Below are 461373 nucleotides of genomic sequence, written 5' to 3' on the forward strand. Positions count from 1 at the left end.
GAGCGCCGAGCGCAGGTCGGCGCTTGAGATCGTCTCCTCCGCGGTGAAGTAAGCGTTCAGCTGCTTGTAGCCGCCGTCGCTGTCGACCGCGAGGACGACCGCTTCCTTGATCGCGGACACCTTCGCGAGCTGCGCCTCGACCTCGCCAAGCTCGACGCGGTAGCCGCGAATTTTGACCTGATGGTCGACGCGACCAATGTACTCGATCTCGCCGTTCGGGAGCCAGCGGGCGAGGTCGCCGGTGGCGTACATTTTGGACCCGGCCACGAATGGATTCGCCACGAATCGGCTCGCTGTCAGCTCCGGACGGTTCAGGTAGCCTCGCGCCAGCCCCTCGCCGGCAATGTACAGCTCGCCTGGTATGCCTACAGGCTGCAGCTTATGGCTCGCGCTCAATATATACGCCTGTGTGTTGCGAATCGGCTTACCGAGTGTAACCTTCGTATTCGCCTCGCACGGACCTGTAATGACATCGATCGTCGTCTCTGTCGGCCCGTAATGGTTGAACAGCTTGTAGCCCTTGCCAACCAGCTTATCCTTCAGCGTATCCTCAAGTCGCTCGCCGCCGCAGATCAGAATGTCCAGCGAATCGACCTTCGCTTCGTCTGCGACCAGCTCCTGCATCAGCGCTGGGGAAGAGTCGAGCACGCGAATGCCTTGCGCCTCGACGTACGCGAGCAGCTTCTTGCGGTTCAGCAGCGTATCCTTACGCACGACATGCAGCGTTGCGCCATGCAATAGTGCGCCGAATATTTGCTCCACACTCGGATCGAACGTATATTCGGCGGTTAACACGATGCTGTTACGGCTTCCGCTGAAATATTGACTGTAATACCACGTCACCGTGTTGACCACGCTGTGGTGCTCGATCATGACGCCGCGAGGACGGCCTGTCGTACCCGACGTATACAGCACGTAAGCGAGCTGCTCCGCCGATTCGGTCCCATCGAGCTTGGAGCCATCCTTCGCATAGGACGCCTCGTCGTCAAGCGCTAACACCGTACCACTGAAGGCAACCGTATCCGCAAGGTGCTTCTGCGTCAGCAGCAGCTTCGATTTGGAATCGGCGAGCATGAACTGCGTACGCTCCTCTGGATATTCCGGATCGATCGGCATGTATGCTCCGCCAGCCTTCAGAATACCGAGCAGGCCAACGATCATCTCCATCGACCGCTCCGTCATAATGCCTACGATCGTATCCGCCTGCACGCCTTCTGCACGCAGTCTGCGGGCGAGACGGTTCGCACGCTCGTTCAGCTCACCGTACGTCAGCGTCGCGCCCTCAAAGACGACGGCTGCCAGCTCTGGTGTGCGAGCCGCCTGCTCCTCGAACAGCCGCTGCAGCGTCACGCCGCGCTGGAACTCGGACGCCGTATCGTTGAACGGACCAAGAATCTGCGCTTGCTCCTCAGCTGTCGTCAGCTCGATCTGATCGACGGCCACGTTCGGATTCGCGACCACCTGCTCCAGCACATGCACATAATGGCGCTGCATGCGTTGAATGTCCGCCTCGCTGTAGGCGTACGTGTTGTAGCCGAAGCTGATCCGAATTTCGTCGCCCGGCATGACGACGAGGTTGAAGTCGTAGTTCGTCTGCTCCTTCATGTCGACATTGTGAATCTCGAATGGCGGCTGCGGCATACCTTCTCCCTCAACACCCGCTCCACCTGCGCCAAGCTGCTCCACCTGCTGCTCGACCGGGTAATTCTCGAACACCATAATGTGCCCGATCAGCTCCTGCTTCTGGTCGGAGAGCGCCTGAATCTCGAACAGCGGGTACGTATCGTATGAGGTCGAGGCGAGCGATTGCTCCTGCGTCCTCCGCATGACATCCGCGAACGTAGCCTCCGCCTCGCTCTGAATACGTACCGGAATCGTATTGATGAACAGTCCGATCATGCTCTCAATGCCTGCGACCTCTGCAGGACGACCGGACACGACGCTGCCGAAGACGACGTCGCGTGTATTGTTGTAGCGCTGCAGCACTAGTCCCCATGCGCATTGCATCAGCGTGTTGATCGTCACCTGATGCTCCTTCGCAATACGGTTCATGCGCTCGGTCAGCTCTGAGCTCAGATCGACGTACGTTTCTTCAGGCTCATAGCCCCGTGTCTTCGACGTGATCGAATCGGCCAGCGTGGAAGGCACCATCGTCTGCTGCTCATACCCGGCGAGGTATTGACGCCAGTAGCTGGTCGCCTCCTCCGCATCTTGATCCTCCAGCCACTCGATGTACCGGCTGTATGGCGCGACAGGCTCCAGCATCGGCTCCCGTCCTTCCACTGCAGCGAGGTACGTCTCGAATACTTCCTTGTTAACAAGAGAAATACACCAGCCGTCCATCACGATATGATGGAAGCTCCAGACGAACCGGTACGTCTTCTCACCCGTGCGCAGCACCGCTACTCGCATGAGGCGGTCCCGACTCAGATCGAAGCCACGCGCCTTATCCCGTGCAACATATGTCAAGTAGTACGTCTCACGCTCGATCAGCTCCATTCCCGTTAAGTCCTCGTAATGGAACTCGCAGCCCCGATTACGGTAGACGAGCTGCAGCGGCTTGTCCCCAATCGTGTAATCGAAGTTCGAGCGAAGCGCCGCATGGCGTTCGACGAGTGCATGCAGACTGTTCTCGAAGGCCGCGACGTCGAGCTTGCCGACAAGCTCGTATTTCGCCTGCTCGAAGTATGCGCCTGAGCCTGGCTCGAGGCGGCTGTGGAACAGCATCCCCTTCTGCATCGGCGACAGCGTGTACACGTTCTCGAGCTCTCCAATCGTCTCCGCCTGAGCGGTCACGACCGCGAGCTGCTCGACAGTCAATCCGCGCAGCGACACATCACTAGGCGTCAGCTCTGGGCGCTCCTTCGCCACGCAATGCGCGATGATGCGCTGCATGCTCGTCTTGAGCAGTGCGCCGAGTCGCTCGACCGTCTCCTTGCGGTATTGGCGCGTGCTGAAGCTGATCGACAGCCCAAGCTCGCCGCCGGAGATCATGCCATTAATGTCCAACGTATATTTACGCAGCATGAGCGCACTGAGCGGCATTCCGTATGAATATTGGGAAGTCTGAATGGAACTGTTTTCCATATCCTGATCGAACTGACCCAAGTAGTTGAAGCTCACCTGCGGCTCTACTGCGTACAGACTGCGCTCCTCCACCGGAGACAGATGCTTCAATATCCCGTAGCCGATCCCCTTGTTCGGAATGCGACGCAGCGACTCCTTCACCGACTTGATGCGATGCGAAACGTCGCGGCCCGACTCTAGCTCCAGCAGCACCGGATATTGACTTGTGAACCAGCCGACCGTCCGCGTAATGTCGAGATCCGGATGAATCGGCTCGCGACCATGTCCTTCGAGGTTCAGCACGAGATGCTCTAGACCGCTCCAGTCGTGCACCGCCATGCCGACCGCTGCAAGCAGCAGGTCGTTGACCTCGGTGTTGTAGGCACGGCCCGCCGACTTCAGCAGTAGCTCCGTCTCCTCTGCCGACCAGCTGACCGTTACGGAATCGCTGTCCGCCAGCATCGCGAACGGCTGATCATAATCGATCGGCAGCGGCTGGTAGGCCGTATTCGCGACTTGCTGCCAGTACGATTTCTCCCGCTCGATCGCAGGTCCCGTCGCGTAATTCTCCAGCTCTTCCGCCCACAGCTGGAACGAATCCGTCTTGCGCGGAAGCTGCAGCTTCTCGCCCTTGAGCGCCTGCTCGTAGGCTGCTGCAATATCCTCGAACAGAATGCGCCACGATACGCCGTCGACCGCGAGGTGATGAATGACGATGAGCAGATGGTCGCCGTCCGGGCAGCGGAACAAGCCGAGCTTCATGAGCGGCCCATCCTCGAGGTTGATGCTGCTCTGCACCTCATTCGCCGCCGCCTCAACCGTATCCGCCAGCAGCTCCTCCGTTACGCCAGTGAAGTCGAACGTCTCCAGCGTGAACAGCTCGCCCTCGTGAATCGCACGATTGTACGCCTCGTAGCCCTCTCCATGCGCCCCCTTGCGGAAAATGAGCCTCAGCGCGTCATGATGCTCCGCCAGCTTACGCATAGCGGCAAGCAGAGCTTGCTCGTCGAACGAATCCGGTCGGTACAGCATAACCGACTGGTTGAAGTAATGCGGCTCGACCATCCCTTGCTCGAAGAACCAGTGTATAATCGGCGTCAGCCCGACCGATCCGGTAATTTCGCCCTGCTCGGCAATGCGTCCGACCTTCTGCACATGCTTGCTCAGCTGGCGAATCGTCGGATATTGGAACAGCTGCTTCATATCGAGCTTATAGCCAGCCTGGAACAGTCTCGACGACACCTGAATGGACTTGATGGAATCGCCTCCCAGCTCGAAAAAGCTGTCCAGCACGCTCACTCGCTTCACACCGAGTACGGACTGCCATACGGCTACGAGCGCTTCCTCCTCCGGCGAGGCAGGAGCCGCATATTCCGCACCTGTCTCGACCTCGCCCTCCGGCTCAGGAAGCGCACGGCGGTCGACCTTGCCGTTCGGCGTGAGCGGAATGCTCGGAACGGCGACGAAATACGACGGCACCATATAAGCCGGCAGCTTGCTGGAGAGCGCACTGCGCAGCTCGCGTACATTCAAGGAGTCGTCGCTTGCATAGTAGGCAACAAGCACCTTCTGCCCATTCGCATCCTCGCGCACGAGGACGACTGCTTCGCGCAGTGGAGCCGCCTGCAGCAGCGCTGTTTCGACCTCTCCGAGCTCAATGCGGTAGCCGCGGATCTTCACCTGGGCGTCCATGCGGCCCTTGTACTCGATCGTGCCGTCCGCCCGCCAGCGGGTCAAGTCGCCGCTGCGGTAGACGCGCTCACCGGATCGGAACGGGCTGTCGATGAACTTCTCGGCCGTCAAGTCCGGCCGGTTCAAGTAGCCGCGCGCGACGCCATCGCCTCCGACGAGCAGCTCGCCCCAGGCGCCGACCGGCAGTAGATTCAGCGCAGCGTCGACGATATAGGCCGTCGAATTGTGAATCGGCCTCCCGATCGGCACCGCATCCGTCTGCGCTTCGCGGATCGGATGCGTCGTGGAGAACGTCGTATTCTCCGTAGGGCCGTAGCCGTTGACGATGGTCAGCTCCGGATGCTCCTGTAGCGCGCGGTTAATGTGCGGCACCGATAAGGCGTCACCGCCGACGAGGAGCGTCTTCAGTCCGTCGAACAGACCGCGCTCCTGAACGAGCAGCTGATTGAACAGCGGAGCCGTCAGCCACATCGTCGTGATCGAATATTCACGGATTGCTTGCTTCAGCTTGACCGCATCAAGAATCGTCTCGTTCGGCACGAGGTACAGCTGACCGCCATTCAATAACGCTCCCCAGATCTCGAACGTCGAAGCGTCGAACACGACGGCGCCTGTCTGCAGAATGCGTGTATGCTCGTTCAGCTCGGCGTAATCCGTATTCATGACGAGCCGTACGACGTTGCGGTGCTCGACCATAACGCCCTTCGGCTTGCCTGTGGAGCCCGACGTATAGATGATATAGGCGAGCTGTTCCGGTGTGGCAGCCGAGGTCAGGTTCGACTCGTCTGCACTGTAGCTCGACGCATCGCCGAGAAGCAGCAGCTTGCGGCTCGTGTCGGTGGCTCCCATCGCCTGCTCAAGCGCAGGCACTAGCTTCTGTGCCAGCACAAGTCTCGCACCGCTGTCCTCCAGCATGTACGCGATGCGCTCCTCCGGATAGTCCGCATCGATCGGCACATACGCGCCGCCCGCCTTCAGAATCGCAAGTACGCCGACGACCATATCAATCGAACGCTCGGCGAGAATCGCAATCGGCTCGTCCTGCTGCACACCTTCAGCACGTAACGTATGCGCCAGGCGGTTCGCCCGAGCATTCAGCTCGCTGTAGGTCAGCTGCTCGCCTTCGTAGACGACCGCCGTATGGCTCGGCGTACGGGACACCTGCTGCTCGAACAGCTCGCTGATTGTCTGCTCGCTCGGGTAGTCGACCGTCGTCGCGTTGAACTGCTCCACGATCTGACGCTGCTCCGCCTCGGAGACGATGCGGATCGAGTCCAGCTTGACCGCAGGCTCGCTGACGATCATCTCCAGCAGCAGCTGCAAGTGCTCGCCTAGCCGCTCGACCGTCTCCTTCTTGAACAGCGCGGTCGCATACTCGAAGCTGCACGCTAGCGATTCGCCCTGCTCGTCCTGCTGCTCGGTGACGAACAGCGTCAGGTCGAACTTCGCGACGTTATGCTCCGCTGCATAGGTGCTGACGCGCAGCGAATCGATAGCAACGTTCGTCTGCGGCTGGTCCGCGTTCTGCACGACGAGCATCGTATCGAACAACGGATTACGGCTCATATCACGGCTCAGCTGCAGACGGTCGACGAGCTCATCGAACGGATAATCCTGATGCTCGAACGCAAGGAGCGACTGCTCTTTGACCTCAAGCAAGTAATCGCGGAACGACTTCGGACCCGTCGGGTACGTGCGAATGGCCAGCGTATTGACGAACATCCCGATAAGACGGGACAGGTCCGCATGCGGTCTGCCCGCGATCGGCGAGCCGACGATGACATCATCTTGTCCGCTGTACTTGTACAAGAGCGACGTGTAGGCGGCTAGCATGACCATGTAGAGCGTCGCACCCGTCTCGGAGGCGAGGCGCTTCAGCTGTGCGGTCAGCTCCGGACTGAGCACGAACTCGGTCACGCTGCCCTCGAAGCTACGCGTCGTCGGACGCGCATAGTCGGTCGGCAGCTCCAGCACCGGCAGCTCCCCTGCGAATGTCTCAAGCCAGTAGCGCTCATGCTCCGCATAGCTGTCGCTGAGCACGTCACCGCGTTGCCATACAGCGTAATCCTTGTATTGAATGCGAAGCTGCGGTAGGTCTGCAGCGTCGTCTGCATACAGACGGATGAATTCATCAACGAGCACGCTCATCGAGGCACCGTCTGAAATAATGTGGTGCATGTCCAGCAGCAGCAGATGACGGTTAGCGCCAAGCTCCACGAGGCCGACGCGCATCAGCGGCGCGGTCTGCAGGTCGAACGTGCGCGTGAAGCGGCGAACGACTTCTTCGACGGAATCAGCTGCTGCCGCACTCTTGGAGCCTGTCGTCGACTCTTGAGCCCCTTCGCTTCCGACTTCAACCGCCTTCAGCCGCTCCATGCGGAACTCAACCTGATCATGCACGATCTGCACGGGCTCGCCGTTCACGACCTCGAAGCTCGTACGCAGCGTCTCATGACGCTCAATCAACGTGCGGAACGCTTGCTCCAGACCGTCACTGTCGATCGGACCTTCCATACGGAGCGCGTTCGGCATGTTGTAGCTAAGACTCGCACCGGACAGCTGATTCAGAATGAACATCCGCTTCTGCGCGGACGACACCGGATAATGAGCTTGCGCTGCTGCAACTGGAATCTCCGCATACTTGTTCGGCTCCATCGACTCGATGGCGAGCGCCATGCTCTCTACCGTCGGGTTGCGGAACACGTCACGCAGCTGAATGCTCTTGTTCAATTCTTTATGAATGTGGGCGACAAGCGCTGTTGCACGCAGCGAATGGCCCCCGATTTCGAAGAAATGATCCGTCACCCCGACCCGCTCCAGCCCGAGCACCTGCTGCCATATGCGTGCAAGATCCTCCTCCATACGGGTGCGAGGGGCAACATACGTGTCGCCTGCTTGCGCAGCAGCATCTGGAGCTGGCAATGCACGGCGGTCGACCTTGCCGTTCGGTGTGAGCGGCATCACCTCCAGCTGGACGAAGAACGAAGGCACCATGTAGCCCGGCAGCTCGCTCGCAAGGCGCGACTTCAGCTCGCTTGGGCTCAATGCTTCGCCGCTCTTGGTCACATAGTATGCACACAGCAGCTTCTGCCCGGTCTCATCGGCTATCGCTATGACAACCGCCTCGCGCACCTCAGCCGACTTCAGCAGCTGTGACTCGATCTCGCCGAGCTCGATCCGGTAGCCGCGAATTTTCACCTGCTCGTCGATACGGCCCTTGTACTCGATAACGCCATCAGGACGCCAGCGCGCAAGGTCGCCAGAGCGATACAGACGCTCGCCTGCGCGGAACGGGCTGTCGATGAACTTCTCCGCCGTCAGCTCCTCGCGGTTGCGGTAGCCTCTTGCAACGCCATCGCCGCCGACGACGAGCTCACCCCATGCACCGATCGGCATCAGCTTCATCGAGCGGTCGACGATGTACGCGGTCGAGTTGGCGATTGGGCGTCCAATCGGCACCGCCTCGGTTTGCGGCGAATCGACGAGATGGGTGGTGGAGAACGTCGTATTTTCCGTAGGGCCGTAGCCGTTCACGATAACTAGCCCCGGGTGATGCTCAAGCGCCGTATTAATGTGCGGCACCGACAGCACATCTCCGCCGACGAGGAGCGTCTTCACGCCAGTGAACATCGAGTTGTCCTGCATGAGCAGCTGATTGAACAGCGGCGCGGTCAGCCACATCGTGTTGATCGCGTAGCGCTGGATCGCTTGCTTCAGACGGTTCGCGTCGAGAATGACGTCGCTCGGCACGAGATACAGCTTGCCGCCATTCAAGAGCGAGCCCCACAGCTCGAACGTCGTCGCGTCGAAGACGACAGCTCCAGTCTGCAGAATGCGCGTCGTGTTATCCAGCTTCACGTAATTCGTATTCATGACAAGACGTGTCACGTTGCGATGTTCGACCATAACGCCCTTCGGCTTGCCCGTTGTACCCGACGTGTAGATCAGGTACGCGAGCTGGTCAGGCTGCACAGGCAGGTCGAGGTTCGTACTATCCGCTCTAGTAGACGAAGCGGAGTCCGCTAGTGAGCTCGCTGTCAGCTCTAGATTCGCGCTCTTCACACCAGCAGACGTGGCAGAAGCCGATACTGAGGAGTCCGCATTGTCAACCGCACCCTCACGCAAGCTCATGCATACGCCCTGGAAGTCGCTCAGCTTGCTCTCACCAGTACCGAGTTGCTCCAGCAGCTGCTCCTGCACGAGAAGAACCCGCGCACCCGAGTCGTCGAGCAAATATTCAATTCGGTCCTGCGGATATTCCGGATCAATCGGCACATACGCGCCGCCTGCCTTCAGAATCGCAATCGTGCCGACGACCATCTCAACCGAGCGCTCCGCCATAATCGCGACTGGCTCCTCGGACTGTACGCCTTGGGCGATCAGCCTGCGTGCCAATCGGTTCGCACGCTCGTTCAGCCCGCGGTACGTCAGCGACTCGCCCTCACTCTGCACCGCCAGCTCGTCAGGCGTACGGGTCGCCTGCTCCTCGAACAGCTGATGAATCGCGCGATGCTTCGGATACTCGACCTCCGTTGCATTGAACGACTCGATGATTTGCTTGCGTTCCGCTTCAGACAGCAGCTCCGCCTCGGCGAACGGCACGTCCGGCTGGAACAGGACGACCGCCATGAACTGCTGCAGATGCGCCATCAGCCGCTCGATCGATTCCGCCGTATAGCGACACTCGTCGTACGTCGCATCGAGATGCACCAGCCCGCCAGCCTGCACCGAAGCATGCAACCACAGCTCGAACGCCGCCTGCTCCTTGAAGTGATCCGTGTGCAGCGCCTCCAACGAGACGACCGTCGGAATAACCGGACGACCTTCCTCTGGAGCTTCGATGTTCAGCAGGTGCATATATTGGTGAAAAGGAAGTGACTGATGCTGCACCGCCTCTGTCAAATCCGCCTTCATCGCCGGGAGCATCGTCTTCAGCGTCGTCGCCTGTTCGACCTTACTGCGAATAAGCAGCAGTTGGTTCAGCATGGCACCGGCCTCGGTCTTCGACGCCGCTAACGTCGGCGTGCCGATTGTAACCGAACCTTCGTTCGTGTATTTGTACAGCAGTCCTGTAATGGCGGACATGAGCACCATATACACGGCCATGGGAGCCCCGCCCGATATTTGCGCAATGCGTGCCGACAGCTCCGGGGATAGCTCGGTATGAACCGACTTCAGCGTCCCTGGTGCAAGCGTGCTTGCCGTAAGCGGCTGCTGTGTATACGGGATGCCTGCGATACGCTCGTCATTTCCGCCCCCCAGCTTCTCATTCCAATAAGCTTTCTCTTTATCCCAAATGGCTCTCATCCCTACACTCCCGTTCTATTCTTATTCATGAGGTTGCTGCTTCGTCTATACAAGAGGAGGTGTGCCGCGACGAACCGCCGACGACACACCGTTGAACCTATTACGCAGCTATTGCATTCATATTATTAGAACGAAAAGTCTACCGAGCCGATCAACAGCTCGCTCGAACCTGTCAAGCTGCTCGCCACCTCGATGTCGGCGATCCGTTGCTCCGGTCGCTCGCCCATCGCTTGCAGCACCTTGTACAGATCGTCACGAAGCCGCTCGATCGTCTGCTTGCTGTACAGCTTCGTACTATATTCGAAGGAGCCGCGCAGCTCGCCGTTATGCTCGCTTAACGCGAGCGTCATGTCGAACTTAGCTACCTTGTGCTCCTGCTCGTACGGTGCGAAGGTTAAGGCTTCGACGGTCGATTCATGACTTTCCGTGTTTTGCATCACAAACAGTACATCGAACAGCGGATTGCGTCTGGCATCTCGCTGCACCTGCAGCTGCTCGATCAGCTCCTCCAGCGGATAATCCTGATTCTCGAAGGCGTTCAGCGTCCGGTCCTTCACGTCGCGAACGTACCGCTCGACCGTCAGCTCGTTCTTCGGCTCGTTGCGGATCGCCAGCGTATTGACGAACATACCGATCATCGGCTCCAGCTCCGCATGCTGCCTGCCGGCAACAGGCGTGCCGACGATCAGGTCGTCTTGACCGCTATACTTCGCAAGCAGAATCGTATAGGCAGCCAGACCGAGCATGAACATCGTGCTGCCTGTCGCCGCTGCAAGCTGCTTCAGCTTCTCAGTAACGTCGCTCTCGACTGTGAATTCGAGCAGGGCGCCCTCGAAGCTGCGCACAGCAGGTCGCGGCAATGCAATCGGCAGCTCCAGCACCGGAAGCTCGCCTGCGAGCTGCTCGAGCCAGTAGTCACGCTGACGGCTATAGACGCCTGCCTCCGCTTGCTCTTGCTGCCATACCGCGAAGTCCTTGTAGTGGACGTCGAGCTGAGGCAGCTCCTCGCCCGCGTACAGCGCTCCAAGCTCGCTCATAATGACTGCGGCTGATGCGCCGTCCGACACGATATGATGCATATCGTAGATGAGCAGGTGGCTGTCCTCAGCCAGCCTCACGACGCCTGCTCGCAGGAGCGGTGCCGCGCTGAGCTCGAATGGACGAACGAGCGTATGCAGCAACCGGTCCGCTTCCTCAACGGTACCAGCAGCATGCCGCTCCAGCATGAATTCAACCTCATCCTGCACACGCTGCACCACTTCACCGTTCACCATCTCGAAGCTCGTGCGCAGCGATTCGTGTCTGTCGATCAGCTGACGGAATGCTTCTTCCAGCTTATCCACATCGAGCATTCCGTTCACTCTGACGATGGTCGGCATGTTGTAGCTCAGCTCTCCACCCTCGAGATGACTCAAGATGTACATCCGCTTCTGCGTCGAGGTGACCGGATAGAAGTCGCGCTTCTCAACCGCTGTGATCGCCTTCCGTGAGACCGCATCAGCTGCATCAAGAATACGCGCTAGCTCCTCCACAGTCGGATGCTGGAACACGTCTCTCAGCGCAATCGTCTTGCTCAGCTGCTGGTGTACCTTCGCGACAACCGTCGTCGCACGCAGCGAGTGACCGCCGATGTCGAAGAAGTTGTCCTTCACGCCGACCTGCGGCAGCTTCAGCACCTCTTGCCAGATCGCCGCAAGCTGCTTCTCCGTCTCTGTGCGTGGCGCGACATAGTCTGCCTCCGAGCGTACCGTCTCCTCCGGCGCTGGCAGCGCCTTGCGATCGATCTTACCGTTCGGGCTGAGCGGCATCCGCTCCAGCTGGACGAAGTACGTCGGTACCATGTAGCTTGGCAGCTCCGCCGACAACGCCTCACGTAGCTCGGCTGCAGTCATCTCCTGCTCAGCGACGAAGTACGCCGCCAGCAGCTTCTGCCCTGACCCGTCCTCGCGAGCCATGACAACCGTCTCAAGCACACCTTCGACGTTCAGGATGTTCGTCTCGATCTCGCCTAGCTCGATCCGATAGCCGCGAATCTTGACCTGATGGTCAATCCGTCCGAGATACTCGATGTTGCCATCCGGCATCCAGCGTACAAGGTCGCCTGTACGGTACATGCGCTCGCCAGCGACGAACGGACTGTCGATGAACTTCTCCGCGTTCAGCTCAGGTCGGTTCAAGTAGCCGCGTGCGACGCCGACACCCGCGATGACCAGCTCACCCGCAACGCCGATCGGCTGCAGCTGCAGCGTGCCTTCCTTCACAACATACAGATGGATGTTCTCAATCGGCTTCCCGATTGGAATGACCGGATAATGTCCGTCTGGCTCGCAGTCGAAGTACGATACGTCGACGGTCGCCTCGGTCGGGCCGTACAGATTGATCAGACGCGAGCGATTCGCTGCAGCGACTGTACGCTGGTAGCGTGCGACGTGCTGTGGAGGCAGCGCCTCACCGCTCGTGAACACTTGGCGCAGCGAGCGCAGCTGATCGGTAAGCTCGCGGCTTGGCTGCTGCTCCGCGTACTCGAGGAACGCCCCGAGCATCGCAGGCACGAAGTGCATCGTCGTAATCGCGTAGCGGTCAATCGTCTCGATGATCGTCTGCGGACTCTTCTCCCCGCCCACTGGCAGCAAGCATACTTTCGAGCCGACGAACGCCCACCAGAACAGCTCCCACACCGATACGTCGAACGTAATCGCAGTCTTCTGCATGATCGTGTCTGTCGCATCAATCGGATACTGCTTGTGCATCCACAGGATGCGGTTCAGCACCGAATGATGCTCAACCATAACGCCCTTCGGCTTGCCAGTGGAGCCCGATGTGTAGATCATGTACGCCACATCCGTAGGTCCAGCTTGTCCGACCGTCAAGTTCGAAGCGTCTGCCGCATAGATGCCAGCTTCGTTCAGATCGAGCACCTTGCCTGCGAACACTTGCTCGGACTCAAGTCCGGCTAACCGTTCGCGCAGATGCGATTGCGTCAGCAGCAACGGTGCGGACGAATCCTCGAGGATGTACGCGATCCGCTCTTGAGGCAGCGATGGGTCGATTGGCACGTACGCGCCGCCCGCCTTCAGAATGGCGTAGATCGCGATCATCATTTCGAACGAGCGCTCGGCCATGAGCACGACCTTCGTCTCCGGCTTCACGCCTTCGGCCTGCAGCGTCCGCGCCAGCTGGTTTGCCCGTTCGTTCAGCTCGCGGTACGTCAGCTGCTGTCCCTCGAACAGAACCGCTGGCAGCTCTGGCGTCTTCGCCGCTTGCTGCTCGAACAGGCCGTGAATCGTCTCATGCGCCGGGTATGGAGCAGCGGTATCGTTGAACCGCACCGTAACTTGCTCCAGCTCTTCTTCGTCGATCAGGTTCAGCTCGCCCAGCTTCGACGCTGGATTCGCAGCGACCGAGCCAATCAGCTGCTGCAGGTGGCTCGCCAGGCGCTCCATCGACTCCCGCTTGAACAGCGACGTCACATACTGGAAGCTGCCGTAGATGAGGCCGTCCTCCTCGACGATCTCGAGTGTCAAATCAACCTGAGCCGCTGCGTGTGGCTTCGGATACGGCTGAAGCTGCAGGTCGCCAAGGACGAGCTCCTGCTGCTCCGTATTTTGCATAATGAACATCGTATCGAACAGCGGGTTGCGGCTCATGTCGCGCTTCACGCCAACCTTCTCCACGAGCTCCTCGAACGGATACGTCTGGTGCTCGTAGGCCGCGAGTGCGCGTTCCTTCACTTCCAGCAAGTAGCTGCTGAAAGGTATCTCTGCCGCTGGATATTGACGCAGCGCCAGCGTGTTGACGAACACGCCGATGATCGGCTCCAGCTCCGCGTGCGGTCGACCTGCGATCGGCGTGCCGACGACGATGTCCTCTTGCCCCGTATAGCGGTGGAGCAATGAGGTGTACGCGGCCAGCAGCACCATGAACAGCGTAGAGCCCGTCTCGGCTGCAAGCTTGCGCAGCGCGTCGCTCTCGGCCTGACTGAGCGAGAAGGCGACCGTATCTGCCTCATACGTGCGAACCGCTGGTCTTGCGAAGTCCGTTGTCAGCGACAGAATCGGAATTTCACCGCTGAACGTCTCGTGCCAGAACGCTTCCTGCTTCGCCGTCTGCTCGCTCTGGAGCTCACTCTGCTGCCATACAGCATAATCCTTATATTGAATGGACATCGGCGATAATGAGTCGCCGCGGTAGAGCGCTGCGAACTCGTCAATGAGAATCGCCATCGATACGCCGTCCGAGATAATGTGATGCATGTCAAAGAGCATGATGTGACGCTCAGGCTCAAGCTCCACGAGTCCGACGCGCAGCAGAGGCGCATGGGACAGGTCGAACGGACGGATGAAGCTCCGCACAAGACTGCTAGCCAGCGCTTCATCGCCGCCAGTATGATGTAGCTCGATGGTGAAGTCGATGTCGCTGTCCGCATGCACACGCTGCACTGGCTCGCCATTCACCAGCTCGAACGACGTGCGAAGTGTCTCGTGCCGCTCGACAAGTGTACGGAACGCACGCTCCAGCTGCTCGCGGTCAAGCTTGCCACTGACGAGCATAGCTCCCGGCATGTTGTAGCTCAGCTCACCGCCCTCCAGCTGATTCAGAATGTACATCCGCTTCTGCTGGGAGGAGACGGGATACGTCTCGCTCGGCTCTGCTGCAGGGATCGACGCATAGCCGTATTCGTCGTTGCTCTCGATAATCGCAGCCAGCTGCTCGATGGTCGGCGAGCGGAACACATCCTGGAGCGACACCGTCTTGTTCAGCTCGCGATGCAGCTGAGTCACCAGGGCGGTTGCACGCAGCGAGTGACCGCCGATCTCGAAGAAATTGTCCTTCACACCGATGGTTGTCGTACCGAGAATCGATTCCCAGATTACGACCAGCTTCTCCTCGATTGCGGTGCGCGGAGCGACATACGCTGTTCCGCGTCCTTGTGTGCCATCTGGAGCCGGGAGTGCCTTGCGGTCGATCTTGTCGTTCGGCGTCAGCGGCATCCGCTCCAGCTGCATGAAGAATGCTGGAATCATATGATTCGGCAGCTCCTCCGCCAAGCTGCTGCGCAGCTCGCTGATCGGAATCTCACGCTGGGCGACGAAGTAAGCGCACAGCTGGTTCTGACCGGTCTCGTCCTCGCGAGCGAGCACGATGACCTCTTGTACATCGTCCAGCTTCAGAATCTGCGCCTCGATCTCACCAAGCTCGATGCGGTAGCCGCGAATCTTCACCTGATGGTCGATACGTCCGAGATATTCCAGCTTGCCATCTGGCATCCAGCGGGCAAGGTCGCCTGTCCGATACATCCGCTCGCCAGGGGCGAAGCGGCTCATGACGAACTTCTCGTCCGTCAGCTCCTGACGGTTCAAGTAGCCGCGCGCCACACCCGCACCGGATACACACAGCTCGCCCGGTACGCCGACCGGCAGCAGCTGTCCATGCGGATCGACGATGTAGACGCGATGGTTCGGCATCGGACGGCCAATCGAGATGATGCGGTCCGCCTCTGGGTCGGTCGACACAGGCCAGATCGTCGTGGCGATTGAATTTTCCGTAGGGCCGTAGCCGTTGTAATATTGCACATGCTGCTTCCACTTCTGAACGAGCTCATGCGACGAGGCTGAGCCTGCTGTGAACAGAATGCGCAGCGAAGGCATCGTGGCCGGGTCCAGATATACCGCATACGTCGGTGGCAGCGCCGCGATCGTAATGCCGTGCTCGGACATGTACGTCTCGAACAGGCTGTAGTTCAAGATCGTCGTCTGCGTCGGAATATATAGCGTCGCTCCGCAGAACAGCGCCTTGAATATTTCCCAGCACGCCGCGTCGAACGACAAGCTTGCGAACTGCAGCACCTTGTCCTGCTCGGTGATACGCAGCGTCTTGTCGTAGTACACTCTCAGGTTCGTTAAGCCGTGATGCTCGACCATAACGCCCTTCGGCTTGCCGGTCGTACCCGACGTATAGATGACATAAGCCAGATCGTTCGCCGTATTGACCGAGCCGAGGTTCGAGCCATCAGCAGCGTAGCTGGAAGACTCATCCAGCGCCAAAATCGTACCCTCGAACGAGGTGCGCTCACTTAGCTTCGCCTGAGTCAGCAGCAGTCTTGCTCCAGAATCCTCCAGCATATAGGCGATGCGATCCTCCGGATACTCCGGATCGATTGGCACATACGCGCCGCCAGCCTTCATAATGCCGAACATGCCGACGATCATCTCAGCCGACTTCTCAACCATGAGTCCGACCAGCTGGCCGTTCTCCACACCTGCTGCCCGCAGCGTGCGCGCGAGGCCGTTCGCCTGCTCGTTCAGCTCGCGATACGTCAGCGTCGTACCCTCGAAGTAGACCGCTGGCTGCTCTGGCGTACGCTCGGCCTGCTCCTCCAGCAGCTGGTAGATCGTCTTGTCCATCGGAGATACCGCTGCCGTCTCGTTGAAGGCGACGAAGATTTGCGCTTTCTCGCCAGGCGTCACGATCTCGAGGTCGCGTACTGGCATATTCGGCGTGCTCACTAGCTGCTCCATCGCATGGATCAGATGACCGTGAATGCGCTCGACCGCATCGCTTGCGAATACCTCTGCATTGTACTCCAGACGAATGCGCATCGACGCGCCCGGAGTCACGATCAGGTTGAAGTCGTAGTTCGTCTGCTCGACCATCTCGACGCTGCCTACTTGGAATGGCGCTTCCTCGCCGCCAAGCTGCTCCATCTGCTCATCGACCGGGAAATTCTCGAATACGAGAATGTGCTGAATGAGCTCCTGCTTCTGATCGGTCAGCGCCTGAATCTCGAACAGCGGATACGTGTCATAACGGTTCGAGGCGAGCGCCTGCTCCTGATTCCAGCGCATGACGTCCACGAAGCTTGCATGCGCGTCGCAGCGGATGCGAACCGGAATCGTGTTGATGAATAGACCGATCATGCCCTCAATGCCCGGAATTTCTGCCGGACGACCCGAGACGACGCTGCCGAATACGACATCCTCACTGCCGTTGTATTTCTGAAGCAGCAATCCCCATACGGTCTGCAGTAAGGTGTTGACCGTGACATTCGATTGCTTCGCCAAGCGATCCATGCGGCTCGTCAGCTCTGGACCGAAGTCGACGTACAGCGTTTCGTAGCACTCGCCCTTCTTCTCGCCCTGCTCGTCGGCTTCGCCGTTCGATTGCACCTTGCCGAGCGCCTTGCTCTGCGGCTTGCCTGTCGGCAGCAGCGTCTGCGTCTCATAATCGGACAAGTATTGCTTCCAGTAATTCGCCGCCTCCTGCTGATCCTGCTCATCCAGCCACTCGATATAACGGCTGTAGGACGCGACGTCCGCCAGCATCGGCTCACGGCCTTCACTGAGCGCGAAGTACAGCTCGAACACTTCCTCCGTCACGAGTGACAAGCACCAGCCGTCCATGAGAATATGGTGCGAGCTCCACACGAACTGGAACGTCTCGTCATCGACTCGGATAATGGCTACACGCATCAGCGCATCCCGTGTCAGGTCGAAGCCTCGGAGCTGGTCCGCATGCTTGTACTGAGCGACAAACGCTTGACGCTCCTCCACGCTCAACCCGCTCACGTCCTCGTAGCGGAACTCCGCCTTCCGGTCGCGGTAGACGATCTGAAGCGGCGAACGGCTCCAGCCGAGGTAGACGTTCGATCTGAATATTTCTTGACGGGCGAACAGCGCATCCAGCGCTTGTCCGAACACGAGCGGCTCGAACCGTCCCTTCAGCTCGAAATTCGTCTGCTCGAAGTATGCACCTGAGCTTGCATCCATCAGACTGTGGAACAGCATGCCCTGCTGCATCGGCGTCAGACGGTATACGTTCTCCAGCTCGCCCACTTGACGTGTATCCTGCTCAAGCTGTGCCAGCTCCTCAATCGTCATTCCCTTAATCGACAGGTCGCTCGGCGTCAGCTCGGTGCCGGGCTTCGAGACGCAGTGCTCGATAATATCAAGCAGACTGCGGCGCAGCAGCTCCGCGAACCGATCCATCGTTTCCTTACGATATTGCTTCGAGCTATAGCTGATCGTCAGCGACAAGGTGCCCTCTGCAACTAGACCGTTAATATCGAGCGCATGCGTTCTAGCCGTCCGGCTGCTGATCTCATGACCGCTGGAGTAGCTTGAACCCACAATGGCCGACTGCTCCAGCTCCTGATCGAACTGTCCCAAGTAGTTGAAGCTGATCTCTGGCTCTTGTACGAAGCTCGGCTTGCCCGCGTCATTCGACAAGTATCTCCAGATGCCGTAGCCGATCCCTTTGCGCGGAATGCTGCGCAGCGATTCCTTCACCGACTTGATGCGCAGCGACGTATCCGCGTTCTTCTTCATCGGCAGCACGACCGGATATTGGCTCGTGAACCAGCCGACTGTACGTGTAATGTCCAGCTCTGGCAAAATCGCTTCGCGACCGTGCCCTTCCAGGCTGACGTGTACGTTCTCCGACCCCGTCCATGCATGCACGGCCGAACCAAGCGCAGCGAGCAGTATATCGTTCATCTCTGTGCCGTAGGCGCGATGCGCCTGCTTCAGAAGGCGCTCGGTGTCGGCTGCCGACCACTCCACCGTTACCTTCTCGCTATCGCCGACGACCGTGTTCTCCACGTCGATATCCTTCGGCAGCGGCTGACGCGGTACGCTCTCGATCTGCTGCCAATACGCGAACTCGCGCTGCATCGCATTGCTGTTCGCATAGGCCGCCTGCTGCTCCGCCCACAGCTGGAACGAATCCGTCTTCAGCGGCAGCTTGATCGGCTCGGCCTTGCTCGCCTGCTCGTAGGCTGTGGCAATATCCTCGAACAAGATGCGCCAGGATACGCCGTCTACGACCAAGTGATGGATCGCGATCATCAGATGGTCGCCATCGTCGCAGCGGAACAGTCCAAGCTTCACGAGCGGTCCTTCACCCAGCTGAATCGATGCCTGCAGCATCGTCGCTTTCGAGTTAATCCGCTCAGCTACATTCGACTCGCCTCTCAGCTCGACGAGCTCAAGGCTGAACAGCTCGCCTTCCGTGGCACTGCGGCTCCAAGCCTCATAGCCGCCTTGCTCGGCCTCGCGGAATACGATGCGCAGCGCATCGTGATGCTCGACAATCGCCGTCATCGCTGTCCGAAGGGCCGATTCCTCGAAACGCTCTGCACGGTACAGCATGACCGCCTGGTTATGGTGGTGCATGTCGGTGAAGCGTTGCTCGAAGAACCAGTGCTGCACCGGTGTCAGCACAACCTCACCTGTGATGCTGCCTTGCTCGGCCATTCGTGTGCTCGAACGAATATGCGGACTGAGCTCCGCTATCGTTGGATATTGGAATAAGTCCTTCATCTCCAGCTTGTAGCCGGCCTGGTACAGTCTGGACGACACTTGAAGCGACTTGATCGAGTCGCCGCCAAGCTCGAAGAAGCTGTCATGAATGCCGACCTGCTTCACCCCGAGCAAGCTTTGCCAGATTGCAGCGAGCGTCTCCTCGACCGGATTGCGCGGTGCCGCGTATACGGTGCCGCTATGGACGGCTCCTTCCGGCTCCGGCAGCGCCTTGCGGTCGATTTTGCCATTCGGCGTTAACGGAAGACGCTCTAAGCGCATCATGCGCGAAGGCACCATATGCGACGGCAGGGACGCACGAAGCTCGGCCTGCAGCTGCTCCATGTCGAGCGAGCTGTCGCCAGCCGCATAGCCGCACAGGTACTTCTGACCGCGCTCGTCAGTACGGTCGATAACGATCGCCTGACGCACACCGTCGTGACGCAGCATCGCCGTCTCGATCTCGCCGAGCTCGATGCGGTAGCCGCGAATTTTCACCTGATGGTCGATACGGCCGATGAAGTCTACGTTGCCGTCAGTCATCCAGCGCGCCAGGTCGCCTGTCCGGTACAGACGCTCGCCTGCGACGAACGGGTTCGGCACGAACTTCTCTGCGCTCAGGTCCGGACGATTCAAGTAGCCGCGAGCGACGCCAGGACCGCCAATGCACAGCTCTCCTGCTACGCCAACCGGGACTGGATTCATATAGCGGTCTACAATATAGAAGCGGGCGTTCAGCCACGCCTTACCGATGGGCACGTTGCCCGAATGCGGCAGCTTCGCAAGCGGCTCGTCATAGAAGCTGGAGTCAATCGCCGCCTCGGTGACACCGTAGCTGTTGATCAAGCGAAGCTGTGAGCCGAAGCGCTCCTGCATCAGCTTGTAGTCGGTAACGCCACAGCTGTCCGAGCTCGTAATCAAGAGCTGCATGGTGGAAATGTCCAGCTTCTGGACGTAGATGTGCTCCATGATCGGAATAATGAGCGCAGGCGTCGATTCGAATAGCGTAATGTCGCAGCTGCGAATCCAGCCGACCAGCTTCTCCGGATCGATGCGATCCTCCTTCGGACAGATGACCATCGTACCGCCGTTAACGAGCGTCCGCGCGATGTCACCCGTGAACACGTCGAACGAGAAGCTCGCCAGCTGCAGCAGGCGGACCGGGAACTCCGTCAGGCGGTACTCTCTACGGTAAGCGAGCGCTGTGTTCACGAGACTATGATGCTCGATCATGACGCCCTTCGGCTTGCCGGTCGTACCTGACGTATAAATGACATACGCCAGATGCTGCGGCTCACAGCGGTCCTCCAGATTCGATACATCACCTGTAAATAAAGTTGCATCGTCCAGACATAGGACGGCGCGCGCTGTCTGCTCCACGGAATCATCCGCGTCTACTTCAACCTCTGCCGTAATCAATCCCTGCAGATGCGTCTGCGTCAGCAGCACCGCCGCCTCGCTGTCCTCCAGCATGAAGCGGAGACGGTCAGCCGGATAATCCGGGTCGAGCGGCACATACGCACCGCCAGCCTTCCATACCGCCATCACGCCGACGATCAGGTCGACCGAGCGATCGGCCATAATGCCGACGAGCTTCTCAGGACCGACGCCGAGCGCCACGAGCTGACGCGCCAGCTGATTCGACTTCGCATTCAGCTCGGCATACGTTAACGCCGTATCCTTGAAGCGAACGGCGATATGGGCAGGTGTCTTCTCAGCCTGCTGCTCGAACAGACGGTGGAACGTATGATCGATCGGCTCCGGCGACAGCATGCCGTTGAAGGCTTCCAGCAGCTGCACCTGCTCCTGCTCCGAGGTCATGCTGAGCTCGCCCAGCTTCCGCTGCGGCGCTAGACCGATTGCAGTAGCCAATTCCGAGAAATGCTGCCCGAACCGCTCCATCGTCTCCGGCTTGAACAGCGCGGTAGCGTACTCCAAGCTGAACAAGAGCTCGTCCTGCTCCTCGTACACCTCAATGGATAGGTCAACCTTCGCGCTAGCATGCGGATTCGGGTACGAGCTGATGCGCAGTCCGTCCATGCGCGGCTCGGTGGTGTCGATATTTTTCAACTCGAACATCGTGTCGAACAGCGGGTTACGGCTCATATCCTTCTTCAGCTTGAGCTGCTCGACCAGGTCCTCGAACGGGTATTCCGGATGGCTGAATGCCTGCAGCGAGCCTTCCTTCACTTCAAGGAGGTAGTCACTGAACGACTTCTCACCAGCTGGATATTGACGCAGCGCAAGCGTATTGACGAACATGCCGATGATCGGCTCGAGATCCGCGTTGGAGCGTCCTGCTACCGGCACGCCGACGACGATGTCCTCTTGTCCTGTGTACTTGTGCAGCAGTGTCGTGTAGACTGCGAGCAGCACCATGTACAGCGTGGAGCCTGTCTGCTTCGCCAGCTGACGCAGTGAGTTGGCAGCCTCACGGTCCAGCGTGAATTCGTATCTAGCGCCATCGAAGCTCTGCACCGCAGGTCTTGGATAATCGGCTGGCAGGTCGAGCACCGGCACCTCCTGACGGAACGTATCGAGCCAGTACGCCTCCTGCTGCTTCAGCTTGTCCGCGCCTTCGCCCGCTTGCTGCCATACGGCGTAGTCCTTGTACTGCAGGTGCATCGGAGCAAGCTCCTCGCCCGCATACAGACGAGCTAGCTCGTCAATGAATACGCTCAGTGAGACGCCGTCCGATATAATGTGATGCATATCGACGAGCAGCAGATGACGCTCCGCCGCAAGCTCGATGAGGCCAGAGCGCACAAGCGGTGCCTTCGCCAAGTCGAACGGCCGCACGAATGCTTGTATCGCCGCAGCGATCGCTTCAGCCTCAGAAGCTTCTGCCACACCTGCTTCGTTCTGTAGATCGATACGCTCCAGCGCAAAATGCACCGCGTCGTGTACCTGCTGCTTCGGCTCTCCCTCCACCAGCTCGAAGCTCGTTCGCAGCGTATCATGACGGGCAATCAGCTGACGGAACGCCGCCTCCAGCCCAGCGATGTCGAGCGCTCCATCGAGTTGGAGCACGCCCGGCATGTTGTAGCCCGTCTCGCCGCCCGGCAGGAGGCTTAAGATGAACAGACGCTTCTGTGCCGACGACACCGGATAATACTGTTGCTTGTCGGCAACCGGAATGTGAACGTAAGACTCACTCGCCAGTCCGTCCAGTCGCTCGGCCAGCTTCTCCAGCGTGAGCGCGTCGAACACGTCCTTGATCTGCAGCTGCTTGCCGAACGCCTTATGGACTCTTGCGACGAGAGTCGTTGCCCGAAGCGAATGTCCGCCGATGTCAAAAAAGTTATCCAGCGCGCCCACGCGCTCGATGCCAAGCACGTCCTGCCACAGCTCTGCAAGGCGCTGCTCCGTCTCCGTGCGCGGTGCCACGTACTCCGCTCCGCTGCGAACGCTCGCTTCTGGCGCAGGCAGACGCTTACGGTCAATCTTGCCATTGGCGCTGAGTGGCATACGCTCCAGCTGGACGAAATACGTCGGCACCATGTAGCTTGGCAGCTCTGCCGACAGCTGCTCGCGCAGCTCGCCTGGCGTGATATCACGCTCAGCGACGAAGTAAGCGGCCAGCAGCTTCTGACCCGTCTCGTCTTCGCGGGCGGTTACGACCGCCTCCAGCACCGTCTCAATGTTAAGCAGGTGCGATTCGACCTCGCCTAGCTCGATGCGGTAGCCGCGAATTTTCACTTGATGGTCTATACGTCCGAGATATTCGATGTTGCCGTCCGGCATCCAGCGCACGAGGTCGCCTGTACGATACATGCGCTCGCCTGCGACGAACGGACTGTCGATGAATTTCTCTGCGTTCAGCTCCGGACGGTTCAAGTAGCCGCGTGCTACACCGACACCTGCGATGACAAGCTCGCCAGCAACGCCAATCGGCTGTAGCTGCAGCGTGCCTTCCCGAACGACATACAGATGAATGTTATCAATGGGTTTACCAATCGGAACCATCGGGTATTGACCGTCCGGCTCGCAATCGAAGTACGAGACGTCGACGGTGGCCTCTGTTGGACCGTATACGTTGATAAGCAGCGCCTTGTTCTCAGCGGCTACCGTATGCTGGAATCGCGCCACGTGCTGCGGCGGCAGCGCCTCGCCGCTGGCGAATACTTGACGCAGCGGGCGGAGCATGCGAATAAGCCGCTCGCGGCTTTGCTGCTCGACATATTCAAGGAATGCGCCCAGCATCGCCGGGACGAAGTGCATCGTCGTAATTTCATAACGTTCGATCGTCTCGAGAATGCGCTCCGGGCTTTTTTCGCCGCCAGGCTGCAATAAGCATACCTTTGAGCCGACGAATGACCACCAGAACAGCTCCCACACCGATACGTCGAACGTAATGGTCGTCTTCTGCATAATCGTATCGCTCGCGCCAATCGGATATTTCTTATGCATCCACAGGATGCGGTTCAGCACCGAGTGGTGCTCGACCATGACGCCCTTCGGCTTACCTGTCGATCCCGACGTATAGATCATGTACGCCACATCGGTCGGTCCCGCAGCAGGCTCTAGGTTGGAGCCTTCTACTGCATAATTGGCCTCATCGTTCAGGTCGATCACTTTACCCGTGAAGGAAGCACCTTCCAGTCCGGCAACACGCTCACGAAGGTGACTCTGAGTCAGCAGCAGTCCTGCTGCGGAGTCTTCCAACATATAAGCGATGCGATCCTCCGGATATTCCGGGTCTACCGGCACGTAGGCACCGCCTGCCTTCAAGATGGCGAAGATCGCCACCATCATCTCCATCGAACGCTCAGCCACCAGAACGACCTTCTGATCCGGCTTCACGCCTTCCGCACGAAGCGTGCGAGCGAGGCGATTCGCCCGTTCGTTCAGCTCCCGATACGTCAGCTGCTCATCCTCGAACAGCACGGCCACCTGATCCGGTGTGCGCTCCGCTTGCTGCTCGAACATCCCGTGAATCGTCTGATCGCTTGGGTAGGCAGCCTCTGTATCGTTGAATTCGACCAGCAGCTGGCGCTTCTCCGCGTCGGTCATCATCTCGATGCCGCCGAGCGCCGCCTCCGGCTGGAACAGCTGAATGGCCAGCAGGTTGTTCAGATGGCTGATGATACGTTCAATCGCCGCCACATCGTACCGGCTTTCGTTATACACCACCTCTGCTAGAATGGATTGATCTTGTCTTATGAATCGATAATGAATGTCGCTGCGAATGTCATCGGCATGGCTGTTCGAAGCTGAGCCGTCCGTGTGCAGCGAGACAACTGTATGTATGATCGGTGTGCCGTCTGGATCCGCTTGAAGGCTGAGATCGCCAATCATGCGCTGGAACGGTACGTCTTGACTTGCAATCGCATCACGCACCGTGGCACTCATTTCGGTGAGCATCGATTTGAACGAGCTGCTGTCGGCTACTTCGTTTTTCAATAGAACGATATCGTTAATGCGTGGCGCTCCCGGCTCAGGGATCGTCGGCAGACCGATGATGATCGTGCTTGCGTTTGTATATTTATATAGAAGCGATTGGACAGCGGTCAGCAAAATGGTAAGTATGCCACGCTCTGCGCCCTTCACAATCGAGATGATGCGCTCGGACTGCTCGGCAGGCAGAACGATCGAGTACACGGCTCTGCTTGCAGCTTCCATCGTTTTACCAGCGATTGTTGCTGGCTTGCTGTATGGAAAACAAGAGATCGTATCTCCCGAATGAAACCGCTCGTTCCAATATGTCATGTTTTTCTTCATGTTTTATCACACCCTCGGTTTATTCGAATGCATGTCTCTCAGCTTGCTGTGGAACGAAAGCTCGAATCGATTGTCCTAACACTGACGTGCGCGCCGCATATGTGCGTGTGCGGCGCGCGACATCAGTTCAGGTCTTAGATAATCATCTGGATCGCAACCTTGAATCTAGAACAAGAACTCTACCGTTTCTTCGTCAGACGATTGCTTGAACACTAGCTCACCCAGCTTGCTCTCTGGCTGCTCCGCCATGAAGACGAGCACCTTGCGGAAATCTTCAACGAGCTTCTCCATCGTCGCGGACTTGAACAGCTTAGTCGAATACTCGAGGTTGAACTCCAGCGTATCGTCCTGCTCGGCCACATACAGCGACAAGTCGAACTTCGCTGCATTGTAGTCGGTCACGACACGGCTGAAGGTGAGCGATTCGACGCGCAGCTCCTCCTGCTCGTTGTTCTGCATAACGAGCATCGTATCGAACAGCGGATTACGGCTCGGATCTCTCGGGATGCTAAGCTTCTCCACCAGATCCTCGAACGGATACTCCTGATGCTCGAAGGCGCTGAGTGCATGCTCCTTCAGCTCTTGCACGAAGCCAGCTACCGTCTTCTCTTCCTTAGGCTGAGCCCGAAGCGCGAGCGTGTTGACGAATACGCCGATGATCGGCTCGACATCCGCCGTCTGTCTGCCTGCGATCGGTGTACCGATCACCAGATCATCTTGACCCGTGTAGCTAGTAAGCAGCATGGAATATGCAGCCATCATCACCATGAACATCGTGCTGCCGTTCTCTTCAGCCAGCTGTCTCAGCTTCGTCGTCAGCTCAGGCTCCACTGTGAACTCCAGCTGCGAGCCCTCGAGGCTGCGGACAGCCGGACGAGGGTAGTCTGTTGGCAGGTCGAGCACTGGAACCTCACCGGCGAATACGTCCAGCCAGTAGCGCTCCTGCTCGGCATAGCTGCCGCTTGCCGCACGCTGCTGTTGCCATACGGCGAAGTCCTTATAGTGAATGCGCAGCGGCTCGAGCTCAATGCCCTCATACAGCTGCATGAATTCCTGGATCAAGATACCGAGCGATGCACCGTCCGAAATAATGTGATGCATATCGAACTGCATCAGGTGACGGTCAGGTGCCAGCTCGACGAGACCGACACGCATAAGCGGTGGTGTGCTCAGGTCGAACGGACGGACGAACTGCTCAGCGAGCTGTTCGATCTGACTCTCGTCAGCCTTCGCATATTCGAGATTGAACGACACCTGGTCGTACACCTTCTGTACCGGCTCGCCTCCCGCCATCTCGAAGCCCGTCCGCAGCGTCTCATGACGCTCGATCAGCTTGCGGAACGCTTGCTCCAGTCGATCACGGTCAAGCGGACCGTCGACGGTCAAGGCGCTCGGCATGTTGTAGCTGATTCCTGTACCTTCCAGCTGGCTCACGATATACAATCGCTTCTGCGAGGACGATACCGGATAGTACGCTCTGCGCGGAGCGAACGGGATCGATGTGGCCGCAACCTGCTCCATCCCTTCGACGATGACAGCCATCTGCTCAATCGTCGAGTATTGGAACACCTCGCGCAGTGGTATCGCAACGTTCATTTCCTTCTGAATTCGAGCAGTCAGCGTCGTCGCACGCAGCGAGTGTCCGCCGATGTCGAAGAAATTATCCTTCACCCCGACACGTTCCAGTCCGAGCACGGACTGCCAGATCGTCGCGAGCTTCGCTTCCACTTCATTGCGAGGCGCCACATAGCTCGCTTCGCTGCTGACGCTTCCTTCAGGCGCTGGTAGCGCCTTGCGGTCGATCTTGCCGTTCGGGCTGAGCGGCATCCGCTCCAGCTGGACGAAGTACGTCGGCACCATATAGCTTGGCAGCTCCGCGGACAACGCCTCACGCAGCTCTGCAGCGGTCAGCTCCTGCTCCGCGACGTAGTACGCCGCCAGCAGCTTCTGCCCTGACCCGTCCTCGCGAGCCATGACGACCGTCTCGAGCACACCTTCGACGTTCAGGATGTTCGTCTCGATCTCACCTAGCTCGATCCGATAGCCGCGAATCTTGACCTGATGGTCAATCCGTCCGAGATACTCGATGTTGCCATCCGGCATCCAGCGTACAAGGTCGCCTGTGCGGTACATGCGCTCGTCAGCGACGAACGGACTGTCGATGAACTTCTCCGCGTTCAGCTCCGGTCGGTTCAAGTAGCCGCGTGCGACGCCGACACCTGCGATGACCAGCTCACCCGCTACGCCGATCGGCTGCAGCTGCAATGTACCTTCCTTGACGACGTAGAGATGAATATTCTCAATCGGCTTCCCGATTGGAATGACCGGATAATGGCCATCTGGCTCGCAATCGAAGTACGATACGTCGACGGTCGCCTCGGTCGGGCCGTACAGGTTGATCAGACGCGAGCGATTCGCTGCAGCGACTGTGCGCTGGTAGCGTGCGACGTGCTGCGGAGGCAGCGCCTCACCGCTCGTGAACACTTGACGCAGCGAACGCAGCTGCTCGGTCAGCTCAAGGCTTGGCTGCTGCTCCGCGTACTCGAGGAACGCCCCGAGCATTGCAGGCACGAAGTGCATCGTCGTAATCGCGTAGCGGTCTATCGTCTCGATGATCGTCTGCGGGCTCTTCTCCCCGCCCACTGGCAGCAAGCATACCTTCGAGCCGACGAACGCCCACCAGAACAGCTCCCACACCGATACGTCGAACGTAATCGCCGTCTTCTGCATAATCGTATCTGTCGCATCAATCGGATACTGCTTATGCATCCACAGGATACGGTTCAGCACCGAATGATGCTCGACCATAACGCCCTTCGGCTTGCCCGTCGAACCAGATGTGTAGATCATGTACGCCACATTCGTAGGTCCCGCTTGTCCGACCGTCAAGTTCGACGCATCCGCCTCATACACAGACGAATCGTTCAGATCAAGCACCTTGCCTCCGAACACTTGCTCGGACTCAAGTCCGGCTAAACGCTCGCGCAGATGCGATTGCGTCAGCAGCAGCGGTGCGGACGAATCCTCGAGGATGTACGCGATCCGCTCTTGAGGCAGCGATGGGTCGATTGGCACGTACGCGCCGCCCGCCTTCAGAATGGCGTAGATCGCGATCATCATTTCGAACGAGCGCTCGGCCATGAGCACGACCTTCGTCTCCCGCTTCACACCTTCCGCTTGCAGCGTCCGCGCCAGCTGATTCGCCCGCTCGTTCAGCTCACGGTACGTCAGCTGCTGTCCTTCGAACAGAACCGCTGGCAGCTCTGGCGTCTTCGCCGCTTGCTGCTCGAACAGGCCGTGAATCGTCTCATGCGCCGGGTATGGAGCAGCGGTATCGTTGAACCGCACCATAATTTGCGTCTTCTCAGACTCGGTCAGCAGCTCCAGCTCCGTCACCGGAATGCTTGGATTCGCGACAATTTGCTCAAGCACATGAATCAGATGCTGCTGCATCCGCTCGATGTCAGACGGTGCATAGACGTTCGCATTGTAGCTGAGATCGACCAGAATCTCGTCGCCCGGCATAATCGTCAACGTGAAGTCGTAGTTCGTCTGCTCGAACATTTCCGTATTTTTGATTTCAAAGGACTGCTCGCCCATGCTCTCCATCTGACGATCCAGCGGATAGTTCTCGAAGATCATAAGATGGCTGATCAAATCTTGCTTCTGCGCTGTATTCGACTGAATCTCGAACAGCGGATACGTGTCGTACGACTGGGAGGCGATCGCCTGCTCCTGCGTGCGCTTCATGACGTCGGTGAATCGTTCGTTAGCTTCCGCCTGCACTCTGACCGGAACCGTATTGATGAACAGACCGATCATCGTCTCGATGCCTGCAATCTCCGCTGGACGACCGGACACGACGCTGCCGAATACCGCATCCTGACTGTTGTTGTAATTGTGCAGCATGACGCCCCATGCTGATTGCATCAGCGAGTTGAACGTGACCTGATGCTGCTTCGCCACCTGATGAAGCTGTGCGGATAGCTCAGCGCTCAGCACCGCCGATGCTTTCTGACCGTTGTAGCCTTCTGTCACCGCTTCTAAGTGCGTCTGCTTCGGCAGCACTGTCTGCTGATCGTAGCCAGCCAGGTACTGACTCCAGTACGAGGCAGCCGCTGCTTGATCCTGCGACTCCAGCCAGTCGATATAGCGGCTGTACGGCGTGACAGGCAAGTAGACGGGCTCTTTGCCTTGCACGAGATCGAAGTAAGCTCCGAATACCTCTCCGCTTACAAGCGACAAGCACCATCCATCCATCACGATATGGTGGAAGCTCCAGACGAAGCTGCAAACCTGATCCGATGTGCGGATTATCGATACGCGAAGCAACGAATCGTGCAACAGATCGAAGCCGCGTGCCTTATCCTGCTCCGCATAACGATCGACGTAAGGTCTGCGGGCCTCCTCATGCATGCCGCGAATATCCTGATAACGGAACTCGCAAGCCTTATCCTTGAACACGATCTGAACGGCCTCGTCTTGCCAGCCGTTGTAGATGCTGCTGCGCAACACAGCGTGGCGCTCGACAAGCTTATCGAGACATTGCTTGAACAGCTCGACGTCCACATGTCCTTCGACATCGAACGTAGCCTGCTCGAAGTAGGCGCTCGACGAAGGCTCCATTAAGCTGTGGAACATCATACCCTTCTGCATCGGCGTCAGCGAGTACACATCCTCCAGCTCGCCAATGTGGGCAGTCGTCTGCACGAGCTCCTCGAGCTTCTCTACAGACAGTCCACGCATTGTCACGTCGCTTGGCGTCAGCTCCGGTCGCTCAACGGCTACACAATGGGCGATGACCTGCTGCAAGCTCTTCTGTAGAAGCTGTGCGAGTCGTTCCATCGTTTCCTTGCGGAACGCTTGACCGTTATACAGGATTGACATCGACAGCTTGCCGCCTTCAACGATGCCGTTCATGCTGATCGAATGCTTCATCGAAGTGGTGTTGCTGACCGACAGACCACTCGACAGCGGCGAGACGTTCAGTGCGCTACTCTCCAGATCCTGATCGAACTGACCCAGATAGTTAAAGCTGATCTCTGGCTCGGCCGACAGCTGCGAGGCACCCTCACCATCTGTCAAGTAACGAAGCATGCCGTAGCCGATCCCCTTGTTCGGGATGGAGCGCAGCTCCTCCTTCACCGTCTTGATCCGCTGAGCGAGCGGCTTACCTGCTCCTGTCTTCAGCACGATCGGGTATTGACTTGTGAACCAGCCGACGGTACGAGAAATGTCTACATCAGGCACGATCGACTCGCGGCCGTGACCCTCTAGGCTGACAAGCAGTTGCTCGAGTCCTGTCCATTCCTCGATCGCCATACCGAGCGATGTGAGAAGCAGATCGTTCACATCGGTGTTGTACGCGCGACCTGCTTGCTTCAGCAGCTGCTCGGTCTCAAGAGTGGTCCACTCGATGTTCAGTGTCTCGCTCTCTCCAACGATCAGACCGCTGAACGACTCGTCATCCTTCGGCAGCTTGCCAGCCGAGCTCGCCAGCTCCACTTGCTTCCAATACGCCAGCTCCTGCTCCATCGATCCGTCGTTCGCATGCTGGGCAAGCGTGTCAGCCCACGTACGGAATGAGTCGGTCTTGCTCGGCAGCTGGATCGATTGTCCCTTCGCAGCCTGCTCATAGACCGTCACGAGGTCCTCCAGCACGATACGCCACGAGATACCATCGATGACCATATGATGAATCGCAATCAACAGATGATCGCCGTCCGCACACTGGAACAATCCAAGCTTCACAAGTGGACCTTCCGTCAAGCTCATGCTGGACTGAATGTCGTTCGACTTCGCTTCAACTGCCGCGGCGACCTCTGACTCGCTCGTCAGCTCGCGCAGATCAACCGTCTCTAGGCTGAACAGCTCGCCTTCACGAATCGCACGGTTCCATGCCGTTGGCTTCGCTTCAGCATGCCCTTCCGCACCTGCTTCGTAGCGGACGACGATCCGCAGCGCATCATGATGCGTTGTGAGCTCGGTGAATGCTTGACGCAGCGACTGTTCATCGAAGCGATCCGCACGGTACAGCATGACCGCCTGGTTAAAGTGATGCGATTCGAGCCATTGCTGCTCAAAGAACCAGTGCTGGATCGGTGTCATGCCGAGTGCGCCTATTACCTCCGACTGATCCGCCTTGTTGCCTGCTTGCTGCAGATGCGGGCACAGCTGCGCAATCGTCGGATATTGGAACAGGTCCTTCATCTCCAGCTTGTAGCCGAGCTGATGCAATCTAGACGATACTTGGATCGACTTGATCGAATCGCCACCTAGCTCGAAATAGTTATCATGGATGCCAACCGACTTCGCTCCAAGCACCGACTGCCATACACCAGCGACGAGCTGCTCAAGCTCCGAGCGCGGCGCAGCATACGTACTCTCGCGCTGGGTAGCGCCATCAGGAGCCGGCAGCGCCTTCCGATCGATCTTGTCGTTCGGCGTAAGCGGCATACGCTCGAGCTGCATGATGTAGGTCGGAATCATGTAGCTTGGCAGCTCTGCGGCAAGTGCTGCGCGCAGCTCGCTGATCGACAGCTCCTGCTCTGCGACGAAGTACGCGCACAGCTGATTTTGACCCGTTTCGTCCTCGCGAGCGAGCACGATGACTTCTTGCACGAAGTCTACCTTCAAGATTTGCGCCTCGATCTCACCAAGCTCGATCCGGTATCCGCGGATTTTCACCTGATGGTCGATACGTCCGAGATACTCGATCTTACCGTCAGGCATCCAGCGTGCGAGGTCACCTGTTCGGTACATCCGCTCGCCTCGTGCAAATCGACTCATCACGAACTTCTCGTCCGTCAGTTCTGGGCGATCCAGATAACCGCGGGCGACACCCGCTCCAGCTACGCACAGCTCGCCCGGTACGCCGACCGGAAGCAGATGGCCGTGCGGATCGACGATATAGACGCGGTGATTCGGCATCGGACGACCGATGGAGACGATTGTTCCAGCTGATGGGTCCTGCGATACAGGCCAGATCGTCGTCGCAATCGAGTTCTCCGTCGGACCGTAGCCGTTATAGTAATCCACCTTATCCTTCCACTTGTTGACGAGCTCGTTCGACGAAGCCGAACCAGCCGTGAACAGAATGCGCAGCGATGGCATCTGGCTCGGGTCAAGATACGTTGCATACGTCGGCGGCAAGGCAGCCATCGTAATGCGATGCTCAGTCATATAAGCTTCGAACAGGCTGTAGTTCATAATCGTAGCCGTCGTCGGGATATACAGCGTCGCGCCGCAGAACAGCGCTTCGAAGATTTCCCAACATGCAGCGTCGAACGACAAGCTTGCGAACTGCAGCACCTTATCCTGCTCGATGATGCGCAGCGTCTCGTCGTAATACACCTTCAGGTTCGTCAAGCCGTGATGCTCGACCATAACGCCCTTCGGCTTGCCGGTCGTACCCGACGTGTAGATGACATAGGCCAGATCGTTCGCACTGCTGATCCGCTCCAGATTTGAGCCGTCGGCGTCGTACACGCTCATGTCGTCCAGAAGCACCTTGCGGCCTTCGAAGGTGACACGCTCCTCGAGATGCGACTGCGTCAGCAGCAGCTTCGCGCCGGAGTCGTCGAGCATGTAGCGGATGCGGTCCTCCGGATATTCAGGATCGATCGGCACATAGGCACCGCCCGCCTTCATAATTCCGAAGAGTCCGACGAACATGTCGAGCGAGCGCTCCATCATCAGACCGATGAGCTGATCCTTCTCAACACCATAGCTGCGAAGCGTCCGCGCAAGCTTGTTCGCCTTCTCATTCAGCTCGCGGTACGTGAGCTGCTCACCCTCAAAGTACAGCGCTGGCTGGTCTGGTGTACGGCTAGCCTGCTCCTCGAGCAGCTGATGAATCGTCTTATGCTGCGGCGATTCAACGGCTGTGTCGTTGAATTGCTCGAAGATTTGCGATTTCTCCTCGTCGGTGACCAGCTCCAGATCGCTTACGCGCACTTCTGGATTCGCCACGACCTGCTCCAGCACGCGAGTGAGATGACCTTGGATACGCTCCATGCTCGCTTGATCGAAGCGAAGCGCATTGTAGCCGAAGACGAGCTTCATCGACTCGCCAGGCAGCACGACGAAGTTGAAATCGTAGTTCGTCTGCTCGACCATCGTCACACCGCTCATCGTGAAGCTGCTGCTCTCCTCACTGCCGAGCTGCTCCATTTGCTCATCGAGCGGATAGTTTTCAAAGATCATAATGTGGTTCACAAGATCCTGCTTCTGCTCAGTAAGCGACTGAATCTCGTACAGCGGGAACGTATCGAACGCATGAGAGGCGATCGCCTGCTCCTGGTTTCTCGTCATGACGTCGATGAAGCGCTCGTCCGCCTCGCTGCGAATGCGAACCGGAATCGTATTGATGAACAAGCCCACGATAGACTCAACACCCGGAATTTCCGCCGGTCTACCGGACACGACGCTTCCGAATACGACATCGCTAGAGCCGTTGTACTTCTGCAGCATCATTCCCCATACCGTCTGGATGAGTGTATTCACCGTAACCTGATGCTGCTTCGCCGTGCGGTTGATCAGCTCGGTCAGCTCTGCCCCAAGCTCGAATTCGAGTCTTGCGGACATGTAGCCTTCCGTCTTCGCCAGCGGCTTGCCGCTCGGTACGATCGTCTGCTCCTCGTAGTCACCGAGATAGCCGCTCCAGTAACGGATCGCTTCATCCCGATCTTGGCGCTCCAGCCATTCGAGGTACTGACTATATGGCGATACCTCCGGCAGCTCCGGCTGCTTACCTGCTGCGAGGGCGAAGTAGCTGCTGAACACCTCGCTCGCGACTAGCGACATGCACCAGCCGTCCATCACGATATGATGGAACGTCCAGATGTGACGATAGCTGCTGTCACCTGTCTGTAGAATCGAGATGCGGAGCAAGCTGTCCTTCGTCAGATCGAAGCCCCGCTTCTTATCACGCGCCGTGAACTCCGCCACATACTCCGCGCACTCGTCCTCGGACAGATGACGAATATCTTCATAAACGAACTCGCTGCGCTTGTTGCGGTACACCACCTGCAGCGCCTGCTCGCTTAAGCCCGTATAGAAATTCGTACGTAACGCCTCGTGACGCTGGATCAGCAGGTCGAAGCCTTGCTTGAATGCCTCGAGATTAAAGCTTCCGTTCAGATCGAACGAAGACTGCTCCAGGTAAGCGCCGGATTCCTTATCCATCAAGCTATGGAAAAGCATACCGTTCTGCATCGGCGTCAGTCCGTACACGTTCTCGAGCTCGCCGAGCGACTCGGTCATAGCGACCAGTCGGTCAAGCTCGTTCACAGTCAGACCCTTGAGCGATACGTCGCTCGGCGTCAGCTCCGAGCGCTCCTTGCTCGCGCAATGCGTCACAAGCTTCTGCAGACTCGACTTCAGCTGCTCGCCAAGCTGCTCAATCGTAGCTTGACGGTACTGCTTACTGCTGTAGCGAATTGTCATCTCCAGCTTGCCGCCAGTAATCATGCCGTTCACATCGAGCGTGTAGCGCAGCGTAGCCTTCGGACTTGTCGATGCTCCGCCTGTATAGCGGGACAGTGCAATCTCTTGTCCCTGCAGGTCTTGGTCGAGCTGGCCGAGATAGTTGAAGCTGATCTCAGGCTCGAGCTTCAGCGTTGCGTCTTCGCCTGCCTCCGACAAGTACCGCACGATGCCGTAGCCAATACCCTTGTTCGGAATTTGTCTCAGCTGCTCCTTCGTACGCTTGATGCGCTGCGACAGCTCCTCATGGCTGTTAGCCTCGAGCGCAACAGGGTACAAGCTAGTGAACCAGCCAATCGTCCGTGTAATGTCAAGCTCAGGCAGGATCGCTTCACGACCATGTCCTTCGAGGTTGACCAGCACACGAGACTGCCCGCTCCAGCTCGTCATCGCCTCAGCGAGCGCTGTAAGTAGCAGGTCGTTCATCTCTGTGCCGTAGGCGCGATGTGCCTTCTTGAGCAGCAGCTCCGTCTCGGCCTCCGTCCATTCCACTGTGACGAGGGCACTATCCGACATCGTAGACGGCTCTACCTCGGCAAAATCCTTCGGAAGCGGCGCTCCAGCTTCTGCCTGCGCCAGCTCCTTCCAGTACGAAGCTTCACGCTCTACGCTCGCACTCGCCGCATAGCGCCCCAGACCTTCCGCCCATGTCAGGAATGAATCGGTCTTATATGGAAGCTTCACCGGCTGACCGCTCAGCGCCAGCTCGTAGCCTGCTGCGAAGTCCTCGAACACAATACGCCACGATACACCGTCGATCACCAAGTGGTGAACCGCGATCAACAGATGGTCGCCGTCGTCCATTCGGAACAGTCCAAGCTTCACGAGCGGCCCTTCTGTCAGCGAGATCGAGCCTTGGATCGCATCGGACAACTGCTCGACGCGCTCTGCGGCGTTCGGCTCCCTACGCAGCTCGATAACCTGAAGCTCGAACAGGTCGCCTTCCTTCACGCTGCGATAGTACGCTTCAACTGCGCCGCCTTCCGCTTCGCGGAATACGGCACGCAAGGCGTCATGGTGCGTAACGATCGCCGTCATCGTTTTGCGAAGCGCGGACTCATCGAATCTTGCACTGCGGTACAGCATGACCGCCTGGTTGAAGTGATGCGGCTCCACCTGACTACCTTCGAAGAACCAGTGTTGAATCGGCGTTAGCGTCGCAGTGCCTGTCACCTCGCCCTGATCAGCAAGACGAGTTACCGTCTGCACATGCGGGCTCAGCGCTTGAATCGTCGGATATTTGAACAGGTGCTTCATCTCCAGCTTATAGCCGGCCTGCAGCAATCGGGACGATACTTGAATCGACTTGATCGAGTCGCCGCCGAAGTCGAAGAAGTTGTCCATAATACCGATGGTCTTCACACCGAGCACAGACTGCCAGATCGAGACCAGCGTCCGCTCCACTGCGGTACGCGGTGCGACGTATTCAGTGCCCGAGCGTACGCTGCCTTGCGGCGCAGGAAGCTGCTTGCGGTCAATCTTCCCATTCGGGCTAAGCGGCATGCGCTCCAGCTGGACGAAGAACGACGGCACCATGTAGCTCGGTAGCTCAGCTGCTAATGCCTCGCGCAGCTCGCTTGCCGTCAGCTCTCGCTCGGCAACGTAGTAAGCGCACAGCACCTTCTGACCTGATTCGTCCTCACGTGCCATCACAACAGCCTCGAGCACGGCTTCGACGTTCAAGATTTGCGTCTCGACTTCGCCAAGCTCGATACGGTAGCCGCGGATCTTCACCTGATGGTCAATCCGTCCGAGATATTCGATGTTGCCGTCCGGCATCCAGCGCGCCAGGTCACCTGTACGGTACATGCGCTCGCCTGGGACGAATGGACAAGCAACGAACTTCTCAGCATTCAGCTCCGGACGGTTCAGGTAGCCTCTCGCTACACCAACTCCGCCGATGCACAGCTCGCCAGCGACGCCCATAGGCTGCAGCTGAAGCGTGCCTTCCATCAGAATGTACAGATGAATATTGTCAATCGGCTTACCGATTGGAATGATCGGGTACGACTCGTCCGGCTCGCAGTCGAAGTACGACACGTCGACGGTCGCCTCCGTTGGACCGTACAGGTTCAACAGACGCGCACGATTGTCGACCGCAATCGCCTTCTGGAAGCGTGCCACATGCTGAGGCGGCAACGCCTCGCCGCTCGTGAACACCTGACGCAGCGTACGCAGCTGCTGGGCAAGCTGCACGCGAGGCTGCTGCTCCGCATGCTCTAAGAATGCGCCGAGCATCGCTGGAACGAAGTGCATCGTCGTAATGGCGTAGCGGTCGATTGTGCTCACGATCGTCTCCGGATTTTTCTCCCCGCCAACGGACAGGAGACATACCTTCGAGCCGACGAACGCCCACCAGAACAGCTCCCACACCGATACGTCGAACGTAATCGCCGTCTTCTGCATAATCGTGTCGCTAGCATCGATCGGATATTTCTTGTGCATCCACATAATCCGGTTCATGACCGAATGATGCTCGACCATGACGCCCTTCGGCTTGCCAGTCGAACCTGACGTATAGATCATGTACGCGACGTCAGTAGGCCCTGCAACCGATTCGAGGTTCGAAGCATCCTCGGCATAGTTGCTATCATCGTTCAGATCCAGCACCTTGCCGTGGAAGGACGATGTGGAAGTCGCTTCCAGACCAGCCAAGCGATCACGAAGATGGCTTTGCGTGAGCAGCAGTGGTGCAGCGGAATCCTCGAGAATATAAGCGATACGCTCCTCTGGATAAGCCGGATCGATAGGCACATACGCGCCGCCCGCCTTCAGAATCGCGTAGATCGCGACCATCATTTCGAGAGAACGCTCGGCCATCAGGACGACCTTCTGGTCAGCCTTGACGCCTTCAGCCTGAAGCGTTCGAGCAAGCTGGTTCGCACGCTCGTTCAGCTCACGGTACGTTAGCTGCTGATCCTCGAACAATACAGCTGGCAGCTCCGGTGTACGTGCGGCTTGCTCCTCGAACATGCCGTGAATCGTCTTGTCGTGCGGATAATCCGCACGCGTATCGTTCAGGCCGTGAACGAGATGTGCTTTTTCCTCCGATGTGACGAGCTCGATCTCATCGATGACAAGCTGTGGATTCGCAGTGACCTGCTCCAGCAGCTGTGTGAGATGCTTCTCCATACGTTCCATCTCATCCGCGTCGAACGCTGATGCGTTGTATTCGAAGTGAAGCAGTGTCTCCTCGCCTGGCATGACGATCAGGTTGAAGTCGAAGTTCGTCTGCTCGGCCATCCGTACATTATGAATCGTGAACGGCTGCGCCGGACCTTCTCCCTGTTGTTCAACTGCCTGCTCGACCGGGAAGTTCTCGAACACGACGATATGATTAATTAGGTCCTGCTTCTGCTCGGTCATTGCCTGAATTTCAAAGAGCGGGAACGTCTCATACGGCTGAGAAGCTATCGCTTGCTCCTGTACCTTGTGCATAAGCGATGCGAACGTATCGCGGCCTTGACATTCCATCCGAACCGGAATCGTATTGATGAACAGACCGATCATCGATTCGACGCCTGGAATATCTGACGGTCTGCCGGACACTACGCTTCCGAATACGACGTCGCGGCTGTTGTTATAGCGCTGCAGCATGACGCCCCAAGCGGCTTGCATCAGCGTATTGACCGTAACCTGATGCTGCTTGGCAACCCGGTTCATCCGTTCGGTCAGCGACTTGTCGAGCAGCGCGGCACGCTTCATCGGTACGTACGCTTCAGACTTCGGCTCTGCATGACGCTTCGGCAGCGTCGTATGTGACTCATAGCCGCTCAGATAGCTGTTCCAGTAGGCCGCGACCTCCTCGCGGTCCTGCTTCTCTAGCCATTCGATGTACTGGCTGTACGGCGATACCGGTGCAAGCTTCGGCTCGCGCTGCTCCAGCATGGCGAAGTATGCCTCGAACACCTCGCTTGTCAGCAGCGACAAGCACCAGCCATCCATGATGATGTGGTGGAAGCTCCACACCAGTGTGAAGGACGAATCGCCCTTCTGTACAACCGTTACCCGCATAAGCGGATCGTAACTAAGATTGAAGCCGCGTTCCTTATCCGCCTTCATGAAGCTCTCCAGCCAGCTTGCCTGCTCTGCTTCATTCATTCCGCGAATGTCTTCATAGGCGAAGCCAGCCGGCTTGTTGCGGAACACCACCTGCAGCGGCTGCTCCGTCAAGCCTGTGAAGAAGCTGGTGCGGAAGATCAGATGACGGTTGACGAGCTGGTTCAAGCTATTCTCGAACAGCTGCTTATCGAATGAACCATTCAAGTCCAGCGCCGCTTGGACGAAGTACGCGCCAGCCTGCGCATCCATCAAGCTGTGGAACAGCATGCCGGTCTGCATCGGCGTCAAGCCGTATACATTCTCCATTTCACCGATCTCAGCTGTAAGCTCGGTCAGTCGATCAAGCTCCTCCATCGTTAGACCCTTCAGCAGCACGTCGCTCGGCGTCAGCTCCGGACGCTCCTTCGCTGCACAATGGGCAATGACGTCCACCAACTGAGACTGCAGGTGTGCGAGTAGCTGCTCGATTGTTTCCTTGCGGTACTGCTTCTTGCTATAACGAATCGACAGCTCGAGCGTACCGCCTACGATGATGCCGCTGACGTCAAGCGGATACTTGACTGTCGTCTTCGGACTTACGACATCGCCGATGGAGTATGGGGAGAACTGCAGCTCGCTGCGCTTCAGATCCTCGTCGAACTGACCGAGATAGTTGAAGCTGAGCTCAGGCTCCGCCATGCTGTGCAAGCTTGCGACCTGGTCCGTATGCGCGGACATATATTTCAGCACACCGTAGCCGATACCCTTGCTCGGAATGCGGCGCAGCGTCTCCTTCACCGTCTTCAGACGCTGACCGATCGACACGCCAGCTGGAATGTCAAGCGCAACCGGGTATTGAGTCGTGAACCAGCCAACCGTACGAGTAATATCGACATCGTCGATAATATCCTCACGACCGTGACCTTCCAGGTTGACACGCACTCGCTCACTGCCAGACCATTGCTGAACCGCCATGCCGAGCGCCGTCAAGAGCAGATCGTTCACCTCGGTGTTGTAGGCGCGGTTCGCAGTCTTGAGAAGCTGCTCCGTCTGCTGCTCGTTCAAGTTAAAGAGCACTGTATCGGTATCTGTCAAACGCGTCGGCTCGCTGTTATCGTAGTCCTTCGGCATCGGAGCTGCCTCAGCGGTAGCCATCTGCTGCCAATATGGAAGCTCCTGCTCAAGCTCCACACTGTTCGCATAGGCGGCAAGCTGCTCCGCCCACAATCGGAACGAGTCGGTCTTCTGCGGGAGACGAATCGTCTCCCCCTTCGCTGCCTGCTCATAGCCTGCTGCCAGATCCTCCATCACGATACGCCACGATACGCCATCCACCGCCAAGTGATGAATAACGAGCAACAGATGGTCTCCATCCTCACAGCGGAACAGACCGCACTTGAACAACGGACCCGCATCCAGCGCGAGACTGCTCTGAATCTCGCTCGACTTCGCTTCGATCGCAGCAGCCGGATTGGAAACTCCCGTCATATCGATGACCTCGAGCGTGTACAGTGCGCTGTCACTCACCGCTTGATTCGATGCCATCCATTTGCCTTGCTCATTGACAACGAAGACGAGTCGGAGCGCATCGTGATGCTCAGCAAGCTTAGCGAGCGTCTTCCTGAGCGCAGCTTCCTCGAAGCGCTTCTGGCGGTACACCATCACCGCCTGATTGAAGTGTTGAGGCACGTCCTGCTGCTGCTCGAAGAACCAATGCATGATCGGTGTAATCTGTACCTCACCGACTGCCTCTCCCTGATCGGCCATCCGCCCAGCGACCTGCAGTCGTGTGCTTAGCTCCTCTACGGTCGGATACTGGAACAGATCCTTCACATTCAGCTTATAGCCCGCTTGCAGCAATCTCGACGATACCTGGATCGACTTGATCGAGTCGCCGCCAAGGTCGAAGAAGTTGTCTCGGATGCCCACTCGCTCCGCACCGAGAACCGATTGCCATACCGACGCCAGCGTCTTCTCAGCCTCTGTGCGCGGTGCCGCATAGTCCGTACCTGTTGCAAGACCCGCCTGCGGCTCAGGAAGCGCGCGCTTGTCCACCTTACCGTTCGGAGTCAACGGAATGACTGGCAGCTGCATGAAGTACGAAGGAATCATGTAGCTTGGCAGCTCCTGCGACAGCTTGCTTCGCAGCTCGCTGACTGTAATCGCGCCCTCGCTTACGAAATATGCGCACAAATATTTCGCGCCGTTGTCGTCCGTCCGAGCGATGACGACCGCCTCGCGCACCGCTTCGGTGCGCAGCAGCTCGGTCTCGATCTCGGCCAGCTCGATCCGGTAGCCGCGGATCTTCACCTGCTCATCGATCCGTCCCTTATACTCAATCGTGCCGTCCGCTCTCCAGCGTGCCAGGTCGCCCGTACGGTAGCAGCGCTCGCCAGGCTGGAACGGATGCTCGATGAATTTCTCATCCGTCATGTCCGGCTTGTTCAAGTAGCCGCGTGCGACACCGTCGCCGCCTACGATGAGCTCGCCCCACACGCCGACTGGCAGCAGGTTCATCGAATCGTCTACGACATATGCAGTCGAGTTCGCGATCGGTCTGCCGATTGGCACCGCATCCTGCTGAATGCCCTCAATCGCATGCGTCGTGGAGAACGTCGTATTCTCTGTCGGACCGTAGCCGTTAATGATGCTCAGCGTCGGGTGCTCCTCCAGCACACGATTAATATGTGGCACGGACAGGACATCGCCGCCCACGAGTAGCTCCTGTACGCCCGGGAACAGCTTGCGCTCCTGCTGCGACAGCTGGTTGAACAATGGAGCGGTCAGCCACATCGTCGTTATGTGATGCTGCTCGATCGCCTGCTTCAGCTTCGCGCCGTCCAGAATGACGTCGTTCGGCACGAGCACTAGCTGACCGCCGTTCAGCAGCGCACCCCAGATCTCGAACGTGGACGCATCGAACACCAGTGCGCCTGTTTGCAGGATACGTGTATGCTCGTTCAGCGTCGCATAGTTCGTATTCATGACCAGACGTACGACGTTGCGGTGTTCAACCATAACGCCCTTCGGCTTACCTGTCGAACCGGACGTATAGATGATATAGGCCATGTGATTCGGACCTACAGCCGTAATCGGATTGCGCGGATGCGCTTCTGCTGATTGAAGCTCAGTAAGCACAAGCTTCTGTCCTTCGAATGGTACCCGTTCCAGCAGATGACGCTGACCGATCATGACCTTCGCACCGGAGTCCTCCAGCATATAACGAATCCGATCCTCTGGATATTCGGAGTCAATCGGTACATACGCGCCGCCAGCCTTCAATATTCCGATCGTGCCGACGATCATATCGATCGAACGCTCCGCCATAATCGCTACCGTGTCGTCCGCCATGACGCCAGCCCACAGCAGTGCATTCGCGATGCGGTTCGCACGCTCGTTCAGCTCGCTGTACGTCAGCTGCTCATCGCCGAACACGAGCGCCGTGCGATCTGGAGTAAGCTCCGCCTGCTGCTCGAACAGCTGATGAATCGTCATGCTGTGCGGATACTGCACATTCGTAGCGTTGAACGCTGTCAGTACGAGCGCCTTCTCTTCCTCGGATACCCAATTCAGCTCATCAATGACAGTGCTTGGCTGAGAAGCGAGCAGCTCCAGGATACGAATCAGATCATCCTTCATCCGTTCCATGCCTGCTGGCTCAAGCGCGTTCGCGTTGTAGCTCATGCGCACGAGGATCGTCTCGCCTGGCATCAGAATCAGGTTGAGATCGTAGTTCGTCTGCTCGGTCGTCTGCACGTTAGAGATCGCGAAGCTCTCGCCGGACTCGCTGCCCAGCTCCTCAACCTGCTGCTCCACCGGATAGTTCTCGAAGACAACGATGTGCTGGATGAGCTCCTGCTTCTGCTCGGTCAGCGACTGAATCTCGAACAGCGGGAACGTCTCGAACGATTGCGCTGCAAGCGCCTGCTCCTGCACCTTCGCCATCAGTGCGGCGAACGTCATGCCTGCCTCGCTCTGAATACGTACTGGCACCGTGTTGATGAACAAACCGACCATGTTTTCCACACCGTGAATGTCAGCCGGACGACCCGACACGACACTGCCGAATACAACATCGCGTTGATTGTTGTACTTCTGCAGCAGCACGCCCCATACCGCCTGCAGTAGCGTATTCAACGTAACCTTATGCTCTCTGGCTGTACGCTCGGCAAGCGCGGTCAGCTCGCGGTTCATTTCGAAATCAAGACGCATCGCTGCATAGCCGTCCTTCTTGCTCGGCAGCTGTGCACGAGTCAGTTCGGTCTGCTGTTCATAGCCAGACAAGTATCCGCCCCAGAACGAAACAGCCGCCTCGCGGTCTTGACGCTCCAGCCATTCAATATATTGACCATACGAAGCTACAGCGCCGAGCTGGAGAGGCTTGCCCGCACAGATTGCAAAGTAATGGTCGAACACTTCCTTCGTAATGAGCGACATGCACCAGCCATCCATCAGAATGTGATGGAAGCTCCAGATGAGGCGGAACGCATCATCCTTCAGCTGCATAATCGTCACGCGCAGCAGATTGCCTTCGGCGAGGTTGAACCCTTCCGCTTTATCCTGCTCAACGAGCCGCTGCATCGCCGCCTCTTGCTCAGACTCCGCTACCGAGCGCAGATCGAACATGCGCATGTCCGCCTTGCGGCTGCGGAATACGATCTGGATCAGACGGTCGTTCCAACCGCTGTAGAAGTTCGTACGCAACACCTCATGACGCTCCACAAGCACATTTAAGCTTTGTCCGAACGCATCCGGGCTGAAGCTGCCGTTCAGATCGAACGTGGCCTGCTCGAAATATGCGCCCGACTGCGGATCGAGCATGCTGTGGAAGAGCATCCCCTTCTGCATCGGCGTCAAGTCATATACGTTCTCCAGCTCGCCGACAGAAGCCGTCTGCTTCACGAGCTGTTCCAGCTCGTCGAGGCTGATTCCCTTCAGCAGCACGTCGCTCGGCGTCAGCTCACGCTGCTCCTTCTCCGAGCAATGGGCTATAATCGCTTGCAGACTCGACTTGAACAGATCGGCGAACCGCTCCATCGTCGAACGATCATACATCTCCACACTGTAGCGAACGAGCAGCTCCAGCGAGCCGCTTGTAATGATCGCGTTCAGGTCAAGCGCGTGCTCAAGACCCGAATTCGGGCTCACATGATGACCGCAGGAATAACGCGACTCCGACATGCCGCTGCGCTCGAAGTCTTGATCGAAGCGTCCCATATAGTTGAAGCTGATTTCCGGCTTGATCTTATACGTCTCGCCTTCCGCATGCTCGGCTAGATAACGTACAATGCCGTACCCGATACCTTTACGAGGAATGCGTCGTACATCTTCCTTAATCTGCTTGATTTGTCTCGACAAATCACCCGCTGCGCTCATCTCAAGGAGCACTGGATACAAGCTGGTGAACCAGCCAACCGTGCGCGTAATGTCCACATCGCTCATGAGTTGCTCGCGGCCGTGACCTTCGAGATTCACCAGCACGCGATCGGTTCCCGACCATTGCTGAACGGCCATGCCAAGCGCTGTAAGCAGCAGGTCATTGACCTCCGTATTGTAAGCGCGGCTCGCTTGCTTCAGCAGAAGGTCTGTCTCCTCATCGGACAACGCGACGGTCAGCAGCTCCGTATTCTTCAGCTGCGATGCCATAGCCGGGCGGTCCTTCGGAAGCGGCTGCACGGCTGCTTGCTCCAGCTGCTGCCAGTACGCACGCTCGCCAGACAGCTCTGCACTTACCGCATACGACTTCAAGCGCTTCGCCCACGTCTGGAACGAATCCGACTTGTGTGGAAGCTCGATCGCTTGTCCTTGCATCGCCTGGTCGTACCCGGCTGCAAGATCCTCGAGCAGAATACGCCACGATACGCCGTCTACAACTGCATGGTGAATCGTGATGTACAGATGGTCGCCATCATCGCAGCGGAATAGGCCAAGCTGCAGCATCGGACCTTGCAGCCAGTCGATGCTGGACTGCAGCTCATTCGCCTTCGCTTCGATCGCGGCCGCGACGTCGTTCACGCCCTTCAGCTCAACGACCTCCATACGGAACAGCTCGCCTTCGGCAATTCCACGATTCCACAGCGTGTAATGACCGTTCTCCATGCGAACGACCGTTCGAAGCATGTCATGATGCTCCGCAAGCTTCTGTACCGCCTTACGCAGTGCAGTTTCGTCGAAGCCATGAGGGCGATGGAACATCAGCGCCTGATTATAGTGATGCGGATCGGCATGATTTTGCTCAAAGAACCATTGCAGGATCGGCGTCAGCTCCACCTCGCCCTGTACCTCACCTTGCTCGGCCGAACGAGTCGATGCTTGTAGACGTCCAGCGAGCTCCTCGATCGTTGGATATTGGAACAGATCCTTCATCTCAAGCTTGTAGCCAGCCTGAAGGAGACGCGACGATACTTGCAGCGACTTGATCGAGTCACCACCCAGCTCGAAGAAATTGTCACGTATGCCGACCTGCTTCTCACCAAGCACCGCCTGCCATACAGCAGCGAGCGTCTCCTCTATCGGAGTGCGCGGCGCCGCGTAATCGGCGCTTGCCAGCACACTTTCCGTCGGAACCGGCAGCGCCTTGCGGTCGATCTTGCCATTCGGCGTCAACGGCAGACGATCCAGACGCATCAGGCGCGACGGCACCATATGCGACGGCAGCGATTGACGTAACTCCGCCACGAGTGCTTCCAGCTCAAGAGTCTCATCTGCCGCGGCATAGCCGCATAAATATTTTTGACCGCGCTCATCGGTACGATCAATGACGACTGCCTGACGAACACCCGCGAAGCGCAGGATGGCCGTCTCGATCTCGCCGAGCTCGATGCGGTAGCCGCGAATTTTCACCTGATGGTCCATACGTCCGATGAAGTCAACGTTGCCGTCCTCCATCCAGCGCGCCAAGTCGCCGGAACGGTACAACCGCTCTCCTTCTACGTACGGGTTCGGTACGAACTTCTCTTCGTTCAGCTCAGGACGGTTCAAGTATCCGCGGGCTACACCCGGACCTCCGATACACAGCTCACCTGCAACGCCGACTGGCACTGGCTTCAGCTGCTTGTCCACAATATAGAAGCGAGCGTTCAGCAACGCTTTACCAATCGGCACGTTACCTGTTGCTGGAAGAATACTCAGCGGCTCGTCGTAGTAGCTCGAGTCAATCGCCGCTTCCGTCACGCCGTAGGCGTTGATGATGCGTAAGCTAGCACCGAAGCGCTCCTGCATCAATTTGTAATCGGTCACACCGCAGCTATCCGAGCTCGTAATTAACAGGCGCAGCGAGCTGATGTCCAGGTTATGGTTGTGAATATGATCCATAAATGGAATGATCAGCGCTGGTGTCGATTCGAACAACGTAATCTGGCAATCGTGAATCCACCCGTATAGCTTCATTGGATCGATCCGATCGTCCTTCGGCACGATGACCATCGTTCCGCCGTTGATCATCGTACGCGCGATGTCGCCGGTGAACACGTCGAAGGAGAAGCTTGCCAGCTGTAGCAGTCGAACCGGGAACTCCGTCAGTCGGTAGTCACGACGGTAAGCAAGCGCCGTATTGACCAAGCTGCGGTGCTCGATCATGACCCCTTTTGGCTTGCCGGTCGTACCAGACGTGTAGATGACATAAGCAAGGTCCGTAGGTTGAACATCCTCACGCTTGACATTCGCTGCAGAGCCCTCGAACAAATCTGCATCGTCCAGATGGAATACGGTCTCCACACCCATTCCCTCTTGCTTCAGCTCTTCGATTCGGCTAGACAGACGAGTCTGCGACAGCAGCACCTTCGCGTCACTGTCCTCCAGCATGAAGCGAATACGGTCGGACGGGTAGTCCGGGTCAAGCGGCACGTATGCGCCCCCCGCCTTCCATACCGCCATGACGCCAACGAGCAGGTCGACCGAGCGCTCGGCCAAGATACCGACCAGCTTCTCTGGTCCGATGCCGCATGTGATCAGCTTATTAGCCAGCTGATTCGCCTTCGTGTTGAGCTGTGCATACGTCAGCTCATCGTTCATATATTTCACAGCTACATGATCTGGTGTTCGCTCCACCTGCGCCTCGAACAGATGCTGGAACATCGACTCGATCGACTCGTCCGACAGACGGCCGTTGAACGTCTCGAGTAGCAATACCTGCTCATTCGTTGTCGCGAGCTCCAAGCTCTGGACAGAGGCGAATGGATTAGCGGTCACTTGCTCCAGCATGCCGATCAGGTGTCCCTGCATCCGGTCGATGCTGCTTGCGTCGAACACATTCGCGTTATACTCGAACTCAATTAACAGCTCAGTCGCCGGAATGACGCACAGGTTGAAATCATAGTTCGTCTGCTCGTTCATCCGAACGTTCGAGATGACGAAGCTTTCCGTACCGTCGCTGCTCTTCTGCTCCATGCTCAGCTCGACCGGATAGTTCTCGAACACCATAATATGCTGAATCAGATCTTGTTTCTGATCCGTCAAGGCCTGAATATCATACAGTGGCGTCGTGTCGTACGATTGTGAAGCTACGGCCTGGTGCTGCGTCTGCTTAAGCAATTGGACGAAGCTTGCCGATTCGTCGTTGCGCACACGCACCGGAACGGTGTTGATGCACAGACCAATCATCGTCTGTACGCCCGGAATGTCTGCAGGACGACCGGACACGACTGCCCCGAACACCACATCGTTACTATTATTATATTTGTGTAAAATAACGCCCCACACCGACTGCAGCAAGTTATTCAGCGTCACATGCTGCTGCTGTGCAACGGAGTTCATCCGATCCGTCAGCTCGCGGCTCAGGCGGAACGAGCGCTTCTTAAGCGCGTACTCTGTCGGCTTGCCACTATGGGACAACGCCGTCTTCGGCAGTGCTGTATCCTGCTCATAGCCTGACAAATATTCGCCCCAGTATTGAAGCGCCTGCTCTTGATCTTGACGTTCCAGCCATTCGATGTATGCGCGGTACGGCAGCACCTCGTGCCATCTCGGCTCACGCTGCTCTACGATCGCAAAGTACGTCTCGAACAGCTCCTGCATGAGCAAGGACAAGCACCAGCCATCCATCAGAATATGATGGAAGCTCCATACAATGCGATAGGACGTCTCATCCAGCTGCAGAACCGCCATCCGAAGCAATGGATCCGTAGTGAGATCGAAGCCTTGCTGCTTATCGCCATCGCAGAATGCATGAATGTAGGCCTCTTGCTCATCCGGCTCCATCCGACTCAAATTCTCATAATGGAACGCCGCCTTCTTCTCGCGCATGACGACTTGCACCGGTTGCTCCAGCACACCATTGAAGAAGTTCGTGCGAAGAATCGAATGACGGTTCATGAGTGACTGCAGCCCTTGCTCCAGCACCTCTGGGCGGAACGTACCGTTCAAGTCGAACGTAGCTTGCTCGAAGTAAGCCCCCGATTTGGAGTTCATCAAGCTATAGAACAGCATTCCCTTCTGCATCGGGGAAAGCGTATAGACGTCCTCCAGCTCACCGACAGGACGGACCGATTCAACGAGTCGCTCCAGCTCATCCAGCGACAGCCCCTTCAGCGTCACGTCGCTTGGTGTCAGCTCCGTATTCTCCTGCGATGTGCAGTAGGCAATCAGATCGCTGAGCGATTGCTGTAGCAGACCGGCAAGGCGCTCCACGGTCTCACGGCGGAACTGCTTCTTGCTGTAGCTGATCGTCATCGACAGCGAGCCGTTCGCAATCATTCCGTTCAAGTCGAGTGCGAAGGCGCGACCGGCACGACTGCTAATCGAAGCTCCTGTTGAATACGGAGAGAACGACATCGCACTGTTTTTCAAATCCTGGTCGAATTGTCCCAAGTAGTTGAAGCAAATGTCAGGCGCGAGCGTATAAGCTTCGCCTTCCTCCAGCTCGCTCAAGTACTTAAGAATGCCATAGCCGATTCCCTTCTTCGGCATGCGGCGCAAATCTTCCTTAACGGTCTTGATGTGTCGACCCATCGAGTCTGCGCCCGACAGATCGAGTACAACCGGATATTGACTCGTGAACCAGCCGATCGTCCGGCTCATATCGATATCAGAAATAATGTCCTCGCGGCCGTGACCTTCGAGACATACGAGAATACGCTCCTGTCCGGACCACGCCTGCATAGACATACCGAATGCAGTAAGCAGCAGGTCGTTCATCTCCGTATTGTAGGCACGATGCGCCTGCTTCAGCAGCAGCTCAGTTTCTTGCTCGCTCCAAGCGACGGTGATGACCTCGCTATCCTCGATCAGCGTCTCCCTAACCTCATCATCCTTAGGGAGTGGCTGAAGATCACGCTGCTCAAGAGCTCTCCAATACGAGCGGTCCTCTTCCAACGCATCGCTGTCGGCGTATTCTGCCAATCGCTCTGCCCACAGCCGGAACGAATCGGTCTTGAGCGGCAAGCTAAGCACTTCTCCCTTAACCGCTTGCTCATATCCAGTCGCTAAGTCCTCCAGAAGAATACGCCACGATACGCCATCTACCGCCAGATGGTGAATGGCAATGAGCAGGTGGTCGCCGTCTGCGCAGCGGAACAAGCCCAGCTTCACGAGCGGACCTTCGGTTAAGCTGATGCTGCCTTGAATTTCTGTCGCCTTCGCTTCGATCTCGGATTCACTGACAGATGCCGCCGTATAGTCCATGACCTCCAGCGAGAACAGCTCACCTTCGTCAGCCTTCCGATTCCATGCCTGATAGCCCCTACCATCCTCAGACACTGAATATACGAGACGCAGAGCATCATGATGAACCACAATCTGATGCATCGCCTTGCGTAGCGCCGTCTCCTCGAAGCCATCCTGTCTGTACAGCATAAGCGCCTGGTTAAAATGATGCGGATCCGCCCACTGCTGCTCGAAGAACCACTTGTGGATCGGAGTCAGCCCCACCGAACCGCTAACCTCGCCTTGATCGGCCATACGGCTTACCGCTTGAACATGCGGGCTCAGCTCGGCAATGGTCGGATATTGGAAGAAATGCTTCGTCTCCACCTTGAAGCCTTCTTGGAACATACGGGACGATACTTGAATCGACTTGATCGAATCGCCGCCGAGCTCGAAGAAATGGTCGTAGATGCCGACCGTTGCTACGCCAAGCACCTTTTCCCATACACTGGCAAGCAGCTCTTCCATCTCATTGCGTGGAGCGGCATGCGCCGAGACAGCTTGAACCGCTCCTTCCGGAGCAGGTAACGCCTTGCGGTCAATTTTTCCGTTAGGCGTAAGCGGCATTTGCTCCAGTTGTACGAAGAACGACGGAATCATGTATGCTGGCAGCTCTTGTCCGAGGAAGGAACGAAGCTGTGCAGCCGATACTTGCGCCTCAGCAACATAGTAGGCGACGAGCTGCTTCTGACCGCCCTCATCCTCACGTGCGACAACGATCGTCTCAACGATATCCGATTGCTTGAGCAGCTGCGCTTCGATCTCGCCGAGCTCAATACGATACCCGCGAATTTTGACCTGATGGTCAATTCGTCCTAAATATTCGATATTGCCATCAGCCGTCCACCGAGCCAAGTCACCTGTCTTGTACATGCGCTCACCCGGAACGAACGGATTATCGATGAACTTGTCTGCTGTCAGCTCCGGCTTGTGTAAATACCCTCGCGCTAAGCCGACGCCGCCCAAGCAGAGCTCACCGGCAACTCCGATTGGCAGCATCCGATGTTCAGCATCTACGATATAAACATGATGGTTGTGGATAGGACCGCCGATTGTGATTGGCTTCGAACGATCCCAGTCAGTTGGACAAGTCCAGGCCGTCGAACAGATCGAATCCTCCGTTGGACCATATGCATTAATGTAAGTAACGTGTCCCTTCCACTTCTCGATAAGCTCAGCTGAAGAAGCCGAGCCTGCTGTAACGAGCCTCTGAAGCGAAGGAAGGCGCATCGGATCTAGGTACAACGCATAGTTAGGCGGCAACGTTGCGACCGTAATCGCATGCTCCGACATGTAGCTCTCGAATTGGTGGTAATCCAGTATGACGGACGATTCCGGAACATACAAGGCAGCACCGAAGAATAACGCCATGTACGTCTCCCACGCAGAAGCGTCGAAGGAGAAGCTGGCGAACTGCAACACTTTATCGTCGGGTGTGATACCGAGCGTGCTCGCGAAGTACGTCTTCAGACTTACGAGACCACGATGCTCAACCATAACCCCCTTCGGGTTACCTGTCGTACCGGATGTATAGATCACATAAGCAAGATCGTTGGACCCGGACACCGCTTCGAGCGGCGAGCTGTCTTGATTATATGCATTCGCATCGTCCAAGTTGATGACTTGGCCATCATAAGCAACACGATCCAGCAAGCGCTCCTGAGTGAGCAGCAGCTTCGCGCCGGAATCCTCGAGCATGTATTTAATACGCTCTAGCGGGTATTCAGGGTCAATTGGCACATAAGCGCCACCTGATTTGAGCACAGCTAATAAGCCGACGACCATCTCTAGTGATCGTTCGACCATCAGACCAACGAGCTGATCACGTCCTGCACCCTTCGTGCGCAATGTGCGTGCCAGCTGATTCGCCTTTTCATTCAACTCACGGTAAGTAAGCTGTTGGTCACCGAACACAAGTGCGATATGCTCCGGTGTGCGATCCGCCTGCTCCTCGAACAGCTGATGAATGGTCTTGCCCACTTCATATTCGACGGCTGTATCGTTCAGCACATTCATGATATACAGCTGCTCTTCCTTGCTTAGTAGGGAAAGCTCTTTAATCGTGACGCTCGGGCTTTCTACAATTTGACTGACTACATTCAGATACTGCTCGATCATACGAGAAATTTCAGTCTCGCTGAACAGATGAATTCTGTAATCTACAAGGACCTCCAACTCTTGTTCATCTAACATCTCCACCACGTGAACGTCGAAGTCGCTGCCTGTTGCTCCGTTGAATGGAGCGTCAACCTCGTAGCTAATCTCATCCAACTGCGTGAATCCAAGTGTTCGATACTGCAACGTAATCCCGAACAAGCGCTGTACATCACTATAAGCATAAATCTCGCGTAAATCTTGAATCATCTTGTTATACGGATAACGTTGATGACGAAGAATGGTAGATTGTTCCTTAGTCACGACTTGAAGGAAGCTTAGTAGCTTAGCATTCGGGTCAACTTGCGTTCGCACCGGTACTGTACTTACGTACATCCCGATCGTTTCTTTCTCCTTCTTCGACGTCCGGTTCGCATAAGCAGTTCCGATCGAAATATCCTGTTGATTCGTTGCCTTGTGCATGTACACATAGAAGGCCCCAAGGAAGAAGGTGAACAAGCTCGTTTTATGTTCATCGCAGAAGCTTCTTACACGCTGGAACAACGAGTTTTCCAATCTGATCTTATATCGCTTGGACTCTGTGCTAAGTGTAAGAGGATTGTACGCCTTTAGTCCCGTCACTTCAGGTAAAACACTGAACTTTTCGAACCAGAAGCTCTTGTCCTTCTGATAACGATCAGATTCCTCATAATCCTTCTCAACCTTGACAAGCTCGAGATATTCAGGTCGAGAAACTTCTTCATAAGTCCCTTTAACCATAGCTGCATAGGTATGCGCGATTTGGTTAATCGCCATAACCATCGATACACCGTCAGATATAATATGGTGCATCTTGAAGTTGTACCAGATTTCATTTTCGCTTATTTTTAGCAACACGAAGAAAGACAAATCCGAATCCAGTATTGGGATAGGCTTCGGGATATGGGCGTCGAGCCAAGCGTAAGCTGCTTCTCTCGGATGAGGATGATCACTAAAATCATATATGTCCAGCGGCTTCTCTTGGAACGCCTCTACATATTGCTTCGGTGCATCGTTTTCAACCGTTATTTTGATGCGGAATGCTTCATTCTCGCGAATAGCTGCATAAATCGCTTGCTTAAGCAGCTCGAGATCAATTTTTTCCTGAATCCTGACTGTAGCTGTTAGCACGGATAGGCTTGTGTTCGGGTACAGCAGCTCCGTATACCAGATCCGCTGCTGAGGCTGAGTCAATAAGGCTGACTGCATCGATTTCCTCGTGCTCCTTTTTGTTCCCTGCACCATTATGTACACTCCTATCTATTGTGTATATCTATACGGCTGCAGACTCCTCCATTGGGGAAGCCCGGAATTGTAGCTGATACAGCTCTGCATATAAGCCGCCTTGCGCAAGCAGCTGCTCGTGAGTGCCTTGCTCCTGAAGCTGACCGTCTGCGATGACGCAGATCGAGTGAGCCTGTTCAATGGTCGACAGGCGATGGGCGATGACAAGCGTCGTACGTCCAACCATCAGCTTGTCTAGCGCCTGCTTGACCGCATACTCCGCTTCTGCATCCAGTGCAGAGGTCGCTTCATCCAGCAGTAATATCGGCGCGTTCTTCAGCAATGCTCGTGCAATCGCGATTCGCTGCCTCTGACCGCCAGATAAGTTCGCTCCGCTCTCTCCGACGAGGGTATTGTAGCCGTCAGGCAGCTCCTGAATGAATGCATGCGCGAACGCCGCTTCCGCCGCCGCCTGCACTTCCTCATCGGTAGCGTTCTGCAACCCGAATCGGATATTATCCGCGATCGTACCGTGAAACAAAGTCGCTTCCTGAGGCACATAGGCGATCAAATCGCGAACTTCCTTCAATGTATACTGTGAAGCCGGCCGCCCATAGAAGGACAGAAGACCTTGCTCCACAGGATAAAATCCAAGCAGCAGCTTGAGCAGCGTGCTCTTGCCTCCTCCGCTCGGTCCGACGATCGCCGTCACTTCACCCTCTCGTGCTACTAACGACAGCTCTTTTAACACCAGTCGTTCCGGTGTATAGCCGAACGTCACACGGTTCAGCTCAATGGCTGCTTCTACATGCAAGGAAGATTTAAGAGCTACTCCGCCCTGCTCCTTACTTGGCTCAGAATGCGCTGGCTCGAGCATTCGCTCAGTTTCTACAGGTTCCCTCAGCACCTCTTGTACGCGAGCCACACCGGCGAACGACTGCTGCATCAGCGTGACCGCAGCTCCAAGCTGTAAAAACATAAAGGAGATGCCGCTTTGCAGCTGCACCATCTGTCCAAGTATCCCGAGCTCCATCTGGTTACGGGAGACGAAGATCAAGCCGATCAGCAGCACCCCGCCTAAGCTTAAGAACTGAATAATAAAGTTGCCTGACTCCAATAATCCGGATTGATGTCCTTGCTTAACCCCGGACTCACTAACCTCATCGCTTGCCTTCGTACATAGCTTCGTAACAATAGATTTCAATCCGAACATCTTAATAACCGTAAGTCCAGCAATCAGATCGCCTAGACGCTCAGTCAGCTCACCTAGCTGAAGCTGAAGCTTGTCGCTAATGCGCCGCATCGGGGCAGCGAACCGGGTATTCAGCAGCACGGACAGCACGCCTAGCACAATGAGCACGATGGCAAAGCGCCAGTCCAGAATGAACAGCACCACAATCGAGCCTGCGAACGCGAGTACTTGCGAAATGATCGATTTCATATGCTCGCCGTACGTTTGTTCGATCGTCTGGACGTCGTTCGTCAGCCTGGACAGCAGGTCACCGGAATGTCTCGATTCGACAGCTCTGGAGTTCAGCTTCACGATATGGGAATACAACGCCTTGCGAATATCTCCCATCGTGATCTTAATGCTACGCAAGTACATATATGTGCATAATGGAGATGTTAAGCTAAGCAACAGTACAGTGCCGATTACGAGATAGACAGCCTTCTGCAGCTCGGCCGGGTCTTGATGAACGGCGAAGTTCAGCAGAAATTGAATGACGAAAGAAAACATGATCGTCAGGCTTGCATTCACCGCACTGTCGCCGAACAGACCAATATAGTACGATTTACGACGTGATTTCATAAAAGACATAAGCTGACGGTAATCGTCAAACGCTTGCTTTAAGGGCATTGTCCTCACTCCTCTCATCTAGGCGTGACACACTGCCGGTCTCGTCATCCAATGAAAGCTGGTATAAGTATAGCCGCTTATATACGCCGTTCAGCTGCAGTAACTCCTCGTGTGTGCCACTCTCCACGATTCGACCATGGTCCAGCACGATAATTCGATCTGCGGACAGAACGGTCGACAGCCGGTGTGCGATGACGAGCACTGAGCTATTCGCCATCAGCTGATCCAGCGCCTGCTGCACGAGCGCCTCCGACTGCGTATCGAGCGCAGAGGTTGGCTCGTCCATCAGCAAGATCGGAGCACTCTTCAGGAAAGCTCTGGCGATCGCGATCCGTTGCTTCTGACCACCGGAAAGCCCGCCCCCTCTCTCCTGCAGGACGGTCTCATAGCCTTCTGGCAGCTTCATGATGAAGTCATGCGCATGAGCCGCCTTCGCCGCCTTCATAACATCTTCACGAGTTGCATCGGGATGTCCGTACGCGATATTCTCCGCAACTGTGGTCGGGAACAAGAATGACTCTTGTGAGACCATAGAGAGCAGAGCGCGCAGCGATGTCAAGTCCCACTCGTGCAGCGATCGGCCGAACACTCGGATTTCACCTTGTCCCTCCTGATGCTCATAGAACCCGCACAGCAGCTTGAAGATCGTCGACTTCCCTCCACCGCTCGGACCGACGATGGCGACCTTCTCACCCGTTCTTAGCTCCAGGCTAACTTGATCCAGCACCGGTGCATCTTCGTTATAACTGAACGTGACATTCGTAAATTGAACAGGAATTTCCTTCGAGCTCACAGGCTCACTATTCCCAGATTGACGCTCGCTCGGCCAATCCAGTGCCTCGAACAGACGCCGGGCCGCACCCGACGCCTCCTCAATCTGGGCGAACATCGCTGGCACCAACGCAATCGGCTGCATGATGAAGGTGAGCAGGTAGAGGAACAGGACGATTCCGCCCGCATTCAGTTCCCCTATACTAATGAGATGTCCACCGTAAATAATTACGAATACGATAGGCGCTGATAACGACAGAATACCGACCGGTCCTAGCGCCGCATATCGTCTTTCGAGCTTCAAGCTCTGATTGACGGCTTCCTGGATGAGCAAGCTGTACTTCTGAATAAATACAGCCTGCATATTGAATGCCTTCATAATCGGCAAGCCCTTGATGCTGTCCTGTGCCAGAGCGTTCAGCCCGCCTACCTTCTTCTGCAGCTCCTCTGAGAATGAGCGCATCGAATTGCTAAGCAAGGCGGCGATCGCCATACCGACCGGCAAGAGCACGATGCTGGACAGCACCAGCTTCCAGCTGGTCATGAGAAGGAAGACGAGGGCACCGACGAATACGACGGGCAAATAGAACAAATTTGCAAACTGCTGAATGAAAAAGTTTTGCAAAATAGCCGTATCGTTCGTCAGTCGAGAAACAAGATCTCCACTCAGCTTGCTTTCCACACTTGACACCGGCATGTCGCCAATTCTTCGTACAAGCTGGTTGCGCAGATCACGCAGCGCCTTGACGCTAAACCGGGCAGACGCATATTTGATGATATATCTGCAAGGAATGCCGACCACCAGCAGTACCGCGATAATCTTAATAATTTCGGACGCGGACTGAATTTGGCCGTCTACTAATCTTTTAATATATTCAGCAAGAATAATATCAATGGCAGCTATGACGAGAGATGCGATAACCGTCAGCGCAACCCAGAACGTGTAAGGCTTCGTGTAGCGGATGAGTCTGCGAAATACGGGCTTGCGCTTGGAGCCTGACACCGTGTACGACCTCCCTCCGTTCGGATATTCGGTTTAATGAGCTACGAGCTCATGCTGAGCGATTACTGCTTGCATACTAGAGCGAATAATGTCGCAGCCGTCCTTCAGATGCTTCATACTGATGGTCAGTGGCGGCATAATCTTCAGCACGGTATCGTTACGACCTGCACGCTCGATAATAAGTCCGTTCTCGAAGCACAGCTTCGTCATCCGGCCAGCCTTCTCCTCATCTGCGAATGCAGATACGTCTATGCCCCAGATGAGGCCGAGTCCACGAATCGTAATGTCAGGATGCAGAGGCTTAATCTCCGTCTCGAGATAATGTTGAACGAACGCTTCCTTCTCCTTCACCTGCTCCTCCAGCTCGGACAGCTGACGGAACTCAATCGCCGCCTTCGCCGCAACGAACGCCAGCTGGTTGCCGCGGAACGTTCCATTATGCTCGCCCGGTCCCCAAATATCGAGCTCAGGCTTCAGCAAGAGCAGCGACATCGGTAGACCGTAGCCTCCGATCGACTTGGACAGCGTCACAAGATCAGGCTGAATGCCTGCGCGCTCGAAGGAGAAGAACGGACCTGTGCGGCCACAGCCGACTTGAATATCATCTGCGATGAATAGAATGTCGTGCTCGGTGCACAGCTTCCGCAGACGAATGAGCCATTCTACATCCACCGCATAAATACCGCCCTCTGCTTGCACAGTCTCAAGAATAATAGCAGCCGGCTTCTCAATACCGGAATGGGAATCAAGCAGAATGTTCTCCATGTATGTCAAACAATCCATATCAGCGAACTTGCCGCTCGGATGCGGCATGAAGGTGACACCGTCCAGAGGAATGGCCGCGCCCGCCCGCATCGACTTGCTGCTAGTCGCAGACAAGCTACCGAGTGACATGCCGTGGAAGCCGCCCATGAAGGCGAAGATGCCTGTCCGCTTCTTCACTTTCCGTGCCAGCTTGAACGCCGCTTCAACAGCGTTCGTACCTGTCGGTCCGCAGAATTGAAGCTTGTACTCCATTCCCTTCGGCTTCAAGATTAGACGCGTGAAGGTGTCGATGAAATCTCTTTTGGCGGCGGTATGCATGTCCAATCCATGCATAATCCGATCGGAATTCAAGTAACCCACAATCTTCTCTTTGATATAATCGTTATTGTGACCGTAATTGAGCGCGCCTGCACCGGCAAAAAAGTCAATATACGGCTGACCAGTCTCAGAATATAACAAATCCCCCTTCGCATGATCGAATATAACCGGGAAGCTTCTGCAGTAAGATCTCACGTTGGATTCAAATTGTTCAAATACGTTCATTTCTTTATCCTCCAGTCGGATCGGGTTTAATCGCCAAGCACCCCATTAAATGGAATCTCATCCTAGGACATTATAGCAAATAATGCCGATTAATTAAGTAAAATTTGTATTAATGTCGTTCTAAACTAAACAATATGACAATAATAGTTAAAATATTTCGGGAGTCGACGGCTGCATAAAAAATGCACGATCTTCCAATCCTAACGATCAAAGAAGGAAGGAAGTGGCTTTCACAATGGATACGGTAATGCTGGCCCGATCGTTGTTTGGGTCGTCGATGGCGTTTCACATCATCTTTGCTACACTAGGGGTCGGCATTCCACTCATGATTGTTGTGGCCGAAATTTTGTTCCATGTGAAGAAGGACCCCGACTACTCAACAATGGCTAAGCGCTGGACTCGAGGCTTTGCGATCATACTTGGCGTCGCCATCCCCTCGGGGACGATCGTAGGCGTCATGCTAGGGCTGTTGTGGCCCGGCTTCATGGAATATGTCGGTCAAGTTATAGCACTCCCATTTCAGGTGGAGATATGGGCGTTCTTCCTTGAAGCGCTGTTCATGTCGATCTATGTCTATGCGGCAGACCGCCTCCCCCCTACGATGCGAATTGTCAGCGTCATATTCGTCGCCATCGGAGCGAGCGCCTCGGCCGTTCTTATTACAGACGCTCACGCATGGATGAATACACCGAGAGGCTTCAATGTGATCAATGGTCAAATAACGGATGTCGATCCTTGGGCAGCCGTCTTCAATCCAAGTGTATGGACGACTTCTGTACATGTGCTGAGCTCCGCCTACATGACGGGCGCATTCGCCATCGCCTCCGTTGCTGCCTACAAGCTTCTGCGTAAGGGAAAGTCCGAGAGGGAATACGCCTATCATCGAAAAAGCATGTTCATCGCCCTTCTCATCGGCGGTATTATGTCGGTCGGCACAGCAGTCAACGGCCACTCTACAGCTCAAATGCTGCATCATTACCAGCCCGAGAAGCTGGCCGGCGCAGAAGGACTGTTCGAGACACAGGCTTATGCTCCGCTTGCGATATTCGGAAGAGTCGATCCGGTTACACAAGAGATCCATGGTGGAATTGAAATTCCGTGGGCACTCAGCTTTCTGGCAACGAACCGTTTCGACGGCGTCGTGAAGGGCTTGAACGAGTTTCCACGCGATGAATGGCCGCCACTCTATATCCATACCCTGTTCAACATCATGGTCGGAATCGGCACGCTGCTCATTCTGATGGCATTCGCCCCACTCGCCTACCGGCTTCTGTTGAAGCGACCGTACCCTCGCTGGACGCTGCTCGCGCTCATCGCGACCGGACCGCTATCGATGATTGGCATCGAGACAGGCTGGATATTCAGTTGTACAGGACGTCAGCCGTGGACGATCTATCACGTGCAGCGAACGACAGAAGCAGCGACGAAGTCAGAGAACCTTGGGATGCTGTTCGTGCTCTTTCTTTCGGTGTACGTATTTTTACTCGTCGTCACCATAGCCGTCATGCGCTACTATTTCAAGCGCCATCCGGTCGCACCGGAGCTGGCATCGACGGGAGGACACTAGCATGAACGATGTGACGATCGCGATTGCCATCCTGTGGGTATTCATTTTCATCTATTCGATTCTCGGATCGATTGATTTTGGGACAGGCTTTTGGGCGATGCTTTTTGATCGGAAAAATTCAGACACCAACGCTGCGATCATCGCGAACCGTTTTTTGTCGCCGACCTGGAAGGTTACGAACGTTTTTCTGGTGCTTCTGGTCGTTGCCTTAGTCGGATTTTTCCCGAAGGCGATGTATTTGGTCGGTACGATTCTCGTATTGCCGGTCTGTCTCGCCCTGATCCTGCTTACGATCCGTAGCACATTCATGGTATACGCCTATGCGGTCAAAAAATATAGCCGCACGCTCAACATCATCTCCGGCATTACAGGGCTGTTGATCCCCGCGCTGCTCGTCAGTGTACTGCCCGTAACGCTTGGCGGCTTCGTTACCATCGTAGACGGAGTACCGCATCTGGAGCTTGCCAAGCTGTTCAGCTCACCGACCGAATACGCCCATCTTGGGTTCGGGTTGACATCCGAGCTATTCCTGTCCGCTCTCTTCCTCGCCGACTATTCACGAGAAGCGGAGGATGAGGCGACGTATCGCATATATCGTCAGCTGGCGATCATTACGGGTCCTGCTACGCTAGGGATGGCAGTACTTACGACTGTAACGATGGCACCCGAGGCGGCATGGATCGTGTCTCGGTTCGAGGAGCATACATTCTGGTTCGCACTATCAGCTGCAGCGTTCACGCTCGGCTACAGCTCCTTGTGGTGGCGTAAGGCGGATGGTCGCATCGGCTTCCCGCGCTTCGCCGTCGTGGCGGTCGTCATCCAGTATGCACTGGCTAGCTTTGCCTATGGCGCTTCACATATGCCATATATGATCTACCCCGAGCTGACCATTGACGAGGGCTTCACGAACGCTGTCATGTTCCGCTCACTGCTAATCGGCTACGCCCTAAGCACTGCGGTGCTCGCTCCTGTATTCTACTGGTTCTGGAAGCTGTTCCTGAAGGATAAGCGCTACCTACGACCAGAGTAGACGTTACTTAAAGCAAGCATATAAGTGTATTACCAGCGTATCATCAACATGTGTGCATAATAAAACCGGTGTCTGTCTGGACAGACACCGGTAATCGGCCAGCTTCAATCGTTAAGGCGTATACGTATTGCCTTGCTCATCTACGTATACGGATTTAACCAATGTACGCTTGTACTTGAAGCCTTCCGTAGTCTCGCCTTCGATCTCAGCTGTTACGCTGTAGACGCCGCTGCCTTCAGTCGTAGGAATGTTCAGCTCTTGAATGTCAGCATTCTCCTGCTTCTTCAGCTGCTTCTTCGACTGCTTACCTTCCTTCTTGCCTTCTTGCTCGCTTACATAATCAACACGATACGACACCTTCGTCTTCTCGGACTTCAGACCTTCACCTTGAAGCTTCAGCTTCTTGCCGCCTTGCTCCTCAGCAGCCTTGATACCCGACTTGCCCTTCGTTTCGAAGCCAACTGTGAACAAGTATGCGCCAGCTTGTCCACTGTTAGCCGATACTTTCCACTCACCAGCCTTTGGTTTCGCGATTGTAGCTGTATGGTGCCATGCGCCCTTAAGCATTTGATCATCCTGAGCAGTCGTGACTTGTGCCTTCTCCACTTTACCGTTCGGTCCTGTGAATGTTAGGGAATCCATCGGATGACTGCTGATCCAGTCCAGCTTGATAGCATCGACGTCATTCTCGACGTAAAACACTTCCTCAGCTTGACCGTTGATCTGTCCGCCCTTCATATACGATTGGCTTGCTACCGGTTCAGCCGCGTGATGAGCTTGCTTATCCTTCGAGGCTGCGATCTCAACCAGCTTACTGTCTTCTTTCGCAGCTGTAGCCATTACCAGATAAGGCTTGAACGTGCTGAACGTTGCCGAAGTCTTAACCTGGGAATGCGTCCAATTGCCGACCTTCAGCATCGTACCGTTAGGCAAATATGCATTGTTCACCGTAACAACACCATCATTCGAGCCGTAGCTCGACAAGTACAACCCGCCGAAGAACTCGGACAAGCTGCCAGACGTGTAGTTGTTGCCGGCAATCGTGTAGAACTTGTTCTTATTCACATTGGCATGATTGTTCGTGACCGAACGGAAATACGACATGTACGACGTTTGCATCGCATACACTCCCGGACTCAAGGAGCCGAGCAGGTCCGCCAGCCAGCTTGCTTCACTGCTGTAGGCAAGATCCGCCAGCTGGGAGCCGTGATGCGGGCTGCCGAGTGTGATGACGTTCGATACATACGGATACGCATTGTAGTGCACAAGTGCCGTCTGGGAGTCAACACCGCCTTTACTATGAGCGACGATGACCAGCTTCTTACCACCGAAGCTTGTGCTGATTTCCTGGATCTTGTCAGCAAGCAGCTTGCCGTTAGTCCACATGCTCTGGCTTGTGCCTGTCACGTCATGCAGATTGATGAACGCAGTCTGGTAGCCGTTGTTCAACGCCGTCTGGTACATATCGCTTGTGTCATACCAGGACCCTGCACTGCCATTCAGACCGTGCACAAATAGGACTACAGGCTTCTTCGGATCGATCGTGGAAGGATTTGCTCCCTTCGTCCAAGATCCCGGTGTGCCGCCCGTGGTCGGATTAAGCACACCCGCCTGAGCCGGTACAGCTAGGATGAGAAGAGCGACGAGAACGAACAGGAATAGCGACGACAATTTCTTCAACTTTATTCTCCTCCTTACAAATTAGAATCCACTCTATTATAAAGCAAGGAACATATGGGTATAATTAACTTTGAATTAAGTAAATGTTAATATAATTTCAACTAATGAACCAAATTCACGAAAAATTTATTTAAAATCTTTGAAAATCTATTGTCAAATCCGGAAATAGGCGCATATATATATGATGGTTGATGATTTGATAAAGGAGCTGACTTCCCTTGACCGAAACAAAGGAGCTATGCACGACAGGGCAAAAGGATTACGCCATTCAAGTACTCGATACAATGGGCTTGAATCAGATCGCAAACTGGCTGCGAATCTTGCCGGAGGACCGATGGCAGGAGCTGTTCGTCATCTACTGGCCAACGCTTGCTAAGAAGTGCGGCATCTCGGAATAATACCTCTACATACACTCTATATGCACCATTCGGCTATCTTCAACGAGATCCGCCCGCAAACATGAACGTCTTGATGGAGTCGCCTTATGACAGAGGATAAAAAAATACCGCAGATGTCCTCCTCGGGACGTCTGCGGTTTATTTTTTTACGATTGCTCCATACATCTAACAATGTCGGCCAAAAAAGCGCAAGAAGTGAATCTACTCCAAACGACTTGTTTTGCAACAATAGGACAAGCGCACCCAGCAGCACGAGAACGATACCCGTAATCCATCTTCCTTGCACCTTGATTTCCCCCTCATTGATTAGACAACCATATTCTTCCATTAATGCAACATAACACAGCGCATACGTCACCCTTCTAAGGACAAGAGGGATACTGGACCTTGGTCCAGTCTGTAGCAAGCTACAGCTGCGGATCATAGAACTGCTTTAGCACTACATAGATACATAGCACATTAAGCACAAATAGAAGCGGAATACCGATGATGAAAGAATCGTGCTTCGTTTTGTGACGCCATATTTGCATTCCTAGCCATACACCAGCCGCACCTAATGCGAGGGCAATGACAAATAATCTTTTCTCAGAGATACGGCGATTTTTCCTACGTGCCTTCTGCTTATCTACACCCATCATGATGAAGCCCAGTACATTCATAATGAGTACATAACTTGCCAATGCGAGCATTCAATATCCCCCTTGCTTCTGCTACGCTTCTTCCAGTTGCTTCCACTCAGAAGCATAGACTGCCGACCTTAGATACATGATTCGATATAGCTGCTACTAATCCCTTCTTACTGTAGCCTTCAATAAGAAGAGCCCATGCCTGCATACCGCAAGCAATGGGCTCTTCTCGACTTATCATGTTGTATCCTATCTTACACCATTCCAACCGGACGCGTCCGGAACGTTGTAATATGTCCTGCAATACAATCGATCATGGACTCGTATTCCTCGTGGATAAAGAAGTGGTCACCATCATACATATGCAGCTCGAACGCTTCGGTCGTGCGATCCTTCCAGCTATCGAGGCGCGTATGATTCACACCTGTATCCTTCGCCCCGCCGAATACGGTAATCGGACAAGCGAGAGGAGGTCTCTCTTCATATTGATACGTCTCGCAGATGGAGAAATCGGCACGTATGCGCGGAAGCAAGATTTGCATCAGCTCATCGTTCTGAAGCAGCACCTCCGGCGTACCGTTCAACGCACGCAGCTCCGCCTTGAACTGATCGTCAGGCAGCTTGTGCATCAGCTTGCCAGGTGTCCGCTTATGTGGTGCGGTACTACCTGATACGAATAGATGCATCGGTCTCACACCGTATTGTCTATCGAGCTCCTGAGCCAGCTCATAGCTGAGCAATGCGCCCATACTATGTCCGAACAAGATGAACGGACGATCGAGAAGCGGCTTCATGGCCTTCGCCATCACTTGAACAACCTGTTTGAGATCGCTTAGCGGTTGCTCCGCGCCCCTGTTTTCCCGACCGGGTAATTGAATCGGACACACGTCCACATATTTCGGAAACATGCGCTGCCAATCGCGATAGAGAGACGCCCCTCCGCCTGCATAAGGCAAGCAGAAGAGACGCAGCTCCGCCCGTGAATTCACGATAGAGTTGAACACCCAGGCGTTCATCAGCTTCAAGTCAGACACTCTCGAATTCCCTCCTTTTATTCGTAACGCAACGCTTCGATCGGCTGCATGTTCGCCGCCTTCTTGGCTGGATACCATCCGAAGAACAGACCGACTGCAGCGGAGAAGCCGAACGCTAGCACAACCGTCCCACCGGACAGCACAAATTCCCACTGCGTAATAGCAGCGAATAAGAATGAGCCGAGCGCTCCGAAGCCGATGCCAAGCATACCGCCGATAAAGCAGAGAATAATAGCTTCCATCATGAACTGCTGCAGAATCAAGCTCGGCGTCGCACCGATCGCCTTACGCGTACCGATCTCCTTCGTCCGCTCCGTGACCGAGACGAGCATAATGTTCATGACGCCTACGCCGCCAACGAGAAGCGAGATGCCCGCGATCGAGCCGATTAATATTTGCATGACGTTGAAGATCATATCCAAGCTTTTTTGGAAATCCTCGACCTTCTGAATCTGGAAGTCTTCAACCTCTGCCTTATGCTTCTGTGCCGCATATTTAAGAATGGAACGCTCGACCTTGTCACGCTCCTCCGTACTAGTAGCATCAGATATGATCATGAGATCGGACAGCTTATAATTGGTGCCTTCCTTAAGCAGAGGCATCGAATCATAAGGCATATAGGCATTGTAGGAATTACCTGTTAAGCCGGCCAACAGCGACTTATCCGACTTGAATACTCCCACAATCTCGTATCGGTTACCATTCTTGAAGCTCACCTTGCGATTAATAGCAAGCTCAGATGAACCGAATGCTTTCACTGCGTAATCGGATTCGACGATAATGACCTTCTGTCTCGTCTTCTGCTCGTTGATATTAAACATCCGACCCGCTTCCATCTTGAAGTTGTAAAAGCGAGCGAAATCGGTAAACGTACCAGTGACGTTAAACATCAGCTTCTCATCCGACGTCTGCAGCTGCTGAGCCTCGAGCGTCATATACAGCGAGCCCGTTGCATCGCGAACACCTTCCAGCCTGCTAATTTCTCGAATGTCATTCGTTGTCAGCTCAATACTGTCTCCCTTAGCCGTACCCGGCTTCGGACTGACGAAGAACACTCCCGACGAATATTTAGCAAGCTCGGAGACGACCGAGCCCCGGCCGATTTGCCCGATCGACACGACGAGAACAACAGACGCGACGCCGACAATAATGCCAACCATCGTAAGCAGAGAGCGCATCTTGTTGACACGAAGACTGTCTAGTGAAATCATTAAGTTTTGCCATACGTTCAAGCACTTTCACTCTCCTTACGACGGTCCTCGACAATCTCACCGTCCCCGAATCGAAGAATACGCTTCGCATGCTCAGCGATGTCCATCTCGTGCGTGATGACGATCACAGTGGAGCCTTCATTATTGAGCTGGGTGAATAAATTCATGATTTCATGCGATGATTTATGATCCAGGTTACCGGTCGGCTCGTCAGCGAGCAATATCGATGGATTCATCGTAAGCGCACGGGCAATGGCAACCCGCTGCTTCTGTCCGCCCGACAGCTCATTGGGCTTATGATTCAGTCGGCTGCCAAGACCAACCTTCTCGAGCAAGCTCTTCGCAATCTCCGTTCTGCGGCTCGGCGCAACGCCGCCGTACACCATTGGGAGCTCGACGTTCCGAATAACCGACTGGCGCGCAAGCAGATTGAAGTTCTGGAAGACGAATCCAATTTTCTGATTGCGCACACGAGCAAGCTCCTTCTCGCTCAACGACTGTACCTCCTGGTCATCGAGCTTATAGGTGCCTCCTGATGGTATGTCGAGGCATCCGAGAATATTCATTAAGGTTGATTTACCTGAACCGGACGGTCCGATAATCGCCACATAATCGCCCTTCTCCACAGTCAGGTAAGTAGGCTTAAGCGCCTGTACCTCCAGCGGTCCGTTGCGGTACGTTTTGAAGATGCCTTCTAACGTAATCATTGTACGACCACCTGCGCTCCATCCTGCAGCGAGGATGCTGGTGCGTCGATGAGCTGGTCGCCTGCCTGCACACCTTCCAGCAGCTCTACCTTCTCATCATCCTCCTCACCAAGCCTTACATTCGTCTTAACCGCCTTGCCGTCCACAAGCTTGAACACGTACGACTGCTGTCCGTCGCGCTTGATCGCACTCAGAGGTCCGAGCACATGCTTGCCGTTATCGACTGTAATTTGCACCGTTGCCTTCAGTCCCGGACGCAGCACCTCGGCAGTTTGAGCAAGATCGACGATCATCTCGACGACGGTTTCCCGGGAATCAACCTCAGATACTTTGGCAACCGGTGAAATATAAGTGATTGTTCCCTTATACTCGTCAGGGAAGGCATCTCCGCTTACCTTGACCTCCATGCCCGTCTTCGCAATGGCTGCATCCATCTCCACGACGTTCGCCTTAACCTGGAGTGCACTCACATTGGTAACGACGAACGCTTGAGTCCCTTGCACTACTTCCTGGCCTTCCTTCACGAGAACATCGGTAATGACACCATCAATCGAGGCAAACACCTTATTGTTCGACAGCTTTGCCTCCAGAAGTGCGATGTTCTCCTTCGCATGCTGAATCTTGAGCGCGTACAGCTTCAGGTCTGCTGTGCTCCGCTCCGGTACGGTTGAAGTCTGCGGCGCCCCCGACTCGCTAACCTCGGTCTTCATCGTCTCGAACGCCGCCTTGCGCGTGCGCTCCTCGTCCTTGATGAATTTCTCCTGCTCGGCTGTATACAGGGCAACCTGTCTTTGCTCCTGCTTCAGCTTCTCCTCAAGGTCCGTCGTACTCAGTCTGAGCAGCTCTTGGCCTTTCTTCACGGTGTCGCCTTTTTTGACCAAGATCTGACTGACATGTCCAGGAGCTGACAAGTAATGCTCCTTAATTTCCTTCGACTCCATCTTTCCGCTGGCAAACACCTCTCTGGTGATCGTGCCCTCCTCGGCAGCGACAGCCTTCACCTGTGCACCGCCTGTATTGATATCTCCTTTAATTACCCCAGACAGCATAAGTATGATCACGATGAGTACAACAGCAAGCAAGCCCCAAAGCACTTTTTTCAGCACAAGGTTTCTCTCCCTATCTGTTAATAGCCCGGCATCATCATCAGAAAGCGAGCATCACGCACATGCCTTAGCTTTCATCAAGCGTGCAGGCGCATTAGTCGGTTGTCGTGAACCACGAAACATCTTGCTCAGCCAGCAGCTTCCGGCCGCCTTGGAACTCTTCGTACAAGCTCAGCTTGAATTTATTCAGGTACGACGATTTGTAGATCAGATCTGGGTCCGTCACTTGAATCTTGAAATGGCTGTGCTTGCCCAGCTTCAGCTTCGACAAAGGTGCATCCGCTGTATCGCCTGCAGCCGGGTCGATATCCTTCATATCGAACGACTTCTCGAACGATTGCTCGCCAGAGGAATCCTTGAAGACGAGAACAAGCTTATGACCATCCATATTCGTCGTGACGAACGGTGTACGGGTAATATCATAATCGAACTTCAAGGTCAACGTGCTGTTCTCGACCGTTGTCGAGATGCGGCTGAACGACACCGTGTATGGATACGCCTGCACATTCTTCAGACCGCTCTTCACGTCTTGCTTCTCGGCTGGCAGACTGAATGCCACGGGGTTCACATACGAATCCGGTATCGCTGTCCCTTCGCTGAGCTGTCCCGATGATACAGCTTCACCTACAATAAGCTGCAAATTATCGGTAGATATCCCTTGCGGGACGTGCGCCCATACGTGGAGCAGCGCCGTGTTGCTTGGGCTGATCTTATTGGCTACTTCCATGACGGAGGCCGGCAATACGGTACCATCAGGCGTACGGTAATGAGCAACCAGCTTCGACACTGGGGCTATGCGCTTCTCCAGATTCGCAACCTCCACCTCCGCGTTGAATACGGAGCCGGTGTTACCGTTATACTGATTAGCTGCGCGAATCTTGTAGCTGGCACGGCGTCCGATGTCTTGAACCTCATGAGCTTCGAACGCAGGTAGCGTTGGAATCGGCTGAACGTCAGCCAGCGTCGTGAATTCGAGCACATCCGTCACAGCTGTGTCGCTCTCCTGTTCCTGCAGCACGAGCTTGATGCTCTTGAACTGGCTCGTATACGGTACCTTGCCGGCAAGCTGCAGCTTCGTCTCTTCTCCGGCTGCAAGCCCGACTACGGCAGACGGCTTCACAAGAGTAGCTTCAATCTTGACAGCGTCATCCAGCATGAAGTAACCCTTCAGCTTCGGAATCGGCAACGACTTATTCCCAGTATTGCGCAGCGTCAGGTCTGCTGCCAGCACATCGTGATTATCCCAAGGAAGACGCTGAACCGATTGGAGGGCAGCGGTATATACGCCATCCTTCGCCTTGAACGTGTAAGGCTTGCCTAGGCTTCCTTCGGTACCCTGGAACTCGGCAGGCAACGCGAAGGCCGCCAGCTCGACATTGCGCTTCAGGTCCGGTACGCTCTCTGTGATGAGGAGCTCCCAGCCGCCTGGCGCCACTTCAACCGGTATCGTTCCGGACAGCGTCAGCTCCTTCGTCTCCTTCGGCTTAATCTCCAGCTCCTTCAGACCTTTCACCTCGAGCGGATACAAGAGGTCATCTTGGGTACGGATGTAAAAGATGTACGCTGGCACCTTCACCGCATGCTGGCCATTGTTCTCAAGCTTGACATATAAGCTCGGTACATGATACTTCTCATTCTTATTGCTGACGTACCGACTAATGGAAGCGTGGAGCTCGTTGCCCCCCGCAGCGACAGGTGCTGCCGCGTCCGACGCATACACACCGTTATAATGAGCAGGCACGGCGACCTCGCCCAGCTTGCGCTCAAAATTCGGCTGCGTGAAATCCCACTGTATGAATTGAACCAACAGATCGTGCAGCTTGGTCGTCTCGTTCACATTGGCATAATAAGTGAGCTCGGTACGGGAGCCTGGGGCAATCCGCATCTTGTCCTTATCTGCAGGCAATAGCTTCGTGGTGAAGCGTTGACCCGACTTGCTCTGCAGACGAATCCAGTAATCGACCAGCTTCAGATCCGTTGTGCCCGCATTGTGCACCGTAATCGTGAATGTTGCAAACTTGCCGTTGTCTGACGCGATAACACGTACGTCATTCAGTTCGAAGTAGCTTGTCCCGGCCAGCTTGACCGTGCCGAGTACATTCGGAGCCGGAGCAGCGCCAGCCGCCCACGCTTGTGTGACCGTGCCCAGCGAGAGCGTAACGGATAAGGCAAGCGCCGTTAATCTCCGATGCTTCAGCTTGGATTTCGATTTCATCAATGGATCCCTCTTCCCTCTCTGTAATCATCACGCTTTGGGTCAGGCATATTTTACCATACCATTCTACATAAGAGTACATTTTTTCACCATCTTCACCATATCTTTAAACTCGGTTGACACGAATAAGCAGGAAGCGCTTTCTCGATTCCCCGAGATTACACATCCTGCTTATTCTGACCTATGATAAATTACTTCAGCTGCCCATCATGCTCCAGCCGCTCGATCCGCTCACAAATTTCATGCTGCCATTCAACATCACGTGTCGCATAAGCAGCCCAAGACAAGTTGTATAGCGCTGACAGCTTCCTTGCATATACCGCATTATAATGTAGGCAGGCGGACCATTCCGCCTTCTCCTGCTCGGTTAATTCTCTGCCTTGCTGCGTCGTCCACAGCTCTGCTAATCTCCAGTGTACCGTCAACATGTGTCCCAGCCTCCTGCTCGTTATCCACTATCCAGTATAGTCAAGATCTACTGGATCTACACAAGCAGGAAGAGGGCTGGGCTCATTGGGGCTTACCAGTACCGTTATTAGTAGTGTGGCTTTGGACTCGAGAACTGCTCACGCTGCTGGAGGTAACGATGGAAGGCTGTCGCTGCTTGAGCTCTTGTCACCTTATCAGCAGGGACGAACGCACCATCCGAAGTTGACATAATGCCTAGTCCGACGACTATAGCAATCGAGCCGCGCTCCTTGAGCTTATCTATATCTGTGAATTGTGAATTGAATATGGCATCGTGCTTCGACAGTTCCTTCAGCCCGAGTGCTCGCACAATCAGCTCCGCAAGCTGCTCTCGGGTAATCGATGCGTCCGGATTGAATGTATCTCCACGATCAAGGAAGCCGCGGTCGATCGCATTCTCGACATATTTGAAATATACGGACTCCTTCGTCACATCCGAGAATGTGCCTGCACGGTCTGAACGAAACGGTTCAATCGGCCTACCCGCATTGGCCGCAACGACCAGCATCTTAATGATCTCCCCGCGCTTGATCAGCTGATCGGGTTGAACAAGACCTTCCTTCACGTCAAGCGCGCCGTAATCGAGCATCAGCTGCAGCTCCGCCTGCGCCCAGTGACCTTCGATATCTTGAGACTTCACCGGCTCAAAATATACATCCTCACCCGTCTTTACGCTCACCCATTGCCCACTTTGAGCGTCCAAATAATAAGGCTCACCCGTCTTCTCACGTGCTGGAGCATACAGAAGCTTCGTCTTCAGCTCAGCGCTAGGCTCCATCGCATCGGTTGATCTATGTTCGATGACATGCATGAGCTCAATCGGCTGACGGGACAGTAGCAGCTCCCGTGCCTGAGCTTCAGATATAATCTCAGGCTTCTTCGCCGGGAAGGCGGCGCTGCTGAAGGACACGCCGAAATTCGTCACCTCGCCGGTCTGACGGTCAATGTTCACTTGCACCCGGTCGTAGGAAGCGCGCACACCGTCTATCATTCTAACGAATACGACAGGCCAGTATGACATTCTCTGCTCCTTATAAGCAGGAATCTCTTGGCGAAGCTGATTATCCAGCACGAGCTGATCGGTGTAGGCGGGCGCGAGCTTCTTCACCAGCTCGATTGCCTTCGCCTCTGCCTCCGCCAAGGTCACCTTCTCCGTCATAGAGTCAACGTCACGCGTAGCGGAATCTTGATTGAAGCTCAGCAGCTCCCCTGTCTTACCATTCACACTTGCCCAGATGAATGAATCACTATCACCGCCTACAGCCTCGGGCCTTGGCTGCTTCCATCGAAGCTGCCAGCTCGTCTCGCTCTTACCAGTCACTGGATCGGTATACTCTTGGTAGCTCGCATCCTCGAGCTCGACATTCTTCACCACGGAGAAGACGCTTGTGACGATATCGATGGCCTGCTGCTTGGTCAGCGGTTCACCCTCCTTAGGCAGCGCTGCAAGCGGCTTATCGGTTAACGGACGGCGCATATTCAATTGCTCTGCGCCCCCAGAGCCTTGGTTCCATACATGGCCTGTCGCCGCATCAAGCGCCGTATTCTTCAATGAATAACCGATCCTCGGCGTACGCTCTGCCCGGCTCCCCCCATACGGCAAATAGTACGTAAGCTCCAGCTCTGCCGTCTCCCTCAGCCTACGATTAGCCTCCTCAAGACCGATCGGTGTAGACAGCTTCTCGAATTCAATATCTGAGGTCCACTGATTCGTGTACGATATCATCTCACCGTTGCCGTTCACACCAATCGATATCCCGTCTTGTGGAAAAGGAATACCGTCTATGAGCCGATCATATCGAAGCTGATACACGTAATTACCATTCAGCGGCGTCCGAAACGTTGCCTCTTGCCTCTTATCGAAGCGCAGCTCCTGTACGTTAACAGCACCATGCTGCTCCATCCAAGCGTCGGCGACTTCCTTCGCCTGACCGTAGCTGATCTTGAGCGGGAAGCCCGGCTGACGTTCGGGATCGTTCGAGCTCTTATAGAAGCTGGTTAATCGTCCGTTCATACCATCAATCGTAACGTTGATCGTGCTGAAGTAGTTTTCTTTAACCTGCTGATGAAAGTATAAGTGCCACTGCGGAACGGTCTCTCCATCCAGCTTCCGATTGCTGTATAATGTGACCGACTGTAGCGAATAGCTCTCCGGTACAGATAAGTAAGCCTTCGCCTTGGCAATTGCCTGCTCCCTGCTTATGCTCGGCTCAGCGGCTAACGCCTGACTGTCCTTCTCATTCACAGCAGGATATGGGTAGTCTGGCATCGGCAGCATTTTCATCGGCTCGCTGGCCCATGAAGTCTGTGACATGGTGAGCAGCAGCGCACCTGCCAGAACGGCGGTGCTCGCTTTGCGGAATGTGGTCAACGTTCATCTCTCCTTCAGGGTTCATACTGACTTTCGCTACTTCTACAGACGCAGCAGCTGGCCGTAAGGTTGCCGTATTTTTCCTGAGGATGACAAAAAGACATTCAAGCTCAAATCCCTCAGCCTGAATGTCTATAGTCGGCATATTCTACTCTTCGTCGAGCGGATTACGGTGGGGCAGCTCGAACTCCGGCGGTCGCGCGTGCTCCTCACGGCTCGGGAACTCGATCGATACCGGCTGACCGAGCTCGGCGCTCAATGTCGATTGAAGCTCGGCAAGACGCTGCTGAAGCTCCGGCGGCAGCGAATGCACGTTCATAGGCTCGCTCATTCCGTTCAGCGCCTACTGCTGCAGCATCGTGCTGCCGCCTGCTGCGAACGAATCTTGCAGCTGCACCGGCTGGTAGCTGTGCAGGAACGTTTTGGCCGTATGATCGTTCATCGTCGGCACTTGATACATCCCTTGGCGATTCATGAACAGGAACACCTCATACGCCTGCTCCGCGCACCGCACCGCACCTTGGATCAGCATCTGGCGCACGTTCGGGTCTGCGCACTCGAGCGAAGCCTGCATGTGCAGCTTGGCGCTATTTTTGTGGCAGGACAACATCGCACTGACGATCTGGCTGTCGGTTAAGCCGCTGCCTGTCGGCACGCCCATCTGCATCGGGTTGCTCAGACCGTATTGAATCTGCTGCGGGCTTACGCTCGATACAGCGCTCGGATACGACGGCAGCTGGCGGTTCGCCGCTGCATAGTCGTGTGTGTACGCGACCAGCTGGTTGTACGCTGGAATAATTGCCGCCAGCTGACGCTGCAGCATCGCTCGAATCTCGGCCTGCTGAGTCATCTGCGCATACAGCTGAAAGTGCTGAATCATATTCAGCTTTTCGTTTAGAATCTCATGAACCTCCATCGTCTCGTGGGCACCGAATGGCATTCGTTTCATCTCCCTATAGTCTCATTTATGTTCGACTAGGTTATCATTACCATCCCGTGTAATTTTTATTAAAAAAACAAAAAACAGCCCGCGACTGGGGCTGCCTGTTCAATATTTCGACTTCCCCCAGTCCGGGCTGCTGTTGTTCAGCAAATATTCGAAGTCGTTCTCAAGTCGCTTCTTCTCCGCCTTGCGTGCGTCCTCCTCGGCCTTGCGCTTCGCTTCGCGCTCCTTCTGCTCCTGTGCCTTCATCGCATCGGCCTGTGCCGTCAGCTGCTTCACGAGCTCCGGCTGGAGCAAGTCCTTCAATGTAGCCGGCTTATCCGAGACAGACTGCGAAGCGGCCTGTGGACGTGATCTCTTCTTCACCATCGTGTTCACCTCTCGATCTCCTCCCATTATACTACCATTCCACGGAAGGTTCCATTCGAGCAGCGAATCACGCCAGCTCTGCCATCGGCGCAAGCGACAGCTCCGATTCCTTCGGGATCGGCCGGGATACGAGAGAGACGAACCGCTTCTCCTCGAACAAGCATTCGTGCTCGTAGCATTGCTCGTCCTCAAGCAGCAGCGGCAAGAACGATGGAATGTTCGAAGCGACACCTTCATTGTCCGGATGAACGATCCAGTCGAGCCGCTTCCAATCGAGCAAGCCTTCGTCTGCCCGGACCGGCGTCGGGTATGGATAATCGTCGTCGAGCGTAGCCGTGTAGAGGTACATGCCGCCCTTACGTCCATTGCCCTCGCTCCAAGTGACCATTCCCTTGTAGCTGGCGTCCGTCAGTCGTATCCCCGTCTCCTCCAACACCTCGCGCAGTACAGACGCCCGCGGCGACTCACCTGGCAGCAGCTTGCCGCCGATACCGTTCCATCGCCCCATCCAGGCCGCCTTGTTACGATTCATCAGCAGCACATGGTCTCCACGCCGAATGAAGCATATATTGTACACCAGCATTCCCATTCCATGCCTCCTCTCCTCATATAGCCTAACAGCTACCGAGCTTCTCTTCTTTCATTATACAAAAAAAGCCGTACCCGCAATACGACGGATTCGACTTCACGATATAAATGAATTGTAAACGCTATTGCAGCTTGTCCGGAATGACATAGCTGTGACCATGATCTGAGACCTCCTTGAAGAGGTCGCTCTGCTTCGCGCTCGGCTGCTGCGGCGGGGCCATGCCCATGAGCCGCTTGAATTCACCTACGGTCAGCGGCTTCGCATCATCAACCAGCTCCACGTTTCATCCTCCATCGCGCAACCTCTCCCCTGGATACATAAGTTCACCAATACTGTACCCTTGGAGAGCCGTTCATATGCGGTCGAGCCGAGCGAACGTGATGTAATCGACAGGAACAGGCTCTTGTCCGCTCTGACGCAGAGCCATGTTCAGCTGCCCGCGATGATAGCAGCCGTGCATGGTCACATGGGTCAATATGTCGAGGACCGCTGTGTGGAACACCGCCCCTTTCGAGTTGGTATATGTTACAAGCTGTGTAAGATCCTCGTCGGTCATGCGAGTTATATGTTCTACGAACCGAACCCAGTTCTGCTCCGACAGCTCGCGGCACTGGCTGACCGACAGCTCCGGCCATATCGCAAGCTCGCCAGCAGGCTCTCCGTTCAGTCGGCAGAGCCATATGCGCTCGGCCTGCAGCACGTGCGCCAGCAGCTTGAGCGGCTGTTCGATGTCGCCCTGTGCCGCCTGCAGCGCCTCCAGGCACTGGTCATTCGCCCATCGCAGATGCTCGAGCATCCGTGTCAACGCAGCCTTCATGCGATCATCCTCCATATCGGAATGGTACGGCACATGGGTCCCCAGTAACTCCGTGCCGTTCTACGCTCATTAAGTTATATTGGAAGCATGATCCACACGATCCACAACACGAGCAAGTGAAGCGGATAGAAGCTTCGCCACAGCCACACCGGCGCACTGCGGTGCTGCGGCAAGTACGCCGAATACAGCAGCAGCGTCGCGATCAAGCTGAACCATTGCACCGGGTACGCCGTGAAGAGCAGCAGTGTGGCGAAGCCATGCGCGGCTACCGCCCAATAGGTTGGGATATACCGGAAGATGAGGACGAGTGTAAGCCCATATAGCCCGTAATCGAATTCTACCGCATACAGCAGTCCGACGCATACCGCGATCCATACATAGCGCACCATACTTGTCCTCGGCTTGTCCAGCGCCCACAGCACGAGCAGGCTCAGCAGCAGCGTCCCGACGACATTCAGCTCCAGCGTCTGGAACAGCGCCATATACGGAAGCTGAGCGACCGCGAAGATGAAGAGCAGCCTGCGCATGTAGCGCGGCACATCGCTCGTTCGTTGGTAGCCTTGCACGAGCAAGTACGCGTAGATCGGGAACGCCAATCGTCCGATCATACGCCACCACAGCTGATCTGGATAGAAGACGTGACCGATATGATCCAACGTCATCGTGATCATTGCGATCCACTGCCACATGATCACACCGCTCCTTTCTCATCCAACCTGCAAGCTTGTCAGCAACAGAGCTGCAAGGCCGTCATTCGCCCTAAGCTTGTGACGAACGATTATGTCGCGTCTTCCTCCGCAGCTGCCTCGTCTGTAGCGTCGTAATGGCATTGGAACCGCTCGTAGCCGGGCACCGTCTCCCCAATACTTACAACCGTGAAGCCGATGCTTCGAAAAAAATCAACCGCGTCCTCATCCACTTCCACTTCAAGACACCGAGGCGTATGCAAGGCGATCAGTTCGAGCAAAATGCCGCGCCCGTAGCCGTTCCCCCGCTCCTCGGGGTGCACGACCAAGTGCTTAATCGTAATCGTTCGGGAGCTGTCCATCGTAAAGCCGACGAGACCGATCAGCTTCCCTTCCTCCTCATAGCTAAGAAGCTGCAGCTCAGTAGAGCCCTTATATTGCTGGACAGCAGCCTCTAGCAGCTCTTCGTCAGGGAGCAACGAATATTCGAGCAGCTCTCGAATGTCATCGTCTTCCACTCTAGTTCTTATATCAGTTAACATATGCGCTCCTCCTACTTCATCCACCCGCCGATTGTCAACCGTGCGAATAGACTCGACCAGCTTGTTCTATTATACGAGTCCGAGTCATGCCACTGCAATCATATGGCCTATGCCTACTCGACGCGACGCTGCAAGCTATGGATGCCTGCCAGCAGCGTGTGAATGAGCAGCTCCTCCGTTGCGCCGAGCTCCAGCGGCATACCGAACCCGCCATTGCGCTCAAGCGAGGCGAAGCCGTGCAGCGCGCTTCGAATGCAGCGCACCGTATGCAGAGCATCGCTCTCACCGAGCGAATAGGACTGGAGGACACGAAGGATCGTATCGAGTAGAGCGGATGAAGCATCGCCCAGCTCGACGTTATCCGGCTCCGGTGCGCGGAGCGTCGACTCGTACAAGCCCGGCTGCGTCCGGGCGAAGTGCAGATACGCGCGGCAGATCGCCCGCACCGCCTCGTCGCCCGATACACCGGTCGCCGCCTGGAGCAGCGCTTCGTGCAGCTTCGCGACGCCGTATGCAGCGAGCTTGCTGCGAAGACCCTGTAATCCGCTCACATGGTTATATAGAGATGGCGACTTAATGTCAAGCTTGTGCGCCAGCATCGCAAGCGTCACCGCCTCCAATCCGTGCTCATCGGCAAGCTGGGCCGCTGCACGCAGCACCGCCTGTATTTCCAAACCGCTTCTCGGTGACATCCACCATCATCTCCTGTTCGTGCGAAGCCGCTTACGGCTCATGCTGCTCTGTGCGAACTGTATCGCTTCTTGTATAGCGGCAGACGGCTCCTCCAGCATACGCCCATGTCCGACCGCAAGGAGCGCAGGCTTCAGCTCCTCCAGCCTCCGAGCGCTGTCGAGCGCTGCTGAGGCGTCCCAAGTCGCCAAGGCCGGGAACGGAAACCAAGGCACCAGTATTCCCGCGACCGCCACCTTGCCTCGCGTCTGCAGCGCATCACCTGCAACAAGCAGACCGTGACGCGTGTCGAGGAATGACATCGAGCCGGGTGTATGGCCGGGAGTGGATACAGCGATCAGCGAGCCGACCCGATCACCGTCCTGCAGCAGCACATCCGGCTTCGTTCGTATTCCGCGCGGCACACTCCCTCGGATGGGTTGTTCCGGCTCTCCCACCTCCATACTGGTATCACCCCCGAGAAGCTTCGCGTCTCTCGCTGAGATGTGCACGACAGCATTCGGGAACGCCTGCTTCACAGCGTCGAGCGCTCCGACATGATCGAAGTGAGCGTGAGTCAGCACGATCCGCGTAATCGGCCGTCCAAGACTTGCAGCGGTATGGATAATCCCCTTCGTGCTGTTCGGCAAGGCGGCATCGATCAACGTTAAGCCATCCTCCTCCTCCAGCAAATAGCAATTGACAGGGAACAAGAGCGGATAGAAGGCAATCTGGGTTAACGAATGAACCTTTCGTGTTCGATACATAACGAATCACCCCAATTAACTAATCGTATTAGTTTAATAATAACTAATATCATTAGTTATTGCAATGAGGTTTTGTGAAGTTATATCAAAAGACCGCTTCACCTGTACAATTACTCATCTACAGGTGAAGCGGTCTTTTCTATTACACCCTACATCTACCTAAATACGGTTACACCTGCTGCTCCGCTTGAGCCTCGGACTGCTGGGTAGCCTGTGCTTGCTGTAACACCTCGTAGAAGTCCGGCGAGCCACTCAGCAGCCAGTTGCGGTGAAGCACCGCCTGCTCATGCTGCTCCGGCTCTCCGAGAGGCCAGCCAAGACCTACGCCTACCGCGTAGTCCTTCATCAGCAGCAGGAACGCAGCTGCCCAATCCCGCAGCCCCTTCACCGTAGGAACGAGCGGGTAATACTTGTCGTAAGCCGCGCGAATGAGTGTATGAACCGACTCTTGAAGAATCGTCGGCACCTCGACCTGCTTCAGCTTCTCGCTTAGCTCCTCTGGAAACTCCGGCTCGTCGCTTGACATCCACGTCTCGTACTCCTCGACAGTGACGACCTGCTGCTCCTTCGCCACCCACAGCATCATTCGGTTCAGCGCAGGCTTGAAGACAGCTGGGACTGTGACCGTCAGCTCCGGCTGCGGATCGTCGAGATTGATGACGAACGACTCGCCGAAGTTGTGGAACTTCACGTTGCCGCGAACGCCCAGCCAGCGCAACGCCAACAGCGCATGCGTACGGATCTTGCTGTCGAGCTGCTCGTTGCGGCAGACGCGGCGAAGCAGCTTCTCGCTGCGAGGGTCCGGGATCATGCACAGCAGGCGAACACACGACAGCGCATTCTCGTCGTCCTCGATCCATTGCTTGGCGTTCTCGAATATTTCATCAACCGAGCCGCCCTCGTGAATCCAGTCGAGCTCCATGCGGCGAGCAGCGTAGTCGTTCAGCGAATACATACCGCGCTCCACGAGCGACTCTTCACCGTGCTCCTCGACCAGCTTCTCGTACGAGCTCTTCAGATCGGTCTCCATCTCGGTGAGCATTTCCTGATGCGCTCCGACCTCACGCATCTGCGACACACGTCCGACCCACTCGCCGAGTGCGCGTGGATTGTTCTGCCACATCATCATAGCGAAGGTGATCATATCCGAATCGTAAGGCAGCTGAGGCTGCAGCGCGAAGCGGGCAAGCACCGTCTGCACGTCGAACTCCTTGCGCAGGAACGTCAGTGCTAGAATTAGTCCATTCCAGGCGCTGCTGTTGCTCTTATCCTCAAGAATAGCGCGATATGAACAAAAGGCCGATACGCCGTATGATTCCATATTCAAATAATGGCGCCCTAGAGCGCTGTAATCGGGATTCTGACTCATGAACGAATTACCCCCAAGGTGGACAAGATATACCAACAGTATACCTTATTACTCCTGAGATGAAAAACATTGTTTTCGCAGGTCACAAACTCAAGCGGCGCAGCACCCTCCATTAAGGAAGGTCGATCAGCACAAGCGAAGCCATATTCTCCGGTGTCAACACCAGCTCGTGTACCCCTTCGATACGAGCAGCGTCTCTGCGTCCAAGCACCGTTCCGTCGCCAAGCCGAACGTTGCCCTCTAGCACGAATACATAGATGCGACGGCCCACCTGCTGCGAGAACGTCACGCTCTCTCCATTCAGCTCGGTCAAATAGATCGTCAAGTCTTGATGAATATGGGCGATACCAGCTCCTGACCGCTTCGATACGATCGGCAGCAGCCGGTTGCGCATTGCTGACGTATCAAAGTCTGTTGCCTCATACGAAGGCTCCAAGCGAAGCTCCTCCGGCTCGAACCAGATTTGCAGGAAATGAACCTCCTCCTCACCTGGATTCACCTCGGAATGAATAATTCCTGTACCGGCCGACATGCGCTGCACTTGACCGTAGGTCGTCACTTCGCGATGACCGGTGCTGTCTTCATGCTGCAGCTGCCCCTTCAGTACGATCGACACGATCTCCATCTCCCGATGCGGGTGAGCGCCGAAGCCGCGGCCACCTTGCACGATGTCGTCGTTGAACACTCGAAGCGGGCCGAAGCTGACGTTGTTCGGATCGTAATAATCGGCGAAGGAGAAGCTGAAGTTACTCTTGAGCCATCCGTGATCGGCTGTATAACGAGAAGTCGAAGGAAAGACTTGAATCATAAGAGGAACACTCCTAACCTTTTATCTTAAATTTAAGATGAATATACAAGAGCACTCCCTCCCTGTCAATGTCGATGAAAGGAAAGCCCCTCTTCATTAATATTATGAATGATTAACAATATGAACCGATTGAATATGCTCAAGCCCGACCTTCTCCATCTTGTCAAGGCGACAGAGCCGATCCGGTATGAACGCTGGCAGCACCACGATGTCAGCAAGCTCCTCCAGCGCAAACCACCGGTATTCCAGCTCCACCTCCTGCTCCAGCCCACCGAAGGACCCTTGAAGCTCTGTCATCGGATGACCCGGTGTGAGTGAAGCTCGATAATAGAAGCCGAGCTCGTGATAGCGGAGCCCATCATAGAGGAAGAAATCCTCCGACAGCCACAATAGCTCGTGCACGTCGACGTTGACACCGAGCTCCTCTAGCAGCTCTCTCCGCACCGTATCGCTCGACAGCTCCATCAGCTCCACCCGTCCGCCCGGTAGCGACCAGAAGGCATCGCGCGGTGCACGATGCAGCAGCACCCGGCCTTCGTGTAGCAGAACAGCCGCTGCGCGGTAATTGAACTTGTGACCGTCTTGCACGAATGTAATGATGGACCTCGCCTCCTCATTATACATACGACACGAGCACTCGCTCGTACTACCTAATAACATCTTAACCGTGTTCTTAAGAAATGCTAATCCGAGCGCTTGCCTTCCGACTTGCGACCAAGACCGAACAACAGCGGCAGTGCGAACGACTTGCATGGCGGCTTCTTCCTTCCAAGCTTAGAGAAGTATAATGTCGCGTTCAGCTCTCCGCCAAGCAGAATGATCATGCTGGACAAATAAAGCCAGATGAGCAGCACGATCACACCGCCGAGACTGCCGTACGTCTTGCTGTACGAAGCGAAGTGGTTCACATAGTAGCTGAACAAGAGAGACACACCGACCCAGCTTACCGTAGCGAACAACGCTCCAGGTAGCACATCCTTCAGCCGCAGCCTCAGGTTCGGCAAGTATGCATAGAGCAGCATAAACATCAGCCATAGCGACACCAGCGGGATCACATATTGGACGACAGCCCATACCGTTGCGAAGTCGCCGGGCAGCCTTGCGGTCCGATACAGCCATTCGCCGATCCATTGCCCGAATACGAGCAGAGCGAAGCTAATCATCATCGCAAGGACGAGCACGCCTGTCGACATGATCGAGATCGAGCGCAGGAGCCAATACGGACGGCTCTCCTCCTCGTCATACGCTTTGTTAATGCCCTTAATGATCGCATTGACTCCATTAGAGGCCGACCACAATGCAGCTAAGAAACCAAGGGAGAGCAACGAGCCGCTGCGCGTTTGTTCAATTTCGTGAAACACATCGCTTATCGTGCGGCTGGACAGCTCAGGTAATAGAATGCTCAGCTGCTCAAGTGCTTCCGCTGCCTTGAAGTTCGTAAAGCTGAGCAGCGCCGCCGCGAATATTAAGAACGGGAAAAACGATAAAATCAAGTAATACGTAAGCTGAGCCGACAAGGCGGGCACATCGTCGTCCTGAAAGCGGCAAAATAACGTACCGATTATACTGAACAGCTTCACCGGCTTCCGTTCCTGCTTTGACTGCGGCGATCGATTAGAATGGGTAGTGTTCATTCTTCAAGTCGGCTGACATGGCAGCCAGCTCCTTTCATTGCACACGCAGAGTATGTAAGCTCCGTAACCGCTAGCTTCCCCCACATCGGTCCATTCCTTGCATCGTAATGCCAACTATTATTGTGTATGGACGCACTTGGCTAAGCTAGCTGCGGATGGCCGTATATAGATCCTCAGGCACTCCGGCTACGAACGGACTCAGCTCCCCTGTATAGGTCAGATGCAGCTCATGCATCGCTCGCGTGCACACGGTGTAGAACAGCCGCCGCTCGGACTGTCGACCGTAACGTTCTGCCGAAGCGTTGTAGAGAAGCACAGCGTCGAACTCGACGCCCTTGGCCAAGTACGACGGAATGATGACAAGGCCTTGCTCGAATGTCACTGTCTCTGTATCAATCAGTCGGATCGCGAGCTTCGGGCGCAGCGCCTCGTACACCTCGCGGCTCTCGGCTGCCGTCTTGCAGATGACCGCCACCGTGCCGTGTCCTTCGGCCTGAAGCTGCTCCAGCTTGGCGGCAATGATCGCATTCAGCTGCTGTTCATCGTCAGCTCGTAACAAGGTCGGCTTCGGACCTTCACGGTTGAACGGCTCAATCGCCGCACCGCCCTCCACCATAGCCCGCGTAAATTCAACAATCGGTCGTGTTGACCGATAGCTCTTCGTGAACACGATCCGCTTCGCCTGTTCCTCACCGAACAGTGCAATCAGCTCTGCGAATCGATCGCCCTCGGCCGCCTGCACATGGATGGCCTGATTCCAATCGCCCAGCACCGTGAAGCGACTGCTCGGGAACAGCTGCATCAGGTACGCGTACTGAAACGGCGAATAGTCCTGCGCTTCATCGATGAACACATGACGCACCTTCAGATTGCGGTACGAACCCTCTAGCCGATCCTTCAGCAGTAAGTACGGCGTCATATCCTCGCTAGGCAGTACACCTTGCTTCAATCGTAGCAGCGTCTGGGCGCACACCCGCTCCCAGTCCAGAGGCAGCGAAGCCTCCTCTGTGCTGATCAGCTGTGCAGCGAGCTGCGGCCGCTCGAACAGCGCAGCATATGTTGCCGGCAGATCGAGGAAGGCAAGCCTCTTGACCGCTGTCCGCAGCGGCTTGAAGTGCTCATTGACGACCATAACGGCCAGCGCATGCTTTTCCTTCTCGAAGTCGTCGAAGGTGTTATCGGTATATTGCTTTTTGCGGCGGAGCCGCTCATACGCCTCCAAGTACGCCTCCGTGTCCAGCAGCTCCAGCTCCTCCTCGACCCAGGACGATCTCCGCTCGTGTCTTGCGAACGACTTCAGCTGCTGCTGCAGCCAATCTGTCAAGTCCCGCAGACGGCTCGGAATCGACCAGCTCGCATCATAGCTGTAGAATCGCTCACGAAACGCTTCCGCCGACACGACCTCCCGCTCTCGAAAGACGATCGGCTTGAAAACAAGCCCGCTCGTCTTCAGCGTTACGACATAAGCCTCCATCAGACGCAGGAAGCCCATACCCGCCTTGTAGCGAATCGCCTGCATGCGCACTGTGTAGGACTCGTCGCCTGAGGCCGATAACGCGTACTCGAGCTGGTCGAACGGACTTTCCAGCCGATATTCCGCACCGATTCGATGCTCTGCATATTCCTGGAACGTCGTCTGTTGCATATTCTCCTCGCCAAGCTCGGGCAATACGGTTGAGACATAGCTATTGAACATCGGGTTCGGTGAGAATAGTAAAATCTGCTCCGCACTCAGCGTCTCACGGAACCGATACAGCAAGTACGCCACACGCTGCAGCGCTGCGGACGTCTTGCCACTGCCCGCCGCCCCTTGCACGATGAGCAATCGGCTGCCCGTATCGCGAATGACCGCATTCTGCTCACGCTGAATCGTCGCCACAATCGACTTCATCTGTGCATCCGACTGCTTCCCTAGCACCTGCTGCAGTAGCTCATCGCCGATCGTAATACCGGTATCGAACATGCTATGAATCGTACCGCCACGGATTAAATATTGCCGCTTCAGCTCCATCTCACCTTGAATCATCCCTACAGGCGTCTCATACGACGCCGGTCCTGGCGCGTAATCGTAATACATGCCGGACACTGGTGCACGCCAGTCATAGATGAGGAACGCATCGTCATCGTCATCGAGCAAGGAGCCTACTCCAATGTAGATGTGCTCCACGTGCTGCTCCCCCACCTCACGGAAATCGATGCGTCCGAAGTATGGCGAATCCTTCAGCCGATCCAGCACGTGCAGCTGCGCTCTCGCATGACGATGGCTACGCTCCCGCTCCGACAGCACCTCTGCCTGCTGCTTCATACTGGCGAACGTCTCGGCAGATTCCGCCGAATCCTCCAGGTTCACGGTAACATCGTCCCAGAATTCACTCCGGTTCGTTACAATGTCGGTCCGGATCGAGCCGAGCTGCTCCTGTAGGCTCTCCATACGAGAAGCAATGAGCGCCTTCACCTGCTGAACCCTCGCCTGCTCCTCTTCAATCGATGTGTGTGGGTCTAATTGCACCGTGAGCACTCCTTTGCCGGTTTATTGGTTACTTCGAGTTGACATCCAGTTAATTTTTGATTATAATATAGATGTACGTCTTAATTTCCTCACTTTACTAATGGCGTATGACTCATTTTACCACGTCGGATGATTCAAAATCAATTTGCCAAGCCTATAAACATTCAAGAGAGCGACAGTCGTCGTTCTCTTTTTTCATACCATTAAATATTAATACTATCCAAAACATCCATGTACGCCAAAAAGCTGCAGCAAGCGCGTCCCGAACCTGTGCATCGTTCGGGGTGGCTGGCTGCAGCCTCATACATATCGAATAGTACTTGCGGATTAAGCTTGAACCGCTTGCAGACGCTCGGCGAGACGGTCCCAAGTTTCGCGAATGCCTTGCTCCATTCCCATCTCGATTACTTGCTTAAGTGCCTCTGCCGATGCGAACGTCGAACGGCTTAACACTCTCGTCTTCCCGTCGAATTCTTCGAACACCAATGTCGTATGGGACGGCGGCATCCCTTCTGCTTCATTGCCTTCAGCGTCCGAGAAGTAGTCCACATAGACAATCTTCTCATTCGTGACGATCTCTTGATACACAGTCTTGCCCCAGGACTCGAAGCCGTAGAAATCACCCTGGTTCTTGTCCTCGCACTTCATACAATAGTGCCAAATACCGCCCGGACGAAAATCAACATTACATACGGTTAGCGTCCAGCCCCGCGGTCCCCACCAATGCTTCAAGTGCTCGGCTGTCGAGAACGCCTTAAATACGAGCTCGCGCGGCGCATCGAATACCCGCTCCATGACGAAATCCTGACCTTCAACCTTCGTTACCATTGTGTTCGACATCTTAAATTCCTCCTTAGTTATATGAGCTTCTAATGGTGTGACTCCGCTTGCAGCTTCTTCAGGTATAGGTCTAAGTTGTCGAATCTCTCGTTCCACAAGTTACGGTAAGCATCCAGCCAGTCGTCCAGCTCCTGAAACGGCTTCGAGCGCAGTCTGTAATGACGCCGATTCGCATCGACCTCTACCTCGACAAGTCCAGCCTCAAGTAATACGCGCAAATGCTTGGAGGCCTGCGGCTGCTTCATCTGAAGCTTATCTGCAAGTTCCCCGACCGTACTCGGTCCTAACCGCAATAGCTCTACGATGCGCAGGCGATTCGGCTCAGCAAGAGCGCTAAAGGTAGCAGCTTCCATCGACATCACCCTTCATCTGCACCATCGCGAGGATCGGATCCCGATGTACGTGGCATAAGCCCGCAGCTTCTATTGTGACAATAGACTGACCTCGTCCCATGAGCGATGGATCAACCTCGCAATATCAATATACCACATAAGGAATATTCCTATCAAGGAATATTCGAAATAAATTAAAGTCGAAGCATCTGGCATGAACCTCAAAACGATCTCGAGTCATTCTCGCACACTCAACGCCCCAGCACCAAGGGAAGCGTGGGGCATATGAGGAGCTTGATCGCTCAACATTTCCCGGGCAAGCGCATAAACCGCTTCGATATGACAAAAAAGGATGTGGCGCGCAGCGACCACGCTTCAACTGTGCGCACACCCCACCTGTATGCGAGCTTCAACAGGCAGGCCGTACACGCACCTACCTGCTCGGCCTCCTCCAACGCAAGTCGCACCTGCGCCCGCATGCCCGGCCTACTCCAGCAGCTCGCCCTCCAGCACAGCTACTCGGCCTACTCCAGCAGCTCGCACATCGCATCAAGCGCCTCTTCCTCATCTCGGCCACGAGTCACGATTCTCACCCTCGTCCCTGCGCGAAGCGATGATGCCATTATGCCGAGCACACTCTTGGCATCCAGGCGAAGACCGTGCTCCTCCGAGATCAGAGTAATGGCAGAGGAGAACGTACTCGCTTTTCTTGATAAGAGCTGCCACTGTTGAAAATCAAACGTCTGTCGAAGTGAAACCTCATGAACTCTCATCGGTAGCTACCTCCAGCACACCAGCAAGCGCTGGTGCCGTAACGTGCCTTGCTCCACTCGCTTTCGACACGATCCGCTCATTCTCCTGCAGGAGGACAGGAACAGAGTGCTGAAGCTTCGCAGCCCACTTCATAATTAACGCTGGAGTACGTTTAGGGCTCAAGCTTCTTCTCAAGCCATAGCTCCAAGGCATCCATCACGACCTGTAGATTGGAGCGGCCTGCGACGTCTACATAAGGCGCAGCGTGGCGGAAGTAATCCGGGTGACCGCCTACGATCGGCAGCTCCATCATGTCGCTCGGGGCATGCTTGTACCGGTTCCATCGCATAAGACCATTATGCGTCCGCTCCCACCCTCCCCAGCTGCCGATTAGGCTGACAGGGTCCGATGGTCGCCCGCTTCGCCACGATGCCGCCATATACAGCACGCGGTCGCGCTCCTCCGGCAGCACCCTGCACCTCGGTGATCCGATCAGCACGTTCAGCGTATGCAGATGCGGATGTAGCCGTCGCACCTCACGCGCAGCATGCAGACCGGCAATGCCGCCCCCGCTATGGCCGACCAACAAGACGACAGCGTAATGGTGGATTGCCAAATCAAGTCGGTCGCGAAGCTCCCTATACCGCGACGTAGCGATCGATCGATGCGTCCACCGACTGCCCATCGCGTAGTCATAGGCGATATCCCCAATTTGCGGAAGTAGACGGCGGCCCCAATCTCCATACGCATACAGCGAATGAGCATCCGCCTCATAGCCGAGCTCATCGAGCAGTCTGCACAGAGATGCCCGTACACCATCCATGAAGCTCGGCGCTGTAGCCAGCCCTGGGAGCGTAATTAACAGCGCTCTACGGCTCATGCCGCTCTCGCACTGCCGCATATTCAATACGCTCCAGCAGACTTGGATGACTCGCACGGAACAGCTTCACGAGCCACGGCGGATTCATCTCGCTGAGGGATGCAGCCGCCAGCTTCTGGAACATCGTCACAGCACCTTCCGTGCTGCCTAGCAGCTCGAATGCGTATCGATCCGCCGCATGCTCCGCCTGTCTCGACACCGTGTTCGCGACAGGCAGCGAAGCGAAGGACACGACCGAGAGCAGCAGGAGCAGCACGGGGAGCGATGACAGTGCTCCGGGAGCCGAGATAAGAGTGCCTTTTCTTAACCTGCGGAACAAATGTTCTGCTGCCACTCCGCTTAACGCTAAGCCGACGAGCGAGGAGCCGATCGCCCCGACCGCGCTCCATTCCAGATGATGCATCGCATAGTGCCCCATCTCATGCGCCATGATGACCATAATTTCCTGCTCGGTCAGCCGCTCTAGCGTCGTATCCCACAGCACAATCCGTAGCGAGGAGCCGATGCCGTTCACGTAGGCGTTAAGCGCGTTCGTCTTCTCCGAGACGTTCACCTCGAACACACGATCGGCCGGAATATTCGCCTTGTCCGCCAGCGCCAGCAGCTTCGCTTCGAGCTGAGCATTCGACAGCCGCTTGAAGTCGTTATAGAGCGGATCAATGACGACCGGTTGAATATACATGAGAAATAACGTGACAGGCACAGACAGCAGCCATAGCTTCACCCACCAGCGGCCTCCGCGGCGAATGAGCCATAGCACAACAGCCGCTCCGAGGCTGAGCATGATGAAATCAACACCGAAGTCGACTGCGCGATCGCGCAGCCAGCTCCCCCACCCTTGGGTCGAAATGCCATTCGCCCGTGAGAGCGTATAGCTTGTCAGACGAATCGGCAAGAAGCACACGAACACGAACGTCTGCAGCAGCAGCACGAATAATGGAAGCTTCAACCATTTCACGCGATTCCATGTCGTAGATTGCTCCAGCCGCTGCTCCCAGCGCAGTCCAAGCCCGCTGAACACGACCCAACCATAGACGAGCCACTCCCACGGATAGCTGATGAAGAACAGCCAGTTGCGCTGTGCTGAATAGATCAGACTACGCTCGTACAGCTCCGGATCTAGGAAGGTAGCCGGGTCGGCGGCAGTTCCAGCGGCGTAGGGCGGGATCGGTTGTCTCATGGCCACGGCGAGGTACAGTGCGATCGCCGCGGCGTAGAGGATGAAGGCCATCACATAGGTTCGAGGTCGGGCCAGCATATTGGTTCGTAACAATCATAACGCCTCCTATCGTTGCTCATCTGCCGCATTAGCGGCATTAGAAGTATAATTGATTAGTGGGAAGTGCTCGATCATTTACATGCTTAACCATTATATCCGTTTCTCGGTCGAAGCACACGAGTCACTCTGCTACGCTTCCCAGGTCCCCGACCTAGGTCCAGCTGCCAGACCGTCCGCGGTACAGTTTTCGAACGCGTCCAAATCGTTTACAATGAAGGAAGTAGAAATCGAAGTTAAAGGATGGTGAAGCGAATTATGAAATGGAACGGACGGACGATCGGCGGGCTAGCGCTGGCGCTTCTCGGCATATGCTCGGTATTCGTATGGGGAGCGTTCTGGGCGTTAATTACGTATGCATTTGCTTTTGTCTTATTATTTTATGGCCTTAAGTTTTGGCGCGAGGCGAACGGCATGTTCCAGCGCATCTGCAGCGGTCTCGGACTGCTCGCTGGTGTACTGCTCTTGCTGTACTGGCTGCCGAAGTTTATCGCGCTCATCTTGTCCGCGGCTATGATTCTCGGCGGCTTGTGGCTGTATCGGACCGGACAATCCGGCGGGTCGAGCTATTATACGTTTCGGATGAAGTAGTATCTGTAGCAGACCTATTCATACCAGATTGTACCCAACTCACCGCATCTCAATCGGGTAGGAGGCTACCCATTATTTGAGTAGCCGACCTCCCACACCACCGTACGTACCGTTCGGTATACGGCGGTTCCTTAGTTTACACAGTGACTTGCCGGTAATAATCTGAAAAGAATAGAAATCCGAGACCTTTTATTGTGGTGTTATTGAGGGAAGTGTCGAGAATGGGGCTATTAGATGTTCGCCAGTAGCTCTTTCTTGTGTTTGCGTATTCCCATGCCTTCTGTTCGTGGATGCCAAGCGATTTCAGTTTGTCGAATCTTGTCCTCACTCGTTTCCACTGTTTCCAGAAGATCATGCGGATACGTCTTCTCATCCATTCGTCCGTGGACTTAAGCAACTTTTTCATATCGGCTATTTTGAAGTAGTTTACCCACCCCGTAATGTACCGTTTTAATTTTATTGCTCGGTCGTCGTTTCCCATTCCGTTGCTTCTCGACGTCAGCTCTTTTACTTTGGCTTTCATCTTGGCTGTCGATTTAGGATGTATTCTGACCTTTGTTTGTCCTTTTCGGCTGTAGAATGAAAATCCTAGAAACTTAACTCTCCTCGCATCATCCACAACCGTCTTCTCTCGATTCACCTTAAGGAACAGCTTCTGCTCGATAAAGGGGAGAATATTGGACAGTGTTCGTTCGGCGCTTTTCCTGCTCTTACAGAATACGAGCATATCGTCTGCGTAACGTACAAAGCGATGGCCTCTCCTTTCAAGTTCCTTATCCAGTTCATTTAGCATGATATTGCTAAGTATTGGACTCAGATTCCCTCCCTGCGGCACGCCGAGTTCGGTTTCCTCAAACTTGTGCCTAACAACCACTCCAGCTTTCAGAAATTTGTGAATGAGCGATATGACTCGGCCGTCCTTTATGGATCTCGACAGCACTTCGATTAATTTGCTTTGGTTAACCGTATCGAAGTATTTCTCTAGATCCATGTCAACGACGAAACGATAACCATCGTCGATATGCATCTGACTTTTCCAAATCGCATCATGTGCTTTCCGTTTCGGGCGGAAACCGTAGCTGTTCTCTGAAAATTGTTTCTCGTAGATCGGTGTCAGCACTTGGGCGATTGCCTGTTGGATGAGCCGGTCCACCACCGTAGGGATTCCCAGATTTCTTTTCTTTCCGTTCTCTTTCGGGATTTCTACCCGCCGAACGGGATTCGGACGGTATTTGCCGTCCAGGATTTGTTGCTTGATGGTTTCGCCGTTTTCTTTGAGATATTGTAGAAGTGCATCTACCCCCATCCCGTCGACTCCATGCGACCCCTTGTTTGCTTTGACTCGCTTGAACGCTTCGTTCAGGTTGTCTCGGCTCACGATCTTCTCAAGCAACTTATCCCCCGACTTGCTTGTGTTGGCATCGTCCTTTTCAGTTATCCGCTCAGGAATGTGCACTCCCGCATATCCGTCGTGTTCCGCACTATCTTTCTGCGTGGAGCCTTCTTTTCGAAGTTGGCTGCCCTTTGCTCCTGTTTTGGTATCATTCATTGACGATCACCTCCTAAGGTTCAGCCCTTCCCCCCTGCTGTCGACGGCAGGAGGTACTATGGCGTCTGCTGACTTCTCATGATAAATCTTGTTTCAACCGTGATTCGAAATTCATCTCAGCACGTCCATGAGACCTCCCACGGTAAGACGACTCACTTTCCTTCCATGCACCCGCATCATTTACATTGGTACGTCCGTGTAGTTATTGGACTTCGCTTTGTTTTGCAAGCTCATCCCATACCTTATGCCTGATGATGTTCGTGTTCCTCGGGTCGGAATTTTGCCTCCAGCTTCCTTCAGATTCCACCTCACGATGGACACCCTTGCTCTTGGCTAGTGGTTGGTAACTACAAACCCCCACAGTGGACTTTCACCACCTAGTTAGTCGCCATGCGTGGCGCACAAAAAGACTGCACTCGCTCTTAGCGCGGTGCAGTCTTCTACTATATATGGTCGTCTCATGCCGATGTGGAGATCGTCGTTCATGCATTGCTATAAGATAGCACGGTTACTGTCATTACCTAGCTTCGTTACAGTACATCCTATGGCAAGTTCGCTTACCGCCTTATGCGCGATGTCAAGCTCACCCCCGAGGCTTCGCCCTGCGGGTCGGCGCCTCCGACAGCGGATCGTCCGGCCACACGTGCTTCGGGTAACGACCCTTCAAGTCCTTCTTCACCTCGAAGTATGCATCCCGCCAGAAGCTGGCAAGATCACGCGTCACCTGAACCGGACGATGCGCCGGCGACAGCAGATGCAGCACGAGCGGCACCTTGCCGCAGGCGATGCGCGGCGTCTCGAACAGGCCGAACATCTCCTGCAGCCGCACTGCCAGCACCGGCGCATCGGGATCGCTGTAATCGATTGGGATGCGCGAGCCGCTCGGCACCGTCCAATGCGTCGGCGCCTCCTTCTCCAGCTCCTGGCGCTCCGTCCAGGAGAGCATTCCCTCCAGCAACGCGGCTGGCTGTAGCCGCTGCAGCTCCTCGCGCTGCTTCATCCCGTAGGCGTGAGGGGCAAGCCACTCCTCCAGCCCGCCGAGCAGCGCTTCATCGGACATGTCCGGCCACGGTGACCCGACATGGCGGTGCATGAACGCAAGCCGTTCGCGCAGCTGCTGCGCCGCCTTCGACCACGTTAGCAGCCCGAGTCCTTCGTGCCGAATGCCTTCGAGCAGGGCGGCCAGCAGCGCATCAGGCTCGGGCCTAGGCAGCACCGCTTCCTTCAGCAGGAGCGCGCCGAGTCGCTCGCGGCGGCGCGCTCTCACATTGCGCGCCTCGACGTCCCAATAGACGAGCTCCTCACGTTGAATCAGATCACCAAGATGCGTATACAGCTCCTCCAGCGTGACTGGCGCAGCAAGCCGTATGCGGCTGTCCGCGCCTACGTCGTCGACATCAGCCGCGACGACATACGGAGCGAGCGACAAGCTCTGCATGCTCGCGAAGATGGCGCCCCGGCCGTTCGCCAGCAGGAATCGGCCGTCGCCGCGGTTCTGGGCGATCCGGTCCGGATACGCCAGCGCCAGCAGCAGGCCGCTGGCGTCCTCCTCGCCCGGGCGTGACCAGCCCGGGCCTGCGCCGACCGCGCGCTTCCACTGCGCGGCCTCCTCCGCGACGCGGCGCTTCGCCGCCGCGTCAGCACCTGCTTCGCCGCCCGCCCGTCCCGGGGCGGCGGCCCAGTCCCGCAGCGCCGCGAGCCGGCGGCGCACATCGCTGTCGGCGCGCCCGTCCCCCGGCGCGCCTGCAACAGGCTCGGAGCGGAAGGCATCCCGCTCCTGCAACAGGGCCGCCAGCTCGCAGGCGGCCCCACCTAGGCCCAGCGGCTTCGCGCGCAGGGCCATATGGGCCAGGCGCGGCTCCATGCCGAGCCGCGCCATCGCCTGGCCGTGGGCGGTCAGCGCCCCGGCCGCATCCAGTGCGCCGAGCTGGCGCAGCAGCTCGGCGGCCTCCCGGTACGCCGCAGCAGGCGGCGGCGTCAGCCAGCTGAGCGCGTCGGGGCTCGTCCCCCACGCGGCCAGCTCCAGCGCGAGCGGCGCGAGATCCGCCTCCGCCATCTCCGGCGTGCGGTGCTCCGCCATCGCACGCTCCTCCTCCGGCGACCAGAGACGGTAGCAGACGCCCGGGCCTTGACGGCCCGCGCGTCCGCGCCGCTGGTCGGCAGACGCTCTCGACACCTGCACCGTGTCGAGCCGAGTCATCCCTGTACGCGGTGAATAACGCGGCGTACGGGCAAGGCCGCTGTCGACGACGATGCGTACACCGTCGACCGTCAAGCTTGACTCGGCGATCGTCGTCGCGAGTACAGCCTTGCGCGTGCCGGGCGGGGCGGGCCGAAGCGCCAGCTCCTGTGCCGAGGGCGGCAGCATCCCGTACAGCGGATGCACCGCAAGACCCGGCAGCTGAGCCCGCAGCCCGGCGAGCATCGACTCGACGCGGCGAATTTCCCCCGCGCCCGGCAAGAACACGAGCAGGTCGCCTTCCTGCTTCGCGTATGCCTCCTGGATCACCCGCACGACCGCCTGCTCGAGCTTCTCGCTTGATAGGCGCGGCCGATGGAGCGTCTCCACCGGATACGCTCGCCCCTCACAGACGAGCACCGGCGCATCGTTCATCAGCTTCGCGACAGCGGCAGCATCCAGCGTTGCGGACATGACCAACAGACGGAGCTCGTCTCGCAGCACCGATTGCGACTCAAGACTTAGCGCGAGCCCGAGATCGGCCTGCAGGTTACGTTCATGGAATTCATCGAACAAGACAATGCCTGTATCCTCCAGCATCGGGTCCGATTGCAGCATACGGGTCAGCACACCCTCGGTCACGACCTCGATGCGCGTCTTCGCGCTCACCTTCGTCTCCAGACGCACCCGGTAGCCGACCGTATCCCCGACCTGCTCCCCGAGCGACTGCGCCATATAGCGGGCTGCTGACTTCGCCGCCAGTCTACGCGGCTCGAGCATGACGATTTTGCGTCCATTCAGCCACGGCTCCTCCAGCAGCGCCAACGGTACCCGAGTCGTCTTACCGGCTCCCGGCTCTGCGACGAGCACAGCTCGGGTATGATCGCGCAGCAGCCCTAGCAGCTCTGGCAGCCGCGCTTCGATCGGCAATGCCATTCTCTCATCTTTCCTTTCCCATCGATCAATCACGCCATCGCGCTGCGCTTACAACCAATCTGCATAGCCAAGCCCTGTACTCGTCGCACCATGGAACGTATGCGTATGCCGCTTGACTGCGAGCAACGTCGTATAATAACCGCCGCGGAACGCGAACGGCTCATTGATCGTCTCGCTATTAATCAAATGATAATGGTCACCGTTAGGCAGGCCGAGTGCAGGACCTGTCGTGCCCTGCAGTCGATGAAAGTGCCGCCCGTCGATCAAGGTATGACCTTGGAACGTATGTACGTGACCATCACCCTCGCTTCCGTTCACCGGATATGTAAACAGCTGCAGCTCATGCACATGCCCCTGTTCCTCATCGGTTATAGCGCGAAAATAATGAGCATGGGCTCTCGGTACAGCGCCTACGTTCGAGCTCCATGCTCCAATTGTTTTTCGTATCGGCATACTCCCGCCCCCTGACCTGAACTGACAGGCTCCGAATCCATCGTCCCCTGAAGCTCTAACCGTATGACTGACACATCATACGCGAGGGCAGTACCCCTTCATGCCTTAATATTGCTCTGGAATTGCAATCCAGCCCTTATAAATTCCCCAATAGAACATGAACGACACGACGAAGCCGATGCCGAGCATCAGCCAAGCCGTTCCCTTCTTCTTCTGGAAGGCGAATACGAACGCTAGGCTGAAGAACGTCCCCATCACCAGCAAGCACAGCAGCATAATAATTGTAGCCATTCGTCCAATCTCTCCTTCATCCCTCAATTGTTGATTGTTTCTATGTACAGAGCCCGCTTGACCGCACGTAGCGAAAAAAGCCCCCGAAACGAGCCGCTAGGCTTGTCTCGAAGGCTTAATCGACGATTCGAATCGATCGCGCAGCAGTTGTTCTACTCTTCCTCGTCATCCAGCAGGGAGTAAGACAGCTCCGCGAGAAGCTGCTGCTGCTCTTCCTTCGATAACGATGTATTCGTATCCAGCTCCCGATAGATCGATTCCTTGTCCGCTTCGAGCTCCGGGTTCACCTTGAACTTGACGATGTCCATATTCGCAAGGCCTCCTTAACATGTGTTAAGGTGAGTGTTCCCGGTGTCGTACATTCTATGCATCGTTCACAATTTCAACCTACTCCGAGCACGTCGAACGGACGACTTCGCCCTGCTCCACATTGATCTTCTCCGAAATCGTGTCACGAATAACACCCATGATGAGCTGAAGCAAGTAGTTAATGTCCTCTTGAGACTGCTTGAACTCGCTTACGATCGGGATCGAATCGAGCTCGTCCTGCAGCGCCTCAATCTCACCCTCAATCTTCTCGACCATCTTCTTGTTCTCGAACGATTCGAAGGCGACGATCTCCTTCTGCTTCTTCTTAATCGAGCTGATCAGTGTCTGAATTTGGTCGTTGCTCGCAATCTTCTTCTCCGCCTGCTGATAGAAGACGACCTCGCTTGACGTTGACAGCATGTCAGCGAGCTCCTTCGCCTTCGCCATAATATCCTCACGCACGATCATCTCTGTGTTCGTGTACGTTTCCATTCCGCAATCGTTATATTTCTTCTCCGCCATCGTGTCTCGTCCCCCTTATGCTTGCGAAGCCTCTGCTACCGGCTCCTTCACCCAATCTCCCTTAATATAAAACGTCGGCGTCTCCGTAATGTGCACGTGAACGAACTGTCCGATCAGCTCCTTCGGCGCCTCAACGTGAACGAGTTTATTCGTTCTCGTCCGTCCAGCCAGTACATTCGGGTTGTTCTTACTCTCTCCCTCAATAAGAACCTCCAGCGTCTGACCCTTCAGCCGCTCGTTGCTCGCCTTGCTGAACACGTTGAGCGTATCGTTCAGTCGAACGAGTCGAGCCTGCTTCACCTCGTATGGAATATCGTCTTCCATATCGGCGGCCGGGGTTCCTTCCCGCGGCGAATAGATGAACGTGAAGGCCATATCGAAGCCGACCTCCTTCACAAGCGAGATTGTCTCCTCGAACTGCTCGTCCGTCTCACCAGGGAAGCCGACGATAATATCGCTAGTGAGCACCGCGTCCGGGATCGCCGCTTTAATTTTACGAACGAGCTCGAGATAATGCTCCCTCGTATACTTGCGGCTCATTCGCTTCAGAATCGCATTGCTGCCCGACTGCACCGGCAGGTGAATATGCTCCACAAGGTTGCCGCCCTTCGCCAGCACCTCAATGAGATGATCGTCGAAGTCTCTCGGATGACTCGTCGTGAAGCGTACACGCGGAAGGTCGATCTTGCGAATATCGTCCATCAGATCGCCGAAGCGGTACTCGATATCCTCGAAATCTTTGCCGTATGCATTCACATTCTGACCGAGCAGCATAATCTCCTTGAAGCCTTGTCTGGCGAGGTCACGCACCTCAGCGATGACATCGTCCGGTCTGCGGCTCCGCTCCTTACCCCGCGTGTAAGGCACGATACAGTACGTACAGAACTTGTCGCAGCCGTACATGATGTTCACCCACGCCTTGATGCCCTCGCGCTTCTTCGGAAGATTCTCAATGATGTCGCCTTCCTTGGACCACACCTCGATTACCATTTCCTTACTGAACATCGCTTCCTTCAGAAGTGCCGGAAGACGGTGTATGTTGTGCGTGCCGAAGATGAGGTCGACGAACGGATGCTTCTTCATGATCCGATTGACGACGCCCTCCTCCTGCGACATACAGCCACACACGCCAAGAATGAGCGAAGGCTTCTCCAGCTTCAGTTTCTTCAGGTGACCGAGCTCCCCGAACACCTTATCCTCCGCATTCTCGCGAACCGCACACGTATTAAGCAGAATAATGTCCGCCTGCTTGCGATCCTCCGTGGGCCGGTAGCTCATTTGCTCGAGCAGCCCTTTGATCGTCTCCGTATCGTGCTCGTTCATTTGACAGCCGTACGTTTGGATCAAATAATGTTTGTCCTTGCCGATTTCCCGAAGCTCCTCCGGAATGCTGAAATCGTAATGAACCTCTATTTCTTCTTTCCCCCGCTTCTTCGCGTCCGTATACGATGGGGGCTGGAAATATTTCGAATAGTCCTTCGTGCTCGTCGTCATCGTTATAGTTCCTCCTGAACAGCGCCGTCAAGCCGCCGCAAAGATCGTACCCTTAATTATATCATTAATAGGGCGGCTATGACAAAAGAAACATCCACTTTACGAGATTAACTGAGTACGATCGTTCCCTTATCTCCATTCTTCACACCCGCTGCATTCGCCTCATCCGTATCAATGTGCATATCCAGCGCGAACTGATCGGATACTCGGGCAAGCACATTCTCGAACACAACGGCTCGCTCACCTTCCACTCGCACAGCAACCAGCTGCTTATCCGATATTCCCCATCTTGCCGCATCCTCGGTGTGGAAATGGATGTGGCGCGCCGCAACGATGACACCGTCTGTCAGCTCCACCTCTCCTGCAGGCCCTGCCACACGTATGCCGGGTGTACCTTCTGTCTTGCCCGATTCACGTACGGGCGCTGCTACACCGATCGTGAACGAATCGGTACGGGAGATTTCGAGCTGAGACTTCGGCCGAGCTGGGCCGAGAATTCTGACCTTGTCGAACCGCCCCTTCGGGCCGATCACCGCTACTGTCTCCTCGGCTGCATATTGATCCGGCTGCGACAGCTCCTTCATCACCTTCAGCTCATAGCCCTCTCCGAACAATCGTTCGATATGCTCCCGGGTTAAATGAATATGGCGCGCCGATACGCCGATAGGTACGCTCATTGTCGTCATAGTCTCGCCCCTCCTAGTTATTCGTTCTATATTGCACTCTCCCCATTATACCCATCCTGTACAAAAAAAGCATACGGTGTGCACCGTATGCTTCTCTCGTGTATGACATTTATTTGAATTCTGCAACCAGCTTCTGGAACTCTTCCTCTGACAGCGATAGATCTGCTTTGTTCAGACCTTCCGGCTTGAAGCCTTTTACAAGGTTCTCGTAGCTAGGCTTTGATTTATCTTGATAAATAAGTCCCGTTACCAAGCTGTTCGTTTCCATAATTTTGTTCATCGCCATGACGCGGTTGGAAGCGTCGTAATCCGGAGTTTCTTCCAGATCAACGATGTTCTCCTTGAACCACTCATACGTGTTCACCTTGTTGAACGTAACGCAAGGGCTGAATACGTTGATGAAGGAGAAGCCTTCGTGCTTCATACCTTCCTCGATGAGCGAAGTCAGCTGCTTCAGGTTGCTCGAGAACGACTGCGCCACGAACGATGCGCCTGCCGCGATCGCTACTTCAAGCGGCGACAGAGCGGACTCGATCGAACCGGACGGCGTCGACTTCGTCTTGAAGCCTTCTGCCGAACGCGGGGACGTCTGACCCTTCGTCAAGCCGTAGATCTGGTTGTCCATGACGATGTACGTAATGTTGATGTTACGACGAATCGCATGCACCGTATGACCCATACCGATTGCGAAGCCGTCGCCGTCGCCGCCTGCAGCGATAACCGTCAGCTCACGGTTCGCCATCTTCAGGCCTTGTGCGATTGGAAGGGAACGACCGTGTACGCCGTGGAAGCCGTATGCGTTGATGTAACCGGAGATACGTCCGGAGCATCCGATACCCGATACGATGGCAAGCTGCTCTGGCTCGAGACCCACATTCGCCGCCGCACGCTGAATCGCCGCCTGTACGGAGAAGTCACCGCAGCCTGGGCACCAGTTCGGCTTAATGTTATTGCGGAAGTCTTTTAACGTTGCCATACTAGGTTCAACTCCTGACAAAAGTTAGTGATTTCGGCTGGCAAGAACGGGTTACCGTTATATTTGAGCATGCTCTTCACTTTATCCGCATGACCTACGTTCAACTTGATAAGCTGAGCCAGTTGACCTGTTGCGTTGTTCTCCACAACGACAACCTGCTTCGCCTTCTCGATGAGTGGCTTCAGATCTTCAACCGGGAACGGATGCAAGAGGCGAACTGTTACATGGTTCGTCTTGATGCCTTCCTTCGTCAAGCGGCCTCTCGCCTCGTCGATCGTTCCGCCGATGGAGCCCATGCCGATGATGAGGAGATCCGGATTCTCGTGAGGAGCATCCACCTTAATCGCATTCGTCACTTTCAGGTTGTTCAGCTTGTTCAGTCGCTTATCCATCATCTTCACGCGGTTCTCCGGGCTCTCCGATGGACGACCGTCTGGAGCGTGCTCGACACCAGTTACGTGATGAATGCCGTACTTCTGACCTGGTACAGAGCGTGGCGATACGCCATCTTCTGTCAACGCATAGCGCTGGAACATTTGGTTCTCTGCAAGCGCTGGAAGCTCACCAGTCTGCAGCTTGCCGCGCTTGATCTCGATCTTGCTGTAGTCAAGCAGCTCGCTCGATTGCTTACCCAGGGACAGCTGCAGGTCTGTCAGCAGTATAACTGGAACCTGATATTCCTCTGCGAGGTTGAATGCTTCAATCGTATCGTAGAAGCACTCCTCAATCGTCGATGGCGACAGAACGATCTTCGGAATTTCACCGTGTGTTCCGTGGATCATCGCCAGTACGTCGGATTGCTCCTGCTTCGTCGGAAGACCTGTACTTGGACCGCCGCGCTGTGTATCGACGATAACGATTGGGGTCTCCGTCATACCTGCAAGTCCAATCGCTTCCATCATCAGGGACAGACCAGGACCCGCAGATGCTGTCAACGTACGCACGCCGCCGTAGTTAGCGCCGATTGCCATCGTACAAGCTGCGATCTCGTCCTCAGTCTGGATAACCGTACCGCCGAACTTCGGCAGCGTCTTGATCAAGTATTCCATGATCTCCGATGCTGGAGTGATCGGGTAAGCTGGCATGAAGCGGCAGCCTGCAGCAACTGCGCCAAGCGCGATCGCATCGTTACCGATCATGAACAGCTTCGTTCTGCCGTCAGCAGGCGCGAGCTGGAATTCCGGAAGCGGACCGCCTGTCAGCTCAAGCACGAACTCAGCAGCCTTACGAACCGCCTCGATGTTCTTCTCAACGACTGCTGGACCTTTACGACCGAACTCTTCTTCAACTGCTTTATTAAACACCTCAAGCGGCAAGCCGAGCAATGCCCAGGATGCGCCGGAAGCGGCCATGTTCTTAAATAGGGAAGTGCCAAGCTCCTCAGCAATTGCTGTGATCGGAACCGCGAATAAGCGAGCCTTCACACCTTCAGGTACTGTCGGATTTACTTTTGCATCTGCGATAATAACGCCGTTCTCACGCAGCTCATGCGCGTTAACATCAATTGTTTCCTGGTCGAAAGCAACGAGAATGTCGAGATCGTCGGAAATGGCACGAATCGGTTGTGTACTGATTCTGATTTTGTTATTCGTATGTCCGCCCTTAATCCGCGAGGAAAAGTGACGGTACCCATACAAGTAGTACCCCAGTCTGGTCAAGGCAGTGGAAAAGATTTTGTCCGTACTTTCCACGCCTTCCCCCTGTTGTCCTCCGACTTTCCAAGATAATTGGCTAATCACCGTTGTCCACTCCTTTTAAGTTCGCTGCCCTTGCAGCTACCCATGATCGTCCGAAAGACGATTACCACTACATATCTTTCAGTGTCACACAAATTTTATGTCTTCAAGGGGTAAATTGCAAGGGTTTTCGACAAAATCAAAACATAGTAAATTTAGATCATATCCATATCACTACGCGATTAATCTGCTTGGTTTACATCTACAATCAAGATGTTAATATTTAATAAATCGGCAGGTGCTGCTGCAGATACGTCTGCCAGTTGCCGTATAGCAGCTTCTCCACCAGCTGGGCAGGATACCTCTTGTACAGCTCATTCGCAAGCGTTACATAGCCGCCAGGGTGCTCAAGACCCGGAATCCACTGGTCAATACCATCAAAGTCCGAGCCGAACACAAGCTGACCTTCGCCTCCTAGACTCAGTACATAGTCAACATGTCGCAGCAGCGCTTCAATCGACGCCTGACCGCCTCCTTGCACGAACCAAGGAACGAACGTCAGACCGATTCTCCCGTCGCGGCGAATGAGCTCCTTGAGCTGGTCGTCATCCAGATTGCGCGGGTGTCCGCAGACTGCCTTCGCATTCGAATGCGTTGCGACAAACGGCACAGCGGAGCACTCAGCCAAGTCCCAGAACGAAGCAACAGACAAGTGTGACGCATCCAATAGGATGCCCAATTCGTTGCATTCTTTAATAAAGCTTTTTCCCCGTCGCGAGAACCCGCCCTTGCGTGGCTCCAGAATGCCGTCCGCGGCCCAGTTGCCATAATTCCAGGTCGGTCCGATCATCCGCACACCGAGGTCATACAGCGTTCGAAGATAGAGCGAGTTGCCGCCGAGTGCGTCCGCTCCTTCCAGTGTCAGGAGCGCCCCGCGCTGCGGACCGTGCATCACGTCGATCAGATCGCTTCTCGTCCGAATGAGCCGCATCCGATCGTGCTGCCTAATTCCCCGATTCAGAATCGATACGTATTCCAGATAATGGTCGAACCTCGGATCTGTAATGCGTTCAGGCAAGTAGATGGCAAAGAACTGCACCCTCACATTCGCCTCACATAGCCGACTATATGTCACATCAAGTCCCGGCTCATCCCCCGTTCCGTAAAAATCGAGCTCCTCGTTCTCGTACAGCTTATACAAGGCGTCGCAATGCCCGTCGATGACCTTCATCATTCGAATTCCTCCCTCAATGATTGGCTACCGTCTCCTGCCTCTGAACAGCCCAAAAAACCTGTCTACAACGTAAACAGGTATCAGGCTACAATCTATGTAGATCCGTCCAGCTATCTTGGCTCCACAATCAGTTTAATGGCCGTGCGGTCCTCACCGTCAATGACAATATCCGTGAACGCTGGTACGCAGATGAGATCAACCCCGCTAGGAGCGACAAATCCTCGTGCAATCGCAACTGCTTTAATCGCTTGGTTCAATGCGCCAGCACCGATCGCTTGGAGCTCAGCAGCTCCGCGCTCACGAAGCACACCTGCAAGTGCGCCGGCAACAGAGTTTGGATTGGATTTTGCTGAAACCTTTAATACTTCCATGAAAGTACCTCCTCGGGAATGATGAATAGCATCTACTTCTAATCATATTCCCGCGTTGCAAAGTTAGTACCAGCAATCCATCCATTGGACGACCTTCATGAAAGATTCGGTTCGCGCAGCCCTACTCGAACAATAGGTCATCCTCTTCCATACGGATGAGCTGCAGCTTCTTCCCAAGGCCGGTGTCCGGATTCAGCTCGATGCAGACGGCGTGGAAGTGCCACTTCCCTTCGTCCACGACGAATCGGGCCGGAAGCTGCGTCTGAAACTTATACAGCACCGCCTCCCGCTCCATACCGAGTATGCCGTTCATCGGTCCGACCATCCCAACATCGGTCAAATAAGCTGTCCCTTGCGGCAGCAGCCGCTCATCGTGCGTCTGAACGTGTGTATGCGTCCCGACGACCGCGGACACCCGCCCATCAAGATGCCAGCCCATCGCCAGCTTCTCACTCGTCGCCTCGGCATGGAAGTCGACGAATATGTACGGCGTCCGCTTGCGAGCCTCCTCCACGAGCTCATCGGCCTTAGCGAACGGGCAATCCAGCGGCGGCAAGAACGTACGTCCTTGCAGGTTAATAATCGCCAGCTCCTTGTCCTTCACCTTAATGAACGTCATCCCTTGTCCCGGCGTCCCCCAAGGGAAGTTAGCCGGACGCACGAGCCGCTTCTCGCGATCGATAAATTCGAATATATCCTTCTGATCCCACGTATGATTGCCCATCGTAATGCCATGAACGCCCATATCGAAAAATTCCTTCGTAATCGTCTCCGTAATCCCTCTGCCCGCCGCTGCATTCTCACCATTCACGACGATCCAATGCGGATTATATTTCATCTTCAGCCTAGGCAGCACCGTCTTCAGCGCTTTGCGGCCGACTGACCCCACGATATCTCCGATAAATAACAGTTTGATACGAGTTCCTCCTTATTCCTATGACCATCAATGAAAGAGAAGTGGCTTCACAGCCACTTCTCGGGTCATGCAACATATTCAATTCATATTGCGATTACTTCGCGTATTCCACCGCTCGCGTCTCGCGAATGACGGTAACCTTGATATGTCCCGGATAATCGAGCTCACTCTCGATTTTCTTCGTAATATCACGGGCGAGTCGGAACGCCTCAGTGTCATCCACCTTCTCAGGCTGCACCATGACGCGCACCTCGCGGCCAGCTTGAATCGCGAACGACTTCTCGACACCCTCGAACGATTCGGAGATCTCCTCGAGCTTCTCCAATCGACGAATGTACGTCTCGAGCGTCTCGCGGCGGGCGCCTGGGCGAGCTGCAGACAGCGCATCTGCTGCACCAACGAGCATTGCAATGACCGACGTCGCTTCACAATCGCCGTGGTGAGAGGCGATACTGTTGATGACGACCGGATGCTCCTTGTACTTCTTGGCGATCTCCACACCGATCTCTACGTGCGAGCCTTCCACCTCGTGATCAAGCGCTTTGCCGATATCATGAAGCAAGCCGGCACGCTTCGCCAATGTCACGTCTTCGCCTAACTCTCCTGCCATCAGGCCGGATAAGTAAGCAACCTCCATGGAATGCTTCAGCACGTTCTGACCGTAGCTTGTGCGGAACTTCAGGCGACCCAGAATCTTGATCAAGTCCGGGTGCAAGCCATGTACGCCCGTCTCGAACGTAGCCTGCTCACCGTATTCGCGGATACGCTCGTCCACTTCCTTACGAGACTTCTCCACCATCTCTTCGATGCGAGCCGGGTGAATACGTCCGTCAGCGACAAGCTTCTCCAGCGACGTGCGGGCAATCTCGCGGCGAATCGGGTCGAAGCCCGACAGGATGACCGCTTCAGGAGTATCGTCGATGATCAGATCAATACCGGTCAACGTTTCCAGTGCACGGATATTGCGTCCCTCTCTACCGATGATACGTCCCTTCATTTCTTCATTCGGAAGTGATACGACGGATACCGTCGTCTCCGCGACATGGTCTGCCGCGCAGCGCTGAATAGCAAGCGTAATAATATCTCTTGCCTTCTTGTCGCCATCTTCCTTCGCCTGCTGCTCGATCTCCTTGATCAGCTGGGCTGTTTCGTGGCGAACCTCCTGCTCGACGCTAGTCAGGATGATCTGCTTCGCTTCATCCATCGTCAACGCAGAAATTCGCTCCAGCTCGCTCACCTGATCGCGGTAAATCTGATCGATCTGAGCCTGCGTTTCATCGATTCGTTTCTCCTTGTTGGCGACCTGCTCTTCTTTTTTCTCAAGAGATTCTAATTTTTTATCCAGCGATTCCTCTTTTTGCAACAATCGTCTCTCTTGTCGTTGAGTTTCATTCCGACGTTCACGAATGTCTTTTTCAGCTTCGGTTCTGAGCTTATGAATTTCGTCCTTCGCTTCAAGAACCGCTTCCTTCTTCAGTGCGTCTGCTTCCTTGCGAGCATTGTCCATAATCTGCTCAGCGGCATGTTCAGCACTAGAAATTTTCGCTTCTGCAAGAGACTTGCGGATAATATAACCGATCCAGAAGCATAGTGCACCAACAACGAGAACGATTAAAATCCAGATGACTGGGTTGTTCAACATCCAGTTCACCTCCTCGTTGTTTCTCCAAGGGGTAGCTTGGGATAATCAGGCTGTTTAATCCATTCTACATGCGTTAGTAAAAGTAAAAATTGGCGATTTTACTTTGCGAATCGTTAGCGGGCATGTCAGCAAATGCTGCCAACGATTGGCGTGTATAATGAATATACATCATTATTTTATAGTTTGTGTAGAAAGCTTGTCAAGGTGTTGACAGCTGGGCGCACAATTTGCACCGTTTGAACCGCTTCAATCGTCATGCATCACATCGTCGACATCCATAGACTCAACCCACTCCCCGCTTGACTTCCCCCATTGCTCTGCCAATCGATCCATCACCTTCAACGCCACATTCATCGAATACCCTCTTCGCATGAGGAAGCCTGTCGCCTTCCGTCGCGCCTTCACCGAGTCCTCCTGCCACTCGTTGGCGTATCGTCTGCTGACGAGCTTGTACGCTCCTTCGACCTCGGTCTGCTCGTCAACCTGCTCAAGCGCAGCCTCAATATGCTCCTTCGGCACACCCTTCTGCTTCAGCTCCTGCTTGATCCAATGTCGGCCCTTCCGCTGCGACTCGGATCGTTGCTTCGCCAGCTGCTCCGCGAACAGCGCATCGTTCAAGTACCCCTCGCTTCGCAGTCGGTCCAAGCAATGGTCAATGATGGATGACTCGAACTCCTTCTCCATCAGTCTAGCCCGAAGCTCATGCTCGGAGCGCAGCCTGCTGGATAAGAGCCTTACCGCGCTTAAATACGCCTTGTGACGCTCCTCATCGACCAGCAGCCGCTCCAGCTCCTCTGACTCGACGACAGCGCCCTTCAACAGCCTGTAACGAATCATTAAATCTTCATGCACCGAGAATGCATAGACGCCGTCTAAGTGGATGTTGTACCGATGCCTCGTACGTGGCTGTCGCTCGATCAACGTAATGGTGCCGCCTGACGTCCGCTTCTCTCCCTCATCCATCGTTGTCACACCTTTCGCATGCTGGCATATAAGAAAAAAGACACCCTTCACGAATGAACAGGTGCCTTGCATTCATCTATTCCAGCAATGCCAGCTCTTCTTCCGGTTCATCGTCGGTATTGGCCCCGACGACAGCAATCAGATTGCTGTTCTCGCGAATCTTCTTCTCGATCGCATCCGCGATGTGAACATTTTCCTTCAGAAACTGCTTCGCATTCTCGCGACCTTGACCAAGTCGATCGTTATTGTAGGAGTACCAGGCTCCGCTCTTCTGAATGATGTCCATCTCCGTCGCGATATCGACGAGGCTGCCTTCACGGGAGATGCCTTCACCGTACATAATATCGATCTCTGCCTGCTTGAACGGAGGAGCAACCTTGTTCTTGACGACCTTGATTTTCGTACGGTTACCGACCATATCATTACCTTGCTTGATTGTCTCTACACGGCGAACATCAAGACGAATGGAGGAGTAGAACTTCAGTGCGCGCCCGCCTGGCGTCGTCTCTGGATTACCGAACATGACGCCGACCTTCTCGCGAAGCTGGTTGATGAAGATCGCAATCGTCTTCGACTTGTTGATCGCACCGGACAGCTTCCGAAGTGCCTGGGACATCAGACGCGCCTGCAAGCCGACGTGGGAATCGCCCATCTCGCCTTCAATCTCGGCCTTCGGCACGAGCGCGGCAACCGAGTCGATGACGATAATATCTACCGCCCCGCTGCGCACGAGCGCCTCGGCAATCTCGAGCGCCTGCTCACCCGTATCCGGCTGAGACAGCAGCAGCTCGTCGATGTTGATGCCGAGCTTGCTAGCATACAACGGATCGAGCGCATGCTCGGCATCGATGAACGCAGCGGTGCCACCGGCACGCTGTACCTCAGCGATCGCATGGAGCGCGACCGTCGTCTTACCGGACGATTCCGGTCCGTATACTTCGATAATTCTTCCGCGCGGGTATCCGCCGATGCCTAGTGCAATATCGAGCGCGAGCGAGCCGCTCTGAATCGTTTCAACCTGCATATGGGTAGACTCACCCAGCTTCATAATCGAACCTTTACCAAATTGCTTCTCAATTTGACGAAGAGCATTTTCCAGTGCCGCACGACGATCCGTCAAAACACTCACTTCCCTTTTATATAATGTCATATCATCTATTATGCTATCATCATAACGGTTTTGTTCGATTTTGCCAACCACTTTTTCGAACATACATTCGCATTTGACTCCAAAGAAAAACCGTAACGATGATAGACATGTTACGGTGCTTCCGTAAATCTATTATACTTCATTTCTATCCGCTCAGCAACTAGATTTTAGCCGCTTCCACAGCTCGTACAGCGCCCGCTTCGACGCCCGCAGCTTCACAGTCGGCCGGTTGCCGCCCAGCTCCAGCCGGACGACCTCAGTCGTACCGCCGCGCTCAGCAACACCGACGTAGATGAGTCCGACCGGCTTGCCCTCGAGCTCCGAAGGACCGGCTACGCCTGTAATTCCGATGCCATAGTCGGTACCGCACAGCCGAAGCACGCGCTCGGCCAGCTCGGCAGCGACAGCCTCACTGACCGCTCCGGGTGCCTCAGGACCTTCAAACAGCTCTGTCGGAACTCCGAGCACCGTCTTCTTCACATCGTTCGTGTAGCAGATAACACCACCTGAGAACGCCTCAGAGGAGCCTGAGACGGCCGTCAGCAGATCGCTCAGCTGCCCACCTGTGCAGCTCTCTGCAACGGCAAGCCGCTTCCCGCAAGCGGTAAGCTTCTTAACCACCTGCTCCTCCAGCGTGACATCCTCTTCCGCATAGATAAACTCACCCAACCTGCTGCGGATCTCACCGAGTAGCGGTTCTAGCTTACCGTCTGCCTCGGTTGCCGTAGCTGCACGAGTCGTCAGTCGAATGGCGACCTCGCCCTCCTTCGCATACGGCGCGATCGTCGGATCGTCCTGCTGCTGAATGAGATCAAGCAGTCGATGCTCGAGCGTAGACTCGCCAATTCCGGCGAACTTCAGCATCACGGAATGAAGCGGTGCTATTCCAGGGTATTTAGATTCCAGCCACGGCTTGACCTGATTGTCGAACATCGGCTTCATCTCACGCGGAGGTCCCGGCAGCACCACATAGTGCGTCCCATCCACCGTAACCGCGTTGCCCACCGCAAGTCCCGTCTCATTAGGCAGCGGATCGCTGCCCTCGAGCATGAGCGCTTGTCGTGCATTGCTCTGGACCATCTCAATGCCGCGACGAGCGAAGAAGGCCGTCATCGTATCCATTGACGGCTGATGCACGACAAGCTGCCGGCCGAGCACCTCGGCCAGCACATCCTTCGTCAGATCATCCTGCGTCGGTCCAAGACCTCCAGTGCACACGATCAGCTCAGCACGACCCTTGGCGACCGCCAGTGCTTCCTTCATCCGCCCGACGTTATCCCCAACAACGGTATGATAGTAGACCCCTATGCCAATATCAGCGAGGCCCCGGGATAAATATTGAGCGTTGGTGTTTGCGATTTGACCCATCAGCAGCTCTGTGCCGATTGCGATAATTTCCGCTCTCATGCTGTCCCTCCCGCAGCAGCGCCGCTGTTCGCCATTAGATATCGTCGAAGTTCAGCACATGCTTGTTTTTGATGAAATAGTCGAGCCCCGAATAGATCGTGATGATGGCCGCCACCCAGCTTGCGATAAGATCAAACGGGAAGTTAATGAAGGCGAACGGGAAATTGTTAAGCAGCAGCGCAATAATAGCCGTGATCTGCGTTCCGGTCTTCCATTTGCCCCACCGACTGGCTGCCATGACCGTCCCTTCGAGCAATGCAATTTGCCGAAGGCCGGTCACCGCGAATTCACGGCTGATAATGACGATCGCCACCCAAGCATCGACCTTGTCCATCTCGACGAGCGAGACGAGCACGGCCGAGACGAGAAGCTTGTCTGCGAGCGGATCGAGCAGCTTACCGAGATTCGTGACAAGCTTCCGCTTCCTCGCAATATAACCGTCCAGACTATCCGTGCTCGCCGCTATGATGAAGATAAGCGCAGCTATAATCTGATTGTACGTAATTTCGAATTGTTCGATCCGGATTAACGGAGTTTTTACATTAACGAGCAGGAAGAACATGATGATCGGTACTAAAAAAATTCTCGCCAACGTAATCCGGTTGGCCAGGTTCATGCCACGACCTCCCCGGACAAGTCAAACTCGAAGGAATGCGTAATACGCACCTTGGCAACAGAGCCGATCTCGAGGTTCACACCCTTAGCAAACACCTCGCCGTCGATCTCCGGCGCGTCGAACTGCGAGCGGCCGACGTAGACGTCGTTGCGCCCGTCATACTTCTCGATCAGTACATCGATCACTTGACCGACACGGCTACTGTTGCGCTCATTCGCGATCTCACGCTGAATTTCCATTAAGGTGTTGGCACGGTACTCCTTCACATCGTCGGCAATCTGATCAGGCAAGCGGGAAGCAGGTGTGTCCTCCTCCTTCGAGTACGTAAAGACGCCAAGACGATCGAACTGAATATCCTGCACGAACGACTTCAAGTTCTCGAAGTCCTCCTCCGTCTCGCCAGGGAAGCCGACGATAATGGACGTACGCAGCGACACATCCGGAATACGAGCGCGAATCTTACGGACGAGCTCGCGCGTATCGCGTTGACGTCCCGGACGACGCATCAGCTTCAGAATGCGGTCCTCGCTGTGCTGAAGCGGCATGTCGATGTACTTGCATATTTTCGAATTTGAAGCGATCGTCTCGATCAGCTCGTCCGTGAAAAAACCCGGATATGCGTAATGCAAGCGTACCCACTCGATACCCGGCACCTCGCTGACGCGATTCATCAACGTCGGCAGCATGAACGAGTCGTACAGATCGGTTCCGTAGTTCGTCGAGTCCTGAGCGATCAGACTGATCTCCTTGACGCCTTGAGCGGCAAGCTGCGTCACCTCGTCGAGAATCGACTCGACGCTCCGACTGCGGAACTTGCCCCGCATGATCGGGATGCTGCAGAACGTACAGGCGTTGTCGCAGCCCTCTGCAATTTTCACGTAAGCTGTATAGCGTGGAGTCGATAGACGACGCGGCAGCTTTTTCTCATAGTTAAATACCGGGTTCCCGACGAAGATCGGCTTCTTCCCGGCTAGCGCCTCATCGATAATATCGTTGATTTTATCAAAATCGCCTGTACCGACAATGCCGTCGATCTCAGGCATCTCATTCATAAGCTCCTTCTTGTAGCGCTGAGTCAAGCAGCCCGATACGATGAGCGCCTTCAGGCTGGCGGTTTCCTTCAGATCGGCCATGTCGAGGATCGTATTGACCGATTCCTCCTTCGCCGCATCGATGAAGCCGCACGTATTCACGATAATGATGGTAGCATCTTCCTTGTTGTCGACCAACTCGTAGCCGCGCTCATGGACAAGACCGGACATAATTTCGGAATCGACCAAATTTTTCTCGCAGCCTAGTGTAACTACTTTCACTTTCTCTGTCATTAACTTTCCTCCAGAACGGCATCAAGCCTTATACTCCCTAACGGTTTGGTACAAGTATAATATAACCCTGCAAACAGTGTCAAAACAGTAAAAAGCCTGCAAAGCGATTACGCCTTGAGGCTTCTTGCCGACAACGGATTAGCGGAAATTCATAAATTGCAGCTCGATCGGTAGATCGGCCTTGCGGAGCAGTTGGATCACCTGCTGCAAGTCGTCCTTGCTTTTGCCGGTGACGCGGATCTGATCGCCTTGAATCTGGCTCTTCACCTTCAGCTTGGAATCGCGGATCAGGATGTTGATCTTCTTCGCAATGTCCTGCTCGATGCCTTGCTTCAGCTTCACCTTCTGGCGGACCGTGCTGCCGGATGCCGACTCGACCTTACCGTATTCGAGGTTCTTCAATGGAATGCCCCGCTTCGCCATCTTCGCATGAAGAATGTCAATGACGTTCTGCAGCTTGAAATCGTCGTCTGAGGCAAGGACGAGCTCCTCCTTCTCGAGTGTGATGCTGCTCTTGCTGTTCTTGAAGTCGAAGCGTGTCTCGATCTCCTTCTCCGCCTGATTGATGGCGTTGTTCAGTTCCTGCATGTCCATCTTGGACACAATGTCGAATGAGCTTTCACTACTCAAGGCTTCCTCTTCCTTCCATCGTCATGATCGTCATAATGTCCTATTGTAGCAAAAAAGACACCCTCCGCACAAAGTCGGAAAGGTGTCCGGTATACAAGTCGTGCGAATCCGTCTTGTTAGGACGGTAAATCATAGCTAGGATTGTACGAGCTCAAGCTGAATGTTCTTGACGTTCGGCTCATTGCCGACTGGAATCGTCGTTCCGTTGACAATCAGCTCAACGGCGTTCGCACGGCCGAAGCGCACATAAGCTGCATTCGACAGCTCCCATGTCTTCACCGCACCGTGCTTCAGCATCCCTTCCTCCAGCTGCTGGCGAGGCGGTCCGAGCGAATCAATCTTCATCCAGCATTCCTCGCCTGTCACCCGCACCTCGACCGTCAGCTTATCCGTTCCCGATACGGCGTAATAATCGGTTCCGCGCTCGCTCTTCGCCAGCTTCACCTGAGCGACTGGCGCTGCAGGAGCAACAGGCTCCGGCGCTTGTACCTGCGGCTGTGGCTGCTTGGAAGCAGCGTTGGCCCCGGTGCCGTAGGTGGCCGCTCCAGCCGTATCCGGCTTCGGAGCTGCAGGCTCGATCTTGTCCGTAATCTTGTTCGGCAAGTGATTGCTTGCGTCAGCTGTACCCTTATAATTGACGCTGACGAAGTAGTATATAATGCCGACGATGAGCACGAAGAACGATATGACCATGATGCCCGACGCCCATCGTCCGAAGCGCTCAGAGCTTGCCACATTCGTCGTGCGCTTAGTACGAACCTGCTCCAGCTTCTCAGGCTCCGCTGCCGGAATGACATTCTGGTATAGGTTCAGCACCTCGCCCGGATCCAACCCTACAGCTTCCGCATAGCTTTTTATAAAAGCACGCACATAAAAATTACCGGGAAGCACCTTGAAATTACCTTCTTCGATGGCCTCCAAGTATCGCTTGCGAATTTTAGTTGTTTCCTGCAGGTCATCGAGCGATATTTTTTTCTCCATTCTCGCTTTTCTTAATAGCAGGCCAAGCTCCGTCACGAAAGTCACCTCTTCCCGTTATGTGTCGCTGCAGTCGTCATTTCTGGTGAAGGCGCGCATGTAAGATATTAATAAGAGTCGAAGCCACCTGTGAAGGACTCATACGATATTTCCTCATCCGGCGTCGTCCGAAGCTCGACAATATAATCGAAGTGATCATACGTATATTCCGATTCTCGAACAAAAATGTCCGGATGCTCGATGACCTTGGTCGAAGGCATGCTCATAATGTCCTGCAGCAGGCTGTAATGCTTCTCATTCGAGCGTAGCGTCGATACAATGCCATCAATAATGAACACATTGTTAACATTCATCTCGTCCTCGGACAGTTGGCTGCGCACCGTCTGTCTCAGCAAGGTGGACGATACGAAAGTCCAGCGCTTGTTTGCGCATACACTGCCGGCGATGATCGATTCAGTCTTCCCTACACGCGGCATGCCGCGAAGGCCGATCACATGGTTGCCGTCACGCTTGAACACTTCGCCCAAGAAGTCGACAAGCAGACCCAGCTCGTCACGCGTGAAGCGGAACGTCTTGCGGTCGTCGGAATCGCGTTCCAGATAACGGCCGTGTCGCACCGCCAAAATATCGACAAGCTTCGGCGTGCGTAATGCCGTAATAGTAATATTATCTACCTTTTTCAGCATTTTACCCATCAGCTCGATTTTTTCATCATCACTTGTTTGCAGCAGCATCCCGCGTGTGCGGTCCTCAACACCGTTAATGGTAACGATGTTGATGTCAAGCATCCCCATCAACGACGCGATGTCGCCTAGCAGACCGGGACGGTTTTTATGTATTTTATATTCCATGTACCATTGCTTCATCTCATTGGATTCCGAATTTGAGCTCATGACTGAAATCTCCGTTCATGTTTAGTTTTTGCTGCTTCTTGTTACCATTCGTCTTCGACTACCGACGTATTCTACAATTTTCGTGCAATTCCTTCCTTCTGAGCATCATTTTATAAAAACTTATTTAATTTGAACTCGCGCTCGGTATAGGGCTTCAGCCCGCCCTGCCAAGAACGTTCAGCAAGTAAGCGCGACACGCTCTCGAGCACAGCAGGCCACTGGAGCTCTACAGCTGTTGCGCTGATGTTCGCGATCGGCACCTGCATCGCCTTCAGCCGCTGCAGCTGCTGGGCGTCGAGTGGAGCGAAGACGACGATCCAGGACGAGCGATGCGCTTGAAGCTGATATTGCAGCTGCTGCTGCCAACCTGGAGCGTCCGTCAGCGTCATGTATTCAGCCTCCTCGGCAGGAGCCCATTCGGACGGGATCGGATAAGCCTGAGTGGTGACCCACTCGATCGCACGGTCTGTCACCAGCTGCTGCCTCACCCATTCGTCCCATTCTTGATGAAGGCGTGCTTCCACTATCGTATGTACTACAATATGAGACCCTTGTACCGGTAATGACTCTCTCATAATCCGATCGTCCAGCATAATCCAGCGGCTATCTGTCAGCTGCTCTGCATAAGGAAGTAATGAGACGATCAGCTCTCGACCTGCGACGACGACATAATCATAGGCGCGCTGCTGGAGCTCCGCCTGCTGTTCCTCAGTCAACCCTTGAGCGGGTGATAGCTGCATCCACTCATAAGCAGTGAGTCGTGAGCTTTGCCACTCCTGTAGCGCTGTCTGTAGCTGCTGCTGGGCGTCAGGTGCGAGTGTCGACGATGTAACGACAAGCACCGATGCTTTCGAATCGAGCAGCTGGGGATCGATGGAAGGGATACTTTTCCCGCAGGCGGTGAACAAGAAGGATAGGGCCCCGACTAGCAGAACGATGAACAGCATACGTGTGGCGTTTGACGAATATTTTCTCATTGTGAACGAATAACCTCTTTCCTTCAACCATAACGGCTTAACTAGTTCTTAGTATAAATCGGAATGGCTTAAAGGGCAAAAGCCTCCCTGAACGAGCAAGGAGGCTCTTACCATGCAATATTTAGTTGTTCGCTTTGGCCAGCTTCACCATGATGGAAGCCATCGCCTTGCGCTCTTGCTCGTCTGCTACGTCCCACAGCTCCTTCAGGACGCGCTCTTCTTTGTTCTCCGGATCTACCTTATCGGCCAAGAACTCACCGATTTGGAAGGCAATCTTGGAGATCGTCTCCTCGCTCATACCCGCTTTTTCTGCTTGCTCTACACGCTCACCTAGAAACTCTTTCCAGCGCTCAAATACTTTCAGCACAGTTGCCATCGCTCGAATTCCTCCTTGTAGGTGCATAATGAATGACTGTACTACAAGTGTTATGATGCGCTGGAGAGGCTCTTTTTATTCGAAAGATACGTTAGGTCAGCCAGCCGCCGTTCGGGCTAATAATTTGACCTGTTATGTACCCGGATTCAGGCAACGCTAGGAAGTAGACGAGCGACGCAATCTCATCAGGCTGGGCGAAGCGTCCTGCCGGTATGTCATTCTCCAGCGCGGCCTTCTCACTGGCGTCGAAGCCGTTCATCATCGCCGTATCTACTACACCGGGCGCTACCGCATTCACTGTCACACCGGAAGGCGCAAGCTCCTTGGCAAGCGCTTTCGTGAAGGCGTTTATGCCACCCTTGGCCGTCGAATAAGCAACCTCGCACGAAGCGCCTGATATGCCCCAGACCGATGAGACATTAATAATTCGACCATATTTGCGCTCAATCATGGCCGACATGAATTGACGCGTCATCAAATAAGTACCCTTCAAATTAATGCCGATAATTTCGTCCCATTCGTTCTCAGAAAGCTCAGAGAGCAGCCCGTAGTGCGAGATGCCCGCATTATTAACAAGAATATCGGGTATAAGTCCATGTTGGGCAAGCTTGTCCTGCATGCGCTCGATCTGATCAACAGAGCGCAGATCAGCTGTCACAGTTAACACGCGAGCGCCATATCTCATCGCTTCCCTCGCTGTTTCGTTCGCCGCCTCGTGCGACTGTAAATAATGAATCACAACATTCATGCCGACAGAAGCGAAGCGACGGGCGATCGCGGCACCTATGCCGCGGCTCGCCCCAGTGATAAGCACGGTTTGCTCTGTAAATGGCTTATTGCTCGTAGGTTCCGTCATCCTTCAGCCTCACTTTCGAACAATAGAAGCAGCCAGCTGGCTCCAATCAAAGTGCTCCTTCAGCAGACTCTCCGCGTCATTGAGCTCCAGCTGCTCATATACCGGCAATATATCGAATAGATCGATATCCTTGAACCGGTATTTTGTATATTCGTTAGCAATCGATTCGGGTGAATTCAGCTGTCTGAGGAAGGCTCCGATTTTTTTCTTCTTACTCCGCTCGAAATCTGCTCTAGCCAAGCCTTCAGCCTTCATGCGATCCAATTCCGTCTGCACCCGCTCGATCAGCTTCTCCGGCTCTGGCGTGTCTCCGCCAATGACAGAGAATGCATAATGCTCGGAAATATTGTACTCCATACCGAAATTGTCCGAGATAAGCTGCTCGTCATACAGCTTCTGATATAAAGCCGAGCTCGGACTGATCAGCATGTCTAGCAGCACCTTCATCGCAAGCTCTCGCTTCAGCATATCGCGACCTCTGAGCGGCTGAGAAGGCTCCTTGCAGCCGAACAAGCATTTCGGCACCGATACAGGTAAGGAGGTCAGCTTGCGAGCGTTCTTCACACCGGGAGGCTCCGCATCGAATAGACGATGAATGTCACCCTGCGGCTTGAAGCTCTTGCCTGCCTGATTGGTTCTGACTAGCTCCATCATCTCCTGCGGGTCAACTCCGCCAACGATGAACAGACTCATGTTGGTCGGATGATAGAACGTATGGTAGCATTCATAGAGCATATCCTTCGTAATCTCACCGATCGAGGCGACCGTTCCTGCAATATCGATATGGACCGGATGCGTGTGGTACATCGTCTCGATCAAGCCGAAGTACGCGCGCCAGTCCGGATTGTCCTGGTACATCTTGATCTCCTGGCCGATGATGCCCTTCTCTTTCTCTACATTCTCATCTGTGAAATAAGGATTTTGCACGAAGTTCAGCAGCGTCGTCACATTCTCCTTCACATGCTCGGAGGCCGAGAACAAGTACGACGTTCGATCGAAGCTTGTGAATGCGTTGGCTGACGCGCCCTGCGCCGCGAAGATGGAGAAGATGTCGCCCGTCGGCTCCTCGAACATCTTATGCTCGAGGAAATGTGCAATGCCGTCAGGCACCTTCTGCTCCGCTTGACCTTCGACACGGAAGTGATTATCGATCGAGCCATACTTCGTCGAGAACGTCGCATACGTTTTCTGGAAGCCGGCCTTCGGTAAGATGAAGACGGACAGTCCGTTAGGCAGCGTCTCACTATAGATCGTTTCCTTCACTTGCGGATACGGAATCGTCTGCATTTACTGTCCCCCTTGATCATTAGTCAAAAAGTATATCGTATCAAGCTGCGTCTGCTGCGCGATCTGCTTGATCTGCTCCGGTGTCGTCTGCATAATCGACTCGATTAAGGACGGCACCGAACGCTCCGCGCCTGACAATCGGTTGTTGAAGTCGAACGAGATAAGCTCGAATGCCGAATCCTGCAGCTCGCGCAAATGTCCCGTGATCATCGCCTTCGTCTGCAGCAGCTCGGTATCGCTGATCTGACCGTTCACCAGCGCCTGAAGCTGCTCCTTGATGATGTCGACGGCCTTCGCATAATTGCCAATCTCGATGCCGGATTGAATCGTCACGATACCTTTATGACCGTCCAATCGGGACGAGGCATAATAGGCTAGACTTGCCTTCTCCCGCACGTTCGTGAACAGCTTCGCATGCGGATAGCCTCCAAGAATACCGTTGTACAGAAGCGCAGACGGGTACGTGTCGTTCGCATACGAGGTCGGGATACGCAGACCCATATTCAGCTTGCCTTGGTTCACCTCGATCCGCTCGACAACCTCCTTAACCTCAGTTACCGTACGATGAGCAACCTGCAAGCTATAGTCAGAAGCCGCGCTGCGATTCAGCTGGAAGCAGCGTTCCATAATCGGCAGCACCTGCTCAAGGCTCGTGTCGCCGACGACGTATATATCGATTGGAGCCTCTGCCAGCCATTGATGGTAACGTCCTGTCAAGCTCTCAGCATCGAGCTCCGGGAGCTTGTCGATCTTCCCGAGCGGATGCAGCCTATAAGGCTCATCCTTACACATCTCTTCAATGCAGCGCTCAGCCGCATAACGGATTTTATCATTAATGATCGCTTCGAGCCGCTTGCGAACGGTCGCCTGCTCGGCTGCTATATATTTACTCAACAGCTTGCCTTCGTCCATCGCAGGCTGCGTCAACGCCTCGCCAAGAAACTGAAGCCCTTGCTCCAGAAGCGACTCCTTGCTTGATACGAAGTCATCCTGAATGACATCCATCCGAAACTGTACAATCTGATAGTCGCCACGCTTATAGACGTCGAAGCCAAAGCCTGCACCGTACAGATCGTCCAGCCGCTCGCGAAATTGCTTCGTTTCCGGATACGTCTTCGTGCCGCGGCGCAGCACGAACGGAATGAGCGCCGTAGGTGTGACCGTCTCCTCACGCAGCGGACTTCCAACGTAAGCCGATATGGCGAATGTTTTGAACTGACGCGTTGGCAGCACGTGCACCCGCATTCCGTGAACCGTTCCTCGTTCCATCTGAACTTCCTTCATTACCGCAACAGCCCCTCTCGACACGACATAACCGCCTTTCCGGTTTGTATTCCATTATATTCCTCTACAAAGAGAAGAAGCAACCGTGATCGGTTACTTCTTCATAAGTGAGGTTCAATGTACAAGCTGCAACTATGCTAGCTGCCAAATTACATGCAGAATATATGCTTACCGATCGTCTTCACCTGAGGACGTGTCCAGATCCACTTGGAGGTTGCTGTCACCGGGTTGAAGTAATACAAGCAACCACCTGTCGGGTCCATCCCATTGATTGCATCCTTCACCGCGCGGAAGGAAGACTCATTAGGCGTCAGCCATATTTGACCATCATCAACAGCTGTGAACGCCCGAGGCTGGAATATAACGCCATACACCGTATTCGGGAAGCTTTCTGACTTCACTCGATTCAGGATGACCGCTGCGACTGCAACTTGACCGACGTATGGCTCACCGCGTGCTTCCCCGTAAACGGCGTTCGCCATCATTTTCAGGTCTTGCTCGGACATGCCCAGCATCGTCGAATGCGCCATGCCGGCCGAGGTCGCCTTCGCCGTACTGCCGCCGCCTCCTGGGTTCGAGCTTGCAGTAGAGCTTCCCGTGTTCGAGCCCGGATTGGAGTCGGACGCACTTTGCGTACTGCCCGGAGCCCATGGTGGGAGCTCGTCAGAGCTGGCTCTCCAAGCCTTCGTGGCCTCCCACAGCTTTACCTTCGTCTTACTACCGGCGATCCCGTCTGCCTTCAAGCCGAATTCAGACTGGAACGTCTTCAGTGATTTTAACGTCTGATAGCCGAAGTCACCGTCAACACGGCCCTTGTAGAAGCCGAGGTATTTCAAGCGTCCTTGCAGCTCGTACACGTCTGCCGTTCCGGCTGCGCCGTAACGTATTTCGTTTTTGCTGAAGGTCGGCTCTGTTCGAAGACTGTGCTTGACTTCCAGCCCAATAAACAGGACGAGGACAAGGCTGATCGTAATAAGCAGTAATCTTTTGTTCATCGCGGCAACTCACCTTTCCCACACAATCGTATGTGCAACCTATTTGAGGTTATTATGAGAAAGGAGTACCGCTTCTATTCAATGATGACAGCCATGTCCATATGATGGAAAATCGAGCTCAGGAGCTGATTCGACTCAACTGAAACTGTTCGACGCTCATGAGCACCTCGCGCGGCTTACTGCCCTCGTAAGGCCCGACGATGCCTCGTGCCTCCATCATATCTATTAATCGCGCCGCACGGGTGTAGCCGACTCTCATACGTCGCTGCAGCAGCGATACGGACGCTTGCTTCGCTTCGAGCACGATCTGGACGGCCTGCTCGTACAGCTCGTCCTCGAATCCATCCTGATCGTCCTGCTTGTCCTCGACCTGCGGCACCATATCCTCGACGTACTCGACCTGTCTCTGCGTTCGAACGAAATTACATACCGTCTCCACCTCTTGATCGGACAAGAAAGCGCCCTGTACGCGCACCGGCTTGTTCGCACCCATGGGCAAGTACAGCATGTCGCCTCGTCCAAGAAGCTTCTCAGCACCAGCCGAGTCGAGAATTGTTCGAGAGTCCACCTGCGACGATACGCCGAAGGCGATACGCGAAGGGATGTTCGCCTTGATAACACCCGTAATTACGTCGACGGAAGGCCTCTGCGTAGCAATCAATAAGTGAATACCGGCGGCACGAGCCATCTGAGCCAGGCGACATATTGCGTCCTCGACATCGTTCGCCGCCACCATCATGAGGTCTGCAAGCTCGTCGACAATGACGACGATATACGGAAGCGGAGCTCCAGTCTGCGTCTCCAGCAGCATCGTATTGTAGCCCTCGATGTTGCGCGTGCCGCTCTTGGAGAACAGCTCGTACCGCTTCTCCATCTCGACGACGACCTTCTTGAGGGCTAAGGATGCGCGCTTCGGATCGGTGACCACTGGTGCAAGCAGATGTGGGATGCCGTTGTATACGTTCAGCTCGACCATCTTCGGGTCAATCATCAGAAACTTCACTTCGTCCGGCTTCGCCTTGAACAGAATGCTGGTAATAATTCCATTCACACATACGGACTTACCAGAGCCTGTCGCTCCAGCTACGAGCAAGTGAGGCATGCGGGCCAAATTACCGACGATCGGCTGACCGGATATGTCGCGTCCCAGCACAATCGACAGCTTCGATGCCGAATCATGAAACACCGGCGTCTCCATCACCTCACGCATCGTAACGATGGAAACCTCCGTATTCGGCACCTCAATCCCGATCGCGGACTTGCCCGGAATCGGCGCTTCCATCCGTATGTCCTTGGCTGCCAGTGCCAGTGCAATATCGTCGGTCAAGCTGACGATGCGGCTGACCTTCACGCCGACATCCGGCTGAATCTCGTAGCGCGTCACCGCTGGACCGCGAACGACCTCCAGCACCTTCGCACGGACGCCGAAGCTCTCGAGCGTCGTCTCCAGCTTGCGTGCAACCGCTTTATAATCAAGTCCGTCGCTCCCCTTACCCGAGGCTGGCTTCGACAGTAGGCTGAGTGAAGGCAGTTCATACGGGATCATCACTGGCTTCGATCGAATCTCGAAGTCCTCCTTGCCTGCGTCTTGAGCGTTAGCTGGAACCTCTGTCGATTGTGCGGCAGCCTTCTCCGAGCTATGGCTAGTAGTAGTGGAGGCCAATACTGGAACCGGACTAGCATTCATCTCTGGCAAGGCTTGCTCCTGCAGCACTTGCTCTTGGAAGTCGCGAATGACCGGGATGGTCGAGTCACGCGCCTCCTGCTCGTGCTGCTGCACAAGGGCAGTCTCATCCAGCTTGTGATCATAATCATAAGCCGCATACACGGTCTGCTCCGCTGCCGCATCCTCTACATGAGGATCTACCTTCGCGTGCCTTGTCTCTGTCTCCTCGCTTCTGGAAGGCTTGAGGAGCTCCATGAAGGCCGACCGCTTGCGCGCAGGAGCTTCCCGCCGCACCTTCGGCTCTGGACGATACGACTCCTCATCGAATTCCTCATCGACCGGCAGCTTTGCAGCTGCAGGAGCCGATTTGCGCCGCGTCTCGCGTTCCTTCTCCTTCTCATTCTCCCGTTCGCGCCGACGCTCCTCACGGGCCTCACGCAAGTCCATCACCGTCTTACGCATATACTGACCGAGCAGCGTCTCCTTGAACGGCTTACGCGATTGCAGCTTCTCCACCAAGTCGCCGATCGACCAGCCTGTCATCAGAATAATACCTGCTACGACTAAGGTGAACTGAATGAGCCTGGCTCCTAGATTGCCGAACATGAAGAACAGCGCTGCATATAGCACGGCACCAGTCATCCCGCCCCCAACATTGTCAGTCAAGATGCTCTGCCCGCTCTCGGTCGGACTTAATCCGTCGATTAAGCTTGTCCATGTCAGGGATACGATCTGACCAGCTGTGAAATCCACCTTAGGAAACAGCTTCGCGAACAAGCTGATATGGCTCATCAGCAGCAGCGACAGTATAATCAGCAGCAGCCCCGACTTGCGCGACGTTCTCCATTGCGGCCATTGTCGCTTCATCATGGCATACAGTGCAATATATATGAACAGCAGGGGAATGATGAAATCCCACGATCCAATGACAAATCGGAACAAGTAGGTAAGCGATCGAGCTACCGACCCATCACGGGACAGTGCAATTACCGATAACGTTAAAATCAATATTCCATATAGCTCAAACTTCAAATTCGCTTTAAAGCCTTTGCCCTTGCTCTTCTTCTTGGCCAAAACCGCCCACCCCCGTCAGCCCATTATACCATAAACTGGCGCTGGGCTGCATGCCGGGTGTGAACCACTCAACAGATCAGTTAATGGCTGCTGCATACAGGCTGAAACTCAATAAGTCGGCCAGGCGCATACTGGGGATTCAAATAATCTTGAGCATTACAGCTGATGAGCCGTACGATGGCGGCCTGCTGCGTATTAATCGGCTGCACCTGCATCGTCACTCCGTTAATGACGACCTCCATCGCCGGCGTCGCTTCCTCCAGCTTGTCGTAGCCCTCGAACACAGCTTCGAGCGGCATAATCGTATAATGCGTCATTGCACCAGTCCTCCTTTGGAGCTGCGGCGCTCCTCGATGAGCTCGTTTAGCTTGCGGATCGCATCTCCGACGCCGCCCATCCCATTGATCAAGCCGTACTTCACCGCATCGGCTCCGATAACGGTCGTTCCAATATCTCGAGTCAGCTCCCCTGTTTTGAACATAAGCTCCTTCAGCTTCTCCTCGCTAACTTGCGAATGCCGCGTGACGAATCGGATGACACGCTCCTGCATTTTATCTAGATATTCGAATGTCTGTGGCACGCCAATGACGAGTCCATTCAGGCGAATCGGATGAATCGTCATCGTGGCCGTCTCTGCAATGAAGGAATAATTAGCAGATACCGCAATCGGTACACCGATGCTGTGACCCCCACCCAGGACGAGCGTCACCGTAGGCTTCGACAGCGTCGAGATCATTTCCGCAATCGCAAGTCCAGCCTCCACATCGCCGCCTACCGTGTTGAGTATAATGAGGACACCCTCGATTTTAGCATTTTGCTCCGCGGCGACGAGCTGTGGAATAAGATGCTCATACTTCGTCGTCTTGTTCTGAGGCGGCAGGACAAGGTGTCCTTCGATTTGCCCGATAATCGTCATGCAATATACATTGGATTCATTGCTCGGAACGGCGGTTTGTCCCAGCTGCTGGATCGCATCAACCGTTGCATTCTTACGTCCCTCCTCACCGCCTGGAGGCAGCACCGGGTGCTGCGGCTGTTGTTCCTGCTTATTCGTCTTTTGCATGACAGTCTCCCCCTAGTCGTGTAAAAATCTGCTTTTAGTATGGTACGCGCGGCCGAGAATATGCGTCAATCCAAAGAAAAAGCTCTCCGTCCGGCATCAAAGCCGGGATCAGAGAGCTCTCACTGTTATATAACTTCGGGTTCAAGTGACTAATGCTGGTGATTACACTTCCATAATAATGGGTAGAATCATTGGTCTTCTGCGGGTTTGTTCATATAAGAATCGTCCGAGTGCATCTTTAACATGCGTCTTAAGGGACGCCCACTCATTCACGTTATCATTCATTAATCGATGCAGCGTATTGGTCACGATCCGGTTGGCCTCATCGAGCAGGCCTTCCGACTCCCTCACGTAGACGAAGCCTCGCGAGATGATGTCCGGTCCGGACAAGATCGCACCGTCCTGCTTGCTGAGCGTGACGACGACGACCAGAATACCGTCCTGAGACAGCAGCTTCCGGTCACGAAGAACGATGTTCCCGACATCGCCAACGCCAAGTCCGTCGATCAAGATGTTACCGGACGATACTTTGGAGCCTTTGCGCGCAACGCCGTCGAGCACCTCTACCGTCTCACCGTTGTCTACGATGAAGATGTTCTCGCGCGGTATGCCTACGGTCTCTGCCAGCATGCCGTGCTGACGAAGCATACGATACTCGCCGTGAATCGGAATGAAGTACTTCGGACGCATCATATTGAGCATCAGCTTAAGCTCTTCTTGACTGCCGTGTCCAGATACGTGAACTCCTGTAACCGAGCCCGGGCCATAGATGACGTGAGCGCCAATACGCATCAGCTCATCCACGGTTCGTCCCACGTAACGCTCATTGCCCGGAATAGGCGTAGCTGCAATAATAACCGTATCGCCTGGCATAATATCGATCTTGCGGTGTGTGGAGCGTGCCATCCGTGTAAGCGCCGACATCGGCTCACCCTGAGAGCCTGTGGACAAGATCGCAACACGATCCGCTGCCAGCTTGTTCACTTCCTCCGGCTCAATGATCATGCCATCAGGGATACGCAGGTAGCCAAGCTCACTAGCAATGGACACCACGTTCACCATGCTGCGGCCGATCACGGCCAGCTTACGCCGTGTAACCTCACACGCATCGATCACCTGCTGAATACGGTGAATGTTCGATGCGAACGTAGCGATGATGACACGCTGCTTCGCCTTACGGAACACCTCTTCGATCTGCTCACCTACGCCGCGCTCCGATCCTGTGTAGCCAGGACGCTCAGCATTCGTACTGTCGGACATCAGCGCAAGAACGCCGCGTTGACCGATGGCTGCCATCTTGTGAAGATCCGCATACTGCTCGTTAACCGGCGTCTGATCGAACTTGAAGTCGCCTGTATGAACGACGTTCCCTTCCGGTGTTTCCAGACATACGCCGACGGAATCCGGAATACTATGGTTCGTTTTGAAGAACGTCGCCGTAATGGTACCGAACTTAAGCTCCGAGTCTGCTGTAATGACATGACGCTTCGTCTCTCCAAGCAGCCCCGCTTCCTTCAGCTTTGTCTCGATGAGACCGAGCGTCAGACGCGTCGCGTATAACGGCACATTTAGATGCTTCAGTACGTACGGCAAGCCTCCGATATGATCCTCGTGTCCGTGAGTAATGATAATCGCCCGAACCTTGTCCCGATTTTCCGTCAAGTACGAAATATCCGGGATTACGATATCGATTCCGAGCATGTCCTCTTCAGGAAACTTCAACCCGCAATCTACGACAACAATATCATTCGCATATTGAATGACATACATATTTTTACCGATTTCGCCCACGCCGCCGAGGGCAAACATCGTAAGCTTATCTATATTTTTTTTAGACAAAATATGAACCTCCTCTTATCAATTGACGACGATTTCATATGAACGTTGAAAACCCAATCTTAACCGCACCAGTCACTTGCCACCATTATACATGAAGCCAACTTGTCAAAACAAGAGATTACCACTACGAAGCAACAACTGCACCCGCATATTTCGGTAATCCTTATCATAACCAAAAAAATAAAAACGATGCCGCGAACGGCACCGATTCATTGAAAAGTTCACGCAAACAAGGAAGCAACGAATTGACCTTCTTGTTCGGTTACATTCACGAGCGGAAGCCTTACGCCGCCTACCGGAATCCCCTTCAGGTTCAGCGCATGCTTAACCGGAGCCGGACTTGGTACACGATGAGGGCAAAAGAACAATCCGCGGAATACTGGCATCAGCTGACCATGCAGCCTCGCCGCTTCCTTGACGTTCCCCTGTAAAAACGAGTGTACCATATTTTGCATCTCTTTTCCAATGAGATGACTTGCAACGCTGATGATCCCATACGCCCCTACTGCAAGAGCAGGCAAGGCGGCCGTGTCATCTCCGCTGTATACGATAAATCCAGGCTTCGCACCGCTCACAATGGTCGTCAGCTGCTCGGTATCGGCACAGTCCTTCGTACCCACAATGTTCGGAATATGCGACAAGCGAATCGTCGTATCTGCGTCAATATTGATCCCTGTGCGGCTAGGCACATTGTATAAGAAAATCGGAATATCGACCGACTCGGCTACTGCCTTGAAATGCTGATACAGTCCTTCCTGGGAAGGACGGTTATAGTAAGGAGCAACGAGCAGCAACGCATTGACGCCTCGCTTCTCCGCTTCCTTAGACAGATGAATCGTATGGGCCGTGTCGTAGCTGCCTGTGCCGGCAATAATGGGGACGCGTCCACGTGCATGCTTCACGGCACGCTCGAAGCTGAGCAGCTTCTCCTCCTCCGTCAAGGTAGGCGATTCTCCAGTCGTACCGCATATGACAAGGCTGTCGCTCTGCTGTTCGTCGATCAAATAGTCGATTACGTTATCGAATTGTGTCCAATTGATGTTAAGATGCTCGTCAAAGGGAGTTACCATTGCAGTTATTACTCTTCCGAAGTCCACGACTTATTCCTCCTGCCTTTCATTATCTGTGTAAGTTGAATCTACGATGCAGCGCGCGGACTGCTTCGGCCATATTCTCCCCTTGCACCAAAACCCAAATGGTCGTATTGGAGTCAGCGGATTGTAAAATACCGATATCCGCGTCAGTCAACGCTTCAACAATCGTTGCCATAATGCCGGGCACACCGTTCATGCCTCCGCCGATTACTGAAACCTTCGCGCAGCCTGGAATCAGCTGAGGACTTAGGCCTAAGCTGACTAGCGCCGCTTCTGCGCGTGCCGCTTCCTTGTCATAGACGGTATAAACGACGCCAGACGGATTTACATTTATGAAATCAACGCTTATTTTCTCTTTGGCCATTGCCTTAAATACGCGTAACTGTAAATCGAATACACCATCGTCAGCGGTCACCCGAATTTGTGTAATGGCAGGTACATGGGCGATGCCAGTAATAAGACGATCCTGCACCGAGCCTGTTTCCTTGATGGCGGTCGGATTCGTCACAAGTGTTCCTGTCTCCGTAGAGAACGTCGAGCGAACACGAACAGGGATATTGGCATGCATGGCCACCTCTACCGCCCGTGGATGAATCACCTTCGCTCCCAGATGAGCCATATTGCAAATTTCTGTATACGAAACGACATCAAGCGGCTTCGCATCCTCGACAATTCGCGGATCAGCCGTTAGAATACCGCTCACATCGGTAAATATGTCGACCATCTCCGCCTTCAGCGCAGCACCTAGAGCGGTTGCAGACGTATCGCTGCCGCCGCGGCCCAATGTCGTAAAGTCATGCTGAGCCGTCTCGCCCTGAAAGCCGGTCACGATGACAACGTTTCCTTGCTTCAGCAGCTCGAATATGCGCTTCGGCTGAATGCTCTCGATCTGGGCATTGCCGAAGTCGTCATTCGTCCTAATGCCGGCCTGCGCACCAGTTAGCGCAGTGGCTCGAATACCTTGCTCGTTCAGAAGGCTGCACAGCGTAGCCGCCGAGATCAGCTCCCCGCAGCACATCAGCATATCCATCTCCCGTGAAGGCAAGCTGTCTCCATTCGATGCGATCCAATCAAGGAGCGTGTCCGTTGCATACGGCTCGCCCTTCCGTCCCATTGCCGATACGACAACGACTACTTGGTAGCTCTGGTTCAATGCAGCTTGGATGTGTTCGATTACGTGTGCTCTAGCTTCGGCAGTGGAAAGGGAGGTGCCTCCAAATTTCTGCACCAAGATCTTCAAGAAGATCTCCCCCTTCAACTGTTATGTCGTGAAGTAAAAGCCTGGCTTCCTATCGAATGACAGGAAGCCAGTGCGCTTGCTGTTAGTTCTGTTCAATCGCGATATATTCCGCAATCTGCACCGCGTTCCATGCGGCACCCTTCAGAAGGTTATCCGATACGATCCACATGTTCAGCGCACGCGGGTTATGCAGGTCGCGACGCACGCGGCCTACGAATGTCTCGAGCTTGCCCGTTGCTTCCGTTGCAAGCGGATAAAGCTGCTCCTCCGGATTGTCCTGGAGCACGATACCCGGCGCATTCGCGAGCAGCTGCTTCACTTCCTCGATATCGAAATCAGACTTCAGCTCGACGTAGACAGACTCCGAGTGACCGTATACGACTGGAATACGCACGCACGTTGCCGTAACCTGAAGCGACTCGTCACCCATAATCTTCTTCGTCTCGTTGATCATCTTCATCTCTTCGTACGTAAAGCCGTTATCGACAAACTTGTCGATCTGTGGAATCGCGTTGAAGGCGATTTGATGCTTCTTCGGCAAGGAGCCTACGGGCAAGATGTCCGGATTGACATCATTACCTTCCAGCGCCTCACGAGATTGACGAAGCATCTCGTTGATCGCGCTCGCACCCGCACCCGATACAGCCTGATACGTGGACACAATAATTTGCTTGATGCCATAACGGTCATACAGTGGCTTCAATGTCTGCACCATCTGAATCGTCGAGCAGTTCGGGTTCGCAATGACACCCTTGTGGTCGTTCACCTTGTCAATATTGACTTCCGGCACGACAAGAGGCGTCTCCGCGTCCATACGGAATGCACTGGTGTTATCGACGCATACCGTTCCATGCTTGATTGCTTCCGGCACGAGGGCACGGCTTACATCGCCGCCTGCGCTGAACAGCGCAATGTCGACGCCCTCGAAGCTCTCAGGCTTCGCTTCCTCCAGCGTAATCTCCTGACCCTTGAACGTAACCTTCTTGCCGGCCGAACGTGCGGACGATAACAGCTTCAATTGTTGAATAGGGAAGTTCCGCTCGTCTAGCAGACGAATAATTTGTTCTCCTACGGCTCCTGTTGCCCCAACAACGGCAACGTTAAACAATTTCTGATTCGACATATGGCACTCTCCCTAACAGTAGTATGACAATAATCGGTATAAATCAATAATTAAATCTTTCAATCAGCATCGGCTGCAGCTGCTTGCCTTGAAGCGCCGCCTCGCAAGTCTCCATAATTAAATCCATGCGGGCCACGAGCGAATTCGGCTTAGCCGTCGGCGCATCTTGACCGTATGGAACGAAATAGATGTTCTTCGTGATCAACAGCTTCCCGACATTCATCGCATTCAGTCCGAGTCCATCGTTCGTCGAAATGGCCAGCACCAGAGGACGCTGGTTGCGCATCTGCGCCTTGGCGGCCATCAGAACCGGACTTTCGGTCATCGCGTTGGCCAGCTTACTCGTCGTGTTGCCCGTGCAGGGCGCAATAACCATCACGTCCAGCAGCTTGGAAGGTCCGAGCGGCTCGGCATCTACAATTGAAGAAATAATATCATTTCCTGTGATGTCTTTCAACTGTTTTTGCCAATTTGCAGACGTACCGAACCGTGTGTCCGTCGTCATGATCGTATTCGAGACGATCGGCACAACCTTTGCCCCTGCGTCGACGAAACGCTTGATCTGAGGCATAACCTCCTCAAAGGTGCAATGCGAGCCCGTCAATGCGAAGCCTACCGTTATGTTTTTCCAGTCCATGCTTATTCCTCCTTGTCTTTCGCTTGCTGCATCATGATGCGTGTAATCGTGTCCGCCATAATGCGGCCAGCTGTCTTCGGAGCGACAATGCCGGGCAATCCTGGTGCTAGCATCGCCTTCACCCCGCGCTTCTCCGCGAATCGGAAGTCCGTACCGCCGGGCTTAGACGCCAGATCGATAATGAGTGCGCGGTGAGGCAAATTCGCGATCACTTGCGGTGTAATGATGAGAGACGGAATCGTATTGAAGACGAAGTCGGTCTTCGATGCATGCGAGATCAGCTCACTCGTATAGAACGGGCTCAGACCCATTTCATGCGCTCTTGCGTAATACTCCGGCCGATGAATGCCTACCTTCACATGAGCGCCCATGCCATGCAGCGTCCGGGCTAGTGTGAAGCCGGTTCTGCCGAAGCCAAGCACCATACATGAAGACCCGTGGATCGTAATGTCGGAGTTCTGGATGGCCATCATGATCGCGCCCTCTGCGGTCGGAATCGAGTTGTAGATGGCAACATCATCGCGGTCTAGCAGCTCTACCAGTACAATGTCTGCATTTGCGCACAGACTGCGCAGGTAGGGCTTCGCCATTCCGGTGAACACAGTTGCTTGCTTCGGGAGCGCAGCCATGAGCTCCTCCGTGAGATACATCTCCTGGGATGAAAACAAGCTGTCGACACGTCCCTGATCGTCTGTACCGACGGCTGGCAAAATGACGGCATCGAGGTCCTTGAGCGCTTCGGCTGTCAGCTCCGTCTTCGAAATTCCGCTGAATCCGTTCTGCAGGTTGTCAAAACCGATCAGCACGACGGTAGCATCGAGCTCCGAGCATTTCTGAATCACTTCGAGCTGTCTGGCGTCTCCGCCGATGATCCCGATTTGCATTCCGGTCAACACAGCTCCTCACCTCTTTCTGTTGTTGCTGTCGATAACACATCCTATGCGACCGCCCACAGATGGGTTCCACTCACCCTCTTTCCGCCACCTGCCTTAAGCCTCATCTCGCAACGCAAAAAAAAGCAGAGCCCTTGAACAATCAAGGCTCTGCCGTTTCTTACTCCTACTATTAGTTCGTACCGGTATGCCCGAAGCCTCCGGCTCCACGCACCGTGTCATCCAGCTCGTCCACCTGTTGCAGCTGCACGTGAGGTACCTGCTGGAATACGAGCTGGGCGATACGCTCGTTGCGCTCGATCGTGAACGGCTCCTGGCCGTGATTGATGAGCAGCACCTTCACCTCGCCGCGGTAATCGGCATCAATCGTGCCGGGCGAGTTCAGCGAGGTGATGCCATGCTTCAGCGCCAGACCGCTGCGCGGTCGAATTTGCGCCTCGAGCTGTGCCGGCATCGCCAGTGCGAAGCCAGACGGAACTAACGCTCGCTCTCCCGGCTGCAGCACGACTGGCTCGCTGACCGCCGCATAGATATCGAAGCCGCTGGCGAGCTCGGACATTTTACGCGGAAGCGAGATGTCCTCATTGCCAGGCAGCCGTTTAATCTGTACCTCGAACGGATTAGACAAGCTGGTCCCTCCTCATGCCGGAGATGACCGCATCTGACGCTCCTACCATCGCCAGCGCGAACGGCTTGGACAACAGGCTTGCCGTCAGCTCCTCGATCTGCTCCATCTCCACACGCTCGATGCGGGCGATGATCTCATCCAGGCTGTAATGACGCCCCAGCATCAGCTCGTTCTTACCGAGGCGGTTCATGCGGCTGCTTGTGCTCTCTAGGCTCAGAATGAGACTTCCCTTCATCTGCTCCTTGCCCTTGCGCAGCTCGGCAGGCGTCAAGCCGTTCTGCTTCAGATCGTGCAGCATCTCCATCGTTACCTTCAGCACCTCGGCCGTCTGCTTCGGCGCCGTACCGGTGTAGATCGTGAACATGCCGCCATCCTGATAAGAGGTATGATACGAGTAGACCGAATAAGCCAATCCCCGTTTCTCACGAATTTCCTGGAATAGCCTGGAGCTCATGCCCCCGCCTATAGCGTTATTCAGCAGCACCGTCGCATACAGCTGCTCGTCAGATACAGCAAGACCCGGCAACGACAAGCAAATATGGTTCTGCTCCGTCTTCTTCTGGAAATATTCCAGATCACTGCGGAAATCGAGCTTAGAGCTCTCCTGCTCGGCCGGACTGCCTGTGAAGGACTGGAAGTGTCGCTCGATGAGCTGCAGGACGTCGTCGCCGATATTGCCGGCGATCGCAACGACTGTGTTCGCAGGCGTATATTGCTCCTTCATGTACGACTTCAACGTATCCCTTGTCATTGGCTCCAGGTTTTGCTGCGTACCAATGATCGTCTGACCGAGTCTATGCTCGCCGAACGCTGCTCGTGCGATGAGATCGTGCACCATATCATCCGGTGTATCCTCATACATCGCGATTTCTTCATAGATCACATTCTTCTCCTTCTCCAGCTCCTCCGGATCGAACACGGAGTTGAAGAACATGTCGGAGAGCACCTCGACCGCGAGGGGCAAATGCTCGTCCAGCACCTTGCAATAGTAGCACGTATATTCCTTGGAGGTGAACGCGTTGACGTTACCGCCAATGCCGTCGAATATTTCAGCGATCTCCTTAGCTGAATATTTGTCCGTCCCCTTAAAGAGCATGTGCTCGATAAAGTGGGATATGCCGTTATTGGTTTCATTTTCGTTGCGGGAGCCAGTTTTGACCCAAATGCCGAACGCAACGGAGCGGCACGTTGGTATTTTTTCCACGACGACCCGCAAGCCGTTACTGAGGGTATATTTGTCCAATCTGAAGAAGCCTCCTCATCCGATAAAAAACTACCAGCTTACCGTTATCGGTATAATATTAGATCTTAACATTATTGCGAAGCCGACTCAACCTCGCTGCCAATGCGCTTCGACGACAGGACGTCGCTAACCGTTCCAAGCTGCAGGTTCTTCGCCTTGATCGCTTGAATCATTCCTTTGAGCGCTTGGCTGCTCGAGTCTGTCGGATGCATCAGAATTAGAGAACCAGGCTCGACGCGTGTTGCGATTTTACGGACGATCGATTGCGGAGGTGGATGCTTCCAATCGACCGTATCGAGCGTCCACAGAATCGTACGGAGCTTCATCTCATGCGCAACCTCGACCGTCGTCGAGTTGAAATCACCGGATGGCGGTGCGAACAGCTTGTTCGAGTAGCCGACCTGCTCCTTCAGCAGCTTCTCGGTCTTCGCGATTTCCTCGGCGTTTTGCGCACGGGACAGTGTGCTCATATTTTTATGCGAATAGGCATGATTCCCGAGCTCATGTCCTTCCTCCAGCAGCAGCTTGGCCGTTGGCACGTGCTTGCTCAGCCACATCCCATCAAGGAAGAAGGTCGCCTTCACCTCTTCCTGCTTCAACGTCTCCAGCATCGAGGGTATATATTCGTCGCCCCACGCAACGTTGATCATCAGTGCGACCATCGGCTTGGCCGGGTTTCCCTTATAGATTGGCTGCGGCCCGAGCTGATCGAGTCCGATCGTAGGAAGTACCTCGCGGACCTTGACCGGCAGCGGCAGCTGATACGCCTGCGACTTCGCCGCCTCCATCGACTGCTCGATATCAACAGCAAGCCCGTTGTAACCTGGAATAGCCCTCCAGACACCGTCCACCTTCGCATCAATCGGTGCTACATCCCGCTTCTTGGCCTCGGTCTTATAAAATTCGAGCGCCTGCTCCCGTCTTTCCCCCGCGCTGTCCTGTCGACTCCACGTCTCAAGAGCGGCATGCTCAAAGGAGCTTGTTAGCGTGAATCCGCTCTGCTCTGCTGCCGACTGTCTGGCATGTTGAACGAACAGACTGACATCGTCCGACTGCCGCATCACGAGCAGCACGCCCGTCAGGCTGACCGCTGTGAACCATAGCAAATGACGCTTGTTCCGATTCATATCGTTATCTCCCGTCCTTCCGGTTTGTCCACATTGTATGCGCGTCGGAACGGAAGTAGACCAGCTGCGAGGTTTCGACTGGCTATACAGCACCATCTGGTGGACACAACAAAAAAGAGTCAGACTGCTCTGGCTCTTTCTTCGTCGCTGCACGCGAAAGGTGCGGCATGTATTAAGCTTGCGGCTGGACAGGTGGTGCAAGAACCGCCTTGCGGGACAGGTTCACACGACCCTGAGCGTCGATCTCGGTCACCTTAACCGTAATCTGATCTCCGATCTTCACGACGTCCTCGACCTTCGCTACGCGCTCTGTGGACAGCTGGGAAATATGAACTAATCCATCCTTACCCGGCAAAAGCTCTACGAATGCGCCGAACTTCTCGATGCGGCGAACCGTACCCAGATACGTCTCGCCCACGATCACCTCGCGCACGATGCCCTCGATAATTTGACGCGCCTTCTCGTTCATCTCGCTGTTGGAGGAAGCGATGAATACGCGGCCATCCTGCTCGATGTCGATCTTAACGCCCGTCTCTTCAATGATCTTGTTAATGATCTTGCCGCCTGCGCCGATGACATCGCGAATTTTGTCCGGATTAATCTGCATGGTGACAATCTTAGGCGCATATTGGGAGAGCTCCTTCTTCGGCTCGGAGATGCGCTCCATCATTTTACCCAGAATGTGCATACGACCCTTCTTCGCCTGTTCGAGCGATTGGCTCAGTATGCTGCGATCGATGCCGTCGATCTTAATGTCCATCTGCAGCGCCGTGATGCCCTTCTCCGTACCCGCTACCTTGAAGTCCATGTCACCGAGATGGTCTTCCATACCTTGAATATCGGTCAAGATGGAGAAATGCTCGCCGTCCTTAATGAGACCCATCGCTACGCCGGCTACCGGAGCCTTGATCGGAACGCCTGCGTCCATCATCGCCAGTGTGCTCGCGCAAATACTCGCCTGCGATGTCGATCCGTTCGATTCGAGCACCTCAGATACAAGACGAATTGTGTATGGGAACGACGTCTCGTCCGGAATGACAGCTTCCAGCGCGCGCTCGCCGAGTGCACCGTGACCAATCTCGCGGCGGCCTGGAGGACGGAGCGGTCTTGCCTCACCTACGCTGAACGGCGGGAAGTTATAATGATGCATGAAGCGCTTCGACTCCTCGAGATCGATACCATCGAGAATCTGCACATCACCGAGCGCACCAAGTGTACAAATCGACAGCGCCTGCGTCTGACCGCGTGTGAACAAGCCGGAGCCGTGTGTGCGCGGCAGCAGGTTGATGTCGCATTCGATTGGGCGAATTTCGTCGAGTCCGCGGCCGTCCGGACGCACCTTGTCATGCGTAATGAGGCGGCGAACCTCTTCCTTCACGATGTCATAGAGCGTTTCCTTCACATCGTCCATCTTATCTGGCGTTTCCGCGTAAACGGCGATGAAGTGCTCCTTCGCTTCCGCATTAACTGCATCAATGGCGTCTTGTCTCGCGTGCTTCTCCGGAATTTTCACCGCTTCGACTAATTTCGCTTGGGCGAAATCGCGAACAGCGCGGCTTACCTCAGCATCCACCTCATGAAGCTTCACTTCCATCTTCGGCTTGCCAGCAGCGGCAACGAGCTCTTCCTGCGTCGCGACGATTTTGCGAATCTCGTCATGACCGAACATGATTGCCTCAAGCATCACTTCCTCCGACACTTCGTCAGAGCCGGCTTCAACCATCATAATCGCATCCTTCGTACCTGCAACGACGAGATGGATGTCGCTCTTCTCCGCCTGGGCAAGCGTCGGGTTAATGACGAACTGACCGTCCACCCGACCGACGATGACGCCGCCTACCGGTCCGTTGAATGGCACATCGGAGATGCTAAGAGCAGCAGACGTACCGATCATAGCTGCCATCTCCGGAGAGCAATCCTGATCTACGCTCATGACGATCGCTACGATCTGTACATCGTTGCGGAACCCTTCCGGGAACAACGGACGAATCGGACGATCTGTCAGTCGGCTGGCAAGAATCGCCTTCTCGCTCGGACGCCCTTCACGCTTGATGAAGCCACCCGGAATTTTACCTACGGAATATAGACGCTCCTCGTAATTCACGGTGAGCGGGAAGAAGTCGAGATCCTTCGGCTCCGCTGAAGCGGTAACCGTACACAGCACCACCGTATCGCCGTACTTGGCCACAACTGCGCCGTTCGCTTGCTTGGCGAGTCTGCCCGTTTCCAGAATAAGCGGTCTGCCGCCCATATCCATCTGTACTCTGCTTTCCATATACAACCTCCTATTGTCGCGTTTCGTTCGGCTGCGTGCTACTAGTCACGCTTCATGCTTATACGTATGTATAGAACGTACGCTCGGGACTAAATAATTATCATTCTGCATGATGGTTAGTATTTCCTGCTTATCGCCAAAACATTAGCGAAAAAAAGCAACCCCGAATCCCGGGAGCGCCCAATGTTGTTGTAGCGTCTCCAAGGACCTGCGTGGTTGCTTTTAATTGTGTCCGCTATACCTTAACGGCGAAGTCCGAGCTTCGCGATCAGTGCACTGTAGCGCTGAACGTCCTTATCCTTCAGGTACGTCAGAAGCTTACGGCGTTGGCCGACCATCTTCAGAAGTCCGCGACGCGAATGATGATCCTTCTTGTGCGTCTTCAGGTGACCTGTCAAGTTCACGATGTTCTCAGTCAAGATCGCGATCTGAACTTCAGGGGATCCTGTGTCGCTCTCATGCGTCTTGTGTGTTTGAATCAATTCCTGCTTGCGCTCTTGTGTCAATGCCATGGTTGATTCCACCTCCATATGGGTTATAATCTCCTGCAGCCCAGATACCGTCGGAGAGTCGGTTCTCCACGCTGCGGATATGATACTGCGAAGGGACAAGCCTATTCAGCAAGCTCCTAGCTTCGACAGCTTTCACAGTATAACATAAAGGAATGCTAAAAGTAAAATACGATTCGAAATAAAAGCTTCATACAAGCAGCTGTCTAGCCAGCTCGGCATCAACCTTGATTCGATCGACCAGCTCTTGTACCGACGCAAACTTACGTTCCGAACGAATGAAGTCGATCAGTTCTACGCGGACCGTCTCCCCGTAGATCTGCTCCTCGAAGTCGAACAGGTGCGCCTCCAGTGACGGGACGAGTCCATCGGAGAAGGTCGGCTTCACGCCTACGTTCATGACACCGCCATACGTTCCCCCGCGCACATGGGCTCGCACGGCATAGACGCCATTCGCCGGACGCACGTATGGGTCCTTCAAGCTGATGTTCGCCGTTGGGAATCCGATCGTTCGGCCGCGGGCGTCTCCGTGCACCACCTCACCTGAGAGCGTGTAGGGACGACCGAGTAGCTCGGCTGCCTCCTTGGCTTGTCCCTCCTGCAGCAGTCTACGGATACGGGTACTGCTCACCTTCTCCCCGTGCAGCTGATACGGACGCACGATCTCAACGGCGAAGCGGCCTCTCGCGAGCTCGCACAGCGTATCCGGTGTTCCCGCCCCCTTATGCCCGAAGGTGAAGTCGAAGCCGACGAACACCGTGTGAAGCTGGAGCGGCATCAGCATGTTTTCGACAAAATGCTCAGGGCTCACTCGCATGAACGACTCGCTGAACGCGGTCACATACGTTCGGTCAACGCCGATACGGGAGAATGCCTCACACTTCGCTTCTAACGGTGTGAGGAGATGGACGTACGTCTCCATCCCAAGCAGCTGCCTCGGATGTGGATGGAACGTCATGATCGCGCTTGCCGCCTGCATCTCTCTGCTTCGCTGAACAGCTCGGCCAATCACTTCTTGATGACCGAGGTGCACCCCATCGAAGTCACCGATCGCCAGCACCTGCAGCTGATTCACGATTGCTTGCTGCGGCTGGGTAGGATATGTTAAGAAGATCGTCTGCATGTTGGGGTGATCACCTACTCTTCTCATCCGCTTGCGATAACACCTTCACCGGCTCAAGCACGGATGCCGCTTGATTCCATTCAAAGATGCCGACGATACGCTCAGCACCTTGCGCCTGATCCCGATCATAGGCGGCAATTTGGCTGTTCAATGGCGGCTCCAGCTTGTCCACCTGCGACTTCTGGGCTTCATTAAGCCGCACCTTCTGGCCAAGCTTCGCCTTAGCTGCCTGCTCCGGCTCCAGTGTTACATACGGCAGATGCCGAAGAGCCTCCTCAACGGAAACGAGTCTCGACTCAAGAGCGCCTTGGTCAACGAGCTCCTGCACCTGCTCGAGCGTAAGACAGCGATCAGGAGTCAGGTTCCCTGTTGACGTTCGAACGAGCTCCGCCATCACAGCCGGTACGCCGAGCGCCTTGCCGATGTCAACGCACAGCGTACGTATGTACGTTCCCTTGGAGCATAGCGCACGAAAGCGTATCATCGGATGCTCGCCGCTCCAGTCCGTCTCCAGCACCTCGAGCTTATAGATCGTCACCGCTCGTGACTTCCGCTCAACCTCCGCACCTTGTCTAGCCAGCTCATACAGACGCTTGCCATCCACCTTGACGGCCGAATACATCGGCGGAACCTGTTCGATCTCGCCGACGAAGCGCAAGGCTGCTTCCATCGCCTGCTCAGGGGACAGGAGCTCACGCACGTTGTCCATCGAAGCGACCACCGTACCGGTCAAGTCCTCCGTATCCGTCGCTAGTCCAAGCTTTAGAACCGCCTCATATTCCTTGGGTAAATCTTGTATATACTCGACAATACGCGTTGCTTTCCCTATACATAACGGAAGCACGCCCGTCACTTGAGGATCGAGCGTGCCTGTATGTCCTATACGCTTGATCTTAAGCATTCGCCGCACCTTGGCTACAACGTCGTGCGACGTGAAGCCCTTCGGCTTCCAAATCGGCAATACACCTTCTATCGTCATGACAGCGCCAGCCCTACTTCCTTCACGACTTGCTCAATCGCTTCAGCAAGCGTCCCTTCGATCGTACAGCCCGAGGCGAGTACGTGTCCGCCGCCGCCGAACCGCTGCGCGATCTCGGCTACGTTCGCCCGACCACCGGAGCGAAAGCTCACCTTCACGACACCTGGCTTCTTCTCCTTAAACAGCAAGCCGACCTCGACACCTTCGACGTTGCGTGCATAATTGACCAGACCGTCTGTGTCCTCACTCGAGGCGTTCGAGGCAGCCATATCGTGTGTCGATATAGACAGCCAAGCGATCCGCTTATCCGGCGAGAACGACAGCGTGTTCAGGCTCGACTTTAACAGTGACACCTGCGGATACGTCAACGTCTCCAACAGTTTCTCTGCAAGCTCATGACCACGAACACCGCGCGCCAGCATATCAGCTGCGATCTGCAGCACCTTCGGTGACGTATTCGGGTATCTGAAGCCTCCAGTATCCGTCAACAGTCCCGAGTAGATACATACGTTCAGCTCATCGCTGAATACAAGACCGAGCTCCTTAGCCAGATCGTACAGCACCTCGACCGTAGCCGCGGCGTCGCTGCGTACAAGATTAACATGCCCGTACAAGTCGTTCGTTGCATGATGATCAATATTCAACAGCTGCACATCTTCGCTGAAGCATGTATGTACACGACCGAACCGTTCGTAATCGGCACAATCAACACATATGACACGGTTGAATGAGCGATCAAGCACATCCTGCTCCTGATTGACGATCGGCAAACCACCTGCCATATACAAGAACTTGTCTGGCATGCGCCCTTCATTGATCAACGTAAACCGCTTACGCAAAGCCGTTAGCATCCAAGCGACACCGAACGTCGAGCCTGCGGCGTCCCCATCCGGCTGGATGTGGGACACCACCAGGAAATCGTCGTTCGTGCGAATGAACTCGGCTGCCGCGCTAAGCTGAACAGCGTAGCTCATTTCGCTCATACGCCAGCATTCTCCTCATTGATTTGATGGAGAAGCTTTTCAATTTTGGAGCCATAATCGATAGAAACGTCGAACTTGAACAAGATCTCAGGAACTTTACGCATCCGAATTCGTTTGCCGAGCTCAGCACGGATGAAGCCTCTGCTGCGGCCAAGCGCCTTCAACGTTTCCTCTCTCTGCTCATCGCTACCTAATACGCTTAGGAACACCTTCGCTTGGGAGAAATCGTTCGTGACATCGACACCGGTTACCGTAATGAAACCGATTCGCGGGTCCTTCAGTTCGGATTGAATGATTTGGCTGATTTCCTTCTTAATCTGCTCGCCGACTCTTCCTACGCGAACTTTAGCCATAGCGGATCACCTCTCTACAGTTTCCATGACGAACGCTTCAATGATGTCTCCCTCTTTAATATCGTTGAATTTGTCAATGGATATACCGCACTCATAGCCTTGCGCGACTTCCTTCGCATCGTCCTTGAAGCGCTTGAGGGAGTCAATCTTACCCGTGAAGACGACGATACCGCTGCGAATGACACGCACTTCTGCACTGCGAGTCACTTTACCATTCGTGATCATGCAGCCTGCGATCGTGCCGACCTTAGTAACCTTGAAGACGTTACGCACTTCGGCCTGACCGAGGACCACTTCCTTGAACGTAGGATCCAACAGACCCTTCATCGCCGCTTCGATCTCTTCCATAACTTTATAAATAATGCTGTGCAGTCGAATGTCGACCTTCTCTTGATCAGCCGTGTTCTTCGCTTGAGGCTCTGGACGCACGTTGAAGCCGATGACGATCGCATTCGAGGCTGAAGCCAAAATAACATCGGATTCCGTAATCGCACCTACGCCGCTGAGCAAGATCTTGACCCGTGCACCTTCGACATCGATCTTCTCGAGCGAGCCCTTCAGCGCCTCGGCAGAGCCCTGTACGTCGGACTTAATGATCACGTTCAGATCCTTAATCTCGCCTTCCTTGATCTGCTTATACAGATCGTCCAGCGTAACGCGGCTGTTCGCACCCATCTCGGCCTGGCGCAACGTCACGCTGCGTCGTTCGGCAATCGCTCTTGCCTTGCGCTCATCCTCGAACACGAGGAACGGGTCACCGGCCTGAGGCACCTCGGTAAGACCTGTAATCTCCACCGGTGTGGAAGGTCCGGCTTCCTTCAGACGCTTACCCTTGTCGTTGACCATCGCACGTACGCGGCCAAAGTGAACACCAGCTACGAAGCTGTCGCCTACAGACAATGTACCGTGCTGGATGAGCACGCGCGCTACTGGACCTTTACCCTTATCGAGCTCGGCCTCAATAACCGTACCACGCGCACGCTTGTTCGGGTTCGCCTTGTATTCCTGAACCTCGGCTACGAGAAGAATCATGTCGAGCAGATTCTCAAGTCCGATCCGCTGCTTCGCCGAGATGTTGCAGAAGATCGTATCTCCGCCCCACTCTTCTGGCACAAGCTCGAACTTGGTCAACTCTTGCTTAATGGTATCCGGGTTCGCATCTGGCTTATCAATTTTGTTGACGGCCACAATGATTGGTACCTTGGCAGCCTTCGCATGCGCGATTGCTTCTACCGTCTGAGGCATAACGCCGTCATCCGCTGCTACAACGATAATCGTAATATCTGTAACCTGTGCACCGCGGGCACGCATCGAGGTGAACGCTTCGTGACCTGGTGTATCGAGGAACGTAATCTTCTTGCCATGCGTCTCGACCTGGTAAGCACCGATGTGCTGCGTAATACCGCCTGCTTCGCCTTCTGTCACATTCGTCTTACGGATGGCATCGAGAAGCGTCGTTTTACCGTGGTCAACGTGACCCATGATCGTCACAACTGGCGGACGCTCCATCAGATCGGCGTCTTCATCCTTCTCTTCAATCAGCTCGAAGTTGTCTTCCTCGACCGGAATTTTCAGCTCAACCTCGACACCATAATCCGATGCAAGAAGCTGAATCGCATCCAGATCAAGCTCTTGGTTAATCGTCGCCATGACGCCGAGGAACAACAGCTTCTTAATAACCTCGGAAGCGTCTTTATGGAGAGACTTGGCGAGCTCGCCTACTGTCATCGTACCGCGAACAATGATCTTCTTCGGCGTGTTGTCGATCTTCGGCTTCGGCGCTTCTTGGCCGCGTCCCTTCTGGAACTTGCCGCCACGACTGTTGCCCTGATACTTGCCGCCCGGCTTATTATCATCAAACCGCTTCGCGCCCGGCTTCGATCTCTTCAGACCCTTGTTCTTCGAATCGTCACCGTCAACATCAACCGTCGTCGGCTTAGGAGGAGCTGCTTGACGTGCATTGAAGTCTCTGCGATCGCCACGCTGACTTGTACTCTGGAAGCTGCTTGCGCCTTGACCGCCGCTGCGCTGTCCGCCCTGACCGCCACTCTGACCGCCAGTGCGTTGGCCACCCTGACCGCCACCTTGGCCGCCACTACGGTTACCACCCTGGTAGCCGCCGCCTTGACCGCCGCTGCGCTGTCCGCCCTGGTAGCCGCCGCCTTGACCGCCACTGCGCTGTCCGCCCTGACCGCCACCTTGGCCGCCCTGATAGCCGCCGCCTTGACCACCACTGCGCTGGCCGCCCTGATAGCCGCCGCCTTGACCGCCGCTGCGCTGGCCACCCTGGTAGCCACCGCCTTGACCGCCGCTGCGCTGTCCGCCCTGGTAGCCACCGCCTTGACCACCGCTGCGCTGTCCGCCTTGACCACCATCACGGTTGCCACCCTGGTAACCGCCGCCTTGACCGCCGCTACGCTGGCCACCCTGGTAGCCACCGCCTTGACCGCCACTGCGGTTGCCCTGGTAGCCACCGCCTTGACCACCGCTGCGCTGTCCGCCCTGATAGCCGCCACTGCGCTGTCCGCCTTGACCACCTTCGCGGTTGCCACCGCCCTGGTAGCCGCCGCCTTGACCGCCTTGTGCGGCTTGACCAGCTTCACTGTTGCTGTTCTGACGTTGCTCACCGTCTCCGTCGCTGCGCTGAGGTCTGGCGCCTTGCTCGCCGCTTCGACCGCTAGAAGGCTGAGCTTGCTGAGCCGATGGCTGACGCTGCTCCGGTCTAGGTTGAACAGCTACTGTTTGTTGTCTGGATTCAGGCTTATCGGACGGCTTACCGCTTTGACCGGCGCCGCTGTCTCTTTTTGCCGCTGCATTTGCTTTAATATCTTTAAAAAACTTTTCCACTTTGTTCACCGCATCGTTCTCCATTACGCTCATATGATTGTTAACTGGTACACCCATTTTCTTCATTATAGTAATGATCTCTTTACTGCTCATATTTAACGACTTTGCGTATTCATACACTCTGAGTTTATCTTTATTATTGTCTTGTTTTGTCAATACTGGCCACCTCCAGGCTTACTTTAAGGCTTCACTAGCAATCGCGCGAATCCCGCATCGGTTACGGCAATCACGACTCGCGACTCTTTCCCGATACTGGCTCCGAGCTGTTCCCGGGAACCGTACTGATGAATAGGAACCTGATAATGAATGCATTTATCATTAACCTTCTTCAAGGTGTTGGCGGACGCATCCTCGGATACGATCACAAGCTTGGCGTCACCGGTACGAACCGCATCGATCACCATTTCTTCACCCGTTAATACTTTACCCGCTCGCATCGCCAAGCCTAGATTGGAATAAAAACGTTCATTCATCATCGTCACCCGCCGCATCCTTGGCAGCTATGAAATCATCTTCAACCTTAATGAAATCGTGCTCCAGCGTATCATAAATGTCGGGGCTGACCTGCGACTTCAGCGCCCTATCCAATGCTCTAGACTTCTTAGCAAGCTTAAAGCAGGAAAGCTTGCCGCACAAATAAGCGCCGCGTCCCGCCTTCTTGCCGGTCAAATCGATCAGCAGCTCATCATTCGGCGTCTTCACGACTCGGATAAGCTCTCGCTTTGACATCATCTGCTGGCAGGCGACACATTTGCGAAGCGGCGTTTTTCTCGGCTTCATCACTTCACTCGCCTCCTATCGCTCTATGCGGCGAAGAGCATCTAGTCGATGCTGACGGAATCCTGATGCATCTCTTCAGACTCCGTCCGCGGCCTGCCGTACTCCTGCTCAGCCTGTGTCTCGCTCTTGATGTCGATCTTCCAGCCCGTCAGCTTGGCAGCCAGTCTGGCGTTCTGACCCTTGATACCAATCGCAAGGGACAACTGGTAATCCGGCACAATGACACGAGCCATCTTCTCGGCCTCAAACACCTGTACCTCGATCACCTTCGACGGACTGAGCGCATTCGCAACGTACTCGTCAACGTTCTCCACCCAGCGTACGATGTCGATCTTCTCGCCCTTCAGCTCGTTAACGATCGTCTGAACACGCATTCCTTTCGGACCGACACAGGAGCCGACCGGATCAACCTCAGCATTGCGAGAGTACACGGCAATCTTAGAGCGGAAGCCTGCTTCGCGAGCCACGGAGCGAATTTCGACGACGCCTTGGAATATTTCAGGCACCTCGAGCTCGAACAGTCGCTTCAGCAGCCCAGGATGCGTGCGGGACAGTATGATTTGCGGCCCCTTCGTCGTATTCTCGACCTTCGTAATATACGCCTTTACGCGATCGCCTTGCTTAAACTTATCGGTAGGCATCATCTCGGTGATCGGCATCGCCGCCTCGATCTTCCCCAGATCGATGTACAGGTTGCGCTGATCTTGACGCTGTACGATACCGGTTACGATATCTTCCTCTTTGTCCACGTAAGCGTTATAGATGAGCCCCCGCTCCGCCTCGCGTATACGCTGAGTCACGACCTGCTTCGCCGTCTGCGCAGCAATTCGTCCGAAGTCGCGAGGTGTTACCTCGATCTCGACGATATCGTTCATTTGATAATTTTGATTAATTTCGCGCGCTGCATACAGAGAAATTTCGAGCCGCGGATCCAGCACCTCGTCCACTACCGCCTTGCGCGCGTATACTTTAATCAAACCGGTGTGCCGGTTGATGTCCACACGCACGTTCTGTGCGGTATTGAAATTGCGCTTGTAGCTGGAGATGAGCGCCGCTTCGATCGCGTCGATCAGAATATCCTTCGCGATTCCTTTCTCCCGCTCGATTTCGTGCAGTGCTTCGATAAAGTCCATGTTCATTAGAATGAAGCTCCTCCTCTCATAAACTGCAAAGCCGCCGCAAGCGGCTGTCGTGCTAGAACACGATGGCAAGCCTTGCGCTTGCTACCTTGTCATACGGAATGCGATGCGTCTTCTTCGCAATCTGCACCTCAAGGGTCTCTTCGTCGAACGATTCCAGCGTCCCCTCGAATTCCTTCAGACCGTCGAACGGCTCATAGGTTGTAATGAACACATGCTGTCCTACCGCGCGGGTGAAGTCCTGAGCCTTCTTGAGCGGACGCTCTGCTCCAGGAGACGATACTTCTAGGAAATAAGCGTCAGGTATCGGATCCGTCTCATCCAGCTTGTTGCTCAAGTACTCGCTGATGCGGCCGCAATCGTCAATATCGATGCCGCCTTCCTTATCACAATACACCCGAAGAAACCAATTTTTGCCTTCTTTCACATATTCGACATCGACCAGCTCGAACTGATTCTCTTCCAAGAAAGGACGGATCAGCGCTTCGACCGTCGATTTGATTTGAGCGATACTCAACCTTAGATTCCTCCTGTCAACCTTCACTTAAGGCGGTAAAACCCTCATACAAAATGTAAAGAGTGGGTTTCCCCACTCTCTTAGTTAGAGATATAGCACTGTTACTGTAGCAGATTATACCATAGATGAATGTAAAATTGCAACCGAGTCAAAATAGCGACAGCTGGTTCGTCTCTGGAAGACCGCGGAAGCAGCCCATGCTAGAAAGCAGCTCTACGATCGTCTTCGACGCCTTGCTGCGAGTCTGGAAATCTTCAACAGACAAGTACGGCGCGCCCTCACGCGAGGCCGCAATATTGCGCGCCGCGTTATCTCCAATACCTGCTATGGCGGCGAATGGAGGGATTAGCGCGTCGTCTTCGATAATAAACTTCGTCGCGTCGGACTTGTATAAGTCGATCGGCTTGAAGGAGAAGCCGCGCGCGGTCATCTCCAGCGCCATCTCGAGAATCGAGATCATGTTCTTCTCCTTCGGCAGCGCCTGGAAGCCCTTCTCCTCAATCTCGATCAAGCGGCGAAGAATCGCATCGTAGCCTTGGCACAGCAGCTCAAGCTCGAAGTCGGAGGCGCGAACGGTAAAGTACGTCGCATAATACGCGATTGGATGGTACAGCTTGAAGTACGCGGTACGAACAGCCGAGATGACATAAGCGGAGGCATGCGCCTTCGGGAACATGTATTCGATCTTCTCGCACGAATCAATGTACCATTGCGGCACATTGTGCTTCTTCATGTCTTCCTTCCATTCCTCGGTCAGACCTTTACCTTTACGCACGCTCTCTGTAATTTTGAACGCGAGACCCGCATCCATGCCCGCCTTATAGATGAGATATAGCATGATGTCGTCGCGGCACCCGATAACTGTCTTGATCGTACAGATGCCCTTCTTGATCAGCTCTTGCGCGTTGCCGAGCCATACGCCCGTTCCGTGAGACAGACCCGAGATCTGCAGCAGGTCGGCGAAGCTCGATGGCTTCGCTTCCTCCAGCATTTGGCGTACGAACTTCGTCCCCATTTCCGGCACACCATACGTTGCCACCGGCGTTCGAATCTTCTCCGGCGATACGCCAAGCGCATCCACCGAGTTGAACATACTCATCACCTTCGGGTCGTTCATCGGTATCGTCGTCGGATCGACGCCCGTCAAGTCCTGCAGCATCCGCATCATCGTCGGGTCATCGTGTCCGAGTATATCAAGCTTGAGCAGGTTCGCATCGAAGGCGTGATAGTCGAAGTGGGTCGTCTTCCACTCCGCGTTCGTATCGTCGGCCGGATATTGAACCGGCGTAATGTCATTCACGTCAATGTAGTCCGGTACGACGACGATACCGCCGGGATGCTGGCCCGTACTCCGCTTGACGCCTGTACAGCCGAGCGCAAGACGGCTGAGCTCCGCTCCTCGCCACTTCTTGCCTTGATCCTCCTCGTACTTCTTCACGAAGCCGTATGCCGTCTTCTCGGCAACGGTGCCGATCGTACCTGCACGGAAGACGTGCTTCTCCCCGAACAGCACCTTCGTATAATTGTGCGCATGCGGCTGATACTCACCGGAGAAGTTCAAGTCGATATCGGGAACCTTGTCCCCCTTGAAGCCGAGGAACGTCTCGAACGGAATATCTTGACCTTCTCCCTTCAGCTTCGCGCCACACCTCGGACAATTCTTGTCTGGAAGGTCGAAGCCGGAAGGCATCGAGCCGTCCAGAATCCACTCGCTGTACTGGCATGTGCACAAGTAATGCGGAGGCAGCGGATTGACCTCAGAGATGCCGAGGAACGTGGCGACAATAGACGAGCCGACGGAGCCACGGGAGCCGACGAGGTAGCCGTCCTCGTTCGACTTTTTGACCAGACGCTCGGAGATGAGGTAGTTCGCTGAGAAGCCATACTTGATAATCGGGATGAGCTCCTTCTCGAGTCGCGCAGTGACGACCTCAGGGATCGGCTCCCCGTACATACGCCGGGCCGTCTCGTAGCACTTGTCGCGAATCTCATCATCGGCCCCTTCGATAATCGGTGTGAATAGCTTCGTCGGGAACAGCTCGAGCTCCTCGAATCGGTCGGCCAGCTCCTGCGTATTGCGAACAACGACCTCTAGAGCCGTCTCCTTACCGAGAAAATCGAACTCCGCCAGCATTTCCTTCGTCGTACGGAAGTGAACATCGGGCTTGCGGATGTCCTTCAGCGGACTGAACCCGGTAATGCCGTGTATCGTAATGTCTCTGCTGATCTTGTCGCGCGGGTTCAAATAATGAACGTTGCCGGTAGCAATGACCGGCTTGCCGAGCTTACGCCCAAGCTCAACGATTCGCCGCGTTGCGTCCTCTAGCTGCGCGGGGCTTGCGACCAGCCCCTTCTCGACCAGGTGCATGTTGTTGCCCGTCGGCTGAATCTCCAGCACATCGTAGAAGGCAGCGACCGCCTCCGCCTCATCGATCGACTTGTTGAGCACCGTCTCGAACAGCTCGCCCTTCTCGCACCCTGATACGATGAGCAGCCCTTCCCGCAGCTCAATCAGCTTGCTGCGCGGTATACACGGCACGCGATGGAAATATTCGGTATGGGATAGGGATACGAGCGTGTACAAGTTTTTCTTACCGACCATATCGAGCGCATAGATGCAGCAATGGAACGGCCGCTGAGTCGCCAAGCTTCTGGCGTTCTCATCGTTCAGCTTATCGAGCTGGGTGTAGCCGCGGTCGGCCGCCTCCTTCAGCATATGGAACAGCACATAACCGAGCGCAATCGAATCGTCAATCGCACGGTGATGATTATCGAGACTAACCTTGAACTTGTCGGTAAGCGTGTTGAGGCGGTGATTCTTCATCGTCGGATACAGCAACCGTGCCAGCTCCAGCGTGTCGAGCACCGCGTTCTGCGGCTCTGCAATGCCAAGTCGTCGGCAGTTCGCTTGAATGAAGCCCGTATCGAAGCGGGCATTATGGGCGACGAGCACGGCATCCCCGACGAATTCGAGAAATTTCGGCAGCATCTCCTCGAGCTCTGGCGCACCGCGCACCATATCGTCCGTAATGTTCGTCAGCTGCTGAATGTTGTACGGAATACGCTCATGCGGATCGATGAAGGTGGCGAATCGGTCGATCTCCTTGCCTTCCTTCATCTTGACGCCTGCGAGCTCGATAATTTTGTTATTCGTGACTGATAAGCCGGTCGTCTCGATGTCGAATACGACATACTCAGCGTCAGCCAGCGAGACTGACGTACCATTCATAACCACCTTCATTGAGTCGTCGATGACATTCGCCTCAACACCATAGATCATCTTAATACCATTCTTCTTCGACGCCTTGTACGCTTCCGGGAAGCTCTGCACGCCGCCGTGATCCGTCACAGCGATCGCCTTATGCCCCCACTTGGCCGCCATCTTAATATATTGATCGACAGGCGTAATCCCGTCCATTGTGCTCATCGTCGTATGAAGATGGAACTCTACTCTCTTCTCCTCCGCGTCGTCCTTGCGTTCTGGAGGCGCCATCATTTCATTCACATCGTTCGGAATCATGACGAGCTCAGGCACCTGCATGAATCGGTCGTATTCCACCCGCCCGCGCAGCTTCAGCCATGTCCCGTTCTTGATCAGACTGTAGATCTTCACATCTTCCTTCGTCTTCGCGAACGCCTTCACCATCATGGAATCGGAGAAATCGGTCACATTGAACGTAAACAGAGTGCTGCCGTTCCGCAGCTCCTTCACCTCGAGACCGAATACAGAGCCTTGAATCGTCACCTTCTTCTCCTCATCCTGTACGCTCTGAAGCGGGACGGCTGGCTCCTTGATGTCGTAGCCAACCATCAGCTTGACCTCGCCCTCCGGCACAGCAGCGGCAGCTGCCTCTTCAGCCTCGACAGCGGTCAGGATGACGCTCGTTACTTCCTTCTGCTCCTGCTCGATCTGCTTCGTGAACTTCTCGAGCTCCTCCTTGCGCGATTCGATGAGCGCATACTTCACATGCAGCTCAACACCGAAGAAGCCTGTGAAGTAGTTGCGGATCCACTCCGCAATGTTCTTCTTCTTCGCCAGCTCAAGTCCAATACTGTCCAATAGATACAGCGTCAGCACATTACCTGAGACGTCGATCTTCGCCTTCGTCATCCAGCCGTTAATCGAAGCGGCCTCGCGCTGCACCCACTCCAAAAACATACTCCAATATTCGTCCGCGACTTCCTTCGGATTCACATCCGACGTATATTGCAGCACGAAGCGAATCGCAGCAATATGCGCGAACTTGTCGCGGATCATTTTGCAGAAGGTCCGATACACGTCGCACGGCACGACCTGTGTCTTCACAATATAGAACGTCCACTCGCTGTTGCGGCGACTCGTCTCTACCTTATCGATATAGCCATCGGCGAAAAACTGACGAACGACCTCAGACGGAACGCTGGCCTGTTGCATCAGCATCTCGAACCGATCGCGCTTGGAAGCTGTACTGCTACTGCTCATGCTGTTCCTCCCCTGTAAAACAATCAAAGGGCAAAAAGGAGTGTTGCATTCCCGTTTGCCCTTCTGTATCATTTCCGAAGTGATTTAGTAAGCTCGTCCGAAAAGAACCGTATGCTTCGCCGCTTCACCGCAGACGAGGCATGTCGACTTGTGCACTCCTGGCTCGAACGGAATGTTGCGGCTCGTTGCGCCGGTCTCTTCCTTCACGGTTGCCTCACATGCATTAGAGCCGCACCAGCCCGACAGCGAGAACCCTCGCTTCTTCTGGAGGAATGACTTCAGCTCATCCAGCGTATCGGCTGCGGTCATCGACTCATCACGGAACCTCTTCGCTCGATCATACATTTCCCGCTGTGTCTCCGTCAACAGCTTTTGGACCTCTTCCACGAATTGGCTCTGCGCAACGACACGCTTCTCCCCCGTAATCCTGGATACGAGCACCACTTGGCCGTTCTCCATATCACGCGGACCGAGCTCTACGCGAATCGGCACGCCGCGCATTTCGTATTCATTGAACTTCCAGCCCGGGCTCTGATCTTGACGGTCGTCCACCTTCACGCGAACGCCAGCCTTCTTCAGCTGGTCATACAAGCCGTCCACACAAGCGATCGCTTGTTCGCGTGTCTTCGCTGGTCCAATCGGAATCATCACAACCTGTGTCGGAGCGACCTTCGGAGGAAGCGCAAGTCCGCGGTCATCACCATGCACCATGATGAGCGCACCGATCAGTCTTGTGCTAACGCCCCAGGACGTCGTATGGCAGAACGTGTGCTGGTTATCACGATCCAAGTATTTGATATCGAAGGCTACAGCGAAGTTCGTGCCAAGATAGTGCGACGTCCCCGCCTGTACCGCCTTGCCATCCTTCATCATCGCTTCGATCGAATACGTGTCCACCGCTCCGGCAAACTTCTCGGAAGGCGTCTTCTGTCCGGTAATGACCGGGATCGCCAGGAAGTTCTCCGCGAAGTCCTTATAGATCTCGAGCATCTGCATCGTCTCGCGACGTGCATCTGCCTCATCCTCATGCGCGGTATGACCTTCCTGCCAGAGAAACTCGCTCGTCCGTAGGAACGGCTGCGTCTTCTTCTCCCAACGCACCACGTTCGCCCACTGGTTAATGAGCAGCGGCAGGTCGCGGTACGAGTTAATCCATTCCGCGTACATATGACCGATCATCGTCTCGGACGTCGGACGAATCGCAAGTCGCTCCTCGAGCTTCTCTCCGCCAGCCTCGGTTACCCAAGGCAGCTCTGGATTGAAGCCCTCGACGTGTTCCTTCTCCTTCTCGAAGAAGCTCTCCGGAATGAAGAGCGGGAAGTATGCGTTGCGGTGACCTGTCTCCTTGAAGCGGCGATCCAGCTCACGCTGTATGTGCTCCCAGATCTCATAGCCGTCCGGCTTGAACACGATGCAGCCGCGCACCGGCGCGTAGCTCATCAGATCCGCCTTCTTGATCGTATCAATATACCAGCGGGAAAAATCCTCGCTCTGCGGCGTAATTTCCTTCACAAACTGCTTCTCTTGCTTCTCCTTCGACATGGTTCCGATGCTCCCCCTGCTAACGGCGTTTCGTTATCCTTTAATAAGTTCGAGTATATCATTGTATGTTACAGCAATCATGAGCAGCATGAGCATCGCAAAGCCTACGAAGTGGACCATGCTCTCGCGATTCGGATCAATCGGCTTGCCTCGCAGTGCCTCGAGACCGAGGAACACGAGTCGGCTTCCATCCAGTGCTGGCACTGGCAATAGGTTGAACAGACCCAGGTACAAGCTCATGAGAGCCATCCAATTGACATATTGCGGCCAGCCTGCAGCAGCCTGCTCACTCGTGAACTGGACGATCTGCACCGGCCCGCCCAGCTCATCCATGTCCACCTGCAGCGTCGCCAGCTTACCGAAGCCGTCGAGGATGAGCGTGCTATAGAGCACCATGTTCTTCCAGCCAAACTGGAATGCCTCCGAGATCGTAGCCGGACGCGTATCCGGACCAAGCGATACCCCGACGCGAATCGCATTGTCTGCAGTCAGAACAGGCGTCACCTGCTTCGTGAGCAGCTGCTGGTCACGTTCAACGACCCAGCTCATCGGCTTGTTCGCCGAATCTTGGATCAGTCCAGTCAGCTTCTTGCTGTCCCCGGCAATCTTCTCCCCGTTCACTTCGATGATGACGTCTCCTGCCATCAGTCCTGCCTTCTGAGCGGCAGAGCTGTCTACGGTGCTCTGAATGCGAATCCGATCAGGCAGCGGAGTACCGACCATGAACGCAACAGAGATGAACAAGATGATCGCAAGGATGAAGTTCATCAGCGGTCCGGCAAAAATCGCCAGCGCACGCTGACCGACCGTCTTGCTGCCGAACTGACGATCCCATGGCGCAATCTGTGTCTCCTTATCCTTACTAACCATCATCGCCTGCGGATGGACAGCGAACTTATGCAGTACACCGTCGACATCGACACGAACGAATAGCTTATGTTCCAGATCAATATCTTCAACGACACCTTGCAGCGCATCGCGTCGGCTGTCCAGATCGTTCAAGTAAATGTGTGTCACCTTATCGTCCTGTATCGCCAGTGCGATGCGCTGCCCCGGGTTGATCTGAACGAGCTCGGGATCTTCACCGGCCATGCGAACGAAGCCGCCAATTGGCAGCAGTCTTAACGTATAACGCGTTTCCCCTTTGACGAATGAGAGTACCTTCGGGCCGAAGCCGATAGCGAACTCCCGTGTCAATATGCCTGCACGTCTAGCGAAGTAAAAGTGACCCCATTCATGCACCGTCACCAATACAAAAAACAAGAGAACATTCAGTAAAATCAGTTGAAGTACGTTCACTCTAGCTCACGGCCTCCTTACACTCATGTTCATATTTACAAGCTCTTGGAAGGGCGTTCTTCATGCTCCTAGATTAACATTAATGATTAGCCGAACACAAGCCGAGCCCATGCTATGAACATATTACGGACAAGGAGGAATGATGACTCATTATAGTAACATCCCGAGGCTATTACGATGACGGAATCGAGGCTGCCGCTTCTCTTGCCCATCGGTCGCTCTCCAGAATGGCCGCCAGCGGCGGCGCTGCAATAACCTCATGGCGGTTCATGACCTCAGCAATGATGTGCTCAATCGCAAGGAACGAGATTTCATTGCGTAGGAAACGGGCGACAGCTACTTCATTGGCCGCATTATACACGGTCGGCATCGTACCACCGGTTCTTCCGCACTCATACGCCATCGCAACACAAGGGTAGCGCTCCATGTCCAGCTCACGGAAGTGCAGCTTACCAATCTCAGCAAGCCTCAGCGGCTGTGACGGAGTGCTCATTCGATCCGGATACGTGAGCGCATATTGGATCGGCACCCGCATATCTGGCATGCCAAGCTGGGCGACAATGCTGTAGTCGACGAACTCGACATACGAATGAATAATGCTTTCGGGATGAATGAGCACATGGATTCGGTCATAAGACAGCCCAAACAGCCAATGCGCCTCCATGACCTCTAGCCCTTTGTTCACCATCGTCGCGGAATCGATCGTAATCTTAGCGCCCATCGACCAGTTCGGATGCTTCAGCGCATCCTCTACCGTCACAGCTGCAAGCTCATCTCGCGTACGATCTCGGAACGAACCGCCCGAAGCTGTAAGTGTAATCGTATGTATACGCTCTCGGTTCTCACCGTTCAAGCATTGGAAGATCGCCGAATGCTCGCTGTCGATCGGGAGTAGCTGCACCCCCTTGCGCGCGGCCAAGTCCGTGACGAGATGTCCGGCACTAATAAGAGTCTCCTTATTGGCGAGGCCGATATGCTTGCCCGCCTCGAGCGCTGCAAGCGTCGGCTGCAGCCCTTGGCTGCCTACGAGCGCTGTGACAACAAGCTCCGCATCATGGTTCGCCGCGACCTCGACGAGTCCCTCCGCACCATACATAACGGTTGTACCGGAGGGTACGCGCACCTGAAGCCACTCGGCAGCGTCCTTCGTCGCGACGCTTACTTTTTTCGGACGGAACTGAATCGTCTGCTCCAGCAGCAGCTCCTTGTTATGCCCACCCGCCAATGCCTCGATCTGATACAGCTCAGGATAATGCGAGACGACATCCAACGTTTGGGTGCCGATGGAGCCTGTCGATCCGAGAATGCTGATTCTTTTCAACTCGCTCACTCCAGCCATATGAATTTACGCTTGTGGGAGCAGGGAGAGCATGTGCAGGAACGGGAACACGATCAGCCAGCTGTCCGTGCGATCGAGCACACCGCCGTGTCCAGGCAATATCGCCCCCGAATCCTTGATGCCCTTCACCCGCTTATAAGCCGATTGGATCAAGTCGCCCATCTGTCCGACAATCGCGATGACGATGCCGACGATGACCGCTTGACCGTACCCGAGCAGCTCTGGACGAAGCCAAGCGAATCCCAGCGCAACGATTACAGACAGCACGGTGCCGCCTAGGGCGCCTTCTACCGACTTCTTCGGACTAATGGTCGGCCACAGCGGCGTCTTGCCGAACTTCGAGCCGGTGAAGTAAGCTCCCGAATCCGTCGTCCAGATGCAGAGGAAGATCAGAAGCGTCCAGAACAGCCCGTTGTCGGCGATCGCCCGTGTTTCGATCATATAATGAAAACCAACCCCGACATAGACCATACCGAGAAAGGCGGTCGCCACATGGTCGATGGTCGTCTTGTTTTTACTGAGTACCGTTCCTGCCAGGAACAAAAACATCAACACCCATATCAAATAGCCTGATGTCATGACGTCCCCTTGCCAGTCGTACAAAAGAGCAAGAACGCCCGCATACCCGATAATTTCGATCACCTTATTGCTATTAAGCCCGTTCATCCGAAGAAATTCGGCATAACCGACCAGCGCCAGCGCAGCAATCAACCCCGCATACCAGTAGCCTCCGAGGTATAACATGATGAAAAATCCGAGCCCTGCCACGATTCCTGTGACGATTCGCTGCTTCAAATCGATTCCTCCAATACCGCTACAGTCCCCCGTATCGTCTGGCGCGGCGCTGATATTCTTGGATAGCCATGTAGAAGTGCTGTTCATTAAACTCCGGCCAGCACAGTTCAGTAAAATAAAGCTCCGAATAGGCTAGCTGCCAAAGCATAAAGTTACTGATACGCAGCTCACCGCTCGTTCGAATCAGTAAATCCGGATCGGGAAGCGGAGCCGTAAGCATATATTGGGAAAATAGCTCTTCATTAATGTCCTCGGGTCGTAGTCGACCGGCCGCTGCTTCTTGTGCGATGCGCTGTACTCCCGAAATCATTTCTTTACGGCTGCCGTAGTTCAAGGCAAAGTTAAGAATAAGACCGGTATTATGCTCGGTCTGCCGGATCGCATCCTCTACCGACTTCCGCGTATAATCTGGCAGCGCCTCCGGCCAGCCTGTAATGCGGATTCGTATATTGTTAGCGATTAGCTCATCGATCTCTTTAGGAAAAAACTCCAGCGGCAGCTTCATCAAATATTCGACCTCGTCCTTCGGCCGCTTCCAATTTTCAGTGGAAAAGGCGTACAAGGTCAGCGCCTGAACGCCGATTTGATCTGCCGCTAACGTTATTTTTTTCACGTTTTTCATGCCCGAATGGTGTCCAGCGACACGCGGAAGTCCGCGCTTCTGTGCCCAGCGGCCGTTACCGTCCATGATGACGGCGACATGGTTCGGAATATTGTCGGTATCGAGCGAGAAGATGCTCTCCTCGTCCTTGGTCGGCGTTCCGAACCATTTTTTGAATGGCTTCATGAGAGATCCCCCATCAAGAAAGACTAAAAGCCCCCTCGAATAAGGGGGTTTTTGCCTATTACACTTCCATAATTTCTTTTTCCTTGGCGACAAGCACCTTGTCTACCTCGGCGATGAACTTGTCTGTTGCCTTCTGAATATCGTCCTGATGACGGCGTGACTCATCCTCAGACATACCGGCCGTCTTCTCCAGCTTCTTGATCTCGTCGTTGGCATCACGACGCACGTTACGAATTGCGACCTTCGCTTCTTCACCGAACTTCTTCGTCAGCTTCACCAGCTCCGCACGACGCTCTTCAGTCAATGCTGGAATCATGATGCGGATGCTCGAGCCATCATTCGAAGGCGTAAGGCCGAGGTCTGACTTCATAATTGCCTTCTCAATCGCCGATACAGAGCCCTTATCCCAAGGCTGAATCATCAGTGTGCGGGAATCCGGCGTGTTGATGTTAGCTAGCTGGTTAACAGGTGTTAGCGCCCCGTAGTACTCAACCTGAATGCGGTCCAGCAGCGCTGGTGTCGCCCGTCCGGCACGAAGCGTCAGCAGCTCTTTTTTAAGCGAGGAGATCGCTTTGTCCATGCGCTCCTCGGCATTTTTCTTTATCGTTTGCGGCATCGTTACACACTCCCTTTTACGATCGTGCCGATCTTCTCACCCATCACTACGCGCTTAATATTGCCGCTTTCGGTAATGGAGAATACAATCAGCGGAATGTTGTTATCCATACATAAGGAGGACGCTGTCGAATCCATAACGCCTAGATTTTTGTTCAGTACCTCCATATAGGTCAGCGTCTCGAACTTGACCGCAGTCGGGTCCTTGAACGGATCTGCAGAATATACGCCGTCTACTTTGTTTTTGGCCATCAGAATCACTTCAGCCTCAATCTCAGCAGCTCTCAGCGCAGCTGTCGTATCGGTCGAGAAGTACGGATTGCCTGTGCCTGCTGCGAAAATAACGACGCGCCCCTTCTCCAGATGACGCATTGCTCTGCGGCGAATATAAGGCTCTGCAACCTGCTGCATCGTGATCGACGACTGCACACGTGTCGGTACGCCGATCGTCTCGAGGGCATCCTGCAAAGCGAGCGAATTCATTACCGTAGCCAGCATCCCCATATAATCGGCTGTAGCACGATCAATGCCCTTAGCACTACCGGCGATACCTCTCCAGATGTTGCCGCCGCCTACGACGACAGCTACCTCAACCTGAAGATCAACAACATCCTTCACCTGCTGTGCAATCGAGCTGATCACTTCGGCATCAATACCATAGCCTTGCTGCCCTGCTAGCGCTTCGCCGCTTAACTTCAGGATGACTCTTTTAAAAATTGGACTAGCCACGTTCGTTTCCTCCGCTTCGTTCAAACTGTAATTTCATTTTACTTTACAAAACAGGGAACACCAAGTGTTCCCTGCCGCTCAATTCTATAATGGACCTTACAGTTTGACTTGGCTCATAACTTCTTCTGCAAAGTTTTCTTGCTTCTTCTCAAGACCTTCTCCGAGCTCGTAGCGCACGAAGCGGCGAATCGACAAGTTCTCGCCGATTGTTGCAATCTTTTCCTTCAGTACTTCTTCAACCGACTTGTCTGGGTCCTTGATGAAAGGCTGCTCAAGCAGGCAGTACTCTTCGTAGTATTTCGCCAGACGGCCTTCTACGATTTTTTCAACGATCTTCTCTGGCTTACCTTCGTTTAGAGCTTGGTTCGTCAAGATCTCACGCTCTTTGTCAAGCGCCTCTTGAGGAACTTCATCACGGCGAAGGAATTTCGGATTCGATGCTGCGATGTGAAGCGCAACGTCACGTACGAACGCTCTGAACTGCTCGTTCTTTGCTACGAAGTCCGTCTCGGAGTTTACTTCAACGAGTACGCCGATCTTACCGCCAGCATGAATGTAAGACTCGATCATACCTTCTGTAGCGACACGGTCGGACTTCTTCGCTGCAGCAGCCAAGCCCTTCTCACGAAGAAGCTCAGACGCTTTCGTCAGATCTCCATTCGCCTCTTCCAGCGCTTTTTTGCAATCGAGCATACCTGCTCCTGTTTTCTCACGCAATTCCTTTACTGCCGAAGCACTTACTGCCATGATTGGGCCTCCTTGAATTTAGAAGTTTTTGTTAGGATGAGCTATGTACCTCAAAAAAAAGGGCGGTGAAAGGATTTTGCACCTTTAAACCACCCTTTCTTGTATTCAACCTTAAGCTGTCGTCTGTTCGCCTTGATGAGCCTCGATAACGGCATCTGCAATTTTCGCTGTCAACAGCTTAACTGCACGAATTGCATCGTCGTTACCTGGGATTACATAATCGATTTCATCCGGATCGCAGTTCGTATCAACGATACCTACGATTGGGATACCAAGCTTGCGCGCTTCTGCAACTGCGATGCGCTCTTTGCGAGGATCGATGACGAACAATGCGCTCGGCAGACCCTTCATATTTTTAATACCGCCCAAGAACTTCTCGAGGCGATCCTTTTCTTTACGAAGGATGATAACCTCTTTCTTAGGAAGAACGTCGAACGTGCCGTCGTTTTCCCATCTGTCAAGCTCGTGAAGACGGTTAATACGCTGTTGAATTGTGGAGAAGTTCGTCAGTGTACCGCCGAGCCAACGCTGGTTGATGTAGTACATGCCGCAACGCTCTGCCTCTTCTGCAACGGAGTCTTGAGCTTGCTTTTTTGTACCTACGAACAAGATTGTACCGTTCTCTTCAGCAACGGAACGTACGAAGTTGTACGCCTCTTCAACCTTCTTTACCGTCTTTTGCAAGTCGATAATATAAATTCCGTTTCTTTCAGTGAAGATGTAACGATCCATTTTCGGGTTCCAACGACGGGTCTGATGACCGAAGTGCACCCCAGCTTCAAGAAGCTGCTTCATGGAAATTACTGCCATCCTCACACACCTCCTCAATATTGGTTGTTTTTTTGTGGCAACCTCCGCTCGATCTCATCTTCACAGTGAAACTCCCAGATTATTGCGGCATGCAACATGGAGAGAAGCATGAACTGCAACGCGGAAGCACCGTCACTGGAATTAATCGGCGTGTGGATTTTTACACCGTCAATTACTATACCACAATCGTATAGGTGATGCAACTACCGTCTAATGATGTCGAACTTGGTGGCTCATAAGGCACGGATCTTACACCAATTGAACACAAAAATCAGACCCTCGTAAGGATCTGATGAACTATCGAGATATGAGATTCGTTATAATTTGCTCCAGCGACTGTGGACCCTTGAAGACGTGAATGCCTGCAATGACGCTGCCGGACAGCTGACGCTTGTGCATCTCATTCTCGAATGCCGCTTGGTCACTGATCAAGCCGCTCTGGAACAGCATCTCCGACACTTGAGCCATGACCATCCCCTTAGTCACGTACACATACGTTTCTCGCACGGGCGGAGCGGCAGGTGTTTGTGCTGCCGAGGCATTTTTCGCCTTCTCCTCCTCGACTCGCTTCACTACGACCGCGTCAAGCTCAGGCTGGGTGTATACTTTGGCATCCTTCTCATACACGTTAAAATGAACAGAGGCGGCTTTCCGCAGCTCTTCCTTATCAAGCGCTTCAGCAGTAGGCTGACCTTGCTGCGCTCCTTGTGATGCGTCGAAGCCGCTGGACGGCGAAGCCAGCATCAGCTGCAGCAACACAGCACCGGCAATAATGCCTGAGCCAAGGCCGTAAAGCACGTACTTCTTAGTTGACATTGACGCTGTCCCCCTGTTTGGCAAGCTGTAGGATGAGGCTGACTTCCCCTTTATTCATACTTAGCTTCTTGGCAATGACATCCATCGACTTCCCTTCATCATGCAGCGCGAACAGCTCCGCATAACGTTGCCGCATGTCCATCAGAGGGGCGTTGCCAGGCTGGTCCTGCTGGTCTTGCTCTGGTGTATTCGTCGACTCGAGGGCCGCTTCTGAAGCTGTGGCCACTGTCCCAGCATGGGCAGCCGTCTGTGGCGCATAGATCGGCTGCTTCTGCAGCTGCTCGGCTACGAATCCAACTCGGCTTAAATCTTGCTGCAGCTGCTGATTGTGCTTCTCCAGCGTCTCTAGCCTTGCTGCCAGCTTCGCCGTATGCGTATCGTATTCCTTCTTCGTTTCGGAGAACAGCTGAATAATCGCCTTGTTTTGCTCCTCGAGCTCGATGGCAAAATGGTCCATGGCGCTTTCCATTTCTTTCGCCATCGTTTCCGATCCGTCCTCGCTTTTGCTTGCGCGCTTCGGCAGCAGCATCGCATAGACGATTACGCATAAACCGAAAAGGACAACGTATACCCACGGTTGATTCATCTGCGTTCACCTTTTTCCGCACATAGTGTCAAAGCGACAAATCGATATGATGACCCTTGAAGGGATGATCCTTGGACGGCTTCGACGAAGCGCTTCCGCCGGACTGAGCCTGCTTCGAAGACTTGCGTGACTTGTTCCCATCCCCGGCGTTGCCTCCGCCCTGCTTGCCCTCATCGCGAATCGAGGCACCGTTCGTCTCCTCCATCTTCATGCTGCGGCCACGCTGCGCCAGCGTCTCCTTCTGGGCTGCCTCCGACAACGCAGCTTGATCCACCACCGGCTTTTGGTTCAGCTGGTTTTGCTTCAGACCGACTTCGTCATTTTTGTGCAATGCAAATTGCAGGTCAATCGCTCTTAGCGTCATCCGCTATCCTCCTATCCGGACATCCGAGATACAAGTTTGAGCATCCTTAGCCATATCACCGACAACCTTATAACGGACTCATGGCAATATCGCCGTCATGCAGCTGGAATTTAACTCTCGTCGCTGCGTCTTTAATGAATTTGGTATTGCGTCCAATGACAATCTTCGTACCGCTGTATACCATCCCAATTACTTCGACCCTCGCGCGCTCGGAGTCCTCCAGTGACTTCTCAATTTCGAATATTCGGCTCTTATACGATGAAATTTCTTCCTGCGCCTGTTTCTTCGTATGGTTCAGCTTGATGCGCATCCCAACCTTCTCAGGGGATAGCTGCCCCGCCGCTGCCATCTGATCGAGCAATACGAGAGCCTTCTCGGTCTTATTTAAGTTGTCCGCAACCGTCTTCAAGCTTTGCTTCAGCTGCTGGAGCTCGTTACGCAGCTCCGGAAGAACGCCCACCTCAATAGCCGTAACGGTTGACATCGTGTTGCCGATCGTTCTTGCCGTTACTCGCTCACCGGCCTGCAGCTGTCCTCCGACGATAAGCCCCTTCGTACCTTTGCAAGTAATTTCTTTGCCCGCTCGAATGTTCGAATGCATGATGCTTTGGTTCACGAGCACTTCCTCGCCGACTTCGATCGTGGCATCCTGTATGAAGGAGCACTTCACCCTTTGACCTGCGCGGATGACAGCCTTATGATGACCCAAAATGCCTGCGTTAATCTCAATAGAGCCGCCAGCCTCAAGGTCAGCACCGTCTACGTTGCCAGTAATTCGAATATCGCCTGCCGCTTTAATACGGAAGCCAGGAATTACACTGCCGCGAATAACGACGGTTCCAACGAAGTCGATGTTGCCAACATGATAATCGACATCACCATTCACCTCGAAGACGGGAAACACGTTCAGCTTGTCACGGTCTGTCTTCGTTACCATTCCGTCCATCGCAGCATACAATGCTAACTGCTCAGGATCGGTCACGACGTTTTTCCCGAGCTTAAAGCGCGCTTCCTTCCCGTCCTTGGCAAAAAGCACCTCGCCGGTTACCGCTTTCCCTTCTGTACCTTGTTCGGCTGGGACTCGTTCAGCGATCAGCTGACCCTTCCGAACGTTATGAATCGTCGTCACTTCTTTATAATCGACCTTGCCGTCCTCCAGCTCCAGAGGCCGCTTCTCCAAGTCATCAAGATCGAACATCGTCTTAATGTACCCGTCAGCTCCATGCACAGGAGGCTGGCCCTTCGCGATTACAGTCTTTTGATTGAAGAACGATTGTGGGTCCTTCACAATTTGAGCGATCTTATCCTCCAATAGACCGTGTACGATACGGTTCAACTGTAGCAGCTCCTCGAGTTGACTTCTGGAGAACGTCCCTCTCCAGCCGTCTACATTCGAGAATCTTAGGGTAGCCGTCAGTTTATCATCATCCACCGCGATGTCCACATAATGGTTAAGCGGCAGTTCATGTTCACTCATTATCATCCCCACTTTCAACTAATCTTGGAACAACTGCGTCTTATGCCTGCTTAGTGCGCCTCTTAAGCGCAATATCGCCTTCGAATGCAATTGAGATATTCTGGATGGGGACAAGCTCATGACTTCCGCAATTTCACTTAACGACAGCTCTTCAAAATAGAACAACGAAACGACGGTCCGTTCCTTCTCCGTCAACCGATCAATCGCTTGTGCAAGCATGTCCTTCAGGAACACCTCCTGCACCTTCGATTCCGGCTTAACAGCCTTCTCATCGACTAGAAGCGCAATTCTTGTGTCTGTTTCTTCATCTCGAATCGGATCGTCAATGGAGCAGACCGTCGTCACCGCGATATCCTGAACCATTTGCTGAAATTCCGATTCGGTTACTTGTAAATATTCACTCATCTCCAAATCAGTTACAGAGCGCAAATATTGCTGCTCCAGCTTCTGATACGCATCTTCCACTTTACGTGCCTTCTCCCGAATCGAGCGCGGCACCCAATCCCCTTGGCGCAGACCATCAATGACGGCTCCACGAATTCGCCACGATGCATACGTCTCGAACTGAAGACCACGTTCATAGTCAAACTTTTCGATGGCATCAATCAGACCCATGACCCCGAAGCTCGTAAGATCATCCCTGGATACGTTCTTGGGGAGTCCAATGGAGAGCCGGCCTGATACGTAATCAACAAGAGGCAAATACGTCTCAATTAAGGCTTGCTTCGCCTGGAGCTGGCGCTCCTCGCGCCATTCTCTCCACAATTCCATATTCGCTAAGTGAGATTTGTGTCCGATCATGAGGTGAACCACCTTTACTCATCAGTCATTCGGCGAAGGGCGTCCGCGAGAGCCTCTGGCGAGCCGTCGATTTTCGTAGACAGCTTAGGCGGACTTAACGGTGAGAACTGCTCCTCGTCCTCCTTGTCCTCGCTCGGGCGTCCCTTGAGCATATTATGAAGCTCTTCGTCCTGTTCCATAGGAGTAACGGCATCAAAAGCGGTGCCCTTCATGCCGTCATTCACATCGCTCGCCGGCGGCTGAGGCGTCCATTGATTCAAGCCTGCGAACGTACCGAGCAGCCAGCGGCAAGCGAAAACAACAATAAATAAGATCACAAAGCTGTATAAGCCCCGAAGGAGGCTCGTTATGAAAATATTATGTCCAATGGACAATATGAACGTAAAAATAAAAGCAATTGCTCCTATTATGAAATTCCATTTCAGAGTTCCAATCATCGCTACAGTTCCTTTAGTCCGTTTTGTACGCTGCGAATAGACAACTTCCCCGTCTCGCAGTCGAATTCAATCGTCCTACCATAGTTTGCACCGGTATCCTCTGCAAGGAGCGGTATGCTAAGGCGCGCTAATATTTCCTTGGAAGCCTCCACATTGCGCGGACCAATCCGCATCGTATCGGATTGGCTCCCGAACGCGAACATCTGTGCCCCACCTGCGAGCTTCGCTTCCAGCCGTCTGAGGACAGCGCCCAGCGACTCCATGCGGCGAATCATCTCAGGTATGGCGGTGTCTGCATATTTCGCAACATTCAGACTGCCTTCCTTCGCAATATCTGAGGATGGAAGCATAATATGTGCCATGCCCGCTACCTTCACCTTCGCATCATACAACGTCAGTCCGACGCAAGAACCGAGTCCTGTCGTCTTCAGAACTCCGGTCTTGCTTACAACATTGAGATCAGCCATTCCGACTTTAATCAGATTGTCTTGGATCATGGAGTTTGCACGCCCAATGCTACGAAAATTTTCTCGAACGATTCTGGATCAGGAATTAGGAAGAAGTGTCCCTCAACCTCGTCCTTTCCATCCAAAAACTTCGTGTCAATCAACAGAGCCTGGTCGCCCATCGTTCCGAACTGCAGTAGACCGTAGCTCAAGATCGCACCCGCCATATCGATGGAAAGCGCGGGCACGGTCGGCTGCATGTTCAACTGGGTGAAATCGGCAAGAGAAGATAAGTAGGAGCCAGCCAATATGTTGCCGATTTCACTAAGGGCGGAAATCTCCATCTCCGTATAGCCATCCTCGCTGACGACCTCGATCCCAACCAAGTTGCGAAGCAGCTTCTTAGCAGATTCCTGGGTTAAAATGAAAAATAGGTTGCCGGGCGTTTCGCCCTCCACACGTAGAAAGATCGCAATGACGATCGCCTCTGCTCCGCCTACACTGTCGGCAATCTCCTCGAACATGACCATGCGCACCTTCGGAACGAGCATATCGACCGGCTTGTCCAGCAGCTTGGACAACGCAGTTGCCGCATGGCCGGCACCGATGTTGCCGACTTCCTTCAATACGTCCATTTGAAACTCAGGTAACGAGTTGAACGTCTCCATTCATTAATCCTCCAGCTGGTCGAGCTGGACGATCTCACTCTTGTTCAGCACTTCGCCCAAATTCAACAGCACTAGCAGACGATCCTCGCCTATCTTCGCAATTCCACGTAAATATTTCGCCTTAATACCGCCTACAATTTCCGGTGGGTCATCGATATGATCCGAATCAACATCAATGACATCGTTCGCTGAGTCAACGATTAAGCCGACCTCGATATCTCCGACCGCAACGATAATGACTCGGGAGTTCTCGGTGTAATCCGCCTCAGGAAAGCCAAAACGGCCGCGAAGATCGATGACAGGTGTAACGACGCCGCGCAGGTTAATGACTCCTTTTACAAATTCAGGCGTTTTGGGTACTCGGGTCATCGGCTGAATACGTTCAATCGTCTTGACCTTATCCACTTCAACGCCATATTCCTCATGAGCCAGTGCAAACACGATCACCTTTAATTCTTGTCCCATATGTTCATCCTCCTCAGGGTTGGTCTTGCTTAACCGTATAGCGAGTGGAGCTGCTACTTAATCAGAGCGTTCGTATCAATAATTAGCGCGACTTGACCGTCACCCAATATCGTCGCGCCTGATACCGCGAACAGGTTCGTCAAGTATTTGCCCAATGTCTTCAATACAATTTCTTGCTGTCCGATGAACTCATCGACGACGAGCGCTGCGAGCTTCTCGCCCTTGCGAATGACGACGACCTGAAGCTCGTCATCTTGGCCGCTGTCCGTCCCCGGGACGTCAAAGAGCTCAGCGAGCGGTACGATCGGGATGACGCTATTGCGGTAGTCGATCAGCCGGTTACCGTGAACTTGACGCACCTGCTCGCGTCGAATGGCGAGCGTCTCCACGATGGACGATAACGGAATCGCATATTTCTCATCGACAAGTCGAATGAGCATCGCCGATATAATGGACAGCGTGAGCGGCAGCTGAACGGAGAACTTCGAGCCTCGACCAAGCACGGAATCGACTAGCACCTGACCGCCTAGGCTTTCGATCTTCGTCTTCACCACGTCAAGACCGACGCCGCGGCCGGATATATCGGATATTTTGTCCGCAGTACTGAAGCCCGAAGCAAACAGCAGCATATAAATTTCTTTATCCGACATTCGGCTTGCCTGCTCCTGCGTCACGACACCATTCTGAATCGCTTTGCCGAGCACCTTCTCCTTATTAATGCCGCGTCCGTTGTCTTCAATCTCAATGAATACACTGTTGCCGCTATGATAGGCACGAAGATGTATCGTACCTGTTTCCGGCTTCCCGGAAGCGATCCGATCGCTGGTCGGCTCCAAGCCATGGTCAACCGCGTTACGAAGCAGGTGAACGAGCGGGTCGCCGATCTCGTCGACGACAGTACGATCAAGCTCAGTATCTGCACCGGTGATGATCAGATCGACCTTCTTATCCAGAGACTTGGCGACGTCACGAATCATACGCGGGAATCGATTGAATACGGTATCAACTGGGACCATGCGCAGCTTGAGCACGATATTTTGCAAATCACTGCTCACACGAGCCATATGCTCAACAGTCTCAGTCAACTCGTTCTTCCTGATCTCACTTGCTAGCTGCTCCAGCCGCACCCGATCAATAAGCAGCTCACTGAACAAGTTCATGAGCATATCGAGTCGTTCAATATCGACGCGGATCGTCCGGTTCGCAACCGGCGCGCCGCCGGCAGCAGGCTTCTTCGCCTCTGTTGGCTTCGCTTGTGCATCGTCTGTTGCAGGTGCGGTCACAGCTGCGGGAGCTGCAGCTTCCACAGCCGCAGCAGGTGCGCTCAGCTGCTTCAGCGTATCTTTGTCAAGTACCAGTAGATCGACCTTATCGACCTCGGATACGCTGGATACTTGCTTATAGAGGTCATCCTTGTCGATTGAAGAAACATAATAAACAGAGAACGATTCCTCGAACTTCTCCTGCTCAATGTCCTCTACAGAAGGTGTTGCCTTGATCACTTCCCCGTTCTGCTCCAGCACGTTGAACACCATATATGCACGAGCTGCCTTCAGGACGCAATCTTTGCGGATGAACACCTCGATGCGAAGTACAAGCATTCCGGCGTCGATCGACTGTTCAATAATCGAAAGCTGGAATTCGTCCAGCTCCGACTTCCCTGTCCCCTTCGACGATACAGCAGCAGATGCTGGCGCCGACGCAGCCGAGGCTGCTCCCTTCGTATAATCACCTGAGACGATTGATTTCAGCGAAGCGACAATCGCCTTGACGTCTGCTTGTCCTGTCCCGCCTTGAATAATGTCTTCTACCATCGTTTCAAGCGCATCTGTACTTTTGAATAAGCAATCAAATATGAAGGAATCCATGTTCAGCTTACGATTGCGTACGAGATCCAATACATTTTCCATTTCATGGGTCAAGGAGGCAATGTCCTCGAAGCCCATAGTAGCGCTCATCCCCTTCAGCGTATGAGCTGAGCGGAATATATTCTGAACAATGCTTATATCTTCCGGATTGCTCTCCAAGCTAAGCATATGCTCATTGATGGCCTGCAGATGGTCTCTGGACTCGTCAATAAACATGGAAAGATATTGATTCATTTCCATAACGACACCTCCGTTATCATAATTGAAGCTATGTACGGCAAGATCAGGAATTCGGCGTGCCGACCACGCTCATTAGCTTGCGTGCGATCTCATGCTGAGGCAAGACGTTGGAGACGCAGCCGAGCTCAACGGCCGCCCGCGGCATACCATAGACGACGCATGTTTCTTCCGATTCGGCAATCGTTGTCAAGGCGCCTGCTTGCTTAAGCGCAAGCATCCCTCTGGCACCGTCAGAGCCCATTCCGGTCATCAGCACGATATGTCGCTTCAGCTCCTTCAAGGGAAGCAACGATTCAAACAGTACATCGACGGATGGTCGATGTCCGCCCCGCGGCTCCTCCCGGCTTAAGTGGATGCGATACCCGTTAGTGCCATTGCGGGCAACAGACATATGATAGCCTCCTGGAGCAACATAAGCAGCTCCGCTCTCCAGCACCATGCCGTTCTCTGCTTCAGCGACCTTCAACCCAGACACACTGTCCAATCGTTGGGAGAGCGACTTCGTGAAGTTCGGCGGCATATGCTGCACGATGACGACAGGAGCAGGCAGTCTCGATGGCAGCTCGGACAACACCTGGTGCAATGCTCTCGGGCCGCCGGTCGAAGTTCCGATGGCGATCAGATGCTCGAAGTTCGTCACCGGACGCTTGAAGAAGGAGCTGGAATCCGGTGTCAGTAAGGCGGCTTTGGAGCTATTCGCTGACGCTGCCTCCGGCTTATGCGGCCGCAACAACGCTTGATCAGATGAGCGAGCACTGCTGTCGGCTCTTAATTCATAAAGCTTGAGCCTAGAGATATTCGATCTGGCAGCAATGTGCAGCTTCTCCAGCAGCAGCTTCTTCACCTTGTGCAGATCGAGAGAGATAGAGCCAGAAGGCTTGCCGACGAAGTCGACGGCCCCCCACTCTAACGCCTTCAGCGTTTCCGTTGCTCCTTCTTGCGTCAAGCTGCTGAGCATCACTACAGGTACCGGACACTCCTTCATAATGATCCGGAGCGCGTCGAGCCCGTTCATCTCGGGCATCTCGATGTCCATCGTAACGACGCTCGGACGATGCTTCTTGACGAGCTCAACCGCCTCCTTTCCGTTTTTCGCTAGTGCCACGACACGGAGCCCCGGATCCTCGGCGATAAAATCGGATATCAGCTTTCTCATAAATACAGAATCATCAACGACTAGCACATCTAACGGCTGCATACGTACCGCCCCTCTCGCGTTATCACCTGAAGTCTGAATATGAAGTAGTCGCGTTTATTAGCTTCAAGGATAGCAATCTCGCTACTGCTTTAGCAACCGCATCATTTTGTTCAGGAAGCCCTTCATCGTACCGCCTTGTCGGTCTGTAGGGGCTTCATTCCGAAGGAAGCTATCTGTTAGCTCACCAAGCGACTTCGAGGCTGCACTATCTGGAAAAGCTATCGTGAAAGGCACCTGTTTCTTGACTGCCTTCGACACAGAAATATCATCAAACACATAGCCAATAGTAGGAATATCCAGGTTCATGAATTGCTTGGCAACCATTCCGATCTTATCTGCGGTTTGTCGCCCTTCCTTCCAATCTACTACCCGATTGACAACGAGCCTGAATTGGACATAAGCGTCCATCGCATGTACCATCTTGATGATCGCATAAGCGTCGGTGATCGAGGTCGGCTCGGGCGTCGTCACAACAATTGTTTCCTGAGCTGATAGTATAAATTTAATCGTTTCCTTAGACAGTCCGGCTCCCGTGTCAAAAATAATAAAGTCCACATGGCCGTTCAGCTGACTGACTTGATCTGCAAAGTAATCGAGCTGCTCCTCCGTCAATCGAATCAGATCGTTGAAGCCGGAGCCGCCTGCAATAAATTGAATATCGTTAGGACCTGTATGGACAATGTCCCAGATCGTTTTTTCTTTTTTCAACAAATGATACAAGTTGTACTTCGCTGTGATGCCCATCAGGACGTCAATGTTGGCTAGTCCGATGTCAGCGTCAAAGATAAGTACCTTGTAGCCCTTCTTCTGAAGGGTTAGCGCGAAGTTCAACGTAAAGTTGGACTTGCCGACCCCACCCTTGCCACTCGTAACAGCGATAATACGCGTCATTTTCTCCTGTAGAACTCCTTGGTGTTTAATCAGATTCCGCAGCCCCTGTGCCTGATCACTCATGATTGTTGTCCTCCAGCAGCAGATCGATAATTTGTTGTTCTTGCAGCACTTCGATGTCGTCCGGAACGCTCTGACCGTTCGCAATATAGGAGGTCTGAAGCCCGAATTCACGTATCAGGTTCGGGATCGCCCCGAAGGAATCTGTCTCGTCCATCTTAGTGAACAGCACCTTGTGCAGCTTGAATTTGCTGAAGTTCGTTGTTATAGCCTTCATATCCTTATATTTAGTCGTCAAGCTGAGAACGAGGAACGTCTCGCTCTTGCCGCTTGCTCTTAGCAGCGCGTTCAGCTCGGAGACATACATCTCATTGCGGAAGTTACGTCCGGCCGTATCCATGAAGATGAGGTCGCAATCCTTCAGATTGTCGAACGATTTCATCAAATCAAGCGGAGAAAACACGACCTCTAGCGGAACATTCAATATCGTCGCGTACGTCTTCAGCTGCTCAACCGCGGCAATTCGATACGTATCTGAAGTGATAAATCCCACTTTGCGCTGATACTTCAACACCTGCTCCGCAGCCAGCTTGGCGATCGTGGTCGTCTTGCCGACGCCTGTCGGTCCAACAAAGTGTGCGATGCGCGTATCAGCTGCAATCGGCTTCGCGCTATCTGTAGCAAGTATCGCTAGCAGCTGACGCGTCAGTGATTGCTTCACATAGATGTCGGTCAGCTCCGACTCGTCGTTGTCTGCCTGCTCATGCACGTTAGCCAGCAGCTCCTTGACAAGAAGCGGGTCGACCTCCTGCTCCAGCAGTCTGCGCTCATAGCGCTCAATGCTCGGATTAGGCAATTCGACTTCCCCATGCTGCATGGATAGCTTGTGCATCAGTTCCTTCATTTGCTTCATTTCCTCGAGCAGCATATCCTCCTTCGTCTTCAGCACAGCGGCAGCCGCTTGCGTTCGCTCCAGTGGAACAGCTGTAGACGGAACCCGAGTGACGGTTGGCGTGGAAAATGTACTCGCCTCTGCTTCGGACAACATGAACGCCGGGGGCAGTACATCCGGCACCTCGGGGAAGGCGAGCGAATCGGCTGCTACACCTTTGCGCTGGGCGCCGTATGCGGCGGCAACCGCATGCTTCGCCGTTTGCTGCAAGCTTGCTGCTGAAGGTGGAGCTACTCCGGAAGGCGGGACAACCCCGCTCGGAGGAGAAGTCGCCGGAGGCGGCGGCTTCGTTCCTGCTGCGTTGCCGGAAGAGGAATCAATCGCGGCGATAACCTCGATCTTTTTCTTAGAAAACATGCCGAGGAAGCCTCCGGTTTTTATTGCTTTTGTATTGATGATGACGGCATCCTTGCCCAGATCGACGCGAATTTTTTGCAGCGCTTCAGGCATTGTGTCGACGACATACCGCTTTACTCTCATAGATTCACAACTCCCATGCTCTGAATTTCCACACTAGGCTCCAGCTCGCTATAGGACAGCACGGGAATATCCTGCATCGTGCGCTCGAGCAGCTGACGCAAGTACATCCGAATTGTCGGAGAGGTCAGTACAATGGGCTGCTGACCGGATTGGATCAGCTTCGTTACCTGTTCACTGATGCGTTGGTAGATGACCTGCGTCGAAGTCGGGTCAAGAGCGAGATAGCTACCTTGATCTGATTGCTGCACAGACTCCGCAATTCGCTTCTCAAGACTCGGACCCACTGTGATGACCTTCAGCGAATCTCCGCTGATCGTATATTGCTGCGTAATTTGACGAGATAACGCTTGGCGTACATACTCGGTTAGGATGTCCGTATCTTTGGTGTACGTTCCATAATCCGCTAATGTCTCTAATATAGTAACCAAATCGCGCACCGATATTTTCTCACGGAGCAATTTCACAAGCACCTTCTGCACATCACCAAGTGTAAGCACGTTCGGGATAAGCTCGTCGACGAGTGCCGGGTAGCTTTCCTTGACGTTCTCGATTAGTGCCTTCGTCTCCTGGCGACCGAGCAGCTCATGCGCATGCTTCTTAATAATTTCTGTCAGATGAGTGGCGACCACCGATGGTGGATCGACGACTGTATAGCCTGAGAGCTCAGCGCGTTCCTTAGTCTGCTCATCAATCCAGATGGCCGGGAGACCGAACGCTGGCTCCATCGTCTCGATACCGCTAATCGAATCGTCCTCAATGCCTGGGCTCATCGCAAGGTAATGACCGAGCAACAGGTCGCCGCGTGCTACAATGTTACCTTTGATTTTCATAATATACTCATTAGGTCTTAGCTGAATATTGTCGCGTATACGGATAACCGGCACCACTACACCAAGCTCCAATGCACATTGACGACGGATCAAAATAATGCGGTCGAGCAAGTCTCCACCCTGCTGCGTGTCCGCAAGCGGTATGAGTCCGTAGCCGAATTCGAATTCGATCGGATCGACATTGAGCAGGCTGATCACGCTCTCTGGGCTGCGTACTTCTTCGATCTGCTGCTCTTCCTCCATCTGAACCGACTCGGCTGCCTTCCGGTGAATGTTCTGCTGCATCGTATAGGCTGCGATGGCCAGCAGCACTGCAATTGGGAACGTTGTAACGAAGTGAATCGGCGTGAACAGCCCAAGAGCCGTAATCGTACCTGCAACAATGTAGAGCAGCTTCGGATAAGAGAACAGCTGGCTTGTCAGATCGTGTGCTAGGTTGCCGTCCGAGGCCGCCCGCGTCACAATAATGCCTGAAGCTGTCGAGATGAGCAGCGCCGGTATTTGGCTGACAAGTCCGTCACCGATCGTCATAATGGAATACATTTCGCCAGCCTCGGCAAATTCCATTCCATTCATACCAACTCCGATGATGAGTCCGCCGATAATATTAATGAAGAGCATGACGATACCCGCGATGGCATCTCCCTTGACGAACTTACTGGCACCGTCCATCGCTCCGTAGAAGTCGGCTTCTCGGGATATTTTTTCCCGGCGCTCCTTCGCCTGCTGCTCGTTAATCATGCCGGCATTCAGGTCAGCGTCAATACTCATCTGCTTACCTGGCATCGCATCGAGAGTAAAGCGTGCCGCAACCTCGGCAACGCGCTCGGAACCTTTGGTAATAACGATAAACTGAACGAGCACCAAAATAATAAACACGACGAAACCGACAACCAGATTGCCCGCCGCGACAAAGTTTCCAAAGGTTTCGACCACATTACCGGCATCTCCATGCGCCAAAATGTTACGAGTCGTCGACACGTTAAGCGATAGCCTGAACAATGTCGTAATTAGCAGCAGTGATGGGAAAATGGAAAACTGCAGCGCATCCGTCGTGTTCATGCCTATCAGAATAATCATAAGTGAAATCGTAATGTTAATAATGAGAAGGACATCAAGCAGCCAGGTCGGCAGCGGTACGACCATCATGAGGACGATACCGATGACGCCGACAAGGACGACAAAATCTTTAATTCTCATTGCTGATGCCCCCTTTCTGTAAGCTTCTTCTCATTTAATTTGCCTTTCCCTTCAGCTTGTACACATATGCTAACACTTCAGCCACCGCCTGGAACATATCGTTTGGTATACCTTGACCAATTTCGACCTGAGCGTATAAGGCGCGGGCGAGCGGTTTGTTTTCAACAGTTATGACTCCGTTGTCCTTTGCAGTCTGCTTGATCTTGAGTGCGACATAATCGGTGCCCTTCGCAATGACGGTTGGCGCTTGCATCTTCTCCGCGTCATATTGAAGCGCAACGGCGAAGTGGGTCGGGTTCGTAATGACGACGTCCGCCTTCGGAACGTCCTGCATCATTCGCATCATCGCCATACGGCGCTGCTTTTCGCGAATTTTACCCTTGATCAGCGGATCGCCCTCGCTCTTCTTGTATTCGTCCTTAATGTCTTGCTTCGACATCTTCAAGCTCTTGTTATGCTCATACCGTTGATACATGTAATCGAAAATCGCTAGAATAATCAGAATTCCGCCAATCTTTACGCCTAGCAGAAGAGTCAGCGAGCTCGTGAAGCTTACGATTTCCTCCAAGGGCAGATGCGCGAGCTGCATAATACTCTGCTTCTCACCCCATAGGGTCGAGTACACCACGTAGCCGATAATACTCATCTTTAGTACGGACTTCAGAAGCTCGATGAGCGAGCGCAGCGCGAACATCTTTTTCACGCCCTCCAGCGGGTTGAGCTTGCTGAACTTCATCTTGAGCGGGTCTCCTGTTAGAAGGAAGCCTATTTGCAAATAATTGGCCAAAATTGCAATAACGACGGATACAACAAAGATTGGAGCTAAGATCAGCATCAGTTGCACCGCGATATTTTCGAACAGCACCATCAGGTTGTCCGACGTAATATCGAGCAGCAAAAAATCATGAAAAACCGAGCGAAACAGACCGACAAGATGCTCCTTCATAAAACCACCAAATAAGTAGAAGGATAGAAACGAGAAAAACAAGATAAAGGCTGCGGGCAAATCCATAGACTTCGCGACCTGCCCCTTCTGCCTTGCCTCCTGCTTCTTCTTGGGCGTCGCATCTTCCGTCTTCTCCCCGGCAAACAGCTGTAAGTCGAGCCTCAAACGAAGATCAGCCACGTCCATCCCCCTCTACTGTTGAAACAAACCGAAGAAGCCCTTCATCGACTCCATCATTTGCTCGAAAATGCGACTGAACAACATCTCGTACCCTGGAAACAAAATAACAAGCATGATCAAGCCAAGTAGCAGCTTGACTGGCAAGCCGATCACGAAAATGTTGAACTGAGGTGCCACGCGAGCGAGCAGTCCAAGACCGACGTCGGTCAAAAACATCGCAACGACTAGCGGCGCTGCCATCTGAAAGCTTAATGCAAAAACTGAAACGAACGTACGTACGAGAAAGTCAGACAGCTGGCCGCTGTATACTTTATCGAAAAGCTCGTTGCTGAGCGGAATCCACTCATAGCTGCGCATAATGCCTTCTAGCAAGTAATGGTGTCCGTTCAGTGATAAGAACAGCAAGGTCGCGATCATAAATTTCAGGTTGCCGATCACTGGACTTTGCGTGCCGGTCATCGGATCAATAACGTTCGCAATACCGAACCCCATCTGAATATCAATAAACGAGCCGGCGATCTGTACGACGGTAAAAAACATGTACGCCGCAAAGCCAAGGCAAATCCCAACCAGAACCTCTCGAATAATCGCTAATATAAAGAGCGAATCGATCTGAATCGCTGTTTCTGTCCCACCTGAGCCAGCAAACACGATGAATGCCACGAAGAAAGAGATGCCAAGCTTCAGCTGTGCAGGTACATTTCTCGCAGAAAAAATCGGTGCGACAAGAAAAAACGAAGTTATTCGACAAAAAAACAATAGAAACGCAGGCAAATAGGCAGTAAACTCTGTCATCGCTACTCGCCTACCCTATAAAGTTGTGTAAATTGTTCATGAGATTGAACGTAAACTCAACAAGTGTGTTCAAGATCCATGGTCCAAATATGAGAATGGAAAGCAGAACGACGACAATCTTCGGAACGAAGGCAAGCGTCTGCTCCTGAATTTGCGTCGTTGCCTGAAAAATACTAATGACTAGACCGACGACAAGGGCAATCACCATCATCGGAGCGCTAGCCTTCAACGTTGTATATACTGCTTCACCGGCTAACCGTATGACGAACTCCGAGCTCAATAGCCATTCCTCCTTGTCCCGTTACGTATTGAAGCTAAGCAGCAGCGATCGTATGACCAAGTACCAGCCGTCAACAAGAATGAACAGCAGGATCTTGAACGGCAAAGAGATCATAACCGGAGGGAGCATCATCATTCCCATTGCCATAAGTGTACTCGCCACCACCATATCAATAACGAGAAAAGGGATAAATATCATAAAGCCCATCTGAAAAGCCGTCTTTAGCTCACTAATCGCGAATGCAGGAACGAGCGCAGTCAGAGGTGTATCAGCAACCCCACTCGGCGGAGCAGCCTTCGTATAGTCCAAAAACAGCTTTAAGTCCTTCTGTCTCGTATGCTGGAACATGAATTCCTTCACAGATAGAGATGCCTTATCAAGAGCAACCTGTTGCGTAATTTCTCCCTTCATATATGGCTGATACGCATTCTGATTAATATCACTTAGCGTTGGAGCCATAATGAAGAAGGTAAGGAACAGCGCTAGCCCGACCAGCACTTGGTTCGGAGGCATCTGCATCGTACCGAGCGACGTGCGGACAAAGCCCAGAACGATAATAATTCGAGTAAAGCTGGTCATCATAATCAAGATCGCCGGCGCTAAGCTCAAGATGGTCAGAAGAAGTAATATTTGTACAGTCCCCGTACCGTTACCTGTACTGTTCGTCGTGCCTATATCGATGTTGACTCCAGGTATCGGATCCGCGGCCAATGCTTGTCCCGCAACGCTGAAGCTCAGCAGTCCGACAAGCAACAGCAACGGTAAAAATGTTATCAGCTTTCTCATCGGTTATCCTTCGAATGCTCTGAATGGGAGTCCTGCTTCAGAAGCTCTTCCATCATTTTTTTTCGGTCTGACATTTTACTCTGAAATACGTGCTGAAAGGAAGTGTCCTGCACATCAAGCTCCTCCTCTGCAACTGGCTTTCTGCGAAGCTTGTTCAGCCACTCTCCGACGCTCTCGAAGGATGCCCCCGATACGCTTGGCCCGATCGTCATCATATCGCGTAGCATCGCAACCTGCTCCTCATCCTGGATCTTCTCAAGCAGTTGAATGTTGTCACCGACACCAACAATATATAGGGCATTGCCGATCTCTACAATTTGAATCGATTTGTTTTGCCCAAGCGGGACGCCTCCCAGAGAACGAAGCGATCTGCCAGCGAAGAAATGATTTTTTTGTGCAAGAACCTTCATTATGACATAAAAAATGACGATAATGATGATAAGAAAAAAAATAACCTTCACAATCATGCCGAACGTATCCCCAGCTGAAACGAATGAATCCGGTGAGTCAAAAGGACTCGAACCGGGAGCATCCGTCCCCGTTTCCCCGAAGCAAACGGCCGCGAAAACGGCCGAAAGCAGCAGACCGATGAAAACGGCAAGCAACGTCTTGGTATCGAGTCTCTTCAAATGTCACATTCCTTTCAGCTTATGAGATGCTGTAGCGTGCAGCCAAGGGGGAAAGCAGGACGCCTAGCGATTAGCCAAGCGTCTTTTTGATTGCCTCGATAACACGATCTGCCTGGAACGGCTTCACGATGAAGTCCTTCGCACCAGCTTGAATGGCATCGATAACCATCGCCTGCTGACCCATAGCGGAACACATGATCACTTTCGCATTACCGTCAAGCTTCTTAATTTCCTTCAGCGCCTGAATACCATCCATCTCTGGCATCGTTATATCCATCGTTACGAGGTCAGGACGAAGCTCCTTGAACTTCTCGATCGCCTGCGCACCATCATTCGCCTCGCCTACTACCTCGTAGCCGTTCTTCGTCAAAATATCACGGATCATCATTCTCATAAACGCTGCATCGTCAACAATCAGAATTCGGTTAGCCATAGTGAATCATCCTCCTAGAGTTGTTAAATTAATTTTGTTGAATCTTCTGAATGCGATCCCATTGGTTCACAATGTCTGTTACGCGCACACCGAAATTTTCATCGATAACTACAACCTCACCTTTGGCGATGAGTTTATTGTTTACCAAGATATCAACCGGCTCACCTGCTAGCTTATCGAGCTCAATAATCGATCCTTGGGAAAGCTCCAAAATATCTTTAATCACTTTATTCGTACGACCGAGCTCGACCGTCACCTTAAGCGGAATGTCAAGGAGCAGATTCAAATTCGTATCGTCCGTCCCCCCGAAGGATGGCGGATTAAAGCTTGAGAACTGGGCCGGCTGGACATTCACATTGCGTCCTGTCGGCACACCATATGCAGCAGGCTGCGGCGGATAACCCATTGGCGGCATCATCGGCGGCTGCTGATACATCGGTTGCTGATAGCCTGGCTGATGCATCGGCGGCTGCTGATAGCCCGGAGGCATCATCGGCGGCTGCTGATATGGATCGTGACCATACGCCGCTGCTGGCGGAGCCATCGGCGCGGGAGCCGGTGCTGGCGGTGGAGTCGATGGAGCTGGCGGTGCTGCAGCAGCTGGCGGTGCTGGCGCTGCCGGAGGCGGTGTCTGCACATCTCCTCCACCCATCAAAATATTGACCATGTCGCGGGCAAATCCGACAGGAAGGAGCTGCATGATCGTTGAGTCAATCAAGTCGCCAATCGTGAGACGGAAGGAGATTTTAATAAACACATCCTCTTCCGGAATCTTCGTCTCGGGCTCGCCCTCAGCTAGGTGCATAATATCAATCCCAGGTGGGGAGATGTTGACGAATCGATTGAAGATCGTTGACATCGACGTTGCTGACGAGCCCATCATCTGATTCATCGCTTCCTGCACGGCGGAAATATGAATTTCCGAGAGCTCCGTATTCTGACCGGTTCCATCGCCGCCCATCATCAGATCCGCAATAACTTGAGCATCCCGAGTCTTGATGACGAGTAAATTAATGCCGTGAAATCCATCTACATAATTGACATGGACAGCGACATGTGGCTTTGGAAACTCATTAACTAGCTCTTCGCGGGCAATGATGGACACCTTAGGCGTCGTAATATCAACCTTCTTGCCAAGCAAGGTAGAAAGAGCCGTAGCGGCGCTTCCGAACGTAATATTCCCGATCTCTCCTAGAGCGTCCTGCTCCAGCGAGGATAAATAATCTTCGATTCTTGGATTCAGCCCCGAAGAAGAGCCATCATCCGAACCGCCGGAATCACTGTCCGAGGATTGTCTCAGCAAGGCATCGATCTCCTCTTGAGACAAATAATCCTTATTCGTCATTCTCTTCTACTCCTTCATGGACGATCTCATTGATTTGAACCGCGATCTTTCCCTTCATCGTGCCTGCGCTTCCGTAAAACTTCAGCTTCTCGCCGATTCGAAGGTGCAGCGGGTCATCGACCGATTTGTTCAGCGTAATTACATCACCGACACTTAAGTTCAAAAACTCTTGTATCGAGATATGCGATGTGCCGAGCTCGGCAATAATAGGCAGCTTCGCCATGTGCACGCGATGCTGAAGCGCTTCTTGCTCCTCCGGCGCGCTTGTCTTCTTCTGCGACACGAACCAGTGATGAACGGAAAGTCTCGGCATGATGGGCTCAATGACAACGTGAGGGATACACAGGTTAATCATTCCCGAAGTATCACCAATTTTTGTACTGAGCGAAATCAAGGCGATCGTTTCGTTCGGAGAGACAATCTGCATAAACTGCGGATTGGTCTCAAGCGCCTCAAGCCGCGGTGACAAATCAATCACTGTCTTCCATGCTTCTTGAAGACTATCGAAGCAGCGGCTGAATATTCGCTCCATGACGATCGTTTCAATCTCGGTAAGCGAGTTGATTTTGGTCGGTGACGTGCCCGCGCCGCCAAGCAATCGATCCAGCATTGCGAACGCAACGTTCGGATGCACCTCAAGCACCATTCGGCCTTCGAGCGGCTCGGCCTCGAATATGTTGAGTATGGTCATTTTCGGAATGGAGCGGATAAATTCATCATAAGGAAGTTGCTCGACTTGCACAACACTTATTTGAACGAACGTTCGCAGCTGAGCGGAAAAATATGTTGTCAGAAATCTTGCGAAGTTCTCATGAATACGTGTCAAGCTTCGAATGTGGTCCTTAGAGAACCGTACGGCTCGTTTAAAGTCGTAGGCACGAACCTTCTTCTGGGTTTCTTCCTTTTTGAGCTCCTCCGCATCCATCTCACCTGATGAGAGCGCGGCAAGAAGGGCATCGATCTCATTTTGGGAAAGAACATCAACCATTTTTTGTCACCCCCTTCTTGCATACATACTAGCCATCTTATTGGAGCACAATATCAGTAATTAAAATTTGATTAAGCTTTCCTTCTTGGAGCAGCGCGTTCATTTTATTCATAAGGACCGAAGTGAGGTTGTCAAAGCCTTTGCTGCCTGTAACCTGCTCTGGCTGCATGTCGGCCAACGTCTGAATGACGATCGCTTTCATCTGGCTTTGCAGCTTTTCAAACTCCTCCTTCGCCTTCTTGTTTTCAAGCTCAAAGGCAAAGCTTACTTTAATAAACTTGTTGCTGACGCCATTTGCAGATGCCAAATTGGTTAAAACGTCCTTCATTTCGAACGTATTGGCCACAACCTCGTCAGGTGTAAGCTTCTTGCCGGATTTCACTTCGCGTGCGGAGTTTTGCGCTTGCTCATGCGGATCCGCGTTTGATTTATCCATGTAATTCCACAGCACGAAGGCTGCCGTCAGTATTAATGTTATCGCAATTAGGATAGCGACGACCATGATAAAAATTTTACTTTTAAACAACCTACGACCCCTCCGTATCCAAGCTCTTTAGCGTTGCCCCAACCATACCAACGGATTGCACATATTGCTGCACCGATGCTACGACCTCAGGCACCGTTTCGAGCACTATAATTTTTTTACCATTCACTAGAGAGATCATCGTGTCGGGCGTTTCTTCGATCGTTTCGATTAGCAAGGCATTGAGCATAATAGGCTTGCCGTTCAAGCGAGTTAGGCTGATCATAGGGCACCTCAGTTCAGGTTATGCCGGGGGCAGCTGGCTCCCCCGGCGGTTCTACATAACTACCTATTATCGCTTCAGGTTAACAACTTCCTGCAGTACCTCATCGGAAGTCGTAATAATACGCGAGTTCGACTGGAAGCCGCGCTGCGCAATAATCATCTCGGTAAACTCAGCTGTCAGATCGACGTTAGACATCTCCAGCTGTCCGGAAATAATGGCTCCAGTGCCTGTTTCCGGATTCGCAGCGAGCGCCGCACCGAGATCAAGCTCCTCCGGATTGGAGTTAGGCGTCATTCGGTACATATTGCCACCGATCTTCTCAAGTCCGGCTGGGTTCGTTACCTTCGCTACTGCAATAAACTGACCAGTCGGCGTTGCTGTACCATCTGCTCCAACCGTAATAATTTCACCTGACTGCGATATAGAGAACGCCGTCACGCCTTCCTCCACCGTTACCGCTTCACCATCGGTGTTCAATACGAACATGCCGTCCGCATTGACGAGTCGACCGAGCGAGTCAAGCTCGAAGTTACCCGCACGGCTCAAGTATGGTCCTTCGGCACCGTCCACTGAAGGAGACAATGCGAAGAAGCCGTCGCCGTCGATCCGCAGGTCGGTCGGTTTGTTCGTTGTCATGGCGCTGCCCGGCGTATGAATTGTATCAACTGCCGCAACCGTCACACCTAGTCCGATCTGCTTCGAGTTTACCCCGCCTCGCTCATCGGTTGGAGCGGACACACCGGCAACCGTCTGACTCAAAATATCCTTAAACATTACACGGCCAGTCTTGAAGCCGACCGTATTTACGTTCGCGATGTTATTACCGATAACGTCCAGCTTCGTCTGGAAGCCTCTCATACCGGAAACACCTGAATATAGAGACCTTAACATGCGTGTTTGCCTCCTTAGGGCTGATTCATCAGCCTAACTGATTATATGGTTGTTTCAATCGGTCCACAACCGCAGGCCCCCATCATGATGGTCCAGCCTGTTTCATTAAGAAATGATCATGGCACTATCGATTTGCGTAAACACGTTGTCTTTCATGGAAGCTTGGTCCATGGCGGTCACCACAGTCCGATTCTTGATGTTCACGATTAACGCTGTATCGTTGATCAGCATTAATGAATCTTTAGCACCCTTCGTCGCCGCCTTGTCGATCGCATGATTCAGCTTGGCAAGCTGCTCAGGCTTGAAGTGTATCCCTCGCTGCCGCAGCCGCTCCTCCGCATGATGACTGAAGCGCAAGCTTTGCTTCTTCAATATGGTATCGAACGAAGCTGCTGACTGCTCCTGACGATCGCCTGCCGCCCTGGAACGGATTGTAGCTGCCGCATTGGGGTATAGAGATCCGACGGTTATTCGTTCGCTCATGACGAGGTCCCCCCCGTCTGTGGAGCATTACGAATTTGCGTAATGTTTGACAGCGATATATTTTCCCCGTTCACCTTTGCGAATTGCTCAGTCTGATTCATTGTAATGGATTCAACCAACCCGGAGCGAGTCAATTCATTGCCATCAGCGTCCAAATATGACCATGATATCTCTTTACCGATCAATCCGGAAGCAAAGCCCAGCGATTGACGCAGCAGCTTCATCTCATTGCCCATATTCGTTAGCTGCTCGACGGAAGTGAATTGCGCCATCTGCGCAATAAACTCCTTATCCTGTAGCGGCTGAGTCGGGTCCTGATGCTTTAGCTGTGTAATCAATATTTTCAGAAACTGATCCTTGCCAAGCTGGTTTGTGCCTGTTTTTGTTTCAGCACGATCTACATTCGCCTTGGAGTAGTAGGGCCAAATATTTTTGGTGCCGTTAATCGAGTCAGCCATTCTCTCTCACCTCCTGCCTGCATGTCTACATCGTCAGGCTGTTCGTTAGGCCATGAAGTCGATTGCCCCGTTACCGTTCGAGCGTGAGCTGTTTTGGTTTGCTTCTTCATCTGCATCTTCAAGCAAGGTCAGCTTGCTGTCATTTTTATTTTGTCCGGTGAACGATTGCTGAGACTGCTGCTTACGACCATCCTGGAACATGCTGGATTGGAAGCTCTGATTTTGCGTAACCTCTAGCTTCTCCACCTGAATGCCCTGACTCTGCAACGTAGATCGAAGCGATGCGAGCTGTCCCTCGAGCATCTCCTTACCCGCAGCACTATCCGCCACGAATTGAGCAATCAGCTGTCCATTCTGCATCGTCAGCTTCACCTCAACATGACCCAGATGCTGTGGATACAGCGAGATCTTTGCCTCCGTTGCTCCATCAGCGTTAGTGCCAAGCACGAAGGAGCTTACGACGAATTTGGTCATATCATCGGCAAAATTTTGGGCCGGCATATGCAGCACTGGAGCTTTAGTAGCTGCTTGACTGTTCGCTGCTTGCTTCGATTGTTCACTTGTAAGCAATGTAATAGGCTCAGATGTACCAAGCTCTCCATTCAATGGCTCGAACAATGGCGCTTCTTCGATAACTTGCTGCTCAGGAGCTAGCTTGATCGCTTGGTAATTAACCGCGATCGCTTCCAGCTTCTGCATCGGACTTGTACTCTTCGGTACGAGCAACTCGGATACAGCAGTGCCGTTACTATCCTGTGAAGCAGTCAACGATTCTTGAAGCGTCTTCGTGTTCGCAGCTTCAGATGCCGAGGCCGCAGCTGTCATAAGTGAAGGTAGCTTGTCGAGCAGCTGCTTCAGCTGTGCATCCTTGTCAGTACCAGCTAGAAGCTCCTTCATCTGCTTCATGACCTGAAGTGCATCAGCAGCGCCATTACGAACTGCGACTTGTGACAGCTCAGCTTCGCCATTCTCAGTATCGACTGCTGAAGTATCAGCTGCTGCTGTAATAGGAACGAACAGAAGCGCGTTCAACTCGCTTAGCAATGCTTCGAGACCCGCCTGCTCCTCTTCGAGCTGCCCTGCCTGCTCTTCTGCTCCGCTGTCTGACTGCATAGCAGCGCCTTCCGCAACTAGTGTCGCCAGTATTGCGCTAAGCTCAGCAGTCTCCATCGGGCTTAGCAGCTGCACAAGTCCGCTTAACGACAGGCCAGCTCCAGAACCGACACTATCAGACTGCACTTCCGTCGTCATCATACCACTGAGTGCCTTCGAGAAGCCTTCGCCCGAGGCTGCGCCTCCATTTACACCAGCTGTGCGACCAGCGGGTACTTTGGCAGTGGCTGTTGCTTGTGCTTGAATGTCCATTGTATGTTTTCACCTCCTTTCATATGAATTATTGAACGAGTCTTGCTGAGATTAGAGCCGCTGTCTCCTTCGACAGATCTGATACAGCTGTCAGTACCTTCGAACGACCTGCGTTATCCATCGAGCGTAGAATCGACAGCACCTTGTCCGGATTCGTCTTCTGAAGCTCCAGCAGCACCGTGGCTGCGCTCTTCGGCGTCATCGTCGAGAACGTCTGACCGAGATCGTCCTGCGTAAGCTGCTCAACCGGTTTCGTTGAAGCCGTCGCTTTTTGCAATCGCTCCTGCAGCGCTGCAATTTCCGTATCTCGCACCTGCTTTTGATCCTTGAGCAATATAGACGCCTCCGCCGCTTTTTTCGGATCCATCTTCTCGAGAATTTTGACGCGCTCCTCTGGCTTCATCATACTAAGCACGAGCACCTGCTCGCTCAACGTCAAATTTTCTAAGATGGGTGCAGATTTACTTGGTGACATTTTCGCGTACATGCTGGACAGCTGCTGAATTTGCGCCCTGTATTCTTCATCAGATTGCGTTTTGCCCTTCAGCTGCTCTTCGAGCTGGCTGTTCTTCAGCTGCAAATCTTTGATCTGCTGCTCCTTCTGATCCAATGCCGCTTGTGCCTGCTTCAGCTCCTCCGCCTTCGCTACCGTGGCTGCTTGGGCCTCAGCTGCAACCTGTTCTGGATTCGCCGCCGCTTGCTCCTGCTGGTCGGTCGGCACGCCTCCGTCTACCGCTGTTTTCCCTTCTTCCTTCGCAGCAGGAAGGACACTGCTTACTCCAGGGATTTTGTTCGCTGTTTTGATCACATTATTCATAATATCGTAATCAAATATGGACAACAGCACTCCCAGCAACACAGCTGTAAAAACGAACGGGATGAGGAACCAGATCAGAAATCGCTCCAGTGCGCCGTAGGAGGCGCCTTGCTCCACATCTGATTTTGCCATTCCGCCGCCTCCCTTTACCTTACGATGGTCTTAAATAGCGATTCGTCGCCATCTCATCAAGCTGATTCTGCTCTCGCTTCAGCAGCTCACTATGATAGCGCTCAAACGCGCGCTCCTTCGCCTTCGTCCACAGCTTCTCCTCGAGCATCTTGCCGCTCAACGCCTCCTGCTTCAGCTGGACGAACGTATGCGCCTGCTGCACTTCTTCCCGCTGCACCTTGATTCGGCCGTCCATATGATCGACGTAGCTTTGCAGCAGCATCAGGTTCGATACTGTTGTCCGCGCGCTCGATGCTTGATGGAGCTCCTCCTGCAGCACCTGCTTCGCCTCATGCAGCTTCGTCAGCTCTTCTTCCTCCTGACGCATTCGTCCAAGTGCATCAGCGAGCAGCCACTCGGCTTGCGTCTTTTCATTTTCCTTCAGGTCGACAATTTTTTGAAAAGCGTATCGGAATCGCATGCAACGAATCAGCCCCTGTAAAATTGTTGGATTAGCTGTTCCTTCGCTTCCTCATAAGTCAGCTTGTCATGAACACGCTGCTTCGTGTAATCCCAGATCGACTGAATAGATTCGATCGAGTGATCGATATCCGGATTGGAGCCTCGCTGATACGCCCCAATATTGATCAAATCTTCCGAATCTTTATATACAGCAAGCAATCGCTTTAGATTTTCGGCAGCGAGCTGCTGGTCGTTCGGTACGATCTCCTTCATCACACGGCTCACACTCGCTAGCACATCAATCGCTGGATAATGCCCACGGTTCGCTATGCTTCGATTGAGAACAATATGGCCGTCGAGTATACCGCGAACTGCATCGGCGATCGGCTCGTTCATATCGTCTCCGTCAACTAGTACCGTGTAGAAGGCCGTAATCGAGCCCTTCGGTCCCGTACCGGACCGCTCGAGCAGCTTCGGCAGTGTGGCGAACACCGACGGTGTATAGCCTCGAGTTGCAGGTGGCTCGCCTACCGCAAGGCCGACCTCACGCTGAGCCATTGCGTAGCGTGTGACCGAATCCATCATAAGCATGACGTTCAAGCCGCGATCTCGGAAATATTCGGCAATGCTTGTCGCAATGAGCGCTCCCTTAATCCGGATCAGCGCCGGCTGATCCGAAGTCGCTACGAGCACGACCGAACGGGCAAGTCCTTCCGGGCCTAGATCACGCTCGATGAAATCGAGCACCTCGCGGCCGCGCTCGCCGATCAAGGCAATGACGTTCACATCTGCCGAGGTGTTCCGCGCGATCATCCCCATCAGCGTACTTTTACCGACACCCGAGCCGGCGAATATACCGACACGCTGACCTTTACCGATTGTCAGCAAGCCGTCGATACACCGGACCCCGACGCTGATCGGCTCGAGTACACGTGGCCGCTTCAGCGGGTTACTCGGCACGTTATGAGTCGAATAGTGGGCCATGCGGGATGGGAGGAACGTACCATCGAGCGGCTGACCGAGACCATCCAGCACTTTGCCTAGCAGCTCGTGTCCGACCTGCACGGTCAATGGCTTACCGGTTCCGACAACATCGCAGCCCGGTCCGATGGAATGCAGCTCACCGAGCGGCATTAGGATAACCTTGTTGTTCTTGAATCCGACGACCTCCGCCTTCAGTGGCTTGTCCGATTTGAATGGGTAGATGTAGCATACATCACCAACACTCGCATCAGGCCCCTCCGACTCGACGGTTAATCCAATCACCTGAGTCACTTTGCCGTTCACCCGAATGGGATCCAGCTGCTGCAGCTGCTCGATATACTTATGAACGGATGGTGCTCGCATCATCAGGCCCCCTCGTTCTGATTCGCAAGCTGCTGCAGAGCCTGCTTAATTTCGTTCAGCTGCGTGTCAATTCGGGCATCAATGCTCCCGAACGACGAACGAACGACACAGCCCTGATCACGAACCGATCCATCCGGAATGATCTGCAGCTCGGCCTGAGAGTCAATATGAAGCAGCAGCTCTTCTCGTGCGTCTTGAATGTAAGCGAATTGTGAAGGTGACACGCACAGAGCGATGACACCCTTCTCCCTGCGGCGAGCGAGCACTTTGCGAATCATCTCCTTGATCCACTCCGGCTCAAGCGACAGCTGACGACCGATAATCTTCTCTGCAATCGAGCAGCTGAGCTCAATTAAGAACGGCTCGGACTCTTGAATAATGCTCTGCTTCATCGTGTACGCTTGATCAAGCACCGTGGAGGCTTCCTGCAGCATCTGCTCGTACTGCTCGCGCAGCGCTGCCTCTGCCTGCACGAGTCCCTCTTGATAGCCTTGCTCGAACCCTTGCATTTGCGCTTGGGTGAAAGTCTCTTCATCCAGCTGTCGACGTTCATGCCACCACGCTTCAATCTCTTGCACCGTCTGCTCCTTCAGCACAGCAGCCTCTTCCATGGCTGCCCGCACTTGCTCCTCGGCGAACTCCTGTGCATCCTTGAGCATGAGCTCCTTGGCCTGCATCAATTCCTCAAGCTCCTGCTGTTCAGCCTCAGAGACCGTCTCCGTTTCTGTAGACGCGTCCTCAGCAGCTGGAATCGTAGTCGACGGCTTCACGACCATATGCTCTTCTGCAGGCACGTATTGGAAAAACTTGATGACATTAGACAATAATATCATCTCCTCCGCCGCGTGCAATGATAATTTCACCCGTCTCCTCGAGACGTCGGATCGTCGCTACGATGCGCGTCTGCGCCTCCTCCACGTCACGCAGCCTTACAGGACCCATGAACTCCATTTCCTCGCGGAACGTTTCGGCCATACGCTTGGACATGTTCTTGAATATCGCATCGCGCACTTCCTCGCTCGCTACCTTAAGCGCAAGCTGAAGATCGGCATTCTCGATGTCGCGAATAATACGCTGGATCGAACGATTGTCGATGTTGACGATATCCTCGAAGACGAACATCCGCTTCTTGATCTCCTCGGCCAGCTCCGGATCTTGAATCTCCAGAGAGTCGAGAATGGTGCGCTCCGTACCGCGATCGACACCGTTCAAGATTTGGACAACGGCCGTAATGCCGCCGGCGTTCGTATAATCCTGAGTGACCGTCGCAGACAGCTTCTGCTCGAGCACCCTTTCGACTTGGCTGATCACCTCTGGCGAAGTGCTGTCCATGAGCGCGATTCGCTTCGCCACATCAGCCTGCTTCTCTTGAGGGAGAGACGACAAGATGATCGACGCTTGCTCAGGCTGCAGATAGGAGAGCACGAGTGCGATCGTCTGCGAATTTTCATTCTGGATAAAGTTCAAGATCTGTGCAGGGTCTGCCTTGCGTGCGAAGTCGAACGGTCGAACCTGCAGCGTAGCGGTCAGGCGATTGATAATATCAAGTGCTTTCTGCGAGCCGAGCGCCTTCTCAAGTATATCTTTGGCGTAAGAGATACCGCCCTGCGATATAAACTCCTGTGCCAAGCAAATTTGATGGAACTCCGCCATGATGGCATCTTTCTCGACATTATCGACTTTGCGGACATTGGCTATTTCTAGCGTAAGCTGTTCGATCTCTTCGTCTCGAAGATGCTTGAATATTTGGGCTGACACCTCAGGACCTAAGCTGATCAGCAATATGGCTGCCTTCTGCCGTCCTGATAACATCGATTGCTGTACTTTAGCCAATTCAATACCACCTCTATTCGTCTACTAGCCAAGTTCGGAGCAAGTTCACGAATTCCTCCGGTTTCTTCTTCGCCAGCTGCTCCAGCTGCTTGCGCACCTGATTCTCATTCGACACGCTGTCAATATCGATCGTCGGATATTCCGTCTTCGCAGCAGCTGCTTCCTCCATCAGCGCCGCTTCCTCGGCCTCCTCCTGTGCTCTCTTCCTGCGACGTACCATCATGAACGCCCCGCCGGCTACTAGCGCAAGCGCCAAGCCGCCTAGAGCACCGTACAACAGCATCTCGTTCGAAGCCAGACCTTGCGTCTCGTTCGTTTTAGCGAACGCATGAGGAAACACAGTAACCTTCTTCGCAAGCTCCTCGTCCGTTAGCGGTACCTTGCTGTCCGCAAGCGCCGCGCGCACAACATTCGTTAAGATTTGCCGTACCGCTTCCGTCGTCTGTGGTGTTAAGGAGTTCTCATCTTCCGGATCCGGCGGCTCGATTCCGACATTAATCGTCAGATCCTTCACGATATAAGGAGTCGCTACAATTTCTTCCGTAATCCGGTTCACCTCATAGTTCACCGTTCGCGAGAGCTCCTCGGAGTTCGACTTGCCTGTGCTGGAGCTTCCCGGATATCCTGGCACGTCGGATTCACTCGTCCCCGGCACACCACCCTCAGCCGCTCCGCCATCGCTTGTGTAGTTCTTCTGGATCTCCTGAACCGATATTTCAAGTCCTGCCTGATCGACCTCATTCGGAGCGGTAACGAGATTACGAGTCGCTCTCGATTGATCGAAGTTCATTGTAGAGAACACGCTGACAATGACCTTGTCCCGGCCCAGTATGGCGCCGAGCATCTGCTGCACGTTACGCTGCACATCGTTACGGAACTGATTGTTCACCTCGAACTGCTCACGTACCGCATTGCCGGAATTCAGCTTGTTCGAGCCCTTAGAATATTCCAGCGGCTCGCCGTTAGAGTCCGAGATCGTAATGTTCTCGATCGGTAGTCCCTTCACGCTGTGCGAGACGAGATTGTACATCGTATCGACCTTCGCTTGGTCCAGCTGGTAGCCAGGCTTGATCTCGAGCACAACCGAAGCAGTCGCCTTCTCTGCCTCCTGCCCCTTGGGTAAAAACACGGTCTCCTTGGGCAAGCTAATCAAGACCTTGGAGCTGGCAATCGCATTGTTCGTATTGATCAGCTGCTGCAGCTCGCCTTGCACGGCGTTGATATATTTCACATCGAACTCACGATCTGTCGTACCGAACGTGCTGCTCTGGTTGAAGGCGCCATAGCCGATGTTACCGGTCTTGTTTAGACCTTGCGACTCTACCGCCAGCTTGACACTCGCTACCTCGCTGCGCGGCACGCCGATGCTTTTGCCGTCCTCGCTGAGCTGATACGGAATCTTAGCGCCGTCGAGATAGCTCTTGATGTTCGCCGCATCCGTAGGCTGCAGATTCGTATACGCAAGCGCGTACTCGGTTTTCGAAAAATTATAGCTGATTATCCCCAACGTCAGAACGACAAGTACAACAGTGGCGATAATCGTCATTCTTTGGGTCTTGCTAAATTGATTCCAATATTGCTTGACACGTTCCCAATATTGGAGCGCGTTCTCGTTCACTGTTTCACCCCATCCGATTAACCGTTACTTGTGCTCGATCAAGATTAGATCTGCATACGCATTATTTCCTGATAGGCCTCGATGACTTTATTCCGCACCTGTACGGTCAATTCCAAACCGAGCGAAGCTTTCTCCGACGCGATCATCAGCTGGTGAATATCAGACGTTTCCCCCTTAATGAACTGTTGATTCAACCGATCCACACCAGCCTGCTGCATATTCAGGTTATCCATAGCCTTGTTCAAAAATTGACCAAACTGCTCGGACACCTCAGATGCGCTTGTCTGCTTTGTTTCGACAAGTTTCGCCATTTTTAGCGGTTGAAGCCCGATTTTATCCACCATGTCTGATACCCCTTCTATTACTTAGTCTAGTCTAGCTTTCTTAACGACCAATTTCCAGTGCCTTTGTAACCATCGCCTTGGAAGCATTGAGCGCTGTAACGTTCGCCTCATACGACCGTGTTGCGGAAATCATATCGACCATTTCCTTCAAAACGTCAACGTTAGGCAGCATCACAAACCCGTTCTCGTCGGCATCCGGATGCGTTGGATTGTACACCTGCTTGAGCGGCGAACGATCCTCGATCACCTTCGTCACACGTACACCTTCGCCGGCTCCCGTATCTTTACCTGCCATCGCGTTCTGCAGCGTGTAAGCAAAGTTTTGCTGCTTCGGCTCGAACGTCACCAGCTTGCGCGTATACGGTACCCACTTGCCATTGACCATGCGAGCACGAGTCGTATCCGCATTGGCTATATTGGAAGATATTACGTCCATGCGAAACCGCTGTGCGGTCAGCGCGGAGGCGCTGATGTCATACCCATTCGTTAACCTCATCGTTATACCCTCCCGCCTATCGCTGTTCTCGTCTTCTTGATGTCCGCATTAATTTGTTGAACTATCGTATTGTAACGCAATTGATTCTTCGCCATCAATGCCATTTCGTAGTCAATATCTACATTGTTTAGGTTATTGTTCATATGACTTTGCGTATCTCGCATAATTTCTGGCTGAATCACCTGAGATTTACCGAATTCATAATGTCTGGAATCAGTGCGGAAACTGCTAAACGCTGGTGCATTTAGCTCTTTTTGCAATAACTGCTCAAACTTAACTTCGGATCTTTTGTAATGCGGCGTATCGACGTTAGCTATGTTATGGGCTATGACCTTTTGTCGAAGAGAAGCAGCGTCCAAGGATCGCTCCATTAAGGAGAATGACGATTTATTGAGTAACATTCAGGGCAACCCCCACTTTCGCAGAGTAATCTGACTAGTTATTCAACATACTTTATAAAATCTCCTCCTTCCTTCGACATTATCTTTGAAAAAAAATAATAGTAGTAAAGGCAGATCTTGTAGAACGAACGGACGATTGATATCATAGTTCATACTGGTAAAAATTACAACACGAAAAAAGCCCTATTGTAAATAGGACTTTCATTCATGCTTGAATAGATTCTAGTAGAAAAAAATGAGAAAAATTACGACTTCACATGCTGAAGTGCAGCCATCAGCTGGTCGTTCAGCACGCGAATATACGTTCCCTTCATCCCGAGTGAACGGGTCTCAATCACACCTGCGCTTTCCAGCTTACGGAGCGCATTGACGATAACTGATCGTGTAATGCCGACGCGGTCGGCGATTTTGCTGGCGACAAGCAAGCCCTCCGAGCCTTCCAGCTGGTCGAATATGTGCTCCACCGCCTCAAGCTCACTGAATGACAGAGAGCCTACCGCCACCTGTACGACGGCCTTGCTGCGGGCCTCGACCTCGATCTGCTCCGCCTTCTCGCGCAATATTTCCATCGCGACGACGGTTGAGCCATACTCGGCGAGAATAAGATCGTCATCGATGAATTGTCCAGCTCTCTTCGTCAGCACGAGCGTCCCCAGACGCTCACCACCACCCAGCACAGGCACCAAGGTGATGTAGAAGTCATCGGCGTTGCCGTGCTCCCCGAATACATCGAATGAGGAGGCTGCCTTCAGGTTGGACGACGTCTCGGTCACCTGCAGCAGCAACTGGTTGTATTCAGGAGGGAAACGATTCTCCTGCAGCAGAGACAGCCCGGTCATCTCCACCTGTCCTGACTCGGTAATCGCGCTCCCCAGCACCTTCCCCTTCCGGCTGACGACGAATATATCTGCCGCGACGATGTCGCGAAGCACGACAGCCATATCCATGAAGCTGACCGGATTGCCCGCCTCCTTCTGCAGCAGCTTGTTCAGTCTTCTGGTCTTCAATAATAAGCTCATGAACCGTTCCTCCAACTAACCGATTACAGGATGTACTGACTCAGATCCCGATTTTTCACAATGTCCGTCAGCTTCTCTCTTACATATTCCGGAGAAATCACAATTTGCTCCAATGTAATTTCAGGAGCCTCATACGAGAGATCCTCGAGCAGCTTTTCCAATATCGTATGCAGACGTCGCGCGCCGATGTTGTCTGTATTCTGATTCACTTCAGCAGCAATTCTGGCGACTTCCTGAATCGCCTCCTCCGAGAAGTCTACACGAATGCCTTCTGTCTCGAGCAGCGCCGTATATTGCTTCGTGAGTGCATTCTTCGGCTCCTTCAGAATGAGTACGAAGTCATCCTGCGTCAAGCTGCTGAGTTCGACACGAATCGGGAATCGCCCCTGCAGCTCGGGAATGAGATCAGACGGCTTCGCAATATGGAAGGCACCAGCGGCCATGAACAAGATGTAATCGGTCTTAACGGGTCCGTACTTCGTCATGACCGTCGAGCCCTCCACGATCGGCAGAATATCCCGCTGCACCCCTTCACGGGATACGTCGGGCCCGCCGCCGCGCGAGGAGCTTGCTATCTTATCGATCTCATCGATGAAAATGATGCCGCTCTGCTCCGCCCGCCTCACGGCCTCCTGGATCACCTCATCCATATCAAGCAGCTTCTGCGCTTCCTCCTGCAATAGCGACTTGCGCGCCTCCTTGATCGTCAGCTTGCGCTTCTTCGTCTTCTTCGGCATCAGGCTGCCGAACAGCTCCTGCATGTTCATGCCGGCTTGCTCATGCCCTTGCGCGCCGCCCAGCATATCGAGCATCGTCGGCGTATGGTCCTCGACCTCGATCTCGATCACCTGCTGCTCCAGCTCCCCACGCAGCAGTTGCTCGCGAACTTCCTTGCGGCGGCTAATGACTGTCGCATCCTGCTCAGGCTCGGCGTCGCTTGGAGCGCTCGCGCCTCCATTTTGACCGAACAGCATCTCGAGCGGGTTGCGTTGACCGCGGTTTTTGGCAGGACTCGGAACAAGAATCGAGACGATCCGCTCGGTCACCATCTGCTCCGCCTTGTCCTTCAGAAGCTCGGTCTTCTCCGCCTTCACCATTCGGATCGACGTCTCGACCAGATCCCGCACCATCGATTCGACATCGCGGCCGACATAGCCGACCTCGGTGAACTTCGTCGCTTCCACTTTAATGAACGGAGCGCCAACGAGCTTAGCCAGCCTCCTAGCGATTTCCGTCTTGCCGACGCCGGTAGGACCGATCATGAGAATATTTTTCGGTACGATCTCATCTCGAATCGATTCGTCTAGCAAGCTACGGCGATACCGATTGCGGAGTGCAACCGCGACCGACTTCTTAGCCTGTCGCTGACCAATGATGTATTTATCCAGTTCAGCTACAATTTGCTTCGGCGTTAATCCGCTTGCAGGCAATTTCTCCACCTCCTGAGCTATTCGATTTCCTCAACGATCAAGTTATGGTTCGTAAATACACAAATATCAGCCGCCATCGTCAGTGCCGCCTCAGCAATCTCCTTGGCGCTCATGCTCGGCGCGTACCGATGCAGCGCACGGCCCGCAGCAAGCGCGAAGTTACCGCCTGACCCGATGGCAAGTATGCCGTCATCCGGCTCAATAATTTCCCCGTTCCCTGAGATGAGCAGCAGCCCCGTCCGATCCATCACGATCATCATCGCCTCCAGACGGCGCAGGACACGATCCGAACGCCAATCCTTGGCCAGCTCCACCGCTGCCCGCTGCAGGTTGCCGTGGTGCTCCTCCAGCTTCGCCTCGAACTTCTCGAACAGCGTGATCGCGTCTGCAACTGAGCCCGCGAAGCCGGCGACGACGTTGCCTCTATACAACCGACGCACCTTCTTCGCATGAGACTTCATCACCATGCTGTTGCCGAACGTTACTTGTCCGTCACCTGCGATCGCGCCCTTCCCTTGATGGCGAATCGCAAATATCGTGGTCGCGTGAAACGTATCCATGGATCGATTTCCTCCTCCATTCAAAACGAAAACTAAGCTTTGCAAGCAAGCTTAGTTTTCATGAAATACCGCCCTGCAATCGCCATTATCTGGACAGACGGTTATATCGTAACATAGGACAAGTTTTATTTACAAGTCGAGTTGTGTACGTTTTGGGTAAAATTCTGAATTTTCGCAATCGCACGCTCTGCGATTTTCTCATAGCGCAGCTTCTTGTTCTTCACCTTCTCCTCCAGTGGAGGGAACAGGCCGAAATTCGCATTCATCGGCTGGAAGTGCTTGAAGTCCGCGGTCGTGATGTATTGCGCCATACTGCCGAGCGCAGTATCCGGCGGCAGCACGAGCAGCTCCTCACCCTTCGCATAGCGAGCCGCGTTCAGACCTGCCAGCAGCCCGGAGGCAGCGGATTCAACGTAACCCTCAACACCGGTCATCTGCCCGGCGAAGAACAGATTATCGCGTCTGCGGAACTGATACGTTGGATGCAGCAAGCTAGGAGAGTTAATGAACGTATTGCGATGCATCACACCGTAACGGACGAATTCCGCATTCTCAAGTCCTGGGATGAGCGACAGCACCCGCTTCTGCTCTCCCCACTTGAGGTGCGTCTGGAAGCCGACCAGGTTGTACAGCGTTCCCGCTGCATTGTCCTGACGCAGCTGGACGACCGCATACGGCAGCTCACCGGTACGAGGATTAATAAGTCCGACAGGCTTCATTGGGCCGAACAGCACCGTCTGCCGTCCGCGCTTCGCCATCACCTCGATCGGCATGCAGCCCTCGAAGTAGATTTCCTTCTCGAACTCCTTAATCGGAGCCGTCTCTGCCGAGATCAACGCCTCATAGAAGACGTTGAACTCCTCCTCGGTCATCGGACAGTTCAAGTAAGCCGCCTCGCCCTTGTCATAGCGGGACGCCAGGTACACCTTGTCCATATCGATCGAGTCCTTCTCGACGATCGGCGCTGCCGCGTCGTAGAAGTACAAGTACTCCTCACCTGTCAGCTCCTGCAGATGCTTGGACAACGCTGGCGACGTCAGTGGACCTGTCGCGACGACGGTAATTCCTTCCGGAAGCGTCTCCAGCTCCTCGTTGCGCACCTCAATCAGCGGGTGGTTCCTTAAGAGGCTTGTCACCTCGCCGGAGAAGCCATCGCGATCGACCGCGAGCGCTCCGCCCGCTGGCACCGCATGCTTGTCCGCCGCGCGCAAAATGACTGAGTTCATCATGCGCATCTCTTCCTTCAGCAGGCCGACCGCATTGGTCAGGCCGTTCGCCCGCAGCGAGTTGCTGCAGACGAGCTCTGCGAACTGCTCAGTAATGTGCGCCGGCGTCTTGACGGCTGGGCGCATCTCATATAACACAACAGGGACCCCTTGTGCAGCGATCTGCCATGCAGCTTCACTGCCGGCAAGCCCGGCCCCAATAACGGTAACACGCTGTAGCTCTGTCAATATAGCTCCTCCTGTTGCTCTGCAAGAGGACAGCTGACCTTGCGGTCAGCTGTCTTCGCAGTTATTCCATGTCGTCGATCTCATTTTCTTCCTTCGCTTCTTCCTTGAAGTCGCAGGACACACACTGTATGAACACGCCTGACTTGTTCCGCTTCTCAATCAGCATGCTCGAGCAGCTTGGACACGATTGCTCGACCGGCTTATCCCAAGAGACGAATTCACAGCTCGGATACTGGTCACAGCCGTAGAAGATACGCCCCTTCTTGCTGCGCCGCTCAATAATTTTGCCTTCGCCGCACGACTTACAGGCGACTCCGATATCCTTGACGATCGGCTTCGTGTTACGACAATCCGGGAATCCGGAGCAGGCGAGAAACTTGCCGAAGCGTCCCATCTTGTAGACAAAGTGCTTGCCGCACTTCTCACAGATCTCGTCTGACACCTCATCCTGAATCTCGATCTTCTCCATCTCTGATTCCGCAACCTCAAGCCGCTTCTCGAACGATTCGTAGAACTCGCTCAGCACCTGCACCCAATCTTCCTTGCCCTCCTCGATATGGTCCAGCCCCTCTTCCATATGAGCGGTGAACTCAATATCAAGTATTTCCGGGAAAAATTCGATCATCTGCTGGATGACAAGCTCCCCAAGCTCGGTCGGAATGAACTTCTTCTCCTCAATCGCGACGTAGCCTCGCTTCTGAATCGTCTCCAGCGTCGGCGCATACGTACTCGGACGACCGATGCCCATCTCCTCGAGCGCCCGCACAAGACGTGCCTCAGTATATCGCGGTGGCGGCTGGGTAAAATGCTGCTTCGGGTCGACCTGCTTCTTCGCTACCTGCTCACCTGGCGTAAGCGGCGGCAGCAGACGATCCTCATCGCCAGTATCTACTGCATCGTCGTTCCCTTCGACGTATACCTTCATGAAGCCGTGGAACTTGACCTTCGAGCCGACCGCACGGAACACCGTCTCGCCAGCCTTCAGATCGACCGTCATCGTATCCAGAACAGCCGATGCCATCTGGCTAGCAACGAAGCGCTCCCAGACCAGCTTATATAAGCGGAACTGATCGCGGCTCAGGTGCGCCTTAATCTGGTCCGGCTCACGCAGCACCGAGCTCGGTCGAATCGCTTCGTGGGCATCCTGCGCATTGCTGTTCTTCTTCACGTATACCCGCGGCGTCTCCGGGTAATAAGACGCTCCGTACTTCTGTTCGATGTAAGCCTTCGCCTCCTCCTGCGCCACAGGGGATATGCGCGTCGAATCGGTTCTCATGTACGTAATCAGACCGACGGTCCCTTCGCTACCCAGATCAATACCCTCATACAGCTGCTGGGCCACGGACATCGTCTTCGAGGCGCGGAAGCCAAGCTTACGGGCGGCCTCCTGCTGCATCGAGCTCGTAATGAATGGCGGCGACGGGTTGCGCAGACGCTCCTTCTCCTTGACCTCGGCCACAACGAACTCAGCTTGCTCAAGAGTCCGCAGTACAGTCTGCACGTCCGCCTCGTTATGAAGCTCCTTCTTCTCACCCGCTACGGAATGGAACTTCGCCTCGAATTCGTTCTTCCCGGCTGCGAGCTTCGCCGTAATCGTCCAATATTCCTCCGGCTCGAACGCCTTGATCTCGTTCTCTCGATCGAAGATGAGCTTGACCGCAACAGACTGAACGCGCCCTGCAGACAAGCCCTTCTTCACTTTCTTCCATAATAGAGGACTGATCTTGTAGCCGACAAGACGATCGAGAATACGTCTAGCCTGCTGCGCGTTCACGAGATCCTGATTAATTTTGCGCGGCGTCTTGAAGGCGTCCTTCACGGCCTGCTTCGTAATTTCGTTGAATACGACGCGGCATGCTTCTTGATCGGACAGCTCCAAATAGTGGGCCAAGTGCCACGCAATCGCTTCCCCTTCGCGATCAGGGTCAGCCGCCAGATACACTTTTTTCACCTTCTTGCTCGCATCCTTCAATTCCTTGAGAACAGAGCCTTTACCGCGTATCGTAATGTATTTCGGCTCGAAGTTTTTTTTAACTTCGACGCCGATCTGGCTTTTCGGTAAATCCCGTATATGTCCCATCGAAGCTTTGACGATAAATTTACTGCCCAAGTACTTACTGATCGTTTTCGCTTTGGCGGGTGATTCCACAATGACTAACGAATCGGCCATAGGTGTCCTTCCCCCTTCAACAATTAAAAGTATGTATAATAATCAAGTTATGGTGTAGGCAGATCCCGGAAGTTCTACGATTCGTCGCATCATTAGTAAATTTATCAGAACTGCATGCAAATGTCCAAAGCTAAATTGCGTGTGCATGAGCAGCTGATCAATCGTTAGAGGACCATTCGCGAGCAAATCGCAGATTCTGCGTTCGTCCTTCGTCAGTGCGGTGTTCGGTTCATTCGTGTACGGCATGTGCGTTGATGGCTCCATGTCTAATCGTCCCGCGTACTCCTCCATAATATCGCTTGCACTTGTTACAAGCTTGGCTCCACTTTTCAGGAGCTGCAGCACACCTTGGCTCTTCGGTGAGTTGATGGGCCCGGGAATCGCGAACACATCGCGCGAGTAGTCGAGCGCAAGCTCCGCTGTAATGAGCGAGCCGCTGCGAACAGCCGCCTCCACCACCATGACCCCCTCGCTTAAGCCTGCGATAATACGGTTGCGCTGCGGGAATAGGCCCGCCACCGGCTTCGTCCCTAGCGGATATTCGGTCAACAGAAGTCCCGAGCTGGCGATGCGCAGGAACAGCTGCTTGTTCTCAGCTGGATACACATGATCAAGGCCGTGGCCGAGCACGGCGATCGTGCTTCCCCTGCCGCGCAGAGCACCAATATGCGCCTGACTGTCAATGCCTCGCGCCAAGCCGCTGACGACGCAGATTCCAGACGCTGCCAGCTCCTCGGAGAGCCTCTCGGCCGTCGTCTTACCATAGACTGTAGGTGTGCGGGTGCCGACAACACCAACGCTCAGCGTGTGCAGCCTTGACTTGTCACCCTTCATGTACAGCAGCCACGGCGGATCGGCCGTTTCCTTCAGCATAGACGGATAATCGTCATCCCAAACCGTCACCCACTGAATTCCATGCTGCTCGTATCGAGCGAGCTGCTGCTCCAGCCAGCTCTCACTTATGTTCTCGTGCGCTGCGATCGTCTGATGTAGCTGGGCAGCGCGAACAGGTGTGAAGCCGAGCTGCTGCCAATCGGCAGCCTCCAACGTCCGAATATGATCCAGCTGCTCGAACCGTTCAGTTATGAGCCGCAGCGTCTTCCAGCCAATACCAGGAAGCTGGTGTAAGCCAAACAATACGTGACGATTATCCATTAGTATATCTCACTCCTTATAATAGAAACAACTTTTCAGCCGAACAGCCGCAGATCATGTGAAATAACGAAAACAGCCTCCCCAATTCGTCTCAAGACGAAATGGAGAGGCTGCTTGCCTTCATTCCTTATATATAAGCTTAATAAGCTTATCTTACTTCTTCGTGATGCACTTCTCGAGAAGACCCTTCTCTTCAAGCACGCTAACGAGTGTGGAGCCCATGTCGGATGGTGTTGGAGCTACCTTAATGCCGCAACGCTCCATGGTCGCCACCTTCTCAGCCGCCGTACCTTTACCGCCGGAGATGATCGCGCCCGCATGACCCATACGCTTGCCCGGAGGCGCTGTAGCGCCGCCGATGAAGCCAACTACAGGCTTTGTCATGTTCGCTGCGATCCACTCTGCTGCTTCTTCCTCAGCCGTACCGCCGATCTCACCGATCATGATCACCGCGTACGTCTCTGGATCGTCATTGAACAGCTTCAGAATGTCGATGAACTCGGAGCCCTTAACTGGGTCGCCGCCGATACCAACAGCGGACGATTGACCGATGCCGCGTGTCGAAAGCTGGTGAACCGCCTCATACGTCAGAGTTCCGCTACGGGATACGACGCCAACATGACCTGGTGTGTGGATGTATCCAGGCATGATACCGATCTTGCACTCGCCTGGCGTAATAACGCCTGGGCAGTTCGGTCCGATCAGACGAGTCTTCTTGCCTTCCATGTAACGGCTAACCTTCACCATGTCAAGTACCGGAATACCTTCCGTGATGCAGATAACCAGTTCCATCTCAGCATCTACAGCTTCCATGATGGAGTCAGCTGCGAATGCCGGTGGTACGTAAATAACGGATGCTGTTGCACCTGTCGCTTGCTTCGCTTGTACCACTGTGTTGAAGATTGGCAGCGAAACCGTTGTGCCATTCTCCAGCGTAATATCAACGTTAGTGCCGCCCTTACCCGGCGTTACGCCGCCAACCATTTGCGTGCCGTACTCCAGGCCGCCCTTGGTATGGAACATACCTGTCGCGCCGGTGATCCCTTGCGTGATAACCTTCGTATTTTTATCTACCAAAATAGACATGTTTATGGTTCACATCCCCTGATATATTTGAAAAAGGCAAAGCCTGTCTAATGCAATCGTACCGCGTTCAATTACTTCACAAGAGCAACGATCTTCTGAGCGCCGTCAGACATCGAATCCGCTGCAACGATGTTCAGGCCGGACTCGTTCAGCATCTTCTTGCCAAGCTCTACGTTCGTACCTTCCAGACGCACCACGAGCGGACGGTCAAGACCAAGCTCGCGAGCAGCCGAAATAACGCCGTCAGCGATGATGTCGCACTTCATGATACCGCCGAAGATATTAACGAAGATTCCCTTCACGTTCTCATCGGAAAGGATGATCTTGAACGCTTCAGTAACCTTCTCCTTTGTCGCACCGCCCCCTACATCGAGGAAGTTAGCGGGTTCGCCGCCGAAGTACTTGATAATATCCATCGTCGCCATCGCAAGACCTGCACCGTTAACCATGCAGCCGATGTTGCCGTCAAGGGCAATGTAGCTCAGGTCGAACTTGGACGCTTGAATTTCCTTCTCATCTTCCTCGTCCAAGTCGCGCAGCTCAAGAATGTCCTTGTGACGGAACAGTGCGTTGGAATCGAAGTTCAGCTTCGCATCCAGTGCCATAACGTTACCATCGCCAGTCACTACGAGCGGGTTGATCTCAGCGATCGAGCAGTCCTTCTCCACGAACGCTGTGTACAGCGCCTGGATGAACTTCGCAGCCTTGTTCACAAGCTCAGTAGGGATGTTGATGTTGTACGCAAGACGACGTGCCTGGAACGCCTGCAGACCGATAGCCGGATCTACAACTTCCTTGAAGATTTTCTCTGGGGAATGCTCGGCAACCTCTTCGATCTCCGTGCCGCCCTCTTCGGAGCCCATGATCACGACGCGACCTGTAGCGCGGTCAACGACGACACCGATGTAGTACTCCTTCTTAATATCGCAGCCCTGCTCGATGAGCAGACGCTTCACTTCTTTACCTTCTGGGCCTGTCTGGTGAGTAACCAGCGTTTTGCCGAGAATTTCTTGAGCGTATGTACGTACATCGTCCAGGCTCTTCGCGATTTTAACGCCGCCTGCTTTACCGCGTCCGCCGGCATGAATTTGCGCCTTCACGACGACAACGGAGGTTCCAAGCTCTTTCGCCGCTTCCACCGCTTCGTCAACCGTGAAAGCTACTTTACCCTCAGGTACGGCAACCCCGTACTGTTTGAGCACTGCTTTGCCTTGATACTCATGGATATTCATTTAGCAAAATCCTCCTATCGGTATTGACTTACTCTATGGAATCGACCCGTTCCGCTGCCGGAATGAGTAGATCAACATAATTGGATGCGTTCACCAAGGGATAGCATGTCCGAACTGGCAAACCTTACTCATTGTAACACTTTTTTTAGGCGAGTTCCTTACTTTTATGATAAACTGCCGATATATCTTTTTTATTGAAGGCGTAAGTAATTGTTTTCGGGAGGGTGACAATGAAATGCTGAGAATTGCTATCGATATGGATGAGGTTATCGCCGATACGCTCGCGATGCATCTAAGCGAGTATAACCGTAAATTCGGTGCGGCGCTGACACGAGACGACATGTTGGGCACGAAGCTGCGATGGCTGCGGCCCGAGCATGCCGGGGAGGCGCGCGCGATTCTTGACCAGCCGCAATTTTTCCGCAAGCTCGAGGTCATGCCGGGGTGTCAGGAGGTTATAGCTGAGCTGAACGAGAGATTCGAGGTGTTCATCGCGACAGCGGCGATGGAGGTTCCGTCTTCGTTCCATGAGAAATACGAATGGCTGAAGGAACACTTCCCATTCCTCGACGATATGAACTTCGTCTTCTGCGGCGACAAGGGCATCGTGCATGCCGACTATTTGATCGACGACAACCCGCGCCACTTCGAGCGGTTCCGCGGCACTGGACTGCTGTTCGATGCGCCTCACAATGCGGAGGAGACACGATATATTCGGGTCAAGGATTGGAGCGAGGTAAAGGCGTATTTTTCCAGTATGAAGTAAGTGGTACGTACAGGACGAAGCAGCGCCCCCTCGGAGCAGCTCCATAGGCTCCAGAATACCTTCTCCCCTCTGACGAACGGACCTTTCCTAAGCTTCAGTTGCGCGTAAGTCCCGATCACAGTACAATGTTGTGTAATAACAGGTATCACGTTAGGCGACTGGGGAAGCACCTCGTGCCATGATTATTTCATGGGAGAGGTGTTTTTTTGTTATGTATGGCAAAGTGACCAGCGCGTGCCTGCACGGTGTTGACGGCAGATTGATCGAGGTCGAGGTGGACTTGAGCAATGGGCTCCCACAGATGAATATCGTCGGTCTTCCTGACAGTGCCGTGAAGGAATCAATCGAGCGCGTCCGCGCCGCGATCAAAAACTGCGGCTTCACGTTCCCGCTCCAGCGCATCACCGTTAATTTGGCGCCGGCTGATATTCGCAAGGAAGGAGCTGCGTTCGATCTCGCAATCGCCCTCGGCATACTCGCCACGAGCGGACAGATCGACAAGCAATCGGTGGAGAATACACTGATTATCGGAGAGCTGTCACTGGACGGCTCGGTGCGTCCGGTGCCAGGTGTGCTGTCGATGCTGGAGGCGGCGCTGAAGCACGGCATCCGTCAAGTCATCGTACCCGCAGGCAATGCCGAGGAGGCGGGCTGGATTAGCGGAATCGAGGTAAGACCGGAATCGCATCTCATGGGATGGAGCCGTATTCAAGCGACTTCGGTTGTCCGCGCACACACCTACGTTGTCGGCACGGAGCAGGCATCGGCTTGTACATTTCAGTCTAAGGCTCGCGGCAGCGTTGCTTGCCAGTATGCAGATGAGGGTACCCCCTCCCTCGATACCGAGGGCGAGCAGCCGCACCAGGATGATTACGCGGACGTCAGCGGTCAGCTGCACGTGAAGCGAGCACTGATGATCAGCGCAGCTGGCATGCACAACATCATTCTGATCGGTCCTCCCGGCACGGGCAAAACGATGCTCGCGAAGCGGCTGCCAACGATACTGCCGCCTATGAACGAGCAGGAATCGCTCGATGTGACCAAAATTTACAGTGTATCCGGTAAGTTCGCCGACCGTCGCCAGCTCGTACGCCAGCGGCCGTTCCGCGCGCCGCACCATACGATCTCGGCCGCAGGCCTCGTCGGAGGCGGGGGTGTGCCGAAGCCGGGCGAGATCAGTCTCGCCCATCGGGGCGTGCTGTTCCTCGATGAGCTGCCCGAATTCTCAAGAGCGGCACTAGAGGTGCTTCGCCAGCCGATCGAGGACCGATGGGTAACGATCGGAAGGGCGAAGGCCGTGTACCGATTCCCGGCTCACTTCCTGCTTGCAGCCTCGATGAACCCTTGCCCGTGCGGCTATCTCGGCTCAAGCGACCCGAGCGGTAGCGAGCTGTGCGTCTGCTCTCCGCTGAAGATCGCCCAATATCGGTCCAAAGTATCAGGACCACTGCTCGACCGCATCGACCTGCATGTCGAGGTGCCGAAGGTGCCCTACAACGAGCTCAATACTCCGATCAAGCCGCTGTCCTCCGCCGAAATGCGCGCCTGTGTCGAAGTGGCTCATGGGATCCAGCTTGAGCGGTACCGCTCAAGCGGATATACCTTCAACAGTGAGCTGAGTGGTCGAGCACTGCGTGAGCATTGCCGACTGGAGCTTAACGCAGCCAAGCTGCTGGAGCGCTCCTTCACGACGCTTGGGCTAAGTGTTCGCTCGTACGACCGCATTATGAAGCTGTCGAGGACGATTGCAGACTTGGATGGAGCGGGCGAGGTACAGGCGCAGCATGTAGCCGAAGCGCTGCAGTACCGGAGCTTGGATCGGAAGAGGGGATAACAGGGGGGAGATGAAGATCGTTAAGATCCGTAAGGTGCATCTAGTTCGATAATGTGGTTGTCGACGTCCTGGATGTAGATTTGTGCGAAGCCTGCTACACTATGCGGCCTAGCTTCATAGGGGATACCCTGCTGCTCCAGCCATGCGATAGCAGCGCTATAGCTCGACACCCACACGGCGAAATGGCTGTCCGTCGAATCGATGGAACCTTGCCTGAGCGTCTCTCCAGCGGGCTGCTCGATCAGATGAAGCTGCTGCTGACCGATCGTGTACCAGATGCCCCTGGACTGAAACGGCGGCCTGTCGATTTCCGCCAAACCAAGCACAGCCGAATAGAAGGCTCTCGCTTTCTCCAAATTCCGAACGGCCAAGCTGATATGATGAACACGTTCAAATTCAATCATCGGCTGACACTCCTGTCTCTAGATTCTTGTGCGGTCAAAACGCGCAGCGCCTCCTGTTCATTTAGAAGGCGCTGCGTATATGATCCAGCTGCTGGACGACGCCCTCTGCGTTGATCCGCACTGAGATGACATCGAAGCGCATCTGCATCGCGTGCTTGCGCTGCTCATGAACGAACACTTGTGCGGTACGAATCAGCTGCAGCTGTTTACGGGCATTGACAGATTCGAAGGGTGTTCCGAAGCGCTCGCTCATATTGCGCGTTCTTACCTCAATAATAACCAAGGCACCGTCATCCTCCGCTACAATGTCGAGCTCGCCGGATCGGCAGCGCCAATTGTGAGCGAGCACACGGAATCCTTGCTTCTGGATATGCTGTAAGGCAGCCGCCTCGCCTCGTGCGCCACGCTGCTTGCGCCCGGCCAAATGCTCGTTCATCCGCCCTGCCCCCATTCCTTCGCCCTAGCATCGGACCTGTAAATGTAGGAGAGTACCTCAGCGACAAGTCTGTACAGCTCTGGCGGTATTTCTTGATCAATATCCAGCTTGGAGAGCACTTCAACGAGTGACGGGTCCTCTTGAATCGGAACGCCGCTCTCCTTCGCTTTCTCTAGAATCGATTCGGCTATGCGCCCCTTGCCCTTCGCTACGACCTTCGGGGCGGCTGAGCTGCTTGGGGAATATTGGAGCGCGACCGCTTTTTTCTTCGAGAGTGATGACTGCTGCTCTTGTTCACGGCTCATACCCGAATATCGACTCCTTTGTATGGCTTTTGCCCATAGACGGATGAGATGGAAGCCGCCTTCGCTCCAGCATCCCCCTTGCTTCCACCGCCACCTTCGTTCAGCTCACTCAGCTTCTCTGGATATGGACTCACCTTCATGGAAATAAATTGGTAGCCAATTGACGCTAGCCCTGACTCAATGTCTTCCCGATGAGAGTCGAGCAGCTGCTGCGTGAATGGCTCATTATTGTGGATGTTCAGGCTGACGATCCGGTTGACTACGTGCACATCGACAAGCGTATCGCCGAGCGCCTTCATCTTCAGGTCAAACAGCAGTCGACAGTTGCTGGAATCAAGTCTGCCTTTACCGCCCTTGCGCGATTGAATGTGGATCGCTGCGGTCTGCGATCCGTCCCCCTGATGAATGGGCACGAACAAGGTGAGATGGGAGAACATCGCGGACTTGTCATGGCTGAGCAGCAGCTGCTGCCCGGTAATATGCTGCACCGCCTGCTGCGCCGCCTGCTTCAGCTCACTCGACGCCTCCGGCGACTGTGCGAGCTGCATGAGGACACTCTTAAGCGATTCCGTCGACTTCGCAGATGCATCAGCCGTGGCGCCGGACTCGCCGCCCAGCAGCTTAAGCGCCTGCTGCTCATGCTCAACGCCGAGCGCCTTCATCAGGCGCCCGAGCAGTTCGGCGCCATCAGGCTGCGCTGCGCCCGCGCCTTGCTGCGCTGCGCCCTGCTGCGCTGCGCCCGCGCCTTGCTGCGCTGCGCCCTGCTGCGCTGCGCCCGCGCCCTGCTGCGCTGCGCTCGCGTCCTGCTGCGCTGCGCCTGCGCCTGGCTGCGCTGCGCCCGCGCCCTGCTGCGCTGCGCCCGCGCCTGGCTGCGCTGCGCCTGCGCCCTGCTGCGCTGCGCTCGCGCCCTGCGCTGCGCCCGCGCCTTGCTGCGCTGCGCTCGCGCTCTGCTGCGCTGCGCCTGCGCCCTGCTGCGCTGCGCTCGCGCCCTGCGCTGCGCCCGCGCCCTGCTGCGCTGCGCCCGCGCCTTGCTGCGCTGCGCTCGCGCTCTGCTGCGCTGCGCCTGCGCCCTGCTGCGCTGCGCTCGCGCCCTGCGCTGCGCCCGCGCCTTGCTGCGCTGCGCCCGCGCCCGGCTGCGCTGCGCCCGCGCCCTGCTGCGCTGCGCCCGCGCCTTGCTGCGCTGCGCCCGGCTGCGCTGCGCCCGCGCCCTGCTGCGCTGCGCCCGCGCCCTGCTGCGCTGCGCCTGCGCCTTGCTGCGCTGCGCCTGCGCCTTGCTGCGCTGCGCCCGCGCCTTGCTGCGCTGCGCTCGCGCCCTGCTGCGCTGCGCCCGCGCCCTGCGCTGCGCCTGCGCCCTGCTGCGCTGCGCCTGCACCCTGCTGCGCTGCGCCCGCGCCCTGCTGCGCTGCGCTCGCGCCCTGCTGCGTTGTCCCCGCCAGCTCACCACCTGCCGCCTTCACCTGCTGGAGCAGCGACTTCACCGATTCGAGCAGCTGCCGAGCTTCTGCGCCAAGCGGCTTACCTGACGTTAGCTCCCGCTCCACAGCTGCTGCCAGCTGGTCCAGCGTCTCATGCATCGGTTGCCCTTGGATCGCCTGCCGCAAGCCTTGCACCGTCTCTACCGTTAACGGCAGACCTTTTTGCAACGCAATCGCCGCAGCAGGCACCCATTCCTCCGCTTTCGCGTTAGGCGGCATCTGGGCTTGAAGCGTGGCAAAGGCTTGTACGTTCTCCTTCGTCAGCGGCACACGAGATTGCTGAAGCAGCTGCAGCAGCTGCCGATGCTCTACTGTATCGTCAAGCCCCATCGTCTTCAACACATCAGCTATCGAGGAATCAGATATTCGCGCCGAAGACGAAAACAGAGGCTTCAGCACGATTTGACCGCCTGCAGATTCCGGCTGCACCTGAAGCATCGTCACCTCCCCTTGCTTAAGCGGAGTCTCCAGCTGCGCGCGAACATGCGTTCCTCCGATATTCAATAGCGCATCCTTCTCCGAAAACTGCTGCAGCACGACACCCTTCACCACTTGACCGACCTTCAGCTCCAGTGACTTCGGCTCCTGCAGGTGCGTATCTCCCATGAAGCCACGCAGCATCCCCGATATGTTCATCCTTCTTCCTCCTCTCTTCGATCCATATGACTCTCTTTGGCGAAACCAAAGACCATCGTCGTCTATACCTTATATATCGGCCATTCACCCTGCTCCTATGACACCAACTTACACAGTGCTAATAGCCACCACGGACACTTTGGACACGATCAGAACACTCGATCAGAACAGCACCTGCTGCTGCGCTTCAATATTGCGCAGGAACGTGCGCCGATGCAGCGGACACGGCCCGAACTCCATAATGCGTTCCCGGTGCGCCTTCGTTGCATACCCTTTATGTATCGCAATCCCGTATTCCGGATACTCGCTGTCCCATTGCCTGCACATCCGGTCTCTGGTCACCTTCGCGATGATCGAGGCTGCTGCAATCGACTGGCTCACCGCGTCCCCATGAATGATCGCCAGCTGCTCATAGGGCACATCCACCTTCTCCGCATCGACAAGCAGCATGTCCGGTACCGGCTGTAGCTGCTCCACGGCCGCCTTCATTGCCAATCTCGCCGCTTGCTTAATATTGACGCGCTCAATCGTAGCCACATCGATAACGCCGATTCCGATCGCGACCGCTTCCTGCTGAATCAGCTCATAGAGCGATTCGCGCTTCCTCTCGGACAGCTTCTTCGAATCATTCACGCCCTCGAGTATCATTCCTTGAGGCAATATGACTGCAGCCGCGACGACATCTCCAAGCAGGCAGCCGCGACCGACCTCATCGACTCCGGCGATGAGCCGTTTACCGAGCGCCCACTGCTCCTGTTCGTGGTGAAGACCAGCTTCCACAGTATTCACTCCTATCCGTAATTCTCGCTTCTCGGCATTCTTGCCGTTCGCAACAATGTATTTTTCATTATAACGTACAGCACCTTGAAGTGACTATCCCATCTGCATTGATCACCTTATCCATCATTTGCATATGCTCGCATATTGTGGCTGCCACCCAGCACATACTAATCCCTAGACTGATTAAGAAACGACATTGGAAGAGGTGACTCCCGATGAACGATACAGGGGCACACACAGTCATGAACGCCGTCCATCAAAGTCTGGGGGCAACCTCAGATCTAATGCGCCAGCACATACAAGGCTTCGGAACGACGTACCAGCTTATGTATCTGGATACCGTCGTAGATGAGAAGCTGATTCAGGATCGACTTCTGGAACCTTTCTACAAGATGCAGCAGCAGGGCACCTACCGTACGTACCTGCAATCCATTGCACTGCCTGTCGCTGATATGAACGCAGAGATTGTGACCCGTAAGCTTTTAGAGGGGTTTGCTGCGATCGCATTCGATACTATATATCTGATTGATGTACGAAAGCATTGGGAAGCCAAGCCTCTCGAGGCTGCCATTGAGAAGGTCATCCAAGGTCCGCAGACAGGCTTCAGCGAGTCGCTGCCGCTTAACATCGGTATATTACGCACGCATTACCCACAGCCGACCTTACAGGTGGAGTCGTTCAAGGTAGGCAAGCTATCTCAGACCCCCATCGTAATTGCATACGATCGTAGGATGACAGACCCGAAGCTGCTCGACAAGGTACGGCAGGCGATCACCTCCGTCAATGTCGACGTAGTCCAAGGCATCGGACAGCTGCAGAGTGCCATGAACTGCCAAAAGTACAGCCTCTTTCCCAAAATGCTGTTGACCGAGCGCCCGGACAGAGCCGTGCATAGTGTAGCTCAGGGAAAAATCGTCCTGCTCGGCGAAGGCTTTCCGTTCGGTGCCATTTTGCCTGTGGTGTTCTACGACTTCATCTCGTCCATGGAGGATACGTATCAATCGTACTGGGTCAGCCGCTTTCTCGTCGCCCTTCGGTACTTCGGCTTGTTCATCAGCGTCTCGTTGCCTGCCTTGTATGTGGGCGTGACCGCCTTCAACCCGGAAATATTCCGGGTACAGCTCGCCCTCTCCATTGCCGGAAGTCGGGTCAGCGTGCCTTATCCAGCCTTCATTGAAGTGCTCTTCATGCTCGTCATGATGGAGCTGCTGACCGAAGCGAGTATACGTCTGCCGAAGACGATCGGCTCCACGGCTACAACGGTAGGCGGTCTAATACTCGGTCAAGCCGCTACAGAGGCCGGACTCGTATCCAATATTATGATTATTATCGTATCGGTCGTCGCGATATCGAACTTCGTCATTCCGATCAATACGATGAGCTTCTCGATCCGCGTCATTAAGTATGTCATATTGACGCTCACGATCATGTTCGGCATGATCGGCCTTATTTTCGGATTGCTTGGCATCGTTGCCTATCTGATTCAGCTCGAGAGCTTCGGTCAGCCGTACTTTAAGCTCTACATCAAGGACACCTACAAGCACAAGCGCTCCGCTTAATGCAACGAAGGAGTGACCGAATTGCGTGTATTTATTAACTTGTTTTTTGTCAACGTCCTTGTTCAAGTCATCGTATTCGTTCCGTCCATCCTGCTGCAGGAACGATTCACTGGAGGCTTTCTAGCAATCCCAGGCGGAATTATCGTCGGGACGGCGCTCGTCCTACTGTTCGTCTGGTCGATGAACCAATTCCCTGGTCAAGGGTTGCCGGAAATGATGCAGCATACATCCGCATGGTACCGCATACCACTGCTGCTGTTCATGGCTCTCATGTGGTTTTCGGCCGGTCTGATCACAATGATTTCGATTACCGACATTACGATTCGCTTTATCAACGTCGAAACACCCGGCACGAGCATGATCGTCACTCTTACGCTGTTCATCTCGATCATCCTCTTCATTCATCGTTCCGAGCACGTCATCTCGTTTGTCGAGGTCGTTCTCGTGTTCAGCATGCCGTTGATCTTTATTATTTTTTTCCAGGCGCTTCGCAATGAGAACTTGCAATGGCCTGCAATTATGGAGGTCGCCACCCATATTCAGCACCTCCCCTCGTACCAAGCGATCGCCGCCTCGAGCTATATGTTCACCGGCTATACGAATCTCATCATATTTAACCGGTTGAATTCGAAGCCGATCCCGATGAAATGGCTGTGGTTCGCCCCCGTGCTCGGCATTGTCAATTTATTGACGTCATTCTGTATTCCGGTCGGACTGCACGGCGCGGACGGCGTCACCGATTATACGTACCCATGGGTTATAACCGCGGACTCGCTTCGCATTGAATACGGTCCGATCGAACGACTCACCTCCATATTCCTGCTACTGTACATCGGGGTGTCGACGATCAGCATACTCATTCATTGGCACGTCATGCTGCAGTTGCTCTATGCCGTCTTTCGTACCCAAGATCCCAAGAGCTTGCAGCACAGGCGGCTGACTGTCGTTACACTCGCGCTGCTCACGGTAGCCGCTTATTTCACTGAGAAGTCCGTGCGTGCGTATTACATCTTTGATATTGCCGAGGTGTGGATGCAAATACGACTAGGTGCCGAATTTATTCTCGTAGGCGTCGTGCTATACTTGGCTATGAGGAGGAAGAAAGCGTGACAAGCCGAACTCAAATCATAATCGCCGTGCTCAGCTTACTCATGCTATTCGGAATGCTGTCCGGCTGCGGATACAAGGATATTGACAAGCGGTTATTCGCCGTGTCGATCGGAGTCGATAAGGTAGACAATGAAGACAAACCAATCCATGTCATCGTCAAGCTCGCTATTCCTTCCGGACAAGTCAAGGTTGGCCAAGAAGCCTTCATCCTCGTCAAGGAGGAAGGTCGCTCGATCTCCGAGGCTATGCGTGTCATCAAGTCCAAGATTGATAAGGAGCTCGATTTCAGCCACGCGAAAGCGATTATTTTGGGAGAAGAGCTTGTGAAATCAAATGTAGACGAATGGGTGGATTGGTTCATCCGCCGCAGGGATGTGCAGAAGATTGCGTGGGTCGGTGTCGGCAAGCCGGATGCGGCTGCCGTTCTGGAGCTGAAGCCGAAGTCGGAACGAATTCCATCGAACGCTGTCTTCCTCACCTTCGGGTCCACCGGAACAGAAAGCGCCTATATCGCATCCGAATATATGTTCGATTTCCGCAGACGGCTTGAAGAGAGAGGGCTAGACCCGATATTGCCGATCTTGGAGGTAATCAAAGACCCTGAGCTTATTGAAGTGAACAAAGCGGCTGTTTTTGACAAGAAGAAGCAGAGACTGTCACTATCGCCTGAGCAGGTGAAGTACTATCACATTATGGCGAACCGGATGGAGCGCAGCATCATTCAGGCCGAGCTGGATGGTGATACTTTCTACCTCGATACGGATGAATCAAAGGCATCGTACCGCTTTAACGAAGAGAAAGACAGGCGACTCACGATTGAAGTGAAGCTTGAGCTGGAAGGAACGATAGAGGAGACGCATGCACCGATCCGAATCGAACAGCTAAGCGCATATAAGCAAGCTGTAGAAGCTACTGTTCACAAGGAAGCGCTCGGACTGCTGAAGCTGCTACAGAAGGAGAAGCTGGACCCTATCGGTCTAGGCCTAAGATACCGTGCGCGAAGCTTCAGCGAGGACGACTGGGAGCAGTGGCAGCAGTTGTACCCGGAGGCGAGGTTCGAGGTGAAGGTAGACTATGTGATTCAAAGCACGGGTGTTCTTTCTACGTCCGATTAGTCCATCTGCACCATAGACTGCTTGAGCTACTATGCCATTAGACGAGGTAACAGCGACCATCAATTCCCGATCATGAGCAACCGCCTGTAGCAGCAATTCTCGCTTAAGCTGTCCAGGCGGTTTAGTTTCATTGTATGGTAGTGATTCCATCACATGCAGGCCGCTGCCCTACACCTCAACAGACGCTTCCTCCGGAAGCTCCATCGTGATGCGCCCAAGCTTGCCTGCGCGCAGCTCGCGCAGGATAACGAGCGACGCCTTCTCCAGATCGACGCGCCCGCCGCTGACGAGCGCGCCACGCTTGCGGCCGATTTCATTCATAACCTCGACAACCGCCTCATTGTCCGTCGTATCCTCTGGAAGCTCCGATACACCGAACCGCTCCCGAATCGCGTTCGGATAATACTCGATTAAATATTTCATCGCGAAGAACGCCACGTCCTCCAGATGCAAGATCTCTTCCTTAATAGCCCCTGTTGCGGCAAGACGCATACCTACCGTCTGATCCTCGAACTTCGGCCATAGAATACCTGGCGTATCGAGCAGCTCCATCTCAGTGCCAACCTTGATCCATTGCTGCCCCTTCGTCACGCCTGGCCTGTCGCCGGTTGCGGCAATTTTGCGTCCGGCCATCTTGTTGATCAGCGTTGACTTGCCTACGTTCGGAATGCCGACGATGAGCGCTCGCATCGCCCGCGGATTCATCCCTTTGCGCAGCTGCGCTTCGATCTTGTGCGCTAACGCCACCTTGCTTCGCGCAATGATGTCACGCGTCGGATTGCCCTGCACGGCGTCGATCGGCACCGCTTCCAGGCCTCTGTTCGCGAAATATGCGATCCACTGTTTGGTTGCCTCCGGATCGGCTAGATCGCTCTTGTTCAACAGAACGAGACGCGGCTTGTTGTTCAATATTTCATCGATCATCGGATTGCGGCTCGACAGCGGAATGCGCGCATCAAGCAGCTCAATCGCCAGATCAATCAGCTTCAGCTTGTCTTGAATTTGTCTGCGTGCTCGGGTCATATGACCCGGGAACCATTGAATCGTCATGCTTTTCACACCTCAATTATGCTGGGATAACAGGCTCCGAGTTAGTAAATCAGCCCGATCCCTTAATGGATCAGGCTGACTTGGTTGAGTGGCCAGTAGATGACGTCCGCCCGTCCGACGACCTTCTCGAACGGCACGAAGCCTACATTCTTGTCGCGGCTGTCCATACTATTCGGACGATTGTCGCCCATGGCGAATACGGTGCCCTCTGGTACCGTCTGCTCCGCATAGACACGATGCAGCCCGTTGTTGTACACGGTTCCGCTGCGCTTCGCCTCGTCCACCACTTCTTGCAAGTAAGGCTCCTGCAGCGGCTCTCCGTTGATGTACACTTGGTCGCCGTCGACTCGAACCTTCTCACCCGGAAGCGCAATCACTCGCTTTATGTAATCTCGACCGTCCGGGGCGTGGAAGACGATGACTTCGCCTCGCTGCGGCTGCCGGAACGTGTACAATATTTTATTCACAATCATCTTCTCGCCTGTCTGGAAGTTCGGCTGCATGGACGGCCCTTCCACGACGAACGGCGAGCCGATGAACCATCGAATGAAGAACACGAGCGCAGCTGCAATCAGGAGCGCCTTCGTCCATTCCCACGCTTCACTCTTAACCGTACTTGCCTGCTTCACAGGCTCACTTGGTGGCTGTTGCTTCAGCTCTTGCTCCTGCTCCATCCGTCTCGACCCTTTCGTTCCATCATCTTGTTTCGTTGAAAAACAAACGGGAGCTTGTTATCCAAGCCCCCGGGTTGTTTGTTCTTATCGAATTTCTTGAATTCTCGCTGCTTTACCGCGAAGGCCGCGCAGATAGTAGAGCTTCGCACGACGGACTTTACCACGGCGAGCCACTTCAATCTTCTCGATCTTCGGAGAATGAAGCGGGTATGTTCTTTCAACGCCGACACCGTAAGAAATTTTTCTTACTGTGAACGTTTCGCTGATTCCGCCGCCGCGGCGCTTAATGACAACGCCCTCGAACAGCTGGATACGCTCACGCGAACCCTCGATAACCTTCACGTGTACTTTCAACGTGTCGCCGGCTTTGAATCTCGGAATATCGCTGCGAAGCTGTTCCTTCGTAATCTCTTGAATCAAATTCATGGATGACTCCCTCCTTCCACACAGGTGTTCTTGCCTCATCTTTGGTGACTGACTGTATCGTTGGTATGAGCAGAGGACCACCGTACTCTGGCAAAATGCCACAACGTAAGATATCATAGCACACTTCGTGGCCAAACTCAACTTTTAATTACTAAATCATTTTCATAGAGCGAAGAAGACGCATTACCGTGATTGCTGCTCAAATTCTGCAAGCCACTTGCGATCCTGCTTAGTCAGCTCGATCGTCTCCAGAAGCTCGGGACGCTTCCTCCAGGTCCGGTACAACGACTGCTTCCTGCGCCAATCCGTAATGTTCGCATGATGACCCGAGATGAGCACCTCCGGCACCTCCCAGTCGCGGAACTTAGCAGGGCGCGTATAATGCGGATACTCGAGCAGTCCCGTGCTGAAGGAGTCAGTAACGGCAGACGTCTCATTGCCGAGCACGCCGGGCAGCAGCCGCACGACGCTGTCGATAATGACCATCGCCGGCAGCTCCCCGCCAGTCAGCACGTAGTCGCCGATCGACAGCTCATCGGTCACCAGATGCTCGCGAATACGCTCGTCGTAGCCCTCGTAATGGCCACAGATGAAGATGAGCTGCTGCTCCTTGGACAGCTCCTCGGCCTTGCGCTGCGAGTACGGCTCACCCTGCGGACACATGAGAATGACGCGAGGCTTCACCTCATCGGAACCACACTTGCCCAGCACATCCTCCACACAGGCGAACATAGGCTCAGGCTTCAGCACCATGCCGCCTCCACCGCCGTACGGGTAATCATCGACCGTGTTGTGCTTGTTATTCGCATAATCGCGGAAGTTGACCGTATTCAGCTCGACGAGTCCCTTGTCCCGGGCTTTGCCCAGTATACTCGATTGGAACACACCGTCGAACATCGCAGGGAACAGCGTCAGCACGTCGATTCTCATAAATCCAGCAAGCCTTCCATGAGACGGACGACGACCTTCTTCTCCTCGATGCTCACGCTCAGTACGACGTCATCGATGTAGGGCAGCAGCAGCGGCTTTCCCTTCGGCCGCTTGACGACCCACACATCATTGGCGCCCGGAGACAGAATCTCGGTAATTTCCCCGAGCGTCTCACCCTCCTCCGTCACGACCGAGCAGCCGACGATCTCATGGTAATAGAACTCGTCCTCGTCCAGCTCGGACAAATATTGCTCCTCGACCTTGAGCAGCCAGCCCTTATACTTCTCGACTTCGTTAATATTCGTGAAGCCCGCGAAGCGGACGATAAACATCTGCTTATGCTCCCGAGCAGACTCCACCGTTACCGGCAGCCTGACGTTCGTGTTCGGGTCTATGAAGAGCAGCTTGCTCCCCTTCGCGAACCGCTCATCGGGAAAATCAGTATGCGGCACTATTTTCAGCTCGCCGCGAATACCGTGAGTGTTGACAATTTTACCAACTGTATACAGCTTGTCGCTCATCCTCGTTCGATGGGCCTCCCTTATATAAAAAGAAGAGAGCTAGGAAGCAGCTCCTAACCCTCATCTTTTCCATTATGATACGATCTCAACCGAAATACGCTTCGATTGCTTCACAGCTGCGGAAGTGACGACGGTGCGAAGCGACTTCGCGATACGTCCTTGCTTGCCGATCACCTTGCCGACATCGTCGGGATGCACCGACAGCTCATACGTAACGCTGCGGTCGTCTTCGACCGTATTCACACGAACCTCTTCCGGGTGATCGACGAGTGCCTTCGCGATAACCGTTATCAGATCTTTCATCGTATCCCTCCGAAGGAGTGATCATTACTTCTGCAGCTTGGATTCATGAAACTTAGTCATGATGCCAGCCTTGCTGAACAGGCTGCGAACCGTATCGGAAGCTTGAGCGCCGGTTTGAAGCCACTTCAGTGCCTTCTCTTCATCAATATTTACAATGGCTGGTTGTGCAACCGGATTGTAAGTACCAATTTCCTCGATAAAGCGACCGTCGCGCGGGGAACGGGAGTCCGATACTACGACACGGTAGAACGGAGCCTTGTGTGCACCCATACGCTTAAGACGAATGCGAGTTGCCATATTGAAATTCACCTCCCTAATAAAGTAAACGTGCTTGTATAGGCTCAGCTTGGTCTAACGTCGAACTAGAACGGGAACTTGAAGCCGCCCTTGCCCGCCTTGCCTGCCTTCTTCATCTGCTGCTTGAGCATCTTGTTGCCCTTAGGTCCCATCATGCCGGAGAATTGCTTCATCATCTTGCGCATCTCCTCGAACTGCTTGATGAACCGGTTCACATCCTGCACCGAGTTGCCGCTGCCTGCGGCAAGCCGCTTGCGTCGGCTCGGGTTCAATAGCTCTGGACGCTGACGCTCTTCCTTCGTCATCGATCGGACGATCGCCGCGATGCGGGTCATCTGCTTGTCATCGACCTTGATGTCCTTCATGCCCTTGACCTTGCCCGCTCCAGGAATCATGTCGAGCAGCTGGTCCAGTGGTCCGAGCTTCTTCACCTGCTCCATCTGATCCAGGAAGTCGTCGAACGTGAACTCCGCCTCGCGAAGCTTGCGCTCCATCTCCTTCGCCTTGTCGGCGTCGATGCTCGCCTGCGCCTTCTCGATCAGCGTCAGCACGTCGCCCATGCCGAGAATTCGGGACGCCATCCGCTCCGGATGGAACGGCTCCAGCGCATCGAGCTTCTCGCCCATCGCCGCGAACTTGATCGGACAGCCTGTGACCGCCTTGACCGAGATCGCCGCACCACCGCGTGTATCGCCATCAAGCTTCGTCAAGACGACACCTGTCAGCTCGAGCTGCTTATGGAAGCTTTCCGCTACGTTGACCGCATCTTGTCCCGTCATCGCGTCGACGACGAGCAAGATCTCGTCCGGCGTCACCGCCGCAACGATCTGCTTCAGCTCCTCCATCAAGTTCTCGTCGATGTGCAGACGACCGGCCGTATCGATGATCAGGTAGTCGTGGTTGTTATCCTTCGCATGCTGCAGCGCCTGCTTCGCAATCTCGACCGGACTGACCTGGTCGCCGAGCGAGAACACCGGAATCTTCAGCTGCTCGCCGAGTACCTGCAGCTGCTTAATCGCAGCAGGACGGTAGATGTCGCCTGCCGCCAGCAGCGGACGATGATTCTGCTGCTGGAGCAGCTTCGCCAGCTTACCGGTCGTCGTCGTCTTACCCGCACCTTGAAGCCCGGCCATCATGATGACGGTAGGAGGCTTGCTCGCCTTCGCCAGCTTGCTCTGCGTACCGCCCATGAGCGCCGTCAGCTCTTTGTTCACGATATCGACGACGACCATCGCAGGCGTGAAGCTCTGCAGCACCTCTTGCCCGATTGCCTGCTCCTTGACCTTAGCCACGAACTCCTTGACGACCTTGAAGTTAACGTCCGCTTCGAGCAGTGCAAGACGCACCTCGCGAAGCGCTTCGTTGACGTCATCCTCCGTCAGCTTGCCCTTGCCCCGCAGCTTGCTGAATACGCTTTGCAGCCGGCTCGATAATCCTTCGAATGCCATCGGTCGCCACCACCTTTATGCTAGAGGCGTACGCCTCATCTCGTATTAATCTAATGTCTGCAGCTGGCTGGATAGCTGAAGTAGCTGATCACGCTGCGGCTCCGGGACTTCGTCCGCCAATGCCCGCATGCGCTGTAGCAGCTCCTGCCGCTCCTCGTGCTTGACGAGCAATCGAAGCTTCGCCTCGTAATCCTCCAGCACCGCTTCAGCCCGCTTAATATGCTCATAGACCGCCTGGCGGCTGATGCTGAATTCCGCAGCAATTTCGCCAAGCGAATAATCGTCGTGAAAGTAATGCTTGCAGAACAGCTGCTGCTTCTCCGTTAGCAGCTGCTCGTAGAAGTCGAACAACAGGTTAATCCGGTTCGTCTTCTGCAGCGCTTGATCGTCTGCCATGCGGACTCACCTCCGTTAAGGTATAAGCCTTTACAGCAGGCAACATGGACTATAATACCGAATGTCCGAAGCGATGTCAAGCTTTTCCCCTTGTCACGTGAAAAAGAGAAATCCTGCGGTGCTCCGCACATATCCACAACCGGCTACCGATGCGATCCGATCCGCGCACAGCTTCATTCAAGAGCCTAGGCGACCAGCTCTGCGCGAGCCCTTCACTAGTGCCAGGGAGCGATCAGCTCTGCGCCTGCTCCTCCTTGTCCGCCTCTGCGATCCACTTGTTGAACAGCGCATGGACGAACTGGTCGGAGTCGAACGGCTGCAGGTCGTCCATCTTCTCACCGAGACCGACGAACTTCACCGGCAGCTTCAGCTCCTGACGAATTGCGACGACGATGCCGCCCTTCGCCGTGCCGTCCAGCTTCGTGAGCACAAGACCGCTGAGACCCGACTTCTCGTCGAACAGCTTCGCCTGCATGAGCGCATTCTGTCCCGTCGTCGCGTCGAGCACGAGCAGCACCTCATGAGGGGCCTCCGGCACCTCGCGGCGGATGACGCGGTATATCTTATTCAGCTCCTCCATCAGATTCACCTTGTTCTGAAGTCGCCCTGCTGTATCGCACAGCAGCACGTCGACGCCGCGCGACTTGGCCGCCTGCAGCGCATCGAACATGACCGCAGCCGGGTCCGAGCCCGCTTGCTGCTTGATGACATCAACACCGACGCGTCGTCCCCATTCCTCAAGCTGCTCGATCGCTCCGGCACGGAACGTATCGCCAGCGGCGAGCAGCACCTGCTTGCCCTGCGACTTCAGCATGTGGGCCATCTTGCCAATCGTCGTCGTCTTACCTACGCCGTTGACGCCGACGAACAGAATGACAGTCAGACCGCTTGGCGCCATGTGTAAGCCGGTATTCTCCTCACCCTTGAGCAGGGCGATAATTTTCTCCGACATGATCGGCTGCAGCTCGCTCGGGCTCTCAATCTTCCGCTTGCGCACCTCCGCCCGCAGCTCCTCGATCAGCTTCATAACCGTATTGACGCCGACATCGGCGCCGATCAAGATCTCCTCCAGCTCCTCGTAGAAGTCCTCATCGATCTTCTTACGCCGCGAGAACAGATCCTCGACGCGCTCCACGAACACATCGCGCGTCTTCGCCAGCCCTTCCTTGAACTTGGACGTGACCGACTCCGCCTTAGCGGATATCGTTTCCTTTAACTTTTTGAAAAAACTCACAGAATCTCCACCCTTCTCCATATTGCACCTATAATAGCAGCATATCCGAACGTCTTAGAGGGGTCTACCCCGCTTCCATAATCGCCTCTTCGTCCTCCAAACGAACCGAGACGAGCTTGGACACGCCGCCCTCCTCCATCGTGACGCCGTACAGCACATCGGCCTCCTCCATCGTCCCCTTGCGGTGCGTGACGACGATGAACTGCGTCTGCTGCGAGAACTCTCGCAAATATTCGGCGAAGCGGGTAACGTTCGCCTCATCCAGCGCCGCCTCGACCTCGTCGAGGACGCAGAACGGCACTGGCTTAACGCGGATGATCGAGAACAACAGCGCGATCGCGGTCAGCGCCCGCTCGCCGCCGGAGAGCAGCTGCAGGTTTTGCAGCTTTTTGCCGGGAGGCTGTGCGACAATCTCGATGCCCGTATCCAGCAGGCTGTCCGGCTCGGACAAGATGAGGTCCGCCCGACCGCCGCCGAACAGCTTCGCGAACACGACGACGAAGTGCGAGCGGATCGCGTCGAACGTATGGCGGAACCGCTTCGACATCTCTTCATCCATCTCGCGAATAACGTTGTACAGCGCCGTCTTCGCATCCACAAGGTCCTTACGCTGCTCGTCGAGGAACAGGAAGCGCTCGTTCACACGCTGATACTCCTCGATCGCCCCAAGATTCACATCGCCGAGAATGGCGATCTCGCGCTTCAGGTCGCGCACCTTGTTCTGCGTGCCCAGCACATCCTCCGGCACCGGATAGCGCTCCTTGGCGAGCTCGTAGCTGAGCTCGTAATCCTCGGACAGCTTCTTTAGCAGATTCTCGAGCTCGACGTCGAGTCGATTCGTCTTCACCTCGGTCTGCCGTAGCTGCTCCTCGACAGAGCGTAGCTCGTTGCGCTGCTCCCGCGTCTTGTTCTCCTCGGCCTCCAGCTTCGCGAGCCAGCTGGCCCGCTCCGCCCGCTTCAGCTCCAGCTGCTCCGCGCACTGCTGCTTCTTCAGCTTCAGCTCGTTCAGCAGCTCGATCTGCACGATCGTCTCCTGATCATGGTTATTCATATCAGCTTCGAGCTGCGCGAGTGACTGTCGGTTCGCTTCCAGATCAGCGCGAATGAGCTCCAGCTCGGCCACGAGCCTGCGCTCCTGCTCTGCATGCCACTGCTTCTCCTGCATCTGGGCAGCGGCCGTCACCTTCAGCTCAGTCAGCTGCGATTGCAGCTCCTCCTTGGCAGACTCACTTGCCTTACGCCGCACCTCCGCGTCGCGGATCGCCTGCTGCAGCGTCTCCTCCTCCTGCGCCAGTCGTACGAGCGACTCCCGGGCAGCGGTGCGTCTAGCCTCCAGCTCCGACCGCTCGGCATGCAGCGATTGATCATCCGCGCCGTACAGCGCGAGCTGGTCAGCTACCTGCCTCGCTTCTTGAGCAAGTGGCTCGAGCGAGGCGCGAATCTGCTGCTCCTCGATGCGTCTTGACTCGCCCAGCTCACGCAGCTCGTCCAGCTCCTTGCCAGCGTCGCCAATCTCCTGCTTGAGCGCTGCCGCCTTCACGCGCAGCTGCTGCAGCTGCTCCTCGGACGAGGCGATCTCCTTGTCCATCTCTTCGATCTGTCGCTGGCGGCTGAGCAGACTTGTCGACTTCTTCTGCTGGCTACCGCCGGTCATCGAGCCCCCCGGATTGACGACGTCACCCTCCAGCGTCACGACACGATACCGGTATTGGACACGGGCCGCAATCCGGTTCGCCGTCTCCAGCGTCTGCGCGACGATAACGTTGCCGAGCAAGCTGCTAATAATGTTGCGGTACGTCTCCTCGAACTGAACGAGCTCAACGGCGATGCCGACGAAGCCGTCCATCCCTTGCAGACTGCGCTGCTCCTGCTCGGGTACCGAGCGGCCGCGAATAACATCATGCGGCAGGAACGTCGCACGTCCGAGCTGTCTGCGCTTCAGGAAGCCGATCGCCTCCCGTCCATCCGCCTCGCTCGCGACGACGACGTGCTGCAGTGCACCGCCAAGAGCGGTCTCCATCGCGACCTCGACGTGCGCAGGCACCTTGACGAGCTCTGCAACTGCACCGCGAATGCCACGCAGCTCGCCTCGCCCCTTCGCCTTCAGCACTTCCTTGACCCCATGCATGAAGCCATCGTAGTCATTGGCCATCTCCAGCATCGTATCGCGTCTCGATACAAGCGCATCGAGCTTCTGCTCCCAGCGTCGTACTGCGACCTGCGCTTCCTCCGCAACCGATTGCTTCGCCTTCGCACCTTGGCTCACCTGAATGTACCGATTGCGGACCTCCTCAATGCCCGCGACCGCCTTCTCGAGCCGCTTCTCGAGCGCCGCCTTGCGGGCGACGATGCTCGCCTCTTGGTCACGCCAACGACGATGCTCCTCGCCGAGCCGGTCCAGCCGGCGCGACAGCGCCTCCAGCTGCTGCTCGGCATAGCGGGCTTCGTTCCGAGCATTCGCCGTCCCGTTCAGCACCTCGAGCAGCTCGCCCTTGAGCCGATCCTCCTCAGCGCTGCTCGTTCCGCCTGCGACGCCAAGCAGCCGATCCTCCTCGGCCTTCAGCTGCCCTTGCGTGACCGCTAACCGCTCGGCAATCGAGCGCAGCTTCACTCGAAGCTCCTCGAGCTCCTCCTGCTTGCTCGCGGCTCGAGACTCATGCTGCTTCACGCTAATGTCGAGCTGGGCGCGATTCGACGCGTAATTGCGCTTGCGCTCCTTGAGCACCTCGCCCTGACCCTCGCACTTCTCGAACTCCTCGCTAATCTGCAGCAGCGAGCGCTGCAGCAGCTCGACCTGCTCCTCCAGCTGACGCAGCTCCCAGCGGTCCGTCTCCAGCTGTGCATCGTGCGCGCTCACGAGCCCGGACAGCTCCAGCTGCTTCTCCTTCAGCTGCTCTAGCCGCTTGCTCGTCTCCGCCCACGTCTCGTAGATTTGCTCGATCTGATACACGTACATCGCGATCTCTTTGCTCTTCAGCTCCTCCTTCAATTCCTTGAAGCGGATCGCCTTGTCCGATTGCTGACGCAGCGGATCGAGCTGATCCTCGAGCTCGGTAATGAGGTCATGAATGCGCAGCAGATTTTGCTCCGTCTCCTGCAGCTTCTTCTCCGTTTCTTTCTTACGCGATTTATATTTCACAATGCCCGACGCCTCTTCGAAGATGCCGCGCCGATCCTCGGACTTCGTGCTTAATATTTCCTCAATACGGCCCTGACCGATAATCGAATACGCTTCCTTACCGATCCCCGTATCCATGAACAGCTCGGTAATGTCCTTCAGCCGGCACGCCTGCTTGTTGATTAAGTACTCGCTCTCTCCGCTGCGGTGCACGCGGCGCGTCACGGTAACCTCCTGGTAATCCAGTGGCAGCGCCTGACTCGCATTATCGAGCGTCAGCGACACCTCGCCGTAGTTGACCGCCTTCCTCGCGTCGCTCCCGGCAAAAATAACGTCCTGCATGTTGCCGCCACGCAGCGACCGCGCGCTCTGCTCGCCGAGCACCCAGCGGATCGCATCGGATATATTGCTCTTGCCGCTCCCGTTCGGACCGACAACAGCCGTAATGCCGTTCACGAATTCAAGCTCTGTCCGATCCGCGAACGACTTGAATCCCGACAGCTCTATACGCTTCAAATACAATGTAGCTCACCTCTCACGCTATTGTAACACAGAAGCCGGTTAGACGCCGATAGCGATCGTGCAATTCATTGCATCCCACGCTGCGACGCCCCATCGATCCTACGATTCCGTTGCATGGAAAAAGCGACCCGTTGGGCCGCTTCGTCACGGTACTATTCATTTGATACGATGTGTCAGATTTATTACTCACTAATCCCTTCTTAATGTCTGAAGGAACTAAAGTGCTATATTCATTTTCAATCTCCCTAAGAAGGGAATGTATATCTCTTCTGCTGGAGCGTATAGCTTCTTATACCTCACATCTGCATTCGCAAGACCGAGCATACCAAAGTACTCGGCAGTGCTATCCAAAGTTGAGTCACCTCGATTCACAAGTCAGAACGTATTTAATCTTAATGCCTTGATTCTTTCTTTTAAGTAGTCGGTTATTTGTAAGCTTTCAGACTCCTCTAAAGAATCCAAGAGACTCTCCCCTTTGGCCTTAAAGTAATCTGATTCTTCTTGAAGTCGACGTACTGACCTTATTAATACATCGTTCGTGTTGTTACTCTCGAAAGCATGATCATGATCGAATAATGGAGCAGGTCCTAGATACTTTCCTGTATTAGCGTCTCTTAAGAAACCAAAGTTACCAGCATGTCTATCCCCATTCGCTACTAGAGCATCAAAGAACAACATATTGAATCCAAAGTGACCGAACTCTCTGACAACATCCTCATCTGTGAAGTCGTACGGATCAATCCTACCTGAAGAATTGGCTGCTTCAAACATAACGTCTGGGTTAGTAAAGTTGGTAACTGCTATCCTACCTTCAAAAGGTTTTACTTCCGCACAAGGTATTTTGAGTGCAGAAGCTAATTCATAGCAATATATCTCTTTCACATCTTTAGACTTGATTAAGGTGTCCTTATCTTTCCAGTACTTAGGTAAGAAACCACTCACATATAAAGTAGGAATAGACTGATTGTTATATGGGGTTTCCCCTGTCCAGAAGTTTGAGTAATATGGAGACTTGTCTTCGAACTTTATATCCTCATCCTTCATTCTTATCCAGTAACAATCAGATAAGCTAAAGGAATGCGTAGTCATATTTATCTGTTGTCTGTTACCTTGACCGAAAGTGAAGGACTGTAAGGCTCTGGCAAAAGTATTAGTATTCTGTGAATATCTAAGTTGCATCCATCTCAAAAATGTTTCCTTAGTTGGACTTGACTTAAGCATACCAGGCAATAGTGACTCTTCTATAATCTTTTCATTGCTCACATCGAATATGGCTATATCCTTGCATAGTAAGACTATTTTATCCACAACCAATAATTCCTCTTTCCTTGAGTTAGACTATTATACACCTACGACAGCCTCGCACCATTCCTCAGCATCCTCAAGTACTCAAGCCATTAAGACTTCAACGGCTTCACATTCAGCTGCTTCAGCGCCTCAGACGCTGCATGCTGCTCCGCTTCCTTCTTCGAGCGACCGGCGCCTTGTCCCAGCTGCTGATCCTGCAGGTACACCTCTGCGACGAACTCCCGCTCATGCGCCGGCCCACGCTCGTCCACAATTCTGTACTCGAGCGGACCGAGGCTGTGCTGCTGAATGTGCTCCTGAAGCAGCGTCTTGTAATCGGCCGTCAACAGGCGGCCTTGCTCCGGCAAGTGCGGGAACATATGCTTCTGCAGAAACGTCCGCACCACCTCAAGTCCTTGATCCAGATACAACGCGCCGATGAACGATTCGAACACGTCCGCGAGCAGCGCCGGCCGTGTCCGGCCGCCTGTCAGCTCCTCTCCTTTGCCGAGCAGCACATAAGAGCCGAATTGGAGCTGCTCGGCAAAGCCGACGAGCGAAGGCTCGCACACGATCGAAGCTCTCAGCTTCGTCAGCTCGCCCTCCGAGCGGTCTGGGTATTTATCGAACAAATATTCGGAGACAGTCAGCTCCAGTACAGCGTCACCGAGAAATTCAAGTCGTTCGTTATCCTTATGCTGTCCCATCCGGTGCTCATTCACATAAGACGAATGCGTGAAGGCTTGCCTCAGTAGGTCGGGGCTTCGGAACGGCAGAGACAGCTCGCTCTGCAGCTGCTTTAAATTACGATGCATTAGGATCACCTTCATCTGTGCAAGTAGTTAGGCAGACGGCGGAGGCAGCTCCTCCTTGCCCGGAGCGCTTCCGCCGCTTGCCCATAATCTTAGTATTGAACGCAGGAAACAGATTATGCCTCGTATTTCTTCAGAACGACCGTTGCATTATGTCCACCGAAGCCGAACGAGTTCGACATGACGACCTTCAGATCGGACTGTCGTGCCACATTCGGCACATAATCGAGATCCAGCTCCGGATCTTGCTCGTCGAGGTTCACCGTCGGCGGAATGATGCCGTTCTTCAGCGCCAGCGCGCAGATGAGCGCCTCAACGCCGCCAGCTGCTCCGAGCAGGTGGCCGGTCATCGACTTCGTCGAGCTGACAGCCAGCTTGTAAGCATGATCGCCGAACGCCTTCTTGATTGCCGTCGTCTCAGACTGATCTCCCACCGGTGTGGACGTGCCGTGTGCATTGATGTAGTCGATCTCCTCGAATGCGATGTTCGCATCCTTCACCGCCTTCACCATACAGCGCGCTGCGCCGTCCGGATCTGGATCGGTCATGTGGTAGGCGTCGCCGCTCATGCCGTAGCCGATCACTTCAGCGTATATATGCGCGCCGCGCTGCTGTGCATGCTCCAGCGATTCGAGAATCATGATGCCTGCGCCCTCGCCCATAACGAAGCCGTCACGGTTCACATCGAACGGGCGACTCGCCTTCTCCGGCTCATCGTTGCGTGTCGACATCGCTCTCAGCGCACAGAAGCCTGCTACACCTGTCGGACTGATCGTCGCCTCGGCGCCGCCGCAGATCATCACGTCAGCGTCTCCGCGCTGAATCGTCTTCATCGCATCGCCGATCGAGTGCGTGCCTGTCGCGCACGCCGTAACGGACGTGCTGTTCGGACCCTTCGCACCCGTCAATATCGAGATATGACCGGAAGCCATATTGGCAATCATCATCGGGATGAAGAACGGGCTGACACGCTTCGGACCTTTCTCCAGCAATATCTTATGCTGCTCCTCCCACGTCTGCAGGCCGCCGATACCGGAGCCTACATAGACGCCGACACGCTCTGGGTCTGTTCCTTCGCGTACATCGAGATTCGCATCCTTCAGCGCATTTAGTGTTGCAGCAACGGCGAACTGGACGTAGCGGTCCATACGGCGCGCTTCCTTGCGCTCCACATAATCCTCCGGGTTGAAATCTTTAATCTCCCCTGCAATCCGGGTCGGATAGGCACTGACGTCGAACGATTCAATAGCGCTGATTCCGGATTTACCTGCAAGCAGATTGGACCAGAACGTTTCCACATCGCGTCCGATGGAGGACATGACGCCAAGACCGGTAATGACGACTCTATGCTTCATTCGTATCCACCTCTATCTATGAATAAGGCTCGCGCGGCTCCCGAGCTACTGCCCAAGCGGCCAAGCAAGCCCCTTATATTTGTTAAGAAAAAAAGCACCATGTGCGAAGAAGAATATGGAGATAAGTCCCGTCACTAGGTACGGGACTTATACGGCTTACGTATGAGATTTTATGTACTCAACTACTTGACCTACAGTAGCGATCTTCTCTGCATCTTCGTCAGAGATTTCCATATCAAACTCATCTTCAAGTTCCATAACCAACTCAACTACATCGAGAGAATCGGCTCCCAAATCATCTTTGAAAGATGCTTCAAGTGTTACTTCTGCCTCATCAACGCCAAGGCGGTCTACTACGATTCGCTTTACGCGATCTAATACTTCGGACATCCGGTTCACCTCCTCCATGGTATTATACTTAACTTATGGACAAAATGCCATAGCTAGTCTAGGTTGCAACAAAAAACTAATATTCGTCAAGCTTCGCGCTTACATGTACATGCCGCCATCGACATGAATCGTCTGGCCGGTCATGTACGAGGCGTCATCTGACGCCAAGAAGCGGACCGCTTTGGCGATGTCCTCAGGCTGACCGAGCTTCGCGAGCGGAATCTGCTTCAGCAGCGACTCACGCAGCTCCTCATTAAGCTTCTCGGTCATATCGGTCTCGATGAAGCCCGGAGCGACGCAATTGACCGTCACACCGCGCGAAGCGAGCTCTCTGGCTGCCGCCTTGGTCATGCCAATGACGCCAGCCTTCGCCGCGACATAATTCGTCTGGCCCGGATTGCCCAGCGTACCGACAACGGACGAGATGTTGATGATGCGACCGGAGCGCTGCTTCATCATCGGACGTGTCGCTGCCTTCATGCAGTTGAAGACGCCCTTCAGGTTCGTCTCGATCACCTGATCGAACTCCTCTTCCTTCATCCGCATGAGCAGGTTGTCACGCGTAATACCGGCGTTGTTGACGACAATATCGACTCGGCCGAACGCTTCAAGCACATGCTTGAACATATCGTCGACTTCCTGCGTAGAGCCTACGTTCGCCTTCACCTTGAATGAGCGGCGACCGAACGACTCCACGAGCTTCACCGTCTCGTCTGCGGCTGCTTCGCTGCCGGCGTAGTTGACGACGACGTCAGCGCCAGCCTCGGCAAGCGTCACCGCAATAGCGCGGCCAATACCGCGCGATGCGCCCGTCACAAGCGCTACCTTACCGGTTAACATATCAGAATCCTCCCTTAGTTGCTTACTATGGCTGTACGGGCTCCAGCTGGAACTTCTCCAGCGCCTCCAGACTGTTGATCGAATGCACCGTCACAGAGCGGTCGATCTTCTTGATCAGTCCAGCCAGCACCGAGCCGCTGCCGAATTCGATGAACGTGTCAACGCCCTCGGCGATCAGCCATGCAACAGTATCCTCCCAGAGCACAGACGAATACACCTGCTCGACGAGCAGCGTACGAATGCGCTCAGGCTCGGTCACCGGACGTGCATCGACGTTCGCCACTACTGGCACCGAGGCAGAGGACATGTGCACCTGGTCAAGCACTGCAGCCAGCTGCTCAGACGCAGGACGCATGAGTGAGGAATGGAACGGTCCGCTGACCTCCAGCGGCATGATCCGCTTCGCGCCAGCCTCCTCCTTGCCTCGCTCCACGATCGCTTGGACGCCAGCTGCCGTGCCGGAGATGACGATCTGACCTGGACAGTTGAGGTTCGCCAGCTCGACCGCATGACCTTCGGCAGACACCGCCTCGCACAGCTTCTGGAGCACTTCACGCTCTGCGCCAAGTACAGCGGCCATCGCCCCTTGACCGGCAGGAACAGCTGCCTCCATGAACTGACCGCGCGCCCGGACGGTGCGGACCGCATCGGCGAAGCTCATAACGCCTGCGGCGACCAGTGCGCTGTACTCGCCAAGACTGTGACCGGCTACATAATCCGGCTGCAGGTCGTGCCGTGCGCGGAACCGCTCCAGGAACGCGATGCTCGTCGTCAGCAGCGCAGGCTGTGTGTTCGCCGTCTGCTTCAGCTCCGTGTCCGGTCCTTCGAGAATGATCGTGCTCAGCGAGAAGCCGAGCGCTTCGTCCGCTTCTTCATATAGACGCCTCGCCTCTGGCTCGGCCTCGATGAGGTCCTTACCCATGCCGACAGCCTGAGCGCCCTGCCCTGGGAATATGAATGCCAACTTGCCCATGAAGTTTCCGCCTCCTCGTCGTCACTTGCTCTCTATTACCTGATCAATTACCAGATCAGTACGGAGGCTCCCCATGTCAGTCCGCCGCCGAAGCCGACCAGCACGAGGCAGTCGCCTTCCTTCACGCGTCCTTCCTCCACCGCCTCTGCCAGTGCGACAGGGATGGAGGCTGCGGACATGTTGCCGTATTTGTCCAGATTGATCATGCACTTCTCCTCGCCTAGCTCCAGGCGCTGCAGAGAAGACTGAATGATGCGTATGTTCGCCTGATGCGGAACGAGCAGGTCAATATCCGACTTCTCAAGACCCGCCTTGCGCAGCGCCTCTTCAGCCGCACTGCCCATAATGCGAACCGCGAACTTGAACACCTCGGAGCCCGCCATATAGATGAAGTGGTCCTTGCCCGATAACGATTCCGGCGTTGATGGACAACGGGAGCCGCCAGCTGGAACCTTGAGCAGTGGCCCGCCCGTGCCGTCCGCGCCGAGCTCGAACGACTTGAAGCCGCGCCCTTCCTCAACCGGTCCGAGCACGACAGCGCCTGCGCCGTCACCGAACAGAATGCACGTATTGCGGTCGGTATAGTCGGTAATCTTCGACAAGCATTCCGCGCCGACGACGAGCACATATTTGTAAGCGCCCATCGAGATAAAGTTCGAGCCTGTCGCCAGACCATAGATGAAGCCCGAGCATGCCGCCGACAGATCGAACGCTGCCGCCTTCTTCGCGCCCAGCTTCTCCTGCACGATGCAGGCTGTCGAAGGGAACGCCATATCCGGCGTTACCGTCGCTACGATGATCAGATCAAGCTCCTCGGCGCTGATTCCAGCCTGCTTCAGCGCTTCCACCGAAGCCTCATAAGCGAGGTCAGACGCCGCTTGCTCCGCCGAGACGAGCCTGCGCTCGCGAATGCCGGTTCGCGTGACGATCCATTCGTCGTTCGTTTCTACCATCTGCTCCAGCTCACGGTTCGTGAGCACGCGCTCCGGAACATATTTACCTGTACCGATAATGCCTACCGGCTGTAAGCTCATCTTAAGTCAACTCGCTTCCATTGCTAATTTCCGTGGAGATGCTGAAGACCAGCTTCTCCGATACCGCGATCCGCGCTTGACGCACCGCGTTCTTAATCGCGACAGCGCTCGAGGAGCCGTGGCTCTTCAGCACGAGCCCGTCGACGCCGAGCAGCGGAGCCGCTCCGTGCTCGTTGTAGTCCATCTTCTTACGGAATGCGCCGAGCCCCTTACGGACAGTGGCGGCTGCCAGCTTCGTGTACCAGGTGCGCGTGAACTCCTCCTTCAATACGGAGAAAATAACGGACGCCGCACCCTCGAGCGACTTCAGCATAATGTTGCCGGCGAAGCCGTCGCAGACGATGACGTCGCACGGCCGCTTCAGCACGTCGCGGGACTCCACGTTGCCGACGAAGCGAACGGGCGCCTGCTCCAGCAGCGGATAAGCCGCCTTCGTCAGCTCGTTGCCCTTCATCGCCTCGGTGCCGACGTTCAATAGTCCGACGCGCGGCTCCTTCAGCCCGTGTACCTTGCTGCGATAGATGCTGCCCATAATCGCATATTGCACGAGCTGCTCGGCCGTCGCATCCATGTTCGCACCCAGGTCGAGCGCCAGCACCCCTTGCCCGTCCAGCGACGGCAGCATCGGGGCGAGCGCGGGCCGCTCAATACCCTTGATACGACCGACAACGAGCAGCCCTGTTGTCATGAGCGCTCCGGTGTTGCCAGCTGAGATCATCGCGTCGACCTCCCGCTCCTTGACCATCCGCCCCGCGACGACCATGGAGCTGTCCTTCTTGCGGCGCACCGCCTTGACCGGCTCATCGTCGGCCTCCACAATCTCCGAGGCATGCCGCACCTCCACGTTAGCCGGCTTGCCGCCAGCAGCCTGCAGCAGCGGCTCCAGCAGCGCGCTGTCCCCGACGAGCACGACCGTCGTATCCGACCATTCCGCCGCAGCGAGCAGCGCGCCCTCGACAGGCGCCTTGGGAGCATGGTCGCCACCCATCGCGTCAATCGCTATCCGCATGCAGCTCTCCTCCCTCGTACCGTTCTTTGCTTGAATGGTAAATGATGAAGTTACCCTGGAACACGACCTCTTCGCCGACATATGTGAACACTTCCACCTTCGCCTTGCCCTTGGAGAGAGAGCGCACATACGCCTTCGCAATACATTTCTCCGCCAGACGTACCGGACGGACGAATCGTATGTCCGCCGCCGCCGTCAAGGCGACCTGATCGTTAATAAGCGCCACCGCAAGCGAATTCGCCTGCGAGAATATATGGTGTCCCCGCGCAATCTTCGTCCGTGAGAAGACGTGCTCCTCCCGAATCTCGAACATCGAGATGCCGCTCTTGTCGAGCTGCAGATCGATGACGTCTCCGATCACCTCATGCAGCGGCAAGGAGCGCACCTGATCGTACGACTGCTCCGCCATCAGCTTGATGCGCTCGCGCAGCTCGGGGATCCCGAGCTCCAGCCTGTCCAGACGGATCGTCTGGATGCTGACCTGGAATAGCTTCGTTAATTCATCGTCTGTGATGAATGGATTATCTTCAATCGATTTCGCCAATTGCTGCTGGCGCTGTCGTTTGGGAAGGCGTTCGATGACGAGCACCACCTTTGATAGCATTGATAAGGCTGCCCGAACTCATACACAGCATCAGCCGAATTCGGTATGCCTTACAATCGTATGACCTGTCACTATATCTTATGACCAAGTCTTAAAAGAAAGTATAACGGATTCCACCGCAAAAGGGAAGCGAAGGAAAACAAAAAAATAGCACCCAGGCCTAAGCCGAGTGCTATCTTCTTATACGTCGAGCCTACCCGCCATTACTGGTTGATAATCTCTCTGTTCTTGTAGGTGCCGCAAGATTTGCATACACGGTGAGCCAACTTCAATTCACCGCAATGCTCGCATTTCACCATGCCCGGTACTTCCAATTTAAAGTGAGTCCGACGCTTATCACGGCGCGTCTTGGATGTTCTCCTTTGAGGTACTGCCATATTCCCACCTCCTTCAACGAATTCACACTTCCGGCGATCGGCTGGAACGATGAGCGCCGCCCAGCGGACCCTTCAACCATTACTCCGACTCGTTCTTCTTGAAAAAGTCAGCCAGCCCCGCCATCCGCGGGTCAATCTTCTCCTGTCTGCAGCCGCAATCCTTCTCATTGCGATCGGTGCCGCAGACCGGACATAAGCCCTTGCACGCTTCCTTGCATAATGGAATGTACGGGAGCGAGAACAGCACGCTCTCGGCCAAGTAAGGTTTCAGCTCAATGAGGTCGTCGGTCACGTAAAGAACATCATCCTCGTCCTCTTCGTCGTCCGTCTCGACCGTCTTCTCTTCACCCTTGACGAAGGTCTCGTGAAACGGAACCTCTACATGCATCGACACCGGAGCCAAACACCGTGAGCAAGACAGCTCCACGTCGATGTCCAGCTGTCCTTCCACCTGTGCCGCACCGTCCACGCTTCGCGCCTCCAGACTTACCGCAAGCGGACTGTACCCGATCAAGCTGCCTTCCTTCGGCAGCACGTCCGACAAATCCTCATGACCTGTAAGTGGAATCGAGCCCTTCAATGCAAGCACCTTCAGATGTAATTGCATGAGTATCACTCCAAACAAACAAAGATTATTATATCGACCCAGCTCGCCTTTTGTCAACATTTTCAGTTCATGCTATAGTGAAAAATAGTAGACTTGAATGTCAAGCATAGTGCAGCCGCATGCAAATGTCAATCGGAAGGAGTCTCCTATGCGAACGGTCGGGCTTATTGTCGAATACAATCCCTTGCACAACGGTCACTACTATCATTACCAGCAATCCAAAAAAGAATCGGGCGCCGACGCCTGCGTCTGCGTCATGAGCGGCTCATTCCTGCAGCGCGGCGAGCCCGCCCTCGTCAACAAGTGGGCCCGCACCGAGATGGCTCTCGCGATGGGCGCGGACGTCGTACTCGAGCTGCCGATCGCCTACGCCTGCCAGCCGGCCGAATGGTTCGCCTTCGGCGCGGTCTCGCTGCTCGAGGCGACCGGCGTCGTCGACAGCGTCTGCTTCGGCAGCGAGAGCGGCGACCTCACCATGCTCGAGGCAGCGGCCGAGCTGCTGCACGATGAGCCGGCCGCGTTCCGCGCCGAGCTCGCCAAGGAGCTCGCTACCGGAGCGCCGTACCCGGCGGCGTACAGCCGCACCGTCGCGCGCTTCGTCCTCGGCGCGGACGAGGCCGAGCTCGCCAAGCCGAACAATACGCTCGGCTTGCATTACCTGATTGCGCTGCGCAGGCTGGATAGTCGCATACGTCCGCTGACGATCCGCCGCACGAAGGCGGAGTATAACCAGACGGACGTGACGGACAGCGCCATCGCCAGCGCCACAGCCATTCGCAAGCTGCTGCTTGAGGGCAGCTTGCTTGCGGATGTGCGGCCGTACGTGCCGCAGGCGACGGCCGACATTCTCGCGCGTGAGTGGGCCGCCGGTCGCGCGCCGATGCATTGGGAGCGGTACGCCAGACCGCTCCTGCACCAGCTGCTGACCCAGTCTGCGGGTCAGCTCTCCGCCTACGCCGAGGTGAGCGAGGGGCTCGAGCACCGCCTGAAGGCGGTGCTCAGCGAGCCTCTGCTCGGCGTCAGCAGCTCCGGTCGCGCGGTGGACACGCTGCTCGACCTGCTCAAGACGCGGCGTTACACCCGCACGAAGCTGCAGCGCATGCTGCTGCGCATCTTGCTCGGCCACCGTCACGACGAGCTGAGCCCTGCCCTCCTCCGGCAGGGCGCCCCGTACATCCGCGTGCTCGGCTTCAGCCCCGCGGGCCAGCAGCTGCTCAAGCGGATGAAGGCGGTCGCGTCAGCGCCGCTCGTGACCAACATCGGCCGCTCCGCGCCGCCGTGGCTCGAGCTGGACATCCGCGCCACAGCCGCCTACGCGCTTGGCTACGACTCGCCGAGCCCGGAGGACTGGCTGCGCGACTATTACGAGCCGCCGATTCGCTACGGCTTCGGCGGCAGCGACGCCAAGTAATCAAGCGCCTCGTCGAGCGTCCCGACAGGCACGATCTTCATCTTCGTCCCGAGCTCCTCGGCCCGCTTGACGGCGTCCGAGTAGTTCGGGATCACTCGCCCGTCGGCTAGCTTACTATCCTTCGGCGCGAAGAAGATGTCCGCCCCCTCGCGGTCAGCGGCGACGACCTTGAACTTAATGCCGCCGATGACGCCGACCTTGCCGTTCTGGTCAATTTCGCCTGTACCCGCAATCTTGTAGCCCTTCGTTATATCGTCTGGATGAAGACGGTTGTAGATCTCCAGCGCGAACATCAGTCCAGCCGACGGCCCGCCGATGCTGCCCGCCGTAATATTCACCTGCTTGTCGTCGCTCTCCGCCCTCACACTCTGCACCTCGACCGGCACGACGCCGAGCCCGACACGCTTCTGATCATCCGGCACCTTCTCCTGATTCGGGAGCACTGCGACCGCAAGCTCCTTTGTGCGGATGACGCCTTTGCGCTTATAGGCGAGCTGTACAGTGTCTCCGGCCTTCAGCGGCTCCAGCAGCGCGCGCAGCTCGTCGAAGGTGGCAACGGCTTGCCCATTCACCTCGGTAATGTAATCACCGGCACGCAGCACCTCGCTCGCCGGGAAATCCGCATACACCTGCTGAATCGCGACGCCCTCCTTCTGGATGCGGTAAGGAACGCCCAGCTTGTTGTAAGCCGCCTGAACGGCCCCAGCCTGTGACGTCAGCATGACGAGCTCCTGACGCTCGCTGTACTCCTCCCTCGTCTCGTTGTTCTTCAGCACCTCCTTCTTCAGCTGCAGCTCCTGATACGGCGTGACGAAGGACAGCAAGTACCCGACTACGTTCACATCGCTAAGCTGTACCGTCGTCAGCATGAACTGCCCCCGATCGTCACCCGCCGCCGTCGCCTCCACCATCGGCTTCAGTACATCCGCCGTACCCGGCTTGAAGACGTAGAACGGCAGCGGAATGAAATAGACGCTGAATAATACAATACAGGCCGCGAATACCGAGAATACGATACGCGCCGCCTGCTTCATCGCTCCTGAGTGCCGCATATGCCTCTCCCCGCTCTCTCACTCTGTCTATCGTGTCGTTGTACGCACCCAAGGTCTAATCCATTCGGGCCAAGCGTACACATGTACCATACTCAATCTGACAAGCCGGAGGGATTCGGATGCCTCGATCCGCCCTGTTCTCCCCTAAGCTGACGACACTTGCGCTCGGCGCTTCGGCGCTGTCGCTCGTCGTCAGTATTATCGTGTATCCCGACCAAGCGTTCCAATCGTCTCTGCAAGGGCTGCAGCTGTGGTGGAAGCTCGTATTCCCTGCCCTGCTCCCCTTCCTGATCATAACGGAGCTCATGCGAGGTCTTGGCCTGCTGCACGGCCTCGGCGCACTGATGGAGCCGCTGTTCCGCATCCTGTTCCGTATCCCCGGTGTCGGCGGCCTCGTGATGGCTGTCAGCTTCACCGCCGGTATGCCCGCAGGAGCCGCCATCGTCAGCACGCTCCGCAAAAGCAAGCTCGTCACTCGCGACGAAGGCGAACGTCTGCTCGCCGCCTCTCACCTGCTCAGTCCGATCATTCTCGTCAGCGTCATCGGCGTCGGCTTCCTGCACAGCGCCGCTGCGGGACTGGCGCTCGCCGTTATCCATTACGGCTCCGCCCTCGTGCTGGCGCTCGTGCAGCGCATACAGTCGCAGCGACGCAGCGCAGACGCCGGGCACGCAGCTGCCTGCGACAGCCGCAATCCACAGCTGCTGCCTATCGCTTCGCCGCAGCAGGAGGGCTACGCACGCTCGTTCTGGCTGACGCTCGAGCGCGCCCGCAGCGACGACGGCCGCACGTTCGGCAAGCTGCTCGGCGACGCCGTCTCATCAGGCGTGCAGCAGCTGTTCGTCATCGGCGGCTGCATGATGATGTTCTCCGTGCTGCTGAGCGCCGTCCAGCTGTCGGGTATATTCGAGGTGACAGCCGCAGCTGTCGCTTCACTGAGCCGTGACATGGACCCTTCCGCGCTCAGCTCGCTGCTCGCCGCCTTCACGACCGGCCTGACCGAGCCTCACCTCGGAGCGAGCCGCGTCGCCGAGCGAATCGGACTTGCAGACGGCGGCGGCACCGTGCTCGGCTACGCCGTGCTCAGCTTCCTGCTCGCCTGGGGCGGCTTCTCGACCCACGCTCAGGTGAGCAGCTTCACCGCATCGACCGACCTGCGGTTCCGTAAGTTCCTCTCCGCGAGGCTACTGCACGGCGCGATCGCCTTCGTTGGCACGGTGCTCATCTGGACACCGCTGAACCGTTACTTCCAAGAGGAGTCGACGCTGTCCGTCTGGTCACCGATCGTCTCGCTGCGCACCGGCTGGACGCTTGATCAAGACCGCTGGTGGCCGTTCATCAGCCCGCTCATGCTGCAGTTCAGCTCGACGCTGCTCGTGCTGCTCGTGCTGTCGGTATTCGCCGCTTTCTTGTTCAAGCGCGGACGTTGAAGTGGGGAGCAAGAAGCGGACGGTTGCTGCAGCGCCTGTGCGCGTCGTCACGCAGCACCAGCATCGGGTACGATGCCTCCACTGCAGCCTCCAGCCCCCTGCTACTTCTTGCGCTCCGCGCCGAACTTCTCCCTTAGCGCCCGCTCCACGACCGGAGGCACCAGATCGACGACCGGTCCGCTGAAGCGGGCGATCTCTTTAACAATGCTGGAGCTGAGGTACGAGAACTGCGGCGAGCTCGTCATGAAGAACGTCTCGATGTCCTCGCTCAGCTTCCGGTTCGTCGACGCGAGCTGCAGCTCGTACTCGAAGTCCGTCACCGCGCGCAGCCCTCTGACGATGAGCTGGGCGTTTTTTTCCTTCATATAATGAATGAGCAGGTCCCGGAAGCTGTCGATCTCGACGTTCGGCATATCGCTCGTCGCCTGGCGCAGCAGCTCCTTCCGCTCCTCGACGGTGAACGCCGGGTTCTTGCTCGTATTGTTCAGCACAGCGACGATCAGCTTGTCGAACACCTTCGCCGCGCGCTGTATAATGTCCAGATGACCGTTGGTCACCGGATCGAAGCTGCCCGGGTACACGGCGATCTTCAAGCTCGGCTGTACAGCGTGAGCTTGCTCGTCTTGCTTAAGCCGCGCGTACACCTCCACTGGCTCGCCTTGCTCTGCCTGCGCGTTCAGCTCTGCTTGCTCGCCTTGCTTCTCCTTATCGCTCATCCGCCTCTAGCGCTCCTTCCTCGGCTGTTAGCCCCGCTTCGTGAGCGGGCTCGCCCTCCATTTTACGTAAAATGGTCACCGCCGTATCGCCATACTCCGCCCGTCGCAGCCACTCCAGACCCGCCGGAGGCTCGTCGTAGCGGTCGTCAGCCGGATGCTCGATCACGACACGCGCACTCTCGGTCAGCAGCCGATCCGCGACCAGCTGCTCCAGCAGATCGCCGATTACCTTCTGCTTATAGGGCGGGTCGAGGAAGACGAGGTCGAACTGCTGTCCCCGCTTCCCGAGCGCCTTCAGCGCCCGCATCGCATCGTTGCGGTACACCTCCGCCTGCTCCGTCATCCGCGTCGCCTCCAGATTGAGCCGAATCGTCTCGATCGCCTTCTTATCGGTATCTGCCAGCACCGCCCTGTCCATGCCGCGTGAGAGCGCTTCAATACTGAGGCCGCCCGTTCCTGCGAACAGATCCAGCACCTTCCCCCCGTCGAAGTATGGACCGATCATGCTGAATATCGCTTCCTTCACCTTATCCGTCGTCGGCCGTGTCCCCATCCCCGGAACCGCCTTCAGCGGCCGGCCCTTCGCGCTGCCTGATATAACCCTCATTCTCTGCTGCCATCCTTTACCTGCATAATTACCGCTATCGTACCATAAACGGCGAACCGTGTACAAAGGCTGGACGGGACGTTGTGGGAAAATATAAGCACCCGCAGCTACCAGCCTCGGCCTGTGCTGAGGTGGTGGTTGCGGGTGCTTTGATTGAAAAACATATTGCCCATACGAACAATTAGTATAGCTTTACATCAACAAAACCGATATTAATTTTACCCTCATCCCGACTCTTATTGTCTTGAGCTTCGAATTTAATTTGAAGCTTGAGAACTCCCTTCAAGTCTACCTCGACTGGAGCTGGGTTATCTCCGCCTCTTAAATTGGATTTACGATAAAGCTCTTTTCCATCACCGATAATGACTACAGTTCCGGTATTGTCTGAGCTTTTCGTGTTATCATCTACACCTATTTTTCCAGACAGCTTCACATATTCTCCGTTTAAATTGTAATCTATTGAACCCACTGAATCTTCATAGAAATAGTATTCATCAAGAACGATTCCCAATCCATTATAGAACTCGTGTCCAGCAATCTTAAATTTCAGTCCCGCAGGATATTTCCACTCATTAAAAGACAACTTAGTCTTTGCTACACCATCCATCCGGGCATAGTCAATTTCTGTTAAATTCTTAAATGCCCCTTCCTTTTTCCCAACCCATATCGTCTCCGTCGAAGCATCCCAGCTCACTTCTTTCCCGAGAGCTTCACCTATAAAACGAAGCGGAACGTATGTTGTGCCATCGTAAATAAAGCCTTGTCCTTCTGATGGCCGCTTCTCCGTACCGTCGATCATGTATTTTAAGTTTTTATAGAACACTTCTATCTGTGTGCCTCCTGCTGCATACGCAACACCAGTAGTAAATAGTGCACAACACGTAAACCCAACAACAAATCCCTTTAATTGTTTGAATTTCATGTAAGTCATACCTCCTACAATATAGTAAATATATACCTATTGTAATTTAGCACTATTCTACTAATCTTTCAATAATAAACATCACCATTAAGGAGGATTCGACATTCATGGTTTAATCATGACAATTCACCTTATTCCATTCCTTCACCAGCTCGGTGTCCCCTATGATGCACACCTGGTTCACTCCACCTGCGAACGTAAGCAGCGCCTCATAGTTCACCTGCTGCCCATTGGCTATGAACGTAAGCTGAGCTCTGCCGTCCATATGATCCCGGTCGAAGGGCACCGTAAGCCTCTCGTAGCCTGTAAGATATAACTTACGATCCCGCAGTTGCTGCATCCCTTCGAGCCACTTCTGCCTTCCAGCATCATCCCGTGACAAGGCGGTCGCAGCGCCCTCCAGCTTCCCTTGCGCCAGCTGCGAGAGGAAGCGCTCAGCATCGCTCCGGTTCGCCGGATTGACGGCCCAGCCTAGAACTCGAGTCGGGTCCAGCGCAAACAAAAGGGCGATCGAGCCCACGGTCAGCAGCAGAGCGAAGGCTGTTGCTTTGAACATTTTCATCCACATATAGGGTCAGCTCCTTCACGGGTTCATTCATAATCGATCATGGGTATGATTAGGTAGCAAGGACATAATATCCCCCTTCCATGTATACCATATAACAACGACATGTACCATGCGTCATTCGCAGGAAAGATCGAAAGGAGCTGAACCGCTTGAAGGTCCACACGTGGTTGAACGCCATCGGCCTTGCGCTCGTACTCATCGTGAACGCTCTGGCTAATACGATCCCGCTCGGCGGACGGACGACTGGAGAAATATCCGCCATGTTCCCGGTGCAAATTACACCCGCCCCTTACACCTTCAGCATCTGGATCGTCATCTATTGCCTACTGATCGCCTTCGTCATCGTTCAGTTTCTACAGATCGGGAGATCGTCGGCTGAGGTGCAGTCGCTCGGACCATGGTTCTGGATCAGCTGCATCTTCAATGCAGGCTGGATCGTGATATGGCATGAGCTGCGCATCACCGCTTCACTGTTCGTAATGCTCGGGCTGCTGCTCACACTCATTGCCGCCTACGTCCGCGTTCGTCCGAACGGCTGGTCGAGCTCTCCGGTCATCCGCTTCCTCGTTCAGCTGCCGTTCAGCGTGTACTTGGGCTGGATCTCGGTCGCGACGATCATTAATGTCACTGTCGTGCTGTATCAGGCTGGCTGGGACGGCTTCGGATTGTCGGGTGACACGTGGACCATTCTGCTGATCCTGCTGGCCGTCGTGCTGAACGTCGTTATTGGAGCCGTGTTCCGCGATTGGGGCTTCACCGCGACAGGCGCTTGGGCGCTGACGGGTGTCGGTGTAGCGAATATCGGAACGAATTCCATTATGTATATAGCTTGGGGATCAGCTGCTCTGCTGGCGATGATGAGTATCGTGCTAGTGCTGCGGGGGCGGAGAGGCGAGTGAGGGAACGGTTGAAAATGAAAATGCTCGCGACCTGAGTCGCGAGCGTTTTCTTTGTTGATGCCATGTTTGGGGGAAATATTTCAACTTTAGTGCATTTTAATATCCCACTGCATGGAGTCGATCCACGCGTAACCGTCAACCAGGCTTGCGACGAACTCTGCGCTGGCCGGCTATTTGACGCTTACATAGCTACCCTCACGAATACATTACTGCGCCACTCCAAATACATTGAGTTCAGCCGCACTTGTCCATGGGTTATTGTTTGCCTCGCTTAAGACACGAAGTCTAATATAGCGACCTGTCTTGGCTGCAAAACTGATTTCCTTCAAGTTGGAGTCATTTGCAAAGGCACCTGTGGCTACTGCTGCTCCCCAATTCACTCCATCACTACTGACGTAGAACTCATATTGACCAATTCTGCCGTTCACACTACCATCTTGTCTTGGCAAGTAGCGGAACTTCGAGAGGCTGTAGGTTGCTCCCAAGTCAATTTGTATCTCGTGCGGCATTGGAACATCTCCACTTGAATATCCGGTATGCCAAATTGTGTTTGCATTTCCATCAAAAGCGTTTGTTGCTGCACCGTTTTCCCAATTGGTTTCCTGACTATCTACATATCTTAGTGTCCAATTCGTTTGCGGAATCAGCAAAGCTTCTCCAACTGTGACTGTCACATTCATGGCAGAATTACTTGTGCTCGTCGTCGTAATCGTGACTCCCGAGTTTACACCCGTGTAGGTATTGCTGTTCGGATTGGTGCTTGGACCAAAGGTAGCAGCATGATTGTTATTCGTGTAATAGAACGGGTCTTGGTATTCGCTGACGGATTGCTCTATATCCATGAAAGGATGAGGATCATTCGTGGTATTATTCATGGATTCATCCAAATGCCAAATCGCGATGCCGCCAGAATTTGTTGGCAAGCTTGCATCATATCCAACTTTTTGGCGATTCTCAACTAAAAAATACGTATTATCCTTTAAAGGAATCTTTAGAACATTATAATTATTTAGGATGCCCTGTACTGTATAATTGTTAGTGGCATTTACTACAGTTGGTGTAACAAACCCTAGTTTTACTTTTGACCAAGCATCCAAATGACCGGGGGTAGCTCCATAATTTTCACCAGGAAGACTATTCCAGGTTCCAGTACCCATTATGCTCAGAGCGCCCACACGATTATTAGTCCCATATAAGTCTGGAAGGCCAAAGGAATGACCCAATTCATGAGCAGCCATACCAATCGTTGCCATATGACCATATTGTTTTTCACCCTGCATCGTAAACATACCTGCTACTGTCACACCATCGAGACTGGTGTTAGAAGTATTCCCCTGAAATGCCCATACATTGGGTACTGGATCACCACTAGCCTCTTCACCGCCAGCAAGAACAGTTACAATGTAGAAGCCATCTTTGGAGTCAATGACTTGATCATTATTGGTATCCAGACTAGCGAAATTCACCGTAGGATCAGCTTTAGCCAGTGCATCTCTTACAACCGTGCCAAAGTTTTTTCCCGAGTTATCAGGATGAGCATAGTCTAATTTCACCTTTACCACTCCATCGTTTGCCGTACCACTTGACTCCGAAACTGGAGTGAGCTGTAATTTTCCATTACTCACTTCATTATAATAATTCCTTACTGACTTTTGATTTACCGAAAAGAAACTGTTGCTCCAACTGTTGTCACTGTATGCGATATCAACATTTGTAAATCCAATTAACAAAACAAGTAGCTTCTTGGTTCCTAAAACTGGAGCGACCGTTCCGTCCATATTTTCTGCTGCTCCCGTAAATGCTTTTGATTCAGAGCTTTCAGGAGAAGACAAGGATTCATTTTGTTGCTCATTCTTGAACTCCTGTTTTTTCTTTTCGAATGGCTTGTTTTTCTGTATCCATATGTCCAAATTTTTCTTATTTACCGCTCCCGTTGGCTTCTTATCAATTTTGTGTTTTTTCCCCGTCGATTTCAAATCGTTAGATGTAAGTTCAGCGTAATTCCAATACCCCTCCTGATCTTGCAAAAGTATGTCACCATCTTCTGTGCTTGCCCAATGGAACCATTCATCACCATGCACCGTAACTTGAAACGATTCGCCTGACGGTTGGTTCACTTTGACAACTCCATCGTATGCTGGTGCGGCGAAACCGTTTGTTTGAACGCACAAAACACAAAACAAAGCAAAAACGGACGCAAGCAGGGATTTCAATCTTAATTTCATATTCTTCCTCCTCTTAAAATTTGTTGTCATTCAGAATGCCTTCCTCTATTAATTCATGTAGACCTCGCCCCCTTTTCAATGGTATAAAGAATATTCTGTTGATAACCGCATCAGATTCTTTCATAGAATGAATCGACAGTTACATCTATACAGGACCACCAGAATACTCCTTTATTATATTAGGTAATTATACGTGAATCCGTGATAAAAGAATATGAAAACAAGAGAAAAATAGAGGGAATCCAAGATTTTGTGTCGAAATTAAAGGATTATAACGATCCAATACTTTCACCAATGGGGTGATTGGCTTGAAGTTCGAATTCGTCCAATCTAATGAGTACTTAACCACACATACCGGGTTAACCGCTATTGGAGCTTTGCTAGCAAAGACTAATCTCGGTGCACGTTTGAATAAAACGGTATTGCCCGAGAACCCGAATCCAGATATCTCGAATGCTGATGTGATGAAAAGCTACTTGGGTCTGCTCTGCCAAGGCAAGAGCGACTTTGATCATATTGAGCCATTCCGGCAAGACGATGCGTTCAGCATCAGTCTTGACATTCGCGATGTTCCATCTAGTCCAACCTTGCGCCAGCGCTTAGATATGGCGGGTTCGTCGATATGGAAAGATATTGTGCTGGAAGAGTCGGCGGACCTGTTACGCCGAGTGGCCGCCCCGCTTACGGGTGTTGATCTTCTTGTCCTGGGCGAGAAGGAACGGACTACGTTGTTGCCGCTCGATATCGATGTGTCTCCCTTTGACAACTCCCGCACGAAAAAAGAAGGCGTATCTCGCACCTACAAAGGCCATGATGGTTTTGCTCCGATCTTCTCTTACTTGGGCAAAGAGGGCTACGGCGTCCATGTGGAACTGCGTGAGGGCAGCGTGCATTGCCAGAAGAACACGGATGAATTTTTGAAGGCCAGCATTCAATATGCACGCCGAGTCACAGACCGTCCGCTCCTTGTTCGAATGGATGCAGGCAACGACTGCTTGGCGAATCTGAAGGTCTGTCACACTCAAGAAACTCGTGCCGATTACATCATCAAGAAAAATCTGCGAAGAGATCCAAAGGAGACGTGGCTCTTGTTCGCACAAGATCTGGGCATATGCTGCGAAGAACGCGAAGGAAAGAAGGTATACATCGGGTCGATGCTCATTCGTGAACAAGGATTTGACGAGCCGCTGCGTCAAGTGTTTCGTGTCATCGAACGAACCATAAGCCGTGAAGGTCAAATCTTCCTCGTTCCTGAGATCGAGGTCGAGGTGTACTGGACTTCCTTGCGTTGCTCGGCTTGGCGGGTCATTGAACTGTATCGCGATCACGGCACCAGTGAACAGTACCACAGTGAGATCAAGACAGACCTTGATCTGGAACGCTTGCCCGCTGGCAAGTTTGCAACCAACAATCTCATATTGCATGCGGGCGTGTTCGCATACAATATGCTTCGCTTGATGGGGCAACTCAGTCTGCAGATTCCCGACTCTCCGATTCGAAACAATGTTGGCCGCAGACGGATTCGCACGGTCATTCAGAATATGATCTACCATGCTTCACGACTCGTAAGACATGCTAGGCAAGTCAAATTCGCATTTGGAACGCACAGTCCTTGGTTTCAAACGTTGCGACGTGTGTATCTCACCATCCTAACCACTTGAGACTCAATGTTTAATAGGGGTGTATACGCCTTCACGCGTAGGCGTGTTTCAACATGTGCTTTTTTTGTCCACGCGAGGAAGTTCAATTGAAATGCTCATTACCTTGATGCTTTTACCATTTCCCTACAGTCACGAGCGGGCTGTCACGGATTCACGATTATATTAATACAAGTAAAAATTTCCATTAAAATAAAATTTTAATAATATATACACTTTGAGGCAAAACCATCGCAGTTTACTAGATTGGGGTTTGATAAATACTAGTAGAAAAGGCAAGCGGAGCGGTCCTTGATGCTGAGAAGGGGGATATGATAGGCTGGTCCGGCTAGCAGCTCCAAGCGGCCGATGGAAGGCCGACGGAATTGATCCAATATATATCTGGCATCGGCGAAAAACGTTTAACCGATAACTGAGGTGCGCGCTTTAAATAGCACACACCTATTCAAACGGCGAGGGCTATTGATTGCTTACATCACCTCCTTCACTCTGGCTCACCCGCATCTTTCTCGTCACTTATTACGAAGGAATTCGCTAAATTCGTGCCGTGCTGACACCCTTTTTCAAGGCTGAACAAATAAATGCTCACGACCTGAGTCGCGAGCATTTATTTGTTCATGGCGTTTGAACTTCATTAGCTTCTCTATCTCAATTATCGGTAAGCCTGTTAACTCCATAATGATGTCTATCTACTTGCATACCTTTAGCAATCATGTTCATTGCCACTTCCGCTTTATCAACTAGTGCCATATTCGCCGTCTATATGATCGATTGTATCATCAGTAATAAACAACAAATCGACCCCCGTCTCGCGACGAGGGTCTACATGGGAGAGGAGAAACCGGACGAAGAGCTTATGGGGAACGTAAGTCTTCTTTCGCGGTTGCTACGACATTTTCGGATGTCGATAATTCAAGTATGGCCCGGTGTGGGGCTTCGTATACACGACTGAACCAATTTTTCGCATCGACACACGTTGGACCATTCAAGGATCGCCTCCCCTGCACTCCTCGAATGCGCATCGCACCGTCTATCCCCTCCGAGCTCTGAGCTTCGTCACCGCAATGAGGAGCAGAACGAGCGGAACGATCGTCTGCATGAACGTTGCATACACGGGGAAAGTCCCCCATACAAATTGAGTCACACTCTGTGAGCTGGGCATTCCCCATATACTGGTCGCGGTCAGCAGCAGACCCATGGGCAGGACAAGAGGTCGATAGTCCGATAGCTTCAACCACTGCGCCGTCCCCAGCACGATCGCATAGTAAAAGACCGAGATCTTCACCAAGTTACCCATCACCCATGTAGTCATAATGACAGACTCTAGATTCTCGATATACCCGCCTACGCTAATGTACCGATAAGCGCTTAAGATCGGATACATCATGGAGGCTTCATCCCCATTATACAAGCATAGAAGCACCAGGTTCGCGTAGGTGAGGATTAGCATGGCCGTCAAGATGGCGATGAAGCCCCATCTCGGTCCAGTCTTCGAATCAGATACGAACGGAAGATAGAACGAGACGAGGAACACCTCGCTATACCAAGCCTGTGAAACATACGCCCCTCGGATCATCGGCATGACGCCATGCTCCAGCATCGGAAACATATATCTGAAGTCCAAATCCGGAATTAACAATAGACTGATCGCCATCGGGATAGCTATGGAAGTGATCGTCAAAATGAAAGCGCTTCTGGCCACACTTTCAACGCCGCCTCGAACGCTGTAGGCTGCGACAAGGAGAATGGTTGCAATGACGACTATGATCGGTGTACGCGGAAGAAATACAGCCACAATAAACTCCGAATACTCTCGCGTGTTTAATCCGTTCAGATGTATATAAAAGCCCAAAAATAGAAGCCCCAACAGCTTCCCAGCAGCCTTGCCGACGATGTGCGTACCATACTGGATAACCGTTAATCCGGGATACAGCTTATGGAGCTTATGTACAATATAGAGAGTCAAGAAGCCCACCTGTGAAGCGATGAACGGTGACCACCACGAATCTTTGCCTGCATAATGCGCGGTAATTCCGGGTTCAGCAAGGACCGCCGTATAGATCATGATCGCGTACATCATGCAAGCGACCTGGAGCGCCGATATTTTCCCTTTGTCGATCAATAGGCTCGCCTTCCTTATTCGGGTTCGATAATTGTAGACAGCGGCTTGAACAACGCTTCAACCAACGTGATCGGCCCCTTCGTATAGGGCAAGTCGAATAGAAGCAGCAGCCACCCCGTCAAGAGCAGGATGATGAAGACGGCTCTGTCCTTCCTGGCATGCTTCTTCAGCTTAGGAAGCTCATAAGCCGCAATGCCGATCATGATCAACGTTACGATCAACACATTGCCCCATCTCATGACGGACTCACTCTATTCTCCGGAAGTCCGGCAGGCGACAGGATCATGCCTGGACGTCGGATCGTGACCGAAATATCGACAGGCACTTCTAGGGTCGCGAACACTTCCTCCCAGTCGTCCTTCACCTTGCTCCACTGCTTCGGATACTGTTGATGGAAGCGTTCAGCAAAGTCGAAGATATCAACCTGCATCTCCTTCTGAACCTGATGTAAGGCCAGCTCTACTCTCCGCTGAACGGCAACTCTCACCGCTTGCTCCATTCTGTTCAGTACCTCAGGCTCCATCGGGTTATACGGAGTTCCATTCATCACAAGATCCCCCACCATTGTAATTCCGATCTGCATGCTCCATTGTCCATCAACGATCCTAGGGGTCAACGTCGTCGATTGCTTCACCGGATATACGGAGATTGAGCTCATATCGTCCTCCGGCTCCGTTGTAATAGTGGCTCGCTCCACTTCGTTCCGAATCCACATCACCCCTCTTGAAGCCAGATCCGATATCGTCCCCACCATCTTGTCGTTCCTGAATACCACCGCTCCAGTCATGTATGGAATGGTTCTATTCTGCTCTTCCCCTTGTCTTGGAGCCAATCTATCAACCAACGGCAATATGGCTGATCTTGCCCCGCTCTTGATCATTAGATTCAAATCCTTCAATGTCACCTTCATCCCGATACCGAGATCGGAGATTTCCCGGATCACCTCGCCTGAGGTTCGTTCGATCGGAGGGAGTAGCTCCAGCACGCTGGCAGCTCGCCCGTTGCTCACATACATATAAGCACGCTCTCGTGGCTGGGAATGGCGTAATAAGAAATCCATCTCATCCCGAATCCCCTCCTCCGCGATGCTCTTACTCATGATGAAGACTTTGCAATGTCCCCAAAATAGATTGCGCGGCAGCTTGGTCTGCAGCCTCGATACCGCATCGGCGATATTGCGGCCTTCTCCGGATCTTACGATCGTGCGCATGTCTCCTCCACTGCTCCCGCCTTGCCCGGTCCCGCCGCCCAAGGAGCTCGGATTGAATACTTGCACCGACACTTCCACCTGCCCTTCTTTCTTATCCATACTGGCCGCCGTAATAATGGCAATGTCATTAACTTCCGTACGATCCCAGCATCCACTAAGAGGGAGAACGACTGCACTGACTAGTAGCAACATGATTAAGACTCTCAAGCTCGGCACTCCTTAGCTGCGTGACTTCAACTCCCACCATGGCGCTCTGACCGCTATATCCTTCATTCCTGCCCGATTCACGGAAGATAGCGGCAACAAGTAGGGAGACCCGAATGATCTCAAGTTGCATAAGTGGATAACAATGACACACATGCCCAGAATAACCCCTAACAGACCTAGCGTCCCGGACAGTAAGATGATCGGAAACCTCAGCATCCGAAAAGAAAGCCCGACGATATAACGCGGAACCATGAACGACGCAATCCCTGTAATGGCAACGACGATCACCATCGGTGGAGAAACGATGCCTGCTTGCACGGCAGCCTGTCCAATCACGAGTGCGCCAACGATACTGACAGCAGGACCAATTTGTTTAGGCAATCGGACGCCCGCTTCGCGCAGCACTTCAAAGGTAACCTCCATAATGAACGCCTCAATGAGCGCAGGGAACGGAACGCTTTCCCGGGAAGCCGCCATCGTAATCAGTAAGGCCGTCGGCACCATCTCCTGATGGAATGTAATGATAGCCACATATAAAGACGGCAGCAGGATGGAAAACAACGTAAACAAGTATCTCAACCAGCGGATCGCTGTGCTGGCCCAAAATCTTTGATAATAATCCTCTTGCGATTGAAGCAATGAAAACAAGGTAGTGGGAACGATCAATACGAACGGGGTACCTTCCGTCAGAATGGCAACCCTTCCCTCAAGCAGGGCAGAGCAAGCAGTATCCGGCCGTTCCGTCGACTGGACTTGCGGGAATGGAGAGTACGGGTTGTCCTCAATCATTTCCTCGATATACCCGCTCTCGAGAATTCCGTTGATCTGTATGCGATCCAGCCGCTCCTTCACGTCTTCGATGAGCTTCGGGTCTGCGACCCCCTCTATATAGGCGACGATCACTTGGGTTTGCGTGTATTGTCCGATACTGACCGATTCAAGCTTAAGCGCAGGACTCTTGATAATGCGTCGCAATTGCGAAGTGTTGACTTGGAGTGTCTCGGAGAAGCCCTCTCTCGGGCCCCTGACGCCCGACTCTGCGGTCGGCTCCTCCACAGAACGCTTCTCCCATTCACTTAGACCGAAGGAAGCGCCCTTCGCCTCCCCTTCATACAGCAGCACCGGATTCCCTGCGGATATGGCTTGCGTACAGTCGGCCAGTGTCGTCACGATGTCTGCCTTCGAGACGGTCAGCGTGTTCACGAGCATTTCTATAGAAGCTACATCTTCGTTATTGGCCTGCACGAGCTTACCCAGTACATGCTCATTGATCTGCGCCGTGTTGCACAGACCTTCTATGTAGATTAGCATCGCATTGGTCTTACCGCCTATGAGGAACGACCGGAAGTTAACATCCGAGCAATGGGCATAGATGGAACGGAGTGCGTCCACATTACGCGCATAGTCAGACTGCAGCGGTTGTTCCAGATGAGATAGATCGCCGATTCGTTGATCGCTGTGATGCGCTTGTTCTGAATCCGGATTGCTCTTATGGTTGCGTCCAAACATCAGCCTCGCCTCGCTTGATTACGGAAGATAACGTTATTTATTTGGATTTAACTGGTTTACTATGCATCGGCAAGGAAAAATATAAAAAGAACCCCTTGCGGGGTTCTTCCTGACGGTGATGAATGGATACTGCCTTGATCCTTCTGAATCCGGGTCAACCTCGACTATACCGCGTAGCTTACACTACTTGTACGTGTCTTTGGCACATCCCCTCGCTCGTATAGGAGTCAATAACAACTTCCTGTGGCTGTGTTCGTTATATAGCTCAACACACAACACCTCTCTACTCACCGTCGAAGCTTAGTATGGCCCGATTGACCGAATCTATACACACCGCTTATCTGAAAATTTGCTCCGCCCATTCCGGATGGTCGATGAACGGATTGCGGTTCTTCTGGTACTTCGTGTAGATGATGTCGTTACGCCGGCGCTCGAAGGCGTCGACCGGGTCCTCCTTGTGCCATTGCAGCAGGGTGGATAGCTTGCCGTGATACGGGGAGCTGCCGTTATTCACGTAATGGTTCAGCTCCAGATCCAGCTCGCCGCTGTCGCCCTCATAGCGAACGGCCATGTAGAACAGCATGCGGGCGACATCGCCCTTCACCGCGGGACGCGGCTCCCAGGAGTCGCTGTCGGTGCGGCACAGCGTGCATTCGGAGTGAGCCGAGCCGCCATTATCGAAGTCCTTGTTGCCGCGCGCGCTGTTGACCGACACATCGGTCGGACGCAGATGGTGCAGGTCCGTACCCGCTCCCATCGACGTGCCGAAGTTGCCGTGCGACTTCGCCCAGACGTGCTCGCGGTTCCAGTCGTTCACCCCGCCGCCGTTCGTGAACTTCCCCTGAGAGCGGCCGGTGTACAGCAGGATGACGTTGTTCGGATTGTTCGGATCTTGATCTGTGTCACGCAGCGCGACCCATACGTTGTCATACGACAGCCTCACATGGTCGTCGATGATGTTGTGCAGCGCCGCCTTCAGCTGGCTTCCCGTCTTCCCCATGGCGCTGCTGTAGTACGTGCTGTCATACGACGTGGTGACCGCCTCTGCTTGACGAACGTCAACGACCAGCGACACGACCATGAGCGACAGCACGATCGTTGCTGCGACCGCCTTACGAGCTTGCTTGCTCCATACGGAATACATGAATTCCCTCCTAGCATAGATTGACATTCCAGTTAAGGATATGCCAAGGAGGGACATCTACGACTTAATGTATTGTAAAGGTGCTGTCCCGAGCCGACGATATATCGACAAAAAGGACCCCTCTCGGGCAATGTCATTAAGTTAATCTCAAAGACTAAACCGGAAAAGAAAATGGAAGCCAAAACGGCATAGGGAAAATCCCTGTGCCGTTTGTTTTTTGTTGCAAGACTGAAAAATAGGTATAGCAAACAAACGGATAGATAATCCGCTTAAAAAAGTGTTCATATGAATCGTATTATGCTACTCTGTAGACGAAGCTGACAACTGATTTATAGCGGATTTTGCGCGTGTTCATTTGTCCCGGGCGAATGGGTCGAATCGGCAAAATGTTTTTGCGTATCAGCGCTTCTACATCGAGCGGGGGTTCATCGCCTCGAGAGCGCAAGAATTGTCTACAAACGTGAACGGCAACCGTGAAATTGACTTGATATGAATGCCGTTTATCCATTTGCGAAATGACGACGTGCGAGGTCATCATTTCAGCGAAGTTGTAGAGAATCATTCTTGCATAAATCTCTTGGGCGATGAATGCTTGCTTCTTTGCGTGGAAACTCGTCAGACCCACCGTGTATTTTAATGCCCTAAACGAGGTTTCAATGCCCCATCTCATGTGATAAAGGGATCTAAGTTCATCGGGTGGGAATTCTGCGGCAGAAAGATTCGTAATGACGGTTTCATAAGCCCCGTCAGGCAGGACGAAACGAACAACCCGAAAAGATAGCGGGTAAATCATGTTTTCATGCAAATCCAAAAAATCAAATGTAGAATTGGACGGAAGGAATTTGTACCCAGGATAAGCTCTGAACGCTTTGGCTTGTTTTCTGGTAAGTGTCAGATGGATATATCGATCAAACTCTCCACTGTCGGGCAAACGTAAGCTAGACAGAATACCGCTGGAATCCAAATCCTTTACCCGAATGATGTAGTTCCACCCTTTACGTTCAATATGCGCGAAATTGTTGTAGCTTTCATAGCCTCTGTCTGCGATCACAATGGTTTTGCTCTTGATCGGCGAACGATCAACCATGGTTGCCAATGCCCTTCCCTCGTTACTTAGTCTTCTTGGCTGGACAAGAGCATCCACGTATAGTCTGTTGCATAGGTCGTACGCTGCGTTCAAATGCAGGAGGTTATAGCCTTTCGTGCCCGGTTGACTTTGAAAGAAGCTGTTCTTGTCAGCCGGATCCGTTGCGATATGTAAATCCGAACCGTCAATGGCAAGTAATCGATACCCGCGGTAATCCTTGATATCCTTGTACGTTTGAGTGAATTTGTGAAATAAGCATTCTACAGCAGAAGGCAAAATTTTATTGCGTTGTTGGACAAAAGCGGAAGTCGTTGCCGTGTTTACGTCATAACCTTGTGATTCCAAGAGCTCCTTGTATATGCTGTTTCCTCCCATAGAGATCAGAAGTTGCATCATCGTTTCGAAGGGCAGTTTTTTCTTCCGGGTAAAGTCTTTTTCTGGGTTTTTGACATAAGGCGCTGGTGCCGCTGACATCTCTCGAATGAGGGTTGTCAGCGTTTCTTTTAGTGAACTCTCGTAAGCATGCATGGGCAAAACCTCCTCGTATTTCCAAGGGGTTACGATACACACCTTCGCTTATTTGTCAAGTCTTTTTTCGTTTTGTGCAAAGAAAAAGAGCGGGCTATCTATTCGATAACCTGCTCTTTTTCTTGATATATGGCTCTGCGCCTTAACTTAATGACATTGCCCTCTCGGGGTCCCTGACGGTGATTGAATGGACACTGCCTTGATCCTCATGAATCCGGGTCAACCTCGATCACACTCGTAGCTTACACTACTTGAACGTGTCTGCGGCACATCCCCTCGCTCTACTTGGATTCAATAACAACTTCCCTCGGTTGCGTTCGTTATATGGCTCATCACACAACACCTCTCTTTCACCGTCGAAGCTTAGTATGGCTCGAATACGCAAATCTATTCAGAAGCCAGCATGAATTAATATTTACCAAATTCCCAGTCACTTAGTGCGATGTATTTCGACCGAGCATACTTCCCCTTCTGCGTATCCACTTCACTCATCGTGTCGTGATTGCGCGACGGCTGCTCCATGCGAGTCTCTCCTTTGCGAGGTCTGGTATCGGGGCACCTGTGCAGCTGCTCGGAGCATAATCGATTAAGCGTCCGCCGCAGAGCAGCAGCTGAAGTAAGACCGGGCCTGCAATCTCCGAGCGCACAAGCTCATCCAATCGGATCGCGGGTCCCGGTCTTATTCAACACCTACCTCGGGCGTGCTGGGGCACCTCGGTTAATCCAATAGATACTCATGCCCACGAGCACCGCTCCGACCGCCGTCTCCGCGTGGATCGGCTCATCGAGAAGCAAGTATCCGCACAGCACACCGAACAAGGGAGCGAGGAACAAGTACGCGCTCGTACGCGCCGGGTCCCCTTGGGAGAGCAGATAGAACCAGAGCGCAAACTGAACGATCGATCCGATAATTGCTAAGTACAGCAGCGACGTGACGGATACGACATGGATAGACAGCTTAATATCCTCCACAAGCAGACTGCTGCCAGTCAGCACGAGCCCTCCGAATAGCATCTGGTACGCCGTCAGCACCCATATGCTGCAGAACGACCCGAACCGCTTGACCAGCAGTGTAGCTACGGCCCAGCTGATCCCGCCCATCAGGCCGATCGCCGTACCGCTGCTCCATTGGGACAAGCCGAGTACGACCATCCCCAACGCTCCAATCCCAACGCCAGCCCATTGCAGCGCACGATATGTCGTCTTGAGCCATAGGCTGCTCAGCAAGACGACGAACAGTGGATTCATGAACGTCAGAATCGATGACTCTCCCGCCGTAATCGTCCGCAGGCTGACGAAGATGCAGCCCATCACCCCGACCGTCTGGAACAAGCCGATGACGGCGATTTTGCCCCAATCGATAAGACATCTGGGGTGCTCATACTTCACAACGAATATAGCCATCAGACCACCGGCCAGCACGAAGCGCAAGCCAGCTAGCAGCAGCGGGGAAATATGCGCCACCCCGATCTTGCCGACGACGAAGGAGGAGCCCATCAGGGCGGTCGTTACGATGAGCAGGGCTGCGAACATATAACGGTTCATAGTGGTCACCATCCTGTTCAGACTCAAAAAAAATGGATATGCTAAAATTGTCCAACCGCACATCTATTGACAAATACAGCGCTTTACTCGACAATATGCTTAATTGTCACATCCACGATACTAGCAAACTTGTCGAAAGGCAAGGGCGCAAAGCTATGGGTCTACCGCGCTTGCTGGATAGCGCCACGATCGCCAGGCTGCCGAAAGGATGATTTTATTATGGTTGTACCTACCTCGCTCGACTATCAGATCGAGTACATGAAGCAGGAATTGGTCGACGTCGCTCTCAGCTATCAGATGAACCTCCAGCACGCCCGTGTGCTCGCGGTCAGTGAGCAGCTGGACAAGCTTATTGTTCAGGCACAGATGTTGAGGCGGAGGCTCGTTCAGTCAAGTCCATAGGGAACACCGGCAGGGAGGCGCGATCGCGCCTTCTTCTTTGTTGTATATGCTTATCGTCGGTACACGTACGCTCGTTACGAGATAGATGGACAGCATATGCAAAAAGCAGCCATAGCGGACGTCGAACGACGCCGAATATGGCTGCTTAGGGTTAAGCTTAGGGCTAAATACAATGACGTCATGGGAAGAACAGACCGCCTATTGCGACAGATGCACAACTCGGGACGTGCTTGCGCAAGCGCAGGTTGAACCCACCTAGTCTGCCGACTACTGGGCAGCCTGCTGCTGTGCAAGACGCGCCTCTGCACGCCGCTCCGCACGCTGCGCCTCAGTCATGCGCGGACACGTATAGCAATAAGTGCCGCCCTCCGTCTGGTAGTACAGGCAGCAAGCGTTCTTCATCTTCACCTGCTTCGAGCTGTCCTTCATATCCTCGATCAGGCGCACCTTCACATCGAGTGGATTGCGGGAACGGCCGAACACGTCAGCCGGCAGCTCCAGGCACAGCCTGCGGTAATCGTCCTTGATGATCGCCTGAAGCTCCTCATCGTGCGTCTCCTCCAGCCACAGCGGTACCGTGTAGTTGAAGCGAGTCGGCAGCTGCCCCCATAGCGAGCCGACGTCTGTTCCGGTAGCTGCAGCCGCAGCCTCCAGCATCGGTCGCAACGTGCGACCATACAGCTCGACCCATGTCTGCTGAAGCCACTCCGCTCTGGACGGAGGAGGCTCCTTATGAGTAGTAGACTGCTGAAGCTCGGGCCCGAGCAGCTTGAACGAGAAGACGGCGTAGTCCCCCTTCTCGTATAGCTGAAGCTCGAGCTGCTCAGGTGTGAAGCTCAGCGCTGTATCATAGATCGAGCAGCTGTATAGCTGAGCCAGCGCCGCATAGCCGAACCAGCCTGCCAAGTACGCCGCTGCCGCAGCAGGCTCCAGCGCCTTGATTCGTTGTCCGTAGATGTCCAGCAGCTGCCGCATCGTCTCCGGATCGGCCAGCTGCTCTGCTCGGCACGCGAACAGCAGCTTCCCCTCGAGATCATGCTGGCGCACTGCAAATCTCGTCTCCAGCTCCGTCCAATTTAGTCGCTCTGCCTTCCGTTGCACATTCATGACTTGAACTCCCCCTGCTCCTGTATAAATCAGCACGCCGCTTCTCGGCATGCATTGATAATGATTTTCAATTTCGATTATAGCAGGGGTGTCCGGTTATTTCCAACTTTTTCTCAACTTTTTTCAACACTTAATCACGGGTCGGCTTATCGGCAAGCTCGGCAATATCCTTCGATTGCGGCAGATCGTTCGAATCGAACTGCTCCTCCGCCTCTCGCGCCTGCCGCCGCAGCTCCTCTCTCTCCTGCAGCAACGCCCTCGGCTCCCGCTTGAACCGCTCCGTCAGCACGCATAGCTCCTCGTAGATCAGATAGAGCAATGTCACGATAGCGGCTATAGCTGCAGCGACGAGCAATGGACCGGCCAACGTAGCGAGCAGCATGAACAACACCATCGTCACGACAAAGTAAAAAAGCACCTTCATTCGATCATCTCCTATTCTTTCGCTAATGTCACTTGCTAACATACTCTGGTAACTGCTTACAGTCGCCATCACAATCCAGCTGCTTTATCTCGACTGAGGAAGCGTCCACAGCGCACAGCTATGAGCTCTTGGCAAATAGCAGAGGCACCGCCTCTCAGCGATGCCCCGTACACGATCTTGCTTAACACTTGCTACCCCTCATACAGCTCCAGCGGAAGCCCATCGGGATCTTGGAAGAACGTAAATCGCTTCCCCGTCGTCTCGTCGACGCGAACCGGCTCGATCTGAACGCCCCGAGCCGCCAGCTCGGCGGCCGTCTGCTCGACGTCATCTACCTCGAACGCCAGATGACGCAGCCCTCTGGCCTCCGGATAGCTCGGACGGGCAGGTGCGTCCGGGAACGAGAACAGCTCGATCTGGTACGTATCGCCGACAACGAGGTCGAGCTTGTAGGAGCTGCGCTCGGCCCGGTACGTCTCACTCTGAACCGTTAGACCGAGCACCTCCGTGTAGAAGTGCTTAGACTTTGCATAATCCGAACAAATAATGGCCGTATGATGAATCCGCTTCAACAATACCATTGTACAGCCCTCACTTCGATTAGTAGCTGATCAGCGAGGCCATGAGCAGACCGGAGGCTACGCTCAGGAAGAAGGAGAACATGCCGACCGACACGTTGCCCTTCGGAATTTCCTTCAGCACCTTGAATGGCGTCAGCAGCTCGAACAGGTAGAAGATGATGATCTGGAACGCAATGCCGATCAGCCCCCATACGATCAGGTCGATAATGCCGACCGAATGGTATACAGCCGAGGCCAGCACGAGCACTTGGCCGAGCAGCTTGCCCCCAATGTCGTAGGCCGCCGCCTTCCCTGCCGCCGCCTTAGCCGGATCGCTCAAGTCACCCGCGTCACGGATCAGATGGAACTCATTGTACGGCGTAACGAGATTGAAGAACAGAATGCCCACACCCACAAGCGGAACCGTCACCCCTAAGTAAATAAGAAAATTAATAATTGTACCGAACTGCTCCATAAGACTGCCTCCTTCAAAGGTTCGTTGCCCGCTGCCACTCCTCTGCGAGCGCGCATGGCAAGTAATAAGATAAGTTGCCCGTAATTCGTCCGCCGACCCTTGCAACGACAGCTGCTGCGCTGCCGTCAATGAGGAAGCACCCCCAGAGCAGACGCCCCTCGAACGGGCCGTTCAGCGTATCGACCTGCACCGCCGGAAGCTGGGCGTATTGCTGGTACACCATCGGCTGCGATGCGTACTCCTGTTCGCCGCTCGCCTCCTCTATAGCACCGTCCGCGCCGTAGATCGTGACGCTGCTCCCTTCGCGTCCGAAGATCGGCTTCGCCACATACGCGACCCCTTCGGGGAAGCACGGCTCGAGATACGTCGGCAGCATGTAGCGTTCGATCGCCTCATGCTCCTCCTCCGTGTAGAACTGCCCCGCCTCATGCAGACTCCAGATTAGCGCCTGCAGCGCCTTCGTCTGCGCCGCAAACCCTGACGGCGGATTGATGATCGCAAGCTTGCGGTCTGCGATCAGCTGCAGCGCATGCTCTCCGGTCGGGTAGCCATCGTCGTCGCGGTCCTCCGCAAGCTTCTCCAGCGCGTGCAGCCGGTACAGCACGTCGACTGGCTCGAGCGGAGGCGCAGGCTGAGACTGCGATGCGTCTGTGCGGACAGCTGCCGACGAGTCGCGGTGCTGCGCAGTATCCGTAGCCACCTCTGCGGCGTGATCAGCTGCCGACGAGCCCCGAGGCGCCAGCAGACGGTCGTCCATCACCCGCAGCTCCTCGAGCGGCACGAATTCGGCCCCTGTGAAGCCCGAACGCTCCAGTAAATACTTCGTCGTGCCCGCATCCTCCTCATGCCAGCCAAGAGCGCTGAATACGATACGCTCCGACGGGTACCCCGCAGCCCGATACAGCTCCAGCATGCGGCCGAACGCAATGGTCAGCCGCTCGCTGCAGCCTTCGTTCGGATCGAGACGTCCGTACGCCTCGCAGATGCGTCCGTTCGCATGGAACGCCTCGACGATGCCGGTCGGCGTATCGCTGTTGAACTCCAGCATCTTGAAGCCGTCTGGCGTACGGACGAAGTCGAACCGTCCGATCATCGTCGGCACCGTATCGTCGAATACGAGCGACAGCACACCGAACGCCTCCCGAGGCAAGCCGAGCTCCGTCCACAGCTCTGGCTCTCCCTGCTGCACGATGCGCACCGTTCGCGCGTAGATGCGTCCGAGCGCCTCTGCGGCCTGGCGCATCTGGGCAAGCTCGCTGGCGCTAATCTCCCCCAGCGCTGCCAGCGCATACTCTTCCCCGTACAGCCGATCCCACGTGAACACACCTTCCTGACGCAGAGACTCATACAGCGCCTCACGCCGCTCGGCATACGTCATGGCGGCCGTCACGCGGACGCCGCTCTGCTGCTTCGCTTGCACCTGTGACATCGCCTCCGTCCTGATCCCGTCATGATCCTCATGCACATCGTCGTCTAGCAGCTGCTACGAGCTGGAGCTTCCGCTGCCGCCGATGCCTCCTTTGCTCACACCTGATGTGGGACTCGATGTCCCGCTCTTAATCTTGCCGCTCGAGCTGCTCGAGCCGCCTCCGTAATAGTAGCCCGACCTGCCCCCACTGCCGTCACAATATCCGTCCCGGTCCCGGTCGATGCAATCCCGATCATCCGAGCATCCGGCCGTTCCGCCGAGCACGAGCGCCGACGCCACGAATAGCGACACCAGCTTCCTCCCACGATCCCCGCTGCCTGTTCTCTTCATCTGCTTCCCTCTCCTCTAGCCTGAACTAACAGGTGTCCATCATGTCCGAGCTTGTGATGGCAAGCCTCGAATTCGGCTGCCTCCAGACGGTTCCATGCCACTTTACCTTAGACTGGAACGGCGTATACGACGTACGTCTCGCGGTCCTCGTCGACCTCCGACGACGTCCGCTGCCATTCCCGGCCCTCCGCCGTCACGTAATCCGCCTGCAGCTGCAGCAGCGCCTCGAGCGGATCGTGGAAGCGCTGCGTCTCCACTAGTCGGTAGTCCGCCGTTCCTTCGCAATACTCCCTCAGCTCCACATGAATGCCGCCCAAGCCAAGCGTAGCGGGTCTTCCCCAAGGCATCGTCCGCTCATCCTGCGCCTCGGTCACATAGACGACATAGCAGGACGGCTCCCGCTCCACCGCGCACGAAGACTTCTCGTACACGCGCCCTTCCTTCACCCAATAATCGCACGCAAACCGGAGCGCCGCCTCATGCAGCGCCATCCGGTCATAATGGAACAAGGCCGGGAACGTACCCGCCCCTTCCGTATACATGCGATACTCGAACCGCGCCATCGCCCGTCTCCTCCTTCTTCGCCTTCGGCTTCATCTAAGGCCCTGCACATGCTCCGCAAGAGCGCACAGCCTCTTGCACCCATCTTCCATACGCGCCGAGCGCGGAGAAAGATTCATTTTTCCGCAGGACCACCTGCATTTCCACGAAAATACACCTTCAAAGCTTAGACGCACGCAGCTGGAGAAAAGTTGCGATCAAGAAAGAGGGCCACGTTGCGCCGTGACTTATTACGAGCTGTGACGGCTGAGACGTACCGAGACGAACTGTGCCGAACGCACACAAGCTGACAGCCACTGACACGCACTGTCACGTACCCTGTGACGACCCGACTCCAGCTCCATCCCGAGCCTCTGACACTCTTGCTCCCTAACTCTCTGGCTCCACAGTTATTCATCACGCCCATCGTCGCCAAGTACAACCTGTCTGTCCTAACAGACAGACGATCCCCTGCAGACACGCGCTAGCTGTACCGTTCTCTACTCCCCCGGCTTCCCCGCCGTCTTGACCGCCTCCGCCGCGCCCAGCCGCTGGAAGATGCCTCCAATATAATCGGACAGCCTCACGCTGATCTCGGCGCGCACCATGTCGCGCAGCATCACGAAGCTGTCCTCATACCCGCGGCAGATGAACCGGTAACGAATCGCCCCGTCGATCTTCTCATCCTCGAACACCTTGATGCCGCGCTGCTTCAGCGACTTGCGCACCTTCGCCAGATCGGCGTGGATCGCATCCATCAGCAGATGCGTCGCGCTCACGTACAGCCGCTTGAGCGGATACGACGACGTCTGGATCGTCTGCAGATTGTTCTCGACAATCGACAGCATGATCGGCAGCAGCGCGCTGCTGCGGATCCACGCCAGCTCCTCCTGCGTCGGCACGTTCGGACGGGCAACTGGAGCACCTTCCACGCCAGCCTCGTCCTGCTTCGACTTCCGCCGCTCGATGAGCGCCTCGCGATGCTCGGGCAGCATCATCCGGCTCGATTCCCAGAGGCCGTTGTTGTGCAGCTTCTTGCTCATTTGTAGTGACCTCCGATCTTGATGCTGCGCTCCCGTGCTTGCCCGGCCTGCAGCAGCGACGAAGCGCGGAGAATGGCCGTCGTGCCGAAGCGGCTTTTGATCTGATCGGTCGTCCGCTCCAGCTTCCGCGTCTTCTCCCGATCATCCAGCAGCGTCAGCTGGTACTCGCCCGCATCGGTCAGCTGCGACAGCGTCACGCCCGCCTTGCGGATCGGCAGCCCGTCCCAATGCTTGTAGAACAGCGTCTTCGCCGCCTCATACACCTCGCGGGTCAGATTCGTCGGGTCATGCAGCTTCATCTGACGATAAAAGCCGCTCGGTCGGTCAAAATCCGCCCCCTGCGCCCCCGCAGACACGACCCACCCGGCATACCCCTTCGACCGGCAGCGGCGGCACACCTCGTCGCTCAGCTCCAGCAGCACGACGTCAATCTCCTCCTTGCGCTGGTAGTCGCGCGGCAGCGTCATCTGATGGCCGATCGCCTGCTGCCTCAGCCCGAACGTATCCGGACTGACCGGACTGTCGTCCATCCCGTTCGCCGTGCGCCAGTACACCTCCGCCTGAATGTCGCTGTTGCGCCCCATGCGCATGCGCAGCTTCTCCTTCAGCTTCGCGAGCGGAAGCTGTGCGACGTCCCCGATCGTATGGAGGCCCATCCGGGCAAAATGCGCCGTCATCCGCGACCCCACCCCGAACATCTTCCCCACCGGCTGCTGCCACAGCAGCTCCCCGACGCGGGCGCGGGGCAGGACGAAGACGCCGCTCTCATTCTTCTTCGCGTAAATATCGCACGCCATCTTAGCCAGCACCTTCGTCGAGCTGATGCCGACGCGCGCCCATACACCCGTCTGCAGCATAATGCGCGCTTGCATCTGCCGAGCGATCTCCTCTGCCGAGCCGAACAGTCGGCACGAGTCGGTAATATCAATGAACTGCTCATCGACGCTGAACGGCTCCACGAGGTCACTGAACCGCTCCAGCGTCTCCGTAATCAGCAGCGATACGTCGAGGTACGTCTGCATGCGCGGACGCATGACGACCAGCTGCGGACACTTCGCCAGCGCCTCGCCCAGCGTCTCCGCCGTCGTCACCCCGAAGCCCTTCGCAATGGGACAGGCAGCGAGCACGATGCCGCTGCGGCGCGCCGGATCTCCGGCCACAGCGACCGGCTGATCGCGGTATTCGGGATAAGCCGCCTTCTCCACACTCGCATAGAAGGACTGGCAGTCCGCCAGCATAATGATGCGTTCTCCGTTACGGGCCATTCGCTTTCCCCTCTTTTCAAGAACACCTGTTCCTATTATATATAGAATACCGAACAAGTATTCGCATTTCAACAGGGAAAATTTTGGGGTTGCACACAAAAAAACCTCGAAGACGAGAGTCCTCAAGGCGTGCCGCGTTTCTTATACACAATAATTGCGATATGAATCAAGCTGCTGACGACGTAAGCCGCCCCGTAGATGATCCAGACGACGAGCAGATTCAGCGGATCGGTGAAAAAGATAAACGCAACAAGCGCAGCCACCACGAACAGCACAAGTCCGAAGCCGAGCGACTGCAATACAGCCTTCATTCGGGACAGCGGCTTCCGCGCCCTGTTGAACGCAAAGATCATGGAGAAGACCAGTGCGAGCACTAGCATGATTAAATCGACGAAGAAGAGATCTACGCAAGCCTTGGGATTGACCCGCCTATCCTCGTTATGAGTGCTCGGGAATCCAGGATTCTAGCATTTTAAGAACCCAGTTAGGGTTGCCGGCCCGATGGGTGGATGCTGCCTCATATGCTCTCAGTCACTTCTTCATTCAAATTAACCACTATTTTTAAGATTCAGTACTCTGTTAAAACATATATAAGATTTTTTGCTTGTATCGAATAAATACACACTTCTAGGATATTCTTTATTGGTTGGATCATCTGATAGGACAAGAGTTGTAGAATTAAGTGAGTATAATACATATAAGTGCTTTTCTTCAATACCACTTGGAATTGGCGATAGAACATACCCCCACTCCCTTTTACTGATTCCTTGTAGATACAAGTTAGATTTTATTAGAACGTAAAATAAAGCAAAAAAGAAAATAATGCAATATGCAAGATTACCCCACCATACTGGTCTATACATTTTCGTCGTATCCTCTATGGCATAGATCTCATACAGTGCAATTGAGAATATGAATATGTTAAGAGAAAGTGTAAGGAACAGTAAAGCGTTTGCCCATTTTCTTGAAAACAAAAATGAATTCTTCAACTTCTTGTCCTTTATTCTCTTAGACAAACAGAGTGACACAGTAATCAAGAGACAAATAGAAAATACGATTAGCAAAAGGGGAATCAATGAATTCATGACCGGATAATCTTTGATTTTTGCAAAAATTGCTGCAAAGAAAATTCCATACGCAATAAAAATAATAAAAAGAAAAACCGACATGAAAGTATTATGTAAGGATTTTTGATATTTAAGCATAAACAATTTATCAAAGTTATTACTTGTGAAACTCCTAAACACAAAAAGAATAGCAGGTATCAACGTCGTACCTAATAGTGTTTTAATTAAAACATCCATAAATCTTCCTCCAAGATAGTTTACGGTTAATTTCACAGACCATAGGTCCGGCCGCGATGCGATGGCGCAGAGTGGTCTGTACAATTCACTTCCTCAAAATCGCTTTGGAGGGGTAGTCTGAGGCCCCGGCACTGGGCACCTTAATAAGTCACTCGGGTTCGTGAACATACGTTTGCCGCTATGAAGCTACCTCAGCCTCAACCCTTCCATTCCGCAATCCGCTCCCCGTCATGCACGTCTTCTCCCACAAACTCCTCCAGCCACTCCCGCAGCCCCGCCAGCGGACCACCGATCCGCACGCCAAGCTCGTCCTCGACGAGCCGGGCGCTGTCCACCATCGACAGCTGCGCAACAGAGACGGCCTTGCCAGGCTCGGCCTCCAGTAAGCGGCGCACAGCAGCGGCCACCTCGGCGACGTATTGCGCCTTGCGCCCCTGCAGGATCAGCTCGAACACGCCGTCTATAACGCGCACCTCGAGCTGATCGAGCGACACGTGCCGGGCTGCGGCGTAATCGCGCAGCCTGCGTAGCGTCCCCTCCACGGTGCCGGGATTCGTAAAGAGCAGCAGCTGCGGCCCGCTTATACGTACGAGGCTGTTGAACAACAGCTCGTCCAGCAGCACGACAGGCACCGGACACCGCGCCTGCTCGTCCGCAAGCAGTGCCGCATACGCCGTACACGTGACGAGCACCGCGTCCACGCCTGTCTGCACGATCCACCGCAGCTGCTCTGCCGCCTTCACCCTCGCTTGCTCCATCGTGAATGGAGCGTCCAGGGCAGGCGGCAGCATCGCTCCACCAGCCTGTGCCTCCACCGCACTCATCGACGCGCCGCCACAAGTCTGCGCCTCTACTACGTCCGCCGCCCCGGCTTTACTGGCCACCGCTTCCACTCCGCCCGCCGCCCTTGCACCGCTCGGACCGCCCGAGCCGCAGCCGCGGCCTCGCACTCCACCAGCCCCCGCCTCCAGCCTGCCAAGCAGACCGATCAGCCCCGGCTCGACGAAGTGAACGAGCTCGAATCGCTCTGCCGGGACAGCCGCCTCCATATACGCAATATTCGAGTAATGCGCGTGCAAACAGCCGAGCTTCATACGCCCACTACGCCCACTACGCCCACCATGCCCTCCGCTCATGAGCTTACCTCCGAATCTCCGGTGTGTGTGTTGTGTGTGTCCGAGTCTCCGAGTCTGTCCACCCTTCTCCCCGCCTCGCCCGCTTCCCCGAGCGATCCCGCCGCTCATCGGCTCACCCCAAGCTCCGCCGCCATCCACAGCCTCTACCTCACAGCCGCCCCCTGCGGCGGCGTATAGGCCGCGAGCCGCTCCAGCAGCCGCGCAGGGTCGGACTCGACGAGGAACAGGCTCAGACTCGTCTCGCGCATGAAGCCCTCGCGCACCGTATGGCGCAGCAGCTCCAGCAGCGGCTCGTAGAAGCCGCGCACGTTCAACAGGCCGATCGGCTTCGCATGGATGCCGATCTGCGACCAGCACGCCGCCTCGAACAGCTCCTCGTACGTGCCGAGGCCGCCCGGCATCGCGATGAACGCGTCGGACAGGCTCGCCATCATCGCCTTGCGCTCGTGCATCCCCTCCACCTCATGGAACTCGGTGAGGCTCATGTGCGCGATCTCGCGGCGGAACAGCCCGCGCGGCATGACGCCGATCGCCCGGCCTCCTGCGGCCAGCGCAGCATCCGCGACGCTGCCCATCAGGCCTAGGCTCGCGCCGCCGTACACCAGCTCGCAGCCGCGAGCGGCAATCGCCTCGCCTAGCTGTACAGCCGCCGCGTTATAGTGCTCATGATTGCCCGGATTCGACCCGGTAAACACGCATACTCGCTTCATCTATCTCATTCTCCCTCTCCTGAACGCCATCTCCAACACGGCCTAAGCGCTAGACCCACTTCAGAACCCGCTCCGCACCGTTCCCTTGCCCTTATCCACGATAGCCTCACCGTTACCCGCTCCGCCGTTGCCGAACACCGCATTGTCCGCGCAGCGGGCCGTCGCCACCCGAATGCCCGCCTCCGTGCAGCGGAACAGCGTGTTGCCCGTCACGACGTTATCGCGCGTCATCGAGCCGCCCTTCTCGCCAGACGTCGTCAGCTCGATGCCGACACCTATCCGACGCACGTCGTTGCCGCTCACCCGGTTCGCATCGCTGTTCACAAGCTCGATGCCGATCGGGCTATCGTCCAGCTTGTTGCCGTCGATCACGTTGCCCGCCAGCCGCTCCGTCTCCGCCGCAGCGTCGCCCTCCAGCCGAATAGCCGCAGCAGCGGCACGCGACACCGCATTGCCCGCCACGACGCTGTCTGTGCAGTAATAGCGCACCAGAATGCCGTGCTTGCAGCTAGACTCACCCTTGCCGAGGCCGGACGCCCGCACCGTATTGCCCTCGATCCGCAAGTACGCGCACCGCTTCAGCGGCGACGACACCGTCACGAGCGTATCGTTGCACAGCTCCGCCTCATTGCCTGCGATCGTCGAATACGAGCAGCCGGCCGCCGCGTAGATGCACGCCTTCTCCAGCTTGCGGAAGCGGTTGCCGCGAACCTCGAGCTGCTCGCCCCCTTCCATATACACGCCGTGCCCGTGGTACGGGTTGTCCGACGTGAACAGCGTAGAGAACGTGCTGTCCGTTACCGACACGTGCCGGCAATCCTTCAGCCAGACGCCGCCCGCGATCATCTCGAACAGACAGCCGCGCACATGCGTATGCTCGCTGTCCTTCAGCTCCACCCCCCGCTCCGTCAGCTGTGAGCTGTCTGTCGACAGCGTGCCGAGCCCCTCGAAGCTGAGCGCCTCGACCGCCGCATGCTTCACCTGGTTGCCGTGTACGACAGGAATACCGATGCGCCCCAGCTTGAGCGTCGTCACCCCTGCCCCCTCACCGAGCAAGCGTACGTTCGACATCAGCACCAGACTGCTGCCGAGCGTATATTTGCCAGCCGGGATGTACACCGTGCCGCCGAACCGACCGCGCCCTGCCGCGAAGATCGCCGTCTGAATCGCCTGCGCATCATCCTCGTGTGGGAAGCCGTTCCCCTTCGCCCCGTAGTCCTTCACATTGAACCAAGGTGCGGTCGAACCTGTCCCAAGGCCCGCGCCCGCTGCCGAAGCCGCTGATGCTTGAGCCGCGCCTGCACCGCGTTCTGCCCCAAGCGCGAAGCCGACCGCAGCCGTCCCCATGGCCGCCAGCAGCTTACGCCGCGACCACCGCGGCTTGTCCGAATTCGTCGAATGCGTCGTCATGTCCATTTCTCCTCCCAGCCCACTGTTATGTATGCTAAATTATAGACCGATCCGACAGATGCTGACAATCCATACGTAAGAAAAAAAACCATGCTCGCCTCAGCGAAACATGGTCCACAGCTTAATCAGATGAAACGTATTGTTCGGATCGATCTTCTGCGAGATCACGAAGCTGACCAGATGCTCCGCCTGCTGGTCGCTGACCTTCTCCCCGAGCGCCTTCGTCAGCATCGCGACAAAGCGGCGAACCTTCGTCCGGTCCTGCAAATCCGCCTTCGTCACGCCCTGCAAAATCATCTTCACCCGTTCCTTCGTCTCCGAATGCTTCATCTTCTGCTTGATGCGCTCCACCTGAACGGGATCAAAGCCGTGTTTGGAATAACTCATGCCGAGCACCTCCCGCAATGCTTCTGTTCATAGACTCATTCCTAGTCTATGATGGAGGGCTTGGTCATGTGTCCCTTTTTTGTAATAATCGAATGAAGAATTAGTCCAGCATCTCGTTGTCCAACACATGCTCGCGCTGCAAATAGCTCCGCAGCGGCGCGTAGACGGCTCCCGTCCAGAAGTCCGTGCCTCGTACAAGCTCAGCCGCATCGTCGCGCGCCTGCTCCATCACCTCGAAGTCCGTCACCATATCTGCGAGACGGAAGTCAGGCACGCCGCTCTGCTTCGTGCCGAAGAAGTCGCCCGGACCGCGCAGCTCCAGGTCCCGCCTAGCGATCTCGAAGCCGTCGTTCGTATCCGTCATCGCCTTCATCCGCTCCTTGCCGACCTCATTCTTCGGATCGGCGATCAGGACGCAGTACGACTGGTGCTCGCCCCGTCCGACGCGCCCGCGCAGCTGATGCAGCTGCGACAGGCCGAACCGGTCCGCGTCGTACACGATCATGAGCGTCGAGTTCGGCACGTCGACGCCGACCTCGATTACCGTCGTCGAGACGAGCACGTGGACGCGGCCTTCGCTGAATTCGCGCATCATCTCATCCTTCTCGGACGCGCTCATCCGCCCGTGCAGCAGCCCGACGCGGTACGCCGGGAAGGCGAACTGCAGCTGCGCATGCACATCGATCGCATTCTGCACGTCGAGCTTCTCCGACTCCTCAATGAGCGGGCAGATGACGTACGCCTGTCGCCCGGCATCGACCTCGCGCCGAATGAAGCCGAGCACCCGCTCCAGCATCGAATGCGGTACTGCGTACGTCTTGATCGGCTTGCGCCCCTTCGGCAGCTCCCGCAGCGTCGAGACGTCGAGATCGCCGAATGCTGTAATGGCGAGCGTGCGCGGAATCGGCGTCGCCGTCATCGTCAGCACGTCCGGGTTCATCCCCTTGCGCCGTAAAATGCTGCGCTGGTTGACGCCGAACCGGTGCTGCTCGTCCGTCACGACGAGCCCGAGCTGACGGAAGTAGACGTCTTCCTGAATCAAGGCGTGCGTCCCGACGACGACGTCGACGAGCCCAAGCTGCATCGAGCCGAGCACATCGCGCCGCTGGCGGTCGGTCAAGCTGCCCGTAAGCAGCGCCGTCTGAATACCGTATGGCTCGAACAGCCGTTCGAGTGAGCGCTTATGCTGCTCGGCGAGAATTTCCGTCGGCACCATCAACGCCCCCTGGTAGCCCGCCTTCACGACGGCGAACAGCGAGACGGCGGCCACGATCGTCTTCCCTGCGCCGACGTCGCCCTGCAGCAGCCGATTCATGCACGCGGGCTTCTGCAGGTCCTCGAGAATTTCCGCGATGACCTTCTTCTGCGAATCGGTCAGCGTGAACGGCAAGGCGCGGACGAACGCCCGCACCGCCGGCAGATCGACCGGGTGGGCGACGCCGTCCGCCCGCTTATGGTTGACGGCGCGGTACGCCTGCATCTTGAGCTGGAACAGGAACAGCTCCTCGTATACCATGCGCCGCCGCGCCCGCTGCCCGTCTGCGACGCTCGCAGGCATATGGAGCAGCGCGATCGCCTGCTTGCGCGGCAGCAGGCTGTACTTGCGCAGCAGCTCAGACGGCAGCACCTCGGGGATGAGCTCGCCGAACTGAAGCAGCGCCTGCTTCATCGTTTGGCGAAGCCATTTTTGCGTGAGCGAGCCTGAGACGGAATAGACGGGCTGCAGCGTCCCTGTCTGCGAGGCGCTCTGCCCCGGCAGCTCTACCTCCGTCACCGTCAGCTGCTGACGCTTCTGATCCCACTTGCCCGTCATGATGATGTCACTGCCTGCGATCAGCTTGTCCTTAATATAGTGCCGGTTGAACCATACCGCCGTAATGAACCACCGATCGCCGGCCACCAGCTTGCACGTCAGACGAGACTTCGTGCGGCCGTACATCTGCAGCTGCGGAATGCCGACGACCTTAGCCTCGACCGTAATGCGGTCGCCGTCCTTCACTTCGCTTAAGTCCCGGAGCGTGTAGTCCTCGTAGCGGAACGGATAATAGTCAAAGAGCTGCCCGACGCTCGTCACCCCAAGCGCGTGCAGCTCCTCGAGCTTCTTCCCCTTCACGCCGACGACCTGCTGCACCGGAACGGTGTACACATCGATCGACATTCTCACTCACTCCTAAGCCGGATAAGCGAATACCGCGATCGTCCCAGGGCCGACATGAGCGCCGACAACAGAGCCGATCTGCGTATACGAGACGCTCTTCACCTGGAAGGCCGCTTCCAGCTGTGCCTGCAGCTCGCTCACATCGCTCTTGTTCTTCGTATAGCCGAACACGAGATGGACTGGCGTATCCGCGAAGTCTTGCTTCAGCAGCTCGCCGATGCGGCTGAGCGCCTTCTTCGTGCCGCGCACCTTATCGACGGAATAGACAAGACCCTCCTCGCTGATCGAGAGAATCGGCTTAATGTTGAGCAACGAGCCGACGAGCGCCGCCGCCTTCCCGATGCGGCCGCCCTTCTGCAAATATTCCAGCGTGTCCACCATGAAGTACACCTGCTTGCGCTGGCGCAGCTCCTCCACGAGCTGGACGATCTCCTCCTTGCTCTTGCCTTGACGCGCTGCCTCGGCAGCCGCGACGACGAGCAGACCGAAGCCGTACGAGGCGGACTTCGTGTCGATGAGGGTCACGTCAGCCGAATCCTCGACCATCGTGCGCGCAATTTGCGCCGATTGGTACGTTCCGCTGAACGCCGAGGACAGGTGAATCGAGAGGATGGACGCGCCATCCGGCTCGCTCAGTCTTCTATACACCTCGACGAATTCAGCCGGGGACGGCTGCGACGTCGTGGGCAGTGCAGGTGACTGCGCCAGCTTATCGTAGAACGTGTCTGCCGTAATATCGACGGCGTCGCGCAGCGATTCGGAGCCGAACAACACCTTAAGCGGCACCATCTCGATGCCTAGCGCCTCCCGCAGCTCCGCCGGAATGTCGGACGTGCTGTCGGTCACGATACGAACTTGGCTCATCGGAAGCCCTCCCTATATACAGATTAGACAACCATGCCGCTAGCGCGGCCAGCACTCGCTATTCAGCCGAAATAATATAATAGTACAGCGGCTGCCCGCCTTCATGCACTTCCACTTCCACATCGGGATGCGCCTCTTCGACGTACGCGGACAGCTGCTGCGTCACATCGTCCGACGCCTCCGCTCCGGTGTACAGCGTCAAGATCTCCGCCCCGTCCGCCAGCAGGCTGTCGATCAGCGTCTGGCATGAAGCGGTCAGATCCGGTCCTGAAGCGACGATGCGGCTGTTATGAATACAGATGTAATCGCCCTGCTTAATGTCGATGCCGTCCATCTGCGTATCGCGCACCGCGTACGTCACCTGACCGGCCTGCACCTGCTGCAGCGCCTGGCGCATCTGCTCGTCATTCTCGTCCGGCTCGGCGCCCTCCTGGAAGGCGATGACAGCTGTAATGCCTTGCGGAATCGACTTGCTCGGAATGACGATCACCTGCTTGTCATCAACAAGCTCGACGGCCTGCTGTGCGGCCATAATGATGTTCGAGTTGTTCGGGAGCACGAACACGGTACGTGCAGCCACCTCGGAGATCGCCTTCACAATGTCCTCCGTGCTCGGATTCATCGTCTGGCCTCCGTGCAGCACACGGTCAACGCCAAGGCTGGTGAAGATGCCAGTCAGCCCTTCGCCGGCCGATACCGCTACGAAGCCGTATCGCTTCAGCTCCTGCTCTGGAGCCACAGCAGCCGAGCCGCTCACCTGATCCATACCGCCAGTCTCCTCTACCGCAGCTTCTGCCGCATAGGGTGCAGCTGCGTAGCCTTGACTATGATCCATCTCAAGGATGTGGGTATGTTGGTCGCGCATATTCTCAATCTTGATCCGGCTAAGCTCCCCATACTTCTGCGCATGGTTCATGACCATTCCCGGATATTCCGCATGAATGTGTACCTTCACGAGGTCGTCATCCGCCACGACCAGCAGCGAGTCGCCATGCGCCGACAGCTCCTCGCGGAACTGCAGCTCATTGAACGGAAGCGCAGCCGTCTTCTCTGGATTGAGCGTCACCATGAACTCCGTACAGTAGCCGTATTCAATGTCCTCCGTAGCCAGATGCGCCTGCGCGCTGCGCGGCTCATGGCCACCGTGGACGGTCACACCCTGCGCCCTCTGTTGTTGCACAGGCTCCAGCAGCTCGTCAATCGGCTGTACCGCGCCGAAGGCGATATACGGCATATCCGCAGGCGTCTCGAACTCAAGGCCCGCTTCGTCGTCCATCGCCGCCTTGAAGCCCTCGTAGATGAGCATCAAGCCTTGGCCGCCGGAATCAACGACGCCGACCTGCTTGAGCACCGGCAGCATGTCCGGTGTACGGTTGAGTGTATCCTGACCAGCACGCAGCAGTTCCGCCATCACCTGCATGATGTCCTTCTGCCGCTTGGCGGTCGTCACGGCCTGCTTGGCCGACTCCTTCGCCACGGTCAGAATTGTGCCCTCCACCGGCTTCACGACCGCCTTGTAGGCCATGTCGACGCCGTTCTGGAACGCAGCAGCTACCTGCTCAGCATTCGCTGCAGGAAGGTCCGTGACCGCCTTGGCGAAGCCGCGGAACAGCTGGGACAGTATGACGCCCGAGTTGCCGCGAGCGCCCATCAGGAGCCCCTTCGCGAGCGCCTCCGCCGCCTTGCCGAGATGCTCGGACGGCTTGCGTCGAAGCTCCTCGACACCGGAGGTCAGCGTTAGATTCATATTAGTGCCTGTATCCCCATCGGGAACAGGGAACACGTTCAAGGCGTTCACCCGGTCAACGTTCTGCTTCAGCCGGAGCGCCCCAGCCTCCACCATCCGGATAAAATCGTATCCATTCCATTCGATAAAGCGCTTACTCAAAAAGACCATTCCCCTTCCTGCTCCATGCCAGCGCCCGGTACCCGGGCGCACTCGCTGCCGCAGCCTTTATGTATTGCTGTTGGATTACTGTGCAATCCGCACACCCTGAACAAAGATGTTGACCGTCTCCACCTGAAGACCTGCCACCTCGCGGAGTACATATTTCACCTTCGTCTGCACATTGTGGGCGACGACCGAAATTTTCGTGCCATAGCTCACAACAATATATAGATCAATGGCCAGTATGCCGTTCTCATCGCGATGAATCTCAATGCCCCGGCTTAAGTTTTCTTTACGGAGAAGCTCAGCGATCCCGTCCTTCAGCTGATTGCGCGAGGCCATGCCGACCAAGCCGTAGCAATCCAATGCCGCCGAACCGGTAATTGCCGCTACAACCGCCTCTGTTACAAAAATTTTCCCATAAGGTGAAGCCATCTCGATAGCCATCCTCAGACCGCTCCTTTAAATTGAATTGCGATGGACTACGATACATTGTACTATAACTGTCACAAGAAATAAATAAACAGCTGCAGAACCATTGCGTTGACGGAATATTTTCGCTATGCTATTATAGTTAAGTATGTTTTGGAAGCGCGATAGCTTTAAGGAGGTGTCATAGATGTCCCGCAAATGTTTTATTACAGGCAAGAGCCCTCGCTCCGGTAACCATGTATCCCACGCCAACAACAAGGCGAAGCGCACATGGGGAGTGAACGTGCAGAAGGTACGCATCCTCGTGGACGGCAAGCCGCAGCGCGTTTGGGTAAGCGCTCGTGCTTTGAAATCCGGTAAAGTAACTCGCGTGTAACGCTGCGCTTGCAGACAAAAAGCACCTGTGCTCAGGTGCTTTTTTAACGTTTTCTTAGACAAGAAAACGAGACTCAGGCCCCCGCAGCCGATCTTCCTCGAGCAGCCGCGGTCGGCGTTAGGTCGTGGTCATGCCTGTCTGTCGCCGGCCGCCTGTCTCGCGTCTAGCGCGATCGTTCTATCTCCTCCAGAGAACGTCTCGGGAAACGAACAGAGACGCTCGGGCAGGCTCGCAAGACGCCCCATCCGTATGCGTGCATGCGATTTAGTTTTTGCTGAATGTATTCAGTACCGCCTTCACGAACCCACCTAGAAACTTCGGAAGCTTGATTGTGTAAAACTTCATCCTGAACCCTCCCTCCGGGCTTTGCTCCGCCAAAGCCGCCTCATCAGCATATTTCCCGGCTTGCACCATCAGCAGCCGTTTCATGAGCAGTATATTCCAGCGCCCAGTATGATGTGACTGACCGTGATGCGAAGGAGCTTGAATATCTGCATCACCCGAACGTTTATTAAAATCATATTGTGACGGCGCTCTCTTTATGCCTTCCGAGTGCAAACAAGTTGTAGAAGGACGACACGTCTGACGCCAATAGTTATGCGAAAAAACCGTACCCCGCGCGATGAAAAAGGCGGAATACGGTTAATGGGTTCAGCATAAGGCTGAAGGCTACGAGGTTGGAAACGGATGCTCCTGCAGGTACAAATACACGGCGTAAAAAAAAGTGTATACAAAGTAAAAACCAATCGCTGACGCGAAGAAGGCAATCTTCATGCCTCGGGAATCGGTCGCTTTAAGGAAACGAATGCCCAAGTAAAGCGCGAGCAACGAAAAAATGAACTTATATAACTCCGTAATAATGGAGAACAAAAACAGCAGTCCCCCGCACAGCAGCGCATATCCGAGCATCTTAAGCTTACTCATCGCCCTAACGCTCCTGTCCGCGGATGGCGGCGATCGCAGCGGCGCGATCCTTCTGCCCGAACACAGCGTTGCCCGCAACGAGCACGTTCGCTCCCGCCTCGATCACTTGCTTCGCCGTCTCCGCGTTAACGCCGCCATCCACCTCGATGTCGATATGGTGCAGGCCGCGGGCGTCGAGCATGTCGCGCAGCGCGCGGATTTTGCCTAGCATCGCCGGAATGAAGCTCTGACCGCCGAAGCCTGGGTTAACCGTCATAACGAGAATGAGGTCGGTCATCTCTAGCGGCGCATATTCCAGTACCGTCAGCGGCGTAGCCGGATTAAGCACGATGCCGGACTTCACGCCCAGCTCCTTAATGCCGTACACAGTGCGGTGCAGATGGACGCACGCCTCCGCATGAACCGAGATGAGGTCAGCCCCCGCCTTCGCGAAGGCAGCCACGTAGCGGTCCGGATTCTCGATCATCAGATGAACGTCGAGCGGCAGCTTCGTCCGCGGACGTAGCGCTTCGACCACGAGCGGCCCAATCGTCATATTCGGCACGAAGTGGCCGTCCATGACGTCGACGTGCAGCCAATCCGCTCCACCGCGCTCCACATCAGCGACCTCCTCGCCTAGCGCGGCAAAATCAGCGGACAATATCGATGGCGCAATTCGCAGCATCGTTAATACCTCCTTTTTTGCTCCCGGATCTCCTCCAGAAACTGTATATAACTAGAATAACGGGAAGCGGCGATTCGCCCGTCCTCCTTCGCCTCCTGCACCTTGCAGTCTGGCTCATGCAGATGAAGACAGCCGCGGAAGCGGCACTCCGCCGCCAGCGGCGCGAACTCACGGAAGCACGAGCCGAGACTATCCGCATCGACCTGCAGGAAGTCCAGCTGGCTGAAGCCCGGCGTATCGGCGACGATGCCGCCTCCAGGCAGCCGCAGCAGCTCGACATGGCGCGTCGTATGCTTACCTCGGCCGAGCTTCATGCTGATCGCATTCGTCTCCAGCCGCAGACCCGGAATCATCGCATTGAGCAACGACGACTTGCCGACACCGGATTGGCCAGCGAATACGCTGATCCGCCCAGCAAGCCGCTCCACGATCTCCTGAACGCCGATTCCTTCGTGCGCACTCGTCACAATGACCGGATAGCCGATCGATTGATACAGACGAATGACGTCCTCCAGATCGCTCTCTCCGCCAGTTGCGCCCTTATCCCCATGCTCAGAGTCTGAGCCGCTGCCCGGCAAGAGATCGCGCTTCGTCAGACAGATGATCGTATCGAGCCCTGCGCTTTCCGTATGGACGAGAAATTTATCGAGCAGCGGAACGTTCATCGCCGGCTCGCTGATCGAGAAGACGAGTACCGTCTGATCGACATTCGCGATCGGAGGACGCACGAGCTCGGAGGAGCGCGGCAGCACTTCCGTTACGGTGCCCTCGCCGTTATCCGTCAGCTCATAGACGACCCGATCTCCGACGAGCGGTGTAATGCCCCGCTTCTTGAACACGCCGCGCGCACGGCATTGAATCGATTCCGATTCGCCGCTCGTCTCCGACAGCACATAATAATATCCGCTTAATGCCTTGACGATCAGTCCGTTTGGCATATTACTGGTTCCGTCCTCCTGTAGTGGAATTGCCCGTTGCTCCGCCGCCGGTCTGCGTACCGGATGAGCCCGTGTTACCGGAATCGGCGCCTTGGCGTCCTGATCCCGCAGCAGGCTGCTCCTCCTCGTCATCCGTGCTCGGCGTGCCTGTGCCCGGTGTGACGGGCTTGCCGCTCTTCTGAGCGAGATAGTCCTGATAGGTCACCGTAATCAGATCGGCGATGTTGTTGTCCACCTTCACCTGAATGAGCGCATTCTTGTCCGGCGATACAATGAGCTTCACCTGCAGCATCTCGGTCTTCGTCACGTTCGTCAACGTCTGGTATTCAAAAGGCGTATCGTAAGCCGCATCCGTAAGTATAATCTTCACCGTGGAAGGCTTGCCCTCGCGCGCCGGCTTGATCGGAATATTAACCGACATCGGCCCCGCCTCCGCAGGCAGCCCGGAGCTGACCGTGAGCGAGATCTCGGTACCCGGAGGGGTATTCTCGTTCGCCTTGAACGGGAATTGCTCGACGACCTTGCCTTTCGACTGCTTGTAGCTCGCTTCATACGTAATGCCGTCCTTGGCAAGCTTCAAGCCGCTGACGAGCAGCTTGTTCTTCGCCTCGTTCTCGGACAGGCCGATCAGGTTCGGCATCGGGATCGACTCGCGGCCCTTGGACACAACAAGCTTGACCATGACCGCCGCAGGGTCGGTGAACTCCTCTCCTGCTGCCGGCGTCTGGCTGACGACGGTATCCGGCTCCTCGTCGAAGTGCTTGGAATCGATCACGATGTTGCCAGGCAATATGCCGAGCTCCTTGAGCCTTGCGGTCGCGGCATTGAGCGTCAGCTTCGTCACGTCCGCCATCTGCTTCTTGTCCGGTCCCTGGCTGACGAACAGCTGAATCGTCGAGCCCGCGTTCACCTTCATGTTCGACTGGCTCTGGCGAATGACCGTATCCTTCGGCGCATTGGCCGCATCCTTCACATATTCGAAGCTCGACTGCAGCTTCGCCTCCTGCAGCTTCTGCTGCGCCTGCACGAGCTGAAGACCGACGACCGTCGGCACGTCGACGCGCTCGATCGTAAACTGCTGCTTCACCGCGCCGACCGCGTACCACATGCCGCCCAGCAGGGCGAGCAGCACGACGATGATGATGACGGGCTTCACCCACCGGTTGCGCCGACGGGCAGGAAGCTGCTCCTCATCGTCCTCCTCATCGTCCTTCGGAGCGGCCGAGACTGTACGCTCAGAGCGTTCAGGCAAGCCGTATTGACCCGGCCTCAGCGCAGGCATGACGCGTGTTCGCTCCTCGTCGAGCTCGTCGTCATCGAGGAAGCTTACCTTCGCCTCATTGCGACGCGAGGGCGCGAGGCACGATTCGAGATCAGACAGCATCTCCTTCGCAGAGCGGTACCGCTCCATCGTGCTTTTGCGCATCGCGCGTAGAATGATGTTCTCGACGCTCTGCGGGATGAGCGGGTTCACCTTGCGCGGCTCCTCCACATCCTCCTGCAGATGCTTCAGCGCCACGCTGATCGGGCTCTCCCCAAGGAACGGGAGCTTCGCCGTCAGCATCTGGTACATCACAATGCCCAGTGAGTACAGGTCGGATTGCTCGCCAGTCGGCGTTCCCTTCGCATGCTCCGGGGAGAAGTAATGAACGGAGCCGACGACCGAGCCGATCTGCGTAATCGTCGACGAGGTGACCGCGCGGGCGATGCCGAAGTCCGTCACCTTCACACGTCCGTTGCGGCCGATCAAGATGTTATGAGGCTTGATGTCCCGGTGAATGATCTGGTTATGATGCGCGTGGTCGAGAGCATCGCATATTTGACCTGCAATATGTACCGCATCCTCGATCTGCAAGGGCGCCTTCGCCTTGATCAGATCGTTCAGCGTCGTGCCTTCCACATACTCCATCACGATGTAATGGACGTCCTCTTCCTGTCCAACATCGTAGATGCTGACCACGTTCGGGTGCGATAAGGAGGCGGCGGCTTGTGCCTCGCGGCGGAAGCGCTGGATGAATTCCTCGTCGTGCACATATTGCGAGCGGAGCACCTTCACAGCCACATGACGATGTAATAAAATATCGAGTCCCTTGTATACAATGGCCATTCCGCCGCCGCCGACACGCTCCAGAATTTCGTAACGTCCTCCTAGCTGTCTGCCGATCATACCGTTATTCACCTCGCTTCCCGCGTTTGTTGACTTGCCTCACCGTTCTGTGGAACGTTCTCCAGCAGCACGACGGTCACATTATCGTCGCCGCCAGCCGCCAGCGCCTCGTCGACAAGACGCCGTACCTTATGCTCGAGGCTGCTCTCCTCCAGCACGGTGCTGAGGATGCGCTCCTGCTCCACGAGTCCGCTTAAGCCGTCGCTGCATAGCAGCAGCAGGTCGCCCGGCCGCCAGTAGACGCTCTGCACGTCGACCTCGATCGTCGCCTCGGTGCCAAGAGCGCGTGTCAGCACGTTGCGCCGCGGATGATGGTCGGCTTCCTCCCGAGTAATTTGCCCGCTCTTCAGGAGCTCATTCACAAGCGAATGATCCTGGGTTAGCTGCTCAAGACGTCCCTCACGAATACGATACGCCCGGCTGTCGCCGATATGGGCGATGACGGCGACGCTCGGATTCGCTAGAACCGCGACGACCGTCGTGCCCATACCGTGATAGCTTTCGCGCCCTGAGGCGAACTCGAATATTTGCGCATTCGCCAGCTCGACCGCCGACTTCAGCCGCTCCGCCAGCTCCTCCTCGGAGGCAGCTGGGTCCAGTGGCAGCAGCCCTTGCGGAATCCACTCGACGGCCATCTTGCTCGCCACATCTCCAGCCTGATGTCCGCCCATGCCGTCCGCCACGATGGCAAGCGACCAGCCGTGCACCTGCTCCTGCACGAACGCGCTGTCCTCATTGACGGTGCGCACGAGCCCGATGTCGGATAAAAAAGCTGCCTTCAGCATCAATTCTCTCACCTCGCACCCGCTTCCATGTGCTGTGCGCGCAGCTGACCGCATGCTGCCGCAATATCGCTTCCTTGCTCGCGCCGAATCGTGGCCGTGATTTTGTACTTCTCCAGAATGCGCTGGAACGCGAAGATGTCGTTGCGCTCCGTGCGGACGAAGTCACGCTCGGAGACGAAATTGACCGGAATGAGATTGACATGTGCCATCGGGAACGTCTTCAGCACCTGCGCCAGCTCCTCCGCATGCTCGGGACGATCGTTCACGCCGCCCATCAGCGCGTATTCGAACGTAATGCGTCGGCCTGTTTTCGCTACGTAGTAGCGGCAAGCCTCGATCAGCTCGGCGAACGGGAAGCGCCGGTTGACCGGCATCAGCTTCGAGCGCAGCTCATCGTTCGGCGCATGAATCGAGATCGCCAGATTAATCTGCGTATTCTCCTCGGCGAATTGGTAAATGTTCGGCACGATGCCGCTCGTCGACACCGTAATGTGGCGCTGGCCGATGTTCAGTCCCTTCGGATGAATCATCACCTTGAGGAACTTCATGACTGCCTCATAGTTCTCGAACGGCTCGCCGATGCCCATAATGACGATGCTGCTGACCCGCTCGCTCGTCGCATCGAGCAGCTGCTGCGCCTTGACGACCTGGGCAATAATTTCCCCTGAGGTCAGATTGCGCTTCAAGCCGCCGAGCGTCGAGGCGCAGAACGTGCAGCCGATGCGGCAGCCGACCTGTGTTGTCACGCAGATGCTGTTGCCATAGCTGTGCTTCATAATAACCGTCTCAATCGCATTCTTGTCCGTCAGCTCGAACAAGAACTTGACCGTACCGTCCTTGGAACGGTACTGCGCGACCTCTGACAGCGTCACGAAGTCGAACTGTGCCTGCAGCTTCTCGCGAAGCGACTTCGGCAAGTTCGTCATTTGCTCGAAGCTTGATACTCTTTTCACATACAGCCAATCGAAAATTTGCCCGGCGCGGAAGCCGGACTCCCCGTTCGCCTTCACCCAGGACTCCCAGTCCTCCAGCGTATAATCGTAGACGTAAGGCTTTTCGTTTTTCGGCATTTTGCTTGCTGGCATTTCCATATCGGATCACAACCTATTTTGTCTAAATTGAAGGCCCTTGCAGCATAGCTGCCGCCAAAGGCCACGTTTCATTGTACCACAAAATACATAGCTATGCTCGTCTGCGCAGCCTCGCGAGGAAGAACCCGTCCGAGCCGAACTCGTACGGCATCAATTGCCGCATCGCAGGTGAGCTGCCTGCCTCGGAAGGCAAGGTGTCTGCTTGAGAAGTCGGGGCGGTAGAGACCGTGATGGCAGGCTGCGCCGCTGCTGGCGGCTCGTCCAGCTCGAATTCGGGATGACTCGCTATAAACGTACGCACGAGCTCCTCATTCTCCGAGCGCTCAATCGTGCACGTGCTGTACACGAGCACCCCGCCCGGCTTCAGCAGCGGCGACACCGCCTCGAGCAGCTCCAGCTGCACTAGACGAATCGCCTCGATCTCCGCCTCCGTCTTCGTCCACTTCACATCGGGCTTGCGCCGAATGACGCCTAGACCCGAGCAAGGCGCATCGAGCAGGATGCGGTCGAAGCTCGCCTTCGGATACCGATCCGCCAGCGTTCTCGCGTCCGCCGTGACCGTCTCGACGGACGACAGACCGAGTCGCTCGGCCTGAGCGGACACGAGCTCGCGCTTATGCTCGTGCACGTCGGTCGCGACGACCTCTCCCTTGTCGCCCATCCTCTCGGCCAGATGCGCCGTCTTGCCTCCGGGCGCAGCACAGCAGTCGAGCACCCGCTCGCCCGGCTGCGGATCGACCCATTCGGCGACGAGCATCGAGCTCTCGTCTTGAATGGAGAATAGGCCGCTCGCGAACTCCGGCGTCAGCGCCATATTGCCGCCGCCGCGCACGACGACGCCCGCAGGCGCAAGGCGCGACGGCTCAGCGTCAAGCCCCTGCTGGCGCAGCCGCTCCACGAGCGCCGAGCGCTCGAGCCGCAGCGTATTGGCCCGCAGGCTCACGCGCGGCGGCTCGTTGTTCGCGCGGCAGATCGCTTCTGCGGTCTGCAGCCCGTACTGCAGACTCCAGCGCTTGACGAGCCACTCGGGATGCGAGTGCTCGAGCGCGATCTGCGCCTCTGGCGTCAAGCCTGCAGGCAGCGCCAGCGTGTCCTTGCTGCGGAGCACGCTGCGCAGCACGCCGTTCACCATGCCGGAGATGCCGGCATGGCCGCGCCGCTTCGCGAGATTGACCGCCTCGCTGACGACCGCGTGATCGGGCACGCGGTCGAGATAGTGCAGCTGGTAGAAGCTTAGACGCAGCAGCGACCGCACCCAAGGCTCCAGCTTGGCGAGTCCCTTGGCGACGAACGGCGCCAAGTAATAGTCAATCGTATTGAGCCGCTGCACCGTGCCGTACACGATCTCCGTCGCAAGACCTGCGTCCGCCCGGTCGAGCTTGTACGACTGCAGCGTCTGGTTCAGCAGCAGGTTGCTGTATGCCTTATCGGTCTCGATGCGCGTCAGCACGTCGAGCGCCGCCTCACGCGCCGTGCGCCGCGCGCCGCCTTGGCGAGGCGCACGGGCTGCTGCGGTGCCCGACGCGCTTGCCGCGGCAGGGCGGGCCTGCGACTTGCCGCCCGTGCGACCTGTGGCTGCTGAGCCTGCTCCTCTATCGCGAGCGGAGCCTTGCGCCCCTGCCGCTCTGTGCGGCTGCGGCTTGCCACCCTGCGGGCCTGCGACTTGCGTGCTTGCTGCCGCTCCACGCCCCGCTCTCTGGGCACCGGCTGCTCTACCTGCGCCTGCCGCCGCACCGCGCTTGTCGCCTTGCGCACCTGCACCGCCAGCTCGCTTGCTCCCTTGTCCGGAGGCACCCTGCGTACCTGCGCCCTTCCGTTCTCTCTCGTTCTCCCTCACGTCGCTGAATCAACTCCCGTCTCTGGAGACTGCGCAGCGAGTCCGAGCACCGTGCCCGGCGCCAGCTGTCCGCCGCGGGCGAACGTCGCCGCGTCCATCGCCTTCTTGCCCGCCGGCTGCAGCTCTGTAATGCGCAGCACGCCGTCGCCTGTCGCGACGACGATGCCTTGCGCTCCCGCCTCCAGCACCGTGCCTGGCACGACGCCGTCCACAGAACGACCCCCCGGGCCGTCCGGCTTCGCACATGTCCATACCTTCAGCACATCGCCGTTCCACAGCGTGTAAGCGCCCGGACGCGGATAGAGCGCACGCACGAGATTCCAGATACGCAGCGACGGCAAGCTCCAGTCAATGCGCTCCAGCTCACGGGACACGTTCGGCGAATAGACCGCCTGCGACTCGTCCTGCGGCACCGCCTGTACCGTGCCGTTCAGGAGCGCAGGCAACGTCTGCTCCAGCAGCTCAGCGGCGGCATCGCTCAGCTTATCGAACATCGTGCCCGTCGTATCGTCATCGCCGATCGGCACCTCGATGCGGCTGATCATATCGCCCGTATCAAGCCCTTCCGCCATATACATAATCGTCACGCCGGTCACCGCGTCCCCGTTCATGACCGCATAGTGGATCGGTGCCCCGCCCCGATACTTCGGCAGCAGCGACGCATGCAGATTAATACAGCCGAGCCGCGGCAGCTCCAGCACCGATGGGGGCAAAATCTGCCCGTAAGCCGCCGTCACAATCAGCTCCGGCTGCAGCGCTCGCAGCTCGTCCAGCGCCTCTCCGCGCCGAAGCCGCTCCGGCTGCAGCACCGGGAGGCCGTGCTTCTGGGCCTCCACCTTCACCGGCGTCGGCGTCAGCACGCGCTTGCGGCCCACAGGCCGGTCCGGCTGCGTTACGACGCCGACCACCTCAACAAGGCTGCTGCCCAGCAGCAGCCTCAGCGCCGGAACAGCAAAGTCCGGCGTTCCCATGAATACGACGCGAGTCCTCATCCTTCCTCGTGCTCCTCGTCGACCGCACGGTACATGTTGACCGCCAGATCCGTATACAGAATGCCGTCCAGATGATCGACCTCATGCTGAATGCAGCGGGCGAGCAGCTCCGTGCCTTCGATGACGATCTCCTCCCCATGCCGGTTCAGCCCCTTCACCTTCACGCGGGCGGCGCGGCTAACGTCACCGCGCAGCCCCGGAATGCTCAAGCAGCCCTCCGGTCCGAGCATCTCGCCCTCGCGCTCGATAATTTCCGGATTGATCAGCTCGATCAAGCCGTGCTCATCGCCGCAGTCCATTACAATGACGCGCTTCAGAATGCCGATCTGCGGTGCGGCGAGGCCGACGCCCTCCGCATCGTACATCGTATCGGCCATATCGTCGAGCAGCTTAATGATGTTCGGCGTAATGGTCGGCACCGGCTTGCTTTTTTCCCTCAGAATCGGATCGGGATCGTTCACAATGATCTTAATAGCCATAGCAATTCAACACCTTCCCAGATGATAGGTAATGATCTAACCAACCTTATATATGAAGAAATACCCAATGTCATGCCCGTCGACCGTACCGTCACCCTACATCAAGATCTGCGGGTCCACATCGATCGATACGGTCAGCTTCTGACGCTTCACCGTCTCGTCAAGCACCGCGACCGCCTGCAGCAGCAGCTCGGCGACACGGAACGTCCCCTTGTACTTGACCATGCATTGAAAACGGTGCTTATCCTTAATGCGCGAAATCGGCGACGCGACCGGTCCGAGCACCTCCAGCTCCCCCTCGCCAGGCGACAGCTGCGCACCGGCGGCCCGCAAGCTCGAAGCGAGCGCCTCCCCGGAGCGAAGCAGCAGCGGTACCTCCTCATGAGCGAGCGTAATGAGGACGAGCTGGTGGAACGGCGGATAATTATGAAGCTTACGCATCAGCATCTCCTTGCGCATGAAGCCGATATAATCGTGACGGCTCGCGAAGGTGATGCTGTAATGCTCGGGCGTGTACGTCTGCACGAACACCTCGCCCGGCAGCTGATGCCGTCCGGCGCGTCCGGCCACCTGCGTCAGCAGCTGGAACGTCCGCTCTGCCGCCCGGAAGTCGGGCAGGTTCAGCACAGAGTCAGCCGCCAGCGCGCCGACGAGCGTCACGTCAGGGAAGTCGAGCCCCTTCGCGACCATCTGCGTGCCGAGCAGCACGTCGGCCTGCTTGTTGCGGAACATCGTCAGCCATTTCTCATGCGAGCCCTTCTCGCTCGTCGTGTCGACGTCCATCCGTATGACGCGGATGCCGGGGAACAGCTTGCCGAGCTCCTCCTCCACACGCTGCGTTCCGGTGCCGAAGTGACGAATGTGCTCACTGCCGCAATCCGGACAGAGCGAGAGCTCCCGCTCGGCGTAGCCGCAGTAGTGACAGCGGATCGCCCGCGAGCTCTGGTGGTACGTCAGCGAGATGTCGCAATGCGGACATTCCGCCACATAGCCGCACGTGCGGCACATGACGAACGTCGCGTACCCTCTCCGGTTCAGCAGCAAAACGATCTGTTCCTTCTTGTGTAACCGTTCTTCTATCGCTTTATACAAGTCGCGGCTGAACATCGAGCGGTTGCCGTTCTTCAGCTCCTCGCGCATGTCGACGATCGCGACCTTCGGCAGCGGCCGTCCCGCCACCCGGCTCGGCATGGACAGCAGCTCGAAGGCCGGGCGCTCAGCCGTCGCGAGGCGGTGGTACTCCTGACTCACCCGGTACATGCTCTCCAGAGAAGGCGTCGCCGAGCCGAGCACGACCGTGCCGCCGTGCTCACGCGCCCTCGCGATGGACACATCACGCGCATGATATTTCGGGCTTTCTTCCTGCTTGTACGTCGTCTCATGCTCTTCATCTATTATAATAAGTCCGATATTGGTAAAAGGCGCAAAAACCGCCGACCGTGCGCCAATGACGACCTTTACTTCGCGCCGTACAATTTTGCGCCACTCATCGTAACGCTCGCCATGCGACAAGCGGCTGTGCAGTACAGCGACCTGCGGGCCGAAGCGCCCCTTGAACCGTTCGACCATTTGCGGGGTCAATGATATTTCGGGCACGAGCACGATCGCCTCGCGGCCATCGTCCAGACACGTCTGGATCGACTGCAGGTACACCTCCGTCTTGCCGCTGCCGGTCACCCCGTGCAGCAGGAAGACGCGCGGCTCCCGTGCGAGGACGGCCCCGCCGATTCGCTCGAACACCCCTTGCTGCTCCGGTGTAAGCGGCAGCGGCGAGGTGGGGCGGAACGTGCGTGACCCATACGGATCGCGCGACACCTCGACCTCCTCGAGCCGCAGCCACCCCCGCTCTACGAGCCCCTTGACCGCAGAGGCGGTCATGCGCAGCTTCGCGACCAGCTCCGTCAGCTTGATCGGCCCCGGCTCGTCGAGGAAGTGCAGCAGCACCTCCCGCTGCTTCGCCGCACGGGCCGGCAGCTCAGCGAGCCAAGACTCGATCATCGACGGATCGTCCGGAGGGAAGACGGTGAGCGCCTTCTTCACCGACATCCGATCCTTGACCATCTGCCGTTCGACGAGCAGGCCGTCGTCGAGCAGCTGCTTCACCAGAGCCGCCGCCTCCGGGAACTTCCCGAGCAGCGCCTCCAGATCGACCGACTCGTGCCTTCGTACATGCTCGAGCACAGCCTGCTGCTCGGGCATCAGCATCATCGGCTGTCCGGCCTGCTGCAGCATCGCGCCTGCCAGCACGACATCATCCCCGAGCGTTACATGTCGCTCATACTTCGCCTTCAGCGCGCCGGGAATCATCGCCTGAAGCGCGGCGATCTCGTGACAAACGTATGTTCGACTCATCCAGGCGCCAAGCCGCACAAGCTCAGCCGTCAGAGGCGGCGTCAAATCGAGCACCTGCTTGATTGGCTTCAGCTTATGCGCATCGACCTCATGACTGGTCAGCTCCGAGCCTTCGAGCAAGCCGACGACGAAGCCCTGCACCGTTCGCGGACCGAACGGTACGATGACCCGACTGCCGACGGCAATGAGCTCACGATCTGCCTCATTCACGATATAATCGAACGCCCGATTCGTCGGCTTGGCGGGAATGTCTACTATGACCTTAGCAATCATCGTGTCGGTGAGGCCCCTTTCTCCAGCCGCTCGGCAATGACAGTGAGCAGCCTGGACGCCACCTCACGCTTCGTCATCAGAGGCATCGCTTCGACGAGTCCATGCTCATCGAACAAGCGCACCGCGTTCGTATCGGTACCGAAGCCCGCACCCTCCTGCGTGACGTCATTGGCCGCGAGCAGGTCGCACCGCTTGCGGCGCAGCTTGTCCATCGCGTAAGCATCGAGGTCGCGCGTCTCCGCAGCGAAGCCGACGACGAGCTGATGCGTCTTGTGCTGGCCGATCGTCTGCAGAATGTCCGGATTACGAACGAGCTTCAGCTCGAGCTCGTCCGCGCTCTTCTTGATCTTGTGCTCCTCCTGCGAGGCAGGACGGTAGTCTGCAACCGCAGCCGTCTTGACGATCACATCGTGCGCAGCAAGACGCGACATGACCGCGTCAAGCATCTGCTGCGCCGATTCGACCCGGATCAGCTCGACGCCAGCAGGAGGCGGCACACTCGTACGACCGACGACGAGCGTCACCTGAGCGCCCATCCGCACTGCCGCCTCGGCGATGGCGAATCCCATTTTGCCCGAGGAGTCATTGGTCAAGTAGCGCACCGGATCGATACGCTCCACCGTAGCTCCCGCCGTCACGAGCACCCGCTTCCCCGCCAGACGTCCGCTCTCGCGAAAGTGCTGCTCCACTGCACGCACGATCTCCTCCGGCTCCGCCAGACGCCCCTTGCCAACATAGCCGCAGGCTAGCTGGCCGGTGCCGGGCTCGATGAAGAGAACGCCGCGTGACGCGAGCGTCCTCATGTTGTGCTCGACGGCCGGATGCGCATACATATGTACGTTCATCGCAGGCGCAACCATAATCGGTGCCGTCGTCGCGAGCAGCGTCGTGCTCAGCATGTCGTCAGCCAATCCGTTCGCCAGCTTCGCGATGATGTTCGCCGTCGCCGGAGCGATGACGACCAGATCGGCGCGGTCCGCCAGATCAATATGCTGCACGACAGACGGCTCCTTCTCGTCGAACGTGTCGATGGCGACCTCGCTGCGGGACAGCGTCTGGAATGTCAGCGGTGTGACGAAGCGGGCGGCCGATTCCGTCATAATGACACGAACGTCCGCTCCGGCCTGGGACAGCTTGCTGCACAGCGCCGCTGCCTTGTAGACGGCAATTCCTCCGCTGACGCCGAGCACGATCGTTTTGCCGTTCAGCGCTCCCACGTTGCTTCACTCTCCTCACATCTTCACAGCTTTACAGCTAAAAAAATAACAACCACTAAGGGTTGTTTACTTAAGGTTTGTTTCTTTGGTTTGCAGCTTCTCGTACGAAATGTGATCCTCGTAAATTTCCTCGAGCGCAAGTCCAACGTGCTTGTGGGAACGCTTCTGACGCACCTCGGACTTTGCTCCGTCGCGAAGCATACGTGCGCGCTTGGAGGCTGCAACAACCAGCGAGTACTTGCTGTCTACTTTATCAAGAAGTCGATCAATCGAAGGATATAGCATTATTTTTTCACCTCGGCCATCCAATGTTGTATTTTGTTCACCATACGATCCTTGCGGCAATGCTCGGCGGTCAGAATGCTGCGGATGCGCGTACAGGCCAGATCGACCTGATCGTTCACGATCGCATAATCGTACTGCTCCATCATCGCGATCTCGTCGACGGCGACGGACATCCGGCTGCGGATCGTCTCCTCGGAGTCAGTGCCCCGACCGACGATGCGGTTCTCGAGCTCGGTCAGCGACGGCGGCAGCAGGAAGATGAACACGCCGTGCGGGAACTTCTGCTTCACCTTGAGTGCTCCTTGCACTTCTATCTCTAATATAATATCCTTACCGCTGTTTAATGTATCCTCGACGAATTTACGAGGCGTGCCGTAATAGTTGCCGACGTACTCTGCCCACTCCAGCATCTGGTCCTGCTCGATCAACTGCTGGAACTGATCCTTCGTCTTGAAAAAATAGTTCACCCCGTCAAGCTCGCCCTCACGCGGATTGCGCGTTGTAGCCGATACCGAGTATACGAGGTCGGGCGAGCATTCCCGCAGCGCCTTGCATACCGTTCCCTTGCCTACGCCCGATGGACCAGACAGCACAATCAAGATGCCCTTGTCCGCACGGGTTAAATCAACACTACTCGTCATGATCATCGTCCTTATTAGAGAGTCGGTGGGCAACCGTTTCCGGCTGTACGGCAGACAGGATCACGTGGTCGCTGTCGGTAATAATAACAGCGCGTGTACGGCGACCGTACGTCGCATCGATCAGCATGTGGCGGTCGCGCGCTTCTTGAATAATACGCTTGATCGGCGCCGACTCCGGGCTGACAATGGAAATGATTCGATTCGCGGATACGATGTTTCCGAAACCGATGTTGATAAGTTTGATCGCCATAGTGGGTTCCTCCTGTACAAGCCCTTGCGCTGGCAAAGGCTGCTTCTGCTTCGTCAAGCACTGTTCGATCTGCCGCTTCTGGATGAGAAAAAGAATGCATGATAATGAAAAGTGTGCCTTATTCGATATTCTGAATCTGCTCGCGCAGCTTCTCGAGCTCGGCCTTCATCTCAACGACAATCGCCGTAAGTCCCGCGTGCGAAGCCTTCGAGCCGATCGTGTTGACCTCACGGTTCATCTCCTGCACAAGAAAGTCAAGCTTGCGCCCGACAGGCTCCTTGGCCTGCAGCAAGCCGCGCAGCTGCTCCTCATGGCTCGCAAGCCGCGTCAGCTCCTCGTCGACGCTCGCACGGTCAGCGAGTAGCGCAACCTCCATCGCGAGCCGTGTCTCGTCGAGCTCCGTCTGCTGCAGCATGTCGTGCAGCCTTGCTCGCAGCCGTACGGCATAGTCCTCGACGACATGAGGCGCGAGACGGGCCGCTTCGTGTCGAAGCTCGCGCAGAGTGGCCATTCTACTCTGCAGGTCCTGCAGAAGGAAGTCGCCCTCCTGCTGTCGCATATGTACGAGCGCAAGAACGGCTTCGCGCGCACATGCTTCAAGCTCAGCGCCCAGCTGCTCCTCCGACGCGTCAGGCTTGTCCTGGAAGCTGACAACGCCTGGCAGTGTCAACAGGTCGCGCAGCTCGAGCTGGCCGGGTAGCGTCAGCCTGTCCGACAACGACTCGGCTGCATGCTTGTACCCTTCGGCGAGCGCCCAGTCGATGACCGCTGCATGCGCCTCCTGCCGATCCCGCTCCACCGTCACGAACACATCGACACGTCCGCGCTTCACGTGCTGCTGCACCGTCTGCTTCACCATATGCTCGAAGCGAGATAATTCGCGCGGCAAGCGCACAGCTACCTCGCAATATCGATGGTTAACCGATTTCATATCAATCATAATCCGGAAGCCGCCTATGGAGCGTGCGGCTTGTCCGAAGCCGGTCATACTGATCGCCATAGCTCACATCCGTTATCCTATTTTAATTCATTTCGCAAGTGGGGACAAGTGGTAATCATGCCGCCCCGTCTTCTCCCATACGTAGCGGGTCAGCTCGACCGTCATCTCGTACGCCATGAATGGCGTCATCAGGTAGATGCCGTTGAACTTGCCGAAGGCCGCGTCCAGCAGCTCCTTGCCGATCTGCACGCCCATCGCGCGTCCTTCCTCGCCCTTCAGCCCGCTCATCCGCTTACGCACGTCGTCGGACAACTGAATGCCCGGCACCTCGTTGTGCAAATATTCGGCGTTCGTGCCGCTCGCCAGCGGCATAATGCCGAGGAAGATCGGAATGTCGAGGTGACGCGTCGCCTCGTACATCTTGTCGATCAGCTCGGCGCTGTACACCGGCTGGCTCATGATGTAGTCGGCACCCGCCTCGATCTTCCGCTCCAGCCGCTGTACGGCCTTGTCCAAATATTTCACATTCGGGTTGAACGCCGCGCCGACGATGAAGTTCGCCTTCTTCTTCAGCGGCTTGCCCGAGAAGGCGATGCCTTCGTTCAGCTGCTTGATCATCCGAATAATCTCGAACGAGGTCAGGTCGTACACCGAGCTCGAGCCCGGCAGATCGCCGAACTTCGCCGGGTCGCCAGTGACGGCAAGCACATGGTCGATGCCGAGTGCATGCAGCCCCATCATGTGCGACTGCGTACCGATCATGTTCCGGTCGCGGCAGGCGATATGGATGAGCGGTCGAATACCGACGCGCTCCTTCACAATCGAGCCGAGTGCGAGGTTGCTCATCCGTGTCATCGCGAGCGAATTGTCAGCCATCGTCAGCGCATCGACGCCGATCTCCTTCAAGGCTGCCGCGCCGAGCATGAACTTCTCGATATCGAGATCACGCGGCGGATCGAGCTCGACGATGACAGTCGGACGCTGCTTCACGAGATCGACGATCGTGGGCTCCGCTTCCTGCACCGCTGCCGGTTCAGTCACCGAAGACGAAGTATCCTTCGTCTCCACGATTACAGCTGCGCTGTCCTTGTCAGGTACAGCAGGTGCCGTAGCTGTGCTATCGATCGCTGGCGCATGCGCTGCGCCGCTCTCTGCCTGCCGCTCTGCACGGTTCGGCTCATAGCCCTGCAGCGCCGCTGCAATCGCCGCGATATGCTCCGGCGTCGTGCCGCAGCAGCCGCCGACGATACGTGCGCCGAGATCGGCGAACCGTCTTGCGGTCTCGCCGAAGTACGGAGGCGTAGCTGCGAACGAATATTTGCCGTCCACATAATCGGCAAGCCCCGCATTCGGGAAGACGGAGAACGGCGGCGCCTCCGCCATCCCTGCAGCCGATTCCAGCGAGCGGAGCAGACCGCTCGGGCCTAGACGGCAGTTGAAGCCGACGACGTCAGCTCCGGCGTCCAGCAGCTGTGCGAACGCCTCCTGGTACGACACGCCGTCCATCGTCGAGCCGGTCCCCTCGCTCGCGAACTGGCCGATAATCGGCACATGGCTCAGCTTGCGGATCAGCTTCACGACGAGCAGCAGCTCCTCGAGGTCGTAAAACGTTTCAAGCAGCAGACCGTCCACGCCAGCGTCGATCAGCACCTCAATTTGCTGACGCAGATCGTCCTTGATCTTGGCCGTCCGCACGTTCTTACGCTTGCCTGCGCGCAGCGAGCCGACAGCGCCGACAACGTAAGCGTCATCGCCTACTGCTTGACGCGCAAGCTCCACGCCCGCACGGTTGATCGCCTCGACCTCATTCTCAAGGCCGAACTTCGACAGCTTCTCGCGGTTCGCCGAGAACGTATTCGTCTCGATCAGCCGCGCCCCAGCCTCGTAATACCGGCGATGAACGTCCTTAATGACGTCCGGCTTCAATAAATTAAGCTCCTCATAGGAGATGCCGACCGGAAACCCCATTTGATACAAATATGTACCCATGGCGCCATCCCCTACCAGCACCCCGCGTTGCAGCGCTTCTCTCAAGTCCGGCTTCATGCCAGGCCCCCCTCTTCCATCTTAGACCAAAATCGTTCCCGTAAACACCGTTTCCGCTGGTCCGGTCATATAAACACGATTATTCGCTTCATTCCATTCAATAAAGAGGTCGCCGCCCTTCAGCGAGACGATTCCCTTCCGGTCCATACGTCCGGTGAGCACGCCTGCTACGAGCGTCGCGCACGCACCTGTGCCGCAAGCGAGCGTAGGTCCAGCTCCGCGCTCCCAGACGCGCATATCCGCATAATCCCGGCTGCGTGGTGTCGCGAATTCGACGTTCACGCGGCGCGGGAACAGCGGATGATGCTCCAGTAGCGGGCCCCATTGCGACAGCTCCACGCCGACCGCATCGTCCACGAAGATGACGCAGTGCGGATTGCCCATCGACACGGCGGTGAACAAGAACGTCTGCTCCCCGACCTGCACCGGATGCTCCAGCACCGGATTCGCATCGACCGTCGTCGGCACCTTCAGCCCCTCGAGCACCGGCTCCCCCATATCGACGCGCACCGTCTTCACACGGCCGCCCTCCAGCTCGAGCTGCAGCGGCTGTACGCCAGCGCCGATCGTCTCGATCGTCAGCTCCGTCCGGTCCGCGTCCACAAGGCCGTTGTCGTATATATACTTAGCGGCGCAGCGCACCGCGTTGCCGCATTGCTCGGCCTCTGAGCCGTCCGCATTCATAATTCGCATGACATAATCTGCCTTCGTGGAAGGCAATATATAGACAAGGCCATCCGCGCCGATCCCGAAGTTACGGTCACACAGCCGAATCGCTTGAGCGGAAGCGTCAGCAGGCAGTTCAGCGCGCTCCAGCACGATGAAATCGTTGCCAAGCCCTTGCATTTTCGTAAAATTCATAGCTATTGCTCCCATTTTCACGGTTTTCCATCTACTATAGCGTAATTTCACAGGTATGCATAGCGGTTCCGCAAAATTTTACCTCACGTCTGTATAAAATGCAAACGGTACTTGCAAGCATTGCTTCAGCATAAGGTCCAGTATCCGAATCGTAACGCAAAATAGCCCCACCAGCGTTCAGGTCGGGACTAAGGGCGTTACTCCTCTTCCATTTCATATAGCTCTTCAAGTGAAATCTCTTCAGGCTTATAGTGTAGTAGTGAGTCGCTGTTCCAGTGCCAGAAGTTAGCACCCTGGCAAACGATGAGTCTTTCAAGCCACAGTTCGAAATTAAGATGAATGGCATGAAAATCATCCGCAAGGCTTAGAATGGAGCCAACGAAGTCTTCGTTTATAACCGATAATTATCGAAATCCTGCTCTACACTAATGTTATTGAGTTGACTAATCTTGACGTCCTTACTCCATGAAGTTCTAGCCCTCCCTGAATAGGTGTGAGCTATTTCATACTTACGAACCAATGAGAGCGCCCTCTGTCCGCAGAAGGAAAAAGGGCACTTTGTGTATAGGCTAATAACACAGTTATTTGAGTAGGAAGAATGTCTAGAAGAAATTAATATTGTTAATAGCCTGCGATAGCTTTGATGATGCAAACAAACCACTATCCTGATAAGAAACATCCAATCCAAAAGTTATTGCTAAAATCATTCTGTCAATTGGAATAATATCGGCATTAAAACATAATCTTTTAGCACTTTCAGAAAAGTAATTGGATGTAATAAAATACACATAAATTGGCGTAAAGGCTTTAAGAGATAGATCAGAATAAGGATTATCTTTGAGAGCAAAACCTTTGTACTTTAAAAGATAAATAGAACCTGCTAGCTCTCGTATTTCTTTCGAAGTCACTTTATCTTTTTCATAGTGCTTTGCTTGGCCTATTAAATAGTATCTATTAACATTGGACTCAGAACTAAATAGTTTTGATCGCTCACTTCTCTCTACAACTCCGATATAATCAATTCCTTGGTCATGTGCTTTACGAGTCACCTTGGGATCCCCAGTTGTTCCTAAAAACTTGATATAGATCGCGCATAACTTTTCAAAATTTTCTGGAGTAAGATCCGAAATATAACTTAAAGCAGTTGCGATATTGTCAATTATTGGGTTGATGAAGGATATATTTAATGTGTCATAGTCAATATTAAAAATATCAACGCCAAATATTCGTTCGATATCAGATTCGTACAAACTTAGTTCTTCAGAAAAATCTTTAGCTAATGACAATACGTCATCGTTTTCAGACACATCTTCTATAAATGAGATAATATTATTGTAAGCGGAGTATCTTAATATTAAATCTTCCAGTAGTTCTTTGAATTTTTCTTCTACTCGGATGTTCTTCATCAGGAATACCTACAACACTTTTTTAAATGCTTCAATTGATTTAATAATGCTGTCCATGTCCTTCTTTGTCTCTTCATCCATATTAATTAATGCGGCAATTGGAATTCTGCTTATGTTGTTTTTTATACTTTTTAGATTTTTCCTGAATCCTTCTGTAGTAAGATAATTACTTCTGTCTAACGCTTCTTCTATATTTTTAGAGTTCTCCATTATATTTAGCGCTTCATTATCCAGTATTATTTTACTTAAGTCTCTAATTTGATCGCGTTTCGATAGAATTACTTTTCCTAGTTCATCTCGCGAAATCCAGCCGAAAAAACGCTTTAGATTAACTATATTCGTAAAAGTAATAAGACTTTCATTCCAACCTAACCATTCCCTCAAATTTGGCCGGCTCATGAGCTCATGAAAGAGTGCCGCCATACCTGTATGAAAATTATCACCAAATTCATCATCCGATTTATATATATTCATAGCAATAAAGGAATTCAACTTACGCTTTACTTCTTGACGGGAAATACCCAACCTGTTAGATATCTCTTGCTGGTCCATATTAAAATGACTATGAAGATTCATAATTAACTCAGCTTGTTCAAAATCACTCCAAGGTTTAATTCCACTCACGTGACGTAATCCCATCAGAAGCAAATAAGACTCTTCGTCTAAGTCATCATAAAGAACCACTTCAATTTCGGAAAAGTCCTCCTCAGAGATTTTCCCAATATCATAACCTTGCTCTAAGTCATTTTTTAATGATTTAAGTGTGGCTACTCGACGATTTCCTTCGATAACAACATACCCGTTTTTTTCTCCTGGTACTTTCTTGACAAGAATGTTATCAATTTTCAAATAACCATTGGTTTTAAAACTGTCTATAAGATCTCGAATGTTTTCTCTGTTATCTCCGCAAATCATATCCAATACTCGCTTTTGAACTAATGGATTAGTTACTTTATCTTCACTTATTGGTGAATATCTTGCATGACTATGCAATCGATAATTATTTGGATCGAGAAAAAGGTTATCTAAGGATGCCCTAATATTTTGCACTATTATCCCTCCTACGAAGTGGCTCTATATTATTAATTATAACAGATTTTGACATACATATTCATAGAATGAGATTGTATTTAAAACCTAGAGACTTACTTTATTCCATGCCTGTTGATTCATCGCTAAATCGCAGAAAAAGAGCCGTCTATCCAATTAAATGTTTGTACTCATACAAACAATCAGGAAGGTGACGACTACATATAAAATTCTAACACGATTCTCCACATTCTACAAACGCTTCTTGCGATTGAAGAAGTTGATCACATTGTCAAAGCAAGCGATGATATCGGTTATGCCTGAAAGTTCACCGCATATCCTCCGATTCAGTATTGGTGCGCCGTTACGAGTGAAGAATGATTAGGATATCGATCTATCGTTAAGCGTATCGTCTGTGGGGTTAAACACCCAAACAGCCGAAGCGCCCGCTGCAAGCAGCGAGGCGCTTTGGCTGTTGATATAGTAGGCCGCTGACAACGGCCTGACAAACATAGAAGTATGCCTTCAATCGACCCGCACCAAGCGAGGCTTAGCGCGTCACAGGCTTCATCGGCTTCGAGCCGCCGCCCACGATCCGGTTGCGCTTGCGGCCGGACGTGCTGAGCAGGCTGCCGATTCCGAGCAGGAACGTCGGAATTCCAGCGAAGCCGAGCACGAGCAGCCAGTCGGACAGATCGAGCGGCACCGTCTTGAAGATCGGCTGCAGCGCGTCGACGTACAGTACCGGGAACATTAGCAGCAGCGACGACACGACCGCCAGCACGAGCCAGACGTTCTGGAACGGGTTGCGGTGGAAGATCGAGCGCGAGCTGCGGCAGTCGAACACGTGGATCAGCTGCGCCATGACGAGCGTGACGAACGCGACCGTCTGCGCCTTCATGAGCGCATTCGCGCTATCGCCTGCCTGCTGCAGAGCGATCCAGAACGCTGCAAGCGTACATAGGCCGATCAGAATGCCGCGGCTGATGATCTTCCAGCCGAGACGGCGGGCGAAGATGTTCTCACGGGCAGAGCGAGGCTTCTGCTGCATCAGATCCTTCTCCGCCTGGTCGACGCCGAGCGCCATCGCTGGCAAGCCATCCGTTACGAGGTTAACCCATAGAATCTGGATCGGCACGAGCGGCAGCGGCAGACCGGCCATCATCGCGAGGAACATCGTCATAATTTCCCCGACGTTCGAGGCGAGCAGGTAGCGGATAAACTTGCGGATATTCTCGTAGATGCCCCGGCCTTCCTCGATCGCTGCGACGATTGTCGCGAAATTATCGTCGGACAGAACGAGCGAGGACGCCTCCTTGGACACGTCCGTGCCGCTGATGCCCATGGCGATACCGATGTCCGCCGCCTTGATCGCAGGTGCATCGTTGACACCGTCGCCGGTCATCGCGACCGTGTGCCCCTTGCGCTGCAGCGACTTGACGATGCGCAGCTTATGCTCAGGCGACACGCGGGCGTATACGTAGACGTTGTCGACGACACGATCCAGCTCCTCGTCGCCCATCGCCGCGAGCTGCTGGCCGTTGAGCGTCTGGCCGCCCTGCGGCATAATGCCGAGCTGGCCAGCAATGGCCTCGGCGGTCGACTGATGGTCGCCGGTAATCATGACTGTCTTAATGCCGGCGCGGCGGCACTTCAAGATCGCGTCGCGCACCTCGCGGCGCGGCGGGTCGATCATGCCGGCAAGACCGACGAACACGAGCTGGTCCTCGACTCCGTTCTCATCGTGCGGCTGCTCGGACGCCTTGATGTCGCGGTAGGCGATTCCGAGGACGCGCAACGCATTTTTGGCCATACCTTCGGCCCCTGCCTGTACCTTCGCCTTCAATGAAGCGGTGAACGGAATAACCTTGTTGTCCCACAGCACGTACGAGCAGCGCTGGATCAACAGATCGGGCGCCCCCTTCGTGCACGCCATCCGTCCGCCCTGATGCTCGACGATGACCGACATCCGCTTCCGATCGGAATCGAACGGCAGCTCCAGCGTACGGCGGTACAGACTGCCGAGCGACTGCGAGGTCAGCCCGGCCTTCGCGCCAAGCACGATGAGCGCCCCCTCAGTCGGGTCGCCTTTAATGGAATAGACCGCTGCTGCGTCCTTTTTCCCCTTACCCTCGGGTACAGACTCATGCAGACTCGCGTTGTTGCACAGCACCCCGATCTGCAGCATGCGGCGCAGCATCTGGTTGTTGCGTAGATCGACAGGCTTGCCATTGTGTACGATGGCTCCGTTCGGCTCGTAGCCGTCACCCGTCACCTCTAGCACGTCGCCGCCGAGCCACAGGTGCGTCACGGTCATCTTGTTCTGCGTCAGCGTGCCTGTCTTGTCCGAGCAGATGACCGAGGCGCAGCCGAGCGTCTCGACCGAGGGCAGCTTGCGCACGATCGCCTTGCGCTGAATCATCCGCTGCACGCCGAGGGCGAGCGCGATCGTGACGATGGCGGGAAGCCCTTCCGGAATGGCCGCGACCGCAAGGCTGACGCCTGCAAGGAACATCGCGTATGGCGGCTGTCCGTGCAGAATACCGGCCACCACGACGAGCACGGTGAGGGCGATGGCGACGATAATGAGAATTTTGCCGAGCTGCTCCAGACGGTGCTGCAGCGGTGTCTCCATCGAATCGGTGTTCTGAATGAGGTCTGCGATCTTACCCATCTCGGTCTGCATGCCCGTGCGCACCACGACAGCCTTCGCCGTGCCGCGCGTCATCATCGTGCCCATGAAGCCGAGGTTGCGCTGGTCGCCGAGCGGGATGTCGTCCTGCTCCAGCACGGACGTATGCTTGGCGACTGGAACGGACTCCCCGGTGAGCGCCGACTCCTCGGCATACGCACCCGCCGTCTCGATGAACCGCACGTCCGCGGGCAGCCTGTCCCCGCTCTCTAGCAGCACAATATCGCCCGGCACGAGCTCCCGCGCAGGGACGAGCTCGACCTTCCCCTCGCGCAGCACCTTCGCGTTCGGCGCAGACAGCTCCTTCAGCGCACGCAGCGAGCGCTCAGCGCGGAACTCCTGCAGGAAGCCGAGAATGCCGTTCATGAGGATGATGGCAATAATGGTGACCGCATCCAAATATTCGCCCAGTAAGCCGGAGATCAGGGTCGCCCCCATCAGCACCAGCACCATGAAGTCCTTGAATTGGTTCAAAAACAGCGTCAGCGGCGAAACGCTCTGCCCTTCGGCCAGCTCGTTCTTGCCGTGCGAGGCAAGTCGCTTGTCCGCCTCCTCCCAGCTCAGCCCTTGCGAGGGCTCGGTTCCCGACGATTGCAGGATCTCCTCCGGCGTCCATTGATACCATGGTTTCTGACTCATCTGCTCATTCCCTCCCATAAGGTTGTCTAGGCTAAATGTATTCAGACAAGCCGGGAATTAGCACGATTTTCCGGTACGGGCAAGGCGCGCTTAAAATTTGGGCGAAAATATGGCATGATAGAGGTTAGCACTTCAAAATAAGGTCATACGCAAGAAATGGAGCTGTTATCCCTATGTCACTAGACGGTCTTGTCCTACACGGTCTGGTCCGCGAGCTGCAAGCGCTCGTGCCCGGCCGCATTAATAAAATCCAGATGCCCTCGGGGAACGATATCGTGCTGCAAATGCGCGCTGGGGGGAAGAACGAGAAGCTGATTCTGTCGGCCAGCCCGACGTATCCACGCGTTCACCTGACGAGCGAAAGCTTCGTCAACCCGCTCGACGCGCCGATGTTCTGTATGCTGCTGCGCAAGCATTGCGAGGGCGGCATTCTTGAGGCGGTCGAGCAGCTCGGCTTCGAGCGCATCATCAAGCTATCGATTCGCCAGCGCGACGAGCTCGGCGATCTGAGCCTGAAGACGATCATCATCGAGATCATGGGCCGCCACAGCAACATCATTCTGCTCGATCCGGCGACAGGCACGATCATCGATGGCATTCATCACGTCACGCCTGCGATTAGCAGCTACCGCGTCATTATGCCCGGCGTCCGCTACGTCGCCCCGCCGGAGCAGCATAAGCAGGCACCGCTTCCGATGGACGAGCACCTGTTCGCTCGTCTGCTCGGCGAGGCCGCTACGGCGCTGCGTGGCGAGGAGCGCCCGAGCGAGGGCGCGAGGCTGTGGGAGCAGGCGCTCGTCGCCAGCCTCAGCGGCGTCAGTCCGCTCGCCGCCCGCGAGCTCGTGCACCGCGCCTTCGGCAGCGCGAGCGAGGCGTCTGTGCTGCTGTCGTCGGATGCAGAGGCAGCGGCCCGACTGTGGCCGCCGTTCCACGCGCTGCAGCAGCAGCTGGAGCAGAGCGGGCTGTCTCCGGTGATCGTCGAGCAGCCGTCGGGTAAGAGCTTCTTCCACATCATGGAGCTCACGCATGTGGCAGGAGAGTCGCGCACGTTCCCGTCGGTCAGCGCCTGCCTGGAGGCGTACTACAGCGATAAGGCGGAGCGCGACACGGTGAAGCAGCGGGTCAGCGACCTGATCCGCCTGCTCACGAACGAGAGAACGAAGAATGTGAAGAAGCTCGAGAAGCTGAACGAGACGATGCGCGATGCCGAGCAGGCAGACCGCTTCCGTATTCTCGGCGAGCTGCTCACCGCCTCGATGCACCAGATGACCCGAGGCGACCGGAGCATCGACGTCATCAACTACTATGACGAGGAGCAGCGTACAGTCACGATCGAGCTCGACCCGCTGCTCACGCCATCGGAGAACGCGCAGCGCTACTTCAAGAAATATACGAAGAGCAAGAACAGCCTTATCGCGGTGCAGGAGCAGCTGCTGCAGGCCGGCAAGGAGATCGAGTATCTCGATACGGTGCTGCAGCAGCTGACCTCGGCGAGCATGGCCGACATCGCGGAAATACGCGACGAGCTGACCCAGCAAGGCTACCTGCGCAACCGGGGCAAGAAGGATAAGCGTAAGAAGCCGAACCAGAAGCCAACGCTCGTCTGCTTCACCTCCAGCGAAGGCATCCCGATCTACGTCGGCAAGAATAATACGCAGAACGAATATTTGACGAACCGACTCGCCCAGTCGAGCGATACGTGGCTGCATACGAAGGACATCCCAGGCTCCCATGTCGTCATCCGCAGCCCCCAGTTCGGCGACGCCACCTTGCTCGAAGCGGCAAGGCTCGCTGCCTTCTACAGTCAAGCGAAGGAGTCTAGCCAGGTGCCAGTCGACTACACGCTCATCAAGCACGTGCGCAAGCCGAGCGGCGCGAAGCCGGGCTTCGTCATCTATGATCATCAGAAGACGCTGTTCGTCACGCCGGATGCGGAGCTTGTTAAGCAGCTGCCTTCATCGGTCAAGTGATCGCAAGTAAGCAACACGAAGCAGCCCCCGGCCTAATGAGGCTGGGGGCTACTCGTAATACGAACGCAAAGCTATGAAGCTACCCCGTACCGAGCAAGCTCTTCATCTTCTTCACCGCGGTCTGTGCGTCCCCTTGTACGAGATGCACCCGCTCCGTGCCCGTCATAGCCGCATCGCTCGTAACTATCCGTCCTCCGATAAATACACGTGTAGACAGCCGAAGCTCGGCAATACGACGGTCCAGCAAGTGGAAGAAAGGCTGCGACGCTTGCAGCAAGCTTTCCGAGGAAGAGCCGAAAGCGAACGCGGCCGGCTTCATCTGCTCCAGACAGTCCAGAATCCCCTTCTCCGAAGGCGCAGCGCCCAGATATACGATCTGGAAGCCCTCCTGAAGCATGAAATAGCCGAAAAACAAAACGCCGAGCTCATGCCGTTCCCCGGGCGCACAGGACGTCACAATGAGCGGATGGTCCGCGGTGCGGTGGTACAAGTTTTTGAGCGCGAGCAGCCGTTCCCGGATGAAGTGACTGCCAAAGTGCTCCTGATACTCCGAGATTTCACCCCGCTCCCATCGGTCGCCCAGCTCAACCAGCACCGGCTGAAGCACCTGCAGCAGGACGAAATCCATGTGATGCAGCGCCAGCAGCTGATCAAAAAAACGCTGAGCCCCGATCTGATCGAGCCGCAAAAAAAGCTGCAGCAGCGTATCGCGATACTCCGACGCCTCACCCGTCGGCACCGCCGACACCCGTTGATAGCTGTCATGCGCACGCTGTACTTCGTCTGCCTGCGCCCCCCCTGGACCTGGAACTCCGCCCTGAGGCTCCGAATCCAGCTCAGCGCTTACGAGCTTCAGCTCGTCTACGGCCAAGCCGATCGGCATCCCTTCATCGACCTTGCGCTTCAGCCGCAGCAGCGTATCGATGTCACGATTCGTGTAACCGCGATACCCGTTCGGAAAGCGAGAAGGCGCTACGGCCTCGTAGCGCTCTTCCCATTTGCGGATCAGCTGTGTCGACATGCCCGTGCGCATGGACACCTCTTTAATTGTATATAAACGCTCGTTCATCTCGTAACCCCCGAAGCCTTCCATTCATGAGCCTTATTATAAACCATTTACAAAGCTTATACAAGACTCATACATAAACCTATGGAATGACAGGAAGACGAATTTCGACCGTCGTGCCTACATTTTCCTTACTCATAATATTCATCTTACCGTTATGATTCTCAATAATCTTGTAGCTGACCATGAGGCCCAGCCCAGTGCCCTTGTTCTTCGTCGTATAGAACGGCTCTCCGAGCCGAACGAGCGTCTTCTCCGGTATGCCGTAGCCATTATCGATGAAGCTGATCTTCACCTCGCGCTCCTCGGTCCGCTCTGCCCGTACGATCAGACTGCCACCGTTCGGCATCGCCTCCACGGCGTTCTTCAGCACATTGATGAACACCTGCTTCAGTTGATTCTCGACGCAGCTGACAAGCGGGAGCTTATCCTGAACCTGATTGATAATTTCCACATTATGAATGATCGCTTGCGTTTCAATTAAGATCATGACATCTTGTAGGACGCTCGACAGCGACTTCGGCAAGTAATCCACCGCCTGAGGCTTCGCCAGCACGAGCAGCTCGCTGACGATCTCCTCGATTCGCTCCAGCTCGTCAGCCATGATGCTCAAGTAGCTGTCATTGTTGGCTCCAGTCGTCAGCAGCTTCGTGAAGCCCTTCAGCGCTGTGAGCGGATTGCGTATCTCGTGCGCGATACCTGCCGCAAGCTGTCCGACGGCCGATAGCATCTCAGACTTGCGAAGCAGCTCCTCGGTATGCTTTCTTTCAGAAATATCCTCCGATATTTTCAAGTAATGAATAAGGCGGCCTGTCTGTTCCTTAATCGGTAAGAACTTGACCGACTCCCAGTACACGGACCCACTCTTATGCTTACTCTCCAGCTCCCCTCTCCACGCCCGCCCGCTCTGCAGCGTGCTGATGACCTCAAGAGGAAGGACGCTCGAGGCTTCCCAGTTATGAAGCTCCCAGACCGAAGTTCCGAGCACGTCCGATGTCTCATACTCCGTCACTTCGCAGAACTTCGGATTCACGTACTCGATCGTCCCGTCGAGATTCGCTATAACAGTTATCGAAGGACTTTGCTCGATCGCGTAGGATAGCTTCAGCATCTCGACATTCGTTTTCTTCAGCTCCGTAATATCGACGAAGGTCAATACGATACCCTTGATGAAGTTATCGCTTGTCCGATATGGAAGAACGCGCATGCTGTACCACCTGCCGCTGCGGCTCTGAATCTCCTTCTCCTCAGGTACGAGCGTCTTCAGCACCCGCTTCGCGTCCTCCAGAATGCCGTCGTACTCGAAGTTATGGGAGATGTGCGAGATCGGGCGGCCGTAATCGACCTCGAGCAGGTTAATCTCCTTCGTGATCACCGGAGTGAACCTTCTGACGCACATATTGCGGTCAAGAAAGATCGTCCCAATCTTCGTGCTGATCAGGAAATTATCCATGTCGTTATTCAGATCGGTCAGCTCTTGAATCTTGTACTGGTATTCCGTATTGACTGTGACCAGCTCTTCATTCACGGACTGCAGCTCTTCATTCGTGCTCATGAGCTCCTCGTTGGCAGCCACGAGCTCCTCATTCGTCGCCTGCAGCTCCTCGTTGGACGTCTCCAGCTCCTCAATCGTCGCCTGCAGCGATTCTTCGGCGCGCTGCAGCTCCTGCTCCAGCTCCACAATGCGTTGATTGACGTTGCTCTCGATCTCGAAGGAGTCGACAACCTTGACCGGTGTCGGCTGCGAAGATTCCTCGAAGGTAACGAGCACGAGCTTGTCGTACTTACGGTTATTCGCAGAGAACGGCTTCACGGCGAGATGGATATACGGAGATTGCTCGGAATTGTTCACCCGAATATCCTTATAGTAAATCACACGCTTCTCTTGACGCACCTTCTGTACGGCCGTCACAATCGCAACGGCAAGATGCGCCTCGACCAGCTTGTAGATGTTCCAGCTCGGCTTGCCGCGAGCGATGACCAGATATGGATTGACATTACCGCTTAGGTGCAGCACGTCGTTGTTTTCATCAATCAGCATGCACGGAGGCATGTGCTCGTCGACGAATGTCGTGTACATGTCGTCCGTTTTTTTATGCGTTTGATACTCCTTCAAGTTCGAATACCCCCTCCGCGCCATCTGCTGCACCTTGGAGTTGTTGACGTGTTCATTCAGGTCAATATCGTTGGCTGCGGTTAATGAAACATTAAACTGACGTTGCTGGAAGATGTTCCACTTGCGCTCATACGTTGAGAATAAATTTGTTAGCCTGCCGATCGTTTCGCTCGGACCGAGAAAGAGGAAGCCGTTCGGATTTAAGGCAAAGTGAAATAAAGATAGAAGCTTCTGTTGCATGTCCGATTGCAAATAAATAAGCATGTTACGGCACGTGACCAGGTCCAGATTGCTGAACGGAGGGTCCTTCAATAAATTGTGCGGTGCAAACACGATCATTTTACGTATTTCCTTGTTGATCGTATACATCTCGCCGTTCTGCGAGAAATACGTATCGAGTATGGACCTCGGCACTCCTTTAAGCGCAGACTCCGGGTAAATGCCTTGACTCGCGAAGTCGATCGCATCCTTATCCAGGTCGGTTGCGAATATTTTGACCGTATACGACTGATCGAGCTGAAGGGCATATTGATGGAACAGGATGGCAAGCGAGTAGGCCTCCTCACCGGTGGAGCAACCCGCAACCCAGATCCGAATTTGCCGCTCGCTGCTCTTGTTGTGGAAGATCGCTGGAACGACACGCTTCTCGATGAGCTCGAACGCCTGAGTGTCGCGGAAGAAGTGAGTAACCCCAATCAGCAAGTCTTTGCCAAGTGCATCCAGCTCCTTCGCATCGCCCTCCAGCACAGCGACATACTCTTCGAGCGACCGTTGTCCGACCAGATTCATTCTCCGCTCGATTCGCCGCAGAATGCTATTCTGCTTGTAATAGGTGAAATCAATGCCGTTCAGCTGTCGCAGCAGCTCGAATATTCGATTCAGCTCCGCCTCCTGATTCGAACTAAACAACGATTCTCTCTCTTCCAACCTCACCGTACTCTCCTCTTGCATCGTTCTCGAAGCCAAGCTATTGAAGAAGCTTGCTATAGCCTGCGGCGTCATCACATGATCGGTATATCCGCTCAAGCGGGCACTGCTAGGCATTCCGTCGAACTTGGCCGATTGTTCATCCTGAACAATCACAAGACCACCGCGCTCCTTAATCGTCTCGATCCCTCGCGTACCGTCGCTGCCCGTTCCGGACAATATAACAGCAATCGCCTTGCTGCCGACATCCTGGGCGAGCGAAGTCAGGAACACGTCGATCGGCAAATTCAAGCCGGACGATTCATGGTCTGTAACCTGCAGAATACGATCAATGATTTTAATATCCTTCTTAGGGGGAATGAGATAGATGCAGTTGGGCCGTACCTCCATGAGGTGCTCCGCTTCGTAAATGTTCATCTGCGTATGCTTAGACAATATTTCGGACATAAAGCTCTTGTAGTTAGGCGATAAATGCTGCACGACGACAAACGACATACCGCTGTCCGAATCCATATGCTCAAAAAACTGCTGAAGCGCCTCTAAGCCGCCTGCGGAAGCTCCGATTCCTGCAATGTAACTGCTCATTCGCTGCCCCTTCCACTCATCCACCGTTAACATTCCTTAACCCCGTTTCGGTCGGCAACGCCGTTCTGCCAAAATAATAATAAGTATAACAAAATGACTAAAGTCTCACATATGAAGTTTATAGTAACGTGATACGCGTTTATCCACTGAGGTGCCGCGCTCGCGGCGCGGTTATCTAATTTATTTAATAACCTGCTATGGAAACGATGAAACGTTTGAGCTAATATAATATAAACTGCCGCAGGGGGAACAAATGATGAACTTTCACGCTGAACTGTTGGCGGAAGCATTGCTCGCGGGCGATTATGACAAGAGCTGGAGCATTGTCGACCAGCAGACTTCAGCAGGACGAAACAGCCTGTACATCTACAGCAAGCTACTTACGCAGGCGATGCGCTATATTGGAGAGCTGTGGGAGCACAATTCCATATCGGTAGCAGACGAGCACCTCGCCTCAGCTGGCTGTGACCGTCTGCTTACCTTATACGGACATATGCAGGTTCAACAGATGGAGCACGCCAAGAAGGTCATGCTGCTATGTATGGAAGGCGAGCTGCATTATCTCGGTCTTAAGATGATTAGCTCCTTCTTTCAAGAGAACGGCTGGGAGACCCGGTGCTTCGGACCGAACCTGCCACTAGAATATGCGCTTGTGCATGCGCTCAGCTGGAAGCCTGATGTAATCGGGATCTCAGTAACGATGGTGCACGCTCTGCCCAAGCTGAAGGAATATGTGCACACGCTCGAGAACATGCACCATCGTCCGATGGTCATGATTGGAGGCCGATTAGTAGGTAAATACGATCTACGCCCTTACTGTTCAAGCCAAACGATATTGCTCGAAGATATGAACGAGCTGCACCAATGGCTGGAGCAGGATACCATGAAAACGTTGTACAAATCCAGTAAAATTTTAGGAGGCTAATGTCAATTATGACGAACGCCCGGTCGATGCTACCCGTCCCCTATTTTGCCATCGACTCCCAATACCGAATCTTAGAACGGTCAGAACTAAGCAGCTCACAATTCCCCCCTACGGAGCAATTTCGTGAGCTCGTTGACATCGGCTCGGAGGAGAAGCTGGAGCGCTTCATTCGGCCGATGCAGGATCAACGGGTTGAGCTGAACCTGATGTATGGCCCGCGCAAGCAGCCCATGCTGTTCGAGGTCCATCAATGCTGGGAGAACGAATCGATCGGGCACCTCGTGCTCATCCGCAACCAGCACAGGCTTCAGCCGCTTCTGGATTCGATGGAGCGCATGCGTGAGGAGCTCACCCACGTAACGAGACAAGCATCCAGTCCACTCTCTCCGTCCCCATCCCCATCTCGGCACTTGACATCGGTTCCGCGAAGCGAGGGGAGCGTTCAGGAGAGCTCGAAGGAGAACTATTACTTGGAGCTTCATGACGCGCTGGTCACGATCGACGACCTGCTTGCGATTGTCCGTTCCACGCTCATGGAATCCGGCAAGGACGCTTACACGATGCTTCTGCTCGAGCAGACCGCCCATGCCAAGGAGCTTGTTCGCAAGCTGCAGCAATACAAATAAACCCGAATCGAGTATAGACTCGATCGGGTTTATTTTTTTGCCATATACGCACAGACTTACATACTTAGCCGCTTGCGCAAGTACGCCTCGAGCGGCTCGCGAAGCTCCTCGCGCTCAAGCGCCATCTCGATCGTCGCCTCAATGTAGCCGAGCTTGTCGCCGACATCATAGCGGCGGCCGGTGACCGGATGCATGACCATACGCTGTATACGATTAAGAACACGGAGCGAGTCCGTCAGCTGAATCTCGCCGCCCCGACCAGGACTGCTCGTCTCCAGCAGAGCGAATATTTGCGGAGTCAGTACATAGCGCCCGATGATTGCCTGATTCGAAGGAGCCGACTCACGGTCCGGCTTCTCGACCAAGTCTTCAATCCAGCGGTACGTCGAATTTCCGTCCTCATATGGAGAAATAATGCCGTACTTGTCCACATCGTGCCAAGGCACCTCTTGCGTCCCGATGACCGATGTCTGCGTCTGGTCGAACAGATCGATCATTTGCTTCAGACAAGGCGGCTCCGACTGAATGATATCATCGCCCAGCAGGACGGCGAACGGCTCGTCTCCGATAAACTTACGCGCGCACAGCACGGCATGACCTAGTCCAAGTGGCTGCTTCTGTCGGATGTAATGCACATCGGCCATGTTAGAAATGGACTGTACCATATCCAGCAGCTCGACCTTCCCCTTCTCCTCCAGCGTCGACTCGAGCTCAACGGATTTGTCAAAGTGGTCCTCGATCGCCCTCTTGTTGCGGCCCGTCACTATAATAATATCTTCAATGCCTGAGGAGATCGCCTCCTCCACAATGTATTGAATCGCAGGCTTGTCTACAATCGGCAGCATCTCCTTCGGCTGAGCCTTAGTAGCCGGAAGGAAGCGGGTACCTAGACCCGCAGCCGGAATAATCGCTTTACGCACCTTCATCGTTCGTTTCGTCCTCCTTGTCGTAATTTCAGCTGCTCCAGAACGTCCGTGCTTACGCGGCGACTCCCGATCGGCGCATGAAAGACGACACCGCCCCGTTCGCCGTGATAATCGGAGCCGGCTGTCACGAGCAGTCCATGACTCGCGGCGAGCTCCGCATAGTGCTTCTCCTGCTCAGGCGTATGGTCAGCATGATACGCCTCCACGCCAGCGAGTCCTTGCTGCGCCAGCTCAGCGATCAGCTCGTCGCGGCCGTACAGCCCCGGATGTGCGAGCACCGCCGCGCCTCCAGCCTCGCGAATCCATTGTACCGCCTCCGCAGGCGCGATTCGCGGCGGATTGATGTGCGCCGCCTTCCCGGCGGCCAAGTATCGGTCGAACGCCTCGGCCATGGAGGCGACGTAGCCTTTGCGCACGAGCGCGTCGGCAATATGAGGCCGGCCGATTGTATCGCCCCTCCTTTTCACATGACGGACCGATTCATACACATCCTCCATGTCGATCCGTAGGCCAAGCGACTGAAGCCGCTCTACGATCAGCTCATTGCGCCTGTCGCGGACGCGGCGAAGCTGCTCGAGCCTCTCTAGCAGCAGCGGGTCACGCCACTCGATCCAATAGCCGAGCACATGAATGTCGCAGCCGTCGACTGCCGTACTGATCTCCACGCCAGGGACTACCGTAATACCGAGCTCGCGCCCGGCCTCCAGCGCCTCCTCTACACCGCCCACTGTGTCGTGATCCGTAATCGCAACAGCGGATAATCCAGCGTCCAGCGCAAGCCTCACGTTATGCGTGGGCGTGCCGGTGCCGTCCGAAGCAATCGTATGCGTATGTAGATCCGCTTCAAGCATCTTCACGAAGCCCCTCCTTTGCACCTGTAGCCCTATACAGGGAACAGCCCCCATACATGGTAACGAATTGAAGCGAAAAAATCAAAAACATCGACCTACAGCCACTGACTTAAGTCACGCTCGCGCAAAAACGTCAAAAACGTAACGGCCGAAATCGGCAGCAGCGTCGAGCTCAAATAAATCGCGTGGAAGCTGCGAGCGAAGCTCACGTTCTCCACCGACTTCACATGCAGCACGCCTAGCGCCGCCTCATGCTTCACCGACGACTGGGACAAGATCGAGATGCCAAGCCCAGCCTCGACAGCAGACTTGACCGCTCCGGTGCTGCCAAGCTCCATCACAATCTTCAGCTCCGAGATGTCGCAGCCCGCCTTCACCAGCTCCTCCTCCATCACACGTCTCGTTCCCGAGCCCTGCTCCCGCAGCACGAACGGATAATGGACGAGCTCGCTAATCGGTACCTGCTCGAACGCCGCCAGCGGATGACCACTCGGCACGATGAGCTTCAGCTCGTCACTCAGCACCGCCTCGGTGTGCAGATCCGGATGGTTAACCTCTGCCTCGACGAGGCCGAATGTCAGCTGATGGGCCATGACCTCTTCTAAGATTTGCTTCGTGTTGATCACCTTCATACTAACCGAGATGTTCGGGTATTCTTGACTGAACGGCCCGAGCAGCCGCGGCAATATATATTCACCGACCGTCAGACTCGCTCCGAGATGAAGCCGGCCCTCCAGCATATGCGTGAACTTGGACATGCCTTGATCCGTTTCTTTAATCAGGTCAATGCTTCGTCTTGCGAACGGCAGCAGCGTCCGTCCCGCCTCGGTCAGCTCCACCCGCTTCGTCGAGCGGATGAACAGCTTCGTGCCGAAGTAATCCTCGAGCGACTGGATCTGCATCGTCACAGCCGGCTGGGTCATGTGCAGCGCGCCTGCAGCATGCGAGAAGCTCCCCTTCTCCGCTACCGTATAAAAAATATGGAGCTGGTGAAAATTGAGTGCCATAGCGTACCTCCACAAGTGCCATTCCAAGCCTTTACTCTAATTATAGCGAAAAAAAACACTTGAAGCTATCATCGTCGGTCGGAACCGCGGACGAAACGACGAAAGGCGTACCGCGGACGGCACGCCTGTAATCGCTTCCAACAATATTGAGCTTATCTTCGCTTCCGGCCGTTCTTGATCAATGTCATCCGGCGCGAGTGACGCAGCCAGGAGTAATAAGATCGCAGATCGCGTAGCTCGATCGTCTCTGACATACGCCCGAGGAACGTGACGACGATCATCTTGTACGTTATATCTGACTTAGGGACCATCTGCAGCGGATCAACCGGATTCGGTGTAAACTCCGCAACCATAACAAGATCATCATCGATCAGGTATACATCCTGTTCATTGCGGTAATACGTTCGAATGGCCCCTTCCCTCAGCTTGTTCCATAGAAATGCGGTAATATCGTGAAAACCGGTCTTCTGTGACTCGACTCTGTCCGCCCACCGGCTGCGGGCGTGATGGGTAATCACGATATCGGTAATCGCCTTGCCCCCGAGCACGAACGGGCTGGCATCGCTTCGATTGCTTAATGGACCGATTCTCGATTCTTTCACAAACCAAACCCTCTTCCTACAAAAATAGTTCGTTCAACCTATGTACTTCCGATTGCCTTCTTACTCTATTTTAACGCATACGCTTACAGAATCAAATTAAAAAATCTTTAGATAATTAAAAATGCAAAAAAGCTCCAGTAAGAAACCGGAGCCTTGCTTCGCACATATGCTATAATGGGCACGGTCTATCTGCCGCATCTTCTATAACGTGTAAAATCTCGTCTTATCAGGCATATTACTGCTATACTCAGTCTTGATCTCGTTGCGGTACGAGCGCTCAACCTTCTTGACGAACGGCAGACGCATCAGCTGCTTGACCGTCTCGTCAAACCGGCTCGCATACACATACATGGCGGCGTAATGCAGCTTCTTGGAAATAAAGTGGACGTTCCCATATTTCTCGAGCTGCTTCCCGGCCGCCTTCACATCGGAGACCCATACAATGATTCCCGTACGTTCGGTAAACATAGCCGTGACCTTCTTTCTTCATCAATAAGCTGAAATCTTGTGCTATCGTGCCGCAGCATGATCGAGATTGTTCAGTCGAAAGGAATGAGCCTTCCATGAGCTTCCCCGATTCTGATTCTGCCATCATCGCCGTCGTTCGGCGGGGCGAGCTGGTTGAGAGCTTGCACCGAGGACATATCGTCGCGGTACATGCCTCCGGACAGCTGGCTGCCTGGGCAGGCGATCCCCGCTATTATACGTACGCCCGTTCAACAGCGAAGCTGCTGCAGGCGCTGCCTCTGCTCGAGGAGGGAGGCGTCCGGCGCCTAGGATTGACAGATGCGGAGATCGCTCTCGTCGCGTCATCACATAACGGCGAGCCCGCGCATACGGCTGCAGTTGCATCCATTCTGCATAAGGCCGGACTCGATGTAAGCGCTCTAGACTGCGGGGCGCAGGAGCCGCTTCATAAGCGCGAGGCGGACCGGCTGAAGCATGAGCATCTGGCGTGCGGCGACATTCATAACACGTGCTCCGGCAAGCATGCGGGCATGCTCGCATTAGCCGTGCTGATGAATGAATCTATTTACAAGTATACCTCGCCGAATCATCCTGTCCAGCAAAAGATGCTGCGCATCGTCAGCGAGATGAGCGGCTGCCCGCCGCAGCACATCACGATCGGCATCGACGGCTGCGGCGTTCCGGTCTTCGGACTTCCGCTCGCCGCTCTTGCCGCCGCATATGCCAAGCTCGGCAAGCCGGATGACCTCAGCCCTGTCCGCCAAGAGGCGTGCCGCACATTGCTAGAGGCGATCGCTCGTGCGCCCTACTACATCGCAGGCACCGGCCGCTTCGATACGCGGCTGTCCGAGGTGACAGACGGGCGTGTCATCGGCAAGATGGGCGCTGAGGGCGTCTACGCGGCAACGGCGCCCGCCGCCGGCCTCGGGCTCGCGCTGAAGCTGGAGGACGGCGCAGAGCGGGCGCTCTATGCGGCTGCGACCGAAGCGCTGCTGCAGCTCGGGCTGCTCACCGCTGCAGAGGCCGGGGCGCTAGCCAGCTTCCATCGGACTGACGTAGTGAACCGCCGCGGCGAGGTCGTCGGCACGATCAAGCCTGGGTTCACGCTAAACATACCTTCCACGGAAGAGTAAGAGCTGTGAAGCGAGAGGCTGTTGAGGGAACCTCAGGCAGCCGCTCGTGGTGGCAGGCAGCGGTTCGCTGCTGTGCGCGGTGGCTCGGTTATATGCTTCGGATAACAGCGGCTAGCTGCTGCCAGCGGCCATTCGCAGCTACACGCGGCCGTTGACTCACCTCTGTGTCCTATTGCACCCGCTCACTCCTACGTGGACGTTAGCCGCACTTCCCGCTGCAGCTGCCGCCGGAGCTGCAGCCGCCTGTGCTAGCGAGCGGATCGTTCGAGGGCACCTTGATCGTGTCGGACACGGAGTAGGCGATCGTTTCAGCGACAGCCTGCAGCAGCTCGTCCAGCTTCCGCTCAGCTTCCTTGAACCGTCGAACGGACATTACCTCGTCCAGCTCCGCTTGAACCGCCTGGATCTGCTCCAGCGCCTCATGATAGTTCGGGTGATAATGTCCGAAGCGCTCACATTCCTCGAAGCGCTCCTTCGCCTTCTGAAACTTCCGTACAAGAAGTGCCGCCTCTTCGTCCTGGTCCTTCATATGCTTCCAATATAGGTAATCCGCCGTCTCAGCGGAATTATTAATCATATCGGCTAATTGATAGGCTTCCAGCAGGAGAGCCGCCATATCGAGCGTGCGCGATTCCATCACTGCCATATCGGCAAGCACCGCCTTTCATCATCTAGGAATCATCCTATCTATCATAGCACATTGAGGCCAGCTGCGTCGCCCGCTAATATTTATCGTTAATCCCCGGCAAGATGAGCTTCATCTCCTCCCACTCGTCTGCGAGTAGTCTCAGCTCTCCCGTGTTCGCTTCTTCACTCGTGCCGCCGCGCTCCAGCGCCGTGACGCACCAGGTTCCCCGTGTGTCCTGCACCTTGCGCGGTACGATCCGGCAGTCAGCGCCGTTCCTGCGAATCTGCAGCAGCGTACGTAGCGCAATCGCACGCTCAACGATGTCCCGCCGCGTCGAAGCATGATAGCTCCGATAATCCTTCAGCCAGGAGGCTGGTATGTCACGCAGCTCCGGGTACAGATCATGAGACTCGGGAAGACGCGTCTCCAGCTGGTAATACGCAAGCGAGCTGCGGGCGTACAGCAGCCCTTGGCAGTTGCCATCGGCTGCAGCAGCCGTACGAACAGTTTCCTCCTCCTCGTCTGCGGACACAAGCTGTGGATACCGAAGCGATGCGTGCTCGCCAGCCCCGTCAAGCGCCACCTCAGGCATGAAGCCTGCCTTCTCCAGCGCGGCTGCCAGCGCCGGTACGTGCTCCTCCTCTACGCGGTAATGCAGCTCTCCGAGCGGCTCCGCCAAATACTTGGCCGCATGAGGCAGTCGGCCAATCGCCGAAGCCGTATCCACATCGGCGCAGCGCAGCAGCACAGCTCTCGACAGCTTCGTCAAGCCGAATGGCCGCGCCCACTGCTCGACCGCTATGCGCACGTTGTCGGGCACACCGTATGCGCAGTGCTTCTCCAGGAAGCACAGGATGTCATCTGCACACCTCCCCTGCTCCAGCGCATGCTTGACACTCGACTTCGTCAGCTTGCATACGCTCAGCGTGTCACGCTTGAGCGCCTCTGTGAAGCAGAGGAGCTCCCATTGCAGCTTCAGCGGCGCATCCGGAGGAATGAGCACGTCGAAGTCCGGCTGTAGCACGAATGGGGCTTCGGCTTCCATAGCTGTATCCGCTGACATTGCAAGCACTGCCGTCCCCTGCGAGACCGACGTGCCCGACATGACCGAAGAGACCGATGTGAACGGCCGACAATGCCAAGCGTACACCGTGCGCGTCGCCTCACCACCAGCGAGCCCCTTCTCCAGCCAGCCGAGCGCATGCAGCGGCCGCAGCCACTGCTCCTCGAGCCGCCTTACATATTCGAACCGATGCTCCTCTCCGGCTGCAGGAAGCAGACCTGCGCGCTGTAACTTCGATACGATCGCCGCAGGCTCAAGCCACGCCCCCTCAGGCGCTGCTTCGAGACAGAGCGCCGCGTGCTGCAGCCAGGACGCTTGCGGCCAAGCCGCCCCTCTCCACAGCGCATACAGCTGGTCATTCTGAAGCGAGCGAGTGCCAGATAGGAACGTGTGTAGCGCCGACTTCTGCACCTTCAGCTCGCCCTGCTGCTCAGCAAGAAGGCCAAGTCGCAGCAGCCAATCGAGCAGCAAGGCAACAGGAAGCGGGTACGTATCCGCGTGAGCGTGCTTCAATGGAACGCCGCAGAAGTCATCCTGCTGCCAGCCGAGCAGCTCTCCGAGACGCTGCACCGTCCGCTTCATCAGCACGCCGCCCTTCGTCAGCTTCAGCTCCTGCTTCGCGCTGAATACGAGCAAGTCAAGGACCGTGACCGCAGGCTCCCGAATCGGCCTCACCGTACATGCTATAGGCTCGACAGACGGCCCAGCCACTTGCTCCGCTGACTCCCATTCCGCCGCATTCGCGAACAACAGTCGCTGCCATCGAGGCAAGGCGTCGCTAGGCAGCACGTACAGCAGCTCGCCCCACGTCTTGCGGAACGCCAATATCAGCCCCTTGCGGCGCAAACCGGCGAGCCCTGCTGCCGTCTCCGCACCTGACATACTCGTACCGAGCGTACGCTCCAGCCGAGCGTCATCGAACGGCTCGCTGCCGATGCGGCTGACGACCGCCACAAGCACCTTACGCTCGGCCCCCGCGAGCCGGTTGCAGATCGTCTCCAGCACGACATCGTCTGACCATAGCTGCTCCAGCGTCTGACCGCGGCTCAGCCAAGACGCGTACACCGTCTCTGCCTCGATCGAAGCACGCAATTCAGCTGGCATGAGCGCCAGCAGCTGATCGTAATTCATCGCACAGCCTCCTCCTCCGTCGGCGCCTGCGAGCTCTCCTGCTCCTCGGCCGCCGTTCGATACTGATACCCTTGCTCGATCAGGAACAGCTGTCTATTCATCGCATACTCCTGCTCCTTCGTGCCTTCGCTGACCAAGGTGTAGAAGTAGGCTCGATTATCCCTGCTCTTCGGGCGCAGTATACGTCCGAGCCGCTGCGCCTCCTCCTGGCGCGAGCCGAAGCTGCCTGACACCTGGATCGCTACGCAAGCGTCGGGCAGGTCGATGGCGAAGTTCGCCACCTTCGACACGATCAGCACCGGCAGCTCCCCCTTCCGGAAAGCGGCGAATAGCTGCTCGCGCCTCTCATGAGGCGTCTTCCCATACACAAGCGGAGCTCCGGTCCGCTTCGAGATGAGCTCCAGCTGCTCCAAGTATTGGCCGATGATGAGCGTCTGCTCTCCTGCGTGCTTGCGCAGCAGTCGGTCAATCGTCGGAAGCTTCGCCGAATTCAGACTCGCGATACGCATGCGCTCCCTCTCCGCGGCAGCACGATATTGCTCGAGCTCCGCGTCCGGCATCGACAGTCGCAGCTCCATACACTCGACCGAAGCGATCCAGCCCTCGCTCTCGAGCGTCTTCCACGGCATCTCATAGCGCTTCGGTCCGACCAGAGAGAACACGTCCTCCTCACGCCCGTCCTCGCGCACCAGCGTCGCCGTCAAGCCAAGCCTGCGCGTCGCCTGTATATCCGCTGTAACCCGGAACACCGGAGCGGGCAGCAGATGCACCTCATCGTAGACGATAAGCCCCCAATCCCGCTTGTTGAACAGGTCCATATGCACGAACGGATCGTTCTTCGACTTGCGGTAGGTCAGCATCTGGTACGTCGCGATCGTGACCGGACGCACTTCTTTATTCTTAGCGGAATACTCACCTACCATCTCCTCGGTCAGATCGGTCTTGTCGAGTATTTCACGCTTCCATTGCTTCACGGACGTACTGTTCGAGGTCAAAATCAGCGTCGCGCAGCACAGCTTGCCCATCGCCGCGATGCCGATCACGGTCTTGCCTGCACCGCACGGCAGTACGAGCACGCCGCTGCCTCCCGCTAGCGAGCCTTCGCGGTAGAACGACTCGACTGCTGATCTCTGATAATCTCGCAGCGAGAAGGCGCCCCCCTCCTCACTCTCCGTCCGCAGCCGAATCGGCAGCGACTCGCCGCTCGAATAGCCGGCCAGATCATCGACAGGGAAGCCGAGCTTGATCAGCTCCTGCTTCAATAGACCGCGGTATTGCGGCGAGAAGCGAAGCGTGCGCTCGTCCACCTGCACGAGGCCATAAGAACGAAGTGACTTATAGGACACCATCTCCTTAATAACAGACAGGTCGTCGGAGATGAGCAGCAGCTCGTCGCCCAGCCGCTCGAGACGCACCAAGCCGTATCTTTCGATGAAGCTGCGAATATGTTGCTTAACCGTAGCAGGAAGCCCGAATTTGGCCCGCTGCTCGAGAAAGTCAATGATCTCATGCGACGTCAGCCCAGCGGCTGCAGCGTTCCACAGCGTCAGCGAGGACATCCGGTACGTGTGTATGTGCTCTGGAGATTTGACCAGCTCCGCGAAGCGGGACAGGACGGCTCGCGTCGGCTCGAATTCCGGGTGCCGTGTCTCAAGCAGCACGCAGAAATCATGCTGCACAACGAGCGGTCGGTCCTTATGAACGACAGCCATGTGTACCCCTCCAAACTTTGGCAGATGGCATTAGTATGAGGGAACACGCGACGAATTAAACGTATTTTTCGAGGAATGGCCGCTCAATCGTGCTGTTCGTGTTGTAATCGTGATCTGCTTATGAAAAAATAAGGTACAGCTACACGCACATCACGAGCATAGTCAGGAGAGAAAGCAATGACAAACCGCAGTATCGCATTACTCGTACTCATACTAGCCTTCATGCTGTCAGCCTGTTCGAATGGAGCTATGGTGACAGGCAGCTCGGTACAAGGAGAATGGCTGGACGCCGTGCTTAAGGATTACCCTGAGCTGCGCTCCAAGCAGGTCGAGGAAGAGAAGGTGAGCCGCGTCGTCGACGGCGATACGTTCGAGACCGCGTCAGGCCGCAAGGTACGGCTCATCGGGGTGAATACACCGGAGAGCGTCGGCGGCAAGGTGGAATATTACGGCAAGGAAGCGAGCGCGTTCACGAAGTCGCAGCTGACGAATCGGAAGGTGCTGATGTTCAAGGATGCAGGCGACACGGATAGGTACGGCAGACTGCTCCGTTATGTATTCGTTGAGGACGAGCCGATGATGTACAATGAGCTGCTCGTCGTAAGCGGGTACGCCAATCCGATGACCGTGCCGCCGAATGTCATGTTCGCAGACCGCTTCACAGCTGCAGAACGCAAGGCGCGGGCAGCAAGCGCGGGCTTGTGGGCGAAGAGTAACGGAGGCGATGTCTCCCAAGGCTCCAGCTCGTCCGGTGCAGGCGGAGCGGCTGACGCTCGAGGCTCCGGCTCTACCAGCGCGGGAGGAGCGAATGCTGCGAAGACGGAGGCGGCGGGCTGCTCAGAGCCGACGATTAAGGGGAACATCAACAGCGCCAAGGAGCGCATCTACCATGTGCCAGGCGGCCGCTATTATGAGCAGACCGTGGCGGAGCAGATGTTCTGCACTGAGCAGGAGGCGATCGATGCTGGCTTCCGCCGCTCGAAGGTCTAACTCCACAGACGCAGCTGCATACAGCTCGAACCCCTTCATGCTCTATGCATGCAAAAATCCCCCTGACGGGGGATTTTTCGCTTCAGCCTCGTATTTAGCTCCGATATTGAATAAATTATACCGTTTTGACCGTTTCCTTATGCTTCTCGGAGATGACGCTCAGCGCCTCGCCCGCTTCGTCCTCGAACTTGTCGCGGACTGCGAGATCACCGATCGACACAATACCGACCAGCTCGCCGTTCTCGACGACTGGCAGGCGGCGGATTTGCTCCTTCGCCATCACTTTGGCTGCTTCCTCGACTGTCGTTTCTGGAGACACGGATACGACCTTGTCGCTCATCACGTCCTTGATCGCGCCGGAGCCTTCGATCTTCGCCGCATAGCCGCGAATGACGAGGTCTCGGTCTGTGATGACGCCGATCAGCTTTTTACCGTCGACGACCGGAATGAATCCCGTATCCTCCTGCTTCATCTTGACAGCAGCCTCATACACATTGTCCTTCAGCGTCACCGTAGCGCAATCCGTCGTCATGATGTCACGAAGCTTTTTACCTGTCATAGCATGAATCCCTCCCGAAAGGAATTGACGTGCAGCGGCTGAGCATGTTCTAACCGTTACCCGTCCCCATATAGACTGTCCCTCGGGAGTGGATTCATGCACACCTGATAAGTGCTAATTACAGGAGTGCTCGGCCAAATAATCCATCGTCATCGTCACGAACAGCTTAGCGGCGTGCAGCATCGCCTTCTCCTCAATGTCGAAGCGCGGATGATGATGCGGATGAACGATACCGCGCTCCTTGCTGCCCGCTCCGACCAGCATGAAGCAGCCAGGCACCTGCTCCAGATAGTACGCGTAATCCTCTGCCGCCATAATGAGCGGCGAACGCTGCGTCCCTTCCTCCCCGAACACCTTAGGCGCCGCGCGTACGAATCGCTCAGCCTCCGCCTCATGATTCACAACAGGCGGGTAGCCCAGCTTGTAATCAATCCTGTAGCGGGCACCGTGCATTGAACACGTCTGTGCCACGATCGTCTCCAGCCGCTCTCTAATACGATTGCGCAGCTCACCGTCGAACGTCCGAACGGTGCCCTTCAGCTGCGCGGTCTCGGCGATCACATTGAACGTCGAGCCGCTGTGAATAGAGCCGACGGACACGACACACGGCTGCGTCGGATCGGCGGACCGGCTCACGATCGACTGCAGGCTCACGACGAGCTGGGACGCGATATAGACCGCGTCGATCGTCTCGTGCGGCAGCCCGCCATGCCCGCCTCTGCCAAGCACATCAATAATGAATTCATCGGCAGCCGCCATAATCGGCCCTTCCTTGCACCATGCCGTTCCCGCTTCGAGTGGCGACCACAGATGAACGCCATAGACGACGTCAACGCCTTCCAGCGCACCGTCCGCAATCATCGGCGCCGCTCCGCCAGGCGTCATCTCCTCCGCATGCTGGAATAGGAAGACGACTGTGCCCGCCCATTCGCCGCGGCATTCACTCAGCGCCTTCGCCACCGCGAGCAGCGTCGCGGTGTGCGCATCATGACCGCAAGCATGCATGACGCCGGGCACCTTGGACGCATATTCGCAATCGTTCTCCTCGTGAATCGGCAGCGCGTCCATATCGGCCCGCAGCGCCACCGTCGACCCTCGGCCCAAGCCTCCCTCGAGCTTCGCCAGAATGCCGTGACCTTGTCCGACCTTCGTGCGAACGTCAAGTCCCCATTGTCGAAGCTTCTCCTCGACGAAGGCAGCCGTGTGGTCCTCCTTGAACGAGAGCTCCGGGTATTGGTGCAGGTGACGTCGCCAGACGACCATTTCTTCATATGTAGCCTCGAGCGCTTCCATTATCGTCATGCTTGTGCCCCCTCGAGAGTTGTAGGTTAACAGCCGGTCACACGCTCAAGCTGTTTTTGCTTATTTTAACAGATGCTCGGAACGGTTTCACGCATGTGTCACAAATTTTCAAACTTTGCTGGTTTCGCCTTGTCCGAACGACTGCATTAGGCTTGCACTGCAAGGGGAAACATACTATCATGGGTAAGGTGATGTACATAGATTAGGAGGGCTTGCTGTGATTATTGAGAACAGTGGATTGAAGGGCTTGAAGAGCGATCTCGCCCATTTGGATGAATCGATGGAGCAGCTTGGCTTTGTACGCTGGCAGTGGGAGTATTACCGCGCTACGTACGATCTGAAGCTGGAAGATAAAAAGAACGGTGAAGACTACTACCTTCGTGTGAATGCGCGCGTGGAGTCCGGCAAGCTGGAGCAGCCGCACGCCATTCTCTATATTGAGGACACATATATCGGAAGAGCGACCTTCCCGCACGGCCTCGACTATCAGTCCCCGGTTCCGGATGCCTTTATGAAAATTGTTGAAGCGAAGCTCGCTGAGCTCAAGACGAAGCTGACGCAATAAGCGAGGGCCTCTCTATGAGCCAGCCGCGACGAGGAACGCCCGACTTTTTATTGCTGTTTCTGACGTTTGTACTCGTTTGCATTGGTTTAGCGTTTGTTTTTAGCGCCAGCGTGGCGATGAAGGATCCTTTGTATCTCGTCATCAGACAAAGCTTCGCCGTAGGAATTGGCACGGTGCTGCTTTTGTTTTGCATGAATGTCGACTTTCGCAAGTTCCAACGCTGGGTCGCACCACTGCTCGTGTTCACGATTGTACTGCTGCTTCTCGTGCCCATCGTTGGCCGCGAGGTCAATAGTGCCAAGAGCTGGATCTACATCGGATCGTTCGGCCTCCAGCCGACGGAGCTGGCCAAGCTGTCGATCATCTTGTACTTGGCGGCGCTGGTCAGCAAGAAGGGCGACAAAATCCGCGATTTCAAGCGGGGGCTCGTGCCCCCGCTTCTCGTCATAGGCTTCTTCTGCATGCTAATCATGCTGCAGCCTGACCTCGGCTCTACGATGATCGTCGTGCTTAGCGCAATGCTCGTCATTATGGTGGGCGGTGCCAACCTGAAGCACATCGCCGCGCTCGGGCTTGCAGGTGTTGCATTTCTCTCCATTGCGATCTCAGCTACCTTCCTCAAGTCTGGAGACATGAACTACAGAATTGGACGTATTATGACGTACCTGGATCCGTTCGCGGACAAGCAGGGTGACGGCTACCAGATCGTTCAATCGCTGTATGCATTCGGACACGGAGGGCTGACAGGAGCTGGATTTGGCCAAAGTATCCAGAAGCTGCATTATTTGCCCTATGCGCATAATGATTTTATATTTTCCATTATCGGCGAAGAGCTCGGCTTTATCGGAACATCGTTGTTTCTGATCTTGTACTTAAGCTTCTTGCTGCGTGGACTTATCGTCGCGCTCCGCTGTCAGGACCTGTTCGGCATGCTTACGGGCGTCGGGATCGTCGGGATGATCGGCGTGCAGGCGTTCATTAACATCGGCGGCGTCACCAACACGATCCCGATGACCGGCGTGACGCTGCCGTTAATTAGCCATGGCGGAACATCAATGCTCGTGACGCTAATGGCACTCGGTATCCTGCTCAGCATTTCCCGCGAATCGAACAAGCCGCAAGCGAGTAGCATACAATCGAAAAAGAGAGCCTGACGGCTCTCTTTTTGCTTCTATGCTTCGATTATTTCACCCGATGCTGTGCATCCTCAGACTGCGGCTGCTCTTCCTCACGGAAGGCGACACCCTCAACCTTGATGTTCACCTCTACGACCGACAAGCCCGTCATATTCTCGACCGCTTCCCGTACATTCTCCTGAAGACTGCGGCATACCTCTTGAATCTTGCTTCCAAAATGAACAATAACCCGCAGGTCGATAGCCGCTTCAACTTGACCGACTTCGACAGAAACACCGCGCTGTACGTTCTTACCACTAAGGCGCTTCGCCAATCCTTCTGATATACCACCCGACATGGCGGCGATCCCCGGCGTCTCCAGAGCAGCAAGACCTGCTATAGTTGCTACGACGTCATCTGAAATGCGGATTTGTCCTGTTTGAATTTCTTCGCTCATGAGGATCACTCCTTCAAGGGTTATACACTCTATTGTAATGTCTTCCTGCTTGGAAAGCAAATACAACCCGGACGCAGAATGACATCGTTCGACAGCTTCGCCTAGGTCACGGAGTTCCATTGTGCTGATGAGTTGAGATTGACTCGTCCCCTCCAGTCTGCAAAATAAAAGGCAGCCTTCGCTCGAAGGCTACCCTTTATTTTGCAAGTCCAAGGCTTCGTAAAGCTGCGCCAAGTTCCGCTCCAGCTTCATCAAAATTTGCTTGCCGACCGACTCGGTCACGAGCTCCGCTCGAATGGCAAAATCAATTTCACGCGAAAGCCCGTATATTTGCGTATCTAAGACCTCTTCATACAGAGGACATTGGCGTGTGGTCAAATTTAACATCTGCACCTCGATCAGCTTCTCAATCTTATCCGCATCCTCCTGAAGAAGATGCAGCGCTTTCTGAGATAAGCTGAGCAGCATATCCGACGACATGGCGCTCCCCCCTGTAATCTACCGTTAGCTATTCATTGCCCGCAAGCCATTCGAATACAGCTTATCGCTCCCCCGACGCCTGCCAAGCGAGCTCTATGACGTAATAGCTTTATATTAAGCTAAATCGCAGGATTACACAAGCCCAACGCACATAAAAAAGGCATTCCCGCACTTAACGGAAATGCCTCATCTGCTGTCTTAGTCTTGAATGCTGTTGATTGCAAGACCGTGCTTCTCAAACACTTCGGCCATCGCCTGCTTCGCTTCGTCCGCATCCGGTCCATGAACGTGAAGGTCGTAGCTGCCTGTCGTCAGCAAAGTCGTAAACAGGCCGAGAATACTTTTCACATCGATGTACTTGTTCTCGAATTGGAGAACGATTGAGGATCTGAACTTGTTGGCAGTTTGCGAAATTTCTACGATTGCAGCATTGTTCGCGTTCGGCATGTTAATCCCTCCATTCGTCCATGGGACGAGTAAATAAATCGCTTTCTTTCATGATACATTGGCAAAAGATAACATGCAACCATTTTTTCGACTATCCTGAAATAACCGGTGCTGCACATTCCGAAACGGTCAACCCTTCAGCCTCTCCGGATTGAGCCCCTCCAGCTCAGGTACGACGAACCTTCCGTCCTTACGGATCAGACGATCATCGAAGTAAATCTCCCCGCCGCCGAACTCTGGCCGCTGAATAAGCACGAGATCCCAATGGACAGCAGATCGGTTGCCGTTATCCGCCTGCTCATACGCCTGCCCCGGTGTGAGGTGAAGACTGCCGTCAATCTTCTCGTCGAACAGTGTGTCCTTCATCGGGTAGGCGATGTACGGATTGAAGCCGAGGCTGAACTCGCCGATATAACGGGCCCCCTCGTCCGTATCGAGAATGTCATTCAGGCGCTGCGAGTCGTTGGCGGTCGCTTCTACGATACGGCCGTTCTCGAAGCGGAACGTAATCTGCTCGAAGGTGAAGCCGGAGCTGACCGAAGGTGTGTTATAGGCGATGACGCCGTTCACGGAGTCGCGCACGGGAGCGGTGTATAGCTCACCGTCCGGCAAGTTGCGGCGGCCGCAGCACTTCACCGAGCCGATGCCCTTGATGGAGAACGTCAGGTCTGTCGCGCCCGGACCGACGATGCGTACACGATCCGTACGGTTCATGAGCTCCTGCAGCGGATTCATCGCCTCGGACATACGCGCATAGTCGAGATTACACACCTGGAAGTAGAAGTCCTCGAATCTTGCCGTGCTCATGCCGGCCAGCTGTGCCATCGAGGCGTTCGGGTAGCGAAGCACGACCCATCGCGTGCGCTTCACCCGCTCCTCCAGATGAACAGGCTTCTGGTACAGCTGCTTATACAGCTTCATCCGATCGTCAGGCACGTCGGACAGCTCGCTCGCATTATCCCCGGATCGTATGGCCACATAGCAATCCATTGCCTTCATACGGGCAAGATCGAGCTCTGCCCATCGCTCCACCTGCTCCTGTGTCGCCCCGCTCAGCACGGAAGCAAGCACACAAGGATCGCGCAGCTCGACGAACGGATAGCCGCCGCGCGCGTAGACCTCGTCGACGAGACAACGGACCATTTCTCGCTCCGAGCCGATCATCTCGATCATGACGCTCTCGCCCGGCTGTACGTCGAGGGAATATTGGACGATGTTGCAGGCCAGCTTCTCAAGTCGTGAATCATTCATCGTTATCGTCTCCTTTTTGACAGCCGACATGCGGCAATTTTCGTTTTCATTTATTGTAGCAAACTGCAGCCGCCCTGCAAAAGCACTCTCGCAGGAAATCACTTGATGCAATCACTTGACACACCCCTTGTTCATCTTATAGAATTAGAAGTCGAGAATAAGCATTATCGCCATAGCGGCGGTTGTGCTTACAGGTGGAAGACGGTGTCACCCTCTATTAGATTTTGTTGCCGATAAGGACCGCGGCTGGTTCTTCCTGTCGGTTGCTTTCCTAGCTGGAAGCCATAAGCAAAGTCGGGCGCTTTCTCCACACGTTGCAGTACCACACCCATTCTATTTTAACGACAAAGGAGCCCATCATACATGGCACGTTACACAGGTCCTAAATTTAAATTGAGCCGCCGCCTCGGCATTTCCCTGAGCGGTACTGGCAAAGAATTGAAACGTCCTTTCCCTCCAGGTCAGCATGGCCCGGGTCAACGCAAGAAGCTGTCCGGCTACGGTGTACAGCTTCAGGAGAAGCAGAAGCTTCGCCATATGTACGGCTTGAACGAGAAGCAGTTCCGCAACCTGTTCGACAAAGCTTCCAAGCTGCAAGGTATCGCGGGTGAGAACTTCATGTTCCTGCTTGAGAGCCGTCTGGACAACCTCGTATACCGTCTTGGTCTGTCCAACTCCCGTGCAGGCGCGCGTCAGCTCGTCGCTCACGGTCACGTTACAATCAACGGCAAGAAGGTTGACATTCCTTCTTACCTCGTAAGCATCGGCGACATCATCGGTCTTCGTGAAAGAAGCCGCAGCCTGTCCGCTGTCAAGGAAGCACTGGCGAACCGCCACCACATTCCGTCCTACGTTGAATTCAACGAGAGCGCAATGGAAGGCAAGTTCGTTCGTCTGCCAGAGCGTGCTGAGCTGTCCCAAGACATCGATGAGAAGCAAATCGTCGAGTTCTACAGCCGTTAATATCGAAGAACCGTTCCCGACTCGGGAACGGTTTTTTTTGTGGATGGATCGATGCTGGATGCCAAGCTGGCAAAACCAATAAGCCTTCCGTAACACCTGCTCTCGCGAGGTGCCGGGAAGGCTTATTGTCGTTGCTTCGGCCTACCAACCTTCAGACCGACGCCTGATGTTGTTCATCCGAGTTCAACGGATGATTAGCCGAGCTTAATACGGGCGAACTTCCGCTTGCCTACCTGCACAATATCACCGTCCGCGAGCGTTAGCTCGGCATTCGGATCATCGACCTTCTCCTCGTTCACCTTCATCGCTCCCTGCTGTACGCTGCGGCGCGCCTCGCTGCCAGATGCTTGCAGTCCGAGCGTAACTAGCAGCTTCGCGGCGCGAATGGTGCCGTTCTCAAGAGCGTCCAGAGGAAGCACGACCTCCTCGATATCAGTCGGGAGCGCACGCTGCTGGAACACCGTCACGAAGTGCTGCTGCGCCTCCTCGGCCGCCTGCTCACCGTGATACATACGCACGAACGTGTACGCCAGACGCATTTTCGCATCGCGGGGATGAACAGTTCCGTCCTCGATGCCGCTGCGCAGCTGCGCAAGCTCATCATTGCTCAAGTCCGTAGCCAGCTCATAATACTTGAGCATCAGCTCGTCCGGAACGGACATCGACTTGCCGTATATTTCGTTCGGTGCCTCGTCGATACCGATGTAGTTGCCCAGACTCTTCGACATCTTGTTGACGCCGTCCAGTCCCTCCAGCAGCGGGTTCATGATGGCGACCTGCGTCGGAACACCGTATTCCTTCTGGAGCGTGCGGCCCATCAGCAGGTTGAACTTCTGGTCGGTGCCTCCGAGCTCAATGTCGCTCTTCAGTGCGACCGAATCGTAACCCTGCATGAGCGGGTAGAAAAATTCGTGGATATGAATCGGCAGTCCCGAGCCGTAACGCTTCGAGAAGTCGTCACGCTCCAGCATGCGAGCAACCGTAACCTTCGCCGACAGTTGTACGACGTCAGCGAACGTCATCGGGCCGAGCCATTGCGAGTTGAAGTATAGCTCTGTTTTGCTCTCGTCCAAAATTTTGTAAATCTGCTTCTGGTACGTCTCGGCGTTGCGCTTCACATCGTCCTCGGTCAGCTGCTTACGCGTCTCCGACTTGCCTGTCGGATCACCAATGCGGCCCGTGAAGTCGCCAATGATCAGCTGAACCTGATGGCCAAGCTCCTGAAATTGACGCAGCTTATGAAGCACGACCGTATGACCGACATGAATGTCTGGTGCGGACGGGTCAAGCCCGAGCTTCACCTTCAGCGGCGTGCCTGTTGCGACGGAGTCGATCACCTTCTGCCGAAGCTCGTCCTCCGGTACGATCTCAATGACGCCGCGCCGGATCGTCTCCAGCTGACGGTTTACTTCCTCCTGCTGCTGTACGGTAAGCTGTTCCCATTTGGTTTCCATTCCTTATTCCTCCTCCTATGATATAGCGGGTGTACACGCCCTACATGACAAAAAAAGCCCTCTCATCCACAAAGGGACGAGAAGGCTATGCTCGCGGTACCACCCTAATTAAAGCCGGTCCACATGGGACGGCTCTCACTCACATCGATAACGGGAACAACCCGATCGGAAGCTACTGAAACTGCGCTCTGGCTTAAGCCGTGCGCCTTCGTTCCCCTCCGCTGCTCCGGACTGTAATTCGAGACAAGCTCAGCACCGGTTCACACCTCCCACCGACTCTCTGCAAGCTGCATGCGTTGACTCTACTGCGCGTCCATCGTAGCATTTCACGTATTCGTCCTACCAGCCGCATCAAGCTCGAACGATATGCCGAGGATGCGCTCGTCTCATTTAACCACAATGCTGCTTCGATTGTCAAACGTTGTCTGCTCATAGCGACGGTCTCCCGCCCTACCAGCTCCTGCCGCACAGCAGGAGTGTCGAAGCATGTCCAGCTTGACGCATTGTGCTATAATAGTTAGGAATGTTTAGCCAATCAGGAGGAACCTGTTTACATGGACATGGATCATAAGGATAACTCAACCAAGCAAAGCAGCACTCATAAGAGAAGCTCCAAGGCTAGCAAGGCAAAAAAAATAGCGCTGCAAATCGGTAAGTATACGCTTATTACGTTCAAATGGCTGTTCATTATCGGCATCATCTGCGGCTTTCTCGCAGGCGGAGCTGCGTTCGGCTATGTGACCGCCCTTGTGAAGGACGATCCGATCCGCGACAAGGAGACGATGCTGAAGCAGATGAACGAGGATGCGCTGACCGGCTTCGTCTATTTCCGCGATCATACGATTGTCGGACAGCTACGCACCGAGGAGGACCGGCGTCTGGCTGGACTTAGCGATATTCCTCAGGTCGTGCTCGACGCCGTATTCGCCATCGAGGATAACAATTTCTACAACCATCCCGGTATCGACTTCAAGGGTACGGCACGTGCCGTTGTGCAGAAGGTGCTCAACCAGGATGTGCAGACTGGCGGCAGCACGATTACGCAGCAGCTGGCAAGACGCGTATTCCTGTCGCTGGAGAAGGCGGACAGCCGTAAGGCGAAGGAGATCTTCCTGTCGCTGCGTCTCGAGCGTATGATGTCGAAGGACGAAATTTTGCTTGCCTATCTCAACAAAATTCCGTACGGCAACGGCTCATCCGGCTACAACGTATACGGCATCAAGGCGGCAGCCAAAGGCATCTTCAATATCGAGGACTTGAGCCAAATTAATCTAGCTCAAGCGGCTTACCTCGCCGGCCTGCCGCAGCTGCCAAGCAATTACTCCGCGTTCAGCAGCAAGGGTGAATTCGACGGAGCCGCCTTCAAGCGGGCGGTCACGCGTCAACAGCTCGTGCTGCGCCGCATGCTGGAGGAAGGTAAAATTACGTCGCTGCAATACGAGGAAGCGCTGCAGTTCGATCTGAAGAGCACGCTCGCCGAGCGGGTCAAGAAAGCATACTCTACCTATCCATACTTGATGATCGAGGTGGAGAAGGAAGCCGCCAAGGCGCTGCTGAAGGTGGAGAATCCGGAGCTCGATCCACAGAAGCACGCCGATACATATGCTGAGGCGCTGAAGAGCATGCAGTCGAAGCTGAGCCGGGGCGGCTACCATGTGCACACGACGATCGACAAGGACATTTACGAGTCGATGCGCGCGATTGCACAGGAGCCTAAGAACTTCACAGCCGACGATAAGGTCAAAGGGGTCGAGCAGGTCGGCGCCGTCATGATCGAGAACAAGACCGGAGCCATACTCGGCATGCTGGAGGGACGCGACTTCTTCAAGGAGCAGCTGAACCATGCCACACAGGCGTTCCGCCAGCCGGGCTCCACGATGAAGCCGATCGCCGCCTTCCTCCCTGCTCTCGAGAAGGGCGCGATCCAGCCAGCCTCTGTCATTGATGACGTCCCGCTGCTGCTGAAGGACGGCACGAAGGTCGGCTACCACATTCCAGAGAACTGGGATGACGGCTACCACGGCCTCGTCACCGCCCGACATGCGCTGAACCAGTCGTACAATATCCCTGCGATCAAGCTGTTCACCGAGACGGTCGGCATTAAGGAGGCTTGGCTATTTGCTAACTCCGTAGGCATCAAGTCAGTTACGGAAGCCGATTACGTCGCCCAGACGGGCGTCATCGGCGGCTTGAAGTACGGAGTGACGGTGAAGGAGCTGACGAATGCGTATGCCACCATCGGCAACAAGGGCGTGTACAACGAGGCGTACTTGATCTCCAAGATTACCGATTCGAACGGCAACGTCGTGTACGAGCATCAGCTGAAGCCGAAGACGGCATTCTCGGAGGAAACCGCATACCTCATGACCGATATGATGCGAACCGTCATTACGTCCGGTACGGCGACAGACTTGATGACTAAGTATAAGCATTATGGCAAAATCCCGATTGTCGGCAAAACAGGCTCGACCCAGGACGACGCAGATGCCTGGTTCATGGGCTATACGCCCGATGTGACGCTTGGCGTCTGGGCTGGCTATGAGCTGCAAATTCATAAGCTAAGTAAGAACACTGGCGGTACGAATCGCGCGAAGAACGTGTGGGCGATGGCGCTGAACGCCGCCATTGAGAAGCATCCAGAGCTGTTCCCGACCAAGGGGTTCACGAAGCCAGCGAACATCGTCGAGATGACCGTCTCGAGTCTATCAGGTAAGCTCCCGAGTGAGTCGATCACGGCAGCCGGCAAGCTGACGACGGACATTTTCAACAAAAAGTACATTCCTACCGAGGAAGACAACGTTCTGGTCAAGCTGCCGATTATCAGCTATAACGGACTGAACTACATCGCACAAGAAGCGACGCCGAGTGACTTCGTTCAGGAGAAGACGGTCATCCGGCGGGAACAATCGCTGAACACCATCCTGCAGGAAATTATGGCGATCATGGACCGCATGCCGCCAGAGCGTAAGCGCAGTGTTGACTTCTACAAGCCGAGGGACTTCGAGGAGGACGCCCCTTCCGAGACGGACCCGAGAGTGGACGACGGCGAAGCGCCGAACGCACCGACGACCGTCGTTGCCACCCATTCAGGTAGCACCAGCGTTATCACATTCCAAGCAGCGACGAATCCGGACATCGTCGGTTATCGACTGTATCGCTCCGTCAGCAACGGCGAATTCCGTCAGGTGACCGGCAAGGTCGTTCTTGCGGGCGCCGAGACGAAATTCACGGATGAAGTGCCGAGCGGCTTCCATGGCTATTACGTCACCTCTGTTGATGTAGCGGGCCGCGAATCGGCTCCGAGCAAGGCCGCGTATACAGATGGAACGGCGATGGACCTTCTGTTCTTCGGTGCGGACAGTGAGCAGGATGGCAACCCACAGACGGGAGGCGCATCGAGCGATGAGACGCTGGACGACCTGCAGCTCATACCGGGCGCGCCAACTACACCAACTGCGCCTAGCATGAAGCCGAAGACGGATCAGCCAGCGGCCAAGGAGCAACCAGCGGCCAAGGCACCGCCAGCCTCACCTACCGGGCTGACAGGCAAGTCAACCGGAGGCGGAGGCGTCGAGCTGTCCTGGAAGGCCAGCTCGACAACCGAGAAGGTGACGAGCTACACCGTCTACTTCAGCGAGAAGGCGGACGGTACGTTCACGAAGATCGGCTCGGTGAAGGGCGCGACGAAGTTCCGCTACTATGCGGTGTCGTTCGACGGCTACTACCGGATTACCGCCGTGAACGAGCACGGTGAATCGAAGCCTTCTGTGGCCATTCATTATGTGAAATAAGCTGAAAAGGCCTTACCGCTCCCTCTAGGAGCCGGTAAGGCCTCTTTAATCTTACTCATATATGCTTAATCGCTGCTGCTCAGAGCTTCAAAGCTTAATCCTCGATCGTCGACAAGTCGCCGGTCGGCAGGTTCAGCTCCCACGCCTTCAACACGCGGCGCATAATTTTGCCGCTGCGCGTCTTCGGCAGCTTATCCTTGAATTCGATCTCGCGCGGCGCTGCGTGGGCGGACAGCCCTTCCTTGACGAAGCGCGAGATGTCCGCCTTCAGCTCCTCTGATGGCGTATACCCTTCACGAAGCGCGATGAACGCCTTGATGATCTCGCCGCGCATGGCGTCCGGCTTGCCGATAACACCAGCCTCGGCGACGGCTGGATGCTCCACCAGCTTGCTCTCGACCTCGAACGGACCGACCCGCTCGCCTGCCGTATTAATCACATCATCGATTCGGCCTTGGAACCAGAAGTAGCCGTCTGCATCCATGTAAGCGGAGTCGCCGGAGATGTACCAGCCCGGAATACGGAAATATTCCTGGAATTTGGGCTCGTTCTTCCAGATCTTACGCATCAGCGACGGCCAAGGCGTCTTGATCGCCAGATTGCCCATACGGAACGGCGGCAGCACGTTGCCTGCATCGTCGATAATAGCTGCCTCAACGCCTGGCAGCGGCTTGCCCATCGAGCCGGGACGAATGGCCATGCACGGGTAGTTACAGATGAGCTGTGCGCCTGTCTCGGTCATCCACCACGTATCGTGAATACGCTGACCGTACACCTTCAGCCCCCAGCGTACGACCTCCGGATTGAGCGGCTCGCCTACGCTCAGCACGTGACGCAGCGTGGACAGGTCGAACTGCTTGACCGCCTCGTCGCCTGCTCCCATCAGCATGCGGAACGCCGTTGGCGCACTGTACCATACCGTCACCTTGTAGCGCTGGATCGTGTTATACCAATCCTGCGGGCTGAAGCGACCTCCGCGGATGACGTTCGTCGCTCCGTTCAGCCACGGCGCGAAGATGCCGTACGATGTACCCGTGACCCAGCCGGGGTCGGCTGTACACCAATAGACGTCCGATTCCTGCAGATCGAGCACGACCTTGCCTGTATAGTATTGCTGAATCATCGCATTGTGCACGTGCACAACGCCCTTCGGCTTGCCTGTAGAGCCAGACGTGTAATGAATGAGCATCGGGTCCTCACGGTCCATCCACTCAAGGTCAAGCTCCTCCGAAGCGTCAGCCATTTCTTGATAAAAGTCAACCTGACCCTCCTGCAGCTCCAGCTCTGTGCCGACCAGAATGACGTGCTTCAGCTTCGGCAGCTGATCAACGGGCACACGGCTCAGCTGCGAAGGCGTCGTCACGATCGCCACCGCCTCACTGTCCTCGAGTCGATCCCTCACAGCCGTCTCCATGAACGCCTCGAATAGAGGCCCGGCAATGGCGCCGACCTTCAGAATGCCGAGCAGCGAGAAGTACAGCTCCGGTGTGCGCGGCATAAATATAAAGACGCGGTCACCCTTGCCTACGCCGAGCTTGCGCAGCACGTTGCCGAACCGATTCGATTGCAGCATCATCTGCTCATACGTATACTGCTCGTCCCGACGGTCATCGCTGTAATGGAGCGCTATCTTGTGCTTGCGCTCGGACTGGGCATGACGGTCAATCGCTTCGTGAGCCATATTCACTTGTCCGGTAGCGGACCAAGAGAACGTCTGCTCCACACGCTCCCAGCTGAACTGGGCGCGTTCCTGCTCATAATCGGTCATATTCGAATGACCCGATACGGGCGCTATCGTTTCTACACTCGCTTGATCCATCTCTCATAACCTCCCGAATGTCGTACTTATGTATTAAAACGCTTACACAATCCATCCCATATTATAGCATAATGCTTTCTCTCCGACCATTTATTTGTTATGCTTAAAGCTGTGTAAACGTTGTACAGGGAGAGAACGCCTCATGGAGCATCGCAAAATACTGCACACCTACACCGTCCCTTATCTCGACAGCGTTATCGTCATCGAAGGTCCGATCGAGCCGAATCGGCTGCGAGCGTATTCGATGCACGCCGACCTCGATGCGTTCCGACGCCCGAAGGAACAGTTCGAGGCTCTCCTCGAGATCGCGGAGCTGCCTGAGGGGCGCATCATCGCAGCACGTCACGGGGACGTGATCGTCGGCTATGTCACCTTCCATTACCCCGACGAGCTGGAGCGCTGGTCTGAGGGTCAGATGGACGATCTGATCGAGCTTGGTGCCATCGAGGTGGCGAACGATTATCGGGGACTCGGCCTCGGCAAAAAAATGATTCAGCTCGCCTTCATGGACGAGCAGCTGGAGAACGTCATCACCTTTACGACCGAATATTATTGGCATTGGGACCTGGAGCAGAGCGGACTGAACGTGTGGGAATACCGCGATATGATGGAGAAGCTGATGAAGAGCGTTGATATGGTCTGGTATGCTACCGACGATCCGGAAATATGCTCCCATCCAGCCAATTGCTTAATGGTTCGAATCGGCAAATATGTACCGCTGTCCTCCGTCGAGCAATTCGATCGGGTCCGATTCAGACAGCGGTTTATGTACTAGTGGAGGCACACGAGGATGAAATCGGAATCGAATCCTACAGCATTATTTATTTATGATGAGCATGAAACGGCGTACCGCTTCAATGACAGCCATCCATTCAACCAGAAGCGACTACAGCTCACTGTTGATCTGCTCATGAAGGCTGGAGCACTGACACCTAGCTACACCGTTCCGACATCTCCTGCCGCGGAGGAGCTGCTGCAGCTCGTCCATACGCAGGACTATATTGAAGCGGTGAAGGCGCTCAGCGAGGAGACACCGTCGGCTGGCTGGTCATCGAAGGCGGGACAGTATGGTCTCGATACCGAGGACACCCCCTACTTCTGCAGCATGCATGACATAACACGGCACGTCGTCGGAGGTTCCGTTCATGCTGTGGATGCAGTCATGAGCGGCACCGTGAAGCACGCCCTCCATCTTGGAGGCGGACTGCATCACGCGATGCCAAACAAGGGTGCGGGCTTCTGCGTGTATAACGATGCCGCGGTTGCCATCGCCCATGCGAAGCAGAAGTACGGAGCGCGCGTGCTCTATGTCGATACCGACGTGCATCACGGAGACGGCGTACAGTGGGCGTTCTACACCGATCCGAGCATCTGTACGTTTTCGATTCATGAAACAGGTAAATACTTGTTCCCCGGTACTGGAGCCGCGAATGAGCGCGGCGACGATGCCGGGTTCGGCACCTGTGTGAACGTTCCGATGGAACCGTTTACGGAGGATGACTCGTGGCTGGAATGCTTCGAAGAGACACTAAGCCGTACGATCGCACATTTCAAGCCAGACCTGATCGTCTCCCAGCACGGCTGTGACGCGCATGCGTTCGATCCTCTCGCCCATATTCACTGTAGCATGCGGATCTACCACCGCATGCCGCAGCTACTGCTTCAGCTGGCTGAGCAATACTGCAGTGGCCGCTGGGTCGCGCTCGGCGGGGGTGGCTATGACATCTGGCGCGTCGTACCGCGAGCGTGGAGCCTACTATGGCTCGTCATGAGCGGCCATCCGATCGCCGAGCAGCTCGCACAATCGCCAGAGCTACCGCTGCCGGACGAGTGGATTCGAGCTTGGCAGCCCCATTGCGAGCTTCCGCTGCCCACGACATGGCTAGACCCGGTGCATACGTGGGAGCCGATGCCACGACGCAAGGAGATTACCGAGAAGAATCGGCAGGTGGTCTCCTTATCGATGCTGTACCACAGCTAGAGATGCATGCAAGCTGTGCATATGCTGTCTACCCTATGAATGCAGCAAGCCGTATGCTCCTTGGAACAAACGGCTTGTTTTTTTGACATAGACAGTAGCTAGATGTAGTGAATATCTTCGCCCGCATCATATACCCATGGCTCCATAGGGACAGCGCCCTGCTTCACCACCTGCAGAAGCCGTTCCCGAGTCACAGGCTCCAGCTCAGCCTGATGCTCCTTCACCCACTCGCGTACTGCGAAGTGGAGTCTGCGTGCCTCCTTGGTCGGCAGCTGATGCTTCGCGCCCTTCACCATCACGAGCGAGGAGCTCGCGAGGCCTCGATGCAGCAGCTGGGCATAGCCGGTAAAGCGCTTGTCCTTATCCCCGTATATGAGAAGCGTCGGGAGTTGAATCTCGTGCAGCCGATCCGAGCAATTGTATAAGTAGCTGAATCGGTAATATTGATGAATGTTACGAATATCGCCGCGCATCGCCGATTCGTACAGCAGCCGATATTGACTGAAGCTATCGGCATTGCCGTACGATATGGCAGACGCCAGCAAGCGCTTCGCCCGCATGCCCGACAGCAGGCGTGCCAGCCACACCTCGCCGCTCAGTACAGGCGTGCTCACCTCTGACATTGCGCTGATCAATATACCGCCCCAGAATCGGTCCGAGGCAGTGAGCAGTGCTTCCAGAGCGACCGAGCCTCCCGTCGAATAGCCTCCAATATATGCCTTCTTAATCTGGAGCACATCCAGCAGCTGAACGATATCCTCTGCTAGCAGCCCGTATGAGATCGGTATGCGCGAGTAGTCGCTACGGCCGTGCCCGCGAGCATCGAAGGTGATCACCTGGAACATGTCCGACAGCTCTTCCAGCTGTCGATCGAATACCGAAGACGTCAATAGAGGCGGATGAATCAGCACGAGCGGAATTCCTTGCCCCCTCATGCGGTAGTAGATGCGAGTACCGTTAATGGTCATGAATGCCATAATGCGAAGCGTCCCTTCTCTTGATATAAGCTACTGCTAGGTTACCCAAGATTCAGCACGCTCATGCTCAGAGGAACAGACGGCTACTGAGAGCCGCAAAAAAGCCGCAAGCCCTTGTAAACAGGACTGCGGCTCCTTCATTAAAATTCGATCTTGCTATCGAGGAACGTCTTCAGCTCGCTGATCGGCATCCGGGTCTGCTCCATCGTATCGCGGTCGCGCACCGTAACTTGTCCATCCTGCTCCGACTCGAAGTCGAACGTAATGCAGAACGGCGTACCGATCTCGTCGTGACGGCGGTAACGCTTGCCGATCGAGCCCGTCTCATCGTAATCGACGAGGTAATGCTTGGCGAGGTCTGCGAACACCTTGTGCGCGCCTTCAGACAGCTTCTTCGACAACGGGAAGATCGCTGCCTTATACGGCGCCAGAGCCGGGTGCAGGTGAAGGACGGTACGGCTGTCATCGCCTTCCAGCTTCTGCTCCTCGAAGGAGTTGATCAGGAACGCCAGCGTGACACGGTCCGCACCAAGCGATGGCTCGATGCAGTAAGGCACACATTTCTCGTTCGTCTCCTGATCCAGATAGCTCAGATCTTGACCGGAATGCTCCATATGCTGCTTCAGGTCGAAGTCTGTACGGTCTGCAATCCCCCACAGCTCGCCCCAGCCGAATGGGAACCGATACTCAATATCTGTCGTCGCATTACTGTAGTGCGACAGCTCATCATCGGAATGGTCACGCAGACGGATGCTCTCTTCCTTCATGCCGAGGCCGAGCAGCCAATCGCGGCAGAACGCGCGCCAATATTCGAACCATTGCATATCCTCGCCCGGCTTGCAGAAAAATTCAAGCTCCATCTGCTCGAACTCACGCGTACGGAATGTGAAGTTACCCGGCGTAATTTCGTTACGGAAGCTCTTACCGATCTGACCGATTCCGAATGGCAGCTTCTTGCGCATCGTGCGCTGCACATTCTTGAAGTTCACGAAGATGCCTTGCGCCGTCTCCGGACGCAGGTACACGACGTTCGAGCTCGACTCGGTTACACCCTGGAACGTCTTGAACATCAGGTTGAACTGACGAATCTCGGTATAATCCATCGCGCCGCAATCCGGACATACGATCTGATGCTCAGCGATCAGCTTCTCCATGTCGGCGAACGACAAGCCGTCCACGATCATCTCGATGCCCTTGTCCGACAGCGCGTTCTCGATCAGCTTGTCCGCACGGTGGCGAACCTTACACTTCTTACAGTCGATCATCGGATCGTTGAAGTTACCGACGTGACCAGACGCGACCCAGGCCTGCGGATTCATCAGAATCGCCGCATCCAGACCGACGTTATAAGGCGACTCCTGGATGAACTTCTTCCACCATGCGCGCTTGATATTGTTCTTCAGCTCGACGCCGAGCGGGCCGTAATCCCACGTATTCGCGAGACCTCCATAAATTTCGGAGCCTGGAAATATAAATCCTCTGTGCTTCGCCAGAGCGACCACTTGATCCATAGTAACGGAAGACATGCTCTACATTCTCTCCTTATCTCTAAATAAAATATGTAACGTGTGCAGGAGCACGACGACTAAGCCTGCAGCCTTAGAAGCATCCCGTCCACGATCTGGAACGAATGCTCGGAAGCCAGCTGCGTGAACTCGGCAAAATTAACATGCGCCGACCCGTCCGCCTTGTCCGACATCGAACGAATGACGACGAACGGAACCTCGTTCATCGTGCATACTTGCGCGACCGCCGCGCCCTCCATCTCGACGCAAGCGCCCTGCAGCTCGCTGTGCAAGGTGCTGACGACCTCGCGGCTCGCGATGAACTGATCACCGGACAGGATGCGCCCCTCGAGCACGCGGCCCTCGAACTTCTCCCGGCTAACGGCAGCCGCAAGCTCACGCAGCTCCTTGTTCGCCGTGAAGACGGACGACTCCTGATAAGGTATCGTGCCGCGCGGGAAGCCGAGCGCTGTCACGTCTACATCATGCTGCATCAGATCAGTAGACACGACCAGATCGCCAACGTTCAGCGCGGGGTCTACCGCACCGGCTACCCCCGTGAATACGATCGCTTCCACGCCGAACGTATCAATCAGCAGCTGCGTCGTTACTGCCGCGTTCACCTTGCCTACGCCAGAGCGGCACAGCACGATCCGCTGTCCATGCAGCGTTCCTTCCACGAACGTGATGCCGGCCTTCACCGTTTCCTGCGTATCCTGCAGGTGCGCGTGGAACATTTCAATTTCTTCCTTCATCGCACCAATAACACCTAACTTCTGATAACCCAACTGAATCCCTCCCTCTACAAAAAGAAATGGCTCACATCAACGATGAGCCACTGAATTTCTATGAATGACTTCATGCGGCAAAACAACTTGCTGGGACTGCTCGGCTGCATCCTTCGTTTCCTTGTTCATCAGCTTCGTGAGCAGGCGCATCGCTACCGCTCCGATATCGTACATCGGCATTGCAACAGTCGTCAGCTGTGGACGAACCATCGAAGCCATGCGAATGTTGTCGACACTGATGACCGACATATCGTCAGGCACCTTCAAGCCGCTGTCCTGCAACGTATGTATAGCACCGATCGCCATCTCGTCCGTAGCTGCGAAGATCGCAGTCGGACGATTCTCAAGCTCAATGAAATGCTTCGTCACGTCCATACCCGACTCGTAACGGTAATTGCCTACGCGTACATATTCCTCACGGAGCTCCACACCGCCGTCCTCCATCGCCTTCTTGTAGCCCTGATACCGGGCATACCCGTTGGCCGGATCCTGAAGGTGGCCGGAAATCATCGCGATGTCACGGTGTCCCTGAGATAGGAGCAACGAGACAGCGTCGTAAGCGGCCTTCTCATGGTCAATATCGACAGATGGGATCAGTCGCTGCTCATCGGCTGTCGCACACAATACGACCGGCACCGATGCCGTCTTGAATGCTTGTACATGCTCCTCGGTTACAGTACCGCCCATGAAGAGCAGACCATCCACCTGCTTCTCCAGCAGCGTGTTAATGACGCGGATTTCTTTTTCCTTCTTCTTGTCGGCATTACAGAGGATGATATTATAATGATACATATTCGCAATATCTTCAATGCCTCGTGCAACTTCTGAGAAAATCGAATTCGAAATATCGGGAATGACCACGCCCACGGTCGTCGTCTTTTTGCTCGCAAGCCCACGCGCAACCGCATTCGGACGATAACCAAGCCGTTCAATCGCTTCGAACACTTTTTTGCGTGTTTGTGGCTTTACATTCGGGTTGTTATTGACAACCCTCGAGACGGTTGCCATGGAAACGCCTGCTTCTCTGGCTACATCATAAATTGTCACAGTCACGGCCATTCTCTCCATTGTTTAATAATGTATAATGCGATCAGGTCATTTAGACTTATCATACGACAAATTGTTAGCTTTCGCAATGAATTTAGCCGCTTGCTTCTGTTTATAGTAACAAATTACGCTAAAAAAGCCAACTGCAAAGCAGTGGCTTTTAAAAATCCTGTACCGTCAGCGAATGCTTCGCAATCTGCGAAAGCCTTCTCCGCACGTCCTCAATCCATAGCTCGTCGTCGAGCGAACGGGCAAGCAGGAGTAAGTCAAGCAGCTCATTAATGCGCTCATCAATGATCGTCTCGATCGAGTCGTTAGCCCGTTTTTTGTCGGTCACCTTCTGCATCAGATGAGCTACCTCGCTCACTTCGTTAAATAACACCTGCTTCTTCTCCGGCCTGCCACCTAGCGTACCAATGAGACCAGTCAAGTCCGGCTTCACCTCGGCGAACACCTCGCTGCGGTTGCAAGCGTCACAGGAGAAGATCGGGACGTTCTCAATTTCCACTTTATTTTGATAAATGACGGTACGGAGGCGGATGCTCATGGACTTTCCGCATTTGCACTGCTTCTGCAAGTATACCACTCCTTTTTGACGGCGAAACAGACTTGAGTTCTTGAACACTTCTCGCATTATGAATTCTACCTGCGTTCAATATCTCCTGCCGCCAGAAGGCTAGCAAATATTAGCATCAGCGCTTAGGCTCGAAGAAGCGCCTCACCGCGGGCACGGAGCAGACGAGCATCGCCAGCACAGCACCGATCGTATCGTTGCGCAGGTCATACACATCAGGCGTCCGCCCCGGCACGAACGCTTGATGCAGCTCATCGGATACACCGTACAACAGGCACAGAAGGACGACCAGTCCCTTCACTGCCCAGCTAACGACTGTTGGTCGCAGCCCCCACAAGTACGTCAGCGCAAGTATAAAGTACGAGACGAAGTGGCCCCAATCGAACCCGGCCATCATCGGAATCCAGCGCTGGATCGCATCGAGCCAGCCGCCCAGATCGCCGCCCGTACGCGACGAGAAATAAAAAATAGCTGCCATCCACAGGATGGAGGGCAGCCAACGTAACCATTTGCTCGAGTTCATGTGAAGCTCCTCGGATCGTTATTTCTGAATATATTTCGCCAGCACGTCGACGAACAGCTTCGTGAACGCAGGAAGGTCTGGCGGTCTGCGGCCAGATACGATGTTGCGGTCGACCACCGCCTCCTCATCGATCCAGATCGCGCCTGCATTCTCAAGGTCATCCTTGATGCCCGGTGTGGACGTCATCGTATAGCCCTTGCATATTTTCGCAGAGGCGAGCACCCAGCCTGCATGACAGATGTGCGCGATCGGCTTCTCCGCCTCATGAAACTCACGTGTCAGCCGCAGCACCGACTCGTAGCGGCGAAGCTTGTCCGGCGCCCAGCCGCCCGGCACATACAAGCCGATGTAATCGGACGCTTGCACCTCATCCAGCGCATAATCCGTCTTCAGTGGCACCCCATACTTGCCGATGTAGGAATGATCCTTCTTCGGCCCAGCCAGATGCACCTCTGCGCCTGCCTCGCGCAGCCTGAGCACCGGATACCACATTTCCAAATCCTCGAACTCTTCATCGACAAAGGCGAGCACCTTATAGCCCTTCAGCTCCATTACATTCACTCCTTCGTTCGTAGTTACCATCACTTACATACAACTGCTCGTCGAACGGGGAACATCAAGGTTCGCCCCTCCGCTCTCGTTCACGTCCCGCAGTCGCTCGGGGCTCACAGCCTCGTTCTGCGCATAATGCTCCAGCACCTCAAGCACACGCACGCTGCTCGTACAGGCTGACAGCTGCTTCCACATGTTCGATGCATCCGTAGACAAGCTTTGAATAAGTCGGCTCTTCACCCGCAATATGGACGCAACGGACATACTCAGGTCAGTGATGCCGAGGGCGATCCAGAGAGGAAGCGCACGCACATCACCTGCGATTTCACCGCATACACTTACCTGAATTCCTTGCTTGCGAGCATTATCCACCGTCATCTTCAGCATGCGAAGTATAGACGGGTGGTAAGGGTCATAGAGGTGAGCGACATGCTCGTTCATCCGGTCGACCGCCAGCACATACTGCACCAGATCGTTCGTCCCAATACTGAAGAAGTCAACCTCCTGCGCCAGCAGGTCGGAGATCATGACGGCAGCTGGCAGCTCGATCATAATGCCGACCGGAATATCATCCTTGAAGGAAGCACCCTCTTGTCGAAGCTCCTCCTTCACCTCCTGCAGTACCTCATTGGCTCTGCGAAGCTCCTCAAGCGACGAGATCATCGGATACATGATCTTAATGCATCCGTACGAGCTTGACCTGACAATGGCGCGAAGCTGTGTCTTGAACAGATCGGTACGGTCAAGCATAATCCGAATGGCTCGATAACCGAGCGACGGATTCTCCTCCTCCGGAAGCTCCAGATAATCGAGATGCTTGTCACCGCCCACATCCAGCGTACGGATGACGAGCGGCTTGCCTGCAAGCTTCTCCGCCGCCTCCTTATACACCTCGTACTGCTCCTCCTCGCCCGGGAAGGTGGCGCGGTTCATGTACAGGAACTCGGTCCGGAACAGTCCGACGCCGCTCGCTCCCTTCACGATCGCCTGCTCCAGCTCCTTGATCGAGCTGATGTTCGCAGCTAAATTGTAGCTGAGTCCATCCATCGTCTGCGAAGGCAGGTCTGCTAGCTGCATCAGCTGATCCTGCTCCTGCCTCCAGCTCTCCTTCAGCTTCAAGTAATGCTTGACGACCGTCTCTGAAGGATTAATATAGACGATTCCTTCGTCTCCGTCGATAATGAGGAAGTCCCCGGTCTGAATCGGCGTTGCCAGATGCTCCTCTAGCCCGACCACATACGGAACGCCCATTGCACGCGCCATGATGGCGACATGCGACGTTTTGCCACCCATCATCGTAACAAGGCCTAACGTCTGGTTCACATCCAGATGCACCATCTGCGACGGAATAAGCTCCTTCGCGACGAGCACATACGGCTCATCCTTCGGTGGCAATGTCTCCTCCAGCGCGCCGAGCAGATGCTTCAGCAGTCGGTTGCCGACATCCTTAATATCGAGCGCACGCTCCTTCATATACCCGTCGTCCAGCAGGTCGAACATGTTGACGAACTTCTCGATCGTCTCCTTGACCGCAACCTCCGCAGCCTTGTACTGCCGCTGCATGATACCCTGCACCTCGTTCATGAAGACAGGGTCCTCCAGAATGGCCAGATGTGCGTCGAATATTTGTGTCTGCTCCTCGCCAAGGACGTTGACGAATTCTTCTTTAATTTGCCGGATTTCGTCCTTCGAGCTGCGTATGCCGTCATACAGCCTTTCGAATTCGTAGGCCAAGTCCGTAACATCAATCAGCTTATCGGGAAAGTCCCACTCCCAGGTCGGAATGACGAAAGCCTTGCCCATCGCAATGCCGGATGAAGCTCCTATCCCCCTAACCAAAAACGTTCCCTCCCCTTGTGCCTGGTGTGACGGTATCTTTGACTACGACCGACATGACGGACGCCTGCCCCTTCTTGACCGCCTTATAAGGTGCGAAGCTCCACGACTTCACCGTCTCCGCGTTCGTAATGACCATCGGCGTTGCGAGCGACTTGCAGCCCTTCTTCACCTTCTGCAGGTTGAAGCGCACGAGCAGCTGACCGGCTTCTACCTCGTCGCCCTCCTTCACGTAGGCGGTGAAATATTTACCCTGAAGCTGCGCCGTATCGATGCCGATATGTAGCAGCACCTGAAGGCCATGCTCCGTTTCGATGCCGAGCGCATGCAGCGTCGGATACAGATGAATAATTTTCCCGGCAATCGGGGCTACGAGCTCCCCCTTCTCCGGGATGAAGGCGACGCCGTTGCCGACGATTTTGCCTGCGAATATTTTATCCGGCACATCCTCCAGCGCAATCATACGCCCTTGCATCGGCGAGCTGAACAGCACTTGATGAATGTCCTTGCGCAGCACCTTGTTGATCTCCTCGCGGATCAGCTCGGAGTAGGTGCCGAATACGACCTGCACATTGCCGCCGCCCAGATGGATAACGCCCGCCGCCCCGAGGTGCTTCAGCGCCGCCGTGTCCATCTGCTTGTCGTTCACGAGCGTCAGACGCAAGCGGGTAATACACGCCTCGATGCTCTTGATATTGTTCTTGCCGCCGAGCGCCTCCAGAATGAGCGGAGATCGGTACGGAATATCGCCGGCCCACTCCTCCAGGTGTGAGCCCTCCTCGCGGCCGGGTGTTGGCAGCCTGAATCTGCGAATCGCCCAGCGGAACAGCACATAGTAGAAGGCGCCGTACGCGAGACCGACAGGGATGAGCAGCAGCCCGTTCGTGGACAGATGCAAATTAATCAAGTAGTCGATCGCCCCTGCCGAATGCGAGAAGCCGTGATGAATGCCAAGTGAATATGCAATCCACATCGACAAGCCAGACAAGATCGCATGCACGATGAACAAGTAAGGCGCCACGAACAAGAACGCAAACTCAATCGGCTCCGTCACTCCCGTCAAGAAGCAGGCGAACGCCGCTGTGAGAAACGTCGTACGCACCTTCGGCTTCAGGTCCTCCCTCGCCTCATGGATGATCGCGATGGCAATCGCTGGCAGGGCGAACATCATGATCGGATATAAGCCTGCCATATAGATGCCTGCTGTCGGATCTCCGGCGAAATATCGCGGAAGATCACCGAACACCGGCTGTCCGTTATTCTCATAGCTGCCGAGCTGGAACCAGAAGAAGTTGTTGAATACATGATGCAGTCCAGATGGCACGAGCAACCGATGAATAATGCCATATAGGAATGTTCCGAAGCCGCCCATACCGAGCAGCACTTCTGTCAGCTGCTGCATGGCCAGATTAAGCAGCGGGCCGAGCTTGAACATCACCATTGTGAGTACGAATACAGCCGGCCCCATGAAGATCGGAACGAGACGCGGCCCTCCGAAAAATTGTATGGCCTCCGGCAGCTGGATATGTTTCACCCGGTGGTAGATTATTGCAGCGAGGAGCCCGATCAATATACCGCCGGGAACGCCAAGCTGGAACGTTTCACCTAGATAACGCTGCAGCGTCTCCGAGAACATGAAGTGACCGATCAGCGCAGACAGCCCTGCCATGCCAGCGCTCTCAGTCAAGCCTAGCGCCACGCCGACCGCGAAGATCAGCGGTAAGTATGTAAAGATGGTCGTGCCGAACGCCATCAGCATCTCGCCGATATGCCCCATATTCGCCTGCTCCCAAGGCAGGGTGCCAAGCCGAATCAATATTGCCGCTACAGGAAGCGTGATGGTCGGAAGCATAAGCGACCTACCTAGCTGCTGTAAATTACCCATCCAGTTCAAAGCAAGACGCGCCCCCTTTGTCGATTCCTTCATTGGCACTATTTCGATGGTAAGCGCTAACGAAACTTTTGTCAAACAACGGTTCGCCCTCCGAAATCAAGCGATATAGCGCGGAAAGGCGAGCCTATTCGGCTCGCCCACACTTGCAGCAGCACACTCATGAATGAGAGCGTGCGTTCTGTGAAGCGGCGCTACGCACCGCCTCAGCGAGCCTCTCTGCAGCGGCTCTTGCGTCCTGCTGCTTCGTAATCGCAGAGACGACCGCGACACCGTCCGCGCCGCTCTCGATAACGGCGGCCGCGTTGTCGGCATCGACGCCGCCGATGCCAACCATCGGCAGCTGCGGCCAGCGCTGCTTCAGCTCCTGAAGCAGGCCGGTGCCGATCGGTGCCCCGGCATCCGACTTCGTCAGCGTCGAGTAGATCGCACCGACGCCCAAGTAATCGGCTCCTTGAGCGACCGCCCACTCCGCCTCCTCCATCGTGCCCGCCGATACGCCGATGATCGCGTCCGGTCCGAGCAGGCGACGTGCTTCCAGCGCGGGCAGATCATCTTGTCCGACGTGGACGCCGTCGGCCTCCAGCAGCAGCGCAACGTCAACGCGATCGTTGACGACGAACAGCACGCCTTGCTCCCGGCACAGCTCGCGAATCGCTCGACCGGCCTGCAGCACGTCGCGCAGCTGCGCCTTCTTTTCTCTGAGCTGCACGATGGTCACGCCGCCCTCAATGGCAGCCCTCGCTGTATCGAGCGCACTGCGGCCTTCGAATTCGCCCAGATCGAGCACCAGATAGACAGCCAGTGCTTCCTCCAATTGGTGCTTCATGCTTACCTTCCTCCAGGCAGCAATATGGCATCCTCGACCTTAATGCAACGATCCATAATTACTTCCAGTCCGGCTGCCTGCGCGATGTCCGCCGCCTCTTCGTTGAAGATACCTTGCTGCAGCCAGAACGTCTTGGCCCCGATCTTCACCGACTCCTCTGCGACAGGCACGACCTGTTCGCTACGGCGGAAGACGTTGACAATATCGACGGGCTCCGGAATATCGGTCAATGATGCGTAGCACACCTCGCCGAGAATCGTGCCTGTAACCATCGGATTAACAGGGATGATCCGGTAGCCCTTCGCCTGCATCGCCTCAGCGACCATGTACGATACACGGTCCGGCTTGTCGGACAAGCCGACGACCGCTACGTTGCGGGCGCCTGCTAATATTTCTTTAATTCGATCCCGAGAAGGATTCTCGAACGCCATACTTGAACAGCTCCTCTCCACTATATACAAGTCAGGCTGCCCGATTCGAGCAGCCTCTATAGCATTACCCATTCGTATAAGAAATCGCCTGCCGCCCCATCGCGTCCCATACCTTCTTGAACTGCTGCTTATCGATCTGCTTCTTGCTCTCGCCCGACAGCGGGTCGTTCACATACACGAACTGCTCATCATAGCCGACGAGCAGCACTGCATGCTCCATGAACGTCGTCTGAATCGGGCCAAGCGGCGTGTCCCAGACGACCCACTTGCTCGGCAGCTTGTAATCAATCGTCGTCCATACGACGGACGGAATACCATTACGCAGCTGCTCCTCCAGCTTCGAGAACGGCTTGCGAGTCAAGTCTACAGCGGTCGGAATATGCGACTTCAGCTGCGGGAACAAGGCGGTATGGTAGATGCCGAAGCCTCGAGACTTGCCAGTCGGATCGCCTACGAAGCCCGTATTGGGGTTGCCCCAATAGCCGACCGAACCATCCTTATTATATCGAAGCGGTGTCGTGTCACGCTTCATCTGCGCCGCCATCTCCAGCTTCGTCACCGCGATACCCTTGTAGTTCAACAGCATAGTCAGACTCGTAATCTCACAGCCGGAAGGCAGCTCAGGCAGCTGCCGAACGATCGGCGCATCGAGCATGACGGTGACAGGAGCGGGCTGGGCAGGAGCAGCCTGCGGCGCAGGGGCGGCGACGCCGCCGTTAGCAGCAGCCTCGGCGGGCTCAGGAGCAACCTCACTACCTTCTACGCCTGTTACAGCGGCCTTGGCCTTCAAGGCAAGCTCCGCTTCGGCCAGCCTGCTGGTCAGCTCATATACAGTAGGACGCACCCAATCGTCCTGATCCGATATTTTGGCATATAACAGCACTGCGAACACACCGCCGGCAAACAGCAAGCCTGCAATCAAGAAGAAAGCAAGCGTGACCTGCATTCCCTTCCATAGAATGGCCACGATTCCTCACCGCCCCTATCGCATTATGTTCCTTTCCCAGATGTCGTTGGACTATCGGACGTGAACTTATTCCTTGACGAGCTCAATCTGCGCGCCCAGCGACAGCAGATGGTCGAAATATTGCGGGTACGACTTCGCCACATGATGCGCGTCGTTAATCACAAGTCCTTGCTCCGAGCGCAGACCGACGACCGTCAGAGCCATAATGACGCGGTGGTCGAAGTGAGCGTTGATCTCCACGCCGCCAGTCACACCTTGCGGACGACCGTGAACGATAATTTCGCTCTGGCGCTCCTCTACATCGGCTCCTGCCTTGCGCAGCTCGTTCAAGTAATCCGTGATGCGGTCGCACTCCTTGTAGCGCAGGTTCTCGACGTTGTAGAAGCGGGATGTGCCTTCCGCGAACACAGCCGCAGCGACCATCGCGAGCACCGCATCCGTGAAATGATCGCCGTCGAACTCGCCCGCCTTCAGCGTCTGGTTGCCGCGAACGTGAACGATGTCGTTCTCATGCGTCAGATCAACGCCCATCGCACGCAGCACATCGACGCAGGCGCGCTCGCCCTGTCGGCTCTGCTCGGCTAGACGGAGCACCGTTACATCCGAGTTCGTTACAGCCGCTGCAGCGAGAATCGCCGCAGAGCCCGGATAATCGCCCTGTACCACATATTCCTGCGGCTTGTACGCTTGACCGCCCGGAATCTTGTAATGCATCAGGTCCTCCGATGCCTCGATCTGAATACCTGCTTGGGCGATGACCTCCAGCGTCTGACCGACAATAATCTTCGACTTCAGATCGTGCAGCACCGTAATCTCTGTATCTTCCTCCAGCAGCGGAGCGACGAACAAGAGCGAGCTCAGGAACTGCGAGCTGATGTTACCGGATACAGTCAGCTTGCCGCCCTTCGGGCTTCCACCGCGAATCGTAATCGGCAGCTTGCCTGCATTGTGCTCGACCTGCACGTCCATCTGGCCGAGCGTCTCGATCAGGTCGTCATGCGGACGCTTGCCGAGCGACTCGGGGTACTTGTTCACGAACGTAACCTCCGGCAGGAAGGCAGCGACCGACATGAGGAAACGAAGCACCGCTCCCGCATTGCCGACGTTCAGCTCGCTCACCTGCTTCGGATTGCGGCCGAAGCCGCGGATGACCATCTTCTCCTCATCCTCCTCGATCTCAGCTCCAAGATCGCGGATACAGCGGCGCATGGCATCGCTATCCTCGCTGTGCGCCGGGAAATATACGGTGCTTACTCCGTCGGCAAGTGCGCTGATGAGCAGGTAGCGGGTCGTGTAATTTTTGGAGGACAGTGCATTAATCGTCCCCTCCAGGCGCGGCGTCGGCTTAACAATAGCTTTCATAATAATCGAATCTCTCCCTATCTATATGTAAATTAAAGTGCATACGGTTACAGCGCTTGCAATGATCATAGTCCGAATGCGAAGTCACTCAGCATGTACCCGAGCCAGGCTAACAGCACACCAGCTACATAGCTGATTGCGATATATGCAGCTGCGGTCCGTCGGCTGCCCTTGTGCAGCATGGCCTCTGTCTCCACCTTGAAGGTGGAGAACGTCGTGAATGCTCCCAAGAACCCGGTACCGAGCAGCACGTACACCTTCTCGTGGATCAGCTCCGCCTGTCCCCACAGCAAGCCGAGCAGGAACGAGCCGAGCAGGTTCACGAGCAGCGTGCCAACCGGGAGGGCCGCACCGGCGTACCGTCTGGCTGACATCGTGCTGACCGCATAACGGCTCATCGCCCCGACACTACCGCCGATAGCGACCGCAAACAGGTCACTTATTACGATATTCGACATCAATCGTCGAAACCCCTTTTCCATCGTGCAAATTGGAATGTTCTACCTGACCGGACAAGCAGCAATCCGCCCACCGCACTAAGCAGCATGTAGAGAGCCGCCGTCGGTAGACGTCCGGCCTCCAGCAGAGTAAGCAGCTCGACGCTGAACGTCGAGAACGTCGTGAACGACCCGATCAGTCCGGTCGTGACGGCTGTACGCAGCCTCGGATGCTCGGCAAGTGCCGGATGATAGGCCGCGATGCCAAGCAGCAGGCAGCCTGTCCAGTTGCACAGCAGCGTTCCCCATGGAAGTGCGAACAATGGAGCCTGCTGAAGCGCGGCCGACAGCAGCAATCGCAGAGCCGCTCCCAGCGCTCCTGCGAGGCCGATATAGATCCAGAGCAACCGCTACCACCTCCTTGCCGAGCGTTCCCGGGAGGTGAGCGCCAGCGTTTGACTTTCGTTTTCCAAACCTTGTATGATGAGAGCATTCGGCCTGGCAGACCTAGCATCCGGCAACCATGAAGCGGATTCGACAGAACGCCAAGACGAGCTCTATAACGAAGATGGAGGCTTGACGTCTATATGGAAACGATTACCCCTGCAGCGCTGAAGGAGCGACTAGCAAGCGGAGAGAAGCTGCATATCATCGACGTTCGGGAGCCTGAAGAAACAGCCCTAGGCATCATTGACGGCGCGGTGAACATCCCACTGATGACGATTCCGGAGCGGCTTGCGGACGTGTCCCAGGAAGGCGAGACGATCATCGTATGCCGCAGCGGCGCTCGCAGTGGACGCGCGATCGAATATTTGCAGGCACAAGGCTACACGAACCTGAAGAACATGTCCGGCGGCATGCTGGAGTGGGAGCAGCTGTAGTAGCTCCCTCTGTTGCGTCTCTGGCTGCTGGAGCGGGTAGTGCTGAGGCCAGACCCGACTCTCTGCGTACATCTCGCCTGCAAGCTGCGCTCCTATAATAGGCTCAAGCAGCACTAGGCAAGTGAGCGCCAGCCGGCCTCAATGCGGTCTGTGATCTCCTCGACAGCCAGTCCATCCGTCTGGATGGATAGATGTGCGAAATCGTACGCGTGCTTGCGGCTCTCCATGATCGCACGGACGCGTTCTTCGACATCTCCTGCGAGCAGTGGTCGATTGCCGTCCTCGCGGACACGCTGAATAATCGTCTCGGCCGATGCTCGCAGCGCTACGACTAAGCCGCCCTCCAGCATCGTCTGACGATTCACCTCGGCCAGCACAGCGCCGCCCCCCGTCGCCACCACTTGCGCCTCGTCCGCCAGCACGTTATTGATGCATGCCGTCTCCTGCAGGCGGAACGCGGCTTCACCGAGCTCGGCGAACATGTCCTTAATGCTCATGCCGCTCACTTCCTCTATACGCGCATCGGTGTCCACGAAGCGGTATCCGAGGCGCTCGGCCAGCGCGATGCCTACGGTCGATTTGCCCGTGCCCATTAAGCCGATCAATATGACATTACGCTTGTTCATGACGACATCTACACCTCTTGAATCCATGGAATTATACCTCTCTAAGCTGCTCCTATCATACCATAGCTGGCCGAGCGTGAATAGAAAGTTTGGAAAAAACATAAGCTAGATTGAGAATAACTTCCATCTTCGCTATTACAGCTGCACCCACATTTAGGAAGGAGAATGTCGGATATGACGCAAGCCGCCCTAAAAGCACAAACCCCTCCTGCAAGTCCCACCACCATGAAGCTTGATCAAATTATGGACCCGACCCACCCTCTCTGCAAGGACGAAATCGTATGGATGCTGGAGTACATCAAAAAAAAGGTGGCTGAGGAAGACCCGCAACTGATGGATCTTTCCCAACCACGCTTACTGCAAAACTTCCGATATTTCGCCGAAATCGCGCTCATGCTCATTCAGCGGCGCAACGGCTTCGACCAAGAAGCCGACCGGCTCAAGGCGTGGCTGCACGAGGCCGCCTACGGCATCTATAAGCCGGATAGCGTGAAGTCAACTCGGAATGGATAAATCTTACTTCTCAAACCACTGGTAGTGGAACGTGCCTTCCTTGTCCACACGCTTGAACGTGTGAGCGCCGAAGTAATCGCGCTGCGCCTGAAGCAGGTTCGCTGGCAGACGCTCTGTGCGGTAGCTGTCGTAGTACGCAAGCGCCGACGAGAACGCTGGAACTGGCACACCGCGTGTTACAGCTGTACCGATGACCGTTCTCCACGCATCCTGGTAGCTCTCGATGACATTCTTGAAGTAATCGTCAAGCAGCAGGTTGCGCAGCTCCGGATTGCGATCATACGCATCCTTGATGTTCTGCAGGAAGCGGGCGCGGATGATGCAGCCGCCGCGGAAGATCATTGCAATGCTGCCGTAGTCGAGGCTCCAGTTGTACTCCTCGCTCGCTGCACGCATCTGCGCGAAGCCTTGCGCGTAAGACACAATTTTACTCGCATACAGTGCCTTGCGTACTGCCTCGATGAACGCCGCACGGTCGCCGTCGAACGGCTGTACGCTCGGACCGCTCAGCACCTTGCTCGCCGCGATACGCTCATCCTTCATCGCCGACAGGAAGCGCGAGAAGACGGATTCTGTAATAATGGACAATGGAACGCCCAGATCAAGCGCGCTCTGGCTCGTCCACTTGCCTGTACCCTTCTGACCGGCAGAGTCGAGGATCACATCCACCATCGGCTTGCCGGTTTCTTCATCATATTTAGTGAAAATATCCGTTGTAATCTCGATCAGGTAGCTGTCCAGCTCCCCGCGGTTCCAATCCGCGAATATCTCATGAAGCTCCTGCGTGCTGACGCCAAGCACGTCCTTCAGCAGCTGGTACGCTTCGCAAATGAGCTGCATGTCGCCGTACTCGATGCCGTTGTGCACCATCTTCACGTAATGGCCCGCACCGTCCGGTCCGATGTACGTGCAGCATGGGTCACCATTCACCTTCGCGGAGATCGCTGTCAAGATTGGAGCGACGAGCTCGTAAGCGTCCTTCTGGCCGCCCGGCATAATCGCAGGACCTTTGAGCGCGCCCTCTTCACCGCCGGATACGCCTGTTCCGATGAAGCGGAAGCCTTGTGCCTCGAGCTCCTTACTGCGACGCTGTGTGTCAGGGAAGTAGGCGTTGCCGCCGTCAATGATGATGTCGCCCTGCTCCAGATGCGGCACGAGCTGGTTAATCGTATCGTCAGTCGCTGCGCCTGCCTGCACCATGATTAAGATTTTGCGAGGCGTCTCCAAGGAAGCGACGAATTCTTCGATGCTGTATGTACCGACCAGCTGCTTACCCTTTGCTTCCTCGAGCAGCTCGTCTGTTTTGCCGCGCGAACGGTTGAACACGGACACGGTGAAGCCGCGGCTTTCGATGTTGAGGGCCAAGTTTTTACCCATGACCGCCATACCGACTACGCCAATTTGCTGTTTAGACATTGATTTCTCTTCCTTCCTGGTTCCCATATTTATTTAACCCATATGCAGCCGTCTAAAACAGGATATTCCCAGCGCACTGCTGCATATGGACCCTAACCATTGATTATGTTTCATTTTGTTCACAATTTCAAGTCGAAGCATATCTGGGCCGCTCAGTAGCCGCCTCAGACTGAGTGCTGCGATTAGATCGTCATCGAGCCGAAGCCGCCATCTACACGCAGCAGCGTACCCGTTACGAAGCCGGATGCCTTCTCGGACGCGAGGTAGATCGCCGCACCTTGCAGCTCCTCGGCGTCGCCGAATCGGTTCATCGGCGTATGGTTCATGATCGATTGCACCCGCTCCGGGGACAAGATCTTGCGGTTCTGCTCCGCCGGGAAGAAGCCCGGAATGATTGCGTTAACACGCACGCGGGCAGGCGCGAATTCTCTCGCCAAAAACTTCGTCACGTTGTTCACCGCCGCCTTGGAAGCGGAGTACGTGAACACACGGGACAGTGGAGGCTCGGACGATACGGACGAAATGTTAATGATGCTGCCGCCCTCGCCCTTGTCCACCATATGCTTCCCAAAAATTTGGCAAGCAAGCACAACGCTCTTCAGATTGACATCCATAATGGAATCCCACTCGTCCATCTGCAGCTCGAAGAACGGCGTCGGGCTGTTCTTGCCTGGGCAGTTCATGAGCACGTCGCAGCGACCTGTCCAGGCGAGTACCTCATCTAACACACGCTTCAGATCGTCGGCGCTGGTCGCGTCGGCGGAGAAGCACTTGGCACGACCGCCCGCTGCTTCCACTTGAGCTGCAACCTCCTGCGCCTTCTCTTGATTACGGCCGACGATCGCGACATCTGCGCCGTGTCCGCCAAGTCCTACGGCCATCGCGCCGCCGAGCGTGCTGTTGCCGCCGATAATGACTGCTGTTTTACCAGTGAGATCGAATAAGTTCATCGCCATGTTTACATATCCTCCTATAATTGGGTGTGCTTCTGCTGGAAGGCGGAGATCAGGTCGAACTCCTCCTTCAGCTGGTGGTATACGCGGGTATATATATCCGTAAGCTCGCCGTATACCTGATGCGTCTGTTCGTTGCTGCGGTACGTCTGATTCACTTGAATCCAGTCGTGGATGCCGCTGAAGTCGCGGATCTCCCCGACCGCCAGCATACCGAGCAGCGCCGCGCCCATGCCGGAGCCTTCGATCGTCGACGGAATCGTCACCGGACTGCCGAGCACGTCCGCAAGCATCTGCAGCCAGAACGGCGATTGCGCGAAGCCTCCGGACGCCCGAATCTCCTTCGTCGCACCGCTCGTCTCCTCGAGCGCCCTCACGACAGAATGGATGCGGAACATGACACCCTCGAGCACAGCGCGAATCATATGCGGCTTCTCGTGGAACAGCGACAGTCCGAAGAACACACCTCGTGCATTCGCATTCCAGTACGGCGCACGTTCGCCTGCAAGCAGCGGCAGGAAGATCAGACCGTTCGAGCCGGCCGGCACAGATGCCGCAAGCTCGGTCAAGTAATCGTAAGGCTCCATGCCGCGGCGACGGGCTTCCTCGGCCTCTGCGGTCGCGAGCTGGTCGCGCACCCAGCGGAACATGATGCCGCCGTTGTTGATCGCACCACCGACCACCCAGAAGTCTTCCTTGAGCGCGTAGCAGAACAGACGACCCTGCGGGTCAGTCTTCGGCTCGCGCACAACGCCGCGCACCGCACCGCTCGTGCCGATCGTCACCGAGTAGACGCCAGGCTCATAGGCGCCCGCGCCCAAGTTCGCGAGCACGCCGTCCGAGGCGCCGACGACGAACGGCGTATCCGCGGACAGCCCTAGACGCTGCGCGTCCTTGGGGCGCAATCCCTGCAGCACGTGCGTCGTCGATACAGGCTGTGACAGCTGCTCGCGACGAACGCCGCAAGCCGCAAGCGCCCCGGCATCCCAGTCCAGCTGCTGTAGATTGAACAAGCCTGTCGCACTGGCGAGCGAATGGTCGATGACACATTCACCGAACAAGCGGGCGAACACGTATTCCTTGATGCCGATAAATTTGTAAGCCTCAGCGAACAGCTCCGGACGATTGTCGCGGAACCACATCAGCTTCAGCAGCGGACTCATCGGATGGATCGGCGTTCCCGTCCGTCTGTAGATGTCGAGACCGCCAAGCTCCTCCTTCAGCGTCCTCACATAGCCGACGCTGCGGTTGTCCGCCCAGGTGACGCACGGCGTCAGCGGCTGCAGCGACTCGTCCACAGCGATGAGGCTGTGCATCGCCGAGCTGAACGATACACAGAGCACTTGACCTGGAAGCACCGACGCCTTCTGCACGACGGCTCCGATGCCTGTCAGTACCGCCTGATAGATCTGCTCCGGATCTTGCTCAGCCATATCCGGCCTAGGCGTATGCAGCGGGTATTCCACCGCATGGGAGGCGATAACGCGCCCTTCCCGGTTGAACAGCAGCGTCTTCGCACTCGTGGTGCCGATGTCCGCTGCGATAATGAATGGCTTATGCACCGTATGAACGCTCCTTTATTTAACGCAGATTGCCTTCGCTGTTGAACGTCAACGCGTACGGCTCTGTCAATACTTCAATATCCGGGTGCGCCTTCGCCTCCTCCAGCAGGTTGACCGAAATCTCGATCTCACCGAGGAGAAGCGTATCTTGAATGCGCACGAGGCGGCATGTTGTGTAATCGAGAATGTTGCACGTTTTCACTGCGGCCTTGATCGCGTAGTAGTCATTCTCAAGTGTCGTCGCAATCTTCGTCGGCGCGCACACCGTCGAGGTCAAGCCGTTCGCGTACGTCGCCGCGAGGTCGGTCTTGTCGACAAGACGCTGCGTCGTGAAGTCGGCCGTTCCTACGCCGTTCGCGTTACCCTTCGTCTCATGCGTCAGGTCGAGCACGACCATCTTGGACACGTCCGGTCCGCCGTGGGCATACGGTGTAGGGTAGCGGCCGGTGACGTTCGGGTCCATGCCGTCGCCGCTGATGTTTTTACCTATATAATCAATGACGAGTACGTCGATCTGGCTGAACAAAATCTTCGGAAGACGTGACTTCGCAATCTCCAGCAGCTCCACCTCGCGCTCCTCAATGTCTGCTGCAGGCAGCACCTCGACCATACATGTCTCGTCATACGCGTTCTCCACGAGCGCAACGCCGAATACGATCGGCAGCTTGTCGAGCATAATGCGCGCCATCGCCGGCACGTTCTCCGCCATATACTTGAAGCCGAGCTGGTGGCACGCCTCCGCACCCTTCTGCTTGCCAAGACCGATCGCGATCATCTTCATGATGCCGCTCTCGATCGGGCCGCGGAACGCGGTATGCGGCTTCACGCGGTTAATGACGATAATCGCATCAGCCTCGGACGCGTACTTGTCCACGTACACCGGCAGCCCGTTCGGCAGCTGATCGATCTCGATGACCTCCATCGACGAGCGGATCGGCGCACCCATCGCCTCCTCCGTTACGCCGAGATGGTGCAGCACATCCTTCTGCCCTTCGGCTGTCGCGCCGCCGTGACTACCCATGCAGGGCACAATGAACGGCTGTCCCCCGGCCGCCTTGATGGCGTCGATCGTCGCCTTCGTGAAGTCAGCAATGTGCGCCACGCCGCGGCTTCCTACTGCAACTGCTACGGTCTGCCCCGGCTGAATGCGATCGATCGCGCCCGGCTTCTTCAGCTCCTCCTGAAGAACAGCGACCGGATTGTCAAGCTTGCTGTCATCGAACTTTTGACGAATACGGACCATGTCCGGAATCGGAATATCCTGCAATAGTGTTCTAAGTACGCTCATTTTCGTTATTCGCCTCCGAGTATGTTTTTCACAGAATCACGAATGACAATCTCCGTATGGAACATGGTCTTCCGGCTGTCCCCTGCTAGCTTCTTCTCCATTAATGCCATCAGCTTCTCCGCGCCGAAGCGACTCATCTGCTCAATCGTCCGCCGAACGGTCGTCAGCGCCGGAGTAACGTAAGCTGCGTACATCATGTCGTCGAAGCCGGCGACCGATATATCGTCAGGGACACGAAGGCCGCCTTCTGCAGCTGCCTTGATCGCACCGAGTGCCATATCGTCACTGCAGCAGAAGACCGCTGTCGGACGCTCCTCGAGCGCTAAGAGACGCTTCATGGCGCTGTAGCCGCTCTCGAGATTGTATTCCCCCTGAACGCACAGCTCCTCGCGTATGGGCACGCCGAATGCTTCCAGCGCCTTCATATAGCCGTCCTTCCGCGCCTGCGTCGACTTGAAGCCCGCCTTCCCCTCCACGATCGCAACGCGTCTGTGGCCGCTTCGCAGCAGGTAGTCCGTCATCTTATAGGCGCCATGCTGGTCGTCCGGCACCAGATTCAGCACATCGTCCAGCTCGATCTCCCGATTCATCACAATGAACGGAATATCAAGACTTGCCACATAGTCGATGAACGGCTCGTCCGCCGCGCTTTGGCTCATCAGCATAATGCCGTCGAAGCTCTTGCGGTTAATATGCGTGAATGTCGAATAATCATCAATCCCGTGGACGATGACGTTGTATCGATCCCTCACGACCGAATTGACGCCCTTCATCGCCTCGAACAAGAAGCCCGCTGACGTTCCGCTGTGAAGCGTCGTGAAGAACAGTCCGATCTGATACGATCGATCCAGCACAAGACTTCTCGCGTTATAGTTCGGCGTATAGTTCAAGCTGACCGCGATGGACTTGATCTTTTCCTTCGTCTCCGGATTAATCAACGGGCTGTCATTGAGCGCCCGGGATACGGTCGTATGCGACACACCGGCCATGCGGGCAATATCCTTGATCGTCACGCTGCTCATCGTGTTACCACCTCAGTCCCATCATAGCATAGTCATGCACACGTTAACAATCGTTTTTTTCGACATATGCAGCTAGACAAAAAAGACTCTCCCGTAAGACGAAAAATTCGTCTACAGGAGAGCCTCTCGTGCTTGCTGTGGCTTACATTTCGAGCAGTAGCATTTCATGTCGCAGCTCCTTTAGCTTCTCTTTGCAAGCTTGAGCCTTCTGCTCATCACCTTCACTCATCGCTTCGTGCAGCACAGCCAGCTCGTAATCCAATTCGAGCCGCAATACCGGAATTCGTTCGTCCGGACGATTGGAGCGGAACGCCTGCATGACTTCCTCCACCGTCACCACCGGCTCTTTTTGAAATAAGACCTTATGCTCAACCCCGGATATTTCCACCATGCGAATAATTTCGCCGAACATAATATTTTCAATCAGGATCTGCCGATCCTTGAATCGCTTCACGACCGCGTGACCGCGTGTATCGCCGATCATCTTCTCCATCAGCTCAGCCAGCTTCTCATCCTTGAACGAATAGTTGCCGACGATCTTATAGCGTTCGCCGATGCGCTGGAACTTCAGCTTCACGAGCTTCCGTCCGGTGCGGATCGATACGATGAATTGCTGCTCCGACTCATTCCAGTACAGCGAATAGCCCTCCTGGATGAGCGTCTTTATGAAGTTGCGGATTAGCCGACGGTCAAATCGTAACTCCAGGTTGCAATATTCCACTTCATGACTTTTACTCACGGCAATCCCTCCTCAAGGTTTCAATGTCAACAGAGCTCATCGTTAAGCTGCTTATGCTGCGAGGACTAGTCGCTGGAACTGGAACAATCAGAGTGAGGACTCTATCGACAAGCGGGACAAGAGACCCATTTTTATTTTGATAGAATTTTCTGACTATTCAGTTTCTTAGTTCTATCTTATTATGAATCATATGATTTAGCAACTTGGTTTATGGATTTTTTTTCGGAAAATGGTACCTATTTTTTCATTAGCCTGACCGCAATGACAGCGCTACCATCATTCCGTATCGACAGCCTGCTGTCCGTCGTGCTCGTGCACCTCGCCCACTGCCCAATAAGCATAATGAGCGATCTCATCGGTTGTCTATCGCCCCCTGATCCTCCCCTCGTATCTTTATTGTATGTACGTAGGCGCGTCCATGTACACGACTTCTTGCCCATTACTTCGATGCCGACCTTCCGATGCGCTCCTAATTGTTAAAAAAAGCCGGAAACGCCTAAGCGCATCCGACTAGCAGCTCCTTCATGAACTCGTCTCCTCAGACGGCTTCAGCATGCCGGAGCCGAGGCTGAGCAGCACGAAGGCGAACAGTCCCAGTACGGCAAAGTGCAGTCCCAGCTCCCGCAGCGCCGCCCCGCTCCCAAGCCGAGCAATCGCATCGAGCGCCCAGCGCTGCGGGATGAAGAGTGCCAGCTTCTGTAAATAGTCAGGCATCTTCGACACCGACCAGAAGCACCCGCTCAGCATACACATCGGGGTTGAGATTAACGAATGGATGACGCTGATGTTCTCCGCACTGCGCGTAACTGCCGACACGGTAGCTGCGACGCCGAGCACGGGCAGCAGCAGCGCCTCGAGCACGAGCAGATGCTGCAGCAGCGGCACCTCTTGATGGAAGCCGAGCACGAAGCGGCTGAACAGCAGCACGCTCCACACTTGAAGCGAGCCCAGAAGGAAGCAGCCTGCCAATGAACCGGCAGCGAGCTCCCACGACTTCACCGGCGCTGCGAGCATGCGCCGCATCGTCTGCTGTCTCCGCTCCTCTGTCCATAGCTGGACTGACAAGCCTGCGGTAAACATCATGAATACGATCAGCACGCCGCTCGCAAGCCCGACAACGTCATGGGACGCTTCACCCTGAGCAGCTGTCAACGTGCGGATTGGGCGCTTCTGCGCCTCCTCCAGCCAGCGCACCCACTGCTCTGCAGGAAGGCCCAGGCCGATGACGGTGGCGGCGCTCTCCTGAAGGCGTCTGTCGAGACGCTCCAGCGACTGCCTTAGCGGCGCGGACATGTCGCTAGCTGTCAGCTCCAGCAGCTCGGCACTTTTCCGCTCGCGGGCTTCGTCTGTCGGACCGGCCAGCAGCTCGTCCGTGAGCCCAGCTGGAATGATAAGCGCTGCGGTAGCGCGCCGATTCGCTACTGCTCGCTCGGCCTCCGCTCGGCTTAACACTTGCTCGAAGCGAAGAGTCTTGTGAATGTAAGCGAGCTCACTTACGACGAATGCTCCCGCAGGTCCGCGGTCTGCATTCACATACAGGACACGAGGGGCTGCCTCGTAGCTCGGTCCGAGGAAGCCGAATATAAGTGCAATTGCCGCTACAGGCAAGCCAATATGGACGAGGAAGCCGCTGACGTTCCCGAGCGCCCGCCTCAGCAAGTGGAGCGCGATCGTACCGATGAGCTGTATGCTACGCATCGAATCCCGCCTTTCGATGAACGAATATCGCTGTCACTGCAGCAGCTACCGCCCACATGGCCGAGATCGTCATCGCTTCACCTGCCAGCTCGGCATTCCCAAGCATCAGATGCAGCAGACTCTGCATCGTCCAGAAGCTGAACGTATATTCCCCTAGACTAGCAATCGCTGCCGGTAGCGTCGGGATGAAGCCTCCGCTAACGAGCGTCGACGCAATGATCACCATCTGGAAGACTGTGCTGGATAGCTGCTCTGTGCGACAGACCGCTGTAAGGACGACAGCCAGACTGACCGTAATCAAAGCGTACAGCCCGCACGCAGCCGCTACCCACTCAAGCCGATCACCCCAGCTCACGCCGCAGGCGACATAAGTAAAGCCGATTACGGCGGCTGCCTGCAGCAGCGCAAGGAGGGCATAGGCAAGCACCTTGCCGCCCAGAGCCGCACGCCAAGTGACTGGATGCGTCAGCAGCCTAGCCATCGTCTTGCTCACCCGTTGCTCCTGCAAGCTTGCTGACAGCATCATGCCCGTATACAGCATGAACATGACGAGCATCGCAGCCGCATAATATTGCATCGCCGTGTATGAGGAGGCGCCATTAGCTGGTACGGATTGCGGCAGCGGCAACGATACGATCGTCGTCCATGCTGGATCGTACTTGGGTCCTATCGCATGCCGTCCAGCCTGCTGCCAACTGAGCTCTTCCACATATGGCAGCAGCACAGCTTCGGCAGCCTTATTCACAGCCTGCCTCTCTCCTGGAAGAAGCTCCCACACCCTGGCCCTTCCCCCATCTGCTGCCGGGGCTACCGAGGCGTCCAACAACGTATACTTAGGGATTACGAGTCCATATTGAGCCTCGCCGCCAAGTATGAGCTCGACCGCCGTATCTCGGCTCGACGCCTGCCGTACCACGAGACGTCCACGCTCTTCCTCTGCTGCGAGGAGCTCTGAGACTGCGCGTCCTATGCCGCTTGTGTCGGCATCATTCGCATTCACGACGACTAGCTGCACTGGATACACGTTGGCTGTGGGCGCTCCGAACTTTTCCTGTAACGAAAGACCGAGCAATATAATGAGAACAACCGGCAGGAGGAACAATATGCCGTATACTTCACGCGCACGGCTTAGCATCACTAGCTCACTCCTTGCGATATGAAACACCTGGCTCCAGCCATTCATAGGCCCCCGCCTTCCTCCTGCAAGGAGCGACCTGTCAACGAGAGGAACAACGACTCCAGATTCGGCTCGATGCGGGTAAGGGAATGAATATGTGCACCATGCTTAGACAAGATGAACAAGATGTCCTGAAGCGATGCATCCGCTGTAGTCATGTACAGCTCGATCTTACGCCCGTCCGACATCACTCGCCTAATGCGCGGATGCGCCTCCAGCTCTGCCACGGCAGCTGGTGTCAATGGCTGCGCGAGCTGTACGCACAGCTTCTCGCCGCTGCCCGTCGCTGCCCGGAGCTCCTGCTGCGTACCGAGCGCGAGCAGCCGCCCCTTGTCCAATATGCCGACACGGTCACCGATCGCCTCCACCTCCTCCATGTAATGGCTGGAGTAGATGAACGTTGAGCCCATCCGGTTCAGCTGACGAACGGCGTCCAAGATCGCATGCCTCGACCGCGGATCGATACCTACAGTCGGCTCATCCATAATGATCAGCCTCGGTCGGTGCGCCAGCGCGCATGCAATGTTGAGGCGCCGCTTCAGCCCTCCAGAGAACGATACGGGGCGCTCGTTCCTTCTGTCCAGCAATCCAGTGAAGGCGAGCGCCTCCTCCACCCGCTCCTGCAGCAGCCGCCCCCGCAAGCCGTGCAGCTTGGCGAAGAAGGCGACGTTCTCCCATGCCGTCAGCCGCTCGTAGATCGCAAGCTCCTGCGGCACGAGCCCGATCAGCCGCTTCACCTCCAGCGGATGCTCGAGCACCGACCAGCCGCCTACCCGAATATCGCCATGATCGGGACGAAGCAAGCCGCACAGCATATGGATCGTTGTGCTCTTGCCAGCGCCATTCGGCCCGAGCAGGCCGAATATTTCACCCTCCCGCACGCTCAAGCTCAAGTGATCGATCGACAGCCGGCTTCCGTACCGCTTGACGACCTGTTCCATCCGCACAAGACTCATTCGAATATCCCCCTAGAATAACCGATTCCCGAGTAAACTCCTCCCTCCATTGTAAAGGCTGCGCAGTGAAAAAACAGCTGTCCATCGTCACTGTATTTCGCACAAGCTATGACAAAAGTCATCCCTCACCACGTACAGCTTGTGCTATAATCGGCGTGGAGGCGGAAAAAGATGGTATTATTACTGCGGTACTCACTCATCGTACTCCCCGCTGCTGGCACCATCAGCATGCTGCCGCTATCGGAGAGCCGACCGTTCGCATTGTACATCATTATGCTGCTCGCATGGGTCGAGCTTCGCCGCTCTTGGCTTCCAGTCAGAGCGCAAGCGATAGCGGCCGTCGCCGAGCTCTGTTACATGTCATGGCTCAGCGTCACGGTTGATCAGCTGCTGCTGCTGTGCCATCTGTCGACGTTGCTCTCCTATTCGCTTGAAGCTTCTGTCGCGAAGCAGCACTACCGATTGTTGCTGCTGCTGCAGCTGGCCACGATCCTCGTCCCGGCATACTTCGAGCAAGACATGCGCCTAGCCATTGCTGCTGCTGCGGTGTTCCTGCTGGCAGCGTACTTGACCACTCGTCTAGAGCAATCGCGACACGATCGTCTCGAGCTGCAGTATGTATACGACGAGCTCAGACATAAGGCGTACGAGCTTGACGCCGCACGACAACGTATCGCAGCTTATGCCGCGCAGGTGGAGCGACTGGCTCAAGCTGAAGAGCGCTCTCGAATTGCAGGCGACATCCATGACGACCTCGGACATAAGCTCATACGCGCGAAAATGATGCTCGAAGCCGCCGTCGCTGTTGCACCCGATCGCGAGCATCAGACCTATAAGCTCACCGAGCTCGTACGCGACCAGCTAACAGAAGCGCTGGAATCGCTCCGACATACCGTTCGCGCATTGAAGCCGCTAGAGACAGCTAAGTCGGCCGACTCTCTTCATCGCCACTCCATCCATCGGCTCATTGAAGAGCTGAAGTCTTCAGAGGAGCAGCAAGGCATCAAGATAGATCTGAGCCTGTCAGGCATGCCGCGTCCGCTCTATCCGAGCGTGGAGCTGATACTGTTCCGCAACGCCCAGGAGGCGGTGACGAACGCCATTCGCCACGGCGGGGCAACACAGATCACGTTCACACTGAACTACGACGCAGATCAAATGATAATGAAGGTAGCCAACAATGGCAGGCTGCCTGCCGGAGATACGCTTATCCGAGGCGTAGGTCTTCTAGGCATGGAGGAGCGCGTTCGGCTCGTCGGCGGTCAACTGAAGGTGAGCCTGCAGCCGCAATTCGCTGTAACGACGGTCGTACCGTTGTACGACGGCATCTAATCGAGATTGAGATAGGAGTGCAGACAGATGATTCGCATTTTGATCGTCGACGACGATCCTTTTATACGTGAGAGCTTACGCATGATTCTGGAGCTAGACCCGGAGCTCTCCGTCACTGCCGTATATGGCAACGGCGCCGAGGCGCACGAGCACTTCCTGCGCGGAGAAGAAGCGGACGTCGTGCTCATGGACATCCGGATGCCTGTGTGCTCTGGAGTGGAGGGCACGAAGCGGATTAAGGGTACCGCTCCCAACGTGCGCATTCTGATTCTGACGACGTTCGATGACGACGAATACATTGTCGAGGCACTGCGCAGCGGAGCCAGCGGCTACCTATTGAAGAACATCCCCCCGGATCGAATCGTTCAAGGCATTAAGGCTGTCCATCACGGCAATCTGCTCATCCATCCCGATATTGCCCCTAAGCTCACAGCTTGGCTTCAGCCTCAGCAGGCGGCAGCAACGAGGACAGAGCACGAGTGTTCCAATGAAGCGGCTGAGCGTCATGCTTCCATCTCCGACCAAGCAGTTGAACAGCAGCAGCGACGCGATCACTTCAAGAAATTCGAGAAATTCGGGCTGACGAAGACAGAGAAGCTGGTGCTGGAGCATATTGCAGGCGGGCTGACGAATAAAGAAATCGCCCAGGAGCTATTCCTGAGCGAAGGGACGGTCAAAAACTATGTAACGGAATTGTTAAGCAAGCTGGAGCTTCGGGACCGCACTCAGCTCGCGATCATGTATTGGCGGGAGCTGTAACGCCAGCCAGTAGCTCCGCTTCCCGACTCTCAGGAGCCGACTTCTCTTCTGTCCGCTTCATAGTTCAGATCCTTGGTCGAAGTAATATTCACCGTATAATGATCGGGCTTCAGCGGGTCCTGCGTCAGCTTCACTTCAGCCTCCACATACTTGGATACAGGCACCTGGTTCTGAATACGAACCGTCTCGTAATATAAGAATCGATACGCATCCGTCTTGTCCTTCAGCTTCTCCACCATAATAGGCTTCGTCGTATATTCGACGTCCTGGAACTTGCGGGTCGCCATCCCCTTGATGTGGCTGCGCAGCATGCTCAGCTTCTCCGGATGCGGCTCGTCGGCAATGACGTAAGCTTCGTAGCCGGACGCGTACGTCTGGGTCGGCCGCTGCCTCCAGCGCTGCTGCAGCTCCTTCTCCGGGACGAACGTCTCCTCTGTCAGCCGATCCTTCGCCTTCGCTAATCCGTTCGTATCGATCCCCATCCGGCGAACGTCCTTCTCCCGGTAGTACAAGCCATGCGAGCCGGACGCCTTCGAATTGTAGGTGAGCAGCACCGGATATTTCGCACCTAAATATTCGACGATCGTCGACTGTGGGTTCGTCAGCTCCAGCAGCTCGAACGTCTGGCTGCCATCCTCCTGCTGCTGCTCATCGTTGATGCGGCTGTTAATATAGATCGTCTTCGATTCGCCCTTCCAGTAGATCGAGGCGCCAAGACGCTTCGACAGCTCAGCGAGCGGCAAGTAGCTTTTATCCTGATACACAAGAGGTGCGCTCTCCAGCGTAACAGGCTTACCGTCCACCACAATGTTGAAGTCGGGTCGCAAGTACGCGTCAACCCGCTGCAGCACGTTCTCGGCATACACCCCAGCAGTGAAGGCACCGCTAATGAGTCCGGCAAGGAGCAGCACGCGATGAGTACGCTTCATTCGAGTTCCTGCCTTTCCTTAATTATGCATTTTGTAATCCTTTATTCGACACACACACCGTTCATTCCTGCCGCTTCGCGCAATCCATATATAGGGCAAGACTCTTCCACGGTCGAATTATGGTATAGTGAAAAAGAAGCATGGCACGTTGGGAGGACTTTATGATGACTTTTACCGGATTTACAGCTGAAGATTTCGACGTATTCACCATTGATGGACTCGAGCCCCGGATGGAGGCGCTCATCGAGCGTGTTCGGCCGAAGCTCCATGAGCTCGGCAGTGCATTAAGCCCTGCGCTCACCACCTTGTGCGGCGAGGAGATGTTCACGCACGTTGCCAAGCACGCGAGACGAACCGTACACGCCCCGAACGACACGTGGGTTGCTTGGGCGAACAATAAGAAGGGCTACAAGGCGCACCCGCACTTCCAGGTCGGCTTATGGTCGACGCACCTGTTCGTGCAATTCGCGCTTATATATGAAAGTCCGAACAAGAGCATATTCGCTGCCAATCTCGAGCAGCAATGGGACGAGGTGGCTTCGAGTCTGCCTCCGCATTACGTCTGGTCGCTTGACCATATGAAGCCTGAAGGCATCCCGCATACCGAGCTGCAGGGCGAGACACTAGAGCAGCTGCTGCTCAAGCTGAAGACGATCAAGAAGTCGGAAGCGCTGTGCGGCATTCATCTGAATCGACACGACCCGATCGTGCAGGACGGGCCTCGTCTGCTCGCGGAGATCGAGCGCGTCTTCGAGACCGTCATGCCACTGTATCGACTCGCCCAGCAAAATTAAGGCCCACTTAAGGTAAGCTTCATGTGGCACTCAGCCAAACGGGGTATGCTACAAGTGGAACACCATTACCTGAATAAGGAAGGGATGATCAGCCATGAAGCAATCGTACGCACAGAAGCTGCTCGTCTCCTCGCTGGCTGCAGCTCTGCTGCTCGGAGGAGGCACATACGGACTAAGCTACAAGGCGCAAGCTGAGGAGAGCCCAGCTGCACCTGCAGCGACAGCCGAGGCTGCACCGCAGCAGAACGCAGACAAAGCTGCCGAGCACAGCAAGCACAAGGATAAGCATCACGCTCATGCGTTGATTGAGGAAGCGTCATCCGTGCTCAGTATGAGCCAAGCGGAGCTGAAGCAGGCGCTGAAGGACAAGACGCTGGCTGAAGTCGCTAGCGATAAGGGCGTAAGCGAGGCGGAGCTGATCGCGAAGCTGAAGGACATTCGCCTGAAGCAGCTCGATGCAGCAGTGATCTCCGGCAAGCTGACCGCGGAGAAGGCCGAGCTGATGAAGAGCAAGCTGGACGAGCACCTCAAGTTCATGGTCAGCCATAAGCTGAGAGAGCTGGACAAGCATAAGGGTGGCAAGCACAGCAAGAGTGCGATGCACCCAAGTCCGGGCAAGCTCGCTGAGCTGCTGGGCATGACGGAGAACGAGCTCAAGGCAGAGCTTAAGGCCGGCAAGTCGTTGACGGAGATTGCCGCGGCTAAGGGCATATCCAAGGAGCAGCTCATCAACAAGATCCAGGAAGAGCTTACGCCGAAGCTTGAGAAGCTGGTCGATCATAAGCGCGGCGATAAACAGAACGACTAGTCAGCTGCTTCTACTTCATCAAGCAGCTGACCGTTCCACTTGAAGACATAGGACAACTTCGTCTGTGCATATACTTTACAATCCTGCACAGACGAGGTGACCTCCATGAGCAAGCAATCGATGACCGTTGGACAATTCATGAGCAGACCGTTCGCAGCACGCCCTCCCCGTTCCGTTGTGCTGATGCGAATTCCGGGCGGCAAGACGACGTTTCGTCTCATCCGCTACTTTTTCACATAGCAACGGACGAGATTGACATTGTGCTACATACGAAGAAAGCCTGGCTATCAGCTCACATCGAGCTTCGCCAGGCTTTCTTCGTATGACGTTAAGAGACGAGCCGCTCGGCAAGACGATGGTCCGATCGGTCCGCGGCCATGTAACGATACAGCAAGTAGAGCGCTGCAAGCGAGACGACCGCGCCTGCGATGAATGGCAGCTGATGGCTGTAGTCGTACACCCCTGCTCCGAGCAGCGGACCGGTAATGCGTCCGAGGCTGTCCATCGACGAGTTCAGTCCGGAGGCGACGCCTTGACCGACCTTCGTCTTCTGCGTAATGAGACTCGTCACACACGGTCGTATCAGCGCATTGCCTGCTGCGAATACACTCAAGTAGATCGAGGCGGTCAGCAGGCTGCTGGAGAACAGGATCAGGATGAAGCCTACCGCTGATAGAACGAGACCGAGGCCGATGACTCGGGCTTCCTGCCCTTTTTTGATCAGACGCCGTACGACACCGCCTTGAATCAACGCCCCGACGATACCGCTGACAGCGAACATGATGCCCAGCTGCGTAGGCGTCGCGCCGATCTGGTCGCGCTGGAACAGCAGCAGTGTCGCTTCAAGTCCTGCGAGCGTGAAGGAGACGAAGAACGACAGGATGTATAAATATTTGAGCGAGCCGACGAACGCTGCCCAGCGTGAGCCCTTCTTCGCTTCCTGAGCCTTGCGCCTGCTCTCCTCGGTGAGCGATTCCTTGAGCGTGACAGCGGCGAAGCCGAACATCGCGAGCGCCAGTGCCGCCGCCACGAAGAACGGCACGTGATAGCCGAAGCTGCTGAGCAAGCCGCCGACAGCCGGCCCGAAGATGAAGCCAAGACCGATCGACATACCGACCAGCCCCATCCCCTTCGTTCGGTTGTCCTCCGACGTAATGTCCGCGACGTACGCGACAGCGCAAGCCGTGACCGCGCCTGAGAACAAGCCGCCAAGAATACGCGACACATACATGAGCATCAGGTTGTCCCCGGCCATGCCGAATATGAAGAAGCTGGCGCTGAAGCCGAGCGTGCCGATCATAATGATCGGACGTCGTCCCAGACGGTCAGACAAGCTGCCCCATAGCGGTGACATGAGGAACGAGACTAGAGAATAGACCGATAAGAGTAAGCCGAGGTGCACATTTTCGGCGCCTGAGCCGGTAACCACGTCAGGAAGTACGGGAATAATGATGCCAAAGCCGATAAAAATCGTCATTATCAGCACCATGATAACTAGAAGTCTTTTATCCATAGGTGTAACCTTGCCTCCGATATTTCAAGTGAGTAGCTTTACTGTACCACATCTTTTTTCATGATGGAAATGATGCTGTGAGTGTTAACAATTTGGACAAACCTTCATCAAATGCACTTGAGAATGAAAAACTCCTTGCATCCGTGTCGCTTTTTGTTATACTCGACTTGTTTGCTTATCTCCGAATACAGAAAGGTAGGGATGACCGTGGATCAGACGAAAACTCCCCTGTTCACCGCATTAAAGGAGCACGCTGCCCGCAATCCGGTGCAGTTTCACATTCCAGGACATAAGAAAGGCGTGGGCATGGACCCCGAATACCGGGAGTTTATCGGCGACAACGCGCTGTCCATCGACCTTATCAATATAGCGCCCCTCGATGATCTGCATCAGCCGACTGGCGTCATCGAGCAGTCGCAGCAGCTTGCTGCGGAAGCATTCGGCGCCGACTATACGTTCTTCTCCGTACAGGGCACGAGCGGCGCGATCATGACGATGATTATGACCGCCTGCTCGGAGGGTGACAAGATCATCGTACCGCGTAACGTGCACAAGTCGGTCATGGCGGCGATCATCTTCGCAGGGGCGAAGCCGGTGTTCCTGAAGCCAGTCCGCGACGAGAATCTCGGCATCGATCACGGCGTATCGACCTCCTCGGTCAAGCGCGCGCTGGAGCGTCACCCGGACGCGAAGGCTGTGCTCGTCATCAACCCGACATATTATGGCGTATGCGCGAACCTGAAGGAGATCGTCGATGTCGTGCACAGCTACAACATCCCAGTGCTCGTCGATGAGGCGCACGGTGTGCTCATTCACTTCAACGACAAGCTGCCGATGTCGGCGATGCAGGCAGGCGCTGATATGGCCGCTACGAGCGTCCATAAGCTCGGCGGCTCGATGACACAGAGCTCCGTGCTCAATATTAAGGGTAGCCGGGTGAATGTGCGCCGGGCGAAGACGATCATCAGCATGCTGACGACGACGTCGACCTCGTACATATTACTCGGCTCGCTCGATACGTCAAGACGCCACCTCGCGCTGAACGGCAAGGCGATGGCAGATCATGCGATCGAGCTGGCCAATTACGCCCGTGAGACGATCAATACGATTCCAGGCCTCAGCTGCTTCGGACGCGACATCCTCGGCAAGGAAGCGACGTACGATCACGACCCGACGAAGGTGAACATTCACGTGCGCCATCTGGGCATTACCGGCTATGACGCGGAGAACTGGCTGCGCGAGCAATACAACATCGAGGTCGAGCTTAGCGACATGTACAACATTTTGTGCCTCATTACGCCGGGCGATACGCGCGATAATGTCGATCTGCTGCTAACGGCGCTAAGACAGCTGTCCGAGGAGAATTACAGCGTTCGTCCTTCGACCGAGCTCGTGATCAAGATTCCGAAAATTCCGCAGCTGACGCTGTCCCCGCGCGATGCGTTCTACGGCGATACCGAGCTCATTCCGTTCAAGGAATCGGGTGACCGCATCATCGCGGAGTTCATATACGTCTATCCGCCGGGTATTCCGATCCTGCTCCCGGGTGAGGTCATCTCCCAGGACTTGATCGACTATATTACCGAGCATATCGAGGTTGGTCTGCCGGTGAAGGGACCGGAGGACCGGAGCATCGAATATGTGAAGGTCATCGTGGAGACGCCGGCTATTTTCTAAATACATGCCCAAATAACCGCATGCCCTCGAATGATTCGGGGGACATGCGGTTTTTTCATCTGTTCAAAGATGCGGTTGTACTTGAATACGGCCTACACCTGGTCTGTTATGCGCGCCTCAAGAAAACGAATGACGTCCGCCACCGCGTGCTCGTCATGATGCTTGCACACGTGATCAGCCGACTCAATCAAGAGCGAATGCGCATTGCTGACGGCCACACCTATACCTGCTCGGCGAATCATCTCTAGATCGTTCAGATGGTCGCCCATCGCGACGCATCGCTCCTTCGGGATGCCTAGCATATCGAGCACCCGTTCCAGCGCATGCCCCTTGGTCGAGTTCACAGGTAACATCTCGAAGTACCGATCATCCGAGCGCACCCAATCGACATCGCTTCCTGCCGTCAGCGCAACGATCTGCTCACTGGCCGCATCCATCTTGTCTGGCTCCCAGGCGAACAGCACCTTCAGCCATTGCTCTGGCACCTCCAGTATGCTGGTTACGGGCTGATACGGGAACTTCTCAATGTTCCGGTGGCGCTGCGTCATGCTGTTATCTTGAATCGTATACGGATACTGCTCACCTTGCACGTAGATTTCACAGCCGATTTCGGGGAACGTCTCGATCACGCGCTGCAGCGCCCCTTTGCCAGAAGCAGGAAGGATAGACTCCCACACGACCTGCTCCTTGCTGTAATCGTAGATGACAGCCCCGTTGTACAGTATGGCAGGTGCATTCACCGGCAGCTGGCGTGCGAATAGGCCGGCCGGCTCTACAATACGTCCAGTCGCAATCGTGAACGTTCCTCCCAGGTCAACGAAGCGCTGAATCGCCTCTGCATTCTCCGGGCTGATCTCCTTCTTCTTGCTCAGCAGCGTTCCATCCATGTCGGTCACCAGTATGTACCCTTCGAACATTCTCTTCTCCATCACCCATACCTCTTCTCTTCTTCATTGTAATTCATGGGTCATAATGCTATGATGTTTTTGATGCATGTCGCTAGAAATTCGTTCCAGTCCAATACGTAGGCAGGTGCATAGGTTATGGCGCAAAGCGCTTATATTAAATTCGTGAACGGTTCCGCCGTCTCCTCCCTTACTCTGGAAGAGCTACGCGGGCAGCTTGAACATTATCGTGACCAGCTCGCCCGTACAGCCAAGCAGCTGGATTGGGAGTACGATGAAGCCGGATTCCCTTACACGATCGAGTCGAAGCCGGAAGCCGAGAATGCATGGTTCTATCTCAAAGGAAAAAATACGCTGTACAAATACATCGTGCTTGGCGTCGGCTCCGAGAAGAACGGCGACACCGAACAGCATTACGTTCAAATGGTGCTGCCTGACGACTGTACGCATGGTGACAAGTCTAAAGGTAACGAATACTGCAAATATTTAGCTAAGCTGTGGAAGGCAGAGCTGCATCTGTTCAACGGGCGAACGATGTACTTCAATCCGCGCAAATAGGACAAGTGAAAAACCCTTCTTGATGGTCAAGAAGGGTTTTGTCTTCGATCTTATTTCTCTTGCTCTTCAATAATTTCGTTGTAGATCGCGACGACACGATCCCACTCTTCCTCATCCTCAATGCTGGCAAGGAACGCTTCGCCGTTCTCTTCTTCAATACGGAATATGACACCATCGGCTTCCACATCGTTGCGATCGAGAAGTACCGCGTAAGCCTTGTCACTGGCTTCAAAGGTGTACACCATTACCATCTCATGTTCAACGCCGTCCTGGTCCGTCACGACAAAAATTTCTTCCTCGTGATCATGGTCGCACGATGCGTCGTGAATGTGATCGCTCATGGGAAAACCTCATTTCCTGATTTTATAATTTTACTCCCACGTATCGTACCATGATGAATAAGGCGAAGTCAATGAACCACGCTTCGCCTCATTCGTGCTATTCAGATACGATCGACTTCTCAGAAATCGTTACATACTTCCCATCCGCGGTCGTCTTCACAGCAAAGCGAACCTTGTACGTGCCCTTCTCCGTGAACGTCACATTAAATGGCCAAGCATACCAAAAGCTGCTCTTGTCGCTGTCAACCACTTCCTCCTTCGCGGCTACCTGCTTGCCGCTAGGCGAGACGATCGAGATCTGGAACGAACGAATCGACGTGTTCAAGCTATCCACCTGAGCAAGCACGGAGAAGCCAAGCTGCTTACCCTGCTTCACAACACCGAACGGCTGCTTGATGTCGTAGTCGTCCTCAACGGTCTTCGCGACGAACATATGTACGTTGGGCTTATGGACCGCAACCGTATGACTTGCGCTGTCCCACTTCACAATCGCCTGCAGCGAATCAGATAACGTTCGTACCGGTAAAACTGCGCTGCCTTTAACTAGAAAAGCCGGCACCTCCGACGATCCGAAGCTTTGCTCAGCATCATTGACCACTAGTCTTACCTTGGAATACCCTTCAAATTCTCCCCAGATCGAGCTTGCGACTGCGCCAGCTGTACCGAATAACGTAAGCGAGAGCACCATCGTTAGCAATCTCGGCACCTTCATCGTAATTAACCTCCATTGTATGAACCAATTTGTTTAATTATACTCCGCGGCTTGGCAATAGTTGCGGCCAGTTTTGCTAAATTTATTATTTTTTATTCGTAGCACCATCTAGATCTAGTGAATGAAAGGGCTTCCGTTGAATATTCATACAAAATATGGATAGTCTTATAGGAAGGCGTCTGTCAAATCTCTTCACCATTCGATAAACGATGGCGAATGGTGCGCTTACCCGGGAAATAGCTGCAACCATAATCCGAAATGTGGGGGGATGCGAAGCGGCATGCCTAAATCCTTACAACATTTTCTTGAATGTTGATCAACAGGCATGTTAGATTATAGAAGGTATACGTGTTAACGCCCTACTGAGTGGAGGAACGTTTGTGAGTTTGCACATACAATTTATTGGAACGGGAAGCGCCTTTGCCAAAGCTTACTATAATACGAACGCTCTCGTACGAACAGAAAGCTTTAGCCTCTTGATCGACTGCGGATATACAGCCGCAAGAGCGATGCACGAACTCGGAATTGGCTTGGACGAAATCGATGCAATCTTGATTACTCATATTCATGCCGATCATGTAGGCGGTCTTGAGGAGTTCGCCTTCCAGAGCATGTATAGATATAAGAAGCGAATTCGTCTGCTTGTGCCGTTCGATATAAAGGATTCGTTATGGAATCATTCCCTTCGAGGCGGCCTGGAGAACGCTCATGAGGGCTTGAACCGATTGGAGGATTACTTCGACGTCGTTACCTTGGAGCCTGACACAGTCATCACGCTTCAGCCGGAGTTGAATGTGAAGCTGCTTCCGAGCCTGCACATTCCGGGTAAGCCGAGCTACTCTCTTCTGCTGAACGACCGCTTCTTCTATAGTGCGGATTCACAATTCAACAGCGAGCAGCTTCATCAGCTTCACGCAAGCGGCTGCAAGCTTATGATGCACGACTGTCAGCTTACATCTCCCGGAGCTGTTCACGCCAGCCTCGAGGAGCTGCTTACTTTACCAGAGGAGCTGCAAGCCAGCATCTGGCTTATGCACTACTCCGACAGCATGCCCAGCTTTATCGGTAAGACAGGCAAGATGACCTTCGTCGAGCAAGGTACAATATATAAGCTAGACTATGAGGTCTGACATCGGCCGCCTTGTCGCTGTTGAATGTATATTAGCGGCACCTCCTGCACATCCTACCTGTAAAGGAGGCGATTGCAGATGAATACAGCCAAAGATCAAGTTGTGGCCGTCCGTAAAAATGGTGATGGTGACATCGTCGAGCTCAAGCTTTCCTCCGGACAAGTCGTCGATTACAAGGAAGCTCAATTTATGGCAAAAAACGGACAGATCGACAACGTTAACGTATTTCGCGGCCGTGACGGCGAGGAGCACCTTCGCTCCAATCCGGATGGCGATCCGACGAACAACCTGGACAATTTGCCAGGCTTCTAATTGTATTTTCAATATGATGTTGTCGTAGCCGGCCCTCTGAGGTCCGGCTTTTTCGTATGGCAAAGCTTTTTTTAGAATAAAGTTTTTGACCTGCAGAAGGAATTTTCCTACTCCAAAAAGAAGTAATACATATAAAATTTTGTATATTTTAGGAGTTGGAGCTTCTGCATGAAAAGTCACAGCGGCTTTATCCTGTATATCGTACTCGTATCAACCTGGTCCATAATGAGCGGTAGCGCATGGAACATTCCTCTACTTCTCGCATTCTCCCTGCTCTATGCCGCCACCTTTCTCGTTAAGCAACCTCCATCCTTCGTCTTCAATGTTCAGCCAATGCTGGTCGTTGCCATCCATGCTGCCAGCCTCACCCATTGGGTGCTGCCGCTATATTTCTTACATATGATCGAGCTACACAAGCGGTTCCACCGACGTTCCACAGCGACATTGCTGAGCGTCATATTCATCGTCCCTTATATTGTCATATCGGCAATTACCCGTCATGGGAACAGCTTGCCTAACATAGCATTCGAAACGGCTACCTGCCTCGTGCTTGGCTTCATGTTCGGCAGTCTGATCAAGAGCATGGAGCTTCAGAAGCAGCTGCTGGACAGTGAGAAGAAGCATCTAAGCACACATGACCCACTTACAGGCTTGTACAACTTCCAAGAATTCCACAGACAGACGGAGCTGCTCGTGAACGATGGTAAGCCTATCTTGCTCATATTGGCTGACTGCAAAGATCTGAAGTCACTGAACACGAGCACCGGCTTCCAGGGCGTCAACGATATACTGAAGCAGGCTGCTCAGCTGCTGCGCATTATGTTTCCACAGAGCTCTCTGATCAGCCGCTATGGCGGCGATGAGTTCGCGATCGTCATCGACAACCCACACAAGCAGACGCTTCATACCATTACGCAGCTGCTGTCTATGGAGTTCCCGAAGCTGACCGGTATCGAAATTAACTTCGGCATCGCCTCGTTCCCGCAGGACGGAAAGACGAAGGATGATCTGCTTGCTGTCGCCGAGAGCCACTTATACATGATGAAGAGAGAGACGTGGCTGAAGCGTGAGGAGCATATGCTGCGCAGCGAGAAGCTACGCGTTGTCGGAGAGCTCGCATCCGGCATGGCGCACGAAATTCGCAACCCGCTTACGACTATTAAGGGCTTCATTCAATTGTCCAAGGCCGAGCGCTACAATATTGAGCCGTGGTACGAGCTGATCATGGATGAGATCAATCGGATGAGTATGCTTACTGCGGAGTTTTTACAATTTTCCAGACCACATATTACGTCATATAAGGTGCACTCTCTACGTTCTTGTGTGCAACGCGTCATCTCCCTGCTTGAATCCGAAGCAACGCGACTTGGACATAAGCTAGACTTTCAACCTGATCGTTATGAACTCCTCATGCGTATGGATCAGGATAAGATGCTGCAGCTGCTGCTGAACCTCGTCAAGAACGCACTGGAAGCTATGGAGGAGCAAGGAACGGTTGATATTAAGCTGTACCCGGTTGATCGCCATGCAGTTATAGAGATTATGGATGATGGAAAAGGTATTCCGGAGGGAGAATTGGATAAGATTTTCATTCCGTTCTACACAACGAAGGATTCAGGAACAGGACTCGGCTTATCGATCTGTCATAAAATTGTTCAAGATCATGAAGGCACCATTGAAGTGGAAAGCCTCGTCGGGCTGGGAACGAAATTTACCATTACGCTCCCAACCGTCTCCATCGAGCCTCTGCAGCTTCAAGAAGCATCTGAGGACAAGGCTACCATTTCGATATAAAGGACATGATTCCATTGCTCACAGGTTCAATTTGAACGGAGCGCGACTCCGTTGCATAGCTGAGGGCACCGACGAGAGCACCAAGCAAGGCACCTCCCAGCACTTCCTCTGGCAGGTGACCTAGCCGCTCCTCAAGCTCCTGCGCACGCTTCTCATGCACATGGATAGGATGATCCTTCGTGATGTTCGCGACCGTCTCCTCCAGCTCATTGACCTCAGATGCGATTAATCCGGCATGTCTTCGAATCCCCATCGCGTCATACATGACGACAAAGCTGAGCATCGCAGATACAGCGAACAGCTCCGCGGCGAAGCCCTTCTTCAGCCCCAAATAGGTGGCAAGCGATACGACACCGGCAGCGTGGGAGCTCGGCATGCCTCCCGTACGGAACAAATCCGACCACGACCAAGCTCCCCGCTCGCGGATGTGCAGTGGCATCTTCAGCAGCTGAGCCGCACCAATTCCGACAATGGACGTCCATAACGCCCGATTCATCTGCATCACCTCATCGATTAGGATGAGACGTGCCTCCTCATTCTATTCCGAGGTGCATAAGCCGCACACCTTCCAGATTTAGAGACGTGTGAGCTTCGAGAGTGGAAAGCTGGCCTCCGGATCGTCACCGAGCGTCCCCCATGCCATAATGCCATTGATATATTTCACCTCAAAGGGAAGCTGGACATGGTCCACCTTGTACAGACCGGGAGGGAAGTCATTAGGGTCCAGCATGTACGATTGCGCAATCGCAAGCCTCTGCCTTGCTACTGCCTGTTGACTCTCGAATTCAGAGGCTTCAATCTCACTCGTTATCGAGTTAATCTCATGCTGCAGCTCTTCTTTGTTCATTTGACTAAACAGCTTCTTCATCTTCATCATCCTTCACTACGCTTGTCTCGTAATCTTACGTACTATTTGTCGAAATAACACCGTATAAACCACACTATGTCGCGATATGTTGTAATATTCAGCTCGAATTCGTCTGTAAATAGTGGTATAATAAAGGAAACATTAGGTAACTAAAGGAGGAATTCACATATGTCTACAGAGGTCGTTTTTAACAATCAAAAAATTCCAGTTAGCTTCGTATCTTGCGATCAGAAAGCGATTCCACAGCTCATTCGTGCCTTGAAGGAAAAAGGAATGTACACCAGTCTAGCCGAAGGTCGCGAGACGATCGAACGAATCGAGCTAATCGGAAATAGTGCCGTGCTGCATCACAAAACGAACGACCGCTGCATTGAGCTACCGCTCTATTGAGCGGTTTTTTTTCGTCAGACTCCACGAATACATTGTCAAGCGAGGACCTCCTCGGTTACAATAAATGGACACGGGTAACCGTAATGCTCCACCAATTACGATTAGTGTAAAGGAATTGTAAGCCATGAGAGCCAAAACTTCCAAGTCAAACAACAAACGTCACTATTTCAGATTGACCTTCCAATCGCCGCTCGGAGCCGAGCTTAAAATTATCGGCGCCGAGGACGTCGGGGCAGAGATGAAATGGTATCAGGCTGCTCTGGTCGATCTAAGCGCTGGCGGCGCAAGATTCTACACGTCAGCTCCGCTCCCCGAGACTGAAAACTTATTAACGGAGCTGCGTTTCACCATCTTGAATGTCGAGCATAGGCCCTATGGAGTTATTGTCCGTTCTATCTTACCGGAAGCAGGGCACTATGAGTACTGTATCCAGTTCTCCTGGCAAGACTCCGAGACGAACGTATTGACCCGGATGCTGCACCAGCTGGCGCTTCGCATTCGTCGCAATCCTATCGTCTCTGGCTGTAGCTTCCTGACAGAAGAAGAGCTGGCAGCCTTCAGCCCTAACCTAACGCGCTTGACCTGACAGCCCAACCGTCACATACCTTCTACCCGAGTCCGAATGCCCGATCCAGCAGCGAAACAGCAGCTGATCGGGCTTCAGTCTGTCGTATAAATCTTTCAGGCCGATGACGGCCCCCTCCAGACCATATTTCCCGAACATCTCGAACAAGTAGGTCGTTCTGTCCGTGCTGCTCCGATTCTCGTACAGCTCATCTGCAATCCAGCTTCTAGCTTCGTCCAGTACGATCATATCCGTCCACATCGCGACTCTACCGCCAGGTCTCACCAGTGATAGTAGCAGCTTATTGTAATCCGCCAGCAGCGAGTTGCGCAGGAACTGGATCGCCTCCATCATCTGGCGCACCTCAGACTCCTTGTAACGGTCGATATAAGGCTGTACCTGCATTAATACATCCGGGTAGAACAACGCAGTATGCACGCCCGATGACATGACGAACGAGAACGTCCGGTGCAGATGCGGCAGCACTTCTAATCCTCTCACCTGAAAGCTAGCATCCCGCAACAACGCAGCAATGTCCGAAGCAGGCGCCGATGTCATCAGCAGCTCGTCCAGCTTCTCATACAGCGAAGCTTGATCCAGACAAGTATAGTCAATCCGAGATAATGACTTGATCCGACTCAAGCTGACACCCCCTTGAGCATCCAGCCATTCCTGCAGCATGTTCGGCTCCGAATCGAGCACTGTAACTTGCTGGAACGCCTTGGCCATACCCGGTATATCTACGTCTCCGTGATTGCCTGCGCCCAGCACAGCCGCCTTATCCCGCATCGGAAGGTCCGCTAGCGTATCCTCAATCAGCCGTCTGACATGGTAGCGGTGAGTGCCATATTCGTGCTCCCCCCAATCCAAGCCTTCCTGCAGCAGTGCCTGATCTCCTGCGCCTTCCGGCTGCGGGGTTGCCCAAGGGAAGTCCTTCATGCTCGCATCCTCCAATATATGTCCGTTTTGATGTTCATTATAGCATACCCGATTCCTGCGGCGACAGTACCGTCTACTGCCCCTCCTAACCCGTCGAGCTTGGTTCTGAAAAAAAGTTTGTATAAATGCTTGACACTTTCAGCCGCGCCTGTTATTATAAAAAACGTCCCCAGCAGGACATGTTAAAAAAATATTGAGACCTGTTAGCTCAGCTGGGAGAGCACCATCTTGACAGGGTGGGGGTCAGTGGTTCGAGCCCACTACAGGTCATACTAAGAAACCCTTGTATATCAAGGGTTTTTTGCTTTTGTGGATCGTTGCTCATGATCCAAACTTTCCGAAGGCCAGAAACTAAGAAGTAAAAAAACAAAGCCGAAAGTCATGAAGCTTGACTTTCGGCTTTAGTGAACCTCGAATGCCTCTAACAGCCTGACCTCGACTGTTTTTACTATGAAAACAGCCTATTTTTTATATTATAATTTCATCATCATCTTCCCCCGCTTCACCGCGAGTGAAGCCTTCACCGCCTCCGTGCGCATAACCTTGGAAGCTTGATTCGACACGAAGAACGCATCGCAATACAACAGCCGTTCCAGCGCCTGCTTCGCAGCCTGTACAGCGAGCGTCTCACACTGAAGCATATACATACAAATTCGATAGCATTCGCTCTCGTACCGGCGCAGGCCTTGCATCTTTTCCTGCACGTTCATATACATCCCCCAGCCCTAGATTACATCCCCGACTTCGCCCCTTCCTTCATTATATAGGTGTGCTTCGAGCCGTGAAGTACTATATTTTCCTAGTACCCTTCTATATCGCTATATTGGCGGTCGCATCAAAGATAAAAATTTCTTTAGCGATACAACTCTTGCCTATTCCAACTATAAACTGGTATCATCTAAAACAAGGGAAATGAACCCGATGCGAAATTGCTAACATAATTATAATAGGGAGCTATGATCTCAAACCTGTAAAGTGGGCACTTGGGTTTGAAGGAGCAAGTAGTGCAACCGACCATCTCTGTAGAGGTGGTTTTTTATTTAGTCCTAGAATATACGTGGAGGTGAATTCATGAAAGCGTTAGAGTGTGAAACCATTATGGAGCAACTGGGTCTGTCTTCTGAAAGATTGCTGCAATGGATGGAGCATCGGGAAAGTTGCTCCGAACCGGTCAGCATAATAGCAAATACCGAGCCGCTGGACGAGTCCGCGCTCCCCCCCATTGAGCGTGAGCCGGAGCAGGTAATGTTGCTCATATAATGCTCACCAGTTTCCTGCATGAGAATAACGGCAAGACGATCTCGCCCCTACCCCTATAGATCAAGCACTACGTTTCTCCTTGCGCCAAGCATACACCATTAGAACAGCTCCGGCCACCACGAACAACGGCTCCATTACATTGGCCTCAGGTCCGTTCGTAATACGGTGCAGCTGAAAGATCCAATGAAACACCACAATGTCAAAGCTTAAAAATAGTCCAGTCGACACCGCGAAGCCGTGATAAAAGGAAGAACTGCAGCGCTTACGTATAACTATCATAAGCGCGAACAAAATCAGAACCCCGATCATCACTGATCCAATTCGTCCTTGCATCGTCGTCGCCTTCAGACCAGCCGCAAGAGCAGAGCTCAAGTGACCGAATTGTATCGTAAGTAAAAAGCCGAAAAACACCCCTAGCCAACGCTTCAGCAGGACCACCTCTTTCATCCTATCATCATACATAAAGATGAACAGACTATCAATAGAACCCTTCTTTCACCAGAATTCCTACTCATTCCTCATCAAGCGCGTCTATTCAACAAAATAACACATGAAATAAATTGTTAACGTAGTGTAAATTGTGACACCTTTTTTTGTAAAAACATCCTATAATACAATATACAAAAAGGTAGAACATGTACACAAGGAGTCGATGTCAGATGATCGTCATGAACACTTGGGAGCTATACCAAAAGCTGAAGAGCGGAGAAATCGCAACTTGTATCGAGGATGGCAAAAAAGCGAAGCGCATCTATGGTGATCTGATATGGAAGGATCGTTACGAGCAGCCTGTGCTGGACCGCACCTTCTGGGGAAGACGCTGGGTCGTACAGAAGTAGTAAGAGCCTAGACGTTGAAGCTTAACGGACGAAGCACGCGGGGACGGCGTTCATGAATCAGCTGCTCCCCGCATCCAAGCTTTGCATATGGTTTGCCTCGGCGCCCAACCAACCACCGGAAGTCCGCCCTGCTCGCCCCACCGTTCGATTCCTCTTTACCTGTGAGCCCACAGCACCTTCTTGGCCGCTTCGATCGTTTTCCCCTGTCACATGAGCATCATTAGCCTCACGGCTCGCCTGCATCGCCTTCAAGTATTCGAAAGCTTCCTCAAAATCTGCAAAATGATTCATGTTGTCCCTCCCGAATAATCTCTTGTCTCTTATTACCTCAATAATTGAAGTCTTAAACAAAAGAATACGCCCCTTCCAGCCATCCTGAGCCGAATATGGAGCCGAGGTTTACATTTCTAACGTTTATTTAACATCTGTCTACGAACGAATTAAACAATTCGCATGTATGATAATCCCATACAAGACAGATTGAATAACGTTGCTGCTAACACGGCGCTTTCATCCAGATAGGAGACTGAGACAATGGATAAGCTGAGTGATCAAATGCTGCTGGACACTTACGCCACAGCTCTGCGCCAAGGCTTGGATCACGCCTTCATCAAATTGCTGCTTGCCGAAATCAGGCGCAGAGGCCTTAGTCTGCCTCACGAAAGGACCTACAGAAGATCAAGAGCCTTAGGCTAAACCGTTATGCAGCACCCCTAGGCAAAATAGGACCTCAGTCTCCACATGCAAGCGGAGCTTGAGGTCCTTGCTATTAGGGCGAACGAACGGTGTCTACTCGCGGAGCGCCTCACTTAGCTTCGTTGACATCGTGGGCTTGCCCGACGATGTGGCTGCCCTTAAGAGTGCGGTCTTCAGCCTCCGATTTTCCGTGCTGAGGCGCTCAAGCTCCTCAATCGCAGCTCGGAGCAGCTGTGCATGCTGTGAGTCGTCCTCCCCCTCTAACGAGCCTCTGAGACGATCCAATACTTGTTCCAGATGATGCTCCGCCATTATGCCTACCTCCTCTCACCCGCTTCATATGCCAAGCAGGCCATGAGTCCTGATCCATATCATGGAATCATAATCCGACACCATCTTGTCATAATTCCCAACGTCCCAACATATTGTGATCTTAACCGAACCGTTCCAACACGGTATGAAGGAGAGGATCTCAATTGACTTACTATTGCATTCATTGCCGTACGCTGCATGGAGCAGCCGAAGCTACCGACACGATCATGTTCAGGACAGGCTTTCATTATATTCAAGAGGCGCGCTATCCTGCAGGCTTCTGCTCGCATCCAACGAACCATTCAGATGAAGACGAGACGATTACTTCTTGCGGCGAGAGCTCCAGTCAATGACATTGCTGCTGTCCTGCTTGTCAACCGCATTGATCTCCTCATTACGCACCATCTGAGCGAGATCGTCAATCGTCTTATTGAGCAGTTCACCCTTGTGTCGGGAAAATAACCGTCTACGTTCCTTAAGCAGCACCTCTAGCAGCAGCTTCTTCTGCGATCTGGTGAGCAGCATCAAGACGTCCTCCTAGCATGCATTATTTCTCCTCATAGGACAAGCAGGGCTTGCCCGACGATTGCAGAACGAGCTGTGAGGGCAGCGCCTGCGTCTTGAAGCCGTAGGCGCGGCAGCCCCTCGGGTAGCTCGGCTCCCAGGTCACATAATAGTGCTTGCACTTCACACAATTAATTCTCGCTTGCGGTGTAGTTGAGTTGTTCGGTTCGTTACGCTTCATCGCACGCTCCGCTACATGGCCGGCTGGAAGAACTCAATCCACTCACCGTCTGGACCGTGAAAAAAAACATATCGCGCTCCGTTCGGCAGCGTCGTAATATCTTGATCGATCAGACGCACATGTCCAAGTCCCTGAAGCCGCGCATGCTCCTTCTCGATATCGTCCACGGTAAAAGCAAGGTGTTGCACCTTCCCCTCAGCGGGCAAGCTGTCGTTGTAGCCTGTAATGAGCTCAAGCTGCGACTCGCCTTGCTCCCCGAAGCCAAGGAACGCCAGTTGAATCACACCATTCGTATGCTCAAGGCGGCCCAACAGCCGCATCCCTACGACCTCCTCATAAAACTGAATCGACGTGTCCATGTTACGAACCATGACGCCGACATGCTCGATTTTCGTTGCAGCCATGACGCCTCTCTCCCCTTCTATACATTCAATAAGTGTCGCTATGCTAGTAGTATATCATATCACCCGAGCATGAGTCCGCTTAAACAAATAGACAGCTAGGACCATGAACGCAGCTCACGTTCACAAGTCGAATAGCCCGTATACGAGGAGACACTGCTCCCTGCATACAGGCTTATACGTTCAATTTACAGCTGTGAGCCACCTTACAGTGTCTGCAGTCCTGTCAGCTTTTCGCGAATGTTTTTGACCCTCGATACCGCACGCGCGGAGCCAAGTCGGCCAATCTGAACCATCGATGCCGTGGAGATGGAGTCCACCTTGACAGTCGAGCACATGATCGACGAATCCCTATGCTGAATTACCAACTCCACTTGCTCTGCAGGCAGCAGTTCAGGAATGTCAACGGAAAAAATCGGGTACTGGGAAAGCTCCCCTTCCCGACCGTCGTACCTCGGAATTTCTCTCTGAACGGCAAGTGCCGAGCTTCTCGGATCGAAACGAACAAGATCCCCGACAAACAGTGTCGAGGAGAAGCCGACCTCGTTAACGTGCAAGTTCTGCACCCTACTCGTGCGGTGCTGAATCGGTAGCGTATCAGCCATCTATTCCTCTATCTTGGGCTGCAGCGCTGCTGAGCCGATGATTACGCTCTCAGGAGGCGTATCGAATACCGAAGACAGCGAAATCGTGTGCGCATCTCCGACAAGCAGCAGCGATGCACTCGCCACCCCTTCTGTACGGATCGAGCCTACCTGCAGCGTATGGTTAATGACCTGAAGCCGGATGCTCATGCGGATCGCCCTCCTGTTTTTGCTTCAGCAAGTATTGATGAAGACCTGCTTGAATATCACGCTTCACCTTATCTGTGATCGCTTCCTCCTGCTCCGGACGAAGCACAGCCTGCGGTGATTCGGTCATCTCCTCGATGTAGTGCTCGATGCGCGGCGCAACCTGCCCCTGCATATCCGTCACGAGCACCTCATGGAATTGACTGCCTAGCTCGACCCCATGCGCATTCTGAAGCTCCTCTAGCTCCTTCGGAATCTCTTGGAGCAGATACGTGTTCACGTTGCGCTGGATGCGCTCGAACGATTCGGACCGAGCCGTATTCGTCACGATCGCTTTACCGCCCACTGCCAGGTCTTCGATACCGCTCGAGTCGAAGCCAGAGGGCGAGATGCCGACGTTAAGCGTTCCTTCCAGCGTCTCGACCTTGAGCTGATCAAAGTTATATTCAATCTTATCAATGCGGATGCGCTCCTGCTTCTTCACAGCCTCCAGCTCCTGCGCCATCGCATCCAGCCGAAGCTCGAGACTGCGGATGCGCTCCGTTTGCCATTGTAGGTATCGATGAAGCTTCTGATAATAGGACGAATGATCGGGCTGCATGGCGAGTTCCTCCGTTTATGTGGCAGTAATGGGGAGCTGAACGAGTGGAAAAGGCTTCGGGGCCTCCGTACCTTGCTCTGTTCCAAGCTCAGGGGCGGGTCCTGTGAAGCCGCCGGTGTTGTATAAATTAGATAAGGCCCGTACAGATCCCGCAGTGCCAATCTGCAGAACGGATGAGTTGCTAATACTTCCGATCTTCATCTGATGGATGACGATATGCTGGTGAACCGTCCATGTAGACATTGATCGCAGCACCTGCCTTAATTGTTCAATGCAATATTGGAATCTGCAACATCGTTGTCGTAGGTGTTCGTCGTGCTGACATAATTGTAGGTACGCAAGTAATCGCCTGTGTTGAAGGAGCCTGCGCCTGCGAACGTTTTGGCAACCGAGATCGGGGCGACCTGCACGGAATCCCCGATGTGCACGATGGAGCTGGAGCCTACACTGTTGATCTTAATCGCGCCTACGATAGCCGGCATATGCACCCCTACCTGTCTTGGGATTTATACCAGTATATGAGGCCGTGCTGCGAAATATGTTTTCACGAAACAGCACGACCCAGCGTTCATGAGCGCCGCGCCTTGCACATATATTTGAACGTAAGGAGCTGATCACTATGAGCGGACCGAATCAATCGAATCCGAACCCTTATTTCGACGTCAACTGGAAGCAATTCGAGCAGTTTTTTGGCGGCAAGCTGCCGTTCGCCTCGAGTCAAGCTGCGAATCCGGGAGACTTATCATGGATCGACGGTTATATTAAAGAAGTGCTGCAGAAGTCGATGCCGAGGGCTGAGGTTCAGCAGCTGAAGCACCACTATCACACGGAGCTATTCGAAACCCATAAGAGTGTTATTGCGAAAATTCACGTACCCGACAAAGCCGAAGCGCGTAAAATCCGAGTACTCGTCAACATGAGCGTGCTGCGACTGGATGGCTTGCCGGACAATCGGTCCCAAACGCTGCGACTGCCTAGTCTGGTCATGCCGGGTACGTGCAAGGCGGTCTATAAGAACGGCATCCTGCAGCTGCATATGCGTAAGCAGACGTCGGAAAATCCATTTTACGAAATCGATATAAGATTTAACTAGGCAAGTATGCGAAAAAAATAAGCACATCGTTCCAAGTCTCACGGACATGGAGATGTGCTTATTGTGTTGCATGGCAAGCATCTGTATGGCAGCCCATGAGAGCCGCCTCCTCTAGTTGTTAGCCGTATTGTTGCTGTCCGCCACATCGGGATCGAACGTATTGGTGAAGCTGAACAAGGTGAACGTCGCGCTGAAATCTCCAGTGTTGCCTCCACCTGAGCCTGAAGCGGTTTTCGACGTGCTTTTCGGCGTAATCTGCAGCACATCCCCGAATACGAGCTCTCCGCCATTGCCTGTAATCTTGATCGGAGCCAAAATAATCGATGGCATCGGAACGTCACTCCCCTTCCCGTCACATGCTCTAAAGTATATGTCGAGATGCAGAGGTTCATCACGATGTGTAACAAAAAAAGGCGAAGGAAGCAGCTGCTCCTAACGCCTTGTCCTTGCTCAAGCTCGATGATGCCGAAGACCGGGGTCGAACCGGTACGGTGGTCACCCACCGCAGGATTTTAAGTCCTGTGCGTCTGCCTATTCCGCCACTCCGGCAAGCTGTAAGTCACGATTAATCCGTAACGTTGATTATTATATCTGTGTTCGTCTGAAAAATCAATGTATAAAGATTGTGGTTACCGGACAACATATCCCTACATTGGCAGACACAAAGCCGATGAACAACAAACTCCAGGAGGGATTCAGGCATGGCTACAGGACAAAGTCGTTCCAACAATCAACTGGTGGTTCAGCAAGCAGCTTCTGCATTAGAGCAATTGAAATATGAGGTCGCTCAGGAGCTCGGTATTCAGGTGCCGCAGGATGGCTATTACGGCTATATGGCAACACGTGATACCGGCGCGATCGGCGGACACATTACGCGCAGACTGGTACAAATCGCTGAGCAGCAGCTCTCTGGTCAGTTTGGTAGCAATCATTAAGCTAGAGCTTGACTCCAATATCCCCGCTTGCCTCGGCTAGCGGGGAGTTGCTTTATCCTCAGCCCCGTGTAAATAAACGTATAAAAAAACGGCTATAAGCTCAGCCTAAGCAAGAACGCTGCATATCGTTAAGAAAGGGGTTGAGCACGTTGAGCACGAAGAAAGATAGCTACTATAATGAGACAACGAACACGATCGCGGGCATTAATACGCCGCCTGATCATCCGGATATTGCGGCTACGGATTCATTGAGCGAATTTGTGGAAACGATGATGGATAACATCCAGCATACGTTCGATGACAGCGATACAGAGGAACAGCGATAAACTGAGCAATAAGCAAAAAAGCCTCGCGAAGATGCGAAGGCTTTTTTGACAAACGAGCATATATGGGCCCTGAGGGACTCGAACCCCCGACCAATCGGTTATGAGCCGACCGCTCTAACCAACTGAGCTAAGGGCCCTCTTTAGAAGGTTTTGGTTGCGGGGGCAGGATTTGAACCTGCGGCCTTCGGGTTATGAGCCCGACGAGCTACCGGGCTGCTCCACCCCGCGTCATCAAGTCTACTTAACAGCGACAAAAAGAATCATACTACATATACAACCTAAAAGTCAAGCTGAAAATTCAAACCGTATAGCGGACGCCGAAGCGGCCTTTTTTGGAACGATACACTTCGACCTCTGAAGGACATTCGTAGCCGTAAATCCACCAGTCCTCTTCCATGCGCTTAGCCAAGCACCCTGCCTGGAACTTGCTCTCGTACAGCTTCACCCAATATACCCATCTCATCGCGTTCACTCCGTCGTCATGAATTCATTGATGATGAAGTTCTATACGCTAGTGTAACCAAAAAGAGGCCTCCTTATAGCTAAGGAGACCTCCGAATGTTGGTACATGTTGGGAATCGTGTGAGACGAGAACAATGACGGGCTTAGCCCGCATTCTCCTCGCGCTGACCTCTCTCGTCTTCGTAAGCGAGCTGACGCTCAAGCTCATCGCGCTGATGGTGAGCAATGCGGCTCGACGCTGAGGAGGCGATCGCAGCGACCAGATCGTCCAAGAACGTATGAACGCCGTTGCCGGCTTTCGTATCCAGCTGCTTAATAATACCAATCTTCTGCTTATCCAAGTGCCCGAATGTCGTCACAGCAATGCTGCCATATCCGAATACAGAGCCAAGCGCCAACGTCTCGTCACAGCCGAATAAACCTTCATCGTCTGCAACGATCGATTGCAAGGGCTCTGTGAGCAGCCCCTTCTCCGCTAGCACGTCTAGCTCAATACCGATTAAGATCGCATGCTGCAGCTCCCGCTTGTTCAGCACCTTATGAACGGATTCCACGCACCACTCAAGAGTAAGCTGCGGATTATACGGCAGTTGCATGTCACGGACGATCAGGGCAATGTCCTCAATCGTGACGCCGCGTTCCTCGAGCTTCGCGTATACCGCGGCTTTGACCTCGTTGCTGTGGACTTGTCGTTTCATCGTAATCGCCCCTTCGCCTGATGATGTGCTTATTATAGCACGAATCGCAATCGCTTGTACGATGCTTTTTCGGAGTGCTTGGATCCGCTACTAATCAGAGCAAGCCGACCCGCTAACGGGCCGGCTTGCGGTTCTGCAAGTTGCGTTGGCTTATTCCAAGCCTAGTTACCCTATTGCTTCAGCTCGGTCAACAGACGCTTCGCAAGACCTGATGGAGTCTGGTACGTCTCATAGACACGTACCATCATCGGGTGATTGAACGACTCTGTCGCAGCGTTGAAGGAGATCGTATTCTCCGCGGAAGCAAGACGGTTCACACCGAACATGCTGCCATTCGCTGTCCCAACGAGACGACCTTCGGAATCGTACAGCTCGAACAGGAGTGTTGAGAAGCTAGAGTCTAGCTGCACGAACGGATCGCGTTCAATATCCAGATCAAGCTTCAGGCGGAACATATAACGATAGTTCGTTGTCGGCCCCATATCTGCAGAGATGTGCCAATGCTTCACATCGACGTCGAACGGATACAGGCTGAACGCTTCCTTCTCGTCTGCAGGCTGCAGCTCTGTGGCGAATGCCGCAATGGTGGATTTATATGGCGCAGCCGTCTTCACATCCTGCACCTTGAGCGCAAGCCCCTTACCAGATTCGGACGCTGGCAGGGCGAAGAAGTAATTCACCGTTAGCGACGAGCCCGGCGACACGTAAGGTGTAGTCACCTGTTGACGACTTCCCTCATACTGATAGCCGTCGGCGCTGACCAGATCGGCGAGGAACATCGGCACTGCGATCGGACGATCCGACTGGTTCGTCAGCTTGAACTTCGCCGTCAACGCCTTGTTCCCCGCTTCCGTATCGTCGCTCATCGCGAATTCGACAACAGATACGGCCATGTTCGGGTGAATGAGCTTGCTGTTCGGATCGAATGGAATGACCGAGCCGAGCTTCAGGGCCGGATATGCAGAGGCCGATTCCTCCGTTGGCAGCAGAACGTTCAGCTTGCCGACGGCAAAGCTCGTTTCTCCACCTGGACCTTGCTCACCTGCTGACTGGAACTTCTCCTGCGTCAATACATTCAAGCTGTCGATCACCGCATCTTGATCCGTTGGAATCGCATAGTGCACATATTTCTGCTCGTTCGGCTCCAGCGTAATTGGCGTCTTCTCAACACGCTCGCCACTGAACGTCTTGCCGTCGCCCTTCGCATCGACCTGGAAGGCCGGAACCGTTTCACGCTTATTCGTCGCATTCGTAACGAGCAGCTTCACGACATGCACCGTACCCTGCGGCGTCGATTCCTTCTGAATCGACTGCGGCGTATATTGCAGCGGCGACAGCAGTCCTGGAATGACGAACGTGTCATTCCACTTCTTCATCGCGGCAGGATCGGTAATCGAAGCATCGGCACCCTTCCACGCTACGCCTTGAATTGGCACGCCAACGATCAGCGTCTCCTTCTTCGGATACACATAATAATCGACATCGGTCCAGTTCACCTGGTCCAGCGTGATCTCGTCGGTCCGGTCAACGACCGTCATGTAGCTCAGCTCCGTCTTCGCCTTCGGTTGAATCGACTTCACATTGCCCGCGGATGGCTGAAGCTTATACTCGATGCCCTCCGACGTCTTGACACGCACCTCATAATCCGGCACTCGTGTAACCTTCGCTCCGTTGTTCTTCAACCGGATGACAACTCCAAGGCGCGTCCCCGCACTGACAGACTCATTCAATACGCTCTTCAGCTCTACATCGAGCACCTCGGTCAGCTTATAAGAAGCAACAGCTTGCTCAGCGGCGCTAGCCGAGCCGATCGTATACGCCGGGATCGAGCTCCCAAGCAGAGAGACAGAAATAACGGCGGATGCTACAGTCATTTTCAGTTTGTTGTTCACTTGATTTCCTCCTGTCAAGTCTGCTCTGGCTTAGTTCGCCAGCTGCACCTTTTCTTTGTCCTTAAGCTGGTTCTGGCCGAATACGATCAGCTGTTCGCCTTCATTCAAGCCGCTCTGCACTTCTTGAATCGTCTCGTTCAGACGCCCAAGCTCCACCTTACGCTTCTCTGCCGTATCTCCTTGCAGGACGAATACGAACGTCTCGCTGCCCTCACGCACGACGCTGAGCGTCGGAATAGCAACTACGACCTGATCCTGCTCCTCGGTCAGCAGCACTTGCGCCTTCATACCCGGCTTCAGCTTGCGATCCGCATTCGGTACCTCAAGCTCCAGCGAGTACGACTTCGTCTGAACACCCATCACGTCGGCTAGATAGCTGACCTTCGCCTTCATGCGCTCTGTTGTCCCTGGCACATAGAACGACAGCTCCTGCTTGCCGCGAACGAGCTTCGCTGCTTCCTCGGTAAGCTCAGCCTTGATCTTCACCGGGTCCAGCTGCTGAATCGTCGCTCCTCGGAAGCCAGGGTTGACCGTCATGCCCACTTCTACTGGTAGATCCGTCAGCACGCCGCTTACAGTTGCCTTAACCTCCGTATAACCGAGGTTACGCTCCAGCTCCCGTAGCGATACGCTGGCTGTCTGCACCTGCTGATCCGCCTGTGCGAGCGGATTCGTCTTATCGAATGCAGCCAGCTTGCTACGAGCGCTCTCCAGGTCAAGCTTCAGGTTGTTCACTTGCGTCTCTACCTGCTCCAGCTGGAACTGTGTCACGAGACCGAGATCATAATCGTTCTTCATCTTATTGTAGTTTTTCTCCGCGTCACGTAGAGCCGTCTCCAACTTCGTCACGCCGTTCTTGGCGTCTTGCTTGCCGTTGGCAAGATCCTCGCGCGCCTTCGTTAGCTGCTGCTGTCCGCTCGAGAAGGCGATCTGCGCCTTCTCCTTCTGAATCTGAAGATCAGTTGGGTCGATGCGGAACAATACTTCACCCTGCTGAACATCGTCACCGCGCTTCTTCAATATTTCTTGAATATCGCCAGATACCTTCGTGACGACCATCATCTCGACGGAGGCGACGACATCGGCTACCTGCTCAATCGGATCGCCGATCGATTGCTTCTCGACCTTCGCCGTCTTAACCACCTTCAGCTGCGCTTCCGCTGCAGTGGCCGCCGGCTCGGCAGTCGGCTGGGCCGAGCACCCCGCCATCAGCGCTGTGCTGATGACGATGGCGCCCGCTACCTTGGAGCCTTGCTTGAACGATTTTCTCATTGTCGGATTCATAGTAACATTCTCCTTTTTCCCTGTATCTCTCTATAAGGTCAATGATTACGGAGCAATCGGTGTCGACGTCTTCGAGTCAAGTGCACCCTTATCTTTCCTGCGGAACAGGTTCGCAACTCTGCGCTTAAAGCTTTCAATCAGTTCATACACGATCGGAACTACGACAAGTGTCAACAGCGTCGACGTCGTTAAGCCGCCGATTACGACAACTGCAAGACCCTTCGAGATAAGAGCACCCTTCGACAATCCAAGCGCCAACGGCATCAGCGCAATAATGGTAGCACCTGCTGTCATGATGATCGGACGAAGACGCGTCACACCTGCTTCGATCAGCGCATCGCGTACGCTGTAGCCCAGCTCACGAAGCTGCTGCACACGGTCGACGAGTACGATCGCATTCGTAACGACGACCCCGATCAGCATGAGGAAGCCGATCAGCGATGTAATGTTAATCGATTCTCCCGTGATGAGGAGTGCGAACAGACCGCCAATCGCCGCAAGTGGAAGTGAGAACAAGATCGCGAATGGCGCACTGCCGTTACCGAATGCCAGAACCATGATCAGATATACGATGAAGACGGATGCGAACATGGCAAGGAACATCTGCTCGAAGCTTTCCTGAATGTCGTCGGTGACCCCTTTCACCTGCGTACGCACACCTGGCGGAAGGTCAAGCTTAGCCAGCTCCTCGGACACCTTCAAGCTGACACCGCCTTTATCGACAGCGTCGATCTTCGCTGTTACGCGGACATATTGGTCCTGCATCTCGCGTGTAATAGCCGCCGGCGCTTCAATCTGGTTCACCTTGGCAACCTCGGTCAATGCGACCTTCGCGCCTGTCGGAGAATGAATCGTGAATCGGCCGATCTTATCTACCGAATCCTTGAAGGCAGGGTCCAGCATCACCTTCGTCTCGAAGGTCGTGTTGTCGAACTTCAGATCGCCGAGCTTCTCTTCAGCAAGCCAAGTCCGCACAGCTTCCGTAATCTGAGCTGAAGACAGTCCGAACAATCTAGCCTTGTTCTGGTCGACACTAATCTCGACCTCCATCTTCGTCTCGCTTAAGCTATCCTTGATGTCGATCATTTCCGGATATTCCTTCAGCTTCTCCTTCACGAGCTGGGCGCCCTGCTTCAAGTAAGCAAGATCGTCACCCTTCAGCATGTAGTTAAAATCGACGCCACCGCTCGGCGGACCGCCCATGCTCATGACCATACCGTCAACCTCGGAGCCTTTAGGCAGCATATATTCAATCTTTTCCTTGAATTCCTGAACCGCATCCTTCGCATTCGTGTTCGCCGAAGCGACCGCGAAGAAGGAGGAACGGTATGGAATACGCTCGGCCGAACCACCGAGGTTCGAATTCTCGTTATAGCCTACGGAGGCTTCAACATAGTCGAACGCTCTCTCGCCAAGCGCGTCCTTCGACTCCAGCATCATCTTCTCGATTTCCTTAACCTTCTCGTTCATCGTTTCGATTGTCGTCTCGCGCGGCATCTTGATCGAGAGCATCATCATCTTGTCAGACTCGCTCTCCGGCATGAACGACTGGGCGAGGAACGGTACCGTACCCATGATCGAAACTACGAATACGAGCAGGGCAATCAACAGCGTCTTAATTCGGTTGTTCAAGGAAAGCAACAATATTTTTTTGTAGCCGAGCGTTAATTTGCCAGTCGCATGCTCGTCATGCACGTGCAGCTTCTTGCTCTTGAGCACAAGCAGCTTCGCAAGCATCGGAATGACCGTAACCGCGACGAGCAAGGAGGACAGCAGCGCTACCCCAAGCGTGATGGCGAACGGTCGGAATACTTCACCGAGTACACCGCTTACGAACGCAATAGGAGCGAATACACCGACGGTCGTAAAGGTAGAAGACGTAATCGCCGAAGCAACCTGAGCGGTCGCCAGCTTAATAACCGACTCGCTACGCTCCTGTGCCTTCTGCAGCTGACTGTATATGTTCTCGATGACGACGATACTATCGTCGACGACACGGCCGATTGCGATGGCCATACCGCCTAGCGTCATGATGTTCAGCGATATGCCGAGTGGAGCCATGACCATAAGCGTAATTAAGGTAGACAGCGGGATCGATACGAGTACGATAATCGTCATCCGCATATCTCGGAGGAAGAGCAGAATCATAACTGACGCGAGAATAGCTCCGAGTGCCCCTTCCTTCAGCATGCCGTTGATCGATTCCTTAATATCGAGTGCGCCGTTGTAGATCGGCTGGAACTTAATATTCGGGTACTGCTCCTGCCATACGGCCATGAGACGATCTGCCTCGTCTCCGAACTCAACCGCGTTCGCGTTCTTCGTCTTGAACAAGCGTACACCGATGGCCGGCTGGCTGTTCAAGCGGGAGAAGAATGTCGATTCGGTAATCGCCTCGACCTTCGCAATATCTTTCAGTAGAACTGTCGTTCCAGTAGGTGTCGACAGCTTCATATTCTCAAGTCCGTAGATCGTGTTGAGATCGCTCTTCACGCGAACCATCTGCTCGTTACCGTTGAAGTCGACCGTACCGGCCGGACTCGACAGCAGCGCTGCGCGAATGCTCTGCGATATTTGACCTGGCGTTAAGCCGTAGTTGTTGATCGCGTTGGCGTCCAGCTTCAGCGTAAGCACGGATTCCTGATTGCCGATCGAATCGACGTGGTCGATACCGTTAATGCTCTCGAAGCCCGGGAGAATAACATCCTTATACAGCTTGTCGAGCTCCTGCTGGCTCATCCCGTTCTGGGCGTACAGCGATAAGTAGTAGACCGGCTGCGAGGCGAAGCCGAACGTCTGCACCTTAGGCTTCTCCGAGCCGGATGGCAGTCTTACATTCGTTAGCAGCGCTTCAATGTCGCGCTTCGCTTCCTCGGAATCTACGCTTTGCTCCAGCTCGACTACGATTTGGGAGTAATTGTCGCTGGAGGTCGACGTCATGTTCTTCAAGCCCTCAACCCCTGAGATTGCCTTCTCCAGCGGCTCGGTGACGCCGTCCAGCACATCCTTAGGAGGCGCAGTATATTGCGTGCTGACGACAACGACCGGATAGGCGATGTCCGGCATGCTCTCGACCTTCAGTGATTTCGCTGCATACGCCCCACCGCCGAACAGCAGCAGAACGATAATGATGACTGCCGTTACGTTTTTCATCGAAAAGCTTGTTAATTGATTCATCCTTCTACTCCTCCATCCCGATAACTGACCACTTAGACGCTGCTCTTACGGTGAACCCTTCAAATGGAATAACTGTCTTCATGCATGAGCCTTCACGGTTCATGAATCTGAAGGGGAATCCAAGCTTTGACGAATCGCAAGCCACTCATCCTCTATTCCGTCAAATCGGGATAGCATCAGTCGATACATCGCTGCAGATTCCTTAAGCCGCCGCAGACCTGCATCGTACTCAGGTCGCTCCGCGTCCTGCAGCCCAGAGATTTCCTTCATCATGGACACGGTCATGTCTATACGCTGGGTGAGCAGCTCGAACTTCTGCCTCACTGCACGGAATGCTATGACAGTGACCTCGTCGGAAATATAATAGTAGTCCCGGCGGTCGCTGTTCATCGTCAGCTTGATGCACATCGAGTTTCGCTCCAAGGTGCGCACCTGTACGCTGACTGCAGCCTTCGAGACACCGAGCTTCTCCGCCATATCCTGAAGACTGAGCGGCTCGGGAGCAAATATGAGCAGGGCGAATATTTTGCCGACCAGCGGGCTGAAGCCCTCGGCTTCGAATGACATGGAAAACTGATGAGTGACCATATCCTTCAAGTCGGCGAACGTATGAGGTGGTGTTACCATCGCGGTTCTCCTTATGTTATGTAGTCTGCAACCATCGTTAAGCAAGTTGTTAACGATAATAACGTACTTGATAGAGGCTATAGTTGTCAATATACCCAGCGAAAAATTAACCATTTGTTCAAAATCTCACTCGAACGTTGCAGCCCGGTCACGGCAAAAAACCGTTCATGCCCCACTACTTACGCAGTGGCACCGGAACGGTTTCGTTACTAGGGTAAGAGCTCGATAACTAGACGCGCACTAGTCTGTCGTCTCGAACCATGTAATTTTTTGCGAAGCGAGCAGCTTCTTATGGTCGTTGAACGCTTCATATACCTTGAGATCATAGTCCTTCAAATAGGAAACGAGGAAGATGAACTCTCTGTCATTCTTATCCAAACGGAATAGCTCCTTCTTGCCAAGCTTCAGCTGTCCAGTCTTATTCTGCAACGGATCGACGCCCTCCTGGTTGTTCAAGCTCTCGAACTCCTTGAAGTCCATATTCCAGCTGAATCGAACCTTATCCTCGCGATCCTCAAGCGATATAATGAGCTTGCGGTTGTCTACGTTCGTCTCCACGAGCGCATTCTTCGTCAGCTCATAGTCGAAGTAAAGATGAATGCCGTTCTCGTCTCCGCGCGTATGAATGCGGCTCATCGATAGCTTGTACGGGTACAGATCGATCTCCTTCAGCTTCGGCAGCACCTCGGTGCGCTCAGCCGGAAGCCAGAACGAAGCTGCGTTCACGTAAGCGTCAGCCTTGTTGTCACCATCGGTCAGCTTATCCTGCGTAATGGCATCACCGATCAGCAGCTGCATCCCCTTCGTATCTAGGTTTTTCGGCACAACGCTAGTCAGCAGGAGCAGAGCCGGACTGCCCGGCGTAACCTTCGTCTTGACCGGGTTGTATTGAGCAGGAAATACAGTACCGTCAGCCATCTTGAAATATGCGACAAGCTTCGACACTGCATTGAAGCGCTTCTCCTGATTAACAGCCTCCAGGCGAACGGCCAGCGTATCGTTCAGATCGCCTGTGTAGGTCATGAGACTGCGCACGTGGTAGTCGGTCTTGCGCCCGACGCTCGTGACCTGATACGGCTCCCCGACATTGTAGCTCGGTGCGCTCATCAGCTCTGAGCTGTGCACGAACTCGAGTAAATTCTCAGCTGTCGAACTGTCTGTTCCTCCGCCTGTCGAGCCGCCGTCTCCGCTGCCCTCCGGCTTCTCTTGCAGCACCAGCTTCACCTTGGAGAATTCATAGGTGTACGGGATCTTGCCAACGAATTGGTAATGTACACTTCCACCAGAGCCAACGCCAATCACCTTATCTGTGCGCACCAGCTTCGTCTCCACCTTAATATTCTCATCGAGCATGAAGTGTCCCTTCAGCTCAGGCAGTGGCAACGACTCTTCCCCCTTGTTACCTATAAGAAGACTCGCATTAATTAAGTCCTCTTCCTCCCAAGGAAGCCGCTGCACCGACTTCAGCTCAGCCGTGTACGTCCCTTCTCGGTTCGTGAAGGCATGCACCTTCCCCGTTCCGACCGCGTCCGGCTCCGACTGGGCAGGCAGTGAGAAGAAGGCAATCGGCATATCGAGCTTCACATCTGCAGCATGCTGCACGATGATGAGCTGCCAATCCGAAGGCGACAGCCCGATCGGCACGGAGCCGGTCAGCTCAATGTCCTTATTCGTCTGCGGATGCAGCGTCAGCTCCTTCGTCCCCTTCGCGTTGAGCGGGTACATGTAGCCCTCTGAGGTACGAATATAGTACAAGTAGCTCGGCATAGAGACGCTCTGACTGCCGTTGTTCGCTAGATGCAGCTTAACGGTTGGAGTATAATTTTTCTCATTCTTGCCTACGTACATCTTGTTGATCGAGACATGGAGCGGACTGCCAGCTACGCGCACCTCTTGCGCAGAACCGACAGGAGTAATGACGGAATAGTCCGCTGGCACCGCAACCTCACCCAGCTTGCGCTCGAAGCTCGGCTGGCTGAAGTCCCACTTGATCACGTCAAATACAAGATCCTGCAGCGTCGTCTTCTCATTGACGACCGCATAGAAGCTGATCGTCTCTGTCGATTGGGCGGGAATCCGGTTCTTGTCCTTATCCTGCGGCAGCACCTTCACCGTCATTCGGTTGCCGGACGTCGTCCGCAGTCTGACCCAATAGTCGATGAACTGAAGGTCAGCTGTGCTGTTATTCGTAATAGACAAGGAGAAGGTCACCGTCTTGTTCCCTTGTCCGGGTAATATCGCGACGTTCTTGATCCCGAACGTCGTCGATTTATCAGCATCAACCTGCCCGATTACAGGCAGGCTGATGCCGGAGATTGCGGCTGAGCCGGGGCTGTCTGCGGCACTGACAGGACTGATGGCGCCTAGCGCCATGCAGCCCGCAACAAGCCACAGACAAGCGATTCGAGTACGGCCTTGCTTGAAGTGCTTCATGTATGTCGAACCTCCTCAGGTCGTTCAGGGCAGGAATTCATTAGCCGCGAGCTATTAGCCTAGCGGCATCGGCACCGGCTGTTCCATCGGCATGTCGATCGGACCGTTCGGATTCTCCTTGATCTTCTGCAGCATCTGGTTGCCTTGCGTCTCCCATTGCTTCAGCGCCTCATTTACCTGCAGCTTGCCTTCAACTACCTGCTGGAACAGCTGCTGACCGATGCTGCTGACGCGGTGATAATTCTCGTTCGAGCGGTACAGCTTGCTATCTTCATTCGCAACCGGCTCGAGCGTCGTGAAGGCGTTCAAGTTGAACTCCATGCCATCCTTCTTCTTGATATACTTCTGACGGGCTACGATGTTATGATTGCTGCTTGCCTTTAGACGGGCCCATTCCTCGCCATTAACGAACTTGATGAAGTTCCATGCTTCGTCTGGATTTTGCGCCTTGGCGTTCACAGCCATCACAGCGTCCATATGGATGAAGCCGCCGACATTCGGCGCTTCCTCATGCACAGGAAGCGTCACGACGTCCCATCCGAACGGGGTGAAGCCTTTGATGCTCTCTGCATTTTTCATCGCGTTGTGAATCCGCTCCAGCTCGCTATAATTAATGATCGCCATCGCAACGCGGGACGACATGAAGTCGTCATGCATGAACGGATTCATCTGCTGCTCGGGTCCCATCTGCATTTTCGAATAGTCGATCGGCTCTGGCAGCAGCTTCTCGGCCTTCAACTGAAGCATCGTCTTCCATACGGTTTCCCACTCAGCGGTGTTGACCGTCATGCTGTCGCCATTCTCGTCAAAGTGCCGCAGCTGAAGCGGAGCTGCATACGTCTGTGTCGCATAGAACATATCGCCGCCGGTGTTATACGTTGAGAACGAGAAGCCGTACTTCCGGTCTGGACCTTCACCCTTCGTAACCCGTCTTGCCAAATCAAATATTTGCTGCCAAGTCATCTTGTCTGTCGGGTACTCCACGCCCGCTTCATCGAACATGTTCTTGTTATAAATCAGCGCCGAGGAATTGAAGCTTGGGGACAGACCGTAAATTTTGTTGTCGCCCTTCTTCTTGATACCGTTGATCACCGATGGCACAATATCGGTCATATCGAACTTATCCTTTGTGATGAGCGGGTCCAGCTGTGTCAGCATATTATCGCGTAGAAGTTCATCCATCTGCTCGAAGCCGAACATGACGACGTCGGGTGGATTATCTCCGTTCATGAGCTCCTTCAGCGTCACGATCGGATCCTTCGGCCGCTCATTCGGCTCAGGTCTTGCGTAGCCATACATGTAACGGTCATCATACGTAGGAATAATCTCAACAGTCACATTTTTATTATCGAATTCATACAGGTCCGTGAAGCGTTGGCGAAAATACTCATCCGATGGTCCGCCGTATTGCGTGGTGGCGATGCGCAGCACCTTCTGCGTCTTGTCATCATTCGTCCCTACAATGCTCATACAGCCTTGAAGAGTTGGAACCATCAGTACAGCTGTCATCGTCAATGGTATGGATTGCTTCAGCCACTTCTTGTTCATCGTTCGTTCCCTCCGAATGGAAAATGTAATAAGTTATTACTCCGACTCCTGCGGCCGGTCGAGCGGCTTCGGAGAGCGAATGACGATTCGCTCTCCGTCGAACTCCATTGACGCCTTGCTGTCAATGCCAAGCGCCTTCAAGTAGGCGGCTGGAATTTGCAGACGGCCTGCACGGTCGAGCACGACGTACTCCTCATGCCCGAGCTCGGCAGCCGCCGCTGCTTGCGCTCCCGGCTCATCTAGACCAGGATTACGCTTAATAAACTCGGTGCTCGTCATGCCGTCCCGAATCGCGACGACGCGGTCCACCTTGCCAGCCAGCGCCATATCGTGCGTGACGATGACAATCGTGACGCCAAGCTCCTTATTCATGCGCCTGAAGATGTCCATAATCATATCCGACGTTCTCGTATCGACCGAGCCCGTCGGCTCGTCAGCCAGCAGCAGCGAAGGACGGTTCGACAGCGCGATCGCAATCGCGACGCGTTGCTGCTCGCCTCCGGACAGCTGCTGCAGCTTGTTATGCATTCGCTCCTTCAGCCCGACCCATTCGAGCAGCTGCTTCGCGTACACGCGGTCGAACTTGCCGCTCAGCAGCATCGGCATCTCGACATTCTCGAGCGCCGATAAGTACGGAATCAGGTTGCGCGCGTTGTTCTGCCAGATGAAGCCTACGGTGCTTCGCTTGTATTGCACGAGCTGATCGTCCGTAATCTTCAGCAGGTTCCACTCGCCGACTCGCACCTGTCCGGCCGAGGGCCGATCCAGGCCCCCGAGTATATTGAGCAGCGTCGACTTGCCGCTGCCGCTGTTGCCGATGATCGCCATCATCTCACCGGCCGACACCTCGATGTTCAAGCCTTGCAGCGCGACGACCTCGAGATCGTCGGTCTTGTATATTTTCACCAGACCTTCGCAATGAATCATGTCCGCATCACTTCTCCTCCCCGAGCTTAACAGCCTGATGTACTCTTAAGCGTCGAATGTGCAGGAAGAGCACGACAGCGCCCGTCACCATCATGAAGGCGACGACAGCATACAGCTGGCTCGTATCGCGCGAGTCGAAGATGACGCGGAACGGCGGCACCTGGGTTGCGACGTTGTCTGCGGTCTGTAGGAACGGCAGGAACAAGTAGCTCGTCAGCTTACCGATCCCTAGACCGAGCGCGATGGCAAGACCTGCGGTGAACGCCTGCTCCAGCAGCAGCATGCCAGTCAGCTGACGGCGGGATAGTCCCATGGCCCGAAGAATACCGAATTGCACGACACGACTGGACAGGTTGAAGAACCAGTATAGCAAGTACCCGATGAGCGAGATGAACACCGAGACGAGGAACCCGAGACTCAAGATGCCGAACACACCGCCTCTGGCCGGATGCTTCCCTTGCGAGATGAGCTCATTGCGCACATCCTTCACCGTCGCGATGTCGACACCGCCAGCCTTCAGCGCTTCGAGCAGAGGAGCGACCTTCGCTCCTTCCTCCATCTTCAGCCATACGTCATAGGGCGTGATCGGCGCCTGATCATAGATGTATTCCAGATTGGTAATGTAAAAAGGCGTCTCGTCCGGATATTGACTCGGCCAATACGGGATCGTAGCTACGATGACGAACTCCACGGGTTGACCAGATATGGTAATGCTCATCAGATCACCGGGCTTCAGCTGATGCTTCTCCGCAAGCGAGGTCGGAATAATGACGGCCTGCTCGTATTGCCCGAGCAAGTTCAAGTAATGATTCTGATGAATGCGGAACAAGTCCTGACGGAACCAGCCTACATGGGCAAAATCGACGTTATCAATGCCGATCACATTCCCTTGGCCGATCGACTTGCCGGAGACGACGACGTTGCTCTTGATCGTCAGCACCCGGGCCGCATGCTCGACACCTTCGAGCTCACGGAACAGCTCGAACGGCGGCTCGATGTAGCGCAGCTTCTGCGGCGGCTGATTGCCTCCGCCCGGTGCTCCAGGCTGACCGCCACCTCCCTGACCGCCGCCAGAGCCCCCACCTTGCCCTCCGCCTTGGCCTGTGCCTCCTTGACCTTGGCCGCCGCCTTGACCTGACCCGCCCTGTCCTTGACCTCCTTGGCCTTGACCTTGTCCTTGGTCACCCGACTGCGGAAGCTCGTCGGAGACAGCCTGCCAATCCGCGCGCATGACGACATCGGTGCCGTAAGCGTACAGAATGCGGTCGGTCGAATTCAAGTCGATGGTCCGTGCCGCCGACGCATTGTACACGCCAAGCCCGAGCGTGAGAATGAGCAGCAGCATAAGCGGGTAGTACGCAGCTCCCGAGCGTGACAGCTGAGTCAGCGTCAAGTAGACCGGCACTGGCAGCAGACGCTTGCCGAGCCAATTGGCTAGCTTAAGCAGCCACGGGAAGATGCGCAGGAAGAATAATCCGAGCGCGAAGATCGATAGTGCAGGCACGAAGAACAGCAGCGGATGCACCTGCAGTTGGTCGCTCGTCATGCCCGTGCGGCTGAACAAGTCCTGCCGCTGACTGAACAGCAGGTAGCCGTATGCCGTAAGGCCGAGCAGTGCAACATCGAGAAACCAACGCTGCCAGAACAGCTTGCGGTCGGAGCGCGCCAGCTTCTGCTTATGGCTGACGATGGACGAACGGGCGAAGATGACCGCCGGAATGACGCTGGCGAGCAGCGCGACAACGACTGCAGCACCACCATACAGCAGCGCCTCCATCGATACACCGACCGGCACATCCTTGCGGTCAACGAACGCTAGGAACCCGCTCGACGAGCCAATGCTCTTAGCCATCAGCCAACCGATCATCGGTCCGAGCACCATCGCCGCTCCCCCGAGCAGCAGTCCCTCCAGCATATAGATGGAGACGATCTGCTTCGTGCTGCCGCCCCGACTGCGAATGACTGCAATTACGGTCCGCTGCCGCTCCAATGCCTGACGGGCATTCATGACGATGTAATAGAACACCATCGCGATGACAGGCGCTGCGAGCGTGAACAGCATAAGCTGGAGCTGAATGCTCTGCACGCGGAATTCCTGCAGCAGCGGAATGAACGAAATATCGACCCGCGTATTCGCGAGCAGCTGGAACAGCGTAATATCGAGTCGCTCCAGCTTCCGCTCCAGACTCGCCAGATCGCTCGTCTTGATCTCTCTCAGATCGAAGGCGTAGAACCAGTTGGCGAGGTTGAGCGGAATTTTCTTACTACTTAATATGTAATCCTGGAACGCTGTCTCGCTCATGAAGGCCGAGCTCAGCAGCCCCTCTAACCCCTGGTACCAGTAGCTGTCGGCATCAGACAGAGGCTTGTAAGCGCCGACGATCTTCAGCTTCACCGGGGCAATGCCGAGCCCTCCGCTGATCGGGTACGTAAACTCGTCTCCGACACGCATGTCTCCGCGGAACAGCGCCTCCTCATGAAGCACCACCTCGACAGTGCCACCCTGCGGCTGATCCGAGAACCAAGCGCCCTGCGTCAGCTCGACCTTCTCCTGCAGGCCGCTCTGCGCCATTAACGTCAGCTGTCTTCGCTTGCTCGGGTCGACCTTGCTCGTATCGACGGGGGTAACCTGCGAGCTGCGAATCGCGTAAGAACGGAACTGAGTCTCAATCGGATAGCTAACCTGCTCCGGCAGCTCCTCTCGTATGTACGAATCAACCGACTGCAGATTGTTCAGGTCTGCCCGCTCGCTTCCGCTCGCCTGGTACCGGATGAGCACCGAGCCTGCTGGCAGCCCTTCGCTGCGCTCCTGCAGCGACTTCGCGACGACGCGCTTGAGCGAGCCGTCCGCATACATCGGGATGCTTGTCGTGAAGGCGACCGCCATCACTAGTCCGACGAATGTACTGAGCGTGAGCCAACGGGTGTTCCACATTTTTCGAAGCAAAAATCGAAGCATCAGCATCAGCGACCCACTACTTTCTGTCCTGGCGTCAGTCCTTGAACGATCTCAACCTCCGTTGCCGTCTGCTGTCCGAGCTCGACGTCGACCTCGCGCTTGCTCCCCTTGTCATCGATGACCTGTACATAATTACGCCCTGCGTAGGATCGAAGCGCAGCCAGCGGAATGACGATCGCATTCTCCTTGCGCTGTGTAATGACGGTCAGGCCGAGCGGTGTGCCGCGGTTCAACCCTTCCGGGAACGGCTCCAGCTTGATAATCACATAGTTCTCAATCGACTCGCTCCCGGACTGTCTGTCACCGGAGTAGTAGTCGCCGCCACCCTGCTGCTGACCGCTCTCCTTCGGACTCGGCAGCTTATGTACAGTGCCCTTGTGCTGTCCGGCCGAGTTAATGTCGACGATCGCCTCCATCCCGACGGCAATCTTCTTCAGATCGTCTTGACTGAGCGTAGCAGCGACGGTCAGCTGCGACAGATCGGCGATCGTGGCGATGGCGTCATAAGCCTTGACAGAATCGCCCTTCTTCACAGGGACCGAGACGATCGTTCCGGAGAAAGGCGCTGTCAGCTTCGCCTTCGCAATCGTCGACTCCAGCTTCACAAGCTCCTCCCGCTTCAGCTCAAAATCAATCTTCGCCTGCTCCAGCTCCTCGGCTGATTTGCCATCAGCGTTGCGCAGCGTCTCAATCATCGTGAGCTCATCCTTGCGCGTCTGCAGCCGTTTCTGCTTGAGCTGACTCTCCAGCTCCGTCACGTCCAGCTCGGCAATGAGCTGTCCCTGCTCGACCTGATCGCCATTCTTCACATGAACGGCCTTCAGCCTTCGGCTCGTCTCATCGGTGAAATACAGCTCCTCCTCCACTGTCGCCATCAGCTTACCCGAGCCTCGCAGCTTCGTCTCGAGCGTCTGCGACTTGACGACGTATTCCGGCTTCTTCGACAGCTTCGGCGGTTGGATCGCCGGGAGAACCTCCTCCTCCTCTTCCTTCGGAAGCACCGAGCAGCCAGTCGTCATAGCAGCTGTCAGCGTGACAGCTACACATACGGCGAGCACAGGCTTCACAGCAGTCTTAAGCGTTGATAAATTTCCCATCCACCATCTCGTAGACACGGTCGGCAACCTCCATTATGGTCGGATCATGTGTAGTCATGCAGATCGTCATGCGCTCCATTCGAATAATATCGCGGAATACGTTCATGACCTGCGCACCCATCTGGGTATCGAGCTCTGCCGTAGGCTCATCAGCCAGCAGCAGGCTCGGCTTATGCGCGATAGCCTTAGCAATCGCCACACGCTGCTGCTCACCGCCCGACAGCTCGAACGGACGATGATGCATGCGCTTAGCGAGCCCGACGAGCTCGAGGCAGTGCGTGACGCGTCCCTTCCATTCATTCCTCGGCACGCCAGCCATTCGCAGCGACAGCTCAACATTCTCCCAGGCGGACAATAGTGGAAGCAATGCGAACGATTGGAAAATAAAGCCTATCTCCTTCCTGCGAATGACCGTGCGTTCATCGTCCCCAGCCTGATGAAAGCGATGCTGCTTGAACAGTATCTCACCGCTATTCGGCTGATCGAGACCGCCGATCAAGTTCAGCAGCGTCGTCTTACCCGACCCCGAGCGTCCCTTCAGCATGACGAGCTGCCTCGGATACAGCGCCATATCGATGCCCTTCAGCACATGCAGCTGTCCGCCACCAACCGGAAAGGAACGCTCTACCCCTGTCACGGTCAGCAGCGGGCTCTGATCGAACCATTGCGAGCCCTCCGCCTCGAAGCTTACAGCTTCCGCAGTCGCGGACAGCTCAGCTGACGATGCGGTTGGGTTTCCTGGCAGCAGTGCGGGTTGAAGTGCGTGGCTGGCTGGCTCTTCGATGCTGGTTGTCGCTTGGATGTTGGTTGTCGCTTGGATGTTGGTTGACACTTCGATGCTCACTGGGTCTTCGAAGCTGACTGAACCTTCCACGCGCGCTGACTCTTCGACAGCCCCGGTCTCCAGTCGCCCTCGCCTGCTCTCTCTTGCTTGACGCAATCGTTTGAACATGCGAATCCTCCTTCTCTTACGTTAACTCATGCGCACAAGCCTACGAATTCCCCCCTGGAACGTACTTCTGTTTCGTGACAACTATTAGACGTAGGCAGACGGCAAAAAGTTACAACAATTTCCTACCAATTTCTATTATTTTTTTCACATTATACCTTATCGGAACGTAGATTTGAAGATTCTTCTTCATCACGCTCCTTCGGTCTGCCGTATGGTATACTAGGTGAAACGGATCAAGGGAGGCGTTAGATTTGCTAACACGACTCGCCATTGGAAACCGACTGATCAAAACCGGCGTTGCCATATTCGCGACGTCTGCGATATGCCACTGGATGAACTGGCCTACGATCTTCGCCATCATTGCGGCAATCGTTACTTTGGAGCCAACAGTAGACGCTTCAGTACGTAAAGGCTTCATTCGATTCCCCGCCGCTATCACGGGAGCAGCTGTCGCCATGGCTGCGGACTACGCGCTCGGACAGCAGCCGCTCGCCTACACTTTGTCAGCACTGGCAACGATTTATTTGTGCCAATTGCTGAAGTGGAAGGACGCACTCCTCGTTGCCACCTTAACCTCTGTAAATATGATCGCGCTGACAGAATCGGACTACCTGCAAAGCTTCTTCGTGCGAGTCGGAACGACGTTGACCGGTATTACCGTCTCTGCCTTGGTCAATTACTTCATATTCCCCCCGGATTATAGCAAGCAGATTGAGTCGGGCTACAGCCGCCTAACTGGCGATACGCAAGCCACTGTGCGGCTTGCCATTGCCACGTCGCTCGGTGTGGCTCATTCATGCAATTGGAGTGATTCGAACTTAGTATCTCGGCAAGAGCAGATCAATCAGATTCGCCAGACGTTAACCTTCATTGCCTTCCAGCTCGCTGATTGCAAGTATCGGCGCATGCAGCGGCATAAGCTGAAGCGATTGCTGCGCATTCGCCTACATATGACGCGCTTGCTTGGACTGCTCGATGTAACGGAGGAGCTGTGCCGTTGCTCTCGGACATTGTCTCCTGAGCAGCGACAGGCGCTCTGGCAGCGATATGAACGTGCTGTGGAGAGCGGGGGTGAGTCGGAGCAGGTGCGAGAGGATTATAGTGCTGAGCAAGTGCTGGAGGGACATGATGCGGGGCACAAATACAACCCGATTCTGACTCTAAAAGGACAGTATATACCTGAATGGCACGAGGCCGACTGCTGGATGGAGCTACTCATTCGCAAAACTCAGAAGCTAGACCAATTGACAACGGTCATCGACGGCCATGTGATGTGGACTTCAGTCCTAAGGTCCGACGGTCAAAACAGTGCTGGCATGGCTAGAGAGTAGAAAATAGTGGCCCGCCGAGCGCGCGGCCTCGCTCACTACACCATAGCGCACGAAACGTGCGCTATGCTTGCGGCCCGCCGGATGCTCGGCCTCGCTCGCTACACCATAGCGCACGAACCATGCGCTATGCCTGCGGCCAGCCGGGCGCGCGGCCTCGCTCGCTACACCATAGCGCACGAACCGTGCGCTATGCCTGCGGCCCGCTGGGCGCGAGGCCTCGCTCGCTACACCAAAGCGCACGAACCATGCGCTATGCCTACGGCCCGCCGAGTGCGCGGCCTCGCTCGCTACACCATAGCGCACGAACCGTGCGCTATGCTCACCGCCCGCCGAGCGCGCGGCCTCGCTCGCTACCCCATAGCGCACGAAATGTGCGCTATCCTCACCGCCCGCCGAGCGCGCGGCCTCGCTCGCTACACCATAGCGCACGAACCGTGCGCTATCCTCACCGCCCGCCGAGCGCGCGGCCTCGCTCGCTACCCCATAGCGCACGAACCATGCGCTATGCCTGCCGCACGCCGGGCGCGAGGCCTCACTCGCTCCAGCATAGCGCACGAACCGTGCGCTATCCTCACCTCCCGCCGGACGCTCGGCCTCGCTCGCTACACCATAGCGCACGAACCATGCGCTATGCCTGCGGTCCGCCGGGCGCGCGGCCTCGCTCGCTACACCATAGCGCACGAACCATGCGCTATGCCTGCGGCCAGCCGGGCGCGCGGCCTCGCTCGCTACACCATAGCGCACGAACCGTGCGCTATCCTCTCCGCCCGCCGGACGCGAGGCCTCGCTCACTACACCATAGCGCACGAAGCGTGCGCTATGGTGACGTTCCGCCAGACGCTCAGCCATGCTTCCCGCATATCCAAACAAGCCTGAGGCTTCGCCCCAGGCTCCAACTAAACTCAATACTGGTGTCCATTCTCTCGCAGCCAATCCCCCTCTCGTCCCCTCAAGCACCCCCGTCACACGCTCACCCGCACCATATCCTTACGCCTGTACACGCTGTAGATCAGCCCAATCGCGGCTAGCTGCACGAGCATCCCTGTCCCTCCATAGCTGACGAACGGAACGGATATGATGGATAGCGGCAATAGTCCAAGTGACATGCCGATGCTGAACATAAACTTAACCGCGAATAATGAGCCCAGCGCACCAACAAGCTGCTTCCCCACCAGATCACGTACAGCCATAGCCGCCCTGAGCAGCTCAGCAACGAATACCAGCATGAACAGAAGTACAATCGCGCTGAACACCCATCCCATACTGTATATCATATAGGTAAGTATCATGTCAGAATGAATATTGGGCATCAGGTCCGCAGACACACCGTAGCCACGCCCCCACCAACCTGCGGAACGAATGGCCGAGTCGATCTGAACGTACGTATACCCACCATCAAGCGGAGCATTATAGCGGTCGAGAAAGGAGTTTAGCCTTAACGTAATTCTCTCCCATCCATGCTGAATAAAACTAGTTACAATAACTAACGGTAAGCACCATAAAACCACATGTGTTACGAGCAAGCGCCAATCTTGCCGCGACAGGTACAGAAACAAGAAATAAGCAAGACCGTAATAAACGAGATTATCGATAGACGGCACCATAGCATACAGTAAAGCGGGCACAATCGAGTACATTACACATTGGATGATGACCGTCTTCCAACGAGCCTCTCCAAATCCAATATGTCCAAGATGCCCAACCGCTGCCACGAGAAACAGAACCATACTTAAGTCCTTGACGTCGAGAGTGATAGAACCAACATTAAAATATCCGCGCACACCGTTAATCCTAGGCCCAACCCATATAGCAGCTGCTACCAGCACGACCGACACACCATAGATGACCGACGCATACGACAACACCTTACGATAATTAATCCGACTGACGAGCAGCATGACCACGAGTCCAATCCCTAAGTGCACCGCATGTCGATAGAACAGCTGGTAGCTCCCGATATACTGACGTGACGCTGAAGTATAGCTCAGCTCCACCGCATACATCGTAACCAAGGCAGCTGTCAGCAGAACTGCCAACACGGCGAGCATCGCCCACGGAATACGCGGCTTGTGTACTTGATTCAGTCCAGCTGCAACGGAGCGCGTGTCACCCATCTGCTCGATCGCCCATCGAACGGCAGCCTCCTCGCTCAGCCCTTCGGCACGCTTCGATTCTATACGCTCCTCCAAGTGCCCGACAAGCTCCTCCTGAATCTCCTTCCGAAGCTCCCGAGCCTTGACCTGCCGGGTCACTTCACTTACATATTGATCAACCAAAGGATGTACGTTCAACATCACGCCGACCCCTCCCCGAGCACCCGATCTACAGCGCCGCGGAACAGCCGCCATTCCTGCTTCTTCTCCAGCAGCTGACGCCGACCGTTATCCGTAATCCGGTAATACTTGCGCCTGCGTCCCTCGCTCTCCTCCCAATACGAGCTCACCCACTGCTCGGACTCCATGCCATGTAGAATCGGATACAGCGTCCCCTCCTTCAGCACGAACGCCCCCTCTGACAGCAGCTCCAGCTCCTTAATCAGCTGATACCCGTAGCAATCCCGACGCTCAAGCACATTCAAGATCAGCGTCCCTGTCGTTCCCTTCAGCAGCTCCTTGTTCATCCTCGTCACTTGCGAATGAGCACCTCCCTATATGTCATACAAGCATTATACCTAGATTACATAGGCATAGCAAATCTAGGTATACCAACCACACATCGCCTAACTAGAAAAAAAGAACACCCGCCCTATGGCGAATGCTCTGCTCGCTTTGCTCTAACTTCTCAATCTACTTCAATCGACTCGATAGCCTTCATCCCGACCGAATCAGCTCCCGCACTTCCACTCGGCACGGCAAGACGCCCATTATTTCTCGGCACGTATTCTATTCCATAACCCCGCTACCTCGCGCGAAACTTCTGCGAATGCTCCTTCGCCTGCTCCACCGTCGAGATCCGATTGCGCTGCCATTCCAGCAGAATACGATCGATATAGCGAAAATGCAGCCGACCCGCGAACACGGCCTCCTTCAGTCCAGCTAATATAAGCGCCTCTGGATGCTTGTCCTTATCGAGCCAGCTGGATATCGTCTCCAGCTCCATCGGCGTCAGCGGCCGGCCGAACTCCCGCTCGAAGATCGAGAAGACGTCCTTGCCGCTGCGACTCGTTGCCTCCGACAACCGCCGTGCAGACTGCTGCGCAGCCCGCTCCTCCGCGTGCAGCATCGCGAGCCGCTCCAGCAGCGGCGTCCAGTTGTACAGCTCGCTATGGACGCCGGTGACCGGGTCCTTGCGCTCATCGATGCGAAGCAGTCCCGCCTTCAGCAGCTTCTGCAGCACCGACAGCACCTGCTCCTGCGTCAGCGTCATGCGCGCCTGCAGCTGCTCCGGCGTCGGGAAGTCGACATTTTCCCGCTGCTTGAACGCCATCAGCTGAATGACGAGCATCACCTCCTGCTCGCTCAGGTTCAGGCGGGTATAATTTTGCAGCAGCCAATACGGCACAGACGCCTGTCCGCTCTGCAGCCCCTCAAGCAGCACAGATGCGATGTCCTCCATGTCCGAATCGCCCCCCTCTCCTTGCCTAGCCTAGTACCAGTACTCCTTCACCCCAACCCATAACAACAACCTACGGATACAGCCGATTCAGCAGCCTCGGGAACGGAATCGTCTCCCGCACATGCTCGAGTCCGCAGATCCACGCCACCGTTCGCTCCAGACCAAGACCGAAGCCCGAGTGCGGGACAGAGCCGTATTTACGCAGATCCAGATACCACTGGTACGCCTCCTTAGACAGCTCATGCTGCTGGAAGCGCGACTCCATCAGCTCCGGATCGTCGATGCGCTGGCTTCCCCCGATAATCTCCCCGTACCCCTCCGGCGCGATCATATCGGCGCACAGCACGACGTCTGGACGATTCGGGTCTGGCTTCATATAGAACGCCTTAATCTCCGTCGGATAATGCGTAATGAACACCGGCTTGTCATAGCTCTGGGCAATCGCCGTCTCATGCGGAGCGCCGAAGTCCTCGCCCCACTCGATCTCATGACCGTTCTCCTGCAAGAAGCGGATCGCCTCGTCATATGTAATGCGCGGGAACGGCGCCTGAATCGACTCCAGCTTCGTCACGTCACGCTCCAGCGTCTCCAGCTCCTTGCGGCAGCTCGCCAGCACCGATTGTACGATGTGGGAGACGAACTGCTCCTGCACCTCAAGATTTTGCTCATGCGTGACGAACGCCATCTCCGGCTCGATCATCCAGAACTCGATCAGATGTCGGCGCGTCTTCGACTTCTCCGCACGGAACGTCGGTCCGAACGAATATACACGGCCGAGCGCCATCGCCGCCGCCTCCATATAGAGCTGACCGCTCTGCGTCAAGTACGCATCCTCGTCGAAATATTTCGTATGGAACAAGTTCGTCGTACCCTCGCACGACGATGGTGTCAGAATCGGAGGATCAACAAGCTGGAAGCCCCGCTCGTCAAAAAACTGCTGGATCGCCCGAATAATTTGCGCCCGGATGACCAGTATAGCCCGCTGCCGCGGCGAACGAATCCACAGATGGCGGTGATCCATCAAGAAGTCGACCCCGTGCTCCTTTGGCGTAATCGGATATTCCTCCGCCACCTGAATCAGCTCGACACCAGTGACGGTCAGCTCATAGCCGCCCTTGCTGCGCGTATCCTCGCGTATGATTCCGGTCACGTACAGCGAGCTCTCCTGTGTCAGCTTGCCCGAATCGTCCCAGACTTGCTCTGGCACCTCGCTCTTGACGACGACCCCCTGTATGAAGCCTGTCCCGTCGCGCAGCTGCAGGAAGCGGATCTTACCGCTGGAACGAACATTGTGCAGCCAGCACCCTATTGTAACCGTTTGCTCTACATATCGATCCGCCTCGCGAATCGTAACGATTGAACGACTCAACTGCGACTCCCCCTTACGATGTGGCAGCGAACGCCGGAGGAACATGCGTTCGACCGGCGTCCTCTTTTCCTTATTCTACATGATTGCGGTCCAAAATCAAACGATACGTATCCCGCGCAATGACTAGCTCCTCGTTCGTCGGAATGACGAGCACCTGCACCCGCGAGCCAGCTGCTGTAATGATCCGCTCGTCCGCCGAACGCCGTGCATTCGCCTCCTCGTCGAGCTCAACGCCGAGGAACGTCAGGTTGCGGCAGACAGCAGCCCGCAGCGCCGCAGAATTTTCACCGACACCCGCGGTGAAGACGATCGCATCGAGCCCGTTCATCGCCGCCGCGTAGGCGCCGATATACTTACGCAGCCGATACTCGTACATCTGGAAGGCTAGCGCCGCGCTGCGGTCGCCGCTCTCCATCGCCTGCGTAATTTCGCGCATGTCACTGCTCAGACCCGAGATCGCCATTAAGCCGCTATGCTTGTTCAGCATCGAATTAACCTCGGACAGCGTCAAGTCCTCCTTATCCATCGTGAACGGCACGATGGCCGGGTCAATGTCGCCGCTGCGCGTCCCCATCATGAGCCCCTCCAGCGGCGTCATCCCCATCGTCGTATCGAACGAGCGCCCGTCCCGAATCGCCGTGCAGCTCGCGCCGTTGCCGATGTGGCACGTGATCAGCTTCAGCTCAGCGAGCGGCCGTCCGAGCACCGCCGCCGCCCGCTCGCTGACGTAGGCATGACTCGTGCCGTGGAAGCCGTAGCGGCGCACCTTGTGCTTGCGATACAGCACCATCGGGATTGGATATAAGTACGACATCTCAGGCATCGTCTGATGGAACGCCGTATCGAACACGACGGCCTGCGGCTTGCCCGGCATGTTCGCCTCCACCGCCTGGATGCCGAGCATATGCGCCGGGTTGTGCAGCGGGGCGAGGTCGAACAGTCGCTTAATCTCCCGCTTCACCTCGTCATCGACGAGCACCGAGCTCGAGAACGACTCCCCACCGTGGACGACCCGATGACCGACCGCATCGATCTGCGCCGCCGACTCCAGCACCCCATGCTGTGGATGGACGAGCATCGCCAGCACCCGCTTGATCGCCGTCGTATGCTCGAGAATTTCGCTTACCTCGCGAATCTCCGGCTTCCCCTCCGGCTCATAGGTCAAGATCGCCGAATCCATACCGATCCGCTCCACCTTCCCCTTCGCCAGCACCGACTCCTCACGCATCTCATACAGCTGGAACTTCAGCGACGAGCTGCCCGCATTAATGACGAGCACGATCATAGCCGATCACCATCCTTGTCATAGTGAAAAAAGCCTTGTCCCGTCTTCACGCCGAGCTTCCCCGCCCGCACCATCTGCTTGAGCAGGAACGACGGTCGGTACTTCAGCTCCCCGAACTCGCGGAACATGCGCTCCATCGCCGCCAGCACCGAATCGAGACCGAACCGATCCGCCATCTCGAGCGGCCCATAATGGAAGTCGTATCCAATGCGCATCGCGCTGTCAATGTCATCTGCAGACGCCACACCCTCTGACAAGGCGTGCATCGCTTCATTAATAAGGATACAGATCAGCCGCGTCGTCACGAAGCCTGGCGATTCATAGACAAGAATGCCGCGCTTCTGGATCGTCTGCTCGACGAACTCCCGCGTACGGCTGAACGTCTCATCGCTCGTGCGGACGGCGCGTATAATTTCGACGAGATCGATTTTGGACACCGGATATAGAAAATGCAGCCCGATCACCCGCTCCGGCAGACTTGTCTGGGCCGCCATCTCGGTCAAGCTCAGCGTCGACGTGTTGCTCGCAAGCACGACCTCCGGCGGGCACGTCTCATCGAGACGGGCGAAGATGCTCTTCTTCAGCTCCATATCCTCGGACACCGACTCAATGACCATGTCGCACTCGGCGAGCCGAGCCCACTCCGTCTCCTTATGGATGCGGGACAGAATAAGCTTCTTCTCCGCGGCGGTAATGGCCCATTTCTCCAGCTGCTTATCGAGACTAATCTCCAACTGCTCCCATGCCTGCTCCAGCCGCTCCGGCGTCCGCTCGATCAGCAGCACCTCCAGCCCGCGCGCCGCCAGCATCTCGGCAATGCCCTGCCCCATCGTTCCGGCTCCGACTACACCGATCTTATGAAATGACATTGGCTCCATCCTTTCCCATTCACGCTTCTCCCCTGCTATTATATACAACGGACGTGGGGGTAAACAAAAACAGGCAGACAAGGCGAAGGGTGAGGATGAACATGGTCATTTCGATCTCCTTAATCCACGAGATCATTAATAGTTAACAAAGCTGAGCAAGTACTTCACTTGGAATCAGCTTTTATTAACGTCTTTCGTTTGTTAGTTCATAGGCGAAGCGGTATAGCTCGAGGTCCATTACATTTTTTTCATAAAAACGCTGTATGGTTTTTGGATTCAGTGAGTCGAGGGACGGCTTCATCCGCTTCGTCTCATTCTCAGCATATTTCTGTACAGGACTCGACCAACCTAATTGTTTGGCCATTGCAGTTAGATCAGTATGGAATCGTTCTGTAATGCCAATGTAGGAGAAATAGGTTAATAAGTTCCTCTTAGCTACTTCTAAATTAGGAATGTAATCGCCCGGATTCCAACTGAAATATTGACTCCCAGGCTGATGAACAAACCTCCCTGGTACACCGGTTAAATATTTGGTTTGAATATTGGAGGTTAAAGGGTTCAACTCCTCGCATTCCATGAACTGCTGAAAGTTCATGTTGATCACCTTGGGATGGGCTGGAATGACCGGACTACTCTGAATGTAGCTGAACATCGACATATACAATTTCAAAGTATCACGAAGAAAGGTTGCGTACGTGCATGGTTTATCGATTAAATGATGAAGTCCGAAAGGAAAATGGCCCGAGATGGCCCGTACTGGTGATTGAGGATGGTTGCATATCTTGACGAGCCGTTCCGTCGACCATGATGGATCGTCATGCAAATAAGCAATTTGATCGCGAGTATATTGATCTTGCAGCAATCGATTGAACGTTGTCCCAGCGGTCTTCGGAATATGCACAAAAATAGTGATCTGAGCGTTCAACATATCACCCCTGAATATTTAATTTCTTTTCATATCATGACTTGATTTTCTTGAAATCCAGCATTTGATGGGCCGAATCAATTTGTTCTGTAAAACTTAGACACCCAATAGAGGAATTGTATTCATTCCCCTCTCATTACTCAACACCCACGGAACACTGAACGTAAACATAACAAAAAACCCGCAAGCAAGCCCACCTCCGAACGAAGGGAACTAACCTGCGGGTCTTAAACTCTCTTCAACTTATAATTACTTACTCGCCATACGCTCCTCGTAAGCGGCGATCTTATCTGCATGCTGAAGCGTCAAGCCGATGTCATCGAGACCTTGCAGCAGGAACTGACGGCGGTGCTCGTCAAGGTCGAACGCGATGCTCAAGCCTTGCTCGTCGATAATCGTCTTGTTCTCGAGGTCCACAGTCAGCTGGTAGCCAGCATTCGCGTTCGTGCGCTGGAACAGCTCTTCCACCTGCTCCTCGCTCAGCTTGATCGGCAGAATGCCGTTCTTGAAGCAGTTGTTGTAGAAGATGTCAGCGAACGACGGCGCGATGACAACGCGGAACCCGTAGTCCTGAATCGCCCACGGCGCGTGCTCGCGGGACGAGCCGCAGCCGAAGTTAGCGCGGGAGATCAGCACCGATGCGCCTGCATAGCGCTCTTGGTTCAGGCTGAATTCTGGAATGACGTTACCCTTCGGGTCAAAGCGCCATTCGTAGAACAGAAATTGGCCGAAGCCGGAGCGCTCGATGCGCTTCAGAAATTGCTTAGGGATGATCGCATCCGTATCCACGTTCACGCGGTCAACCGGACCTACAAGGCCTGTATGCTTCTTGAAAGCTTCCATGTCGTCGTACTCCTTACGTCTTGAAATTTATATTAAGCTTCCTGCTTTACTTTGAATTCCCAGTCGCGCACATCGGTAAAACGGCCCTTGATCGCAGCAGCTGCTGCCATCGCAGGAGATACGAGATGCGTACGTCCGTCGCGGCCTTGACGACCCTCGAAGTTACGGTTGGACGTCGAAGCGCAGCGCTGACCCGGCTGAAGCACGTCAGGATTCATCGCAAGGCACATCGAGCAGCCAGCATCACGCCATTCGAAGCCTGCATCGGTGAAGATCTTGTCAAGACCTTCCTTCTCCGCCTGCAGCTTCACGCGACCGGAGCCCGGTACGACGATGGCTGTAACGTTCGCGGATACTTGGTGGCCTTGAGCAACTGCAGCAGCAGCGCGAAGGTCCTCGATCCGGCCGTTCGTACAGGAGCCAATGAACACATAATCGATCTCGATCTCGCTCATAGGCGTGCCCGGTGTCAGACCCATGTACTCCAGCGCCTTCTCCGCTGCCTTACGCTCGTTCTCCGTTGCAAAATCAGCCGGATTCGGCACGCTGCTCGTAATGTCGGTACCCATGCCAGGGCTCGTTCCCCAGGTGACTTGCGGGATGAGGCTCTCTGCATCGAAATCAACGACGCGGTCGTATACAGCGCCTTCGTCTGTCGTCAGCTGCTTCCACGCGGCAACCGCCTGGTCGAACTCCTCGCCCTGCGGTACGTATTGACGGCCGCGCAAGTATTCGAATGTCGTCTCGTCCGGAGCGATCAAGCCAGCGCGCGCGCCTGCCTCGATGGACATGTTACATACGGTCATACGCTCTTCCATCGTCAATGCGCGGATCGCTTCACCTGTATACTCAATAACATAGCCCGTTGCAAAGTCAGTGCCGTACTGAGCAATTACGCCAAGAATCAAGTCCTTCGCTGTTACGCCCGGCTTCATGCGGCCGTTGATGCGCACCTCAAGCGTCTTCGCCTTCGACTGCTGCAAGCACTGCGTCGCGAGCACGTGCTCAACCTCGCTCGTACCGATCCCGAACGCGAGCGCGCCGAATGCACCGTGCGTGGACGTGTGGCTGTCGCCGCATACAATTGTTTTGCCCGGATGCGTCAAGCCGACTTCAGGTCCCATAACGTGCACGACACCTTGATCGATGTGGTTCAGGTCGAACAGAGTAACGCCGAAGTCTGCGCAGTTTTTGGACAGTGTGTCAATCTGCTGCTTGGAGATCGGGTCTGTAATGTTGAAGCGGTCCTTCGTCGGTACGTTGTGGTCCATCGTCGCGAACGTGCGGTCCGGACGGCGAACCTGACGGCCTGCCATACGAAGACCCTCGAACGCTTGCGGGCTCGTTACCTCGTGCACGAGATGCAGGTCGATGTAGATGATGCTCGGCTTGCCTTCCTCGGCATGGATGACGTGATTGTCCCAAATTTTCTCAAACATTGTTTTTGCCATCGAATACACCTCTAGTCATGTATGAAATTAATGAATGCAACAATCGCATTGCTTATATGAGTTACATCCTATCATGTTCAGCTTCATTGTTCCAGTATATAATATCTATAACATTCATAGCTTATAGCTATAAGGGAGATGGTGGAAGCGATGGAGCTCAGACAATTACAATACGCCCTGCAGATCGCACTGGATAAAAATTTCTCAAGAGCCGCTGAGAAGCTGCACATCGCCCAGCCGTCGCTCAGCCAGCAGCTGTCCAAGCTCGAGAAGGAGCTCGGCGTCCTGCTGTTCCAGCGCACGACGAACTCCGTCGAGGCGACATACGCAGGCACGCTGTTCGTCGAGAAGGCGCAAAAAATACTCGACCTCGTCGAGCAGCTGAAGATGGAGATGGAAGATATATCGCAAATGCGCAAGGGCCGCCTCGTCGTCGGTAGCCTGCCGATTACAGGCGCGCACGTGCTGCCGCTCGTCCTGCCCGAGTTCCGTTCGCGCTATCCCGAGATCGACGTCGTGCTCATCGAGGACTCGTCGAGCAATCTGGAGCAACTGACAGCGCTCGGCGGCGCCGACATCAGCCTGCTGTCGCTGCCACTGAACGATGACGCGCTCGACTACATCCCCGTCATCGAGGAGGAGATTAAGCTGGCGGTGCCGCCGGGTCATCCGCTTGCCGCACGCTCGGCGGAGAAGCCCCGCAAGCCGATCGAGCTGTCCGCGCTCCGCGCCGAGCCATTCATCGCGCTCAAGCAAGGCCAAGGCTTCCGGCAGCTGACGATGGAGCTGTGCGGGAGCGCAGGCTTCCGCCCGAATATCGTGTTCGAGAGCAGCAACATCGAGACGGTGCAGTCGTTCGTCGCCGCGGGCATGGGCATCGCCTTCGTCCCCGACATGGTGTCGCGGGGCAAATGGAGCGAGCTCGCCCCCGTCTACTTGCCGCTCGTCGGTCGCCCCACCCGCGTGCTCGTCATCGCCTACCGCAAGGGCCGCTACTTGTCCAAGGCGGTGGCGGCGTTCATGGACACATTCCGCGAGGTGATTGGGGTGCGGGAGCGGTAGGCGGCGTAGCGCCTGCGCCAACCCCCGTTACGATGCTTCTCATCGTAACCGCACCCTCGCGCCGCAGCGCCTGCTCACGCAACGCATGCACTCCCCGCGCCCACCGCGCTAACGGCGCACGAGCACCGTTAGCGCCCTTTTTTCCACCCTAATACCGCTGTAGAATCATCTGCGTCTTCAGCTCGTCGGTCGGCGAGAACCAGCCCTTCTGCGTCAGCAGCGTCTGTAGCTCGCTCTGCAGCCAAGCGGCCTCCGAGCGCGATGTCGTCTTGAACGACGACTCGACGATGTAATCGTAGCCCGTACCGTCAGCCTCGATAATCGGCCACACCTCGATGTACAGCTTCTTGCCCTGCCACGTACCGATCCAGCGCTTCGCATCGACAGGACCGTACTTGTCCGCGACAGCCAGCTTGTCCGTGCCCCAGTTCGAGTACACATCATTCTCGAACTTGCCCGGCGCGTTGCTGATCGTCATCGAGCGGGAATCCGACTTCGACGGCAAGTCCATGCCATTGTAGCCGCTCTTCGTCACCAGCTTCTTGTTGCTGAAGCTCAGCGTCTTCTTCGTGTAGCCCCAGTCCACCTGCGCCTCGTAATCGTCCTCTGTCGCATCGAAGCCGTCAAGCGCCGCCTGAGCCAGCGCGCCGTCGATATCGTCGTTCACAATCGGATAACGCTTCTTGTACGTCAGCTCGAACTCCTTATCGCTGTATTCCTCCATCTTGCGCACGCGCACGTTCCAGCCTTGGGCATCCAGCTCGAGCGAAGCCGTGTCCATATACTGCACGCTCATCTTCGTCTTCGAGCTCGGCATGCCGAACGTGCTGCGAACCGAGCTCTTCAGCTCCTTACTCGAATCGAGCACCGCGTCCGGCTTCATGAACAGCTTCACCTCATAGTCCGGTACAGCTGGCGCAGGCGCCGCCACGAGTCCTTGCACATTCGTGTTCGCGAGCAGCACGAGCGACAGCGACACCGATGCGACGACCGCACCTGCGCGCTTCGAGCCTAACAACCTTAACATATCCATTCCACCCTCTCTATGTATCGCTGCCTCTAGACAGCCTGCCCATCATCTTATTCCAGATTTGTTAGATGAACGTCAACGAGGCTGTAACTTTTTGTAAACGTGTGCTGGCACCCCTCCCACCGCATCGCAACGACAAAAAGAGGCCCGCCGTCCGCAAACGGCTGCAGCCTCTCCACACCAGCTCTAGTACAGCGCCGGCCTGCGATCCTCGAAGATCGGAATGCGCTTGCGCACCTCCGTCACCAGCTCCAGATCAATCGTCGCCCGCACGATCTGCTCGCTCTCGTCACCCTCCGCCAGCACCTCGCCCCACGGATCGATCACCATCGAATGTCCGAAAAACTCCGTCGTCCCGCTAATGCCGACGCGGTTGCACGCGATGACGAACATCTGGTTCTCGATGGCCCGCGCTGTCAGCAATGTCCGCCAATGATGCAGACGCGGCTTCGGCCACTCGGCCGGCACGAACGTCACCTGCGCTCCACCGAGCGCAAGCTTGCGGAACAGCTCCGGGAAGCGGATGTCGTAGCAGATCATCATCCCGCTCGGCACACCGTCCAGCTGCAGCTGTCCAAGACGGTCGCCGCTCTGCAGGAACTTCTCCTCATCCATCAGACGGAACAGATGAATCTTCGAATAGTCGCCAGCCTCGCCGCCCTCACGGTCGAACGCGTAGATCGTATTGTAGACGCCCTCGCCCCGCTTCTCGGCGATCGAGCCGCCGACGATGTTCACGCCGTGCTCACGGCTGAACGCCGACAGCAGCTCGCGCGTACGCTGACCGTTCGGATCGGCGAGCTCGTGAATGTGCTCCAGCGCGTAGCCAGTGTTCCACATCTCCGGTACGACGATGACGTCAGGCTTATTCTCATGCGCCACCGCCTGCTCCAGCAGCGATTGCAGCTTCTCATAGTTGCGCTCCGGCTCGCCGATCGCGATATCCATCTGCAGCAGCGCTACGTTCCATTGTTTCTTCTCCATCCCCTACACTCCTATCTACATGACATGCGCCGACCGTACACCGACGTACAAGCCGTCCATGTACAGAGCACCAGATTCATGATACATTGTTTACATTGTAAAAGCGCGTGCGCGCAAAGTCTACTTTATTATATGGAGTGAGCGTATCATGAACCATTCTACCCCGAGCGCGTCAAGTGCTTTTCCTATGGTGCCTGCAGATCGGCTGCAGCAGCTGCCTACACAATTTTTCGCCAAGCTCGTGCGCAAGGCGAACGAGCAGGTCGCAGCCGGACACGACGTCATCAATCTCGGACAAGGCAACCCGGACCGCCCGACGCCGCCGCATATCGTCGAGACACTGCAGAAGGCAGCCGAGAATCCGCTGTATCACAAATATTCGCCGTTCAACGGCTACCTGTTCCTGAAGGAAGCGGTAGCGCAGCGCTATCGTGAGGATTACGGCGTTGAGCTTGATCCCGAGACGGAGGTCGCGATTCTGTTCGGCGGCAAGACGGGACTCGTCGAGATCGTCCAGTGTCTTCTCAACCCCGGCGACGTCTGCCTCGTACCCGATCCCGGCTACCCGGACTACTGGTCTGGCGTTGCTCTAGCGGGTGCCCGCATGGCGTTCATGCCGCTGAAGGAAGAGAACGCATTCCTACCGGATTACTCCGCGTTGTCGGCAGACGATGTGAACAAGGCGAAGCTCATGTTCATCAACTATCCGAACAACCCGACGGCCGTCTCCGCGCCGATCTCCTTCTATGAGGAGACGGTTCGATTCGCTGAGAAGCACGGCATCGTCGTCGCCAGCGACTTCGCCTACGGCGCGATCGGCTTCGACGGCGAGCAGCCGGTCAGCTTCCTACAGGTGCCGGGTGCGAAGGAGGTCGGCGTCGAGTTCTACACGCTGTCCAAGACGTACAACATGGCCGGCTGGCGTGTCGGCTTCTGCCTCGGCAACCGCGAGATCGTGCGAATGATCAACCTCATTCAGGATCATTATTATTGCAGCCTGTTCGGGGGCATCCAGGAGGCGGCGGCCGCAGCGCTGACTGGCCCGCAGACGTGCGTGCGCGAGCTCGTGTCCGTCTACGAGGGACGCCGCAACGCGCTGTTCACTGAGCTCGATCGGATCGGCTGGAAGGCGACGCGCTCGCAGGGCTCGTTCTTCACGTGGCTGCCGGTGCCGAAGGGGTACAGCTCCGAGTCGTTCGCTGACCTGCTGCTGAATGAGGCGAAGATCGTCGTTGCACCAGGCGTCGGCTTCGGCGAGCATGGCGAAGGGTACGTCCGTCTCGGACTGCTGAGCTCGGAGGAGCGTCTGAAGGAAGCGGCGCAGCGGATTGAGGCGCTGGGACTCTTTTAGCATAGGACCACAATAGTTGTAGAGAATGGCTCGAGCTGTGCGCCCTGCTGGTCCTCCTTACCTTTACAAAGTCCGCCCGACCATGATATTCTAAACACACATACAAACGTATTGATGGGAATAGTAGGAAGCCCCCTGCACGCTCAGAGAGTAAATTCCACCGGCTGCGAGAATTTACCGTGAAGCCTTGCCGAACCTGCCCCTGAACGGCCGGATGACGAGTCCGGACGGCTTCCCCCTCCGTTATGCGGGCAAAGACGGGTGAGCTATGCTCGCCAAGTAAGGTGGTACCGCGGAAGTTACAGGCTTTCGTCCTTAGTGGACGGGGCCTTTTTCGTTTGTCCACGCTACGGGGACGCTGCTTCCTGCTTGAAGGAATACGTTGATTCGGTTAAGAAAAGAGTGAATACGATGCAACAGGCTATCGTTGTCAAAATCGGCAGCAGCTCGCTCACGTCAGACGAGGGCGGGCTGAACCGCAGTCAAATTGAATTTTTTGCGAGCGAGCTCGCAGCGCTGCAGAAGCAGGGCTATCCGGTGCTGCTCGTCACCTCAGGCGCGGTCGCCGCTGGCTTCCGCGAGCTCGGCTACGAGACGCGGCCGAAGGCGCTGCACGAGAAGCAAGCGTCCGCCTCGGTCGGACAGGCGCTGCTCATGCAGGCGTACCACGAGGCGTTCGCCCGTCACGGCGTCGGCGTCGGGCAAATCTTGCTGACGCGCATCGACTTCGTCAGCCGCAAGCGGGTGCATAACGCGCAGATGACGCTGGAGGAGCTGCTGCGCCGCCGCATGATCCCCATTATTAACGAGAATGATACGGTATCGGTCGATGAGCTGAAGTTCGGGGACAACGACAAGCTGTCCTCCCTCGTGGCCAATCTTGTGCGGGCGAAGCAGCTCGTCATTATTACGGACATGGACGGACTATATACCGGCGATCCGCGCAAGGACAAGGCGGCTAAGCGTATTGACCGCGTGTCCGTCATAGACGAGGAGCTGTATCGGTACGCCGGCGGCTCCGGCTCGTCGGTCGGCACAGGCGGCATGCGCTCCAAGGTGGAGGCGGCCCGTATATCGATGCGGGGCGGCATCCCGGTCTTCATCGGGCGCGTGACCGAGCCTGGCGATCTGGCTGCTGCCGTCGAGGGCGTCGGCAAGGGCACGTACTTCGAGCCGACAGGCCACAGCCTGCCGGTCAAGAAGCAGTGGCTCGGCTTCCACTCCCAGCCGCTCGGCACTGTCGTCGTCGACGAGGGCGCCGAGCGGGCGCTCGTCAGCGGCGGCAAGAGCTTGCTCCCCGCCGGTGTCCGCGAGGTCGCTGGCGAGTTCCACCCCGGCGACGTCATCGAGGTGCTGAATGCGAGCGGCCAGACGGTCGGCCGCGGCGTCGTCAACTATGCCGCCTGGCAGCTGCAGGCGGTCGCAGGGCTCGGCACCGATGAGGTGCAGCGGCGCATCGAGGTGCCCCGCATCGAGGTGATTCACCGTGATGAGTGGATTACGCTCGCGAGCGGCGTGAGCAGTGGGGGAGCAGGCGAACCGACGAGCTGATGCAGCCTTTCGGCGTCCCCCACGCTAACCAGATTGCGGCGACGGCTGGACTGGTTCCTTTTTCCACCAACCATGCAGTCATTGCAGCTCAGCACGCCATACACCATCCTATTCCATTGAAGGAGGTCATTATCGAATATGTCTATCCATACACAAGCCCACACATCCGAGGTTGCTCAGAAGGCAGCGCTGGCCAAGGCCGCAGCGCCGAAGCTCGCCCTGCTCACGACCGAGCAGAAGAACGCCGCACTGCTGCGCATGGCGGACGCGCTCGTCGCTGAAGCCGCCTCGATCATGGCAGCGAACGAGCTCGATCTGCAGCGCGGACGCGAGAACGGCACGTCCCCTTCCCTGCTCGACCGACTGGCGCTCGACGAAGCGCGCATCGGCGGCATCGCAGAGGGACTGCGTCAAGTCGTCGCACTGCCGGACCCGGTCGGCGACGTGCTCGAGCAGTTCGACCGCCCGAACGGACTTGCGATCCGCAAGGTGCGCGTGCCGCTCGGCGTCATCGGCATGATCTACGAGGCGCGTCCGAACGTTACCGTCGATGCCGCAGGCCTATGCCTGAAGACAGGCAACGCGGTCGTGCTGCGTGGCGGCTCGTCGGCGCTCGAATCGAACCGACGCATCGTCGAGGTGCTGCACATGGCGCTCAGCGAGACCGACGTACCGGTCGATGCGGTGCAGCTCGTGCTCGATCCCGACCGCAAGTCGGTCGATGAGATGCTGCGCCTGAACGGCCTGCTCGACGTGCTCATTCCACGCGGTGGCGCTTCGCTCATCCAGAACGTCGTGAAGAACGCCTCCGTGCCGGTCATCGAGACGGGCGCAGGCATTTGCCACACGTTCGTGGACGAGACGGCGAAGCCAGAGATGGCGCTGCGCATCGCTCTGAACGCCAAGGTACAGCGTCCGTCCGTCTGCAACTCGATGGAGACGCTGCTCGTCCACCTCGCCTTCGCGGAGCAGCATCTGCAGCTGCTCGTCGATGCTTTCGTCGAGAAGAAGGTTGAGCTGCGCGTCGATGAAGAGACGCTTGCGCGTTGTCCATACTTAACGGCTGCCAGCGCCCAGGATTGGGATACGGAGTACAACGACTACATTCTGAATATCCGCATTGTTAAAAGTGTGGATGAGGCGCTCGCCCATATCGCCCAGCACGGTACGCAGCATTCCGAGTGCATCGTCACGGAGAACAACGAGAACGCCGTTCGCTTCTTGAACGAGGTCGATGCCGCAGCGGTGTACCACAACGCATCCACTCGCTTCACCGACGGCTTCGAATTCGGCTTCGGCGCAGAGATCGGCATCAGCACACAGAAGCTCCACGTGCGCGGACCGATGGGCTTGCCAGCGCTGACGTCGAGCAAGTATTGCATCGTCGGCAACGGACAAATTCGCGAGTAGACGGCTTGGGCGTCCATCCCAGCGCCACTCGCTATCGCCTGTCGGCTTCGCCCGGATGATTGCACAAGCGGACCCGTATCGCGACTACATGCTACATTCGGGCGAACGAACAGGCGCACTTTACCCTATACGAACATACGTACGATTCAGCATCATATAGAAAGGAGCGTTCACACGTGTCCAACCTGCTATCTACTCTACGCATCGCCTTCGTCGGCGCAGGCTCTATGGCCGAGGCGATCATCCGTGGTCTACTGAATAAAGGCGGCATGCGCGGCGACCAGATCTTCGTCACGAACTATACGAACCGCATACGTCTTGACGAGCTGGAGAACAACTACGGCGTTCGCACCTCGCAGCTCCCCGAGGAAAAGGAGGCCGCCATCCGCAGCGCCGACGTCGTCGTCATCGCCTTCAAGCCGAAGGATGCGGCCGATGGCATTACCGCCCTGCGCGGCCTGCTCCACGAGCGCCAGCTGCTCGTCTCCGTCATCGCGGGACTGTCGATCGCAACGATCCACGATCTGCTGCAATCCAGCTCCATCCCGGTCGTGCGCACGATGCCGAACACGTCCAGCACAATCGGTCTCGGCGCGACAGGCATCAGCTTCTGCCCGAGCGTCAGCGACGCACAGCAGGCGGCCGCGATTGACATGTTCCAGTCGATCGGCATTACGAGCATCGTCGCCGAGCCGCTGCTCGACACGATTACCGGCTTGTCCGGCAGCGGTCCTGCCTACATCTACTATATGATGGAAGCGATGATCGAGGGCGCTGTCCGCGGCGGCCTCGATCGCGAAGCCGCACGGCTGTTCACCGTTCAGACGGTGCTCGGCGCTGCCCGCATGGTCGAAGAGACTGGCGAGGAGCCGGCCGAGCTGCGACATAAGGTCACTTCGCCCAACGGCACGACGCAGGCGGCGCTTGAGCTGCTCGCCGAGCGCGGCTTCCAGGAGGCCGCCTCCCAGGCTGTGCTGCGTGCTGCTGAGCGCGCAGGCGAGATCGGCGCAGCGATCAGCGACGCCGCCGCGTCCTATACGAAGTAAGAAGCAAGCATAGGAGGAATCGACGTGAGTGTGACTACCTACAGCTCTTATTGCACAGCGACGTATCGACTGTATGATGAGAAGGCTGATTTTCATAAAAAAGCCCAGGGCATCGCCGTCGGCCTCACCGTCGGCAGCTGGACCGACCTGCCCGAGGCGCGCAAGGCGGAGATGGAGAAGCATCTGGGCCGCGTCGTAGCTGTCGACGTGCATGAGCCTGCGGGCGCAGACGCACAAGGCGAGCGCTACGCGGACATCCGCATCGCCTACCCGGACGTCAACTTCAGCCAGGACATTCCAGCGCTGCTCGTCACCGTCTTCGGCAAGCTGTCAATGGACGGCCGCATCAAGCTGATCGACCTGTCGTTCTCCGAGTCGTTCCTGTCCGCGTTCTCGGGGCCGCGCTTCGGCCTGCAAGGGGTGCGCGACCTGCTCGGCGTCCACGACCGCCCACTGCTCATGAGCATCTTCAAGTCGGTCATCGGCCACGACATGCCAGCGCTGCGCGAGCAGTTCTACCAGCAGGCGCTCGGCGGCGTCGATCTGATCAAGGACGACGAGATTCTGTTCGAGAACCCGCTCACGCCGATCGAGCGCCGTGTCGAGGTGTGCATGGAGGCCGCTGAGAAGGCGCGTCAGGTGACAGGTCAACAGCTGCTGTACGCCGCCAACTTGACCGGACCGACGTTCGGCTTAATTGACCAGGCGAAGAAGGCGATCTCCGCAGGCGCGAACGCGCTCCTGTTCAACGTGCTCGCCTACGGCTTCGACGCGCTGAGCGAGCTGAGCCGCCACCCTGACGTGCGTGTGCCGATCATGGCGCATCCGGCTCTCGCTGGCGCGCTGTATCCGTCGACGTATCATGGCATCGCCGCGAACGTGCTGCTCGGCAAGCTGATGCGTCTGGCTGGCGCGGACCTCGTGCTGTTCCCGTCCCCATACGGCTCTGTCGTCATGCCCCTCGCGGAAAATATGGCGATCAAGGACACCCTGCTGACCGAGTCGGCGGCAGATTATGTTACGGGTGCGGAGGGTAAGCTCCGCTTGCCGACCAGCTTCCCGGTGCCGTCCGCGGGCATTCACCCCGGCCTCGTGCCGTGGATCATTCGCGACTTCGGACGCGAGGTCGTCGTCAACGCGGGCGGCGGCGTGCACGGACATCCGATGGGCGCCGCTGCAGGCGGACAAGCGTTCCGCCAAGCGATCGACGCTTGCCTCGCAGACGAATCGCTGCGCAGCTACGCGGAGCGCCATCCAGAGCTGAAGGCCGCCATCGACGCTTGGGGGGCGAAGGAATGACGCAGAAGCAGCGCATCATTTTTTGCGACTTTGACGGGACGATTACGGTGAACGATAACATCGTGGCGATTATGAAGCATTTTCAGCCGGAGGGCTGGGAGACGCTCGTGAAGCAGGTGTTGTCGAAGGAGATCACGATCAGAGACGGCGTCGGCCGCATGTTCGCCCTGCTGCCGACGTCCCGCAAGGACGAGGTCATCGACTACGCGATCCGCAACGTGAAGCTTCGCGACGGGTTCCGCGAGCTGCTCGACTACTGCCGCAAGGAGCAGGTGACGTTCCTCGTCACGAGCGGCGGCATCGACTTCTTCGTCTATCCGGTGCTGGAGCCGTTCGACATCGATAAGGATCGCATCTACTGCAACGGAAGCGACTTCAGCGGCGCGAGCATCCGAATCGTCTGGCCGCACGCCTGCGACGAGCATTGCCACAACGACTGCGGCATGTGCAAGACGACGATCATTCGCCGTTATCCGCGGGAGCAGTACGAGCGCATTCTGATTGGCGACAGCGTGACGGACTTCGAGGGCGCGAAGCTCGCTGACCTCGTGTTCGCCCGGGCGCAGCTGATCGAGCTATGCGAGGAGCTCGGGCTGAACTACAAGCCGTTCGAGAGCTTCCATGAGGTTATTCAAGGGCTGGAAGAGACTCGTTGAGGATAAGGGATTGAGGCTAGTTATAACAGGTTCCGAGTGGATTCGGAGCCTGTTATTTCAGGAGGGGAGTTGAGCTTAAAGTGAGCGATACAATGGGATTCCAAGTGACATTAGAAGAAAAGCAGCGCGCCTTCGCAGAGCTGAAGGACATCAAGACGCTGCTCGCGTCCCGCGGCTGGTTCCCCGGCACGAGCGGCAACCTGTCCGTCCGCGTCGGTGAATTCACGAAGGAGCATTTCGCCTTCGCGGTGACAGCCAGCGGCAAGGACAAGTCGGTGCATACGCCATCCGACTACTTGCTCGTCGATCAGGACGGCAAGCCGATCGAGGCGACCAGCCTCCGACCGTCTGCCGAGACGCTGATTCATTGCGAGATTTACAAGGCGACGGGTGCTGGCGCCATTTTCCACGTACATACAGTGTTCAACAACGTCATCTCCGAGTTCTACGCCGAGCGCGGCAGCGTGCCGATCGACGGCGTCGAGCTGATCAAGGCGTTCAACATCTGGGACGAGGAGGCGCAGATCGACATTCCGATCGTGCCGAACTACGCCGACATCCCGCGCATCGCCGAGCTCGTCGAGCGTTCGATTATGCCGCGCATCCCGGGCATTCTGATCCGCAAGCACGGCATTTGCGCATGGGGCGCGAACGCGTTCGAGGCGAAGCGCCACTTGGAGGCGTTCGAGTTTTTGTTCGAGTATGCGTACAGGCTGGCACTGCTGAAGAAGTAGGCTGGAGATGGAGCTATGATCAAGCGTGGAGCGGTGGAGCATAGCATCTCCTGATGGGATGCTGGAGCTTACGTAAGGGCTCTGTCCGTATATCTTTGAGACTTCACGAACCCTCACCGATTAAAGCCGCGTTAGCGGCGGGTCGTCAGACGTAGTCGGTGCAGGGTTCTCCTTTTTCAATAAATTCTTCTTGATTAATTCGTATCCAATTGTTCATTCGTTCTATAGTCAATGCTGCGTGTTCCATATATTTGTCATATAATTCTTTTACTTCATTCAATAAATGTTGATCAACTTCTAAATCTGTTGGGCTTATCACCTTGTTAAATTTGTTTCGAGTTACAATTAGGCTCTCGATCTCATCTAGGAGCTCAGCCATACTAACGTCCGCAAAGTATAATACCCCAGCTCGTATTCCCTTCCATGTTTGTAGTTCATTAATATTGTAAGCGGAGAACCAATAAAACTCGGCAATTGTCTTCGTGTGATTGTGAAAAGAATAGAACAAAAATAGTGCTTTCTGACCCTCATGTAATTGATTATACATAGCTAATTTTGTTTGAAGATCTTTCCCCCGAACAGCAGCTAGCATTGGCTGTATGCATAACCAACTCAGAAGCTTGCTTTCAAGCTCAGTTTGATTTATTTTTGCTTTCATTCAATTCTCCTTTCACTAATGTCACTCCCCCTAACGCACGTCCTGGACCGAGGAGCGACAGCGATAATGCGTGAATGCATGGTTATAGTTTGTAGTCGTTCTTTTCGAATATGCTAATTAGGCTCAAGTCAAGCACTGATTACGAGTTAGAGCCTGTTTAGCTGCTTCATAATTTCCTTATCCGAAATCCCAACAACCGAGTCTGTCAATAGCCTTCATCTTTACATCTACCAAATGGCTTACTGTGGTTGCCAACGTATAAACACCTCCAAGACTATCTCCATATCTTACGACATGTTAGCATTTTCTTGAAGGTGTTTTGATTTGTCTCACGCTATGGGGGAAGACCCTCATCTGACTCTTTTCAAATTGATCTTTTTTTCTGCATTCTATAACCCTTTTCTTTAGATAAAGGGATGTAAGCCTCTATCAAACATTGTGACTCATCCATTTATGTGAATACTATCCTCTGCAGATGCATCCGGAAATGTCATATCATGCCTAGAAATGTGGATCAAGGGGTGTCCTCCCTTACGTGGGCTTTTCGATATTATTCTTCACCCAAGAGCCGACCTAGAGCCTTCTGCATCCTAAGTGTATCTTCAACTCTCATATAATATAGTTCCGCGCTTTCCAATCCCCAGTACCAAAAATGTTCTCCAGATGCAAGAATAAACCTCTCAAGCCATCGTTCGAAGTTTAAATTCAACGGGATTGCGCTATCGGTGAATAATTTTTCCGAGTAATGAAGATAGTTATTTCGCTTGTTTAATGACTCCTCTTTTAGCACCGTTTGATCGATCCAAAGCATGCTTCCATTATCGGAACCGATAGGATACCAACCGGAAGGACTCAGGTTTTTATAGTCAAAAATGACAAAGTGATTGCGAATATCCTCTAATCCAAAAATTTCAAACTCATAAAAAATAGCACCGTTATGAATTAGAAGGAAATTTCTGTAATCCTTGGGGATTATAATACCCACTTCATTCTCAAATGCCTCAATATCTTTCTCTTTTGCCGGAGGCCCAAAGAAAGTTTTAGCAGAGAAAACAGAGCCAGCTATACCTTGCTTTAGTATTTCTTTATTGTGGTCAAGTCTTTTCTTAAACCCATCTAGTACCATTTTTGAAATATTGCACATATCATAATCATAACCTTCCATTTAAGACATTCAAATCAAAATCGAAAATGCGAGTAGATTAAAGCTATATAGAGAATTTGAATGTGCGGTGGCGGGCTCCTATTGCGTCGCGCTATGGCAATACTGTCACTTCTTGTCGGCGGCGGCAAGCCACACCTTCTCTTTAGTTTTCAAGATGAATGAGCTTGACCATTGAGTCTAAATAAGTCTGGAATAACAGTCCGTTGTCAGACGTGAATATGCGTGAGATCGGGTTCGCCACGCTTAGCGTTAAGTGACCCGAGCTATTTAGCCGTACTATATTCTTGCTGTCGCTTTCTCCAGTAGTGACGATAAGCTCATTATTAATCACCTGTACACTTGAAATCGGACTTGACCATACGAATGGGTCTTCCCCATTGGGCAGGGCCTGGTGCAAATATTGGTTACCATTCTCCTTGGTTGTATAAAATACGTTGCCATCAAGGATGTCAAACCAAGATACGGGATGGTCGGATCGTCTCACTTCCCCGGTTCCATCAACTCCGGAAGAATATAGAACATTGTCACCTTCTTTTACATAGAACAACTCATTGTTTACTACTCGAAACCAACTAACGCTTGACTTGACGACCAACTCAGTCTTATTCGTTGTAAGGTTAATTCTGTAGATGTTCTTCGAATCGGAGGGGTTAATTGCACACAGCACATAAACATCTTCACCGACTACCGTAGTGGCCGTAGAATGAGAAGTTCGCACATGCTGAGCAAACTTTATTGCGCTTTGATCGCCTACGCTCTTGACTCTTGTTCCCTCCGGGCCGTTTTTCTGCAGTAAATACAGATTTCCTGCCTCCGTGGTAGCGCCTGTATTGATGATTAATGTACCGTAAGGCGTATCACGAAAATCAAGATATCCCCGATGCAACTGTTCTGCTTCGCCTTTGTCATTTATTTTCACAAATGTAGTACTACCGGTTGTATTTCCCCCAAGATGATAAAAAAACCAAAGCTCGTTCTCACGGATTTGAAAGGTCAATGCGTTGTTATAACTAGTCTCGTTCGGATATGAATATATTTCCTCCCTTTCATTTGGTTGCTGAACAGGAGCTCGATAGATATGCTTTGTCGTTTCCGTTGTCTCCACGAAATAGTAATATCCCTTGAACAGTGCTATATCATTCTCACTAGCCTGTACAGGTAAGCCGGCACGTTGGACTTGCGGATTATGGGATTGGATACGTAGTCCGCTGATAGGGTTCCATTCATAATCCCATCCAAATTGTTCTCGAGCGAAACGCCATGTTAGCGGGAAATAAGTGACATCCCGGAAGAGGAATAATGGATATTCTTCTTTAGCGTTATCAATCACTTTGCCATTAACGTTTATTAACGTGGTGGGGACAACGGCCATATAGGTGGACATGTTTCGTTCCCCGGAATTGTATGAAACATACGAGGAAGTCACTGAGCTCTGCCTAATATTCAAGCCTCCACTCGTTGACCAACTCGCCTCCAAACCAAGTAATCTTGAATCGTACCATGTCATTGGAAAATAGGTTATGTTTTTATAAACAAGAAGAGGATACTCACGATGCTGATTATCCACTGCATTGCCGTTCAGTTTTACTTCAAAGCTCGGAAGATTCACCCTCACTTTCGCATCTGTGGCTTGACTCTGTTCTGCAGGCATTAGTACACTTAAGCAGAATATGAAAAGGATCGATACCTTAACCATTCTTCTACTTATCATTTTAATTATATCTCCTCTCTAAAGATCTGCCTGCTGCTGTTAATGAAGCTAGCTATGATACATACTATCAGACCTAGATGTGGATTAAAATAGATTTAATGTAAAAATTTTAAAACAGAGGAGCCTAAAGTGAAATGGTTCTAATACTATCTATTTTGGGCATGGGTTTATTACATTTCGTGTTCATTTATTTTTTTTACAAAATCATCAGTACGAATAAAAAATCGCTAACGACTTGGTTTACTATTGTAATATTAATTTCACTATGGATATTGACCTTATATCAGTCACTTTTATTTTTCAAAATCATTTAAAGGCCGAAAGCCAGCGGACGATAAGAAATATCAGGGTCTGGAAGGTCACGAAATCACTTTAAAGTTGGATTGCTTAAGATTGATCTGCTATACTAAATTGGGTAAATTTTGTCATAAGATTCTGATCCCTCAATGGATGGATACAAGTTATTTTTTGGAATTTTTTCGATGTTTTTGTTCCAATATTTAGATATTCTCATCCTATCATCCCCCAGGAGAACATTCCATGACTAAAAACATTACCGTCTACTACGCCCTAGCCCTGAGCATCCTAGCAACGACCTTAGCCTACATAGGCACACGCACTTGGATCTCCATCTCACGCCTTCATCTGGCAGATACACCGCCAGGAGATCTAACCGACGAAGCGAAGCTCGACTATATATGGACATACGGTCCATACATGGCCCTCATCCTACTCGTTCTCAACGTGCCGCTTCTCTTCTTCTCTCAGCATCAAGTACTCACTCGACTGCTACTTCTAGCCGCGATCACCTTGCTCGCTGCATCCCTGTACACGATACTCATATACATCTACTTATTCTAACTCCCATGCCTCATCCAGACCCTCAACGCGAGAAATACAAAAACAGCCCCCTTCTCAATCGAAGGAAGCTGTCTATCTGCCCAACCCACATATCCTCAATGAACCGATACGCACCACACTTACTTACTTCTTACTTCCCGTACTCACTCGGGTTCGCTCTCCACGCCTGCAGCGCGGCTACGTCCTGCTCCTGAATGCTGCCCTGCGCCAGTGCAACCTGCACAAGCGTCGTATAGTTCGTCAGCGTCTCGAACGGCACGCCGCCCTCCTCGAACGCCTGCTTCGCCTTGTCGAACTGGTAGGAAAAGATACCGAGCACGCCGAGCGCTTCAGCTCCGGCCTCGTTGACCGCCACGGCTACCTTCAGCGAGCTGCCGCCTGTCGAGATCAGATCCTCGATGACGACCGTCTTTTGCCCTGGCTTGATCGTGCCCTCGATCAGATTCTCCTTGCCGTGTCCCTTCGCCTTGTCGCGGACGTAGACCATCGGCAGGTTCAGCTTGTGCGCGACCCACGCCGCGTGCGGGATACCGCCTGTTGCAGCTCCAGCAATAACCTCCGTCTCGGGGAAAAATTCGCGGATCAGCGAAGCGAACCCTTCCGCGATACGCTCGCGAACGTCCGGATGGGAGATCGTCAGACGGTTGTCACAGTAGATCGGCGACTTCAGGCCGGACGTCCACGTGAATGGCTGCTGCGGACGCAGCGACACCGCACCGATAGATAGCAGATCAGCGGCGATTTGCTCGGCCAGCTGCGGGTTAGTTTGAATCGTAACAGAACTCATATATGTGCACTCCTCAGTTCGAGATATGGAATAGCTTAACCTTGCAGCGATGCGATAATGCCCTCCAGCGCGGCTCTAGGGTCCGCTGCGGCCGTAATCGGACGGCCGATAACGATGTAGTCCGTGCCTTGCGCGAACGCCTCCTGCGGCGTCATGACACGCGACTGGTCGCCGATGTCGGCGCCAGCTGGACGAATGCCCGGCGTTACCGTGACGAAGCTGCTGCCGAGAGCACCCTTGAGCGCGGGTACCTCCAGCGGAGATGCGACGACACCGTCGAGTCCAGCTTGCTTCGCCAGCTGTGCATAGCGCAGCACCGCCTCCTCGACCGTCCCAACGATGCCGATCTCCTCGTTCAGCACCGACTGGCTCGTGCTCGTCAGCTGTGTGACCGCGATCAGCAGCGGTCTGACCGCTCCGGCAGAGCCGGCTGCGCTGCTGGCGAGCGCCTTGTCCACGCCCTCGCGTGCGGCCTCCATCATCCTCACACCGCCTGCTGCATGCACATTGAACATATCGACGCCTAGGCGTGTAATGCTCTCCGCTCCGCCCTTCACTGTGTTCGGAATGTCATGCATCTTCAGATCGAGGAAGACGTTATAGCCCTTCTCCTTCAGCTGCTCGACGAAGCGCGGTCCCGCGCTGTAGAACAGCTGCATCCCTACCTTCATGTAGCACGGAATGCCTTCGAGCGAGCGGACGAGTCCCTGTGCTTCCTCTGCGGTTGCATAATCCAGAGCGACGATAATACGCTCGGTCAAGATGCTAGCGATGCTGTCCTTCGACATGTGACGCGCCCCCTTCATCTATGTAGAATGCCCTTATCCCCAATTAAGGGATTAGCACAGGCCCCGGTTGCCCGGAACACTGTGCTAATGGTTGCTGCTACTTCTTAATTATTGAAAACCGGCATCGGCGTCGACTGGAAGTAGATCGACTCCAGTACGTGCAGCAGTGCGCTCACCGTATCAAGCGACGTCATACATACTACGCCGTTCTCCACCGCTTCGCGGCGAATACGGAAGCCGTCGCGCTCTGGTGTCTTGCCCTTCGTCAGTGTGTTGACGACGAAGTGCGCCTCACCGTTGCGGATCAGGTCGAGAATGTTCGGCGACCCTTCGCTCAGCTTGTTCACGCGCTGTACCTGCAGACCTGCATCCTCGAGCGCCTGAGCTGTACCGCCTGTAGCGACGATGCGGTAGCCGAGCTTCTCGAAGCCGCGCAGAATCTCAGTCGCTTCTGCCTTATCCTTGTCAGCGACAGTCGCGATGATCGCGCCTGTCGGCGGCACCTTCATACCCGAGCCGATCAAGCCCTTGTACAGTGCCTTCGCGAACGTCTTGTCGCGGCCCATAACCTCGCCTGTCGACTTCATCTCTGGTCCGAGCGTCGTGTCCACGCGGCGCAGCTTGGCGAAGGAGAATACTGGAACCTTGACCGACACGAAGTCCTCTTCTGGCCACAGCCCTGTCTCGTAGCCCATGTCTGCCAGCTTCTCACCCATAATTGCGCGAGTGGCCACGTTAGCCATCGGGATCTTCGTAATTTTGCTCAAGAATGGTACCGTACGGGAGGCACGCGGGTTCACCTCGATCACGTACACCTCATCCTTGTAGATGACGAACTGGATGTTGACCAGACCGACCACCTGCAGGCCGCGAGCGATCTTCGTCGTAATGTCGACGATCTTCTGCTTCAGCTCATCGGAGATCGTCTGTGGCGGGTAGACCGCGATCGAGTCACCGGAGTGAACGCCTGCGCGCTCGATGTGCTCCATGATGCCCGGGATCAATACCGTCTCCTTATCGCAGATCGCATCGACCTCGACTTCCTTACCGAGCATGTAACGGTCGATCAGAACCGGATGCTCCGGATTGATCTTCACCGCGTACTCCATGTAGCTGAGCAGCTCTTCATCGGAGTAGACGATCTCCATCGCGCGTCCGCCGAGGACGTACGATGGACGTACGAGCACCGGATAGCCGTAATTAGACGCCATGCCGACCGCTTGGTCCACGGAGGTCACCGTACCACCAGGAGGCTGTGGAATGTCCAGGCTGCGAAGCAGCGCTTCGAACTTCTTGCGATCCTCGGCCGCATCGATGTTCTCCAGATCCGTACCGAGAATGCGTACGCCTGCCTTGGACAGCGGAGCTGCCAGATTGATCGCCGTCTGACCGCCGAACTGTACGATAACGCCGATTGGCTTCTCGCGCTCGATGATGTTCATCACATCCTCGAAGAACAGCGGCTCGAAGTAGAGACGATCGGACGTGTTGAAGTCGGTCGATACGGTCTCAGGGTTGTTGTTCACCACGATAGCCTCGTAGCCAGCTGCCTGAATCGCCCATACCGCGTGTACAGTCGAGTAGTCGAACTCGATGCCTTGACCGATACGGATCGGACCGGAGCCGAGTACCATGACCTTCTGCTTGTCGGTTTCCTTCACTTCGTCTTCTGTTTCGTATGTCGAGTAGTAGTACGGCGTCGAAGCCTCGAACTCGGCTGCGCACGTATCAACCATCTTGTATACTGGCTTCATGTTCAGGCTGACACGGTAGGCGCGTACGTCAGCTTCTGTAGTCAGGTTAAGTCCCACATTCGCGGCGCTGCGAATTTCGGCGATGGCGCGGTCGGTGAAGCCCTTGCGCTTCGCTTCGAACAGCACCTCCTCCGTCAGCTCCGGCTGCTGCAGCTCGGTCTCGAACTTGATCATGCCCTCGAGCTTGTGCAGGAACCACCAGTCTACGCGAGTCAGCTCATGAATCTGCTTCACTGTGTAGCCGCGGCGCAGTGCTTCGGCGATCAGGAACATGCGCTCATCGTCTGGCTTCATAAGGCGCAGGTCCAGCGTCGTTTGATCCAGCTTGTCTGTATCCTTCAGGAACAGACGGTGTACGCCGATCTCGAGCGAGCGGATCGCCTTATGCATCGACTCCTCGAACGAACGACCGATGGCCATAACCTCGCCTGTCGCCTTCATCTGCGTGCCGAGCTTGCGGTTCGCCGCTGTGAACTTGTCGAATGGCCAGCGTGGAATTTTCGATACGATATAGTCAAGCGTTGGCTCGAAGCAAGCATAGGTCTGGCCTGTAACCGGGTTGACGATCTCATCCAGCGTGTAGCCGATTGCGATCTTCGCTGCCATCTTCGCGATCGGGTAGCCTGTTGCCTTCGACGCGAGCGCCGACGAGCGGCTAACACGCGGGTTAACCTCGATGACATAGTATTGGTAGCTGTGCGGATCGAGCGCGAACTGAACGTTACAGCCGCCTTCGATCGACAGCGCACGGATAATCTTGAGCGATGCGGAGCGGAGCATCTGGTACTCGCGGTCCGACAGCGTCTGGCTCGGCGCTACGACGATCGAGTCGCCTGTATGTACGCCTACCGGGTCGAAGTTCTCCATGTTACATACGACGATACAGTTGTCGTTCGCATCGCGCATTACCTCGTACTCGACTTCCTTCATGCCGGCGATGCTCTTCTCGATCAAGCACTGGCTGATCGGGCTGTAGCGAATACCGGAGGCAACGATTTCACGCAGCTCCTCCTCGCTCGCGCAGATGCCGCCGCCTGTGCCGCCGAGCGTGTAAGCCGGGCGTACGATGATCGGGTAGCCAATCTCGTTCGCGAAGTCTACTGCAGCTTCAACTGTTGTAACGATCGTGCTGTCTGGCACCGGCTGCTCCAGCTCGCGCATGAGCTCGCGGAACAGGTCGCGGTCCTCCGCCTTCTCAATCGCAGTCAGCTGCGTACCGAGCAGCTTCACGTTCTCTCTCTCCAGCACGCCTGCGCGCGCCAGCTCTACCGCCATGTTCAGACCGGTCTGACCGCCAAGTGTCGGCAACAATCCGTCTGGACGCTCCTGGCGAATGATTTGTGTAACGAAGTCGAGCGTGATCGGCTCGATGTATACTTTGTCCGCCATGTTCGTATCCGTCATGATCGTGGCCGGGTTGCTGTTGATCAGAACGACCTCATAGCCTTCTTCCTTCAGCGCCTGGCACGCCTGCGTACCAGCATAGTCGAACTCTGCGGCCTGACCGATTACGATCGGACCGGAGCCGATGACGAGAATTTTTTTAAGTTCATTATTTTTTGGCATAGGTCAGTTCTCCCTTCGAGGCGTTGTCGGCTGCGCTGTTCGCTTCCATATAAGCGGTTGCCAGTGCTTCCTGGCGTGTCGGCTTCGGCGATTCCTGCTTGTGAGCGCGGATCATCGTCAAGAAGTCATCGAACAAGTAGCTGGAATCGAATGGTCCAGGCGCTGCCTCCGGATGGTACTGCACGGAGAACGCTGGATATTTCTTATGGCGCAGACCTTCGATAGTCCGGTCGTTGTTATTAATGTGCGTAACCTCAAGCTCTGTTCCGGCGATGGACTCTTCCTTCACCGTGTAGCCGTGGTTCTGCGAAGTGATGTAGCAGCGTCCCGATACAAGATCCTTGACCGGATGGTTGCCACCGCGATGTCCGAACTTCAGCTTCTCCGTATCTGCTCCGCTTGCGAGCGCGAACAGCTGGTGTCCGAGGCAGATGCCGAAGATCGGGAACTCGCCGAGCAGCTCGGAGATCATCTTCGCTGCATGCGGCACGTCCTTCGGATCCCCAGGGCCGTTCGACAGCAGTACACCGTCCGGTGCAAGGCGGCGAATCTGCTCAGCTGTCGTATCCTGTGGCACGACGACGACGTCGCAGCCGCGCTTCGTCAGATCGCGCAGAATGCCGCTCTTCGAGCCGAAGTCGACGAGCACGACGCGCTCCTTCGTTCCTGGCGCGCTGTAGACCGCCTTGGACGTCACGCGGGATACTTGATCTGTAATGAGCGGAGTAGCCTGCAGCTGCTCCATCAGCTCCTCGACGCGCTTGTCGCTCGTCGTCAGCAAGCCCTTCATAACGCCCTGGTGACGAATGCGGCGAGTCAGCATGCGCGTGTCAACGCCGCTGATGCCGATAATGCCGTACTCCTTCAACAGGCTGTCAAGCGAATATTCCGCTCTCCAGTTGCTCGGCACGATCTCGTGCTCGCGCACAACGAAGCCGTGGATGAACGGACGGATCGACTCGAAGTCATCGCGTGCGATACCGTAGTTGCCGATCAGCGGGTACGTCATCGTCACGATCTGACCGCAGTACGATGGATCGGAGAGTACTTCCTGGTAGCCTGTAATTCCTGTATTAAATACGACCTCGCCCACAGAATCGCCTGTGCTTCCGAATGCTTTGCCTGTAAACAGCGTGCCGTCCTCAAGTAACAATCTTGCCTGCATGCTCGTGTCACTCCTCTTATATAAATATGACGCTGGGGAGAAGAACGCCCAATGGGTGTATTCGTCTTCAGCCTATTCCTCTGCCCCGTCCAATGCTAACATTTCCTTAGGCTTCGTTGTCACTACGCCTCGTATACAACCTTGCCGTCGACCATCGTCATCGTCGGCCAGCCCTTCAGCTGCCAGCCGATGAACGGCGTGTTGCGACTCTTCGAGGCGAACGTTGCCGGATCGACCGGCTGCTCCGTCTCGAGATCAATCAGAGTCAAGTCCGCGGGCTTGCCTTCCTCTAGCGTGCCCCAAGGCAGGCCGAATACTTGAGCCGGAACCTTCGTCATGCGGTCAACGAGGAACTCCAGCGTCCACTGGCCTGTTGCGACGAACTTCGTGTACAGCAGCGGGAACGCAGTCTCGAAGCCGAGGATACCGAATGGCGCAAGGTCAACGCCGCGTGCCTTCTCCTCTTCGCTGTGCGGCGCATGGTCGGTGACGATCATGTCGATCGTACCGTCGAGCAGCCCCTCGATGCAGGCTTGTACGTCGCGCGGTGTGCGGAGTGGCGGGTTCATTTTCCAATTCGCATCCATGCCTGGGATGTCCTCGTCAGACAGCACCAGATGGTGCGGACATACCTCAGCGGTCACCTTGATGCCGAACTGCTTCGCGTGGCGGATCAAGCGTACCGACTGCTCCGTGCTGACGTGGCACACGTGGTAGTGGACGCCCGTCGCCTCTGCGAGCAGCACGTCGCGGCCGACGTGGATCGCCTCCGACTCGTTCGGGATGCCCTTCAAGCCGTGCTTGCGTGTGAACTCCCCTTCGGAAAAGGCGCGTCCCTCCACAAGCGTGTTGTCCTCGCAGTGCGCGATGATCGGCATGCCGATCGAGGCCGCCTTCGCCATCGCATCCTTCATCATCTGCGCGCTCTGCACGCCGACGCCGTCGTCCGTGTAGCCGATGACTCCCGCTTCCTTCAGCGCGTCGAAGTCGGTCAGCTCGCGGCCGAGCTCGTTCTTCGTGATGCAGCCGTAAGGCAGGACGCGCACGACGCCCTCGGTCTTCACCTTGTCCAGCACGTACTGCACCGTCTCGACCGTGTCGATGACCGGTCTTGTGTTCGGCATGCAGGCGATCGTCGTGAAGCCGCCCTTCGCCGCCGAGCGGGTGCCGCTCGCGATCGTCTCCTTATGCTCGTACCCCGGCTCGCGCAGGTGAACGTGCATGTCAATCAAGCCCGGCGTCAGCAGCTTGCCCGCCGCGTCGATGACCGTGTGGCCGCTCGTATTCGGCTGTCCATCCTGTCCGCGCACGATGCGCGCCACCTGATCCCCCTCGACCAGCACGTGGCATGCTTCCAGCTCATTGCCAGCGCTCACGGCGCAGGCGTTCGTAATCCAGATTCCCATAATGACCTCCATGTTCCGTAATATACCGCTTACCGCAGCTTCACTTACCAGCTCGGCAGCTAGACGATGAACCCGACAATCGACTTATGCTATACACTCAAGGCCCGCTCGATTACCGCCATGCGGATCGGCACACCGTTGCTCATTTGGCTGAAAATTCTCGACTGCTCGCACTCCACCAGCGCATCGTCAATCTCCACGTTCCGGTTGAATGGCGCCGGATGCATGATGATCGCGTGCGGCGCCATGCGCGCTGCACGCTCCTCAGTCAAGCCGTAGGCTGCGCGGTATTCCTCAGCAGAGCCGAAGATCGACCCCTCGTGCCGCTCCAGCTGCACGCGGAGCATCATGACGACGTCGGCCTTCAGCGCCTCGTCGATCGACACATACGGCGCGTGCTCCGCGAGCTCCGCTGCCTGCATCTCTGGCGGCGCGCAGAAGCTTACCTTCGCGCCGAGCGTCTGCAGCGCCCACAGGTTCGAGCGCGCCACACGGCTATGCTGAATGTCGCCGACGATGGCGACATGGAGTCCGCGCAGCTCGCCGAACTGCTTGCGCATCGTGTACAGGTCGAGCAACGCCTGGGTCGGATGCTCGTTGTTGCCGTCGCCCGCGTTGATGAGCGGCACCTTGATCTTTTGCGCGAGCTCAGCCAGAAGGCCGTTCGGCTTCATCCGGATTACCCCGGCGTCGATCCCCATCGACTCCAGCGTGCGCACCGTATCGTAGATCGACTCGCCCTTCTGTACGCTCGATACGGCAGCTGCGAAGTTCAGTACCTCCGCGCCGAGCCGCTTCTGCGCCACCTCGAAGGAGAATCTCGTTCTCGTGCTGTTCTCGAAGAACATATTCGCAACAAACCGACCGTGCAGCTGGTTCGTTACTTTCACCTCGGCTTGCTCCCAATGCTGGGCGCGATCGAGGATGGAGGTCAGCTGCTCCGCGCTTAGATGTTTCGTCCCTAACAGATGTCTGTCGGCTAGAAGCTTCGTCTGTGTCATTCTGTCGGTCTCCTCTGTCCTGTGATCAATACTTTGTCTGCCCCGTCCGATTCCTCCAGCTGAACCGCGATCGCCTCCAGCTTCGAGGTCGGGATGTTCTTACCTATATAATCCGGTCGAATCGGCAGCTCCCGATGGCCGCGGTCCACGAGCACCGCCAGCTGAATCATCATCGGTCGGCCGCAATCCATCAAGGCGTCCATCGCGGCGCGCACCGTTCGTCCGGTGTAGAGCACGTCGTCGAACAAGATGACCTTCTTATTATGTACGATTAGCCCGGTTTGTCCTTGCAGCTCCGATGTCGTGCTCCCGTCCTTGCGCCTGCGCGCTGCCGAGCTGCTGGATGCCTCGCGGTCGTCACGGTAGCCGGTCACGTCAATCTCGCCCACCGGTACAGGCACATTCTCAATCTGTCTGATGTTGTCCGCTACCCGTCTTGCCAGATGAATGCCCCGAGTCCGAATGCCGATCAGCACGCAATCCTCGAACCCCTTGTTCCGTTCCAAAATTTCGTGCGCGATCCGCGTAAGCGCCCGTCGAATCGCCGTGTCGTCCATGAGCACATGCTCTGTCTGCTGCATTGGACTCGAAGCCCCCTTATGCTGATCTAGCAAAAATAACCTTGCCGCTATGCGACAAGGTTAGATGTAGACGTGTGGAAATAGAAGCCTCCCACTGATTCGGGTACAGGAAGGCAGCACCAACCTGCTCCCCCTCAGGAAAGCGTTCGTTTCGGACGATCACCTTGTCAGCCTCACGGGACTGAATTTAAAGGTTCTATGAAGTTATCAGCATTATCCCACGTTCGACACATGTTGTCAATACGTGGCGAGCAAGATTGAGGCAAACATTGCTAGTGCCTGTTCAGATATGCTATAAATGTTGTAGCTTGTCCATGCGCATGCATGTGTCTATTTTACATAAGGAGTGAATGATTAAGATGTCTATCGAAATGAACACAGAAGAAGTTATTAACCTGATCAAGACGAGCAAGAAAAAAACACCAGTGAAAGTATACGTAAAGGGTGACCTCGAGTCGATCACGTTCGCTGAAGGCATCCAGGCATTCGTATCTGGCAAGAGCGGCGTGCTGTTCGGCGAGTGGACGGACATCAAGGCTGTGCTCGACGAGAACAGCGCGAAGATCGAGGATTATGTCGTAGAGAACGACCGCCGCAACTCGGCAATTCCGCTCTTGGACCTGAAGAATATCAATGCACGCATCGAGCCGGGCGCAGTCATCCGTGAGATGGTCGGCATCGGCAACAACGCGATCATCATGATGGGCGCAGTGATCAACATCGGCGCTTCCATCGGCGAAGGCACGATGATCGATATGGGCGTAGTCATCGGCGGTCGCGTGAAGGTAGGTAACATGTGCCACATCGGCGCAGGCTCCGTCCTTGCAGGCGTCATCGAGCCGCCTAGCGCACAGCCGGTCGTCATCGAGGATGACGTGCTCGTAGGCGCTAACGCGGTCATCCTTGAAGGCGTACGCGTCGGCAAGGGCTCTGTTGTAGCTGCAGGCGCTGTCGTAGTGGAAGACGTGCCTGAGTACAGCGTCGTCGCAGGTACACCTGCACGCGTCATCAAGAAGGTAGACGACAAGACGAAGTCGAAGACCGAAATTTTGAAGGATCTGCGCACACTGTAATGCGCATGAAGCTCGGCGCTGACGGCGCCGAGCTTTTTTTCACAATTCATAGTGGATTATTCGTATTGTATTGTACAAAGGAGACGTTGAACCGTATGGCATCTCATATTCCCTCATCTGCTAAGGGCGCTCAAGGCGAGGAGGCTGTAAGCCCGTTCGTCCAGCTGCGCCGCGAGCTGCATCGCATCCCGGAGCCGGGCTTCGCCGAATTCAAGACGCAGCAGCATCTGCTCGACTACATCTCACGCTTGCCGCAGGAGCGGCTGGAGGTTCGTACGTGGCGCACGGGCATTCTGGTGAATGTGCGCGGTACAGCACCGCAGCGGCGGTACGGCTACCGGGCCGACATGGACGGCCTGCCGATTCCTGAGGATACCGGCTATCCGTTCCGCTCCGAGCACGAAGGATTCATGCACGCCTGCGGCCATGATCTGCATATGGCGATCGGGCTCGGCATTTTGTCGCACTTCGCGGCGAATCCGATTCGCGACGATCTTACATTTATTTTCCAGCCGGCTGAGGAAGGTCCTGGTGGTGCGGAGCCGATGCTCGCGAGCGAGGAGCTGCAGGACTGGATCCCTGACGAAATATTCGGGCTGCACATCGCCCCGGAATATCCGGTCGGTACGATTGCGGTGAAGCCGGGCATCTTGTTCGCCAACACGTCGGAGCTGTTCATCGACCTGATCGGCAAGGGAGGCCACGCCGCCTTCCCGCACAAGGCGAACGACATGGTCATCGCCGCATGCCAGCTCGTCGGACAGCTGCAGACGATCATCTCCCGCAACGTGAACCCGCTCGACTCCGCCGTCATTACAATCGGTAAAATTACTGGCGGCACGAAGCAGAACATTATCGCCGAGCGCGCCCGTCTCGAGGGCACGATCCGTACGCTGTCCGCCGAGACGATGACGCTCGTGAAGTCGCGAATTGAAGCGCTGCTCGCGGGGATGGAGACCGCCTTCGACTGCAGGACGGTGCTCGACTACGGCTCGAACTACCGTCAAGTGTACAACAACGCTGAGCTGACCGAGGCATTCATGCGCTGGCTGGACGAGACGCAGCAGCCGCACGGCGTCCGTCTGCACGAGTGCACCGAAGCGATGACCGGCGAGGACTTCGGCTATTTCCTCGAGGCAATCCCCGGCTTCATGTTTTGGCTCGGCGTCAACACGCCGTACGGCCTGCACCATGCGAAGCTCGAGCCCGACGAGGACGCAATCGAGACGGCGATCGGCGTCATGACGCGCTACTTGACGTGGAGGTCGGAGCAGGGGTAGTTAGGATGGCAAGTCGAACACTTCGATCTCCTGATCAAATTGGTGAACATGTAACTTTCTGCTTTGTGTTTGACCCTGACTTTCATAGCCTATCGTAAGGATGAATTCTGGGTTCGCTCTGCTAATTTCGATGTCCTGCACAATAATTGTACTGTAATCGACTAGGGCATACTCCTTTATCAGCCTACGAATATCACTGCTTTTCGCGTAAGGCGCGAGCTCTTTAATTCTCGATTCATCGCCGTCTTTCATCGCTTGCAAGTATGAAATGAATAACCCTATGGCATCCTCCGGGATGCCTTCTTGCGTTAGCTCTGAATGGATATCATGGTATACGGTGTTGCTCTCCATGAGCTGGGTGACTGAATAGGTCGGTTCGGACTGAAGATTTAAATAAACGAATGTGCCAATCGCAATGAAGGCTAGAGCTGCAGCGATCATGGCAGAGATTTTTTTCAAATTCTACTCCCTCCTTAGAAAACAATCATGGCTTCCTCGCCACATCCCCGATATGAAAGTTGGGTTTAGCGTGGCTGCCTAGTCCCCATACTGAGTAATACTGCGATTGGACAGAAATACGTGGCTCTTTTTGGTGGTTCGACCCTGTCTAGAAAACTGTGAGCATTCGTTATGTGAGCAACCCCGTGCTGGCTTCGGTACAAGAAGACCGAATGACCGCGGACAGAAAAATGGAGACTTCTAACGAATGCGCCAATCGTCAGTATCATTCGATTGGAGGTAGTTAAATGGAGATGTTAATTGCTCGGTGTGCCGGACTGGATGTGCATCAAGAAACCATTGTAGCTTGTGTCTTGACTGGCGAAGCGGATGAAGCACCACGCGCTGAAACACGCACTTTCCCTACGATGACTCGTGATTTGTTCTCCTTGATGACATGGCTCGAGTCCGAAGGTGTGACGCATATTGCCATGGAGAGTACAGGGATCTACTGGAAACCAGTGTACAACATATTGGAAGGGTACTTCGACATCGCCCTTGCCAATGCACAACGGATTAAGAATGTTCCTGGACGCAAAACGGATGTCAGCGATGCGGAGTGGATCGCTAAACTCTTGCGCGTAGGATTAATCGAGAAGAGCTTCGTGCCTACCGAGGATCTCCGAGAACTACGTGATTTAACACGTTTACGTAAGAAACGGGTTGGAAACTTGACCGCAGAGAAAAACCGCATTCAAAAAATGCTGGAAGCCTCCAACATCAAGTTGGGAACGGTTATTTCAGATGTGTTCGGCGTATCCGGACGCAATTTGCTGGAACGACTGGTCATGCAGGGCTACGTCGATCCGGATGATATTGAAGCCCGAGTACATGGCAACGTAAAACGTAATGTCGCTCGGGTGGCCGAGTCGCTCTTCGGAACGTTAAACAAGCACCAAATCTTGATGATTCGCAATTGCTGGGAGCATATTACCTTCCTCGAGCAATCCATCGCGTTGCTGGATGCAGAAATTGAGGTGCATCTTCAGTCCTATCAGGAAGCCTATCAGTTGATTCAAACGATTCCGGGCATAAGTGAGATTACCGCCGCAGCGATCATTGCCGAAATCGGAGTCGATATGGATCAGTTCCCAACGGCTGATCATCTCGCGTCCTGGGCAGGTGTGGCTCCGGGTAACCATGAGAGCGCGGGTAAAAAAAAAGTACACGAACACGTAAGGGCAATCCGCATGTGAAAACAGCTTTATGTGAAGCCGCTTGGGCAGCAACGAAGTGCCGAAAATCACAGTTGTCGGTTCGATTTTGGAAAATAGCTGCACGCCGTGGGAAGAACAAAGCCATTATTGCTCTAGCTCACAAAATGCTCACGATCATCTACATGATGTTAAAGACGAAGTCGACTTATATCGAAGGTGGACCTCCTGTCTCAAAACCTGTAGCTTAACAGTCTAGCCTATTTTAAGACTGATTATACATCACATCTCAAAAACGATGTGCCGGGCATCCTATTGCTATTTTTCAACTTTCTTCCAGAAAAAACGCTATTTCTTAAAGCAACTTCGACGTTCTAATGACACTGCTTTCAATAATCCTTTCACAGAAAAAAATAAAAGTACGGAGGAGACTACTCCTCCATACAAGTATAATTAATCCGTAATGTTATTGTAACGTATTGGAACAAAATCATTAGTTGTACCGAGCCAGTACCATGTTCGTGAGTGTGAGCCTACACGCTGATCGTCAGTTGAAGATTCGTACGTATTAATTCCGTTGCTAGTGTCTGATTTGTATAACAACGTATGAAATCCTGCATCATTCAAAGCATCCATCGGCTTAAGATTAGATACTGTGATGTTGCTTGCGATATTACCAAGAGTAGTAGTTCCATATTTTTGATCTGTGCGGTGCCAAGCTAATCCCACGAATCCTGAACAATCCAATCCGGTGACTTCATTAACACCATATCCATTCGTATCAATGTCGCCGGTTTGATATCCTCTACTCTGATAGTAACCAAAACTCTCACGTGAACCAGTTCCCTCGTCGTGTCCGTCCCCACCTCCCCACTTGTATGGGATACCCCAGTAACTATCACCTGTCTTTTTTCCAGAATATATTGTCGGTAACTTCGTTCCCGATAATTGTTTCAAGTTTCCGTCAACAAAAGTAATATGATAACTTAGCATCTTATCTACACGATCTTGAACTTGCGCTCTGGTGATACTTCCATTCTCACTCAAAATCGATACTCTGGAGCCCTTTGTTTTCTTTATCTGTTCATTGTTTTCAGACGTATATAATTCGACCCTGTCTTTTAAGGTTTTTGTAAATTTTTTCCCTGGCTTTAGTTCATATATTTTTAGTGCTTCTTTATCTGTTGACAGTAGGTAGATTTTATTATTATCTACACGTATCAAATGTCTAGGCGCCATTGTCATTTTTTCAAGAGGAATTCGTACTGCTCCTAAGACCTCTCCTTTCTTATTAACTACATAAACGTGAGTTTCTGCCATTACTTTCGGTATATCCGCCGCTACTTCGGTTTTTGTAAAAATGATTTGGTTCTCACGAACGTCATTAACTGTTAAACCACCGAACATTTCCTCATAGTCAACTTTAAAATCTACGAACTCCTTCTTACTTTTGTTATCAACAATTATTTTCCCTGTTTTACGATCATTCCTGATTTGAGAGATTTCAACGTCGTTGTGCTCTAATTTCTTTGTTGAAACAGAAACCTCACCAGTAGTTAATATAACTGAAAGATCTTGAGACTGATTTACAATGATCTGCTTTTGTGTATTCATTTCCAAACCATTTGGATCGCTCAAAATTTCAGGTATGTTATATTCTGTCAATAACTCTCCGTTCTTTGACAACTCGGACACTTTTCGAAGAAGAGAATCAAGAACATATATCTTTTGATTATCTGAAACATATATATCCTCATAATATCCCGAAGTATTGAGCTGAATGCTATTCGAATTATTTTGTTTATCAACAACTAGTATTTTTTTGTTAGCATTATCCAATATATAGTAATTATTGTTTTGCACGAAAAAGCTTGTTGCAGTAGTTCCTATTCTGCCTTCTGTTCCATGCTCAATTAAACCAACCTTGGACTTGTCTGACCCATAATCAACCGACATAACAACACTTAAATCCTCTAGATTGTTTACTGAGATGTCTGAACCTTCTGCATAAGCCTGATTCAAAGCGACCACTGAGAATACTAATGAAACTGACAAGGTTAGCAATTGTTTTTTCAATCCAGATAACACCTTCAATTCCTCCTAGTTAGCATTTTTTACTTCTTCTGTATAATATACTAGATTAATCAAAAAAACAACATATGATTTGTAAATTATGTATTTTATTCTGTAAGTATGGCTCTGTAAACAGGCCTTTTGAATAACCAAAGCGAGAATCGAATGAGGTCAACCCATCAAGTTGAGTACACATAACCCAATGCCTTACACCCGAGAACGATAGTTCCGATATTCAAGCCATTTTCTCCGACCTATTTCTTAGCAGCGTCGCAGCAATCGAGGTCAAGCAAATCGTTTAATTCATGCGTAGACTAAGTATGTGAAGAACCAGTCACTTCACCCACCGCCAATTTTCTCAACAAAACAGAAAAAAGCTCCCTCAAGGACAGTCAACCGACCATCCAAGAAGAAGCTTCCCTTATTTACCTTCACTTCCATCCCACTTACCCCAAGCTCTTCACAAACGACTCCAGCCGCTCCATGCCCGTCTCCAGCACATCCATCCCGTACGCATAGGACAGACGAATGTACCCTTCGCCGTAGCTCGAGAACGCATCGCCAGGCACGACTGCGACCTTCTGCTCCTCGAGCAGACGCATCGTGAATTGCATCGACGACAGCCCGAACCGTTCAATCGACGGGAATAAGTAGAACGCGCCCTCCGGCTTCACCAGCTCGAAGCCCATTCCAGTCAGCCGATCGTAGACGTAATCGCGGCGCTTCCGGTATTCCTGCTTCATCGGCTCCGCGTCGTCGATCCCTGCGGTCAGCGCCTCGATAGCCGCATACTGGCTGATCGAGCTGGCGCATGTTACGTTGTACTGGTGCACCTTCACCATATGCTGACTCAAGTACGCAGGCGCCAGCGTGTAGCCGATGCGCCAGCCGGTCATCGAATGGGACTTGGACAAGCCATTGATTACGATCGTCTTGTCCCGCATTCCCGGCAGCGCAGCGAACGAGCGGTGCGGCGCATCGTAGATGAGCTCGCTGTAGATCTCGTCCGAGATGACGAATAGCTCGCGTCCGTCCAGCAGCTGCGCCAGCTCCTGCTGCTCGCGCTCCGTCAGCACGCGACCCGTCGGATTGGACGGATAGCACAGGATGATGCAGCGCGTCTTCTCGGTCAAATGCGGAGCAAGCAGCTCAGCCGTCAGCTTGAAGCCGCTCTCTCTCGTATCGACATAGACCGGGACTCCGCCGCACAAGCGAACGAGCGGCTCGTAGCCGGGGTAGATCGGCCCCGGAATAATGACCTCGCTGCCCTCCGTTAGAATCGTCCGCAGCGTAATGTCGAGCGCCTCGCTCGCGCCAGTCGTTACAATGATTTCGTCCGCGGCGCTGTACGACAAGCCGTACTTGCTCTGCACGAAGCCTGCTATCGCCTGGCGCAGCTCCGGTAAGCCTGCGTTCGGTGTATAGGTCGTCCGCTGCTCGGCAATAGCCCGCTCCGCCGCGTGCATAATGTGCTCTGGCGTCGGGAAGTCCGGCTGTCCGATCGTCAGCGTGATCGCACCCTTGTACTGCGCGACCAGATTCGAAATTTTGCGGATACCGGATATTTGAATATCCTTCACCCGCGGGTTCACCAGCTTTTCCAGCTCCATATTCAACCCGACTTTCTTTATCGCATTTTGAGTATATCGAGCACCCGTACCATATCGTCTGGCATCGGCGCTTCGTATTCATGCCACTGTCCCGTACGCGGATGCTCGAAGCCGAGCACCGCCGCATGCAGCGCCTGACCGTCGAGCAGCACGCCCTTGCTCTTCGACGGACCGTAAGCCGGGTCGCCGACGAGCGGATGGCCGATGAACTTCATATGCACGCGAATCTGATGCGTCCGTCCGGTCTCCAGCTTCAGCTCCAGCAGCGTATAATCGCCGAACCGCTCCAGCACGAGAAAATGAGTAACTGCATGCTTACTGTTCTTTTCCGTTACCGTGAACAGCTTCCGATCCTTCGGATCGCGGCCAATCGGCGCGTCGATCGTCCCCGTATCATGCGGCACGGTACCGTGCACGAGCGCGACGTATTGCCGCTTCACGGTGTGCGCCTTCAGCTGCGCCGCGAGCCCCGTATGGGCGAGATCGTTCTTCGCCGCCATCAGCAGCCCGGACGTATCCTTGTCAATCCGATGCACGATGCCGGGCCGCATCACACCATTAATGCCCGATAAGTCTTGACAATGGTGCAATAACGCGTTCACCAGCGTACCGCTATAATGGCCCGGTGCCGGATGGACGACCATCCCCCGCGCCTTGTTCACCACGATCAGGTCCGCATCCTCATACACGACCTCGATCGGAATGTTCTCCGCAGCGAGCTCTAGCTCCTGCGGCTCCGGTACGGTCAGCGCAATCGCTTCGCCGCCGTTCAGCTTGAAGTTCGGCTTCACGGTGCGGCCGTCGACCGTTACGTGACCGTCCTTGATCCACTGCTGCACCTGCGTGCGGGACACGTCCTCCTCCAGCGATTCGGTAATGAACTTGTCCAATCGTTCGCCAGCATCCTCTGGCTGTACGAGCCATTCCTGTACCTGCTCCAGCTCGATGCCGGGCTCCTGCTGTTCGTTCTCCATATTATGCCTCCCCGCTTCCCGAGCTCGTACTGTTGCTGCTTGCTGTCCCTGTGCCTGCTGCGTCAGCCATCTTCTTCTCCCTGCGCCATTCCAGCAAGGCATCCAGTAGGATTAGACCTGCACCGACGACAATCGCTGAATCCGCGATATTGAAGATCGGATAGATGTAATACACCGGCGTGCCGACGAAGTTGAAGTCGAACGTGAACTGCAGGAAGTCGACCACCTCGCCGAACAGCAGTCGGTCGATGAAGTTGCCGAGCGCACCGCCGAGCACGAGACCGAGCGCTGTCGGCAGCAGCCTTTTGCCTTCTTGAAGCGTCTTTCTCAAGTACCAGATGATCCCGATCACGACGAAGATCGTCAGCACGATGAAGAACCACCGCTGATTTTGCAATATACCGAACGCGGCACCTTTATTCCGATGAGACGTAATTTGGAAAAACTCGCCGATGACCGGTACGGTCTCGCCTAGCTCGAAATTTTTCACAATGTACCACTTCGACACTTGGTCGGCGATCAGCATGATCAGCGCGAGCACGTAATATTTCATAGCCTTCAACTGCAACAACTCCTTACCCGAGCTTGGCGCTACAAGGATTTACCTAGCTAAAACAATTGCAGTCCGCCCACACTATAAGCAAGACCCCCACCTTAAAGGAGGTAGGTTACCCGCATGAGCTATCATTCTTCTTCGAACTCAAACGGCAGCTTGACCTCGTCCCAGCTTCAAGAGCTGAAGCATAAGCTGACTGACGAGCAGCGCTGGCTGCAGGAGCATCTCCATAGCCGCGAGCACGACGGACTCGCTGACTCGCTTCGCGAGCAGACAAATGAGCTGTCTGCCTACGATAACCACCCTGCCGATCTCGGTAGCGAGATGTTCGAGCGCTCCAAGGACATCGCCCTGCTCGAGAATGCGGAGCGCCACTTGACCGATGTGAACGAGGCGCTCGACCGGATGAACGATGGAACGTACGGTCAATGCCGCACGTGCGGCAAGCCGATCAGCTTCGAGCGTCTTCAGGCGCTGCCGACCGCTTCGTATTGCGTCGAGCACGTACCCGACCCGAATGAGTCCGAGCGTCGACCCGTCGAAGAGCAGCTTCTCCAGCCGCCCTTCGGACGAACAAGTCTGGACGAGCGCTCCGAGCAGAACCAATTCGACGGTGAGGACGCCTGGCAGATCGTCGAGAGCTGGGGCTCCTCCAATTCGCCTGCGATGGCTGAGGACCCGAACGTATCGTACGATTACAACGACATGGAGATCGAGGCCGACGAGCACGAGGGCTACGTCGAGTCGTTCGAGAGCTTCGTCGCTACCGACCTATACGGTCAGCATGTGACCGTCGTACGTAACCAAGCGTACCACGACTACATCCACAACGGCGAAGGCTACGGTCTGCTCGAGCCTGAGCCATCCGCGCTTGAAGATTATTAATTTAGTATGAACAGACAGCCCGCACTTATCACAGGAGCAGGAAGCATCGGTCCTAAGACTGCGCTTCCTGCTCCTCCTGAAATAACGGATTTGTTGATTATCGGAAGATGTTATAGCAAGCCTTGAACCGTACGGCTACGCCTGCTCTCGAATAACCGTCGAACAGCGCTTGCACAGCGTCGGGTGCTCGTCGTCGTGGCCGACCTCTGGCGTCACGATCCAGCAGCGCTCGCACTTCTCGCCCTCTGCATTCGTAACGGCTACCGCCATCGACTTGAACGTATGCGCACCGTCCGGTGCAGCCGCCCCCGCCTCATGCACGACAACGGCCGAGACGATGAACAGCAGGTCCAGCCGCTCGAACGAGCCGAGCAGCTTCGCTGCTTCTGCATTCGGATACAGGTGAACCGCCGCGCTGAGCGAATTGCCGATCCGCTTATCCTTACGTGCTTCCTCGAGCGCCTTCAGCACATCGTCGCGCAGCTCAATGAACGATTCCCACTTCTGCTCCAGCTCGTCATTGAATACCGATGCATCGACCTCAGGCAAGTATGCGACCTGTACAGTCGGCAGCTCTGCCCCTGGAATATGCTTCCACACCTCATCAGCCGTATGCGGCAGGATCGGTGCGATCAGCTTCGTGATCGCCATCAGTGCATCGTACAGCACCGTCTGCGCTGCCTTGCGCTGCACATCTGCCGCCGCATTCGCATACAGACGATCCTTCAGAATGTCGAGGTAGAACGCACTCAGCTCCACCGCGCAGAAGTGGTGAATCGTCTGGTACACGACGTGGAAGTCATAGCTGTCGTACGCCTTGATGACTTTATCCGCCATTCGGTTCAATCGGATAACTGCGAAGCGATCGAGCTCCGATAGGTCGCTGAACGCTACACGGTCACGCGTCGGCTCGAAGTCCGACAAGTTACCGAGCAGGAAGCGCAGCGTGTTGCGGATTTTGCGGTAGCCCTCCGACGTCTGGTTCAGGATGTTGTCCGAGATGCGCTGGTCCGCCTGGAAGTCGGTCGACGACACCCATAGACGAAGAATGTCAGCGCCGAGCTTATCGCACACTTGATTCGGATCGATCGTATTGCCGAGCGACTTCGACATCTTGCGGCCTTCGCCGTCCAGCGTGAAGCCGTGGCTCAGAATGCCCTTGTACGGCGACTGTCCAGTGACCGCGACGCCTGTGATGAGCGACGAATTGTACCAGCCGCGGTATTGGTCCGAGCCCTCGAGGTACAGGTCCGCCGGCCATTGCAGCTCCTCACGCGTCTCCAGCACTGCCTGATGGCTCGAGCCGGAGTCGAACCAGACGTCCATAATGTCCGTTTCCTTGCGGAATTCGGTGTGTCCACAGCTGCACACGGTTCCTGCTGGCAGCAGCTCCTGCTCACTGCGCGTGAACCACGCGTTCGAGCCCTCTTGCTCGAAGATGGCTGCCACATGCTCGATCGTCGTCTCGTTGACGAGCGGCTCGTTACAGCTGCGGCAGTAGAAGATCGGAATCGGCACGCCCCATGCCCGCTGACGGGAGATACACCAGTCGCCGCGCTCGGCGATCATGTTGTGCAGACGAATCTCGCCCCACGTCGGCGTCCAGTTGATGCGCTTGATCTCCTCCAGCATCTCGCTGCGGAACTTATCGATGGAAGCGAACCATTGCTCTGTCGCTCGGAAAATAACCGGCTTCTTCGTCCGCCAGTCGTGCGGGTATTGGTGCGTAATGGTGCTCATCTGCAGTAGGTGACCCGATTCCTGCAGCTTGTCGACGATAGCCTTGTTCGCCTTCTCGTAGAACATGCCCTCGAAGCCTGGCGCTTCTGCGGTCATATGCCCTTGATCGTCCACTGGACACAGCACACCCAGCTTGTAGCGTTGGCCGATGACGAAGTCGTCCTCACCGTGACCTGGCGCCGTATGGACACAGCCCGTACCGGCCTCCAGCGTGACATGGTCTCCGACCATGACGAGCGACGTCCGATCGTAGAACGGATGGCGGCACAGCACGCCCTCGAGCTCGCTGCCCTTCACTGTCGACAGTACGTTATAGTTGCTCCAGCCGATCTCCTTCGCCGCCGCCTCGAGCAGCCCTTGCGCGAGCACCAGCTTACGGCCATTAGCCTCGACTACCGCGTAGTCGAACTCGGGATGCAGGCTGATGCCGAGGTTCGCAGGAAGTGTCCAAGGCGTCGTCGTCCAGATGACGATCGCGGCATCCTGCGGCAGCTTGCCCTTGCCGTCCTGCACGTCGAACGCGACGTACACCGAGGTCGATTGCTTATCCTTATACTCGATCTCCGCTTCCGCAAGAGCACTCTCCGACGACGGAGACCAATAGACCGGCTTCAACCCCTTGTAGATGTAGCCCTTGTTCACCATGCCGCCGAATACGCGAATTTGCTGCGCCTCATACTTCGGCTGAAGCGTCACATACGGGTTCTCCCAGTCGCCGCGAATACCGAGACGCTGGAACTGGCTCTTCTGCTTCTCCACCCATTGCAGCGCGTAATCCTTGCAATAGTCACGGAATTCCGACACGCTCATCTTCTTGCGGTCGACCTTGCCGCCGTTCGCAATCGCCTGCTCGATCGGCAGACCGTGCGTATCCCAGCCTGGCACATAAGGAGCGTCGTAGCCCTGCATCGTTTTGAACCGGACAATGATGTCCTTCAGAATCTTGTTCAGCGCATGGCCGATATGAATGTCCCCGTTCGCATACGGTGGTCCGTCATGCAAGATGAACTTCGGCTTCCCCTTGCGGCTGCCCTGCACGAGCTTGTAGATGCCCGCTTCCTCCCACTGCTGCTGCAGCTTCGGCTCTGCCTGAGGCAGGTTGCCGCGCATCGGGAACTCCGTCTGCAGCAAATTTAACGTCTTGCCATAATCAACCTTGGACATGCTGTCTCACTCCTTACGATAATACGTGCCTGTTCTACACTTGACCATCCGATTAGACGCTGGCTGAAGCCAACAAAAAGAGACCTCCAATCCCCAAAGGGACGAGAAGTCTCGCGGTACCACCCTAATTAAAGCTAATCGCCATCCTACGTAAGCCCTACCCGGCCCAGCATTCGACGGCAACTGCCTTCACTTGAGGATCGATAACGGGATCAACCGATACTCTTTACTGTTTGTTTCAAGAGACGCTCCTGGGTGATCTTCATCAGACACCGAAGTCCGGGCTCGCACCAATCCCCGGTTCGCTTGCATCGGCTCGTCTAATTACTCGTCCCAGTCATCGCTTTGTCAGATGTGAACTTATGAATGGAGTATACAGAAAAAAGCAACTAGCGTCAACCTGCACATACGCCTAGGCAACGTCATTCGACAGCTGCGCCTCTATGCGGCTCTAGCTCTAGGACTCGTTCTGCTCGCTACGCTCCAGCACGTTCCAATCTTCCTTGCTGAGCAGCTCCAGCTGCGCCTCGACGAGTGTGCGGAAGCGTGTCCGATAGATCGACGCCTGCTTCTTCAGCTCCTCGATTTCAACGGAAACTTTGCGCGACTTCACTAACGAATCGTTAATAATGCGATCGGCATTCTTCTCCGCTTCCTTCAGAATAAGCTGCGCTTCCTTCTTCGCATTCGACTTGACCTCGTCGGCCGCCTCCTGAGCGACGATAATCGTCTTGCTCAGCGTCTCCTCAATGCTGGAGAAATGCTCAAGTCGCTCCTGAATGGATGCGAGCTGATTTTGCAGCTCTTTATTTTCACGAATCAGCGCCTCGTAATCCTTAATGACCTGATCCAGAAATTCATTAACCTCATCCTCGTCGTAGCCTCGAAAGGAACGACCGAATTCCTTGTTATGTATATCGAGCGGGGTAAGAGCCATTGTTGCACCTCCTGCAAATTTGAAAGCGACACTTGGATGAAACTGCCACTCAACGCGTATAGGTATATTCGACGGCAGTCTTCAATTTCCTGCGCATATATACAAAAAAATCGGCAGCTACGCATATTTGCCGATTCGAATGCGGTACCTGCCTTTTTTCGTCTGACCTTCGACCTCTAAGAGCTTGAAGCGGCCAAAGCCCTTCATCGAGACGACGTCGCCCTGCTTCAACGGCTTGCTCGGATCTTCCTCCTGCTTCCAGTTCACCTTGCAGCGCCCGGCCTTGATCGGCAGCAGCGCCTTCGCACGGCTGAGCCGATACACGTCGCCGACGATGCCATCCAGTCGCATCGAAGCGACGGAGAGGACGAGCTCCTCGAGCTTCGTCTCGGTCGGTTGAAGCTCGTCGAGCGGCAACAACTCGGTCGATACGTGCGCCCGATGCACCTGATTCAGATGAAGCACGATGTAATCGGCAATGTCCGCAGAGACGAGGAAGTGACAGCCGTCCGGCCTGACGTAGATGTCGCCGATCTTGTCCCGCTTAATGCCTAGCCCGAGTATAGCGCCCATATAGTCGCCGTGATCGAGCTCGGCAAGCGTGTCATCCGATGACGAGACACCGATGACGCGTATGCCTGCATCCTCATCGTCGAGCACCCGGTAATCAGGCGCGATCAGCGCCCGCTTACGCTCTGCATCTGGATGCCCACCGTCCAAGCGGACGTGCACATCCGGACTGCGGTTGACGAGACTCGTGACGATGAATGCCTGCCTAGGGTCGAGGAAGTCGGTGCGCTTCAGCTCGTGCTGCTCGGCACGGGCGACCCATTCCGCGGCCTGGTCGACGAATCGGTGCTCGTCCGGGTGGAAGTGTACGTATATGTTGTCATGTGCCAGAGTGAATCACCTGCTGTGTGAAGGAATGTGTTAAGGAATAATGTAGCTCAGTACGACGATCAATCCTTGACCGATGAAGCGCAGCGCGATCAAGGCAACGATTGGCGATATGTCGATCATGCCGCCGATCGGTGGAATGAATTTGCGGAATATGCCCAAGTACGGCTCGCACAGCTTACCCAGCATTTCTCCGATGAAGCTTTCCCGTGCACTCGGAAGCCAAGAGAGCAGGACGTACGCGATAAGCACGTATTGATAAATTTCGATTAACGTCAAGATATAGCCTGTCAAGTAAGTCACCTCGGTTTCTTAAGTATAGCCGATTCTATGGCTGCTGTTCTTGTGAAGTCAGAATCTCAGAGATCGAGCCATGAATCTCAACCGTGTCCGGCGTGCACAGGAAGATGTTCGGTCCGATCTTAGAGATCGAGCCGTTGAGCGCATATACCGTACCGCTGAGGAAGTCGACGATTCTCGTCGCCTGATCCGAACGTACACGGTGCAGGTTCACAACGACCGGACGACGCGATCTGAGATGGTCTGCGATCTCCTGCGTCTCCTCATACGATCTCGGCTCATGCAGGACGACGCGGACGTTCTTCTGCGAATGTATGCTGACGATATTGTTCTTATTCTTGCGCTGCTCTTGAGCGGGCGGCTCGGCGTCTTCTGTCTGCTCGACGATGCGCTCGCGCTCGATCACTTCTTCTTCCTCGTTGAGCCCGATCAAATTCATGAACTTGTTATACACGCCCATTATTTCGGCCTCCCTTTCCTAAGCTTCTATTCCTTACCCACGAGCACCGAGCCTAGACGCACCCAAGTCGCTCCTTCTTCAATCGCGACCTCGAAGTCGTTCGACATACCCATCGACAGCCCGTGCACCTCATAATCCAACACAGCTGCTTCATTAAGCCGATCCCGCCATTCCCTTAGCGCACGGAACACCGGTCTTGTCTCCTCCGGCTCCGACTCGTAGGGGGCCATCGTCATCAGTCCCTCGACCTTGATGCTGCTCATGCTGCGCAGCTCCTTCACGAACGGCAGCAACGCCTCGGGCTCCATGCCGTACTTCGACTCCTCACCGGATACGTTCAGCTGCAGGAAGCACGGCACCACGATACCGAGCGCAGAAGCCTTCTTCTCAATCTCCTTGGCCAGCGACAGCCTGTCCAACGAATGAATATAGGCGAAGCGTCCGACGACGTCCTTCACCTTATTGGTCTGCAGATGTCCGATGAAATGCCACGTGCCTCGATTGCCGAATGCCTCCCATTTCGGAGCGGCGTCCTGCCACCGATTTTCCCCGATATGGGTTAAGCCTGCATCCAGCACCTGTCCGGTCGATTCCAATGACACGTACTTCGTGACCGCGATGAGCTGCACGTCCGCGGGCGAGCGTCCCGCACGACCGCAGGCGGCAGCTACACGTTCTTGCACTTCCTCTATGCGATTAGTCAGCAGCGATTGTTGTGTCAACTATACATCACCTCTTGTTCAAGCCAATTCGCTGTTAAGAACTTGTCGGAGCGCTCAAGCTTCATTGTCGCGCAAGCCGATCCAGGCTGCCATACGTCCGGTACGCCCCTTCTCCTTGCGGTGTGAATAGAACGTATGGGTATTACAGCTCGTGCATAAATGGCTTATTTCGATATGAGACGGCAATATTCCTGCTTTTATCATAATTTGTCGGTTGACCTGCTGCAAGCTTAGCTTGTATTTGCCGTCAGGCAGCTCCTCATAATACGAGGCCGAAGCTCCCTCTGTGGCCGAATCGCTCAGCACTCGCTCCATACGGTGGATCACCTTATCGTCCACCTCGTAGCAGCAGCTGCCGATCGACGGTCCGATCGCTGCACGAACATCTCTCGGCTTCGTTCCGTACGCCGCGCTCATCGTCTCCACCAGAGCAGCCGCTATGCCTAATGCGGTTCCCTTCCAGCCTGCATGCGCAAGACCGACCGCCTTCTTGATAGGGTCTATGAAATAAAGAGGCACGCAGTCCGCGAACAACGCATGCAAATATACGCCGCGCTCGTTCGTCACGAAGCCGTCCTTCGCCTGCAACGCCCGCTCTCTCGAGTCATTGCCTGCACCCGCCTTCGCACGTGTCACGACCTCAATCTCCTTACCGTGCACCTGCTCGGCGTATGTACACGTCTCGAACGGGAATTGTAGCGCTTCAGCCAGTCGTCTTCGATTCTCCACGACAGCCTCCGGCGCGTCTGCAACGTGCAGTCCGCAATTCAAGCTGTCGAAGTCACCCTCGCTGGCCCCGCCGCGTCGTGTCGTGAAGCCGGCCGAGGCGAACGGATATGCGCGCTGAAAGGGCTCGAGCTCGAGCCATTCACAGCCGTTATCGCCCTTGCGGTGTATAAACGGTTCCATACTCGCTGCCCCCTATATCCAGATGGCGTCTATTCCCATTCAGTATACACGATCCTGCCCAAAAGAACACCTGAAAGCTTCAACTTCCTCTGTAATCCCTATAATCACGAGCGGAGTAGTAGTCATAGGCACTCTCCATGCCGTCGGGATCAAAGCTGGCTGCCGCCTCCACCTTCACCAGTATAACATCGGCACCGATCTTAAGCACATTGCGCCATGGAATGACAAGATCGGAGGAGCCTCCGAACAAGCCGAGAAACCGCGTCGAAGCCGGAACCACGATCGCTTCAATACGTCCTTGGCGCAAGTCAAGCTCCAGATCACTCACATGACCGAGCCGCTTGCCGTCTACAATGTTGATGACATCCTTCGCCTGAAAGTCCGAAATCTTCATCGCTCATCACCACCGGGGCTGTAGTCGTTATTCTATATGTATGTACCAATGACGGAATATGCCCAGCACGCGGATAAAAAAAAGACCTTCACGCCGGCAAATGCCGTCGATCCGGTCGTATGTTCGCACGTTATGAGCTAACCTGCCGCAAGTGCGGCACCTGCAGGGGATGAAAGGTCGTGGTTGGCCCTCCATTTGGCTTCACCAAATTCGAGGCTTGCCATAACCGGCTCCGATATTTAGGGAACCTATTATTAGGGCATGTCGTTAATTTTTCACATGCTTTTGCATTTGCGATATCGCCGATTTCTCCAGCCTTGATACTTGCGCCTGCGAGATGCCAATTTCGTCAGCCACTTCCATCTGTGTCTTCCCATCGAAGAATCGCATGGACAAAATCATCTTCTCTCGATCGTTCAGCTTGCGCATCGCCTCCCGCAGTGCAATGCCTTCAATCCAGGATACGTCCTTGTTACGGTCATCGCTGATCTGGTCCATCACATAGATCGGGTCTCCGCCGTCATGATAGATCGGCTCGAACAGCGACACCGGATCTTGGATCGCGTCCAGCGCGAAGACGATATCCTCCTTCGGCACGTTCAGCACCTCCGATATTTCTAGTATCGTAGGCTCGCGCGAGTTCAGATTCGTCAGCTGGTCCCGAATTTGCAGCGCCTTGTAAGCAATATCCCGCAGCGATCGCGATACGCGGATCGGGTTGTTATCCCGTAAATATCGGCGAATCTCTCCAATAATCATCGGTACGGCATACGTGGAGAACTTGACGTTTTGGCTGAGGTCGAAATTATCGATCGCCTTCATCAGTCCGATGCAGCCAACCTGAAACAAATCATCGACGTATTCGCCCCGATTATTAAACCGTTGAATAACGGACAGCACCAGACGCAGGTTGCCGTTAACTAATTTCTCTCTTGCAGAGCGTTCATTATTCGACTGCAAGGCGACGAACAGCTCACGCATTTCCACATTGGTCAAAACCGGTAGCTTTGCCGTATCGACGCCGCATATTTCGACTTTGTTTCGGGTCATTCGTGATTACCTCCCAAGGAGAAACATTAATGTACATTATCTCCGTCGACATTTTTTTTATGCGTCTTTTTCCAACTCTACCAATTCACCACTGCGGACTGCTGCTTCATATTCCGGGAACAAAGAAGCCCTACGCGTGCCATTAACAGCACTGTAGGGCTTCGATCCATTCGTATATGTCGGATTCTATGAATCCAGCTTATACCATCTTGTTAAACTCCTTGCGCAGCCGTTTAATAATGCGCTTCTCCAAACGGGATATGTACGATTGGGAGATGCCGAGCATATCGGCTACGTCCTTCTGCGTCTTCTCCTCGCCGTTCTGAAGTCCGAAGCGCAGCTCCATAATGATTCGCTCCCGCTCAGACAGCTTGTCAAGCGCTTTATGCAGCAGCTTGCGGTCGACCTGCTCCTCGATGTTGCGGTAAATCGTGTCGTTCTCCGTTCCGAGAACGTCTGACAACAGCAGCTCATTGCCATCCCAGTCGATGTTGAGCGGCTCGTCGAACGACACCTCGGTACGAATTTTGCTATTACGCCGCAGGTACATCAGTATTTCATTCTCAATACAGCGGGATGCGTACGTAGCGAGCTTTATTTTTTTCTCCGGATCGAACGTGTTGACAGCCTTAATCAGCCCGATCGCCCCGATCGAGACGAGGTCCTCAATATTGATGCCAGTATTCTCGAACTTCCTGGCAATATATACAACGAGCCGCAGGTTCCGCTCAATCAGCATACCTCGGATCGCCGCATCGCCTGTAGGAAGCTTCTCCAGCAAATACTCTTCCTCTTCGCGGGTGAGCGGGGGCGGCAGCGCCTCACTGCCTCCAATGTAATAAACCTCGTCTCCCTTGAACCCGAGCAACAGCATAAGACGGAAATATAAGATTTGCAGCTTCAGCTTCCACTTGACCAACATTTTGCGTCCTCCCCCCCTGGAATAACATTTCCGAGTTATCTCGGAAATGTTATGGCAAGCCTCGAATTTGGCGCAGCCAAATTGAGGGCCTCCCCTGAAATAACTCTAACTTACCTCTGGAATAACAAGCTCCGCCCGCCCCTCCATTAGCCGCTAGCCTGCACGAGAGACGGATGAATAATCGCCTGATAAGCGTTATCGGCGCTAAGCCGACCACCATCAAGCCCAATAAGCACTTTACTCGACTCCATCTGCCCCTGCTCTGTCGTAATGATGACCTTGTCCGGCTTTAGCGCGAGCATGAATTGCGTGCTGCGATTCACGCCCCGATAAGGTACGAGCCGCAGCCGATCTTGCCAGATGAAGGGCTCGGTGCCGATCGCTGTTACGAGCTGATCGACCTCCGCCTTGCGGATTTTGACCATCCACTCCTCAGGAATCCACTCGCCCCACTGGGTAGCCTCCATCACCATCACCGGCGTCTTGGTCAGCGGATCGTACAGCTGGTTACCGGTATCGATGAGTCCGATGCAGCTGGAGGCGACCGCATCAATATGCACGTCCACCTTGGCGATGTATGAGGCCATATCAGCCTTGCGCTTGAGCTGCGTGATGACCTGCCTCGTGAGCCATACCGCGAACGGAATCGCAGCAACGACTAGACCGAGTGTCGCTCCATTCAAGCCTCTCCCGATCCTTACGCTGTCCACAAGATCGCCAGCCGAATGCTTGAAGTACATGAAGCCGACGACAGCACCGGCGGCAATGCAATTAATCATATAGAACGAGCCGAGATTTCGTATAAAGCCGGGCACTCCCTTGAAGCCGAACGCCGTAAGGAGCATCACGAGGGAGAAGGCAAACTTGACTAGAAACGTATACAAAAAATCGAGCGGCGGAAAGAACAAAAAAACCGCATAGCTTCCTCCAATACACGCGGATAACACAAGCCTCCACCAAGTGACTCGAAGCTTGCGCGCCCATGCTGTCGTCCACAGCAGCGCTCCGTCAATCAGCGTATTCATCAGGAAGATGATATCGAGATAGACAATCATTCCCCCGCATCACTCTCCCTATCTATCGAGGCTGCCTTCTTGGATGAGACAAGTATATAGTAATCGTATTTCAAAGTCTGTCTAAACATGCCGATGAGTCGCTACTTTTTTTGTCATATAGTGGCAGTTGAAGTGTACAAAAAAAACAGCCACTCTCTAGTTCGAGAATGACTGCTGCATGTGGAGCATCGTATGAATGTGCTGTCCGCGTCTATTTGTTATCGAAGTTGTTACGATTACGGTTACGCAGGAATGCCGGGATGTCAAGCTGATCGTTCGAGGTTGTGCCTCCGAACGGACGGAGGTTGTTCAGACGGGAATCTGCGCTTTCCTGCTGCTGAGTTGCTCCAGTGCTAGTCGTACCGCCTCCGGTCTTACGTGGTGCAGCAGACAAGTTCTTATGCTCGAAGCCCGTTGCAATGACGGTTACGATGATTTCGTCCTTCAGCGTCTCATCGATGACGGCACCGAAGATCATGTTCACCTCGAGATCGGAAGCAGAGGCTACGATATCAGCCGCTTCGTTCACTTCATACAGCGACAGGTTCGCGCCGCCTGTAATGTTCATCAGTACGCCGCGCGCGCCATCGATTGACGTCTCAAGAAGCGGTGACATGATCGCCTTCTTCGCTGCTTCGGCCGCCCGGTTCTCGCCTGTTGCGACACCGATACCCATCAAGGCAGAGCCACGCTCAGTCATGATCGTCTTCACGTCCGCGAAGTCAAGGTTAATGAGACCTGGCACCGCGATCAAGTCCGAGATACCTTGGACGCCCTGACGAAGCACGTTGTCCGCCTCGCGGAACGCCTCGAGCATCGGCGTCTTCTTATCAACGATCTCAAGAAGACGGTCGTTCGGGATGACGATGAGCGTGTCCACCTTTTCCTTCAACGCAGCGATCCCTTGATCAGCCTGCTGGGCGCGCTTACGTCCCTCAAACGTGAACGGACGCGTGACGACACCTACCGTCAGCGCGCCGCACTCTTTGGCGATTTCAGCGATGACCGGAGCCGCTCCGGTGCCTGTGCCTCCGCCCATGCCAGCTGTTACGAATACCATGTCGGAGCCCTTCAGCGCATTGTAGATCAGCTCGCGGGATTCCTCCGCTGCCTTCTTGCCTACATCGGGGTTCGCGCCAGCGCCAAGACCACGAGTCAGCTTGTCTCCGATCTGCAGCTTCGTGTCCGATTTCGATAGATGCAGCGCCTGCGCATCCGTGTTCACGGTAATGAACTCTACTCCTTTGACGCCGTTGTCTATCATTCGGTTCACCGCGTTGCTTCCGCCTCCGCCACAGCCGATGACCTTTATTTTAGCCAGTTGGTCCATATCCATATCAAATTCAAACATCTAGCGTCTTCCCCCTCTTAGGCTTTCATACGTGGATGCTCCACTATATAAATTCACTTAACCAGTTTTTAAAGCGTTCCATGGCCGAGGGCTTTTCCTCTTGACCGGAAGACGTTTTTTTGACCGTGCGCTTGCTGACGCCCGCTTGCTGCTTGCCTCCGCGTAAATACTTGGATGCATATTGAATAATTCCGACACCGCTTGTGAAAGAGGGATCGCGAACTCCAATAAAATCAGGCACCGCGATGCGGACGGACGAAGCGAGCTCGACCTGAGCAATCGTTAGCATGCCGGGCAGCGACACTGTACCTCCTGAAAGAACATAACCGCCTGGTAGGTTGGCGTAGCCAATACGCTGAACCTCCATGCGGATAAGGTGGAAAATTTCCTGTACGCGAGGCTCAATGATGTTGGCCAGATCGACCTGCGAGAACTCCTTATCCACATTACTGCCGATGCGGTTCACCTTGAACATTTGATCAGGTGCTGCATGCTCAACTACAGCGCAGCCAAACTTCAGCTTAATCTTCTCGGCAATGTCAGCTTGGGTGCGCAAGCCGTAAGCTATATCGTTCGTAATGAACTCGCCGCCGATCGGCAGCGTAGATGTAGCGACCATCTGATTTTCTTCGAATACGGCAATGGTTGTGGCACCCGCCCCGATGTCGACAAGTATCGTGCCCATCTGCTTCTCATCCTTGGATAGAGCGACATGACCTGCAGCCAGAGCCATCAAAATAAGGCCGGATACCTTCAAGCCGGATTTTTCCACGACACGAATCAAATTATGTATAGCGGTCTTCGCACCTGTCACGATCGTCGCCTCAACCTCAAGCCGTACGCCAATCATGCTGCGCGGGTCATAGATCTGATCGGTTCCGTCCACAATATATTGATTCGGCACGACGCCGATAATTTCACGCTCAGGGGCAAGCGGAATGACCTTAGCGGCCTGTATGACGCGCTCCATATCATCATCCCCGATTTCCCGATCCTCGTTCGATACGGCTACGACGCCGTGGCTGGACTGCAATGTAATGTGATTACCCGAGATGCCGACATATACATCCGATATCTGAATGCCCACCATTCGCTCCGCATGATCGACTGCACTCCGGATCGACTGAACCGTCTGGTCGATGTCGACAATCGCTCCCTTGCGAATGCCCTGCGAGTCGGCAGATCCAACTCCAATTATATTAATGGTGCCGTTAACGACTTCCCCAATAATAACTCGAACTTTGGATGTACCGATGTCCAAACTAACAATGATGTCATTGCTGCTCAACCTGTGGCACCTCCTGTACGATATAGTGTGAATGAGCGCTGGTTTATGAAGCCTGCATGATAGTATTCCACGCGGTTCACCGGTTTCCTCTTTTTAAATTACGTAATTTCACCCGAGGACCATAAAATATACCATAATTTCAATTCTATCATTTTTTGGGAGGCTTGAGTAGTAGCTTTGTAGAAAAGAGGCCCACAGCACTAGTTATGGACTCATTATTCCCGCAGTGCTCGCTCAGGCGACGGTGTCGTCTGTTCTGCAGCTCTCGGTTTCTCGGAGCCGCCGTTCGTCTCGACCTGCACCGATGACTCGGGCGGGAATGGCGCATGAGAATCGGCCTCAAGCAAAGTAAGAATCCCCTCGTTAATATGGTTCATCTTGAGGCTTGCTATGTAAGCATCCAAGTATGGAAGCTTCTGTGCGATATAACCGACCGAAGTAACCACCTCGAACGATGAGCGAGTATACAGCTTGATCTTATCCGGGTAAGCTGTTGTCGGAACCGGGACAATCTCCGATATATCGATGAACAACTTGTCAGGCAGCTTCGCCATCTGGCTGCACAGCTGCAGCTTCAGCTCCTCCCGGCCGCTCCAGCCGGACAGGATCGGCTTGTCCAGTCTGGCACCTTCCATCGTAACCGGAACACTGCTGCCGTCGGCGAGTAACGCTTCAACATCTCCCGCTCCGGTAAACTGATACGCCACCTTCGGAAACTCATGAACGGTAATGCTAATACGGCCTGGAAACTGCTTCTTCACCTCGACGTCTTCAATCATGCGCAGCGCCTTCACTCGCTGGGCCGCACGCTCCGAGGAGACGGAGAAGAAATGGTCGCCCGGCAGGATCGCAGCGGCGTCGCGGATCTGCTCCTCTGCGACGAGGTGCTGTCCCTTAATGGTAACCTCCGTAATCTGACTCAGCGACGATTGGAAAAATAACACAAGCAGCAGGGTCACAAAAAACAAAAAAAGGAACAGCAGCAGCCGCTTGCTGCTGCGGCTTCGGGGCTTCTGTTTTTTGATGACGGGAAGTCTCTCTTCCATACCGCCCCTCCTATGACCGATATGTAAACCGAGGATTACCCCCCTTCTTCAAGAAGGAGGGATAACCCGGCGGCTGTGTTCATATGCATAATAGTAGCGTTATAATTCCTTACTGACCGGAGTCGTCCGGTGGATGCTCGCTCCGAGCTGGCGGAGCATAAGCTCGATGCGGTCGTACCCGCGATCGATGTGATGAATCTGCTCAATGACCGTTGTACCTTGCGCTGCAAGACCTGCGATAACCAGTGCAGCGCCCGCTCGCAAGTCCGTAGCCTCTACGGTTGCCCCGTACAAGCGCGGAACTCCTCGAATAATTGCAGAATTGAAATCAACCCGAATGTCCGCTCCCATTCTCGATAATTCATCGACGTGCTTGAAGCGGCCTTCAAATACGGTTTCCTTCACGATGCTGACACCCTCAGCCAGACTGAGCAGCACCATCATCTGTGACTGCAGATCGGTAGGAAATGCAGGGTACGGTGATGTAATCACTCGCTCCACAGCCTTAAGACGGCTTGGCGCACTTACATTCATTATATCACCGTCGACTGCAATGTGCACACCTGCACGCTTCATGACGTGCAGTGCACTTGTCAAGTGGGAAGCGCAGACGTTCTTGAGCGTCACATTGCCCTTGGTGACCGCAGCTGCGATCAGAATGGTACCTGTTACGATGCGGTCCGGAATAATGCGGTGCGTGCATGGGACGAGCTGGGAGGCGCCTTCGACTGTAATCGTGTCCGTTCCGGCCCCGATAATGTTCGCACCCATCGCGTTCAAGAAATGTTGCAGATCTTGGATCTCAGGCTCTCGAGCAGCATTCGATATCGTCGTCTTGCCGCGTGCCATAGCCGCAGCCATCATGATGTTCTCTGTTGCGCCCACGCTCGGATAATCGAGCACGATGTCCGCACCTGTCAGCTCCTTCGCGGTACATACGATACGGCCGTTCTCCTCAACGATGTCGACACCGAGCTCCGCAAGTCCCTTCAGGTGCAGATCGATCTTGCGTTCTCCGATCGCACAGCCTCCCGGCTGATACAGCTCCACCTTGCCAAGACGAGCGAGCAGTGGACCCATCAGGAAGATCGATGAACGCATCTGACTCATCAGACGCTCCGGAATATGATGCTCCCGGGCCTTCGTTGTATCCACCGTCACCGTATCCCCGCTTTGCTCGGCCTTACAGCCTAGTGCCTGCAAAATATCGAGCATGACCTTGATGTCGGACAGCTCGGGCACGTTCGTAATCGTAACCGTGCCTTCCGCCATGATGCTCGCTGCCAGAATAGGAAGAGCCGCGTTTTTGGCGCCATGCACACTGATGGCTCCCGAGAGTGGTTTCCCGCCTTCGATAACCAACTTTTCCAAAATCCCACCTCCGATTTACCGCTCACCCACCACCAATACTTCAGGTACGAGATTTACTCCAAATCGGGATTGGATCGTTGCTTTCACTTGATCGATTAAGGTGAGCACGTCGTGAGCCGAGGCCTGCCCCGTATTAACAATGAAGTTGGCGTGCAGCCTTGAGACTTCTGCCCCTCCGACCGACAAGCCCTTAAGACCTGCTTCCTCGATCAGCTTCGCCGCATGATGACCGTCGGGATTGCGGAATACGCTTCCCGCACAGGCGAGCTGAAGCGGCTGCGTCCGCAGTCGCCGGTCCTTGTAGGCCGCCATCGCTGCCGCAATCTCCTTCCGATCACCGTGACGCAGCTTGAACTGTGCTTCTGTCACGATGGCCGGCTTCGATTGAAGCAGCGAATGCCGGTAGGCATACTTGAAGTCTTCATTGCGTAACGTTGCCAGCTCCCCTGTAGGGAGCAGCACCTCTGCCCTCTGTAATATTCGCGACACGTCAGAGCCGTGCGCTCCGGCGTTCATGTAGACGGCGCCCCCAACTGTTCCCGGAATGCCTCCGGCAAACTCAAGTCCGGTCAAACCTTCCTTGCCGGCGATAACCGACAGCTTGATGAACGAATACGCGCCGCCCGCTGTAATGGTCTCCCCGTCGATGTGCACCGTTTCCAGCGCGTCACCCAGCTTGATGACGACACCACGTATTCCTTTGTCGGTGACGAGCATATTGGAGCCTCGCCCGATCGCCGTCCAGGGCACCTGATGCTGATGCAGCAGCTTGACGGCCTCGACCAGCTGGCTCTTGGCCTGAGGAATGAGCAGCAGGTCAGCAGGACCTCCGATCTTCCAGGTGGTGTGCGGAGCCATCGGCTCTTGGAGTCGAGCCTCGCCATAGGCGCCGCTCAGCAATTCCGATTTGACCTCTTGCATGGGATAAACCTCCTTCACAGAACGCCGCAGCGTCAAACCTTCGAGTAGACCTCGAAAATCCGATTGACCTTCAGCCAACGCGCAATTTGCTCCTTATGCCTCACGCATGCTGGCTGTTGCTTCGCCGGGTGTCTGCCGCGGTTATAGTGTATTTTATGTGGAATGCTTCAGAGTGTGACAAACGCCCACCGTCAAATTCAGCTTCCGCCCGGCAGACTGCACGATTCGATCAGCTTCACGATCGCCTCTGTACCGTTGCCGTAAGGCGTTGCAGCCATGCTCGCCTTCAACGACTCCTTGTCGTTATACAGCTGTGCAAGCTTGCCGAGCAGCGTATCAGTCGTCAGCTCCTCCTCCTGCAGCACATGGCAATAGCCCTGCTTCTCGAACGACTCCGCGTTCAGAATTTGATCGCCTCGGCTCGCCGCACGGGACAGTGGAATGAGAAGCATCGGCTTGTGCAGAGCCAAAAATTCGAAGATCGACGTAGAGCCCGCCCGCGAGACTACAAGATCGGAGCAGGCCAGCAGATCAGGCAGCTCGTCTCTCACATACTCAAACTGTCGATAGCCGCGCACAGAAGCAAGCGAAGCGTCCAGATGTCCCTTACCGCAAATATGAATGATCTGGTATTGTGCAAGCAGCGTCGACAGCGATTCGCGAATCGCCTGATTGATGCGCTGCGCCCCCAGGCTGCCTCCCATCACGAGCAGCACCGGCTTCTGCGTGTGGAAGTCGCATAGCGTCCTTCCCTTCAGCGCACTGCCCTCCAGCATCTTGCTGCGAATCGGCAAACCCGTGCATACCGCCTTCTCCCCTGTGATGTGCTTCATCGTCTCCGGGAAGGTCACACAGATGCGCGAGGCGAAGGGCATAGAGAGCTTGTTCGCAAGGCCCGGCGTAAGATCGGACTCGTGACAAATGACCGGCGTTCCCGTCAGCCTGCAGGCGACGACGACCGGCACCGATACGAATCCTCCCTTCGAAAATACGATATTCGGACGAAGCTTGCGGAGCAACCCGTAAGCTTGCCCGATTCCTTGGAGCACCCGGAACGGGTCCTTGAAATTTTTCAAGTCGAAATATCGTCTGAGCTTACCGGAGGCAATAGGATGAAACCGTATCCCCTCATGCTCGATAATTTCACGCTCGATGCCATCCTTGGAGCCGATATAGTCCATCTCCCAGCCCAGCTCGGCCAAGCGGGACATAATAGCGAGGTTCGGCGTTACATGACCTGCCGTGCCCCCGCCGGTAAATACGATTTTTTTCATCGCTGTCACCTCGAGTATCGGGAAATGTTAAGCAGCACGCCGATCGACGTGAGCATGAGCGTCAGCGAGGAGCCCCCTGCGCTGATCAGCGGCAGCGTAATGCCCGTTACCGGGAACATGCCGATGACGACGCCGATGTTGATGATGACCTGCACCGCGATCATGCCGACGATGCCGGTAGCGAGCAGGCTGCCGAACGTATCGGCTGCCGTTATCGCGGTACGCAAGCCGCGCCATACGAGCAGCATGAACAGCAGCAGCACCGCCGTGCCGCCGATGAAGCCGAGCTCCTCGGCAATGATGGAGAAGATGAAGTCCGTTTGCGGCTCGGGCAGGTAGCTGTACTTTTGCCGACTCATGCCAAGACCTAGCCCGACAAGACCACCCGGGCCGATCGCATAGAGCGACTGAATGGCCTGATAGCCTGCTCCGAGCGGGTCCTGCCACGGGTCGAGGAACGCGGTAATCCGCTTCAGACGGTACGGTGCCGCTATGACGAGGCCGATGAACCCTACGACGCCCACCATCGCGAAGTAGGACAGATGACGCAGCCGAGCGCCCGCCGCATAAATAATAAGCAGCGATGCGCCGACGAGCACCGCCCCGGTTCCGAGGTCCGGCTGCAGCATAATGAAGCCGAAGGCAAGCCCAACAAGACCAAGCGGAGGCAGCAGCCCCTTGGTGAAATGCTTGATCGGATGCTGGTTATCGGACAGCCACTTGGATAAAAACATAATCATGCCCATCTTCATGAACTCGGACGGCTGAATGCCGAACGAGCCGATGCCAAGCCAGCTGCGTGCGCCGCCGCGCACAACGCCGATGCCGGGTATGAGTACGGCAATGAGCAGCACGAAGCAGACCAGCAGCATAATCTTGGAATATTTCTTCCATATTCCATAGTCGGTATTCATGGTGAACAACATGGCGGCGATGCCAAGACCGGCGAAGAGCGCCTGACGCTTCAAATAATAGAAGGAATCGCCGAATTCGCGAAACGCGAGAACTGCGCTGGCGCTATACACCATCACCACGCCGATGATGAGAAGTGCCAGCGTGGAGCCGAGCAAGTACATGTCCGGAGCCGAACGAGCTTTGACCATTGCGTCCACACCTCTACCCTGATAGTTTAGGAGAGCGGCAGCCGGCCTAGCGTACAGATCCGGAACATTCGGACACTCGAATCACGCTGGCAAGGCTTGTCATTCTCCTTTTACAAGGTTATGCACGGACTGCTTAAACATTCGTCCCCTTTCCTCATAGGAAGGAAACATGTCCCAGCTGGCGCATGCCGGCGATAGCAGCACGACGTCACCCGGCTCGGCCATGGCGTAAGCGGCCTCGACCGCTTCATTGACCGTGATCTGCAGCCCGTTAGCAGCAGTATCGACGGTTTTCACCCCGCTCATGCCTGCAAGGCGAGCGACGCGGGCAATTTTCTCCTTCGTCTCACCGAAGGCGACCAGCCCCTTGATCCGACTCTCAAAAACGGGCAGAAGCTCCATGTAATCGGAGCCTCGATCCAGACCTCCAGCGATCAGCACGATCGGCTGCTGGAACGATTCAATCGTCTTCGTCGTTGCCGCCGGATTCGTCGCCTTGCTATCGTTATAAAATTGAACGTCATTCATGCCCGCTACGAACTCGAGCCGGTGCTCGACACCACGGAACTCGCGCAGCACACGAGCAATCACCTCAAGCGCTACACCTGAAGCAATCGCCATCGCACTGGCCGCGAGCGCGTTCTCGATGTTGTGACTGCCGGGTATGCCAAGCTCGGAGGTCGGCAGCAGCTCATGCTCGATTCCCGCTTCATCGCGGTAGACGATTACAGGCGTTACACCGCTTGCCTTGGCCTCCGTCAGCGGCGGCTGCACGTACAAGCCGTAATCGAGCGTCTCCTTCGTCGAGAACGCGAGCACCTTCGAACGTACGTTCGCCGCCGTCATCCGACATACGCTGTCGTCCCAGTTCAACACTGCAACGTCTGACTCCGTCTGGTTCGCGAACAGCTTCTGCTTCGAGACAACGTAGTCCTCCATCGTTCCGTGGTAATCCAGATGTGTCTCATAAAT

At 55.0% G+C, this 461373-nt stretch carries 401 protein-coding genes, 4 tRNA genes, 2 pseudogenes, 2 riboswitches and 3 other annotated features (2 of these 412 running past the window's edge); of the genes and pseudogenes, 61 read left to right on the forward strand and 346 right to left on the reverse strand.

What is annotated here, in order from left to right:
* The 6 genes from PAE68_RS12770 to ectB form a co-directional block, all read right to left on the reverse strand.
* Positions 1 to 10065, reverse strand: partial view of a non-ribosomal peptide synthetase gene (locus PAE68_RS12770; RefSeq protein ID WP_281887482.1) — the 5' portion only. 1146 nt of this gene lie to the left of the window's left edge; the window shows 10065 of its 11211 coding nt (coding positions 1-10065); it begins with the start codon at positions 10063 to 10065; the stop codon falls past the left edge of the window.
* Positions 10066 to 10190: 125 nt separating this feature from the next.
* The gene (locus PAE68_RS12775) at positions 10191 to 25082 is read right to left on the reverse strand and encodes a non-ribosomal peptide synthetase (protein WP_281887483.1); all 14892 of its coding nucleotides are present in this window, start codon (positions 25080 to 25082) and stop codon (positions 10191 to 10193) included.
* A gap of 165 nt (positions 25083 to 25247) precedes the next feature.
* Entirely contained in the window at positions 25248 to 52592 is a 27345-nt protein-coding gene (locus PAE68_RS12780) for a non-ribosomal peptide synthase/polyketide synthase (protein WP_281887484.1), read from the reverse strand.
* A 64-nt stretch (positions 52593 to 52656) separates the two neighbouring features.
* A complete protein-coding gene (locus PAE68_RS12785; RefSeq protein WP_281887485.1) occupies positions 52657 to 54465 on the reverse strand; it encodes an ABC transporter ATP-binding protein in 1809 nt (602 codons plus the stop codon).
* Positions 54443 to 56239 carry an ABC transporter ATP-binding protein gene (locus PAE68_RS12790; protein WP_281887486.1) on the reverse strand — a complete coding sequence of 599 codons (1797 nt, stop codon included), beginning with the start codon at positions 56237 to 56239 and terminating at the stop codon, positions 54443 to 54445. The genes PAE68_RS12785 and PAE68_RS12790 overlap by 23 nt, the downstream gene beginning before the upstream one ends.
* Positions 56240 to 56272: 33 nt before the next feature.
* Positions 56273 to 57547 (reverse strand): diaminobutyrate--2-oxoglutarate transaminase, encoded by a 1275-nt coding sequence (gene ectB / locus PAE68_RS12795; protein WP_281887487.1) that lies wholly within the window; start codon positions 57545 to 57547, stop codon positions 56273 to 56275.
* Between the two features lie 235 nt (positions 57548 to 57782).
* Here ectB and PAE68_RS12800 point away from each other — a divergent pair, with 235 nt between their 5' ends.
* Together PAE68_RS12800 and PAE68_RS12805 are read left to right on the forward strand one after the other, a co-directional pair.
* Positions 57783 to 59114 (forward strand): cytochrome ubiquinol oxidase subunit I, encoded by a 1332-nt coding sequence (locus tag PAE68_RS12800; protein ID WP_281887488.1) that lies wholly within the window; start codon positions 57783 to 57785, stop codon positions 59112 to 59114.
* A gap of 1 nt (position 59115) precedes the next feature.
* Positions 59116 to 60144: a cytochrome d ubiquinol oxidase subunit II gene (locus PAE68_RS12805; protein WP_281887489.1), complete on the forward strand. Its 1029-nt coding sequence runs from the start codon at positions 59116 to 59118 to the stop codon at positions 60142 to 60144.
* Positions 60145 to 60255: 111 nt separating this feature from the next.
* Here PAE68_RS12805 and PAE68_RS12810 read toward each other — a convergent pair whose 3' ends face one another.
* Positions 60256 to 61824 (reverse strand): esterase/lipase family protein, encoded by a 1569-nt coding sequence (locus tag PAE68_RS12810; protein WP_281887490.1) that lies wholly within the window; start codon positions 61822 to 61824, stop codon positions 60256 to 60258.
* Positions 61825 to 62042: 218 nt separating this feature from the next.
* Here PAE68_RS12810 and PAE68_RS12815 point away from each other — a divergent pair, with 218 nt between their 5' ends.
* Positions 62043 to 62222, forward strand: coding sequence for a hypothetical protein (locus tag PAE68_RS12815; protein ID WP_281887491.1), 180 nt, complete (start codon positions 62043 to 62045; stop codon positions 62220 to 62222).
* A 407-nt stretch (positions 62223 to 62629) separates the two neighbouring features.
* Here the strand turns inward: PAE68_RS12815 and PAE68_RS12820 are convergent, their stop codons facing one another.
* The 28 genes from PAE68_RS12820 to PAE68_RS12955 all read right to left on the reverse strand — a co-directional run bounded on the left by PAE68_RS12820 (position 62630) and on the right by PAE68_RS12955 (position 87740).
* The gene (locus PAE68_RS12820; RefSeq protein ID WP_281887492.1) at positions 62630 to 62911 is read right to left on the reverse strand and encodes a DUF1294 domain-containing protein; all 282 of its coding nucleotides are present in this window, start codon (positions 62909 to 62911) and stop codon (positions 62630 to 62632) included.
* 191 nt (positions 62912 to 63102) lie between these two features.
* Positions 63103 to 63882, reverse strand: coding sequence for a thioesterase II family protein (locus PAE68_RS12825; RefSeq protein ID WP_281887493.1), 780 nt, complete (start codon positions 63880 to 63882; stop codon positions 63103 to 63105).
* Between the two features lie 17 nt (positions 63883 to 63899).
* Positions 63900 to 65114 carry an ABC transporter permease gene (locus PAE68_RS12830; protein ID WP_281887494.1) on the reverse strand — a complete coding sequence of 405 codons (1215 nt, stop codon included), beginning with the start codon at positions 65112 to 65114 and terminating at the stop codon, positions 63900 to 63902.
* The gene (locus tag PAE68_RS12835) at positions 65111 to 65800 is read right to left on the reverse strand and encodes an ABC transporter ATP-binding protein (protein ID WP_281887495.1); all 690 of its coding nucleotides are present in this window, start codon (positions 65798 to 65800) and stop codon (positions 65111 to 65113) included. The genes PAE68_RS12830 and PAE68_RS12835 overlap by 4 nt, the downstream gene beginning before the upstream one ends.
* A complete protein-coding gene (locus tag PAE68_RS12840) occupies positions 65797 to 66906 on the reverse strand; it encodes an efflux RND transporter periplasmic adaptor subunit (protein ID WP_281887496.1) in 1110 nt (369 codons plus the stop codon). The genes PAE68_RS12835 and PAE68_RS12840 overlap by 4 nt, the downstream gene beginning before the upstream one ends.
* 94 nt (positions 66907 to 67000) lie before the next feature.
* Positions 67001 to 69121, reverse strand: a complete 2121-nt coding sequence (locus PAE68_RS12845) for a hypothetical protein (protein WP_281887497.1) — start codon at positions 69119 to 69121, stop codon at positions 67001 to 67003.
* Positions 69122 to 69312: 191 nt separating this feature from the next.
* Positions 69313 to 69549: a DUF7667 family protein gene (locus PAE68_RS12850; RefSeq protein WP_281887498.1), complete on the reverse strand. Its 237-nt coding sequence runs from the start codon at positions 69547 to 69549 to the stop codon at positions 69313 to 69315.
* 107 nt (positions 69550 to 69656) lie between these two features.
* Positions 69657 to 71960: an S-layer homology domain-containing protein gene (locus PAE68_RS12855; RefSeq protein WP_281887499.1), complete on the reverse strand. Its 2304-nt coding sequence runs from the start codon at positions 71958 to 71960 to the stop codon at positions 69657 to 69659.
* A gap of 148 nt (positions 71961 to 72108) precedes the next feature.
* Positions 72109 to 72291: a hypothetical protein gene (locus PAE68_RS12860; protein ID WP_281887500.1), complete on the reverse strand. Its 183-nt coding sequence runs from the start codon at positions 72289 to 72291 to the stop codon at positions 72109 to 72111.
* 12 nt (positions 72292 to 72303) lie between these two features.
* Positions 72304 to 72900: a spore coat protein gene (locus PAE68_RS12865; protein ID WP_281887501.1), complete on the reverse strand. Its 597-nt coding sequence runs from the start codon at positions 72898 to 72900 to the stop codon at positions 72304 to 72306.
* 108 nt (positions 72901 to 73008) lie between these two features.
* Positions 73009 to 73272, reverse strand: coding sequence for a YqkE family protein (locus tag PAE68_RS12870; RefSeq protein ID WP_281891056.1), 264 nt, complete (start codon positions 73270 to 73272; stop codon positions 73009 to 73011).
* Positions 73273 to 73339: 67 nt separating this feature from the next.
* The gene (locus PAE68_RS12875) at positions 73340 to 73861 is read right to left on the reverse strand and encodes an NUDIX hydrolase (protein ID WP_281887502.1); all 522 of its coding nucleotides are present in this window, start codon (positions 73859 to 73861) and stop codon (positions 73340 to 73342) included.
* 121 nt (positions 73862 to 73982) lie between these two features.
* Positions 73983 to 74141 carry a hypothetical protein gene (locus tag PAE68_RS12880; protein WP_281887503.1) on the reverse strand — a complete coding sequence of 53 codons (159 nt, stop codon included), beginning with the start codon at positions 74139 to 74141 and terminating at the stop codon, positions 73983 to 73985.
* Between the two features lie 72 nt (positions 74142 to 74213).
* Positions 74214 to 74678: a DinB family protein gene (locus PAE68_RS12885; RefSeq protein WP_281887504.1), complete on the reverse strand. Its 465-nt coding sequence runs from the start codon at positions 74676 to 74678 to the stop codon at positions 74214 to 74216.
* Between the two features lie 74 nt (positions 74679 to 74752).
* Positions 74753 to 75367 (reverse strand): TraX family protein, encoded by a 615-nt coding sequence (locus tag PAE68_RS12890; RefSeq protein WP_281887505.1) that lies wholly within the window; start codon positions 75365 to 75367, stop codon positions 74753 to 74755.
* Between the two features lie 89 nt (positions 75368 to 75456).
* Positions 75457 to 75906, reverse strand: a complete 450-nt coding sequence (locus tag PAE68_RS12895; protein WP_281887506.1) for a GNAT family N-acetyltransferase — start codon at positions 75904 to 75906, stop codon at positions 75457 to 75459.
* A 113-nt stretch (positions 75907 to 76019) separates the two neighbouring features.
* Entirely contained in the window at positions 76020 to 76598 is a 579-nt protein-coding gene (locus tag PAE68_RS12900; protein WP_281887507.1) for a TetR/AcrR family transcriptional regulator, read from the reverse strand.
* Positions 76599 to 76604: 6 nt separating this feature from the next.
* Complete coding sequence (locus PAE68_RS12905) at positions 76605 to 77342, reverse strand: MBL fold metallo-hydrolase (protein ID WP_281887508.1); 738 nt, start codon at positions 77340 to 77342, stop codon at positions 76605 to 76607.
* Between the two features lie 169 nt (positions 77343 to 77511).
* On the reverse strand, positions 77512 to 78711 hold the full coding sequence (locus tag PAE68_RS12910) for a HEAT repeat domain-containing protein (RefSeq protein WP_281887509.1): 1200 nt from the start codon (positions 78709 to 78711) through the stop codon (positions 77512 to 77514).
* Between the two features lie 112 nt (positions 78712 to 78823).
* Positions 78824 to 79519, reverse strand: coding sequence for a pirin family protein (locus PAE68_RS12915; RefSeq protein ID WP_281887510.1), 696 nt, complete (start codon positions 79517 to 79519; stop codon positions 78824 to 78826).
* 102 nt (positions 79520 to 79621) lie between these two features.
* Entirely contained in the window at positions 79622 to 80143 is a 522-nt protein-coding gene (locus tag PAE68_RS12920) for an NUDIX hydrolase (protein ID WP_281887511.1), read from the reverse strand.
* A gap of 59 nt (positions 80144 to 80202) precedes the next feature.
* Complete coding sequence (locus tag PAE68_RS12925) at positions 80203 to 81099, reverse strand: YihY/virulence factor BrkB family protein (protein ID WP_281887512.1); 897 nt, start codon at positions 81097 to 81099, stop codon at positions 80203 to 80205.
* A gap of 199 nt (positions 81100 to 81298) precedes the next feature.
* Entirely contained in the window at positions 81299 to 83662 is a 2364-nt protein-coding gene (gene helD / locus PAE68_RS12930; protein WP_281887513.1) for an RNA polymerase recycling motor HelD, read from the reverse strand.
* A gap of 327 nt (positions 83663 to 83989) precedes the next feature.
* A complete protein-coding gene (locus tag PAE68_RS12935) occupies positions 83990 to 84502 on the reverse strand; it encodes an SRPBCC domain-containing protein (RefSeq protein WP_281887514.1) in 513 nt (170 codons plus the stop codon).
* 29 nt (positions 84503 to 84531) lie between these two features.
* Positions 84532 to 84855, reverse strand: a complete 324-nt coding sequence (locus PAE68_RS12940) for an ArsR/SmtB family transcription factor (RefSeq protein ID WP_281887515.1) — start codon at positions 84853 to 84855, stop codon at positions 84532 to 84534.
* A gap of 503 nt (positions 84856 to 85358) precedes the next feature.
* Entirely contained in the window at positions 85359 to 85607 is a 249-nt protein-coding gene (locus tag PAE68_RS12945) for an HPr family phosphocarrier protein (RefSeq protein ID WP_281887516.1), read from the reverse strand.
* A gap of 152 nt (positions 85608 to 85759) precedes the next feature.
* Entirely contained in the window at positions 85760 to 86488 is a 729-nt protein-coding gene (locus PAE68_RS12950) for a hypothetical protein (protein ID WP_281887517.1), read from the reverse strand.
* A complete protein-coding gene (locus tag PAE68_RS12955) occupies positions 86457 to 87740 on the reverse strand; it encodes a M48 family metallopeptidase (protein WP_281887518.1) in 1284 nt (427 codons plus the stop codon). Before PAE68_RS12955 ends, PAE68_RS12950 begins: the two co-directional genes overlap by 32 nt.
* Positions 87741 to 88001: 261 nt before the next feature.
* Between PAE68_RS12955 and PAE68_RS12960 the strand changes: the two genes are divergently transcribed.
* Positions 88002 to 88334, forward strand: a complete 333-nt coding sequence (locus PAE68_RS12960; RefSeq protein WP_281887519.1) for a hypothetical protein — start codon at positions 88002 to 88004, stop codon at positions 88332 to 88334.
* A gap of 136 nt (positions 88335 to 88470) precedes the next feature.
* Here the strand turns inward: PAE68_RS12960 and ltrA are convergent, their stop codons facing one another.
* The 106 genes from ltrA to sucC form a co-directional block, all read right to left on the reverse strand.
* Complete coding sequence (ltrA, locus tag PAE68_RS12965; RefSeq protein WP_281887520.1) at positions 88471 to 89883, reverse strand: group II intron reverse transcriptase/maturase; 1413 nt, start codon at positions 89881 to 89883, stop codon at positions 88471 to 88473.
* A gap of 583 nt (positions 89884 to 90466) precedes the next feature.
* On the reverse strand, positions 90467 to 92998 hold the full coding sequence (gene hrpB, locus PAE68_RS12970) for an ATP-dependent helicase HrpB (protein WP_281887521.1): 2532 nt from the start codon (positions 92996 to 92998) through the stop codon (positions 90467 to 90469).
* 48 nt (positions 92999 to 93046) lie between these two features.
* A complete protein-coding gene (locus PAE68_RS12975; RefSeq protein ID WP_281887522.1) occupies positions 93047 to 93451 on the reverse strand; it encodes a YmaF family protein in 405 nt (134 codons plus the stop codon).
* A gap of 105 nt (positions 93452 to 93556) precedes the next feature.
* Positions 93557 to 93742 carry a hypothetical protein gene (locus PAE68_RS12980; RefSeq protein WP_281887523.1) on the reverse strand — a complete coding sequence of 62 codons (186 nt, stop codon included), beginning with the start codon at positions 93740 to 93742 and terminating at the stop codon, positions 93557 to 93559.
* 152 nt (positions 93743 to 93894) lie between these two features.
* Positions 93895 to 94050, reverse strand: coding sequence for a hypothetical protein (locus PAE68_RS12985; protein WP_281887524.1), 156 nt, complete (start codon positions 94048 to 94050; stop codon positions 93895 to 93897).
* Between the two features lie 79 nt (positions 94051 to 94129).
* The gene (locus tag PAE68_RS12990) at positions 94130 to 94573 is read right to left on the reverse strand and encodes a YlbF/YmcA family competence regulator (RefSeq protein WP_281887525.1); all 444 of its coding nucleotides are present in this window, start codon (positions 94571 to 94573) and stop codon (positions 94130 to 94132) included.
* Positions 94574 to 94588: 15 nt separating this feature from the next.
* On the reverse strand, positions 94589 to 96067 hold the full coding sequence (gene miaB / locus PAE68_RS12995) for a tRNA (N6-isopentenyl adenosine(37)-C2)-methylthiotransferase MiaB (RefSeq protein WP_281887526.1): 1479 nt from the start codon (positions 96065 to 96067) through the stop codon (positions 94589 to 94591).
* A gap of 107 nt (positions 96068 to 96174) precedes the next feature.
* Entirely contained in the window at positions 96175 to 96753 is a 579-nt protein-coding gene (gene pduL / locus PAE68_RS13000; RefSeq protein WP_281887527.1) for a phosphate propanoyltransferase, read from the reverse strand.
* A 109-nt stretch (positions 96754 to 96862) separates the two neighbouring features.
* On the reverse strand, positions 96863 to 97729 hold the full coding sequence (locus PAE68_RS13005; RefSeq protein ID WP_281887528.1) for a 2-oxoacid:ferredoxin oxidoreductase subunit beta: 867 nt from the start codon (positions 97727 to 97729) through the stop codon (positions 96863 to 96865).
* Positions 97717 to 99468 carry a 2-oxoacid:acceptor oxidoreductase subunit alpha gene (locus PAE68_RS13010; protein ID WP_281887529.1) on the reverse strand — a complete coding sequence of 584 codons (1752 nt, stop codon included), beginning with the start codon at positions 99466 to 99468 and terminating at the stop codon, positions 97717 to 97719. Before PAE68_RS13010 ends, PAE68_RS13005 begins: the two co-directional genes overlap by 13 nt.
* A gap of 220 nt (positions 99469 to 99688) precedes the next feature.
* Entirely contained in the window at positions 99689 to 100639 is a 951-nt protein-coding gene (locus tag PAE68_RS13015) for a dipeptidase (protein WP_281887530.1), read from the reverse strand.
* A 110-nt stretch (positions 100640 to 100749) separates the two neighbouring features.
* Positions 100750 to 101010 (reverse strand): stage V sporulation protein S, encoded by a 261-nt coding sequence (locus tag PAE68_RS13020; protein WP_005550495.1) that lies wholly within the window; start codon positions 101008 to 101010, stop codon positions 100750 to 100752.
* A gap of 121 nt (positions 101011 to 101131) precedes the next feature.
* Entirely contained in the window at positions 101132 to 101926 is a 795-nt protein-coding gene (locus tag PAE68_RS13025) for a TIGR00282 family metallophosphoesterase (RefSeq protein ID WP_281891057.1), read from the reverse strand.
* A 94-nt stretch (positions 101927 to 102020) separates the two neighbouring features.
* Positions 102021 to 103568: a ribonuclease Y gene (gene rny / locus PAE68_RS13030; RefSeq protein ID WP_281887531.1), complete on the reverse strand. Its 1548-nt coding sequence runs from the start codon at positions 103566 to 103568 to the stop codon at positions 102021 to 102023.
* A 246-nt stretch (positions 103569 to 103814) separates the two neighbouring features.
* Positions 103815 to 104531 carry a RecX family transcriptional regulator gene (locus tag PAE68_RS13035; protein ID WP_281887532.1) on the reverse strand — a complete coding sequence of 239 codons (717 nt, stop codon included), beginning with the start codon at positions 104529 to 104531 and terminating at the stop codon, positions 103815 to 103817.
* A 76-nt stretch (positions 104532 to 104607) separates the two neighbouring features.
* On the reverse strand, positions 104608 to 105651 hold the full coding sequence (recA, locus tag PAE68_RS13040; RefSeq protein ID WP_281887533.1) for a recombinase RecA: 1044 nt from the start codon (positions 105649 to 105651) through the stop codon (positions 104608 to 104610).
* A 183-nt stretch (positions 105652 to 105834) separates the two neighbouring features.
* Entirely contained in the window at positions 105835 to 107088 is a 1254-nt protein-coding gene (locus tag PAE68_RS13045; RefSeq protein WP_281887534.1) for a competence/damage-inducible protein A, read from the reverse strand.
* 34 nt (positions 107089 to 107122) lie between these two features.
* Entirely contained in the window at positions 107123 to 107704 is a 582-nt protein-coding gene (gene pgsA, locus PAE68_RS13050) for a CDP-diacylglycerol--glycerol-3-phosphate 3-phosphatidyltransferase (protein WP_281887535.1), read from the reverse strand.
* The gene (gene rimO / locus PAE68_RS13055; protein ID WP_281887536.1) at positions 107701 to 109029 is read right to left on the reverse strand and encodes a 30S ribosomal protein S12 methylthiotransferase RimO; all 1329 of its coding nucleotides are present in this window, start codon (positions 109027 to 109029) and stop codon (positions 107701 to 107703) included. The genes pgsA and rimO overlap by 4 nt, the downstream gene beginning before the upstream one ends.
* 138 nt (positions 109030 to 109167) lie before the next feature.
* On the reverse strand, positions 109168 to 109659 hold the full coding sequence (locus PAE68_RS13060) for a YajQ family cyclic di-GMP-binding protein (protein ID WP_281887537.1): 492 nt from the start codon (positions 109657 to 109659) through the stop codon (positions 109168 to 109170).
* Positions 109660 to 109794: 135 nt separating this feature from the next.
* Positions 109795 to 110676, reverse strand: a complete 882-nt coding sequence (locus PAE68_RS13065; RefSeq protein WP_281887538.1) for a helix-turn-helix domain-containing protein — start codon at positions 110674 to 110676, stop codon at positions 109795 to 109797.
* A 68-nt stretch (positions 110677 to 110744) separates the two neighbouring features.
* Complete coding sequence (locus PAE68_RS13070) at positions 110745 to 111530, reverse strand: DUF3388 domain-containing protein (RefSeq protein ID WP_281887539.1); 786 nt, start codon at positions 111528 to 111530, stop codon at positions 110745 to 110747.
* 110 nt (positions 111531 to 111640) lie between these two features.
* Positions 111641 to 112507 carry a hypothetical protein gene (locus PAE68_RS13075; RefSeq protein WP_281887540.1) on the reverse strand — a complete coding sequence of 289 codons (867 nt, stop codon included), beginning with the start codon at positions 112505 to 112507 and terminating at the stop codon, positions 111641 to 111643.
* 121 nt (positions 112508 to 112628) lie between these two features.
* The gene (locus PAE68_RS13080) at positions 112629 to 112883 is read right to left on the reverse strand and encodes a DUF3243 domain-containing protein (protein WP_281887541.1); all 255 of its coding nucleotides are present in this window, start codon (positions 112881 to 112883) and stop codon (positions 112629 to 112631) included.
* A gap of 91 nt (positions 112884 to 112974) precedes the next feature.
* Entirely contained in the window at positions 112975 to 113739 is a 765-nt protein-coding gene (gene ymfI, locus PAE68_RS13085; protein WP_281887542.1) for an elongation factor P 5-aminopentanone reductase, read from the reverse strand.
* 9 nt (positions 113740 to 113748) lie between these two features.
* A complete protein-coding gene (yfmH, locus tag PAE68_RS13090) occupies positions 113749 to 115026 on the reverse strand; it encodes an EF-P 5-aminopentanol modification-associated protein YfmH (RefSeq protein WP_281887543.1) in 1278 nt (425 codons plus the stop codon).
* Positions 115027 to 116310: an EF-P 5-aminopentanol modification-associated protein YfmF gene (gene yfmF, locus PAE68_RS13095; protein ID WP_281887544.1), complete on the reverse strand. Its 1284-nt coding sequence runs from the start codon at positions 116308 to 116310 to the stop codon at positions 115027 to 115029. It abuts the gene before it with no gap.
* A 149-nt stretch (positions 116311 to 116459) separates the two neighbouring features.
* The gene (gene sleB, locus PAE68_RS13100; protein WP_281887545.1) at positions 116460 to 117305 is read right to left on the reverse strand and encodes a spore cortex-lytic enzyme; all 846 of its coding nucleotides are present in this window, start codon (positions 117303 to 117305) and stop codon (positions 116460 to 116462) included.
* A 118-nt stretch (positions 117306 to 117423) separates the two neighbouring features.
* A complete protein-coding gene (locus PAE68_RS13105) occupies positions 117424 to 120045 on the reverse strand; it encodes an FtsK/SpoIIIE family DNA translocase (protein ID WP_281887546.1) in 2622 nt (873 codons plus the stop codon).
* Positions 120046 to 120125: 80 nt separating this feature from the next.
* Complete coding sequence (locus tag PAE68_RS13110) at positions 120126 to 120362, reverse strand: YlzJ-like family protein (protein WP_281887547.1); 237 nt, start codon at positions 120360 to 120362, stop codon at positions 120126 to 120128.
* Positions 120359 to 121108, reverse strand: coding sequence for a ClpP family protease (locus tag PAE68_RS13115; RefSeq protein ID WP_281887548.1), 750 nt, complete (start codon positions 121106 to 121108; stop codon positions 120359 to 120361). Before PAE68_RS13115 ends, PAE68_RS13110 begins: the two co-directional genes overlap by 4 nt.
* 162 nt (positions 121109 to 121270) lie before the next feature.
* Entirely contained in the window at positions 121271 to 122947 is a 1677-nt protein-coding gene (locus PAE68_RS13120; protein WP_281887549.1) for a ribonuclease J, read from the reverse strand.
* 221 nt (positions 122948 to 123168) lie between these two features.
* Entirely contained in the window at positions 123169 to 124044 is an 876-nt protein-coding gene (gene dapA, locus PAE68_RS13125; RefSeq protein WP_281887550.1) for a 4-hydroxy-tetrahydrodipicolinate synthase, read from the reverse strand.
* Between the two features lie 22 nt (positions 124045 to 124066).
* Positions 124067 to 125281 (reverse strand): aspartate kinase, encoded by a 1215-nt coding sequence (dapG, locus tag PAE68_RS13130; RefSeq protein ID WP_281887551.1) that lies wholly within the window; start codon positions 125279 to 125281, stop codon positions 124067 to 124069.
* Positions 125282 to 125363: 82 nt separating this feature from the next.
* Positions 125364 to 126404, reverse strand: coding sequence for an aspartate-semialdehyde dehydrogenase (locus tag PAE68_RS13135; RefSeq protein WP_281887552.1), 1041 nt, complete (start codon positions 126402 to 126404; stop codon positions 125364 to 125366).
* Positions 126405 to 126447: 43 nt separating this feature from the next.
* A complete protein-coding gene (locus PAE68_RS13140; protein ID WP_281887553.1) occupies positions 126448 to 127041 on the reverse strand; it encodes a dipicolinate synthase subunit B in 594 nt (197 codons plus the stop codon).
* Positions 127042 to 127043: 2 nt separating this feature from the next.
* Entirely contained in the window at positions 127044 to 127937 is an 894-nt protein-coding gene (gene dpsA / locus PAE68_RS13145) for a dipicolinate synthase subunit DpsA (RefSeq protein ID WP_281887554.1), read from the reverse strand.
* Positions 127938 to 128106: 169 nt separating this feature from the next.
* Complete coding sequence (dut, locus tag PAE68_RS13150; RefSeq protein ID WP_281887555.1) at positions 128107 to 128562, reverse strand: dUTP diphosphatase; 456 nt, start codon at positions 128560 to 128562, stop codon at positions 128107 to 128109.
* Positions 128555 to 129805: a M16 family metallopeptidase gene (locus PAE68_RS13155; protein WP_281887556.1), complete on the reverse strand. Its 1251-nt coding sequence runs from the start codon at positions 129803 to 129805 to the stop codon at positions 128555 to 128557. The genes dut and PAE68_RS13155 overlap by 8 nt, the downstream gene beginning before the upstream one ends.
* 71 nt (positions 129806 to 129876) lie before the next feature.
* A complete protein-coding gene (locus tag PAE68_RS13160; protein WP_281887557.1) occupies positions 129877 to 130932 on the reverse strand; it encodes a polysaccharide deacetylase family protein in 1056 nt (351 codons plus the stop codon).
* A 172-nt stretch (positions 130933 to 131104) separates the two neighbouring features.
* Positions 131105 to 133207: a polyribonucleotide nucleotidyltransferase gene (pnp, locus tag PAE68_RS13165; protein ID WP_281887558.1), complete on the reverse strand. Its 2103-nt coding sequence runs from the start codon at positions 133205 to 133207 to the stop codon at positions 131105 to 131107.
* A gap of 242 nt (positions 133208 to 133449) precedes the next feature.
* A complete protein-coding gene (rpsO, locus tag PAE68_RS13170; protein ID WP_281887559.1) occupies positions 133450 to 133719 on the reverse strand; it encodes a 30S ribosomal protein S15 in 270 nt (89 codons plus the stop codon).
* Positions 133720 to 133906: 187 nt separating this feature from the next.
* Positions 133907 to 134839 carry a bifunctional riboflavin kinase/FAD synthetase gene (locus tag PAE68_RS13175; protein ID WP_281891059.1) on the reverse strand — a complete coding sequence of 311 codons (933 nt, stop codon included), beginning with the start codon at positions 134837 to 134839 and terminating at the stop codon, positions 133907 to 133909.
* A gap of 10 nt (positions 134840 to 134849) precedes the next feature.
* Positions 134850 to 135818 (reverse strand): tRNA pseudouridine(55) synthase TruB, encoded by a 969-nt coding sequence (gene truB, locus PAE68_RS13180; protein ID WP_281887560.1) that lies wholly within the window; start codon positions 135816 to 135818, stop codon positions 134850 to 134852.
* Complete coding sequence (locus PAE68_RS13185) at positions 135815 to 136801, reverse strand: DHH family phosphoesterase (RefSeq protein ID WP_281887561.1); 987 nt, start codon at positions 136799 to 136801, stop codon at positions 135815 to 135817. Before PAE68_RS13185 ends, truB begins: the two co-directional genes overlap by 4 nt.
* The gene (rbfA, locus tag PAE68_RS13190) at positions 136798 to 137154 is read right to left on the reverse strand and encodes a 30S ribosome-binding factor RbfA (RefSeq protein WP_281887562.1); all 357 of its coding nucleotides are present in this window, start codon (positions 137152 to 137154) and stop codon (positions 136798 to 136800) included. The genes PAE68_RS13185 and rbfA overlap by 4 nt, the downstream gene beginning before the upstream one ends.
* A 6-nt stretch (positions 137155 to 137160) precedes the next feature.
* Positions 137161 to 140157, reverse strand: a complete 2997-nt coding sequence (gene infB / locus PAE68_RS13195) for a translation initiation factor IF-2 (RefSeq protein WP_281887563.1) — start codon at positions 140155 to 140157, stop codon at positions 137161 to 137163.
* A 23-nt stretch (positions 140158 to 140180) separates the two neighbouring features.
* The gene (locus PAE68_RS13200; RefSeq protein WP_281887564.1) at positions 140181 to 140477 is read right to left on the reverse strand and encodes a YlxQ family RNA-binding protein; all 297 of its coding nucleotides are present in this window, start codon (positions 140475 to 140477) and stop codon (positions 140181 to 140183) included.
* A complete protein-coding gene (gene rnpM, locus PAE68_RS13205) occupies positions 140467 to 140781 on the reverse strand; it encodes an RNase P modulator RnpM (protein ID WP_281887565.1) in 315 nt (104 codons plus the stop codon). Before rnpM ends, PAE68_RS13200 begins: the two co-directional genes overlap by 11 nt.
* A gap of 41 nt (positions 140782 to 140822) precedes the next feature.
* Positions 140823 to 141920 (reverse strand): transcription termination factor NusA, encoded by a 1098-nt coding sequence (nusA, locus tag PAE68_RS13210; RefSeq protein ID WP_281887566.1) that lies wholly within the window; start codon positions 141918 to 141920, stop codon positions 140823 to 140825.
* A 55-nt stretch (positions 141921 to 141975) separates the two neighbouring features.
* Complete coding sequence (rimP, locus tag PAE68_RS13215; RefSeq protein WP_281887567.1) at positions 141976 to 142437, reverse strand: ribosome maturation factor RimP; 462 nt, start codon at positions 142435 to 142437, stop codon at positions 141976 to 141978.
* 148 nt (positions 142438 to 142585) lie between these two features.
* Positions 142586 to 146899 (reverse strand): PolC-type DNA polymerase III, encoded by a 4314-nt coding sequence (locus PAE68_RS13220; RefSeq protein ID WP_281887568.1) that lies wholly within the window; start codon positions 146897 to 146899, stop codon positions 142586 to 142588.
* A gap of 84 nt (positions 146900 to 146983) precedes the next feature.
* A complete protein-coding gene (gene proS / locus PAE68_RS13225) occupies positions 146984 to 148441 on the reverse strand; it encodes a proline--tRNA ligase (protein ID WP_281887569.1) in 1458 nt (485 codons plus the stop codon).
* 33 nt (positions 148442 to 148474) lie between these two features.
* On the reverse strand, positions 148475 to 149740 hold the full coding sequence (rseP, locus tag PAE68_RS13230; RefSeq protein ID WP_281887570.1) for an RIP metalloprotease RseP: 1266 nt from the start codon (positions 149738 to 149740) through the stop codon (positions 148475 to 148477).
* Between the two features lie 172 nt (positions 149741 to 149912).
* Positions 149913 to 151061 carry a 1-deoxy-D-xylulose-5-phosphate reductoisomerase gene (locus tag PAE68_RS13235; protein ID WP_281887571.1) on the reverse strand — a complete coding sequence of 383 codons (1149 nt, stop codon included), beginning with the start codon at positions 151059 to 151061 and terminating at the stop codon, positions 149913 to 149915.
* A 24-nt stretch (positions 151062 to 151085) separates the two neighbouring features.
* A complete protein-coding gene (locus PAE68_RS13240) occupies positions 151086 to 151874 on the reverse strand; it encodes a phosphatidate cytidylyltransferase (RefSeq protein ID WP_281887572.1) in 789 nt (262 codons plus the stop codon).
* Positions 151875 to 151893: 19 nt separating this feature from the next.
* Positions 151894 to 152661, reverse strand: a complete 768-nt coding sequence (locus PAE68_RS13245) for an isoprenyl transferase (RefSeq protein ID WP_281887574.1) — start codon at positions 152659 to 152661, stop codon at positions 151894 to 151896.
* Between the two features lie 58 nt (positions 152662 to 152719).
* Positions 152720 to 153277, reverse strand: a complete 558-nt coding sequence (gene frr, locus PAE68_RS13250) for a ribosome recycling factor (RefSeq protein ID WP_281887576.1) — start codon at positions 153275 to 153277, stop codon at positions 152720 to 152722.
* A gap of 2 nt (positions 153278 to 153279) precedes the next feature.
* Positions 153280 to 154005 (reverse strand): UMP kinase, encoded by a 726-nt coding sequence (gene pyrH / locus PAE68_RS13255; protein WP_281887578.1) that lies wholly within the window; start codon positions 154003 to 154005, stop codon positions 153280 to 153282.
* 96 nt (positions 154006 to 154101) lie between these two features.
* Positions 154102 to 154752, reverse strand: a complete 651-nt coding sequence (gene tsf, locus PAE68_RS13260; protein ID WP_281887580.1) for a translation elongation factor Ts — start codon at positions 154750 to 154752, stop codon at positions 154102 to 154104.
* A 111-nt stretch (positions 154753 to 154863) separates the two neighbouring features.
* Positions 154864 to 155562 (reverse strand): 30S ribosomal protein S2, encoded by a 699-nt coding sequence (gene rpsB / locus PAE68_RS13265; RefSeq protein ID WP_281887582.1) that lies wholly within the window; start codon positions 155560 to 155562, stop codon positions 154864 to 154866.
* A gap of 297 nt (positions 155563 to 155859) precedes the next feature.
* The gene (locus PAE68_RS13270; RefSeq protein ID WP_281887584.1) at positions 155860 to 156378 is read right to left on the reverse strand and encodes an MltG/YceG/YrrL family protein; all 519 of its coding nucleotides are present in this window, start codon (positions 156376 to 156378) and stop codon (positions 155860 to 155862) included.
* Positions 156368 to 156964: a hypothetical protein gene (locus tag PAE68_RS13275; protein WP_281887586.1), complete on the reverse strand. Its 597-nt coding sequence runs from the start codon at positions 156962 to 156964 to the stop codon at positions 156368 to 156370. The genes PAE68_RS13270 and PAE68_RS13275 overlap by 11 nt, the downstream gene beginning before the upstream one ends.
* A gap of 28 nt (positions 156965 to 156992) precedes the next feature.
* Positions 156993 to 157328: a hypothetical protein gene (locus PAE68_RS13280; protein ID WP_281887588.1), complete on the reverse strand. Its 336-nt coding sequence runs from the start codon at positions 157326 to 157328 to the stop codon at positions 156993 to 156995.
* A 67-nt stretch (positions 157329 to 157395) separates the two neighbouring features.
* Positions 157396 to 158805: a DUF342 domain-containing protein gene (locus PAE68_RS13285; protein ID WP_281887590.1), complete on the reverse strand. Its 1410-nt coding sequence runs from the start codon at positions 158803 to 158805 to the stop codon at positions 157396 to 157398.
* Positions 158806 to 158823: 18 nt separating this feature from the next.
* Entirely contained in the window at positions 158824 to 159606 is a 783-nt protein-coding gene (locus tag PAE68_RS13290; RefSeq protein WP_281887591.1) for a FliA/WhiG family RNA polymerase sigma factor, read from the reverse strand.
* Between the two features lie 14 nt (positions 159607 to 159620).
* Positions 159621 to 159923 carry a hypothetical protein gene (locus PAE68_RS13295; RefSeq protein WP_281887593.1) on the reverse strand — a complete coding sequence of 101 codons (303 nt, stop codon included), beginning with the start codon at positions 159921 to 159923 and terminating at the stop codon, positions 159621 to 159623.
* Positions 159924 to 160045: 122 nt separating this feature from the next.
* Positions 160046 to 160540: a chemotaxis protein CheD gene (locus PAE68_RS13300; RefSeq protein WP_281887595.1), complete on the reverse strand. Its 495-nt coding sequence runs from the start codon at positions 160538 to 160540 to the stop codon at positions 160046 to 160048.
* On the reverse strand, positions 160537 to 161157 hold the full coding sequence (locus tag PAE68_RS13305) for a chemotaxis protein CheC (RefSeq protein ID WP_281887597.1): 621 nt from the start codon (positions 161155 to 161157) through the stop codon (positions 160537 to 160539). Before PAE68_RS13305 ends, PAE68_RS13300 begins: the two co-directional genes overlap by 4 nt.
* Positions 161158 to 161160: 3 nt before the next feature.
* On the reverse strand, positions 161161 to 161622 hold the full coding sequence (locus PAE68_RS13310) for a chemotaxis protein CheW (protein WP_281887599.1): 462 nt from the start codon (positions 161620 to 161622) through the stop codon (positions 161161 to 161163).
* A 53-nt stretch (positions 161623 to 161675) separates the two neighbouring features.
* Positions 161676 to 163730, reverse strand: a complete 2055-nt coding sequence (locus PAE68_RS13315; RefSeq protein WP_281887600.1) for a chemotaxis protein CheA — start codon at positions 163728 to 163730, stop codon at positions 161676 to 161678.
* Positions 163731 to 163773: 43 nt separating this feature from the next.
* On the reverse strand, positions 163774 to 164928 hold the full coding sequence (locus PAE68_RS13320; RefSeq protein ID WP_281887602.1) for a protein-glutamate methylesterase/protein-glutamine glutaminase: 1155 nt from the start codon (positions 164926 to 164928) through the stop codon (positions 163774 to 163776).
* Between the two features lie 81 nt (positions 164929 to 165009).
* Positions 165010 to 165882 carry a MinD/ParA family protein gene (locus PAE68_RS13325; protein ID WP_281887603.1) on the reverse strand — a complete coding sequence of 291 codons (873 nt, stop codon included), beginning with the start codon at positions 165880 to 165882 and terminating at the stop codon, positions 165010 to 165012.
* On the reverse strand, positions 165875 to 167251 hold the full coding sequence (flhF, locus tag PAE68_RS13330) for a flagellar biosynthesis GTPase FlhF (RefSeq protein WP_281887605.1): 1377 nt from the start codon (positions 167249 to 167251) through the stop codon (positions 165875 to 165877). The genes PAE68_RS13325 and flhF overlap by 8 nt, the downstream gene beginning before the upstream one ends.
* Positions 167248 to 169281, reverse strand: a complete 2034-nt coding sequence (gene flhA / locus PAE68_RS13335) for a flagellar biosynthesis protein FlhA (RefSeq protein WP_281887607.1) — start codon at positions 169279 to 169281, stop codon at positions 167248 to 167250. Before flhA ends, flhF begins: the two co-directional genes overlap by 4 nt.
* 34 nt (positions 169282 to 169315) lie before the next feature.
* Complete coding sequence (flhB, locus tag PAE68_RS13340) at positions 169316 to 170407, reverse strand: flagellar biosynthesis protein FlhB (RefSeq protein ID WP_281887608.1); 1092 nt, start codon at positions 170405 to 170407, stop codon at positions 169316 to 169318.
* A 12-nt stretch (positions 170408 to 170419) separates the two neighbouring features.
* Positions 170420 to 171202, reverse strand: a complete 783-nt coding sequence (fliR, locus tag PAE68_RS13345; protein ID WP_281887609.1) for a flagellar biosynthetic protein FliR — start codon at positions 171200 to 171202, stop codon at positions 170420 to 170422.
* A gap of 10 nt (positions 171203 to 171212) precedes the next feature.
* A complete protein-coding gene (gene fliQ, locus PAE68_RS13350) occupies positions 171213 to 171482 on the reverse strand; it encodes a flagellar biosynthesis protein FliQ (RefSeq protein ID WP_281887611.1) in 270 nt (89 codons plus the stop codon).
* A 21-nt stretch (positions 171483 to 171503) separates the two neighbouring features.
* Positions 171504 to 172268: a flagellar type III secretion system pore protein FliP gene (gene fliP / locus PAE68_RS13355; RefSeq protein WP_281887613.1), complete on the reverse strand. Its 765-nt coding sequence runs from the start codon at positions 172266 to 172268 to the stop codon at positions 171504 to 171506.
* On the reverse strand, positions 172265 to 172897 hold the full coding sequence (locus PAE68_RS13360) for a flagellar biosynthetic protein FliO (protein ID WP_281887615.1): 633 nt from the start codon (positions 172895 to 172897) through the stop codon (positions 172265 to 172267). Before PAE68_RS13360 ends, fliP begins: the two co-directional genes overlap by 4 nt.
* 70 nt (positions 172898 to 172967) lie before the next feature.
* On the reverse strand, positions 172968 to 173330 hold the full coding sequence (locus tag PAE68_RS13365; protein WP_281887617.1) for a response regulator: 363 nt from the start codon (positions 173328 to 173330) through the stop codon (positions 172968 to 172970).
* Between the two features lie 28 nt (positions 173331 to 173358).
* Positions 173359 to 174675, reverse strand: coding sequence for a flagellar motor switch phosphatase FliY (fliY, locus tag PAE68_RS13370; protein ID WP_281887618.1), 1317 nt, complete (start codon positions 174673 to 174675; stop codon positions 173359 to 173361).
* Positions 174665 to 175663: a flagellar motor switch protein FliM gene (gene fliM, locus PAE68_RS13375; protein ID WP_281887620.1), complete on the reverse strand. Its 999-nt coding sequence runs from the start codon at positions 175661 to 175663 to the stop codon at positions 174665 to 174667. The genes fliY and fliM overlap by 11 nt, the downstream gene beginning before the upstream one ends.
* 37 nt (positions 175664 to 175700) lie before the next feature.
* Positions 175701 to 176189: a flagellar basal body-associated FliL family protein gene (locus tag PAE68_RS13380; RefSeq protein ID WP_281887623.1), complete on the reverse strand. Its 489-nt coding sequence runs from the start codon at positions 176187 to 176189 to the stop codon at positions 175701 to 175703.
* 1 nt (position 176190) lies between these two features.
* On the reverse strand, positions 176191 to 176412 hold the full coding sequence (locus PAE68_RS13385) for a flagellar FlbD family protein (RefSeq protein WP_281887624.1): 222 nt from the start codon (positions 176410 to 176412) through the stop codon (positions 176191 to 176193).
* A 66-nt stretch (positions 176413 to 176478) separates the two neighbouring features.
* Positions 176479 to 177303: a flagellar basal body rod protein FlgG gene (gene flgG / locus PAE68_RS13390; RefSeq protein ID WP_281887625.1), complete on the reverse strand. Its 825-nt coding sequence runs from the start codon at positions 177301 to 177303 to the stop codon at positions 176479 to 176481.
* 105 nt (positions 177304 to 177408) lie between these two features.
* The gene (locus PAE68_RS13395) at positions 177409 to 177786 is read right to left on the reverse strand and encodes a TIGR02530 family flagellar biosynthesis protein (protein ID WP_281887627.1); all 378 of its coding nucleotides are present in this window, start codon (positions 177784 to 177786) and stop codon (positions 177409 to 177411) included.
* Positions 177783 to 178244 carry a flagellar hook assembly protein FlgD gene (flgD, locus tag PAE68_RS13400; RefSeq protein ID WP_281887629.1) on the reverse strand — a complete coding sequence of 154 codons (462 nt, stop codon included), beginning with the start codon at positions 178242 to 178244 and terminating at the stop codon, positions 177783 to 177785. The genes PAE68_RS13395 and flgD overlap by 4 nt, the downstream gene beginning before the upstream one ends.
* A gap of 45 nt (positions 178245 to 178289) precedes the next feature.
* On the reverse strand, positions 178290 to 179609 hold the full coding sequence (locus PAE68_RS13405; protein ID WP_281887631.1) for a flagellar hook-length control protein FliK: 1320 nt from the start codon (positions 179607 to 179609) through the stop codon (positions 178290 to 178292).
* A gap of 28 nt (positions 179610 to 179637) precedes the next feature.
* Positions 179638 to 180558, reverse strand: coding sequence for a MotE family protein (locus PAE68_RS13410; RefSeq protein WP_281887633.1), 921 nt, complete (start codon positions 180556 to 180558; stop codon positions 179638 to 179640).
* 19 nt (positions 180559 to 180577) lie between these two features.
* Positions 180578 to 181018, reverse strand: coding sequence for a flagellar export protein FliJ (gene fliJ / locus PAE68_RS13415; protein WP_281887635.1), 441 nt, complete (start codon positions 181016 to 181018; stop codon positions 180578 to 180580).
* An 8-nt stretch (positions 181019 to 181026) separates the two neighbouring features.
* Entirely contained in the window at positions 181027 to 182346 is a 1320-nt protein-coding gene (gene fliI / locus PAE68_RS13420) for a flagellar protein export ATPase FliI (RefSeq protein WP_397379477.1), read from the reverse strand.
* Between the two features lie 2 nt (positions 182347 to 182348).
* Positions 182349 to 183170, reverse strand: a complete 822-nt coding sequence (locus PAE68_RS13425; protein WP_281887639.1) for a FliH/SctL family protein — start codon at positions 183168 to 183170, stop codon at positions 182349 to 182351.
* Positions 183163 to 184158, reverse strand: coding sequence for a flagellar motor switch protein FliG (gene fliG / locus PAE68_RS13430; protein WP_281891060.1), 996 nt, complete (start codon positions 184156 to 184158; stop codon positions 183163 to 183165). Before fliG ends, PAE68_RS13425 begins: the two co-directional genes overlap by 8 nt.
* Positions 184159 to 184192: 34 nt before the next feature.
* Positions 184193 to 185797, reverse strand: coding sequence for a flagellar basal-body MS-ring/collar protein FliF (gene fliF, locus PAE68_RS13435; RefSeq protein ID WP_281887641.1), 1605 nt, complete (start codon positions 185795 to 185797; stop codon positions 184193 to 184195).
* Between the two features lie 44 nt (positions 185798 to 185841).
* Complete coding sequence (fliE, locus tag PAE68_RS13440; RefSeq protein WP_281887643.1) at positions 185842 to 186141, reverse strand: flagellar hook-basal body complex protein FliE; 300 nt, start codon at positions 186139 to 186141, stop codon at positions 185842 to 185844.
* 40 nt (positions 186142 to 186181) lie between these two features.
* Positions 186182 to 186637, reverse strand: coding sequence for a flagellar basal body rod protein FlgC (gene flgC, locus PAE68_RS13445; RefSeq protein WP_281887645.1), 456 nt, complete (start codon positions 186635 to 186637; stop codon positions 186182 to 186184).
* 2 nt (positions 186638 to 186639) lie between these two features.
* Entirely contained in the window at positions 186640 to 187038 is a 399-nt protein-coding gene (flgB, locus tag PAE68_RS13450) for a flagellar basal body rod protein FlgB (protein WP_281887647.1), read from the reverse strand.
* Positions 187039 to 187283: 245 nt separating this feature from the next.
* On the reverse strand, positions 187284 to 188057 hold the full coding sequence (gene codY, locus PAE68_RS13455) for a GTP-sensing pleiotropic transcriptional regulator CodY (RefSeq protein WP_281887649.1): 774 nt from the start codon (positions 188055 to 188057) through the stop codon (positions 187284 to 187286).
* Between the two features lie 23 nt (positions 188058 to 188080).
* Positions 188081 to 189487 carry an ATP-dependent protease ATPase subunit HslU gene (hslU, locus tag PAE68_RS13460; RefSeq protein ID WP_281887651.1) on the reverse strand — a complete coding sequence of 469 codons (1407 nt, stop codon included), beginning with the start codon at positions 189485 to 189487 and terminating at the stop codon, positions 188081 to 188083.
* Between the two features lie 17 nt (positions 189488 to 189504).
* Entirely contained in the window at positions 189505 to 190047 is a 543-nt protein-coding gene (hslV, locus tag PAE68_RS13465; RefSeq protein ID WP_281887654.1) for an ATP-dependent protease subunit HslV, read from the reverse strand.
* Positions 190048 to 190172: 125 nt separating this feature from the next.
* On the reverse strand, positions 190173 to 191501 hold the full coding sequence (trmFO, locus tag PAE68_RS13470; protein ID WP_281887655.1) for an FADH(2)-oxidizing methylenetetrahydrofolate--tRNA-(uracil(54)-C(5))-methyltransferase TrmFO: 1329 nt from the start codon (positions 191499 to 191501) through the stop codon (positions 190173 to 190175).
* 61 nt (positions 191502 to 191562) lie between these two features.
* On the reverse strand, positions 191563 to 193671 hold the full coding sequence (gene topA, locus PAE68_RS13475; RefSeq protein ID WP_281887656.1) for a type I DNA topoisomerase: 2109 nt from the start codon (positions 193669 to 193671) through the stop codon (positions 191563 to 191565).
* 42 nt (positions 193672 to 193713) lie between these two features.
* Positions 193714 to 194826, reverse strand: coding sequence for a DNA-processing protein DprA (gene dprA, locus PAE68_RS13480; RefSeq protein WP_281887658.1), 1113 nt, complete (start codon positions 194824 to 194826; stop codon positions 193714 to 193716).
* 153 nt (positions 194827 to 194979) lie between these two features.
* Positions 194980 to 195912 carry a succinate--CoA ligase subunit alpha gene (sucD, locus tag PAE68_RS13485; RefSeq protein WP_281887659.1) on the reverse strand — a complete coding sequence of 311 codons (933 nt, stop codon included), beginning with the start codon at positions 195910 to 195912 and terminating at the stop codon, positions 194980 to 194982.
* Between the two features lie 71 nt (positions 195913 to 195983).
* On the reverse strand, positions 195984 to 197144 hold the full coding sequence (gene sucC, locus PAE68_RS13490; RefSeq protein ID WP_281887661.1) for an ADP-forming succinate--CoA ligase subunit beta: 1161 nt from the start codon (positions 197142 to 197144) through the stop codon (positions 195984 to 195986).
* A 235-nt stretch (positions 197145 to 197379) separates the two neighbouring features.
* Between sucC and PAE68_RS13495 the strand changes: the two genes are divergently transcribed.
* Both PAE68_RS13495 and PAE68_RS13500 read left to right on the forward strand, forming a co-directional pair.
* On the forward strand, positions 197380 to 197910 hold the full coding sequence (locus PAE68_RS13495) for a 5' nucleotidase, NT5C type (RefSeq protein WP_281887662.1): 531 nt from the start codon (positions 197380 to 197382) through the stop codon (positions 197908 to 197910).
* Positions 197911 to 198121: 211 nt separating this feature from the next.
* Positions 198122 to 199744 (forward strand): YifB family Mg chelatase-like AAA ATPase, encoded by a 1623-nt coding sequence (locus PAE68_RS13500; RefSeq protein ID WP_281887664.1) that lies wholly within the window; start codon positions 198122 to 198124, stop codon positions 199742 to 199744.
* Between the two features lie 20 nt (positions 199745 to 199764).
* Here the strand turns inward: PAE68_RS13500 and PAE68_RS13505 are convergent, their stop codons facing one another.
* The 5 genes from PAE68_RS13505 to PAE68_RS13525 all read right to left on the reverse strand — a co-directional run bounded on the left by PAE68_RS13505 (position 199765) and on the right by PAE68_RS13525 (position 203780).
* Positions 199765 to 200148 carry a VOC family protein gene (locus PAE68_RS13505; RefSeq protein WP_281887665.1) on the reverse strand — a complete coding sequence of 128 codons (384 nt, stop codon included), beginning with the start codon at positions 200146 to 200148 and terminating at the stop codon, positions 199765 to 199767.
* 61 nt (positions 200149 to 200209) lie between these two features.
* A complete protein-coding gene (locus tag PAE68_RS13510; RefSeq protein WP_281887667.1) occupies positions 200210 to 200584 on the reverse strand; it encodes a YraN family protein in 375 nt (124 codons plus the stop codon).
* The gene (locus tag PAE68_RS13515) at positions 200581 to 200889 is read right to left on the reverse strand and encodes an EscU/YscU/HrcU family type III secretion system export apparatus switch protein (RefSeq protein WP_281887669.1); all 309 of its coding nucleotides are present in this window, start codon (positions 200887 to 200889) and stop codon (positions 200581 to 200583) included. The genes PAE68_RS13510 and PAE68_RS13515 overlap by 4 nt, the downstream gene beginning before the upstream one ends.
* The gene (locus PAE68_RS13520) at positions 200886 to 203000 is read right to left on the reverse strand and encodes a hypothetical protein (protein WP_281887670.1); all 2115 of its coding nucleotides are present in this window, start codon (positions 202998 to 203000) and stop codon (positions 200886 to 200888) included. The genes PAE68_RS13515 and PAE68_RS13520 overlap by 4 nt, the downstream gene beginning before the upstream one ends.
* Before the next feature lie 162 nt (positions 203001 to 203162).
* Entirely contained in the window at positions 203163 to 203780 is a 618-nt protein-coding gene (locus PAE68_RS13525) for a ribonuclease HII (protein WP_281887671.1), read from the reverse strand.
* A gap of 215 nt (positions 203781 to 203995) precedes the next feature.
* Here PAE68_RS13525 and PAE68_RS13530 point away from each other — a divergent pair, with 215 nt between their 5' ends.
* From PAE68_RS13530 to PAE68_RS13540, 3 genes are read left to right on the forward strand one after another with little or no spacing between them, the layout of a single operon-like run.
* The gene (locus tag PAE68_RS13530) at positions 203996 to 205339 is read left to right on the forward strand and encodes a spore germination protein (protein ID WP_281887672.1); all 1344 of its coding nucleotides are present in this window, start codon (positions 203996 to 203998) and stop codon (positions 205337 to 205339) included.
* A gap of 21 nt (positions 205340 to 205360) precedes the next feature.
* On the forward strand, positions 205361 to 206449 hold the full coding sequence (locus PAE68_RS13535; RefSeq protein WP_281887673.1) for a hypothetical protein: 1089 nt from the start codon (positions 205361 to 205363) through the stop codon (positions 206447 to 206449).
* On the forward strand, positions 206446 to 207564 hold the full coding sequence (locus PAE68_RS13540) for a Ger(x)C family spore germination protein (protein WP_281887674.1): 1119 nt from the start codon (positions 206446 to 206448) through the stop codon (positions 207562 to 207564). The genes PAE68_RS13535 and PAE68_RS13540 overlap by 4 nt, the downstream gene beginning before the upstream one ends.
* A gap of 168 nt (positions 207565 to 207732) precedes the next feature.
* On the opposite strand, the gene ylqF is transcribed toward PAE68_RS13540, so the two are convergent.
* From ylqF to PAE68_RS13650, 22 genes are all read right to left on the reverse strand, one after another.
* A complete protein-coding gene (gene ylqF / locus PAE68_RS13545; RefSeq protein WP_281887675.1) occupies positions 207733 to 208614 on the reverse strand; it encodes a ribosome biogenesis GTPase YlqF in 882 nt (293 codons plus the stop codon).
* A 62-nt stretch (positions 208615 to 208676) separates the two neighbouring features.
* On the reverse strand, positions 208677 to 209288 hold the full coding sequence (gene lepB, locus PAE68_RS13550; RefSeq protein ID WP_281887676.1) for a signal peptidase I: 612 nt from the start codon (positions 209286 to 209288) through the stop codon (positions 208677 to 208679).
* A gap of 84 nt (positions 209289 to 209372) precedes the next feature.
* A complete protein-coding gene (gene rplS, locus PAE68_RS13555) occupies positions 209373 to 209714 on the reverse strand; it encodes a 50S ribosomal protein L19 (RefSeq protein WP_281887678.1) in 342 nt (113 codons plus the stop codon).
* 183 nt (positions 209715 to 209897) lie between these two features.
* Positions 209898 to 210644: a tRNA (guanosine(37)-N1)-methyltransferase TrmD gene (trmD, locus tag PAE68_RS13560; RefSeq protein ID WP_281887680.1), complete on the reverse strand. Its 747-nt coding sequence runs from the start codon at positions 210642 to 210644 to the stop codon at positions 209898 to 209900.
* Complete coding sequence (gene rimM, locus PAE68_RS13565; protein ID WP_281887682.1) at positions 210641 to 211165, reverse strand: ribosome maturation factor RimM; 525 nt, start codon at positions 211163 to 211165, stop codon at positions 210641 to 210643. The genes trmD and rimM overlap by 4 nt, the downstream gene beginning before the upstream one ends.
* A 72-nt stretch (positions 211166 to 211237) precedes the next feature.
* On the reverse strand, positions 211238 to 211468 hold the full coding sequence (locus tag PAE68_RS13570; protein WP_281887683.1) for a KH domain-containing protein: 231 nt from the start codon (positions 211466 to 211468) through the stop codon (positions 211238 to 211240).
* A 24-nt stretch (positions 211469 to 211492) separates the two neighbouring features.
* Positions 211493 to 211765 (reverse strand): 30S ribosomal protein S16, encoded by a 273-nt coding sequence (gene rpsP / locus PAE68_RS13575; RefSeq protein WP_159886997.1) that lies wholly within the window; start codon positions 211763 to 211765, stop codon positions 211493 to 211495.
* A 65-nt stretch (positions 211766 to 211830) separates the two neighbouring features.
* Positions 211831 to 213213 carry a signal recognition particle protein gene (ffh, locus tag PAE68_RS13580; RefSeq protein ID WP_281887686.1) on the reverse strand — a complete coding sequence of 461 codons (1383 nt, stop codon included), beginning with the start codon at positions 213211 to 213213 and terminating at the stop codon, positions 211831 to 211833.
* 45 nt (positions 213214 to 213258) lie between these two features.
* Positions 213259 to 213609, reverse strand: a complete 351-nt coding sequence (locus PAE68_RS13585) for a putative DNA-binding protein (protein ID WP_281887687.1) — start codon at positions 213607 to 213609, stop codon at positions 213259 to 213261.
* Positions 213610 to 213841: 232 nt separating this feature from the next.
* The gene (gene ftsY / locus PAE68_RS13590; protein ID WP_281887689.1) at positions 213842 to 214843 is read right to left on the reverse strand and encodes a signal recognition particle-docking protein FtsY; all 1002 of its coding nucleotides are present in this window, start codon (positions 214841 to 214843) and stop codon (positions 213842 to 213844) included.
* Positions 214844 to 214907: 64 nt separating this feature from the next.
* A complete protein-coding gene (smc, locus tag PAE68_RS13595) occupies positions 214908 to 218483 on the reverse strand; it encodes a chromosome segregation protein SMC (protein ID WP_281887691.1) in 3576 nt (1191 codons plus the stop codon).
* A gap of 375 nt (positions 218484 to 218858) precedes the next feature.
* The gene (locus PAE68_RS13600) at positions 218859 to 219791 is read right to left on the reverse strand and encodes a HipA domain-containing protein (RefSeq protein WP_281887693.1); all 933 of its coding nucleotides are present in this window, start codon (positions 219789 to 219791) and stop codon (positions 218859 to 218861) included.
* Positions 219792 to 219880: 89 nt separating this feature from the next.
* On the reverse strand, positions 219881 to 220585 hold the full coding sequence (rnc, locus tag PAE68_RS13605) for a ribonuclease III (RefSeq protein ID WP_281887694.1): 705 nt from the start codon (positions 220583 to 220585) through the stop codon (positions 219881 to 219883).
* A 113-nt stretch (positions 220586 to 220698) separates the two neighbouring features.
* Positions 220699 to 221937, reverse strand: a complete 1239-nt coding sequence (fabF, locus tag PAE68_RS13610) for a beta-ketoacyl-ACP synthase II (RefSeq protein ID WP_281887696.1) — start codon at positions 221935 to 221937, stop codon at positions 220699 to 220701.
* 156 nt (positions 221938 to 222093) lie between these two features.
* Complete coding sequence (acpP, locus tag PAE68_RS13615; protein WP_281887698.1) at positions 222094 to 222327, reverse strand: acyl carrier protein; 234 nt, start codon at positions 222325 to 222327, stop codon at positions 222094 to 222096.
* A 99-nt stretch (positions 222328 to 222426) separates the two neighbouring features.
* A complete protein-coding gene (gene fabG, locus PAE68_RS13620; RefSeq protein ID WP_281887700.1) occupies positions 222427 to 223167 on the reverse strand; it encodes a 3-oxoacyl-[acyl-carrier-protein] reductase in 741 nt (246 codons plus the stop codon).
* Positions 223168 to 223192: 25 nt separating this feature from the next.
* Positions 223193 to 224140: an ACP S-malonyltransferase gene (fabD, locus tag PAE68_RS13625; RefSeq protein ID WP_281887702.1), complete on the reverse strand. Its 948-nt coding sequence runs from the start codon at positions 224138 to 224140 to the stop codon at positions 223193 to 223195.
* 47 nt (positions 224141 to 224187) lie between these two features.
* Positions 224188 to 225174, reverse strand: a complete 987-nt coding sequence (locus tag PAE68_RS13630; RefSeq protein WP_281887704.1) for a beta-ketoacyl-ACP synthase III — start codon at positions 225172 to 225174, stop codon at positions 224188 to 224190.
* A 1-nt stretch (position 225175) separates the two neighbouring features.
* A complete protein-coding gene (gene plsX, locus PAE68_RS13635) occupies positions 225176 to 226183 on the reverse strand; it encodes a phosphate acyltransferase PlsX (protein WP_281887706.1) in 1008 nt (335 codons plus the stop codon).
* On the reverse strand, positions 226167 to 226787 hold the full coding sequence (fapR, locus tag PAE68_RS13640) for a transcription factor FapR (RefSeq protein WP_281887708.1): 621 nt from the start codon (positions 226785 to 226787) through the stop codon (positions 226167 to 226169). The genes plsX and fapR overlap by 17 nt, the downstream gene beginning before the upstream one ends.
* Before the next feature lie 203 nt (positions 226788 to 226990).
* Entirely contained in the window at positions 226991 to 227164 is a 174-nt protein-coding gene (gene rpmF, locus PAE68_RS13645; protein ID WP_281887710.1) for a 50S ribosomal protein L32, read from the reverse strand.
* A 79-nt stretch (positions 227165 to 227243) separates the two neighbouring features.
* A complete protein-coding gene (locus PAE68_RS13650) occupies positions 227244 to 227771 on the reverse strand; it encodes a YceD family protein (protein WP_281887712.1) in 528 nt (175 codons plus the stop codon).
* A gap of 148 nt (positions 227772 to 227919) precedes the next feature.
* Between PAE68_RS13650 and PAE68_RS13655 the strand changes: the two genes are divergently transcribed.
* Complete coding sequence (locus PAE68_RS13655; protein WP_281887713.1) at positions 227920 to 229182, forward strand: nucleotidyltransferase; 1263 nt, start codon at positions 227920 to 227922, stop codon at positions 229180 to 229182.
* Here PAE68_RS13655 and PAE68_RS13660 read toward each other — a convergent pair.
* The gene (locus tag PAE68_RS13660; protein ID WP_281887714.1) at positions 229152 to 230234 is read right to left on the reverse strand and encodes a SepM family pheromone-processing serine protease; all 1083 of its coding nucleotides are present in this window, start codon (positions 230232 to 230234) and stop codon (positions 229152 to 229154) included. The genes PAE68_RS13655 and PAE68_RS13660 overlap by 31 nt on opposite strands.
* Before the next feature lie 119 nt (positions 230235 to 230353).
* Between PAE68_RS13660 and PAE68_RS13665 the strand changes: the two genes are divergently transcribed.
* Entirely contained in the window at positions 230354 to 231664 is a 1311-nt protein-coding gene (locus PAE68_RS13665; protein WP_281887716.1) for a nucleoside recognition domain-containing protein, read from the forward strand.
* Positions 231665 to 231765: 101 nt separating this feature from the next.
* Here the strand turns inward: PAE68_RS13665 and coaD are convergent, their stop codons facing one another.
* The 4 genes from coaD to PAE68_RS13685 form a co-directional block, all read right to left on the reverse strand.
* Positions 231766 to 232380 (reverse strand): pantetheine-phosphate adenylyltransferase, encoded by a 615-nt coding sequence (coaD, locus tag PAE68_RS13670; RefSeq protein WP_281887719.1) that lies wholly within the window; start codon positions 232378 to 232380, stop codon positions 231766 to 231768.
* A complete protein-coding gene (gene rsmD / locus PAE68_RS13675) occupies positions 232370 to 232987 on the reverse strand; it encodes a 16S rRNA (guanine(966)-N(2))-methyltransferase RsmD (protein WP_281887721.1) in 618 nt (205 codons plus the stop codon). Before rsmD ends, coaD begins: the two co-directional genes overlap by 11 nt.
* Before the next feature lie 181 nt (positions 232988 to 233168).
* A complete protein-coding gene (locus tag PAE68_RS13680; protein ID WP_281887723.1) occupies positions 233169 to 233909 on the reverse strand; it encodes an NPCBM/NEW2 domain-containing protein in 741 nt (246 codons plus the stop codon).
* Between the two features lie 112 nt (positions 233910 to 234021).
* A complete protein-coding gene (locus tag PAE68_RS13685) occupies positions 234022 to 234477 on the reverse strand; it encodes a hypothetical protein (protein ID WP_281887725.1) in 456 nt (151 codons plus the stop codon).
* A 149-nt stretch (positions 234478 to 234626) separates the two neighbouring features.
* On the opposite strand from PAE68_RS13685, the gene PAE68_RS13690 reads away from it, so the two are divergent.
* Positions 234627 to 235376 carry a TspO/MBR family protein gene (locus PAE68_RS13690; RefSeq protein WP_281887727.1) on the forward strand — a complete coding sequence of 250 codons (750 nt, stop codon included), beginning with the start codon at positions 234627 to 234629 and terminating at the stop codon, positions 235374 to 235376.
* Positions 235377 to 235582: 206 nt separating this feature from the next.
* Here the strand turns inward: PAE68_RS13690 and PAE68_RS13695 are convergent, their stop codons facing one another.
* On the reverse strand, positions 235583 to 237601 hold the full coding sequence (locus PAE68_RS13695) for a M6 family metalloprotease domain-containing protein (protein WP_281887729.1): 2019 nt from the start codon (positions 237599 to 237601) through the stop codon (positions 235583 to 235585).
* A gap of 308 nt (positions 237602 to 237909) precedes the next feature.
* Between PAE68_RS13695 and PAE68_RS13700 the strand changes: the two genes are divergently transcribed.
* On the forward strand, positions 237910 to 239262 hold the full coding sequence (locus PAE68_RS13700) for an IS1380 family transposase (RefSeq protein WP_397378765.1): 1353 nt from the start codon (positions 237910 to 237912) through the stop codon (positions 239260 to 239262).
* Between the two features lie 1027 nt (positions 239263 to 240289).
* Here PAE68_RS13700 and PAE68_RS13705 read toward each other — a convergent pair.
* From PAE68_RS13705 to PAE68_RS13735, 7 genes and pseudogenes are all read right to left on the reverse strand, one after another.
* Complete coding sequence (locus PAE68_RS13705) at positions 240290 to 241381, reverse strand: GerAB/ArcD/ProY family transporter (protein ID WP_281887732.1); 1092 nt, start codon at positions 241379 to 241381, stop codon at positions 240290 to 240292.
* Positions 241382 to 241395: 14 nt separating this feature from the next.
* Complete coding sequence (locus PAE68_RS13710; RefSeq protein WP_281887734.1) at positions 241396 to 241620, reverse strand: hypothetical protein; 225 nt, start codon at positions 241618 to 241620, stop codon at positions 241396 to 241398.
* Positions 241617 to 242798, reverse strand: a complete 1182-nt coding sequence (locus PAE68_RS13715) for a Ger(x)C family spore germination protein (RefSeq protein ID WP_281887737.1) — start codon at positions 242796 to 242798, stop codon at positions 241617 to 241619. Before PAE68_RS13715 ends, PAE68_RS13710 begins: the two co-directional genes overlap by 4 nt.
* A 12-nt stretch (positions 242799 to 242810) precedes the next feature.
* Positions 242811 to 244307: a spore germination protein gene (locus PAE68_RS13720; protein WP_281887738.1), complete on the reverse strand. Its 1497-nt coding sequence runs from the start codon at positions 244305 to 244307 to the stop codon at positions 242811 to 242813.
* A 337-nt stretch (positions 244308 to 244644) separates the two neighbouring features.
* A pseudogene (locus PAE68_RS13725) lies at positions 244645 to 245343 on the reverse strand (endonuclease I family protein); the annotation flags it as partial.
* 403 nt (positions 245344 to 245746) lie between these two features.
* Positions 245747 to 247066: an IS4 family transposase gene (locus PAE68_RS13730; RefSeq protein ID WP_281884388.1), complete on the reverse strand. Its 1320-nt coding sequence runs from the start codon at positions 247064 to 247066 to the stop codon at positions 245747 to 245749.
* A gap of 690 nt (positions 247067 to 247756) precedes the next feature.
* A complete protein-coding gene (locus tag PAE68_RS13735) occupies positions 247757 to 248611 on the reverse strand; it encodes a DMT family transporter (protein WP_281887739.1) in 855 nt (284 codons plus the stop codon).
* A 112-nt stretch (positions 248612 to 248723) separates the two neighbouring features.
* Positions 248724 to 248816, forward strand: a riboswitch (cyclic di-GMP riboswitch).
* 14 nt (positions 248817 to 248830) lie between these two features.
* On the opposite strand from PAE68_RS13735, the gene PAE68_RS13740 reads away from it, so the two are divergent.
* Positions 248831 to 249013, forward strand: coding sequence for an aspartyl-phosphate phosphatase Spo0E family protein (locus PAE68_RS13740; protein ID WP_281887740.1), 183 nt, complete (start codon positions 248831 to 248833; stop codon positions 249011 to 249013).
* Positions 249014 to 249280: 267 nt separating this feature from the next.
* Here PAE68_RS13740 and PAE68_RS13745 read toward each other — a convergent pair whose 3' ends face one another.
* From PAE68_RS13745 to PAE68_RS13835, 19 genes are all read right to left on the reverse strand, one after another.
* A complete protein-coding gene (locus PAE68_RS13745; protein WP_281887742.1) occupies positions 249281 to 250120 on the reverse strand; it encodes a (2Fe-2S)-binding protein in 840 nt (279 codons plus the stop codon).
* Between the two features lie 130 nt (positions 250121 to 250250).
* Entirely contained in the window at positions 250251 to 250544 is a 294-nt protein-coding gene (locus PAE68_RS13750; protein ID WP_281887744.1) for a hypothetical protein, read from the reverse strand.
* Positions 250545 to 250735: 191 nt separating this feature from the next.
* On the reverse strand, positions 250736 to 251125 hold the full coding sequence (gene gloA2 / locus PAE68_RS13755; RefSeq protein WP_281887745.1) for an SMU1112c/YaeR family gloxylase I-like metalloprotein: 390 nt from the start codon (positions 251123 to 251125) through the stop codon (positions 250736 to 250738).
* 19 nt (positions 251126 to 251144) lie between these two features.
* Positions 251145 to 251579 carry a DUF350 domain-containing protein gene (locus PAE68_RS13760; protein WP_281887748.1) on the reverse strand — a complete coding sequence of 145 codons (435 nt, stop codon included), beginning with the start codon at positions 251577 to 251579 and terminating at the stop codon, positions 251145 to 251147.
* A gap of 13 nt (positions 251580 to 251592) precedes the next feature.
* Positions 251593 to 253008 (reverse strand): glutathionylspermidine synthase family protein, encoded by a 1416-nt coding sequence (locus tag PAE68_RS13765; RefSeq protein WP_281887750.1) that lies wholly within the window; start codon positions 253006 to 253008, stop codon positions 251593 to 251595.
* Between the two features lie 54 nt (positions 253009 to 253062).
* The gene (locus PAE68_RS13770; RefSeq protein WP_281887752.1) at positions 253063 to 253338 is read right to left on the reverse strand and encodes a hypothetical protein; all 276 of its coding nucleotides are present in this window, start codon (positions 253336 to 253338) and stop codon (positions 253063 to 253065) included.
* Between the two features lie 107 nt (positions 253339 to 253445).
* Positions 253446 to 253901, reverse strand: a complete 456-nt coding sequence (locus PAE68_RS13775; protein WP_281887754.1) for a hypothetical protein — start codon at positions 253899 to 253901, stop codon at positions 253446 to 253448.
* Positions 253902 to 254378: 477 nt separating this feature from the next.
* Positions 254379 to 254921: a YhjD family protein gene (locus PAE68_RS13780; protein ID WP_281887756.1), complete on the reverse strand. Its 543-nt coding sequence runs from the start codon at positions 254919 to 254921 to the stop codon at positions 254379 to 254381.
* Complete coding sequence (locus PAE68_RS13785) at positions 254918 to 256186, reverse strand: DNA polymerase IV (protein WP_281887757.1); 1269 nt, start codon at positions 256184 to 256186, stop codon at positions 254918 to 254920. The genes PAE68_RS13780 and PAE68_RS13785 overlap by 4 nt, the downstream gene beginning before the upstream one ends.
* 122 nt (positions 256187 to 256308) lie before the next feature.
* A complete protein-coding gene (locus PAE68_RS13790) occupies positions 256309 to 256497 on the reverse strand; it encodes a hypothetical protein (RefSeq protein WP_281887758.1) in 189 nt (62 codons plus the stop codon).
* A 237-nt stretch (positions 256498 to 256734) separates the two neighbouring features.
* Entirely contained in the window at positions 256735 to 257490 is a 756-nt protein-coding gene (locus PAE68_RS13795; protein ID WP_281887760.1) for a hypothetical protein, read from the reverse strand.
* Between the two features lie 197 nt (positions 257491 to 257687).
* Positions 257688 to 258626, reverse strand: a complete 939-nt coding sequence (locus tag PAE68_RS13800; RefSeq protein WP_281891196.1) for an aspartate/glutamate racemase family protein — start codon at positions 258624 to 258626, stop codon at positions 257688 to 257690.
* 143 nt (positions 258627 to 258769) lie between these two features.
* Positions 258770 to 259336 carry an LOG family protein gene (locus PAE68_RS13805; protein ID WP_281887762.1) on the reverse strand — a complete coding sequence of 189 codons (567 nt, stop codon included), beginning with the start codon at positions 259334 to 259336 and terminating at the stop codon, positions 258770 to 258772.
* 60 nt (positions 259337 to 259396) lie between these two features.
* The gene (locus PAE68_RS13810; protein WP_281887764.1) at positions 259397 to 260746 is read right to left on the reverse strand and encodes a right-handed parallel beta-helix repeat-containing protein; all 1350 of its coding nucleotides are present in this window, start codon (positions 260744 to 260746) and stop codon (positions 259397 to 259399) included.
* A gap of 99 nt (positions 260747 to 260845) precedes the next feature.
* A complete protein-coding gene (locus PAE68_RS13815) occupies positions 260846 to 261133 on the reverse strand; it encodes a stage VI sporulation protein F (protein ID WP_281887766.1) in 288 nt (95 codons plus the stop codon).
* Between the two features lie 100 nt (positions 261134 to 261233).
* Complete coding sequence (recG, locus tag PAE68_RS13820) at positions 261234 to 263291, reverse strand: ATP-dependent DNA helicase RecG (protein WP_281887768.1); 2058 nt, start codon at positions 263289 to 263291, stop codon at positions 261234 to 261236.
* Positions 263292 to 263303: 12 nt separating this feature from the next.
* On the reverse strand, positions 263304 to 264155 hold the full coding sequence (locus PAE68_RS13825) for a DegV family protein (protein ID WP_281887770.1): 852 nt from the start codon (positions 264153 to 264155) through the stop codon (positions 263304 to 263306).
* A gap of 58 nt (positions 264156 to 264213) precedes the next feature.
* Positions 264214 to 266052 carry a DAK2 domain-containing protein gene (locus PAE68_RS13830; protein WP_281887772.1) on the reverse strand — a complete coding sequence of 613 codons (1839 nt, stop codon included), beginning with the start codon at positions 266050 to 266052 and terminating at the stop codon, positions 264214 to 264216.
* Positions 266053 to 266127: 75 nt separating this feature from the next.
* Positions 266128 to 266490, reverse strand: a complete 363-nt coding sequence (locus PAE68_RS13835; RefSeq protein ID WP_281887773.1) for an Asp23/Gls24 family envelope stress response protein — start codon at positions 266488 to 266490, stop codon at positions 266128 to 266130.
* Between the two features lie 172 nt (positions 266491 to 266662).
* Between PAE68_RS13835 and rpmB the strand changes: the two genes are divergently transcribed.
* On the forward strand, positions 266663 to 266851 hold the full coding sequence (rpmB, locus tag PAE68_RS13840) for a 50S ribosomal protein L28 (RefSeq protein WP_281887774.1): 189 nt from the start codon (positions 266663 to 266665) through the stop codon (positions 266849 to 266851).
* A gap of 264 nt (positions 266852 to 267115) precedes the next feature.
* On the opposite strand, the gene spoVM is transcribed toward rpmB, so the two are convergent.
* From spoVM to PAE68_RS13945, 21 genes are all read right to left on the reverse strand, one after another.
* The gene (spoVM, locus tag PAE68_RS13845) at positions 267116 to 267196 is read right to left on the reverse strand and encodes a stage V sporulation protein SpoVM (protein WP_014652194.1); all 81 of its coding nucleotides are present in this window, start codon (positions 267194 to 267196) and stop codon (positions 267116 to 267118) included.
* Positions 267197 to 267520: 324 nt separating this feature from the next.
* A complete protein-coding gene (locus PAE68_RS13850; protein WP_281887776.1) occupies positions 267521 to 267775 on the reverse strand; it encodes a hypothetical protein in 255 nt (84 codons plus the stop codon).
* 4 nt (positions 267776 to 267779) lie between these two features.
* Positions 267780 to 268439, reverse strand: a complete 660-nt coding sequence (gene rpe, locus PAE68_RS13855; RefSeq protein ID WP_281887778.1) for a ribulose-phosphate 3-epimerase — start codon at positions 268437 to 268439, stop codon at positions 267780 to 267782.
* Between the two features lie 2 nt (positions 268440 to 268441).
* Entirely contained in the window at positions 268442 to 269377 is a 936-nt protein-coding gene (gene rsgA / locus PAE68_RS13860) for a ribosome small subunit-dependent GTPase A (RefSeq protein WP_281887780.1), read from the reverse strand.
* A gap of 1 nt (position 269378) precedes the next feature.
* A complete protein-coding gene (gene pknB / locus PAE68_RS13865; RefSeq protein ID WP_281887782.1) occupies positions 269379 to 271544 on the reverse strand; it encodes a Stk1 family PASTA domain-containing Ser/Thr kinase in 2166 nt (721 codons plus the stop codon).
* Between the two features lie 8 nt (positions 271545 to 271552).
* Positions 271553 to 272329, reverse strand: coding sequence for a Stp1/IreP family PP2C-type Ser/Thr phosphatase (locus PAE68_RS13870; protein ID WP_281891067.1), 777 nt, complete (start codon positions 272327 to 272329; stop codon positions 271553 to 271555).
* 8 nt (positions 272330 to 272337) lie between these two features.
* Positions 272338 to 273420: a dual-specificity RNA methyltransferase RlmN gene (rlmN, locus tag PAE68_RS13875; RefSeq protein WP_281887784.1), complete on the reverse strand. Its 1083-nt coding sequence runs from the start codon at positions 273418 to 273420 to the stop codon at positions 272338 to 272340.
* Between the two features lie 91 nt (positions 273421 to 273511).
* Entirely contained in the window at positions 273512 to 275257 is a 1746-nt protein-coding gene (gene rsmB / locus PAE68_RS13880) for a 16S rRNA (cytosine(967)-C(5))-methyltransferase RsmB (protein WP_281887787.1), read from the reverse strand.
* On the reverse strand, positions 275254 to 276249 hold the full coding sequence (gene fmt, locus PAE68_RS13885) for a methionyl-tRNA formyltransferase (protein WP_281887789.1): 996 nt from the start codon (positions 276247 to 276249) through the stop codon (positions 275254 to 275256). The genes rsmB and fmt overlap by 4 nt, the downstream gene beginning before the upstream one ends.
* The gene (def, locus tag PAE68_RS13890) at positions 276246 to 276728 is read right to left on the reverse strand and encodes a peptide deformylase (RefSeq protein WP_281887791.1); all 483 of its coding nucleotides are present in this window, start codon (positions 276726 to 276728) and stop codon (positions 276246 to 276248) included. The genes fmt and def overlap by 4 nt, the downstream gene beginning before the upstream one ends.
* 96 nt (positions 276729 to 276824) lie before the next feature.
* The gene (gene priA / locus PAE68_RS13895) at positions 276825 to 279353 is read right to left on the reverse strand and encodes a primosomal protein N' (protein WP_281887793.1); all 2529 of its coding nucleotides are present in this window, start codon (positions 279351 to 279353) and stop codon (positions 276825 to 276827) included.
* On the reverse strand, positions 279350 to 280561 hold the full coding sequence (gene coaBC, locus PAE68_RS13900) for a bifunctional phosphopantothenoylcysteine decarboxylase/phosphopantothenate--cysteine ligase CoaBC (protein WP_281891070.1): 1212 nt from the start codon (positions 280559 to 280561) through the stop codon (positions 279350 to 279352). Before coaBC ends, priA begins: the two co-directional genes overlap by 4 nt.
* A gap of 75 nt (positions 280562 to 280636) precedes the next feature.
* Positions 280637 to 280855 carry a DNA-directed RNA polymerase subunit omega gene (gene rpoZ / locus PAE68_RS13905; protein ID WP_281887794.1) on the reverse strand — a complete coding sequence of 73 codons (219 nt, stop codon included), beginning with the start codon at positions 280853 to 280855 and terminating at the stop codon, positions 280637 to 280639.
* On the reverse strand, positions 280855 to 281496 hold the full coding sequence (gmk, locus tag PAE68_RS13910; protein ID WP_281887795.1) for a guanylate kinase: 642 nt from the start codon (positions 281494 to 281496) through the stop codon (positions 280855 to 280857). Before gmk ends, rpoZ begins: the two co-directional genes overlap by 1 nt.
* Positions 281486 to 281746, reverse strand: coding sequence for an extracellular matrix/biofilm regulator RemA (gene remA, locus PAE68_RS13915; RefSeq protein ID WP_009672664.1), 261 nt, complete (start codon positions 281744 to 281746; stop codon positions 281486 to 281488). The genes gmk and remA overlap by 11 nt, the downstream gene beginning before the upstream one ends.
* Positions 281747 to 281864: 118 nt before the next feature.
* Positions 281865 to 282746 (reverse strand): YicC/YloC family endoribonuclease, encoded by an 882-nt coding sequence (locus PAE68_RS13920; protein WP_281887824.1) that lies wholly within the window; start codon positions 282744 to 282746, stop codon positions 281865 to 281867.
* A gap of 27 nt (positions 282747 to 282773) precedes the next feature.
* A complete protein-coding gene (locus PAE68_RS13925; RefSeq protein ID WP_281887826.1) occupies positions 282774 to 284732 on the reverse strand; it encodes a bifunctional homocysteine S-methyltransferase/methylenetetrahydrofolate reductase in 1959 nt (652 codons plus the stop codon).
* Between the two features lie 21 nt (positions 284733 to 284753).
* Positions 284754 to 285593, reverse strand: a complete 840-nt coding sequence (gene dapF / locus PAE68_RS13930) for a diaminopimelate epimerase (RefSeq protein ID WP_281887828.1) — start codon at positions 285591 to 285593, stop codon at positions 284754 to 284756.
* Positions 285594 to 286195: 602 nt separating this feature from the next.
* On the reverse strand, positions 286196 to 286999 hold the full coding sequence (locus tag PAE68_RS13935; protein WP_281887829.1) for a restriction endonuclease: 804 nt from the start codon (positions 286997 to 286999) through the stop codon (positions 286196 to 286198).
* Positions 287000 to 287008: 9 nt separating this feature from the next.
* The gene (locus PAE68_RS13940; protein ID WP_281887831.1) at positions 287009 to 288049 is read right to left on the reverse strand and encodes a ParB/RepB/Spo0J family partition protein; all 1041 of its coding nucleotides are present in this window, start codon (positions 288047 to 288049) and stop codon (positions 287009 to 287011) included.
* 529 nt (positions 288050 to 288578) lie between these two features.
* Positions 288579 to 291359 carry a calcium-translocating P-type ATPase, SERCA-type gene (locus tag PAE68_RS13945; RefSeq protein ID WP_281887833.1) on the reverse strand — a complete coding sequence of 927 codons (2781 nt, stop codon included), beginning with the start codon at positions 291357 to 291359 and terminating at the stop codon, positions 288579 to 288581.
* 173 nt (positions 291360 to 291532) lie between these two features.
* Here PAE68_RS13945 and PAE68_RS13950 point away from each other — a divergent pair, with 173 nt between their 5' ends.
* A complete protein-coding gene (locus tag PAE68_RS13950) occupies positions 291533 to 293329 on the forward strand; it encodes an Rqc2 family fibronectin-binding protein (RefSeq protein ID WP_281887836.1) in 1797 nt (598 codons plus the stop codon).
* 79 nt (positions 293330 to 293408) lie between these two features.
* Here the strand turns inward: PAE68_RS13950 and PAE68_RS13955 are convergent, their stop codons facing one another.
* Positions 293409 to 294398 (reverse strand): MerR family transcriptional regulator, encoded by a 990-nt coding sequence (locus PAE68_RS13955; RefSeq protein ID WP_281887838.1) that lies wholly within the window; start codon positions 294396 to 294398, stop codon positions 293409 to 293411.
* A 79-nt stretch (positions 294399 to 294477) separates the two neighbouring features.
* Positions 294478 to 298023, reverse strand: a complete 3546-nt coding sequence (locus PAE68_RS13960; protein ID WP_281887839.1) for a CheR family methyltransferase — start codon at positions 298021 to 298023, stop codon at positions 294478 to 294480.
* 256 nt (positions 298024 to 298279) lie between these two features.
* Here PAE68_RS13960 and PAE68_RS13965 point away from each other — a divergent pair, with 256 nt between their 5' ends.
* Positions 298280 to 298948, forward strand: a complete 669-nt coding sequence (locus PAE68_RS13965) for a cobalamin B12-binding domain-containing protein (RefSeq protein WP_281887840.1) — start codon at positions 298280 to 298282, stop codon at positions 298946 to 298948.
* Between the two features lie 8 nt (positions 298949 to 298956).
* Positions 298957 to 299574 (forward strand): hypothetical protein, encoded by a 618-nt coding sequence (locus PAE68_RS13970; RefSeq protein ID WP_281887842.1) that lies wholly within the window; start codon positions 298957 to 298959, stop codon positions 299572 to 299574.
* 56 nt (positions 299575 to 299630) lie between these two features.
* On the opposite strand, the gene galU is transcribed toward PAE68_RS13970, so the two are convergent.
* The 5 genes from galU to PAE68_RS13995 form a co-directional block, all read right to left on the reverse strand.
* On the reverse strand, positions 299631 to 300500 hold the full coding sequence (galU, locus tag PAE68_RS13975; RefSeq protein WP_281887844.1) for a UTP--glucose-1-phosphate uridylyltransferase GalU: 870 nt from the start codon (positions 300498 to 300500) through the stop codon (positions 299631 to 299633).
* Entirely contained in the window at positions 300497 to 301351 is an 855-nt protein-coding gene (locus PAE68_RS13980; RefSeq protein ID WP_281891072.1) for a PHP domain-containing protein, read from the reverse strand. The genes galU and PAE68_RS13980 overlap by 4 nt, the downstream gene beginning before the upstream one ends.
* Positions 301352 to 301446: 95 nt before the next feature.
* Positions 301447 to 302358, reverse strand: a complete 912-nt coding sequence (locus tag PAE68_RS13985) for a selenium metabolism-associated LysR family transcriptional regulator (RefSeq protein WP_281887846.1) — start codon at positions 302356 to 302358, stop codon at positions 301447 to 301449.
* Between the two features lie 152 nt (positions 302359 to 302510).
* Positions 302511 to 302960: a hypothetical protein gene (locus PAE68_RS13990; protein WP_397378782.1), complete on the reverse strand. Its 450-nt coding sequence runs from the start codon at positions 302958 to 302960 to the stop codon at positions 302511 to 302513.
* Between the two features lie 201 nt (positions 302961 to 303161).
* On the reverse strand, positions 303162 to 303428 hold the full coding sequence (locus tag PAE68_RS13995) for a YlbG family protein (protein ID WP_281887848.1): 267 nt from the start codon (positions 303426 to 303428) through the stop codon (positions 303162 to 303164).
* A 95-nt stretch (positions 303429 to 303523) separates the two neighbouring features.
* Between PAE68_RS13995 and PAE68_RS14000 the strand changes: the two genes are divergently transcribed.
* Positions 303524 to 304561, forward strand: coding sequence for an asparaginase (locus PAE68_RS14000; RefSeq protein ID WP_281887849.1), 1038 nt, complete (start codon positions 303524 to 303526; stop codon positions 304559 to 304561).
* A 199-nt stretch (positions 304562 to 304760) separates the two neighbouring features.
* Here the strand turns inward: PAE68_RS14000 and PAE68_RS14005 are convergent, their stop codons facing one another.
* The 3 genes from PAE68_RS14005 to PAE68_RS14015 all read right to left on the reverse strand — a co-directional run bounded on the left by PAE68_RS14005 (position 304761) and on the right by PAE68_RS14015 (position 309095).
* The gene (locus PAE68_RS14005; protein WP_281887851.1) at positions 304761 to 305207 is read right to left on the reverse strand and encodes a YlbF/YmcA family competence regulator; all 447 of its coding nucleotides are present in this window, start codon (positions 305205 to 305207) and stop codon (positions 304761 to 304763) included.
* A gap of 76 nt (positions 305208 to 305283) precedes the next feature.
* Positions 305284 to 307383 (reverse strand): helicase-associated domain-containing protein, encoded by a 2100-nt coding sequence (locus PAE68_RS14010; protein WP_281887853.1) that lies wholly within the window; start codon positions 307381 to 307383, stop codon positions 305284 to 305286.
* Entirely contained in the window at positions 307380 to 309095 is a 1716-nt protein-coding gene (locus tag PAE68_RS14015) for a DNA repair helicase XPB (protein ID WP_281887855.1), read from the reverse strand. The genes PAE68_RS14010 and PAE68_RS14015 overlap by 4 nt, the downstream gene beginning before the upstream one ends.
* A 177-nt stretch (positions 309096 to 309272) precedes the next feature.
* On the opposite strand from PAE68_RS14015, the gene PAE68_RS14020 reads away from it, so the two are divergent.
* Positions 309273 to 310085, forward strand: a complete 813-nt coding sequence (locus PAE68_RS14020) for a thermonuclease family protein (RefSeq protein WP_281887857.1) — start codon at positions 309273 to 309275, stop codon at positions 310083 to 310085.
* 115 nt (positions 310086 to 310200) lie between these two features.
* Here PAE68_RS14020 and PAE68_RS14025 read toward each other — a convergent pair whose 3' ends face one another.
* Both PAE68_RS14025 and PAE68_RS14030 read right to left on the reverse strand, forming a co-directional pair.
* A complete protein-coding gene (locus tag PAE68_RS14025; RefSeq protein ID WP_281887859.1) occupies positions 310201 to 310644 on the reverse strand; it encodes a CBS domain-containing protein in 444 nt (147 codons plus the stop codon).
* Positions 310645 to 310758: 114 nt separating this feature from the next.
* On the reverse strand, positions 310759 to 311946 hold the full coding sequence (locus PAE68_RS14030; protein ID WP_281887860.1) for a M20 family metallopeptidase: 1188 nt from the start codon (positions 311944 to 311946) through the stop codon (positions 310759 to 310761).
* Positions 311947 to 312163: 217 nt separating this feature from the next.
* Here PAE68_RS14030 and PAE68_RS14035 point away from each other — a divergent pair, with 217 nt between their 5' ends.
* Together PAE68_RS14035 and ftsW are read left to right on the forward strand one after the other, a co-directional pair.
* Positions 312164 to 312511 (forward strand): YugN family protein, encoded by a 348-nt coding sequence (locus tag PAE68_RS14035; protein WP_281887862.1) that lies wholly within the window; start codon positions 312164 to 312166, stop codon positions 312509 to 312511.
* A gap of 14 nt (positions 312512 to 312525) precedes the next feature.
* A complete protein-coding gene (gene ftsW, locus PAE68_RS14040; protein ID WP_281887864.1) occupies positions 312526 to 313665 on the forward strand; it encodes a putative lipid II flippase FtsW in 1140 nt (379 codons plus the stop codon).
* Positions 313666 to 313693: 28 nt separating this feature from the next.
* Here the strand turns inward: ftsW and PAE68_RS14045 are convergent, their stop codons facing one another.
* The 4 genes from PAE68_RS14045 to PAE68_RS14060 form a co-directional block, all read right to left on the reverse strand.
* The gene (locus PAE68_RS14045; protein ID WP_281887866.1) at positions 313694 to 314083 is read right to left on the reverse strand and encodes an Asp23/Gls24 family envelope stress response protein; all 390 of its coding nucleotides are present in this window, start codon (positions 314081 to 314083) and stop codon (positions 313694 to 313696) included.
* A gap of 189 nt (positions 314084 to 314272) precedes the next feature.
* A complete protein-coding gene (locus PAE68_RS14050; protein ID WP_281887868.1) occupies positions 314273 to 314563 on the reverse strand; it encodes an Fpa/YlaN family protein in 291 nt (96 codons plus the stop codon).
* A 198-nt stretch (positions 314564 to 314761) separates the two neighbouring features.
* Positions 314762 to 315010 (reverse strand): HPr family phosphocarrier protein, encoded by a 249-nt coding sequence (locus PAE68_RS14055; RefSeq protein ID WP_281887870.1) that lies wholly within the window; start codon positions 315008 to 315010, stop codon positions 314762 to 314764.
* Between the two features lie 129 nt (positions 315011 to 315139).
* A complete protein-coding gene (locus tag PAE68_RS14060; RefSeq protein ID WP_281887872.1) occupies positions 315140 to 316261 on the reverse strand; it encodes an aminopeptidase in 1122 nt (373 codons plus the stop codon).
* 363 nt (positions 316262 to 316624) lie between these two features.
* On the opposite strand from PAE68_RS14060, the gene rpsD reads away from it, so the two are divergent.
* Positions 316625 to 317224: a 30S ribosomal protein S4 gene (rpsD, locus tag PAE68_RS14065; RefSeq protein WP_281887874.1), complete on the forward strand. Its 600-nt coding sequence runs from the start codon at positions 316625 to 316627 to the stop codon at positions 317222 to 317224.
* Positions 317225 to 317418: 194 nt separating this feature from the next.
* Here rpsD and tyrS read toward each other — a convergent pair whose 3' ends face one another.
* Entirely contained in the window at positions 317419 to 318678 is a 1260-nt protein-coding gene (gene tyrS / locus PAE68_RS14070; RefSeq protein ID WP_281887878.1) for a tyrosine--tRNA ligase, read from the reverse strand.
* A gap of 69 nt (positions 318679 to 318747) precedes the next feature.
* Positions 318748 to 319007: a binding site (T-box leader), on the reverse strand.
* A 225-nt stretch (positions 319008 to 319232) separates the two neighbouring features.
* Here tyrS and PAE68_RS14075 point away from each other — a divergent pair.
* Positions 319233 to 322469 (forward strand): transglycosylase domain-containing protein, encoded by a 3237-nt coding sequence (locus PAE68_RS14075; protein WP_281887879.1) that lies wholly within the window; start codon positions 319233 to 319235, stop codon positions 322467 to 322469.
* Positions 322470 to 322563: 94 nt separating this feature from the next.
* On the opposite strand, the gene acsA is transcribed toward PAE68_RS14075, so the two are convergent.
* Entirely contained in the window at positions 322564 to 324288 is a 1725-nt protein-coding gene (gene acsA, locus PAE68_RS14080) for an acetate--CoA ligase (protein WP_281887881.1), read from the reverse strand.
* 142 nt (positions 324289 to 324430) lie between these two features.
* On the opposite strand from acsA, the gene PAE68_RS14085 reads away from it, so the two are divergent.
* Both PAE68_RS14085 and PAE68_RS14090 read left to right on the forward strand, forming a co-directional pair.
* A complete protein-coding gene (locus PAE68_RS14085) occupies positions 324431 to 325063 on the forward strand; it encodes a GNAT family N-acetyltransferase (protein WP_281887883.1) in 633 nt (210 codons plus the stop codon).
* A 15-nt stretch (positions 325064 to 325078) separates the two neighbouring features.
* Entirely contained in the window at positions 325079 to 326269 is a 1191-nt protein-coding gene (locus tag PAE68_RS14090) for an acetoin utilization protein AcuC (RefSeq protein WP_281887885.1), read from the forward strand.
* A gap of 98 nt (positions 326270 to 326367) precedes the next feature.
* On the opposite strand, the gene PAE68_RS14095 is transcribed toward PAE68_RS14090, so the two are convergent.
* The 15 genes from PAE68_RS14095 to crcB (PAE68_RS14165) all read right to left on the reverse strand — a co-directional run bounded on the left by PAE68_RS14095 (position 326368) and on the right by crcB (PAE68_RS14165) (position 340395).
* Positions 326368 to 327246, reverse strand: coding sequence for an alpha/beta fold hydrolase (locus PAE68_RS14095; RefSeq protein ID WP_281887886.1), 879 nt, complete (start codon positions 327244 to 327246; stop codon positions 326368 to 326370).
* 140 nt (positions 327247 to 327386) lie between these two features.
* Positions 327387 to 328772: a glycine--tRNA ligase gene (locus PAE68_RS14100; RefSeq protein ID WP_281887888.1), complete on the reverse strand. Its 1386-nt coding sequence runs from the start codon at positions 328770 to 328772 to the stop codon at positions 327387 to 327389.
* Positions 328773 to 328831: 59 nt separating this feature from the next.
* On the reverse strand, positions 328832 to 329539 hold the full coding sequence (locus PAE68_RS14105) for a 5'-methylthioadenosine/adenosylhomocysteine nucleosidase (RefSeq protein ID WP_281887890.1): 708 nt from the start codon (positions 329537 to 329539) through the stop codon (positions 328832 to 328834).
* A 36-nt stretch (positions 329540 to 329575) separates the two neighbouring features.
* Positions 329576 to 330598 (reverse strand): catabolite control protein A, encoded by a 1023-nt coding sequence (gene ccpA, locus PAE68_RS14110; RefSeq protein ID WP_281887892.1) that lies wholly within the window; start codon positions 330596 to 330598, stop codon positions 329576 to 329578.
* A gap of 148 nt (positions 330599 to 330746) precedes the next feature.
* A complete protein-coding gene (locus PAE68_RS14115) occupies positions 330747 to 331163 on the reverse strand; it encodes a hypothetical protein (RefSeq protein WP_281887894.1) in 417 nt (138 codons plus the stop codon).
* Between the two features lie 115 nt (positions 331164 to 331278).
* A complete protein-coding gene (locus PAE68_RS14120) occupies positions 331279 to 331683 on the reverse strand; it encodes a VanZ family protein (RefSeq protein WP_281887896.1) in 405 nt (134 codons plus the stop codon).
* An 18-nt stretch (positions 331684 to 331701) separates the two neighbouring features.
* The gene (locus PAE68_RS14125; protein ID WP_281887898.1) at positions 331702 to 332235 is read right to left on the reverse strand and encodes a type 1 glutamine amidotransferase domain-containing protein; all 534 of its coding nucleotides are present in this window, start codon (positions 332233 to 332235) and stop codon (positions 331702 to 331704) included.
* Between the two features lie 33 nt (positions 332236 to 332268).
* The gene (ptsP, locus tag PAE68_RS14130) at positions 332269 to 334074 is read right to left on the reverse strand and encodes a phosphoenolpyruvate--protein phosphotransferase (RefSeq protein WP_281887900.1); all 1806 of its coding nucleotides are present in this window, start codon (positions 334072 to 334074) and stop codon (positions 332269 to 332271) included.
* Positions 334067 to 335965: a glucose PTS transporter subunit IIA gene (locus tag PAE68_RS14135; protein ID WP_281887902.1), complete on the reverse strand. Its 1899-nt coding sequence runs from the start codon at positions 335963 to 335965 to the stop codon at positions 334067 to 334069. The genes ptsP and PAE68_RS14135 overlap by 8 nt, the downstream gene beginning before the upstream one ends.
* 157 nt (positions 335966 to 336122) lie before the next feature.
* On the reverse strand, positions 336123 to 336791 hold the full coding sequence (gene thiE, locus PAE68_RS14140) for a thiamine phosphate synthase (protein ID WP_281887904.1): 669 nt from the start codon (positions 336789 to 336791) through the stop codon (positions 336123 to 336125).
* 2 nt (positions 336792 to 336793) lie between these two features.
* Positions 336794 to 337222, reverse strand: coding sequence for a CoA-binding protein (locus PAE68_RS14145; RefSeq protein ID WP_281887906.1), 429 nt, complete (start codon positions 337220 to 337222; stop codon positions 336794 to 336796).
* A 64-nt stretch (positions 337223 to 337286) separates the two neighbouring features.
* On the reverse strand, positions 337287 to 338189 hold the full coding sequence (locus PAE68_RS14150) for a C39 family peptidase (RefSeq protein ID WP_281887907.1): 903 nt from the start codon (positions 338187 to 338189) through the stop codon (positions 337287 to 337289).
* 66 nt (positions 338190 to 338255) lie between these two features.
* Complete coding sequence (gene aroA / locus PAE68_RS14155; protein WP_281887909.1) at positions 338256 to 339551, reverse strand: 3-phosphoshikimate 1-carboxyvinyltransferase; 1296 nt, start codon at positions 339549 to 339551, stop codon at positions 338256 to 338258.
* A 65-nt stretch (positions 339552 to 339616) separates the two neighbouring features.
* Entirely contained in the window at positions 339617 to 340009 is a 393-nt protein-coding gene (gene crcB, locus PAE68_RS14160; protein ID WP_281887911.1) for a fluoride efflux transporter CrcB, read from the reverse strand.
* Complete coding sequence (gene crcB, locus PAE68_RS14165; protein ID WP_281887913.1) at positions 340009 to 340395, reverse strand: fluoride efflux transporter CrcB; 387 nt, start codon at positions 340393 to 340395, stop codon at positions 340009 to 340011. The genes crcB (PAE68_RS14160) and crcB (PAE68_RS14165) overlap by 1 nt, the downstream gene beginning before the upstream one ends.
* A 180-nt stretch (positions 340396 to 340575) precedes the next feature.
* Here crcB (PAE68_RS14165) and PAE68_RS14170 point away from each other — a divergent pair, with 180 nt between their 5' ends.
* Positions 340576 to 340869, forward strand: a complete 294-nt coding sequence (locus PAE68_RS14170) for a rhodanese-like domain-containing protein (RefSeq protein ID WP_281887915.1) — start codon at positions 340576 to 340578, stop codon at positions 340867 to 340869.
* Positions 340870 to 340982: 113 nt separating this feature from the next.
* Here PAE68_RS14170 and PAE68_RS14175 read toward each other — a convergent pair whose 3' ends face one another.
* Positions 340983 to 341522 carry a shikimate kinase gene (locus tag PAE68_RS14175; protein WP_309299331.1) on the reverse strand — a complete coding sequence of 180 codons (540 nt, stop codon included), beginning with the start codon at positions 341520 to 341522 and terminating at the stop codon, positions 340983 to 340985.
* A gap of 147 nt (positions 341523 to 341669) precedes the next feature.
* Between PAE68_RS14175 and PAE68_RS14180 the strand changes: the two genes are divergently transcribed.
* The gene (locus tag PAE68_RS14180) at positions 341670 to 342008 is read left to right on the forward strand and encodes a hypothetical protein (protein WP_281887916.1); all 339 of its coding nucleotides are present in this window, start codon (positions 341670 to 341672) and stop codon (positions 342006 to 342008) included.
* A gap of 3 nt (positions 342009 to 342011) precedes the next feature.
* Here PAE68_RS14180 and gndA read toward each other — a convergent pair whose 3' ends face one another.
* The 9 genes from gndA to PAE68_RS14225 all read right to left on the reverse strand — a co-directional run bounded on the left by gndA (position 342012) and on the right by PAE68_RS14225 (position 352819).
* A complete protein-coding gene (gene gndA, locus PAE68_RS14185; RefSeq protein WP_281887918.1) occupies positions 342012 to 343424 on the reverse strand; it encodes an NADP-dependent phosphogluconate dehydrogenase in 1413 nt (470 codons plus the stop codon).
* A 182-nt stretch (positions 343425 to 343606) separates the two neighbouring features.
* Complete coding sequence (locus tag PAE68_RS14190; protein WP_281891078.1) at positions 343607 to 344374, reverse strand: SDR family oxidoreductase; 768 nt, start codon at positions 344372 to 344374, stop codon at positions 343607 to 343609.
* Between the two features lie 20 nt (positions 344375 to 344394).
* Positions 344395 to 345939: a gluconokinase gene (locus tag PAE68_RS14195; protein WP_281887920.1), complete on the reverse strand. Its 1545-nt coding sequence runs from the start codon at positions 345937 to 345939 to the stop codon at positions 344395 to 344397.
* 19 nt (positions 345940 to 345958) lie between these two features.
* A complete protein-coding gene (locus tag PAE68_RS14200) occupies positions 345959 to 347227 on the reverse strand; it encodes a nickel pincer cofactor-dependent isomerase, group 22 (RefSeq protein ID WP_281887922.1) in 1269 nt (422 codons plus the stop codon).
* 5 nt (positions 347228 to 347232) lie between these two features.
* Positions 347233 to 348249 (reverse strand): LacI family DNA-binding transcriptional regulator, encoded by a 1017-nt coding sequence (locus PAE68_RS14205; RefSeq protein ID WP_281887923.1) that lies wholly within the window; start codon positions 348247 to 348249, stop codon positions 347233 to 347235.
* 142 nt (positions 348250 to 348391) lie between these two features.
* Entirely contained in the window at positions 348392 to 348988 is a 597-nt protein-coding gene (locus PAE68_RS14210; RefSeq protein ID WP_281887924.1) for a hypothetical protein, read from the reverse strand.
* Between the two features lie 522 nt (positions 348989 to 349510).
* Positions 349511 to 350686, reverse strand: coding sequence for an ABC transporter permease (locus tag PAE68_RS14215; protein WP_281887925.1), 1176 nt, complete (start codon positions 350684 to 350686; stop codon positions 349511 to 349513).
* Entirely contained in the window at positions 350679 to 351869 is a 1191-nt protein-coding gene (locus tag PAE68_RS14220; RefSeq protein WP_281887926.1) for an ABC transporter permease, read from the reverse strand. The genes PAE68_RS14215 and PAE68_RS14220 overlap by 8 nt, the downstream gene beginning before the upstream one ends.
* Positions 351866 to 352819 carry an ABC transporter ATP-binding protein gene (locus PAE68_RS14225; RefSeq protein ID WP_281887929.1) on the reverse strand — a complete coding sequence of 318 codons (954 nt, stop codon included), beginning with the start codon at positions 352817 to 352819 and terminating at the stop codon, positions 351866 to 351868. Before PAE68_RS14225 ends, PAE68_RS14220 begins: the two co-directional genes overlap by 4 nt.
* Positions 352820 to 352990: 171 nt before the next feature.
* Between PAE68_RS14225 and PAE68_RS14230 the strand changes: the two genes are divergently transcribed.
* Positions 352991 to 354151 (forward strand): sensor histidine kinase, encoded by a 1161-nt coding sequence (locus tag PAE68_RS14230; protein ID WP_281887931.1) that lies wholly within the window; start codon positions 352991 to 352993, stop codon positions 354149 to 354151.
* A 27-nt stretch (positions 354152 to 354178) separates the two neighbouring features.
* Positions 354179 to 354910: a response regulator transcription factor gene (locus PAE68_RS14235; protein ID WP_281887933.1), complete on the forward strand. Its 732-nt coding sequence runs from the start codon at positions 354179 to 354181 to the stop codon at positions 354908 to 354910.
* Between the two features lie 29 nt (positions 354911 to 354939).
* Here PAE68_RS14235 and PAE68_RS14240 read toward each other — a convergent pair whose 3' ends face one another.
* Positions 354940 to 355839 (reverse strand): stalk domain-containing protein, encoded by a 900-nt coding sequence (locus tag PAE68_RS14240; protein WP_281887935.1) that lies wholly within the window; start codon positions 355837 to 355839, stop codon positions 354940 to 354942.
* Positions 355840 to 356003: 164 nt separating this feature from the next.
* Between PAE68_RS14240 and PAE68_RS14245 the strand changes: the two genes are divergently transcribed.
* The 3 genes from PAE68_RS14245 to PAE68_RS14255 all read left to right on the forward strand — a co-directional run bounded on the left by PAE68_RS14245 (position 356004) and on the right by PAE68_RS14255 (position 357681).
* Entirely contained in the window at positions 356004 to 356633 is a 630-nt protein-coding gene (locus tag PAE68_RS14245; RefSeq protein WP_281887936.1) for a YktB family protein, read from the forward strand.
* 94 nt (positions 356634 to 356727) lie between these two features.
* Positions 356728 to 357441 carry a hypothetical protein gene (locus PAE68_RS14250; protein WP_281887938.1) on the forward strand — a complete coding sequence of 238 codons (714 nt, stop codon included), beginning with the start codon at positions 356728 to 356730 and terminating at the stop codon, positions 357439 to 357441.
* A gap of 105 nt (positions 357442 to 357546) precedes the next feature.
* Complete coding sequence (locus PAE68_RS14255; RefSeq protein WP_281887940.1) at positions 357547 to 357681, forward strand: hypothetical protein; 135 nt, start codon at positions 357547 to 357549, stop codon at positions 357679 to 357681.
* 88 nt (positions 357682 to 357769) lie between these two features.
* Here the strand turns inward: PAE68_RS14255 and PAE68_RS14260 are convergent, their stop codons facing one another.
* Positions 357770 to 358954 carry an MFS transporter gene (locus tag PAE68_RS14260; protein WP_281887942.1) on the reverse strand — a complete coding sequence of 395 codons (1185 nt, stop codon included), beginning with the start codon at positions 358952 to 358954 and terminating at the stop codon, positions 357770 to 357772.
* A gap of 207 nt (positions 358955 to 359161) precedes the next feature.
* Between PAE68_RS14260 and PAE68_RS14265 the strand changes: the two genes are divergently transcribed.
* On the forward strand, positions 359162 to 360631 hold the full coding sequence (locus tag PAE68_RS14265; RefSeq protein ID WP_479684790.1) for an aminotransferase class I/II-fold pyridoxal phosphate-dependent enzyme: 1470 nt from the start codon (positions 359162 to 359164) through the stop codon (positions 360629 to 360631).
* A gap of 92 nt (positions 360632 to 360723) precedes the next feature.
* On the opposite strand, the gene PAE68_RS14270 is transcribed toward PAE68_RS14265, so the two are convergent.
* Complete coding sequence (locus PAE68_RS14270) at positions 360724 to 361560, reverse strand: Cof-type HAD-IIB family hydrolase (RefSeq protein ID WP_281887944.1); 837 nt, start codon at positions 361558 to 361560, stop codon at positions 360724 to 360726.
* A 114-nt stretch (positions 361561 to 361674) separates the two neighbouring features.
* Between PAE68_RS14270 and PAE68_RS14275 the strand changes: the two genes are divergently transcribed.
* Positions 361675 to 362094, forward strand: a complete 420-nt coding sequence (locus PAE68_RS14275; protein WP_281887946.1) for a DUF1885 family protein — start codon at positions 361675 to 361677, stop codon at positions 362092 to 362094.
* A gap of 50 nt (positions 362095 to 362144) precedes the next feature.
* On the opposite strand, the gene PAE68_RS14280 is transcribed toward PAE68_RS14275, so the two are convergent.
* Both PAE68_RS14280 and PAE68_RS14285 read right to left on the reverse strand, forming a co-directional pair.
* On the reverse strand, positions 362145 to 362435 hold the full coding sequence (locus PAE68_RS14280) for a DUF1292 domain-containing protein (RefSeq protein WP_281887948.1): 291 nt from the start codon (positions 362433 to 362435) through the stop codon (positions 362145 to 362147).
* A 97-nt stretch (positions 362436 to 362532) separates the two neighbouring features.
* On the reverse strand, positions 362533 to 363147 hold the full coding sequence (locus PAE68_RS14285; RefSeq protein ID WP_281887950.1) for a stalk domain-containing protein: 615 nt from the start codon (positions 363145 to 363147) through the stop codon (positions 362533 to 362535).
* A gap of 380 nt (positions 363148 to 363527) precedes the next feature.
* On the opposite strand from PAE68_RS14285, the gene PAE68_RS14290 reads away from it, so the two are divergent.
* From PAE68_RS14290 to PAE68_RS14300, 3 genes are all read left to right on the forward strand, one after another.
* Complete coding sequence (locus PAE68_RS14290; RefSeq protein WP_281887952.1) at positions 363528 to 364277, forward strand: MBL fold metallo-hydrolase; 750 nt, start codon at positions 363528 to 363530, stop codon at positions 364275 to 364277.
* Between the two features lie 78 nt (positions 364278 to 364355).
* On the forward strand, positions 364356 to 364589 hold the full coding sequence (locus tag PAE68_RS14295; RefSeq protein ID WP_281887953.1) for a DUF3892 domain-containing protein: 234 nt from the start codon (positions 364356 to 364358) through the stop codon (positions 364587 to 364589).
* Positions 364590 to 364757: 168 nt separating this feature from the next.
* Positions 364758 to 366383 carry an ATP-binding protein gene (locus PAE68_RS14300; protein WP_281887955.1) on the forward strand — a complete coding sequence of 542 codons (1626 nt, stop codon included), beginning with the start codon at positions 364758 to 364760 and terminating at the stop codon, positions 366381 to 366383.
* Here PAE68_RS14300 and PAE68_RS14305 read toward each other — a convergent pair.
* Both PAE68_RS14305 and PAE68_RS14310 read right to left on the reverse strand, forming a co-directional pair.
* Positions 366367 to 366879 carry a divergent PAP2 family protein gene (locus PAE68_RS14305; protein WP_281887957.1) on the reverse strand — a complete coding sequence of 171 codons (513 nt, stop codon included), beginning with the start codon at positions 366877 to 366879 and terminating at the stop codon, positions 366367 to 366369. The genes PAE68_RS14300 and PAE68_RS14305 overlap by 17 nt on opposite strands.
* A 78-nt stretch (positions 366880 to 366957) precedes the next feature.
* Positions 366958 to 367251: a DUF1811 family protein gene (locus PAE68_RS14310; protein WP_281887959.1), complete on the reverse strand. Its 294-nt coding sequence runs from the start codon at positions 367249 to 367251 to the stop codon at positions 366958 to 366960.
* Positions 367252 to 367419: 168 nt separating this feature from the next.
* Here PAE68_RS14310 and PAE68_RS14315 point away from each other — a divergent pair, with 168 nt between their 5' ends.
* Together PAE68_RS14315 and PAE68_RS14320 are read left to right on the forward strand one after the other, a co-directional pair.
* The gene (locus PAE68_RS14315; protein WP_281887961.1) at positions 367420 to 367641 is read left to right on the forward strand and encodes a hypothetical protein; all 222 of its coding nucleotides are present in this window, start codon (positions 367420 to 367422) and stop codon (positions 367639 to 367641) included.
* 124 nt (positions 367642 to 367765) lie between these two features.
* Positions 367766 to 368227 (forward strand): PilZ domain-containing protein, encoded by a 462-nt coding sequence (locus PAE68_RS14320; RefSeq protein ID WP_281887963.1) that lies wholly within the window; start codon positions 367766 to 367768, stop codon positions 368225 to 368227.
* Here the strand turns inward: PAE68_RS14320 and PAE68_RS14325 are convergent.
* The gene (locus PAE68_RS14325) at positions 368210 to 369145 is read right to left on the reverse strand and encodes a hypothetical protein (protein WP_281887965.1); all 936 of its coding nucleotides are present in this window, start codon (positions 369143 to 369145) and stop codon (positions 368210 to 368212) included. The two genes, PAE68_RS14320 and PAE68_RS14325, sit on opposite strands and share 18 nt — an antisense overlap.
* Before the next feature lie 197 nt (positions 369146 to 369342).
* Here PAE68_RS14325 and PAE68_RS14330 point away from each other — a divergent pair.
* A tRNA-Val gene (locus tag PAE68_RS14330) sits at positions 369343 to 369415 on the forward strand.
* Between the two features lie 203 nt (positions 369416 to 369618).
* Here PAE68_RS14330 and PAE68_RS14335 read toward each other — a convergent pair.
* Positions 369619 to 369855, reverse strand: a complete 237-nt coding sequence (locus PAE68_RS14335; protein ID WP_281887967.1) for a hypothetical protein — start codon at positions 369853 to 369855, stop codon at positions 369619 to 369621.
* 230 nt (positions 369856 to 370085) lie between these two features.
* Positions 370086 to 370170: riboswitch (cyclic di-GMP riboswitch) on the forward strand.
* 46 nt (positions 370171 to 370216) lie between these two features.
* On the opposite strand from PAE68_RS14335, the gene PAE68_RS14340 reads away from it, so the two are divergent.
* Positions 370217 to 370405 carry a hypothetical protein gene (locus PAE68_RS14340; protein WP_281887969.1) on the forward strand — a complete coding sequence of 63 codons (189 nt, stop codon included), beginning with the start codon at positions 370217 to 370219 and terminating at the stop codon, positions 370403 to 370405.
* A 60-nt stretch (positions 370406 to 370465) separates the two neighbouring features.
* On the opposite strand, the gene PAE68_RS14345 is transcribed toward PAE68_RS14340, so the two are convergent.
* Positions 370466 to 370852: a DUF2243 domain-containing protein gene (locus tag PAE68_RS14345; RefSeq protein ID WP_281887971.1), complete on the reverse strand. Its 387-nt coding sequence runs from the start codon at positions 370850 to 370852 to the stop codon at positions 370466 to 370468.
* A gap of 212 nt (positions 370853 to 371064) precedes the next feature.
* On the opposite strand from PAE68_RS14345, the gene PAE68_RS14350 reads away from it, so the two are divergent.
* Complete coding sequence (locus tag PAE68_RS14350; RefSeq protein ID WP_281887974.1) at positions 371065 to 371244, forward strand: hypothetical protein; 180 nt, start codon at positions 371065 to 371067, stop codon at positions 371242 to 371244.
* A 57-nt stretch (positions 371245 to 371301) separates the two neighbouring features.
* Here PAE68_RS14350 and PAE68_RS14355 read toward each other — a convergent pair whose 3' ends face one another.
* Positions 371302 to 371535, reverse strand: a complete 234-nt coding sequence (locus tag PAE68_RS14355; protein ID WP_281887976.1) for a hypothetical protein — start codon at positions 371533 to 371535, stop codon at positions 371302 to 371304.
* Positions 371536 to 371778: 243 nt separating this feature from the next.
* Between PAE68_RS14355 and sda the strand changes: the two genes are divergently transcribed.
* Positions 371779 to 371940, forward strand: coding sequence for a sporulation histidine kinase inhibitor Sda (gene sda, locus PAE68_RS14360; protein ID WP_281887978.1), 162 nt, complete (start codon positions 371779 to 371781; stop codon positions 371938 to 371940).
* Between the two features lie 93 nt (positions 371941 to 372033).
* Here the strand turns inward: sda and PAE68_RS14365 are convergent, their stop codons facing one another.
* The 9 genes from PAE68_RS14365 to PAE68_RS14405 form a co-directional block, all read right to left on the reverse strand.
* Entirely contained in the window at positions 372034 to 372252 is a 219-nt protein-coding gene (locus PAE68_RS14365; protein WP_281887980.1) for a hypothetical protein, read from the reverse strand.
* Positions 372253 to 372573: 321 nt separating this feature from the next.
* Positions 372574 to 372777 (reverse strand): hypothetical protein, encoded by a 204-nt coding sequence (locus PAE68_RS14370; RefSeq protein ID WP_281887982.1) that lies wholly within the window; start codon positions 372775 to 372777, stop codon positions 372574 to 372576.
* 22 nt (positions 372778 to 372799) lie between these two features.
* Entirely contained in the window at positions 372800 to 372997 is a 198-nt protein-coding gene (locus tag PAE68_RS14375; RefSeq protein WP_281887984.1) for a uracil-DNA glycosylase, read from the reverse strand.
* A gap of 11 nt (positions 372998 to 373008) precedes the next feature.
* Entirely contained in the window at positions 373009 to 373401 is a 393-nt protein-coding gene (locus tag PAE68_RS14380) for a VOC family protein (protein WP_281887985.1), read from the reverse strand.
* A gap of 203 nt (positions 373402 to 373604) precedes the next feature.
* Positions 373605 to 374003 carry a spore germination protein GerPE gene (locus PAE68_RS14385; protein ID WP_281887987.1) on the reverse strand — a complete coding sequence of 133 codons (399 nt, stop codon included), beginning with the start codon at positions 374001 to 374003 and terminating at the stop codon, positions 373605 to 373607.
* The gene (locus PAE68_RS14390; RefSeq protein WP_397378807.1) at positions 374004 to 374192 is read right to left on the reverse strand and encodes a spore gernimation protein GerPD; all 189 of its coding nucleotides are present in this window, start codon (positions 374190 to 374192) and stop codon (positions 374004 to 374006) included.
* Entirely contained in the window at positions 374167 to 374790 is a 624-nt protein-coding gene (gene gerPC, locus PAE68_RS14395) for a spore germination protein GerPC (RefSeq protein ID WP_281887989.1), read from the reverse strand. Before gerPC ends, PAE68_RS14390 begins: the two co-directional genes overlap by 26 nt.
* 15 nt (positions 374791 to 374805) lie before the next feature.
* A complete protein-coding gene (locus PAE68_RS14400) occupies positions 374806 to 375033 on the reverse strand; it encodes a spore germination protein GerPB (protein ID WP_281887991.1) in 228 nt (75 codons plus the stop codon).
* Between the two features lie 17 nt (positions 375034 to 375050).
* Entirely contained in the window at positions 375051 to 375272 is a 222-nt protein-coding gene (locus tag PAE68_RS14405) for a spore germination protein (RefSeq protein WP_281887993.1), read from the reverse strand.
* Positions 375273 to 375409: 137 nt separating this feature from the next.
* Here PAE68_RS14405 and PAE68_RS14410 point away from each other — a divergent pair, with 137 nt between their 5' ends.
* Positions 375410 to 375883 carry an Hsp20/alpha crystallin family protein gene (locus PAE68_RS14410; protein ID WP_281887995.1) on the forward strand — a complete coding sequence of 158 codons (474 nt, stop codon included), beginning with the start codon at positions 375410 to 375412 and terminating at the stop codon, positions 375881 to 375883.
* A 111-nt stretch (positions 375884 to 375994) separates the two neighbouring features.
* Here PAE68_RS14410 and PAE68_RS14415 read toward each other — a convergent pair whose 3' ends face one another.
* Positions 375995 to 376213, reverse strand: a complete 219-nt coding sequence (locus PAE68_RS14415) for a spore germination protein (protein WP_281887997.1) — start codon at positions 376211 to 376213, stop codon at positions 375995 to 375997.
* Positions 376214 to 376346: 133 nt separating this feature from the next.
* Positions 376347 to 376432, reverse strand: a tRNA-Leu gene (locus PAE68_RS14420).
* Between the two features lie 152 nt (positions 376433 to 376584).
* On the opposite strand from PAE68_RS14420, the gene PAE68_RS14425 reads away from it, so the two are divergent.
* On the forward strand, positions 376585 to 376818 hold the full coding sequence (locus PAE68_RS14425; RefSeq protein WP_281888000.1) for an alpha/beta-type small acid-soluble spore protein: 234 nt from the start codon (positions 376585 to 376587) through the stop codon (positions 376816 to 376818).
* Between the two features lie 149 nt (positions 376819 to 376967).
* Positions 376968 to 377144, forward strand: a complete 177-nt coding sequence (locus PAE68_RS14430) for a hypothetical protein (protein WP_281888002.1) — start codon at positions 376968 to 376970, stop codon at positions 377142 to 377144.
* A gap of 63 nt (positions 377145 to 377207) precedes the next feature.
* Here PAE68_RS14430 and PAE68_RS14435 read toward each other — a convergent pair.
* The 14 genes from PAE68_RS14435 to PAE68_RS14500 form a co-directional block, all read right to left on the reverse strand.
* Positions 377208 to 377281, reverse strand: a tRNA-Ile gene (locus PAE68_RS14435).
* Positions 377282 to 377295: 14 nt separating this feature from the next.
* A tRNA-Met gene (locus tag PAE68_RS14440) sits at positions 377296 to 377372 on the reverse strand.
* A 70-nt stretch (positions 377373 to 377442) separates the two neighbouring features.
* The gene (locus PAE68_RS14445; RefSeq protein ID WP_281888004.1) at positions 377443 to 377607 is read right to left on the reverse strand and encodes a hypothetical protein; all 165 of its coding nucleotides are present in this window, start codon (positions 377605 to 377607) and stop codon (positions 377443 to 377445) included.
* Between the two features lie 142 nt (positions 377608 to 377749).
* Positions 377750 to 378304: a phosphatidylglycerophosphatase A family protein gene (locus PAE68_RS14450; protein ID WP_281888005.1), complete on the reverse strand. Its 555-nt coding sequence runs from the start codon at positions 378302 to 378304 to the stop codon at positions 377750 to 377752.
* 170 nt (positions 378305 to 378474) lie between these two features.
* Positions 378475 to 380196: a hypothetical protein gene (locus PAE68_RS14455; RefSeq protein WP_281888007.1), complete on the reverse strand. Its 1722-nt coding sequence runs from the start codon at positions 380194 to 380196 to the stop codon at positions 378475 to 378477.
* Between the two features lie 30 nt (positions 380197 to 380226).
* On the reverse strand, positions 380227 to 381480 hold the full coding sequence (locus PAE68_RS14460) for an efflux RND transporter periplasmic adaptor subunit (RefSeq protein ID WP_281888008.1): 1254 nt from the start codon (positions 381478 to 381480) through the stop codon (positions 380227 to 380229).
* A 45-nt stretch (positions 381481 to 381525) separates the two neighbouring features.
* On the reverse strand, positions 381526 to 384657 hold the full coding sequence (locus tag PAE68_RS14465; protein ID WP_281888009.1) for an efflux RND transporter permease subunit: 3132 nt from the start codon (positions 384655 to 384657) through the stop codon (positions 381526 to 381528).
* 99 nt (positions 384658 to 384756) lie between these two features.
* Positions 384757 to 385284 carry a GbsR/MarR family transcriptional regulator gene (locus PAE68_RS14470; protein WP_281888011.1) on the reverse strand — a complete coding sequence of 176 codons (528 nt, stop codon included), beginning with the start codon at positions 385282 to 385284 and terminating at the stop codon, positions 384757 to 384759.
* A gap of 240 nt (positions 385285 to 385524) precedes the next feature.
* Positions 385525 to 387717: a hypothetical protein gene (locus PAE68_RS14475; RefSeq protein ID WP_281888013.1), complete on the reverse strand. Its 2193-nt coding sequence runs from the start codon at positions 387715 to 387717 to the stop codon at positions 385525 to 385527.
* A 54-nt stretch (positions 387718 to 387771) separates the two neighbouring features.
* Positions 387772 to 389265, reverse strand: coding sequence for an extracellular solute-binding protein (locus PAE68_RS14480; RefSeq protein WP_281888014.1), 1494 nt, complete (start codon positions 389263 to 389265; stop codon positions 387772 to 387774).
* A 36-nt stretch (positions 389266 to 389301) separates the two neighbouring features.
* Complete coding sequence (locus PAE68_RS14485; protein ID WP_281888016.1) at positions 389302 to 390192, reverse strand: ABC transporter ATP-binding protein; 891 nt, start codon at positions 390190 to 390192, stop codon at positions 389302 to 389304.
* Positions 390193 to 390199: 7 nt separating this feature from the next.
* Positions 390200 to 393157 carry an ABC transporter permease gene (locus tag PAE68_RS14490; RefSeq protein ID WP_281888017.1) on the reverse strand — a complete coding sequence of 986 codons (2958 nt, stop codon included), beginning with the start codon at positions 393155 to 393157 and terminating at the stop codon, positions 390200 to 390202.
* A complete protein-coding gene (locus tag PAE68_RS14495) occupies positions 393157 to 394266 on the reverse strand; it encodes an efflux RND transporter periplasmic adaptor subunit (protein ID WP_281888019.1) in 1110 nt (369 codons plus the stop codon). The genes PAE68_RS14490 and PAE68_RS14495 overlap by 1 nt, the downstream gene beginning before the upstream one ends.
* Positions 394226 to 395200, reverse strand: coding sequence for an ABC transporter ATP-binding protein (locus tag PAE68_RS14500; protein ID WP_281888021.1), 975 nt, complete (start codon positions 395198 to 395200; stop codon positions 394226 to 394228). Before PAE68_RS14500 ends, PAE68_RS14495 begins: the two co-directional genes overlap by 41 nt.
* A gap of 251 nt (positions 395201 to 395451) precedes the next feature.
* Here PAE68_RS14500 and PAE68_RS14505 point away from each other — a divergent pair, with 251 nt between their 5' ends.
* Positions 395452 to 396531, forward strand: coding sequence for an FUSC family protein (locus tag PAE68_RS14505; RefSeq protein ID WP_281888023.1), 1080 nt, complete (start codon positions 395452 to 395454; stop codon positions 396529 to 396531).
* On the opposite strand, the gene PAE68_RS14510 is transcribed toward PAE68_RS14505, so the two are convergent.
* From PAE68_RS14510 to leuC, 10 genes are all read right to left on the reverse strand, one after another.
* Complete coding sequence (locus PAE68_RS14510) at positions 396487 to 397380, reverse strand: hypothetical protein (RefSeq protein ID WP_281888025.1); 894 nt, start codon at positions 397378 to 397380, stop codon at positions 396487 to 396489. The two genes, PAE68_RS14505 and PAE68_RS14510, sit on opposite strands and share 45 nt — an antisense overlap.
* Positions 397381 to 397493: 113 nt before the next feature.
* A complete protein-coding gene (locus PAE68_RS14515; protein WP_281888027.1) occupies positions 397494 to 398825 on the reverse strand; it encodes an FtsW/RodA/SpoVE family cell cycle protein in 1332 nt (443 codons plus the stop codon).
* Entirely contained in the window at positions 398825 to 399151 is a 327-nt protein-coding gene (locus PAE68_RS14520) for a PadR family transcriptional regulator (RefSeq protein ID WP_281891080.1), read from the reverse strand. Before PAE68_RS14520 ends, PAE68_RS14515 begins: the two co-directional genes overlap by 1 nt.
* A gap of 278 nt (positions 399152 to 399429) precedes the next feature.
* On the reverse strand, positions 399430 to 400086 hold the full coding sequence (locus PAE68_RS14525) for a DnaD domain-containing protein (RefSeq protein ID WP_281888029.1): 657 nt from the start codon (positions 400084 to 400086) through the stop codon (positions 399430 to 399432).
* Positions 400087 to 400156: 70 nt separating this feature from the next.
* Positions 400157 to 401455: an asparagine--tRNA ligase gene (gene asnS / locus PAE68_RS14530; RefSeq protein ID WP_281888031.1), complete on the reverse strand. Its 1299-nt coding sequence runs from the start codon at positions 401453 to 401455 to the stop codon at positions 400157 to 400159.
* Positions 401456 to 401525: 70 nt separating this feature from the next.
* Complete coding sequence (locus tag PAE68_RS14535) at positions 401526 to 402740, reverse strand: acetate/propionate family kinase (RefSeq protein ID WP_281888033.1); 1215 nt, start codon at positions 402738 to 402740, stop codon at positions 401526 to 401528.
* Positions 402737 to 403609 (reverse strand): 3-hydroxyacyl-CoA dehydrogenase family protein, encoded by an 873-nt coding sequence (locus PAE68_RS14540; protein ID WP_281888035.1) that lies wholly within the window; start codon positions 403607 to 403609, stop codon positions 402737 to 402739. Before PAE68_RS14540 ends, PAE68_RS14535 begins: the two co-directional genes overlap by 4 nt.
* Positions 403610 to 403793: 184 nt before the next feature.
* Positions 403794 to 404534 carry a sulfotransferase family 2 domain-containing protein gene (locus PAE68_RS14545; RefSeq protein WP_281888036.1) on the reverse strand — a complete coding sequence of 247 codons (741 nt, stop codon included), beginning with the start codon at positions 404532 to 404534 and terminating at the stop codon, positions 403794 to 403796.
* A gap of 249 nt (positions 404535 to 404783) precedes the next feature.
* The gene (leuD, locus tag PAE68_RS14550) at positions 404784 to 405377 is read right to left on the reverse strand and encodes a 3-isopropylmalate dehydratase small subunit (protein WP_281888038.1); all 594 of its coding nucleotides are present in this window, start codon (positions 405375 to 405377) and stop codon (positions 404784 to 404786) included.
* Between the two features lie 32 nt (positions 405378 to 405409).
* Positions 405410 to 406828, reverse strand: a complete 1419-nt coding sequence (gene leuC / locus PAE68_RS14555; protein WP_281888040.1) for a 3-isopropylmalate dehydratase large subunit — start codon at positions 406826 to 406828, stop codon at positions 405410 to 405412.
* Between the two features lie 150 nt (positions 406829 to 406978).
* Here leuC and PAE68_RS14560 point away from each other — a divergent pair, with 150 nt between their 5' ends.
* On the forward strand, positions 406979 to 407890 hold the full coding sequence (locus PAE68_RS14560) for a LysR family transcriptional regulator (protein WP_281888042.1): 912 nt from the start codon (positions 406979 to 406981) through the stop codon (positions 407888 to 407890).
* A gap of 148 nt (positions 407891 to 408038) precedes the next feature.
* Here PAE68_RS14560 and PAE68_RS14565 read toward each other — a convergent pair whose 3' ends face one another.
* Positions 408039 to 408917, reverse strand: coding sequence for a hypothetical protein (locus PAE68_RS14565; RefSeq protein WP_281888044.1), 879 nt, complete (start codon positions 408915 to 408917; stop codon positions 408039 to 408041).
* 189 nt (positions 408918 to 409106) lie between these two features.
* Positions 409107 to 409904, reverse strand: a complete 798-nt coding sequence (locus tag PAE68_RS14570; protein ID WP_281888046.1) for a carbon-nitrogen family hydrolase — start codon at positions 409902 to 409904, stop codon at positions 409107 to 409109.
* Positions 409905 to 410052: 148 nt separating this feature from the next.
* Here PAE68_RS14570 and PAE68_RS14575 point away from each other — a divergent pair, with 148 nt between their 5' ends.
* The 7 genes from PAE68_RS14575 (at position 410053) to PAE68_RS14605 (ending at position 417951) form a co-directional block, all read left to right on the forward strand.
* A complete protein-coding gene (locus PAE68_RS14575; protein ID WP_281888048.1) occupies positions 410053 to 411255 on the forward strand; it encodes a pyridoxal phosphate-dependent aminotransferase in 1203 nt (400 codons plus the stop codon).
* Positions 411256 to 411357: 102 nt separating this feature from the next.
* Positions 411358 to 411575 (forward strand) — a binding site (T-box leader).
* A gap of 91 nt (positions 411576 to 411666) precedes the next feature.
* Positions 411667 to 412806 carry a glutamate 5-kinase gene (proB, locus tag PAE68_RS14580; RefSeq protein WP_281888051.1) on the forward strand — a complete coding sequence of 380 codons (1140 nt, stop codon included), beginning with the start codon at positions 411667 to 411669 and terminating at the stop codon, positions 412804 to 412806.
* A gap of 138 nt (positions 412807 to 412944) precedes the next feature.
* Positions 412945 to 414216 carry a glutamate-5-semialdehyde dehydrogenase gene (locus tag PAE68_RS14585; RefSeq protein WP_281888052.1) on the forward strand — a complete coding sequence of 424 codons (1272 nt, stop codon included), beginning with the start codon at positions 412945 to 412947 and terminating at the stop codon, positions 414214 to 414216.
* A 176-nt stretch (positions 414217 to 414392) separates the two neighbouring features.
* Positions 414393 to 415262 carry a pyrroline-5-carboxylate reductase gene (gene proC, locus PAE68_RS14590; protein WP_281888054.1) on the forward strand — a complete coding sequence of 290 codons (870 nt, stop codon included), beginning with the start codon at positions 414393 to 414395 and terminating at the stop codon, positions 415260 to 415262.
* 24 nt (positions 415263 to 415286) lie between these two features.
* Positions 415287 to 416561: a 2,3-diketo-5-methylthiopentyl-1-phosphate enolase gene (locus tag PAE68_RS14595; RefSeq protein ID WP_281888056.1), complete on the forward strand. Its 1275-nt coding sequence runs from the start codon at positions 415287 to 415289 to the stop codon at positions 416559 to 416561.
* The gene (locus PAE68_RS14600; protein ID WP_281888058.1) at positions 416558 to 417217 is read left to right on the forward strand and encodes a 2-hydroxy-3-keto-5-methylthiopentenyl-1-phosphate phosphatase; all 660 of its coding nucleotides are present in this window, start codon (positions 416558 to 416560) and stop codon (positions 417215 to 417217) included. The genes PAE68_RS14595 and PAE68_RS14600 overlap by 4 nt, the downstream gene beginning before the upstream one ends.
* 92 nt (positions 417218 to 417309) lie before the next feature.
* Positions 417310 to 417951, forward strand: coding sequence for a methylthioribulose 1-phosphate dehydratase (locus PAE68_RS14605; RefSeq protein ID WP_281891082.1), 642 nt, complete (start codon positions 417310 to 417312; stop codon positions 417949 to 417951).
* Between the two features lie 145 nt (positions 417952 to 418096).
* Here the strand turns inward: PAE68_RS14605 and PAE68_RS14610 are convergent, their stop codons facing one another.
* The 3 genes from PAE68_RS14610 to PAE68_RS14620 form a co-directional block, all read right to left on the reverse strand.
* Positions 418097 to 418609, reverse strand: coding sequence for a hypothetical protein (locus PAE68_RS14610; protein ID WP_281888060.1), 513 nt, complete (start codon positions 418607 to 418609; stop codon positions 418097 to 418099).
* A gap of 550 nt (positions 418610 to 419159) precedes the next feature.
* Positions 419160 to 419774 (reverse strand): SMI1/KNR4 family protein, encoded by a 615-nt coding sequence (locus tag PAE68_RS14615; RefSeq protein WP_281888062.1) that lies wholly within the window; start codon positions 419772 to 419774, stop codon positions 419160 to 419162.
* A 142-nt stretch (positions 419775 to 419916) separates the two neighbouring features.
* On the reverse strand, positions 419917 to 421485 hold the full coding sequence (locus tag PAE68_RS14620) for a DUF5050 domain-containing protein (RefSeq protein ID WP_281888064.1): 1569 nt from the start codon (positions 421483 to 421485) through the stop codon (positions 419917 to 419919).
* Positions 421486 to 422025: 540 nt separating this feature from the next.
* Here PAE68_RS14620 and PAE68_RS14625 point away from each other — a divergent pair.
* Positions 422026 to 422346, forward strand: coding sequence for a hypothetical protein (locus tag PAE68_RS14625; protein WP_281888066.1), 321 nt, complete (start codon positions 422026 to 422028; stop codon positions 422344 to 422346).
* Between the two features lie 130 nt (positions 422347 to 422476).
* Here the strand turns inward: PAE68_RS14625 and pyrE are convergent, their stop codons facing one another.
* The 7 genes from pyrE to pyrR form a co-directional block, all read right to left on the reverse strand.
* Entirely contained in the window at positions 422477 to 423133 is a 657-nt protein-coding gene (gene pyrE, locus PAE68_RS14630) for an orotate phosphoribosyltransferase (RefSeq protein WP_281888068.1), read from the reverse strand.
* Positions 423134 to 423168: 35 nt separating this feature from the next.
* Positions 423169 to 423921, reverse strand: coding sequence for an orotidine-5'-phosphate decarboxylase (pyrF, locus tag PAE68_RS14635; protein WP_281888071.1), 753 nt, complete (start codon positions 423919 to 423921; stop codon positions 423169 to 423171).
* 104 nt (positions 423922 to 424025) lie between these two features.
* Positions 424026 to 427241, reverse strand: coding sequence for a carbamoyl-phosphate synthase large subunit (carB, locus tag PAE68_RS14640; RefSeq protein ID WP_281888073.1), 3216 nt, complete (start codon positions 427239 to 427241; stop codon positions 424026 to 424028).
* Entirely contained in the window at positions 427228 to 428406 is a 1179-nt protein-coding gene (gene carA, locus PAE68_RS14645; protein WP_281888074.1) for a glutamine-hydrolyzing carbamoyl-phosphate synthase small subunit, read from the reverse strand. The genes carB and carA overlap by 14 nt, the downstream gene beginning before the upstream one ends.
* 122 nt (positions 428407 to 428528) lie before the next feature.
* Entirely contained in the window at positions 428529 to 429812 is a 1284-nt protein-coding gene (locus PAE68_RS14650; RefSeq protein ID WP_281888075.1) for a dihydroorotase, read from the reverse strand.
* 89 nt (positions 429813 to 429901) lie between these two features.
* Positions 429902 to 430813, reverse strand: coding sequence for an aspartate carbamoyltransferase catalytic subunit (locus PAE68_RS14655; protein WP_281888076.1), 912 nt, complete (start codon positions 430811 to 430813; stop codon positions 429902 to 429904).
* The gene (gene pyrR, locus PAE68_RS14660; RefSeq protein WP_281888077.1) at positions 430810 to 431394 is read right to left on the reverse strand and encodes a bifunctional pyr operon transcriptional regulator/uracil phosphoribosyltransferase PyrR; all 585 of its coding nucleotides are present in this window, start codon (positions 431392 to 431394) and stop codon (positions 430810 to 430812) included. The genes PAE68_RS14655 and pyrR overlap by 4 nt, the downstream gene beginning before the upstream one ends.
* Before the next feature lie 359 nt (positions 431395 to 431753).
* On the opposite strand from pyrR, the gene dapD reads away from it, so the two are divergent.
* Together dapD and PAE68_RS14670 are read left to right on the forward strand one after the other, a co-directional pair.
* A complete protein-coding gene (gene dapD / locus PAE68_RS14665; protein ID WP_281888079.1) occupies positions 431754 to 432467 on the forward strand; it encodes a 2,3,4,5-tetrahydropyridine-2,6-dicarboxylate N-acetyltransferase in 714 nt (237 codons plus the stop codon).
* Between the two features lie 95 nt (positions 432468 to 432562).
* The gene (locus tag PAE68_RS14670; RefSeq protein ID WP_281888080.1) at positions 432563 to 433747 is read left to right on the forward strand and encodes an N-acetyldiaminopimelate deacetylase; all 1185 of its coding nucleotides are present in this window, start codon (positions 432563 to 432565) and stop codon (positions 433745 to 433747) included.
* On the opposite strand, the gene PAE68_RS14675 is transcribed toward PAE68_RS14670, so the two are convergent.
* Positions 433748 to 434206 carry a hypothetical protein gene (locus PAE68_RS14675; RefSeq protein WP_281888082.1) on the reverse strand — a complete coding sequence of 153 codons (459 nt, stop codon included), beginning with the start codon at positions 434204 to 434206 and terminating at the stop codon, positions 433748 to 433750. It lies immediately after the preceding gene.
* Positions 434207 to 434493: 287 nt separating this feature from the next.
* On the opposite strand from PAE68_RS14675, the pseudogene PAE68_RS14680 reads away from it, so the two are divergent.
* A pseudogene (locus PAE68_RS14680) lies at positions 434494 to 435650 on the forward strand (IS110 family RNA-guided transposase).
* 202 nt (positions 435651 to 435852) lie between these two features.
* On the opposite strand, the gene PAE68_RS14685 reads toward PAE68_RS14680, so the two are convergent.
* The 4 genes from PAE68_RS14685 to lspA form a co-directional block, all read right to left on the reverse strand.
* Positions 435853 to 437487 (reverse strand): NHL repeat-containing protein, encoded by a 1635-nt coding sequence (locus PAE68_RS14685; protein ID WP_281888083.1) that lies wholly within the window; start codon positions 437485 to 437487, stop codon positions 435853 to 435855.
* 431 nt (positions 437488 to 437918) lie between these two features.
* Positions 437919 to 439076 (reverse strand): aminotransferase A, encoded by a 1158-nt coding sequence (locus tag PAE68_RS14690; protein ID WP_281891084.1) that lies wholly within the window; start codon positions 439074 to 439076, stop codon positions 437919 to 437921.
* 23 nt (positions 439077 to 439099) lie between these two features.
* Positions 439100 to 440056 carry an RluA family pseudouridine synthase gene (locus tag PAE68_RS14695; RefSeq protein WP_281888085.1) on the reverse strand — a complete coding sequence of 319 codons (957 nt, stop codon included), beginning with the start codon at positions 440054 to 440056 and terminating at the stop codon, positions 439100 to 439102.
* Between the two features lies 1 nt (position 440057).
* Entirely contained in the window at positions 440058 to 440609 is a 552-nt protein-coding gene (gene lspA, locus PAE68_RS14700) for a signal peptidase II (protein WP_281891085.1), read from the reverse strand.
* Between the two features lie 123 nt (positions 440610 to 440732).
* On the opposite strand from lspA, the gene PAE68_RS14705 reads away from it, so the two are divergent.
* Entirely contained in the window at positions 440733 to 441497 is a 765-nt protein-coding gene (locus tag PAE68_RS14705; protein WP_281888087.1) for a TraR/DksA C4-type zinc finger protein, read from the forward strand.
* Positions 441498 to 441632: 135 nt separating this feature from the next.
* Here the strand turns inward: PAE68_RS14705 and ileS are convergent, their stop codons facing one another.
* The 19 genes from ileS to murD form a co-directional block, all read right to left on the reverse strand.
* Positions 441633 to 444401 carry an isoleucine--tRNA ligase gene (ileS, locus tag PAE68_RS14710; RefSeq protein WP_281888089.1) on the reverse strand — a complete coding sequence of 923 codons (2769 nt, stop codon included), beginning with the start codon at positions 444399 to 444401 and terminating at the stop codon, positions 441633 to 441635.
* Positions 444402 to 444495: 94 nt separating this feature from the next.
* Positions 444496 to 444751: a binding site (T-box leader), on the reverse strand.
* Positions 444752 to 444858: 107 nt separating this feature from the next.
* Positions 444859 to 445338 carry a DivIVA domain-containing protein gene (locus PAE68_RS14715; protein ID WP_281888091.1) on the reverse strand — a complete coding sequence of 160 codons (480 nt, stop codon included), beginning with the start codon at positions 445336 to 445338 and terminating at the stop codon, positions 444859 to 444861.
* 117 nt (positions 445339 to 445455) lie between these two features.
* Entirely contained in the window at positions 445456 to 446238 is a 783-nt protein-coding gene (locus PAE68_RS14720; protein WP_281891088.1) for a YlmH family RNA-binding protein, read from the reverse strand.
* Positions 446239 to 446268: 30 nt separating this feature from the next.
* Positions 446269 to 446529 (reverse strand): YggT family protein, encoded by a 261-nt coding sequence (locus PAE68_RS14725; protein WP_397378826.1) that lies wholly within the window; start codon positions 446527 to 446529, stop codon positions 446269 to 446271.
* 34 nt (positions 446530 to 446563) lie between these two features.
* Entirely contained in the window at positions 446564 to 446995 is a 432-nt protein-coding gene (locus PAE68_RS14730; RefSeq protein WP_281888094.1) for a cell division protein SepF, read from the reverse strand.
* 26 nt (positions 446996 to 447021) lie between these two features.
* Complete coding sequence (locus PAE68_RS14735) at positions 447022 to 447717, reverse strand: YggS family pyridoxal phosphate-dependent enzyme (RefSeq protein WP_281888096.1); 696 nt, start codon at positions 447715 to 447717, stop codon at positions 447022 to 447024.
* Positions 447718 to 447771: 54 nt separating this feature from the next.
* The gene (gene pgeF, locus PAE68_RS14740; RefSeq protein WP_281888098.1) at positions 447772 to 448626 is read right to left on the reverse strand and encodes a peptidoglycan editing factor PgeF; all 855 of its coding nucleotides are present in this window, start codon (positions 448624 to 448626) and stop codon (positions 447772 to 447774) included.
* A gap of 79 nt (positions 448627 to 448705) precedes the next feature.
* On the reverse strand, positions 448706 to 449020 hold the full coding sequence (locus tag PAE68_RS14745) for a YlmC/YmxH family sporulation protein (RefSeq protein WP_281888100.1): 315 nt from the start codon (positions 449018 to 449020) through the stop codon (positions 448706 to 448708).
* Between the two features lie 267 nt (positions 449021 to 449287).
* A complete protein-coding gene (sigG, locus tag PAE68_RS14750) occupies positions 449288 to 450070 on the reverse strand; it encodes an RNA polymerase sporulation sigma factor SigG (protein ID WP_281888103.1) in 783 nt (260 codons plus the stop codon).
* A gap of 199 nt (positions 450071 to 450269) precedes the next feature.
* On the reverse strand, positions 450270 to 450992 hold the full coding sequence (gene sigE / locus PAE68_RS14755; RefSeq protein ID WP_281888104.1) for an RNA polymerase sporulation sigma factor SigE: 723 nt from the start codon (positions 450990 to 450992) through the stop codon (positions 450270 to 450272).
* A 146-nt stretch (positions 450993 to 451138) separates the two neighbouring features.
* On the reverse strand, positions 451139 to 452047 hold the full coding sequence (gene spoIIGA, locus PAE68_RS14760) for a sigma-E processing peptidase SpoIIGA (protein ID WP_281888105.1): 909 nt from the start codon (positions 452045 to 452047) through the stop codon (positions 451139 to 451141).
* A 211-nt stretch (positions 452048 to 452258) separates the two neighbouring features.
* Complete coding sequence (gene ftsZ, locus PAE68_RS14765) at positions 452259 to 453398, reverse strand: cell division protein FtsZ (protein WP_281888107.1); 1140 nt, start codon at positions 453396 to 453398, stop codon at positions 452259 to 452261.
* Positions 453399 to 453441: 43 nt separating this feature from the next.
* A complete protein-coding gene (ftsA, locus tag PAE68_RS14770; RefSeq protein WP_281888109.1) occupies positions 453442 to 454686 on the reverse strand; it encodes a cell division protein FtsA in 1245 nt (414 codons plus the stop codon).
* Positions 454687 to 454901: 215 nt separating this feature from the next.
* Positions 454902 to 455732, reverse strand: coding sequence for a cell division protein FtsQ/DivIB (locus PAE68_RS14775; protein WP_281888112.1), 831 nt, complete (start codon positions 455730 to 455732; stop codon positions 454902 to 454904).
* 99 nt (positions 455733 to 455831) lie between these two features.
* Positions 455832 to 457103: a UDP-N-acetylglucosamine 1-carboxyvinyltransferase gene (gene murA / locus PAE68_RS14780; RefSeq protein ID WP_281888114.1), complete on the reverse strand. Its 1272-nt coding sequence runs from the start codon at positions 457101 to 457103 to the stop codon at positions 455832 to 455834.
* Between the two features lie 15 nt (positions 457104 to 457118).
* The gene (gene murB, locus PAE68_RS14785) at positions 457119 to 458024 is read right to left on the reverse strand and encodes a UDP-N-acetylmuramate dehydrogenase (protein WP_281888116.1); all 906 of its coding nucleotides are present in this window, start codon (positions 458022 to 458024) and stop codon (positions 457119 to 457121) included.
* A 197-nt stretch (positions 458025 to 458221) separates the two neighbouring features.
* Positions 458222 to 459298: an undecaprenyldiphospho-muramoylpentapeptide beta-N-acetylglucosaminyltransferase gene (locus PAE68_RS14790; RefSeq protein ID WP_281888118.1), complete on the reverse strand. Its 1077-nt coding sequence runs from the start codon at positions 459296 to 459298 to the stop codon at positions 458222 to 458224.
* Positions 459299 to 459303: 5 nt separating this feature from the next.
* The gene (gene spoVE, locus PAE68_RS14795; protein WP_281888120.1) at positions 459304 to 460401 is read right to left on the reverse strand and encodes a stage V sporulation protein E; all 1098 of its coding nucleotides are present in this window, start codon (positions 460399 to 460401) and stop codon (positions 459304 to 459306) included.
* Positions 460402 to 460500: 99 nt separating this feature from the next.
* Positions 460501 to 461373 carry the 3' portion of a UDP-N-acetylmuramoyl-L-alanine--D-glutamate ligase gene (murD, locus tag PAE68_RS14800; protein ID WP_281888122.1) on the reverse strand. It continues 564 nt past the right edge of the window, so the window shows 873 of its 1437 coding nt (coding positions 565-1437); its start codon lies beyond the right edge, outside the window; its stop codon occupies positions 460501 to 460503.

Origin of the sequence: Paenibacillus sp. YYML68, assembly GCF_027923405.1 — a bacterium.
In the GTDB taxonomy this organism is placed as follows: Bacteria; Bacillota; Bacilli; order Paenibacillales; family NBRC-103111; genus Paenibacillus_G.

Bases quoted from the DNA above. Each gene is read 5' to 3' on its own strand.
- PAE68_RS12775 (WP_281887483.1), bottom strand. From the start codon at position 25,082: ATGAAGAAAAACATGACATATTGGAACGAGCGGTTTCATTCGGGAGAT.
- PAE68_RS12780 (WP_281887484.1), bottom strand. From the start codon at position 52,592: ATGCAGTCAGCCTTATTGACTCAGCCTCAGCAGCGGATCTGGTATACG.
- PAE68_RS12785 (WP_281887485.1), bottom strand. From the start codon at position 54,465: ATGCCCTTAAAGCAAGCGTTTGACGATTACCGTCAGCTTATGTCTTTT.
- ectB (WP_281887487.1), bottom strand. From the start codon at position 57,547: ATGAACGTATTTGAACAATTTGAATCCAACGTGAGATCTTACTGCAGA.
- PAE68_RS12800 (WP_281887488.1), top strand. From the start codon at position 57,783: ATGGATACGGTAATGCTGGCCCGATCGTTGTTTGGGTCGTCGATGGCG.
- PAE68_RS12805 (WP_281887489.1), top strand. From the start codon at position 59,116: ATGAACGATGTGACGATCGCGATTGCCATCCTGTGGGTATTCATTTTC.
- PAE68_RS12820 (WP_281887492.1), bottom strand. From the start codon at position 62,911: ATGCTCGCATTGGCAAGTTATGTACTCATTATGAATGTACTGGGCTTC.
- PAE68_RS12835 (WP_281887495.1), bottom strand. From the start codon at position 65,800: ATGATTACGTTAGAAGGCATCTTCAAAACGTACCGCAACGGACCGCTG.
- PAE68_RS12845 (WP_281887497.1), bottom strand. From the start codon at position 69,121: ATGAAATCGAAATCCAAGCTGAAGCATCGGAGATTAACGGCGCTTGCC.
- PAE68_RS12850 (WP_281887498.1), bottom strand. From the start codon at position 69,549: ATGTTGACGGTACACTGGAGATTAGCAGAGCTGTGGACGACGCAGCAA.
- PAE68_RS12860 (WP_281887500.1), bottom strand. From the start codon at position 72,291: ATGAGCGAGCCTATGAACGTGCATTCGCTGCCGCCGGAGCTTCAGCAG.
- PAE68_RS12865 (WP_281887501.1), bottom strand. From the start codon at position 72,900: ATGCCATTCGGTGCCCACGAGACGATGGAGGTTCATGAGATTCTAAAC.
- PAE68_RS12870 (WP_281891056.1), bottom strand. From the start codon at position 73,272: ATGGTGAAGAAGAGATCACGTCCACAGGCCGCTTCGCAGTCTGTCTCG.
- PAE68_RS12875 (WP_281887502.1), bottom strand. From the start codon at position 73,861: ATGGGAATGCTGGTGTACAATATATGCTTCATTCGGCGTGGAGACCAT.
- PAE68_RS12885 (WP_281887504.1), bottom strand. From the start codon at position 74,678: ATGAAGGCTGCGTTGACACGGATGCTCGAGCATCTGCGATGGGCGAAT.
- PAE68_RS12890 (WP_281887505.1), bottom strand. From the start codon at position 75,367: ATGTGGCAGTGGATCGCAATGATCACGATGACGTTGGATCATATCGGT.
- PAE68_RS12895 (WP_281887506.1), bottom strand. From the start codon at position 75,906: ATGTTAACTGATATAAGAACTAGAGTGGAAGACGATGACATTCGAGAG.
- PAE68_RS12900 (WP_281887507.1), bottom strand. From the start codon at position 76,598: ATGTCACCGAGAAGCGGTTTGGAAATACAGGCGGTGCTGCGTGCAGCG.
- PAE68_RS12905 (WP_281887508.1), bottom strand. From the start codon at position 77,342: ATGTATCGAACACGAAAGGTTCATTCGTTAACCCAGATTGCCTTCTAT.
- PAE68_RS12910 (WP_281887509.1), bottom strand. From the start codon at position 78,711: ATGAGTCAGAATCCCGATTACAGCGCTCTAGGGCGCCATTATTTGAAT.
- PAE68_RS12915 (WP_281887510.1), bottom strand. From the start codon at position 79,519: ATGATTCAAGTCTTTCCTTCGACTTCTCGTTATACAGCCGATCACGGA.
- PAE68_RS12920 (WP_281887511.1), bottom strand. From the start codon at position 80,143: ATGTATAATGAGGAGGCGAGGTCCATCATTACATTCGTGCAAGACGGT.
- PAE68_RS12935 (WP_281887514.1), bottom strand. From the start codon at position 84,502: ATGTCGAACACAATGGTAACGAAGGTTGAAGGTCAGGATTTCGTCATG.
- PAE68_RS12940 (WP_281887515.1), bottom strand. From the start codon at position 84,855: ATGGAAGCTGCTACCTTTAGCGCTCTTGCTGAGCCGAATCGCCTGCGC.
- PAE68_RS12945 (WP_281887516.1), bottom strand. From the start codon at position 85,607: ATGAGAGTTCATGAGGTTTCACTTCGACAGACGTTTGATTTTCAACAG.
- PAE68_RS12950 (WP_281887517.1), bottom strand. From the start codon at position 86,488: ATGCGGCAGTGCGAGAGCGGCATGAGCCGTAGAGCGCTGTTAATTACG.
- PAE68_RS12960 (WP_281887519.1), top strand. From the start codon at position 88,002: ATGAAATGGAACGGACGGACGATCGGCGGGCTAGCGCTGGCGCTTCTC.
- ltrA (WP_281887520.1), bottom strand. From the start codon at position 89,883: ATGAATGATACCAAAACAGGAGCAAAGGGCAGCCAACTTCGAAAAGAA.
- hrpB (WP_281887521.1), bottom strand. From the start codon at position 92,998: ATGGCATTGCCGATCGAAGCGCGGCTGCCAGAGCTGCTAGGGCTGCTG.
- PAE68_RS12975 (WP_281887522.1), bottom strand. From the start codon at position 93,451: ATGCCGATACGAAAAACAATTGGAGCATGGAGCTCGAACGTAGGCGCT.
- PAE68_RS12980 (WP_281887523.1), bottom strand. From the start codon at position 93,742: ATGGCTACAATTATTATGCTGCTGTGCTTGCTGGTGATGGGGACGTTC.
- PAE68_RS12985 (WP_281887524.1), bottom strand. From the start codon at position 94,050: ATGGACATCGTCAAGTTCAAGGTGAACCCGGAGCTCGAAGCGGACAAG.
- PAE68_RS12990 (WP_281887525.1), bottom strand. From the start codon at position 94,573: ATGGCGGAGAAGAAATATAACGATTGCGGAATGGAAACGTACACGAAC.
- miaB (WP_281887526.1), bottom strand. From the start codon at position 96,067: ATGACGACGAGCACGAAGGACTATTCGAAATATTTCCAGCCCCCATCG.
- pduL (WP_281887527.1), bottom strand. From the start codon at position 96,753: ATGACGACAATGAGCGTACCTATCGGCGTATCGGCGCGCCATATTCAT.
- PAE68_RS13005 (WP_281887528.1), bottom strand. From the start codon at position 97,729: ATGGCAACGTTAAAAGACTTCCGCAATAACATTAAGCCGAACTGGTGC.
- PAE68_RS13015 (WP_281887530.1), bottom strand. From the start codon at position 100,639: ATGATGAAGGTCATCGACGGGCATTGCGACGCCTTGTATAAGCTGTAC.
- PAE68_RS13020 (WP_005550495.1), bottom strand. From the start codon at position 101,010: ATGGAAGTATTAAAGGTTTCAGCAAAATCCAATCCAAACTCTGTTGCC.
- rny (WP_281887531.1), bottom strand. From the start codon at position 103,568: ATGTTGAACAACCCAGTCATCTGGATTTTAATCGTTCTCGTTGTTGGT.
- PAE68_RS13035 (WP_281887532.1), bottom strand. From the start codon at position 104,531: ATGGATGAGGGAGAGAAGCGGACGTCAGGCGGCACCATTACGTTGATC.
- PAE68_RS13045 (WP_281887534.1), bottom strand. From the start codon at position 107,088: ATGAGAGCGGAAATTATCGCAATCGGCACAGAGCTGCTGATGGGTCAA.
- pgsA (WP_281887535.1), bottom strand. From the start codon at position 107,704: ATGAACCTGGCCAACCGGATTACGTTGGCGAGAATTTTTTTAGTACCG.
- rimO (WP_281887536.1), bottom strand. From the start codon at position 109,029: ATGACAGAGAAAGTGAAAGTAGTTACACTAGGCTGCGAGAAAAATTTG.
- PAE68_RS13070 (WP_281887539.1), bottom strand. From the start codon at position 111,530: ATGAGCTCAAATTCGGAATCCAATGAGATGAAGCAATGGTACATGGAA.
- PAE68_RS13075 (WP_281887540.1), bottom strand. From the start codon at position 112,507: ATGAGAAAATATTCGTCAAACGCCACACGTATGCTGTTCATCGTTCTG.
- PAE68_RS13080 (WP_281887541.1), bottom strand. From the start codon at position 112,883: ATGGCAACTGTGCTGAAAGTATTTGAGCGCTGGAAAGAGTTTCTAGGT.
- ymfI (WP_281887542.1), bottom strand. From the start codon at position 113,739: ATGACGGAACCTACGAGCAATAAGCCATTTACAGAGCAAACCGTGCTT.
- yfmH (WP_281887543.1), bottom strand. From the start codon at position 115,026: ATGCAGACGATTCCGTATCCGCAAGTGAAGGAAACGATCTATAGTGAG.
- yfmF (WP_281887544.1), bottom strand. From the start codon at position 116,310: ATGAAGGAAGTTCAGATGGAACGAGGAACGGTTCACGGAATGCGGGTG.
- sleB (WP_281887545.1), bottom strand. From the start codon at position 117,305: ATGAACAAAAGATTACTGCTTATTACGATCAGCCTTGTCCTCGTCCTG.
- PAE68_RS13110 (WP_281887547.1), bottom strand. From the start codon at position 120,362: ATGACGCATTATACGATTATGCCGCTCGAAGCTGTGTTCGAGGGCTAC.
- PAE68_RS13115 (WP_281887548.1), bottom strand. From the start codon at position 121,108: ATGCAAAAGACGAATAAGCAGGAACAACAGCCGCAGCACCCGGTGCTG.
- PAE68_RS13135 (WP_281887552.1), bottom strand. From the start codon at position 126,404: ATGTCGAATCAGAAATTGTTTAACGTTGCCGTTGTTGGGGCAACAGGA.
- PAE68_RS13140 (WP_281887553.1), bottom strand. From the start codon at position 127,041: ATGGACTGGAAAAACATAACGGTAGGCTTCGCATTGACGGGCTCGCAT.
- PAE68_RS13160 (WP_281887557.1), bottom strand. From the start codon at position 130,932: ATGAATCGGAACAAGCGTCATTTGCTATGGTTCACAGCGGTCAGCCTG.
- pnp (WP_281887558.1), bottom strand. From the start codon at position 133,207: ATGGAAAGCAGAGTACAGATGGATATGGGCGGCAGACCGCTTATTCTG.
- rpsO (WP_281887559.1), bottom strand. From the start codon at position 133,719: ATGGCATTGACACAAGAGCGCAAGCAGGAATTGATTCAAACACACAAG.
- PAE68_RS13175 (WP_281891059.1), bottom strand. From the start codon at position 134,839: ATGCAGACGATCTTCTTAACATATCCTACCCAGCCGCAGCAAGCAATC.
- truB (WP_281887560.1), bottom strand. From the start codon at position 135,818: ATGACGATAGAAGGTGTATTGCCGATTTGGAAGCCGAAGGGCTTCACG.
- PAE68_RS13185 (WP_281887561.1), bottom strand. From the start codon at position 136,801: ATGAGCGAAATGAGCTACGCTGTTCAGCTTAGCGCGGCAGCCGAGTTC.
- rbfA (WP_281887562.1), bottom strand. From the start codon at position 137,154: ATGGCTAAAGTTCGCGTAGGAAGAGTCGGCGAGCAGATTAAGAAGGAA.
- PAE68_RS13200 (WP_281887564.1), bottom strand. From the start codon at position 140,477: ATGATGAATGAACGTTTTTATTCCAATCTAGGCTTGGCGATGCGAGCG.
- rnpM (WP_281887565.1), bottom strand. From the start codon at position 140,781: ATGAAGCCGAGAAAAACGCCGCTTCGCAAATGTGTCGCCTGCCAGCAG.
- nusA (WP_281887566.1), bottom strand. From the start codon at position 141,920: ATGAACATGGACTTTATCGAAGCACTGCACGAAATCGAGCGGGAGAAA.
- PAE68_RS13220 (WP_281887568.1), bottom strand. From the start codon at position 146,899: ATGAGCAGTAGCAGTACAGCTTCCAAGCGCGATCGGTTCGAGATGCTG.
- proS (WP_281887569.1), bottom strand. From the start codon at position 148,441: ATGTCGAAGGAGAAGCAAGAGAAGCAGTTTGTGAAGGAAATTACGCCG.
- PAE68_RS13245 (WP_281887574.1), bottom strand. From the start codon at position 152,661: ATGAAGCCATTCAAAAAATGGTTCGGAACGCCGACCAAGGACGAGGAG.
- frr (WP_281887576.1), bottom strand. From the start codon at position 153,277: ATGCCGCAAACGATAAAGAAAAATGCCGAGGAGCGCATGGACAAAGCG.
- tsf (WP_281887580.1), bottom strand. From the start codon at position 154,752: ATGGCAGTAAGTGCTTCGGCAGTAAAGGAATTGCGTGAGAAAACAGGA.
- rpsB (WP_281887582.1), bottom strand. From the start codon at position 155,562: ATGGCAGTAATTTCCATGAAGCAGCTTCTTGAAGCTGGGGTGCACTTC.
- PAE68_RS13270 (WP_281887584.1), bottom strand. From the start codon at position 156,378: ATGTCAACTAAGAAGTACGTGCTTTACGGCCTTGGCTCAGGCATTATT.
- PAE68_RS13275 (WP_281887586.1), bottom strand. From the start codon at position 156,964: ATGAATCAACCGTGGGTATACGTTGTCCTTTTCGGTTTATGCGTAATC.
- PAE68_RS13280 (WP_281887588.1), bottom strand. From the start codon at position 157,328: ATGACGCTAAGAGCGATTGACCTGCAATTTGCATTGCACAAAAATGAC.
- PAE68_RS13285 (WP_281887590.1), bottom strand. From the start codon at position 158,805: ATGAGTGAACATGAACTGCCGCTTAACCATTATGTGGACATCGCGGTG.
- PAE68_RS13290 (WP_281887591.1), bottom strand. From the start codon at position 159,606: ATGATCGGACACAAATCTCACTTAGCGAATATGGAATTGTGGAGAGAA.
- PAE68_RS13300 (WP_281887595.1), bottom strand. From the start codon at position 160,540: ATGATCCAAGACAATCTGATTAAAGTCGGAATGGCTGATCTCAATGTT.
- PAE68_RS13305 (WP_281887597.1), bottom strand. From the start codon at position 161,157: ATGGAGACGTTCAACTCGTTACCTGAGTTTCAAATGGACGTATTGAAG.
- PAE68_RS13310 (WP_281887599.1), bottom strand. From the start codon at position 161,622: ATGGGACAAGAATTAAAGGTGATCGTGTTTGCACTGGCTCATGAGGAA.
- PAE68_RS13315 (WP_281887600.1), bottom strand. From the start codon at position 163,730: ATGGAAATGAATCAATATCTTTCCATGTTTATTGACGAGTCCAGAGAC.
- PAE68_RS13320 (WP_281887602.1), bottom strand. From the start codon at position 164,928: ATGCAGCCGTTAGATGTGCTAGTCGTTGATGATTCTGTATTTATGAGA.
- PAE68_RS13325 (WP_281887603.1), bottom strand. From the start codon at position 165,882: ATGAGTGATCAGGCACAGGGGCTGCGGAATCTGATTAAACACCAAGGA.
- flhF (WP_281887605.1), bottom strand. From the start codon at position 167,251: ATGAGAGTAAAGCGGTATGTCGTCGACACAATGCCTGAAGCGCTGCAA.
- flhA (WP_281887607.1), bottom strand. From the start codon at position 169,281: ATGAGAATTAAAGATTTTGTCGTCCTTGTCGGCGTCATCGGTATCGTC.
- fliR (WP_281887609.1), bottom strand. From the start codon at position 171,202: ATGACAGAGTTTACTGCCTATTTGCCTGCGTTTCTATTGTTTTTTTGT.
- fliP (WP_281887613.1), bottom strand. From the start codon at position 172,268: ATGAGAAAGCTGATAACATTTTTACCGTTGCTGTTGCTTGTCGGACTG.
- PAE68_RS13365 (WP_281887617.1), bottom strand. From the start codon at position 173,330: ATGGCTAACCGAATTCTGATTGTTGACGATGCAGCGTTTATGAGAATG.
- fliY (WP_281887618.1), bottom strand. From the start codon at position 174,675: ATGACGAATAAGGATTATTTGTCTCAAGAGGAGATCGATGCCTTGCTG.
- fliM (WP_281887620.1), bottom strand. From the start codon at position 175,663: ATGGTTGATGTTCTTTCCCAAAATGAGATCGATGCCCTTCTTGCCGCG.
- PAE68_RS13385 (WP_281887624.1), bottom strand. From the start codon at position 176,412: ATGATCAGCCTAACTCGCTTGAACGGCAAGCCTATTATGCTCAATGCC.
- flgG (WP_281887625.1), bottom strand. From the start codon at position 177,303: ATGTTAAGGTCTCTATATTCAGGTGTTTCCGGTATGAGAGGCTTCCAG.
- PAE68_RS13395 (WP_281887627.1), bottom strand. From the start codon at position 177,786: ATGAGCGAACGAATAACCGTCGGATCTCTATACCCCAATGCGGCAGCT.
- flgD (WP_281887629.1), bottom strand. From the start codon at position 178,244: ATGGCTGACTCGATTAACGGCACCAAAAATATTTGGCCCTACTACTCC.
- PAE68_RS13405 (WP_281887631.1), bottom strand. From the start codon at position 179,609: ATGGACATTCAAGCACAAGCAACAGCCACTGCCAAAGTACCCGCTGGT.
- PAE68_RS13410 (WP_281887633.1), bottom strand. From the start codon at position 180,558: ATGGCAAAATCAGATGTGGAGCAAGGCGCCTCCTACGGCGCACTGGAG.
- fliJ (WP_281887635.1), bottom strand. From the start codon at position 181,018: ATGCGATTCCGATACGCTTTTCAAAAAATTGTCGACCTGAAGGAAAAT.
- fliI (WP_397379477.1), bottom strand. From the start codon at position 182,346: ATGCGAGCACCATCCGTTCATAAGTATATCGAGCAGCTGCAGCAGCTG.
- fliG (WP_281891060.1), bottom strand. From the start codon at position 184,158: ATGTTATCAGGACGGCAGAAGGCAGCCATATTGCTGATCAGCTTAGGT.
- fliE (WP_281887643.1), bottom strand. From the start codon at position 186,141: ATGGTGGATAAAATCGGGCTTCAACCGCTAAAAATGGCGAAACTTGTC.
- flgC (WP_281887645.1), bottom strand. From the start codon at position 186,637: ATGAGGTTAACGAATGGGTATGACATCAGCGCCTCCGCGCTGACCGCA.
- flgB (WP_281887647.1), bottom strand. From the start codon at position 187,038: ATGTTACTCAATAAATCGTCATTCTCCTTAATGGAGCGATCCTTGGAC.
- codY (WP_281887649.1), bottom strand. From the start codon at position 188,057: ATGAGCTTATTATTGAAGACCAGAAGACTGAACAAGCTGCTGCAGAAG.
- hslV (WP_281887654.1), bottom strand. From the start codon at position 190,047: ATGGATACGTTTCACGCGACCACGATATTTGCGATTCGCCATCAAGGG.
- topA (WP_281887656.1), bottom strand. From the start codon at position 193,671: ATGGCCGATTCGTTAGTCATTGTGGAATCACCCGCCAAAGCGAAAACG.
- dprA (WP_281887658.1), bottom strand. From the start codon at position 194,826: ATGGATAATCGTCACGTATTGTTTGGCTTACACCAGCTTCCTGGTATT.
- sucD (WP_281887659.1), bottom strand. From the start codon at position 195,912: ATGTCTATTTTGGTAGATAAAAATACGAAGGTTATCACGCAAGGGATC.
- sucC (WP_281887661.1), bottom strand. From the start codon at position 197,144: ATGAATATCCATGAGTATCAAGGCAAAGCAGTGCTCAAACAGTACGGG.
- PAE68_RS13495 (WP_281887662.1), top strand. From the start codon at position 197,380: ATGCTGAGAATTGCTATCGATATGGATGAGGTTATCGCCGATACGCTC.
- PAE68_RS13500 (WP_281887664.1), top strand. From the start codon at position 198,122: ATGTATGGCAAAGTGACCAGCGCGTGCCTGCACGGTGTTGACGGCAGA.
- PAE68_RS13505 (WP_281887665.1), bottom strand. From the start codon at position 200,148: ATGATTGAATTTGAACGTGTTCATCATATCAGCTTGGCCGTTCGGAAT.
- PAE68_RS13510 (WP_281887667.1), bottom strand. From the start codon at position 200,584: ATGAACGAGCATTTGGCCGGGCGCAAGCAGCGTGGCGCACGAGGCGAG.
- PAE68_RS13515 (WP_281887669.1), bottom strand. From the start codon at position 200,889: ATGAGCCGTGAACAAGAGCAGCAGTCATCACTCTCGAAGAAAAAAGCG.
- PAE68_RS13520 (WP_281887670.1), bottom strand. From the start codon at position 203,000: ATGAACATATCGGGGATGCTGCGTGGCTTCATGGGAGATACGCACCTG.
- PAE68_RS13530 (WP_281887672.1), top strand. From the start codon at position 203,996: ATGAACGATACAGGGGCACACACAGTCATGAACGCCGTCCATCAAAGT.
- ylqF (WP_281887675.1), bottom strand. From the start codon at position 208,614: ATGACGATTCAATGGTTCCCGGGTCATATGACCCGAGCACGCAGACAA.
- lepB (WP_281887676.1), bottom strand. From the start codon at position 209,288: ATGGAGCAGGAGCAAGAGCTGAAGCAACAGCCACCAAGTGAGCCTGTG.
- rplS (WP_281887678.1), bottom strand. From the start codon at position 209,714: ATGAATTTGATTCAAGAGATTACGAAGGAACAGCTTCGCAGCGATATT.
- trmD (WP_281887680.1), bottom strand. From the start codon at position 210,644: ATGAGAATCGACGTGCTGACGCTGTTCCCTGCGATGTTCGACGGTGTG.
- rimM (WP_281887682.1), bottom strand. From the start codon at position 211,165: ATGAGCGACAAGCTGTATACAGTTGGTAAAATTGTCAACACTCACGGT.
- PAE68_RS13570 (WP_281887683.1), bottom strand. From the start codon at position 211,468: ATGAAAGATCTGATAACGGTTATCGCGAAGGCACTCGTCGATCACCCG.
- rpsP (WP_159886997.1), bottom strand. From the start codon at position 211,765: ATGGCAACTCGCATTCGTCTTAAGCGTATGGGTGCACACAAGGCTCCG.
- ffh (WP_281887686.1), bottom strand. From the start codon at position 213,213: ATGGCATTCGAAGGATTATCGAGCCGGCTGCAAAGCGTATTCAGCAAG.
- PAE68_RS13585 (WP_281887687.1), bottom strand. From the start codon at position 213,609: ATGGCAGACGATCAAGCGCTGCAGAAGACGAACCGGATTAACCTGTTG.
- rnc (WP_281887694.1), bottom strand. From the start codon at position 220,585: ATGCATCGTAATTTAAAGCAGCTGCAGAGCGAGCTGTCTCTGCCGTTC.
- fabF (WP_281887696.1), bottom strand. From the start codon at position 221,937: ATGAAGCATAGAGTCGTCATTACCGGTCTTGGCGTCATGTCCTCCATC.
- acpP (WP_281887698.1), bottom strand. From the start codon at position 222,327: ATGTCCGAAGTATTAGATCGCGTAAAGCGAATCGTAGTAGACCGCCTT.
- fabG (WP_281887700.1), bottom strand. From the start codon at position 223,167: ATGTTAACCGGTAAGGTAGCGCTTGTGACGGGCGCATCGCGCGGTATT.
- fabD (WP_281887702.1), bottom strand. From the start codon at position 224,140: ATGGGCAAGTTGGCATTCATATTCCCAGGGCAGGGCGCTCAGGCTGTC.
- PAE68_RS13630 (WP_281887704.1), bottom strand. From the start codon at position 225,174: ATGAGCTTACAGCCGGTAGGCATTATCGGTACAGGTAAATATGTTCCG.
- plsX (WP_281887706.1), bottom strand. From the start codon at position 226,183: ATGCGGATAGCGATTGACGCGATGGGTGGCGACCATGCTCCCAAGGCG.
- fapR (WP_281887708.1), bottom strand. From the start codon at position 226,787: ATGCTATCAAAGGTGGTGCTCGTCATCGAACGCCTTCCCAAACGACAG.
- rpmF (WP_281887710.1), bottom strand. From the start codon at position 227,164: ATGGCAGTACCTCAAAGGAGAACATCCAAGACGCGCCGTGATAAGCGT.
- PAE68_RS13650 (WP_281887712.1), bottom strand. From the start codon at position 227,771: ATGCAATTACATCTGAAGGTGCTTGCATTGAAGGGCTCGATTCCACTT.
- PAE68_RS13655 (WP_281887713.1), top strand. From the start codon at position 227,920: ATGCGAACGGTCGGGCTTATTGTCGAATACAATCCCTTGCACAACGGT.
- PAE68_RS13660 (WP_281887714.1), bottom strand. From the start codon at position 230,234: ATGCGGCACTCAGGAGCGATGAAGCAGGCGGCGCGTATCGTATTCTCG.
- PAE68_RS13665 (WP_281887716.1), top strand. From the start codon at position 230,354: ATGCCTCGATCCGCCCTGTTCTCCCCTAAGCTGACGACACTTGCGCTC.
- coaD (WP_281887719.1), bottom strand. From the start codon at position 232,380: ATGAGCGATAAGGAGAAGCAAGGCGAGCAAGCAGAGCTGAACGCGCAG.
- rsmD (WP_281887721.1), bottom strand. From the start codon at position 232,987: ATGAGGGTTATATCAGGCAGCGCGAAGGGCCGGCCGCTGAAGGCGGTT.
- PAE68_RS13680 (WP_281887723.1), bottom strand. From the start codon at position 233,909: ATGAAATTCAAACAATTAAAGGGATTTGTTGTTGGGTTTACGTGTTGT.
- PAE68_RS13685 (WP_281887725.1), bottom strand. From the start codon at position 234,477: ATGTGGATGAAAATGTTCAAAGCAACAGCCTTCGCTCTGCTGCTGACC.
- PAE68_RS13695 (WP_281887729.1), bottom strand. From the start codon at position 237,601: ATGAAATTAAGATTGAAATCCCTGCTTGCGTCCGTTTTTGCTTTGTTT.
- PAE68_RS13710 (WP_281887734.1), bottom strand. From the start codon at position 241,620: ATGAGATGGGGCAATGTGTTGATCGTAACGTTGATCATGATCGGCATT.
- PAE68_RS13720 (WP_281887738.1), bottom strand. From the start codon at position 244,307: ATGTTTGGACGCAACCATAAGAGCAATCCGGATTCAGAACAAGCGCAT.
- PAE68_RS13730 (WP_281884388.1), bottom strand. From the start codon at position 247,066: ATGCATGCTTACGAGAGTTCACTAAAAGAAACGCTGACAACCCTCATT.
- PAE68_RS13735 (WP_281887739.1), bottom strand. From the start codon at position 248,611: ATGAACCGTTATATGTTCGCAGCCCTGCTCATCGTAACGACCGCCCTG.
- PAE68_RS13740 (WP_281887740.1), top strand. From the start codon at position 248,831: ATGGTTGTACCTACCTCGCTCGACTATCAGATCGAGTACATGAAGCAG.
- PAE68_RS13745 (WP_281887742.1), bottom strand. From the start codon at position 250,120: ATGAATGTGCAACGGAAGGCAGAGCGACTAAATTGGACGGAGCTGGAG.
- PAE68_RS13750 (WP_281887744.1), bottom strand. From the start codon at position 250,544: ATGAAGGTGCTTTTTTACTTTGTCGTGACGATGGTGTTGTTCATGCTG.
- gloA2 (WP_281887745.1), bottom strand. From the start codon at position 251,125: ATGGTATTGTTGAAGCGGATTCATCATACGGCCATTATTTGTTCGGAT.
- PAE68_RS13760 (WP_281887748.1), bottom strand. From the start codon at position 251,579: ATGGAGCAGTTCGGTACAATTATTAATTTTCTTATTTACTTAGGGGTG.
- PAE68_RS13765 (WP_281887750.1), bottom strand. From the start codon at position 253,008: ATGTCACAGGTGCAAGCGAAGCAGCAGAGCGGCGTCCGCGTGACGGCC.
- PAE68_RS13770 (WP_281887752.1), bottom strand. From the start codon at position 253,338: ATGAAGAGAACAGGCAGCGGGGATCGTGGGAGGAAGCTGGTGTCGCTA.
- PAE68_RS13775 (WP_281887754.1), bottom strand. From the start codon at position 253,901: ATGGCGCGGTTCGAGTATCGCATGTATACGGAAGGGGCGGGTACGTTC.
- PAE68_RS13780 (WP_281887756.1), bottom strand. From the start codon at position 254,921: ATGAGCAAGAAGCTGCACAACAACGGCCTCTGGGAATCGAGCCGGATG.
- PAE68_RS13785 (WP_281887757.1), bottom strand. From the start codon at position 256,186: ATGGCCCGTAACGGAGAACGCATCATTATGCTGGCGGACTGCCAGTCC.
- PAE68_RS13790 (WP_281887758.1), bottom strand. From the start codon at position 256,497: ATGAAGGCTGTATTGCAGTCGCTCGGCTTCGGACTTGTGCTGTTCGTG.
- PAE68_RS13795 (WP_281887760.1), bottom strand. From the start codon at position 257,490: ATGGATGTTTTAATTAAAACACTATTAGGTACGACGTTGATACCTGCT.
- PAE68_RS13800 (WP_281891196.1), bottom strand. From the start codon at position 258,626: ATGAGCGGAGGGCATGGTGGGCGTAGTGGGCGTAGTGGGCGTATGAAG.
- PAE68_RS13805 (WP_281887762.1), bottom strand. From the start codon at position 259,336: ATGAAGCGAGTATGCGTGTTTACCGGGTCGAATCCGGGCAATCATGAG.
- PAE68_RS13810 (WP_281887764.1), bottom strand. From the start codon at position 260,746: ATGACGACGCATTCGACGAATTCGGACAAGCCGCGGTGGTCGCGGCGT.
- PAE68_RS13815 (WP_281887766.1), bottom strand. From the start codon at position 261,133: ATGAGTTATTCCAAACACGGCTTTGATCCCGTTCAGGTGGAGCGCATC.
- recG (WP_281887768.1), bottom strand. From the start codon at position 263,291: ATGTCGATCGATGTGTACACCGTTCCGGTGCAGCAGGTCGTCGGCGTG.
- PAE68_RS13825 (WP_281887770.1), bottom strand. From the start codon at position 264,155: ATGAGCCAAGTTCGTATCGTGACCGACAGCACGTCCGACATTCCGGCG.
- PAE68_RS13830 (WP_281887772.1), bottom strand. From the start codon at position 266,052: ATGGTCTTTTTGAGTAAGCGCTTTATCGAATGGAATGGATACGATTTT.
- PAE68_RS13835 (WP_281887773.1), bottom strand. From the start codon at position 266,490: ATGGCTATCGAGATGGCTTCACCTTATGGGAAAATTTTTGTAACAGAG.
- rpmB (WP_281887774.1), top strand. From the start codon at position 266,663: ATGTCCCGCAAATGTTTTATTACAGGCAAGAGCCCTCGCTCCGGTAAC.
- spoVM (WP_014652194.1), bottom strand. From the start codon at position 267,196: ATGAAGTTTTACACAATCAAGCTTCCGAAGTTTCTAGGTGGGTTCGTG.
- PAE68_RS13850 (WP_281887776.1), bottom strand. From the start codon at position 267,775: ATGAGTAAGCTTAAGATGCTCGGATATGCGCTGCTGTGCGGGGGACTG.
- rpe (WP_281887778.1), bottom strand. From the start codon at position 268,439: ATGCTGCGAATTGCGCCATCGATATTGTCCGCTGATTTTGCCGCGCTA.
- rsgA (WP_281887780.1), bottom strand. From the start codon at position 269,377: ATGCCAAACGGACTGATCGTCAAGGCATTAAGCGGATATTATTATGTG.
- pknB (WP_281887782.1), bottom strand. From the start codon at position 271,544: ATGATCGGCAGACAGCTAGGAGGACGTTACGAAATTCTGGAGCGTGTC.
- PAE68_RS13870 (WP_281891067.1), bottom strand. From the start codon at position 272,329: ATGCTGAAGGCAGCTTTTTTATCCGACATCGGGCTCGTGCGCACCGTC.
- rlmN (WP_281887784.1), bottom strand. From the start codon at position 273,420: ATGGAAATGCCAGCAAGCAAAATGCCGAAAAACGAAAAGCCTTACGTC.
- fmt (WP_281887789.1), bottom strand. From the start codon at position 276,249: ATGAGGACTCGCGTCGTATTCATGGGAACGCCGGACTTTGCTGTTCCG.
- def (WP_281887791.1), bottom strand. From the start codon at position 276,728: ATGGCTATTAAGATCATTGTGAACGATCCCGATCCGATTCTGAGGGAA.
- priA (WP_281887793.1), bottom strand. From the start codon at position 279,353: ATGATTGCTAAGGTCATAGTAGACATTCCCGCCAAGCCGACGAATCGG.
- rpoZ (WP_281887794.1), bottom strand. From the start codon at position 280,855: ATGCTATATCCTTCGATTGATCGACTTCTTGATAAAGTAGACAGCAAG.
- gmk (WP_281887795.1), bottom strand. From the start codon at position 281,496: ATGACGAGTAGTGTTGATTTAACCCGTGCGGACAAGGGCATCTTGATT.
- remA (WP_009672664.1), bottom strand. From the start codon at position 281,746: ATGGCGATCAAACTTATCAACATCGGTTTCGGAAACATCGTATCCGCG.
- PAE68_RS13920 (WP_281887824.1), bottom strand. From the start codon at position 282,746: ATGGCGATCAGTATGACCGGCTTCGGACAAGCCGCACGCTCCATAGGC.
- PAE68_RS13925 (WP_281887826.1), bottom strand. From the start codon at position 284,732: ATGAAGCCGGACTTGAGAGAAGCGCTGCAACGCGGGGTGCTGGTAGGG.
- dapF (WP_281887828.1), bottom strand. From the start codon at position 285,593: ATGAATTTTACGAAAATGCAAGGGCTTGGCAACGATTTCATCGTGCTG.
- PAE68_RS13935 (WP_281887829.1), bottom strand. From the start codon at position 286,999: ATGAAGAACATCCGAGTAGAAGAAAAATTCAAAGAACTACTGGAAGAT.
- PAE68_RS13945 (WP_281887833.1), bottom strand. From the start codon at position 291,359: ATGAGTCAGAAACCATGGTATCAATGGACGCCGGAGGAGATCCTGCAA.
- PAE68_RS13950 (WP_281887836.1), top strand. From the start codon at position 291,533: ATGTCACTAGACGGTCTTGTCCTACACGGTCTGGTCCGCGAGCTGCAA.
- PAE68_RS13955 (WP_281887838.1), bottom strand. From the start codon at position 294,398: ATGAACGAGCGTTTATATACAATTAAAGAGGTGTCCATGCGCACGGGC.
- PAE68_RS13960 (WP_281887839.1), bottom strand. From the start codon at position 298,023: ATGAGCAGTTACATTGCAGGAATCGGAGCTTCCGCAGGCGGCTTAGAG.
- PAE68_RS13965 (WP_281887840.1), top strand. From the start codon at position 298,280: ATGAACTTTCACGCTGAACTGTTGGCGGAAGCATTGCTCGCGGGCGAT.
- PAE68_RS13970 (WP_281887842.1), top strand. From the start codon at position 298,957: ATGACGAACGCCCGGTCGATGCTACCCGTCCCCTATTTTGCCATCGAC.
- galU (WP_281887844.1), bottom strand. From the start codon at position 300,500: ATGAAGGTGCGTAAAGCGATTATTCCGGCTGCGGGTCTAGGTACCCGC.
- PAE68_RS13980 (WP_281891072.1), bottom strand. From the start codon at position 301,351: ATGCTTGAAGCGGATCTACATACGCATACGATTGCTTCGGACGGCACC.
- PAE68_RS13985 (WP_281887846.1), bottom strand. From the start codon at position 302,358: ATGGCACTCAATTTTCACCAGCTCCATATTTTTTATACGGTAGCGGAG.
- PAE68_RS13995 (WP_281887848.1), bottom strand. From the start codon at position 303,428: ATGTTTACCGAACGTACGGGAATCATTGTATGGGTCTCCGATGTGAAG.
- PAE68_RS14000 (WP_281887849.1), top strand. From the start codon at position 303,524: ATGAGCTTCCCCGATTCTGATTCTGCCATCATCGCCGTCGTTCGGCGG.
- PAE68_RS14005 (WP_281887851.1), bottom strand. From the start codon at position 305,207: ATGGCAGTGATGGAATCGCGCACGCTCGATATGGCGGCTCTCCTGCTG.
- PAE68_RS14010 (WP_281887853.1), bottom strand. From the start codon at position 307,383: ATGAATTACGATCAGCTGCTGGCGCTCATGCCAGCTGAATTGCGTGCT.
- PAE68_RS14015 (WP_281887855.1), bottom strand. From the start codon at position 309,095: ATGGCTGTCGTTCATAAGGACCGACCGCTCGTTGTGCAGCATGATTTC.
- PAE68_RS14020 (WP_281887857.1), top strand. From the start codon at position 309,273: ATGACAAACCGCAGTATCGCATTACTCGTACTCATACTAGCCTTCATG.
- PAE68_RS14025 (WP_281887859.1), bottom strand. From the start codon at position 310,644: ATGACAGGTAAAAAGCTTCGTGACATCATGACGACGGATTGCGCTACG.
- PAE68_RS14030 (WP_281887860.1), bottom strand. From the start codon at position 311,946: ATGACGATAATGGAAGCGCTCGAGGCTACATATGAAGAAATGGTCGTC.
- ftsW (WP_281887864.1), top strand. From the start codon at position 312,526: ATGAGCCAGCCGCGACGAGGAACGCCCGACTTTTTATTGCTGTTTCTG.
- PAE68_RS14045 (WP_281887866.1), bottom strand. From the start codon at position 314,083: ATGAGCGAAGAAATTCAAACAGGACAAATCCGCATTTCAGATGACGTC.
- PAE68_RS14050 (WP_281887868.1), bottom strand. From the start codon at position 314,563: ATGTCGTCGGATATGCTGCTCAGCTTATCTCAGAAAGCGCTGCATCTT.
- PAE68_RS14055 (WP_281887870.1), bottom strand. From the start codon at position 315,010: ATGCCGAACGCGAACAATGCTGCAATCGTAGAAATTTCGCAAACTGCC.
- PAE68_RS14060 (WP_281887872.1), bottom strand. From the start codon at position 316,261: ATGAATGATTCACGACTTGAGAAGCTGGCCTGCAACATCGTCCAATAT.
- rpsD (WP_281887874.1), top strand. From the start codon at position 316,625: ATGGCACGTTACACAGGTCCTAAATTTAAATTGAGCCGCCGCCTCGGC.
- tyrS (WP_281887878.1), bottom strand. From the start codon at position 318,678: ATGGAAACCAAATGGGAACAGCTTACCGTACAGCAGCAGGAGGAAGTA.
- PAE68_RS14075 (WP_281887879.1), top strand. From the start codon at position 319,233: ATGGACATGGATCATAAGGATAACTCAACCAAGCAAAGCAGCACTCAT.
- acsA (WP_281887881.1), bottom strand. From the start codon at position 324,288: ATGGATCAAGCGAGTGTAGAAACGATAGCGCCCGTATCGGGTCATTCG.
- PAE68_RS14085 (WP_281887883.1), top strand. From the start codon at position 324,431: ATGGAGCATCGCAAAATACTGCACACCTACACCGTCCCTTATCTCGAC.
- PAE68_RS14090 (WP_281887885.1), top strand. From the start codon at position 325,079: ATGAAATCGGAATCGAATCCTACAGCATTATTTATTTATGATGAGCAT.
- PAE68_RS14095 (WP_281887886.1), bottom strand. From the start codon at position 327,246: ATGGCATTCATGACCATTAACGGTACTCGCATCTACTACCGCATGAGG.
- PAE68_RS14100 (WP_281887888.1), bottom strand. From the start codon at position 328,772: ATGTCTTCCGTTACTATGGATCAAGTGGTCGCTCTGGCGAAGCACAGA.
- ccpA (WP_281887892.1), bottom strand. From the start codon at position 330,598: ATGGCCGTGACTGTGACAATTTATGATGTAGCCAGAGAAGCAGGCGTT.
- PAE68_RS14120 (WP_281887896.1), bottom strand. From the start codon at position 331,683: ATGAACTCGAGCAAATGGTTACGTTGGCTGCCCTCCATCCTGTGGATG.
- PAE68_RS14125 (WP_281887898.1), bottom strand. From the start codon at position 332,235: ATGGAGCTGAAGGGCTATAAGGTGCTCGCCTTTGTCGATGAAGAGTTC.
- thiE (WP_281887904.1), bottom strand. From the start codon at position 336,791: ATGAAGCACCAATTGGAGGAAGCACTGGCTGTCTATCTGGTGCTCGAT.
- PAE68_RS14145 (WP_281887906.1), bottom strand. From the start codon at position 337,222: ATGGCGTTCGAGAATCCTTCTCGGGATCGAATTAAAGAAATATTAGCA.
- aroA (WP_281887909.1), bottom strand. From the start codon at position 339,551: ATGAAAGCTATTGTTAAGCCGACGCCGCGCCTGGAGGGGACGATTAAT.
- crcB (WP_281887911.1), bottom strand. From the start codon at position 340,009: ATGTCGAATATCGTAATAAGTGACCTGTTTGCGGTCGCTATCGGCGGT.
- PAE68_RS14170 (WP_281887915.1), top strand. From the start codon at position 340,576: ATGGAAACGATTACCCCTGCAGCGCTGAAGGAGCGACTAGCAAGCGGA.
- PAE68_RS14175 (WP_309299331.1), bottom strand. From the start codon at position 341,522: ATGGATTCAAGAGGTGTAGATGTCGTCATGAACAAGCGTAATGTCATA.
- PAE68_RS14180 (WP_281887916.1), top strand. From the start codon at position 341,670: ATGACGCAAGCCGCCCTAAAAGCACAAACCCCTCCTGCAAGTCCCACC.
- gndA (WP_281887918.1), bottom strand. From the start codon at position 343,424: ATGTCTAAACAGCAAATTGGCGTAGTCGGTATGGCGGTCATGGGTAAA.
- PAE68_RS14190 (WP_281891078.1), bottom strand. From the start codon at position 344,374: ATGAACTTATTCGATCTCACTGGTAAAACAGCAGTCATTATCGGCGGC.
- PAE68_RS14200 (WP_281887922.1), bottom strand. From the start codon at position 347,227: ATGAGCGTACTTAGAACACTATTGCAGGATATTCCGATTCCGGACATG.
- PAE68_RS14205 (WP_281887923.1), bottom strand. From the start codon at position 348,249: ATGAGCAGCGTGACGATCAAGGATATTGCCCGCATGGCCGGTGTGTCG.
- PAE68_RS14215 (WP_281887925.1), bottom strand. From the start codon at position 350,686: ATGCGTAGCATACAGCTCATCGGTACGATCGCGCTCCACTTGCTGAGG.
- PAE68_RS14220 (WP_281887926.1), bottom strand. From the start codon at position 351,869: ATGAATGGCTGGAGCCAGGTGTTTCATATCGCAAGGAGTGAGCTAGTG.
- PAE68_RS14225 (WP_281887929.1), bottom strand. From the start codon at position 352,819: ATGAGTCTTGTGCGGATGGAACAGGTCGTCAAGCGGTACGGAAGCCGG.
- PAE68_RS14230 (WP_281887931.1), top strand. From the start codon at position 352,991: ATGGTATTATTACTGCGGTACTCACTCATCGTACTCCCCGCTGCTGGC.
- PAE68_RS14235 (WP_281887933.1), top strand. From the start codon at position 354,179: ATGATTCGCATTTTGATCGTCGACGACGATCCTTTTATACGTGAGAGC.
- PAE68_RS14240 (WP_281887935.1), bottom strand. From the start codon at position 355,839: ATGAAGCGTACTCATCGCGTGCTGCTCCTTGCCGGACTCATTAGCGGT.
- PAE68_RS14245 (WP_281887936.1), top strand. From the start codon at position 356,004: ATGACTTTTACCGGATTTACAGCTGAAGATTTCGACGTATTCACCATT.
- PAE68_RS14250 (WP_281887938.1), top strand. From the start codon at position 356,728: ATGAAGCAATCGTACGCACAGAAGCTGCTCGTCTCCTCGCTGGCTGCA.
- PAE68_RS14255 (WP_281887940.1), top strand. From the start codon at position 357,547: ATGAGCAAGCAATCGATGACCGTTGGACAATTCATGAGCAGACCGTTC.
- PAE68_RS14260 (WP_281887942.1), bottom strand. From the start codon at position 358,954: ATGGATAAAAGACTTCTAGTTATCATGGTGCTGATAATGACGATTTTT.
- PAE68_RS14270 (WP_281887944.1), bottom strand. From the start codon at position 361,560: ATGGAGAAGAGAATGTTCGAAGGGTACATACTGGTGACCGACATGGAT.
- PAE68_RS14275 (WP_281887946.1), top strand. From the start codon at position 361,675: ATGGCGCAAAGCGCTTATATTAAATTCGTGAACGGTTCCGCCGTCTCC.
- PAE68_RS14280 (WP_281887948.1), bottom strand. From the start codon at position 362,435: ATGAGCGATCACATTCACGACGCATCGTGCGACCATGATCACGAGGAA.
- PAE68_RS14285 (WP_281887950.1), bottom strand. From the start codon at position 363,147: ATGAAGGTGCCGAGATTGCTAACGATGGTGCTCTCGCTTACGTTATTC.
- PAE68_RS14295 (WP_281887953.1), top strand. From the start codon at position 364,356: ATGAATACAGCCAAAGATCAAGTTGTGGCCGTCCGTAAAAATGGTGAT.
- PAE68_RS14300 (WP_281887955.1), top strand. From the start codon at position 364,758: ATGAAAAGTCACAGCGGCTTTATCCTGTATATCGTACTCGTATCAACC.
- PAE68_RS14305 (WP_281887957.1), bottom strand. From the start codon at position 366,879: ATGAATCGGGCGTTATGGACGTCCATTGTCGGAATTGGTGCGGCTCAG.
- PAE68_RS14310 (WP_281887959.1), bottom strand. From the start codon at position 367,251: ATGAAGAAGCTGTTTAGTCAAATGAACAAAGAAGAGCTGCAGCATGAG.
- PAE68_RS14315 (WP_281887961.1), top strand. From the start codon at position 367,420: ATGTCTACAGAGGTCGTTTTTAACAATCAAAAAATTCCAGTTAGCTTC.
- PAE68_RS14320 (WP_281887963.1), top strand. From the start codon at position 367,766: ATGAGAGCCAAAACTTCCAAGTCAAACAACAAACGTCACTATTTCAGA.
- PAE68_RS14325 (WP_281887965.1), bottom strand. From the start codon at position 369,145: ATGAAGGACTTCCCTTGGGCAACCCCGCAGCCGGAAGGCGCAGGAGAT.
- PAE68_RS14335 (WP_281887967.1), bottom strand. From the start codon at position 369,855: ATGAACGTGCAGGAAAAGATGCAAGGCCTGCGCCGGTACGAGAGCGAA.
- PAE68_RS14340 (WP_281887969.1), top strand. From the start codon at position 370,217: ATGAAAGCGTTAGAGTGTGAAACCATTATGGAGCAACTGGGTCTGTCT.
- PAE68_RS14345 (WP_281887971.1), bottom strand. From the start codon at position 370,852: ATGAAAGAGGTGGTCCTGCTGAAGCGTTGGCTAGGGGTGTTTTTCGGC.
- PAE68_RS14350 (WP_281887974.1), top strand. From the start codon at position 371,065: ATGATCGTCATGAACACTTGGGAGCTATACCAAAAGCTGAAGAGCGGA.
- PAE68_RS14355 (WP_281887976.1), bottom strand. From the start codon at position 371,535: ATGAATCATTTTGCAGATTTTGAGGAAGCTTTCGAATACTTGAAGGCG.
- sda (WP_281887978.1), top strand. From the start codon at position 371,779: ATGGATAAGCTGAGTGATCAAATGCTGCTGGACACTTACGCCACAGCT.
- PAE68_RS14365 (WP_281887980.1), bottom strand. From the start codon at position 372,252: ATGGCGGAGCATCATCTGGAACAAGTATTGGATCGTCTCAGAGGCTCG.
- PAE68_RS14370 (WP_281887982.1), bottom strand. From the start codon at position 372,777: ATGCTGCTCACCAGATCGCAGAAGAAGCTGCTGCTAGAGGTGCTGCTT.
- PAE68_RS14375 (WP_281887984.1), bottom strand. From the start codon at position 372,997: ATGAAGCGTAACGAACCGAACAACTCAACTACACCGCAAGCGAGAATT.
- PAE68_RS14380 (WP_281887985.1), bottom strand. From the start codon at position 373,401: ATGGCTGCAACGAAAATCGAGCATGTCGGCGTCATGGTTCGTAACATG.
- PAE68_RS14385 (WP_281887987.1), bottom strand. From the start codon at position 374,003: ATGGCTGATACGCTACCGATTCAGCACCGCACGAGTAGGGTGCAGAAC.
- PAE68_RS14390 (WP_397378807.1), bottom strand. From the start codon at position 374,192: ATGAGCATCCGGCTTCAGGTCATTAACCATACGCTGCAGGTAGGCTCG.
- gerPC (WP_281887989.1), bottom strand. From the start codon at position 374,790: ATGCAGCCCGATCATTCGTCCTATTATCAGAAGCTTCATCGATACCTA.
- PAE68_RS14400 (WP_281887991.1), bottom strand. From the start codon at position 375,033: ATGTCTACATGGACGGTTCACCAGCATATCGTCATCCATCAGATGAAG.
- PAE68_RS14405 (WP_281887993.1), bottom strand. From the start codon at position 375,272: ATGCCGGCTATCGTAGGCGCGATTAAGATCAACAGTGTAGGCTCCAGC.
- PAE68_RS14410 (WP_281887995.1), top strand. From the start codon at position 375,410: ATGAGCGGACCGAATCAATCGAATCCGAACCCTTATTTCGACGTCAAC.
- PAE68_RS14415 (WP_281887997.1), bottom strand. From the start codon at position 376,213: ATGCCATCGATTATTTTGGCTCCGATCAAGATTACAGGCAATGGCGGA.
- PAE68_RS14425 (WP_281888000.1), top strand. From the start codon at position 376,585: ATGGCTACAGGACAAAGTCGTTCCAACAATCAACTGGTGGTTCAGCAA.
- PAE68_RS14445 (WP_281888004.1), bottom strand. From the start codon at position 377,607: ATGAGATGGGTATATTGGGTGAAGCTGTACGAGAGCAAGTTCCAGGCA.
- PAE68_RS14450 (WP_281888005.1), bottom strand. From the start codon at position 378,304: ATGAAACGACAAGTCCACAGCAACGAGGTCAAAGCCGCGGTATACGCG.
- PAE68_RS14460 (WP_281888008.1), bottom strand. From the start codon at position 381,480: ATGAATCCGACAATGAGAAAATCGTTCAAGCAAGGCTCCAAGGTAGCG.
- PAE68_RS14465 (WP_281888009.1), bottom strand. From the start codon at position 384,657: ATGAATCAATTAACAAGCTTTTCGATGAAAAACGTAACGGCAGTCATC.
- PAE68_RS14470 (WP_281888011.1), bottom strand. From the start codon at position 385,284: ATGGTAACACCACCTCATACGTTCGCCGACTTGAAGGATATGGTCACT.
- PAE68_RS14475 (WP_281888013.1), bottom strand. From the start codon at position 387,717: ATGAAGCACTTCAAGCAAGGCCGTACTCGAATCGCTTGTCTGTGGCTT.
- PAE68_RS14480 (WP_281888014.1), bottom strand. From the start codon at position 389,265: ATGAACAAGAAGTGGCTGAAGCAATCCATACCATTGACGATGACAGCT.
- PAE68_RS14485 (WP_281888016.1), bottom strand. From the start codon at position 390,192: ATGATTCATTGCGAAGGTCTGGTGAAAATATACAAGACCGACGATCTC.
- PAE68_RS14490 (WP_281888017.1), bottom strand. From the start codon at position 393,157: ATGCTGATGCTTCGATTTTTGCTTCGAAAAATGTGGAACACCCGTTGG.
- PAE68_RS14500 (WP_281888021.1), bottom strand. From the start codon at position 395,200: ATGTTCAAACGATTGCGTCAAGCAAGAGAGAGCAGGCGAGGGCGACTG.
- PAE68_RS14510 (WP_281888025.1), bottom strand. From the start codon at position 397,380: ATGGCTGAGCGTCTGGCGGAACGTCACCATAGCGCACGCTTCGTGCGC.
- PAE68_RS14515 (WP_281888027.1), bottom strand. From the start codon at position 398,825: ATGTTGAACGTACATCCTTTGGTTGATCAATATGTAAGTGAAGTGACC.
- PAE68_RS14520 (WP_281891080.1), bottom strand. From the start codon at position 399,151: ATGAACAAGGAGCTGCTGAAGGGAACGACAGGGACGCTGATCTTGAAT.
- PAE68_RS14525 (WP_281888029.1), bottom strand. From the start codon at position 400,086: ATGGAGGACATCGCATCTGTGCTGCTTGAGGGGCTGCAGAGCGGACAG.
- PAE68_RS14535 (WP_281888033.1), bottom strand. From the start codon at position 402,740: ATGATCGTGCTCGTCATTAATGCGGGCAGCTCGTCGCTGAAGTTCCAG.
- PAE68_RS14540 (WP_281888035.1), bottom strand. From the start codon at position 403,609: ATGTCATTTCATAAGATCGGTGTAGTCGGAGCCGGAACGATGGGGCAG.
- leuD (WP_281888038.1), bottom strand. From the start codon at position 405,377: ATGGAAGCTTTCAAGAAGCATACAGGCCTTGTAGGTCCGGTTGACCGC.
- leuC (WP_281888040.1), bottom strand. From the start codon at position 406,828: ATGGCAAAAACAATGTTTGAGAAAATTTGGGACAATCACGTCATCCAT.
- PAE68_RS14560 (WP_281888042.1), top strand. From the start codon at position 406,979: ATGGAGCTCAGACAATTACAATACGCCCTGCAGATCGCACTGGATAAA.
- PAE68_RS14565 (WP_281888044.1), bottom strand. From the start codon at position 408,917: ATGTTAAGGTTGTTAGGCTCGAAGCGCGCAGGTGCGGTCGTCGCATCG.
- PAE68_RS14570 (WP_281888046.1), bottom strand. From the start codon at position 409,904: ATGGAGAAGAAACAATGGAACGTAGCGCTGCTGCAGATGGATATCGCG.
- PAE68_RS14575 (WP_281888048.1), top strand. From the start codon at position 410,053: ATGAACCATTCTACCCCGAGCGCGTCAAGTGCTTTTCCTATGGTGCCT.
- proB (WP_281888051.1), top strand. From the start codon at position 411,667: ATGCAACAGGCTATCGTTGTCAAAATCGGCAGCAGCTCGCTCACGTCA.
- PAE68_RS14585 (WP_281888052.1), top strand. From the start codon at position 412,945: ATGTCTATCCATACACAAGCCCACACATCCGAGGTTGCTCAGAAGGCA.
- PAE68_RS14600 (WP_281888058.1), top strand. From the start codon at position 416,558: ATGACGCAGAAGCAGCGCATCATTTTTTGCGACTTTGACGGGACGATT.
- PAE68_RS14605 (WP_281891082.1), top strand. From the start codon at position 417,310: ATGGGATTCCAAGTGACATTAGAAGAAAAGCAGCGCGCCTTCGCAGAG.
- PAE68_RS14610 (WP_281888060.1), bottom strand. From the start codon at position 418,609: ATGAAAGCAAAAATAAATCAAACTGAGCTTGAAAGCAAGCTTCTGAGT.
- PAE68_RS14615 (WP_281888062.1), bottom strand. From the start codon at position 419,774: ATGGAAGGTTATGATTATGATATGTGCAATATTTCAAAAATGGTACTA.
- PAE68_RS14620 (WP_281888064.1), bottom strand. From the start codon at position 421,485: ATGATAAGTAGAAGAATGGTTAAGGTATCGATCCTTTTCATATTCTGC.
- PAE68_RS14625 (WP_281888066.1), top strand. From the start codon at position 422,026: ATGACTAAAAACATTACCGTCTACTACGCCCTAGCCCTGAGCATCCTA.
- pyrE (WP_281888068.1), bottom strand. From the start codon at position 423,133: ATGAGTTCTGTTACGATTCAAACTAACCCGCAGCTGGCCGAGCAAATC.
- pyrF (WP_281888071.1), bottom strand. From the start codon at position 423,921: ATGTCGAAGGACAGCATCGCTAGCATCTTGACCGAGCGTATTATCGTC.
- carB (WP_281888073.1), bottom strand. From the start codon at position 427,241: ATGCCAAAAAATAATGAACTTAAAAAAATTCTCGTCATCGGCTCCGGT.
- carA (WP_281888074.1), bottom strand. From the start codon at position 428,406: ATGCAGGCAAGATTGTTACTTGAGGACGGCACGCTGTTTACAGGCAAA.
- PAE68_RS14650 (WP_281888075.1), bottom strand. From the start codon at position 429,812: ATGGGAATCTGGATTACGAACGCCTGCGCCGTGAGCGCTGGCAATGAG.
- PAE68_RS14655 (WP_281888076.1), bottom strand. From the start codon at position 430,813: ATGACACAGACGAAGCTTCTAGCCGACAGACATCTGTTAGGGACGAAA.
- pyrR (WP_281888077.1), bottom strand. From the start codon at position 431,394: ATGCAGCAGACAGAGCATGTGCTCATGGACGACACGGCGATTCGACGG.
- dapD (WP_281888079.1), top strand. From the start codon at position 431,754: ATGTCTATCGAAATGAACACAGAAGAAGTTATTAACCTGATCAAGACG.
- PAE68_RS14670 (WP_281888080.1), top strand. From the start codon at position 432,563: ATGGCATCTCATATTCCCTCATCTGCTAAGGGCGCTCAAGGCGAGGAG.
- PAE68_RS14695 (WP_281888085.1), bottom strand. From the start codon at position 440,056: ATGGAGAACGAACAGCAGGAGCCCGGCATCGAGCTGGAGCAGGTACAG.
- lspA (WP_281891085.1), bottom strand. From the start codon at position 440,609: ATGAAATATTACGTGCTCGCGCTGATCATGCTGATCGCCGACCAAGTG.
- PAE68_RS14705 (WP_281888087.1), top strand. From the start codon at position 440,733: ATGAGCTATCATTCTTCTTCGAACTCAAACGGCAGCTTGACCTCGTCC.
- ileS (WP_281888089.1), bottom strand. From the start codon at position 444,401: ATGTCCAAGGTTGATTATGGCAAGACGTTAAATTTGCTGCAGACGGAG.
- PAE68_RS14715 (WP_281888091.1), bottom strand. From the start codon at position 445,338: ATGGCTCTTACCCCGCTCGATATACATAACAAGGAATTCGGTCGTTCC.
- PAE68_RS14730 (WP_281888094.1), bottom strand. From the start codon at position 446,995: ATGGGCGTGTATAACAAGTTCATGAATTTGATCGGGCTCAACGAGGAA.
- pgeF (WP_281888098.1), bottom strand. From the start codon at position 448,626: ATGGAACCGTTTATACACCGCAAGGGCGATAACGGCTGTGAATGGCTC.
- PAE68_RS14745 (WP_281888100.1), bottom strand. From the start codon at position 449,020: ATGAAGATTTCGGACTTTCAGGCGAAGGATGTCATCAACATTGTAGAC.
- sigG (WP_281888103.1), bottom strand. From the start codon at position 450,070: ATGACCCGAAACAAAGTCGAAATATGCGGCGTCGATACGGCAAAGCTA.
- sigE (WP_281888104.1), bottom strand. From the start codon at position 450,992: ATGTTGGTCAAGTGGAAGCTGAAGCTGCAAATCTTATATTTCCGTCTT.
- spoIIGA (WP_281888105.1), bottom strand. From the start codon at position 452,047: ATGATTGTCTATCTCGATATCATCTTCCTGATGAATACGCTGATTGAC.
- ftsZ (WP_281888107.1), bottom strand. From the start codon at position 453,398: ATGTTTGAATTTGATATGGATATGGACCAACTGGCTAAAATAAAGGTC.
- PAE68_RS14775 (WP_281888112.1), bottom strand. From the start codon at position 455,732: ATGGAAGAGAGACTTCCCGTCATCAAAAAACAGAAGCCCCGAAGCCGC.
- murB (WP_281888116.1), bottom strand. From the start codon at position 458,024: ATGCAAGAGGTCAAATCGGAATTGCTGAGCGGCGCCTATGGCGAGGCT.
- PAE68_RS14790 (WP_281888118.1), bottom strand. From the start codon at position 459,298: ATGAAAAAAATCGTATTTACCGGCGGGGGCACGGCAGGTCATGTAACG.
- spoVE (WP_281888120.1), bottom strand. From the start codon at position 460,401: ATGGTCAAAGCTCGTTCGGCTCCGGACATGTACTTGCTCGGCTCCACG.